The sequence below is a fragment of the Rhizobium oryzicola genome, assembly GCF_030504645.1.
In the GTDB taxonomy this organism is placed as follows: domain Bacteria; phylum Pseudomonadota; class Alphaproteobacteria; order Rhizobiales; family Rhizobiaceae; genus Neorhizobium; species Neorhizobium oryzicola.
Genome location: NZ_JAUKWQ010000001.1, coordinates 619,270 through 1,069,696, shown reverse-complemented (window position 1 = coordinate 1,069,696; position 450,427 = coordinate 619,270). Strand labels below are relative to the sequence as shown.

The window sequence follows — 450,427 nt, the reverse complement described above, 5'->3', positions numbered from 1 at the left end:
GGCCACAGCGTTACCTACTACGCACAACCCTTGCCGGTGGTTTCATCCGGCTGTACCGAACATCCCCTTCGGGTTCGAACCGAAGGAAATGCCGCCGCCTGACACCGGCGTGGGATGTATCGATAGTGAGGATTCAGCCAGACGACCATTAACAAATCCCTAATTCTACCGGACAGGTTCCCTTCCATTATTAGTTGTTGCTTAAGCGCATCACGGCAGCTTTGAGACAGCGGCAAGGCGCCAGGTGATGCAGATCGGCACATCTGCGGTGGACAATTCAAAAGCGGGGCTTCCGCTTCACCATTCATTAACCCCGAATTGGCTAGCATCAGCACATCCATGCCAAGTCGGCACAGGCGGCGCCTGCCATACGTTTTGCCGCTACTCCGAGCCTGTCCAGCTGGACACGCGGTCGATGATGCACCGCGGCCAACATGAGTCTGAATCGTTTGTATTGCGTCGATGGGATTGACCGTGGATCGGTATCGTGAACTTGAGCAGCCGCAGGCATTGCGCAGAAAGGATGTGGTTCTGATGGCCACGGTCACGAGCTTCGAGGAGCTTGAGCACCCGACCAAATCGGAACTGCGTCAGTTTGCCGAACTCTTTGCGCCCCTGTTCAACGCCTCCAGCGACGAGGCCCGCCGTCAGGCGGTGGCCGCCCTTTCCCGCAGTGCGCATGTGCCCTCCGCCGTGGCCTTCTTCATCGCCAGCCAGCCGATCGCCGTCTCCGCGCCCTTCCTGATCCACTCGCCCTGCCTCGATGACGAGACGCTTGTTACCATTGCCCGCACGCAAGGCGGCGAGCATGCGCGCACCATCGTGCAGCGCGAGAACCTTTCCACCACGGTCGTGGATGCGCTGGTCGGGCTGCGCCATGCCCGGTCCGTTGCCAAGTCAGTTACCAAACCTGCCGCCAAGCACGCCGCTGCTACCCCTGCCCTTTCCGAAGCCGCGCCTGAACTGGCTGAGGCTGCCGAGAGCGAAGGCCGGCATCTGCGGGAAGAGGCACTGCGCACGCAGATCAAGCAGCTGGCCGCCCATCTTTCCCGCCCCTCCTCCGATCGGCTCGGTCTTCGCACCATCACCACGGTGCAGGAGGCGCTGCTGGTGCGCTTTGCGCGCGGCCGCGAGGCCGACAGCTTTGCCACCACGCTGGCCGACACGCTGTCTGCCAGCCGCTGGCTTGCCGAACGCATCATGCTGGATATTTCCGGCCATCAGCTCGCCACCACGCTGAAGGGGCTGGGCGCGGGGCTCGAGGAGTCGCTGTTCATTCTGGAACGCTTCTACTCGCATCTGCGCGAGATCATCGGCGATGTCTGCCGCTCGCAGATCCTGTGGGACACGCTGGATGCGGAAGAGTGCGCCGCCCGCATCGAGGCCTGGCGCCGCGCCGATCAGTACACCTACGCCACGCCCGTCCAGAAGCCTGACGCGGCGGAGCCTGTGGTGCGCACCTCCGCCAGCCAGCGGCCAAAGCTCCGGGCTGTCCGGTAAGACACGACCAAAGTCTCCGCCACAAAGCAAGCACATGCCGCCTCTCCAGACCCGGCGGAAGGAGAGGCAATAATGGCACAACCTTTTTTCCGATTTCTACTCTACCTATGATTTAAATCTTGCCTTTGAAATCATTGCGTGCATGTATAAAAAATACATTCATGGATTGATTTTCGTACGGGGGCGAAGATGAAGGCGTTCAAATTTATTATCGGTTTTGCATGCTGTCTGCTGTCCAGCGGACAGGGTTTTGCGGATATTATCTACAGTGACCAGGGGCCAAACTGGAACAATACCAGTCGCGTTCAATTCTACACGCAGGATCAGGGTTCCAGGCTCATCAAGCTCTCCTGGTTGCAGGCACTGAAACTTCCTGATGGCACCCCCTTCCTGAAAGACAACCTGGCGCGATACGGCTATTTGCCGCTTGACGCGCCACAACAAGGAATTGCGGTTGGCTTTCCGATCACCGGCACATCGGGGCATCAAGATGTCGGCATGACCTGTGCCGCCTGTCACACGCGACAGATCACAGTCTCGGGTGCGAACTATCGCATTGATGGCGGTCCGGCGATTGTCGACTTTCACGGTTTTATGACGGATCTGGATAAGGCGGCCACCAAGATCGCAACCGATCCGGCTGCATTTGAGGCATTTGCCCGTCAGGTCCTGGCTTCGGGCTATGACAATTCGGTTCTCCTGTCCGTCCTGAAAAAGGAATTCAGTCTTTGGTACGAACGCTATCACGCCATCGCGCAGCACGGACTGCCGCACGAGAGCTGGGGGATGTCACGGCTTGACGCTGTCGGCATGATCTTCAACCGCTTGACGGGGCTGGATATTGGAACGACGCAGAACCGTTTGATCGTTTCAAACCTTAAACCGGCTGACGCGCCGGTCCGTTATCCCTTCCTCTGGAATGCTTCAATTCAAGACTTCACTCAGTGGCCGGGCTTCGCCGCGAATGGCAGCGACATTCTGGCATTGGCGCGCAATGTGGGAGAAGTTTACGGGGTTTTTGGCGAATTCGCACCGAAGAAGGATCCCAGCTCGCTTCTCAAGATAAACTATAAGCACCTGAATTCGGTCAATTTTTCCGGCTTGGGGACGTTGGAGAACCTGATCAAGAAAATCGGTCCTCCGCACTATCCGTTCGCGACAAACCCGCAACTGGCGGCTCAAGGTCAAGCTGTTTTCAATCGCTCGAGCGCCGCCGGTGGCTGTGTTGAATGTCATGGAATCACGCCCGGCAAGACCCGGGCCTTCTTCAACAATACCTGGGCAACGCCCATCATGAACGTTGGAACGGATACGCGCGAATACAACATTCTTGGTTGGACTGCAAAAACCGGCGTGCTCAATGGAGCCCCCATACCCTTCTCTCTGAAGAGACTGGGTGCGTCCGAAAAGTCGATCGATATCCTGACTGTTTCTGTTCTCGGCTCTATCTTGCAGAATTACGCACCGTTTATCTTCGGATCCGGAGACGATCTGGTGATGAAACTGGCGTCGAAAGCGCTCGCCGAAAAGGGCCTGAGCTCTGACATCAAGGAACTGCAGAATGCATTTCCCGCATCTCGGGATCCGGCCTCCGCCAATGCCACCGCAGCGAAGGGAACAGCAAGCACCGAAAATTATGCCTATGAGTCTCGCGTTCTTGAAGGCATCTGGGCAGCAGCCCCCTATCTGCACAATGGATCCGTCCCGACGCTTGAGGACCTGTTGAAGCCTTCGGATCAACGCCCGGCACAATTTCCCGTGGGCGCAGAGTACGATCCGGTCAAGATCGGCTTGAGCGCCACGCAATCCGGCCTGAGCACGACAACAGTCACAACAGGCTGCAATGATCTGAATTCCGGCAACAGCCGCTGCGGCCATGAATTTGGCACGGCACTTCCGGATGCAGACAAGAAGGCCCTGCTCGAATATCTCAAAACCCTATAATGCCAAAGGCTTGACGACCTGTTTCTGAAGAGCCTGACTATTCCAATGCCGTCCGGCTATGCGGTGAGTAGGCGACATTCCGTCGCCCACTCACCCCTCTACGACCGGAAACAGGTCGGTCACATCATCAAGGTCCAGCTCGATCACCCATAGGTCGGAATCAAAGCGGGCCTCGCGGGCAATCAGTGCCTCCACCTCGGGGGCTTCCACGCCCGCAAGACGCTTTTCGAAACGGCGGGTGCCGTCCTCCTCGATCATCATCTGCGGTGCTGGACCGTAGAGATCTTCGCGGCCATCACGGAACCGATGGCGGATGAAGATCGCCCCGGCCTCCCCAGCCCCCTTGCGCTCAACAGCGGCAAAGCCCCCTTGCGAAAACACCCTTCGGGTGAGCGCGGAGACATAGAGCTCCGTTTTGAGACGCATTGTCAGTTTCCTTTGCTCTTTGGCAACACATGGCGAAGTAGGAATAGACGTGAGCGGTGGTCATATGTTGACATTCCGCAATTTTCACCGGCTTCGATTGTTTCAATATCGGCCGGATGCTGGAGTGACCATGGCGAAGTTCAAGTATTCAGCGCATCTGAAGCAAAGCGATGTCAGTGCCTTCGACAATGGCTGGCTGCCAGGGCAGTCTCCGCCCAACTCCGGCATCTATCGCTGCAAGAACTGTGGCGATGAAATCGTTGTGCCCAGGGGCACGGCCATTCCCACCAATCATCACGAGCATATCGTGCTGGGCCCGGTCATCTGGCAATTGCTGGTGTTTGCGCAGGAACATCCGAAGTAAGCGGCACTTGTCCGCTTAGAGGGCGCCGATCGCCTTCAGCTTCTTCAGCACGGCTTCATCAGGCTCGCCGGTTTCCGGCAGGCGGTAATGCTTCTGAAAATGGCGGATCGCCGCCTTGGTCTGCGCGCCTGCCACGCCATCGACAGTCACATCCGTATAGGCGATGTTCACCAGCCCGCGCTGGATCTTCATGATGCGGTCCGCCTCCGGCCCCGCAGTGGCGGCAGCACTTGCGGCAGCCGCCGTCGTTGCCGAGGTCGGCGTGGCCTTGACGGGTGTTGCGACAGCCTTGGTCTTGGCGACGGAGGGAATGTCGGCTGGCGGAATGGGCGGCGCGGATTTGGAAGCCGCGCGGATGGCGGCTGCGACAGGGTCTTCCGCCTGCAGGTTGCCCGCCGGGCGCGAAACGGGCACCACATGCGCTGCCGCATGGCGCGCGGGCCCGTCTGCCGCCGGAACGGGCCCAGTCGTCGGGGCAGATACGGCCTGCTTCGGGTGATCCTGCGCAGGGGGGAGAGGCGCTGCCGCAACGGCTTCCTTGCGGGTAGCCGGTGCAGGCGCCGGTGCCGCAAGCTGAACCGGGGCGGATGCCGCGGCAGGGGCCGGTGCAGGCGCCGTCTTCGGAGGCGGCGGCGTGTGCAGCATAGCCAGCAGTTCTCGGGTCGGCTTGCCCGTCATCGGAAGGCCGGCGCTTTCCTCATAAAAGAGAATGGCCGCTTCGGTACTGCTGCTATTGATACCATCCGTTGGGCCCTGGTAGACGCCGCGACGGGTCAGTTCCCGCTGGATCTCCGCCACCATCGCCGTATCGCCGATCACCGCGGCTGCGGTCTGTTGGAGCGCTGCCGGTTTCTGCGGCTCTGCCTCTTCGGCTCGCTCGATCTTGAACGTCGTGACGTTGGAGGGGTCCGGCCGGCGGCTGGCCCGCAAGCCCGCTATGGCATCGGGATGGTTGGGATCACGCGTGCGAAGGAAGGGCGACGGGTGGTCTCCCGGCTGGTACCACAACGCATTGGCAAAGACGAAGCTGCAGGCCATGCAGACGCAAATGCCGCCCACCACCCGGCCGGGACGGCGCAGCAGCAGGCTGCCCGTGGCACTCAGAACCCGCAAGAGAAGACCCGGCTCCTTCACCGGAGGTTTTCTCCGGCTAGGCGGTCTTCGCTTTTGCGCGGTCATGCGCAGCTTCCTGTTCAACAGTTATCGTCACGCCTTGAGACTTATGCAAGCGCGGCGGAAATTCAATCGCCTCGACCGATCCGCCTGTGGATGGCGCAGCAGATACACCATTCAACGGCAGACGAATGGCAATCACGGTCCCCTCACCCACACGGCTTTCGATCACGAACGTACCGCCATGCAGGGCGACAAGGCCTTTCACCAGCGCCAGACCAAGACCGGTGCCCTCATAGGCGCGGGCGTAATCGTCCTGCACCTGCATGAAGGGCTGGCCGATGAGCGCGATCTTTTCCGGTGCAATGCCGATGCCGGTATCGCTGACGGTAATCTTCAGGCTTTCGCCTTCGGCCACCGCATCGATGGAAACGACACCACCATTGTTGGTGAACTTGATGGCATTACCTGCGAGATTGATGAGGATCTGTTGAACGGCGCGGCGATCTGCCACCACCTCGTCCAGACCGCGCGCAACCCGAGCCGTCAGCGTGATGCCCTTGGCCTTGGCCTGCAGGTCCAGCATGGCGCGGCAGGTTTCCACGGCGTCGGCAATTCGGAAGGGTTCGGTGACAAGCTCATAGCGGCCGGCCTCGATGCGGCTCATGTCGAGCATGGTGTTGACGACGGACAGAAGATGCGCACCCGACTGCCGGATCAGCGCCACATATTCGCGCTGGCGATCGTTTTCCAGCCGGCCGAAATATTCACCGGCCAACACATCCGAGAAGCCGAGAATGGCATTGAGCGGCGTGCGCAGCTCATGGCTGACGGCGGCGAGAAAGCGGGATTTTGCCTCATGCGCGCTTTGCGCCTCTTCGCTGCGAATGGCGAGATCATCGCGCAGCTGGCGCTCGGCGCTCGCATCGCGCAACTGCACCAGCACCTGGACAAGCGCACCTTCGCCATCGCGAAGGGCGGAAAGGTCGGCCTGCACGTTCATCAATTGACGGCCGGCAGCAGCGTCCGGTCCGCGCTCCACGCGGACGTCCACCAGCGCCTTCGGCGCGCCCTGGCGCAGCAGGTCCAGTGCCTGTGCCAAGGGCAGGCGGTCGGAAACATGCACGAGTTCGGCCAGCGCCCGGCCTTCCGGCATCTGGATCGCGGAAGGCAGAAGATCGCGGTCGCGACCGGCGCAGCTCTGCACGATGCCTTGCGCATCCAAGATCAGGGTCACACCCGGGACATGATCGAGGAAGACCGTAGCGTCCACGGGCGCCGTTGCAATATTGTCATTGCGGTGACGAAGAATGGAAAGCGTTGCCGCCATCAGGCACAGGCAGGCGGCAGAGCCGAGTGCAGCGGCCAGCGGCAACGCGAAGGCAAGGCCTACCAGCGGCATCAGGGCAAGCGTCAGAAGCGGCAGGAGAAGTAGGGAAGCGATCGTGATGCGGCGCAGGACAACGGCATCCGAAGGGCTGAGGGTATCCCCCTCTCCCATCCGTTGAAGCCAATGCAGGCCGACCCGGTCCACATGGGAAACCAGTCTCCTGCCAATGTCGGTCAATACGCGCACGCCTGTACCTAATCGCGAATCTCGATGCCCGAACATAGGCCCCGCCCGCTTAAGGAAACTATAAAAACAGGCTCAGGATTGGCCTGCGAAAGCCTCAAAAAGCGGGTTTGGCTGTCCCGGAACGAAGCAATTCCGCTTGTGGTTAACACAGCGTAAGCGGCGGATTTTCTTGCATTTTCGCAAATCTGTTAACCTGTCAGGCAAATTGCGCCCCGCAAAGCCCGGGGATTACGGGAGGCCGCCACAATTATGCTTAACACGGCTCGTTAAAATGCGCTGCAAATGTGATTTGAGCATCGTTTCGGCACCAGTCGATAAAATGCGATACAAATTTGAGAAAAATGCTGCTGCTGATCTCAAGGCCGTGTTCTTCCATCGGTCGTAGGGTCCAACCACAAGACCGGAAAAGCCCGGCGCCGACGAGAAGCGGACAGGTGAGATGACATGTGGTTTCTGATCAAAGGTAGCGTATTCTTTGCCATGGTGCTGGTAGTGCTGTCCTATTTCAGCAGCCAGCCGACGCCCGCTCCTGCAGGCACCAAGGACTTACAGGTCTCGGATGCTATCTCGGCCGCCACGGAAGCCTATGGCTATATCGCCTCCATCTGCAAGCAGAAGCCGGACGTCTGCGAAAAGGGTGGCGAGGCCTTTACCGCCCTCAGCTACCGGGCCCGCGAAGGTGCCCGCGTCGCATTCGAGTTCCTTGACAACCAATTGGCCGGCGACAAGGCTGACGGCAAGGTCGACAACAAGGCCAAGCTTGCCGATGCCAACCCCGCCCCGCGCCATCTGGCAGAGGCACCCGCCCAGCCGATGCCGCCCAAGCCGCAGGATGTAAAGGTAAGCGACGCGGATGCCGTGAAGACAGGCACTGTCGTACCGCTGCCGATGAAGCGCCCGGCCACAAACTGAGTTTTTAAGAGCTTGCATCGGCGACCCCGATGCCTGTTGTGCCTGTACTGCCGCCGGATTTCGGCCCGTATCTCCGGGATCCGGTTTAACTTCAGCCTTTGCTGGCGCCGCGAGAAACCTGTTCTCGTGGCGTTTTTTTCGTTCACGCCGTGCCCTGCTCTGCCTATATGAGAGATGGAACCGAAGGACAGACGCGCATGGCCAGCATCGAACAGATCATCGACGATTTCGCTTACCTCGACGATTGGGAAGATCGCTATCGCTATGTCATCGAACTGGGCAAGGCGCTGCCGGATCTGGCCGAGGAAAAGCGAACCGCCGAGAACAAGGTGAATGGCTGCGCGAGCCAGGTCTGGGTGGTCACCCATCACGGCGAAGGCGCCGACCCGGTGCTGACCTTGGAGGGCGATTCCGACGCGCATATCGTGCGCGGGCTGGTTGCCATCGTGCTTGCCGCCTATTCCGGCAAGCGTGCCTCCGAGATTGCCGCGACGGATGTGATCGAGATCTTCGACCGCATCGGCCTCGTCGAGAACCTCTCCTCGCAGCGGGCCAACGGCCTGCGCTCCATGGTCCGCCGCATTCGCGACGAGGCTCGCGCGCTGTCGCCGGCTTGAGTGCAGACTGATCTGATACCAAATCTCGATGATAGGAACCGATTGCGTGGGACCGGAGGCCTTCATCCGACGTGGAACGCATACCGGAGAGCGATGCTCCCGCATCGGTCGAGGATTGCGACAAAGTCGGTGAAGAATTTCCGGCCCATCCGAAGGACAGGGCGCTTTTGCCCCCCCGGATGTCGTCGAAAATCCGCGCCGGACCGATGGGTCCGACTGTGGTTTTCTCCTCGCCTGAAACCAAAATCGCTCCGGCGCAATCGGTTCCTATCATCGACATTTGGTATGAGTCACCCGTAACACGTCATGCCCCCTCATCCGCCCTTCGGGCACCTGACAGGGGAAGCGCAAATCTAACGCGTAATTGTACCCCCCTCTGTCCTGCCGGACATCTCCCCCACAAGGAGGGAGATCGACTCGCTGCACGGCTCTGCCTCAAACAGGTACCGGATTTGCAGCATCTGCTGCTTGTGTTTTTGAAGGATTGAAAGCGGCGCCCCAACTGATCTCCCCCCTTGTGGGGGAGATGCCCGGCAGGGCAGAGGGGGGTGATAGCAGCATAGACTGCCTGACACCTTACCAAACCTCACTCCATCCTCGGCCGATAATCCTCCGCACCCCAATGGTGGCTGGAACGAGGCCGCACCGGCGGCGGGGCATAATGGCGGGCGAGTGACAGAAGGGCCGCACGCAGCATCAACTTGGCGGAACGAGCCGGCCAGTCACGCTCCCGTTCCACCAGTTCCAGTCCCTTGCCGAAGCAGCAGACATCCACCGCGACGCCTGATAGTTCGGGCCCCATGGCCTCGACCGCGCGGTTGAAGCGCAGCCGTGCAGCCGCCGCCGCATCGGTCAGATCAGCGATGCCGCCCGCCTGCCTCTTGGTACGCTCCCCCAGCCTTGGCTCCCAGGAGGCGGTGACGCGAGGCTGCAACTGGCCGCGTTCGAAATCGGCCGCCAGCCTTTCCCCCGCCTCCACCGTCTCGGCCAGGAAATAGGGCTGCCCTCCCCGGTCCTTGAGGCGTGACAGCGGGCCGAGCGGCGATTCCGCCAGATTACGGCGCACAGCGTGTCGTGCCCCATCCAGCAAAATCTCCGCCTTCTCGATCACGCGATGCTGGTCCTGAAACGCCTCCTCCTGCATTTGTGACAGCAGGCGACGCAGATAGGCCTTGCCTTCCGGTCGCAGGCGAAGCGAACCACCCTCGGCCTCCGCCAGTCCCTGCGAGAGAAGCGCCCGCATTTCCGGTGCGTCGGCAGCTATGCCATCCCGACCCTCCCCGAGGGGGATCGGTCCACGCACCAGACGCCGCAGCAATTTGACCGTGCCGCCCTTTGCGGAATGGGTTTTAACAACCGAGCGCTTACTCATAGGCAATCGGCTCCATCTGGCCAAAGATCGTCTTGATCAGACGCTCAATGGTGGCGACGAACTCGTCATAGGCCGCATTGTCACGCCGGTCTTCCACCACACCGCAGGCATGGCCGACGGTGGAACGATCCTTGCCATAGGCGTTCGCAATATCATTCAATGGAATGCTGAGCGTCACGTGGCAGATATACATGGCGATCTGCCGTATGTGGCAGATCAACCGCCGCCGGTCCCGACGCATCTGCACACGCTCCCCCGTCAACATCACGAATTCGCTGACGACATGGCTGACGATCCTGCAGATGCGGGGGAGCGGCAGGCTGGCGGGTGCTTGCGGCAGGGGAAGATCCGCCTGGCCCTCCAGGGCAGGCGGCAGGCCGCGCGCTTGACGCGGATCGCGAAAAGGCTTGAATGGGTTCTCGGACATGAACAACTCCCTGTTATAGGAATTAATTCATACACCTTAATGGAGGCAGGGGAATTTCAAAAAATGCTGTCCGATATACGAACACTGATATCGCTTGTATTTTTCTGCTCAGCACAGAAATTTATGGGATTATTTTCCTCACCCAATCCCCATCAACGCCAGACTTCGACATCCACATAGGAGTCGCTCTGGCCGCGCGAGATGATCTGTACCTTCACCCAGCAATCGCCCTGCAGCAGCATATTGCCGGCCTGGCGGGAAATGGAACCGTTGGCGACCATGCGCTCCAGCCGCTCGCGATTATTGGCATCGGAAAAGAAGTCGTCGCCTTCATCACCCCGGTCGCGAATATGAAACACATGGTAGTTGGCGCGATCCTGACGGATCACCTGCCAGGGCTGCGTCAGCCGCTCACCCCGAGAATTGTAGAGATCGTTTTTGCCGATATAGGCCGTATAGCTTTCCAGCACATCCCCGCCACGGGCGCGCGTTACCGATTGCGCCTGGACAGACGCGACAGACAGAAGCAAAGCGGCTGCGAATACGGACACCGATTTCATGGAAAGCCCTCCTGAACTGATCTTTGAATATCAGGCAACAGGCGCGAAATCCACGAGAGCCGACTATTGCAAGCGGGTCATCTGCTTAAGTCTAGGGTCATCGTAACAGCAAATACAATTCTCCCGGCGCGAAGGTTTGAAATCCGGCCGGGAGAGGAAAAGATACTAAAGAAATTACTTGGCGGCGCGCTTACGGCGCTGACCGAGGCCCATTTCCTTGGCGAGGCGCGAACGCGCTTCAGCATAAGCAGGCGCAACCATCGGATAGTCAGCGGGGAGGCCCCACTTCTCGCGATATTCTTCCGGCGTCATGTTGTAATGGGTCATCAGGTGACGCTTCAACGACTTGAACTTCATGCCGTCTTCCAGGCAGATGAGATAGTCGTCTTCGATCGACTTGCGGATCGGAACCGGCGGCTTCGGCTTCTCAACCTGCGCAACAGCAGGTGCAGGCGCGGTCGTGTTGCTGAGAGCGGCGTGGACGTCCGAGATCAGGTTCGAGAGATCGCCAACCGGAACAACGTGGTTACTGACGTAAGCTGCTACAATATCGGCGGTCAGTTCCACCAGTAGATCGGGGCTTTTGCCCGACACGGTTTCTGTCATTTCAAGTCTCCTGTTCAAAATCAATGGAAGGCCGGCCCTGCTCGACCTGCCCGTTGTAAAACCTCCGCATCAGCCATCGGTAACGCGCACGCGTCTTACGAACGTGGGTATATCCACCCCTAGATTCCCTCGTTCGTCCGATAGCAGTGTCGGATACTGATACATACTCGGTTTATGCGCCAGCCCATTCGTCACATTCCCACGATTTAGTGCGTGGCTGGACATTTCCGAAGGGATGAGCGAACCATCGTCTATATCTTGGCTCTACTCGAAAGCGATTAGCATTGATCGCTGCAAAGTCCAAATACATTTTACGAAACGTCGTTCTATGCTGCAAGTTTTTGAACGAATGCTTCCAATGCGACTCACATTCGGAAAATTGACAAACCGCATGTACCTATAGCCGAACCGCTCTTATTCAAGAGGCATCCTCTGCAAGTTCGTCGATGACGCTGCGCGAATCGAGTTTGTAGCCCACCTTATGGGCGGCCATCGCAACAAGATGTGCCGAAATAGGAGCGGTGAGAACAAAGAATACAAATCCGGCCACTGCACGAACAAGAATTGCAAAGTCATCGGCATGCAGGCCCGCCGCAAGCAACAACAGGCCGGAGCCCACCGTGCCGGCCTTGGACGCCGCATGCATACGCGTAAACAGATCCGGCAACCGGTTGAGACCGATAGCCGCGATCAGCGCGAAGGCAGAACCGGAGAGAATCAAAAGTGCCGTGATGATGGTTATGAGCGCATTCATGCTTGGCCTCCCCTCTCCTCATGCAGGTCTTCCAGCCGCTGACGCTCCCGCACCGCTTCTTCACTTGCCCCGCGCGCCAGAATGAAGCGGGCGAAGGCGATGGTTGCCAGAAAACCGACAAGCCCGAGTGCGATGGCGATATCGATGTAAAGCGGGAAGCCGGTCTTGATGGCGATCACCGCGATGAAGCCAAGCACGATGCCGACCAACATGTCGAGCGCCACCACCCGGTCGCCAAGAGTTGGGCCGCGCACCACACGCCAGCCCGTCAGCAGCAGCGAGAGCGAGAGGAGTGCCAGGCCGATCCAGATTGCAAGGTTCAGAAAGCTCGCGGCAAATATCATCGGAAGGCCTCCAGGATCTTGCGCTCGAAACCTTCGGCGATGTCGCGCTTCGCCGCTTCCACGTCGGAGCAATCAAGCGCGTGGACAAAGAGGCGCTTGCGATCTTTTGAGACATCCACCGACAGCGTACCCGGCGTCAGCGTGATCAGGTTGGCGAGCAGCGTGATTTCGAAATCGCGGTCGACTGTGAGGGGAAAGGCGAAGATGCCGGGCTTCAGCTGCATGTTAGGCCGCGTCACCAGCACCGCGACCCGCCAGGCCGACAGCGAAAGCTCCTTGAAGAACAGCAGGATCAGCGACAGGATGCGCCCGATGCGCCTGAGATAGCTGGTGCCGTTGGCCTGCTCACGGATGAGGCCGAGCGACATGGCTCCAACCAGGAAGCCAAGCATCAGGTTGAGCAGACTGGCGCTGCCGCTGACGGCGACCCAGAACACCGCAAAGATGACATTGATCGTAAAGGCGGTCATGGCGTCACCTTTTGCGGAAAAACGGAGCGGATATAGGCGGAGGGCTCCAGCAGCGACGACGCCGCCGATTGCGTCAGGCTCATGGGTTGTTCCGGCAACAGGCCGAAGCCGAGCGACACGAGCACAAGCACCGCCACGGGCAGGTTTACGCGCCATTGATCGCGCCTGCCGAGGGTGGACTTTCCAGGCACTCTTTCCGGGGCAGGCCGCCAATAGGCGAGCAGGAAGACGCGGGCGAGCGCGATCGTCGATAGAAAGCCGGAAACGAGAATGGCCCCTGCCAGCCACCATGCGCCGACATCGAGGGCCGCCTTGACCAGCGACACTTTGGGCCAGAGGCCGGATGCCGGCGGCAGGCCGCTGACGGCGAGAAACAGGATGAGCGAGAGAAAGGCGAAACCGGGTGCCGCCGCATAAAGCCCGCCCAGCCCGGACAGCCGCCATTCACCGCCGGACAGCAGGGCCGCGCGTCCGATGATCAGATAAAGCGCGGTCATGGTCAGCATGGAATGCAGCGCGTAGAGCACCGCGCCCGAGATGCCCGCCGTGGTGCCGGTCGCGATCCCTGCCAGCACATTGCCGATGCCGAGAATGACGGCAAAGCCCGCCATCCGGCGCAGATCATCCTGCGCCAACATGCCGAGAGCGGCGATGACCATGGTCAGGATCGCCACCACAGCGATAACGGTGCTCAATTCTTCCCGCTGCAGCGGGAACAGCATGACGACGACCCGCAGGAGTGCATAGACGCCGACCTTGGTCAGCAGCCCGCCGAAGATGGCCGAAACCGTGATGCGCGGCGTGTGATAGGAGGCCGGCAGCCAGAAATTGACGGGGAAGGCCGCAGCCTTCATGGCGAAGGCCATGAGGAACAGCGCGGAAAGCGTCATCAGCGGCGCGTTCTCGATCGTGCGAACCTTGAGCGCGATATCGGCCATGTTAAGCGTGCCGAACACGCCGTAGAGATAGCCGACCGTGATCAGGAACAGCGTCGTGCCAACAAGGTTGAGGATCGCGTATTTCAATCCGCCATCGATCTGCTCCCGTTCCGAGCCCAGCACCAGGAGTCCGAAGGAGGAAATCAGCAGCACTTCGAACCAGACATAGAGGTTGAAGATATCCCCCGTCAGGAAGGCGCCGGTGACGCCCGCCATCAGGAGCATCAGGAAGGGGAAGAAGCCGTAGCGGCGGGCGCCGCTGTCGATATCAACAAGCGCAAAGATCCCCGCCGCCAGTGCTGCGACACTCGCCACGAAGGCCATGAGAGCGCCGAGCACATCGGCGGTAAAGGCAATGCCGAAGGGCGGCAGCCAGCGGCCCATGGTCATGGTGAGAGGACCGCCTGCCGCCACCCGGGCGAGCAGCAGTCCGGTTTCCAGCACCAGCAGCGCAAGGCCCGCAACACCAATGCCGCCATGCCATTGGATGCGGTTGCGCAGCATCATCAGCACGGCACCGAACAGGATCATGGTCACAGGCGGCAGGATCAGCAGCCAGTCGCCGGGCAGAGGTGCGGTGAGCACCAGCGCTGCGGAGAGATCAACGGGAGTTGGAGCGGCCATATCGTCTCCCTCAATAACCGAGCGGCGGCATGGGTTCATCCTTCGGTTCGGCGAGGCGCATATCGTCGGTATTATCCGTGCCGAGCGCCTGATAGGCGCGGTAGGTCAAAACCAGCAGGAAGGAGAAGAAGGAGAAGGAGATGACAATCGCCGTCAGAATGAGGGCCTGCGGCAGCGGATTGGCGGCGCCTGACGGCAGTGCATCCATACCCGCACTGATGATGGGCGGCACCTCCCGCGTCAGACGCCCCGAGGTGAACAGCAACAGGTTGACCGCATTGCCGAGAATGGCCACCCCCAGCAGCATGCGTACCGAATGGCGCGACAGCATGAGATAGATGGCGACGGAGAAAAACAGGCCGACAAGGCCGCAGAACAGGGCTTCCATCAGTCGTCATCCCTTTCTTCCAGCGTCAGCGCGATCGAGGTGATCGATCCCAGCACGACGAAATAGACGCCGATATCGAAGGACATGACCGTCGCGAGCGGCACCTGCACGCCGAAGAGCTCCGGATAGATCCAGAGGCCCGTCATGAACGGCACGCCGGCCAGCATCGAGAGGAGGCCGGAGATTGCGGAAAGCGCCAACCCAAAACCGGCAATCGACAGCGGATGAAACCAGATGGCGCGGCGCACGGCCGTGACCCCATAGGCGATGCCGTAGATGGCGAGCGCCGAGACGGCAATCAGCCCGCCGATGAAGCCGCCGCCCGGCTCATTATGGCCACGCAGCAGCACGAAGATGGAAAACATCATCATCAGCGCCGTCAGGAAGGGCGCGACCGTGCGGAAGATCAGCGTGTTCATGCCTCGCGACCCTCCGCTTCGTCAGGATTGTTATCCGCCGGTTTCAACGCGCTTGTGCCGCGCATGCGGATGAGTGCCAGGATGGCGAGACCGGTGATCATCACGACGGCGATTTCGCCCAGCGTGTCGGTACCGCGGAAATCGACGATGATGACATTCACCACATTGGCGCCGTGGGCGATCACCTTGGAATAGGCGTTGAAGAACTCCGTCAGCCGTTGATCGAACGGGCCTTGCGTGGTGCGCAGCAGGAAGAGCGCGAAGCCGAGGCCGCAGGCAAGCGCAACGGCGACATCGAGCAGCATCTGGCCGAGCGGGCGCGGATCGGAGTCCAGCAGCCGCAGCCGCGTCATGACCAGTGCCAGAATGACGACCGAGAGCGTTTCCACCATGAACTGGGTGAAGGCGAGATCCGGCGCGCCGAACAGCAGGAAGATGACGGCGACAGCAAAGCCCTGGATGCCGAGCGAGACGATGGCATTAAGCCGCGTGCGGGCCCGGAGCACCGCAATCACGCCAGCCCCCGCCAGCAGGAAGATCGCATATTCATGCAGCATGACGCCCTTGGGCCAGGTGGGCCAGGCGGGCAGTTCGCCATAGACGAACATGGGCGCAAGCAGGACCACCGCAATCAGGATGAAGGTGGCGGTGATATAGACCTCCAGCCGGCCGGACTGAACGATGCGCGTGATGAGTGCCGCGACGCGCACCAGGCCGGAAAGGGCATGATCAAACGCCCTGTCCGGACCGGGGCCGATCGCCTCCAGCAGGCGTGCCATGACCTCGCGAAGCCTGGCAAGCTGCCAATAGGCGAGTACGCCAAGGGCGACCGTGACGACGGACAAGAGCAGCGGCAGGCCGAGATGCGGCACCGTTGATATCGTCACCGGCACCGGACGCCCTTCCACGGCGCTCGCCATGGGAGTCGAGACGTAAGCATGTGCAAGGCTGGAGGCGACACCCGCAACCAGACCAAGGACCGCCAGAACCACGGGGCCGATCAACAACAAGGCCGGCGCCTCATGCGCATGCTTGGGCGTCTCCACCTTCGGCCCGATGAAGGGCTTTAGCGCAACCGCAAAAGCGGCGGTGAACATCAGGCCGTTGCCGAGCACCGCGACTGCCGTGAACAGGATGGCCCGCGCATTTCCCCCTGCAAGCGCGGCGTAAATCTCTTCCTTGGCGAGAAAACCGAAGAAGAGCGGCAGGCCACCCATGGAGGCGGCTGCCAGCACGGCTGCCGCGAAGGTAACCGGCATGGCGCGCGACAGGCCGCCAAGGCGCGTCATGTCGCGGGTTCCGGCCTCGTGATCGACAATGCCTGCCACCATGAAGAGCGCGCCCTTGAACAGCGAATGCGCCACCAGATACAGCACCGCCGCCGTCACTGCATGCGGGGAATCGAAGCCTGTCAGCAACACCAGAAGCCCGAGCGAGGCTATGGTGGTATAGGCCAGCACCAGTTTCAGATCCGTCTGGCGGATTGCCAACAGCGTGCCGATCATAAGCGTCAGCCCTCCGAAGAAGGGCAACAGAATTTCCCAGGCAGGCGTGTGGCCGAGTGCCGGATGCAGGCGCATCAAAAGATAGACGCCCGCCTTCACCATGGTGGCGGAATGCAGATAGGCCGAGACGGGCGTCGGCGCTTCCATGGCGTTCGGCAGCCAGGCGTGAAAGGGAAACTGCGCCGACTTTGTAAAGCAGCCGCCAAGCACGAGAAGAAGCGCCATCAGGTAATACGGGCTTTGGCGCAGGAGATCGCCCTGATGGATGAGCAGCGAGAGCTGCGTAACGCCCGTCATGTTCCAGAGAAAGATGAGGCCCGCCAGCAGGCACAATCCACCGCCACCGGTAATCACCAACGCCTGCAGGGCCGAGCGGCGCGCCGCCGCGCGCTCATGATCGAAGCCGATCAGCAGGAAGGAGGTGATCGAGGTCAGTTCCCAGTAGAAGAACAGCATCAGGAAACTGTCGGACACGACCACGCCCAGCATGGCGCCCATGAACAGCAGGATGAAGCAGAGGAAGCGGCCCTGCTGCGGATGCCCCTTCATATAGCCGCCGGAGTAGAGAACGATCAGCGTGCCGATGCCGGTAATCAACAGCGCGAAGGTGAGCGACAGCCCATCCAGAAACCAGGAGAAGGAAAGATTAAAGCTCGGCACCCAGATATAGCCGCCCGTCACCACCTCGCCAGCGGCAATTTCCGGCAGGAAGCCTGCAAAGTGGACGAAGGAAAAAGCGGGTGCGAGCGCCAGTATCCAGGCAGATGCAGCCCCCAGTCTTGCAGTCAAGACGGGCGCAGCGATAGCAGCGAGCAACGGCAGGAATAGACAAAGTAAGGTCATGACCGGAACTTCGGCTCCCTGCTTGCGCGTTGCATCATGCATGACGTTTCGCCGCTACGAAGCGGGCGAGAGAGTGACTGTTTAGGGTAATGAATCCGCTGGCTCAATCTTTTTAGATCGCAAAACGAAACGATGTCGGACTTTTTATCCAGCGCGAGAATTCCTATCTATCGCCTAAAAGAGGAGTAGACGATGCAAGATAGGTCAAAACCCCGGATTGAAAAGTCGGATGCGGAATGGCGCGAGCAATTAACGCCGGAACAGTACCGCATCCTGCGCCAGGCCGGCACGGAGCGTGCCTTTACCGGCCCCTACTGGAACAGCAAGGAAAAGGGTCTCTACCGCTGCGCAGGCTGTGACGAGCCGCTGTTCGTCTCCGATACCAAGTTCGATTCCGGCTGTGGCTGGCCGAGCTATTTTGAGCCTGTCAAACCGGATGCGGTGATCGAGCTTCGCGACACCAGCCACGGCATGGTGCGCACCGAAATCCGTTGCGCCAATTGCGGCGGCCATCTCGGCCATGTCTTCCCGGACGGCCCGCCACCGACCGGCCTGCGCTACTGTATCAACGGCCATGCCATGGTGTTCGAGGCGGAGTGAGGCGATTGCTCGGCATACCTATCCTACTCCGTCAGAACCGGATAGACAGCTGAGCGCCGCTCCCGCCAATTATCCGGCAGGTTGAAGGCTTTCACGAGAGCGGGTTCACCCAACCGCGAGAAGGCCAGCGCCCGGCTTTCGGGCACGCGCGTGAGCCAATTCAGATCCAGCAGCCGCTGCAAAAGCGCCGCACCCAGCCGCCCCGCCAGGTGCGAGCGGCGCTCGCTCCAGTCGAGGCAACAGCGGCAGAGGGGGCGGTTGGCCGAACTGGACCAGTCGACATCGACGCCGAGATCGCAGAAGAAGCGGCGCCCCTCCTCCGTCACCAGCGCTGCGCCATCCGCCATCAGCAGATAGGCATGATCCACCAGCGCATCGGCAACCGCCAGCGCCAGCCGCCCCGCCATATGATCATAGCAGGTGCGGGCAAGCCGCAGCGCCTCGTCGCGCGGGCCAACGGGCCGATGCCGCTTCGGACCGACAGCTGCGACGCTCATGAGGGCATGCACGGCGGCGGCGATATCCGGTGAGGCCAGCCGGTAGTAGCGATGGCGGCCCTGCTTTTCCATGGCGATGAGACCCGCCTCCGCCATCTTGGAGAGATGGCCGCTGGTGGTCTGTGCGGTGACGTGACCGTGAAAGGCAAGCTCGCCCGCCGTCAACGCTTGCCCGCCCATCAGCGCCAGCAGCATATTGGCCCGCGCAGGGTCTCCAATCAGATGGGCGATCTCGGCGATCGCATTTCCGGAAGCAATGTTCGACATGCGCGGACTGTAGCAGCACCGTACCAACGTGTCAGGGCGCAACAGTTCGGCCATGGCCGAAGCATTCGGTTCGCTATAGGGAGTAGTGAGACGGCAAGAGTCACAGGAACCGATATGCAATGCCCGTACAGACCAATCTTGCCCGCGAACTCCTTCTTCTGCTGCTTCTCGCCACCTGCTGGGGGTCCGCCTATACCTTTATCAAGGTCGGTATCGAAACCATTCCACCGGTCACGCTGATTGCGGCGCGCACCCTGATTGCGGGCGGCCTGCTTCTCGCAGTGCTGAGACTGAGGGGTCTTTCCATGCCAAGGGATCGCGTCGTCTGGGGCCGATTCCTGGTGCAGGCCTGCCTCAACAGCGCCGTGCCCTTCACGCTGATTGCCTGGGCCGAACAGACGGTCGATGCCGGACTCGCCGTCATTCTCAACTCGCTGACGCCGGTTGTGACATTCCTGATTACCGCGCTCGTCACCCGCCATGAGGCGGTATCCGCCCGCAAGCTCTCCGGCGTCGTGGCGGGGTTGATGGGGGCGAGCCTGATCATCGGTCTTGGCGCACTGAACGGTCTCGGTCGCGATGTGCTGGCGCAGCTCGCCGTGGTGGGCGCCACCGTCTGCTACGCCTGCGGCGCGATTTACGGCAAGAATTTTAAGGGTCTCGACCCGATGATGCCGGCGGCTGGCTCACTCGTCTGCGGCGCCGTCCTGCTCCTGCCCGCAAGCATTGTCATCGACCACCCGTGGACGCTCTCACCCTCCCTGCCCTCACTTGCAGCGCTGCTGGCACTATCCGCCTTTTCGACATCGCTGGCCTTCGCCATCTATTTCCGGCTGGTCAACACGCTGGGCTCCGTCGCCACCACTTCGCAGGCCTTTCTGCGCGTGCCGATCGGCGTCGGCATCGGCGCCATCTTTCTGGGCGAGCGTCTTTCGGTCACCACCTGGATCGGCCTCGCCTTCGTGATGATCGGCGTTATCGCCATGACACTGCCGGGGCGGAAGGCTGCGGTTGCGGGGTGAGGCTATAGCCCGACGGATCAACTTGAAGATTATTCTGCTTAAGGATATATTTCAGGAGTGGATCAGGAGCGGTAACTCCTGATCCGTTTCGCTTATGCTAAGAAATCGACCCGCACGGTAGCTTGCCAGCTCGTGCGGGTTTTTCTTATCGTCAGCGTGATGCTAAATGGTATCAACCACATGCCATCACTCCCGTTCAAGGGCAGAGCCTGCTGCCTCACCCGGCGCGGCTCATCCTCGCCGGTTAGCTCGGCTGGCGTGAGCCTGCCGCTTCACCCTCAGGTTGAAGCATACCAGCGAGCAATTCTTTGTCTTGTAGGGAAGGCGCTTGTGCAAGCGTTGAACGGATCGAAAATCGATCGCTCCCCCTCACCCAACCCGCAACTCCAGGCAGGCGAGATCCAGCCAGCGGCCGAACTTGATGCCCACTTGCCGGTGAACGCCGACAAGCTGGAAACCGAGCTTTTCATGCAGGGCAATCGAGGCCGCATTGCCGGCCTCGATGCAGGCCACCATCACATGAATATTGCTTTCCCCGGCGCGGGCTATCAGCGCCTGCATCAGCGTCTTGCCGAGCCCTGCCCCGCGATGATCATGATGGACATAGACGGAATGTTCCACCGTATGGCGGAAACCCTCGAAGGCACGCCAGTCGCCATAGGAAGCATAGCCCGCCACCTGTCCGTTGATATCAGCGACCAGCACGGGAAATTCCCGTGCCTGACGCGCCGCAAACCAGTGCCGGCGGTTTTCGAGATCCACCTGCGTCTCGTTCCAGATCGCTGTCGTGTTGGCCACTGCATCATTATAAATGTCCATGATGGCGGGCAGATCAGCCTCGACTGCATCGCGAATAACAGGAGCGGTCATCGTCTCTTCCACTATAGTATACTTTCCGTATCACTTAGCAGACGATGTGATCAGACGTCCAGATGAAACCGGACGAGATCAGAGATGTGCTGATGCTGGTGAGGATGGATCGCCAGGCGCGACGCTGCGAAGTCGTGATAGTTCCGCATGGATCAGTTCCAGTGAGCGCCGCCCCACTCCATCAAGGGCTAGAATTTCCGCATCCGACATCGCCGCCAGGCGGCTCATGCGGCGAATGCCGTTGTCTCTCAGCACCTCAATCAGCCAGCGCGGAAGGTGGCTTCGCAAGACCTGATCAGACTCCCGGCGAGTGGCCGAGCTCCGGAGACTGGAAGAAGAGGAGGCTGGCATGGAAAGGCCTGTCATGTCGCGGGAATTCACCGAGACGAACCGCGGCGAAGCCTTCAGGTTCCGGCAGGGCTGGCCTTTTTCGAGGCTCTCAGCCAATCATGCCCCGCTCAGGCTGAAACAGGTCATCACGGCGGAATAATGTACGGCAGCGGCGGCAATGACGAAGGCATGCCAGATGGCATTCTGGAAGCGTAAGCGTTCCCAGACATGAAAGATGACGCCGAGCGAATAGATGATACCGCCGATGACGATGAGCAGAAGCGTGATGGCCGGCAGCCGCTCCGATAGCGGCGGCGCCACGATGACGCCGCTCCAGCCCATGCCGAGATAAAGCAGGATAGCCAGCCGATCATAACGACCGGGAAACAGGCATTTGAGCGCGATGCCGACAGCTGCAACGGTCCAGACGAAGATCAACATGGCAAACACCAGCGGATCATCCGAACCCTTTTCCAGAAACGGCGTATAGGTCGCGGCGATCAGCACGAAGATCGCCGAATGATCAAACCGCCGCAGGATCCACTTCGTCTTGGAATTCGGCCAAAGATTGTAGGTAAACGACGTGCCAAGGCAAAGCACCAGACCGATGCCATAGATCCAGGCCGCGGCCAGTTCTCCATGTGTCGACCAGAGCGTGGCGTAAAAGATCAGCGCGGTCACGCCGATCAACGCCAGAACGATCCCGATACCGTGCACGACCCCATCGGCGACGAGCTCGTGAAGGTCGTAATCGCGTCCGAATCGAAAGCGTTCAGTCATGCGGTCTCCGTCTGTTTGCACCGGCAGTGTGAAAGAGAAGACCGCAGGAGACAACCCGCGCATCAGGCACGGGCGATCAAAATTGGTTATGTGCTGTCATATCAGCCATCTGCCGCGCAGGCCTCGCAAAGCGCGGCATGGGGAATGGTCCGCAGGCGCTGCTGGCCGATGGGTGCTCCACAGCGGGCACAGATGCCAAATCTGCCATGCGCAATGCGATCCAGCGCCGCCTCGATGGCTGCAAGCTCCTTCTGGCCTGCATCCCCCAGACGATCGAGCACTTCGTCATTGTTGCGCTCCAATGCGCGGTCATCATCATTAGGGTTACGCGGCGCCTCGAAATCCGCCTCGATCTTTCGAAGGCGCTCTTCCAATTCTGCCTGTCGCGCCACCAGCAGCCGCGCAAACAGTGCCGTATCTTGCAAAGTCATCTTGTTGATCCTCCCAAATATCGTCATCGGTCGACCAGAACCGAGCATTTGGCGTGGCGAACCACGCGATCGGCCGTTGCGCCAATGAAGTAGTTGGACAGATCGGGCTTGTGGGATGCGATGATGATCAGATCGGCATTGTTCGCCTCGGCGGCGGTGAGAATTTCCCGGGCGGGAGAGCCGTTGCGGATTTCAATGCCGGCATTGACGCCCACACGATCCCTTAGCGCTCGCAGCCGCGTTTCACTGTCGGTCCGAGCCGTCATCATCAGGTCGTCGGGTATCTCGATGGTGAGATAGCCCGGCACTTCCTCGATGACATTGACGAGGGTAATGCGCCCGTCGGGCGAGGAAAGAGCAGAGGCTTTCAATAGGATGCTTTCCGCCCGGTCGATCTGGGCGACATCCACCGCGACGATGATCGAACTATACATGACCAACTCCATTGTTCGGTATGGAGGCAGTTTCTGATGGCGGGCGGTCGTTAACCTTGAGCGAGGTCAAATATGCGGGAACAATTTGGACGTGAACGATAAGCGCTGTTCGCTTTTATCGAACGATGTTTCGCTGCTTTGGGCTCTTTCGTGAACGAAAGAGAAGCGACATATTCTCCTTACTGCCAATGCTGGACTGATCATGACCGACACCACCGCCCCCAATGCTGCCTTTGCTCTGACCCGGCCTGCCCATGTGGGCACGGCGCATCTTGTCGTGACGGATCTGGATCGGGTCTCCCGCTACTATCAGCAGATGATCGGGCTTTCCGTTCTGGAATCGAGCCCGAGCGGCCATGTTTTGGGCGTCGAAGGTCAACCTTTGCTGACCTTGACGACGGGCGGCAACGTGGCGCGCGCACCGCGCAATGCGGCCGGTCTTTTCCACACCGCCTTCCTGGTGCCGAACCGGCAGGAGCTGGGGGCATGGCTGGCGCATGCCGTTCACAACAGCGTTCAGCTTCAGGGCGCCTCCGACCATCTCGTGAGTGAAGCGATCTATCTGGCCGACCCGGAGGGCAATGGCATCGAGATCTACCGCGACCGGCTGCACCGCGAGTGGACCTATTTTGCCGATGGCACCGTGGAAATGGCAACCGAGCCACTAAACCTGCAGGCCATTTATGATGAAGCACCGAAGACAGGTTGGGGCGGCATGGCGGCGGGGACTGCCATCGGCCACATCCACCTGCAAGTCGGAGCCATTCCGGAAGCCGATGCCTTTTATCGCGACGTGCTCGGGCTGAAGATCATGGCGCGCTATCCGGGCGCCAGCTTCTTTGCCACCGGCGGCTACCACCACCACATCGCCGCCAATATCTGGAACAGCCGTGGCGCCAGCGCCCGCCAGGCCAATATGAGCGGGCTTTCTGATTACAGCGTTAAGTTCAACGATCAGGCGGGTCTCGACAAGGCGCTGGCCAGCCTGGACAAGATGGAAATTCCGACGGAGCGCACCGCATCCGGCCACGCGCTGAAGGATCCTTGGGGTATTGGACTGACGCTGAGCGCTTGAATAGATGGAGCGACCCCTCAGTTGGCTGCCCAACGAGCAACGACCTCTCCGACGTCATGGTCGGGCTTGACCCGACCATCCATAAGCCATTGAAAGCATGGATCCTCGGGTCAAGCCCGAGGATGACGAAAATCAGCGGGGATACCTCCCTACAACGACGAAAGCCACCCTTTCGGGTGGCTCCGCTTATGACTCCCGTTACCGGGCGGCGAAGGTTTTGCAACCCCGCTAATGTTTGGAATATAGGCGCTAGCCAAGCACGTGTCAAACTCGTTGCCGCCAAGCCCATGGTTATAACATCGGCGATGCCAGACTTTTCAGCATCAATTCAAGCACCGCTGCGAGATCGTCGCGGTGCAGCTTCGGCACCTTACCCTTGATCTGAGACAGACGTGACGTTGCAACCGTCACAGGGTGGTCGCACAAGATCCAGGTTCTGGTCGCGCTGCCAAACAGCTTTTGAGTTTCTGCACTGGCTTCAAAGGCAAACGCGCCGTACGTATTGCGCTCTGAAGTCGAGAACGGCAGAACTGTTGCCTTTCCCCGAAGACTGTTCTGGCGGCTAACGATGACGACAGGTCGAATCTTCCACATTTCAGGGATGTGGATATGGCGCTCGTCGTGGAATGCGCACCAATAGAGATTGCCGACGCGCGGCGCCGCTTTAATCGTCACGGTGAACCGCTTCGGCCATTCGCGGTGCTGCATTTCCGTCATACGATATCCCGAGATAATGATGGCGGGAACAAATCTATACTCGCATAACTGGTAAATGCCACCATACGGTCTCCGGAAGCCGCCTGTTTCTCTCGATGTACGGAGCGCTCTCGGCATCACTCCACCAGCCGTGGAACCCCTTACTCTCCTGAACGTTGTGGCGGCGCGATAGGGGACCCGGGACCATGGCCACAATCAGTGCGAAACAGACGAGACAGAACGGCCGGCACAAGCGCCAAGTGATCGCGCATGAGGCCGCACGCCAGGACGAGGTGGCCGTCTACAACCAGGATGCGGAGTTTCTACCGCTGGGCCGCGATGCGCTGGAAGTGGCAAAAGCCTGGGCGGTGATCGGCATTTTTGCGATCATCGGCCTCGCCGTGGTGCATTATCTTTCGCTGATCCTGAAACCGGTCACGCTTGCCGTGGTCGTCGGCATGATCTTGGGGCTGGCGGCTGACAAGCTGGGGCGGCTCGGCGTGCCGCGCTTCGGCATCGCGCTCATTCTCTCGACGCTTGTCATGCTGGCGCTCTTCCTGCTGGTCAACGCGCTGATCGAACCGGTGTCGATGATGATCCAGGAAGGGCCAAAGGTGGTGGAGCAGACCTTCGATCGCATGACACCCTTTCTGGAGCGCCAGCATTGGCTGAACATTTCGCCCTCCGCGCTGCAGAAGGGGCCGATGTCGATGGATTCGCTGATGCAGAACAGCGGCAATATCCTCGGCATCGTCACCAGCAATGTAACGCCCGCCATCATTCAGACGCTGATTTTCTTCGGGGCGCTGCTGCTGTTTCTCTACGGGCGGCTGAAGCTCAGGCGCACCACGATTATGGCTTTCCCCACACGCCGGCAGCGGCTGATCACCATCCGCATCTTCAACGCCGTCGAGGAGGTACTGGGCTATTACTTCTCTACCGCCTGCCTGCTCTATATGGGGCTCGGTGTGGTCATGACCGGCATCGCCTTCTTCGGCGGGCTCTCAATGCCGATTCTCTGGGGTGTTTTCGCGTTTCTCTCAAGCTTCATCCCCTTCCTCGGCATCACCATGATGACGATTGCGGTCACGATTGGCGGTGTCCTGACGCACGATACGCTGCTGCTGGGGTTGCTGCCCGCCATCGTGTTCTTCACCGTTCACCTTGTCATGGAGAACCTGCTGTTTCCCGCCATCATGGGGCGTCAGTGGGAGATCAATCCCTTCATCGTGTTCATCGCGATCCTGTTCTGGACCTTCATGTGGGGCGCGGTGGGCGCGATGCTTGCCCTGCCGCTGTCCCTCATCATGATGACGATCTACGAGGAGCTTTTTCCGGAGCGGAAGCAGATACCGCAATTGCCGGGTTAACCCGGCCTGCGATCAGTCGTAGAGATAATATTCCTGCCACTTTTCGCGCGGCACCTTGGCCCCCACCTTGTAATCAAAGGACATCACCTTCAGGCCGTCCTCGGCGGTTTCGCACTTGTACTTCAGGCGATACCAATCTCCACCGCTGCGGAAGACAGCACCCGGCGCCTTGATCAGGTTGCCCTGCTCAATGGGATCGGAAAAGGTATAGGCAATCACCTTGTCAGGCCGAAAACCCTTCTCTTCCTTGGAGATACGGCTCATCGCCTCGATATCGCAACGCTGCTCGCGCCGCTCTTCCGGGGTGAGCGCATCCAGTTGGCGGGCCACTTTGCTATCGATGGCATGCGCTGCGATGGGAGCCGCCATGGACGAGCCCAAGGCCACCAACAACACAGCCGCCTGTTTCAATGATGTCATGCTATTTCCATCCAACTTACTCGGACGGGCGGAAACTAGGGGAGCTTTCCCGCTTTGACCACCCGCTGCGTCCCAAAATGTGACAATGTGATTAACCGCGAGGGGGAAATGGCCGGAAACCGGGGGAAGCGCCTGTGGATGGAAATAGAGGAGAACCGTCTCGATCTTATCCGCTCACCGATGGCATAGAGGTGCGGGCTGTTCCTCTTCAGTTCCCCAACTTGAAAGCCAAGCCTCGACCTCCTCCATCGTCGCGTGGAGCCCGGTTTCCTGGAATTCATCCCATGCCTGCGTTGTTTTCTGGCGAAACAGTGATCGATCTCTCAAGGGATCACGGAGCGCAGGTGAGATACGCAAAGCCGGGAACATCAGCGAGACGCAACCATTTCAGCAGCGTGTGCAGTCTCTTCAGTCCGGCGACTGTCCTCTTGCCGAGTTCTCTCCACAAGTATCTGCATCGCGACGCCTGATCGCCCAAGGCTGACGTTAAGCTTTTCAACATCTGGAACGCTTGGAAGATCCACATAAAGCACAGCATTATCCCATAGCTCTTCCACCACCCGCTTCGATGCCGGCATAGGGAGACCTCCCAACGTATGCAGAACGATGATTGCAGCGCCCGTGTCGACATCGTTTCTGTCGGAAGGTATTGTCAACCTAACGGCTGCGGGAGACCCTGAAAGGTCTGGGGATGTGGCCCGGATTGGCCCCAGTCGACCGAGAGCTTCCCTTAATGATGATTTCATCAAACCCACCCCTTTCCAGAGCGATGTTCATAACCTGTCGCAAATGAGCCCAGCCGAGAGCATTCCTTGTAAGGCCTGCGATATGCGCATCACTGAATATGAGCGTGCCCGGTTCAAAAAATTCAACATGACCCAAAACCTGTATATCACCAACCGGGGTAGAAATCGACAAGGTCAGAAAATCGCCCTCAGATAAGGTTGGATCAAAATAAACGTCGATGACAACATCCGCCTCAGTCCATCCCATAAATAAACTCTGAAGAATTGCGGCGCCGATATAGACAGTAGATGCTGAAATGATCACAATTTCCAGCTGAAGACGAGATTGAAATTCAACTACCGAAAATCCACGATACGTCCATCAAACCCACCGCCCCGCTTGCCCTTGACCCTTGCCCCGCTTATCTCTGGCTGACCAATCAGTCGATGCCGGAGTATTCCCTTGGCCCGTTCCAAAGCCGTTTTCCAGAACCTTCCCACACCGCCCAAGGCCGAAAAGAAGCCGCACAGCGATACGCATCACGGCATCACGCGTACCGACGAATATGCCTGGCTGCGCGCCGACAACTGGCAGGCGATGTTCAAGGATCCATCCATTCTGGACCCCGCGATCCGCACCCATCTGGAAGCGGAAAACACCCATATGGAAGCCGCCCTTGGCGACACGGCCGACCTGCAGAAAGCCCTGTTTTCCGAGATGAAGGGTCGCATCAAGGAGGATGACTCGTCCGTTCCCGTCAAGGAAGGCCCGTTTGCCTATGGCACGCTGTTCGTGACCGGCGGCGAACAACCGCATTACTTCCGCACGCCGCGCGATGGCGGCGAGAAGCAGGTCCTGCTCAATGGCGACAAGGAAGCGGAGGGCAAGGATTACTTCCGCCTGGCCGGTCTCGGCCAGTCCAGCGACCACAGCCATGGTATCTGGGGCTATGACGACAAGGGTTCGGAATATTTCACGCTGCGGGTGCGCAATCTGGCGACCGGCGAAGACTTGGAGGATGTGATCGAGAACACCGCCGGCGGCGGCGTCTGGGCGCCTGACGGCAGGAGCTTCTTCTACACGCTGCAGGACGAGAACCATCGTCCGTCCAAGGTCTTCCATCACATTATTGGGCAGCCGCAATCGGCCGACCGGCTGGTCTATGAGGAAACCGATCCGGGCTTCTTCATGGGTGTCGGCGGCTCGCTGCTGGATGATGTGATCTATATCGACATCCACGATCACGAGACCTCGGAATACCGCCTGCTCTCCACAAGCGACCTGACCGCCGAGCCTGTTCTGGTGGCAGAGCGTGAGGAAGGCGTGGAATATTCCATGACGGAAGGTGGCGAAATCTTCTACATCCTGACCAATGCCGATGGCGCCAAGGATTTCAAGATCGTCTCCGCACCCTTCAACGCGCCGGGCAAAGAGAACTGGACGGATGTGGTACCGCATGAGCCGGGCCGCCTGATCCTCTCCCACACCGCCTATGCCCGCCACCTCGTCTGGCTGGAGCGGCGCGAGGGCCTGCCGCGCATCGTGGTGCGCGATCGCAAGACGGGCGAAGAACATGCCATCGCCTTTGCGGAAGAAGCCTATTCGCTGGGTCTGCACGGTGCTGCCGAATACGACACCGATGTGATCCGGTTCTCCTATTCCTCCATGACGACGCCGAGCCAGCTGTTCGACTACAACATGGCGACCCGTGAGCGCGTTCTTTTGAAGACGCAGGAAGTGCCCTCCGGCCACAACCCGGATGACTATGTGACCCGCCGGGTGATGGCGCCCTCGCATGATGGCGAGCTGGTGCCGGTTTCCTTGCTCTACCACAAGAATACCAAGCTCGACGGTTCCGCCCCCTGCCTGCTCTACGGCTACGGCGCCTATGGCGTAACGATCCCCGCCTCGTTTTCCACCAACAACCTGTCGCTTGCCGATCGCGGCTTCGTCTATGCCATCGCGCATATCCGTGGTGGCAAGGACAAGGGCTTTGCCTGGTATGAAAACGGTAAGATGGAGCACAAGCAGAACACCTTCCGCGACTTCATCGCCGCCGCCGACCACCTGGTGAAAGAAGGTTTCACCTCCTACGACAACATCATTGCCGAAGGCGGTTCCGCCGGCGGCATGCTGATGGGGGCTGTCGCCAATCTGGCCCCGGAAAAGTTTGCCGGCATCATTGCCGCCGTGCCCTTTGTCGACGTGCTGACGACCATGCTGGACGACACGCTGCCGTTGACCCCGCCGGAATGGCCGGAATGGGGCAATCCGCTGGACTCGGAAGAGGAATACAAGTGGATCGCCGCCTACTCCCCTTATGATCATGTGGAGAACAAGCCCTATCCGCCGATCCTCGCCATTTCCGGCTTGACCGACCCACGCGTTACCTATTGGGAGCCGACCAAGTGGATCGCAAGGCTTCGCGACCGCGCCCCGGAGGCCGGCCCCTTCCTTTTGAAGACCAATATGGCGGCCGGCCATGGCGGCAAGTCCGGCCGCTTTCAGCGGCTGGAAGAAATCGCTTTCGAATACGCCTTTGCACTGAAAGTGGCGGGCAAGATGTAACCGCCGGCCATACCAGCTTGATTGAGAGGAAGCCTGCCAATTTGGCGGGCTTCTTTCGTTTTGCGGTTGGTCAAACCACTGGCGAAGCACAGCAATCACAACCGGCAAGTTCACGAATCTGTCAATAGGTCATGCCTTCGCAGACACGGGGCGCCGCAAGCCTCGCGCAAGCTTCATTGGTTAAGAAGGAGTTAATCAAACCAACCAATGGACAGACCGCCATGCAGATTCAGAGCGGACTGAACGGGTACGGTTACGCCCCGCGAACCTATAGCATCGATCGCAAGACCGAGGAACCCGTACAGCGAGAACCAGAGACGCGCAAGCGCTTCGATTCAGCGATTACGGGCAGCAGCACCCTGCTCTCGTCTTCACTGGCCAGCGCCTTGTGGGCAGTCGAAAGCAGCAGCGATGCCGCGACCCAGCCCGCCACGCCTTCCAGTCCGGCAAGCTCCGTCGTCGTCGAGCATGTCGAGACTGTCTATTCCGAGTTCTAGCCCCTTGCCGGCGGCAGCCGCCGGCACCGTTTCCTTGTTCCAAAGACGTCAGGCTCACGCAGGTTTTCATTGTGAAGCTTGAGGCACGATCCACCGGAGGCCGTGAGTCCCATGACAATCATCTCCAGTACCAGTGCTCATTCCGTCGCTTCGCTTTACCGCACGCGCCAGTCTGCCCCTTCATCGAAGAGCCTTGATCTCGAAGACAACGCAATGTCGAACGGCTCCCGCAGGTCGGTCTTCAGCCCCGACTGGGAAGAGGGCAATTCTTCGGCCAGCACAAGTTCGGCTGCATTGAAGCTTTCAAGCCAGCTTTGGGATCTGATGTCCGCACAGGACAACGCAGGCGGTGCAGAGAGTGAAAGTTCCGCGACCGGCAAGAATGGCGCATCACCCGATAGCTCGGCCGCCAGCGAATTCCAAAGCCTTTCGAACATGACGCTCGCCGAGCGCATTCGGGAAAAATATCTCGAGGACAACAAGCTGTCGGAAGATGATCTGAAGGCGATGGACGCCCAGGCACGCACCAGGATCGAGGAAGCCATCCGCCAGCAGGTTCAGGCCGCCCTCCACTTGCAGGGGACGAACGGCAGCGCCGGTGAGGCGACTGTTTCTGCCGCAAGCAGCGAGACCGAAGAGGCCTGAGGGACGCTCCATCTTACCCTTGAATTCAGACCGCCTATCCTCACATAATATCTCTAGACACTAGAGCTTTACGTGAGGAAGAGCGATCATGCTTTCGATTGGTGAAATGGCCAGACGCACCGGCGTGAAGGTGCCAACAATCCGCTATTACGAGCAGATGGGCCTGATCGAGGAAGCGGAACGCTCCGAAGGCAACCAGCGGCGCTATACCCGCCGCGATCTGGAACGGCTGACCTTCATCCGCCATGCGCGTGATCTCGGCTTCGAGATCGACATGATCCGCGAACTGATTGCCCTCAACCAGCACCCGGAAGCGCCTTGTGAAAATGCCGATCGCATTGCGGCCGTGCACCTCTCCGGCGTTCGCGAAAAAATCGAAAAGCTGAAGAAGCTCGAACATGAACTGGAGCGTATCGTCTCGCACTGCGACGGCGGCCACCGGATCGAGGACTGCTATGTGATCCGTGCTTTGTCCGACCACGGGCTGTGCGACCACGAGCATTGAGACTGGTCATTCCGGCTCCGGCACGTCTCGGTAAAGCGCCTCATAGTCCCGTCCGCCATAGAAGATATTGGTAATTTCAACCGCGTCGTGACGAATGACATAGGCGATCACGGCCTTGCGCTCGAATGGCACAGTGTAGAGATCCGGATGAAGATCCTCGCGCTTTCGCCCACCTTTCGGCGCAGCCCCAATCCGCAGACATCGCGCCATGATCCGTTCTACGAAACCGCGCGCTGTAACGCTGTTATGGCTGATTTCCAGCACGATCAGATAGATTTCCTGCAGATCGGAAAGCGCCGCAGCGCGATAGTTTACCGGCAGTCTCTGAATCATGAAGCAGGCCGGGTGTGACACTCCATGAATTGCGTCAGCTGTCGTTCCGCGTCATCGGCACTGACGGCCGGCTTCTCGTCCTCAAGCGACCGCCTGACACGCCGCCGGATCTCGTCCAGCCTGAGGGCCAGTTCGTCATCCCGCTCGCGCAGCAGATGCAACGCCGCCTCAATGACAGCGCCTTCCGAGACATATTCGCCCTTCTTAACGCGGTCGCGGACCAGATCCGCCGCTTCTTCAGAAATATCGAGATTGAGACGCCGGGTCGTTCCCATAGAGTATCCTCGCTTCCGCACTCATTCTATCATAGCGGCAACGCATGACCAGCCACATCGCCCCTTGACATCGCCATCATTCCAGCGCACAAACCTGTCCATGATGATCGTACGCGCACCCATTTCTGCCACGTATTTTTGGGCCTACCTGTAAAGGGCGGCTCGACAGATCACTTTGTCAACAAGCCGCCGTCAGGCGGCTTTGTTGTATCAAACGGCACCTGACGGCACCAAAGAACCAGAGGATGCCGCAATGACCGAAGACACCGAAATTACCCTTCCCCGCCCCTCCGTCGTGAATATCCGCGTCGCGAAACCGCGCGACCTGCCGGAACTGAACGAGATGATGTCGCTGCTGGCGGCCTTCCATGGCGATGCATCGGCCATGACGCCGGAAAAGCTGGAGCGCGACCTGTTCGGCCCTTTGCCCTGGATCCAGGCGCTTGTGGCCGATACCGGCGACGAGCTTATTGGTTACGCCATCCTCGTTCCGCTCTACAGGGCGCAGGAAGCCAAGCGCGGCATGGACCTGCACCACCTCTTCGTGCGCGACGGCCACCGCGGTCATGGCATCGGCCAGCATCTTGTCTCCCGTGCCCGCGATTGTGCCCGCGCACAAGGCTGCGACTACCTTTCCGTCAGCGCCGCGACCGGCAATTTCGCCGCCCATCGCTTCTACGAACAGATGGATTTCATTCCGCGCCCGGTGACCGGCATGCGCTTCCTGCAGCCTTTGGCGTGACCGGCCCAATCAGGAGGATAGCTCATGACACGGATCGCCATTACGCTTGCTGATGACTATGCGGATTGGGAATGCGCGCTGCTGATGGCGGTGGCACGCAGCTTTCTCGGCGTCGAGATCGTGACGGCATCGCCGGATGGTTCCCCCGTCACCTCCATGGGCGGGCTGAAGGTCACGCCGGATCTGAGCTTTGCGGCGCTTGATCCGGCTACCTTCGATGCTCTTGTCATTCCCGGCGGCATGAGCTGGGAAAAGGGCACGGCACCGGATCTGGCGCCGCTGGTAGAGGCCTTCCGCGCCAAGGGCAAGATCGTCGCGGGCATCTGCGCCGCCGCCAGCGCGCTAGCCGGCACCGGCATCCTCAACGACGTTTCCCATACCGGCAACAGCCTCGACTCTCACAAGGCCTACCCGGCCTATACAGGTGAGGCGCATTACCGCGACCAGCCGCAGGCTGTCTCCGATCACGACATCATCACCGCGCCCGGCACTTCGCCCTTTACCTTCACGGTGGAAATCCTGAAGGCGCTGGGTCTATGGACCGAGGAGGCGCAAATGGAGCTTGCGGGGTTCAGAGCGGAGCATGTGTGAGGCGGACGGGCGCGGCAGCACTGCCCGTCAGCCGCTGGTGCTGATCACGTTTTTTCCCTTTCAGAGGGCGGCTCTTCGGCAAAAGCGCCTGTGTTTCTACTTCGCAGGAACAAAGCCGTTCGCCGTCAGCGTCATACGCGACAGATCGACGTTCATCCCCTTCGCACCAAGCGCCACGGCTTTTGCCAGTTGTGGGAGCACAGCGGGATTGTCCTTGGCCTGCTCCATCGCGGTTTCAATCAGCAGGGCCTGGATAAGCAGCGCTTCGGCCATCTCCTGCTTGGCCGCGTCGCTCGCGCCCCGCAAACTGCCGGATTGCGCAAAGGCATGCGCGGCCTGATCCCGAACAGCTATGACCTTTTGCCGATCGACATCCTCGTTGATACCGCGGCTCGCCTGCCATGCATCGATCCACCACATGGCGTAGGCATCGGCGACATTGTCGATCCTGAGCCCCGCCTTGCCAAGCGGCGCACGCATGTCTTCGAGAATATCGCGCGCGCTGAACATCTGAGCGAGATTGTCCGCGTCAGCCGGACTGCTCATCCGGGTCTGCGCGACGAAATGCGCGATATTCTGGCGGCGGCGGGCAGGATCCGGGCGATAGTCAAGCGAGACTGTGTCGCTGGCCGACGGCTTTGATGGGAAGCGGTTGGCGTGATCCTGAAGGCTGATGTGCGGCCCTTCGTACAGCATCGGGCTGATCATCTGGTACTGCGCATGGGCCACGCCGGCAGAAAGCAGCATGACGAAAAATGACACTGTTTTCCGAAGCGACATAGACATCCCCTGATCCGCATCATCTGGCAGAAGATCAACGTTCCGGGATCTGTGACGCAGACTTCGGTTGTCAAGGTGTAGAGTTCCGCTGCTGGCGCCGAGCGGTGGAACATAGAGCGATGAGCCGATCAGCATCCGCATTTGGCGCAAGGACGGATTTCGGCCCGAAGCAGACATTTGATCGCTCGAATTCTGTGGGTCAGCGTTGCGCGACCCAGCACATACCGCACCTGCAGCGATAGAAGCTTCAGCCCGGTCTGCCGCTTCCAGCCTCCCGGCTCGGTCTTTTCGCACGAGTCAACGGCATTCCGTCCGCTCTCGCCAGCGGCGGCGGTCGGGATTGCCAGGAACAGGCCGTGCGAGGAGCGGATGACCACGTCACGGTCAAAGGCATCGACGATCTTTGGTGCCCGCGACGAGAAACAGGCTGCGGCTTCGGCGCTCTCGCCCACCTCGGGGAAGGTTTTCCCCGACATGCCCGCGACTACCGTTCACCGAGCCAGGCCGCGACGACATCTTCGCGGAGATCTTGTTTTAGACTATCAGTAGCGTCGCGCATCCCCGACGTGACAGCGCATTCGATATCTTTCTCGGTTTCGGCAAGCGCTTTCCCGAGATCGGGACGCTGGATGGTGAATCTCATTCGGCCTTCCCATCATTGTTCTCAAGTATTGACCGAACTGCTATAGCCTCGGTCACGGGCATAATTTGCGAGGGAGCGGTGCGTTGGTTTCACGAGAGGATGATAGATACGAAGAATTACTTCGTCGAATTGCCCGTGTAGAAATTCTTGCGAGTTTGGCATTCGTTGGTTCAGATGGGGTCGATGACGGGGAGACCCTCTACCTGTTAAGCCGATACTTTCGCGATCATAAAAGACGTGGCACAGCCTTCGAGAAGCAGCGCCGATTTTCTGACGACGAATTCGAGTTTCTATTGGATCGGATCGCGCGCAGGAGCCAACATCGTTGGGAGCGTTTAACGCGCGACTTTTCTCAGTTTCAAGGCAAGCAATCTGAACTCAACCAGGGCCTTGGAAAACAGATTGAGGACGTTCGCGGAAAGCTCAATGAGGTCATTTCGTCCGTCGAAAGTCTTGCTCAAAAGAACGCCGATCTCAGCGCCGGCACTCATGAATGGCTTGCGATTCAATCACTCGGAATTGACGCCGCAGCGGTGAAGATTTCTAGATTTGTCCCGCTTCGCGTTTATTTGTCTGACACTCCCGACCGAGCGGTTGAAGATGTCAGCGAAGCAATTAGCAAACTTCTTGAAGCTTTTGATTTCGAAATCAGCGATGATTTTCCGCCTATTCGGGGTTCTTGGTTCAAAAAGTGGTTTGCGAAAACTGTCGAAGTTGCCACGCAGCCAGAAGTTATTGAGCGCCTGGAAAAAATTGAGAGAGCTGTGGAACTCAAGGGATTGGGACAGCCTCAGGCAGATATCGACAAGAAGCAATCTGAGGCGGTAGCTCGGCTGCTCAAGGCGGTGGAGAACATCCCGAACGCGGCGATCCAAGCTGGATCAATCCTGTTGGTGAAAATAACATCCAAATCTGGTCCGGTGATACAAGTGAGGACGTTGACGCAGCGCGAATTGATACACCTCGAAAACAACCAAAAAATCTTATCGTCACCCGCCGATCTCTTGGAGAAGCTTTCGGAACTTTGCCAAGCCTCCGATAGATTGAAGAATCTGGATAGCAATGAAGGGCCATCTACAAAGAAAATTTCGTCGCACCGGGAGGCGCAGAAGAAGAGGGCGTTGGTAGACCCGTCTCAGGGTATCTAGACCCTCACTGCCTCACATGCCAACACCAGCCCTCGGTGATCGTTGCCGCCTGCGAGCGCCGCCGCCGCGACGCCGATCTTGGTGAGTTCGAACACGCCGGTGAGATCAAGCGCGAAATCGGTGGCGAGCGCGGCCTCGTTGGTGGCTGCGCCGAAGAGTTGGCCGACTTTCGCGCCCTTGCCGGACGTGAGGGCATAGGGTCCGGAGTGAAGACGTTTTGACTTTAGCAGATAAAGTGGACCTACTGCGGGGCATCGAACGAATGCTGCGTAGCCATTTCGGCCATGTTGCGAGCCAAACAACGTGAGCTAGGAACGTCTCCTGATGGCGCCCCTATGTCCCCTGCTACCTCCATCGTTCCCCTGCCCTCCCTCCAAAAGCTTGAGGGCATCCTTCGCCCCGATCAGCAATCGCCGTTGCGAAAAGCGACTGCTGACCGTGTTCGATGGCGCGAGGTTCAAAGCGTCGCACCGGTCACGGTCTCAAACGGTCGGCACGGTGCCGCCATCGATGATGTATTCGACGCCGGTAATCGTTGCGGCTCGGTCCGATGCCAGAAAGGCGATCAGGTTGGCGACCTCTTCCGGACTGGACGGTCTGCCGATCGGAATGCCGCCGAGCGCATCCATGATCAGCGTCTTGCCACCTTCGAGATCCGTGCCTGCCGCCTTTGCCAGCCTATCCGCCAGCTGCACCGAGGCATCCGTCAAAATCCAGCCGGGCGAAACACGAAGCACACGGACACCCTTAGGCGAGACCTCCTTCGAGAGGCTCTTGCTATAGGTGGAGAGCGCCGCCTTGGCTGCCGCATAGGCCGTCGTGGCCTCGGGCAGCGGCAGCAGCCGCTGAATGGACGACACATGGATGACGACGCCGCTGCCCTGCGCCACCATGCCGGGCACGAGCAGCCGATCGAGGCGGACGGCCGGAAACAGGTTCAGATCCAGCTCCTTTCGCCATTCGTCATCGATGAGGGCCTGAAAGCCGCCGCCGGGCGCCGATGATCCACCCAGCATGTGGACGATGACATCAACCCCGCCCAGCCGCTCGCGGACGGCACCCGCTACGGCTTCGCATCCCTCCTCAGTTGTCAGATCGGCGGAGATGAATGCACTGTCTGAGATCTCGTTCGGCCGGGCGCGGGCCGTGGTGATCACCTCAGCGCCCAGTTGGCGGAACAAATCCACGGTTGCGGCACCAGTCCCCTTGGTTCCGGCGGTGACCAGCACGCGTTTGCCGTTCAATTGGATGAAGTTTTCCATCAGCCGATCTCCAGTGCCGTGATCTTTTCGCCGTCGAGGCGGAAGCGGTAGGTGAGAACGATGGGGCTGCCGGGAAACTGCCCCGTCACCTTGGCGCGAACAATGTGTGCGCCATCCGTTTGGCTACCCTCCAACGGCTCCGTGCTGTGCCTGTATTTCTCCTTCGCGGCCGTCCACCAGGCCGTGATCGCCGCAATGCCATCGTGGCGCATGTGTTCGTCCGAGACGACGGCGTGCGGGGTGAACAGGGGCAGCAAGGCGTTAGGTCCTTGGGCGTGGTCTGCGGCGAAGTAGGCCTCAATGCTCTCGGGCAAGGTCATCATCATCTCCATCTGTTGAGCCGGTGGAGACAAGATAGGGCTTTGCATCATCAGCCATAACCGGGATAATGCGGGATGAAGAGATGAGGAAAACGGGACAATGGAAAGAGCCAGCCTGCACGAACTGAACGCGGTGATGGCCATTGCGCGGCGGGGAACCTTTCGCGCGGCGGCCATTGACATGGGCATGTCGACGACAGCTCTCAGCCATATGGTGGCGCGGCTGGAAAGCCATCTGGGCGTCCGGCTTTTCAACCGGACGACGCGCAGCGTGTCCTTGACGGATGCAGGACGGCTTTTCATGGAAGAGGTCGGCCCCGCGCTTCAGGGCATGGAGACGGCGCTTGAGGCCGTGCGCTCAAGGCGTGACGAGCCGAGCGGCATGATCCGCATCAATGCGGCCCCTTTTGCCGCCCGGCAGATCATATCGCCGCTGGTGACGCGCTTTCTTCGCCGTTACCCGGATGTGCAGGTCGATCTGGTGACGGATGCGCGGCTGGTGGATATCGTGGCCGAAGGTTTCGATATCGGCGTGCGGGTCGCAACGCTGGTGCCCAGTGACATGATTGCCGTTCCGCTCGGTCTGCCGCAGCGTTATGCCATTGTCGCCGCGCCCGATTATCTGGAACGGTACGGCAGACCGAATGCGCCGCCGGATCTTCTTCATCACCGCTGCATCCGCGTCCGCCTGCCGGATGGCTCCCTCTTCCGCTGGCGCTTCGAAAAGGGAGCCGAAACCGTGCAACTGGATGTGCCGGGCAGCCTCACCCTGGACGAGACGAGCGTGGCACGCACTGCCGTGCTGGAAGCGATCGGCATCGGCTGCTTCATGGAAGAAAGCGTGCTCGACGATCTCGCGACGAACAAGCTTGTCCGCCTGATGGAAGACTGGACGCCGCCCATCGCCAGCCTTTGCCTCTATTATCCCGGACGCCGCAACCAATCTGCCGCGATGAAAGCCTTTTTGGGCATGGCCCGCGAGGGGACGACACGCAAGGAGTGACACAGCCGTCGCAAAAGGCAGGGTCTCGGTCCCATACTTGACGGCGTCCTCAACCCGAATTACCACTCAGCCATCGCGAAAAGCGACCGCTTACCTTGATCCGCCGATGGCGAGAGGAAGCAGGTGGACGAATTACCGTCCATGCGGTCAAGCACACGTCGGGCCACGTTTTTCGTGGCGCGGCCAGCGACTCCCTGAAACCTCTGCCCGTTTGATCGGGCTTGAATGGACGTCCGCAACGCGCGCATCATCGTGTCGTCTGCCGGCGCCTGGAGCCGTCGCATGACCCAATCTATGACCAGATCTCTCCCCCTTATTCTGATGACCGTCGTGCTCGATGCCATCGGCATCGGGCTGATTTTCCCGATCCTGCCCTCGCTTCTGCATGATGTGACCCATGCAAGCGATGTCACCGCATATATCGGTATCCTGATGGCCCTTTATGCGGCCATGCAATTCCTCTTTTCGCCTTTGCTCGGCGCGCTCGGCGATAGGCTTGGCCGTCGCCCCATCCTGTTGATGTCGCTTGCCGGCGCGATGATCAACTATCTCTTCCTCGCCTATGCCTCCAGCCTGTGGCTGCTGCTGCTCGGCCGGGCGCTGGCCGGTCTCACCAGCGCCAATACCTCCGTTGCCGCCGCCTACATCACCGACATCTCGCCCGAGGAGACGCGAGCAAAGCATTTCGGCCTGCTGAACGCCATGTTCGGCATGGGCTTCATCGCAGGCCCTGTGCTGGGCGGGCTGCTGGGCGACCACTGGGTGAGACTGCCCTTCATTGCCGCCGCTGCGCTGACCGGCCTGAATTTCATCCTCTGCTTTTTCGCCCTGCCGGAAACCAGAGCGCCCGACCGGGACAAGATCGATCTGGCCACATTCAACCCGCTCCGGCCTCTCCGCTGGGCATTGGGCATGAAGGATCTCCTGCCGCTCATCCTCATCTTCTTCCTGTTCAGTGGCCTCGACGAAGCCTATGGCACCTGCTGGGCGCTGTGGGGAAGCGACACATTTCAATGGAACGGCTTTTGGATCGGCCTGTCGCTCGGCGCCTATGGGGTGTGCCAGACGCTTGCCCAGGCGTTTCTGGCCGGGCCTGCCGCCAAGTTGCTCGGCGAACGCAAGGCGATCCTCACGGGCATTGCCTGCGCCTGTGCAGCGCTTGGCGTGTTCGCCTTTGCGACACAAGGCTGGATGGTGTTCGCCGCCATGCCCGTCCTGGCGCTCGGCGGCATCGGCATCCCCGCCCTGCAATCGCTCGCCACACGGAAGGTCGGCGAGGCCGAGCAAGGCCAGTTCCAGGGGGTTCTGCAATCGGCCGTCGCGCTCGCCTCCATCGGCGCACCACTTGCCTTTGCAAGCCTCTATCTCTCCCTGCGGATGGTCTGGCCCGGCGCGATCTGGCTGACCGTCATCGCGCTCTATGGGATGGGCGCGCAGCTGGTGCTGCGCGTGGGGTTCGACGCGAAGGATGAATCACGGATTTCGAGCCGAAATCGGTGACCACCTAAATCGCTCATGGCCTGAGAAGCTACTCCGAGCTGGAAGTCGGCTCGAATTCCAGGATGTCGCCCGGCTGGCAATCCAGGTATCGGCAGATGGCGTCGAGGGTATCGAAGCGGATGCCCTTGACCTTTCCCTGTCTGAGAAGGCTGAGATTGGCTTCGGTGATGCCGATGAACTCGGCCAGTTCCTTCGATTTCACATTCCGCCGCGCCAACATCACGGCAAGGTTTACTTTAATCGGCATCGCTATCAAACGAACTGGCTGTTTTCTTCGGCAAGCTGAGCGGCTTTTTGCATGGCCCAGGCCAGTGCTGCAACCACGCCAGCAAACAAGGCGAGGATCATCACCTCCGAACTGATCTCGATGACGATCCGCTTCGGCCCTGCCTCCCAACTCAGCGCCAGCATCAACAGCATGGATGCAACTGGCTTCGCCACCGCGCTGAGCACCGCGCCAAGCGCGAAGTCACGCAAGCCGGCGATCCCTTCAACGTCGAAGGGACGGCCGGCTGAAAATCGTTTCAGGCAGACCCGCAGTCGCAAAAGGCCCCAGCTGAGCGGCAACAGGTGCAATAGCGCCGTCAGGATAGCGACGACGCGCATGAGGTATTTCCCGGCCAAAGGCGCGCCGTCGAACAGCCAGTAGCCGATCGCAAGTCCAGGAAGCAATACCGCCAAGCAGGCTGCTATACTTGCCAATGCGCCGAACGCTGTACGCGCCCGAGACGACAGCACCAAAGTTCCACTCACGGAGTGGAGATCATGCGAAACAGCTGAGGCCATGGCGTTCTTCACGGTCAATTCTCCCGTCCAAGTCGCGCCTCTTATACATCATAATTATTGTTTGACAATAATTTGATTCGACCTGATAGCTATGAATTGTTGTTTTACGATAACGGAGTTCAATCCATGAACATGAAATGCGCAATGCTGATGACACTGTCATGCCTTGGTTGCACCGCACCGGCAAAGGCAGCGCCCACAACCTCTGCCGGAGAAATCTCGGTCGCTCAGGTGGTCGAGTTGATCCAGCGCTCGTCTTCAGAGACTGCCGCGCGCAATGCGGCAATGGCCTATCTGGCCGGCGTTGGGGAGGCCACGGGCCTGCTGGTCAAAAAAACCTGCGCGCGGCCGCTCGGCATTTCCAGCGAGGCCGCCCTTGCTGCATTTGCGCATACGGAAAAGAGCCGCTGGGGGCAGATGGCGGCAACGCCCATCCTCGTCAATGATATGCTGAGCCGCGCTAGCTGCCGCTAGCGCATTTCCGGCCGCGATATACGCACCATGAAGCAGCCGAACGACGTGGGGAAAGCGCGGTCGCGACGACCGCGCTTTCCCACCAATGCCAGGAGGATTGGCCTCTACTCAATCCCAGTGCGGCGGGCGCAGGTGGCCGGGGTTGACGATGCGGCCATCCGGCTTGGCAAGCCGGTGGATCGCCGCCATTTCCTCATCGGTCAGGGCAAAGTCGAAGACATCGAAATTTTCCATCAGGCGGCCTTCGGTCGCCGTCTTGGAAAGTGCAATGATTTCCGGCTGCTGCACGGCCCAACGCAGGGTGATCTGTGCCGGTGTCTTGCCATAGCGCGCGCCGATTTCCTTGAGGATCTCGTCCTGCGGCACCTTGCCGTCCGCCATTAGGTAATAGGCGGTGATGGAAATGCCGAGCTTGCGCGCCGCCTCTATCAGCTTCGACTGGTCGAGGTAAGGGTGATACTCCACCTGGTTGGTGGCGATGGGCGCGTCGGAAAACTTTGCCGCCTCGTTCATCAGCTCGATGTTGAAGTTGGAAATGCCGATATTGCGCACCTTCCCGGCCTTTTTCACCTCGTTGAGGTTGCCCATGCGCTCAGCAAGCGTCACATCGCTCTGCGGCCAGTGCAGGAGAAGCAGGTCGACATAATCGGTCTTGAGCTTCTTCAGGCTTTCATCCACGGAAGCGATGAAATCGGCATGGCGGTATTTATCCACCCAGACCTTTGTCGTGAGGAAGATATCGCTACGGGAGACGCCGGAATCGTGGATCGCCTGACCGACCTCCGCTTCGTTGCCATAGATCTGCGCCGTATCGACATGGCGGAAGCCGAGCTGGATGGCTTTCGGTACGACGCGCAGCACATCTGCGCCGGGCATGCGGAAGGTACCGAAACCAAGCGCCGGAATCTGGGCGCCATTGGCGTTTACAAGATGCATGAGGAACTCCTTTGGGAGAATGGACCGGTCACCACCGGTCAAAAAAAGAGGCCCGACTAACATGGGCCTCAAAGCGGAAGCTTCAAGCCGAACGCCGTTTCAGCGGGCCGAAAGAGCGGCCTTATCCTGCCGTAGATCGTCCTTCATCGCCAACAGCGCAACGATCACCGCGGCGACCGGGAACAACGCCGAAACATAAGGCACGCTGGACAGGCCAGGACCATGATCGATGGCATAGCCGCCCGCCCAGGCACCCAGCGCATTGCCGAGATTGAAGGCGGCAATGTTGAAGGAGGAAGCCAGCTGTTCGCCCGCACCCTTGGCCTTTCCCAGCACCCACATCTGCAGCGGCGCGACGGTGGCAAAGGCTGCGATACCGATGATGCCGACGATGGCCACCGTTGACCATGCCGATTGGAAGGCAAGCGGCGTGATAGCAAGCGCGACGAAAAGCGCCGCCAGCGTGCCGAGCACGGTGCCCTTCAGGCTGCGATCCGCCATCTTGCCGCCGAGGATGTTGCCGGCAATCATGCCGCCGCCGAAGACCAGAAGGATGGGCGAGACAGCATTTTCCGGCAGGTATGCGATGTCGGTGAGCAGGGGCGCGATATAGGTGAAGAGGGCAAAGACGCCGCCATAGCCGAGCACGGTGGTCAGCAGACCGAGCAGAACGGGCACGCGCAGGATCGCGGCAAGGTCTTCGCGCCAGTTGGATGCCTCCGGCCTTTCGCTCTCGCGCGGCAAAACGCTGGTGATAATGGCAAGCGCCACGACGCCGATCAGCGAGACTGCCCAGAAGGTGGACCGCCAGCCGTAATGCTGGCCGAGCCAGGTGCCGAAGGGTACGCCCAGTAGATTGGCAACGGTGAGCCCGGTAAACATCAGCGCAATGGCGGAAGCGCGCTTGTCTGCCGTCACCAGCTTGGTGGCGACGACCGAGCCGACACCGAAAAAGGTGCCATGGGCAAGCGCTGTGACGACGCGGGCTGCCATCAGGATGGCATAACTTGGCGCCAGCGCGCAGATGGCATTGCCGAGAATGAAGATCAGCATCAGGCCGATCAGTACGGACTTCCTCGGTAGCCGGCCCGTGAGGATGGTGAGAACAGGCGCGCCGGCGACGACACCGAGCGCATAGCCCGAAATTAGAAGGCCAGCGGTAGCGATCGAGACGTGGATATCGGCGGCGACCTGCGGCAGCAGACCCATGATGACGAATTCGGTGACGCCGATACCGAAGGCACCGGCTGCGAGGGCGTAAAGAGCAAGTGGCATGCGGTTTCTCCTTGGGAGATGAAGCGCTTAAGATGATCATTGAGGAATTCTCTGTTGCAGAGATAGAAGATTCATATTCCGTTCCGTAGACTGCCTTCCGGAACATCATTTGTGATTTGAATTCAAAAATGGCTCGATGGGATATCAATCGCTCCGGCGAGATGGAGGTGTTTGTGGAAGTGGTGCAGCGGGGCGGTTTTTCCGCCGCGGCCCGCAGCCTTGGCATGACTCCGTCAGCGGTCAGCAAGCTTGTGACGCGGCTGGAGAAGCGGCTTGCCGTGCGCCTCATCATCCGCTCAACACGGCAGTTTCAGCTGACACCGGAGGGCCGGGAATTCTTCGAACGCGCCTCCACCATTCTCGCCAGCATCGAGGATGCGGAGCGTGCAGCGGCATCGTCCGTCGAGGCTGTGGGGCGCATTCGGCTCAACAGCAGCTCCGTCTATTGCACCCATGTTCTGAACCCGCTTCTGCCGGAATTCCTGTCGCTCTATCCCGGCGTCACCCTGGATATCGCCCAGACCGACGCCGTGATCGATCTGATGGCTGACCATGCCGACGTCGCGGTACGTACCGGCCCCCTGAAGAGCTCCAGCCTTGTGGCGCGCAAGCTTGGCTCCACGCGCATGGTGGTCGCGGCATCTCCCACCTATCTGGAGCGGCGCGGCATGCCGACCCATCCGCGTGATCTGGAGACGCATTCGCTCTTGCGCTTTTCCTACAGCCGCAGCCTGCGCGACTGGGCTTTCAGCGTGGATGGCGAGCCCTATTCCGTAACGCCGTCAGGCCCGGTGCAGGTCAATGATGGCGAAGGCATGCGGCAACTGGCACTCGCTGGCCTTGGTATCGTGCGCATGGGAGAATTCGTCTTGCGGGAGGACATTGCGCGCGGCCGGCTCGTGCCGCTTCTGGAAGAATTCAACCCGGATGACCGGGAGGATTTTTACGCGGTTTATGTGGGACAGGGCGGGCCGCTTCCGTCGCGGGTTCGTGCGCTCTTGGACTTTCTGGCGCTGAAGGGGAAAGTCGGTTGATGAGGACTTTGCGCCAGATCATCACCAAGTGATCGAATTTGTGCCCTATCCGTAAGCTATCTATAAAATGATCCGCGAACGGGGGAGCGAGGCGTTATGCGTATTACATGGTTTCTGTTGATCCTGGCTCTGATCGCCATTGTGCTCAGCATTCCCCTGATCGACCGCAACCACCCGATGGACAGCAGGTCGCCGCAAAGCCTGAAGAGCGACAACGCGCCGCTGCTGCCGCCACCTCCAGCGCAACGGCAACCGTGAGGCATGATTGATCACCAAATGTGATGTGCCCATGCGGTCCTCTGGTGGGTAAAGCAGCGGGATTTCAACAGAGCAGGGTTTACCAGCAATATTCTTTCTATCCTTTCACGGCGGGCAGAAAATTCTTGACCACCCGCGTGTGTGGGCCTTCACTCAGCGGATTATAGCCGTTTGAGGAGAAAATGATGCCCGTCGATACCACGCCCCGCAGCACCACCTGGACCTATGTCGATGGCGAATGGATCTCGGGCAACCCGCCGCTGATCGGGCCGACTTCACATGCCATGTGGCTTGGCACGACGGTGTTCGACGGCGCCCGCTGGTTCGATGGCATCGCGCCGGACCTTGACCTGCATTGCCAGCGGGTCAACCGCTCAGCAACCGCCATGGGCATGAAGCCTGTCATGGCGGCGGAAGAGATCGAGCGGCTGGCCTGGGAGGGTGTCAAGAAGTTCGATGGCAAGACCGCCATCTACATCAAGCCGATGTATTGGGCCGAGCACGGCTCGTCCTTCTCGGTTGTTGCAGCCGATCCGGACTCGACACGTTTCGCGCTCTGCCTGTTTGAGGCAGCGATGCATACGGCAAAACCATCCTCCATCACCGTATCGCCGTTCCGCCGCCCGAACCCGGAAGTGGCGATGACCGGTGCCAAGACCGGCAGCCTCTATCCCAACAGCGGCCGCGCCATCATCGAGGCGAAGAGCCGCGGCTTCGACAATGCGCTGATGCGCGACATGAACGGCAATGTGGCGGAAACCGCCTCCTCCAACATCTTCCTGGTCAAGGACGGCGTTGTCATGACGCCGGTGCCGAACGGCACCTTCCTCGCCGGCATCACCCGTTCCCGCGTCATCGGCCTCTTGCGCGCCGGCGGCTACGAGGTGCGCGAATGCACGCTGACCGTGCAGGATTTCGAGAGCGCCGACGAGATCTTCACGTCAGGCAACTATTCCAAGATCGTTCCGGTCACACGCCTGGATGACAAGAATTTCCAGGAAGGCCCGGTCGGCCGCAAGGCGCTGGAGCTTTACATGGATTGGGCAAGGGCCGGCGCGAAAGCGGCGGCGTAAGCGCTGAGCTGGCGCAGGATTGAACGCTATAACTGTTATGCTATATTACAGGTGTGAGCCGGAAGTTCGCGCTCCCGGCTCGCGTTTGCTTATCCTAAGATATTGACCCGCACGATCACTTGCCAGCTCGTGCGGATTTTCCTCAGGATAAGTGTGATGCTAAGCGGCATAACCCACATTGCGATCACTCCTGTTCGAAAGCAAAGCCGTTTGCCTCGGCCGGTGCGGCTCATCCTCACCGGTCAGCGCCGGCTGGCACAGCGCTTGCTGCTTCTGCTCTCTATGCGAGCATTAAGCAAACAGAGCGCCTTTAAGGCAACCTCGAAGATTACTTCTTCCTGAATTCCGGAAGCGTGCTGGGCGTCGACTCGAAGTTCAGCTTGCTATCTGAGAGATCGATCATTTCGATCTTTTGCGTGGCACGTGAGTAGATGCAGAGCCAGGCCGTATCCGGTCGAGCGGAGGGGTCCGTTTCCCTTGCAAGCGCCACGCCGTAGCTCTCGGAGCCCAGCGGATCGACCAGGAAGGCAGGCTTCGACAAGAGCTTGTATTCCTCGACGGAGCTTCGGCATTTGCGCTCGATATCCATCGCGAATCCGTTGAGCTGATCGTCCGATTGGGCATGAGCGGGCCCAACCAATGATGCCGCTGAGAGCAGAAGCGCGACGCAATCATTTAGGGAAATATGGATAGGAACAACCTTTCTATCGCAACCTAAACGCATTTTTAGTAGCTTTGGACACTTCTGGTGGAGCGACATTTTTCTACTGGAGAATACAATGAATTCCCAAATAATTCCTGCCAAATCGCTTTTTGAGCTGCATGAAATCCCTCTTAGAAAGGGCAAACCTGATTTTGCTAATCTGGAAGCAGTTCGCCTTCCCGGCGAATTTTCAGGGAACAAAGGTATTTATGGTGTATTTTATAACGACGTTCTCATTTACACGGGCATCTCCTTCAACCTGAACCCGAACCCGCAAATAGATCCTATTATCGAGCGCTGGCAGATGCATCTGACTTATTTTGCACTACGCTCACCACACGTATGCTTCTCGCCACGCAATATGCATCGGATACTTAATTATCTAGAAGCGGATTTTGTTAATGCATACCGAAATATTTTAGGAAAACAACAACCGTCTTTAGCTGATTTGAAAAAACTTGAGGCGGAAAAGCATCCACTGCTTAATGGTCGGTCAAGCAGCTTTAAGAAAGCGCGCTTTGCGGCGAACAATTGGCCTGCATTACAAAAAAATGATTACATTGAGAGCTTCTCGTTTACTTACAAAGCCCTTCCCTTACCAACTAATGATTCAAGTAATTCGCCTCCTGAAAAAGATAATAAGCAGATGCGATATGAGCTACTCATCAGAGAATCTCAGCTGGTGGACATGTTCCAGCCCATCTGCAATGATGAAACCGTAATCGAGAAGCCCGGCGTTGACCAGGAAACCTTCCTGGCAGCCTGCGAGGAAGTGATGAAGCCGGTCTCCGAGTGGAACTTTCCCTTGCCCAACGCAGCTGCAAGCTAACGTCTGAAGTTCCGTCAACACCGTCTTGAATTTTGGTTCGGGAACAGGTTGCCACCTGCCGGTCGCACGCCTATGTTCCCGTCACCTCACGCTTTTCGAACTCGATGCCAAGAGGAGATGATTTCATGGCTTTTGAACTTCCCGAACTCCCCTACGATTACGAAGCCCTGCAGCCCTTCATGTCGAAGGAAACGCTGGAATACCACCACGACAAGCATCACAAGGCATATGTCGACAACGGCAACAAGCTGGCCGCTGAAGCCGGCATGGCGGATCTGTCGCTCGAGGAAGTCGTCAAGAAGTCCTTCGGCACCAATCAGGGTCTCTTCAACAATGCTGCCCAGCACTACAACCACGTCCATTTCTGGAAGTGGATGAAGAAGGGCGGCGGCGGCAACAAGCTGCCGGGCAAGCTGCAGGCTGCCATCGACAGCGATCTCGGCGGCTACGACAAGTTCAAGGCTGACTTCATCGCTGCCGGCACCACGCAGTTCGGCTCCGGCTGGGCCTGGCTTTCCCTGAAGGATGGCAAGCTCGTCATCTCCAAGACCCCGAACGGCGAAAACCCGCTTGTTCACGGCGCGTCCCCGATCCTCGGCGTCGACGTATGGGAACACTCCTACTACATTGACTACCGCAATGCGCGTCCGAAGTATCTGGAAGCCTTCGTCGACAGCCTGATCAACTGGGACTACGTCCTGGAACTCTACGAAGCAGCTTCGAAGTAAGCCGCTTGTTGATTTTCGATGTGAAGCGCCCGGTGGTTTCCGCCGGGCGTTTTGTTTTGGTGGGCGGTGTTTCGGTGGCCCCTTCACTCCGCAAGCTTTGCCCAGCGTTCATGATCGCGCCACGCGCCGTTGATCTTCAGGTAGCGGGGCGAGAAGCCTTCCTTCTGGAAACCGCAGCGCTGCACCAGAGCAATGGAACGCTCATTGCCCGGCTGGATGTTAGCTTCCACCCGGTTGAGGCCGATCTCATCGAACGCGTGATGCAGCACTTGGCCGAGCGCCTGCGTCATTAAGCCCTGCCCGGCCAATGGCGCCATGCCGTAATAGCCAAGATAGCAACTGCGAAAATTGCCAAGCACGATATTGCTGAGATTGAAGACCCCAACGATCTCCCGCGTTGCCTTGATACGCGCCAGCAGGCTGACATTGGCGCCGGTCAGAGTTTGTGCAAACCAGTTGTCGAAGGCTGCATCGTCCGTTGGTGGCGAGACCCATGGGTGATGAAGCGCGGCGCTCTCGCGATTGGCTTCGATCACTTCGGCTCCATCGCTGCGCATCACCGGCCGCACATCAAGTTCGATCATCGCAAACCTCCAAAAGGTTGGCGGATAGTCTGCGCTCTTGACGAGGTCAATCGCTTCGGCCACCTGTCACGTCTCTGTCACCGATCCGGCCTATCTCGCACAGCATGACTGAACAGCCCCTCCTCCGCATCGGCGTGATCGCCGATCCCCAATATGCCGATCTGGATCCGAACCCGGCGCTCAACCGGTATTTCCGCGAAAGCGTCGCCAAGATCTCAGCGGCGATCGAGACCTTCGAAGGCGAAGATCTTGCCTTCGTCATCACGCTGGGCGACCTGATCGATCGCGGCTTTGAGAATTTCGCGCCGGCCTTGGCCGCCTATGCGCCATCGCGTCACGAGTGCCTGTTTCTGCCCGGAAACCACGATTACCTGATCGCGCCGGAAAAGATCGCGGACCTGCCCACCGTTCTCGGCATGCCGGCCCCCTATTACAGTTTCCACAAGGCTGGCATCCGCTTCCTCATCATCAATGGCTGCGAGGACAGCCTGTTTGCCACCGCCGACAATCTGGAGCGACAGGAACAAGCGCGCCGCCGGCTGCTCGCCCTCAAAGCCGAGGGTGCAGCCAATGCGATGGACTGGAACGCCGGGCTGACTGACACGCAGTTTGCCTGGATCGAGGCGGAACTTGCCGCAGCGAAGGCAGCGGGCGAACCGGTCATCGTGATGGGCCATTATCCCATCTACCCCGAACACGATCACAATCTATGGGATTGGCAGCGGCTGGCAAAGCTGTTCGAGCAAAACCCGCAGGTGATCGCCTATCTTTGCGGCCACAACCATCAGGGCAATCTCGGGCGCTTCGGCAACACCTGGTGCATCAACTTTCGCGGCATGGTGGATACGCCAGCCGAAAACGCCTTTGCCATTCTGAACCTCCATGCTGCTCACATCGAGATCCAGGGTTTCGGCAGGCAGGAAAGCTTGACGCTGAGGCGTTGAAAGTGAAGATGTCGGGATCACATTTGCGTGTGATCGCGTTAAGAAAACGTGATTTCTTTCAAGCGGATGGAATCTCCATCATGCCTCCGTTTTCAAAGCGGCAGTGCCGCTGACCAAGGGAGAGTGTCTATGAAATCCAAGGTGGTTATCGCGGCTGCGATTGCCCTCTGTCTGGGCGCCGGCGTTGCCGGCATGGCCAGCGCTGCCGGTGAACCGCAGGTGGTTCGCCAGGGCTTGATGAAGAAGGTCGGCGGCTCGCTGGGCGCGCTCAGTGCGATTGCCAAGGGCACCAAGCCCTATGATGCGGCAACGGTGAAGGCATCGCTTTCGGCCATCAGCGAATCCGCCAAGGCTTTCCCGGAGCAGTTCCCGGCAGGCTCCGAAACCGGTTTTGAAACGAGCGCGGCACCGGCCATCTGGCAGAACATGGCAGACTTCAAGGCACGCGCCGCAAAGCTCGGCTCGGATGCAGATGCGATCCTGGCGTCCATGCCGGCGGACCAGGCGGGCGTTGCGCAAGCCATCGAAAAGCTGGGCGCAGACTGCAGCGCCTGCCACCAGACTTACCGTCTGAAGCGCTGATCGGCGCATCGTCCATGCCGCCGCGCCATGCCTGGCGCGGCGTTTCTGTTGATCGGCGGGGGAGTTATCAATGGCACGCACATGGACCAAGCTTGCAGCGGGCGTCGTTGCCATCGCGGTCGCAGGTGTTGCGGTCGGGATCGCGGTGACAAAACCGCAGCGCCAACCGGCAGATCACTGGGCCAATCTGGGGGCGCCGGATCTGGCCAATGGCGAGAAGGTGTTCTGGGCGGGCGGATGCGTCAGCTGTCATGCAGACCCGAGTGCCGAGGGTGACGCGCTGAAGATCATGTCGGGCGGGCGGGCGTTGAAAACGCCGTTCGGCACGTTCCATGTACCCAATATCTCACCGGACAAGCACGCCGGCATCGGCGGTTGGACGCTGGCGCAGTTTGGCGATGCCATGACGCGCGGCGTGGGCGATGACGGCGAACACCTTTATCCGTCCTTCCCCTATGGATCCTATGCGCGGCTGACGCCGAAGGACATCAACGACCTCTACAGTTATCTCAAAACCCTACCGCCCAGCAGCAATGTGGCCCTGCCACACGAATTGTCCTTCCCCTTCAACATGCGCATCGCGCTTGGGGGCTGGAAAATGCTGTACCTGACGGATGCGCCGCGCGTGCAGCTGGGCTCTGCAGACGAGAAGGTGAAGCGCGGGCAGTATCTGGTGGAAGGCCCCGGCCATTGCGGCGAATGCCACACGCCCCGCGATGCATTGGGCGGCTTCCAGAAGGACAAGTGGCTGGCGGGCGGCCCGGACCCGGAAGGCAAGGGCAGCATTCCCAACATCACGCCCGGTTCCAAGAAGGTGGGCAGCTGGAGCGAGGATGATATCGCCAACTATCTCGAAAGCGGCTTCACACCGGATTTCGACAGCGTCGGTGGAAGCATGGTCGACGTACAGAAGAACATCGCCCATCTGCCGAAAGGCGACCTGCAGGCCATTGCAGCCTATCTGAAGTCGGTTCCGGCGCGCTGATCAGCGCGCCCTATCATGCCACCACGCTGCTTAACAGCGCAATCCGGTTGCTCCGTTTCGGTATCTTAAAGCGATGGCTTTCGACCGGATGGACATTTTCCCAGGCAGAGGAAATCTCACGCAGCAGATTGGCCTTGCGCACCATCGGTATCAGTCGGAACAGATCAATGATCTGACCGATCCCGCAAAGGCCAAATGTCAACAACCACAAAAGGCCAGTGCGGCGACGTCCCGTATAGAACCGGTGTACGCCGCAAATGCCAATGAAGACAAAAAGCCAGAAAAAGAAAGCAACGAGAACCGACTTCATGACTTCCCCGAGACGCCTGCGGTAGAACTTTGACGCTACAACAAAGTTGATAAACACGAAAGAGTTTTACTGCTGACTGGTTGTCCGCAGGGCAATCGATTGGAGGAATGGTAAATTTTGTCGGCCTCGGCCGATCAGGTTCGGTTGGGGCGTTTCGGGCTAATGCAGCAGCTTGTAGGCCACATATCCAATGATCACCACCGCAGCGACAACTATAGTGATCAGCCCCAGGCGCTTCTCGATGAAGTGGCTGATATCCTCGCCATAACGCTGCAGTAGGAAGGCCAGCGCATAGAAGCGCGCGCCACGCGCCACCACCGCCGATAGGATGAAGAGCGTCAGATCGACATTGGCCACGCCGGACAGGATCGTCACCACCTTGATCGGCGGCAGATGCGCCAGGCCCGACGTGACCAGAAGCAGCAGGATGGTTTCGTAATCGATCGATTTCGACAGTTCGTTGAACGTGTCGAGCTTGCCGTAGAAGGCCAGCACCGGTTCAGCGATCGCCTGAAAGGCGTAACGGCCGATGGCCCAGCCCAGAATGCCACCGAGGACGGAAGCGACGGTCGCAATCGTCGCATACCAATAGGCGCGCTTGGGCTTGGCCAGTACCATGGGCAGAAAAAGCACATCCGCCGGCACCAGGAAGAACGAGCTTTCCACGAAGGCGATGGTGGCCAGCCACCAGGCGGCAGCCTTGCGGGCGGCAAGCGCCATGGTCCAGGCATAGAGATTACGCAGCATCAGATATGTCTCGATTGACCGTTAACCGACGCGATACCTTTCCAAAGCAGCGCTGACAAGAGTGGAGCGGGTGTCATAATCTTGTGTGTTCCCGTCAGGCCGCTCGCCCCTCGCCGCCGTCACCCTTCAGCAGGTTGGCTTCCAATAGCCGAAGCCGTTCGCGCAGGCTTTCCAGTTCCGCAATCGTGCAGCCGGTGGCCTGGCCGATGGCGGTAGCCACGCCCGCCGTCTCCTCCTGCATCTGCCGACCCCTGTCCGTCAGCGTAATATTGACCTGCCGCTCATCCTGCTTGCTGCGCACGCGCGACACCAGCCCCGCCTGCTCCAGCCGTTTCAGAAGGGGCGACAGCGTTCCGGAATCCAGCCCCAGCGCCTCCCCCAGCGCCTTGACCGGCTGGCCATCCTTTTCCCAGAGGCTGATCATCACCAGATACTGCGGATAGGTTAGACCCAGCGGGTCGAGCAGTGGCTTATAGGCGCGGGAAAAAGCATGCGAGGCGCCATAGAGTGCGAAGCACACCATCTGGTTCAGCTTGATATCCTCACCCATCCTGATCTTCTCGGTCTTGCTCATCATCTATCCTCGGCGGCGCTTGTCCGACACCTTCATTGAGATATCACATCGGCGCTCTAGTTTTTCCATTGTCGCAGTCTTGACGATCAACTGCAATGTGCCTAATTAGATAGTGCGCAACACAATTGCACACAATATTTACACCCGAGTTTCAAACCTAAGGAGACGCACATGCCTATTCTCTACACCACCAAAGGTTCCGCCACCGGCGGTCGTGCCGGCCACGGCGCTTCCGAAAACGGCGTTCTCGATGTCACGCTGACGGTTCCGAAGGAACTGGGCGGCGATGGCGCCACCGGCACCAACCCGGAGCAGCTGTTTTCCGTCGGTTACTCCGCCTGCTTCCTCGGCGCGCTGAAGTTCGTCGCCGGCCAGGCCAAGGTGAAGGTGCCCGATGATGCCAAGGTCACGGCGACTGTTGGCATTGGCCCGCGTGAAGATGGCGGCGGCTTCGGCATCGAAGTTTCGCTCTCTGTCAGCCTGCCCGGCATCGACCGCGCCGTTGCGGAAGATCTTGTGGCCAAGGCCCACATCGTCTGCCCCTACAGCCACGCGATGCGCACCTCGACCGAAGTTCCGGTCACGGTTGAGTAATCCGACACGATATTCGCCTTCAGGAGAGCCGCCTCGTGCGGCTCTTCTTGCATTTGAGAGATGAACTGCTATTTTCTTTCTCAAGAAAGGAACTTCGCCATGTCATCGCTCGCGCTTTCATCCCCCCGCTCCGTCTCCGAAGGGGCCGTTGTTGCCAAGGCGGTTGTGAACGCGGCGGAACAGCTGGGCCTGAATGGCCGCAGGCTGGGCGATGTGCTTGGCCTTTCGGAAGCCTCTGTCAGCCGCCTGAAGAAGGCCGAACTCGTCCTGCAACCGGGCGACAAGGCCTTTGAACTGGCTCTGCTGCTGATCCGCCTGTTCCGATCTCTCGATGCCATCACTGGCGGCGACAGCCATGTGGCGCGGCTGTGGATGCAGAACGACAATACGGCGCTGGGCGCCAGACCGCTCGACAAGATTTCCACCATCACAGGCCTGATCGATGTCCTCTCCTATCTGGACGCCCGACGCGCTCTCGTCTGAGGCGCGGCCTCTGAAGGGCGACTTCTGGCGGCTGGTCGAGGCGCAGCACCAGGTCTCGACCATGAAGCTGGTCGACAGCGCCGAGGAGCAGGCGCTGCTGGAACAGCTGCTGGAGGGCACGAAACCGACACTGCCACCGGAAGCGCAAGGGCTGGATTATCTGCTGGCAACGCCCTTCCGCTATGGCGCGGTCTATCCGCATGGCTCCCGGTTTCGGCGCGCCGGGCGCACGCTCGGCGTCTATTATGCGGCCGCTGAGATATCGACCGCGGTTGCGGAAATGGCATTCTACCGATTGCTCTTCTATGTGGAATCGCCCGCAACGCCGCTGCCCGCCAACCCGGCGGAGTACACCGCTTTTTCGGCGCGCATCGCGACCGCGCACTCGCTGGACCTGACCGAGCCGCCGCTTGCCCGTGACCGCGACGCCTGGGAGCACCCGACCCGATATGCCGCATGCCAGGACCTGGCCGATGCGGCACGTCTCGCCGGCATAGAGGCCATTCTCTACCGATCGGTGCGCGACCCCGCGGGTGGCAAGAGCCTGGCAATGCTTTCGGCAACCGCCTTCGCGCTGAAGGAGCCGGTGGAGCGCCGCAGCTGGCGCATCCATCTCTCCACCAGCCATGTGCAGGCGCTGTGTGATTACCCACGCCAGCGGCTGGGCTTTGCGCTGGCGGATTTTCAGGGAGATCCGCGGATTGCGGCAAGGTTTGGATAGAAAGTCCGCAGGCGCTTACCCGCTCTTCCGATTTTTCGGAATGAAACACCCCCTCTGCCCTGCCGGCCATCTCCCCCACAAGGGGGGAGATCAGCAGAACGGCTGCCCGCTCGCCCTGCCATGACCGTTGTACGCGGAAGCCCCTGAGGACCGATGGGGAACGAGACGGTGCGGCAACTGATCTCCCACCGTGTGGCGGGGTCCGAAGGACGGGGCGAGACCCGTGGCTCGACCAACAGAGGCAGGGCAGAGGGGGGGTGGACGTCAAATCAACTGCATCCTCTTGCATGACAACCAGAGGGCGATCATGTTGATGGGATCGCCAACCCCGATCCTTCGCGCTTCATGCCGCACACACCCATACCACCGCAACGGCGCGCAAACGCAAAACGCATGCGCAAGGCGATGACCGATGCCGAACTGAAACTGTGGAACGCTGTTCGCGCTCATCGGCTGATGGGTCTCGGGTTCAGGAGGCAGGTCCCCATTGCCGGATACATCGTTGATTTTGCCTGCCCCGAGGAGCGGCTCGTTGTGGAACTAGACGGCAGCCAGCATACAGAAGACCAAGTACGCCGCTATGACGCAGTGAGAACTGCGCGTCTTGAGGCCGATGGCTGGACGGTGATCCGCTTCCAGAATGAGGACGTGCTGAAGGATCTCGATAATGTCTGTCTTCACATCTTGGCGGTGCTCGGGCGGGTGCGGTGAAGGCGTTGTTGGCCCGTCTATCGCGGAGGATCAACTTCACCCCCCTCTGGCCTGCCGGCCATCTCCCCCACACGGGGGGAGATCAGTTGCAGCGCCGTCTCGTTCCCCATCGGTCCTCAGCGCCTGGGTATTCCACGTTGAACGGTCATGACAGGGCGAGCGGGCAACCGTTCTGCTGATCTCCCCCCGTGTGGGGGAGATGCCCGGCAGGGCAGAGGGGGGTGTTTGGGAGTGGTGAACAATTCCGGCCAGTCTGGTTGGACGCAGGCCTTCAAAACTGCCTCACCGCGCCTCCGCGACACCCACCAGATCCGCATCGGTGAGCGTTTTGAGAAACGCCACGATATCGTCAATCTCGGCATCAGTGAGCGCCGGTGTATCGCCCGGCTTCTTGCCGAAGGGCGCATCCTGGTTGAGGTTCGCCCAATATTCCTTCGGCAGGTCGTCATACTGGTTCACGCTGCCATCGGCATTCTTCGAGTACCAATGGCCGGGATCGGTATCGCGGGTGGCGTAGAAGGCGACAGCATCGCGGAGATCATGGAAGACGCCATTGTGGAAGAAGCTTTTCTTCAATGCCACATTGCGCAGCGTCGGCGTGCGGAACAGGCCGCAGTAGTCCGGCCGATCCTTGAAATCCGTCCGGTAAGGACCGCAAAGGCCGAGATCGTGATAGGCCGGATCGGCATTGGCGGGGATTGCCGGGTTGCGCGGTACGGCCAGCCCCAGCATGCCGAAATCGGAAAACTGCGGCGGCGAACCGTCATTGGCGCGCTCGCTGATATGACAGCTCGAACAGTTGCCCTTCTTCTCGTCCTGGAACAGTTCCAGCCCATGCTTCTCCTGGGCGGTCAGCTCCGCCTTGCCGGCCAGATAGGCGTCATAGCGGCTGGAATAGGGATAGAAGAGGTCCGGCGTCTGCTCGAAGGCGGCGAGCGACTTCACCGCCGCCTCCAGCGCATCCTCCGGCTTTTCAAAGATGTCTGAACCGAACACCGCCTTGAATTCGCTGGCGTAACTGGCAGCGGCAAGCGACTTCGCCACATCACCGGCATCGCGGTTCGCCATCTCGTTCGGGGCCAGCAGCGGGATCTTGGCCTGCTCCGCGCCGCCATCCACACGCCCATCCCAGGTGAGGCCGCCGGTCGGGCCGTTGTCGATGCTCTCATCCGCCTCGTCTTCGGATTCGAAATAATGCTCGGTGAATTGCGGCGTGGCCTGCAGGTAACGCAGGCTGGGCACGGCGCGCACGCCCGGCTGGTCCATGGCAGGCCCGCCCATCACGACAGGATCGATCCTGCCGTAACCGAAACCGCGGGCAGGCTCGTGACAGGTGGAACATCCCTCCTGCCCCGAAGCCGACAGCGAGGGATCGGAAAACATCTTTTTGCCCAATGCTGCCAGCGCCTCCGCGCGCGCAAAGGCTTCCGGCCGGCTCATCGGCCCCGGATGCAGGCCGACGGGAAAAGCAGGCGCTGCCGCCTGGCCCTGCCGAACCACGGCGACGGCGCCGATGCTGAGCGTGGCGGAAAAGACGATTGCGGAGAGGCAAAGGGTACGGGCAAAGCGTTTCGTCAACATGAGAGGGCACGGGTCCGGCAATGAAGAGTCTCGGGTCAATCTGCTCTTTCTTGAGCACACCCCGCAACATTCCGATGACAGCGCCCGGCCTCTCAACAACACAGTTTTGTGAAGGAAAGCTGTCATGAAGCTGACAGGCGAAATCCTTATGCCATACTGCGCGAGGGTGCTTTCCTAGATATCGCAAGAGTGAGCGCCCTTTCCGACGCATGCGGTTATGCGCCGGCTCCATCTTTCGAGGGGACATCCATGATACGTTATACTCTTACTCGCTGTCTTATGGCCGGCGTTGCAATCTCTACGCTTGCGCCGGTCGCCCATGCCGCCCCTGCCGGCTATGACAAGATCGACACCGTCGTGGTGATCTATGCTGAAAACCGCAGCTTTGATAATCTCTACGGCACCTTTCCCGGCGCCAACGGCGTGGCCACCCTCGCCGCCGATGCAAGCCGCCAGCTGGACCGCGACGGCAAGCCGATGACCGAACTGCCGCCCGTCTGGGAAGGCCTGACCGGCAAGGGCGTCACGCCTGCTGTGACCCAGGCGCAGACGGAGCATTTGCAGAACGCGCTGTTCCAGATCGATGACGCCAAGGGCTTTGCCCAACCGATGAACGTGGTGACCCGCGACCTGTGGCACCGCTTTTACGAAGAGCAGATGCAGATCCATGACGGCAAGAACGACATGTTCGCCGCCTGGGCGGATTCCGGAGGTCTTGTCATGGGCCGCTACGACGGCTCCAGCCTGCCGATGTGGAATGTCGCCAAGAAATACGTGCTGGCCGACAACTTCTTCCAGGCCGGTTTCGGCGGCTCCTTCTTCAACCATTTCGAGCTGGTCTGCGCCTGCGCGCCCTATTACCCGAACGCCGACAAGAGCCCGGCCAAGGATTCCATCTCCGTGGTGGAAGCCGACGGCAAGACGCTGAAGGTGGCCGACAATTCGCCGGCCTCCGCCATCAAGGGCGCGCCGAAATTCGTGCGCGATGGCAACCTGACGCCGGATTTCTACGCCGTCAACACCATGCAGCCGCCCTATCAGCCGAGTTCCAACCCGCCGGCCGCCGATGGCGACAAGGCCTATGCGGACCCTTCGAAGCCGACCACGCTGCCGCCGCAGCATGACCTGACGATCGGCGATCTCTTGTCCGCCAAGGGCATCAGCTGGGCCTGGTATGCGGGCGCCTGGGAAGCCACGCTTTCCGGCAAGAATGCGACGCCGGTGCCGAACTTCCAGTTCCACCACCAGCCCTTCAACTATTTTGCCAACTACGCGCCGGGCACGCCAGCCCGCGCAGAGCATCTGCGCGACGGCGGCCTTGGCGGCGAAGCCTTCCTGAAGGATATCGATGCGGGCAAGCTGCCGGCGGTGACCTTTTACAAGCCGCAGGGCAGCCTGAACGAACATGCCGGTTATGCGGATGTGGCCAGCGGCGACCAGCATCTGGCGGATATCGTTGCGCATCTGGAAAAGAGCCCGCAATGGGATCACATGCTCGTCGTCGTCACCTATGACGAAAACGGCGGCTTCTGGGATCACGTCGCACCGCCGAAGGCTGATCGCTGGGGTCCGGGCAACCGCCTGCCGGCCATCATCGCCTCGCCCTTCGCCAAGAAGGGCACGATCGACCATACCCAGTATGACACGACCTCGATCATCCGCTTCATCACCGCCCGCTATGACCTGCCGGTTCTGCCCGGCATCATCACCCGCGACAAGGCGCTGGAAGCCAATCACGAAAAGCCGATGGGCGACCTTTCCGGCGCGCTCGATCTGAAGGGCTGATTGCCAGGAACATGCGCGGGGGCGGCTTCGGCCGCCCCCGCCCAGCGCATAACGTCATTCTTGAAAATGATGCTCACTTGAGCTACATTAATTGCTGACAAAGTTTGCAAGAAGGAGCCGTCAAATGGCTGCAAACGCCTATGTACGCGCCCGCATCGAGCCTTCGGTGAAAGAAAGTGCAACTTTGGTGCTGGATAGCCTTGGGCTCACACCATCGGATGTGATCCGCATGGTGATGACTCGGATTGCCCACGACAAGGCTCTCCCGATCGAATTGACCCGGCCCAACGCCAAAACGATCGCCGCAATGGAAGAGGCACGCGCCATTAAGGCCGGCCACGGCAAGACATTCGAGACCGCCGACGAACTTTTCTCTTCGCTTGAGGGCGGTAAGGTTGCCAAGAAAGGATAAACGGCCCGCGTCAACAAAGCGGGCTTTGCTTCCACGGATGTCGAGTTACTCGAAGCAGTTTCTGAAGGACTGGGAGCGACTGTCGCGGTCCGGGCGATACGACATGGGAGCCTTGAAAGCTGCCATGCTTCTTTTGATCGCAAATGAGGCGCCGTTGCCTGCGGAATACAGAGATCACGAACTCAAGGGCAATTGGGACGACCATCGAGAGTGCCACATAGGCGGGGATTTTCTTCTCATCTACACCCTTGAGGACAAGAAAAACCTGATTGTTTTCGTGAGAACCGGGACGCATGCCGAACTCTTTGAATGAGTTCGGGCCACGAAAGCCTGAAGCCCCCCTCACTTGATCTGCGCCAGATCGCCCCTTAACCGCCCCGGACCGCCCTCGCCCAGCATCGCATCCACCTCCGCATGGGTGCTGGTCCAGATGGGCAGCGCCTCGGCAAGCAGCTTCCTTCCCTCGTCTGTCAAAGACAGCAGGCGGCTTCTGGCGTCCTTCGGGTCCGCTGCGCTTTCCACCAGCCCGCGCCGCTGCAAGGGTTTCAGCGCTGCCGTCAGTGTCGTTCGATCCATATCCAGCAACGAGGCAACCGAGCCCATGGTGGCAGGCTGAGGCCTGTTCAGCGACATCAGCAGGGAAAACTGGCCGTTGGTCAGCCCCAAGGGGCGCAAGGCCTGATCGAATTTACGCGCCAAAGCACGGGCCGCCCGCTGCACATGCAGACAAAGGCAGGTATCGCGAACATGGATCGTCGTTGAAAACGGAATCACATTTAAATTTGACATTGCTTATTTATGTTGATATCAACCTTTTTGTCAAGATGGACCGGCGACTTGGGAGGGTGCAATGGAACATGCTGTGGTTTCGCGGGAGGAATGGCTGGAGGCGCGGCGTGCGCTTCTGGCCAAGGAGAAGGAAGCCACGCGTCTTCGCGACGAACTGACCCGCCAGCGCATGGCGCTGCCCTGGGTCAAGATCGACAAGGATTACCAGTTCGAGACGCCCGCCGGCACCAAGAGCCTTTCCGAACTGTTCGATGGTCGCAGCCAGTTGATGGTCTACCACTTCATGCTGGGACCGGATTGGGAGGCGGGCTGTCCCGGCTGCTCTTTCCTGGCGGACCACCTGGATGGTGCCATCGTGCATCTCAACCATCATGACGTCACGCTGACTGCGGTATCACGCGCGCCGCTTGCCAAGATCGAGGCCTATCGCCGCCGCATGGGCTGGCATTTCCCCTGGGTGTCCTCGTTCGCCAGCGACTTCAATTTCGACTTCGGTGTTTCATTCACCCGCGAGCAGCTGGCGGCCGGACCGGTGACCTACAATTTCCGTGAAACGCCTGCCGCCCAGGCGCATGACGAGCTGCCGGGTCTTTCCAGCTTCTATCGCAACGACCAGGGCGAGGTGTTTCACACCTATTCGACCTATGCCCGCGGCGCGGAAGAGCTGATCGGTACGATGATGATCCTCGACCGCGCGCCGCTCGGGCGTAACGAGAATGGCACAATGCATTTCGTGAAGCGGCACGACGAATACGAGCAGAAGCCCCAAGCGGCCTCATGCTGTCACTGATCCGTTAGCGCATCCTGATAAAACTCCTTGATAACCAAGAACGCGGCCGCTGGCCGGCGGAAAGGACATCCCATGCCCTCGCAATACCACGGCAAATTCATCTGGTGCGAACTCATGACGACGGACATGGCGGCGGCGCGTGCCTTCTATTCCGCCGTCGTTGGCTGGGAAGCAAGCTCCATGCCGATGCCCGGCGTCGAAGGCGCCGAATACGGCATCTTCGGCATCAAGGTCGGGGAGCGGGACCGGGGCGTGGCCGGCATGATGGTGATCCCGCCCGAGATGGCGGGCCAGATGCCGCCAAACTGGACCGGCTATGTGGCGGTCGACGATGTGGATGCGACGGCGAAAGCCTTTGCGGAAGCGGGCGGCGCGGTGCGACGCCCGCCGCAGGATATTCCTGATATCGGGCGCTTTGCCGTGGTGGCCGACCCGCATGGCGCTGTCATCTGCATCATGACGCCTGCCCCGATGGACACGCCGCCGCCGGAGGTCGCCCCCGGAACACCAGGCCTTGTCGGCTGGCATGAGCTTTACGCGGGCAATGGCGAGGAAGCCCTCAGCTTCTACGGCGCCATGTTCGGCTGGGTGAAGCATCATGAATTCGACATGGGGCCGATGGGCAAATACCTGATCTTTGCCCATCAGGGCGAGGCGGTCGGCGGCATGATGACGAGGCCGCCGCAGGTGCCCGTGGCCTGCTGGAGCAATTATTTCAGCGTGCCCTCCGTCGAGGCAGCGCTCGCGACCATCCAAGCAAGAGGCGGCAGCGTGGTGCATGGCCCGCAGGAGGTGCCGGGTGATAGCGTCATCCTGCAGGCGATCGACCCGCAGGGTGCGCATTTCGCCCTGGTCGGGCCCAAGTAATCAGTCCGTTGCCTTCGGCCTTATGCCCTGAGCGGCGATCAGCGCCAGAATGGAGATGCAGGCCGCAGTGCCCCAGAGCGCCAGTGCTTCCCAGTGCGGGGCACCGCCGGCCATGCGGTCGATCACCCCTGCCGATGACGCCAGGCCACCGATCACGCTGGAGCCGAACACGCTGCCGCAGGTGGCGATGGAGGGCAGCAGCGAGCCCGTTGTCATGCGGTGTTCGGGATCGGCATCCTCGATGATCGCCTGATTGGCAATCGCCCAGAGCATACCAAAAGCCGTGCCTGACGAAACCTGCCCGGCCACGACCAGAGGCAGCAGGCCGGTGTAGAAGCCTGTCGCGATCAGCCCACAGCCCAGCGCCTGAAACAGCGGGCCGAACCGCACGGCGCGCCGCTTGCTGGCCACGCTCTTCAGGCCCGCCACCGGCATGGCAACCACGCTCCAGGTCAGTGCTAGGGTAACGACCGTCATCCCTGCGGCGGCGGCCGGTAGTCCGAAGATATGCCCGAGGCCATAAGCCAGGAAGACGGCGGAGACGCTCTGCGCGACACTCATCAGGAACAGCAGCCAGGAACCGCACCCCGCCGTGGTGGAGAGGCCGAACAGCTTGGGCGGCAGCAGACGCCGCTTGCCCTGCCCCTGTTTCTGGGGCGTATCCGCCTGCCCCTTCTGCCCGGCGGGCAGCGCCATCGGCAGCACCGTGAACAGAAGCAGGATGAATGGCAGGCTGACGGCCAGCGCCGCCCGCCAATGCACCCACTCCGCCGTGAAGCCGCCAGCCAGCGGCCCGAGAACGGCGGCCAGCGCCCAGATGATCGCCTCCACCGAGAAGACGCGCGGCACCAGCCTTGCCGGAAACAGATCGGCGATCAGGCTGTAGCAGAGCGCCACGATCCAGCCATCGGAGAGCCCCTGCAATGCGCGCCCGACCAAGAGAACCGGTGCGCTGGGGGCCAGCGATTGGGTCGCCACCGCCGCCAGATAGAGCGCACCCGCCAGCAGCAGACCCGCCCGTGCTCCGATCCGTCGCCGCAAGGGTGCTGCCGTCAGCCCGCCGGTAATGACCAGAAGAAAGAAGGATGCATAGACGAAGGGCAAGAGATTCGGTGCCGCAAGCGCATCGAGCGCCATGGGGATAACGGGCGCAATGGCGATTTCATTGAAGGCGTGCAGGCCGATACCGGCGGAGAGTGCCGTGAGGCGAGCGCCATAGGGCTTTTGCAGCAGTTCTGCCCAGCCCCCCTTGGCCGCCTCCGCTTTTCCTTGGGCATCCATCGTGGCTGTCTCCTGCGGCATGTCTTTTTCTCCAATGTCATTTTCTTCGACAGCCAACTCCTGTAGAACCTCAAGCGAAGTTGAGGTCAAGGACGAATTTCCCATGGCGGCCAAGGAATTGACGGTGGGCGAAGCCGCAAGGCGCAGCGGCGTTGCCGTCTCGACGCTGCATTTTTACGAGGCACAGGGCCTCATCCACAGCCAGCGGACAAGGTCCGGCCACCGACGCTATACGCGCGACGTGCTGCGGCGGATCGCTGTCATCCGCGTCGCACAATCGTCGGGCCTGACGCTGCAGGACATTGCGGACGCGCTTGCCGCGCTGCCGGAAAAACGAACGCCGAATGCCAAGGATTGGGAGCGACTCTCCAGCGGCTGGCGCGACGTGCTGAATGCCCGCATCACGCAACTGACCTTGTTGCGCGACCGCCTGACGGGCTGCATCGGCTGCGGCTGTCTTTCCATGTCCGACTGCCCGCTCAACAACCCGGACGACCAACTCTCCACACATGGCGACGGCCCCCGCCTGTTGCTGGAGCCAAACACGCTGGATATTTGAGATAGGAAGAGATCCCAAAGCGACCGTGGCAGCGTTTGTAGTAACGCTTTGAAAACCGAACGATGCCTTGCTATTCTGATTAGGGTTTTCACAAGGTATGATCATGGCAACAGTCGACATAAGCCGTATGTCTCCCCGTGAAAGGCTCGATCTCATCGGTCAACTGTGGGACAGCCTTGATCCGCAGGACGTCCCCCTGACGCCCGCGCAAACAGCTGAACTCGAGCGCCGGATGGCGACTTTTGAAGCAGACATTTCCGAGGCCGTGACGCTCGAAGAGATAGAGCGCGCACTTGACCGGAATTGAAACTTGCAGGTTCTGTTTACGCCTGCTGCGCGCGCCGATTATGAGGATGCGGTGAGATGGTACGCGGCCTATGCACCTGAGATGGTGCAGGCATTTCGGCAAGCCATCCGCTCCACCCTCTCGCGCATCAGCGAAAGCCCTCACCAGTTCCCAAGCGGGCCTTATACCAAATCTCGACGATAGGAACCGATTGCGCCGGAACGATTTTGGTTTCCGGCTAGGAGAAAACCACAGTCGGACCTATCGGTCCGGCGCGGATTTTCGACGACGTCCGGTAGACAAAATCGCCCGGTCCTTCGGATGGGCCGGACGTCCTTCACCGACTTTGTCGCAATCCTCGACCGATGCGACAGCATCGCTCTCCGGTATGCTTCGCGTCGGATGAAGGCCTCCGGTCCCACGCAATCGGTTTCTAGCATCGAGATTTGGTATTGTGACACGCGACGAGCTTTGCTGCGGCGGTTTCCCTATCTGGTCATCTTCCGCCAATATCGCGACGCTGCCTACATCGTCGCCATCTTCCACACGAGCCGCAACCCTCGTACTTGGCAAAGCCAGGCGAAACCGTAAGCCGCCCGATAACGCCAAGTTACGTTTGCTGACCCCTTATCAGCATTGAACTGCAAAGCCTCTGCCTTAAATCAGGGCGCGAGCGAAACATCCGGCCCGTTCGGAAGTTGCGCTGCTGGAGGAAGTGCATGCGTTCGTCATTCTGGGAAAGCCGTCCGTTTCTATATGTCATGCTGGGCATCAGCGTTCTGTTCACGCTCATCGGCTTTGGCATGGTTGTGACGGAAGCAGAAGGCGGCTGGCCGGCGCTTCTCCTGTTCGGCATGTGTGCGGCGGTGTTCTTCGCAAAGCTGTTTCCGGGTCTGTTTAACCGCCACACAGCAGACATAAAGCCCCTGCTGCAAACCTTCCCCGCACCCGTCACACTGCGCAGCCATCGGCTGAAGCACGTCCTGCTGCTGACGGGCTCGGTGATCTTCACCGGTCTATGCCTGTGGATGCTGCGGACTGAAGAGCCGTCCTTCTTCCCCACGCTTGCGCTGGTTGCGGGTGTCATCTTCTTCGGACTGTGCAGCCTGGCCCTTCTGCCCATCCTTATCCTTGGCCAGCATCTGGAACTGACGGAAAGCGGTTTTGCCTATGGCTATCCCGGCCGCCGCCGCTTCGTTTGCTGGAATGATGTCAGCGAATTCGAGACCGTGCTGATCAACGCCTCCGGGGCACGGCTCGTGGTGTTCGACGAAATCAGGCGCGGCGACAACAGCCTCTATTCCCTCAATGCCCGCCTGATCGGTCACACCTCGGCGCTTCCGGAAACCTATGGGCTTTCCGCAAAGGATCTCGCCAAGCTGATGAACAAGTGGCGCAAGAGGGCACGCGGCATCCAACGACCCGAACTGTCATTGATGGGTTAGGCTGTACCGCTATAAGCTCCCTTCCATCAAAGAGGGCGCCTGATGAGCGACGACCGTTTGAGCATTGATAGCGAGCTGGTGCGAGAGTTGATCGCTGATCAATTTCCCCATTGGGCCGATCTCGAGATCCGGCAGGTGACCGCCAATGGCTGGGATAATTCGACCTTTCACTTGGGCAGCGAGATGAAAATCCGCATGCCGACGGCGGTGCGGTATATCCAGCAGGTGGAAAAGGAGCGGCGTTATCTGCCGCATCTGCAGGCACATTTGCCTTACGAGCTGCCGAAGCCGATTGCGGTCGGCGAGCCGGGCCATGGCTATCCTTTTCCGTGGTCGATCCAGAGCTTCATTCCCGGAGAGACGATCACATCCCCGGACGCACCGGATAAGCGGCAGCTCGCCGCCGAGATTGCGGATTTTCTGCGCGCGCTGCATCGGGTGCCGGCAGAAGACGGCCCACCTCCGGGTACGCATAATTTCTTTCGCGGTGGCTCACCTAGCTTTTACGACAGCGAAGTGCAGACTTGCCTTGCCAAGCTTGGAGGTGTCATCGACCCCGTCGGAGCGCTTTCCGTCTGGGGTATGGCCTTGGCATCGTCATGGAAACGGCCACAGGTCTGGCTGCATGGCGATGTGTCACCCGGCAATCTACTGCTCAGGAATGGCAAGCTGGCCGCGGTGATCGACTTCGGCTGTTCAGGAGTTGGCGATCCCGCCTGCGACCTGATGATGGCCTGGACATTCTTCGCGGGCGAACGCCGGGAGATCTTCCGCGATCGCGTTGGTCTCGATCTAAACACGTGGGCGCGGGCACGCGGCTGGGCCTTGTGGAAGGCGCTATTGAAGCTCAGTGATGGTCGTTCGGACGAAATCGATCGGCGGGACGCAATGGATGTGATCTCAGCCTTGATTGATGAGGTGAAGCAGAACGCCTGACGTCAGCGCTTGGTGCCATGCGGGTTGAGCAGGCGCACCGCATTCACACCGAGGATGGCGAGAAGCGCCAGATGCCACCAGCGGACGTCGTGCTCCATCTTCGCGATGATCGTGCTGCAAACCACAAGGACCAGCGCGACAATCATCGCGACGCGCGGCCAAGTCCAGTATCGTGATCGCCTTTTCACGGTCATCTTGCCATTGTTCAGAAGAACTTCGATGCGGGAAGTTAACCAGCCTCAACTTTACGATCAAGACGAAATCGCATTTCTTCACCATGAAGAATTTGCCGCGGTGCCAAGAAAAAAATTTCAGGACATTGCCGAGGCCTAAGCCGGTGCTGTAAGCGGCTCACAGAACACTTTTCCAATGGAGCCATTGATGGCGGACGATGACGATTACGTGTATGATGAAGCAACGGGCGAATGGCGGCCGGCCTCCGAAATCGCGGCGGCAGCGGCCAAGGCGGCCGAAGTGCTGGATGCCTCCGGCAACGTGCTGAAGGATGGCGATTCCGTCACGCTGATCAAGGATCTCAAGGTGAAGGGCGCTGGCCAGACGCTGAAGCAGGGCACCGTGATCAAGTCGATCAGGCTCACCGACAATCCGGAAGAAATCGACTGCCGCCACGACGCCATCAAGGGCCTCGTGCTGCGCACGGAGTTTGTGCGCAAGCGGTGATGTGGCGGGTGGCATTTTCCCCTCACAATAGCCTCATTTGCCCCTCACCCCGCCTCCGCTCCGCTCGGCGCGCCCTCTCCCCGCAAGCGGGGCGAGGGGAAGCAGCAACGGTGCGGCAGATCTCTTCTCCCCGCGTGCGGGGAGAAGGTGGCGGTAGCCGGATGAGGGGCAATCAACAACGCGTAGCGGAGGCGGGTTGAAGGGCATGGAGAAACCTCATGTCACCGCCGGATAAAATCGCAAGTCCCTCACCTCGACTGTTTCAGTCAAACGTCCTTCCAGCACGGCAAGCGTCGTCTCAAGAACTGCTTCCATCTCCTGCAACACATCAACGTTCCAGAACCTCAAGATCGCCCAACCGCTTGAGCGCATGAAACTGTCCCGCTTCGCGTCATGAGGACTATCGGCATGCTGGCAGCCGTCGACCTCGACAACAAGCATCCTGTCCCGGCATGCAAAGTCCGCGAAGTAAGGACCAATGGGATATTGGCGAACAAATTTATAGCAAGCGAGACGGCGGTTTCGAAGCTCAAGCCATAGCCGGTATTCAGCGTCATTGTCCGACTGGCGCAGTGCGCGTGCCCGAGATGTCACTGCCTTTCTTGCACCGCGCATGATGAGCTCCATAGCAGACGTAGATCAGCATAAGGTCTGAGGCTGAACAAACCAACCGGATGTTTTAAGGGCAAACCTCAGTCGTTATAGTCGAACAGATTGCCTTGCTTGCGGCTTGAGCTGCTTCCTTCGTTTGCTTTTGGCTGCCCCTCATCCGGCTGCCGCCACCTTCTCCCCGTTCTGACGGGGAGAAGGGAGATGCCGACCCGTCGCCGATCCCCCTCGCCCCGCGTGCGGGGAGAGGGAGGCCGAGCGGAGCGGAGGCAGGGTGAGGGGCAAACCAATCGAACTTTACCGCTTCAAGCTCCCCAGAATCCCGCGCACCAGGGCCCGGCCCAGCTGGTTGGCGACGGAGCTGGCAACGGAACGGGCGGCGCTTTTCATGGCCGCCTCGATCACCGTTTCGCGCTGGTAGCCCCCGCGGCCTGCAGGTGCGCGGCCGGAGCGTGAACCGGTGGACTCTTCGCCGTTCAGGATGTCGTTCACCTCGTCAAAGCCCGGCAGTTTCCAGCGGCCGGAGGCGCTGTCCTGCGACGGTGCCGGTTCCTGCTGCTGCACCGGTTCCGCACGCCGCGCACTGCCCCAGGGGGATGGACGTTCGGTCGGCGCCTGCTGGGAAGCGGTGCCTTGCGGAGCGGTTGGGCGCTGCACCACCGGCCCCCTCGCCGCCCGGCCCGCCCGCGCCTCCAAAATCTCGAAGGCGGATTCTCGGTCGACATCCTCGTCATAGACGCCAGCGACCGGGCTCTCGGCCATCACCTGGCGGCGCTCCTCATCCGAGAGCGGCCCGATGCGGGCCGATGGCGGGCGGATCAGCGTACGCTCCACCACCGACGGCGCGCCCTTGCCTTCCAGCGTCGAGACCAGCGCCTCGCCGGTGCCAAGCGTGGTGATCGCCTCCTCGGTCGAAAAAGCCGGATTGGCGCGAAACGTTTCGGCAGCGGTCTTCACCGCCTTCTGCTCGCGCGGGGTATAGGCACGCAGCGCATGCTGCACGCGGTTGCCGAGCTGCGCCAGCACGGTTTCCGGCACATCCAGCGGATTCTGCGTGATGAAATAGACGCCGACGCCCTTGGAACGGATCAGACGCACCACCTGCTCCACGCGCTCCAAAAGCACTTTCGGCGCTTCGGAAAACAGAAGATGCGCCTCGTCGAAGAAAAAGACGAGTTTCGGTTTTTCGGGGTCGCCGACTTCCGGCAGCTCCTCGAACAGTTCGGACAGCAGCCACAGCAGGAAGGTGGCGTAAAGACGCGGGTTCATCATCAGACGGTCCGCTGCCAAAACGGAGATGACGCCGCGGCCATCGGGTGCCACCCGCATGATGTCGCCGATCTCCAGCGCCGGTTCGCCGAAGAAATGTTCCGCACCTTGGCTCTCCAGCACCAGCAGCCCGCGCTGGAGCGAGCCGACAGAGGCTTTGGAGACAAAACCATAGCGCTTGGAGATTTCCGCAGCATGCTCGCCCATATAGTTCAAGAGCGCCTGCAGATCCTTGAGATCCAGCAGTGGCAGACCGCCTTCATCGGCAATCTTGAAGGCGATGTTCAAGACACCTTCCTGCGCGTCGCTGGCATCCATCAGCCGCGCCAGAAGCAGCGGCCCCATTTCGGCAACGGTGCTGCGGACGCGGTGGCCCTTCTCGCCGTAGAGATCCCAGAAGATCGTCGGAAAGACGGTGTTGTCATAATCGGCAAATTCGATTTCCTCAGCCCGCTTCAGCAGGAAATCCTTGGGCTCACCGATGGCCGCGATGCCGGAAAGGTCGCCCTTGATATCCGAGCAGAAGACCGGAACGCCAGCTGAGGAAAAGCCTTCCGCCAGCACCTGCAGCGTTACCGTCTTGCCGGTGCCGGTGGCGCCGGTGATCAGCCCGTGGCGGTTGCCGAATTTCAGCTCCAGATATTCAGACTTCTTGAGCGTGTCATCCGGATTGCGGCTGCCGCCGATCAACAGCTTTCCAGGCTCACTCATGCAACCGCCCTCTCCCTTTCGCGTTACCATGCATGCGCATGTATAGGGCGCCCCTTGGCCGGGGGCAACGCTTGGCGCTCAACAACGGGGATGGAGATGGAACCCATGAGCCAAGTCGAGACTGCGCCACATCAGGACATCAGCCACGGTCGCCACGCGGAGGCGCCGCATGATATACCGATGCCGGGGCTGAAGGATGTGCTGTGGCGCGTCTATGTTTCCTTCACGGAAGACCGGGTGATGCTGGTGGCAGGCGGCGTGACCTTCTACCTGCTGCTGGCGCTCTTTCCCGCCATGACGGCGCTGGTATCTCTCTATGGTTTCGTGGCCGATCCGGTGGCGATTGCAGACCGCATCGGCTTTCTGCGGGAGGTGATGCCGGCGGATGGGCTGGAAATCTTCGTCAAACAGCTGATGGCACTCGCGACGGAAGAGCGTGGCACGCTGAGCGTCGGCCTCATGACCGGTCTGGCACTGGCCCTGTGGAGCGCGAATGCCGGCATCAAGGCGCTGTTCGAAGCAATGAACATCGCCTATGGCGAGGATGAGAAGCGCAGCTTTCTGTGGCTCAATTTCATATCGCTGATCTTCACCTTTGCCGCCCTTCTGGCCGCGATCCTGCTTCTCGTCGGGCTCGGCGTCATTCCGGCCATGATCGCGCTTCTGAGCCCGACCGATAATGGCGCAAAACTCATTGGCCTGCTGCGCTGGCCGGTGTTGCTGGTGCTGGTGGCGGGCGGTATCTCGCTGCTCTATCGCTTCGGCCCGAGCCGCGAGCCCGCTAAACTGCGCTGGATCACCTGGGGTGCCGGCGTTGCCTCCCTGCTCTGGCTCTTGGGCTCGCTCGGCGTTTCCTTCTATCTGTTGCATGTGGCGAACTTCAACGCCACCTATGGCACGCTGGGAGCGCTGATCGGCTTTTTGTTCTGGACCTGGATTTCGACCATCGTGGTGATCCTCGGCGCAGAGCTAAATGCTGAACTGGAACACCAGACGGCGAAGGATACTACGACGGGCCCGCCAAAGCCGATGGGGCAGCGCGGCGCCTACATGGCCGATACGCTGGGGGAGATTGCAGAATAGCGAATAGCGAGGAAGTTTCGCGTCGCGGATCTTTGGCAAATTGCGTGGTAAAACTCACCTCGAGTCGCTTGCAAGACAGCGGCAACTTATTTACTTTGACGTTCACGTCAAAATACTGAGGAGAGTTTGATGAACGAACTAGTGACCCGCGTGGCCGATAATGTCGGCATTGCTCCCGATGTGGCCGAAAAGGCCATCGGCATGATGCTGGGCTTTTTGCAGCGGGAAGGCGATGACGGAGCAGTGGCCCGGATGATCACTGCCATTCCGGGCGCCCCGGAATTGGTCGCGGCCCACAACGGTGAAGGCAGCGGCGGCGGCTTCCTGAGCGGCCTCATGTCCAGCCTCGGCGGTGGCATCATGGGCCTCGGCCAGCAGCTGATGGGTCTCGGTCTCGGCATGGGCGAGATCACCGGTCTTGCGCGCGAAACAATTGCCGTTGCCCGCGAGCATGCCGGTTCTGAAACTGTGGACCAGGTGGTCGGCTCGGTGCCGGGCCTCAGCCAGTTTGTGTGACTCAGCATCGTTCAAGCATTGATGGCGCCGTGCGATAAGATGGCGCCATTTTCGATAACTTGAATTTCCCCTCAAAATTCCGAGTAAATTTTCTGTTTCGAACAATCCGCAACGAAAGATATGCAATAAATTATAGACTTTAATTCGCACCTTATCATTTCTATTTTGGTTAACATTTGAAAAAATAATGCAACCTTTGATATTAATGAATAAGGGTTGTCAGCGTGCGGATATCTATCTCAAATCTCATTACTGGAATGGCTGGCCTGATGTTGATAATGGCCACCGGCCAAGGCTTGTTCGCAGCCTCCTCTTTTGGCAATGTCGGAAACAGTCTTGACCTCGTCGCCGATAAAAGAGTTCCTGCGTTCATCCGTCTTGGCCAGTTGAATGCTGATCTTGGCGATGTTCGCATCGCGCAGAGCGGTTACATCGGCGCTCCGGCAGATATGCAATCCGCGTTCAAGCAAGACATGGAAAAGGCCATGACCAAGGTTGAAACAGGAATTTCAACCTATCAGAGCCTGCTTGTCGACGCAGCGGACAAGGAGCTGTTCGAAAAGGTTGCCACCAACTGGAAAGAGATGCAGTCGGAGTGGCGTCAAATCGTAACTCTGTTGGGTCAGAGCAAGCAGCAGGACGCAAACGCCTTGTTCTTTGGCAAGGCGCTTGAGGTTTACAATAAGACGGGAGATAACATTCAAGCTGCTGTGGATGACATGGCTGGCGACACCAAAAAGGAGTCGGCTGAAGCGCTCGAAGCTACCGAATTTGGAAAATTTTCGGCCTACGTTGCGCTCGGGGCAAGTTTGGTCGTCGCACTGGGATGCATGGCGCTCAGCGTCTTCCACATTTCCCGCCCTTTGACCCGAATTATCCACGCCATGCGCAAGCTGACCGAGGGCGATCTCAATGTGGGTATTCCGGGAGCGGCTCGAAAAGACGAAATCGGGGACATGGCGGATGCGCTCGAAATCTTCAAGCGCGCCGCGATCTCCAACAAGCAGTTGGAAGACGAAGCGCTGGAAAACCGCAAGCAGGCTGAGGCCAGCCGCCTTGCGGCACAGCAGACTGCGGAAGCGGAAGCAGCGGAGCGCCTGCGCGCCGCGACGTCCGGACTGGCCGAGGGGCTGAAGAAGCTTGCGTCCGGAGACCTTTCAATCCAGCTGACGCAAGCCTTTTCCAGCGAATTCGAGCCTCTGCGCCACGATTTCAACCAGTCCGTACAGCAGCTTTCCTCAGCGATGTCCGCCATTATGCGGAGCGTGGCAACGATGGAGAGCGGAGCGCAGGAAATCGCTGCAAGCGTTGATGATCTCTCCAGGCGCACGGAGCAACAAGCAGCATCGCTGGAGGAAACCGCTGCCGCGGTTGAGGAAATAACCGCAAACGTTCAGAATTCCACAAAACGCACGAACGAGGCCAAACAGGTCACCACGCAGGCCAATGTATCCGCAGGCGAGTCAGCCAACGTGGTTTCTCAAGCCGAGGACGCAATGCAGCGGATCGAGGGGGCCTCACAACAGATTTCCAACATCATCAGCGTGATCGATGAAATCGCCTTCCAGACCAACCTGCTTGCACTGAATGCCGGGGTTGAAGCAGCCCGTGCCGGCGAAGCAGGCAAGGGTTTTGCCGTCGTGGCCCAGGAGGTGCGCGAACTGGCGCAGCGATCCGCCAAGGCTGCCAAGGAAATCAAGGAACTCATCCAGAACTCCTCATCTGAAGTGGATAGCGGCGTGACGCTTGTGCGGGGCGCCGGCAACGCCTTGAAGACGATTGGTGACTTCATTGCCGACATCAACCAGCATATGGAGTCGATTACCCAATCGGCCAAGGAACAATCGGTCGGACTTTCGGAAGTCAATCAGTCGGTCAATTCGATGGACCAGATGACGCAAAAGAACGCGGCCATGGTCGAAGAGTGCAACGCGACTGCAAACACCCTTGCGCAGGAAGCCGTGCGGCTTCGAGGGTTGCTGTCACAATTCCGCATTGAACGGAATGCTTCGGACCGCGGCGCATCCGGCAGCTGGACACGGGCCGCCTGAAACAGTCGCCCAATGTGCGGGCGATAAAATTCAGGAGCACGTGCAGACGATAAATGTCGGCACGTGCTCCAGGCATTTCCTATCGTTCAGGACCTACAGCCAGCCGCCCCGACTTCAGCCGGGCGGCGAGACAACGGATACCTTACTGCATCACCACGATCCGCGCCTTTTCCGGCACGCGATCATAGAGATCGATGATGTCCTGGTTCATCAGGCGCACGCAGCCCGAAGACACGGCCTTGCCGATGGAATTCCATTCCGGATTTCCGTGTAGGCGGTAGAGCGTGTCCTGGCCGTTGTGGAAGATGTAGAGCGCGCGCGCACCGAGCGGGTTCATCAGGCCCGGCGGCATGCCGCCGTTCTTCGACGAATACTTCACCAGCTCCGGCTGACGCGCGACCATTTCATCCGGCGGCGTCCACTTGGGCCACTTCTGGCGCCACTGGATCACGCCGTCGCCTGACCAGGCAAAGCCTTCGCGGCCAATGCCAACGCCGTAACGCATCGCCGTGCCGCCCCGCTCCACCAGATAGAGGAAGCGGTTCGGCGTATCGACCACGATCGTGCCCGGCGGCTGGCCGGTGGGGTCCACCACCTGCTGGCGATAGTAGCGCGGATCGATGCGCCAATAGGGGATGGCCGGGATGACGAAGCCGCCATCGGCAATCTGGCCATACATGGCATCGAGCTCCGGCGAGCGTCCACGCGGTGCGGGTGGCACGACAGGCCCGGCGGAGAAAGAGGGAAAACGAGGGCCGGACGAGGCACAGCTGGCCAGCGTCGAGGCGGAGCCGAGAGCCATAAGGCTCAACAGTCGGCGGCGGCTGAGAAAATCGGTTGTCATGTGGCCGGGATTACTTCTTCACGAGAATGGCGGGGAAAAGAACGCGAACCAACGGTCCGAGGCCCAAATGGTTCCATCATTGTGGCGAGAAGAAGTATAGGTCGCCTTAATCTGACGACCAGAGGTGCCGCAACACCTCTTCTTCAGAGAAGTGTGATCAGAGAACCACAATCGGCGTCTGGGCCGGCACGCGCTCATAGAGATCGATCACGTCCTGATTGAACATGCGCACGCAACCCGACGAGGTGGACCGCCCGACGGACTGCCAGTCTGGCGTTCCGTGCACGCGGTAGAGCGTGTCTTTGCCATCCTTGAAGATGTAGAGCGCACGGGCCCCGAGCGGATTGTTGAGACCGGGTTCGGCGCCGCCCTGTGCGGCGGCAAACTGGCGAAGCTCCGGCTGGCGCTGCACCATGTCTTGCGGTGGCGTCCAGCGCGGCCACTTCGTCTTCCACTGGATGACGCCGCGGCCGGACCAGGCATAACCATCGCGGCCGATGCCGACGCCGTAACGGATCGCCTTGCCATTGCCTTCGATGAAATAGAGGAAGCGCGCCTTGGTATCGACCACGATCGTGCCGGGCGCTTCCGTGGTCTGGTAGTTCACTTCCTGACGCAGATATTGCTGATCCACACGGGCGTAGGGAATGGCCGGCAGCGTGTGGCCGTCATCGTTAATGCTGGCGTAGTAGACGCGGTGCACCGGATTGGAAACCGGCAGACCATAGGTCTGGTGGAACTGGGTCTGGTAGAGATTGCGCTTCTGGGGGATCGGCTGGGTTTTCGTGACCGGCTGTGGCTGTGGTTCCGGCTGCGATGCATAGGCCGGATTGTTGAAGACCGGCGCCGTCTGCTGCACGAAAACGTCAGGGTTCATCAAGCTCGTATCCTGCACCAGAATACAGCCCGAGAGGCTGGAAAAGGCCACCAGAACGGACAGCAGGCTGGCGGCGCGGCGAAGGTGACGTGTCGTGAACGGCATGAGGCGAAGCTTCCGGCGGATGATCTCTTCTACCATTCTGCCAGCGGCGGCTGGCGCGAAGCTGGTGAAACGGCTACCTCATGCATCAGTCATAGGGCATGGAGGCAGAGATGACGGACAAGGTAGCAATCATCACGGCAGGCGGCAGCGGCATGGGGGCGGCGGCGGCACGCAAACTGGCAGCCGATGGCTTCAAGGTGGCGATCCTCTCCTCTTCCGGCAAAGGCGAGGCGCTGGCGGCGGAACTCGGCGGCGTTGGCGTGACCGGCTCCAACCAGTCGAATGACGACCTGAAGCGGCTGGTCGATCTTACCATGGAGCGCTTCGGGCGGATCGATGCCCTCGTCAACAGCGCTGGCCACGGCCCGCGCGCGCCGCTACTGGACTTGTCCGACGATGACTGGCATCGCGGCATGGAGGTCTATTTCCTCAATGTGGTGCGCCCGACGCGGCTGGTGACACCGATCATGCAGGCGCAAAAATCCGGCGCGATCGTCAACATCTCCACCTTCGCGGCCTTCGAGCCCGATCCGGCCTTCCCGACATCCGGCGTCTTCCGCTCCGGCCTTGCCGCCTTCACCAAGCTTTTCGCGGACCGCTACGCGGCGGAAAACATCCGCATGAACAATGTGCTGCCCGGCTTCATCGACAGCTTTCCGGAAAAGGAAGAGATTGTCAGCCGCATCCCGATGGGGCGTTACGGCCAGGTGGATGAGGTGGCGGAACTGATCGCGCTTCTGGCATCGGATCGCGGCGGCTACATTACCGGCCAGAATATTCGGATCGACGGCGGGATTACGCGCGCGGTGTGATGACGGCTGAAGGATAGACATTGCCGTTTGGGTTATACAAGACTATATAGAAATGAGGTGTTTCTATAGGAGTGTTCGATGGCCTCCACGATCTCCGCCAATGTCGATGGCGACACGGCGTCGAAGCTAAAGCGCGTCGCCTCGCTGGAAAACAGGTCTGTCTCCAACGCCGTCTCCAGCGCGATCACGGTGTTCATCGGCTTGCCGAAGGGCGTCCGAGATTTTCTTCTGGAGTTGAATGCCGAGGATGACCAGGAATCGATCAACAAGCTGGGTCGGGAAATGATGGCGGCGGCGGCTCGGGTTCGCCTGGAAAAGGCAACCAGGGATCTCGCTTCAGAACATGTGTTGGGCAAGGCCGATCAAGGCGCAAGCGAGATCGATCTACTGGAAGAAGCGACAGCACTCTCCCGCGCTGCGGCAGGGCGAAAGTAGTCAATGAATCGTCCGGTCCGGGTGATGTTGGACGTCAACGTTCTCGTCAGCAATCTGATGGCCTATGCCAAGGGCCATCAGGATACGGCAAGCCAGACGTTGGTATCCATGGTCAGCAACCAAACATGGGGACTCAGCGACAAGTCGCAACTCATCATCTCTTTCGAGATGATCGAGACTCTCGAAACTGTGCTGCGCCGACTGAGCCTCCCTCAGCCCAAGATCAGCGCGTATTGCAGCTCGATCATCGACGTCATGCGCTACGGGCCAGATGCGCTCGATCCTTACCTGATCCTCGGCGGAGAGGAACGCTTGGCAATTTCAGATGTCGAGGATGCCGGTGTGCTGGCTGTGGCGTTCGGAGCAAAGGTCGATATCCTCGTCACCGATAACCTCAGGGATTTCATCAGCAAGGATGCCGAGGTCATCGACACGCAGATTGTGCAGACCAGGGCATCAGGCCAAAGAACGCTCCAGGCCATAAGGTATGCCATCGCGGACATTGATATGATCATCGCGCATCCCTTCGATGTTTTGCAATGGATGCGCTCGGGTTATGATTTTACGCCTGCTGCCCTTTGGACGACGATTTGCAAGGGGGAATAATCCCCCTCACATTACACACTTCTTTCCTTGAAGAAGCGGATGCTTTCCAGAATCTCACCGGGCACGGCGCCATTGTGGTTGCCGGGCACAGACATCGCGTCGATATACTGTCCGGCATCCTTGACGCGCGACATGAACAACTGGTGGCGTTCGGTGAACTGTCCTTCCTCGGTGCCGCGCGTCATCAGCATGGGGCATTTGAGGCTGGGCGCGAAGCAGCCGGCCGAGCGCATGACGAATTCCTGCGGATCGCTGACATCGAAGCGAATATCCTGCGAGAAGCGGCTGAAGAAGCGCCAGGCATCCGGATTGCCCGCCATGGCCACCGCCGCCCGGAAGGGATGCGCCATGGCCGATAGCAGTGCCAAGGTGCCGCCGACGCTGTGGCCTGCCAGGAAGACGCGGGACTTGTCGACGCCCGGCTGTTCAGACAGGTAGTGCGCGGCGGATAGCACATCATCCACTTCGTCGTAGAAGCCGGAGAAATTGCCAGGCTGGCCGTTTTCGCCGCGCATGGAAGGCAGCATGGCCACATAGCCGGCATCCACATAGGATTTCATCAGCAGCCAATGGCCCTCGCCGGTGGAGTTACCCCCATGCAGGAAGAGCACCGCCGGCTTCTTTTCGGTCGGGACCTGATTATCGGAGATCCATGCAATCAGGCCGATCGACCCGTTCGGTCCGCCCGGATAGAGAACCTTGCGCGCGCCGGGCGCATCGCCCAGCGGCTTGTAATCGTCAGGGGCCGGTCCCTTCTGGATCAGTTTGGTGCGGAAGCTGCGGCGCGCCACCGCATAGTCCGTCTTTTCCAGCGGCAGGACATCCGGAATGGGAAATTCCGCTCGAGCGGCAAGCGGCATCAACGTGGTGGCCGCAATTCCGGCAGCGCCTCCCAGCACGGTGCGCCGGGTCAAAACAGTGTCAGTCAACATCCTCTGTGTCATCTTCGTCTGCATGTCCGTCATTCCGGTTCTCGTTCCCGATATTATTTCAGCACCCGTTGATTTTATCGTCCATTCAATGTTTCGCGATTGGCGTTCCGTCGCCAGCCGCCGCATCCACCATCGCTGTCAGCGTCGAGAGCCGATCGGCATCGCGCGGCAGCTTGTCCATCCTCAGCCGCGCAATGCGCGGAAAGCGCATGGCAACACCTGATTTGTGACGCGTGGAGCGGTTGATGCCCTCAAACGCCACCTCCAGCACGAAACCGAAATCCGGCTCTGCCCGGACGGCCCTTACGGGCCCAAAACGCTCCACCGTGTTGTCGCGCACGAACTTGTCCAGCACTTCGAGTTCCGCATCGGTAAAGCCGAAATAGGCTTTTCCAACAGGCACCAACTGCTCTCCATCCGGGCCTTCAGCCCAGACACCAAAGGTAAAGTCGGAATAGTAACTGGACCGTTTCCCATGGCCGCGCTGGGCATAAAGCATTACGGCATCCACGTTGAACGGATCACGCTTCCACTTGAACCACGGGCCTTTGAGGCGACCGGCCTGATAGGGGCTGTCCTTCTTCTTGATCATCACCCCTTCGATAACGGGATCTGGGGGTGCCAGCCGCAGTTGGTCGAGCATCTGCCAGCTGTCGAAGGGAACGAGCGGCGAGAGATCGAAACGGTCATGCGGAGCTTTTTCGACCACGTGAGCCAGACGGTCCCGCCGCGCCAGATAGGCTTCGGCGCGAACGTCCTCGTCTCCCACGAACAGCAGGTCATAGGCGCGCACGAAGGCGGGATAGTCTCCCAGCATCTTGGCATTGACCGTCTTGCGGTTCAGCCGTTGTTGCAGATCGGAAAAGGTTCGGGTGGCACTGTTGGAACGAGCCGTGCCCCCGACCAGCAATTCGCCATCGATGACGCCCTCGAAGTTCATGGCATCGATGATGTCGGGGAAAGCGCCAGAGATATCGTCGCCGGAGCGGGAATAGAGTTTTCGCGTGCCACCGTGGCTGGACATCTGGACCCGAATGCCATCCCATTTCCACTCGGCGGCGTAATCTTCCGGGTTCAGCTTTTCGAGATCGCCGTCCTCAACAGGGTTGGCGAGCATGACCGAATGGAAGATGGCGGGGCTCGCGAGGACCGGTTTGTCCGCCCTGCCCTCCAGCCAGGCAAACAGCGGTTCGTAAGGTGGCTCCAGACCGTGCCACAGCGTCTCGATCTCGGTGACATCCTTTCCGCTCATATCTGAGAGCGCCTGTTTGGCAAGCCTCGCCGAAACACCGATCCGAAGCGCGCCTGTCGCAAGCTTCAGAAAGGCGAAACGACTGGAGTGATCGAGATGGTCCAGCAGATCGCGCACGGCGGAGCGAACTTCCGTACGGCCGAGACTGTTCATGCGGTGCACGACTTCTCCCAGACGCGGCTGCGCCGCATCGCTCACCCGCTCCTTCGCGCCACCATCCCAGATGAGCGCAATGGTTTCCGCGAGATCGCCGACGTAATCATAGGAATACTGGAAGAGGACGGGATCGAGCTTTTCCAGCGCCAGTTCCTTCAGCAGCGCGGGCTTGATGCCCTTCAGGTCCAGCGTGCCGGCAAGCGCCGCCAGCCCATAGCCGCGATCGGGATCGGGCGTGGAGCGGAAGTAATCGACCAGCAGCGTCAGCTTGCCATTACGGGATGGGGTGAGAACGAGGCGATCGAGCAGCGTTGCGAAGGGCTTCATGCGGCGGCCCTTCGCAGACCCACCTCCCCTTGAGGGGGAGGTCGGCGCAACGCGCCGGGTGGGGTGACATTTGCATCATCACGCCATCTTCTGCCTAGACTATACCGGTGTCGTTCACCCCACCCGCAGCTTCGCTGCGACTTCCCCCTCAAGGGGAGGTGGGAGAGTGCGGCACGGTCGCGCAAATAGAGGTAATCGCTCGCGTTGCCACCATAGCCCCTCACCCTAACCCTCTCCCCGCCTGCGGGGAGAGGGGACGAGAATGAGGCCGCCCCTTCCTTCAACTCTATCATACTCAGCAGGGATCGGTGGGGTAGAGACCGGGCGGCATTTGCCCTTCTCCCCGTCGAAACGGGGAGAAGGTGCCGGCAGGCGGATGAGGGGCAAACCCGCAACGTCATCATTCTCAATCCCCCTCGTCCTCGTAACCCACCAGATGCAGCGGCCTCGCCGGCAGACCCTGCAGTTCGCACCAGCGCACCAGTGCCTCCTCGCGCCCGTGCGTCACCCAGACCTCCTGCGGAGACACCTCGCGGATGGTTTCCAACAGTTCCGGCCAGTCGCAATGGTCGGAAATGACCAGCGGCAGTTCCACGCCGCCCTGCTTGGCGCGCTGGCGCACCATCATCCAACCGGAGGCAAAGGAAATCAGCGGCTCGTTGAAACGCCGCGCCCAGCGATCCTGAAAGGCCGACGGCGGACCGACGACGACAGCACCGTGGAAGGCGGAGGGGTCCTTCTTCTCCAGCGTCGCGGGTCGCAGATCCCCCAGCGCAATGCCCTCGGAGACATAGTAATCGCAGAGTTTAGCGAGCGATCCGTGGATGAAGATCGGGCCATCATAGCCGCAATCCCGGATCAGGCGGATCACCCGCTGCGCCTTGCCGAGCGAATAGGCGCCGACCAGATGCGTGCGTTCGGGAAACTGGCGAAGAGAGGTCAGGAGTTTCTGCGTCTCCACCTTCGGGTCCGGGTGGTGGAAAACGGGCAGACCGAAGGTGGCTTCGGTGATGAAGACATCGCAGGCGACGGGTTCAAAAGCATCGCAGGTGGGATCGACGCCGCGCTTGTAATCGCCCGACGCAACGATGCGAAGCCCGTCTTTCTCGATGGCGATCTGGGCGGAGCCCAGTACATGGCCGGCGGGATGGAAGCTGACGGAGACGCCGGAGACATCAATCACTTCGCCCCAGCCGGCGGCTTGGGTGGAGCCGGCGAAATCCACGCCATAGCGTAGCGCCATGATCTCAAGCGTCTGGCGGGTGGCGAGCACATGGCCATGGCCGGCGCGGGCATGGTCGGAATGACCATGGGTGACCAGCGCCCGCGAAACCGGGCGCACGGGGTCGATGTAAAAGTCGCCGACCGGGCAATAAAGCCCGGCCGGCATGGGATGCAGAAGCGCCTCTGGTTTCATCCCGATAGAGATAGGCGCGGCGGTGGAAAACGCAATCTCTGTCAGGCGGCCTTTACAGGCTTGGCGTCTGCAGTCGGCAGGCGGATCGGCTTCAGCATCAGCGCCGCCAGCAGCCCCATAGTCGCGAGCGCCGCTGCTGTCAGGAACATGGGCTCGAACGCCTTTCCATACGCCTCGGCAATCGCATGGCGCGCCGCTTCCGGCAGGCTTGCGATCTGGTCCGGCGTCAAGGATCCGACGGAGGAGACACCGGGAATGCTGACGCCGGACATAATGACCGAAATCACCGCGCCGTAGATGGAGATAGCAACCGCAGCGCCGCCCATGCGCGTCAGCGTCACCGCACCGGTCGCAGCCCCCACATCCGCACGCGGCGCGGAATTCTGCACGCCGATGATCGGCGCCTGCTGGCCAAGTCCAACCGCCAGCCCCTGCAACATCATCACGAAGCCTATGAGCGGCAATGGCGTGTGGGCGCCGAACTGGGAGAAGGCAATGAGCGTGAGCACATTCAGCATCAGGCCGGCCACGCAGAAAGGCTTGTAGCGGCCGGTGATCGAGATGAGGCGACCGGAACTCAGCGAACCCACCACCATGCCGCCGGTGATCAGGATGAAGAACAGACCGGCATGGGTGGGCGACAGGCCCATGGTCGCCTGCAGGAAGAGTGCGAAATAGTTGACCATGCCGATGGCCACGCCGCCGGTCATCAGAGACACGATCAGGAACAGCGAAAAGGTGGAATTGCGGAACAGGCGCAACGGGATGATGGGTTCCGGCACTCGGCGTTCAACCAGGATCCACGAAATGACCGCAACAATAAAGATCGCCAGGATCGTCGCACTCTGCCACGACACGAGCGACCCAAAAAGCGAAATGCCATCCGTCAGCAGCACGACCATGGTACTGGCCAGCGCCAGGAGGATAGCACCGACATAGTCGATACGCGGCTGGCGGTCCGGCCGGCGGTTCGGCAGCAGGAAGATCAGCCCGGCCACGACGAAGACGCCGATCGGCAGGTTGATGAGGAAGATCGAGCGCCAGCCGAACAGGTCGCTCATGGTGCCGCCGAGCAGCGGGCCAATGCTGCCCGATGCCATGATGACAAGGCTGGAATAGCTCTGGTAGCGGGCGCGTTCGCGCGGCTCGAAAAGATCGGCATTGACAGAAAAGATCGACACCATGATGCCGCCGCCGCCAAGCCCCTGGAAGACACGCGCGGCAATGAGCGAGTCCATCGACCACGCAAGTCCGCACAGCGCGGAACCCACCGTAAAGATGGTGACCGCTGCAATCATCACATATTTGCGCCCGAAGAGATCGCCCAACTTGCCATAGAGCGGCATCACCGCGCTGGTGGCGAGCAGGAAGGCAGAGCCCACCCAGCCGAACCGTTCGAACTGACCGAACTCGCCGACAATGGTCGGCAGGGCAGTCGACACAATCTGGTTGTCGAGCGTCGCCATGAACAGCGCGGTCATCAGGAAGAGAAAGATCACAAGCCGCAGACCGTGACTCATCACGATGGGCTGCGGGGGCTTGGGCGACATATCCATGGGTGGGGCATCCTGCAGGTTTTGACAAATTTGTGTGCGTTTGGCATATAATTGTCAAGCGCATGTTTTTGCTCTTCGCAGAAGTGTGAATGCGCATCTTGAATGGAACCGGTGAGACATGACGCAAAAGCCCTTCGATCCGCACAGCAATGCCGCGGCGGACCAGACGGTCGATCGGATCGGTGAGGCATTGACCCGCATGCGGCTGATGATGGGGCGACGGATCATCGGGCGGCTTGCCATTGCGCGCGCCGCGCCTGGCATAGACTTGTCGCAGCTTGATATCCTGTCGGTGGTTCAGCGAATCCATCTCAGAGGCGAGGAGCCGACCGTTGGTGCGATTGCCGAAGCCATGCGTCTAGACCCATCCCGTGGCAGCCGGCTGGTGGCTGATCTCGTCGCGCGCGGACTTCTGAAACGGGATGTGTCGCAAGAGGATGGCCGCCGCTCGATCATCCAGATGACCGAACAGGGCGACCGCATTGCTGAGGAAATCAAGGCGGTGAAACTGGCGGCCGTCGAGCATGTGGTGAGCGACTGGCAACAGGCGGAACGCGAGCAGTTTGCCGAGCTGTTCAGCCGCTTCATTGAAAGCTTCGAGCAGCTCAACATTCCCGGCGACAAGGCGGAAGAACCTGCCCCGCCCTACCCTTTCGAGCATTCGGCGCTGAGGTAATCAGCCCGCCATGGGCTCCGCGACCAACCGACCGGATACCTGCGGAGGGATCTGCCCGGAAACCTGCAGCGTGTCACGCCCCATGGACTTGGCCTGATACATGGCCCGGTCCGCCTGGGCGAGCAGATCCTCCGGCGTCTCGCCATCCTGCGGGAAGAAGGCAACGCCCATGCTGCAGGTCGCGGTGACGTAGCGGCCGTCCACATCCACGGGCTCGGAAATCAGCCGCTTGATTTCATTCAGCCGCCGCAACACGCCCGCCTGATCCTGAAAGGGATTGGAAAAGACAATGGCAAACTCATCGCCGCCTAGTCGAACCGCAAGGTCCGTTGTCCGGATGGTGTTGGTGATGCGGTGGGCCAGCACGCGCAAAACCTCATCGCCCGTGGCGTGGCCGAGACCATCATTGATCTGCTTGAAATTATCGAGATCGATGTAGGTGACGGTGACCTTGCGGCTTTCGCGGCGCGCTTCGTGCAGGGCGCGGCTGAATTGCGGCCAGAACATTGCGCGGTTGGGAAGACCCGTCAGGGGATCGTGATGGGCCATGTGGCGAATGCGCTCTTCGTTCTGCGCGCGTTCAATGGCAATGCTGGCAAGATCTGTCGCCATTGCCGCCAATTCCATTTCATTGCCCTGCGGTTCGCGCACCGTGGAGGAGTAGAGCGCGAATGTACCGAGCACATCCCCGTTGGAATTGACGATGGGGGTGGACCAACAGGAGCGGAGGCCGAAGACGATGGCCAGGTCGCGGAAGTTTGCCCAGAGCGGATCGTTGTCGATATCCCGCACGACAACAGAGGCACGCCGCCAGGCCGCCGTTCCGCAGGATCCGACACGCGGGCCGATTTCTATACCATCGATCAAGCGCGTATAGGCATGCGGCAGATTAGGTGCTGCGCCATGACGCAAATGACTGCCGTCCGCGTCGAGAATCAGGACGGACGCATAAATGCCCTCCAGCTGCTCCTCTATGGTATGGCACAGCGCCTCCAGCACCTTTGGTAGCGCGTGGCCTCGAGCCACCATTTCCAGAACGGCTGCATGCCCCTGCTGCAAGCGCTCCTGCTTCTTCTTGTCGGTGATATCGCGCGACATCTGCAGGAGACCGACAACTTGCCCATCGCGATTGCGCAAGGGCGTTCGGCTGGTGAGGAGCCAGACGTCTCCGCTGTAGCGACCGGGTATCAACTCCTCGCGCTCATCGCCAAACAGGCCGCGAGACATAAGATCCTGCTCCATCTGAAACTGAGGCGCGGCGATTTCCGGGGGCAGAAGATCGAGCGCGGTCTTTCCGATCACCTCCTGGCTATCGGTGATGCCGGAAGCCGCAAGCGCTGCCGCATTGGCAAATACAATGCGACCACGGCGATCCTTGAGGCAGAAATATTCCGGGAACTGATTGAGGAGCGTCACTGCATCAAGGGACTGGACCACCAGTTCCGCATCGGTATCATCAATGTCCGCAGATGTCGAAATGCGCAGGAGATGCTGACGAAGCTCGTCCAGCGGGTCGATGGCCTTCCCCACCGCTGCCATGTCGGACATGCAGCCGTTCATCCTCGCTTCTCCTTCGCGCATCATCGCATTTTCAGGGGAAGCAAAGGCCAGCTACCCCTCCCAACCACGAGGAGCTCAACTATGCATGCAACCCAACACTGCAAGGGAGAATGGACGAGAATTCCTTATTGATGCTTAAAATAGTGCCTGCGCAATCATAAATTAGTCAATCGTTTGTGGCGCGCGCTAGACCCTCTGTTTCGGATTGGAACAAACTATTCCGAAATTCCCATCTTTAACTGCGGAATGCGCAACAAATATGATAAAGCGACGGAATTTTTTACCCCTCATGGCTCTGACGGCCATCAGCACAGCCTTGCACCCGGCGGCCAATGCGTCAGCGGCATCGGACCGGCGACAACCTTTGCGGGGAACGCTGCCACCAGAACATGAAGACACGCTCACAAAATCATCGGTTGCGCCGGGTGCCGATCTGGCAAAGGCATTGGCAAAGGCGGTGCGTGAAGGCAGGACCCTCATGCTGGAGGCCGGCGACTACGCCGTCTCCGATCTTGATCTTCCTGATGGTGCGCATCTGACTGGCATTCCGGGAGCTACCCGCTTGATTTATAAGGGCGGCGGCAGTTTTCTCCGCACGCAGGGGAGCGGCCGCGTCTCGCTTCAAGGCCTGATCATCGATGGTGCAGGCCGGCCGCTTGCGCCGGACAGCCCGGCGCTTCTGCATGCCCGTGCGGTCGACCGGCTCACAATTGCCAATTGTCAATTCCAGGATGCCTCCGCTAGCGCAATCCAGCTGGAGGGATGTTCCGCGCGGCTCACCAACAACAGCATATTGCGTGCAGCCGACTATGCGCTTTATGCGCTCGACGGGGCGGCCACCGAGATCACAGGCAACCAGGTGGACGATTGCGGCAATGGCGGCATTCTGGTGCACCGTCGTGCCAAGGGCTATGACGGCACGATCGTTACCGGAAATCGCCTCACCAATATCCGCGCCGTGCAGGGCGGCACCGGTCCTTTCGGCAATGCGATCAACACCTACCGCGCAGACAATGTGATGATTTCCAACAATCACATTCGTGGAGCGGCGTTTTCCGCGATCCGCGCCAATGCATCATCCGGTGTCCAGATCATTGGCAACCAGTGTCTCGCTTCCGGCGAAACCGCGATCTATTCCGAATTCGGCTTCGAGGGCGCGATCGTCAATGGCAATCTGATTGACGGGGCCGCCAACGGCATATCGGTCGTCAATTTCGATACGGGTGGTCGGCTGGCGGTGATCAGCGGCAATATCATCCGCAACATATCCGATCGCGGGCCTTACGTGCATGACGTCGCAGGCTTCGGCTTCGGGCTGGCGGTCGAGGCGGATGCGAGCGTCACCGGCAATGTGATCGAAAACGCCGCCCGTGCCGGCCTGTTGCTCGGCTGGGGGCCCTATCTCAGGGACGTGGTGGTCAGCGGCAATGTGGTGCGCAAGGTGCCCACCGGCTGCATGGTGACTGTCGTGGAAGGCGCCGGTCGCGCGACCATCACCAACAACCTGTTCGAAGCGACCGCCAAAGGCGCCATCATCGGCTATCGCTGGCTGGATGCAGCATCCGGGGAACTCGCGCGCGGCAGCCAGCAGTTTCCGCATCTGACCATCGCCAACAACAGTCTTGGTTGATCACGAAAAATCATGCGTGGCGTCAGCAATATGCACTTTCCGCGGCACACCCAATCGGCATAGCTTCGCCTCGCCATTTGATAAGAGGATTCGACATGCTGAAGATTTACGGATGCTATCGCTCGCGCGCCACCAGGCCGCTCTGGCTGGTGGAGGAACTGGGCCTGCCCTTCGAACATATTCCAGTTGTTCAGGCACGCCGCGTGGCAGAGCCGAAGGCGGCTGAAGCACCGATCAACACGCAGTCCGATGCCTTTCTGGCGCTCAATCCGATGGGCGCGATCCCGTCGATCGATGACGATGGTGTCGTCATTCACGAGTCTCTGGCGATCGATCTCTACCTTGCCAAGAAGTATGGCGGCGAACTGGGCCCCAGGGATCTGGTTGAAGATGCATTGATGATCCAATGGTCGCTGTTTGCCGCGACCGAGATCGAGATGACGGCGCTGAAGATCTCCTCTTCTTCCCTGGCAACGCCATCGCCCGAAGTCACAGCCACGATTGAAGCAGCCGCCAAGGCGCTTGCCCGCTCCTTCGATGTGCTGGAACAGCATCTGACGGGCAAGACCTGGATGGTGGGCGAACGCTTCACCGTGGCCGACATCAATGTTGCCGAAATCGTCCGCTACGCGCAGTCGCACGCGCCGCTGTTCGAGGCGCGCCCGGCACTGAAAGCCTGGCTGGAGCGGGCGCAGGCCCGCCCCGGTTTCAAGGCGATGTGGGCAAAGCGTCTGGCCGAACCGGCCTGAACCGGCCAAACACTTGCGCGTCCCGGACCTGACGGACCCGTTCCGTCAGGTGACGGATCAGCACCCGCGCTTCCGCCGGCGGCTCCTGCTCGATCCGGCGGCAGACTTTGCAATCCAGAGACCGCCACATCATCTTCCAGTCGATCAGTTCGCGGCGCACCAGCACATGGTCGCCAAAGCTGTTGAGACGCTTCAGCACCTCGTTCACCTCACGCTCGGTCATTTCGCGCCGCGGCGGAAGTGCAGCCCAGAACCACCACAGCGCCAGCCTCTGTTGCGCCGTCTTCGTCGGCCAGCGCGTCATGATGCCTTCACCGTCAAAGCAGCGCAGAACGGTTTCGATACGGCGATGGTCCACGGCCTCAGGCTCTTTGGGTGGTGGCGGATTTTCCAGCCTTTGCTCCGCATTCTGCGAAGCCTTCATGTGCTGGTAATTGCGAAACCCGGCCGCTCGCGCCAGCATGTTGAGTATCTCCACATGGGAGGGTCTTTCCGGCCGCGCATCCAGTTCGCGGCGGATGGTTTTTGCCAGTGCCGAGATATCCGGCACAAGAACGGGGAGAATAGTCTTCGACATCGCTTCATCCTTGAAACGCGTGCCATGGGAGAAATGTCGGTGGTCGCCGTCTTCCGACCGGGCACGCAAGGTGAGCCTGTCGTGATCTTTTAAAGCAGGTTTAGCTCTTCCATCTCTGGAAGCGGCAACGCCTGGGTGAACTGCAGACCCTACGCCGCTTTTAGAGGGCGCTGGCGGCGGCGTCAATGGCCCTCCACTCGGCTTCGGCCTCTGCCAGTTCATGCCGAAGCCAGGCGGCGAAGGCTGATATCTTTGGGCTGCGGCGGGTGCCTCCGCGCGTGACCAGATAATGCCCCATGCCGGTGGGGGCCTCGATGTCAAAAGGCGCAACCACACAGCGCTGCTTGAGGGCGGTCAGTGCCAAAAGATGCCAGGCTAGCATGACCCCCTGCCCGGCGATTGCAGCCTCCAGACAAAGCGATGCCTCGCTGAATACGTGATGTGCCTTGACCTCACGCCCGCGCAGCCCGGCGGCATCCAGCCACAGATCCCATGAAAACATCGCCTGCCCGTCCAACAGCACCGGCAGCTTCAGGATATCCGCCGGGTCCTTGAGCCCCTGTGCAAGCGAAGGGGCACCGACGGGAAACACACGCTGCTCCAGCAAGAGCTCGGCCTCGACGCCTGGCCACTCACCCCGGCCAATGCGGATGCCGATATCAATGCCCTCGGCGGCGAGATCGGCAAGCTTTGAGGTTGCGTCCAGTCGCAAACGAATCTCCGGGTGAGCAGCGGCAAACCGGTCAAGACGGGGCACGAGAAAGCGTGCGGCGAAGACCGGTGCGACGGAAACCGTCAGCTGGTTGTCGTCCAGCGGGCGGGCAATTGCGACCGCATCGGACAGCGACTGGAAGCCCTTTCGCAAATTCTCAAACAGCGCGGCTGCGTCAGACACCGGGACCAGGCCGCGCGAGGTTCGCTGAAAGACCGGGCGGCCAAGCTGCGCTTCTGCCTTGATGACCTGTTGACTGACGGCACCGACGGAAACGCCGAGTTCCCCGGCCGCTGCCTGCAGCGAGCCGAGACGTGCAACGCTTTCCAGCGCGCGCAGGCCGTTCAGGTGAACAAGGTTGAGATTCTTCATATAGATTTTCTAAAACCGGCTCGCAAAAACATGGATTGAACATGCGAGGAGATTGCTTGATCAATGGCTTTTGGAGCACGTCCATGAAGCCTGTGACAACTATCCTTCGATTTCAGATTTTCTTCAAGCTGCTGGAATGGGCAGCCGCAACGGACAGGGCCGATCCGCCAGACCCGCTGCTGCATCCAGACCTGATGCGGATGGATCAGCGGGCGCTGGCGGATCTGCCGCTTACGCCCGCTTCAATCACGCACTTGATCCCGTCCAATCAGGCCGCCGCCTCGGAAGCCAGTGCCTGCTGCACGGCTGGCCGCGCCTTCATGCGCTCGTAATGGTCGCGGACACGTGGGAAATCGGCGATATCGACGCGGTCACCCTTCAGCCAGTCTTCCATGACGAAGAGGTAGATGTCCGCCACCGTAAACTGATCCCCCATGACCCAGGGACCTTTGAGGAAGTCATCCTCAATCAGGCGGAAGCAGTCGCTCATGGTCTGCGGCACCTTGCGGTGCATGTCATCGAAGGATGACTGCTCATCGGCCCAGCGGCTGCCGCGACGGCCATGCGCATGCGCCACGTGGACGGTGGATGCGATGTAGCTGTTGAAGGCCTGAAGCTCTGCAAGTGCAAAGGCATCGTCCAAGGGCGCCAAATTCTTTTCAGGCACCAGTTGAGCGATGTAAATCAACAAGGCAGGCGTTTCGGTCAGCGTCCCCTTCTCCGTCACCAAAGCCGGCACACGCCCTTTGGGATTGACCTTGAGGTATTCCGGCGAGCGCTGCTCGTTTTCCGCAAACTTCAGGCGCTTGAGCTCGAAGGGCACGCCCGCTTCGATAAGGGCAATATGACTGGCCAGCGAACAGGCGCCGGGAGAAAAGAACAACGTCAGCATGGGTCAGACCTCCGATTGACACCGAAAGGTCTAACCCGGCTTTCCGGCTTACGAAAGGGCTGCCGCGACTCCGGGCACATCTTCCAGCCGGTACCAGATTGGGATGCCGCGCTCGGTGGCGATCCGCACATCATTGTCCGCACCCTTGGAGTCTCCGGGCAGGCGCAGCACACCATCGCAAAGCGCCAGCAGGCGACCTGCGACAGGATGGAAAATCTCTTCGTAAAGATCATCCCCGATCTTCAGGCCTCCCGCCGCATGCCAGACCGGCAGCGCCACCCATTCGCCAATCATCGGCACATGGCCTGCCTTGAACAAGGCATAGGACGGCGCCTCAAGGCGCTTCAGGTTCTCCGCCATCTTCTGCGGGTCGTCTCCCGTTCCCGACCGGTAAGGACCGGCAATCAAGATCAACATGTCTATCTCCTCTGCATGAATTTTCTTGCCTTCCCAACCCGATACCGGCAATATCAAGAAAATTCATGCAATTTCGTGAATAGTCAAGCCATGCTCACCTCAAAACGGAAACAACTCATTCTCGACACCCTGCGCAAAAGCGGCGGCTTGATTGCCAGGGATTTCGCGGTCGATCTCGGCGTCTCTGAAGATACAATCCGCCGCGATCTGCGTGACATGGCGGCGGAGGGCCTTCTGCAGCGGGTGCATGGCGGCGCGCTGCCGATCGCGTCCGAGCTACCGGATCTGACCACGCGGCGAACACTCGCAACAGACGTGAAGGATCGGCTGGGCCAGAAAGCGGCAAGCCTCATACAACCGCGGCAGACATTGTTCTTCGATGGCGGCACATCGACAGCGGCCATCGCCCGCCATCTGCCGAAAGAGCTTGAGGTGACGATCGTCACCCACAGCCCCACCATTGCCGCAGAGCTGGAACATCACGCCAAGGCCGAGGTGGTGCTGATCGGCGGACGGCTCTACAAACATTCCATGGTCTCGACCGGGGCAGCGGCGATGGCGCAGATCAGCCAGATCCGGCCGGATATCTTCTTTCTGGGCGTGACGGGCATTCACCACGTGGAGGGCTGCTCCACGGGCGACTTCGAAGAGGCGCAGATCAAGGCACATGTCGCCTCGCGCGCGGTCAGAACAATCACGCTGATTACGGAGAACAAGCTGGACACGATCTCGCCGCAGATCATCGCCCCCATCACAACGCTTGCTGCCATGATCGTGCCGGCGGAGATATCAGACGAGAGACTGGCGGCCTATTGCGACAAGGGCGTGGAAATCCTGTTCGCGCGGTGATCTGGCGGGTGAAGAGCCGCGTTAAATGGGCATTTACCAATGTTCCAGGAGGCCCGTTGATGTCTGTGTCGCCGCTTTCGCTTCTTCGCCCGACGATCCTGATCCTGTTGCTGGCCGCGCCGTTCGCCGCGGCTTCCGAGGAGGCCTATACGGCAAGCGATATCAAGATGAAGATCGTCGGCAAGCGTGTCTATCTCGCGACCCCGATGGGCGGTGAGTTTCCGCTGAACTATCGCAAGAGCGGCGTGGTGGATGGGTCCGGTGAAGCCTTGGGTCTCGGCCGCTTCGTGAAGCCCGAAGATAGCGGCCGCTGGTGGATTTCCGGGAACCGCCTCTGCCAGCAGTTCAAGACCTGGTACAAGGGCGAGCCCATGTGCTTCGAGCTTTACAAGACGGGCGATAACAGCCTGAAATGGATCCGCAACAACGGCCAGACAGGGACCGCGCGGATCGGCGAGACGATCTGAAATTTTCGCGCTCACTCTGCAGGGTGCAGCACGGTTTCCAGAAAAAGATCCACGTCGGCGGTATAGTCTCCGACACGCCCCAGATCCTCATTGATGGCGCTGTGCGTCTTGTTGATGGAGAGAACCTCGGCTCGGACCCCGACCGCCTGCGCTTTGTCGGCAAAGCCTTCTGCTTCCGCGCAGGCACGCTCGCGCTTTGTGGAACAGACCAGCAGCATGGGGGGAACGCCGCCATGCAACTGCGACGAAGGTGAGACGCGCTGCCAATAGGCGGGGTCTTGCCCGAAGGCACGATCATAAAGGCGTAGATGCTGGCTCTCCATGATCTCGGCGACGTCATAGGCGGCGCTATCGAGCGCAATGGTGCCGCGCCAGGCCTTGGCACCAAGACGAAGCGCTATATCGGGATCAGCAGCAAGCAGGGAGACGAGATGGGCGCCAGCAGAATGCCCCATCAGCACAAAGCTTGCCGGATCGCCGCCAAGCGCGCCGACATGCTGCTGTGCCGCGGCCAATGCTGCGGCCACGTCCTGCGCCTGCTGTAGGGGATCGGCCTCCGGTAACAAACGGTTGTTGACCGAGATGAAGATGAAGCCCTTGGGCAGAAAATGGGTGACCTTGTTGTCCACCACGCGTGCGGATGATTTGGAGCCGATGGTCCAGCCGCCGCCATGCACCATGAAAAGCACCGGCGCATTGACGGCTCCCTGCGGCACATAGATATCCATCTTCTGTTCGGCATAGGGGCCGTAGGCGATATCCCGGTAGATATTGCCTCGCCCAGGCACTGTCGCGCGCGCCTGCACCAGTTGCGCGACAATGGGCACCGGTGCGGCGGGCGGCATCAGGCAGCCTTCATAGGGGTGGGACAAGCCGGCGCCCGGGCAATCAGTCTGGTCATCAGCAATTTCGGTCGCGGCGCAGAACACACCGATATCAAGACGGCAGATGTCCGCGAGCGGCCAGCTTATGCCTGCTGAAGGTCGCGACACCTCGGCGGAAGAGCCCAGCGACCCAAACAGCAAGGCGACGGAAAGAAACCAGATTGCCCTCGTCGAATTCCGCATCCCCATGCCCCGGTTCGACACCTCTCAAGGCTTAAACGGACGGGGATGCAAAATCCGGCGGTGATCCGGCAAACAATCTTCAGTTTCAGGCAAACATGGTTTCGGTCACGCGCACTTCGCCCACCGTGATGCCGTTCCAGTTCTTCATCGTGCGGTTCGCCATCTTCATCAAGGTGTCGTGCGTTTCGCCTTGCTTGTCAAAGTAGCGGGCGATCAGTGCGAAGATCATGGCTTCAGCGGCGCGGGTGGTGCCTTCCTCGCATTTCACAGCCATGGCCAGCCCCGCATCCGGCAGTGCCGCGATGAAGACGCCCTCGGCACCGGTCTTGGCAAAGATCTTGCCCGGCGCCACGTTCATCAGCTTTGTGCAGGCGCGGTTCGTGCCCGCCACATGGAAGGGCTCGGCCATGCAGGCGTCCATCAGGCGGCGGGAGGCCCGCGCGCGCTCCGGTGTGATCCCCTCACCCGTCAGCATCTTGGCAAAACCATGCGCCCAGGCTCTCAGCGGCGCGGCATAGGTGGGGATGGAGCAGCCATCGGTGCCGCAGTTATCGGCTCCCAGAACGGCACCCGTCAAATCCTGCATAACGGCACGGATTTCCACCTGCAGCGGATGATCATAGCCGACATAGCCTGCCGGATCGAAACCCGTGTGTACGCAGGTGCAGATGAAGCCGGAATGTTTGCCGGAGCAGTTGTTGTGCAGCGCATTCGGCTTCTCCAGCGTGCGCGCCTGATGGATGATCGTCGCCTGATCGGACGACCAGTGCGCACCGCATTCCAGCACAGTGAGATCGCGGCCTGCCTTGGAAAGCATCGACGCTGCCGTCCGCACATGCTCATCCTCACCCGAATGGGAGGAGCAGGAAAGCGCCAGTTCGCTTGTCGTCAGGCCAAAGGCATCCGCCGCACCGCTTTCGATCAGCGGCAGCGCCTGCATCGCCTTGCAGGCTGAACGAGGAAACACGCCCGCCTCTATGTCGCCGGCAGAGAACACCACCTTGCCCTGCCCATCGACGACCACGGCCATGCCGCGATGCCGGCTTTCCACCAGATTGCCGCGGGTGACTTCAACGGTAACAGGGTTTTGCATGGGGATAGGTCCTTCGAACTGCGTCGGTGTTCGAGCCGGTTGATGCCATAAGCAAACCACTCAGGACAATATGGGCTAGATCAAGGTGACGATTTTTTGCCAAGCGGCTAAACCCAGCCGTATATCCGCGGCATCCGTACCGCCATGTGCATGCTTGCTCGACCGGGGCGTGACCTCACCAGGAAATAAGACGCGGTGGCCTGCATCAGGATCGACTATCAACGATACCCTTCTATCATACCGTTCCATGCGATCGGCGAGTTCCTGCGCAAAGATATCGGAAGGCCAAAGAGCGTCATCTCCGCCGGCGACCAGCACGATATCCGCTGATGTGTGTTCGATCGCGATTGCCGACCGCAACGCCGCGACCGGATTTAGCCGCAGGCAGGCTTCGAAAAACGAACGATAGGAAACGAGGCCCTCCCGATAGACCGGCTGCCAGGTCGTGTCAGCCGGGACGAAGTCGAGTGGCTGCCCCTCGTGTGACCAGGAAGAGCGTTCCGGCCAAGCCGATCCATCTATACCTGCACCGATATTGCCCCAGACCACAGAGGTCGGGCTGATTGCAACAACTGCGTTCACGCGCGAGTCCAGCGTTGCGACAAGAAGGGCAGCTTCCGCGCCCTTCGAGGTTCCGACGAGGAGGATACGTTCACAACCAAGGGAATAGAGATGATCGATGGCTTGAGAGAATGTTTCGAGCGGGATCTCACAAATGCCGGGCGACTGGCCGGATCCGCCAAACCATTGCAAGGCAAGCGCAGACGCGCCGAGATCTGCAAACAGGCGTGTCCTCTCGACATCAACGCGCCCGCTGGATCCACCGAGCACGACGACCCCTTTGGTTGCCTTGCTCTCTGGCAGCAGGAGGATGCCTTTGACCAGGCCCTCCAGCGGTTGCGTATGAATGTCTGCCATCTGCGCGTTCCTCGTATCGAACCCTGAAGAACAACATCCATTTTCTTTGACTGCTCGACAAGGAAATGCGGGCAACAAAAAAGGGCCGCTTGCGCGACCCTTCCATGAGTTTTGGTTCGGGATACGAACCGGGGCTTCTCTGGAGAGCCCCTTCAGGAGGTGTGATCAGGCCGAGGGCTGCCTCGTCGAAACCAAAACCTTTCCCATGTCCTTATCGCAAACCGCAATCTCATTAGACATCGGATCACCTCCTTCCGTTTCGTTGAACATAACCGTAAGGTAGGAGTGAATAAGAAGGCTTGCAAGGCACGATATGTGACAAAGTTTCGGTCGGCGTTACCGAAGCCTAGGGTGAGATCTTAGGCCGCATCAGCGATATCAAGCTTGACGGAAAGGCCCGCCTGTCCGGCCAAAGCGATCAAGGCGTCAAGGCTGAAGTTGGCGATGCGCCCGCGCAACAGATCATTCAGTCGCGGCTGGGTCACCGCCAATCGACGCGCAGCCTCGGCTTGCGTGACCTGCCAAGAGCGTACTTTCTCCTCGATTGCGATCATAAGGCTCGCCTTCATGGACATCTGCGCCGACTCCTGCGCCGTGTCCTCAAGAGCATCCCAAACGTTGGAAAAGACCTGCTTATCGGTCATTCGCGCACCTCTCAAACCTGCTGCAATCGTAGTCGCGCCAGATCGAGATCGTGCCTCGCCGTCTGCTGGCTCTTCTTTTGGAAAGCATGCAGGACGTATACGGCATCTTTTGCCTGCACGACATACATGACCCGAAACGCGCCGCTCTCATCCCGGATGCGGATTTCGCGAACACCCGCCCCCACGGAACTCATCGGCTTCCAGTCGTTTGGATCTAGGGTGAGGACCCGATCATCTTGTTGAAATGGTGTGAGGCGATCCGGATGAGATACGAGGCGAAAAACGCAGACGATGCTCCCGCATCGGGGAGGCTTTTCAACGAAGTAGATCGCCGGATCGACCACATCCGGAGGACGCGCGAACGACTGCGATCTGCTTTGTCGAAGCGCTTGAATGGGTGCCGGACCCATTCGTGCGCGCTTCTCCTCGCATATCATGGCCGTTCATCGCGCCATTCCCACAATATGATCGGGTCCTCACCCTAGCCCAAGCTGAACCTTGTGCAACTGAACGCCGCATTGTTTGCGAACCGGCTCAGGGAAATCCCGCATCCGTTCCAGGGAATCACCGAGAAAGACGATCGGCTTCATCATCACCGTGGTTTATATCAAAAATGATATAAACCAGCAAGGCTTGTCACTTGAGCGACAGGACGATCTTGCCGACATGGCTGCTCGTTTCCATCAGCTGATGCGCTTCCACCACCTGGTCGAAGGGCAGGACGGAATGGATGACCGGGGCAATGGTGCCGTCTTCGAGAAGCGGCCAGACCTCGTTCACAAGATCATCGCGGATGGCGCGCTTTTCTTCCGCCGTACGCGGGCGCATGGTGGAGCCTGTCACCATGAGGCGCTTGACCATGATCGGTGCGAGATTGAATTTCTCCACCTGCGAACCGCCAAGGAAGGCGATAATCGACAGGCAGCCATCCTTGGCCAGCGAGGCGATGTTCTTTTCGAAATAGGCAGCACCAATCATGTCGAGGATGACATCGACGCCCTGCCCGCCCGTCTCAGCCTTGATGACAGCGGCAAAGTCCTCAGTCTTGTAATTGATCGCCCTGACGGCGCCGAGATTGACGCAGGCGGCGCACTTCTCGTCCGAGCCGGCTGTCGTGTAGACGGTTGCACCGAAGGCGCGGGCCAGCTGGATGGCTGTCGTGCCGATGCCGGACGTGCCGCCATGGATCAGCACCGTCTCCCCCTCGGTCAGTCCCGCCATCTGGAACAGGTTGGCCCAGACGGTGAAGAAGGTTTCCGGCAGCGCCGCGGCTTTCACCGCGTCATAGCCTTTTGGAAAACGCAGTGCCTGCCCGGCGGGCAGCACGCAAAATTCGGCATAGCCGCCGCCATTGGCGAGGCCGCAGACATTGTCCCCGATGGTGAAGTCGGTGACGCCTTCGCCCAGCGCCACGATGCGGCCTGCCACTTCCAGCCCGAGGATCGGGCTTGCATCCTTCGGCGGCGGATAGGTGCCCTGACGCTGCGCCACATCCGGGCGGTTGACGCCGGCGGCCTGCACCTCGACCAGGATCTCGCCCGGCCCGGGCAGCGGCACGGCGGATGTCTTGAAGGTCATCACTTCGGGCGCGCCAAAGGCGGGAAGATCGACATGGCGCATGTGGGACGGCAGAGGCATCGGCAGTGTCCTTCTCATCTAGAGCAAAGCTTGCCGCGGCATTCCTCACTCCCGGCACCCCGATGTAGGACAGCTCTGTCCGCTTGAAAAGGCGGCGCTCTGACGCGGGGTGGTTCAGCCCCGCTCGCCGAAGACGGAGAAGACCAGTCCCTCCGGAGATTCCTTTGCCTGCGCCTTGACTTGGGCTATCGCACCGCTGATGCGGGCCACATCTTCCAGGATCAGACCGTCAGGCAGTTCCAGCACGGCGATCGAGCAACGCAGCAGCGGGAATTCGCGCTCCGCGCCGTTGCGGTCGTGGCCACGAATGCGGCCGGCGGCCCGGTCTTCCTCCGAGTAAAGCTCCACCACGTCGTCATGGAAATCGGAAAGCAGGCGTTCGAGGATTTCGGAAAGCTCCTCACGCGTCCAGTCCCGCAGACCGATGAAGAAGTCATCACCACCGACATGGCCGAGGAAATCACCTTCGGAGAAGAAGTAGCGCTTCATCAAAGCCGCAAACAGCGAGATGGCGTGATCGCCGACCTGAAAGCCGTAATGGTCGTTGAAGGGCTTGAAGTAATCGAAATCGCAGTAGCAGAAGAAGCGGGTCTGGTCGTCGTCGCGGCCCACCTCATGCATGAAGTCGTGGATGGCGCGGTTGCCCGGCAGGCTGGTCAGCGGGTTCTGGTCCTGGGCGATCTTCAGCTGCTTTTCGTTGATGACCTTGATCAGCGAGGCCGCCGAGACGATGCCCGCATAGCGCATGTTCTCCGTCAGGATAACGCAGTCGCTGCCATCCATGTTGGCAAAGATGTTCATCAGCCGCTCGGCATTGGCATCGAGACCAACGATCGGCGCGCGCTCCACGAAATGGGCGATGGTGCGCTCATAGACGCGGTTCTTCAGAAGATCGCGGCCGAAGGGGCGATAAATATATTCCTTCAGATGGTGCTCGCTGATGATGCCGCGCGGCTCACCGTTCGCGTTCAGCACGGGAAAGAAGGCCTGGCGCGGATTGGCGCGGAAGAGTTCAAACACCGTATCGATCGACTCGTTTTCATAGACGGTCGGCAGCATCTCGATCTGCTTGCGGATCAGGATTTCGTCGAGCGACTGGCTGGAGCGACGGCGGCGATCCAACTCCGCAAGCTGCGGGAAGTGGCTCTGCAGTTCGCTTGGGAAAATCGTCGGGCGGGCGATGAACCAGCCCTGCACAAGATCCACGCCGAACTCGCGGCAGGCCAGGCATTCGGCTTCCGTCTCAACGCCCTCTGCAATCACGCGAATGCCCAGAACATGGGCGATGTTGACGACATTGCGCACCAGATGGCGCTTGCGCGGATTCTCATCGAGCCCCGCAATGAAGTGACGATCGATCTTCAGGTAATCGACCGGAAAATCGCAGAGCAGCTTCATCTCCGCATGACCGACGCCGAAATCGTCGATGGCCAGCTTGAAGCCTTCCATACGGATCTTGGCAATCAGCGCCTCGAATTCCGGGGCGCTGGTATTGTCGAAACGTTCCGTCAACTCGAAGCAGATGGAGGATGGCGCAATGCCTGTCTTGCGCAGGTGCTGCACCAGCTTGTCAATGACATAGTCACCATGGCGGATCAGGCGACCATCGAGATTGATGAAGAGCGTGCTGGTGCTGAAGTCCGGCAGGCCGCCAAACTTTGCAAGCGCGCGCGCGCCCATCATCTGCTCCAGCCCCAAAAGCTGGTTGGCATTGGCGGCGGCGTCGAGAAGCTCCAGCGGATTTTCGAAGCCCAAACGCTCGAAGCCGCGCATCAGCGTTTCATAGCCGAAGACCTTGCCCGTGGACAATTCAACGATTGGTTGGAAGGCTGTCTCCAGAACCAGCTTGGATAAGGGCAGGATCTGGTCGTTGGCGTAACGTCTTAAAACATTGGTTTCCAGTGAAAGGGCGCCCGACATCCGATGCTCCGAGGCAATGACTGCAGAAAAGTAGATCGGAGCAGTCATCACATAGGATTGGCAAACGAAGTCTTTCCTGAATGTGAAAGTTTGATGAAGGTTTTGGCAGCGTTAACAACCATATAAATCAATGCCGTGCGGCAGGGACATAGGCGGATGTGTCTGAGATTGGAGCAGCACGACTGTTGCGAGACACCCGATCTTCCGGCGCCACCGACGCCGCATTTGCGACGCGCGATGCCGCAGGTTTTTCTTGATTGATCAATCAATCAAAAATAAGTTGACCTTCATCAGGAGAGTAAGATGCCCAAACTTGGAATGGAGCCGCTGCGCCGCAAGGCGCTGGTGGATGCAGCCTTGAAGACGATCGGAAGCCATGGTTCGCTTGATGTGACCATGTCCGATATCGCGCGCGAGGCGGGCGTCTCGGCAGCGCTCGCGCATCACTATTTCGGCAGCAAGCAGCAGCTCGTCATTGCCACGATCCGGAGTCTTTTGAGCGAGTTGCGGGCAAATGCTGTGGCGGCACTCAAAGGTGTTGAAGCGCCACATGAACGTCTCTCTGCCATCATCCGGATTTCCTTCGGTGCTGAACAGTTTGTGCCGGAAACCATTGCCGCCTGGCTCGCCTTCTATGCGGAAGCCCAGCGCTCGGAGGAAACCCGCCGCCTGCTGGTGATCTATGCCAGCCGGCTTCGCTCCAACCTGCTGCATGCGCTGCGCCCCCTCACCTCCCCCGCACAGGCGGAGAAAATCGCCGAGGGCACGGCGGCGCTGATCGACGGGCTTTATATTCGCCAGTCGCTGAAGGCAGCGCCGCTCTCCATCACAGCCTCTGTCACATTGGTGGAGGATTATGTGATGGGTCAGCTCAACAGAGCGACTAATTCTTTGCCCCTCACCCTACCCCTCTCGCCGTTGAACGGGGAGAGGGAATAAGGCGTTGCGGCACCCCTCCCTCTCCCCGTTACGACGGGGAGAAGGTGCCCGGCAGGGCGGATGAGGGGCAACTTAAACATCAATGACAGGGCGAAAGACTGTCAGGAGATCAAACATGAAAGCCCAGCCGCAAGCCTCTCATTTCATTGATGGCAAATATGTCGAGGATACCGCAGGCACGGTGATCGAAAGCATATTTCCCGCCACCGGCGAGGTGATTGCGCGCCTGCATGCCGCCACCCCCGCCATCGTGGACAAGGCCATTGCCTCTGCCAAGCGCGCGCAGAAGGAATGGGCGGCATTCAGCCCAACGGCGCGGGGTCGCATCCTGCGCAAGGCGGCCGATATCATGCGCGAGCGCAACCGCGAACTGTCGGAACTGGAAACGCTCGATACCGGCAAGCCGATCCAGGAAACCATCGTGGCGGACCCGACGTCGGGCGCCGACAGTCTTGAATTTTTCGGCGGCATTGCGCCGACCGCGCTCAACGGCGGACAGATCCCGCTCGGCGGCGACTGGGCCTATACCAAGCGCGTACCGCTCGGCGTCGTCGTCGGTATCGGCGCCTGGAACTATCCGCAGCAGATCGCCTGCTGGAAGGCAGCACCGGCGCTGGCGGCGGGGAATGCCATGGTGTTCAAGCCCTCGGAAGTCACCCCGCTCGGCGCGCTGAAGATCGCCGAAATCCTGATTGAGGCGGGCCTGCCCAAAGGCGTCTTCAACGTCATCCAGGGGGACCGCGATACGGGACCGCTGCTGGTTTCCCACCCTGACGTCGCCAAGGTTTCGCTGACCGGTTCCGTCCCTACCGGCCGCAAGGTGGCGGGTGCCGCTGCCAGCCAGTTGAAGCATGTCACGATGGAGCTTGGCGGCAAATCGCCGATCATCGTGTTCGACGATGCCGATATCGAAAGCGCGATCTCAGGCGCGATGCTGGGCAATTTCTATTCCAGTGGCCAGGTCTGCTCCAACGGCACGCGCGTGTTCCTGCACACCGCGGTGAAGGAACGCTTCCTGTCGCGGCTCAAGGAGCGCACCGAAGCCATCGTGCTGGGTGATCCGCAGGATGAGGCAACCCAGATGGGGCCACTTGTATCGCATGGACAGTTGGAGAAGGTTCTCGGCTACATCGAAAAGGGCAAGGCGGAAGGTGCGCGGCTCATCACCGGCGGCGGCATTCCGAACGCCGTCTCCGGCGAAGGCTTTTATGTTCAGCCGACCGTGTTTGCCGATGTGACCGACGACATGACCATTGCGCGCGAAGAGATCTTTGGCCCCGTCATGTGCGTGCTGGATTTCGAAGATGAGGCGGATGTGATTGCCCGCGCCAATGCCACGGAATTCGGTCTCGCCGGCGGCGTCTTCACTGCAGACATCAGCCGCGCCCACCGGGTGGTGGACCAGCTGGAAGCCGGTACGCTGTGGATCAACACCTACAACCTCTGCCCGGTGGAAATCCCCTTCGGCGGTTCAAAGCAATCCGGCTTCGGGCGCGAAAACTCCGCAGCGGCGCTGGAGCACTATACGGAGCTCAAGACCGTCTATGTCGGCATGGGCAAGTGCGAAGCGCCATATTGAGATGAAATAACGCCCCTCACCCTAACCCTCTCCTCGCAGGCGGGGAGAGGGGACGTGGCCCGAGGGGCGTTACGACACAGGCGACGGCGCGGCATATCCCTTCTCCCCGCCTGCGGGGAGAAGGTGGCGGCAGCCGGATGAGGGGCATTTCAGATGCAAAGCGCGAATTCGATGATCAGGGATGAGGCAAGCGATGTTGGAGCGCGAGCTAGCGCCTCACACGACAATATCGTCGAGATCGACCTTGAGCGCGGTAGCGATGCGTTTGAGCACATCCACAGAGCCGGTTTTCTGGCCGCTTTCGATTTCGGAAAGATCAGCCTCGGAAATGCCCGCGGCGCTAGCAAGGTCGGATACGGACATTTTGCGGTAATTGCGGAAGGTACGGATGCGGCTGTCGGTATCGAGCAATTCGTAGACGAGTTCGGCCGGCCAAGTTTCTTCGCCTGCTTCAATCCGTGCCAAGATCTCCTGGGCCATGATGGTATCCATCATATCCTCGAACTCCTCCTCGGGAACGAGAACGAACGGTTTTCCATCAATGACCGTCCTGTTGAAAACACCCATCACCTACTCCTTGTAGATACCGCCTCTTGGGCCGACATCGACCACGACAACGAGGTTCGTCCGTTCGTCAATGATCACCCTGTCATCGCCGACCCTGATGCGCACGAGCGTGGTCCCAACCAACCTTTTGAGATCGACACGTTCACCGTGCGCATAGGCATGCACCTTCGCCTTGATCGCGGCCACTCGCTTGGGCTGCATCCGGCTCATGCTCTTTTGCGCGGCCTTAGAATACTCGACTGGCTTCATCCCATCAATATAGCTCGCAGCCACAGCTGAGCTCAACCATGGATTGCTGACATGCAGGCAGATTTCATCATCATCGGTTCCGGTTCGGCGGGGTCTGCCATGGCTTACCGCCTGTCGGAAGACGGCAAGCATACGGTGATCGTGCTGGAATTCGGCGGCTCCGACATTGGCCCCTTCGTGCAGATGCCGGCAGCGCTTGCCTACCCCATGAACATGGACCGCTATAACTGGGGCTATCTGTCGGAGCCCGAGCCGCATCTCAACAATCGCCGGATGATTGCGCCGCGCGGCAAGGTGGTCGGCGGCTCCTCTTCCATCAACGGCATGGTCTACGTGCGCGGCCATGCGGAAGACTTCAACCGCTGGGACGAACTGGGCGCGAGCGGCTGGGCCTATGCGGATGTGCTGCCCTATTTCAAGCGCATGGAGCATTCTCATGGTGGCGAAGAGGGCTGGCGCGGCACCAGCGGCCCCTTGCATGTGCGCCGCGGTGAGGTGAAGAACCCGCTCTATCACGCCTTCATCGAGGCGGGGCGTCAGGCCGGGTTTCCTGTCACCGAGGATTACAACGGCCGCCAGCAGGAAGGTTTTGGCCTGATGGAGCAGACCAGCTGGCAGGGCCGTCGCTGGTCCGCTGCCAATGCCTATCTCAAGCCTGCGCTGAAGCGCGAAAACTGCCGCCTCATCCGCTGCTATGCACGCCGCGTGGTGTTCGAGGGGCTGAAGGCCATCGGTGTCGAAGTCGAGATCAATGGCCGCATCGAAGTCATCAGCGCAACCCAAGAGGTGATCGTCGCGGCATCCGCCTTCAACTCGCCAAAAATCCTGATGCTCTCAGGCGTGGGTCCGGCCGCGCATCTGAAGGAGATGGGCATCGATGTTGTGGCAGATCGTCCGGGCGTCGGCCAGAACCTGCAGGACCATCTGGAATATTATCACCAGTTCCGCTCGAAGCTGCCGATCACCCTTCACTCCAGGAACAACTGGTTCTGGAAGGGCGTGGTCGGCGCGCAATGGCTGTTTTTCAAGACCGGGCTTGGCACCTCCAACCAGTTCGAGGCTGCGGCCTTCATCCGCTCCGCGCCGGGTGTGAAGTGGCCGGATCTCCAGTACCACTTCCTGCCGATCGCCGTCTCTTATGATGGCAAATCCGCCGCCGAAGGCCACGGCTTCCAGGCGCATGTGGGCTACAACATGTCCAAATCACGCGGCTCCGTGACGCTGCGCTCGCCGGATGCGAAGGATGCGCCGGTGCTGCGCTTCAACTATATGAGCGATCCGGAAGACTGGGTGAAATTCCGCCATGCCGTGCGGGTGACGCGCGAGATCTTCTCGCAACCCGCTTTCGCCCCTTACATGGGCGGCGAAATCGCACCGGGTAGCAAGGTAGAGTCGGACGAGGAAATCAACGCTTATCTGCGCGAGCATCTGGAAGGTGCCTATCACCCGTGCGGTACGTGCAAAATGGGCCGCGTCGATGACCCGCTGGCGGTGGTCGACCCGACCACAAAGGTGATCGGTGTCGAAGGCCTGCGCGTGGCTGACAGTTCCATCTTCCCGCACGTGACCTATGGCAACCTCAACGGCCCCTCGATCATGACCGGCGAAAAGGCCTCCGACCATATTCTCGGCAAGCAGCCCCTGCCCCGCAGCAACCAGGAGCCGTGGGTGAGCCCGAACTGGCAGGTGAGCGACCGGTGATGTTCAAATGTCATAAGGTATTCTCACGCCGGGATGATCAGCGGGAATATCCTTGGCGTCACGCGTTACGAGTAGACGGTCATGCGCCATTGCACTCGCCCAGACGATGGCACCCGGCAGCTTCAGCCTATAGGCCCCACGCAAGGCGACCGCCTGCTCAGCGACCACCTGATCGATCTCAATGCAGGTGAAGTGGCGCAAAAAGCCGATAGTCGCCTCCCGATTTTCGTCGCTGACGCCCACCATGACCTCCATCCAGGTAATCATACTGATCGCCTTGTCAGGATAAAGCGCCAGTTCCGCGCGCGCCGGTTCACGACCGCTCAGAAAGTCGATCAGGATGTTGCTGTCGAAAAGTGCCTTCACCATTCCTCCCGCAGCCTCCGTTGATAGCTCACGCCATCAACTGCGGAACCAGATACAGCCCATAGGCCGAATGCATCGTCCATCCGGGGCTTTTCACTTCTTTCCAACAAGTTTGCCACTGCCTCACGCACGAGGGCGCTGCGGGAAACATTTTGTTCCCGCGCCAAGCGGTCCAAGGCAGCAATGGCTGCATCATCGAACTCGATCAGAGCGCGCATAAGAAACCTTTCTATATCATATATGCATATGATATATTGCCTCTCAAGTTATTTCAATGGCGGAATTCGTTCAAAACAGCGACGGAATTTCTCCCCACCCGCGTTGAAATGGCATAACCATGGCCATAGGTGAAACACGAAACCCGTCGATGCCGGTCTCTATGCTGTTGAACCACCATCGGCCTTGTTCCAGCAGGAGCAAGGCGCCGAGCAGCTGTCCGCCGGGCGTGAGCCGCCGCGGCGCGCAACGACGTGGCCTGCAATGAGCGGTGATCCCGATGCGGAGCTGGTGAAGGCGGTGGCGGCGGGCGATCCGGCTGCCATGCGGGCGATGGTGGCGCAGAAGCTGCCGCGTCTTCTGGCGCTTGCGACCCGCATGCTGGGTGATCGCGCGGAAGCGGAAGACGTGGCGCAGGAAACCTTTCTGCGCATCTGGAAACATGCGGGCGGCTGGCGCCAGGGCGGTGCGCGCTTCGATACCTGGGCGCATCGCGTGGCGCTCAACCTGTGCTACGACCGGTTGCGCAAGCGGCGCGACACGCTGATGGCGGAGCCGCCGGAGTTGAGGGACGAAGGCCCGATGCCCGATGCCGGGCTGCTGGAAGAAGATTCAGAAAGCCGCCGGGTGGAGCGTGCGCTACAAAGCATCGCACCCCGGCAGCGGGAAGCCATTGTGCTGGTCTATTACCAGGACATGTCGAACCAGGAGGCAGCCAGTGTCATGCAGGTTAGCGTCGATGCGCTGGAAAGCCTGCTGTCACGCGGAAGGCGGGCACTGCAGGCCATCCTGAAAGGAGAAGACAATGCGTGAGAACGGCAAGAACACCATGACGGTGGATGCATTTCGTGCGCTGCTCGATGCTTACGGAGCAAATGCTCGCCGCTGGCCGGCAGAGCAGCGGGATGCGGCAGCGGCGTTCCAGGCAACGGAGGCCGGACAGGCTCTGGCTGCCGAGGCCGCGAAATTGGATGCGCTGCTCGCCCGCTATCAGCCGCCCGGCCCCTCCAGCGCCCTGACCGGCCGCATTCTGGAATCCGCCGGTCGTCGCGTAACCTTGCGCCGGCGCCTGCAGCGCTGGTTCGTGGGTGCCGGCCTGATCGGGGTGGGCCTTGCAGGCGGCTTGACGGGTGCGCTTGTGGTGGCTGTGGTCATGCCGCCCCATGCGCCAACGATGACGGAGACGGCAACAGCCTTCGGCAACATCATGACCGAACGCGAGATCGCGCGGGAGATCCAATGACCGAGACTGGCTTCAAGCGGCTGGCCATCGGCCTGCTTATCCTCAATACCTTCCTCATCTGCGCCATTGCAGGTGCTGGTTTCTTCTATCTCTACGACCGTTCCGCCGCGCCGCCCGCGCGCCTGCCTCTGGCGGGCGAACAACTGTCTTCCAAGCTCAAAACCGATTTCCAGAAGGCGCTGAATGACGCCCGACGGGATGTGCGCTCCACCTCGCTGGAGGCGCGCCAGGCGCGTGTGGAAGCCGCTGCCCTGATGGGCAAGCCGGATCTGGATGCCGATGCGCTTGCCGATGCCCTGAAACGCGCACGCGATGCGGAATTTGCCGTGCGCGCAGCGACCGAGCAGAAGGCGGTGGATTTCGTGAAGGGCCTCTCCATCGACGAGCGCCGCCGTCTGGCCGACGGGCTGATCCAACGCGAGGCGCCAAGACCCGCCACGAAATGATCACATTTGGGCAGCGACGGATTTGCCTTTTCGCTGTCGTTGAAGGGTCGATGATGCAACGGAGTTCGTATCGGCCATGTCAAATCCTAAAGATGTCGATGCCGCATTGGCGCTGTGGCGCTTCGGCCTCGGCGCGACGGAAGGCAGCATTTCCGCCATCAAGGAAGCGCCCCGGGATCTTCTGCGAGAAGAGATCGTGGAACGCGCAGTTCCAACACCGATCGGTGCGCAGCTGCGCTCCAGCGCCGATCTGCTGATTGCCCTGTTCGATTACCAGGCCCAGGTGAAAGCGGAACGCGACAGGCCACCTGCCGCTGCAGCGTCCGTCACCCAGGCAGGTGCGGCAGCCGCCACTGCCATGGCGGCTGGCTCCACCCAGCCGACCGACATGAACAGCGGCGCCGCAGGCAAAGGCGGTCTGGGCGGCAAAGGCGGCATGGGTGGAAAGGATGGCGCCAACGGTATGGACGGCGCCATGGGCAATGGCGGCATGATGCAGGGCGGTGCCCCGCAGCCGCAGCCGATGGACAAGAAGGCGGCAGAGACGCCGGTTTCCAAGCGCCCCTACTTTCCCCAGCAGATCCTGCTCGCGGAAGCGGATGCCCGGTTCAACGGCACTATCCGCCAGCCGCTGATCGGCTTTGGCGAGCGGCTTGCCATGTTCTGGGCCAACCATTTCTCCATCGCGACCTCCAAGAATGGCGAGGTGCATATTCTGGCCGGTGCCTTCGAGCGTGAAGCCATTCGCCCGCATATCTTCGGGCATTTCGAGGAGATGCTGCTGGCGGTGGAGACGCATCCAGCCATGCTGGTCTTCCTCGATAACCAGCAGTCCATCGGCCCCAATTCGCCTGCCAACAAGAACGGCAAGCGTGGTCTCAACGAAAACCTCGCCCGCGAGATCATGGAGTTGCATACGCTGGGCGTCGATGGCGGCTATAGCCAGGCCGATGTCACATCACTTGCCCGGATCATCACCGGCTGGGCTTTCTACCGGGACGAAAAGCGTCCCGGCCCGCTCGGCCAGTTCCAGTTCAACACCTATGCGCATGAACCCGGCGACCACACTGTGATGGGCGTGACCTATGCCGAAGGTGGCGTGGAACAGGGCCGCGATGCGCTTCGTGCGCTGGCCCGCCATCCGGCGACCGCCCGCCACATCGCCACCAAGCTGGTGCGCCACTTCGTCTCCGACCAGCCACAACCGGCCCTCGTGCAGAAGCTCGCCGCCGCCTATACCAAGACGCAAGGCGATCTTTCCGCCGTCTACAAGGCGCTTGTCGATGCAGAGGAAGCCTGGAACCCGACGCTGACCAAGATGCGCATGCCCCAGGAATATGTGGCGGCCATGCTGCGCACGACAGGCATCAAGCCGAAACCGGAGCAGATCCTCTCGGTGCTGAACGCGCTGGGGCAGCCCTTCTGGAACCCGGCAGGTCCCAACGGTTTCTCCGATGTTACGGATGCCTGGGCCTCCTCGGAGGCACTCGCCACCCGCATTGATGCGGCAAACATGTTTGCCCATCAGGTGCCGGGCCAGATCGACCCCCGTGCTTTTGCGGGCGACCGCTTCGGCCCCCTTCTGACCGCCGATACGCTGCAGGCGATCTCGCGTGCGGAAACGCGCCCGCAAGGCATTTCGCTCGCTTTCCTTTCCCCCGAATTCCAGAGGCGCTAACCATGCTCTGCGAAGATATCACCTCCCCCACCCGCCGCGCCGTGCTTGGCGTATCCGGAGCCCTGTTTGCCTGGGCCTTCATGCCGAAATTCGCGACAGCCGCCCAAGGGCGCGACGCGCGCTTCATCACCATCATCCTGCGCGGCGCGCTGGATGGCCTGACCGCCGTGCCGCCCGTCGGCGACCCCGGCTATGAGGGCCTGCGCCAGTCGATTGCGCTCAGGACCGATGGCGACAAGCCGGCGCTGCCGCTGGACGGCTTCTTTGCGCTGCATCCGTCCATGCCGAACTTCCAGCGGCTCTTTATGGCAAAGCAGGCCGCCGTCATTCATGCCAGCTCCACGCCCTATCGCGAACGTTCGCATTTCGATGGGCAGGATGTGCTGGAATCCGGCTTTGCGACGCCCGGCCATGTGGAATCCGGCTGGATGAACCGCATGCTGGAAGGCTTGGCCGCCGGCGAAAAGATCGCGCCGGGAAGTGCAGAAAAATCGCGTGGTCTGGCGGTTGGCGCAACCGCGCCGCTCGTCATGCGCGGCAAGGCACCCGTGCTCGGCTGGGCGCCTGCCGTGCTGCGTCCCGCCGATGGCGATCTCGCCCCGCGCCTGATGGATCTCTACAGCAAGACGGATCCGCTTTTGTCCAAGCTGCTGATCCAGGGGATCGAGACCGGCAAAATCGCCTCCGGCCTCGACATGAAATCCAAGGGTGGCCCCGGCGACCCGAACGGCATGGAGCAGATGGCACGCGGCGCGGCCCGCCTGCTGGCACAGCCGGATGGTCCGCGTGTCGCAGCTCTCGCCTTCGAAGGCTGGGATACCCACGCGCAGGAGATCGATCGCCTGGCCAAGCTGCTGACAGGGCTCGATAATTCCTTCGCGGCCTTCGAGCAGGAGCTGGGTCCGGCCTGGAAGGATACCGTCGTGCTGGTTGCCACTGAGTTTGGCCGAACTGCTCGCATCAATGGCACAGATGGCACCGACCACGGTACCGGCACAACCGCCTTTCTGGCCGGTGGTGCCGTGCGTGGCGGCCGCGTGGTCGCCGACTGGCCGGGGCTGAAGGACAACCAGCTGTTCGAAGGCCGCGATCTTGCAGCCACTACGGACTTGCGCTCCGTCGTCAAGGGGATCGCGGTTGATCTGCTCGGTGCTGACGCAGGCCATTTGGCTGGCGCGGTCTTCCCCGGTTCCGAAAAGGTGCAGCCCATGAAGGGCCTGATCGTCTAAGCGGGTGAAAACCTCACCCTGTCCACCGCCGGACAGATCAGGCTCTGCCGCCAGCCTTCCTGCATTTCAGGCTGGCGGCTCTCTTTTCCGAAACGTGATTTTTGCTTGCATTCGAACGCGCGCAGGCTCTTAAACGATTATCCCTTTCCTGCCGCGAGTGCCCCCAGACATGCCCATCGCCTATCGCAAATCCCGAATGTATCGCCGTTCGCGCGTCATGCGCGGTTCCTGGTCAGTGTGGAAGCCGCGCATCGTGTTCTGGATCGGCGCGATTGCCATTGGCGTGGTCAGCGTCGGCTTTGCCATGGCGGCCGATCACGCGCAGCGTCTGTTCAAGATGCTTTTGGCCGTTCATCCCGCCGCTTTCATACTACCGATCGCCATCACGCCGCTTGGCTTCGTGCTCTGTGCCTATCTCGCCATGCGGGTGTTTCCGAATGCGCAGGGCAGCGGCATCCCCCAGGCAATCGCCGCACGACATCTGCATGGTGACGGCCCGCGTTCGGCACTTCTGTCGTTGAAGCTGGCGGTGGGAAAGATCCTGTTGACGGTCATCGGCCTGTTCTGTGGCGCCTCCATCGGCCGCGAGGGGCCGACGGTGCAGGTGGGTGCCTCCATCATGCTGGCCTGCGCCCGCTTCGGCGGCATGGCGCAGGCACGCGGCCTTATCCTGGCTGGCTCGGCAGCCGGTATTGCGGCAGCCTTCAACACGCCGCTCGCCGGCATTGTCTTTGCGATCGAGGAAATGAGCCGCTCGTTCGAGAGCCGTGCAAACGGTCTGGTGCTGACGGCCGTCATTCTCTCCGGCCTCGCGGCATTGGGGCTTGTGGGCAGCTATACCTATTTCGGCGAAACCTCGGTGACGATTGCCACGGGGCGGGACTGGCTGCTGGTGCTGGCCTGCGGCGTCGGTGGTGGCGCATTGGGAGCAGCCTTCAGCACAGCAGCACTCTCCGTCAATCGCCGGGTGCGACGCTGGGCGCATGTCGCCCCGATGAAACGCATGCTGATGCTGGCGGGCGCCTGCGGTATTGCGGTCGCCCTGATCGGCATTCTCTCCGGCGGCCAGACTTTTGGGACCGGCTATGAACAGTCTCAAGCCATTCTGCGCGGAGAACTTCCCTCGCCTGTGTTCTTCCTGGAGAAGTTTGCCACGACTTTCCTGTCGATGACATCGGGAATCCCCGGCGGCATCTTTGCCCCGTCGCTGACGGTCGGCGTCAGCCTCGGCGGCACGATCGGCAGCCTGTTGGGAAGTAGTATTGCGCTCGGCGCGATCCTGGGCATGGCCGGCTATTTCGCAGGCGTGGTGCAGGCGCCCATGACGGCTTTCGTGATCATCATCGAAATGACGGGGGATCATCAGGCGGTCATCCCGATCATGGCATCCGCGATGCTGGGCTATATCGTCTCGCGGCTGATTTCGCCGGAGCCGCTCTATCACGGCCTGTCACGGCCCTTCCTCGCCCAGGTCATCCGCGCTCAACGCGCGGATGTGAGAGAGGCCAAGGAAGGCTCAGTTCATTAGGGAAAGGGCCTTGGAGCGTTCGATAATCGCTTTGGCAAGCGGACGGTAATCGCCATCGAAGTGATGCCCACCGGGGCGCGGCAGAACCTGGACGCCGGCGATGTTGGTGACACCGGTGCAGGCACTGTCATCGGCTTCCGCCGTACCATAGATGCACTGCACTTTGCGTGGCTCGATCTGCGCCATGTGTTCGGCCGGATCGCCATGCGTGCCCTGCCCCTGCGCGCCGAACCAGCCCATGACGGAAATCTGGAAATCCGCCTTGTGGGAGGGCGCGATCAGCGAGAGCATCTGCACCGAAGCGCGATCCTGCGGCGGCAGATTGTTGTAGGTAATCGGCAGAATGTTGGCGCCGAAGGAGTAGCCGACCAGAATGACGTGATCGACCTTCCACTTCTTCTTGTAGGTTTCGATGATATGGCTGAGATCGGCAGCGGTATGTTCGACGCTGCGCTCTTCCCAGAAATAGCGGAGCGCATCGACGCCCACGACCGGTACGCCATCTTCCTGCAGATAATTGGCAAGCTGCTTGTCGATATCGCGCCAGCCGCCATCGCCAGAATAGATCACGGCCATGGTGTTCAGCTTCGGCGTGGCTTCCAGCGCAACGATCGGCAGGTCGAGCGGCGAACCGGACTTGCGGATACGGTCGAGCGCGGCCTTGGTTTCATGGGCCAGACGATCGACGGCAGAACCATCCATCTGATCCTTCACCCATATATCGCTATGCTTGGCCTTGATGGCGGCAACGTTGTCGCGGCCTTCCTTGGATGCAGTCTCGCCAAGGCTGACGGTCACCGGATCAGGCAGAGCGCCATCGGTCAGGCCATAGATCGTGCCGCCGGTTGCGGCAGTCTTCGGGGCGGGCGTGCAGAGCACGGTTTCCAGCGGCACCACGGCATTCGGGTCCACCGCAACCGTCGCACCAATCGTGGCGGCCGGTGTCTGGGCGGCAATGGCAAGCGCCAACATCCCGCCATCTTCCATGCCTGCCACGATCGGCGTGCGGTAGGTGTTCATGCCGGCGGAGCGATGGATCTGCCGGTTCAGGTTTTCGATATCAGCCACCAGGTAGTGGCAATCCTTCTTCTTACTCGCAAGCTTCTCATACCAGTCCTGCAGATCGACGCCGACCACAACGGCATGACGCTTGAGCAACTGGTCCGCAACATCCTGCTCCTTCTCGGACCACCCGTCCTTCCCCGAGATAAGGACCACAACGCCATCTGGCCTGTTGGCGGGCATCAGCACACGATCGACCGGCAGAGTATCCGTATCGAATGGCGGGCGGGATGCGCTTGCCGCCAACAATACCATCAGGCAGGCGGTGATGACCCGGATCATGGACGCAGAACTCCTATAAGTCCCCCTAGGGAGACAGGCATTGATGGGTACGGCAGCGATTTCAAGAAGCGGAACAGACCTGCCAAAGCAGATGCGATCAATACCAGGGCTAGCGGACGCAGCCACAGATCCGTCACATCATCCCGCAGGAAGGCGATCAGCGTATTTCCGAAAAACAAGTAGACGGCGACAGAGAGCGTGACCAGAAGAGTTCCAGTATAGGCAAGAGCAACCGACGCCCCGCGCGGCATACGCTTGGCTTGTTGCTCCTCGCTCTGCGGAGAAGCTTCACGCAGCTCATCTGGCGCGAACCTCGTGGCGAGATCGCGTTCTGCACTCTGGTTGGTCACCCCAGCCCCCTTTGGCTTTTGGCCGCCTATATCACTTGCATGATTTCAGTCTTATGTCACACAAAAGTGAATCCGGGGGTAAGCGACAAGGTTTCGCAGAAGTGAACACTAAGTCTTTGAAGAACAAAGGCTCTACCTGTGGAGGTAGCGCGCGCCGCGATTCCGCCTCAAATAGAAACATTTCCTCACCCCCTGGCTGAAAGGCCAAAAAATCAGCATCTCCAAGCAGATTGTGAGTGAATTTTAAGCATCCACGGATGCTTATGATCAATGCTCATATTGCGATGGTGAAATGCGTGGTAATTCTTTTTTCCACACGATTTTGTTTACTGTGTGGCAAGAAAGACCTTCCAGCGGGTGGGTCTGAAGCGCAATTCAGCACCCAGCGTCACCGGAGCATCCAGGGGAACCTCGATTTCGACATGGTAAGCATGGCCGTGATTGGCAATGTCGATCTCGGCAATCCGCGTTCCCGCCAGACGGCGGCAGGCTGTAACCTTGCCGAACAGGGCATCCTGCTCATCTGTCAGCACGACATCCTGCGGGCGGAAGAAGAGCTTACCCTCCCCCTCGCCGGGTTCTGCAGCGCCAATTGGGTGACCCTGGAAGATGATCTGGCCCGAAGAGAGCGTGACGGGAAGTTCCGCGCTTTCCCCGATGAAGGAGAAGACGAAGGGCGAGCCCGGCCGGTCATAGACGTCATCGGCGGAGCCGACCTGCTCGATCCTGCCTTGGCTCATGACAACCACGCGGTCAGCCAATTCCAGCGCCTCTTCCTGGTCGTGCGTGACGAAAACTGTCGTGTGGCCCGTGCGATCGTGGAACTCCCGGAGCCAACGGCGCAGTTCCTTGCGAACCTTGGCATCCAGCGCACCGAAGGGTTCGTCCAGCAGAAGCACGCTCGGCTCGATCGCCATGGCACGCGCCAGCGCCACGCGCTGGCGCTGACCGCCCGACAGTTGCGTCGGGTAGCGCTTTTCGAGACCCGAAAGCTGCACCATGTCGAGAAGCTCGGATACGCGCCTGCGGATCTCCGCCTTGGGCGGGCGCGTCGCCGAGGGGCGCACCTTCAGGCCAAAGGCAATGTTCTCAGCCACCGTCATGTGGCGGAACAAGGCATAGTGCTGGAAAACGAAGCCGATATTGCGCTCCTGCACGCTTTTCAGCGAAGCATCCTGGTCGCCGAAGAAGATCTTCCCCTCGGTCGGCTGCTCCAGGCCGGCGATCAGGCGCAGAAGCGTGGTCTTGCCGGAACCGGAAGGGCCGAGCAGCGCGATCAGTTCACCGGAGGCAATGTCGAGCGACAGATCATGCAGGGCCGGAAAGCGGGCGAATTCCTTGCGGATGTTCTTGATCTTAACGTCCATAGTCTCAGCAATTCCTCAGTGTTTCCGTCCGGCCGCGATCTCATCGCCATAGCGCAGTTCCAGAATGGTCTTCAGCGCAAGCGTCACGAGGGCGAGCAGTGCAAGCAGGGTCGCGACCGCAAAGGCGGCGGCGAAGTTGTACTCGTTATAAAGAATCTCGATATGCAGCGGCATGGTCTCGGTGAGGCCGCGCACATGGCCCGACACGACGGAGACGGCACCGAACTCGCCCATGGCGCGCGCGTTACAGAGCAGCACGCCGTAGAGCAGGCCCCATTTCACATTCGGCAGCGTCACGTACCAAAAGGTCTGCCAGCCGCTGGCACCCAGCGAAAGGGCTGCCTCTTCATCGCCCGTGCCCTGCTCTTCCATCAGGGGGATCAATTCGCGGGCAATGAAGGGGAAGGTCACGAAGATGGTCGCCAACACCATGCCCGGCAGCGCGAAGATGATCTGGATGCCCTGCGATTTCAGGATCGGGCCAAGATAGCTCTGCGCGCCAAACAGCAGCACATAGACCAGACCGGAGATAACAGGTGAAATCGAGAAAGGCAGGTCGATCAGCGTGACCAGGAAGGTCTTGCCGCGGAATTCGAACTTGGCAACGGCCCAGGCCGCGGCCACGCCGAAGACAAGGTTCAGCGGCACGGCAATGGCTGCCACCGTCAGAGTCAGGCGGATGGCCGCGATGGCGTCGGGCTCCTGAAACGCTTCGAAGAAAGCATCCGACCCCTTGCGGAAGGCCTCGTAAAACACGGTCACCAGCGGCAGCACGACGACGATGCCCAGAAAGGCAACCGCAATCAGAGTCAGGATTACCCGCCAGAAGGCGGTTTCGCCGGCCGGATCGCGATAGCGGGAGGCGGTCTCAGACATTTGAATACCTCCTGCGGCTCCACATCTGCAGCATGTTGATCACCAGCAGCATCACGAACGAAATGATCAGCATGATGCAGGCGATCGAGGTGGCGCCTGCATAATTGAATTCTTCCAGACGGATCACGATCAGGAGCGGTGCGATTTCCGACACGTAGGGCACATTGCCCGCAATGAAGATCACCGAACCATATTCCCCGACGGCACGCGCGAAGGCGAGTGCGAAGCCGGTCAGGATCGCCGGCACCAGCGTCGGCAGTACGACCATGGACAGCGTCTGCAGGCGGTTGGCACCCAGCGTGGCGGCTGCCTCCTCCAGTTCGCGATCCAGTTCCGCCATGACCGGCTGCACCGTGCGCACCACGAAAGGCAGGCCAACGAAGATCAGCGCGATGACGATGCCAAGCGGCGTGAAGGCGATCTTGATGCCGAGCGGCGCAAAGATCTGCCCCACCCAGCCCTTCGGTGCATAAAGCGCCGCCAGCGAAATACCGGCAACGGCAGTCGGAAGCGCGAAAGGCAGATCGATGATGGCATCCAGGAGCCGGCGTCCCGGAAACTGGTAGCGCACCAGCACCCAGGCGACGACGACACCAAAGATGACGTTGATGGCCGCAGCAATCAGTGCTGCGCCAAAGCTGACCCTGAGCGCCAGAAGCGTGCGCTGGTCGAAGGCCAGCGCCCAGAACGGTCCCCAGCCGATACCGGTGGAACGCCAGACCAGCGCGGCGAGCGGCACCAGGATGATCAGCGTCAGATATAATAGTGTGTATCCCAGGGTCAGGCCGAAGCCTGGAAGGACGCTCGGCTGGCGCCAGTTTTTCATCAAACTACCTGTCGTCATAGAACCGGTTATCCCCATCATCGCCAGTCTTTACTCATGCGACAAGCCCCGGCTTGTCACCGGGGCTTGTCCAGAGTGCCTTGGGAGGCTGTTGGAGAGATTATTTGCCCGGCTTGTAGAGCTGGTCGAAGATGCCGCCATCATCGAAATGCTTGGCCTGTGCCGTCTTCCAGCCACCAAACAGCGGATCATCGATGGAGACGAGATCAACCTTGGGAAGGGTCGTCGTGCCAGCCTTTACCAGCTCCGGCTTGGAGGGGCGATAGAACCACTTGGCGGCCAGCGTCTGGCCTTCGGCGGAATAGAGGTAGTTCAGATAGGCTTCCGCCACTTTGCGGGTGCCCTTGGCATCGGCATTGCCGTCCACCAGCGACACCGGCGGCTCTGCGAGGATCGAAAGCTTCGGCACGACGATCTCGAAATCGCCATCGCCGAATTCCTGCTTGGCGAGATAGGCTTCGTTTTCCCAGGCGAGCAGTACGTCACCCAACTGGCGCTGTGCGAAGGTCACCGTCGAGCCGCGCGCACCGGTATCGAGCACCGGCGAGTGCTTGTAGATGTCGGCGATATAGGCCTTAATCTTCGCATCGTCATTATTATACTGCTTCGCAGCCCACAGCCACGCAGCAATGTAGTTCCAGCGGCCACCGGACGAGGTCTTCGGGTTCGGCGTGATGATCTGAACGCCATCCTTCACCAGATCACCCCAGTCCTTGATGCCCTTCGGATTGCCCTTGCGCACGAGGAAAACGACTGTGGATGTATAGGGCGCGGAAGCATTCGGCAGACGCTTGCGCCAGTCAGCCGGGATCTTCTTCGTCTTCGAGGCGATGGCGTCGATATCGCTTTCCACGCCCAAGGTTACGACATCGGCATCGAGGCCATCAATGACGGAGCGGGCCTGCGCGCCGGAACCGCCATGCGACTGCTGGATGGTGACCGTCTCGCCCGTCTTCGCCTTCCAGTCCTTGGCAAAGGCAGCGTTGAACTCCTTGTAGAACTCGCGGGTCGGGTCATAGGAAACGTTGAGAAGCTTGGTGTCGGCAAATGCCGGCGCCGCAGCACCTGCGATCAGCGAAACGCCAAGGGCCAAGACGCCCAGTCCTTGGATGAAATTGCGCATGAGAACCTCCAGTCGAATGCCCGTAATGTCTACTGGACGGGTCGAGTTGGTCAATGCGTGGCAGAAAGAAGGCAAAACTGTTTCCCCCCGCCATTGAACAGGGCAAAGAATGCCGTGGGTGATCTACCGATCACGGAAGATATATTCGCGAAAGCAAGCGGGAGTGCAAAGTCTATCCGGCCAGTCGGCCTGATTTGCCCTTTGCCGCAGAAGATTTTTTCGCAAAACGACGAGTTAGGCGCTCATCAGCTCGGTAGCCTTGGCATCCTCAACCCCACCGACAGCATCGGCGATGCTGGTTTTGAACAGCACGTCGCGGGTGGCTTCGGCCACGCGGGCAAAGACGTGGCGGATCTCGCACAGGTGCTCGCCGTCGCAATCCTCGCAGCGACGATAGGCGGTGATGGAGAGGCAAGGCAGGGGTGCGATCGGCCCGTCGATCAGGCGCAGAACCTCGCCGAAGGTGATTTCATCAGCGGGCTTCAGCAGCAGATAGCCGCCCTGCTTGCCGCGCCGGCTTTCCACAAAGCCGTTGCGCTTGAGGTCAAGAAGGATCTGTTCGAGGAATTTCTTCGGGATAGCCTGCTGCGTCGCGATTTCGGAAATCAACATCGGGCGGTCCGGGTCGGACTGCGCCAGCGCGGTCAGCGCTCTCAATGCGTATTTCGCTCTCTGCGAGATCATCAGGCTACCATCAAGCGTGCACGAACGGGATCGCCTTCCGGTGGCCGGAAACGACGGCATCAAGCGACGCGATCGAGGCTTCAGGAAGGATTTGAGCGCAGGCCAGGACAAGTCCTCCGCTCTGGAGGAGATGCTTTGCCAGCACATGTCCGCAACTACCGCAAAACCCGCAGGAACACAAATGGATCGCCCGGCAGAACAAGCCAAAATTCGCGCGCGTGCTTAATACGGGGAAGTTTTCTGAAAGCGGGCGAATTTGGAGAGATATTTGCTCTCAACCTCTCAAGCTTCAAACCCCTGTTTCTCGCGCACTCATAGCGCCTCTGCGATAACGGAGTAACGAAACGAGAGAGTATCATGACCACCCAGCAGCCCCCGAAGGACGTATCCTCGCTTGATGCCGAACTGGCATCGCTGGATCTGGCAGGCCGCCTTGCGCTTGCGGCGCAGATTGGTCGTGCCGTCTTCACAACCAGCCTCGGCATCGAGGACCAACTGATCACGGCGGCCATCGCCAACCATCGGCTGCCGATCGATGTTTCGACGCTGGAGACGGGACGGCTGTTTCCCGAGACTGCAGCGTTGATCGACGAGACGGAAGAACGTTTCGGCATCACCATTCAGCGGTTCCATCCGGAACAGGACGACATCGACAACTATGCCCGGCGCTACGGCCTGAACGGCTTCTACGACAGTGTTGAAGCCCGCCATGCCTGCTGTCATGTGCGCAAGCTGAAGCCGCTGGCGCGCGCTTTGGCTGGTGCCGAGGTGTGGATCACCGGCCTTCGCCGCGGCCAGTCCGGCAACCGCGCGACGACGCCGTTCGCGGAATTCGACGCTGAACGCAACCTCATCAAGATCAACCCTCTGGCGGATTGGGATATCGAAGCCATCCGGGCCGAAGTTGCCCGCGACGGCATTCCGGTTAACCCGCTGCATGCGCGTGGTTATCCGTCGATCGGCTGCGAGCCGTGTACCAGGGCCATCAAGCCCGGCGAACCCGAACGCGCCGGCCGATGGTGGTGGGAAAACGACGAGAAACGCGAGTGCGGCCTGCATGTACCGGAACCCGCCGCGTCTTCGACAATCCCCGCAGCCAATTGAGACCGAATTTGCCCCTCACCCTAACCCTCTCCCCGTTGAACGGGGAGAGGGGACGAGGACGGCGAGGCAGGTCCCTTCTCCCCGCTGGCGGGGAGAAGGTGGCGGCAGCCGGATGAAGGGCGCAGGAACAGACATGCCGCCGGATGCGGCCACAAGGACAGACAAGCCGATGCAATCCCATACCGAATTCGATCCCCAGTCCAAGGACAAGGCAGCCAAGCCACCGCTCGATCCGCATCTGAAGGCGTTGGAAAACGAAGCGATCCACATCTTCCGCGAAGTGGCGGCGGAGTTCGAGCGCCCGGTCATGCTCTATTCGATCGGCAAGGACTCCTCCGTCCTGCTGCATCTCGCCCGCAAGGCCTTCTATCCGGGAAAAATCCCCTTCCCGCTCCTGCATATCGACACCGGCTGGAAGTTTCCGGAAATGATCGCGTTTCGCGATGAGATGGCCGAGGCGTTCGGTCTCAATCTCGTCGTCCATACCAACCCGCGCGGCGCATCGGAGGGGATTTCGCCCTTCACCCACGGCTCTTCGTACCATACCGACGTCATGAAAACCGAGGCTCTGCGCCAGGCTCTGGATCTCGGCCAGTATGACGCCGCCTTCGGTGGCGCCCGTCGTGACGAGGAAGCATCCCGCGCCAAGGAACGCATCTATTCCTTCCGCACGCCGGACCATAAATGGGATCCGCGCAACCAGCGCCCGGAACTGTGGAACATCTATAACGGCATGGTTCGCCGCGGCGAAAGCGTGCGGGCCTTCCCGCTCTCCAACTGGACGGAAGTCGATATCTGGCGCTACATCCAGGCGGAAAACATTCCGCTTCCGCCACTCTACTTTGCCAAGCCGCGCAAGTTCGTGGAACGCGATGGCATGCTGATGTGGGCGGAGGATCCCCGCTTCGAAGCTCTTCCCGGCGAACAGGTGCAGGAAGGCATGTTGCGCTTCCGCACGCTCGGTTGCTGGCCGCTGACCGGTGGTATCCGCTCCACCGCATCGACCCTCGACGAGGTGATTGCCGAACTGGAAATCGCGACGGTTTCCGAACGCCAGGGCCGCGCGATCGATCGCGATCAGGCCGGCTCAATGGAAAAGAAGAAGCGCGAAGGATATTTCTGATGACCTCTTACAACGATCACAGCGGTAGCGGCGCTTCCGCCACCATCCTTCCGTTTGCAGAACCGCAGCGCGCCGCGCGTGATACGCGCCCGCTTCGTCTCATCACCTGCGGTTCCGTCGATGACGGAAAGTCGACGCTGATCGGCCGCCTGCTCTGGGACACCAAGGCAGTGAAGGAAGACCAGGCCGCCACGCTGAAACGCGACAGCGGTGCGCAGAACGATCTCGGCCTGCCGGATTTCGCCCTGCTGCTGGATGGCCTGCAGGCGGAGCGCGAACAGGGCATCACCATCGATGTGGCCTATCGCTACTTCTCCACCGATCGACGCTCCTTCATCGTCGCCGATACCCCCGGCCATGAACAATATACCCGCAACATGGCAACCGGCGCTTCCACTGCCGATCTCGCCGTGCTGCTCACCGATGCCCGCACCGGCATTCTGGAACAGACCCGCCGGCATGCTACGATCGCGGCGCTGATGGGCATCCGCCAGTTCGTGCTGGCGGTGAACAAGATCGATCTCGTCGGCTATGACAAGGCGATCTTCGAAAAGATCGCCCATGACTTCAAGGAGCTGGCGGCAACGCTTGGCGTGCGCCAGATCACGGCGATCCCGATGTCGGCCCTCAAGGGCGAGAACGTCGTGTTGAGCGGTCATTCCGCCATGCCTTGGTATGAGGGGCCGACGCTGATCGAGACCCTGGAGCTTGCAACGACGCGCTCCGCTCAGACGGGAGGCTTCCGCCTTCCCGTGCAGCGTGTCTCTCGCCCCGGTGAAAGCTTCCGCGGTTATCAGGGAACCGTGGCCGGCGGTGCAGTGCGCCCCGGCGATTCCGTCGTGGTGCTGCCCTCGGGCATGGTGGCCAATGTGAAGCAGATCGTCACCTTCGATCTCGTCCGCAATGCCGCCGTAGCCGGCGATGCCATCACGCTCGTGCTCGACCGGCAGGTGGATGTCTCACGCGGCGACATGATTGTTTCCATCGACGCGCAGCCGCTCACCGGCCATCATTTCGACGCGCAGATCGTGGCACTTCAGGCTGGCGGCATCGAGCCAGGCAAGCGCTACTGGCTGAAGAGCGGCAGCCGCCGCCAGCGTGTGAGCGTGGCACCGCTTTCGCAGCTGGAGCTTTCCAGCGGCAAGTGGAAGACGCATGAAGACACACTTGCCATGAACGCCATCGGCAAGGTGCTGCTCTCCTTTGATGAGACGGCGATCTTCGACATCTATGAACAGAACCGCTCGACCGGCGCATTCATCCTGATTGATCCGGATACGCTGAATACGGTGGCTGGCGGCATGATCACTGCTAAGCGTTCGCAGGCCGACGCTGCTCACCGGGACGGTCAGCGTGTGGTGCTGTCGTTGCCTGCCGATCTTGCCGATCAGTTGATGTCGACAGAGATCTTCGCCGCACGCCGCGACGAGGCGGACGTAAGGCGCGTCAGTGCGGCAAGAGCAGCCGACCTGATGAAAGATCTGGAAGCCTGACCTCTTACTGCTGTCCTATTGGACGCCGCAGCGTGCGGCGTTCAATCAGCTCATAGCCGAGATTGATCGTATTGGGTTCCGAGGGGCGCCCGTCGACGCCGCGCACCAGAGCATCCGCGGCACGGAAGCCCATCTCGAAGAGCGGTATGCGCACGGTCGTCAATGGTGGCTCGGTCACCGAGGCAAAATCAAGATCATTGTAGCCGCAGATGCCGAATTCATCCGGCACCTTTTTGTCCAGGCGCTGACACTCGAACAGAACGCCAAGCGCAAGATCATCGTTTTCACAGAAGACGGCATCGACATCCGGACAGATGCGCATTAGGCGGCGCAGCAGCCGACAGCCCATCTGGGTCGTAGGTGTCGCGTTTTCGTGGTGGATAAGGTTGGGGTCGTAAAGGCCAGCCTGCACCATGCTGCGGGAGTAGCCGTCGGTTCGCCGTCTTCCGCGTTCATCGAGCGAACCACCCACGAGGCCGATCCGCTTGTAACCGCAAGCAATCATATGCCTGACAGCCGCCGCTGCGGCATCCGAATGATCGACAGCGATGCCGACGCCGGGTGTCTGCAGGCCGACATCAACCACCTGCACGACCGGACAGCTTGCACGGCGAACAAGTTCATTGACCGCCTCCACCCCTTCTAGGCCCGCAAGAATGATTCCGGCCGTGTTTTGGGACATCAGGAGCTTGACCTGGCGTTGCTCTTCATCGCGACTGTTATGGGTATTGGCATACTGAATGCGGAAATGCGTGTCGCGCACCCGCTCCTCTATGCCCTGCATGAAGCTGATGAAGGCCCGGTTGGTGAGTGAGGGTACAAGAACGCCAAAAGTGCTGTTGTGCCGGCTGGCCAGCGCGCGGGCTGCCTGATCCGGCACGTACCCCATGTCATCGATCAGTTCGAGAATGCGCTGCCTGAGGCTGCTGGAAACCTTTTCCGGCTCCCGCAGGACGCGGGACACGGTGATGGCGCTCACACCCGCGCGGCTTGCAACGTCCACCAGTGTCGTCCGTTCGCTACGTCCTCTTTTCACACCCATATATTCCACTCCTGACGACATCGCGGATTGTGCGTAATGAGTTATGATTCGCTTTACAAACTCTTCTGAATAAAATTATTCACGGTAAAACGCGCCTGCGCAATATATACTTTAGAAAAGTCATACATTAAAAAAAATACACAAATCCATTCCAATTTTTATCAAAGAATATATTCCATAATAAAAGAGCAATGAGAAATAAATTTGATCAATACTTATTCATAACAAAGAGCGGCCGTCATCCACTCAATGTTTTCCAGTATCGACTTGAAGCGATTTTACAGACTCCCCTTGTCAGGCCGTTATTCTTGGCTCTCATCCCTCATATGCAACCATTATTAAATATTTTCATTACCAATACAACCATAAATCCACAAAGTGGAAACGTGACAAAAAAGCAAAATACGCAATTTTTTATCGTTGAACGAAAGGTTCTCAGCACCTGACGGCTGGCAAATCCGTGTCCGCAGCTTAATAGGGGCACACAAGACGGCACGCGGCGATTCTCGCGCGTGCTAATCTGCGTTGACCGAAAAGGGTGACAGGACATGATCAAACGCTTGTTTGCGCTCGCTGCCATGGCTGGCGTACTTTCCGCTTGTACGACGGCTGCTATTACGCCCGCGACCAGCCCCATTGAAATGCGCTGGAAAGGCAAGTCCGCAGGCGCCTTCTTTGCCCGCTACAGCCCGCCTTACAGCGACGTGACTTCGAGCTCGCAGACCGTCTATAACTGGCGCGGCGGCTTCAAGCGCATCAAGACACAGTCCGGCGGGTCTGCCAATGTCAGCTGCTCTGCACAGATCACGGTCGATACCGAATATCGCATCACCTCGATCCAGGTCGTCGGCGATCGCCCAGGCGCCAAGGGGCCGAGCTACTGCACGGAATTGCTGACGCAGGACTAACAGCACTTTGTCAGTGGATCTTGCGGCGCCTACGGGCGCCGCATTGCGTTGGAGAACAGGCAAGCCATTTACTTTTCCCGGCAATTGCGCTCCCCTGTCCAGCGTTCATCCTGTGAGGAACGGAATTGCGCATATTACTGGTGGAAGACGATCAGATCCTGGGTTCTTCGCTGAAAAAGGCATTCGAGAAGCATGCCTATGGCGTAGACTGGTTTAGAGAGGGTGAGGCAGGCCTTTCGGCCACACGTGACAACGATTATGCGCTCGCCATTCTGGATGTGAACCTTCCGAAAATGAGCGGCTTCGATATTGTACGCGCTATCCGACTGCGCGGTGACAAGCTGCCAATCCTGATGCTGACAGCCCTTGATAGCGTCAAAAGCCGCGTCGAGGGGCTGGACGAAGGGGCCGATGATTATCTGGTCAAGCCCTTCGATCTTGATGAGCTGTTCGCCCGCGTTCGCGCACTGGTGCGCCGCCGGGAAGGTCGCACGGAAACCACCCTCAAATGCGGCAGCGTGGAGCTTGACCCCGCCGCCATGGTTGTGCGCCAGAACGGCCAGCAATTGCACATGCCTTCGAAGGAGTTTCACCTGCTGCGGCTTCTGATGGAGCGCAGTGGCCGTTACGTGACCAAGAGCGATATCGAATATGCGCTCTACGACACCGAAGCGATGAAGGAGAGTAACACGATCGAGGTGGCAGTCTACAATCTGCGCAAGAAGCTCGGAACGGATTTCATCAAGTCGATCCGGGGTGTCGGCTACATGATCGAGCGGTAGACGGTCTTGACGCTCTCCCAACGACTTTTCCTGCGCATCCTGCCAACGCTGATCATCACGATCGGCCTCGTGGGCCTGTTTGCTTATCGAAGCGCCACGCGCGAAATCAACACGATCTACGACGCGCAACTGCTCAACGATGCCAATGTTCTCTGGGCGCTTCTCGAACGCCCGCTGACGCGATCCAGAACGGCGCACACCATCCAGGTGCCGGATCTCGATATGGATGACCAGCTGGCGCTCAACGAAGATGCAGCCGATTATGCAGAAGCGCATTCCTTCCGCGTGTGGAAAGGCAGCAAGCTCAAATTCGTCAGCAGCAATGCTTTTCCCGAATCGGTCCCGAAGTTTCATCCCGGCTTTTCGAACTTCACCTACGATGGTGACCTGTCGCGCGTTTATTCGCTGCCGATCCCTGACAACGACATCGTCATTGAGGTGGCGGAAGACATCGAGTTGCGCGAGGATCTGGTCGAGAACATCCTCCTCAACCTGTTCCTGCCGCTCGGCGTCCTCATCCCCGCAGTCGCAGGTCTGATCTGGGTCGTGATCAACAATGGGCTGAGCCACATCGGCGATCTCGTTCGCCAGATACGCTCGCGCAGCCCCGATGACCTGACGCCGCTGCCGAAGGAAGACCTGCCGCGCGATCTGGTGCCGCTTGCAGCCTCGCTCAACCAGTTTCTCGAAAAGCTGAAGATGTCGTTGACGTTGGAGCGCCGCTTTTCCGATCTCGCCGCGCATCAGTTGCGCACGCCGCAGGCCGGCATCAAGCTCTTGCTGCAAATGCTGGATAAGGCCGATACGGAAGACGAGCGCCGTGCCTTGATGCGCGATCTGGTAGCGAGCAACGACCGCGCCATGCATCTCATCGAACAGATGCTCAACCTGGCGCGTGTCAGCCATCAGGCCTTGCGTCTGGAAGAAATCAACCTGCACAATATCGCGGCCTCCTGCGTTGCCGATTTCGGCATGCTGCTGACGAGCCGCAATTTTCAGGTGGAACTGGTGGGCGACGAAGACGCCACAGTGGAAAGCGACGGCATGCTTTTGCGCATGCTGCTGGACAATATCGTCGACAATGCCATCAAATATTCGCCGGATGGCAGTCGGCTCCAGCTCAGTATCGAGGACCATGGCGGGGGCCATTTCAGGCTCTCCGTCTGCGATGCCGGGCCCGGGATCGCCCCGGAACACCGGGCCGCCGTGTTCCAGCAATTTCACCGACTGGATATGGACCGTCAGGGCACCGGCCTTGGACTTGCGATCGTCGCGGGCATTGCCGAACGCCTTTCGATCCAGATCAGCTTGGGAAGCTCGCCCTGGGGGAACGGCCTTCGCGTAGACTTGGATATTCCGCCCACCCCCGCGGAAGTCGTATCATCTTAGGACGAACGGGCGGTCCACAAGAAAATTCGGCAATTCAGTTTGGCTTCAGTTTCACCTAATCCTCCCATCAGGACACAGGCATAAACCCCTCGTTAACGTAATGAGGGGTCTTCTTGATGAAAGCGTTCTGTGATTTTGACGGCACCATCTCCAAGGAAGATGTGACCGATCTGGTTCTGGACCGCTTTGCTCTGCCGGAATGGCACGATGTCGAAGCACGCTGGGAGCGCGGCGAGATCAATTCCCGCCAGTGCATGAAGGCGCAGGTGAAGCTTCTGCGCGCCGACATTGAAGAGCTGGACGCCTTTCTCGATACCATCGAGATCGACCAGGGATTCCTCGCATTCAAGAAATTCTGCGACGAGAAGCAGATCGGCATCACCATCGTCAGCGATGGCGTCGACTATTTCATCCGCCGCATTCTGGCCAATCACGGCATCACCGGCGTTGAAATCATTGCAAACCGCATGATGCGCACGGTGGAAGGCGGCGAAGCCCGTTTCGATCTCGCCTTCCCCTATGCCAGCGAAGGCTGCACGCCCGCATCGGGCGTCTGCAAGTGCCGCGTACTCGGCGCCTATAGCGGCGAGCACATCTATGTCGGCGACAGCCGCAGCGACTTCTGCGTGTCGCATGAAGCACAACTCGTCTTCGCCAAGGCGACGCTCATCACCTATTGCGAAGAAAATCGCATCCCGTTCGTGGCCTATACCGGATTTAACGAGGTCCTTTCGACCGTCCGGATGCTGACCCGGAATGAACCGCGGCCCGTGGAAGCGCGCGCGGTTACAAAAACTGCCTGAGAAAGAGGAAACACATGCCTGCAACGCTGAAGCTTGCCGAAGCCCCCGCTGTCGCGAGCGAGGATGAACTTCGCGCTCTGGAGCAGACCTATTGCTCCCATGGCGATACCGTTCACTACACCGACCACCCGAAGTTCTTCGAAACCTGCGAAGGCTCCTATGTCTATGACAGCACGGGCACGCCCTTCCTCGATCTTCAGATGTGGTATTCGGCCGTCAATTTCGGTTACCGCAACGAGCGCCTGAACAACGCCGCTCATCGCCAGCTGGACCGCCTGCCGCAGGTCGCCTCCCAGTACCTGCACCGCGAAAAGGTCGAGCTTGCAGCGCTCATCGCTCGCGATGCGGAAGCCAAGTTCGGCTACAAGGGCCGCGTTCACTTCAACGTCGGCGGCTCGCAGGCCATCGAAGACTCGCTGAAGCTGGTGCGCAACTATACCGGCGGCAAGAGCCTGATGTTCGCCTTCGAAGGCGGCTATCACGGACGCACGCTGGGTGCGACCTCCATCACGTCCAGCTACCGTTACCGTCGCCGCTACGGCCATTTCGGCGAGCGCGCGCAGTTCATCGAATTCCCCTACCACTTCCGCGGCCCGAAGGGCATGTCGAAGGAAGAATACGGCGAATACTGCGTGCAGAAGTTCGCCCGCCTGTTCGAGAGCGAATATAACGGCGTCTGGGATCCGAAGGCCGGCAAGTCTGAATATGCCGCTTTCTACATCGAGCCGATTCAGGGCACGGGCGGCTACGTCATTCCGCCGATGAACTTCTTCACCGGCCTCAAGAAGATCCTCGACGATCACGGCATCCTGCTCGTCGTCGATGAAATCCAGATGGGCGTCTACCGGACCGGCAAGCTGTGGTCGGTCGAGCATTTCGGCATCTCGCCTGACGTGCTGGTGTTCGGCAAGGCAATCACCAATGGTCTGAACCCGCTGTCCGGCATCTGGGCCCGCGAGGAAATGATCAACCCGACGATCTTCCCGCCCGGCTCCACGCACTCCACCTTTGCGTCCAACCCGATGGGTACCGCCGTCGCACTCGAGACCCTGAAGATGGTCAGCGAGAACGATTTTGGCGCCACCGTCATGGAAAAGGGCGCACGCTTCCTGGACGGCCTGAAAGAGCTGCAGAAGCGTCACCCGATCGTCGGCGACGTCGATGGCCTCGGTCTCGCGCTGCGCATGGAAATCTGCAAGGAAGACGGCTTCACGCCGGACAAGGCCACGCTCGACTGGATGTCTGACGAAGGCATGAAGGGCGACATGCTGGTCGACGGCAAGAAGCACGGCCTCGTGCTCGATGTCGGCGGCTACCACAAAAACGTCATCACGCTGGCGCCGAACCTGATGATTTCCCATTCGGAAATCGATCTGGCTCTCAACCTGCTCGACCAGCTGCTGACGCGCGCCGAGCGGAGATAAGCCGTTGCAACTCCTTCTTCTTCATCTCGATGATGCGTTGGAGTTGCAATCCGAATTCGTGCGCTCCTGCATGATGGCGGGTGCGCACGAACTGCATGAAAAGGAAAGCGGCCGCGCTGTTCGCCTCTGGGGCAAGCAGGCGGCGCTGGACGATCTGTACCGCAGCCTCAGCCGCTCCCGCAGCCTGTCGCGCGGGAAACGGCGCCTGACCTTCATGGGGTCGGGTGATTTTCATCATATTTCGGCGCTGCTTCTCTCGATTGCCCTGGAAGACCAGACGGGTCCGGTGACTGTCGTTCACATCGACAACCATCCCGACTGGGTGCATTTCTCCGATGGCATGCATTGCGGCTCCTGGGTCAACCGGGCGCTGGCGCATCCGCAGGTCGCACGTGTCGTGACACTCGGCGTGTGCAGCGACGATCTGACGTCGCCGGAACGCAAGGGCGCCAATCTCGATCTGCTGCGCGGCGAGCGCCTGCAGCTCTTCCCTTACGCCCATGCACCAAGCCGGGTGAAGGCACAGTATGGTACCGGCGCAAGCTATGAGCAGAAGGCGAACGCCCTGCACTGGCGCTGCATTTCCGAAATGGGCGAGCAGAACTTCATCGAGCGGCTGCTGGACAGCATCGAGACGGAATCCGTCTATATCACCGTGGACAAGGATGCACTGGCCCGCTGCGACGCGCTGACCAACTGGGATCAGGGCATGATGCAGATGCCCTATGTGCTGGATCTCATCACACAGATCGGATCACGCCACCGCATCATTGGCGCGGACGTGACGGGTGATTATTCGCGCCCCAACTATGGTGGCAATCTTCTGACGCGGGCCTTGAAGCACGGCGAGATCCTGCTCGATCAGCCGCTTTCCGCCCCGGACAGGGACGAGACCCGCAACATCAACAGCGCAGCCAATCATGCGTTGTTGGAAGTTCTGGCGGAGCAGATGCAATGAGCGACGCTCTGAGCCTCTCCATGCTGGGGCTGATCGCCTTTTGTGTGCTGACTGAAACCGGTCGCGAAGTGTGCTTCAAGCATGCGGCCACGACCCATAGCGGTATCCGCTCCGTGCTGAACCCGATTGCCGGGCTTGGCATGGTGTTCTGGTTCGTGGAACTCGTCGCCTGGAGCCGTGTGCTGCAGACGGCGCCCCTTTCCATTGCCTTTCCCATCATGGCGCTGAGCTATGTCGCGATTGCGGTCGCGGGCGCCGCCTTCTTTAACGAAACCATCAACCTTCGCCACGCTCTCGGCATCTTTCTCGTGACTGCCGGCGTGGTCTGCGTGGGAGTGACTGGATTATGAAAATCCTCGCTTATACGAAATGGGACATTGTGCCCGTTCTGGCAGCGGTGGCGCATTTCGCCTTCAACATCTACCTGATCGTCGGCTTCGAAAGCCGTCCGCTGTGGCTGTCGGCTGCGCTCGGCGCGATCTATGCGATTTCCATCTCCTGGAACATCAACAGCATTTCGCACAACTTCATCCACACGCCCTATTTCACCAAACGCTGGATGAACTACGGCTTCAGCCTTCTGGAATCTTTGGCGATCGGCTTCTCCCAGACCTATTACCACTGGGTGCATATGCGCCATCACTCCGGCAATAGCGACCGCCCGGATGCAGACGGCAACACGATCGACCCCTTGTCGATCTATAAGCATGGCAAGAACGGCCAGCCGGAAAACGTGTTCTCCTACACGTTCCTGAGCTTCTTCCGGGACGATATCGGCGACATCCACCGCGCGATTGCCAAGCGCCGCCCGTTCGATGCGAACTGGGGCCGTATGGAACTGTTCATCTTCATCGCGGTGGTCGCAATTGCCTTGCTCTATGACTGGAAGGCCGTGCTGTTCTTCGTGCCCTTCTATTACATCGGCAACTGCCTCTCTTCGCTGAACGGCTATTACGAGCACCTGCATGGCGACCCGGATGAGCCGATCGCCTGGGGTGTCAGCAGCTACAAGCGCTTCTACAACTGGCTGTGGTTCCAGAACGGCTACCATGCGGAGCATCACTACCGCCCGAAGACACACTGGACGGAGTTGCAGGCCCTGCATGAGCGCATCAAGGACGAGCAGCAGGCCGCCGGCACGCATGTGATCAGCACCTGCCATGCGCTTGGCTTCATGGCACCGGAAAACTGGCGGGACGTGAACCCCCATGAAGCTTGATCGCCTCGCCTTCCATGAGGAGGGCAAGAACGGACGCGGCGTGCTCTTGATCCACGGACTGACCGGGGCACCCGCAGAAATGCGCCTGGTGGCACGTCAGTTCGTGAAACGCGGTTACAGCGTCTATGCGCCGCTCCTTGCCGGTCACGGCAAGGATGCGGCAACGCTGCGTCGTACGCGCTGGCAGGATTGGCTGGACAGCGTGGAACAGGCTGCGGAGGAATTTCGCGCCCATGTGGATACCGTCTTCACCGCAGGCATCTGCGCCGGCGGCAAGCTGGGGCTGATGGCATCCGACCGCCAGCCTTACCTCATCCAGGCCTCGGCGCTTTATTCACCCTGCTTCCATTATGACGGCTGGAGCATGCCCCGCCATTACGTGATGATGTCGCGCGGCATCCGCTTCCTCTCCAAGATCCCTTTCCTTGACCGGCTGAACTTCAAGGAAACCGCTGCGATGGGCATCAAGGACGAGCGTATCCGTGCCATGGTCGCCAAGATGAGCAATGAGGGCGTGCTGGAAACCTTTCCCGGCCGCGGCCTTGTCGAGATGGAGCGCATGGGCCACGCGCTGAAACAGCGCCTGCCGCAGGTGACGACGCCGACCCTCATCGTCCACTCCGAGGAAGATGACGTCAGCAGCCCGCGCCATGCCCGCTATATTGCTGAGCATTTGGGCGGAGCGAAACAGTTGCACTGGCTCAAAGACAGCTACCACATGATTCATGTAGACCGTCAGCATCGGCATGTTGCCGATCTGACCGCAGATTTCTTCGAGAAGCACGATGCCCGGAACAGCGCTTGAACACGCCTATACCCAGCAGGACATTCGCCTGAATGCCGCGCTGGAGGGCGAAGTTTTTTCCTCGATCACCGCGATCGGACGCGCCGCATGGGATGCCTGCTTTCCCGGCGAGCCGGAAGCCTACGACTATCTGCTGACCGTGGAGAAGGCCGGCATTGCCGGCTTCGAATGGGCCTATGTGGTGGCGCGCGCCGATGGCGACGTGGTGGCAGCCATGCCCGCCTTCCTGTCGCAATACGCGCTGGAGACGACGCTCGATCCCGGCGGCCTGCGCGATGCGATTGCCAAGATGCGCCGCTACTGGTCGAAATTCCTGACCTTTCCGCTCGCCTGCCTCGGTTCGCCCTGCACGGAAACCGGAAGCCTCGGCTTCCGCACCGATGTACCGGATGCGATGCGCCCTCTCCTGCTGGAAACGCTGCTGACGGCCTTCGAAACTTTTGCCAAGTCCCGCAAATGCGTTCTGAACGCGCTGAAGGATATTCCGCAGCCTTTGGCGCCGGCGCTGGCAGAGGTGGTCGCCGCCCATCGCTATGCAGAGCTCGGCGGCATGCCGACCGCCTGGATGGACATCGACTTTGCCTCGATGGATGAATATTTCGCCCGTCTCTCCTCCGGCACCCGCAAGGACATGCGCCGCAAGCTGAAGGTGCGCGACAAGGTGCGCGTGGAATACCGCAGCGATTTCGGCGATCTCTTGCCGCGCATCATCGAACTTTACCTCGATACACGCACGCGCAGCGAATGGCAGTTCGAGGAACTGACACCGGCCTATTTCGACGGCATTCTGAAAAACATGCCGGGCCGTTCTTTCTGCACCATGTATTTCGTGGGCGATGATCTGCTGGCTGCCAACCTGATGGTTCACAATGGTGAAACACTGGTCGACAAGTTCTTCTGCATGGATGCGGAAAAGGGACGCCCCTACAATCTCTACTATCTGAGCTGGTTCACCAATATCGAATACTGCCTGGCACATGGGCTGACCCGCTATCAAAGCGGTCAGGCCTATTACAAGAACAAGGTCCGCCTCGGCAGCAGCCTCACCCCGAATGCCATGTATTTCCGCCATACCAATCGCTTCATGCAGAAGCTGTTGCAGATGGTGGCCCCCTATCTGGCCGCCGATGATACGGACGGGCTGGCGGAATGAGGGCGCTGCATCTCACCTGGACGGCGATACCGGTTCTCAACGTGCTGCAGCAGGTGTTTCTGAAATACAGCGCGGATGACGTACCGCCGCTGGATGCCTGGGGCTTTATCCTCCAGACGCTGACCTCCCCCTGGTTCATGGCGGCGATCATTGCCGAGACCGTCTGCTTTTTCGTGTGGATGACGGTGCTGTCGGAACTCGATCTCGCCAAAGCCTTTCCGCTTTCCGCGGTCAGCTACCTCCTGATCATGGGCGTCGCCTGGGTGTTCTTCGGCGAGCAGATGACGCTGCTGCAGATCATCGGCAGCGGGTTGATCCTGTCCGGGATTTTCTGCATTGCGACGGCAAGCCCGAAGGAAGCGGCTGCGGCGAATAGCGAATAGCGAATAGCGAATATGTTCGACGTTCGCGGCTGCTTCAACAAGCCTCGTGGTAGCTCAAAAATCGATCTTGAAGGCCTTGGTGAGACCAATGCCAACGGTCCACTGGTTCTTGTCGCCGATCATCGCCGTGATCGGGCTGCGGCGAGCATCGCCTACCAGGCGATCATAGCGGCCATAGACCTGGAACGTCCAATCCTCCGACAGATCATAGCTGGCGGATGCGGTCAGACCGATGGACTTCAGACCAGACCCCGCCTTAAACGCAGGAAGGCGCCCGTTGAGTGCGGATTCGTCGGGGGAGATGCCGAAATAGTTTTCCATATAGGTCTTGTCGCCAAAGGACAGGCGCGGACCGATCGACAACACCCAGTCATCCCCCACCTGGGCAAACGCATCGGAACCCACGTCATAGACAAGGCCGGTACGGTTGGTCAGCGCGCCGCGCACTTCGGCACGCACACGCCATTGATTGGGAAAGATCCAGTATTGGGCAAACGCACCGACCTCGAAACCGCCCTTGATGCGATAAAGGCCGTTCAACGAGGACGAATCATGCGGGCCGCGACCATCGCGCAGGCCAATCACGGGACCGGCACTGAAATTACCGAAATCGATCAGGCCGTAATCAATGCTGTCATCGGGCGGCGAAAATTCCTGAGGCTCATCCATGCGCCTGATGTCGATGGACGGCATTGCGGAGAAACGCCGATGGGAGGCGCCGGGATAGGACGGCGCCAATTCGATGCTGGTGCCAAGGGTGAGGATATGCGTCTTTTCCGACTTGTCTGAGGTATCTTCAGCCAGAGCAGGCTGAACTGCGGCTGCAGACGCAAGGGCAAAACCGAGCACAAAGGGAGCGAGCCTTGGGGCATTCCTCTCCATTTTTCTCAAGATCCCTGCCCCATAGACCAAATACGCATAACACTTTTGCCCGCGTCCCGGCAGGCTATCCCAATACCGTACGCCTTGAAGCGGCGATGTCAAATCAAAACACCATCCCCAGGATGCAGGACATCGGCTTTTTGCAATGAATTCTAATGGAGTAAAGCCCGGTACCGGCGCAAAGGCCGGGCGGCAGCGCTACTTGCGATTGACGACAAAGCCCTTGTCCGTCAATTGCATGGCGTCAAGATCCATGCCCATACCACGGGCAATCTTGCGCGCCGACGTGCTCACCTCCCGAAGTTTCGCAGGATCCGATTTGGCCTGCTCGACCGCCTCATCGACCACGACTGTTTGCAGGAGCAGAACTTCGCTCAGTTGCTGTTTCTCGGCGTCGGAGGCTCGGGCCATTGATCCGGCACCGTGCAGGGTCACTGCAGCCTGTGCGCGGATTGCATCGATCGTGGCGCGCGCGGGCGTATCATTGTTGCCGCGGCTGGCAGCCCATACGGTCGTCCACCACACGGTCAACACATCGGCAACATCATCCACCCGCAAGCCCTCGGGCCGGAGACGGGCATCGATGCTTTCAATCAGATCGCCCTGAGCAAACAGCTTTTGAAGCTCCGCCGCCATGGCAGGATCGGCAGCCCGCGTCTTCTCGACAATGTTGACCAGATTGGCCTTTCGCCGGCTTTTCGACGGCACGTAACGCAACGATACTGCCGCAGAGCTCTGCTCCCCCGCTTGCGGCTGCACGTTTGGCGTTTTCAAGCCTCTGGCACGTTCTTCATCCTGGCGCCGCAGGTCGCGCAGATGCAATCCAAGGACATCCGTCCCCGCGATTGACGGAATAATGTTGCTCCAGACCCAGATGTCACCAACCTCTGCCCTTGCCGGCCCAACGCTGGCAGTGCACATGACCAGAGCCGCCGCAATCACAACATTCCGCTTCATCATCAGGAACTCCCCTCGTCCAGACGCTATAGGGAGATGAAGGGACACCTCACCCTGCGCATGCCTCCCCACGACGGGCCGGGATGGTGCTCCGGCCGCTGTACCGAAGGTACAGAACGCCCGCTAAGGCGGACAGTTCCAAAATTCAATTCAGGAAAGTGCAGAAGCGATCATAGGAGAAACTGTGGCTGGGGCGCCAGGATTCGAACCTGGGAATGCCGGTACCAAAAACCGGTGCCTTACCGCTTGGCGACGCCCCACCAGTGCCGTTGCGAAGCAAGGATTAGCCTGCTTCGCGGCTGGTGGCGCCTGCATTAGCAAAGCTCGCCTGCCTCGGCAATCATCCGTAGCCGGATTTTTGACATTTTCGCGAAACCCATCCACATGCTACAGGATGTCGCGCAAAAGTGTGAAGCGGTTTTGCGATAACGACATGCGATAAAACAAACAATTGAAAGCGCACGCGCGCTCTCATTCGATGCGAAGCGCATGGCATCAGGAGGCAGGAATGGCAGACGAGACCGAGGGGCAGGCCCCTTCCTTCGATCTGGAGTTCCAGCCGCACCATGGACACGCGGTTCCTGTCGCACCGGGCGTTCAGCGCCTCACCTGCAACAACCCCTCGCCTTTTACCTTTCACGGCACCAACAGCTACATCATCGGCCCCGGCGATACCGTCGCCGTGCTGGACCCCGGGCCGGAAGACGATGCGCATTTCGAGGCGCTGATGCGGGCGATCGGTCCCCGGCGTGTCAGCCATATTCTGGTCAGCCACACCCACCGCGATCATTCGCCCTTGGCACGCCGCCTGCAGGCGGAGACGGGTGCGTTGACGGTGGCCGAAGGGCCGCATCGCGCTTCTCGTCCGCTTTACGCCGGCGAAACCAACCCGTTTGCCGAGAGCTCCGACATCAGTTTCGTGCCTGACATTGCGCTTGGGGATGGTCAAAGCCTTGAGGGCGACGGCTGGCAGATCACGGCTCTCCATACGCCTGGACATACCGCCAACCACTGCGCCTTCGCGCTGGATGGTACCGGCATTCTGTTTTCCGCCGATCATGTCATGGCCTGGGCAACCACGATCGTCGCTCCGCCTGATGGCTCCATGCGCGATTTCATGACCTCACTGGAAAAACTTCTGATGCGGCAGGATGCGCTGTATCTGCCCGGCCATGGCGGCCCGGTCCGCGAGCCAGCTTCCTTCCTGCGGGGCTTGCGCACCCACAGGCGCATGCGCGAACGGGCGGTGCTGGAGCGCATTCGTGCGGGCGACCGGCTGATTGCCGAGATGGTGAAGGTGATCTACGCTTCAACTGACCCGCGCCTGCACGGCGCTGCTGCTCTTTCCGTGCTGGCGCATCTGGAAGATCTGATCGAGAGCGGGCGCGTGGAAACGGATGGCCCGCCAAGGCTTGGTGGCGAATACCGGCTGGCGTGATCCATTACCGGATCAATTGCCGGCGATGCCCAGCAACTCCGCATCCAGCGCACGGAGAAAATTGTCTGCCAGCGCCGCGCTGAAACCCAGATCATGCGGGCCGTAGCGGCTGGCGACCCGTACATCCACCAGCGTCGTTTCCGCCTCCTCCCGCATGCGCACCAGCACATCGAAACGAAAGCCGAAGATAAGGCTTCGGCCCTCCCCCTGCAGCACCAGATCGCCGCCGCCTGCTTTCAAGGCGGGTGAAACGGGCACCGCATCCGGCCTTGGCAGCGGCACGGGAATGACATCCGCCACCGGTCCTTCCGGGTTGGGTGATCGCGCCGCAGGCTTGGTTGCGGGCGTCTGCTTCGCGCGCTTGGAGGATTTGTCCTCGCCGAAGCTGATGCGCACCGTCGGGCCGACACGCAGAACCGCTTCATAAATGCGATCGAGGCCACCTTCATAGCGACGGCCGGTGAGGCCGGGATAGGCCTGCCCCTGCGCCTGGCGATCCACCGGCGAGATAATGGACGGGCGGGTCAGCCACATCTGATCTGCGGCGGGTTGGTGTACCCAGGCTGGAGGATCGGCAATATCCGTGCTGACATCGTAAAGGCGCGGCAGCGTGAGATAGAGGTAGGCGCCGAACGCCGTCAGCCCCAGTGGAATAGCAGCATAGATCAGCGCCTTGACGGACGCCACGCCACCGCGCGCGCCTTCCTGCCATAGGCGGATGAGCCCAAGCATGGCAAGCGGCACCGAAAGCGCTGCAATGGCGGCAGAGAGCAGCACCAGCGCTACGAAGCTCGGCGTCGTCAGCGGCCCGAAACGGTGCGCGAGCAGAGCGATGACCAGCAGCAGCAGCGCGGACAAGCCAAGCCCGCGGGCTGCAAAGGCGGCAGTCGATACCGGGCGGACAAAGCGGACGGTCATGCGCTCCAATCTCGATTCGCAAGGCGTGACGAACTCAACGGGTTCTTGTAGTTCATGCACCGCCCTCCGTCACGCGTCCTGTCAATCGCGGCCATTGATCCACTCGATCTCACTTGCGTAAAGTCATTTGACATGACCTGCCTGGAAGCATTCGCCTTGCCCCCCATCCTCTATCTGACGACCAGGGACTATGCCCGCCGCACCGGCGGCTATGTCTACAACACAGAGCTTGTCGCGGCTCTTTCAGCGCAATCGGTGCCGGTGGAGCCGGTGGAACTGGAGACCGGTTTTCCCACCGTGCCGGAGAGCGAACGAGCGGCATTGCTGCAGCATCTGGGAAAGGCGGAACCGAGAACGATCATCCTGACAGACCACATCTACACCCACGATCTTCTCCCCGTTCTTGAGAAGGCAGGCGTGCCTGTTGTCTCAATCTTCCATCATTCGCTGGTCATCGAACAGGGAGACCGCACAGACGAAGCCTCAACCAAGACGCGACAGCGGGAGGGCGATGCGCTGCGTTTCAGCCATCGCATCATCACCACCTCCCATGAAAGCCGTGCCTATCTCCAGGCGCATTACGGCATCGCGCCGGATCGCATTCATGTGGCCGTTCCCGGCAATGCGCCGGTCAACCGCAGTGCAGCCAGCGCAGGCGATTTCCAGATCCTGTCCGTCGGCGCTGTCATTGCCCGCAAGCGCTACGATTATGTTCTAGACGTTGCGGTACATCTGCCGGCCAGGGGCTGGCGCTGGGCCATCGTCGGCGACCCGGCCCGGGACCCTTCGCTGGTTGCGGCGCTCAAGGCGCGCGCCGAAGCGCTCGGTCTGACGGATCGTGTGACCTTTGCGGGCGACGTTGCGGATGCAGCACTTGAAGACCTCTGGCAGCAAACCAGCCTCTATGTCGCCGCCTCCTATTACGAGGGCTATGGCATGGCCGTGGCCGAAGCGCTTCGTCATGGCGTTCCGGTTGTTTCCACCGCGTCCGGTGCCGTCTCCACCTGGACAAGCGCCGGCGTGACAGAGGCACCAGCCGATGATGCGGGCCAAATGGCTGCGCTGGTGCGCCGCTTCATGGATGAGCCGGGCTATCGGGCAGCCGAAGCGGAAAACGCATGGCAGTTCGGCCAGACGCTTTTGACCTGGGAGGAGACGTTTGCGGGCATGGCTGAGTGGCTGGCGGAGCGGTGACGGTTTCTGTCGAGACAGTTGGTAATACGATCAAGCGCGTTTCTTTTCGGCCTCGACCACATGCTGGCGCAGAACGCGATTGATTTCCGTCTGATAGGCAGCCCCATCGGCATTCTGTTTGAACCAGGCAAGAATGTCAGCGTCCAGACGGATCGTGATCGATTGCTTGACCGGCCGATAGAGGTCGCCACGGCGCGCCATCTGCCAATTCTCAACTGGCGCTTCCGGAATATCTACCACGTCGATAGATTCATCGGTCATGGCCTGCAGCCGTGCCAGTTCGCTCATGCGTTCCAGATCAGATTGCTTGCTGCTCATATCGCCACCTTTCATGGCTCGTAGCCTTTCGCGCGCCGATGATACGGATCACCTGTTCATCCTCACCGCGAGGATAAGTGTGAACCACCACCAGAACCGCGACGGCACCAACCATTCCCACAGCGTGCCATCGCTCTTCACCATCCACTGTCCTGTCAGGCAGGATCACATGGAGGGGATCTTTCCAGACTTCTCTTGCCAGCTCGAATGACACTTGGTGCTTCACGCGATTTCGGCGCGCCTTGTCCGGGTCCCATTCGAAGATCAGCTTAGCGTATAATGACATTTTTGTACATACAGCCCTAGCCCCTGCCCGCCTCAATCGCCGCCTGTGCCGCCGCAAGGCGCGCGATCGGCACACGAAAGGGCGAGCATGAGACGTAATCGAGGCCCACGCCCTCGCAGAAGCGGATGGAGGTGGGGTCGCCGCCGTGTTCGCCGCAGATGCCGAGCTTCAGATCCGGGCGCGTCTTGCGTCCCCGCTCCGCAGCGATCTGGATCAGTTCGCCGACGCCATCGAAATCCAGCGAGATGAACGGATCATGCTCGATGATGCCCTTGCGCTGATAGGTGGGGATGAAGGCCGCCGCATCATCGCGCGAAATGCCGAAGGTCGTCTGCGTCAGGTCGTTGGTGCCGAAGGAGAAAAATTCCGCCGTTTCGGCAATCACATGCGCGCGGATGGCCGCACGCGGCAGCTCGATCATGGTGCCAGCGAGATAGCCGATCGCCATGCCGGTTTCTTTTGAGACCTCGGCGGCCACCTGATCGATGCAGGATTTGACGTAATCGAGCTCGGATCTGAGACCGACCAGCGGCACCATGATTTCCAGCTCCACGGCAGCACCCGTGGCCTTGGCCGCGGCAGCCGACGCCTCGAAAATCGCTCGCGCCTGCATTTCGGCAATTTCCGGATAGGAGATCGCCAAGCGGCAGCCGCGATGGCCGAGCATGGGGTTGAATTCGTGCAGCGCCTCCACCCGGCGCGACAGCTGGCCGGGTTCCATGTTCATGGCCTCCGCCACTTCCTCGATTTCCGCTTCCGTCTTCGGCAGGAATTCATGCAGCGGCGGGTCGAGCAGGCGGATGGTGACCGGCAGGCCGGACATGATGGTGAAGAGTTCCGTGAAGTCGGAACGCTGCATGGGCAGAAGCTTGTCCAGCGCCGCGCGGCGCCCGGCTTCGTCTTCCGCCAGGATCATCTCGCGCATCACGTGGATGCGGCCACCTTCGAAGAACATGTGTTCTGTACGGCAAAGACCGATGCCTTCCGCCCCGAAGGAACGGGCGGCGCGCGCGTCTGTCGGCGTATCGGCATTGGTGCGCACGGTCATACGGCGCGCCTTGTCCGCCCAGGCCATCAGGCGTGCGAAATCGCCCGACAGTTCCGGCTGGATCATCGCCACCTCACCTTTCAGGATATGGCCCGAAGAACCATCGACGGTGACGATATCGCCGCGCCGGAAGGTGACGCCTGCACCGATCAGCAAGCCGTTGCGCAGGTCGACACGCATATTGCCGGCACCGACGACGCAAGGAATGCCCATGCCGCGCGCCACCACCGCCGCATGGCTGGTCATGCCGCCACGCGTGGTCAGGATGGCTTCCGCTACATGCATGCCGTGAATGTCTTCCGGGCTGGTTTCGATGCGCACCAGCACGACCTTGCGGCCCTCGGCTTCCGCCGCCACCGCATCCTCGGCGGTAAAGACGATCTCGCCGCTCGCAGCCCCTGGGGATGCAGGAAGACCTGAACCGATCACCACGCGCTCCACACGCGGATCGACGGTGGGGTGCAGCAATTGATCCAGCGAGGTGGGCTCGATGCGGGTGACGGCTTCCGCTTCCGTGATCACGCCCTCATCGACCATGTCGACGGCGATCTTCATGGCCGCACGGGTGGTGCGTTTGCCGGATCGCGTCTGAAGCATCCACAGCGTGCCGCGTTCGACGGTAAACTCCACATCCTGCATGTCGCGGTAATGGGCTTCCAGCCGCCGGCAGATGGCGGTGAATTCGGAAAACACCTCCGGCATCAGCTTTTCCATGGAAGGCTTGTCGGAGCCGGAGGCAAGACGCCCCTCCTCCGTCAGCGATTGCGGCGTGCGGATGCCCGCCACCACATCCTCGCCTTGCGCATTGATGAGAAACTCGCCGTAGAGGGATTTTTCGCCGGTGGACGGATTGCGGGTAAAGGCGACACCCGTCGCGGACGAGGAACCGAGATTGCCGAACACCATGGCCTGGATGTTGACCGCCGTTCCCCAGTCATGCGGAATACGATGCAGCGTGCGATAGGTGACAGCGCGCGCATTGGTCCAGCTGGAAAACACGGCGGCGACAGCCTTCCAAAGCTGCACTTGCGGGTCTTGCGGAAAGTCCTCGTCAAGCTCATCGCGGATCATCTGCTTGTAGAGATCGACGATATGCTGCCATTCGACGGCGGAAAGCTCGGTATCGTAATCATGGCCGAGGCGGGATTTTTCATCCTCCAGGATCTCCTCGAACACCTCGTGATCGAGACCAAGCACCACATTGCCATACATCTGGATGAAGCGGCGATAGCTGTCCCACGCAAAGCGCGCATCACCCGCATCGTGCCCCAGCGCCTGCACCGTCTGGTCGTTGAGCCCGAGGTTCAGAACCGTATCCATCATGCCGGGCATGGAGGCGCGCGCACCGGAGCGCACCGAGAGCAGAAGCGGCTTCGTGGTCCCCCCGAACTTTCGTCCTGTCAGCGCTTCCATTTCGGCCAGCACGTCCAGAACCTGGTTCTTCATCTCGTCTGGAAGGCTGCGTCCATTGGCGAAATACCAGCCGCAGCATTCGGCAATCACAGTCATGCCAGGCGGCACCGGTAAGCCCAGTGATGCCATTTCCGCGAGGTTTGCACCCTTGCCACCCAAAATAGCGACATCAGCGGCACTCCCCTCCGCCTTGCCTCCACCGAAACGGTAGACCCACTTCTTCATCCCACTCCTCCACCGGGCATTGCTGCTTCTTGTTTTCCCAAGGGTTTACAGGAAATTCCAGCCCTTGGAAACCAGCGGATGGAGGATTATGCTGCATTGCAGCAAAAATTGGACAAAAAACAGGGCGTAAGGCGACAGATCACCCTCGCCGCTCAAGCGCTTTGAGACAACGTGTCCGTTGCTGCGATTTCGTTGTGGAAGGGGAAAGCATAAGCGATGCAGGCTTTGCGGGGCCGCCTGCTCCGGCCCCGCAAAGCCTCCGGCAGGTACAGGAACCCCGCCGGGGGGTCTGGCATCACATGGGGGAGCGAACCCCTTTTATTCCTAAATCCTGAGGTACCATAACAAATGTTGCACCGGTAGCAGCGATATTATGTAGACAAGAAGTCGTAGCCAACCCTAAATTCTCTGGGATTCTGTATATCCTGTAACCAGAAAGGCCGGCACAAACCAAGGATTGGGGCCCTGACCACCGACCACACATTGGGAAGAACGCATCCCTGACCGACGCCGCTGCACAGCCATTGCTGTTTCTTATCCTAGGCAGACCTATTGAGCCTTGGCTGGCTCGCACCGGCGCCTATTGCGGTTAAACCGCACCCGCCCATTCGGCGAGCGCCGCAATCGTGGCCGGCAGATCCGTCATGCGGGAGATCACCGTTTCCGCACCGGCATCGGTGAGGCGATCCGCATGGCTGGGATAGGAGTGCGACGCACCCGTAAAGCCGATGACCTTCATGCCGGCGGCGACTGCACCATGCACGCCATGCACGGAATCCTCCACCACGACCGCACGCGAGGGTGAAACACCGAATTGCTTGGCAGCGTGCAGGAAGATGTCCGGCTTCGGCTTGACCCTATCCGGCCCCAGATCCTTGGCGGAAAAGATATTCGGCTCAAAAAAGGGCTTCAGGCCCACCTTCGTCAGCATCATATCCAGACGGTGGCTCGAGGAGTTGGAGCAGATGCAGCTTTGCGTGGTCAGTCGCGACAGGGCGAACTTGACGCCCTCGATGATCTTCACATCGCGGGCCAGACGCGCATCGAGCAGCTTTTCCGATTTGTCGATCAGCGAGGCGGAGAGCGGGATATCCACTTCCTTCTCAATGGTGAGCAGGATGTTCTGCCAGGTCATGCCGGCGAAACGTTCACCCATTTCCTCGACGCTGATCGGATAGCCCGATTCCGTCAGGAGCCTGGATTCGACCTGAGCCGCGATGATTTCCGAATCGACCAGAACGCCGTCGCAGTCGAAGATGATGAGGTCGAACCCGCTCATGAGATAGATAGTCCGTGGCAAATGAAAGGAAGCGGCCTGCCTACACCAAAAGAGAGGGAACAACAATTGCGCAGGCCGTACGGCGGCTCTGCGCCTGCGTCGATTTTTGAGAGGCAAGAGGGATTGCAATTCTCGACAACGAAACCGCCCCATCCTAAGCATGACGCATGAGCAAGAACACAGCCGACACCATCGCTTCACAGATTGCCCGCGCACTCGCGGACCGCATCATTCGTGGTGATCTGCAGCCCGGCGTGAGGCTGGCGCAGGACCATATCGCCGAAGAATTCGAGGCGAGCCACGTGCCGGTGCGCGAAGCCTTCCGCCGGCTGGAGGCACAAGGTCTGGTGGTTAGCATCCCGCGGCGCGGCGTGCGGGTTGCCACCTTCGACCTCACCCAGGTTCGCGAAGTAGCGGAGATGCGCGCCGCGCTGGAAGTGCTGGCATTGAAGAACGCCGCCCCTTTCCTGACGCCTTCCCTGCTGGACGAGGCCGAACATGTGACATCAGAGGGTGACGTCGCCGATACCGTCGATGCCTGGGAAGAGGCCAATCGCCGCTTTCATCGCCTGATCGTCACGCCTTGCGGCATGCCCCGCCTGCTGGCCGCTATCGACGACCTGCACTCGGTCAGTGCGCGCTTCCTGCTGGCCGGCTGGCAAAGCGGATGGGAGCGTCGCACGGACCACGACCACCGCGCGATCATCCATGCGCTGCGCCAGGGCAATGTGGCAGAGGCCTGCCTGATCCTGGAACGCCACGTTCAGTGGATTGGGAGGGCACCCGCACCGCGCGGCGGCGGCGAGACACCGGCTCGCTTTGCGATTGTCGGATAATTATAGATAATTCTCCGCAGCGTCGCATCTCTCCAAACACCGCGAGAACATCGGGTTTTGGTGCATTTTTACTCATAGGCTGCCCCTTCTGACGCCCCGGCGCGCATCGCTCCTCACGTGCCGGACCAAGATTTCTGTTGCCCGGAATCATTTTATAGATAATTTGCAGCAGTCATTTCCGATTATCTATTTTGCTCAGGAGGCAAAGATGACATCGATCTCCACCGGCACTTCGGCGGGCCGCTTCGATCCACTCGGCATCGATCAACGCACTCTGGTCACCAAGGCCATTCTGGTGCTGGCCGGCACGGCCATTCTCGCAGCAGCTTCCCGCATAGCCGTTCCGATGATCCCGGTGCCGATTACGCTGCAGACCTTTGCGCTTGCCATGCTGGGCGTGCTCTATGGCTGGCGGCTCGCCACCATCACCACACTCGCCTGGCTAGGTGAAGCCATGCTCGGCATCCCGGTTCTGGCAAACGGCAGCGGCGGGCTTGCCGTCTTCATGGGGCCGACCGCCGGCTATCTGGCCAGCTTCCCGCTGGTGGCGGCACTGACGGGATATCTGGCTGAAAAGGGCTGGACCGGGCACCGGGTGTTCGCCAGCTTCTTGGCACATTTTCTGGCAAACCTCGTCTGCCTTGCCGGCGGCTGGGCATGGCTTGCCACCATCATGGGCGGCGAAAAGGCCTGGGCCGTCGGCGTTTTGCCCTTCATTCTGGGCGGCGCCATCAAGTCCGCTCTGGGGGCTGCCCTGCTGAGGGCATGGGTTCAGATGAAGGACCGTAACCTCGCATGACCATCCGTCTTCGGGCCCATCATCTTCTGTGCATGCTCACCTTCGTCGGCGAAGGGTATTCGCCCGACTTCACCCGCAATTACCGGGAGATCGCCGGGCGGATCACGGCAGGGGAAGCGATCGAGATCGTGGATGGGCCCGACGACATATGTGCGCCGCTGATCAAAAGCGACGCCTCAGCGCACTGTTTCAACGAACGTGTTGTGATGCGGGATCGTGAGGCGGCTGCGGCCGTCAGTTCGCTTCTGCAAAGGCCAATCGAGGCGGGCGTGAGGATCACGCTCACCCCTGCCCTCATGCAAACCCTTCGACGTGCTTTTGCCGATCGATCCCTCCGCACGGCCTGTCACGGTTGCGAATGGGCGGGTCTTTGCGACCGCGTATCCGACGCCTGCTTTCCCGGTGTCCTTATTCTGCCCGAAGCGGTCTGAACAGAGCCCTATACCAGCACAGGCGCCTTCCCGATATTCCGCAATATGAAAAATTCTCGAACCGTCTTCAGGCTTTGGTAACCAAACTGGGTAACCATAACAGTCAGTAAACGTATCGAGTAAGCGTACAGCGAGTATCTGATGGCATCCGTTCTTCCGCTTGCGGCTTTAAGGGCCGAAACCCGCCCCGATTCCTGGTTCAACACCATTATCAAGGGCGATTGCGTTGCAGCCCTGGAAGCGCTGCCGGATCACTCCGTCGATGCGATCTTCGCCGATCCCCCGTACAATCTTCAGCTCGGCGGCATGCTGCACCGGCCCGACCAGTCGCTGGTGGATGCCGTCGATGACGAGTGGGACCAGTTCGAAAGCTTTCAGGCCTATGATGCCTTCACCCGCGCCTGGCTGCTGGCCTGCCGCCGCGTGCTGAAGCCAAATGGCACGATCTGGGTCATCGGCTCCTATCACAACATCTTCCGCGTCGGCTCCATGATGCAGGACATGCGCTTCTGGATCCTGAACGACATCGTCTGGCGCAAGACGAACCCGATGCCGAACTTCAAGGGCCGCCGGTTCCAGAACGCCCATGAGACGATGATCTGGGCAAGCCGCGACCCGAAGGCCAAGGCCTATACCTTCAACTATGATGCGCTGAAGGCATCCAACGACGACGTGCAGATGCGCTCCGACTGGCTGTTTCCCATCTGCAGCGGCCATGAGCGGCTGAAGGACGGCGACGGCAAGAAGATCCATCCGACCCAGAAGCCGGAGGCGCTGCTGGCCCGCGTCATCATGGCATCCACCAAGCCGGGCGATATCATCCTCGATCCGTTCTTCGGTTCCGGCACCACGGGTGCTGTCGCAAAACGTCTCGGCCGCAACTTCGTCGGCATCGAGCGCGAGCAGGATTACATCGACGCCGCCTCCGCCCGCATCGATGCGGTCGAACCGCTGGGCAAGGTCGAACTGACGGTCATGACCGGCAAGAAAGCCGAGCCGCGCGTTGCCTTCAACACGCTGGTAGAAAGCGGTCTCCTGAAGCCGGGCGACGTGCTGACGGATGCCAAGCGCCGGGTCAGCGCCATTGTGCGCGCGGATGGCACGCTGGTCTCCGGCGGTGAAGCAGGCTCCATCCATCGCCTGGGCGCCAAGGTGCAGGGCTTTGACACCTGCAATGGCTGGACCTTCTGGCATTACGAGGACCAAGGTGCGCTGAAGCCGATCGATGCGCTGCGCGCCGAAATCCGCAAGGGTCTTGGCAACCTCGCATGACAAAACGGCCAGTGGCGCAGGCATTTTGCCAGGCGCCACGCAACCGCCACTTTCAGGGGTTTCGTTCAGTTATGCCTCATCGTCGGGGATAAATGATCCACCGCCTCCGCTGATGAGAGACTTTCCGGGCCGTCACTTGTGCTACGGAAAGATATTGTGCACGCCCGGACCTGCCAAAGGTTCGGGCGTTTGCATTTCCTCACGTGTGCCGCGCCACGCATCACGACCTATGGTGCCCATCACCTCTCCTGCTATAGATGAAAAGTCGAGAGCGAAGCAGCAGACGCCGCGGCAGCCAGCGTTGACTGGTGAGGATGAGCCGCACCAGCCGAGGCAGAGGCTCTGCCCTTGATAAGGAGTGATCGCGATGTGGTGGATACCATTGAGCATCACGCTTGAGGTAAGAAAAACCCGCACGGGCTGGCAAGTCATCGTGCGGGCTCAATTCTTAGCTTAGCGAAACGGCTCGGGAGTGTCAGCTCCTGACCCACTCCTGCAATATATCATACCGCGCTGCGGTTTCAACGCAGTTGCGGCGACGAAGATACCCCACTGAAGAGAGCAACGAAGCAAAAAAGCTCCGTGTATCACGGCACAAATTGCTACCTATGATACACACTTCCACTTCTGCTATACATGAAATGTCGAGAGCGAAGCAGCAGACGCCGCGCCAGCCGGCGTTGACTGGTGAGGATGAGCCGCACCAGCCGAGGCAGAGGCTCTGCTCTCGATGAGGAGTGATCGCGATGTGGTGGATACCATTGAGCATCACGCTGGTGATACGGAAAACCCGCACGGGCTGGCAAGCTAACGTGCGGGTCACATTCCATATCTAAGCGAAATGGGTCAGGAGTGACAGCTCCTGACCTACTCCTGCAATATAACAGATCAGGCGGCGCTTTCAACGTAGTTGCGCTTACTCCTCCACCCGGATCGAATAGTCGCGCGGAATGCCGGCGGTGACCTGAAACCATTCGGAAGCCTTGGTGCGCGCCTGATGGGCATCGAAGGCCTCCTGGTCGGTGAAGACTTCGGACACCAGGAAGCGCCCGGCCACCGTCTCGCTCGGCACGACTTCGAACTTGAGGCAGCCGGCTTCCGCACGCGTCAAGGCGATATGCTGCGGCAGGGCCGCCGTCACCGCCTCCAGCCTTTCGGCTGGCACGTCGATATGGCCGTCGAGATAAACGCGCTTGGTCTGCATGATCACTCCCGGTGCTAAATGGCTTGCTCAAGCCTCAAACGTGAAAACCATAGCCGGCGAGATCCTCGCGAAGCTTGGCGGCGCCGGTGAAATGAACGGCATGCCAGCCGGCCGCCTTGGCGCCTTCGACATTGACGATCGTGTCATCGATGAACAGGCTCTTGGCCGGATCGAGCCCAAAATCGCGGGCGTGGACATGGTAGATCTCGACATCCGGCTTGATCAGGAAAATCTCGCCCGACACTGTCACCCCGCGCGGCGTGTTGAGGAATGGGAAGAGCTCACGCGCATGGCGAAAGGTATCGGCGGCGAAATTGGTGAGCATGGTCACGTCATGCCCCTGCTCGATCAGGGTTTCCATGATCGCGACGCTCTCGTCATAGGCATGCGGCACCATCTCGTGCCAATGCGTGCGGAAGGCACGGATCTGCTCTTCCCGCTCAGGGTACTTCTCGATCAGTTCGGCTTCGGCGACGGACCATTCGCGGCCGCGATCCTGTTCGATGTTCCAGTCATGCGTGCAGACGTTCTGGAAGAACCAGCGGCGCTCCTCCTCATCGGGAATGATGCGACTATAGGGAAGGTTCGGATCATAATGGATGAGCACTTTGCCGATGTCGAAAACGATGTGCTCGATCTGGGCCATGATGTCGCGAACTCCTTCTTTTGGATCAAGGCTGGAAGGCCAGCGGAATGGCAAGCGTGATGGCCTTTTTCATGACAGTCGGCAAGGCCTGTTCGCCCAGAGTTTCGACCGGCTCCCACCAACCATCGGCGTTTGCAGTCGCGTTCAGGTGCGCACGGTAGACGGAAAGCCGCAGTTCGAAATGGGTGAAGACATGAACGACCGTGCCGCAAGGCTGCCAGTCGGCGCGGAACGGCGCGTGTTCCACGTCCGTGCCTCCATCCTTGCGGGAGGTCCAGTCCGTCGTCGGCACCTCCGTCATGCCGCCCAAAAGCCCGCTGGCCGTCCGTCGCCGCAGAAGAACGCGGCCTTGCCCGTCCACCGCCACGAAAGCCGCGCCCAGCCGCACCGGCTTTTCCTTCTTCGCCGCCTTCACCGGAAAACGTTCGGGGTCATGGTCGCGAAGTGCCAGACATTCGCCATTCAGCGGACAGAGCGCGCAGGCAGGGCGCTTCGGCGTGCAGATCGTCGCGCCGAGATCCATCATGCCTTGCGCGAAATCGCCTGGACGCTCCGCCGGGGTCACGGCAACCACCTTGCTTTTCATCAGGGGCTTCGCCCCCGGCAGCGGATCGGAAATGGCGTAGAGGCGGGAAATCACCCGCTCTACATTGCCATCCATGACAGCCGCCTGCCTGTCGAAGGCAATGGCCGCCACAGCCGCGGCCGTATAGTCGCCAATGCCGGGAAGCGCCCTCAAGCCCGCTTCCGTATCCGGAAAGATGCCGCCATGTTCAGTGGCGACGGCTTCGGCGCATTTCTTGAGGTTGCGGGCGCGAGCGTAATAGCCAAGCCCCGCCCAGGCGGCCATCACATCATCTGTGTTTGCGGCGGCGAGGTCTGTCACCTTGGGCCACAAATTCAGGAATTTCTGGAAATAGGGCTTGACCGCCTGCACGGTTGTCTGTTGGAGCATGACCTCCGATAGCCAGACGTGATAGGGGTTCGCGCGCAAACCCCGACCTCGCATGGCAGGCGATACCCGCCAGGGCAGTTCGCGATGGTGGCGGTCGTACCAGGCAAGCAGGAGCTTTGCGACAAGGGGTTCCGGCTGTTGGGGCATGGATCTCGCATTCACCGCATGGGACAGATCGTAGAGATTGGGGTGTAGACTGCATTGACATCGAAGCCAACGACAATGACGGGCGAACTGCCGGTCCTCCTCATCAATATCGATCGCGCTGCCGCCCGCCGTGCGGAGATCGAGCGGCAGGCGCTCGAGCTCAATATCCCGCTGCAACGGATTGCCGGGGTCGACGGATCATTGGTGCCGCAGGATCAGTGGGACAATGTCGATCTCGACCTGTTTCGCCGCCGCAACGGCCGCCCGATGATGGCCGGGGAATATGGCTGCTACCAGAGCCACTTGCGCGCCTTCCGGCATCTGCTGGCCAGTGACGCACCGGCAGCACTCGTCATCGAGGACGACGTCAACCTCTCCATCGATCTCGTCCAGCGGGCCCGCATCATCCTGGAAGCCGTGCCGGATGATTGTGTCGTCAAGCTCGTGAACCACCGCACCGTCTCCTTCCGCCATCGTTTCACCAGCAAGGCCGGCGACCGCATCGGCTGGTCCGGTTTTGGGCCACAGGGGTCATCTGCCTGTTATCTCGTCACCCGCAAGGCGGCAGAAAGACTTCTTCGGGGCATGGCGCGCCAGTCGCTCCCGCTCGATAGCGCGCTGGAACGCTCGTGGGATCACGGTGTTGCCGTCTATACCGTGGAACGCGATCTGGTGGATTTCGGCCATTTGCGCAACGAAACATTGATCGCCAGCCGCGCGGATTATCGACAGTTGAAACTGCGCGGTCTCAAAAAAGTCCCGACGCATCTCTTTCGTATCTCGGAAGCTTTTCGACGCGCTCTACACACAATTGCGCTATGATCTTCGACAAGACAGCCTTGCCACACTGGCCGCAATGCGCCAGAACCGCGAGGATATACAAAATGATTGCAGGGATGATCCTATGCTGAAAATGAAGAGGTTCCTGCTCGCCAGGCGGCGGGTGGACCAATGGGGTGTTTCGCTATCGGGCGTGAGTTCCCCTCTTTATTTTCCGTTCACGGTGGCAATTGCAGGCCTTTTCTCGCTGGCCGGGATCTATGTCGCGTTTTCCAGAATGCGGCGTCTGTCTCATCACATGCGCTCGCCCTTCGGCTTTGTTGCAGCCTACGGCCTGTGGGCCCTGACGCTGATGGCGCTACGAGGTGATCTGCACAGCGGCAACCGACAGCTCGGCTTCATGATCTTGCTGCTGGTCCTGTCCTTCGCGGCACCGGGCCTCTGCCTTGTGCGCAGACCATTGCGCATGCTGGTCCTGAGCGCGCGCCTCGGCGTCTTCCTCAGTCTCATCCTGTCGCTCTGGGCAACCTATGTCATCGGGCTCGGCGTCGACAATCGCTACAACGGCGGCGGCAATGCCGCGATCATGGCGCTGCTGGTGACGCTTGGAGCCATCGTCGCAACGGTGCGCGTGAAGGATGCCCCGCGCTTCCTGCCGAACGGCCTGCAATATCTCTTCATCGCCGCCGTGCCAGTCTTCCTGACCGAGACACGCGCGATCCTGATTGTGCTGCCCGCCATCATTATCGCAGAATTCCTTGTTTCCTGCTGGGAATGGGCGCCGAAGGTGCGTCGCTTCGGATTGGCCGCCGCCGCCGTGATTGTCGCCTGTCTCGCCGTTGCGCCACCTATTCAGGCCATGGTGATGCAGCGCTTCGTGACGGTCTATGACTACTATGTCCAGGGTTCGCGCGAACCGGATATGATCTCCGGCGACATTCGTTTGGTCATGTGGAAGTCCGCCGTGCAGGTCATTCGCGAACACCTGTTCAACGGGGTCGGCACCATGCGCATGTTCGATTACCTGAAGGCGATCGCCGGTCCGCAGGCGCCGATGATCGAAGGCTTCCACCACGTCCATAATTTCATTCTGCAGGAACTGCTGGCCAATGGCGTAATCGGGCTTCTGCTGATGATGTCGATCCTCGCAAGTTTCCTCTTGACCATCATCCGCAGCCCGGCGGCAAACAGCGTCAAGCGCGTGGCCGTCTATTTCTTCTTTAGCGTTTTCGTCTTCGGCCTGCTGCATGATCCGTTCTATCATGAGCTTGTGATGTCGACGGTCTTCATCTTCATGGCAGTCATGGTCACCCAGGTGAGACGCTGGAAAGCCAGGGTGCGTGCTGGAAGCCCTGTGGCGGCATTCAGCCCATGAGCCGCGCCCGCGTTCCGCACCAGATCGCAGAGATCGCCAATGCGATCATCGATCCCGTGCTGGCACGCCGTGCAGGCATCTCCACTGCATTGCTGGGGTCATGGGACGAAATTGCCGGCGAGGATTTTGCAGATTGCACGAGACCGGAAAAAATCGCCTGGCCGCGCCGTGAGCCGGGCGAACCGGCCTCCGGCTTCCAGTCCGGCGTGCTGACGGTGGCCTGCGAGGGCGCACGCGCGCTTTTCCTCAGTCATGCGCAGGGGGAATTGATCGCCCGCATCAACGGCTTCTTCGGCTTTCCGGCCGTGCGCCAGATCCGCATCGTCCAAAAACCGGTCTCCCAGACAACAAAGCACCGCCGCCCACCGCAGCCACTGCGTGGTGATGCGGCCAAGCGTCTCAACGAAATGATGGATGGGATCGAGAACGAAGCTCTGCGCAAGGCGGTGGAGCGGCTCGGCACTGCGGTTCTTCAGCCCAAGAGGCGTCGTTGAACATGCCCGACCATTCTCCTGTCACGATTGTTTGAGAAAACCGAACACTCAACCGCTTGTCGTCGCCATTTAGGCACGTTACGGACAGTTCACTAGTATTCGCGCTTCAACATGGGTGTCTTGATGTTCAGCTCTCTCTCCCTTTCCAGACGCAACCTGCTCGGCAGCGCCGCGGCAACCGCCTGCGGTCTGACGCTTGCCGGCTCTGCAACTCTCGCCTTCGCAGCCGAATTGCCGGAATCCCAGGGCAAGGTGGACATGGCCGACGTTCTGCAGGCAGGCCCGCTGCCGGAAATGGCACTGGGTGACGAGAAGGCGAAGGTCACGATCGTCGAATATATGTCGATGACCTGCCCGCACTGCGCGCATTTCCACACCACAACCTTCGACGCGATCAAGCAGAAGTATGTCGACAGCGGCAAAGTTCGCTTCATCGTTCGCGAATTCCCGTTCGACCCGGTCGCAACGGCTGCCTTCATGCTGGCGCGCACCAACCCGTCCAACACGAAGGAACTGGCAGCGCCGCAGCAGTATTTCGCCATGGTCTCCATGCTGTTCAAGCAGCAGCGCGCCTGGGCAGCCCCTGCGGATGGCAATGTGCGCAATGCCCTGTTGCAAGCGTCCAAGATCGCCGGTTTTACACAGGAGAGCTTTGAGGCAACCTTGACGAACCAGAAGCTTCTCGATGATGTGAATGCCACGATGAAGCGCGGTGCGGACAAATTCGGCGTCAATTCCACGCCGACCTTCCTGATCAACGGCAACCGCTATTCTGGAGATATGTCGGTTGAAACCATGTCGGCCCTTATCGACAGCATGCTCTGATCTGGCCGTCTCTCTCAACGGAACGGGCGCCGGAGACATCCGCGCGCCCTTTTTCTTTGCGCCGTCAGCAGGGTTGGCGGATGAGATTCCAACTGCTGCCATCGGGGGCGCCCGATGAAGTTCAACAAGCTGCGCCTGATCGGCTTCAAGTCCTTCGTGGAACCGACCGAGTTCATCATCGAGCGGGGCCTGACCGGCGTCGTGGGGCCGAACGGCTGCGGCAAGTCCAACCTTGTCGAGGCGCTGCGCTGGGTGATGGGAGAAAACTCCTACAAGAACATGCGCGCATCCGGCATGGACGATGTGATCTTCTCCGGCTCCGGCAACCGCCCTGCCCGCAACACCGCCGAAGTGGCGCTTTTCCTCGACAATTCCGATCGCACGGCACCGGCCGCCTTCAACGATGCCGACGAGATCCAGGTCTCGCGGCGCATCGAACGCGAGAACGGCTCGGTCTACCGCATCAACGGCAAGGAAGCCCGCGCCAAGGATGTGCAGCTGCTGTTTGCCGATGCTTCCACCGGCGCGCGCTCACCGTCCATGGTCGGTCAGGGTCGGATCGGTGAGCTGATCCAGGCAAAACCGCAGGCGCGCCGTCAGTTGCTGGAAGAGGCGGCCGGCATTTCCGGCCTTCATTCCAGGCGTCACGAGGCGGAGCTTCGATTGCGCGCCGCCGAAACCAATCTGGAGCGGCTGGAGGATGTGACCTCGCAGTTGGAAAGCCAGATCGAGAGCCTCAAGCGGCAGGCGCGCCAGGCCAACCGTTTCAAGATGCTGTCTGCCGATATCCGCGCCCGCGAGGCCATGCTTTTGCATATCCGCTGGGTGCAGGGCCGCGAGGCGGAAAACGAGGCGACCAGCGCGCTGAACCAGGTTACCTCTGTCGTGGCCGAAAAGGCGCAAGCGCAGATGGAAGCGGCCAAGGCGCAAGCGGTTGCGAGCCTCAAGCTTCCCGAACTGCGCGAGGCAGAGGCCAAGGCGGCGGCGGCTTTGCAACGCTTGCAGATTGCCCGCGGTCAGCTGGAGGAAGAAGCCGGCCGCCTGCTGAAACGGCGCGATGACGTGATGCGGCGTCTCGCCCAGCTTGGCGAGGACATCCGCCGCGAAGAACAGCTGATGGCTGACAATACCGAAGTACTTTCACGTCTTGACGAGGAAGAGGCGGAACTGACCGAACTTCTGGCACAATCCGGCGAAGAGGCGGAGGAAACGCGCTTGCTGTTCGAGGAAGCGGCGGCACGCCTGGCAAAGTCGGAAGAGGCTTTTGCCACTGTCACCGCCGAGCGCGCCGGCCTCGTGGCGGCGCAGGCGCAGCTGGAGCGCAGCATCCGCGACATCGCTGACCGCCGCCAGCGGCTGGACCGCCAGCGCGAGGAGGCCCGCACCGAATTCGAGGCGATCAACGACCGGCTTTCCGATCTGCCCGACCCGGAGGAAAAGCGCGAAGCGGTGGACGCCGCCGAGATCGCCCTGGAGGATGCGGCCTCCGCCGTCGAGCAGATCGAGGATGCGCTTGCCGAAGCGAGGCGGCGCGAGGCAGAAGCGCGCCAGCCTGTCGAGGCCAGCAAGGCGCGGCTGAACGGGCTGGAGGCGGAAGCGCGCGCCATCCGCAAGATGCTCGCGACCGTCACCAGCGGCGATGGTTTCGCGCCGGTGGCAGACATGGTGCGCGTCGACCGCGGCTTCGAGGTGGCGCTCGGTGCGGCACTTGGCGATGATCTTGACCATCCGCTGGATGCCAGCGCCCCCGCCCATTGGTCCGGCAATGGCGAGGGCGCGAATGACCCTGCCCTTCCCGATGGCGTCCAGCCGCTGATTGCCCATGTCATCGCGCCGCCGGAGCTTTCCCGCCGCTTGCGCCAGATCGGCGTGGTAGATGAGGCGGATGCTGGCCGCCTGATGGCGTTTCTCAAACCCGGCCAGCGTCTTGTCACGCGCCACGGCGCAATCTTCCGTTGGGATGGCCATGTCACCGGATCGGACGCGCCGAGTGCCGCAGCGCTCAGGCTTGCCCAGAAGAACCGCCTGAGCGAGCTGGAAGGCGAGATCGATGAGGCCGAGATCCAGCTCTCGGAGGCCGAAAGCCTTTACATCGCGGCGGGCGAGGTCATCCGTGCGGAGGAGACCCGCCTGTCCGACAGCCGCGATCGGGTGCGCCTGTGCCAGCGCAGTGTCGCGGAAGCGCGCGAGGCGCTTGCGCAGGCGGAGCGGGCGGCGGGCGATCTGATGCGCCGCCGCGACGTGGTGGAAAGCGCGCTGTCGCAATTGCAGGAGCAGGCCGAGGAGCTTGCCGCCCAGGAGGAAGGGCTTCGCGCAGAGCTTGAGGATGCGCCCGATGTGAGCGAGGTGGATCGCCGTCTGGCCGAGCAGCAGATGCGGGTGGCGACCGAGCGTGCGGAACTGGCGGAAACCCGCGCCCGTCATGAGGGTTACGCGCGCGAAACGGAAAGCCGTCGCCGCCGCCTGACCTCGATCGCGCAGGAGCGCAACACCTGGAAGAGCCGCGCGGCAAGTGCCGAGAACCACATTGCAACGCTGCGCGAACGCGAGGACGAAGCGCGCGAGGAAATCGCGGAGCTGGATCTCGCGCCGGATGAATTCGACGACAAGCGCCGCGCGCTGATCAACGAATTGCAGAAGGCGGAGGAAGCACGACGGGCCGCGGGCGACCTGCTGGTGGAAGCTGAAACCCGTCAGCGCGAGGCCGACCGGCTGGCGGCCACAGCACTTGCGGAGCTTGCGGAAGCGCGCGAAAAACGCGGCCGTGCCGAAGAGCGGCTCGTCTCTGCCGCCGAACGCCGCCACGATGCGGAAGTGGCAATCCGTCAGGCGCTGAATGTGGAGCCGCATGAGGCAATCCGACATGCCGGATTGCAACCAGGTTCCGCCCTGCCGGATACTGCTGGCGTGGAGCGGGAGCTGGACCGCCTGAAGATCGAACGCGAGCGGCTGGGTGCCGTCAACCTTCGTGCCGAGGAAGAGCAGAAGGAACTGTCGGACAGACTGGCGGCGCTGATCAAGGAGCGTGACGACATCATCGATGCGATCCGCAAGCTGCGCGCCGCCATCCAGAGCCTCAACCGCGAGGGCCGCGAGCGGCTGATTGCCGCCTTCGATGTGGTGAACGCCCAGTTCCAGCGGCTTTTCACTCACCTCTTCAATGGTGGCACTGCCGAACTCCAGCTGATCGAGAGCGACGATCCGCTAGAGGCGGGCCTAGAAATCCTGGCGCGCCCGCCGGGCAAGAAGCCGCAGACCATGACGCTGCTGTCCGGCGGTGAGCAGGCGCTGACCGCCATGGCGCTGATCTTCGCCGTCTTCCTGACCAACCCGGCCCCGATCTGCGTGCTGGACGAAGTGGATGCGCCGTTGGACGACCATAATGTGGAGCGTTACTGCAACCTGATGGACGAGATGGCGGCCTCCACCGCCACCCGCTTCATCATCATCACCCACAATCCCATCACCATGGCGCGCATGAACCGGCTGTTCGGCGTCACCATGGCCGAACAGGGCGTCTCGCAGCTGGTGTCGGTCGACCTGCAGACGGCGGAACAATTGCGCGAGGCCAGCTGAGTGAACCAAAGCATCCTCCCCTTCGCCAGCCTTTGCCTTGCCCTCTGCCTGTCGGCTGCATCGCTCACACAGGCTGCGGAGGCGCAAAGCGGGCGCTTCCTTGGCAACGTGCTTTATGTGACGCCGGCCTATCAGACCTCGCTGCGCGCCATCATCCGGCTGGAACCGAAACTGCCGGTCTGGGTGCGCAACATCCTGCCGCAACAGGCCTTCGTCTCGCTCGCGTCGCAGAAGGTGGAGGTCGATGGGCAATCGCTGGAAGTCTTTGATGCCTGCCGACCTGCCGATTGCCCGCGCAGCCAGCTTCGACTGGTGTTTACACCGGATGGCAAGACCGCCTGGGGTCTGGTGCGCGATGCGGAATTCGGCGAGATCCCGCTTGGCAAGCCCTCGCCCGCCCTGCTGGAGATCCTGCGCAAGCCTGCGGGTCGCATCTGAAATTTACCGCTTCATACAGAATGCCCGGCACGAGACCGGGCAATCAAAGTCGATAGAAGCTGCGTGAAAATCACTTCTTCTTGCGGTTGGTCGACGTCTTTGCAGCCGAGCCTTCGTCGAAGCCGACGCGCACGCGGGTGAACTGCGAGGCACCACCGGCGGCATTGGGGATGGCCACATCGTTCTTGACGAAAACGAACTGGGTTGAGCCTTCCGGCGGCACCTGGACCGGGAAGTTGACGGACTGCGAGTAGATGACCTTTTCGCCATCCACCACCTGTACATTGACCGGCAGGTTGATCTGGCCCGGCTTGCCGGCTGCTCCCAGAACGAGGCGGCCTTGTGCCATCACGGTTATGGTCATCGTGGTTTCGTTGGCCGTGCAGGAGCGTGTCGAATCAGCAAGCGAGGCACGGTAGATCAGCTTGTCGTCTGCCGAGGTCTGATCCTTATCCTTGGCATTGCCGCCGGCATAAGCGCTATGCACCGCCGTTTGGTCCATCAGAACGACAGGCGGGCAGAAGGCCTGCACGACCGGCGCAACAGCCGCCGGCTGCGCCTGGGTCTGGCCAACCGCGAGGCCATATGTCGGCGACGTCGAATTGCAGCCGGTGAGGATTGCGAGAAGCGACAGAGACAGAAACTTGAGCGAGGACTTGCCAGACACGTAACTCAACCCTTTTCGTACCGGTTGGACCGGAATGGCCTTTTCCGGCCTTTCACGCCTAATTTTGATGGTCTATATCAGCGGCGCACGGAAAAATCGATTGGCATTGCAGCTGAATTTTGTTCCACCGTCACAGCGAACGAAATTCCGCACAGTTCTTTGGAGCGATGGGCAGGCGATGAGATCTTTTCACGGCATGCATGTCCAATCTGTCTGACCTTCTTTACCTTTCGGGATAACCATCGTGGACTATATTTCGACCCGGGGCGACGCGCCCGTTCTTGGCTTTCGTGATGCGCTGCTGGCGGGCCTTGCCCGTGACGGCGGACTTTACCTGCCGAAAGAATGGCCCACGATGACAAAGAAGGATATCCGGGCCTTGCGCGGCAAATCCTACCAGGAGGTTGCCTTCGCCGTCATCTCGCCCTTCGTCGGCGACGAGATCCCGTCCGACAAGCTGCGCGCGATGATCGATGATGCCTATGGCACCTTCCGCCATCCCGCCATCGTGCCACTGGTACAGGCGGGCGCGAACACCTTCATCCTCGAACTCTTCCACGGCACCACGCTCGCCTTCAAGGATGTGGCGATGCAGCTTCTGGCGCGGCTGATGGATTATGTTCTGACGGAACGCAACGAGCGCGCAACCATCGTCGGTGCCACGTCCGGCGATACGGGCGGCGCCGCCATCGATGCCTTTGCCGGCCGCAAGCGCACAGACATCTTCATTCTCTTTCCGCATGGCAAGGTCTCGCCGGTGCAGCAGCGGCAGATGACGACATCGACCGAGAAGAACGTGCATGCCATCGCCGTCAACGGCAATTTCGATGACTGCCAGGATCTGGTGAAGGCCATGTTCAACGACACGTCCTTCCGCGAGGGCGTAAAGCTGTCGGGGGTCAATTCCATCAACTGGGCGCGTATCGTCGCGCAGGTGGTCTATTACTTCACCGCCGCCGTCTCGCTCGGCGCGCCGGATCGCAAAGTCTCCTTCACGGTCCCGACCGGCAATTTCGGCGATATCTTCGCCGGTTACGTGGCCAAGCGCATGGGCCTGCCGATCGACCGGCTGGTGATTGCGACCAATGACAACGACATTCTGGCACGCACGCTGAAGACCGGGCGCTATGAAATGAAGCCGGTCGTCGCCACCACCTCGCCTTCCATGGACATCCAGATCTCCTCCAACTTTGAACGGCTGCTGTTCGAGGCCTATGGCCGCGATGCATCCGCCGTTCGCTCCGCCATGTCGGGGCTTCGCCAGTCCGGCGCCTTCGAGATCCAGCCGGAACCTCTCAAGGCCATCCGCAAGGAATTCAAGGCGGGCCGCGCGACGCAGAAGCAGGTGGCACAGACCATCAAGGCAAAACTGGCCGAGACCGGTTACTTGCTCGACCCGCATACGGCGACCGGCGTTTTCGTGGCCGAAAAGCATGCCAAGCCACAGAGCCCTATGGTGGTTCTCGCCACCGCACACCCGGCCAAGTTTCCCTCTGCTGTAGAATCCGCTTGCGGAATTTTTCCTGCCCTCCCATCATGGTTGAATGATCTGATGACAAGGGAGGAGCATTACGACGTTCTGGATGCCGAGCTGAAGGCTGTCGAATCATTCGTCAGCAAGCACGCACGGGCCAAATCCTGATCAGATCGTAATGCCGGAAAGACCGACGATGAAAGTTGATATCACCCGGCTCCCATCCGGGCTGACCGTCGTGACGCAAAACATGGCGCATCTGGAAAGTGTTGCGCTGGGAGTGTGGATAAAGTCGGGATCACGCAACGAAACGGAAGATGAGCATGGCATTGCCCATCTTCTGGAGCACATGGCCTTCAAGGGCACGGCCCGCCGCAGTGCGCGTGATATTGCCGAGCAAATCGAAAATGTCGGCGGCGAACTGAACGCCGCCACCTCTACGGAGACGACCTCCTATTATGCACGCGTCCTCAAGGATCACGTGCCGCTGGCGATCGACATCCTCGCCGACATCCTGACGGAATCCGCCTTCGACGAGGAAGAGCTCCAGCGCGAGAAGCACGTCATCCTGCAGGAAATCGGTGCCTCACAGGATACGCCAGACGACGTGGTGTTCGACCGCTTCTCGGAAGTCGCCTACAAGGACCAGACGATCGGCCGCCCCATTCTCGGTACGCCCGAAACCGTGATGTCATTCACGCCGGACCAGATCCGGACCTATCTTTCGCGCAATTACACCACGGATCGCATCTTCGTGGTGGCCGCCGGTGCGGTGGATCACGATACGATCGTGCGCCAGGTCGAGACGCGTTTTGCGTCCCTGCCGACCGTTCCCAGCGCTCCGCCCGTATTCGACCCCGCCCGCTATCTTGGCGGCGAAGTGCGTGAAACGCGCGACCTCATGGATACGCAGCTTCTCCTCGGCTTCGAGGGCAAGGCCTATCACATGCGCGACTTCTACTGTTCGCAGATCCTTGCAAACATTCTGGGCGGCGGCATGTCGTCCCGCCTGTTCCAGGAAGTGCGCGAGCATCGTGGCCTCTGCTATTCCGTCTATGCCTTCCATTGGGGCTTTTCCGACACCGGCGTGTTCGGCATTCATGCCGCGACCGGCGGCGAGGACCTGCCGAAGCTTGTGCCTGTCATCATCGACGAACTGCGCAAGGTCGCGGACTACGTGGATGAGCAGGAAATCGAGCGCGCCCGCGCCCAGATTCGTGCCCAGCTGCTGATGGGTCAGGAAAGCCCGGCCGCCCGTGCCGGCCAGCTTGCCCGCCAAATGATCCTCTATGGCCGCGTCATCCCGAACGGCGAAATGATGGAGCGGCTTCAGGGCATTACGCCGCAGCGTCTGACCGATCTTGCCGGACGGCTGTTTTTCGATACAGTTCCGACACTATCCGCCATCGGACCGGTCGAGCATCTGGCCCCCATGTCGGACATCACGGCAGCGCTTTCACGGCCCGCTTCTCGGGCACAGAAGGCTGCGGGCTGATCGGTCGACATATGTGCGCCTTGCCAGATCGCGATTGGCAAGGTTTTGGCGGGGCAAACGAGCTGGGGATGACAAGGTCAGTGTTTCGTTTCCTGTCGCGCCAGCCGGATACGCCTGAGCTTTACGGCGACCACCATATGCTGCGGCTGCCGCGCTATACCGATTACCGGCAGTGGCAGCAGCTGCGGTCCGAAAGCCGGCAGTTCCTGCAACCCTGGGAGCCGACCTGGCGGCATGACGACCTGACGGAATCCTCCTTTCGCGCACGCGTCATCCGCAATACTCAGGAATTTTCCTCGGGCCTGGCGGTACCCTTGCTGCTGTTTCGCCGCAAGGATCAGTGCCTGCTTGGTGGCATCACCATCGGCTATATCAGACGCGGTGCTGCTCAAAGCTGCATGATCGGGTATTGGATGGGTGAGAAACACGCTGGCAATGGTCATATGTTTGCCGCACTCCGCCTTGTAGTACCCTACGTCTTCTCCGGGCTTCAGTTGCACCGCATCGAGGCAGCCTGTATTCCGGACAATTGGAAGAGCATACGACTGCTGGAAAAGGTCGGTTTCAAACGGGAAGGTCTCTTGCGGGAATATCTGAAAATCAACGGCGAGTGGCGCGACCACCTGATGTATTCGCTGCTGGCAGGCGACCAGTTCGACGCTAAGGCGAACGGCGCGTGAGGCCCGTTGCAAACATGTTGGGCCGCATCTGCCGCGTCCTGACATTCGTTCTTCTGCTGACCTCTGGCCTATCGCTGGCAGGGTCCGCCAGTGCCGCTGAACCGGTGAAGATTTCGCGTGACGACACCGCGCTGAACCTGACCGGCACCACGGACATCTACACCAATCAGGGTGAAGCCTTTCAGGTTTCCACCGCTGCCGGGGCTGACGGTATCCGCCGCCGCATCGAAGTTCGGGCAAGTTCGCCGGGCCACCAGGGTGACTGGGCGGTGTTCGCTCTCGCCAACGTGTCAGAGGAGCAGCTGGAGCGCGTCATCGTCGCCCCGCATTTCCGCCTTGCCAATTCGCAGCTGATCTGGCCGGATCTTGGCTCTCAGCGCATCATCGCGATTACGCCAAGCGAAGGCTTCGCGCTCGACCGCGTGGCGAGCGCAGATGCCGACGTCTTCCGCATCACGCTCAACCCCGGCGCCGTCATTACCTTCGTGGCCGAACTTGCCACCCCTTCCCTGCCGCAGCTCTATCTCTGGGAGCCAGATGCCTACAAGGATACGGTAAACGCCTTTACGCTCTATCGCGGCATCGTGCTCGGCATTGCCGGCCTGCTGGCGGTTTTTCTCACCATCCTTTTCGTGGTGAAGGGTACATCCATGCTGCCCGCCGCCGCCGCTTTGGCCTGGGCGGTGCTGGCCTATATCTGCGTGGATTTCGGTTTTCTGGAGAAGCTGATTGCCATCAGCTCCAATGACCAGCGCATCTGGCGGGCCGGTGCCGAGGTGGCGCTGGCTTCCTCGCTGGTGATCTTTCTCTTTACCTATCTGAACCTTAACCGCTGGCATGTGCATCTGGGCTATGCGACGCTCGCCTGGATATTGGGCCTCGGCATCCTGTTCGGCGTGGCGATCTATGATCCCTCGATCGCCGCAGGCATTGCCCGCATCTCGCTGGCGCTGACGGCGACATCAGGCATCCTCTTGATCATCTATCTCGGTTTCAACCGCTATGACCGCGCCATCCTCCTGGTGCCCACCTGGGCGCTGATCCTGGTCTGGTTGTTCGGCGGCTGGCTGACGGTCACGGGCAGGCTCGACAACGACATCATCCAGCCGGCGCTCGGCGGTGGTCTGGTTCTCATCGTGCTCCTGATCGGCTTCACGGTCATGCAGCACGCCTTTGCGGGTGGCGCCTATCAGCAGGGCCTGTTCTCGGATCTCGAACGGCAATCGCTCGCCCTGATGGGCAGCGGCGATACGGTCTGGGACTGGGATGTGGCGCGCGATCGTCTGGTGACGACGCCGGATATCTCGCTGAGGCTCGGGCTTTCGACGGGCAGCATGCATGGGCCGGTGCGCAACTGGGTTCCGCGCCTGCATCCGGACGACCGCGACCGCTTCAAGGCCACGCTCGATGTGCTGCTGGAGCATCGCCGCGGCAAGCTCTCCCACGAGTTCCGGCTGCGTGCCGAGGATGGGCACTTCCACTGGCTGCAGATCCGGGCGCGTCCCGTGCTGGGCTCCAACGGCGAAATCGTGCGCTGCGTCGGCACAGTGGTCGATGTCACCGAGCAGAAGAATTCCGTCGAGCGCCTGCTTCAGGATGCGCTGCACGACAATCTGACCGGCCTGCCGAACCGCCAGGTCTTTCTGGACCGCCTGCAATCGGTGCTGGCGCTGACCGCGACCAGCGAGGGCGTGCGCCCGACCGTGATTGCCATCGATATCGACCGCTACAAGCAGGTGAACGATTCGCTCGGCATTGCGGCTGGCGACAACATCCTGATTGCGCTGACCCGCCGCCTGCGACGGCTGCTGAAACCGCAGGATACGCTGGCGCGCCTTTCCGGCGACGAATTCGGCCTGATCCTGGTTTCCGAGCGCGACCCCGTGAAGGTGGCTGAATTTGCCGATGCGGTCAGCAAGGCGATCATGGTGCCGATCAATTTCGCCAATCGCGAGGTGATTTTGACGGCGTCGATCGGACTTTCCTCCTGGGTGGACCAACAGGAAAGTGCGGCAAGCCTGCTGGGCGATGCGGAGCTTGCCATGTACCGGGCCAAGAAGGCTGGCGGTAACCGCGTCGAGCCCTTCCGCCCCGCCTTCCGTACATCCGGCGGCACAGACCGGCTGCAGATCGAAACGGACCTGCGCCGCGCGATCGAGCGCAAGGAACTGACGCTCGCCTATCAACCGATCATCCACCTCAGCGACGGCGAGATCGCGGGCTTCGAAGCACTGATGCGCTGGGAGCACCCCAAGCGCGGAACGATCCCGCCGAGCGAATTCATCCCGATTGCCGAAATGTCCGACATGATCGGACCGCTGGGACTGCTGGCGGTGGAGCGCGCCACCAGCGACCTGATGGGCTGGGAGCAGCAAACGGGCGAACTGCCGATCTTCGTCTCCGTCAATCTTTCCAGCGCGCAGCTTCTGTCCAGCGACCTCTACAACGAGATCCGATCGCTGCTGGGGCGCGCCCATTGCGACCCGCGCCGTCTGAAGCTTGAACTGACGGAGTCGGTGATGATGGAAAATCCGGAACAGGCGCGGCTCGTGCTGTCACGCCTGCACGAAACCGGCATCAGCCTGGCGCTGGACGATTTCGGCACCGGCTATTCCTCGCTGGGGCACCTCACGCATTTCCCGTTCGATACGATCAAGATCGACAAGTCGCTCGTCACGCACAACAGCGAAAAGCGGGCGGTCGTGCTCCGCTCCGTGGTGGCCATGGCCCGTGCACTCGATATGACCGTGGTGGCGGAAGGCATCGAGAGCGACGAGGATGCGGCGGAACTCGCAAAGATGGGCTGCGATTTCGGCCAGAGCTTCCTATTTGGTGCACCTATGCCGGCGGATGCCGTGCAGCGGTTGCTGAAGGAAAGATTTCCGCTGACGAGGCGGGCATAATTCCTGTTCGTTTTCCAGTTATTCACCTCGTTGTCACATAACGGTTGCGGTGCTGTGTTCTGAGCGAGCGCCAAGCAGGATATTCGAACCGGGCGGTACATATGGATACGGGCGACGTTAAGGAATATGAAGATACAATGCCGTCCGACGGCCCGATGATGTCGGAGCAAAGCAAGGGCAGCAAGAACAAGCTCTTGATCGACGTCATTACCGGCGCCAGCCTGAAGCGCAAGGATGCCGTCAATATCGAATATCTGCGCCCGTCGCTGGTGGAATATATCGGCCAGGTGGCGATGCCGCTTCCGGCCGAGGGTTACATCAGCCGCAAGGCGCTGGAAGAATTTCGTGGCCGTTATATCTCCCAGCTTTTGCGGGAAGAGCGTGGCGAGCTGACCAACCTTGAGAATGAAGTTATCGAAAGCCTCAAGGACCACGACACGCTGGCCGAGAACATTGAAGACGACTACGAGGACAGCCGATCGCTCGGAGACCGCGTGGCAGATATCGTCGCCTCCTTTGGCGGCAGCTGGACCTTCATCATCTCCTTCTGCCTTTTCCTCGCTGTCTGGATGGCGATCAACCTGATTATGGGTGCGGACAAAGCCTTCGATGCCTATCCCTTTATCCTGCTGAACCTAGTGCTCTCCACCATTGCAGCCTTGCAGGCGCCGGTCATCATGATGAGCCAGCGCCGCCAGGAACAAAAGGATCGCCTGCGTGCGCTGAACGATTACAAGGTCAACCTGAAGGCCGAGCTTGAAATCCGCCACCTGCATGAAAAGGTGGATCACCTGCTGAACCGCCAGTGGGAGCGCCTGACCGAGATCCAGCAGATCCAGATCGAAATGATGCGCGACCAGGCCAAGAAGACCGAGCGCGCCCTGAAAATCGTCAAGCGTCCGAAGCCGAGCACAAAGGCGAAGAAGCCATCTAGCGTGGCTCCAGGAGCCGCCAGCACGACGCCGGATGAGGGCGACAACTAGGCCTGCGCGGCTGCTCAAATAAGCCAAAAGTGCCTTCTTTTACGTCATCTGCGAAATTTTCACGCGGATTAGTTGCACATCAGTAGAATTTGGATTGTCCGTTTTACGGTTCGTCAATAAGCCAGCTCTATTTTTGGGATATCGGAAGGATTGATGTTCTTCCCAAGAGCGCGCCATGATCGACGCTGTCTCGCACTGAAGATTTCCCACATAAGTCCTAGCGACAATCCGGTGCCTCGCGGTTTCCGGAACGGCGTTCGGCTGGCTTCTTTTCCTGGCGGAGCACGGCATCCATGCGCATGCAATTTCAACTCAACGATTCTGCTGCAGTTCTGGCCGCAATGAATCGATCCCTTGCGATCATCGAATTCGATCTGACGGGCAAGATCCTCGAAGCGAACGAAAATTTCTGCGCTGCATTGGGGTATCGCCGGGATGAAATCGTCGGCAACCACCACCGCATGTTCGTGGATCCTGAAGAAGTCGCCTCACCCGACTACCGGCTGTTCTGGGAAAAGCTCTCACAGGGGCAGTACGATCAGCGGCAATACAGACGCATCGGCAAAGGCGGGCGGGAAATCTGGATCGAGGCATCCTACAACCCGGTTTTCCGCCGCGGCAAGCCGTACAAGGTGGTGAAGTTTGCGACCGACATTACGGCGATCAAGCTGAAGGCGGCCGAAGACGCAGGCAAGCTCGATGCGCTTTCGCGCGCGCAAGCTGTGATCGAATTCAAGCCGACAGGCGAAATTCTAACCGCGAATGAAAATTTCCTCGAAACGCTTGGCTATGAGCTTGGCGAGATCGTCGGCAAGCACCACTCGATGTTCTGCGATCCGGACTATGTGAAGAGCGACGCATACCAGCACTTCTGGCAAAGGCTTGCCGCGGGCGAATTTGTGACAGACGAGTTCATGCGCCTCGGACGCGGCGGGCGCAAAGTCTATATCCAAGCTTCCTACAACCCGATCTTCGGTCTGGATGGCAAGGTCTTCAAGGTCGTCAAGTTTGCGAGCGACGTGACCGGGCGCGTGCAAAATGTTCTGGCGCTGGGCGAAGGCCTTCAGGCTCTGGCCGCGCGCGACCTGCGGCCCCATCTTCACGATCCTTTCATTCCGTCGCTTGACCAGTTGCGCGCGGACTTCAACCAGACGGCTAGCAATCTTCGATCCGCGATGAGCAGCATCCAACAGAACGCTCGCGTCATCGCCGCAAGCTCTGCCGAAGTGAGCACATCAGCGCAGGATCTTGCCCAACGGACGGAACGGCAGGCCGCGACTGTGGAAGAGACAGCGGCATCGCTGGATCAGTTGACGCAGACGGTTGCGGACACCAGCACCCGCGCTGATGAGGCCGGGCGACTGGTGGAAGCCACCCGGAAGCATGCGGAGAAATCGGGTGACGTGGTCGGCAAGGCGATCGCGGCGGTCGGCGCAATCGACCAATCTTCCAAGGAGATTTCCAACATCATCGGCGTGATCGACGAGATAGCCTTCCAAACCAATCTGCTGGCGCTTAATGCCGGGGTGGAAGCGGCGCGCGCCGGCGATGCAGGTCGCGGCTTTGCAGTGGTTGCCCAGGAAGTGCGCGCCCTTGCCCAGCGCTCCGCTTCAGCAGCCAAGGAAATCAAGACGCTGATTACACTCTCCAGCAGTCAGGTGAAGACGGGCGTAGAGCTTGTGGGCGAAACCGGCCAGTCGCTTGGCCTTATCGTTCAGCAAATCACCGAGATTAACGCCCATGTTGCGGCGATTGTGCAAGGGGCGCGCGAGCAAGCCGGTGGCATCAAGCAGATCAACGGCGCCGTCAACGCCATGGATCAAGGGACGCAGCACAATGCAGCTATGGTCGAAGAATCCACGGCAGCTGCACACAATCTGGCCAAAGAGTCGGCAGCACTGTTCAGCCTACTGGCGCTGTTTCGCCTTCAGGACGAGCCCGGAACTGTAGAGACGACATTGCGCCAGCCTCTCAACCTCCCTGCGAACCAAGGGTCACAGCGAATGGCAAGCCGCATCAGCATGGGCAATGCCGCCGTTGCCGAACAATGGGAAGATTTCTGAGGTTGTTGCGGCGGATCTGCTAACCCCGCCCGTTGATCCGCTCGCGACACAGGTAGGAGACCGGCGCCAGGAACCCCGGTCTCCTCACTTTTTTCTGCTAATCCTTATCGCTTACCCTGAACAAGGCCGTGCACGAATTCCAGCTTGGCGACCACGGTCGGTGTCAGGATGAAGGGATAGAGATCCGGCACGCCCATCGACCGATGGATGGCGTTGATCGCCACGCTGAGCGGGATCCAGGCATCCACAAGCTGCTGCGCATCGCGGGCGCGATAGGGATTGAAAGCGATTTCCGCTGACAGTTCCTCATGGCCTCGTGGGTCAACACCCATGCCAAAGGCGCGGGCCGTTTCGAGCGTATCGACGATATGAACATAATGGGCGAAGCATTCGGCAAAATCCTCCCAGGGGTGGGAGCTGGCATAGGTGCTGATGAAATGCTCTTGCCAGTTTTCCGGCGGCCCCTCTTCGTAATTGCGCTTGAGTGCCTCGCCGTAATCGGCCTGTTCATCCCCGAAAGCCAGACGGAACGGCTGCAGCCGGTCCATATCACGCACCAGCTTGTTCCAGATATAGTGGCCGGTTTCATGACGGAAGTGGCCAAGCAGCGTGCGGTATGGCTCGTTCATGGCCACGCGCACCCGTTCGCGCGTCACGTCATCGGCCTCTGCCGCACGAATGGCAATAACGCCCTCGTCGTGACCGGTCATGGCCGCCACAACGGTGCCGTCCTCCTTCACCTCGTCCACGAGGAAATCGAAGACCAATCCACCCTCCGGATCTTCGTTGCGGGTGGTGCGCGGCAGATCCCATTTCAGCAGCGAGTAGAAGAGATGGCGCTGCGCCTGGCTGATGCGCCGCCACTGCCGCAAGCCCTGCTCGGTGGATGCGTCAGGCACAAGGCGATTATGACGGCAGGCGGGGCAGAACTGTTCAGTCCCCTCGGCGCTGACAGTCCAGTTGCAGATGTCGTTGACTTCGTTGGCGCAAAGCCGAACCTGTTGGCGCGGATTGGCCACCAGGTGCCACACGCCGCCTTCTTCCTCCTCCAGCGCGTGCATGGCCATGCGCTCCGGCACGAAGGCCAGCCGGTGGCCGCAATTGACGCAAACACGGTTATCGAAGTGGATGGGCTGGCCGCAGTGATCACACTCATAAAGGCGCATGGTCGCTATGCTCGCATGAAGAGAGAGTGGTGAATAATACCAAGTGTCGATGATATGAACCGATTGCGCCGGAGCGATTTTGGTTTCCGGCGAGGAGAAAACCACAGTCGGACCCATCGGTCCGGCGCGGATTTTCGACGACGTCCGGGGGGCAAAAGCGCCCGGTCCACTGGACACGCCGCTTCGCCATGCGAAGCGAAAGCCGTGTCCATCAGATTTCTCGTTTTGCAGGATTGCGACAGCAATCCTGCGGCGGGATGGGCCGGAAATCGTTCCCCCGACTTTGTCGCAATCCTCGACCGATGCGGGAGCATCGCTCTCCGGTATGCTTCTCGTCGGATGAAGGCCTCCGGTCCCACGCAATCGGTTCCTATCATCGACACTTGGTATAAGCAGAAGACCTGCTCCGGCAGGGCCAGAACAGGTCTTCATCGAAATGCTATCGGAAATTAGATACGGTCAACCGTATCCTTGATACCGTCCTTGACCTTACCCTTGGCCTGCTGCATGTCGCCCTTGGCTTCCTGGGCGGCGCCACGCGCCTTCAGCGAATGGTTGTCGGTCATGTCACCAGCGGCCTGCTTTACCTTGCCGGCAACTTCGTTTGCCTTACCGGAAATCTTATCGCTCATGCTACCCATGGTGCTTCTCCTTTGTTGGCCCTGTATTGTCAGGGTTTCCGACAAGTAAACGCGGAAGGAGAAGCTTGGTTCCGCCACTTTTATTTGGAAAGTCAGGCGTGGCCTGCTTCGGCCGAGAGCATCTCGGGTGATACGCCCATCAAGGCCAGAGCGCGCTCATATTTATTATCCAACGTGCGGGCAAAGATCAGGTCTTCGCTGGCCGGGCAGTTCAGCCACGCGTTGTTGCCGATTTCGCTTTCCAGCTGGCCGGGACCCCAGCCCGCATAACCCAGCAACATGGTTGCCTTACGGGGCCCGCGATCCTCGCAAATAGCACGCACGATATCGAGTGTTGCCGTCAGCGAGATATCATCGCTGACGGGGATGCTGGACTCGCTGACATAATCATCCGAATGCAGAACGAAGCCGCGACCGGTCTCAACCGGTCCGCCATTCAGGATCGGGAAGTCGCGCGTCGCACCAGGAAGCGTGATGGCTTCCGGCTGATCCACCAGCTTCAGGTGCAGCAGGATTTCCGTGAACGAGATTTCCTGCGGGCGGTTGATGATGAAGCCCATGGCACCGGCCGGCGAGTGGGCGCAGATGTAAACAACAGAGCGATGGAAATTGCCATCCGGCATGCCCGGCATGGCAATCAGAAACTGGCCATCCAGAAAGCCGCGCTCCCGTTTGTCCCTGAGTGTCGAAAGTGCCATCGTGCCTCCAGCTTGCCGTCGGCCCGGCCCGTGTGGCGGGGCAGTTTCCTTCATTCAAATCAAGATGGAGCAGGCGCACGCATCAATCAACCGAAAATGATCGGCTTTTTTGATCTTACTGCTGGTGGTATTTCTGCTTGTTGAATAGATCTCTGGTCCATGACGAAAACAAGCGTTGTTCCCGATCCTGCTCGAAGACTGGCGGCTGTGCTGGCTTTCAGCCTGCTGTTGCCGGTTGCCAAGGCATCCGCCGATATGAGCGACTGGGCGGAGAACGAAGGCGGGCGGATGCGCATCATCGCGCTTGCTCCGGAAGCAGACGGCACCGTGCGCGGCGCGCTGCAGATCGAGCCCAAGGCGGGCTGGATGACCTATTGGAAGGAGCCGGGACAGGCGGGCATTCCCCCACAAGTGACCTTTGCGCCCGCGAGCGGCGTGCGTCTGACAGAGATGCGGTTTCCCGTTCCGAAGGTCTTTGACGAGGATGGCGTGCGCGACATCGGCTACGACCACGCCGTCACCCTTCCCTTCACGTTGAAGGCCGAGCCCGGCAAAGTCCCCTTGCAATTGACCGCGGCCGCCTTCGTGGGGCTCTGCCGCAATATCTGCATTCCCTTCCAGGCGGAATTCCGCCTGCCGATTTCCACGCCTGACCCCTCCTCCGAGGAAGAAGCGCGCCTGTTGCAAGCAGCAAGCCAGACCCTCCCCGAAGCCCCTTCGACAGACTTCACCGTAGCCGATCATGCGCTCTCGGATGACCGCAAGCTGCTCAAGCTTTCGCTGAAGCTGCCAGCCGGCCAGACCGGGGCGCAGATCTATGTCGTGGGACCACAGGGGCATGTGCTTGTCGAACGGCAGAAAGCGGAACAGAAGGGCGATCTGTTGACGGTGGAAATGCCGGTTCCAAAGCTTCCCGCGCGTTATGAGCCCAAAGGCAAGCGGTGGGATATTCTTGTTGTGGCCGGCAGCCGCGCCATGGAAAGCTCGCTTGCCTTCGAATGATCCCGCTCTATAGTCGCGCGGCAAACGCGCTTGCGCGAGCCCCATTTGCATCAGCCAATTTTCAAACCTGAGGAGACGAAGATGACAATTTCCGTCGGCGACAAGCTGCCCGAAGCCAAGTTCAAGGAAAAGACCGCAGACGGCCCGGTCGAGGTTTCGACCAAGGACATCTTCTCCGGAAAAAAGGTGGTGCTGTTCGCCGTGCCCGGCGCCTTTACGCCCACCTGCACGCTCAACCACCTGCCCGGCTACCTCGAAAACCGCGACGCACTGCTCGCCAAGGGCGTGGACGACCTCGCAGTCCTTTCCGTGAACGACTGGCACGTGATGGGTGCCTGGGCTGAAAAGTCCGGCGGCATGGGCAAGATCCACTTCCTCGCCGACTGGGATGCAGGTTTCACCAAGGCGCTCGGCCTCGACATGGATCTGTCCGCCGGTGGCCTCGGCGTACGCTCCAAGCGTTACTCCATGCTGGTCGAAGACGGCGTGGTGAAGTCGATCAACATCGAGGAAAACCCGGGTCAGGCGACCGTATCCGGCGCCGAACACATGCTGACTCTGGTCTGAGTTCCGACCACATGTGATGATGCGAAAGCGGTCCTTCGGGGCCGCTTTTTGTATTTAAGAATTTACCGGAATTCAATCCTAGATTTTATGCCAGAAATTTTACCTAGGAAAGGTTGAGGCAAGCTTATGATATACAATCTCCAGCATTAGCAGGAGGTAACAATGACAACCATAGGCACAAATACATATTCTGATGCGGCAACGCGCTATGCTGCCGCCTCGCAGCTCACGATCAAGGCGGATGGCGGTGCCCAAGACTTCTCTTCCTTGGAGGAGGACGGCAATCAATCTGCGACGCGCAAAAGCAACCCGACGGTCGACAGCCTGCCGTCAAAGGTGATGGTCAATTTGGGTGGCAAGCTGCTGGAACTGGATGGTTATTCCTTTAAAATCGGATACTTGACCGTCAAGGAAGTTAACATCTCGGCACTCCCCGAAAGCGAATATCAGGATTTTCTGGCCGCTTCGAAGGCACTGATTACCGGGAAACAGGATGGATTGGAACATGACTACACCACAGTCATCCCGGCAGATGTTTCTAACGACCCGCGGGTGAAGCCTTACGCCACTGTTACGGTTGCCGGAAAGGGTATCGTGCGCATTGACAACCAAGGCGTCGTCGGGGCGGAGAACGATGCACTCGGCCGGATCCTTACCGCTATGTTCGCGAACGACACGAGCACGTTGAGCGGACCAGATGCCGCAGAATATCGGGCGAAGAAGATTGCCCAGCTGCTGGGTGGCACGATTGAGAAAGCCAAGACGGCAATCACGCAAAAGGTCTTCGAAAGCTTGCCGCCGCTTGAGGACAAGAAGATCGTCGATACGGAAGGCATGAAGAAAGATCCCCGTTATCAGGAGATTGAGCGACTTCAGTCCAATTACGAAGAGGTCGTCGCCAAGCGTGCCCAGTATCTGGCAGGCAAGGGGAACTGATTGGGGGCGTAACGCTCCGCCCCTACACCCCCGCCAGCAGGCGGAACGCGATCAGCCCCATGATGGCAGCAATCGCCGCTTCCAGAATGCGCCAGGCGGCGGGGTTGGAAAACAGGGGCCGAAGTTTTGTCGCGCCATAGCCCAGCGCGAAGAAGAACAGGAACGAGCCTGAGGCGGCGCCGCTGGCAAATTCCGCACGGTGGCCCGGAAACTGGTTGGAGATGCTGCCAAGCAGCACCACCGTATCCAGATAGACGCCCGGATTGAGATAGGTCAGCGCCAGGCAGGTGGCCATGGTCTTGCCGAAGCTTGCGGGCGGAGCCCCCTCCACATCAAGCGCACTTGCGGATTTCAGCGCCGAGCGCAGGCTTCTTGCCCCATACCAGATGAGGAAGGCCGCACCACCATAGCGCATGACGGGATCCAGCCAGGGCAGAAGGGTGACGATCTGCTTCAGGCTGGTAACGCCGAGGATGATGAGGAGGGCATCCGAAAGCGCGCAGGTCAGGCAGACCGCAAAGATATACTCGCCCTTCAGCCCCTGACGGAGAATGAAGGCGTTCTGCGCGCCGATGGCCACGATGAGGCTGAGGCTCATCATCATGCCGGTGAAGAAAGTTGAAATGTGCATATGCCCGAAATTCACCTGTGATCCCGCAGAGGCAGTAGTCACCCAGCGCGGATTAGGCTAGTTAAACCTGCTTACTCTGATTAAGGCTGACTAATCCGTGCTTGACTATTCCGCACTTCGTTTCGTGCAGGCTGTCGTGCAATCCGGCAGCTTCGAGAAGGCCGCCGTTCTTTTGAACGTGACGCCCTCGGCGGTCTCGCAACGCGTCAAGCAGCTGGAAGAGCGGCTCGGCGCCGTGCTGATCGTGCGCGGTAACCCCTGCACTGCCACGGAGAAGGGAGACTGGCTGTGCCGGCACATGGAGAATGTCGGCATGCTGGAGCGCGAACTGCTCGAGCATCTGCCATCGCTTGCCGATCCGCGCGGGCCGGAACACCGGGTCACGCTGCAGGTCGCCACCAATGCCGACAGTCTCGGCACCTGGTTCCTGGATGCCGCAGCGGCCTTTTCGAAACAGTCCCCATACCTGCTGAACATCGCCGTTGACGATGAGGACCATACCGCCGAATGGCTGCAGCGCGGCCGGGTGATTGCCGCCGTCACCAGCACGGAAAAGCCTGTCGCGGGCTGCCGCCGCTACTCACTCGGTGCCTTGCGCTATCACGCGACGGCAAGCCCGGACTTCGTGGACCGCTACTTTCCCGACGGCGTGACGGCGGACGCGCTGGCGAAGGCACCCTGCCTGACCTTCAGCCAGAAGGATCGCCTGCAGCGCGACTGGATGCGCCTAACCTTTGGCGCGGACATCCAATCCCCCAGCCATTGGTTGCCTTCGACGCAAGCCTTTCTGGATGCGAGCCTTGCCGGCATGGCCTGGGGCATGAACCCGGAGCCACTGACGAGACCGCATCTGCACTCCGGCGCGCTGGTGGAACTGGTCGCCAATTCGCCGCTGGATGTGGCGCTCTACTGGCAGATCAACCGGCTGGCGACGGATCGGCTGGCCGACCTCACCCGTTCAGTAACGGAAGCGGCAAAACGGGTGCTGATCTGACAACTACCGCCAAATGATAGGCCGTCGCACGGTCGCCGGATTGCCCGTGGCCAGCATGCCCGGCGGCACATCCCGCGTCACGACGGAACCCGCACCGATGACCGCGCCATCGCCGATTGTGACACCCTTCAGAATGATGCAACGCATACCGATCCAGACGTGGTTGCCGATCTGGATCGGCTTGCGATCCGGCCTACCTTCAATGTCATGGCCGTCCCAGTCGCGGATAATGGTCTGGTCGGCGATTGCCACGCCATCACCGATCTCAATGGAAAGGCCGCAGGAAATCCAGACGCGGGGCGACGCATAGCCGCTGCCGAGCGAGAGTCTTGCGCCCGCCTGCACGCCGATCGTGCCGCCGTGATGCAGATAGAAGGTGTCTCGCATCTCGATCTCGGCACCCTTGGCCACCAGAACCTGCGCCGGCTCGGTCAGCACGCCCGGCCAGGCCTCGCCCGCCACCAACAGACCCGGGCCGGACAACGTGCCTTCCACGCGGGCCTGGGCGCGGTTCCTGAGTTGCAGCTGTGAGGGCGTGGCGCCCAGCTTTCGGCTGACTTTGGCAAGGTAGCGATGCAGCACAGTGTTCTCCTTGTCGCAAAAACCCGTACGCATATAGGGCTGAGCTTGCCGCCGCCCACCGGCGTTCATGAGGAGGTCGCGGCGAAGCTGCGGGTGGGGAGTGACGGGCAGGTTCCAAATCGATGTTATACGAACTTCATTACCCCCCTCTGCCCTGCCGGGCATCTCCCCCACAAGGGGGGAGATCGACTCGTGGCTCCCTCTCGATCCGCTTTGGAGGTTGTGAGTTATCTGGCTTTCTCCACATGAGCTAAATGAATGAGCGGGTAGCCGCTCTGCTGATCTCCCCCCTTGTGGGGGAGATGCCCGGCAGGGCAGAGGGGGGTGAAAGTATGTGCGAGAACATCCTCTCTCGGCACCGACCTTCATATTAACCGACGCACGCAAATCAAAGCACCGCCCGGCTTTGTCACCAGCCCGAAATAACCTCTGCCTTTCTTTCGCCACTTTGTTATAACGTTACTAATCGTAACAACATAACATTACATGGTCGCCGTATGCGTAGTCCCACTTACCCCTTCAGCCTGATGCGCTATTCCGCGCTCCTGCGCGTCTGCGTGGTCGCGGCATGCCTTGTCGGGCTGTGGCAGGCGATCGAATGGGCGGCCAGCCTGCCATGAGCAGTGGTGGCATTGATCTGACCAATGTGACGATCACCTATGATCGCCACCCGGCCGTGCATCATCTCTCGGGTCGCATTGAAGCCGGCAGCTTGACGGCGATTGCCGGGCCAAACGGGGCTGGAAAGTCCACACTGCTGAAGGCCATCATGGGCGAGCTGAAGCCCGCGGAAGGCAAGATCATCAAGGGCTTCACTGCCAGCGATATCGGCTATCTGCCACAAGCGGCCGAGATCAACCGTCGCTTTCCGATCAGCGTGCTCGATACAGTCATGCTGGGCGCCTGGAAGCGCAGCGGCGCCTTCCGCGCCGTTGGGCGGCAGGATATGATCAAGGCTGGAGATGCATTGTCAGCCGTCGGGCTGGAAGGCTTCGAAAGACGCCCCGTCGGTTCGCTGTCCGCAGGCCAGTTCCAGCGCGTTCTGTTTGCCCGCCTGCTCTTGCAGGATGCGCCGCTGATCCTGCTGGACGAGCCCTTTACCGCGATCGATGCCCGCACCACGCGCGACCTCATCGATATTGTCTGCCGCTGGCACGGCGAAGGCCGCACGGTTGTCGCCGTGCTGCATGATTTCGATCAGGTGCGGGCGCATTTCCCGCAAACCCTGCTGATTGCTCGCGAACTGATCGCCTGGGGGCGGACGGAAGAAGCACTGTCGCCCGCCAATCTCTTGACGGCCCGCGCCATGGCCGAGCGCTGGGATGAGAACGCCGCCATCTGCGAGCCGGCCGCATGAGCGCCTATGATCTCCTCATCGCGCCGTTTCAGGATTACGGCTTCATGCGCCGCGCGCTGGTGGCCTGCCTGTGTCTGGCGCTCGGTGCCGGGCCGATGGGCGTGTTCCTGATGATGCGCCGCATGAGCCTGATGGGCGATGCGCTGAGCCATGCGGTGCTGCCGGGGGCTGCCATCGGTTACCTCATCGCAGGCTCGCTGTCGCTGACGGCCATGGGCCTTGGCGGGCTGGTGGCGGGCCTCTCGGTCGCGCTTCTCTCCGGCCTCGTCAGCCGCGCTACCGTTTTGCAGGAGGATGCGAGCTTTGCCAGCTTCTACCTCACCTCACTGGCGCTCGGCGTGCTGATCGTTTCCTTGCGCGGCTCCAATATCGACCTCCTGCATGTGCTGTTCGGCACCATCCTTGCCATCGACAACGAGGCGCTGACACTGATCGGCGGCATCACCTCGATCACGCTGGTGGCGCTTGCGGTCATCTATCGCCCGCTGGTGGCTGAATGTTTCGACCCCGGCTTCCTGCGGGCCGTCGGCGGTCGCGGTCCGCTCTATCACGTCGCTTTCCTGCTGCTGGTCGTGCTGAACCTGGTCGCCAGCTTTCAGGCGCTCGGCACGCTGATGGCGGTCGGGCTGATGATGCTGCCGGCGGCGATCGCACAGCTGTGGGCGCGAACGCTGCCCGGCATGCTGGCGGTGTCTGCCGGAACCGCCTTTGCCAGCGGCTATATCGGCCTCATCGCCTCCTATCATCTGGAGCTGGCTTCGGGCCCGACCATCATCATCACGGCCTCCATCTTCTACGGCCTGTCCATCCTGGTCGGACCGGCTGGCATTGCCCGCAAATACTTTCCCCGTCCGCATCTGACGGGCTGAACTTTAACCCAAGGAGAACTATCCATGTTGCTTCGCACCTTGCTGCTGACCGGCGCCGCCTTTGCAGGGCTTGCCGCGTCTGCTTCCGCCGCAGACCTGAAGGCCGTCGCCTCCTTCACCGTGCTTGCCGACATCGTCCATCACGTCGGCGGTGACAAGGTCACCGTCACCAGCCTCGTCGGACCTGATGGCGACCCCCATGAATTCGAACCGACGCCCGCCAATGCCAAGGCGCTGAAGGCAGCCGACATCACCTTCGTCAGCGGTCTTGGCCTGGAAGGCTGGATGGATCGCCTGATTTCCGCTTCCGGCTACAAGGGCAAACCGGTCGTCGCCTCCGAAGGCATCAGCACCCGCACCATGGAAGAGGACGGCAAGACCGTGACCGATCCGCATGTGTGGAACAGCCCGGTCAATGTGAAGGTCTGGGTTGCCAATGTGGAGAAGGCACTTTCCGCAGCCGATCCGGCTGACGCCGCCACCTTCAAGGCCAATGCCGAAGCCTATAGCAAGAAGCTGGACGAGCTGAATGCCTATGCGCACCAGAAGTTCGACAGAATAGCCGAAGACCGCCGCAAGGTGCTGACCAGCCACGACGCCTTTGGCTATCTCGGCCGCGAATACAAGATCACCTTCCTGTCGCCGCTCGGCATTTCCACGGAGACGGAAGCCTCTGCCGGCGACGTGTCCAAGCTGATCGAGCAGATCAAGACGGAGAAGGTGAAGACCTACTTCTTCGAAAACTCCAACGATCCGCGTCTGGTCAAGCAGGTGGCGAAGGCAACCGGCGCGCAGCCGGGCGGCGAGCTTTACGTGGAATCGCTCTCCAAGGCCAAGGGCCCGGCGCCGACCTATGAGAAGATGTTCCGCTACAACGTGGACCAGCTGGCGACGGCCATGGAAAAATCCAGCTAAGCTGGGTTCCTGCAGGACCCGGTTACCCCACCCCATCCCGGCCGGGTCCTGCTTCTTTTTGTATAATCCTATCAAAATCCAATCCGCGCCAGATCGTCGAAAGGCGGCGGCACCGGCATTCGCCGGTTTCCGCTCCCCATCTGCGTCAACATGGCCGATGTCGCCCGCAACGGTTTAGGCGTAGGGCTCCCTCACGATAGACAAACGTCAAGTGAAAGCCATGGCCAATTCGGATTTCTGGGACTGGTTCCCGATCGTCTTCTTCCCGCTCAAGATCATCGTGCTCGGCATTGGCATGTACTACGCCATCAAATGGCATCGGGACCAGGCGAAGAAGGAAAAGGAAACCAGCGGACGGTGAGCACTGGCCAGTCAGAGAATGGCTGATTTCGCCAAGCGGACCCGCAAATTCCCCACCTCCCCTTGATGGGGAGGTCGGCGCGAACAGCGCCGGGCGGGGTGACAATGCAGACTTCCCAAGGAAATTCACTGAATTTACCGAGGTAAAGTCGATGAAGTTCATTATCGGCGGTAGCGAGTGATAGGAATCGATGGGTTAATCACCCCACCCGCAGCTTCGCAGCGACCTCCCCATCAAGGGGAGGTGGGGAGGTCGCTGCACCGCCTTGGCCAGATGAGGACCAAGGATGCGGCTGCTTCATGCCCCTCACCCTTGATTAAGAGACCGCTACCTACCTCACACTTCCAGATCAAAAACCAGAAGGCCAGAGAGCCCGCCGTCGCAGGCGGCAACGATCTTCTCGCCCACCTTCACATGGTCCGGGTGGACGAGATAGGCGTCACGCGCCTCCGCCGTCTCGAAGGTCACGACGAAGCCATCATGGAAGCCGCCGCTCAAGCCTTCCGGCGAAACATTCGGGCCGGTCTTGATGCTTAGGATACCGCCGATCAGGTTTTGCAGGTTCACGACCGCATCGAACAGGGCCTGTTTATCATCCGGTTGCACGGAAGCTTTCAGGCGCATCAGCACGCAATGCAGGATCATGGGCGGTTTCCTCGGTTTGATTGTTATGATTGGCTTGAGTTCTATCAGCGCTTCTTGAACGGCTCCATGCCTAACCGGGCCAGTTCATCGGCCCGCTCGTTTTCCGGATGGCCAGCATGGCCCTTGACCCAGTGCCATTTGACCTTGTGGCGCTGGTTGGCGGCGTCGAGTTGCTGCCACAGTTCGCCATTCTTCACCGGCTTCTTGTCGGCGGTCTTCCAGCCGTTTTTCTTCCAGCCGAAAATCCACTTGGAAATGCCGTCCATCACATATTTGCTGTCGGTGTGCAGATCCACCTCGCATGGCGTCTTCAGCGCATTCAGCGCCGTGATGGCTGCCAGCAACTCCATGCGGTTGTTGGTGGTATCAGCCTCGCCTCCGAACAATTCCTTTTCGGTTTCGCCATAGCGCAGGATGGCGCCCCAGCCGCCCGGACCCGGATTGCCGGAACAGGCGCCGTCGGTAAAGATCTCGACATGCTTCATGCCGGCACCTCAAGACCGTATTCGCTGGGCGAAACGATCGCACGGTGGAAGCGCAGCTTACGCAGATACTCCAGCGGGTCCTTCTTCACCACAAGCGCGCCTTCCGGCGTGGTCAGCCAGTCATAGAGGCGGGTCAGGAAGAAACGCAGCGCCGAGCCGCGCGCGAGGATTGGCAGGGCCGCCGTTTCCGCCTCAGACAGAGGCCTGACAGACTGGTAGCCCGCAAGCATCGCCGCACCCTTGGCGAAATTATAGGAGCCATCCGGCTGAAAGCACCAGGCATTCAGGCAGATCGCCACGTCATAGGCCAGCATGTCGTTGCAGGCGAAGTAGAAATCGATGAGGCCGGACAGCGTGTCGCCGAGGAAGAAGACATTGTCCTGGAAGAGATCGGCATGGATAACGCCGGTCGGCAGAGCCTTGGGCCAATGGCCGGAGAGATAGTCCAGCTCCTCGGCAATCTCAGCCTCCAGCCCTTCCAGCACTTCATCGGCGCGCGGTGCGGCCTTGGCCCAGAGCTCCACCCAGCCATCGAGTGACAGCGCATTCGGGCGGCGGATGGCGAAATCCTGCGCAGCGAGATGCAACTGCGCAAGCGCCTGGCCCACCTGCCCGCAATGGGCCGCTTCCGGCTTTCTCAGCCACATGCCTTCCAGAAAGGAAATGAGCGCTGCGGGACGCCCCGAAAGCTCGCCCGTCAGCTTTCCATCATGGCGCGGCAAAGGCAGCGGGCAGGAAAGGCCCCGCTCCGCCAGATGCTGCATCAGACCCAGAAAGAACGGCAGATCGCCCGCATCCACCCGCTTTTCATAGAGCGTCAGGATCAGCGGATCCTTCGTCGTGTGCAGGAGGAAATTGGAATTTTCCACGCCTTCGGCAATGCCTTTGTAAGAGGTCAGCTCGCCCACATCATACTGGGTCAGGAAATCTCTCAATTCGCCTTCGGTGATATCGGTATAGACGGCCAATGCTTTCAGTCCCGCTCTGGAATACGCTCAAGGCATACACAGGAGGACGGGCGGGTGGCTAGCCCCGCGGATGCGATGGGCACAGGAATTCGGTGCGTAGCAGGCTGGCCGACGAAACTAAAAGATTGCAAAATAGGAGAAAAATGCTCCTATACCGAGCATCAAACAAACAGGGATAATCATGTGGAGCCTGAATTTCCCTTTGAATTTATTATACAAGGCACGCCGGTATCATTTCAGCGCAGCAGCACTGGCGCGAAACAAGAATGGAAGGAGCTTGTTCGATCAGCAAGCCTGGCGAAGCTGCCAGAAATGCATTTCGCAACCGACAAGCCTCTGGCGGTAACGTTGTACTACTATCCTCAAGACCGGATGACTGGCGATATCGATAATATCGTCAAACTCATACTTGATGGCATGATGCCGCATTTATACCGAGATGATGCGCAAATCGAACGCGTTGTGGTACAAAAGTTCGAGAAAGGGCGGATATTTTCGTTCACGGACCCATCAGAGACGCTGGCCGAATGTTTGTTAGGGCCAAAACCAGCAGTGTATGTGCGCGTTTCAAACGATCCATTCGAGGAACTGCAGGCGTGACAATTTCCAGAACAACCGAAGCTGAAATTTTCTCAGCCACCGCAGCCAAACTTGCTGAGCAGGGCTATGATGTGATCGCTGAACCAACAGCCACTCTGCTTCCCGAAGCACTCAAGGCTTTTCGTCCCGACGGAATCGCAATTGGTAAAGACCCCAAACTCGTCATCCAAATTGCCGGTGAAGGTCCGCAATATTCAAAGCGCGTTGCCGATCTGCAAAAAGCGCTCAAAGATCTGACTGGTTGGAAGCTTCATCTTGTTGTTGGTACTGAATTGGCCGCATCTGAAATTCCGACAGCGGATGACGCCAGTATTTTACTCAATATAAATCGCGCAAGAAGACTATTGGAGGACGAACCCGAAGCTGCACTTCTCATCGCGTGGGCAACGTTGGAAGCGATTAGCAGATCCAGAAGACCTGCCGAGTTCGCAAGAGCACAATCACCAGGAAGAATCATTGAGCGACTAGCGAATGAAGGCGTCGTTACAGCATCGGAAGCAAGCTCCCTTCGTGCCATGGCGGTCAAGCGAAACGCATTTATCCACGGGGATTTACAGCAGGCTATAAATGCGGAGGAACTAGCGCGCTTCCTGCAGATAATCGGCAAGCTGATGAACTCTCAAGTGTTACGGACACCACCCGTAAGCGAAGCGATGTGACCGCCAATAATTACCTTCACCCATTCACCCAGGCCATGTCTTCGCGGGTGAGTTCGATATCGCGCAGTTCGCGGTTGACCAGGAAGTGCTCGTTCTCTTCCGCAGTGATCGCCAGTTCAACCCTGGCGTCGAAACGCTCACGGAAGGCTTCGATGATCTCGTCAACGATGACTTCCGGCGCCGAGGCGCCAGCGGAAATACCAAGCGTGCCGATGGCGCCGATCTCATCCCAGTTGATCTCGGAAGCGCGCTGCACCAGAAGCGAACGTGTGGCGCCTGCCCTGAGCGCCACTTCCACCAGCCGCTTGGAGTTCGAAGAATTCGGCGCGCCGACCACGATGAAGAGATCGCAGCCGGGGGCCGCCTGCTTCACCGCTTCCTGCCGATTGGTGGTGGCATAGCAGATGCTGTCGGCAGACGGCGGCGTCAGATTGGGGAAACGCTCCTGCAGCTTGGCAATCACGCCCGCCGTATCATCCACCGAAAGCGTGGTTTGCGTCACGTAACCGAGGTTGTCGGGATCGGCGGGCTGATAGGCCTCCGCATCGGCAATGGTATCGATCAGCGAGACTGTGCCTTCCGGCAATTGGCCCATGGTGCCGATGACTTCCGGATGGCCGGCATGGCCGATCAGGATGACATGGCGGCCTAGCCGCTGGTGGCGCATGGCCTGCTTGTGCACCTTGGAGACCAGCGGACAGGTGGCATCCAGGTAGAAGAGATTGCGCGCCTGCGCATCTTCCGGCACTGATTTCGGCACGCCATGGGCGGAAAACACCACTGGCTGCGACCGATGCTCCTCAGGGATCTCGTTCAACTCCTCGACGAAGACAGCACCCTTGGCCTCCAGCCCTTCCACCACATATCTGTTGTGGACGATCTCGTGGCGGACATAGACCGGTGCGCCATAGGCCTTCAACGCCAGCACCACGATCTGGATGGCGCGATCGACGCCTGCACAGAAGCCGCGCGGGCCACAGAGCCGTATGGTGAGGGGCGGTCGGGTTACAGCAAGGTTCATCAGGTCAGCCAGCCAGGAAAACAGCAATCAGGGCGATCGCGGCCGGAAGAGCCTGGATGACCCAAATCTTCCGGGACGCAGTCAGGCCTCCATATAGGCCAGCGACCACGACGCAGCCAACAAAAAACAATTTGAGCTGGAAAGCGAAGGCCGGTGCCGGATGTAAAAGCGCCCAGATGAGGCCGGCGGCCAGAAAACCGTTATAGAGCCCCTGATTGGCCGCCATCACCTTGGTCATCTCGGCGCGCTCCTGCGTCAGCCCGAAGGCCTTGCGGCCGCGCGGCGTCGTCCAGAGAAACATTTCCAGCACGAGGATGTAGACGTGCTCGAGCGCCACGAGCGCGACGAGAATATTCGCAAGAATTGCCATGGCTGATCTCCTCCAAAGCCCTCTCTTAACGAACGGAACGGGTCAAGTCTTCCCCGCCTCTTGAGGGGTTCTCTTGCGAAACCGCATGCCGATGACGACAGCAACAAGCGCCAGCGCCAGCCCGTACCAGGTGAGCGCATATTGGAGATGGTTGTTCGGCAGATCGAACTGGGTAACACCGCCGCGTGGCAAGCCACCGGGGTTCGTCACCGTTTCATCGGCATCCACGAAAAACGGCAGGACACTGGCGGGATCCAGCTTCGCAGAAGAGATCATGGCATCCATGTCCTTCCAGTAGAAGATGTTCTTCGCCACGTCATTGTCGGGCACCAGCCAGGATGGCTTTTCCGCCAATCGGTCTCGCGCATAGCCGGTCAGCGTCACCTCGCCAGCCACCTGCCCCGCCTGCCGGGTTGCCGCCTCCTTCATGTCATAGGGCACGAAGCCGCGATTGACGAAAAGTACCTGGCCGCTTTCCAGCCTGAGCGGGGTATAGATGTAGAAGCCTGAGCGGCCTTCGAAGGTGGCAAAGAAATGCCGTTCGCGGACATGATCGAAGGTGCCGGTCACGCTGACCCGGCGATATTCCACATCCTCGCCCGCCGCCACGGCCCGTTCCACGTCCACCAGTGGCGCGGGGGCTGCCTTGCGGCGCTCTTCGATCTGGGCAAGCAGACCTTCCTTCCAATGCAGGCGCTCTACCTGCCAGGTGCCGAGCGAGATCAGGATGGCAAGCGCTGCCAGCACCACAACCGCGGTCGCAATGGCCTTTTCCCGGGAGGCTTTCAGCGCCTCAGCCACGATCGATCCGCCCCTCCTGGGCGCTGTGCCGGTATTGAAGGGAAATCAGAACGCCCTTCAGCCAGCGCAGAGAGGCAAGGCTGACGATAATCGCGAAAGGAGCGGTGACGAGAAAATGCAACCAGACGGGCGGATGAAAGGTGAATTCAAGCCAGAGCGCGAAGCCGACAATGACGAAGCCGAGGATCAGCATCACGAAGACCGCCGGCCCATCGCCGGCATCCGCAAAGGAAAAATCGAGCCCACAGGCACTGCAGGATGGCTTGACCTTCAAAAGCCCATCAAAGAGATGCCCTTCTCCGCAGCGGGGGCAGCGTCCCCTCAGCCCCGTGCTGATTGCATCCTGCGGGGGAAAGCGGGCCTCATCTTCTGTCATGGCGTTTCTTCCAGCTTGAACGGAAAAGGGCGGCCTTTGGCCGCCCTCCAATTTGCGTCGGCCGATTTAGCCGTGGGCGAGCGGCGCACCCCAGCCGCCCCAGATGTAGACGGCAAAGAACAAGAACAGCCAGACCACGTCCACGAAGTGCCAGTACCAGGCGGCCGCTTCAAAGCCGAAATGCTTCTGCGGCGTGAAGCCGCCATTGATGGCGCGCAGCAGGCAGACGATCAGGAAGATCGTGCCGACCAGAACGTGGAAGCCATGGAAGCCGGTCGCCATGAAGAAGGTTGCGCCGTAGATGGAGCTTTTGAAGGCGAACGGCGCATGGGCGTATTCGTAAGCCTGGACGAAGGAGAACAGCACGCCGAGCGCCACCGTCAGCGCCAAACCGTTGATGAGGCCCTTTCGGTCGTTGTGCAGCAGCGCGTGGTGCGCCCAGGTAACACAGGTACCGGACAGAAGCAGGATGATGGTGTTGTAGATCGGCAGATGCCAGGGATCGAGAACTTCGATACCCTTCGGCGGCCACTGTCCGCCGGTAAACTGCACGCGCGAGGCCTGGATCGCCTCGTTGGAAAAGAGGCTCGCATCGAAGAAGGCCCAGAACCATGCGACGAAGAACATCACTTCCGAAGCGATGAACATGATCATGCCGTAGCGCAGATGCAGCGACACGACGCGGGTGTGGTTGCCCTCGCGACCTTCCTTGATCGTATCCGACCACCAGCCGATCATGACGTAGATGGTAATGGCAAGGCCGATGAAAAACAGCCAGGGTGTAGCGATGTTGACGCCAGCAATCTTGAACTCGCCACCATGCAGGTAACGCATGTAGCCCACGCCGCCGAAGGTGAGAAAAAAGGCACCGATGGAGGCGAGCAGCGGCCACGGGCTTGGATCGATAATGTGGTAGTCGTGCTTCTTCTGATGCGTCTCGGCCATGTCAGCAGTCCCCGGTTTGTCTCCTCAGCTCATCCGCAGGCCACGGATAAGCCCTCTCTCACAACTTGCTTTTCACGTCCTGCGCAGCGCTGGACAGGCCCGCAACGGGCTTGGCCTTGGGCTGGCTGGGATAGAAGGTATAGGACAAGGTAATCGTCCTGATATTCTTGGTTTCTTCCGCCTTGGTGATGTCAGGATCGACGAAGAAAACGACCGGCATATCCAGCGTCTGGCCCGGCTGTAGCGTCGTTTCAGTAAAGCAGAAGCACTGCACCTTGTTGAAATAGACCGCCGCTTCCATGGGCGTGACGTTGAAGACGGCAGACCCCGTTGTCGGCACATTCGACTTGTTCGTCGCGGTAAATTTCACCTGCACCGTCTCACCGATGCGCGGCTGAACGAAAGGATCATCCGGCTTGAAGTTCCAGTTCAGGCCTGACGATGTGTTGGCATCGAAGGTGACCTTGATCTTCTGGTCCAGAATGGTTTCGGAATATTGCTCGGTACGCTGAGTGGTGCCGTTATAGCCCGTCACCTGGCAGAACAGACGGTAAAGCGGCACGGAGGCGTAAGCCGCACCCACCATGCACGCCACGAACACGACGCAACCGGCCATGATGCCGCCATTGCTGACCCGCTTCGTTCCCGTCTTTTCCGCTCCCATCGCTTGGCTCCTCCTCAAGCGCCGATCAATGGCTGGTAAACTTGATGATGGTGACCACGTAGAAGATCAGCACCAGGCCGGCCAGTACGAGGCCAAGGGCGATGTTGCGCCCTCGTCTGGATTTCTTCTGTGCCTCGTTTGGCTTCATCGTCTCGATCACGCTCACGCTCCCACGAAGGCAAACAGAGCGCGACCGAAATGGTCGACCAGAAAGGCCGAGAAGATCGCAAAGAGATAGAAAACCGAGTAGGCGAACATCTGCTTCGCCTGGACCATTTTCTCATCGCCGTCGGCCATTCGCCAGACGGCGATGGAACAGCCCACGAAGAGCGCGCCGAGCACTGCGGCAAAGATGCCGTAGGCCGTTCCGGCCAGGCCGGTCATCGTAGGCAGCACGCCGCAGACGGCCGTCAGAACCGCATAAACGACGATCTGGTGTTTGGTGGAACGCTCGCCGGCCACATTCGGCATCATCGGCACACCGACGGAGCCGTAATCGCGCATCTTGAACAGCGCCAGCGCCCAGAAATGGGCAGGCGTCCAGAGGAAGATGATGGAAAAGAGAAGTATGCTGTCCAGCGATAGGCCGCCCGTCACGCAGGCCCAGCCGATCATCGGCGGGAAAGCGCCGGACGCACCGCCGATGACGATGTTCTGCGGCGTCGAGCGCTTCAGCCACATCGTATAGACGACCGCGTAGAAGAAGATAGTGAAGGCCAGCAGGCCTGCTGCAAACCAGTTGATCGCAAGGCCAAGAATTGCAACGGAAAAGGTCGAGAGCGTCAGGCCGAAGGCCAGCGCCTCTCCCGGTGTAACGCGACCAGCCGGGATCGGACGGCGGGCCGTCCGGCTCATCACCGCATCGATATCCGCATCATACCACATGTTGAGGGCACCGGACGCACCCGCGCCGACCGCAATACAGAGGATGGCGATGGCACCCAACACCGGGTTGATATGCCCCGGCGCAAGCACAAGACCGACGAAGGCCGTGAAGACCACAAGCGACATGACGCGCGGCTTGAGGAGTTCGAAGAAATCACGCGCGCCTGCTTCCGACAGCCGGGCGCCCTGATCTTCCCCTACTCCCATGTTGTGATCGATTGCGGTCATGCGAAGTCCTGACTGAGTACATTTTGAGGATCGACGCGGCCTTGATCAGACCGCGTCAATCATGGGTAACTTACTTGATGCGGGGCAGTTCTTCCCACTGGTGGTAGGGCGGCGGCGAGGACAGCTGCCATTCCAGCGTCGTTGCACCCTCGCCCCACGGATTGTCACCGGCAATGCGCTTCTTGGCGAAGGCTTCCCAGATGCTGACGAGGAAGATGATAACGCCGACGAAGGAGATGTAGGAGCCGATGGAGGAGACATAGTTCCAACCGGCAAATGCATCCGGATAGTCGATATAACGGCGCGGCATGCCTGCCAGACCAAGGAAGTGCTGCGGGAAGAAGACCATGTTGACGCCGACGAACATGACCCAGAAGTGCAGCTTGCCCAGGAATTCCGAGTACATGTAGCCGGTCATCTTCGGGAACCAGTAGTACCAGGCAGCGAAGATGGCGAAGACAGCGCCGAGCGACAGCACATAGTGGAAGTGGGCGATGACGTAATAGGTGTCATGCAGCGAGCGGTCGAGACCGGCATTGGCGAGCTGCACGCCCGTCACACCACCGACCGTGAACAGGAAGATGAAGCCGATCGCCCAGACCATCGGCGTGCGGAAGGTAAGCGAGCCACCCCACATCGTCGCAATCCAGGAGAAGATCTTCACGCCCGTCGGAACAGCGATGACCATGGTGGCGAATACAAAGTAGCGCTGCGCATCGAGCGACAGGCCGACCGTGTACATGTGGTGCGCCCAGACGACGAAGCCGACGGCACCGATGGCGACCATGGCATAGGCCATGCCGAGATAACCGAAGACCGGCTTCTTGGAGAAGGTCGAGATGATGTGGCTGATGATGCCGAAGCCCGGCAGGATCAGGATGTAGACTTCCGGATGGCCGAAGAACCAGAACAGGTGCTGGTAGAGTACCGGATCACCACCGCCTTCCGGTGCGAAGAAGGTCGTGCCGAAGTTACGGTCCGTCAGCAGCATGGTGATGCCGCCCGCCAGAACCGGCAGGGACAAGAGCAGCAGGAAGGCCGTGACCAGCACTGCCCAGGCAAACAGCGGCATCTTGTGCAGCGTCATGCCCGGTGCGCGCATGTTGAGGATGGTGGTGATGAAGTTGATCGCGCCGAGGATGGACGAAGCGCCTGAGACGTGCAGCGCAAAGATCGCGAGATCGACGGCCGGACCCGGATGGCCGACCAGCGTCGAGAGCGGCGGATAGAGCGTCCAGGCCGTACCGGCGCCATAGCCGCCGGCCGGACCGTCGACGAACATCGACAGGATCAAAAGCAGGAAGGCCGGCACGATTAGCCAGAAGGAGATGTTGTTGAGACGCGGAAACGCCATATCCGGTGCGCCGATCATGATCGGGATCATCCAGTTGGCGAAGCCGCCGATCAGCGCGGGCATGACCATGAAGAAGATCATGATCAGGCCATGGGCCGTCGTGAAAACGTTGTAGAGCTGCTTGCCGCCATCAATGGCCGCATCGCCCTGGTAGCCGTAGACCATGGAGGCCAGACCATGGAAGATCTGGATGCCAGGCTCCTGCAATTCCATGCGGATGGCGACCGAGAGCAGGCCGCCGACGATACCGGCAAAGATCGCGAAGATCAGGTAGAGTGTGCCGATATCCTTGTGGTTGGTCGAAAACAGCCAACGGGCGGCAAAGCCCGGCTTGTGATCGTGGTGGTGATCGTCATGCGCGTGCGCCTGATGGGCTGCATGGGCATGATGACCGTCATGTGCGGAATTTCCAGCCATTTTCCCTCACTCCCTTACTTGGCGTCAGCAGAGGCAACCTTGACTGCGGAGGGCTGATCCACCGCTGCCATGAGCGCCTTGTTTGCGCCGCGCAGATCCTTCTGAGCCGCCGTCTTCCACGCGTTGAACTTGTCCTCCGGGACAACGCGGATGGCGATCGGCATGAAGGCATGATCCTTGCCGCACAGCTGCGAGCACTGACCGTAATAAATGCCTTCCTTCTCCGCCTTGAACCAGGTTTCGTTCAGGCGACCGGGGATGGCGTCGAGCTTGATGCCGAAGGCCGGCATCGAGAAGGAATGAATCACATCGGTCGGCGCGGCCGTGATCAGCACGCGCACCGTCTTATTGACGGGCACGACCAGTTCATTGTCCACAGCCAGCAGGCGCGGATAGAGGCCCTTGTCCGTCTTACCGCTGGCGGCGCGATCGCCATCCTTCAGCATGTAGGAATCGAAGGAGACCGCGGTTTCGCCACCCTGGTACTCATAGCTCCATAGCCACTGCGTCGCAGTTGCCTTGACCGTCAGGTCAGGATTTTGCGGCTTCGTCAGCTGCGCGTTGAGCAGGTTGAAGGAGGGAATGGCCAGGAACAGAAGAATCAGAACCGGCGCCAGCGTCCAGACCACCTCGATCAGCGTGTTGTGGCTGGTGCGCGACGGAACCGGATTGGCATTGGCGCGGAACTTCACAACCACGATGATCAGAAGCACGAGCACGAACAAGGTGATCGGCACGATGAACCAGAGCGTGTAATGCGAGAACCACTTGATTTCATGCATGATCGCGGTTGCCGGCTGCTGCAGGTCCAGCTGCCACGGAACCGGTTGGTCTGCCGCCGCCCCGAAGGCGAAGAACAGACAGATCAAAGCAGACACTGCTGCATAGGCTCTGTTCATCACGATAGTCTCTCCCCAAACGTCTGATCTAGATCAAATCCAAACGCGCATTCCCAAGCTATAGCCCATTGGTTCAATCATAGTTTAACAACCGCCGCAATATCCGCGTCGCCGTGTCCGTGCGGCATTTTTGCGCGTTGTCAAACGCATGCCCGGAAGCCCTTGGTGTACCTTGATTCCTTTATGCTCCCCATTTTCGCCGCAGTCCGCTGAAAAGAGGTCGGGGCTTTTCATTCGCTCTCCCCAGAGACAAGAATAGCGCCACTGATTCGACAAGCAGAGGTTTACATGCGTCTTTCACGTCTGCGCGCGGCGATTCTCGCCGCGATGCTGCCAGGCTTCGCCAGTTTCGCTGCGGCCCAAACGCCCCAGCCCGCGCCGCAACCGGCGCCCCAATCGGCGCCCAAGCCTGCCCAGGCGCAACCCGCGGCAAAGCCGGCCCCGGCGCAACCTTCGCAGCCTGCCGAAAAGCAGGCCAAGCCGCAGCCAGTTGCTCCGCAGCAGCCAGGTACGGTGCGCGAGAACCACGGTGCATGGTCGATCCTCTGCGACAAGCCTGCCGGCGCCACCACCGAGCAATGCGCGCTGATGCAGAACGTGATTGCCGATGACCGGCCGGAAGTTGGCCTTTCCGTCGTGGTCCTGAAGACAGCGGACCGCAAGGCACGCATCCTGCGCATCCTGGCACCGCTGGGCGTTCTCCTGAAGGACGGCATGGAGCTTTACGTCGACAACAACAATATCGGCCGCGCCTATTTCACCCGCTGCTTCTCCGAGGGCTGCTATGTGGAAGTGGAAATCGACGATGACCTGATGCGCATCCTCCGCGCCGGCAAGAATGCCGTCTTCGCACTGCGCGAAGCGGTCGATCAGGACCGTGTCGGCATCCCGATCGAGCTTTCCGGTTTCGGCGAAGGCTACGACGCCCTTCCGTGAGCTGACATGTGACAGCCGGGCTTGCCTAGCGCGCGCCCGGCACTTACATCGGCGGATAAGGGGGCCATCGCCCCGCGCAAGGAGCCGCCATGACGACCGACCTGATCTCCCTTTTCGACTGCGACGAAACCCGGCTGCGCGCGCTTTTATCCGATGCCTTGCAGGGCGCCGACGATGGCGAGCTTTTCGTCGAGCATGCTCAGGCCGAATCGCTGACATTCGACAACGGACGCTTGAAGGGCGGCTCCTTCAATACGGACCAGGGTTTTGGCCTACGTTCAGTGGCCGGCGAAGCGGTGGGTTTTGCCCATGCGGGCGAATTGTCGGAAGCGGCCCTTTCGCGCGCCAGCGATGCGGTAAAGGCCGTCACCCGCGGCTATTCCGGCTCCTACGCTGCCGCACCTCAACGCACCAACAAAAAGCTTTATGGCGATGAAAACCCGATCGGCTCGCCCACCTTCGAAGAGAAGGTGAGCCTGCTGTCGGAAATCGACGCCTATCTTCGCGGCAAGGACCCGAAGGTGCGGCAGGTCACTGCTTCCATCGCGGCCAGCTGGCAGGTGGTGGATATCCTGCGCGCCGATGGCCACCGGGTGCAGGACATCCGCCCCATGACGCGCCTCAACATTTCCGTCGTGGTGGGCGATGGCGACCGTCAGGAGAGCGGCTCCTTCGGAACGGGCGGGCGCATCGGTTTCGGTGATTTCGTGCTGAATGGAAACTGGCACACGGGCGCGGATGAGGCGCTGCGGCAGGCTCTCGTCAATCTCGATGCGATCGATGCGCCGGCCGGTACCATGGATGTGGTGCTCGGCAATGGCTGGCCGGGCGTGATGCTGCATGAAGCGGTCGGCCACGGGCTGGAAGGCGATTTCAACCGCAAGAAGACGTCGGCCTTTGCCGGGCTGCTGGGCGAAATGGTGGCCGCTCCCGGCGTCACCGTGGTGGATGACGGCACGATCGAGAGCCGCCGCGGCTCGCTCACCATCGACGACGAAGGCACGCCCTCTGCCTATAACGTCCTGATCGAGAACGGCCGTCTGGTGAACTACATGCAGGACCGGCAGAATGCGCGGCTGATGGGGCTGAAGCCCACCGGCAATGGCCGGCGCCAGGGCTATGCGCATGTGCCGATGCCGCGCATGACAAACACCTACATGCTCTCGGGCGACAAGACGCCGGAAGAAATCATCGCCTCGGTGAAGAAAGGTGTCTACGCCGTTTCCTTCGGCGGCGGACAGGTGGATATCACATCCGGCAAGTTCGTGTTCGGCTGCACGGAAGCCTATCTGATCGAGAACGGCAAGATCGGCCCCGCCATCAAGGGCGCCATGCTGATCGGCAACGGCCCGGATGCGATGAAGCGCGTCTCCATGGTCGGCAACGACACCAAGCTCGATACCGGCATCGGCAATTGCGGCAAGGGTGGCCAGTGGGTGCCTGTTGGTGTCGGCCAGCCGCACCTGCGCATGGACCAGGTGACCGTCGGCGGCACGAAGGCTTGAGGTAAAGATGGCGACCCGGGTCGAGATCGTGGATTACGATCCGGAGTGGCCGCTTCAGTTTTCGAGAGCGAGCATAGAACTCCAACGGCTTTTGGATTTACCTGCCTGCGCTGTCGAACATGTCGGCAGCACATCGGTACCAGGGCTACGCGCAAAGCCATTGATAGACATTGACGTGACCGTCGCGGTCCCGGCAAACATTTCGACCCTTGCATCCATCCTGGAAAATGCCGGCTACCGTCCGCGCGGATCTCGACATGGCGACGGCGTTTTTGCATTTCTGATGCCGGGCAATCCTGGCCGGCGGGTTTACCTTTGCCCACCCCAGAATCAGACGCATCGTGACCGGCTGAATTTCCGCGATGCACTTCGCTCCAATCCACATCTTGCCTTCGCCTACTGCCTTCTGAAGGAGGAACTGGCGCGGCTTTATCCCGAGGACGGTGATCGCTACACAGCGGCGAAAAGCGATTTTATAAGAAGCGTTATAGGTCGCGCAGCTTTCGCGGAAAACGCGCTCGTTCCCGAACTGGCCGTTACAGACTGGCGCATCAGCCGGAACTTCTATGTCGATCTCATCGGCTTCAGCGTGCTTTATGAGAGACCGGAGGAGGGCTTCAGTTTCCTGACCTTGGGTGCTGCGCAGCTGATGATTGACCAGATCGGCACAGGCCGCACGTTTGACGACGAGGCGCCGCTTGTTGCGCCGCTGGGGCGCGGGCTCAACCTCCAGCTTCGTGTTCCCAGCGTCACGGCAATTTTAGCCCGACTTCAGCAGGCAGGCCATGCACTCGCAGTCCCCTTGGAAGAAAAATGGTATAGGCGCGATGACCACGAAGTCGGAAACCGGCAGTTCCTCGTCGCCGATCCCGATGGTTATCTCTTGAGGCCTTTCGAGGATTTGGGTATGCGGGGTTTTTGAAGGCAGGTTCAACATGCGCATCCTTCCCCGCCCGCCCAAGGCCGTCGTGTTCGATATGGACGGACTGATCCTCGATACCGAAATCCTCTATCGTCAGTCGGTCATTTCAGCGGCCACGCAATCAGGACTGCCGATTGGCCCGTCGATCTACGAGGGCATGCTGGGTCAGCCCTGGATCAACATCGCCCTTCTGCTGAAAGAGCACTATGGCGAGGATTTCGATGCGGATGCCTTCCGGGTGGTCTGGCTTGAGCATTTCGACAAGCTGCTGGAGCATCAGCTCGATCTGAAAACGGGCGTCATCGAACTGTTGGACAAGCTGGATGCGCTTGGACTTCCGCGTGCTGTTTGCACCTCCTCCGGTCATCACCAGGTCCGCCACCATCTGGGCCAACTCGGCATTCTCGACCGCTTCCACCATGTCATCGCCCAAGGCGATTATCCGCATGGCAAGCCTGCCCCCGACCCCTATCTAAAGGCCGCCGAGCGGCTGGGCTTGGAGCCTGCCGACTGCATGGCGCTTGAAGATTCCTATAACGGCATCCGCAGCGCTTCCGGCGCCGGCATGATGGCTGTCATGGTGCCTGATCTTCTGCCCGCCACGGATGAGATGCGCGCGCTTGCAGTGCATGTCGCGGAAGACCTGCACGAGGTCTGCCTGCTGGTGGAGCAATCGCGCCTTACGGCCTGAACAGCCATTTGCGCTCGATCGCGGCCTCCAGATCAAGCTCATGCTGGTGCGCCAGCAGCAGAATGTGGCCGAGCACGTCGGCGGCTTCATCCGCGAGATCCTGGCGGATTTCCTCGCGCGTTCGTCCCTTGGCGCGCCCTCGCCCGGTCAGGCGATTAAAGGCCTGCGTCAGTTCGCCAATCTCCTCCTGCAGCTTCAGCATGAACCAGTCTCGGTCTCGTTGAAGCTCATGTGTCGCGGCGTAGAGCGCAGATGCCTTTTCGAAGCGGGTTGCAAGATCCTTTAGCATAAGTTCTCCTTTTGTTCGGAAAACCATGAGAGATGCCGGAAGATTCGGCAAGGGATTCCTTCGCCTTGACAAGAGGTCGCAAGACAGTGCTCATGCCGCATCCCATCACATTTCCGGTCTCCCCAATGTTCAATAGTTTTTTCGTGGCGCATCCGCCGCTGCAGATCATTCTTTTGTTTGCCGCCGCGCTGGTCGGCGGGCTGGCACGTGGCTTTTCCGGCTTCGGCGGCGCGTTGATCTTCGTCCCCATCGCCAGCCGGTTGGCTGCACCGCAGATTGCGGCACCGCTGCTGCTGGTCATCGATGGTATCACCACACTCGGCATGTTGCCGGACGGCTGGCGCCGAGCAAACAAGCGCGACGTTGGCACGCTGCTGATCGGCGCGCTGGCGGGGGTCCCCGTCGGCACGGCGCTGTTGCGCTATGCGCCAACACTCACGCTACGCTGGATCATCTGCTCGATCGTGATCGTCCTGCTCATCCTGTTGATCTCCGGCTGGCGCTATAGCGGAAAACCGAAAGCGCCGCTGGGCATCGCCACAGGCGCAGTGGCAGGCGTGTTCGGCGGAGTTGCACAGCTTTCCGGGCCGCCGGTCGTCGCCTACTGGTTGGGTGGCGCCATCCCGGCGTCGAATGTCCGCGCCAATCTCGTGCTGTATTTTGCGCTGTCCACCATCATCACCACGACCTCCTATCTTTGGAGCGGCTTGCTGAACCTGGATATCCTGCTTCTGGCGGCCATCGTCGGCCCAGGCTATGGCTTGGGATTGTTTGCCGGTGCGCGGCTTTTCGGCGTCGCGAGCGAGGCAACATTTCGCAGGATCTGCTTTTGTCTGATTGCCATGGCAGCTGTGATCAGCCTGCCGCTGCTGGATAATTTTGCACGCTAAACCTTCTGGTTGCTTCGCCTTCAGCAAGGCTTAACGATCTCAGGCATAGCGTGCAGCGGGACAGTTCGGAGGCGAAGATTTTTCGCATGGCAGACAGACTGGAGGCTCTTTGGCGTCGCAGCGTCAAGCGCGGCTTGATTGCTGGAGGGCTGACGACTGCCAATATTCTGGCGCGTGCGGGCCTGATGCGAGAAGCGCGTGGCCGCGGTGCAATCTTCACACTGCATCATGTACGCCCGCATGTCGCACGTCCGATCGAGCCGAATGGTCATCTGGAAGTTAACCCGGAGTTTCTGGATGCGGCCATCATTCGGCTCCGGCAGGAAGGCTACGATTTCATCGGCCTCAGCGACATACCGGACCGGCTAACGCGTCCACAGGAACGCCCGTTTGCCTGCTTCACGCTGGATGACGGCTATCGCAACAATGTCAGCCATGCCCTGCCTATCTTCGAGCGCCACCAGGTGCCCTTCACCATTTTCATCAATGAGGGCTTTGCCGATCGTACGCACTCCATCTGGTGGGAAACTCTGGCGGAACTGCTGACGACGCAGGACGGGCTTGCTTTCGATTTCGGAGACGGCGAGGAAGAGGTTGATCTTTCCACACCCAGTCGCAAGCTTGATGCCTTCGACCGCTTTGCCCAGTTTATGCGGAACGGGTGCGAGGCATCTGCCGTGGCAATGCTGGATGCCTGCGCCAGCGCCCACGGTATTGAACCGCTCGACATCACCGCTTCGCTGACCATGCCGCGGCAGGAATTGCTCACACTTTCCCGCCATCCCCTTGCCAGCCTTGGCGCTCATACGGTCAGCCATCGCGCTTTGGCGCGCTTGAGCGAACAAGAGGCATCGCGCGAGATGCGTCGATCCGCCAACTGGCTCGAAGCGCTGACGGGTAAACGCCCCAGCGCTATCGCCTACCCCTATGGCAGCCCGTCTGCGGTGACCACGCGCGAGCAAGCCCTGGCATTGACACTGGGCTTCAAGGTGGGAGTCACCACCCAACCCGGAACCGTCAACGAAAAATCTGCAGCAAAAATAACCGCGCTGCCCCGTATTTCCTTGAACGGTTACTATCAGGAGCCGCATTACGTGGCGGCCCTCGCATCGGGCATCCCCTTTGCTATGCGTGGCCTTTAGGAAAGTCGAAAAGACAGGCCGCGAAGCAATAACGCGTGACGAGATAGACGCGATCTCTCCTTGCCATTTATCAGTCTGGTTGAGACGCGGCAGAGCCAACGCCCTATGGCGACAGAAAATCTACTCGAAATTGCACCCTAAGGTTAGTCTCCATTTACGCAAATTTTACGCGGGCATTGGAAACCTATCTCCGGAAGATCCGGGGGATTTGGGAGAAATATTCAATGCTTAGCCTCAATTTTATGCTCAAGTCGTTATTTGGAGCATGTTCAGCCATTATTATGTCCATTCTGGCGATCAATTCGTGGAGCGCATGGAATGATGCACGAGAGCACGAAAGCCTGAGCTATGCGGCGCGTGCATCCTCTCAGCTTTTCCTGTCACTCGCGAATATGCGGGCGGAATCATCGGTTACCAATGGTCTTCTGCTGAAGGCAAATCCAGTCACGGATGTACCCTCTTATCTGGCGCCTCTTCGCGAGCGTGAGTGGCAAGGCGCCGAAAATGCGATGGTCGCGTTGAAGCAGTTCGACTTTCCGGACAAGGCAACGACGATCGCCTACCTTGAAGACGCGTTCAAGAGCCTGAAGACCCTTCAGGATCAGGCAGCCGTTGCCATCACCCAGCCCAAGGCATCGCGCCCGTCAACAATCGTTGCGGATTATGCGAACAAGACAACGGAACTTCAAGACCGGCTCAACCTCATCGGCAAGGACGTGCAGGTGCGCCTGCTTCTGAGCGATCCCATGATCGACAAGCTGATGACGCTGCACAAGATCGCCTGGAACCTGCGTGTTAGCGCTGGCGGCGCCCAGTCCGTGATCACCAACAACGTCCCGACCCGCGGCGCTATTCCCGCCGATGCACCAGCACAGCAGCAGGCCGCCTTCTCTCGTCTGGATACGCTTGCCGAAACGATCGACGACCAGATGAAGGGTCTGCCGGTCATGCCGAAGATCAAGGCGGCGGTAGATAATTCCAAGAAGATCTTTTTCGATCCCGCGTTCCGCCAGTTTCAGGTCGATGCTCTGCAGAAACTGATGGCCAACGAAAAGCTCAGCTTCACCCGCGATGAATGGGACGCGAAGACCGTTCCCCTGCTCTACTCACTCACGGACGTCGCCGCAGCCTTCATCGACGGGGCAAGCGACGCCGCCGCCGCAAAGCGCGCCAAAGCAATGAACGAGCTTCTGGTCAGCATCGGCTTCCTCGCTGCGTCTATCGTCTTTACCGCGGTGATCTTCGTCTTGATCAACCGGCGGCTCATCCGCCCCATCACAAACCTCACCTTCAGCATGCGCCGCATTTCCGAGGGTGCTCTGGACACGCAGATCCCGGGCGTTGGACGCAAGGATGAAATCGGTAGCATGGCAAGTGCGGTCGATATCTTCCGCGAGGGTGCACTGAGGAACGTCACTCTCGAACGCGAAGCTGAAGAGAACCGTCTGCGCGCAGAAAGAGAGAAGGTCGAGGCCCAGATCCAGGCCGAAGCGGCCGCAGAAGAACGTCTCAACCAGACAACTGCCGCACTCGGCGAAGGTTTGAAGCGTCTGGCCTCGGGCGACATGCTGTGCGAAATTTCGGAGGAATTTACGCCGCAATTCGAAGCGCTGCGCCGTGACTTCAACACATCCGTATCGCAGTTGCGTGAGGCGCTGATCGCCGTTGGCGCCTCGGTCAATTCCGTCACATCAGGATCGGGAGAGATTTCGCAGGCGTCCGATGACCTGGCCAAGCGGACCGAGCAGCAGGCTGCCTCCATTGAACAGACGGCTGCGGCACTGGAAGAGATCACCGGCAACGTGCGTTCGACCTCGCAGCGGACCATTGAAGCGCGGGGTCTGGTCAGCGATGCCCGCAAGCAGGCAGATCAGGCCGGCAGTGTGGTAACCAATGCAGTTGCGGCGATGGACAAGATCGAAAAATCCGCTCATCAGATCAACCAGAACATTGGCGTCATTGACGAAATTGCCTTCCAGACAAATCTGTTGGCCTTGAATGCGGGCGTCGAGGCGGCGCGCGCCGGTGAAGCAGGAAAGGGCTTTGCCGTCGTCGCACAGGAAGTGCGTGAACTGGCACAACGGTCTGCCAACGCCGCGAAGGAAATCAAGAGCCTCATTCAGGACTCCGAGGCTGCCGTCAATGAAGGCGTGAAACTGGTGAACAATACCGGCGAAGGACTGGCCGTCATTGCTCGCCTGGTGCAATCCATCGATAGCCATATGGGCGAGATTGCCGCGGCTTCGCAGGAACAATCGACCGGCATCAATGAAGTAAACACCGCAGTCAACCACATGGATAAGACAACGCAGCAGAATGCGGCCATGGTGGAAGAAATGAATGCAGCCAGCGCGCATCTGGCGGAAGAGGCTCGACATCTTGCCGAGACGCTGCGGCGCTTCAGGACAAGCCACAGCAATAACGCTCAAAGGTCAACAGCAGGATATCGCCAAGACTACGCGGCCTGACCAGGACAGCCTACCGAACGGGCAGAAAGACGGGGGTCGTCGGCAAAAGCCGGCGACCCCTTCTTCATTCAAGGATACATGCGCACCTTCTGCCAGCCGCCAGACGTAGCGTCCCTGCGGAACTCAACCCGGTCATGCAAGCGAAACGGACGGTCGTGCCAGAACTCGATGGAGACCGGCTCGATGCGGAAACCGGACCAGTGCGGTGGGCGCGGAATGCTGCCAATCGCATATTTGGCGGTGTATTCCGCCACGGCCTTCTCCAGAGCGAAACGGCCTTCTAGCGGGCGTGACTGCTTGGACGCCCAAGCGCCGATACGGCTGCCGCGCGGGCGAGATTCATAATAGGCATCGGCCTCAGCGTCAGAAACAACAGATACATGGCCGCGAATACGGATCTGACGCCGCAGCGACTTCCAGTGAAAGCACATGGCGGCTTTCTTCTGCCCCAGGATTTCCTGACCCTTCTGGCTTTCGAAATTGGTATAGAACACGAAGCCGTGCTCATCGAAACCCTTCAGCAGAACCATGCGCACATTGGGCATGCCGTCCGAATCAACTGTTGCCAATGCCAAGGCATTGGGATCGTTGATCTCGCTTGCCTCCGCATCTTTCAGCCACTCGGCAAACAGGGCAAATGGTTCGTTTTGTTCGGTAAAGTCACCGCTTGTTAACCGTTCTTCCGACATATTGACGAAAATGCTCCCGATCTGATCAAATGCACCCGTGAACCTTTTCCGAGTTGGACGCAAGGTGGCAGTGACAGCAAAGACAAATAACCGCACTCGCCAGACGCTGTCCTTCAGGGTTTACGCAGTCCTCATGCTTTCGGTTTGTAGCGGCTTGGCCGGCTGCACAAGTGGCTCTTTCGATTTGTTCGATAGCTCGCCGAAGGTGGATCGCACGCTCTCGACAGGTTCTGTACCCAAGCGCCCGACGGAAACCGCCTCCGACGAGGTGACGGTGCGCAATGCCGTAACCTCAGCCGACCTGCAGAAACTCGGCACATCCCCCCTCCCCTGGGCCAATACGACGACGGGAAGCGCCGGGGTGGTTTCCCAGATTCATGAAGTGGTCGTGTCCGGTCAGAAATGCCGGTTCTTCACCACCACCCGCCACGCCTATGACGGCATTGCCCGCTTTAGCGGACAGGCGTGCTATGTGGGCGGCGACTGGACGCTCACCTCATTTGACCGTCAGTAAATTTGCTTAGAATTTGGTAATGTTAATTTCATCTCTCTGATCGTGTAAATGATCTTTAGAGAATGAACGCGGTAGCTTTCGACGAAAGGGCAAACGTTTTTCGTCGGCGCATGAGGAACCGTGTGACGTTTGCAGGAGTTGTTTGAAGCCGGCGTGTTCCAATGTAAGCGCGGAACCGCCGCCCCAGCGTAACCGGTGGCAAATCATGCGCGATCCTTATTCTCTTCTGGGCGTAAAACGAGACGCGGGAGCCGACGAGATCAAGGCTGCCTGGCGCTCCAAGGCAAAGACACTGCATCCCGATCACAATCAGGATGACCCCTCGGCCACGAAAAAATTCGCGGAAGTCGGGCAGGCCTATGAGGTTCTGAAGGACCCGGATCGGCGCCGCCGCTATGACAAGGCGCTCGACACCAAGCAGACCATCATGCAGCAGCGCGAGGCCGCTCGTCAGGCAGAGGAGCGCGCCAAGGCAGCGCGCGCCAATGCGGAACGGGTGATGGAGGAACTGGCACGCGCCAATGCACAGCGCGCCCAGAACCAGGCGAAGGCCAAGGCTGGCCCAGCCGCCGAAGGCGCGGAAGACATGGTCGAACGCATCTTTGGCGCCGATGAGCAGGCCAAACAACAGCAGAAGCAAGCTCATCATCAGCAGCAGCAGCAGCAGCAGGCCCAAGCACAGCCGGAATCCGCTGCGCCGCGGCCCGAGGAGACACCGGCCGGCGATGCGGCCGCACCCAAAAGCCAGCCCCTGCCCCTGCAGGCGATCGAGCTTCTCACCAATCTCATGCGCCGCATTCGTGGCACTGCGCCACCGCCGGAAAAGGCGCCGGACCTTCTGACAACGGCAACGGTGACACTGACGGAACTGCTGGAGCACAGCTGGGTCAGCGCGCAGCTTCCCGATGAACGGGAGGTTTCGTTCGCACTTGAAGCGGGCATGACCGATGGCCACGTGGTTCGTCTCAAGGGTCAGGGCATAAAGCTGCCGAATGCCCAGCGCGGCGATGTGCAGGTCACCCTCAAGATCGCGCGCGATCCCCGCTTCCGCGTCGAGGGCTACGATCTCCATACCGTCCTGCCAATCTCGCTGGAGGATGCCGTTCTCGGCGGTGAGGCCGAGGTGGAAACGCTGACCGGCAAGACGACCGTATCGGTTCCGGCCTGGTCGGGCTCGGACCAGAGCATCCGCCTGGAGGGCCAGGGATTACCCAACGATGCCGGCGGGCGCGGCGATATCGTCGTAGAACTGCGCGTCGTTCTTTGGGAGAAACCGAACCAGAAAGTGGTGGACCTGATGCGCCATATGCGTCACGGTCTATTCTTATGACGGTTCTGCGACAGAATTCACCCTGTGCACCCATTGTTACGATGCCTTACAGGAGATGATCCGAGTGATGCTTGAACGCTGACACGGCCTATGCCATAGGCAGAATTCGTATAAAGTGTCAGGGGATAGAGTATGGCTCAGGCAACCGGCCTTATGGCAGGCAAACGTGGCATCATCATGGGCGTGGCGAACAACCGTTCCATCGCCTGGGGGATTGCCAAGGCCATTCACGATCAAGGCGGCGAAGTTGCCTTGACGTATCAGGGCGATGCTCTGAAGAAGCGTGTGGAACCGCTGGCTGCGGAAATCAATGCGGTTTTGGCCGGTCACTGCGATGTGAGCGATGAAGCGACCATCGATGCCGTCTTCGCGGATCTGGAAAAGCGCTGGGGCAAGATCGACTTCTTTGTCCATGCCATTGGTTTTTCTGACAAGGACGAGCTGACGGGCCGTTACATTGATACCTCGGCGGACAATTTCGCCAAGACGATGCAGATCTCCGTCTACTCGTTCACGTCGGTCGCCAGACGGGCCGAAAAGCTGATGACGGAAGGCGGCTCCATGCTGACGCTGACCTATTACGGCGCGGAAAAGGTGATGCCGAACTACAACGTCATGGGCGTTGCCAAGGCGGCTCTGGAAGCAAGCGTCAAGTATCTGGCCGTCGATCTCGGGCCGAAGAATATTCGCGTGAACGCGATTTCCGCTGGGCCAATTAAGACGCTCGCGGCATCGGGCATCGGCGATTTCCGCTATATCCTCAAGTGGAACGAATATAACGCACCGTTGCGCCGTACGGTCACGATCGAAGAAGTGGGTGATGTCGGCCTTTATCTTCTCTCCGATCTCTCCCGCTCGGTCACCGGTGAAGTGCACCACGCCGACAGCGGTTACCACGTCGTTGGCATGAAGGCGGTCGATGCTCCCGATATCTCGGTCGTGAAAGACTGATCGGCGATCGACCCGGAAAGGCAGAGAGGCGACGTGCTGATTTACATGATCCGCCATGGGCAGACCGACTGGAATGCCGAAGGCAGATTGCAGGGCCAGAAGGACATCGGTCTCAACGAGACCGGCCGGGCCCAGGCGTCGCAGAACGGCCGTGCACTGGCAGCGCTTCTTGAAGACACGGTTGGCGATTTTGCATTCGTCGCCAGCCCCCTCTCCCGAACACGGGAGACGATGGAACTGGCCCGCACCGCCATGGGCCTGGACCCTTTCGCTTACGCAACGGACGATCGTCTGGTCGAACTTTCCTTTGGAGACTGGGAAGGCCATACGCTGGATGAGATCCGGCGCGTTTCTCCTGAACGATTGAAAATGCGCTCCCGCCAGAAATGGGGGTTCATCCCCCCCGGCGCGGCAGCCGAAAGCTACGAAATCCTGTCATGGCGCGTCGGTGCCTGGCTCCAATCCGTGCAACAGCCAACGGTCTGCGTCAGCCATGGCGGCGTCGTGCGGTCGATCTTCCGGCTCATCGGCGGCTGGGAGGAAGCGGAAGCGGCTCAGACCAGCATTCCACAGGATCGGGTATTGAAAATCGACACTGACCACAATGTCGTAAGGTGGCTCTGACCGCTCTCGTTGAAGATGAGGGCTGAACGTATCAGCGAACCGATGATGTACTACTTGACGATTTCCAGGTCGTCGATCACGCGCTGACCATCAACGACGGTAAAGAACACCACAACCTTCACGCCGGATGTGAGCCCCTCGAAATTGAACTCCTCCGGAACCTTGTAAACCTTGCCGTCATCCAGGGTGATCGACAGTTTCTTCACGTCGACCGCCTTGATCGTGGCCTGCACGTCGGCGCTCTGCGCGAAGGAAGCGAGAGGCGAAAGAATGCTGGCGGTCGTCAGCAGGGCAGCGATCAGGAGACGCATGGAACGGACTCTTGGGGAATTCAGGAATGTTTTGTTTCGAAACATCTTTTGCTTTCCGATTGTGGCGAAATTCGCCCTGCATGATGACATTTCCCGTCCAATTGATGAACATCCGTTAAGAGATTTTCAACCCTCCCCTGGGCGCTCTGGCACCACAGCCAGAAGATGCGGCGTTTCCTGAGAACGAAACACAAAAAATACATGGCAAGTTCATGGAGTTTCGTTCAATCGGAAATTAACTCCCTGTCTCTAGCGTCCTGAAATGCAATATTAATTTTCATGGAAGGCTAACCGGTTGCTCTCCTGGCTCCCATCCATCTGGTACATGGACCGCGCGGCAAAGGGCTGGCGGCGGCCCGCAGCTTTTGCGGGCATCGCGGCCCTCATCTTGTGTTTGGTTGGGATCGCCTTCGATTATCAACGGACAACCTCCTATCGGGAAGAGCTTCGCACCGTCACCGAGCGCACGATCGACACGATGCTTCAACGCATCGTGGGGAGGCTGGACGGGGACCTGATCCTTGCCGATCACATGGTCCACATGTTCGAACACGATGCTGATATGGATACCGGCGCCTTCGCGGAAACAGCGCAGGAAACACTGAATCGATCCAATCATGTGACGGCCATCATCGTCGCGCCCAACTTCAAAATCGGCCACATCTTTACCCGCAATGGCGAATTGACCAATCCGACAGGTCTTGTCGAAGGCCTGGACATGGCCAAGCTGCAGGAACAGCTTAGGGCCAACCAGAGGAACGAGCGCTCCCTCATCGTTCACGGCAACGCGAACGGCGCGCTGGCACTGATCACGCCGATCCGCACCCACGACGGAGCGTCTTGGGGCGCCGTTACATTGGTGCTGAACCAAGGCAAGTTTCTCTCCGAGGCCGGAATTCGTCCTGCCTCATCGTCCATCTCCGTGAAGGAACTCGCCGGCGACGAATGGCTCCATGTGGCCATTCGCCATGTGGACAGCAAGGGCACGTCCATGGTGACCGGCAACGAGACGATCGGTGGTTTGCAACCTGTCTCACGCGGCATCAATGTGCCGGGCGGGCGATGGGAAATCATGGCGGCGCCGAAAAGCGGATGGGAAGCGCTGCCGGACGACCAGATTTCGATCCGTTTCTTCCTTGGTGCCATCGGCCTGGCCATTCTGGTGCCCATCTTTGCCGCAAGCCTGCTGATTGCTGAACGCAACAAGAATATCGCGATGCTGAAGGCGCGCGAAGCCAACCTTCTGGAGCTTTCGCAGCGATTCAACCTGGCGCTGGAGACCTCCAATCTCGGTATATGGGAAGTCACCAACGACAACCATCTCTTCTGGGACGAACGTGCATCCGCACTGCATGGCAAGGCCAAGAATCGTAACGAAAACCGACTGGACGAATGGCTGCATTCGGTCCATCCCGACGATCTGAATGCCGCGGAAGCACATTTCTTTACCTGCACCTGCTCAACCACAGCCTGCACGGAAGTCTATCGCGTCAGGCTGCCGGATGACACCATTCGCTATCTGCGCTCGGCCGGCGCCAGCTATCGTAATAGCGACGGCACCACCCGCACCGCCGGGATCGTCTGGGATGTCACCTCCGACATGCTGGTCAACCAGACACTGCGCGACGCCAAGGAAAACAGCGACATCAAGAACGCCGAACTGGAACTGGCCCTGGATGAGCTTTCCAACCGCGAGCAGGAACTGGAAGAGTTGTCCACGCGCCTGGACCTGGCGCTTGCCTCTTACAATTGCGGCATCTGGGAATCCAACCCCGCCACGCGCACTGAAATCTGGGACGCCCGCATGTGTCAGCTCTATGGCATCCCGTACACGGACGGAAAGATCAGTGCGCAACAATGGTTCAGCATGATCCATCCGGACGACCGCGAAATGGCGGCACGGATTTCTCCCAACTTCCCGGTGTCCATGCGGGAGTCCCTCACGGTGCGCGTGCCGCAACCTGACGGCAGCATTCGCTATGTCCGCTCCTTCGGCAAGGCGCACACGGTTCGCGATGGATCCACGAAGATCTTCGGCATCGCCTTTGACGTGACAGCCGACATGCGCATGACGCAGCAATTGCAGGTTGCCAAGCATGAGGCCGAAGCCAAGAATGTCGAATTGGAAATGGCGAAACAGCGCATCGAGCACAATGCTCTACATGATCCGCTGACATCGCTCGCCAACCGCCGCAAGCTGGACCATGAACTGGACCTCATCGCGGAGAGCAGCCAAAGCGACCGGCAGCAGCTCTCTCTGCTGCATCTTGACCTCGACCGCTTCAAGCAGATCAACGATACGCTGGGACATGCGGCTGGCGATGCCGTGCTTGTTTATGCTGCGCAGGTTCTGACCCGCAACGTTTCCCCAGATGATCTTGTCGCGCGCATCGGCGGCGATGAATTCGTGATCCTGATCCGCAACTCGAGCGATGCGCGCCGAATTGGTGAACTGGCAGGCAAGATCGTGGCCGAACTGCGCCAGCCGGTGGATTTCGACGGCTTCGCCTGCCGATCGGGCGTCTCCATCGGGATCGCCCAGGCAAGCGGCATCCGGATTGATACGCGTAAGATGCTGGTCAATGCGGACATTGCGCTCTATCGGGCCAAGGCGCTTGGCCGCAACCGCTATGAATTCTTCACGCAGAACCTGCAGGCGGAAGTGGTCAGCCATAAGCGCACCGCGGATGAACTGCTGGCCGCCATCGAAAACCGCGAATTTGTAACCTGGTACCAACCGCAATTCTGCGCCATCACGCATCAGCTTATCGGCGCCGAAGCGTTGGTGCGCTGGGATCACCCCTACAAGGGCATTCAGACACCGGATGCCTTCCTGAAAATTGCCGACGAGCTGAATGTCACCAGCACGATCGACCAGTTCGTGCTGGAAACCGTGTTGAAGGACCAGATGCGCTGGGCCGCCATGGGTGTGCATGTGCCGAAGATTTCGGTCAATGTTTCTAGCAAACGGCTGCACGACGAAAAGCTGATTGAAACCCTGAAGACCCTGCAGATCTCACCGGGCCAGATTTCGTTTGAGCTGGTGGAATCGATCTTCCTCGACGAGAGCGAGGATCTGGTGACGGACAATCTGGAGCGGATCAAGGCGCTGGGGATCGATGTCGAAATCGACGATTTCGGCACCGGGCATACATCTATCGTCAGCTTGTTGAAGCTGAAGCCCAAGCGTCTGAAGATCGACCGCCAGTTGGTGATGCCGATCCTGATATCGCCGCAGGAAAGGGCACTGGTTCGTTCCATCATCGAGATTGCTCGTTCGCTGGGCGTCGAGACGGTGGCGGAAGGCGTGGAGACCATGCAGCATGCAGCAATGCTGAAGGATCTGGGCTGTGATCTTCTGCAGGGCTATGCCTTTGCTCGCCCGCTCGCCTTCCCGGACTTCACAGCGTCGGCCCGGCACGGTTTCCTAAAGGTCGCGTGAGGGGAGACGGTGCGTTTCACGCGCGCTTATAAAAAGGGCTTCCCTCCCCTTCCCCTTTTCCACTATGACAAGGCCGCCCTTTAACCATCGCGGCCCCGGCCGCTCTTCGGTCAGGATCTATGTCGCATAACAGTTTCGGCCATCTCTTTCGTGTCACCACCTGGGGAGAAAGCCATGGCCCCGCACTTGGTTGCGTGGTGGATGGCTGCCCTCCCGGCATCCGTTTCCGGTTGGAAGAAATCCAGTCCTACATGGATAAGCGCAAGCCCGGCCAGTCGCGCTTCGTCACCCAGCGGCGCGAGGATGATATCGTCAAGGTTCTCTCCGGCGTGATGCTGGACGAGGACGGCGAGACGATGATCACAACAGGCACGCCCGTTTCCATGCTGATCGAAAACACCGACCAGCGGTCCAAGGACTATGGCGAGATTGCCCGTCGGTATCGGCCCGGCCATGCGGATTTCGCCTATGACGCCAAATACGGCATCCGCGACTACCGCGGCGGCGGTCGCTCTTCGGCCCGTGAAACCGCAGCCCGCGTGGCCGCCGGTGCGCTGGCCCGCAAGGTTCTGCCTGATGTGACCATCCGCGCTGCCCTGACCCAGATCGGCAAGCACAAGATCAACCGCGACAACTGGGATTGGGGGCAAGTGGACAACAATCCCTTCTTCTGCCCGGATGCGGCGATGGTTCCCGTCTGGGAAGATTATCTCGACACGATCCGCAAGGCCGGCTCCTCGATCGGCGCCGTCATCGAAGTGGTCGCGGAAAATGTGCCGGCAGGCCTTGGCGCACCGATCTATGGCAAGCTGGACCAGGATATCGCCTCGCTACTGATGTCGATCAACGCGGTCAAGGGCGTCGAGATCGGTGAAGGTTTCGCCTCGGCAGAGCTGAGCGGCGAGGAAAACGCCGACGAAATGCGCATGGGCAATGACGGGCACCCGCTGTTCCTGTCCAACCATGCCGGCGGCGTGCTGGGGGGCATTTCCACCGGCCAGCCGATCGTGGCGCGTTTTGCCGTGAAGCCGACTTCGTCCATCCTGACCGAGCGTCAATCGATCGACGCCGATGGTAACAATGTGGATGTGCGCACCAAGGGCCGTCACGACCCTTGCGTCGGCATCCGCGCTGCCCCCATTGGCGAAGCCATGGTCGCTTGCGCCCTTGCCGATCACTTCCTGCGAGACCGCGGCCAGACGGGTCGGACCCGATAGGCCAAACCAGATAGGATCACTTCCATGCCGTTCGACCAGAAGCGCGTTGTCGATGCCATCAGGGCCTTTGAGGCTGGTGAAATCGTTGTCGTGACCGATGACGATGACCGCGAAAACGAAGGCGACCTGATTGTTGCCGCCGTTCATTGCACGGCGGAAAAAATGGCCTTCATCGTGCGTCACACGTCAGGCATCGTCTGTGCGCCCATGCCGCGCGAGGAGGCCAAGCGGCTCAATCTGAATGCCATGGTGGCTGAAAACGACAGCGCCCATACCACGGCGTTTACCGTCAGCGTCGATTTCAAGCATGGCACGACGACCGGAATTTCTGCCGACGATCGCACGCTGACCGTTCGCAATCTTGCCAATCCCAATGCCGGCCCCTCCGATTTTGTGCGTCCGGGCCACATCTTCCCGCTCGTCTCTCGTGAGGGCGGTGTCCTGATGCGCTCCGGCCATACGGAAGCAGCCGTCGACCTGTGCAAGCTCGCCGGCCTGCCGCAGATCGGTGTCATCTCCGAGCTGGTCAATGACGACGGCACCGTGATGCGGGGGCCGCAGGTGGCGGAATTTGCCGAGAAGCACAAGCTGGTGCAGCTATCGGTCGCCGATCTCATTGCCTATCGCCAGCGCAAGGAAACGCTGATCGAGCTGCAGTCGAGCTTCGAGATCGAGACACCTTACGGCAAGGCCAAGGCGCATGCCTATTCCCTGCCCTGGGATCCGATGCAGCATGTGGCCGTCATCTTCGGGGATATCCGCGACGGCGAGGATATCCCCGTGCGCCTCCACCTGGAAAACGTGACACGCGATGTGTTTGGCGATGACCGCTCCGTCACGCGCTACATGGAAAAGATCAGCCAGCTGAAGCGCGGCGTCATCATCTATCTGCGCGAGGGTTCCGTCGGCGTCGGCCAGCGCGAAAACATCCGCCGCGCCCGCATGGCCGGTGCCGAGCATCATGAGCAGGCGCAGACACGCGAAAGCGAGTGGCTGGAAATCGGGCTTGGCGCCCAGATTCTCAAGGACCTCGGCGTCTCCTCCATTCACTTGCTCACCTCTCGCGCACGCCACTATGTGGGACTTGAAGGCTTCGGCATCCGCATCAGCACGACCGAGATCGTCTGAGCGGCAGCCTCAGCCGAGCCACCCATCCGCACAATTGACGCGCTCCACCCCGGTGAAGCGCGCCAGCCGGTCGAGTTCGGCTGCGATGCGATCCATGCGCCCGCTGGAGGCCTTCACGCCCGGCTCCAGCCATAGTTTGCGCACATCCAGCAATCCGGCCTTGCGGTCCGCCTTCATGTCGATGCGACCGATGAAGCGGTCCCCTTCCAGAAGGGGGAAGACGTAATAGCCATATTGCCGCTTCGCCTCCGGCACGAAAACCTCGATGCGGTAATTGAAGCCGAACAGGCGCTCGGTGCGAGTGCGATCGCGGATCAGAGGATCGAAGGGGCTTAAGACCCGCACACGCTGCGGCGGCTCCGGCGGTTGCAGCAATTCCGCCATGGATTGCGCCAGCATGAAGGACGGGCGCGGCTTGCCGTCCACCGTCTCCAGCACGACCTCTTCCAACTCATCCCGGTGACGGCTGACCCATTCCTTCGCCTCTTCCGGTATGACAAGATCGAAGAAGGCGGCAATTTCGCCGTGGGTGGCAAAGCCAAGTCGGGTCAAAGCCGCCCGGCAGGCCCAGTCGATGAACGCCTCGTGGCTCACCTCTGCCGCATAATGCTCCGGCGGAATGACCCGCTCGGAGAGATCATAGACCTTTTGAAAGTTCTCCCGCCGTGCAATGGCAAGCTTTCCGGTATGCCAGAGAAATTCCAGCGCGGTTTTGGAGGGATGCCAGTTCCACCAGCCGCCGGATTTGTGATCCTCCGCCTTCACGTCGCGGGCCATCACCGGACCATGATCGCGAATACGCTGATGCGTCTCCTCGAAGGCCTGGTCGAAACCCTCGCCATGCCAGCGTCGCCAGCGCTCCATGATGACAGGCTCGCGCCGGGCAAAACGGTGTTTCCAATAGGGGAAGAAGGCCGACGGGATGATGGACGCATCGTGCGTCCAGTGTTCGAAGAGCGAGCGTTCCTTCTCCAGAAGATGCGCGAGATCCTCCCGCCGGTAGGTCTGGTTGCGGGAGAACAGGATCTGGTGATGCGCCCGCTCCACCGTCTGGATGCTGTCCACCTGGACGAAGCCCAGATCATGGACCAGTTCGAGAAGGCCCTGCCGCCCGAGTTTCACATTCGGCGTACGGGAAAGCCCCTGTCGTTCCAGAAATATGTGCCGCGCCTGCGGGTTGTCGACCAAGACTGTCATTCTTCCACCCCATCCGCGCGAATCATCCCGGACCGTCCAGCGGGCCCGATGCACGAAGTTTGCAATGTTCACGTTTCGTTTTCAATTCCCCCGCACCGACTTAGCGGCTAATGAGACCATTCGTGATTGATGACGGTCGGAAATGTCCGGCCACGGAGGGGACGGAGTGGACATTCGCTTCGAAGATGCAGAAGTCCGATTTGCCGGACGAACGGTGCTTCTTCCTGTCAGGCTTGATCTGACCGAACGCCGCATCGGCATCATCGGCCTGAACGGTTCCGGCAAGACCACCTTCGCGCGGCTGATCAACGGACTGGTCCGGCCTTCCAAAGGTCGCATCCTCGTGGACGGATTGGATGTGACGGCCGAGCCGGACGCCGTGCGGCGGCAGGTGGGCTACATCTTCCAGAACCCGCAGAACCAGATCATCCTGCCGATCGTGCGCGACGATATCGCGCTTGGCCTGAAGAACAGCCGTCTTCCCAAGGGCGAAATCGAGTTTCGTGTGCAGGCGATGCTGGAGCGGCTTTCGATCGGCGAGCTTGGCGGACGCCGCGCGCATGAACTGTCCGGCGGCGAGTTGCAGCTGGCGGCGCTGGCCGCCATTCTGGTCACCGAACCGCGCCTGCTGATCCTCGACGAGCCAACCAACCAGCTGGACCTCAGAAACCGCAACCGCGTGCTCCAGACGATTACGTCCCTGCCACAGCAGTTGATCGTCATCACCCACGACCTGGGGCTGCTCGACGGCTTTGACCGGGTTCTGCTGTTTGACCAGGGGCGGCTTGTGGGCGATGGCGTGCCCGCGGACGTGATTGCCCAATACGAGGCCCTGGCTGCATGAAGACGCTCTATGCCGAGGGGGACAGCATTCTCCACCGCGCGTCGGCTCGCTCGAAGCTGGTCGGCCTGCTGCTTGCTGGCATCCTGACATTTCTGGTGACGTCAATTCCTCTGCTGATCGGGCTCCTGGTGGCGAGCGCCCTCCTGCTGCTTTCCACGCGGCTCGGTCTCAAGGATCTTTTGCGGCGACTTGTTCCCCTTGCCGTCACGATTTCCATCCTGTGCGGGCTCACCATGCTGTTGCAGACGGTGGAAACCGGCATCATCTCCCTTCTGCGCCTGACGTTGCTGCTCCTGGTCTCCACCGCCGTGACCGCAACGACGGCGATTTCCGACGTGATGGACGAGATCACGGCAGCGGCTACACCGCTGGAACGGCTGGGGCTACTGCGGGCAGCCGATATCGGCTTGGCCATCGGGCTGGTGATCCGCTTTGTGCCGGAGGTTGCTGAACGCTACGAGGTTCTGCGCGATGCCCATACCGCGCGCGGCATTCGGCCGAAAACACTGTCGCTGCTGGTGCCGCTGATCATCCTGACGCTTCGGGACGCCGACGAAATTGCCGCTGCGATTGACGCTCGCGGGGTGCGCCGCTAAAACGGCGCAACATTTCATCCGGAAGGATTTTTAGATGGCGACAAAAGATATCGTGCTTGCGGCGCTGTTTGCGGCCATCATCATCCTTCTGGGCATCGTTCCGGCCATCTCCCTGGGTTTCATTCCTGTTCCCGTCACGGCCCAGTCGCTGGGAGTGATGCTGGCCGGTGCCGTGCTGGGCGCCAAGCGCGGCGTCATGGCCACCCTGCTGGTGATGCTGATTGCCGCCATCGGCATGCCGATCCTGGCCGGAGGACGCGGCGGCATCGGGGTGTTCATGGCACCCACCACCGGCTACCTGATCGGTTGGGCCTTCGCCGCAGCCGTAACCGGCTACCTCGCCGAGCGCCTGATCACTCCCGAACAGACCGGGCTGACGCAGATCGTCTATTTCTTCATCGCTTCGGTCATTGGCGGCATCGTCGTGCTTTATGCACTTGGCATTACATGGGTCGCCTTCTTCACCGGCATCGGCCTTTCAAAGGCCTTCCTGGGATCGCTGATCTTCATTCCGGGTGACATCCTGAAGGCAGGCATCGCAGCCCTTGCAGGCCGCGCCGTGATGGTGGGCTATCCGCTGCTGCCGCAGCGTGCCTGATCAGTCTAGATACTGGTAAAGCCAGTCGCGCAATTCCTCGGACAGCGGCACCGTGTCACCGCTGTCCGGGCTGATCGATGTCCAGACGATCTCCGCCTCCGCAGCCAGATGATCGCCAACCGTGAACAGCACGGAAAAGCCCGCGCTGCGCCCGCCGATCTTGCTGACCCGCACATCCCTGTTCACCACCTGCCCAAGCTTCAGCGGGCTATGGATGGTACAGCCGACCTTGGAAACGCGAAACGCCGGATCGCCAGCAACCGAGCCCCGGCGGAGCCAGAAGCGAGCCAAGGCATCTTCGGCATGAATGATGTAGGCGGCGCGGTGCATCTCGCCGTTGAGATCGATATCCCGAAACGGCACCGTGAAATCGTCATCCCCATCTTTCGCGCTTTTCGCCAAACTGCCGACCCCCTTGAAAGCGCTGTGACTAAACGGGAATTACCGGTTCTCTACAAGATACAAAAGGTCCCGCCCGTCTTGAAAAAGGCTGCAATCTGGGCCATTTCGACCATAGCAAGCCCCGACTTCGCGGCGCAGGAGCCCGGCCCGAATGACGACCCGACTCTACGAGAACAAGATCTTCCTCGAACACAACACACCGCAAGGCCACCCGGAACGGGCGGACCGCCTGCGATCGCTGGCAATTGCGCTGGAGCATCCGAATTTTTCGCAACTGGAGCGCGTGGAAGCGCCGCAGGCCAATGAGGATGCGGTGACGCTGGCGCATCCGGAAAGCCATCTCTTCTCTGTCATGCGCGAGATCCCGGAAGAGGAAGACCTGATCCGCCAGATCGAGGCGGATACGCATGTCAGCCAGAAGAGCCTGCAGGCAGCGCTGACCGGCATCGGCGGCGCAATGGCTGCCGTGGACGATGTCTTTACCGGCAAGGCCGACAATGTGTTCGTGGCATCGCGCCCGCCCGGCCATCACGCCGAAAAGACAAAGGCGATGGGCTTCTGCCTGTTCAACAACGTGGCGATTGCCGCACGCCATGCGCAGAAGACCTATGGCGTGGAGCGCGTCGCGATTGTGGACTGGGACGTGCATCACGGCAATGGCACGCAGGATATCTTCTGGGATGATCCGTCCGTGCTGTTCTGCTCGACCCATCAGATGCCGCTCTATCCCTGGACAGGCGAGAAGAGCGAGACGGGCAGCCACAACAATATCGTCAACGCACCGCTCTCTCCCAATGATGCGGGGGATCATTTCCGCGAGGCGTTTTCCTCGCGAGTGCTGCCGGCGCTTCATAATTTCCGGCCCGATTTCCTGTTGATCTCCGCCGGCTTTGATGCCCATCACCGCGATCCGCTGGCGCAGATAAACCTTGTCGGCGACGATTTCGACTGGGCGACCGGGCGACTGATGGAAATTGCTGGGAAATACGCCAACAACCGGGTCGTCAGCCTGCTGGAGGGCGGCTATGATCTGGAGGGGCTCGCGGAATCCGCAGGGCTCCATATCTGCAGACTGATGAAAGGCTGAACATGTCCGAGAACGCGCAAATCAACGATGTCAGCGGCTACACCTTCGAGAAGGCGGTGGCCGAGCTGGAAAGCATCGTGGCGCGACTGGAACGCGGCGATGTGGCGCTGGATGAATCCATCGCCATCTACGAGCGCGGCGAAGCCTTGAAAAAGCACTGCGAAAAACTGCTGAGCGCTGCCGAAAACCGTATCGAGAAGATCCGTATCGACCGCAGCGGCAAGCCGCAAGGCGTCGAGCCTCTCGACGGCGAGTAATGGCTGGAACCGAAATCCGTCTTTGCCGTTATTGCGGCATGCAAAACGATACCGGTCCCAAGGCCCGCACGGGCATGTTCACCTTTGTGCTTACCATCTTCGCCGTCGCCCTCGTGGTGGCGGGGATCTACATGATCGGCTTCACGCCGGGCGAGACGGGCTGACGCCCGCCTCGCTCGCGACAGTCACACCGACTTCGTCTCAAAGAATGATAGAAGTTCGCGCGCAATGCGAGGGCCTGCCTCTTCCGGCAGATAGTGACCCGCACCGTTGATCGTGCCACCCTCCACATGCGTGGCGAGCCCTTGAAATGTCTTAAGCATCATATCGCCGACACCACGTTCGGCACCTAGCGCCAGTACCGGCATTTCCAGCTTGGTTTCCGCCCGCTTGCGATTGACCGCCAGCGCTTGCGTCGAAAACGCCGCGCGATAATAGCTTCCCGCCGCCCGCAGCATGCCCGGGCCCGACAGCTGGCGGGCATAAAGCGCGATATCCTCTGCAGCAATCGCGGAGGCATTCATCGCCTTGGCACGAAACAGCCAGGTGAGAAAAACCTCCTCGCGCCCAGCAATCAGGATTTCCGGCAGGTCGTTCAACCGATTGAAGGCGAAGTGCCAGCTGCGCAGCGCAATTTCTTCCGGTGGCAGGTCGGTCCGGGGGGAGGACAGCCCCGGAACAAGGGCATCCATCAGCGCGATCCGGCGGATATCCTCGGCCCAATCGGATGCATAGGCATAACCGATCCAGGCGCCGACATCATGGCCGGCGACATCGATTGGCCCCTTGTCGATCAATCCCAGAGCGCGGACGAAGGCATGGATTTCCGCCGCAACCGTCGTCAGATCATAACCATCCAGCGGTGCGTCGCTGTCGCCCATGCCGCGCGGATCGATCGCGATGACCCTTCGCCCGGCCTTGACGAGATCCGCCATAACGTAGCGCCACGCGTACCAACTCTGCGGCCAGCCCGGGATCAGCAGCACCGGCGCCCCTTCCCCACCCTCGACGTAATGCAGATTGACGCCATTGATCTGGACGTTGGCGTGTTGAAATACGCCCCAGAAATCCGAGCGCGTGAGGAACTCCTGTCCGACGTGACGGGGATGATCAGGATTTGGCATGTCTACTCTCCTATTTGGAAATATACGTTTCCTATTTAAACAAAAAAAATGATCAGGCCGGGCGCTTTTCGTCTTTCGCGCCCGATGCCAGCATGGCGACCGTCTGGTCCGCCATCGCCTGCATCCGCTCGAGCGGCGCAGCCGATTTGCCGAGCACGCGCATCCCTTGCGTGAGCGCCAGCAGGAGGTCGGCAGTTGCCTCGACATCGCCGGTATTGCGAAGCGACCCATCTTCCTGGCCCTCGCGCAGCCAGCGGATGAACTGGGCACGACGATTCTCTTCATGCTTTGCCAACCGCGCCGCCACCTGAGCATCGCTCTGCCACAGCTCCATGGCCATCTCGACCACCAGGCAACCGATTTCGCCACTCCTGCCGCTGCTGCTTTCCGCATAAAGCCGGAGAGCCGCCGTTATTTTTTCCAGGGCTGTCGAGGCAGAGCCAACCGCCTGCTGCAGCACCTGCAATCGCGTTTCGATGTAGCGATCAAGTGCCGCCATCAAGAGGCCGTGCTTGTCGCCCCAAGCCTTATAGATGCTGCCGGTTGTGAGCCCCAGCGCCTTGTTGAGGTCTGCAATGGAGGTTCCGTGATAGCCATGCGCGCTGAACTGGGTGATCGCGTTGGCGAGCGCCTCATGGGTATCAAATTCGCGGGGCCGACCGGCTGTTACGGCATCTGTCTGCTTGGTCATAACGCGCTTATAGAGAACGTTCATTTCCTATTCAAGCGACAATTTTGGCGCTGATGGACTTCCAGGATTGCCCGTGACCATGCACAATGGCTACATTCAACGCATCGCCGCACGCTGGTCGATCGCCGCCAACGTGCGATCGAGATGGCCATCGAATGCAAGCTCCGTCTCATCCTCGCCGATAGTGATCTGCGGCAGGCCGTTCAAACGGATATGCAGCGATTGCCGCAAACCCTCCTCCATGCCCGCCGTCATCAGGTCGTAGAAGCGTGTGCCGAGCCCGGTCAGCACCACGGGCATGGTCTCATTGAGGCTCAGCACGCGCGAAAGCCCCTGCCCCAGCGCAAGCCCCGCCTGACGGAAGGCATATTGCGCCATGCGATTGCCCTGCCTGGCCGAGATCGCCAATTTTTCCATTTCCGGCAAGGGCACGAATTTCGCCGGGATCGTCATCGGCGGCACCTGGAAGGCAGTGCGCAGGATGGCGTAAAATCCGGCTGATGCTTCCACGCAGCCGCGTGACCCACAGCGGCAGAGCTTGTCCTCCGGCGCATTCAGCATGTGGCCGAAATTTGGAGCGCTGACGCTGAGCGCGCCCCCTTCCATCCGCGCAATGCCAAGCCCGATACTGTGGCCAAGCGAAAGCGCGATCAGGCTCTGGGTGGCGCCGTCGGAGGGCAGAAAGCTGCGTTTGGCAAGCGCATGCGCCACCAGCAGGGTCTCATTGCTGACGAAGAGATCCGCGGAAGGAAAATCGTTGAGCAGCTGGTTGAAGTCCACCTGCCGATTTTCCAGCACCGCCGACCAAACCAGCCGCGAACCGTGCGAATCGATAATGCCCTTGCTGCTGATGGACAGGGCACCAAGATCGCCGGCCGACAATTTCGATCGTTGCAGCAGCCGCGCAACCGCAAAGGAAATATCCTGTAGCAGATTTTCGGCAGAGCCGGCGGCCAGGTCGCGACGGCTGGAAATGCGGTCGATCAACCGGCCGCAATAATCCGCCAGCCCGTATTGCACCACATCAGAGGATATCTGCACGATGGCCGCATGGGCAAAGGTACGCCGTCTCGCAAACAGCACACGCGGGCGCCCCCTACCCCCGGTTGCTGTCTGCTCCATGCGCTCAATGGCGCCCACCCTTTCCAGATCGGCGGTGACCGCCGTCACCGTGGCAGAGGCGAGGCCCGTCGCAGCGGAAATATCTGTATGCGACAAAGGGCCTGATTGTCGTAAAGCCGAGAGAACCAAGATCAGGTTCTGACGGCGCAGCTGTTCCGTCCCCGGTTTGGCATGACCAAAACCCGGTCCATCCGAAGAGCGGAAGGAAAGAACGTCACTCACGCTGTTTCTCTGTTTGGTTGTGCTTGCAAAGCCCTGTTGACAGCTTGCACATCATCTGCCAGTTATTTTCTCGACTGTCGAGAAAAACAATCTCTCTGGTGGGGATCGGGGGTTCGTCGACGGTTTTTCCGGCAGGAGGGGGAGTGGACGAGGAGGTCCGCGCCACCTGCCATCACTCGGGAGGTTTACAATGAAATCAGTTTTGAAGCTGATGGCAGCTGCTGCCGTCATCGCGTCCGTACATGTTCCGGCTCACGCAAAGGATCTCGTCGTCGGCGTTTCCTGGTCCAACTTCCAGGAAGAGCGTTGGAAGACGGACGAAGCAGCCATCAAGAAGGCTCTCGAAGCCGCTGGCGCCAAGTACATCTCCGCTGACGCGCAGACCTCTGCTGCCAAGCAGTTGACCGACATCGAAAGCCTGATCTCGCAGGGTGCCAACGCGCTGATCGTTCTGGCACAGGATTCGTCCGCTATCGGCCCGGCCATCGACAAGGCCACCGCTGAAGGCATCCCGGTCATCGGCTATGACCGCCTGATCGAAAACCCGAAGACCTACTACATTACCTTCGACAACAAGGAAGTTGGTCGCCTGCAGGCCAAGGAAGTCTTCAAGGTCAAGCCGCAGGGCAATTACGTGTTCATCAAGGGCGGCTCCACCGACCCGAACGCCGATTTCGTCTTCTCCGGCCAGCAGGAAGTGCTGAAGGAAGCCATCGCGTCCGGCAAAGTGAAGAATGTCGGCGAGTCCTACACGGATGGCTGGAAGCCGGAAATTGCTCAGAAGAATATGGAGCAGTTCCTGACCAAGAACAACAACAAGGTCGACGCAGTCGTCTCCTCGAATGACGGCATGGCAGGCGGTGTTGTTGCAGCCCTCGAAGCCCAGGGCATGGCAGGCTCCGTCCCTGTTTCCGGCCAGGACGGCGACAAAGCCGCTCTGAACCGCATCGCGCTTGGCACGCAGACGGTTTCCGTCTGGAAGGACAGCCGCGAGCTTGGCAAGAAGGCCGGTGAAGTGGCCGTGGCGCTCGCCAAGGGCACCAAGATGGAAGCTCTGCCGGGCACTGTGAAGTTCAAGGGCGGCTCCAAGGGCGTTGAAATGAACTCCGTGTTCCTGACGCCGATCGCCATCACCAAGGACAACCTGAACCTCGTTCTCGACGCTGGCTGGATCTCCAAGAAGGAGCTTTGCCAGGGCGTGAAGGCTGGTTCCGTGAAGGTGTGCAGCTAAGCACCGACTGATTATCGGCAACGGTTTTCCGGATTGGGCGTCGCGGTCTTACCGCGGCGTCCTTCAGTCGCGGATGCCTGCCGGAACTTTGGCGTGTTGAAGATACAAAGACACAACTCGCCCAGGTTCATGTTTTGACGCATGTCGTTCCTGCAAATCCGCTGTTTCATTTTGCGCGACATGTATTTCGAGGGGAGTTGTAGGCTCATGACGGATCAATCCATCCCGGTCGCCACCAGCCACGCCACTGGCGCGCGCCCGGCACCCGGCAATCCGCTGAAGCGATTTTTTCAGGCGACCGAAATCGACACCCGCCTTCTCGGCATGGTCGTCGCGATGCTCATCATCTGGGTCGGCTTTCATATTCTGTCCGACGGTCTGTTTCTGACCTCGCGCAACCTCTGGAACCTTTCCGTACAGGCGGCCTCCGTTTCCGTGATGGCGACCGGCATGGTTCTGGTGATCGTTACCCGCAACATCGATCTGTCGGTCGGCTCAATCCTGGGCTTCGTCGGCATGATCATGGCGGTGACGCAAACGAAATTCCTGCCGGCATGGCTGGGCTATGATCACCCGCTGAACTGGGTGCTGGCGCTTGGCGTCGGCCTCATCCTCGGCTCCGCCATCGGCGCGCTGCAGGGCATGATCATCGCGTTTCTGCAGGTTCCGTCGTTCATCGTCACCCTCGGCGGCCTTCTGGTCTGGCGCGGCTGCGCCTGGATGGTCACAAGCGGCGCGACCGTTGCGCCCATGGACACGAAGTTCCGCCTGATGGGCGGTGGCGCGGATGGCTCGATCGGGGCAACCGCCAGCTGGGTTGTCGGCGTAATCGCCTGCGTTTTCATTGTGCTGTCGATCCTGCATTCGCGCAAGCAGCGTAAGCGCTTCGGCTTTCCGCTGAAGCCGATATGGGCCGAATATGTGGTCGGCGGCGTGTCCTGCGGCATGGTTCTGCTGGCCGTCAACGTGCTCAACAGCTATTACATGCCGGTCAATCTGGCCCGCAAATATGCCGAGGAGCATGGCATTGCCTGGCCGGATGGTGGGCTCGATATTTCGCTCGGCATCGCCATTCCGGTTCTGATTGCCATTGGCATTGCCATCGTGATGACCTTCCTTGCCAACCGCACCCGCTTCGGCCGCTATGTCTTCGCGATCGGCGGCAATCCGGAAGCAGCGGAACTCGCCGGTATCAAGACCCGCTGGGTGACGGTGCGCCTGTTTGCGCTGATGGGCGCGCTCTGCGCAATTGCGGCAGCCATTTCGACGGCACGCCTCAACGCCGCCACCAATGCGCAAGGCACGCTGGATGAGCTTTATACCATCGCGGCAGCCGTCATCGGCGGCACGTCGCTCGCCGGTGGCGTTGGCACCATTGCCGGTGCCGTTCTGGGCGCCTTTGTCATGCAGTCGCTGAATTCCGGCATGGTTCTGCTTGGCATGGATGCGCCCTTGCAAAGCATCGTGATCGGCATGGTTCTGGTTCTGGCCGTCTGGCTGGACACCGTCTACCGCGCCCGCGCCCGATAGAAGGAGGAGGAAAAATGACCCAACAAGGAACGCCTTTGGTGGAGATGCGCGATGTTTCCATCTCCTTCGGCGGTATCCACGCCGTCGACGGCGCGTCCGTCGATCTCTTTCCGGGTGAAGTGGTTGCCCTGCTTGGCCATAACGGAGCCGGCAAGTCGACGCTGATCAAGATCCTTTCCGGCGCCTATCGCCGCGACTCCGGCGATATACTGATCAATGGCGAGCAGGCGGACATCAACAATCCGCGTGACGCCAAGAAGTATGGGATCGAGACGATCTACCAGACGCTCGCTGTCGCCGATAACGTCGATGCCGCCGCCAATCTCTATCTCGGCCGGGAACTGCGCACCCCCTGGGGCACGCTGGACGACGTGGCAATGGAAGCCAAGGCGCGTGAGGTGATGGGACGGTTGAACCCCAACTTCAAGCGCTTCAAGGAGCCGGTCAAGGCACTGTCCGGCGGTCAGCGCCAGTCGGTCGCCATTGCCCGCGCCATCCTGTTCGACGCCCGCATCCTGATCATGGACGAGCCGACGGCAGCGCTTGGACCGCAGGAAACGGCTCAAGTTGGCGAGCTCATCACCCAGCTGAAGCGCGAGGGCATCGGCATCTTCCTCATCAGCCACGACATCCACGATGTCTTCGACCTCGCGGACCGCGTGTTCGTGATGAAGAACGGCAAGGTGGTGGGCCATGCCCGCACGCAAGATGTGACCAAGGACGAAGTTCTCGGCATGATCATCCTCGGCAAGGTGCCGCCGGGTGCCACCGCCGGCCCCGGCGCCATGCAGATGGCGTGAAACATTTCGAAGGCGGCCTCCACAAGGGCCGCCTTTTTCAGTCACCCCACCCGGCGCTTTGCGCCGACCTCCCCATCAAGGGGAGGTAGGGCGATCGGCGCACCCTCCGACCTCATCTTAAGCCTTTGCGACACCTAAGCCGTTGAGAAGGGGCCGTTTGCGTCAGCTGCTCTCAACTCATCGTTTGCGACAAGCATTTCGTGGGCAGCCGCGAATTCCCCACCTCCCCTTGAGGGGGAGGTCGCAGCGAAGCTGCGGGTGGGGTGATCCCTCACCTGTCAAACCGACACCGTTTCGTGCTTGCCCCTCACCGCCCTCGCAACACACCGGCCAGCGTGTGGATGTGGCCCGCACCAATGCCGCAGCAGCCGCCGATCAGCGTGGCGCCCGCATCCGCCCAGTCGCAGGCAAAGCGGGAATAGGCATCGGTCGTCAGGTCCGAGCGAGTCTCATGCAGACCCTCATTGGCCGCTGTCTCATCCGTGTCCGCCTCGAAGGCATTGGCGTAGACGCCAAGCTCGATCGCCGCACCGTCCGCCTTCAGAACTGAAGCCGCAACATCAACGGCTCGCTTCATGACCTCGGGCTTGGCGCAATTGAACAGCAGCGCTTCAGCCCCTGAGCCCGCCGCCCAGCGCGCGGCATCCGCCACCAGTTCACCCGAACGCAGTTTTGGCTCTGCGCCCGTTACCTGAGCCTCGTCATCGGCCAGCGTGAAGGATATCCAGAAGGGCTTGCCCGTATCCTTGACGGCGATACGCACCGCCTCCCCTTCCGCGATCAGGCTGAGCGTTTCGCCAAGCCAGAGATCCGCATGCGGTGCGAGGTTCTTCACCAGCACCGAGAGGTAATCCTGCACGCGGGTCGAATCGAAATTTTCCGGCTCGTAGGACCCGAAGATCGGCGGCAGGCCGCCCGCCACCAGCACAGGCTTGTCCGATGCATCGGCGGCTTCCCGCGCCAGCCGGCCAGAGAGCGCGATGAGATCAGCACCGTCCTTCGCGAAACGCTCCTCACCGATATGGAAGGGCACCAGCGCATAGGAATTGGTGGTGATGACCTCGGCACCCGCCGCGATGAATTCCGCATGGACCTGACGCACGATCTCGGGCGAGTTGATCAGCGCCAGTGCGGACCATTCCGGCTGCTTGAGTTCAGCACCGAGACGCAGAAGCTCACGGCTCATGCCGCCATCGAGGATACGGAGTTTGGTCATGGTCAGGCCTTTCAGAGATTATCGACGGATCGGCACCTGCCCCTCGATGCCCTTGAAGACGCGGGTGATGAGGAGGGTGAGAAAAACATAGAACACAGTGACCACCAGCAGCGGCTCATAGACCAGCAGCGTATCCTGCCGCACCTTGTAGGCCACGGCGTAGAGATCCATGACGGTCACGGTGAAGGCGAGCGGCGTGGCCTTCAGCTGCATGACCACTTCGCCTGCGATGGTGGGAAGGGCGATGCGAATGGCGCGCGGCAGCCAGATGCGGCGGATGAGCAGCAGCGGCCCCATGCCGGCCGCGCGTGCCGCTTCCAGCTCGCCCTTCGGCACGGCGAGCAGCGCGCCGCGCAGCACCTCCGCCTCGTAGGCCGCATAATTCAGCGTGAAGGACACGGCGGCGAAGAAGAATCCTTCGCGCAGGATGGGCCACAGGAAGCTCTGGCGAATGCCCGGGATCATCGGCAACAACGATCCCACGCCGTAATAGAGCAGCCACAGCTGGATCAAGAGCGGCGTGCCGCGCAGGAATGTGCAGTAGCCGCGTGCAAGATTGCGCGCGATTGGCCCGCCGCTGACCCGCGCAAAGGCCAGTCCGATTGCCAGCACGAAGCCGATGCTGACGGAGATGACCAGCAGCGACACGGTCTGGATGGCACCATCAAGCAGAAGCGGCAGGTAGCGGGAGAGCCAATCGAAGTTCATGGCGCGCTACTCCACCACCGGCTGGCCGCGCCGCACGCGCCGCTCGATGCGGGCAAACACCCAGTTGGAGGCGAGCGTGATGGCGAGATAAAGAAGGGCTGCGGCGAAGAAGAACAGGAAATAATGCTTGGTGTTGGCGCCGGCGAGCCGGGTGGCAAGCGCCAGTTCCTGATAGCCGACAACGGCCACCAGAGCGCTATCCTTGGTGATCGCCATCCAGAGATTGGCAAGGCCGGGCAGCGCATTGGGCAGAAGTGCCGGCAGCATGACGCGGCGAAAGAGAAGCAGCGGCGACATGCCGAAAGCACGCGCGGCCTCCAACTGTCCTGCAGGAATGGCTTGGATTGCGCCGCGCAGCACCTCCGTCATATAGGCGCCCTGCACGAAGCCCAGCACCATGACCGCCGCGAGAAAGCCGTTGACCTCGATGGTGGGCAGGCCAAGGCTGGCCAGCAGCCGGTTCAGCCCATCGGTTCCCGCATAATAGAGACCGACGATCAGGATCAGTTCCGGCACCGCGCGGATGATGCCCGTATAGAGATCGAGAAGCCGGATCAGCGGCTTCCTCCCCCAGAGCTTGCCCGCGGCGCCCAGCAAACCGATGCCGAGCCCGATGGAGAAGGCACAGGCCGAGATGAGGACCGTCGAGGCAGCACCTACCAATAGCGTGCCGCCCCATCCCGGAGGGACGGGCGACAGCAATTCCCAGATGCTCATCTGGCTGGTGGCCACGCGGCTGAACCTTCGACTGCCTTACTTCGCGCCGTAGATGTCGAAGTCGAAATACTTCTTCGAGATGGCGTCATACTTGCCGCTGGCGCGAACGGCCTGAATGGCGGCATCGAGCTTTGCCTTCAGGGCGGTATCGTCCTTGCGCAGGCCGCCGCCGACACCAAAACCGAGAACGGCCGGGTCATCGACAACATTGCCCATGTCGGCGCAGCAGCCCTTGCCGAAATCGCTCTTCAGGAATTCCGCGAGCGCGATGGAATCACCGAAGACGTAATCGATGCGGCCATTGGCGAGATCCTGGAAGGCCTCGTCCAGCGTCTGGTAGGTCTGTTCCTTGGCATCCTTGGCGAAATACTTCTTGTAGTAATCGGACTGGATGGTCGAGACTTGAATGCCGATGGTCTTGCCCTTGACGGCGTCGGCCGTGGCGCCCGGCTTCTGGTCCTTCGGGCCGATCAACTTGCTCGGCGTGTTATAGTATTTCTTGGTGAAGTCGATGGTCTTCAGGCGCTCATCGGTGATCGACATGGACGACCAGATCACATCGAACTTCTTGGCCTGAAGCGCCGGAATGAGGCCATCCCAGGAGAGTTCGACGATTGAGCACTTCTCCTTCATCTCCTCGCAGACGGCATTCATCAGGTCGATTTCCCAGCCGTTCCACTTGCCTGCCGCATCCTTGGCGAAGAAGGGCGGATAGGCCTCGTTCATGATGCCGAAGCGAACTTCGGCCTGCGCCGTGAATGTGGAGGCCAGAAGTACCGCGCCTGCGACGAGAAGAGAGAGTGCCTTCATGAAATACCCCTTGCATGTGCAATGACAATTTTCCGCACCATAGAGGCATATTGCGCATTTTTCCTGCCATCATCTTTCAAATTCATGCTAAAAATCCGCAATAATTTGCGTTTAGCGCCTGATATGCGCGCTATCATTCCTGACCGTTCCTCTTCGCCGCGAATGCTGTAAAAGATCTGTCATGTCAGAACCACTTGACCCCTATGATCGCAGCATCCTCGAACTCGTTCAGCGGGACTGCCAGCTGAAGGCGGAAGCCATTGCCGAAGAGATCGGCCTTTCGCCGTCTGCCGTTCAGCGACGGCTGAAGCGGCTGCGCACTGAGGGCATCATCGCCCGCGAGGTGGCGGTGGTGAACCGCAAGGCCAGCAGCTTTCCCATGACCTTCATCGCTGCCATGGAAATCGAACGCGACAATTATGATGCGCTGGCGCGCTTCCGCCTCTGGGCCGACAAGCAGCCGCACATCCAGCAGGTCTATTACGTCACCGGCCAGGTGGATCTAATCGCCATCATCACCGCCCGCGACGTGGAGCATTACGACGACATCAGCGCACAGCTGATGGCCGACAACCCGCAGATCAAGCGCATGAACACCAATGTCGTGCTGCGCGATGTGAAGGTGGGCCTCACCGTGCCGATGGACGAGTGAGAGGTCCAAGCCGAGTTTTCCAATGGGCATGCCTATGAAGTCGATCTGGAACAATATCACTAAGTGAGGAGAACCGATCATGGAATATGAGGTTACACGCCCTCTGCAAAGATGCCCGTCTCACCCGGGCGCGCTCCTCGACGACCTGATTTCGGATCTGGGAAAGAGCAAGGTGGAAATTGCCGAACTGCTCGGGATTTCGCGCCAGCATCTCTATGATATTCTGGGCGAGAGAAAACCCGTCTCTCCCAACACCGCTGCACGGTTGGGAAAGCTCTTCGGGGACGGCGCCGGCGTATGGCTGCGCATGCAGGCAGCCTATGACGCGTGGCAGGCCGAACACAATGTCGATGTCAGCCAGATACCGACGCTGAAATCAGCCTGAGCTCCAACGAAATAAGCCCGGATCGCTCCGGGCTTCATGATCTTACCAGCTCTTGCCCTTGCCGTTGGCGGCCTTGGGCTTGCCCTTCTTGAAGGGTTTTGGCGCGCCGTCCTTGGCGGCGAAGGAAGGCTTGCCGCCCTCCTTTCGGAAAGGCTTTTCACGCGGCGGGCGGTCGGCCACAGGGCGGTCGTCAAAACTCTTCTTGGCCTTGTAGGGCCGCTCGGAACGCTCGTCGCCAGCATTGTCGTCGCGCTTGGCAAAGCTCTTCTTCGGCTTGGGCGCACCCTCGCCGCCTTCGCTCGGCCAATCCCTGAGTTCGTCCTGCGCGGAACGCTCGCCAGAGGCACGCTTGGCAAACGGCTTGCGCTCGCCCTGATAGTCTCTCTGGCCTTCGCCACGCCCTTCCCGGCGACCCTCACTGCGCCCCTCGCCACGACCTTCGTTCTGGCGGGAAAGATCGGGCATGCCTTCCAGACGCGTTACGCGAACGCCGCGCTCCAGCATCTTGTTCGGGCCGAGCGCGCCGAGGAAATCATCGGCGATATCGGCCGACAGTTCCACATAGGTTTCCTGTTGCTGCATCTTGATTGCGCCGATCTCGGCCTTGGTGATGTTACCGTTGCGGCAGAGCATGGGGATCAGCCAGCGCGGTTCGGCATTCTGCTTGCGGCCGACCGAGAGCGAGAACCAGACGGCGGGACCGAATTCGCCACGCGGCGTGCGCGGGGTCGGCTCGAATTCCTGGCGTTCGCGGCCACCCTCTCGCGGCTTGCGGGCGGCACCCGGCTGCACGGACACTTCCAGCAGGTCTTCGGGTGCTGCATGATTGTTGCGGTGCATGTTGACGAAGGCGGCCGCCAGCTTTTCGGCGCCATAGGTTTCGACGAGCTTGGCGATCAGTTCCTGCTCTTCCTCGCGGACCTCTTCCTCGAACACCGGATCGGCCAGCAGACGCTCCTGATCGCGCTCGATCACTTCCTCGGCAGACGGAGGACGCACCCAGGCGGGCGTCACATTGGCGCCGCCCAGCAGGCGTTCGGCCTTGCGGCGCTGGTTGACCGGCACGATGAAGGCACTGATGCCCTTGTTGCCGGCGCGGCCCGTGCGGCCCGAGCGGTGCAGCAGGGTTTCCGAATTGGTCGGCAGATCGGCATGGATGACGAGTTCCAGGCCGGGCAGATCGATGCCGCGGGCGGCAACGTCCGTTGCGATGCAGACGCGGGCGCGGCCATCGCGCATGGCTTGCAGCGCATGGGTACGCTCGTTCTGGGTCAGTTCACCGGACAGCGCCACGACGGAGAAATTGCGGTTGCTGAGCCGCGCCGTCAGGTGGTTGACGGCAGCGCGGGTGGAGCAGAAAACGATGGTGTTTCTTGCCTCGTAAAAGCGCAGCACGTTGACGATGGCGTTTTCGCGGTCGGAGGGAGACACGAGCAGCGCGCGGTACTCGATATCCGCATGCTGCTTTTCTTCCGTCGCGGTGGCGATGCGCACGGCGTCGCGCTGATACTGCTTGGCCAGCTTGGCGATGCCGGCCGGAACCGTTGCCGAGAACATCAGCGTGCGGCGATCGTCCGGCGCTTCGTCCAGAATGAATTCAAGGTCTTCGCGGAAGCCGAGATCGAGCATCTCGTCGGCCTCATCCAGCACGGCGACGCGCAGTTCCGACATATCGAGCGCATTGCGGCGGATGTGGTCGCAGATGCGGCCGGGCGTACCGACGACAATATGCGCGCCGCGTTCCAGCGCCCGGCGCTCATTGCGGATATCCATGCCGCCGACGCAGCTGGCAATGACAGCGCCGGTCATTTCGTAAAGCCAGTCCAGCTCGCGCTTCACCTGCATGGCCAGTTCGCGGGTGGGTGCGATCACCAGTGCCAGGGGGGCGCGTGCCGGACCGAATCGGTCCTGGTCGCCGAGCAGCGTCGGGGCGATCGCGATACCGAAGGCAACCGTCTTGCCCGAACCGGTGCGGGCGGAAACGAGGGCATCGGCGGTCACCAGCGCCGGGTCCAGCATGGCCTGCTGTACGGGCGTCAGGGTCTCATAACCGCGCTTTGACAACGCCTTGGCAATCGCCGGAACGGCGATATTCAGTTCGGACATTTCAAGGTCTTTCGGATCAGGGCGCATTTCCGCGCGAAAGGCCGCAGATTGCGCGGCGTGATATGCCGCTGTCCCTAATCCTTTGGCCGCCAAATGTCAAAGCGGAACCCACAACACAAAGCTGCGCATCGCGAAAGGGTAAATGAACAAGACGAGCAGATGGATGCATGACATATTAGCGGGATGTATATCGCATGAAGACCCCTCCCCAGCCCCTCCCCACAAGGGGGGGCTAATCCAGCCGCACCGTCTTTGGCCTCATTTGCAGGTCCCAGATATGTGGCGGGGCGGTGCCACAAGTCTTCTCCCCCCTTGTGGGGGAGATGGCCGGCAGGCCAGAGGGGATGTTCCGCCTCGGGCAAAGGCAATTCAACAGGAGAATCACGCATGTCCTTCTTCCCCGGCAACGATCCCGAACCCGGCGATGCCTTTGCCTGCGACGCGATCGAGAACCTGATCATTCCGCGCTCCAGCGATATCGGCGGCTTCGAAGTCAGGCGCGCGCTGCCCACCCGCCAGCGGCGTCTCGTCGGACCCTTCATCTTCTTCGACCGCATGGGCCCGGCCGTGCTGCGGGCCGGTGAAGCGCTGGATGTGAAGCCGCATCCGCATATCGGGCTCTCCACCGTCACTTATCTGTTCGATGGCGAGATCAAGCATCGCGACAGCCTTGGCACCGAACTCGTCATCCGCCCGGGCGACATCAATTTGATGACGGCGGGGCGCGGCATCGTGCATTCGGAACGTACGCCGGAAAATCTGCGCGGCCATCCGCTCTCCATGTCCGGCCTGCAGACATGGCTCGCTTTGCCAGATGACAAGGAAGAGATCGACCCGGCTTTTGCCCATACCGCCAAGAGTGACATGCCGCTGATCGAGGCGGATGGTGCAGCGGGTCGCGTGGTGATTGGGGCCTTCGAGGGGCTTCGCTCGCCTGTTCCAACCTTCACCGATACGCTTTATGTGGATCTGACGCTGGAGGCCGGGCGGCGTTTCCCCTTCCCCGCCGGCCATGAAGAGCGCGCCATCTACATTCTCGCTGGCCAGTTGACGGTGGCGGGCGACACCTTTGCCGCTGACCAGCTGCTGGTGTTTCGCCCGGGCGACGCAATCACGCTGGAGGGCGGGCCGGACGGCTGCCACATCATGCTGTTCGGCGGCGCCGCACTGAATTCAAAACGCTACATCTGGTGGAATTTCGTCTCATCCTCCAAAGAGAGGATCGAGCAGGCCAAGGAAGAATGGCGCAGTGCCCGCTTCGATATAGTGCCGGGGGATGAAGAGGAGTTCGTCCCGTTGCCTTAGCGGCCACCGGCGCCGTCCGGTGACATCAATCGCAACGGCTTGGAGAGCCAAAGATCAGGGCCTTCAGCTCTCCACAGCTGCCGTTTAACGGCAGACTCTCGTGACGCGCGTTACCTTCTCGCCGTGCCGGTAGGTGACGACTTTCTTGGACATGCAATGCTTGCGCGGCGCCATCCGCGCATGCGGTCCCCGGTGCGGGCGATGCATGCCGTCATCGGTGCGAATGGTGACGGTTTCGGCATAGGACGCCGCCGGGATCGCGATGACCGAAGAGATTGCAAGGGTTGCAGCAAGGATGATCTTGTTCATGAATTTCACCTTCAGTTCTGATACGGTCCAAAAACGCGGGTTCCGTCTTTCAGTTCCGGGAGATGGCGTCCAAACAGGAGACCGCCAGCAATCGGTCGTGCATCGCTGTCCGCCTGCCCAAAATCCTCTATCATGACAAAAATTCCTGCTTCGGTGCGATTCCCTCGAAACATCCTTTGCTCTGACGGTTGAAAATCCATTAGAAGCACGTCTTAACGACACTTGAAAAAGCCGCTTTTCTTATCATCTTGGGGAAGGTTGGCTTTCAAAAACAAGCGCAGAAAAGGCCTTAAATTCGTGACATCGACCCCCAAGACACCGCTGCTGGATCAGGTGCATCTGCCCGCTGACCTGCGCAATCTTGAAGACCGCGACCTGCCGCAACTCGCCCGCGAAGTGCGTGACGAGATGATTGATGCTGTCTCGCGCACCGGTGGTCACTTGGGCGCGGGCCTTGGCGTGGTGGAATTGACGATCGCCATCCACAACGTGTTCAACACACCGCACGACCGGCTCATCTTCGATGTCGGCCACCAGTGCTATCCGCACAAGATCCTGACCGGGCGGCGCGACCGCATCCGCACGCTGCGCCAGGAGAACGGCCTTTCCGGCTTCACAAAGCGGGCGGAAAGCGAATACGATCCCTTTGGCGCGGCGCATTCGTCCACCTCCATTTCCGCCGGTCTCGGGATGGCGGTTGCGGCCGACCTTTCCAAGACGCCGCGCAATGTGATTGCCGTGATCGGCGACGGTGCGATGTCGGCAGGCATGGCCTATGAGGCACTGAACAATGCCGGTGCGCTCGATGCGCGGCTCATTGTCATCCTCAACGACAACGACATGTCGATTGCGCCCCCGACGGGTGCCATGAGCGCCTATCTGGCGCGCCTTGCTTCCGGCCGCAGCTATATGGGCTTCCGGGAGTTCGGGAAGAAGCTCACCGCCTATCTCGGCAAGAATGTCGACCGCGCCATCACCCGCGCCGTGGAACATGCACGCGGCTATGTGACCGGTGGCACCATGTTCGAGGAAATGGGTTTCTACCATATCGGCCCGATCGATGGTCACTCCTTCGAGCACCTGCTGCCCGTGCTGCGCAATGTGCGCGACAACGCCAAGGGGCCTGTGCTGATCCATGTGGTGACGCAGAAGGGCAAGGGTTATCCGCCCGCCGAAGCCGCCGCCGACAAGTATCATGGCGTCAACAAGTTCGACGTAATGACCGGCGCGCAGGCGAAGGCGAAGCCCAATGCGCCGAGCTATACGGCCGTGTTTGCCGATGCGCTGGTGCAGGAAGCAAAGCTCGACGAGAAGATCGTCGGCATCACCGCCGCCATGCCGAACGGCACCGGCCTCGACAAGCTGCAGGATCTGTTTCCGGAACGCACCTTTGATGTCGGCATTGCCGAACAGCATGCCGTAACCTTTGCGGCTGGCCTGGCGTCGGAAGGCTACAAGCCGTTCTGCGCGCTCTATTCCACCTTCCTGCAGCGTGGTTACGACCAAGTCGTGCATGACGTGGCGATCCAGGGGCTGCCGGTGCGCTTCCCCATAGACCGCGCAGGCTTTGTCGGCGCCGATGGCCCGACCCATGCGGGCTCCTTCGATACCGGCTTCCTGGCATCGCTGCCCGGCTTCGTGGTGATGGCGGCCGCCGACGAGGCGGAACTGAAGCATATGGTGCGCACCGCCGCGGCTTACGATGACGGTCCGATCTCCTTCCGCTATCCGCGTGGCGAGGGGGTTGGCGTGGAATTGCCGGAACGCGGCGAAATTCTGGAAATCGGCAAGGGCCGCGTGATGAAGCAGGGCGCCAAGGTGGCGCTGCTTTCCTTCGGCACGCGCCTCGCCGACTGTCTCTTGGCGGCGGAAGATTTGGATGCCGCGGGCCTTTCGACGACCGTTGCCGATGCCCGTTTCGCCAAGCCTCTCGATCACGACCTGATCCGCCAGCTTGCCCGTCACCATGAGATCGTGGTGACGATCGAGGAAGGCGCCGTCGGCGGCTTTGGCTCCCAGGTCATGCACTTCCTGGCGCAGGAGGGCCTGCTCGACCACGGCCTGCGCATCCGCTCGCTCGTGCTGCCTGATCTCTGGATGGATCAGGCGAAGCCGGAAGTCATGTATGCCAAGGCAGGACTCGACCGCGCCGGCATCGTGAAGACCGTGTTCAACGCGCTGGGCCGCGGGCTGCAGGTGGGCGCTGCGGGGTGATTTCGAAAGGCGCTGCTCTGGATGGGCTTCAGCGGCTTTCTTTCATTGGCTAGTCGAAGGCCGCGATCGGCCCGAAGCGCACACCGCATAAGATGCGCTGAGATTAAATGGCCGGACACCGGACCGTGAAATACGCGATGAAATCCGGATTGATGACGCCATTTCCTGCGTTGTCGGTGTAAAATCCTTCTTCAGCCTTTTCGAAAACGTTCAGCATGGGAGGAAGATTAACTTCTTCCTTTGCTTCGATATCACCAATCTGAACCGTTATTCCCCAACGGGGATCGACAGCTCTGACATAACCGTGGTGCTGACGCACTTCAGCGACAGTTTCATCTGAATCCAGATAAGTGATGCCTAAGAGGACGAGGCTGCCACGGAGTTCTTCCGCAAAACTCGCGTCCCAGTCTGCATCAGGGTCATTTCCCTTCAGCCAGTCGGTTGCCATTGCACTTCTCCGATTCCGCCTATTCAGTTGAAGGCTAAAAACTGCTGCTGGCAAGTTGCGGAAGGCCGCGTGCGGCCAGTTGCCTACTTCTTGACCTACCTTAAGAACTTGCTGATCCGATGAAATTGACTATCGTTGATTAATCGACGGAGTGTCCATGACAACTATAATTGCCATGCTTTTGGGATTGGCTACTGGAGCTCTCCTGCTGGCTGTTGTTTTTTGGCTGGCATGTCGGGTAAAGCCAGCGAGAAAGGAGCGTAGCAGCCGTATCGAAAATTACAAGGTGTTCGATAACGACCCGAGTTTCTACAGTTCGTCGGACCATCACAACACCTGAACATCGATGCCCGCTATTGGCACCAACCGCCGCTCTCTCACTTCCCTCCGAGCGCCAGTTCCCACCTTTCCTGCGCCTTCTCAGCAGCATCCAGCAATGCCTGCCAATCATCCGGCGGATTGTCGCTTTCCAGCATCGACCTGAACACTGCATAGGCATCCGTTTTCGAGCCGTAGGTGCGCAAGCTGTGTTCGTCGTTGACCCAGGCGTAGATGATGATCCTGGCTCGGCTGCTGTAGCGGAAGAAAAGCCGAAAGCGCCCTGCTCCGAATTTTGCGCGGAACCAGTGCTTGCGGTTCGCCCCCAGCGTCTTGCCCTGGATATAGGCGGAGGATGTGGGGTCTAACGGGATCTTCTCGAACATCAGGAGGCGCAAGGCAGCAAGCAGCTTGGCGTTGGCGCTCTTGTGATAGCCGTCCGGATCGCGGCGCTTCTCTTTCTCCACCGCGACCGTGAGTTTTTCCAGTTGGTCGAGGAGCAGAGGGTGTGCACACAGCGCCCAACCGTTGACGACCAGCATGGCTCAGAGGGCCACGTCGCCAAGGAGTGGCTCATCCAGATCGACGGATACATCGTTCACCAGTTCGGCGATGCAGGCAGCAAGTTGCGGCGGGAAGGCCTGAATTCTGTTTGGGTGATCCGCAAGATCCTTGGCGAGCAGAGAGAGAAAGCCGTCGATCACCGGATCGTCCCCGCTCTCGTCGACTTCCTTGCGGATCGAGACCTCGCCGCTTTCGGCGACATAGAAGGCGACGCGACCGCCATAGCCGACACCGAGCGCTTCCCGCACCGACTTCGGCACGGTTATCTGGCCCTTCTCCGTGATGGTGCTGACCTTCTTCAATAGAGCAGGCATATCCCTCTCCTTTTTCGGGGAGAAAGGTAAGGATAACTCCTTACGTTGTCAATGAGACGATTGCGTTACAAACGTATCTCTGTCCCCTACTTCTTCTGCGGCGCGACCAGGAACAGAACATCCAGATCCTTGAAGGCATCCTCGCCCTTCGGCTCCAGGACATAGGTCGTAGGACTGGTCTGCTTGGCACCGGATCCGCAGAAGCTCACATAGTTTTCCGGCTTGCCCTTGTCGATCGTGACCTTGTACTTGCTCGGCAGCCGGTTCCAATGCGGGGCGCTGGCGCCGTCATAGGAAATCCAGGCCGGGCGATGGGCGGGCTCCTCGACCGGGTTTGTTTTGGAAAGATCGGCAGCTGTCTTCAGGAAGGCCTGCTGCATGCAGTAGCGCGCTGAGGTTTCCTTGAATTTGTAGGCGGGTTTGCCCTGCTGCATGAAGAGGATCTCCAGCGAGCGCCCCAGGCTGGGCTTGTACCGGTAGCTGATATGCACGGTCTTGCCAGCCGGAAAATTCGCCTTCCACCAATAGGCGGAGCGCAGTGTCCAGATCGGAATGTAGTCGTCTGTCGCCGAGCCCATGGATTGGGCCTCAATCAAGCCTTGCGCGAGGAGATTGGCCTTCACGGGCTCGGGCAGGGATTTAATCGCATCCAGCGTTTTCTGAGCACGGGGCAGCAGCGGCACATTGGCACGGCGCAGATCCTCGGTGCGATCAAGCCCGGCGACGACCACATGCTGTTCCAGGCTCGGCTGGACCGACTTGCCATCCTGGGTGATCTTGAAGCCGAGGAAATCGTCCGCGTCCGGATTGTTGATCGCGACCTCGTGCATGAACTCGCCCGTCAGATCGGGCATTGGCACGGCCACAACGCTTTCCACGTCGGCCTTCGCCGTATTGGTGAGCGTGTACTCTATCCAGATCTCGTCCATGGAGAGGGTGAGGTTCTGCTCATCCATGCGCAGTGGGGATCCGTTTAGAAAGATCAGCCCGCCCGTCTTCAATTCATCCGTGATGTCATCTGCCCGCGTGTCGGCTGCCAGAGCAATGAGGGCCGCTGCGGATAGCGCGATAAACTTGATCATGTTCAGATATCCCCGTTACCGGCACGGGAGAATAGACATCGATTATCACGCCTGGAACAAAGAACCGGCGACTGTCCCTGGCACTTTTTGCATGCATTTTTTAAAAATGCAGAGCGCCCGGCTTCCGTTGAGCCGGGCGAAGCACGCGATTTGGGATTACGCGGCGCGGCGCTGCTGGGCGGACAGCGGCTGGAAGCGGAACTGGCCGATCATTTCGCGCAGGCGCGTCGCCTGCCCGGCCAGGTTGGCGCTTGCCGCGTTGGATTCCTCCACCATGGCCGCATTGCGTTGGGTCATCTGGTCCATCTGGTTGACGGACGTGTTGACCTCCTGAAGCCCGGTAGACTGTTCGCGGGTGGCTGTGGCGATGGCGTTCAGCTGGTCGTTGATCGTCAGGATATGGCTTTCGATCGTCTTCAGCGTCTCGCCCGTGGAAGATACAAGGCGCACGCCGCTGTTGATCTCATCCGCCGAGTTGCCGATCAGCTCCTTAATTTCCTTGGCAGCCTTGGCGGAGCGCTGAGCGAGTTCACGCACCTCCTGCGCCACCACGGCAAAGCCTTTGCCTGCCTCGCCTGCTCTTGCGGCTTCGACACCGGCATTCAGCGCCAGAAGATTGGTCTGGAAAGCGATCTCGTCGATCACGCCGATGATGCTGGAAATCTGCTGCGACGAGCCTTCGATACGGCCCATGGCGGAAACGGCTTCCGCCATCACCTCCGCTGATTTGCGGGCGCTGCTATTGGCCTGGGCCGCGACCTGGCGGGCCTCGTCGGTGCGCTTGCTGGAGGACGTGACATTGACGGTAATCTCATCCAGCGCCGCGGCGGTCTCTTCCAGCGAGGCCGCCTGCTGCTCCGTGCGCTTGGCCAGATCGTCGGAACTCATGGCGATTTCGCGTGTGCCTATCTCGATCTGGTTCGCAGCGTCGGCGACGGTCGCCAGCACCTGCGACAACTGACGGACGGCGGAGTTGAAATTGTCGCAAAGGGCAGTGAAATCCTCCGAGACGACCTCGGTGATCTGGTAGCTGAGATCTCCGGAGGCGAGACACTGCAGGCCGGCAGCAAGCGCGCTGGTCGCTTCCAGAAGCTGGCGGCGCGCTTCGGCTGCGGCTGCCCGCTGCAACTCCCCCTTCTGGCGCTCGGCATTCTGGCGCTGCTCCTCGGCTTCCTGCGTCAGCCGGATGTTTTCGATCGCTGCCTGGCGGAAGACTTCCACGGCACCGGCCATGTTGCCGATCTCATCGGTGCGGGCAGCAAAGGGAATGGCGCTCTCGCAATCGCCTGCCGCCAACCTGCGCATGGCCGACGTGATGCGCTGGATCGGCCGAGCAATGCTGATCACGACATAGATGCCGGCTGCCAACAGGATGAGGTAGCCGATGGATGTGACGATATAGCTGAACTGCACGATGCTGTCGTAGAGGGCCTGGCTCTTTTTGTAGGATGTGTCCGTAATCCGCTGATTGTAGGCCCGCTGCACGGCGATCGCCTTGCTCATGGCGTCGATATTGGCCACCATATCATGATCCAGCAACTGGTCCGCCTCCTCCTTCTTGCCCGCATCGAACAACTCCATCAGGGCATCGCCGGTCTTGTTGAAGGCAGCCAGCGCCTTGTCGATACCGGCCAGCGCTTCCTTGCCCTCAGGATTGACGATCGTCGGACGGATCTTCTCGATAATGTTCGAGAGGTCGTTCTTGCGATCCTTTAGATAGGCTTTGACCTGCGCGATCTCTTGCGGATCATCCGCCAGGAGCAGGCGGGCATAGGAGAAGTTCAGGGTGAAGTAGGCTGTCGCGATCTGCTCCGTGGCGACAAGCTTCGGCAGACGGTTGGTGGCAATTTCCTTCGTCATGCCGTTCATCTGGCCGAAGCCTTCTTCCGAAATCCAGGCAAAGACGCCCAGCATGACGGCGATGAGCACGAGAAGACTGATCAGTGACATCTTGATGTTTGGACGACGCATGACATGCTTTCCCATGTAAAGGCGACATCCATGTCGCGCATTGGATTGCAACCACGCTATCCGCAATTTTATTAAAATATGCTTTTATATACTTAGACTTATCAACTCATAGGTATAACCATCATCAGCGGCACAACCTTTTGATTAGACTTAATGATAGCGATGCCATCGCGAAAACCCGTCAGCGGAGAGAGCAATTTTTTCTTTGTCCACCGCGCCAAAAATATCGCTCGACTATTGCGCAACGCCTTCATCGAAGAGGATCAGGATATCCAGATCCTTTGCAGGGTAGAAGTCCGTCTTCTCCATCACAAAGGTCGTCGGGCCAGTCTTCTTGACGCCATCACCACAGAAACTAAGATAGTTTTCCGGCTTGCCCTTATCGATCGTCAGCTTGAACTTGCCGATCGTTCCGCCCCAATGGGCACCCGTGGTGAGAATGTAGGAGAGCCGTTTTTCCGTATAGAACGGATCCTTGCCGGAGGTGCCGTGGCTTAGTTTTGTCGCCGTCTTGAGAAAGGCGTCGTCCATGCAGTAGCGGGTCGAATAGTCCTTGAAAGCATCGGTAGTCTTGCCGTCTTCCACGAACCAGATTCCGGAATTGCCGCCGACACCGGGTTTGTAACGGTGGCTGACGCGTACCGTCTTGCCGGCGGGAAAGGTCGTCTTCCACCAGTAGGTCGAGCGCAACGTCCACAGCGGGATATACTGTCGTCGCGTCTCCTTGCCGGAATAATCGGGCTCCTCCCAGACAAGCCCTTTGGATACCCAGTCTTTGCGGGTCGCGTCCGGCAGCGCGGCAATCGCGGTAGGCGTCTTGTCGCTGTAGGGAAGCAGCGGCACCTTGGCCTGGCGCAGTTCATCCGTGTGGTCTATGCCACCGGCGAGGACATGCTGTTCGAGGTTCGGGCTGATCGCATTACCGTCCTGCGTGACCGTGAAGCCGACGAAGTTGTCGGCCTCAGGATCATTAAGCAGGACACCATGGGAGCCTTGGAGATCCGGCATCGGAAAGGCGACAACCGTTTCTACATCCTTGTCCGTCTTGTTGGTGAAGACGTAATCCACCCGCACCTCGTCCATGGAGATGAACAGGTCTTCCTCGCTCATCTCCACCTTATCGGTATAGAGGAACACGAGAGTGCCGGTCTTGAATTCGGCAACACTGTCATTGGCGGAAGCAGCTGCGGCCAGGGCAAGAAGCGCGCTTATAGTATGTAACGCCCTGCTGATCGTCTTGAGTATTTTCCTGCTCATCGCGTTTCGCCCTCGCCCGGTCTACCACACCTAAGGTTTGGGCTGGGGATCTTGACCGGGGGTTTCCCGGACCAGGAACAACAGATCCAGATCCTTGTCCGGCCAGAAGTCCGTCTTCTCCATCACGAACGTCGTCGGGCCAGTCTTCTTGACGCCATCGCCACAGAAGCTGACGTAGTTTTCCGGCCTGCCCTTATCGACGGCCAGCTTGAACTTGCCGATCGCGCCATTGCTCCAGTTGGCGCCCGTTTTCAAAATGTAGGACAGCCATCTTTCGCTATAGATGACATTCGTCCTTTCCTGATCATTGCGCAGCTTGATCCCGGTTTTGAGGAATGCATCATCCATGCAGTAGCGGGCTGCATATTCCTTGTAGTATTGGTTCGGCTTGCCATCCTGCACGAAGCTGATTTCCACGGTGCCGCCGACGCTTGGCTTGTAGCGGTGGCTGACGCGCACGGTCTTGCCGGCCGGGAAGGTCGTCTTCCACCAGTAGGTGGAACGCAGGGTCCATAACGGCGTGTAGTCCGCCTGCGGACCCTTTCCGGCGTCGATGATATCTTCGAGGAAAAGACCCTTGCTGATCCAATCCTTCTTGGTCGCGTCCGGCAGGGCGGCCAGCGCGGCATAGGTCTTTTCGCTGTAGGGCAGAAGCGGCACCTTGGCCGCCCGCAACTCATCCGTCCTGTCAACGCCGGCGACCAGCACATGCTGGTCGAGCGTCGGTTTGATGGCCTGCCCGTCCTGCGTCACGGTGAACCCCAAGAAGTTATCGGATTCGCGGTCATCCAAGGCGAGGTTCAGCCCCATCGAGCCTTCCACATCCGGCATGGGAAAGGCGACAACGGTTTCAACGTTTTTGTCAGACTTGTTGGTGAAGACGTAATCCACCCGCACCTCGTCCATGGAGAGGAAGAGTTCCTCCTGGCTCATGATCACATCGCTGGTGCGCACGAACACAAGACCGCCGGCTTTGAGTTCCGCCATCGTGTCGTTTGCCAGAGCACTGGCGAAAAGCACCAGTGAAATCGCAGCACCCAATCCGACCTGCCTGATCATGGTCCAATCCCCCTATCCGTCCCCATGACGATAACGCGTCTGCGGGCGCTGGCAAGGGATAGGCTGCAATGGAAAAAGGGGCAGTCGCCCGCCCCTTTTCAACACGCACTCTGAAGTATTTCAGAACTCTTCCCAATTGTCTTGGGCGGGCTTGGATGCCGCAGGCGCCGGTGCACTCTTGAAGGCGCCAGCCAGCTTGTTGTGAAGGGCGGCAGCGGGAGACGGCGCCGGGCGCGAGGTGACGCTCGCCGCCTTAGGGCCTGGCTGGAATGAACGCTTTGGAGCAGCAGCCGGTGCAATCGTCGACGAAGGTGCGCTGGCGGCAGATGGCGCCGAGGGCGATTTGGGTTGGGATACATTGGACGCGCGCGTCGGAGCAAACTGTCCGCCTGCGGCAACACCCAGCTTGAACTGGCTGAGGAGGTCATCCAGCGCTGCGGCTTCGCGTGCCAGCGCGTGGCTTGCTGCCGTCTGCTCTTCCACCATGGCGGCATTCTGCTGCGTGTTGTGATCCATCGCGGTGACCGCCTGATTGATCTCCTGAAGACCGGTCGACTGCTCGCGAGAGGAGGTTACGATCGCACGGATATTTTCGTCGATACCCTGGACCTCGGTGACGATCGCCTGCAACGCTTCGCCGGTTTCACCGACGAGTGCCACGCCAGCATCCACCTGCTGGCTGGAGGTGGTCAGAAGCGTCTTAATCTCCCGCGCGGCATTGGCGGAGCGCTGGGCAAGCTCGCGCACTTCCTGTGCAACCACGGCAAAGCCCTTGCCGGCCTCGCCAGCACGCGCCGCTTCAACACCCGCGTTCAGTGCCAGCAGGTTGGTCTGGAAGGCGATGTCATCGATGACGCTGATGATGTTGACGATCTCGCCTGATGACTTGGAAATGCCTTCCATCGCCTCAACAGCGCGGCGCACCACCTCACCGGACTTTTCAGCGCTGATGCGGGCCCGCTCGACGCGAACACCGACATCTTCCGCACGACGAGCCGATTCCTTGACCGTCGTGGTCACTTCCTCGACAGCGGCAGCCGTCTGCTCCACGGAAGCGGCCTGACGCTCGGTTCGCTTGGCCAGATCATCGGTTGCCGCGCGAATTTCCGTGGCACCGGCATTGATGGCGGATGCATTCTGGCCAACACCGCGCAGGGCTGTCTGCAGCTTGCCAAGCGCTTCGTTGAAATCGTGGCGGAGGCGGTCCAGGCGATCGGCAAAGGGCTTGGCAAGACGATAGGACACATTGCCGTTGGCCAATTCCGTCAGACCTTCGGCAAGTGCGTTCATCGCGAAATCAATTTCCGCAGCTTCGAAGGCCTTGCGCTCGTCATTGGTCATGCGCTCACGATCGCTGGCCTGGCGGATCTCGTCGGCTTCGCGCGCCAGACGCTGCTTTTCGATGGCTGCATCCTTGAAGACCGCGACCGCCTGGGCCATGCGGCCCACTTCGTCGCCACGATCAAGTGCCGGCACTTCCGTATTGTTGTCACCGGCTGCGATGCGTGACATGGCATTCGTCATGCCGACGATCGGAGCGACGATGGCCTGAGAAAGGCCCCAGATGATGACGACGCAGATGACGCCAGCCACCGCACCGCCGATCAACAGCGTCAGCAGAAGATCCGTAAAGGCCTGGCGCTGGTCAGCCACGAGCTGGCGTGCCAAGGCCATGGCCTTGTCCTTGGTCTGAGCGGCGGCGGCACGGAACGCGTCCAACTGTCCGGACATTTTTGTCTGGCCTGCCGCAAGGACCTCGGTCAACGGCTTGTCGGCCTTGCGGGCTGCCATCTGCGGCTCTGCCAGCTGCGTCTGGAACTCGTTGGCAGACTGGCGCATGGCCGTCAGGGAGGTGATCAGGTCGGCGCGACCGGCAGCGAGTTGAGTCGCTTCGTCCAGCGCAGCCAGCATTTTCTCGCGGCTAGCGCCCACTTCACGATAGGTGGTGTCGGTGCCGTAAAGCAGGTAGCCACGCAGGTTGGTGGCCTGTTCCAGCATGCCCTGCACCGCAGCATCGGTCTTTTCAACGATGGCCTGTGCAGCCAACTGGCGCTCGGCGGCTTCGCTGGAGGTCAACGCACCGCGAAAAACGAATGCCGATGCCAGAAGGCAAATGGACATGAGCGCCATGAAGGCAGCGATGAGCTTCTTGTTGATCGAGAGATTTTGCAATGACATCGTTCTCAGGTGCTTCAAAAGAGGCGCATCGTGCGCCACCGGCTCTAGTGATATCCCACCAAAACCGATTTGCCTTAACAGGTGATTGAAAGTCGCATCTGCAATTTGAAATTTCATCGCTTGATGGAGAAAGCGGCATGATCTCGTCAGCGGCGCAAAACCAGCCTCCCCAGGAATCGGAAGAGACTTGCTTTGCCAGTCTATGCGCGGCATTGAGCGCAGGATGACCCAAACCACTTCGCAACGCCTGGACCAGCTTCTCGTCACACGCGGCCTGTTCGAAAGCAGGTCGCGGGCACGCGATGCGGTCCTGCGCGGCACCGTGCGGGTTGACGGCAAAGTTGCGACGAAGCCGGGGCAGATGACCTCCGCTTCCTCAGCAATTTCGATCGACGATCCGGCCCTCAATTACGTATCGCGGGCTGCACTGAAGCTCGTTGCAGCGCTCGACCACTTCGGACTCACGCCGGCTGACGTCTGTTGTCTCGACGTTGGCGCCTCAACCGGCGGCTTCACGCAGGTCTTGCTGGAGCGCGGGGCCATGCATGTGGTTGCCGTGGATGTGGGACATGACCAGTTGCGTCCGAGCCTCCGGGATGATCGAAGGGTCACGAACCTCGAAGGGCTGAATGCGCGCAGTCTGACCGCCGAGGATATCGGCCACCGGACGATTGGCGCTGTCGTGTCCGATGTCTCTTTCATCTCGCTGAAGCTTGCGCTTCCACCGGCGCTGCACCTGGCCGACAAAGGCGCTTTCTGTGTTCTGCTCGTCAAGCCGCAGTTCGAAGCGGGCCGCGAGGCGATCGGCAAGGGTGGTATATTGCGCGATCCCTCGCTGGGGTCCCAGATCGCTGCCGACCTCGAACGTTGGCTTGTCGAGGAGATGGGCTGGGAGAGCCTCGGCATCATTGCCTCCCCCATCGTCGGGGGAGACGGAAACCAGGAATATCTATTGGCAGGACGCAAGCCATGAGCACCGAGACCGTTACCATCCAGCGCCTGGGCGCACAGGGCCACGGCATTGCCCATGGCGCGGAAGGCCCCATCTATGTTCCCTTTGCCCTGCCCGGGGAGACGGTCGCGATTGCGCGCGTCGGCAATCAGGGCACTGTCATGTCCACCTCCGTCACCGCGCCGGAGCGGGTGACGCCGCCCTGCCGGCATTTCGGTCCGGACGGTGATCTCTGCGGCGGCTGTTCGCTGCAGCATCTGGCAGACAAGCCCTATCAGGAGTTCAAACGTGCGCTTGTCGTGGACGCGTTGAAGGCCAAAGGCCTTGAGCCTGACGTGCGCGATCTCGTACCCGCCGCGCCTGGAGAGCGTCGCCGCGCCGTGTTCAGCGTGCGCAAGACGGAGAAGGAGGTTCTTCTGGGCTTCAACCAGATGGAGAGCCACACCATTATCTCCATCCGCGAATGTCCGATCATGTCGCCCGGTATTGTCGGGCGGCTGGAGATGATCCGGACGCTTGCAGGCAGCATGGCTGTCGGTGCCGATCCCTTTCGCCTAACCGTGATAGAGACGCTGTCCGGGCTCGACCTGGCTGCCGATGGCTTGAAAGCGCTGTCGGACAAGCAGCGCCGTACCGTGGTGGAAACCGTCCTGTCCCTCAAGGGTATCGCCCGCGTCTCCATCAATGGTGAGATCGTCGTGGAGCCGCAGAAGCCGCAGCTCGACTTCGGTGGCGTCACAGTGTCCCCTCCTCCCGGCGGGTTCACGCAAGCGACGCGGGAGGCGGAACAGGTGATGGCGGAGCTCGTCATCGCCCATATCGGCAAGTCAAAACGGGTGCTGGATCTGTTTGCCGGCAGCGGCACGTTTGCGCTGCGGCTGGCGCGGCAAGCCAAGGTGCACGCGGTGGAAGGTGACGACAAGGCGCTGAAAGCACTGGACGAGGCGGCGCGCCGCACGCAGGGCCTAAAGCCGGTCAGCGTGGAAAAGCGCGATCTCTTCCGCCGCCCGCTGATGCCGCAGGAATTGAAGAATTACGACGCTGTGGTGTTCGACCCGCCGCGCGCGGGTGCGGAAGCCCAGACCAAGGAACTGGCAAAATCCGGCATCCGGACGATTGCGGCCGTCAGCTGCAACCCGCTGACGCTGGCGCGGGATCTGCGCGTCCTCGTAGATAGCGGCTACAAGATCATCTCCGTCACGCCGATCGACCAGTTCCTCTGGTCGCCGCATGTCGAGGCCGTAGCCCTGCTGTCGAAGTGATCAACCGGCAAGGTCCAGCCGGCCGGAGCCGACAACACCATCGCAACGGCAGGTGCCACCGACGCGGCCTTCCGGAGCGCGGCAGGTATAGGGCCGCGAACGATTGTCGCTGTCCTGAGGCGGCACCACGCAGATGAAGCGCTGGCGGGGCTTGTAGTCATTGTTATTGATGGTGCGGGATGTGATGACCTTGCCATCGGCAATCGCTGCAGAGGCGCCGATCAGCAGGCTGACTGCTGCAAGCAGGACTTTCTTCATGGATGTCGCTCCCGGTCCGCCGCTCCATCTTTCGGGCGGCGCTGAAGGTTATCCTTCCAGCGCACGCCTTAACAAGCCGTGAACGGTAGGTTCGTCGGCAAGCATGCTCCCCCTCACCGCGATCGTTTCATGAAGGCTTCAAAGGCCGCGCGGGCTTCCGCGCTCTTCAGCTGCGCAGAGAAATGCACCATCTCGCCATCCATGCGATCCAGCACCTGCTGCGTGTCGCCGCGCAGAAGGTCACGGGCGATCCGAAGCGCGCCGGCGGGCTTTGCCGCGAGCGAGGAAGCAAGCGCAAGCGTCTCCCGTTCCACCGCCTCGGCCTCCACCACCTTCCAGATCAGCCCCGCCTCGCGCGCGGCCTCGGCGGAAAAACCCTCGCCCAGCGCCAGCAGGGCAAAGGCCCGCTGATGACCGGCGATCCGCGGCACGATCAGGCTGGAGGCCGCTTCGGGCACCAGGGCCAGATCCACAAACGGGGTGCGGAACAGGCTGCGGCTGGAAGCGATGGTGAGATCACAATGCAGGTTGAGCGTGGTGCCGATGCCGATCGCCAGGCCATCAACGCCAGAGACCAGCGGCTTGCCAAAGCTTGCGATCACCTTGAGAAAATCAACCGCAGCCGGCGGCTCCGATGAACCGGACACGGCATAGGCGATAAAGTCGCCCATATCATTGCCGGCGGAAAAACATCCCTCGGCGCCGAGAAAGGCAACCGCCTTGATGCCGGCATCCTGCCCGGCTTCGTGGAGAGCCAGCGTCATGCGCCGATACATGGCGGCCGTGATGGCGTTCTTCTTGTCCGGCCGGTTGAACCGGATCACCAGCACGCCGGGATGCGCCTCGGGACGCTCGACAAGAATAAGATCGTCGCTCATCAAAGCCTCCTCAGGCAAGCGCGGCACGTGCCGCTTCCAGGCTGGCGGCACCTGTCATAACCCGATCCTTCAGCGCCGCTGTTTCCGAGAGCAGGTTTTCCGCAGCAAAACGGCAAAGTGATGCGCGCGCAAGTTCACTGCCATCATCAGCTTGTGCTATCGCGCCCTTGGCGAGATAGGCACCCGTCAGCGCCAGTCCGAACAGGCGTTGATAGGGTGTCGCACCGGCCAGTGCTTCCGCCGTCTTGCCCTCAGCCAGCCGCGCCAGCAACCATTCGGTCGTCTCGGTCAAATCATCCAGCGCGCGGACCAGCCGCTCTGCCGTTTCGCCCAGATCCGGCTTGTTGGACAGCCGAACCGCCTCTGCGATAGCCCGCAGTTCAACGATAAAGCCCCGCACATGATCGCCATTGCCGAGCGGAAGTTTGCGCGTCACGAGGTCGATCGCCTGGATGCCGTTGGTGCCCTCATAGATCGGCGCGATGCGGGCATCACGCAGGTAGCGGGCCGCGCCCGTCTCTTCGATGAAGCCCATGCCACCATGCACCTGGATACCCAGCGAGGCGACATCGACGCCAACATCGGTGGAAAAGGCTTTGGCGATCGGCGTCAGCAGGGCTGCGCGCTGCTCCCAATGTGATTTCGCGTCTGCAGAACGGTGTGAGAGATCCAGCGCATGAGCGCAGGCATAGCAGATGGCACGTGAGCCTTGCGTCAGCGCCTTCATGGTAAGCAGCATGCGGGCGACATCCGGGTGTTCGATGATCGGGCTCATGCCGCCCGATTGGCCCTGCCCCGTCCAGCCCGGCGCCTTGCCTTGCGTGCGTTCCTTGGCATAGGCGATCGCCTTCTGGGTTGCGGCTTCGGCCACCGCGACACCCTGGATGCCAACGGCGAGGCGCGCATTGTTCATCATTGTGAACATGCAGGCGAGGCCCTTGTTCTCCTCGCCAACCAACCAGCCGATCGCCCCCTTTTCCGATCCATAGCGACCATCGCCATAGATCATGGTGCAGGTGGGGGAGCCATGAATGCCGAGCTTATTTTCGAGCGAGTGGCAGAACAGATCGTTGCGCTCGCCCAGCGACCCGTCCTCGTTCACCAGGAATTTCGGCACCAGGAAGAGCGAGATGCCGCGCGTGCCGGCCGGTGCATCCGGCAGGCGGGCCAGCACCAGATGGATGATGTTGTCGGCAGCGTCATGCTCGCCCCAGGTGATGTAGATCTTCTGGCCGAAGATGCGGTAGGTGCCATCGTCGCGGCGCTCGGCGCGGGTCTTCAACACCCCGAGGTCGGAACCGGCATGCGGTTCCGTCAGGTTCATGGTGCCGGTCCATTCACCGGAGACCAGCTTTTCCAGATACTTCGCCTTCAGCGCCTCGCTGCCATGGGCATGAAGGGCTTCGATGGCGCCGATCGTCAAGGTCGGCCCCAGCGCGAACCCCATGGAGGCGGAGTTCCACATTTCCAGCGTCGCGACATTCAACATATGCGGCAGTGCCTGACCGCCAAAGGCTTCCGGCGCCGTCAGCCCGTTCCATCCGCCTTCCCGCCAGGACTTGTAAAGATCGACCCAGCCATCGGGTGACCGCACCTTGCCGTCGATCAAACGTGCGCCCTGCTTGTCGCCGATCTCGCCGAGCGGCGCCATTTCCTGGCTGGCGAAACGCCCCGCCTCTTCCAGAATGGCGTCCACCAGATCCGGCCCGAGTTCCCCCATGCTGCCGGATTGAATGGCACCTTCGAGGCCTGCAACATGGTTCAGGGTGAAGACGATATCCCGGACAGGGGCGTTGTACATGAAAGCTCCTCCTCAGCCGCGTGTACTACATCGGACCAGACGGTCGATTTTCTTCTTTTTACGTAAACGTAAGACTGGTTGTCAATCGGCTCCGACCTCGCTTGCACATTCCCGTCATCCAAGGCACCTAGTATGTCTCGACTTCCGCCCCAAAGCCTGGATTTGATATGTTGATCGCCGCCCCCACTATTCCCGGTCTCGTCTGGGCATACCACTTCAAGCCCTCAAACACCGAATGCAATTCGCTGACCTCGGAAGCGAGCCTACAGGAATTGCTCGATACGGATGGTTTTGTCTGGCTGCATCTCAACCTCGCCGATGCCCGCGTCGCATCGTTTTTAGAGACATTGCCCGGTTTGCCATCTATCGCCGCAGCGGCGCTCGTTACCCATGAGACCCATGCTTCGCTGACGGTCAGCGACCAGGTTGTCTACGGCACGCTTGTCGATTTCCAGCGCGATTTCGATACCAATACGCGCGATCTCGGCTGGCTACATTTCGCCGTTTGCGGCCACCTGATCGTCACCACCCGTCTGCAACCGCTGCAATCTGCCGAGCGCGTGCGCGCGGCAATTGAGAAGAACCCCTCTCGCTATCGCCAGCCGATGGATATTCTCGAACTCATCGTCACCGAGTTCCAGCGCACGCTGATTGCGCTTGTCATGGAAGTGACGGAAGAGCTGAACCAGATCGAAGACTACGTCTATCACGAAACGCCGCGGGACGAACGCCGTAGGCTTGCCCCCATCCGCCGCACCGCGGTTCGTCTGCATCGGCATCTTCGCACCGTGCTATCACTACTGCGCCGGGCCGCAGCCGCTGACGAGGATGACATTCACCCTGCCTTCGAGGATGTGTCGAGCCGGCTGATCAGTCGGTTGGAATCCGTAGATCACGACATCTACGCGCTGCAGGAGCGCGCCCGCCTGTTGCACGAAGAAATCGATTCCAAGCTGTCGTCGGAAACCAACCGGCATCTGTATGTGCTGTCGCTGATGACCGCCTTCCTGCTGCCGCCGACGCTGGTAACAGGCTTCTTCGGCATGAACACCGGCAATCTCTTCTTTTCCAAGAGCGATGACGGTACGATGTATGCCATCGGCTTCATCGTACTGTCGATCCTGCTGGCTTGGTGGGCGGTCAAGAAGGCCCGCATTCTTTGATTGCCGACCTCACATGAATACGCCCGGCACGAGGCCGGGCGTCCTGGTCATGGCATTTGCCGAAGGCCGTCAATAATATGGCGAGTAGCACTGCTGGCGCGGCCCGTTATAGGGCTGGAAGGTATTGGAATAGGCGTCATACGAGCGGTATCGGGCAGCACAATACTGATAATGCTGCGGATTGACGCCTGCGGCGCGCGGCGCGGGCGCCACGTAGCGTGGCTCAGACGCAATGGCACCGCCGATGATGGCGCCTGCGCCAAAGGCTGCAAGCGGGAACCAGAAGCCATTATGGTATCGGTAGCCGGGGCGCTCGTAGCGGTAGCCGCGATAGCCGCCATACCAGCCAGGCCGTGCGTACGGACTTGGGCGATAATAGCCACCGCCGCGCCAGTAACCTGGGCCGCCGTAATGACGCCAATACTGCACCTGAACCACATCGCCTGATGGCACTGCCGGTGCCGGTGCCGAGATCATGGGCATGGCCTGCGAGGGCAGGATCGACGCCGTCAGCATGGCGGCGGAAAGACCCAACAGGGAAAACTTCTTCATGAAGCTGATCATGTCATCTGCCTTTCTGAATAGCGCCGCGCGGAAAAATGCGCCGACGATCAATGAAAAGCTATGGTTGCGCGCCTGAATGGCGGATTAATGGTGAGCCTCTCGCAAGAGGCTCACTGCTTTGTGAAGAGCTTGCTTAAATGCAGCCCGCTCCTATCGGTTTTAATAAGGGCCGTTACAGGTGCGGCGTTCGCCGCGGCTGTTGGCGACGTAAGTGTTATCGGAGGCCCGATAGGTCTTGTAGCGCTGCTGGCACCATGCCACGTGGCTACCACCATAGCTGCGGCTCGGTGCAGACTGCACGGCACCGCCGATCAAGGCGCCAGCCGCAAAAGCTGCCAGCGGGAACCAAGCACCGTTGTGGTAGCGATAGCCCGGGCGGGCGTGCCGATATCCACGATAGCCATTGTAGTAGCCGCCATGGCGACCTTCCCATCCGCGATTCCATCCACTATCACGTCCATACCAGCGGCGAGGACCATTGTACTGGCGATAGTAAGGCTGGTTATCGCCATGCTCCGAACTGAACTGAACGTTTACGACCGGCGTACGGTCGGTCGAAGCAGGTGCGGACGGTACGAGCGGCATCGCCTGAACTGGCGCAAGACCCGCAACGGTGACGGCAAGTGCAGTGCCGAGCACTGCGAGCTTTTTTGTAAAAATACCCATTCTCGGTTTCCTCTCGATTCTTGTTCCAACAAGAAACGCAGAGCATCCGGCGAAGGTTCCTCTTTCGTCACCGAAACGTGAAACTGGACAACTTCACGCTTCGACTTCGATATCGCCCTTCGGACGGGAGCAGCAGGCGAGAATATAGCCTTCCTCGATTTCGTCGTCCAGGATACCGCCATTGTGGTTCATATCCACCTGTCCCGAAAGCAGGAGTACCTTGCAGGTGCCGCAAAGTCCTGACTCGCAGGCAGCGCCGATGCGAACTCCGCTTGTCCGGGCTGTCTTCAACACTGTATCGCCTGGCTTGCACTGGCCCTTCTTGCCGGACATGGAAAAGGACACCGTTGCGGCCGCATCGGCTTCCGCCACTTCACAAAGCACGTCTTCGACGAGAGGCAAAGCGGGCTGGAAGCTTTCCTGATGGTAGCGGCTCATGTCGAAACCGGCGCTTTCAAGTGCAGAACGGACTGCAGCCATGAAGGGTTCCGGTCCGCAGCAGAAGACTGTCCGCTCCAGGAAGTCCGGCGCCAGCAGCGAAATCTTGGCGCGATCGATAAATCCGCGGAGGCCTGACCAGGCATGCGACTGGCCCGCACGCTCAACCACGAAGCCAAGGTTGAGATGCGGCATCACCTGGGCCAGACCTTCCAACTCGTGCCGGAAGATGATGTCAGCCGGCGTGCGGGCACAATTGACGAAGACGATATCCGAAAGGGGTGCGCGGTCGGCCATGTCGCGGGTCATCGACATCATCGGCGTGATGCCGGACCCGGCGGAGATGAACAGGTACTTCTCCCCCGGATGCTTCACATAGGAGAAATCGCCGAGCGGACCGAAGGCGCGGATCGTCATACCCGGCTTCAGGTTCTCGAACATCCAGCGCGTACCGATCGAGTCCTTCTGCGCCTTGACCGTCACCGCGACCGCATAGGGCCGCGATGGGCTGGAGGACAGCGTATAGGTGCGCATGACTGGTTCGGGCCCGACCGGAATTTCCAGTGTCACGAACTGGCCGGGCAGGTAGCGGAACCAGACCGGCTTATTCGCCTTGAAGGTGAAGGTCATCACATCAGGCGCCTCCTCCGTCACGGAGGTGCATTCCAGAAGATGCAGGCGGTCGCTGAACGACTGCATCTGGTCGAAGTGCTGGTAGGAGGGGGCCGCCATGCTCATGCCTTCACCGGGTTCATACGTCTTCAGGCCACAGCCGACAGTTTGGCATCGCCCTGCAGGCGGTCGATCATGAAGTTGGTGTACCACTCCACGAACTGCATGACACCCCCCTCATGGTCCGGCGAATAGGGGCCGGGTTCATAAGCGGGCGAGCGGATGCCGAAGGCGTTTTCCTCGACGATGGACCGGTCCTGATCGTTGGTCATGTTCCAGACGTGGGTCAACTCTTCCAGGTCGTAGTCGACGCCTTCCACCGCATCCTTGTGGACCAGCCAGGTCGTTGTGACGGCGGTTTCCTCCGCCGAGATCGGCAGAACGCGGAAGGAAATCGCGTGGTCGCCCAAGAGGTGGTTCCAGGTGGTGGGATAATGGAACAGCAGCATGGTGCCGATATGAGAGATCGTCACGTCATCGGAGAGCGGGCGCTTGACGGCCCGCTTGCCGGTCATGGTGTAGCTTTCGGCATCTTCCACCAGCGGCATACGCGCCACGCGGAACTGGCCGCTCTGGTGCATGTTGAACGCGGACGGCAGACCGGCTGCCTCGCAACGCTGCCAGTGTTCGGAAATGAAGGGATCTTCGGCAGCGCCCTGCACGCCCGTTGCACTCGGCGCTTCCGGATAGGTGCGGCAGAGTTCCGGATGGTTGCCAGCGCAGTGGTAGCACTCGCGGTTGTTTTCCCAGACGAGCTTCCAGTTGCCCTTCTCGATAATCGTGTTCTTGTGAGCGACCTTGGTTTCCGACAGGCGATGCGGCGCCATATAGGGTTCGATCGTTGCTCGAACGGGCGCGAAATCCGGCGCCTCATTGGCAAGACAGATGAAGATGTAACCGGCCACCACTTCGCAATGCACGGTCTTCATGCCGAACTGCGACTTGTCGAAATCCTCGCCCATCTGGCGGGCGAAGACCAGCGAGCCATCAAGGTCGTAAGTCCATTGATGATAGGGGCAGACGAGCTTGGCGGAAGCGCCCTTTTCCTGCGTGCAGACGCGGTGACCGCGGTGGCGGCAGGTGTTGTGGAAGGCGCGGATAACCTTGTCGCGGCCGCGCACGATGACGACGGGGTAATCCCCGATCTGAACGGTGAAGTAATTGCCGGCCTTCGGGATCTCGCAGTCATGGCCCATGAACAGCCAGTCGCGATACCAGATCATTTCGAGGTCGAGACGGAAATAGTCCTGGTCGATATAGAAGGGCTGCTCAAGGCTGAAACCTTCATTGCGGTTTTTCAGCTGCCGCAGCACCGTATTGCGAATATCCATCTTCCGCTCCTCTCTGTGCCGCACACGCAACGCGACACCCGCGATCATCTGTTTTCTGTATAGCCGAGCATCCGGCCTTTCCTGCCATGACAATGCGACATCGTATTCCGCATTGACGACAAAATGCGACATGGCGAAGCACGGCAAACAGCCGCTATGCATTGCAAACCAAGAGGTTTTCCCCTGCAGTTCTCGTCGCTGCAAGTGACGGTTACGACGCAAAAAGAACATCGCAAGCATCCGTTCATGACGCAAGCCACCGTTAAGGATCATTTACTAAACTTCGCCGGTAGTGCTGGAGTGCAGATGCATGGCGACCAAGACGAGACTCAGATATTTCGATGCGAGCGCGCTGAAACCCGCCGCGCCGAAGGCAAAGACTGCTTCTCATTCGGAATTTTTGCGCACAGGCCGTATCTCCCGACAAAGGGAGGACTGGCTTCCCACGGAGAAGCGTTACCTCACCTATGAAGAGGTGGCTGAGCGGACCGAAAAGAAGCTTGCGGCCGCAGGCGAGAAGACGCATGAGCGGATCAACGCCGTTCACCGCTCGATCCAGTTTCCGAAGATCGTCTTCAGTCGGTCGCTCGATGAGCGCCCGCATCTCGGCTACTGCCACGTCACGGCGTCCAGCACGCATTTCGGGCACCTGCCGATCAGCTGGTCTTTCTACATGTGCAACTTCCTCTCCGAGATCGGCGAGGCGGAACAGTTCTTCGAGCGCATTCGCAATGATTACGGCCGCATGTATTTCGCCGTCGCGATCGAAGGCGAACCGGAAACCCGGGGCGTGCGCGTCAATCGTGCCGTGAGGGGCAACGGGGTACTCTTCAAGACGACGGACCCGCAGGAGGCTTTGAAGAACGTGCTGCTGCTTGGGGCCCACAACAACATGCTACGGGAAATCATCAAGCGGATGTGACGCGAAACGGTTGCGCGAGGCCAAGCTTTGGCGCTATGCACCTGCCATTATGGCAGCACGGATCATCGACATCGCCGAATTTCCCGAGGACGCGCTTCGCGAAGCCTGCGCGCGTCTCGGTGAAGGCCTGCCGATCGCTCTGCCGACGGAAACCGTGTACGGGCTTGCAGCAGATGCGACCAATCCGGCTGCCGTCACGCGCATCTATGAAACCAAGGGCCGCCCGCGCTTCAACCCGCTTATCTCGCATATGGCTGATCTCGCCATGGCCGAGCAGCACGTAGAATTCGACCCATTGTCCCTAAAGCTCGCGGAAGCCTTTTGGCCCGGACCGCTGACACTCGTCCTGCCCCGCAAGCCGGAAAGCGCCATCCATGATCTGGCAACAGCCGGCCTCGATACGGTCGGTGTGCGGGTGCCGAAGGGATCGATGGCTGATGTGATCCGCCGGTTCGGGCGGCCGCTCGCAGCCCCCAGCGCCAATACATCCGGTCAGGTCAGCCCAACGACGGCAGCGCATGTATTCGAGGATCTCGGCGAAAAGCTGACCCTGATCCTGGATGGCGGCAGTGCGCCTGTGGGCGTCGAGTCAACCATCATTCGCGTCGAGGGCGGCAACGTTCGTCTACTGCGCCCGGGCGGCATTTCCGCCGAGGCGATCGAGGCGCTGCTTGGCGTTACGCTTCTGCGGCCCGACGGTCCTTCCGCCACCATCGAAGCACCGGGCATGCTCGCTTCTCATTACGCGCCCGGCGCCGATGTGCGGCTGAATGCAACCTCCGTTTCATCAGGCGAAGCGCTAATCAAATTCGCCAATGTTTCGGTTATCGGCGAAGCGCAGGCTGCCGGCATGTTCGATCTCAGCCCCCGCGGCGATTTGGCAGAGGCAGCCGCCAACCTGTTTTCCTATCTGAAGCTTGCCGATGCCACAGGCGCGAAGGCAATTGCAGTCACCGCCATTCCTTCACATGGACTGGGTGAGGCGATCAACGACAGGCTTCAGCGCGCCGCTGCCCCACGCGAATAAGGACGAACATCCCATGACTGGAACTGCCCCCTCCCCCGAACTTCTGGACCGCTTTGCAGCCATCGTGGGGGAGGCGAATGTTCTTCGAAGTGCGCAGGACCTCGCGCCACGCCTCATCGAAAACCGCGGCCTTTATCACGGCAAGTCGCCGCTGCTGCTGAAACCCGCCTCGACGGAAGAGGTCTCGGCCATCCTGAAGCTCGCCAGCGAAACCGGCACGGCAATCGTGCCGCAAACCGGGAACACTGGCCTTGTTGGCGGGCAGACGCCGAGCGAAGACGGCAGCCAGCTGATCCTCTCGCTGGAACGGATGAACCGTATCCGCGATGTCGATCCTGTCGCCAATGTGCTGGTGGCGGAAGGGGGATGCATTCTGGCGGATGTTCATAAAGCGGCGGATGCGGTTGGCCGCATGTTTCCGCTCTCGCTTGGCTCCGAAGGCAGCTGCCGCATCGGCGGCAATCTTTCCACCAATGCCGGCGGCACCGCCGTTCTCGCCTATGGCAACATGCGCAACCTGTGCCTGGGGCTGGAAGTGGTTCTGCCGACCGGTGAAATCTGGAACGGGCTTCGCCGCCTGAAGAAGGATAATACAGGTTACGACCTGCGCGACCTCTTCATCGGCGCGGAAGGCACGCTCGGTATCATTACCGCAGCGGTTCTCAAACTCTTCCCGCAGCCGGCGGGCCATCAGGTGGCGTTTGCCGGGCTGGCTTCACCTGATGCCGCGCTGAAGCTGTTCGAAAAGGCCTCCAACCTTTGCGGCACGGCGCTGACGGGTTTCGAGCTGATGCCGCGCATCGGCATCGATTTCACCACACGCCATATTCAAGGTGTCCGCGACCCGCTGGAGAACCCACATGCCTGGTACACGCTGATCGACATCTCCACCAATGACTCCGCGGCAACTGCCGAGACCATGGTGCAGACATTGCTGGAACAGGGCTTCGAAGCAGGGCTGATCGAAGACGCCGTGATTGCAAGCTCGGTTGCTCAGCAGAAGGCACTCTGGCACATGCGCGAGAGCATGTCGGATGCGCAGAAGCCGGAGGGCGGATCGATCAAGCACGACGTATCCGTGCCGATCTCGAAGATTCCGAGCTTCATGGCAGAAGCTGAAAAAGCCGTTCTCGCTGCCATGCCGGGCGCACGCGTCTGCGCCTTCGGCCATCTCGGCGATGGCAACATCCACTACAATATTTCCCAGCCGGTCGGCGCCGACAAGGCGGAATTCATCGCGCGCTGGCGCGAGATCAATGCCATCGTCCACGGCATCGTTCTGGAGGCAGGTGGCTCGATTTCAGCCGAACACGGCATCGGCCAGTTGAAGCGGGACGAGCTGGCACACATCCGTCCGGAGATCGAGATCGATCTGATGCGGCGGATCAAGCACGCCTTCGACCCGGCCGGGATCATGAACCCAGGCAAGGTTGTCTCTGTCTAGAGCCTGATCGGGCGAAGATTATCGCGCGTTCAGTGCCGCCAGCGTATCAGAGCTGATACCGCTGCTTCCGGCACTACCGTTCAAGATGGAAAGCGCTGACGAGCTCGCGCTTGAATTCTGCATGTCATAGAGCGCGGTGAACTTGTTGATGAGCTTCTTGACCTTGTCCGGGTCTTTCATGTCTTCCATCGGCATGTACTTCTGGACAAGCTCCGCCTGCTTGTCGACGTTCAGGCTGCCGATGCTGTCTGGCAGCTGGAAGGTCACCCGGAAGAATTCAGCCAAAGCGCCATCGGCCAGAATGTCGTAAGCGCTGGTTATTGTTTTCGACATGCGTTCAAAATAGAGGGCCAGACGCACACCATTATTCGCCTCACCCTGGATTTCTTCCAGGCTCTGGCGATTGTACTTGTTCTCCGTCTCCAGCAGCTTGCCCTTGGTCTGAATGCCGACACTATCCGCCTTCGACAGGTTTCCGGAGGCGTCAAAGTTGAGAGAGCCGCGCATTTCGGCCCAGACGGAATTGGTCTGCTGATTTGCGAAGCTGCTGGAGCTGTTCAGATCGGATGTGAAGACCTGCTTCAGAAAGTCTTTGGTCACGCTCTTCGGATCGATACCGTAGGAGGTAAGAAGCACATTCACCAGACGATCGTCATTGACGAAGTCCGTTACATTCTGGATCTTCTGCATCTGCTCGGAATAATAGCCGACTTCCGTGCTCGCATCAGACTTTGCCTTGTCGAGATCCGTTCCTGTGAGGAAACGGGTCTTCTGGATTGTGTAGTCCGAGCCAATCGCGGTGATGACGCCGGTCGATTGAGCCGTCAGCGGCGTGCTAACATCGCCCGAGCTGTTGAAGTTGAACGCCTTGACCAAGGTGACATAGCGATCGTCGCCAAGCGTATTGACGTAACTATTCTTGTCGCTGAGATCGCTGGTCAGGATCTTGCGTAGCTCGAAATTCGATACGGTGGTCGGGTCCACACCGATAGCCTTCAGTGCGAAATCGCGCACGTTTGCGGTGCTGAGGAAGGTATCGACGGACTTCACATCGGCCAAGGCGGTCTTGTAAAGCTGCGCCGCCTTGTCGTCTGCCGCGTCCTGATTGTCGTTGTAAAAGGAATAGTAACCGTTTGAGATCGTATCCAGCTGGGCGTCAGTGACTGCCTGACCGGCGTCGACGGTGCCGTCCGTCCTGAAATTGAACGCCTTGGCCATGGCCAGGATGTTGGGATCAGCCTTACCATTGACATTGGCATAGCTGTTGGGGTCACTCAGGTCACTCTTGAGAATGCTCGCGATCATATCCGACGTCACGCCCGGCCCCTGATTGAAGGCGGTCTTGATGTAAGAATAGAGGCGATCATCGGCGAAGATGGCGCCGATGCCCGTTACCTTTGACATCTGCTGCTTGAAATAGGCCGTCTCGTTTAGAGCCGTTGCCGTCGATAGACGATCCTGCTTGCTCAGATAGAGATCGTTGATGGTCACCTTTTGCGCGGCCGTCTGCGCACCACCTGCAGGAACGGAGCCATCGGCGTTGAACTGGAACGCATCTGCCATGTCGTAATATTTCTGCAGGCTGGCCAGCTGGCCACTGTACAGCTGGATTTCTGCATTGATATTCGCCTGATCGGTGGCATTGGTGGCCGCATTATAACGCGTCTGCGCATCCTGCAATTGCGCGTTGACGGCGTCCTTCTGAGGGCCGAGCGTCTTGTTGATATAGCTGTTGGGATCGGACGTATCGCTCGACAGCACGCCGGTGATCAGATCACGCGAGTAGTAGTTGTCGTCAATCCCGTAGGACTTGAACAGATACTGGCGCAAACGGTCGTCATTGAGCAGATCGTTCACATTGCCGATCTGGTCCATCATGCTACTGAAATATTTGCTATCCGTGGTGACCGCGTCGCCCTGGTCGGCCATGGTCTGCGTATAGAGCCCCAGCATCGTATCCGTCTGCACGGAAGTCTGGGCGGTGGCGCCGCTTTCCTTGAAATTAAAAGCCTGTGCGAAATCGCGATAACGCGAATCCGTCAGCTTGTTGGCAAAGCTGTTCTGGTCGCTCAGGTCGCTTTCCAGAACCTTCTGCATAAAGGCTTTGGCGTAGGTCATGTCTTCCAGGCCATAGGCTTTCATGGCGTAGGAATAGAGACGATAGTCGCCCATGAAGTCATCGACGGTTTTCACCTTGCCGATGTTCTCTTCGTAATATTTCCGATTGGCGGCAACCTGCGAGTCATTGGCCACGCGCTTCAGCGAAGTCTGAAGATCACGCGTCACCATATTATAACTGAGGTAGGTCGATACCATGACGGGGGCCCTTCGATGGTTTTGGTCCGCTCATTCACCGCGGCATTATACGTGAACGAAGTTTAAGGAATTCCTGTCTCAGTTTTTCACGCCAGACTTGCGTGGACCTGTTTCGTGGCGATTTTCGTGCCAGTGCAAAACACAACTGTTCCTATTCACTTTCGAGAAAGGATGGGCGCTTGACTTTCGCTAACCATCCAAAGACGCAGAAATTTCTTAACCCTGATTTTTAAGCGGTTTTGGAAAGGCCGCGCCTATCTTGCCCTTACCAGAGGACAAAAAAGTCCCGGGAGTAAGCCATGAACGGCTCTCAGGTAAAACAAGGGTACATTCGCGATGACAAACACGGTTTTGAAGCCCGCTTGGGCAGGGGCAACGCTTCGGCTGGATCCGACGCATTTCCCTCAGCAGATCACCTATGCCCTGCGCGAGGCGTCCGAGAATGTCACGATCACCATCGATGAACGAGGTGCCGTGCTCAGAAAATTCTTGCCGGAAAGCGGCCTTCCACTTTCGTTCGCACTGCCGGCTCGCGCCTTCCGCGGCGTTGCGGCCCGTGCCATCGACCATGGCAACGGCCAGGTGACGGTGACGCTGGAACTGCATCACGACGATCCGGATCTGTGCATCCCGCTGCTGGTGGCGCACGATCTGTGCGATATCGCCGCTGACTGGCGCAGCTGGTCGGAAGCCTTCCGCATTCCGATGCTGATGGTCGAGGCTGATGGTGTTGCCCGACCCCTGGAAAACCACCTTGGCGAGATCCGCACACAGGGTACCAAGCCGCGCCGCCGCCATTCCTATTTTGCAGAGCGCCGTCCGCGTTTCCTCGTTCGCCGCACCACCGGAACACTTGGTGTCGCCATGAAGATCGAGGGCAAGGAAATCATCGCGCGCCGCTAACGAAGGCCTATGAAACTGCAATCCTCCCGCAGAACCCGGCCCCAAAAGCCGGGTTTTTGCGTGATGTTTATTTGTGGCTCACCAGCGAGACGACGAGAGCCAGAAAGATTACAAAGCCGACGCGGCCATTGAACTTGAACAGGCGCAAGCACTGGTCCGGATTATCGATATCGATGATCAGGATCTGCCAGGCAAGCATGATCGCTGCGATGAAGAGCCCGAGATAGCCAAGCACGCTGACATGGGCTGCGGCAAAGGCGAAGATCAGGAACAGCAGCGTCAAGCCGTAAATGGCGCTGAGCCACGCCTTGGTGTTTTCCGCAAACAGCCGCGCGGTGGAGCGAACGCCCACCAGGGCATCGTCTTCCTTGTCCTGATGGGCATAGATCGTGTCATAGCCAACGGTCCAAGCCACGGCCGCTAAATACAGCCATAGGGGTGCCCAGGAGAGGCTACCGAAGACGCCGGCCCAGCCCATCAGTGCGCCCCAGGAAAAAGCAAGCCCCAGAAAGAATTGCGGCCAATCGGTAAAACGCTTGGCAAAGGGATAAATCGCGACGATCAGCAGTGAAGCGAACCCCAGGCCGATGGTGAAGGGGTTGAATTGCAGCAGCACCCAAAGCCCGACCAACGCCTGCGCCAACAGAAACAGCTTTGCCTGCAGACGCGTCACACGGCCTGATGGCAGGGGCCGCGAACGGGTGCGCGCCACTTCGGAATCGATCTTGTGATCCACCAGGTCATTGTAGGTGCAACCGGCGCCACGCATGGCGACCGAGCCCACGAAGAACAAGAACAAGTGAATCAGCTTCAGTTCCAGGGAAAAGCCGCCATCGGGTGCCACATCGGCATTGGCCGCAAGCGCAGAGGACCAGAAGCAGGGCCACATCAACAATTGCCAGCCGATCGGCCTGTCCCAGCGGGCCAGCTGCGCATAAGGCCAGACCCCGCGCGGTAGGGCGCGGTAGACCCAGTTATCGGAAGGTGCATCGGCCACGCGGCCGGTCAAATCATGGGGCGTCGTCATGACGGCGAGTTCTAGAGCAAAGGTCGCGTGATAGGAACCTGTCACGCGAGGATTTTGGATTTCTCCTGCCGATCAAACCGTCAGTGGCGCTCGAGAACCCGCTGACTGCCCGATACCGGCTGCAATGGCATTCGGCGGCTTTCGAACTGCTGCAGCATTCGCTCGTTATCACCGATATAATCGCGATTATGCGGCACGGCATTGAGCGACTTCTTCAACTGCACCTGGAAAATGAAGAAATTCTCGTGCGTGAAGGCCATCTCCGAACCGGCCAGATAAAACTCCCACATGCGGAAGAAGCGCTCATCATAAAGCGCGATCGCTTCTTCCTTGCGGGCCAGGAAACGTTCACGCCAATGCCTGAGCGTATGGCCGTAGTGCATCGGCAGGATCTCGATATCCGACACGAGCAGGCCTGCCTTCTCGATATGCGGCAGCACTTCCGACAGTGCCGGGATATAGCCGCCGGGGAAGATATACTTCTCGATAAACGGATTGGTGATGTAGCTCACGGTCGGTTGACCAATCGAATGCAGCAGCATCACACCATCATCCGCCAGCACTTCTGCTGCTTTGTTGAAATAGGTGCGGTAGTTTGCGCGCCCGACATGCTCGAACATGCCGACCGAAACGATCCGGTCAAATTTCTTTTCCGGCTTCAGGTAACGATAATCCTGCAACTCAAAGCGCACTCGATCACTGATGCCGCGCACAGTCGCGCGCTCCCGCGAGATTTTCAGCTGTTCTTCGCTGAGCGTGATACCGGTGACATCGACACCGGCGGCTTCCGCCAGATAAAGCGCCATGCCACCCCAGCCGGAGCCGATTTCCAGAACCCGCTGACCGGGCTTGGGCAGAAGCTTTGCCGCGATATGCCGCTTCTTGGCCAACTGCGCCTCATCCAGCGAAATGCCGGGCGGATTGAAATAGGCGCAGGAATATTGCCAGTCCTCATCGAGGAAAAGCGAGAAAAGCTTCTCATCGAGATCGTAATGATGGGCGACGTTGCGTTTGTTGTGGTTGACCGGCAGGCGATTGCGCAACTGGCCAAGCGCGATGCGTCCGATGCCGCGCCAGATCATGCCGAAGGTCAGCCCCTCACTGAGGGTGTTATCCTTCACCAACGCGAGGAACTCGTAGATGTCGCCCTCCTCGACGATCATCCGTCCGTCCATGAAGAGTTCGCCAAGCTTTAACTGCGGATCAGCCGCCAGTTCCTGTTCCGCCTGCTCATCGGTAAAGCGGATCGTAACGCTGCGGCCTCCTCCCCCTCCGAAACGCTGCTCACCTGATGGACCCCGGACCGTCAAAAGGCCCTTTTTGATGATCTTTGCAACGAGAGCACGAAACGCAGAGGCCATACTCATCTCCGTGGATACTAAGAGTGCCTTACTATCTCATGAAAACTAGCGCATTCCTTGTAAGATACAAGCACATTGCAGACATGAAAACGACACAAAATTTCGAGGCTACCGAACGGATTCGGTAACCTTGAGTTCCACACTCGATGTTGCCGCTGGAGTTAGCGCTTCTTCATCGCCTCGGCGAGAGCCGCGCCCAAACCGCCCAGCTGACTGCCTTCACTCTTCTGCGGCTTGGCCTGCGCATGACGCATCGGGTTGCCGCTGCCGGGCGAACGATTTTCACGCATGGATGCGGGTGCGGCCTCGCCGCCATCCTTGCGCATGGTGAGCCCGATGCGCTTGCGCTTGGCATCCACTTCCACCACGCGCACCTTCACCACATCGCCGGCCTTCACCACTTCATGCGGATCTTTCACGAAGCGATCCGCCAGTTGCGAGACGTGGACAAGGCCGTCCTGATGCACGCCGATATCCACGAAGGCGCCGAAGGCGGCGACATTGGTGACCGTGCCCTCCAGCAACATGCCGACTTTCAGATCCTCAATCTCGTTGACGCCTTCGGCAAAGGTGGCGGTCTTGAAGCTTGGACGAGGGTCGCGGCCCGGCTTCTCCAGCTCCGACAGAATATCCTTCACGGTTGGGAGACCGAATTGCTCGTCTACGAACTGTTTTGGATCGAGCTTCTTGAGAGCTGCGCTGTCACCCATCAACGAGCGCAGGTCGCGGCCGCAGGCGGCGACGATCTTCTTCGCCACGCCATAGGCTTCCGGGTGAACGGCGGAGGCATCCAGCGGCTCCTTGCCGTTGGGGATGCGCAGGAAGCCTGCGCACTGCTCGAAAGTGCGGGCGCCGAGGCGCGCCACCTTCAACAATTCCTTCCGGCTTTCGAACGGCCCGTTCTGGTCGCGATGGATGACGATGGCGTCCGCAATCGACCGGCTGAGACCGGCAACGCGGGCGAGAAGCGGCGAGGACGCCGTGTTGAGATCCACCCCGACCGCGTTCACCGCATCTTCCACCACGGCATCCAGCGAGCGCGACAGCTTGCCCTGGTCCACATCGTGCTGATACTGACCGACACCGATGGATTTCGGCTCGATCTTGACGAGTTCGGCTAGCGGGTCCTGCAGGCGGCGCGCAATGGAAACGGCTCCGCGCAGCGAGACATCGAGATTGGGGAATTCGGCAGCGGCAAGTTCGGACGCGGAATAGACCGAGGCACCCGCTTCCGAGACGATGACCTTGGTCGGCTTCGGTCCGGCTGGCAGTGCGGAGAGCATATCTGCCACCAGCTTTTCCGTTTCGCGGCTGCCCGTGCCATTGCCGATGGCGATCAGGTCGACCTTGTGCTTGCGGATGAGGCTTGCGAGTTCCGCCTGCATGCCGCGGATGTCGTTCTTCGGCGGGAAGGGATAAACGGTCGTCGTCTCCACCAGCTTGCCCGTACCATCCACCACGGCTACCTTCACACCCGTGCGGATGCCCGGATCAAGGCCCATGGTGGCACGCGACCCGGCGGGAGCCGCCAGCAGCAGATCCTTCAGGTTCCGGGCGAAGACGCGGATCGCCTCCTCTTCCGACCGTTCGCGCAGCTCGCGCATCAGGTCGAGCGAAAGCGACATGGACAGTTTCACGCGCCAGGTCCAGCCTGCCACATCCATCAGCCAGCGGTCCGCAGCACCCTTGTCGCCGATCTGGAAGGCACCGGCAATCATGCGATGGGTCGGCTTGATCGGTGACGGATCGTCCTGATCGACATCGATGGTCAGCGTCAGGAACTCCTCGTTCCAGCCGCGCAGCATGGCGAGCGCCCGGTGGCCGGGGGTCGTTGCCCAGCGTTCGGAATGGTCGAAATAGTCCGAGAACTTGGCGCCCGCTTCCTGCTTGCCATCCACCACCTTGGCCCGCAGCGTGGCATTGTCGCGCATATACTGGCGCAGACGCCCCAGAAGGTCGGCATTTTCGGTGATGGTTTCGGCAACGATATCGCGAGCGCCTTCGAGCGCCGCCTTCACATCGGCCACTTCGGCGGAAAGATAGGCTTCCGCAAGCTTTGGCGGGTCAGCGGACCGGTCCGCCCAGATGGCATCCGCCAGGGGACCAAGGCCGCGTTCGCGGGCGATCTCCGCCTTGGTGCGGCGCTTCGGCTTGTAGGGAAGATAAAGATCTTCCAGCTCCGCCTTGGTGGTGGCGCGGGCAAGCTTCAGAGCCAGTTCGTCCGTCATCTTGCCCTGGCTGTTGATGCTGTCCACGATCGACGCGCGGCGCGCTTCCAGTTCGCGCAAATAGACGAGCCGTTCGGCCAGCGTGCGCAGCTGCGTATCATCCAGCCCACCCGTCACTTCCTTGCGGTAGCGGGCGATGAAGGGCACCGTCGCCCCTTCATCCAGCAGACCGATTGCGGCCGCCGCCTGATCCGGGCGGGCGTTGATTTCAGCGGCAATGGTCGCGGCGAGGAGCTTGTTATCGGCAGCCATGGATCTTCCTGTTCTCGATTCTGTGGCGACCATAGCGGCAGATCATGGCAAGGCAACGCCGCAGCCGGCGATTCCACAGGATGCGTGGAATTGTGTGAACCATATCATGCAAAGCCCGAAATTTGTCTTCATGCCCCTTGACCTCAACTATACTTGAGGTTCCATCACCATGCTCGCAGACACCACTCTGGGAGATACCAATGCAATTGAAGACCATCGCCAACACCATCACCGGCGTTTACGAAACCCACTTGCCCGTCCGGGACCTGAACCGTTCGATCGCCTTCTACCGCGACAAACTGGGTCTCGAACTGGCAACGGAAATCCCGGAGCGCCAGATTGCTTTCTTCTGGGTCGGAAGGCGAGAAGTCGGAATGCTCGGCTTGTGGCAGGTCGGAACCGGGCCATTGCAGATGCGCCTTCACTTCGCCTTCCGCACAGAACAAGAGGCGCTGATGAACGCATGCGAGACATTGAGGAACAGCGGGATCGAGACTCTCGACTTCCACGGCAATCCGACCACGGAACCGGTCGTCATCGGTTGGGCGCCTTCTCTTTCGGTCTATTTCAACGACCCGGACGGACATTCGCTGGAACTGATCCATATGCTGGACGAAGCACCCGATAGGGACTTTGGCATCGGTCCTCTCTCGGCTTGGAGGGCGCGTAGGGGCAAGACTGCTGGAAACGCAGCTTGACCTTTTGCCTCCCTGCCCTTAACCGCCCAGCATCTCTTTAAGACTCCAAGGGGGCGCGGCAATGAAGGTTCTTCTGATCGGTTCTGGTGGTCGCGAACACGCGTTGGCCTGGAAGCTTGCGCAATCCCCGCGCCTGACTAAGCTTTATGCCGCGCCCGGCAATCCCGGCATTGCGGAAGAGGCGGAACTGGTTTCGCTAAACGTGGAAGACCATGCTGCGGTCATTTCCTTCTGCCGCGATAAGGGGATTGATTTCGTTGTCGTCGGCCCGGAAGCGCCGCTGGTCGCGGGCCTTGCCGATGACTTGCGCGCCGCTGGCTTCGTGGTCTTCGGCCCCTCCAGGGCTGCGGCCCAGCTAGAAGGCTCAAAAGGGTTCACCAAGGACATCTGTGCCCGCTACAATATTCCGACCGGCGCTTATCAGCGCTTTACCGCCGCGGAGCCTGCCAAGGCCTATATTCGCGAACAGGGCGCGCCGATCGTCGTCAAGGCTGATGGGCTTGCCGCCGGCAAGGGCGTCACGGTTGCCATGACACTCGATGACGCGCTGGCCGCCGTGGACGATTGCTTCGCAGGCGCCTTTGGCGCAGCCGGTGCCGAAGTGGTGGTTGAAGCTTATCTGGATGGCGAGGAAGCAAGCTTCTTCTGCCTGTCCGACGGCAAGACGGCGCTGGCGCTCGCGACGGCGCAGGACCACAAGCGCGTCGGCGATGGCGATACAGGCCCAAACACCGGCGGCATGGGCGCTTACTCCCCTGCCCCGGTCATGACGCCCGAAATGGTAGAGCGGACGATGAAGGAGATCATCGAACCAACCATTCGCGGCATGGCGGAGAGCGGCCATCCCTTCACCGGCGTCTTCTTTGCCGGCCTGATGATTACGGCCAAGGGGCCGGAACTCATTGAATACAATGTGCGCTTCGGCGATCCCGAAACGCAGGTGCTGATGATGCGGCTGAAGAGCGACCTGCTTTCCATCCTCTATGCCGCCTCTACCGGCACACTGAATGAGGTGAGCGCCGAGTGGCACGACGAGACGGCGCTGACCGTCGTCATGGCCTCCAAGGGCTATCCGGGCGCTTACGAAAAGGCGACGCCCATCGCACATCTGCCGGAAGCTCAGCAGGGTGCGAAGGTGTTTCATGCCGGCACTGCCATCAAGGATGGTCAGCTGGTCGCGACTGGCGGGCGCGTGCTGAACCTGACAGCCATGGGCAAGACTGTCACTGAGGCGCAGGCAAAGGCCTACGCGCTGGTGGATGCAGTCAAGTGGGACAACGGCTTCTGCCGCCGCGACATCGGCTGGCGGGCAATCGATCGCGCCGACTGAGGCTAAGTAAACGGTGGCTCTACGGGATTCATTCAAATTTAACCCAATCCCCTGACCTGTTGGAAAGGAAACGCAGCTAGGCTGTCAAGGTCACTTTCAAGGGATTGGACCGATGGTAAGCCGCGTTGCTTTGATGATTGCCGCATTTGCCGCTTCGACGGCGGCGGCTAACGCCGGGTCGATCATCAAGATGACGGGAACACCGATCACCGTGGCACCTAGCATGATCGCGATGACATGTGCTGATTGCCAGGCGGTCACTCCCGACCTGAAGAACAAGCCGAAAGCAGCTACTCTTCCTGTTGAAACCCAGGCCGAAGTAAAGAATTTTTACGGCAAGAAGGCCGTCATCAGAACCGGCGCATGGATGGGCGGCTCACCCGTCACCTTCGTCAGCCTCAGCCCTGTCTGGATCAGCGAAGAAGAATTGATGATGGCCGGTCAGCGCGCCGCGCCGCCAAAGTCGGACGGTGTCGATTTCAATGCGACGACCTCCGCCGTTGGCGCACAGCCCGGCCAGGAATCGATTACGCCGGTTGGTGTTACGCCGGCACGCCCCACCGCAGAACCAGACTTTAACGCCTACCAGCTGCGCCCCAGCATCTGACGCGCATCACAAGCATCACGGTCGCCTCTACACATGCGAAGTGCCACTTCGACAGGCGTGTCTGAGTGTATCTACCTTCGTCCCGACCACGGCTCACTCAATCAGAAATTTATATTTTCCACGCAATAAGCAATCAAAATGCGTGCATTGCGTGCATTATTTCACAACCCCAGATAAATTCTAGTGCGCCTATAATTTCCCCTTAACGAACAACCTTTGCCCGTTAATTAGAAAGTACAACATTATTATTTCCTTTAATCTTTGAGACTAAAAAATGGGTACGGATGCATGCAGCATCGGTGGTGCGCATTAGGCGCCTGAACACAAGACTCACCGCGTTTCCGTGGGCTCAGTAATCAACCGATCGGTACCCCGATGAAAAATACGAAAATTTCGCACCAACTGTTTATGCTGGTTGGCGCCATGCTGGCGATCTTTGCCACCATTACCTTTCTTCAAATCCGCTCCTCGACCAACGCGATCTATCATGAACGCTACGAGATGCTGCGGACACAGGTAGAGACCGCGAACTCCATTCTCAAAGACTATAACGACCGCGCAACCAAGGGCGAATTCACTTTGGAAGACGCCAAGAAGCGCGCCTACGACCAGCTTACAAAGCTGCGTTTTGAGCCGGATGGCTACTTTTTTGCCTACGACTACGACGTCAACATGGTCTTCCATCCGAATAAACAACTGATTGGCACGTCGCAGAAAGGTAAGCCGGACAGCAACGGTTTCCTCTATCGTGATGAACTGGTGAAGCTTGGACGTGCTGGTGGCGGCTACCTCGAGTTCATAGGACCGAAGCCCGGCAAGGATCCGAACGACTACAGCTATCCCAAGGCGGCCTATGCGAAGGTCTTCGAGCCTTGGCAGATCGTTCTTGTGACCGGTCTTTATACGGATGACCTGCGCGAGGATGTGCGCAATTCCGTTATCAGGATTGTCGGTAGTTCCGCCATCTTTTTCCTGCTGGCGCTGGTGGCGGCCTATTACATCATCCGTGGCATCACGCGTCCGCTGAACGCGATCCATGATGCGCTGAACGAGGTGGCCGACGAGAACGTGTCGATCGCCATTCCGCACACCGACATGGGCAATGAAGTGGGCAAGATGGCGCGTGCCACCAAGACACTGCAGGAGAAGGTGCGCGAGCGGCTTGCCATGGCAGAGCGCGAGGAAGAACAGCAGCGCGCCCTCGATGTCGAGCGCCAGCGCAATCTCGATGCCCAGCGCGAGGAGGCCGAGCAGCAGGCGCATGTGGTCGCCACCATCGGTGCCTCGCTCGAAAAGCTCTCCGTCGGCGACCTGACCGTTCGCTGCGCCGATCTCGGGCCGAAGTATGAGGGCCTGCGCCACAACTTCAACGACGCCCTCTCCCGCCTCGAACAGGCCATGAGCCGTGTCAACCTGAAGGGCAATGACATCGGCGTTTCCAAGGAAGAGATCCGCCGTGCATCAAACGAGCTTGCCCAACGCACCGAGCGCCAGGCGGCAAACCTGGAAGAAACCTCGGCGGCCCTTGACGAGCTGACTGTTGCCGTTCGCCAGACGGCTGACGGTGCCAGGGAAGCCGCGCAGCGGGTCAAGACCATCAGCAGCGAGGCACGCCAGAGCGACACGATCGTCGAGCAGGCGATTGCGGCGATGAGCGGCATCGAGCAATCCTCGGCAGAAATTACCAAGATCATCGGCGTGATCGACGAGATCGCCTTCCAGACCAACCTGCTGGCGCTCAACGCCGGTGTCGAAGCGGCACGTGCCGGCGAAAGCGGCAAGGGCTTTGCCGTGGTTGCCCAGGAAGTACGCGAGCTTGCCCAACGCTCTGCGGCTGCCGCCAAGGAGATCAAGGCACAGATCTCACGCTCCGGCGGCCAGGTGGAGCATGGCGTGCAACTGGTCGCCCAGGCGGGCGACGCGCTGAAGCGCATCTCCGCGCAGATCGAGGCGGCCAATGATGTAGTCACCCGTATCTCCCACAGCGCGCAGGAGCAGGACATGACGCTGCGCTCCATCTCGAGCGCGATGAACCAGCTCGACACGGCAACGCAGCAGAATGCGGCAATGGCGGAAGAAACGACCGCTTCGGCGGAAGTGCTCGCCAACGACACCGGCGATCTGCTCGACCTCATCCGCGGTTTCCGCACCAATGGCGGCACAAGCGAGCTGCGGGGTATGGCCCAGCAGATGCGCCGCGCGGGGTAAAACCGCTTATCCGATGATGGCAGACGCCGGTCGAAAGGCCGGCGTTTGTCATTTCGCCATCCTCAATAATCTGGCCGGACATTTCCGATGCAGCCTCAGAATAAATTCTGAATTCACATTAACTTATCAGTACAAATTCTTGATATATGTCGATATGCGACAAAATATCCGAGATTATACTTTCTTTCAGAATTCATAGATAAGAAAATCAGCAAGGATGCATGCAGCACCACTGCGGCGCATGAGGCGCAACCACGCGAAACTCCACCCCTGCTCACCGGGACATGACACTTAACCTATTGGCATCCCCATGAAAAATCTGAAGATTTCGCACCAGCTCTTCATTCTGATCGGCGCCATGCTGGCGACCTTTGCCATTATTACCTTTCTCCAGATCCGCTCGTCGACGAACGCGATCTACCATGAACGCTACGAAATGCTGCGCACGCTGGTAGAGTCGGCCAATTCGATCCTCAAGGATTATAACGACCGAGCAACCAAAGGTGAGTTCAGTGTGGATGAAGCCAAGAAGCGGGCCTATGACCAGCTTGGCAAGATCAAGTTCGAACCCGATGGCTATTTCACAGCCTATGATTATGATGTGAAAGTGGTATTCCACCCGAACCCGCAGGTCATCGGAACATCATCCAAGGGCAAGCCGGATGCAAACGGTTTCATGTATCGCGATGAGATCGTGCGCCTGGGACGCGCCGGTGGCGGTTATGTGGAGTTCCTCGGACCGAAACCCGGCAAGGATCCGAACGATTACAGCTACCCGAAAGTGTCATACGGCAAGGCGTTCGAGCCCTGGCAGATCGTCATGCTCACGGGCCTGTACACCGATGACCTGCGCGAGGAAGTGCGCAATACCACCTTCAAGATTGTCGGAAGCTCAATCGTTCTCTTTATCCTGGCAGTTGCAGCGGCCTATTACATCATCCGCGGCATAACCAAGCCGCTGAATAACATTCGCGAAGCCCTGAACGAAGTGGCTGACGAGAACGTGTCGATCGCCATTCCGCATACCGACATGGGCAATGAAGTGGGCAAGATGGCACGCGCCACCAAGACCCTGCAGGAGAAGGTGCGCGAGCGGCTCGCCATGGCCGAACGCGAGGAAGAGCAGCAGCGCGCCCTCGATGCCGAACGCCAGCGCAACCTGGATGCCCAGCGCCAGGAGGCCGAGCAGCAAGCGCATGTGGTCGCCACCATCGGTGCGTCACTTGAGAAGCTTTCGGTCGGCGACCTCACTGTCCGCTGCGCTGATCTCGGGCCGAAGTATGAAGGCCTGCGCCACAACTTCAACGATGCGCTGTCGCGCCTCGAACAGGCCATGAGCCGTGTCAACCTGAAGGGCAATGACATCGGCGTCTCCAAGGAAGAGATCCGCCGTGCCTCCAACGAGCTTGCACAGCGCACCGAGCGCCAGGCGGCAAACCTGGAAGAAACATCCGCAGCGCTCGACGAACTGACGGTGGCCGTTCGCCAGACGGCTGACGGTGCCAAGGAAGCCGCGCAGCGGGTAAAGACCATCAGCAGTGAGGCACGCCAGAGCGATACGATCGTGGAACAGGCGATTGCGGCGATGAGCGGCATCGAGCAATCCTCGGCCGAGATTACCAAGATCATCGGCGTGATCGACGAGATCGCCTTCCAGACCAACTTGCTCGCACTCAACGCCGGTGTCGAAGCGGCCCGTGCCGGCGAAAGCGGCAAGGGCTTTGCGGTCGTCGCCCAGGAAGTGCGCGAACTCGCCCAACGCTCTGCGGCTGCCGCCAAGGAGATCAAGGCACAGATCTCACGCTCCGGCGGCCAGGTGGAGCATGGCGTGCAGCTGGTGGCCCAGGCAGGCGACGCGCTGAAGCGCATCTCCGCGCAGATCGAGGCGGCCAATGATGTAGTCACCCGTATCTCCCACAGCGCGCAGGAGCAGGACACGACGCTGCGCTCCATCTCGAGCGCGATGAACCAGCTCGACACGGCAACGCAGCAGAATGCGGCAATGGCGGAAGAGACGACCGCTTCGGCGGAAGTGCTTGCCAACGACACCGGCGATCTCCTGGACCTCATCCGCGGCTTCCGCACCAATGGTGCGGGTGGCGAGCTGCAGGGTATGGCCCAGCAGATGCGCCGCGCAGGGTGACAAACCTTTATCCGATGATGGCAAACGCCGGTCGAAAGGCCGGCGTTTTGCGTTTCAGGATAGTTGCTGAGCCAGCAGTTCGATCTGCGACGGCGCAAAGACCGCGATGCCATTCTGCTTCAGGAGTGCTGCCATGACGCCATGGCCCGCGTGTTTTATCCCGGCAAAATTTCCGTCATAGATGGCGAGCGACCCGCAGGACGGACTACCATCGATCAGCATAGCTGATGCGCAGCCGTTCTCCTTCGCAAAAGCCAAGGCCTTGTTTGCACCGGCGACGAAGGCCGCGGTCACGTCACCGCCCGTCAATTCCAGCACGCGCGCACGTCCGGCCAGAACATCATCACCGTTCATGCCCTTTTCGATCTTGGCAGGCGGACGCGGGACGCCCATGCCGCCAGCCATTTCCGGACAAAAAGGAACAAGGCGCCCCTCCCCCTTCCACTGTTCAATAAGCGGATGGAACAGTGGTTTCCCCTGACCGTCGTAACGCACAGGCTGACCAAGCAGGCAGGCACTGATGAGAATTTTGCGGGTCATGATCACCGTTCAGACGCCAGAATGAAGCGGCTTGTTCATAACGAGGCGTCCGGTGTTGAACCCGATACGCACACTGTACCATGGAAGTCGCGCCTGGCGGAAGGCAGAGGCAAAAGACCCCGCCGCAGCGGGGTCTGAAAGTGGATCAACCGGAGATCTTGGAGAAATCGGCCACCGTGCCGGTGGCTTCCCGGATCGCCTTCAACAAGGCCAGACGATTGGCGCGGATGGCGGCATCCTCATCATTGACCAGCACCGCCTCGAAGAAGGCATCGACAGGGGCACGCAGCTTGGAGAGCGCCTCCATGGCGGAGCGGAAATCTTCCGTGGCGACCGCCGCTGCGGCGTCTGCCGTTGCCGTCTTGATTGCCGCGTAGAGCGCCTTTTCCGCATCCAGCTTCAGCAGGGCTTCCGCGACGCCATCGGCAACCACGGTACCCTTCTTCTCCTCGGCGGCGAGCAGCTGCGTGGCGCGCTTGGTGCCGGCCAGCAGGTTCTTGCCATCCTCCGAGGTGATGAAGGCGGTGAGCGCTTCCGCACGGCGCGCCACCAGCAGCAGGTCATCGGCTTCCGGTGTCAGCACGGCATCGATGATGTCGTGGCGCGCGCCCATATCGCGCAGATAGACTTTCAGGCGCTCGTGGAAGAAGGAGAGAAGGTCGGCATCCTTAAACACCGACAGCAACGGCAGCCGCACCTTCCGCTCCAGAATAATGCGCACGACACCCAAGGCAGCGCGGCGCAGGGCATACGGGTCCTTGGAGCCGGTCGGCTTTTCATCGATTGCCCAGAAGCCAACGAGCGTATCCAGCTTGTCAGCCAGCGCCACCGTGATGGCCACCTTATCCTCCGGCACGCGGTCGGACGGGCCCTGCGGCTTGTAATGGTCTTCGATCGCGGCGGCAACGGAAGCATCCTCGCCCTGCAGAACAGCATATTTGCGACCCATCAGGCCCTGCAGTTCCGGGAACTCGCCAACGGCTTCCGTGCGAAGATCGGCCTTGGCCAGCACAACGGCGCGATCGACGAGCTTCTCATCGGCACCGACGATCGGCGCGATCTGCTTTGCCAGTTCGCGAATACGCGAAACGCGCTCACCCTGCGTGCCGAGCTTGGCATGGAAGGTAACGTTCAGCGCATCGAGCTTGGCCATGCGCTGGTCGAGCGGCTTCTTGAGATCGAGGCCGAATTTGGCGGCAGACGCTTCCAGCGTTTCCAGATCCGGCAGGTTGCCCTGGTCGCGGGTCCAGAAATGCTTGGCATCCGACAGGCGCGCGCGCACGACCTTGCCATTGCCATGCATGATTTCCTTGCCGCCATCCTTGGCTTCAATGTTGGAAATCAGGATGAAGCGGTTCGACAGACCGTCCGTCACGCCTTGCGGGCGGGTGACGAAACACTTCTGGTTGGTCTTGATGGTGAGGCGGATGATTTCTGCCGGGATCTGCAGATAGTCTTCCTCAAAGGTGCCCATCAGCACATGCGGCCATTCCACCAGGCCGGAGACTTCCTCAAGCAGGCCCTCGTCTTCCACCAGCTCCAGGCCGCTCGCAAAGGCGATGTCGCGCGCATCATGCAGGATCACATCCTTGCGGCGATCGGCATCCAGCATGACCTTTGCCTTTTCGAGGCTCGACACATAGTCGTCGAAGCGGCGCACGGTGATGGCGTCAGGCGCATGAAAGCGATGGCCATAGGTGACGTTGGACGCCTTGATGCCATCCACCTCGAAGGGGATGACCTGCGTTTCCTCATGCTCGGGGCCGAACAGGCAGACGATGGATTGCAGCGGGCGCACCCAGCGCAGGCTTTCCGAACCCTTGCCCTCGATGCCGGCAAAGCTCAGGCCCTTCGGCATGGAAGCAGGACCGGAGCGCATGCTCTTCGGCCACGGGAAGGACCTGACAATGCCGGGCATGACATCGGCAATGATGTCTTCCGCCGCGCGGCCGGGCTTGGTGACCACGGCCACGTAGAAATCGCCCTTCTTCGGATCGGACACGACCTGCGCTTCGCCCACGGACGAAAGACCTGCCTTGCGCAAAAAGCCCTGGACGGCCTGTTCCGGCGCCTTGGTGGAGGGCCCCTTGATCTCTTCGCGCTGATCGGCGGAGCGCACGGTTAGCCCACGAATATCCAGCGTCAGGCGACGGGGCGTCCAGTATTCGCGCGCGCCCTCATAGGTCAAACCCGCTTCCACCAGTGCATCGGTCACGAGCTTCTTGAGATCGCCCGCAGCCTTGCGCTGCATGCGGGCAGGAATTTCCTCAGAGCGGAGTTCGAGCAGAAGATCGGGCATGGGATCCGGACTTGTTCAGTTTAACGTTGGCCCGGACTTAGCAAGGCGCTGCGCAAATGTCATCTGCCACGCGCGCAAAAAGAGGTGCGGTCGGCACGAGAGCACCGACTGCTATCCAGCACGTCTCATTGGCCGGCAATCATCGCCTGCTGCAGAAGATCGTTGCGGATCTTGTTCTTGTGATCAGCCACCATGCCTGGAATGAGGAAGGCATCCACCAGCACCCAGATACCGACGATGCCGAGAAGGACGAGACCCACGCCGACAACGCTCAAGGCAATACCGGCAATTGTCAAAAGCAGAATGGCAACAGCGGATCCCGTGCGGCCCAGATAGAAGCGATGGCCGCCGAAGTAGCCAACGAAGAACCACAGCAAATAGGCCGCGCCCACCGACTTGGCTTCATTGGTGACACGCTGCTCGATGAGTATTTGTTTTTCTGTTGAAACAGACACGAAGTTTATCCCCTGAAGATTTGCCCTTATGCTTCTTTAATGAAGCACAGGACCTCCAGCAATCAATAAAAACTATCGTAGCCTCACCATCCACCGCCGCCGCCTCCGCCACCCCCGCCACCGGAAGAGCCGCCCGAGAAGCCGGAGGAAGACGAGGATTGCGGCTGAGGAAGCGTGGAGGCAATCGTGGAGGCCATGGACGACGAGAACGAGCCGATGTTGTGGTAGTTGCCGCCGGAATACCAATAGGGGTCATAGGCCGCGGCACTGGCAACCGATGCCGCAAGCCAGGTCTCGAAAGCCTGGCTCCACGGCTTTTCCACGCCGAGCGCCACCGCATAGGGCAGCAGCGTTTCGAAATGCTGCGGCGACATGGCAGGCGCACCGGCCATATTCATCCGGTCCCGTTCCGCAACTGTCAGATAGAGGCGCAGGCCTTCCACGCCATCCATCAGGCGGCGACCAAGTGGTGTCGGCGCGCCCATCAGGAAGAAGAACAGGATGTTGGAAAGCACGATGCCGCCGGTCGCGACCAGCACAGGCCAATGAGCGTCATCAAGGCTTTCCAGAATGGTCACCAGCACCAGGCCGACGATAATCAAAGCGACGATACCGAACAGGCCCAGCACCACAACGGAGATAAGCTTGCGGAACAGGGATTGGCTGTAGCGCAGGTTCTTGCCGGCCTTGACGGCGATGCCACCCCAGATGCCACCGAAGAAGGCCGGCATCAGCAGAACAGGCAGCTGCTCGGGGCCAATCCCGCCTGCCAAGACGATGCCAATAATGCAGAGAAGGCTGATCAGGACGCCGACGACGACATAGGCAAGATTGGCGCGGTAATACTTGCCGCGATGTTCCGTCTCGATAGCATTGCGGAAGGCCTTGCCAAGCCCCTGCACTTCCGTGCCATTGGCCTTGTCGATGACGAAGACGCCGCCAGCCGCTTCCAGATTGCGCAGCATAACCGCCTCGCCTGAAGCAAGCGGGCCGGATACGGCCTTGTCGGTACGCCGGATGACGATGCGCTCCGACAAATCCTCAAGCCTCACAAAGCCCCTCACCGCCAGATCAATCATGGTTGCGGAAAAAGCAGTCCAGCCGCCACCGGAAAAGCCGCGGTTATCGACATAGTTGACCAGCGCTGGCGACAGGCCATCTGGCGCATCCCAGCGCGGCACGACCACGCCCTTCGGCGGATCGCGACCGACCCTCGCCCAGAACCAGAGATAATAGGCGATGACGACGACAAGGCCGATGCCGCTGACAATGAGGCCCAGATAATCGCGCAGGAACCAGGCGCGGCGGTCCGCATCGGACGGCGGGGCGATCGATCCCTTCGGCATGGCGACGGCGATCGTTAGCCCCTCGCCGGGTGCGAGAGGCCTTGTGGTGACAAAGCGCGGATTGGCGGGCGTGCCATTGGCGCGCGCATTCTTCGCCGTCGAGCCCATCGGGCCGGTGAAGAAGGTCGTATTGCTCGCTTGTACGCCATCCGGCAGGGAGATGGTGGTGGATGCTTCCTGGATGGCGAACTTCCAGCCATTGCCGGTGACGTTCCAGTAGAACTCATCATGATCAGGGAAATAACGGATCTGCCGGTCGGTGCGATAGGTCAGCGCATAGGCATGGCGACCGGGCCTCAGTTCCACATCCTGCGAGCCGAAATAGATGCGGATGCCGCCAGAGATGGTTTCCGTATGCCATTTTTCCGGCGCACCGTCGCGCTCGACCGAGAGCACGTCGAAACCCACCGTCTGGTGACGGCCCTTGTCATCCAGCATGGTCAGGGGAAAATCGCGAAAAATGCCGCGCCGGATATCCCGGCCTTCCGCATTGACCGTGATCAGTTCCGTCACGGTCACACCGCCATTACGGGCGATCTCGATTTCGGAACGGAAGGATTGGATATATTCGGTGGCGGAAGCCGGCCCCGAAAGAGCCAGCCCAAACAGCGCGAGAAGCGGCAGGATCAGCAGAAACCGAAATCGAACCGCTTGCTGCATATGGCCTGTCCTTATTGCTGATACGCAACCCCGAGCGAGCCCAGCGCATCCCAATAACCGGGATAGGTCTTGCCCACGCATTTCGGATCGAGAATGGTGATGCCGCCGATCTTGAGGCCCGCAAGGGCAAAGCTCATGGCGATGCGGTGATCGGCAAAGGTGTCGATCTCCGCCGGCAGCGTCTGGCCTGCAAGCGCAGGATCGGACGATACGATCAGGTCATCGCCCTCCTCTGTTGCCAGACCCTCGCGGATATTGTTGAGGCCGGTCGAGACAGCGCGGATGCGGTCGCATTCCTTGACCCGCAGGTTGGCAATGCCGACAAAGCGCACCGGCGTTTCGTTGAAGGCGGCGAGCACCGCAATGGTCGGGATCGCATCCTGCATCTGGCTGCCATCGATCACGGCGGGCATATGCGGGAAGGCAGCAATCACGTCATAGGCCTTGGCATCGGGCTGGGTGAAGTCCCTGGCCGGCGTGCCGATATCGATCTGGCCGCCGGTCAGCACTTCCGCACCCCACAAATAGGTGGCGGCGGAGGCATCCGGCTCGATGTGGAAATCGACAGCGGTATACCCCGTCGGTTCGACGCGCCAGGTGGCGTTATCCAGCTGTTCCACCTTGGCCCCGAAGGCACGCATGGCATCCAGCGTCAGGTCGACATAGCCGCGCGCACCGATTTCCGTGCCGGTCAGCGCGACAGTCACGGGTGCGTTCGCTCCCTGCGGTGCCAGCGGTGCGGCCATCAACAGCGCCGAGACATACTGGCTGGAGAGGCCCGCATCGATTTCGACGCGACCATAGGCGAAGTGGCCGTTACCCTTCACCGTGACGGGCGGGCAGCCGGTCGGCGCTTCGGCATCAATGCCGAGCGATTTGAGCGCTGCGACCAGCGGACCGATCGGGCGCTTGCGCATATGCTCGTCGCCATCGACCACGACAGTCCCATTCACGGAGGCAACAGCCGCCGTCAGGAAGCGGGTTGCCGTACCGGCATTGCCGAGGAAGAGCGGCTTTGAGGGCGCCTTCAGCTGGCCCGAACCAGTGACGACGAAGGTCGTCGCATCCGGCTCCTCGACGGTGACGCCCATGGCGCGCAGGGCTTCCGCCATATAGCGCGTGTCATCGCTTTTCAGCGCGCCGGTCAGGCGGCTTGTACCCTTGGCGAGACCCGCCAGAAGCAAAGCGCGGTTGGTGATGGATTTTGATCCGGGCGGGGCGACATGGCCGCTCAAGGGATGGCCGGGGGGCAGGATGGTCAGCTTTTCCATGGTCATGGGTATCTCAATCATGTCTCGTGAGGCGCTTCTCAAGCAAGCTTGCCTCCAACAATTCAAGCCCCCTCTGGCTGCCGCCATCTCCCCCACAAGGGGGGAGACCGCAAGACGAGAGCCGCAGCTTCTCGCCATCAGACACTTCGCCTCCCAAAGCCTGTGAGGTTTCGGATGTCGCGAGAGGTTGCCACGAACATGTCTCCCCCCTTGTGGGGGAGATGGCGGCAGCCAGAGGGGGTATTCTCTACCGTGTCATCTACACCGTCCGACTTTTCATTTCACCCTAGAACTTCACCGTGGGCACGGCGCGATCAGCTTCGTTGGTGATCTCGAAATAGGGCTTCTTCGAAAAGCCGAACTGGCCCGCCACCAGATTGGAAGGGAAGCTCTCGACACGGACGTTCAGATCGCGGGCTGCGCCGTTGTAATAGCGGCGAGACATCTGGATCTCGCCCTCGATCGTCTCCAGCGAGCGCTGCAGGTCGGCAAAATTCTGGTTGGCCTTTAGATCGGGATAGGCTTCGGCAATGGCCATGACGCGGCCAAGCGCCTGGCCCAGCAGACCTTCGGCGACGGCGCGGCCTTCCACATCGCCGCTGGGGACGGATTGCGCCTTGTTGCGCAGTGCCACGACCTCCTCAAGCACGGTCTTCTCGTGGGCGGCATAGCCCTTCACGGTTTCCAGCAGATTGGGGATCAGGTCGGCACGCCGCTTCAGCTGCACGTCGATGCCGGACCAGGCTTCCTCGGCCATCTGCCGGGCACGCACAAGGCCGTTATAGACCATGATGAGATAGAGGACCGCCAGTACAACAATGCCAAGAAAAATATACATAGATGCCCCCGCGTTGATCCCAGAGCGACACTAACCATTTATTCCTTTGCTGTCAGGTGCTTCCGGCAGAAAAGACGGGCTTGCGGATTACCATCGGCTTTCAACGATATCTCAAATGCAAAGGGGCCAATTCAGAAGCCGCTTAAATAATTGGGCTTATAGTTGTTCTCCTGTCGTTCAACGTGGAGACGTGGCGATGCCCAAGATGACCTGGTCCACACTGCCCGCCTGGGCGCTTCTGGCCTGCAGGGATATCTTGCGGGCCGGCACATCCGATCACCGTCTGCACGAAACGCTGAATGATGCTCTGGGCATCATCACTGCCATTCCCGAACTGGGCCTCGGGTCAAACGCGGCGGTTTATGTCGCCGATTGCAGTTCCGACGGGCACAAGCTTTTCCACCATCGGCAGTGCGAAGATGTAACCATGCCCCGGATTATCGATCCCGATGACGTTGCGGGAAGTTTTCCCGAAGGCTGGGGTCGCTCCAGCCTCTACCCCATCCCGCTCTGTGTCGATGAGAACCAGCCTGTCATAGGCGCGGTGCTGTTGTTCGGCAGAACCGCGAAACGGCTAAGCGCCGAAAAGCTTTCGATTCTCCGCATCATCTGCCAGGAGCTGGGCCGCATCATCGTCAACCGGATCGGCCAGGGCGGCAGCCTGATGAATATCGTTGAGCTTTCCACAGACGAGATCTACATTTTCAATCCGCGCAGCCTTGCTATCACCCGGGCCAACACGACAGCGAGCATTCGCACCGGCCACACTGCGGCGGCGCTCACGGCCATGACGACTGCCTCCCTGAAGGTGGACATGAGCGAAGTGGAATACCGCAAGCGGCTGGAGCCCCTCATCATCGGTCGATGCACCAATATCAGTTTCGATTGCTACCAGAGACGGCGCAACGGCACCGTCTATCCCGTCAAGGTACATGTCTGGCGCATCCGGGAACAGGAGACGGATCTGTTTGCGGAAGTTGCCGTTGCCGCTGCCGACCAGCGAAAAGCCTTTGGCCTGCTGGAACAGGTCTTCGACGCCATTCCCGGCGGCATCGGTGTGTTCGACAACCGGTCGCGTCTGGTGATGGCCAACCGGCGGCTCTACGACCTGATGAGCATACCGCCGGAACAGTTTCCGCCCGGTTCGCGCTTCGAGGACATCCTTCGCTACAATGCTGAGCGAGGCGAATGGGGTGAAGGCGATTACGAGGCCATGATCCACGAACGTCTGGAGCAGGCCGAGCTGGGGCTTCCCTACAGTTTCGAACGCGAAAAGGCGAGCGGACGATCGCTTCTCGTGCGTTCCGAGCCGCTGTCACAGGGCGGCTATGTGCTCAGCTATACAGATATTACGCTGCGCAAGCGGGCCGAACGCGACCTGATCCGTGACCGCGATGAGCTGGAGGAAACGGTTCGACAGCGCACGGCGGAAATCGAAGCCCAGGCCGCAGCGCTTGAGGAAGCGTTGACGCAGGAGAAGAACATCAACGCAATGCAGCGCCAGTTCGTGGCGATGACCAGCCACGAATTTCGCACGCCGCTTGCGATCATCGATGGTGCCGCGCAAAGACTGATCCGCAAACGTGGGGGAATCGAGCCCGAATTCCTGGTGGAGAAAACCCATCAGATCCGCGCCGCCGTCGCCCGCATGGTGGAGTTGATGGAGAGCTTCCTGTCTGCCGGGCGCATCGACACCGGCAAGGTGGAGCTGGTGCTCTCGGCCTGCTCGCTGCGCAAACTGATCGATCAGGCCATCACGCGCCAGAAGATCTTCTCGCAGGGCCACCGCTTCGAGTGCGACGTTCTCGATCTGCCGCCGGTGGTCCGGTGCGATGCGCTGGCCATGTCGCAGGTCATCACCAACCTCCTGTCAAACGCGGTCAAGTACGCGCCGCGTGCGCCTGACATCCTGATCCGTGGTTGGGAGGAAGATGGATTTGCCGTCATCTCCGTACGGGACGAAGGGGTTGGCATCGATGCCGAGGACATCCCGAAGATGTTCCAGACCTATTTCCGCGCGAGAACATCGACGGGAATTGCCGGTACCGGCATTGGCCTATCGCTGGTGAAACAGGTTGTGACCCTGCATGGCGGCGACATCAAGGTGGAGAGCCAGCGCGGTCAGGGCAGCACCTTTACTTTCCGCTTGCCGATCCGTGGCCCTTCGAAGGAGCCCGCCGGTATGGTCAGCGTTTCGGAGGAGGCATCGGCCGCCTGATCCAGAAGCTCAGGCAGGTCATCACAGGAGGAATGGATATGATCACCGTTCTATGCGTCGAAGACGAAAGAGACGTCCGTGAATTGATCGTGGAGGAATTGCAGGATGCCGGCCTGAACGTGATCGAGGCCGAAAACGGCAAGGAGGGGCTGGACATGATCCTGAGTCGGCGCCCGGACATCGTGATATCCGATATCACCATGCCTGAAATGGACGGCATCGCCATGCTGGGCGAACTTCAGATCAACCACCCGCAACTTGCCAACATGCCCTTCGTGTTCCTGACCGCCCTTTCCGACAAGGAGAAAGTGATCGAGGGCCTGAGCGCAGGTGCCGAAAGCTATCTGACCAAGCCGGTGGATTTCGACGTGCTGATGGCGAAGATCAACGGCCTGGTCGGGCGGATCGAAAACCGCGTGCTGGCAGGCCTGGAGTTCTGACCGATAGCATCAGGTTAAACTAGCGATCGTGACGATCTCGGGCTATTCCTCCTCGTCGGCCACGGAGGAATGCGATGTCTGATCTGCTTGAAGCGCTGCGGTCGCCGGACCCGATCATCGATCGAAGGTTTGAGGCCGAGGATCTGGTGGATGCGCATATCTCGACCGCCGAGTTTCGACGGTGCCGCTTTTCGAACTGCGTGTTCGAGGAAGCCAAGTTTCGCAGTGTCAAATTCGTGGGCTGCGTCTTCGACCATTGCCGTTTCAAGGAAGCGGCCTTTGAAGATTGCATCTTCTGTGAGGGTGAGACCGCTTGCGAATGGCGCTACTGCGACCTGTCAAAAGCCGAATTTCACCGCTGCAATCTCTCGCTCAACAAGACCATCGGCTGCGACGCTTATCTTCTTGTGCTGAAGGATTGCGCGGCACCGGGCATCCGGCTTGATCTCAATTGCCAAAAAAAGGTTCGAACACAGGTGATCGGCGGCGGTGTCAATTTCACCAAGTGCAAGCTGCAATATGCCCACTTCGCAGCTTCCGATTATCGGGAGAGCCGGTTGGAGAGCTGTGACCTGAGGGATGTGACGTTGTCCGGCTGCGATCTTAGCCATTCCAGCCTGCGCGGATCGAGCCTCAACAATTGCGACCTGACAGGCGCGATCCTCGATCATGCGGATCTGTCGCATGCCACCTTCGATCAACTGGACCTGCAGGCCTTGCAGTCGTTCCACGCAGCTATCGTGACGCGTGACCAGCATGAGGCGCTGGTCACGTCGCTCGGTTTCATGACGGCCGATTGATCAGGCCGCCGCAATATCCATGTTGGCGCCGCCGGCATCGGTCAGCAGGAAGGCTTCGCCACAGGCCTTGGCGAGCGTGCGCACGCGCAGGATATAGCTCTGGCGTTCCGTCACCGAGATCACGCCGCGCGCATCGAGAAGGTTGAAGACGTGCGATGCCTTGATGCACTGGTCATAGGCGGGGAACACACACTTATGAAGGCGCTGGTTGGAGTTATCGCCCGGCGCGCCAGCAGCCAGAAGCGCCTGGCACTCCTTTTCCGCATCAATGAAGTGACGATGCAGCATTTCGGTATTGGCAAACTCGAAGTTATGGCGGGAATATTCCTGCTCTGCCTGCAGGAAGACATCGCCGTAGGAAATCTTCTCTTCGCCGTCGCGGCCGTTGAAGTTCAGGTCATAGACATTGTCTACGCCCTGCACATACATGGCGAGGCGCTCGAGACCATAGGTAAGTTCGCCTGCAACCGGCGAGCATTCGATACCGCAGACCTGCTGGAAATAGGTGAACTGCGACACTTCCATGCCGTCGCACCAGCATTCCCAGCCCAGGCCCCAGGCGCCGAGCGTTGGGCTTTCCCAGTCGTCTTCCACGAAGCGCACGTCATGCAGCAGCGGATCAAGGCCGATCGCCTTCAGCGAGCCGAGATAGAGCTCCTGAAGGTTGGACGGATTCGGCTTCAGGATGACCTGATACTGATAATAATGCTGCAGGCGGTTCGGGTTTTCGCCGTAACGACCATCGGAAGGACGGCGCGAGGGCTGCACGTAAGCGGCCTTCCACGGCTTGGGGCCGAGCGCACGCAGCGTCGTTGCCGGGTGAAACGTACCGGCGCCCACTTCCATGTCGTAAGGCTGCAGCACGGCGCAACCCTTGTCGGCCCAGTAATTGTGCAGCGTCAGGATCAGCGCTTGGAAGGAGCGCTTCGGGTCCATATGCGGGGCAAGGGTCTCAGTCATGGTAACCTGCAGTCTGCGAAGATCGTTTGACGCGCTGACTGCCACGCATCCAACAGCCGGTCAAGCATTCTCGCAAGACCAGCAGTGTTGGGCATCGATCAGCGGAACAGCTGGAGAATGGTATCCGCACCGGAATTGGCGATCGAAAGAGCCTGAATGGAAAGCTGCTGCTGGGTTTGCTGTGCTTTCAGGCGCGTCGAGGCCTCGTTCATATCGGTATCGACCAGTGTGCCGATGCCCTTCTCCAGCGTGTCCATCAGCGTATCGGTAAACTTGGTCTGCGCTGTCAGCTGCGCCTGCAACGCGCCCAGACGTGCGGCTGCATCAGTGACTGATTTCATCATCACATCCACCTGCGACAGATAATCGCCTAGATTGGCGGAGGATGCCGTCACATCGATATCCTTGATGCCGATGGTGGGGTGTGTCACCGGGTCAGCCGGCGGAGGCGGCGGCACTGCTTCCTTGATCTTCACATTGGAGATACTGGCACCGGACGCCAGAGTGGAAATGGAAAAGACGTCGCCGACCCGTCTGACGAAGGTGCTGGAGGCGGCAAGATCGGAAGAGGAAATGCCCGCCCGTTGCACCGCCTTGTTGAACACAGCCGCCATATCGTTGGCATCAACAATCGTGCCCTTATTGCCGGAACCGACGGCACTGTTGACCGCGGCACGGTTAATCGTAACCGTGCGGCTGGTGCCGCCCTTGTTGAAGCTGAAGGAGATCACGTCGCCTTCATCCACGTTAAAGGCGGAGACGGGCACGCCGGATGCTGGCGCCTGGGGCGCACCGGTCAGGAGACCGTCGAGCGTGCCTGAAAAACTCATTGTGCTGTAGGATGCGGGATCGGTCGGAATTTCCGTTTCCAGAAGGCCGTTGCCCTGCGTGTTGAACAGCGCGGTCTTCCACAGATCGACGGTCGTCGTCTGCAGGCTAATGCCGCCATCCGCATCACGCGTGAACCCGGAAACGAGGTTTGTAGCGACAGTGGCACCAATCGAGGCATCGATCGATAGCCAGTTCTGGCCATTGAAGCTTGCGGATTTTGAAATCGTCGTCAGCTGGTCCTGAAGTTTGTTGATTTCCTTCTGCACCTTGCCCTTGTCAACACCGGGCTGCGATGCGGCAACAACCTTGGCCTTGATCTGATCCAGAACACCAATCGTTGAATTCATCGCCGTATAGGCGACATCGACCATGGCGGCACTCAGGTTCAGCGTATCGCTAACAGCGCTCAGCGCCTTGTTATCGGAGCGCATGGTGGTGGCAATAGACCAGTAGGCAGCATTATCACGCGCGGAAGCCACACGCTGACCGCCGGAAATCTGCGTCTGCGTGGTCGCCATGGCGCTATTAATGTCCCTCAGCGTGGCAAGAGCTGCAATCGCTGCGGTATTCGTGAGAATGGACACCATCGAAAAGCACTTATAAGCCTGCCTCTGCCGCCCGCATGCCGATGCGAACAACCATCAATGGCAGAATATGTTTCAATCCGTTAAGGAATCGTCGCCCGGCGCCTTGCAAGAACTATAGTTTACACAATCGAAACGTCTCAAATTTGAGCATCAATTATAATTCTTCATCCCGCTTCAACCGGTATTCTCCAGTTACAGGATCTTTTACCAGCGTCCCCATGGCACCCGTCCGCTGCTCGCGTTCCTTTTGACGCGCACGCTGGGTAACCTTCTGGGCTTCATTCTGGAATTTCTTGAACAGATACCAGCCGCCGCCGATCAGAAGAGCAAGAAAGATAAGTTGCGGCATGGCCGATCCTGTTTGCCTGTTTCAATCGCGGGGACGCGCGCGTCACAATCCGTAACGGCTCCACAATGCCCGCTCTTCCACCGCAGCCGCAAGACCGGACGCGGCAGATGCTGCAATTTCCCCGCCGGCAAAGCCCTGAAAAACACCCGGCACACGGCGTCCGAACAGGGTACGCGCGCCGCCGATCAACTGCAACTTGGTATCGGCGCCGAACCGGCGCTTCAGGACTTCACGCATCTCCCCGACCCCATCGACCAGGCCGAGGTCCACGCCGCGCAAACCGGTCCAGAACAGACCGGAGAAGATGGTCGCGTCATCGGCCAGACGCTCGCCACGCCGCAACTTGACCATATCGATGAAGACCTTGTGGATCTCCAACTGCAGCGTCTTCAGATATTCGACGTCGCTTTCCTTCTCCGGCTGGAAAGGATCGAGGATGACCTTGTTCTCGCCAGCCGTATAGACGCGCCGTTCCACACCGACCTTCTTGAGGAGTTCGGGAAAGCCGAACCCGCCCGAGACGACGCCGATGGAGCCGACGATGGAGGTGGGATCGACAAAGATCTCGTCACCCGCCAGCGCAATCATGTAGCCGCCGGAAGCTGCCACATCTTCCACGAAAATGAGTACGCGCTTGCCCTTCTCTTCAGAAAGCGCCCGGATGCGCTGGAAAATCAGCCGCGACTGCACGGGCGAACCGCCGGGCGAATTGATGGAAATGGCAACGACCGGCGCATCCTTCATGGCAAAGGCACGCTCCAAGGCGGGCGCAACAGCGGCCAGGTTCAGCGTTGGACGGAACTGGCTACCACCGGTCATGATGGCACCATGCAGGCGAACGACGGGAATGACAGTGCCTTCCTTGCGGAACCGTTTTGGAATCAACCGCTTCAATAGGCCTGCCATGTCATCTCCTGTCTATAAGCTGCAATCTTGGGAGATGTATGCAGCCGAGCGCGGTACGCAATGGCTTGAGCGGAAAATCCTATCTTTCTAAGGCAAGCATCCCTCAATTTTCGGTGCATTCGCGCTTGCCAGATCGAATAATCGCTCTATGCTATTGCGAATTAGTTGCAATAAGGCCCGATATGGGAGCGCGGAATGGCAACACCTTTTGCCGAGGAGCATGCAATGGACGGATGGCGGCAGGCACGCGGTGAACCCGCGCTGTCAGAAGTTCATGGCTCGATCGCACCGCGTCGCAGTGGGCCGCTCTGGCGCCGCGCACTCTCCTTCATGGGCCCCGGCTATCTCGTGGCGGTCGGCTATATGGATCCGGGCAACTGGGCAACCTCGCTCGCCGGCGGCTCACAGTTCGGTTACACGCTGCTGGTGGTGATCCTCACCTCCAGCCTGATGGCCATGCTGCTGCAGGCGCTTGCAGCGCGGCTTGCCATTGCGAGCGGCCGCGATCTCGCACAGGCCTGCCGCGACACCTATTCCAGGCCTGCCACCATCGCACTGTGGATCCTCGCGGAAATCGCCATCGTCGCGACCGATATTGCCGAGGTGATCGGGACAGCCATCGGCATCCAGCTGCTGTTCGGCATTCCGCTCGAAATCGGCGTGTTGATCACCGCAGCCGATGTGTTCATCGTTCTCATGTTGCAGAAGCTCGGCTTCCGCTGGATCGAGGCCTTTATCATCACGCTGACGGCTGTGATCGGCACCTGCTTTGCTGTTCAGCTGGCGCTTGCCTCACCGGATTGGAGCGCCGTCGGCGTGGGCTTCCTGCCCTCCTCCGCCGTCCTCTCCAACCCGACCATGCTCTACATCGCGATCGGCATCATCGGCGCGACCGTGATGCCGCATAATCTCTATCTGCATTCCGGCATCGTGCAGACCCGTCAGATCGCAAAGGAGATGCCCGGCAAGCGCGAGGCCCTGCGGTTTGCGACGATCGATTCCACCGTGGCGCTGATTTTCGCACTGATGGTGAACGCCTCGATCCTCATTTTGGCGGCGGCAGTGTTCAACGCCAATGGCCGCACGGATGTCGCCGAACTGGGCGATGCCCACGCTCTGCTGGCACCGCTCCTCGGCAGCACGCTGGCGCCGGTTCTCTTTGGCATCGCGCTTCTGTGCAGCGGCCTCAACTCCACCACAACAGCGACGCTCGCCGGCCAGATCGTGATGGAAGGGTTCGTGCGGCTGAAGGTAAAGCCGTGGGTGCGCCGCCTCATCACCCGGGCGCTCGCCATCATTCCCGCAGCACTCGTAACCCTCTGGTATGGCGAAAAGGGCACGGCAGAGCTGCTGATCCTCAGCCAGGTGGTGCTGAGTCTGCAGCTTCCTTTCGCAATCTTTCCGCTGGTGCTGTTCACCGCCAGCCGCCGCAAGATGGGCGAGCTTGTTTCACCCCGCTGGGTTTCGGCTCTGGCCATCATAATTGCGCTGATCATTTCCGCGCTGAATGTGAAGCTCGTCATCGACGTCCTCAGCGGCGCCGTCGGCTAATCGCGCTCATTTACGCGCATAAGCGGCGCGACCGTTATTGAGGTCATCCACGAAGGGTGTGAAGGCATGGCCTTCTGCCGCATGCATGAAGAGCGGCGACCTGAACGCAAGCCGCGCCTTCGACCCCTTGATGGCTGTCACCAGGATACGGATCGCATCTTCACCTGGACGCGGATGGATGGCAGTGATTTCAAGCCCGCCGAAACGGCGACCGCAGGCCGCGATGATCTCCGCGACCGATTCAGGCCGGGCAATCAACGACAACTGCCCGCCGGGAATCATGATCGCACCGGCGGTCCGGATCCAGCCTTCGAACAGGCCTTCCGTCATGGCATGCGCTTCCGCCTTGACCGGATCGGGCGTGATGCGATCGCGCCCGTCGTTGAATGGTGGGTTCATGATGACGTGGTGGAAATGATCGTCGGGAAGTCCTGCTTCCACCCGCGCCTTGCCCCGCAGTGTCACATCCGCTTCGACCACGCCGACCCTTGATCGGAGGTGAGCGTTTTCGGCAAGCTCCAGCGTCTTGCGCGCATAATCCGCCATCAGGGCCAAACGCTCCACCAGCAGAACCTCCGCTTGCGGCAGACGCGCGGCCACGGCAAGCCCTGCCGCGCCAGCGCCAGCCCCTAGATCCGCAACCCGGACAGGACGCTCATCCGCCACCAGCGAGGCGAGCAGCATGGCATCCATGCCGGCACGATGGCCGCCGCCCTTGGGCTGCAGCAGATAGAAGCCACCGCGATGAAAGGCATCGATCGTGTCAGCCACGCGGCTCCTCCCGCAACTCGTCGCCGAGACCTGCATCCGTCAGAAGGCGCCGGGCCTCGGTGATACGTTCGCTCTCTGCCAGCAGGCGCCGCGGCAGGAGCCCCAGCGAACCTTCCAGAATGCTCATGGCCTGATCGGCGACGATGCAATGGATGCCCGCATCCTTCAGCAGGCTCTCTGCGAAGGAGAGGACCACTGCATTATTTGTCCGAATCAATTCTTCCATGGGTGAAACCATCTCAAATCTAGGTCATGTGTCTATTTGGCGCTTGCCGTAACATGGCGGTCTTTCTATTGTCCGCGCCAAGTTTTGAATAGGAGGCCGGGCTGTTGGGCGTCGTGATTCCGCTCGAAGAGGGCAAAAATAAGCAGGGTTCGATCAAGCCATTGGTCGACCTTACCAAAGGCGACATGGATCGCGTCAACCAGTTGATCCTGTCCAAGGCCGGCTCCGACGTGCAGATGATCCCGGAAGTGGCAAACCACCTGATCTCGTCCGGTGGCAAGCGGTTGCGTCCGATGCTGACGCTGGCTGCCGCGCAGATGTTCGGCTACCAGGGCGAAGGCCATATCAAGCTCGCCACCAGTGTCGAGTTCATGCATACCGCCACGCTTCTGCATGATGATGTGGTGGATGAGAGCGACCTGCGCCGCGGCAAGTCCACCGCCCGCATGATCTGGGGCAACCAGGCCAGCGTTCTCGTCGGTGACTTCCTGCTCGGCCAGGCCTTCAAGATGATGGTGGAAGTCGGCTCGCTCGATGCGTTGGACGTTCTCGCGAGCGCTGCGGCCGTGATTGCCGAAGGCGAAGTGCTGCAGCTTTCGGTTGCCAAGAACATGGAGACGACTGAGGACGATTACCTCTCCGTCATCCGCGCCAAGACGGCCGCCCTGTTTGCCGCCGCTGCCGAAGTCGGCCCCATCATTGCCAATACGGAAAAGGCTGGCCGCAACGCGCTGAAATCCTACGGCATGAATCTCGGCCTCGCCTTCCAGCTGGTCGATGATGCGCTCGATTACGGCGGCAAGGCTGCCGAGCTTGGCAAGAATGTCGGCGACGATTTCCGTGAGGGCAAGATCACGCTTCCGGTCATTCTCTCCTACCGCCGCGGCACGGAGGAGGAGCGCTCCTTCTGGAAACGCGCGATCGAAGGCGGCGACAGCAGTGATGCGAACCTGGAGCAGGCACTCGCCCTGATTGCCAAGTACAACGGCCTGGGCGACACGATCGCACGCGCCAAGCACTATGGCATGATCGCGCGCGATGCGCTGGCACCGCTTCCGGCATCGGCCCACAAGGCCGCTCTCATGGAAGTGATCGACTTCTGCATCGAACGCGTCAGCTGAGCGTTTGGGCGGGCTTGAACCCGCCCCGACATCAGGCCAGATTCTTGCGGTCCTGCTCCAAAAAAGCCATTCTATGGTGAATCATCGGCGCAGGATTCGCGGCAGCCATCCCGCTGCCTAAAGCTTTTCATGAAAGGCATGTTCATGCGGCAGAAATTTGCCCTCCGTCTGCTCTCCAGCGCGGCCTTCGGTGCCACGCTCCTGATGGCGCTTTCCGCGCCACAGCTGGTTGCGGCCGAAGAGGTGCAAGAGGCCAAACCCGCGACCGAAACGGTGACATTCGCGGCAGACCGCGTCAACACCTTCTCCGGCGCATTCCTGGCTGCGCGCACGGCAGACGTCGATCACGACTATCCCACCGCCATTGCGCTCTACCAGAAGGCGTTGCAATTCGAGCCCGCCAATCTGGAAATCCGCGAACGGCTAATGATCTCGCTTCTGATGAACGGCCAGTTCGATGAGAGCCTGAAGCAGGCAGATGCGCTGAAGGAAGACACCGCCGTCGAGCGCGTGACCACGGTCATTCGCGGTCTCGAAGCCATTCGATCCGGCAACTATACCGATGCGGAAAAGATCCTTGTCTACAAGGGCAACAACGACCTCGACCGGCTGACCCATTCGCTGATGATCGGATGGGCACGCGTCGGTGCCGGCAAGGGCAAGGATGCGGTCAATTACATCAAGAGCCTGAAGGGCCCCGGCTGGTTCAAGGTCTTTACCGAATACCACATGGGCGCCATGGCGATCGTGGCGGGCGATGTTTCAAGCGCGCGCAGCCATCTCAGCGCCGCCATCACCAACCAGGAAGGCGTTGCAACCACACCCGATACCTTCATGCGCGCCGTGATGGCGCTTGCCCGGTTGGAAGCGGCCCAGGGCAACAAGCAGAAGGCGCTGGATGCCATTGCCGTTGGCGACAAGCTGGTGGCCAATTATGCACCTCTCAAGGCGCTGCGCGAAAGCATCGAGAAGGGCGAAAAGCCCGAGCAGCAGGTGAAGAATGCAACGGAGGGCGCATCCGCCGTACTCTTCTCCATCGGCAGCGCGCTGAACCGCCAGGGTGCCGAGGAAATGGTGGCGCTCTACCTCAATATTGCCCATGCGCTTGACCCCGACAGCGCCGATACGCTGCTGCTGCTGGGTGGCATTGCCGAGAAGATGGAGCAGCCGAAGCTTGCCATCGATCTCTACAAGAAGATCCCTGACAATTCCCCGCTGCGGCGCATTTCGGAACTGCAGCTCGGCCTGACTCTGGCTCAGACGGGTGACATTCCCGCCGCCCGCGAGCACCTGAAGAAGCTGATCGAATCCGATCCGACTGATATCCGCAGCTATGTGGCCTATGGCAGCGTTCTCTCCGACGCCAAGGATTATCAGGCCATGGCCGAGAATTACGACAAGGCGATCGACGTGATCGGCCCCGTGCCGCTGCCCGGCAACTGGTCCGTCTTCTTCCAGCGCGGTATTGCCTATGAGCGGCTGAAGCAGTGGGACAAGGCGGAGCCGAACTTCCGCAAGGCGCTGGAACTGAACCCCGAGCAGCCGCAGGTGCTGAACTATCTCGGTTATTCCTGGGTGGACATGAACCGCAACCTCGATGAGGGGCTGAACATGATCCGCAAGGCTGTCGAACTACGACCGGATGATGGCTATATCGTCGATTCGCTCGGCTGGGCCTATTACAGGCTGGGCCGCTATGACGACGCGGTGAACGAGCTGGAACGCGCCGTGCAGCTGCGCGCGGGCGATGCGACCATCAATGACCATCTGGGCGATGCCTATTGGCGCGTCGGCCGCCGTCTGGAAGCGAACTATCAGTGGCAGCGCGCGCTGACCATGAAGCCGGAACTGACGGAAATTCCGAAGATCGAACAGAAGATCCGTGACGGCTTAGCCGAAGCCGCGCCGCCTGCCGGTCAGACGGCAATGGCAACGCCTGCCCAGACAGCACCCGCCGTGACGCAGACGGATGCCAAGCCAGAGACCAAATCCGACGCCTCACCGGAAGCGCCGAAGGATGCGACCTATACGGTGAAGAATGGCGATACGCTGCGCAAGATTGCCACTGAGGCATTGGGCGACGGCGATCGTTCGAAGGATCTGATCGACATCAATCCGGAACTGAAGCGCAATCCGCACCGGCTCTATCCCGGCCAGATCCTGAAGCTGCCGCCCAAGAACTGAGGCAATGGCTGAGATCACCGAGACGGCGCGAGCGAAGATCAATCTCGCGCTGCATGTGACCGGACGGCGAGACGATGGCTACCACCTGCTGGATAGCCTCGTGACCTTTGCCAGCCATGGCGACCTGCTGACCTTTGAACCGGCGGATGAGGACGACTTCACCCTCACTGGTCCCTATGGCGCCCTGCTCTCGGCAGATACCGACAATCTGGTGCTGAAGGCGCGCAATCGCCTAAGGCAGGCGGTCGAGGCGTCCGGCCAATCTGCGCCTGCCGTTTCCATCGAACTCACGAAAAACCTGCCGATTGCCTCCGGTATTGGTGGTGGCTCCGCCGATGCGGCCGCGACGCTCCGCGGGCTGATGCGGCTGTGGCAGGTCATGCTTCCTGATCCCGTGCTTCAGGAGATCGCGCTTTCGCTGGGCGCCGATGTGCCCATGTGCCTTGCGAGCCGACCCTTGATTGCCAAGGGAATCGGTGAACACCTGCAATCGGTCGCCCTTCCATCGCTCTTTCTGGTGCTGGCCAATCCGCTTGTTGCCGTATCAACACCGGAGGTGTTTCGCAGGCTGGAGAAGCGCGACAATCCGCCCATGGATCTGGATGCCACAGCCACCCTCCCCTGGACGGAACGGATTGCGCGGTTGCGCAATGATCTCGAGCCCCCTGCCCGCGCCCTCACGCCAGCGATTGCCGAGACGCTACAGGCGCTTGAACAAACGGGTGCGACACTCACCCGCATGTCCGGTTCCGGCGCAACATGCTTCGGTCTCTATGTCGATAGAAATGCGGCAGCGGAGGCCGCAAAGATTCTATCCGAACGAAAGCCAGGCTGGTACGTTCAGGCCACACAAGCACTGGCGGGAGGAAGCGCATGAGCCGCATTGATGAAAGCCGTCCGTTCATTTCGGTTGGCATTGCCGTGCTGACGGTTTCCGATACCCGGACGCTGGACACCGACAAATCTGGTGACACGCTGGTGCAGCGCATCGCGGAAGCAGGGCACAAGCTCGTGGCGCGGGCCGTCGTGGCTGACGACAAAGAGCAGATCCTGTCTCAGGTTCGCAACTGGACGCTTGCCGAGGACATCGACGTGGTGATCACCACAGGCGGTACGGGCTTTACCGGTCGCGATGTGACACCGGAAGCATTGGAACCGCTGTTTGAAAAGCGCATGGACGGCTTTTCGGAAGTCTTCCACCGCATCTCCTACGACAAGATCGGCACCTCGACGATCCAGTCGCGCGCCACGGGCGGCGTGGCCAACGCCACCTTCATCTTCGTGTTGCCCGGCTCACCCGGCGCCTGCAAGGACGCTTGGGACGGCATTTTGAAGGTGCAGCTGGATTACCGCCACATGCCTTGCAATTTCGTAGAGATCATGCCCCGGCTGGACGAACACCTGAAACGCGGCGGCAAGGGTTGAGCACTCAGCGTGCCGCCCAGGCGGGTACGATTTCGCTGATCAACTGAAACGCCTTCTGGCCACGCGCGAGATCACCAAGCTGCATGCCGGCTTTCGAGAGCGTCATTGCCTGCGTCTTCTGGACTATGAAGCCAAGTTCCAGCGGCGGCATGGAGCGACCAATGCGACGGTAAAATGGGCGCTTATGATTGCGCGACGGAGAGAAGCGCGCCGGCGTCCTGTTCATGGCAATATGTTCTGCCACCTCATCGATCCAGCCGATCTGCGGGCGAGCCCCCACCTCGATCAGCATGACCCATTCGCCGCGCGAAGCCCCCAGCACGTCGCTGAGGCTCCAATCCTGATAGAAGCGGCAACCAGCGGCATCCGCCACCCGCGAAGAGGCGTCATTGGAACCGTGATCCAGAACAGCGACATCGCTGACAAGCCCTTCCACCGCACCCGAAACGAGCACGGAGAGGGTCTGGGCCAGTTCCGATTCCTGGTCGCGGCATTCCATCAGCACAGTCAGCATGATCGAGCTTTATCGCATTGCGAAAGCAAAAGCCACAAAGCTGTCACGGCAGGGTAAATCGATTTTGTTCTTGCATTGTTCTCATTTGTGATCTAGGAATTTAGTCATGGTTGGCGGTGCCGCTGACCTTGAGGAGTTTCCCGATGAACGAGCTGTCCCTTTTGCGGCAGGACGCATTCGCGCCTGCGCATACGGCCGATATTGCCGACGCCCTGGTCGAGGCCTCCGGCCTTAGGGTCGACGTGGACCGCAGGCGCGGACGCGGCGCTGGCCTTAACCCCAGCGGCCGTTTCGAGGAAGAGCGGCGCGAGGCCTTTGACGACGGCTGGCAGAGCCTGGAAGAGCTGGAGCCGTTCAAGACCGAGGTGCAGATCGAGAAGCCGCGCACCGTCATTACCCGCAACGATTCCCCTGACATCCCCTTCGACCGCTCGATCAATCCCTATCGTGGCTGCGAGCATGGCTGCATCTATTGCTTCGCCCGCCCCACCCACAGCTATATGGGCCTTTCCGCCGGCCTTGATTTCGAGGCAAAACTGTTTGCCAAGCCAGACGCGCCACGGCTTCTGGAGCGGGAGCTGAGCAAGCGGGATTACAAGGTGCGTACTATCGCCATCGGCACCAATACGGACCCCTACCAGCCGATCGAAAAGGAATGGCGCGTGATGCGGCAGATCCTCGAAGTTCTGGCCAAGGCCAATCATCCTGTGATGATCGTGACCAAATCTGCCCTGGTGACCCGCGACATCGACATCCTGAGCGAAATGGCGGCCAAGGGTCTGGCCAAGGTCGGCCTGTCGGTGACGACGCTGGACCGCAAGCTTGCCCGCACCATGGAGCCGCGTGCCGCAACGCCCACCAAACGGCTGGAAGCGATCCGCCAGCTGACGGAAGCCGGCATCCCGACCAGCATGCTGGTTTCGCCGCTGATCCCGGCACTGAACGATCACGAGTTGGAGCGTATTCTGGAGGCCGGTCAGGCGGCTGGCGCCTCTGCTGCCAGCTATATTCTTCTGCGTCTGCCGCTGGAGGTCAGCCCCCTCTTCCGCGACTGGCTGCTGCGCCATTATCCGGATCGCTACCGGCATGTGATGTCGCTGATCCGCTCCATGCGTGGCGGCAAGGATTACGACGCAGAATTCGGCAAGCGCATGAAAGGCGCCGGCCCCTATGCCTGGCAGATCTCACGCCGCTTCGAAATCGCCACCAAGCGGCTCGGCCTTGCCCGCCGCGGCATGGCACTGCGCGAAGATCTGTTCATTCCGCCAGTCAGTGGCGGGGTGCAGCTCTCCTTGCTCTGACGCCCGGAGATCATTGGATTTTGCAAGACGCGACATGACCCTCGCGTTTTGATGATGTCGAATTCGGCGCGATCCACCGCCTCGCGCCGATACACCCCGGCTTCCGCCCGCGCCCCTTGGGTGGACCAGCGTTGCCGCCTCACCGCTTGCCGGGGCTTGCAGGAGATCGGGTGCGCGTGCGAGTTTCGCCGCATGTTACATAGCACGCCACCCGATTCTCCTGACCTTTTCGATGAGGCCCCTCTTGTCCCCGATTTCAGCCTGGAGCTGATTGCCCGGAGGGCTGGTCATTGGCCCGTTGCCGGAACCGATGAGGCAGGTCGCGGGCCGCTGGCCGGACCTGTCGTAGCAGCCGCCGTGATCCTCGATCCGGACAATATCCCCGATGGCCTGAACGATTCCAAGCAACTGACGCTGAAGCAACGGGAACGTCTGTTCGAGGAGATCCTTGCCACGGCTCATGTTTCGATCGCGAGTTCCGGCCCCGCCCATATCGATCAGCGCAACATCCTACGCGCGAGCCTCGACGCCATGCGCCGCGCCGTGGCAGGGCTCTGCGTCAGACCACAGATTGTATTGGCGGATGGTCGCGATGTGCCGCCGGGACTGGAGTGTCATGGCAAAGCTGTCATCAAGGGCGATTCGCGCTCGGTCTCCATCGCCGCCGCATCGATCATAGCCAAAGTGACGCGCGACCGGATGATGGAGCGCGCCCATGCCCTCTATCCCGCTTACGGCTTTGCCAATCATGCGGGCTACGGCACGGCGCAACATCGCAAGGCTATCGATGCAGAAGGCGCCTGCCCCCTTCACCGCATGAGCTTCCGGCCGCTGCGGAAGGATTGAAACATCAAACAACAAAAAAGGCCGGACTGTTCATCCGGCCTTTCTCAAATGGAGTGTAGGCGAAGCGCTTAGTTGAGGCGCGACTTCACGCTACCGATCGAATCGTTGAACAGAGCCTGCTGGGTCGAGGCATCCGCCTTCGCGGCGATCACCTTTTCAGCGGCGGCAACGGCCAGATCAACGGCTGCGGCACGAACGGCGCCGATAGCATCGGCTTCAGCCTGACGAATCTTCTGCTCCGAAAGAGCGTTGCGGCGAGCAACGAATTCTTCCGTCTTCTGGCGCGCGTCTTCGGTGATGGCCGCGGCTTCGCGCTCAGCGGACGCAATCAGCTGTGCAGCTTCTGCTTCGGCTTCCTTGCGCTTGCGCTGGTATTCGGCCAGCAGCTGCTGGGCTTCTTCACGCAGGCGCTTGGCTTCGTCCAGCTCATTGCGAATATTTACGGCGCGGGCGTCGAGCGACTTCGCCAGCATGCCCGGAACCTTCAGATAAGCGACCAGCGCCAGGAAGAGAACGAGGCCGACAAGTGCAAAGAAAGTTGCATCAAATGCCATGGCGATCAGCCCTCCACTTTGGCGGCAGAGACCGCTGCACGGATATCGTCAGCCGTTGCCTTGGCGCCGATCAGACGATCAACGATAGCAGAGGCGGTTTCTTCGGCAATGGTGCCGACTTCGGCAAAGGCCTTTGCCTTGATATCGGCAATGCGCGCTTCAGCAGCAGACAGCTTTTCCGACAGTTCGGATTCGATCGCCGCACGGTCTGCTGCAGCCTTGGCCTTGGCGGATTCGCGGGCGGCTTCGGCAATGCTGCCGGCCTTTGAACGGGCTTCCGCCAGTTCCTTTTCATAGGTCGCGACGGCCGCATCGGCTTCCGCCTTCAGGCGGGATGCTTCGTCGAGATCCTGAGCAATGCGATCGTGGCGATGTTCGAGGATGCCCCCGACGCGCGGCACGATGACATTCTTCATAATGAGGTAGAAGAAGCCGAAGGTGATGACCAGCCAGAGCAGCTGGGATGCATAGGTGGATTGGTCGAATGGCGGAAATACACCGCCGCCGTGTTCAGCGCCATGCGCTACGCCCGTTTCCGTATGCACTTCGCCAGCCGGCGCTGCACCATGGGCCGGCGCCTTTTCTTGCGCGTATGCCGGTGTCACGAACATCATCACCTCCAGGGGTATTCAATACGACAGATCACGGCGCTCCTTCAGGAGCAGCCGTGATCTCATGTTCTGGTCTGAATTAGACTGCGAACAGGAGGAGCAGAGCTACGAGCAGCGAGAAGATGCCCAGAGCTTCGGTAACGGCGAAGCCGAATACCAGACGGCCGAACTGGCTGTCAGCGGCAGACGGGTTGCGCAGCGCGCCCGACAGGTAGTTGCCGAAGATGTTGCCGAGGCCGAGAGCCGTGCCGGCCATGCCAAAGCAAGCCAGACCTGCGCCGATGTACTTTGCTGCGATGGGATCCATGTTTCACTCCTATAAAGAGATTGTGTTGCGGTGGATGACTGACGCTTCAAGACGCCAATGTCGTTCCTCAGTGCCCGCCAGGATGAACTGCGTCGTTGAGGTACATGCATGTCAGTACCGCAAAAACGTAGGCCTGAAGGAAGGCGACGAGGAATTCGAGACCGGTCAGAGCGACCGTCATGATCAGGGGCAAGATCGCGCCACCGATACCGAGTGCGCCAAGGGCTCCGAGCGAGGCAACAAAGCCTGCGAACACCTTGAGCGTGATGTGACCCGCCAGCATGTTGGCGAAAAGACGAACCGACAGCGAAATCGGGCGGGACAGGAAAGAGATGATTTCAATGGCAACGACGAGCGGAAGAAGAATACCCGGAACGCCGCTTGGCACGAAGACCTGCAGGAAGTGGAAGCCGTGCTTGTAGAAACCGTAAACGAGAACCGTGCCGATCACCAGAAGCGCCAGCGCGAAGGTGACGATGATCTGACTGGTGATGGTGAAGAAGTACGGGAACATGCCGAGCAGGTTTGCCGTGAGCACGAACATGAAGAGCGTAAACACCAATGGGAAGAACTTCATCCCATGACTGCCCGCCCCTTCCTTCAACATCGAGGCGATGAATTCGTAGGAGAGCTCGGCCACGGACTGCGCACGGGTCGGGATCAGGCTGCGCGCCGACGTCGCGAAATAGAGGAAGCCCGCAGCACAGGCGACCGTTGCAACCATGAACAGGGAAGCATTGGTGAACGAAAGGTCGACGCCGCCGACATGGATCGGGACGATCTTGAAGATCTGAAACTGATGCGTCGGATCGTTAGACACCGCTCTACCTTCTTTCTTCCTTACACCCGCCGCAATTGGCGAATTATTCTCCACTCTCGGCGAAGGCTTCAGCCCTTGCCACCCTGGTCATCTCCATCGAAGGACCGAGGCTTTGCCACCATGCCCACGGCACGCAGCACATTCAGAATTCCCGCACAAAATCCGAGAAGAAGGAAAGCGATCATCCCCCACGGCGTCGTGCCAACAAAACGGTCGAGCAAAAAGCCCAGCATGAAGCCGACAGCGATAGCAGCAATAAACTCCGAGGAGATCTTCAATCCAAGGGCCATGCCTTTGCGGCTTTCCTCGGACTGCATTTCCTTCGCAGCGTCGACTGCTTCCCCCTTGCGCCGCTCTGCCAGTTCGGCAGACAGGCGCTTTCGGCGCTCTTCCAGACCTTCGTCCCGGTCGTCCGTCATTGGCGTCGTCTCCCTCAACTCTCACTCCGACATGACCAGTCTGGAGATGCCAAAGCCCAGGAATTCGCGCCTTCCGGCCCGTTTTGAAGTCGGGCGCACCATAGTTTTGCGCGCTCATATAGTCAAGGCATCGTGATCGCTTCATTCAGAACAAATTAACCGGGCAAATTCAATCGGTTAAACCGTTCATACACAGGATGTGCGACAGTTGCGCAGGGAATCGGTTGTGGTTAGCTCCAGCCGCCGCCATGCGTGCGGTAAAAGACATGCAGGCCGATGCGGCCAACCTTCACCATGCCACGGGCCCATTTCGGCTTCACATAGATGGCGTGATAATGGGTCGCGGAGCCCACTTCCGGCAGCCAGATCTGGCCGGCCGTGACCGCCATTGCTACTTCTCGCGCCATGGCCCAATGTTCTTTCGAGCGGATACGATCCTTGATGTCATCGCAGGCGAAGGAGAACTGGCAGTGGTTGCGCCAGTCTTCGTTCTGGTAGACGACGCCGCAAATAGTTTTCGGATAGGCGGGGTTGCGCACGCGGTTCAGGATGACCTGCGCGACCGCCGCCTGCCCCTTCACTGATTCTCCGCGCGCCTCGAAATAGATGCCTGAAGCAAGGCACTGCTGCTCCTGAGGGGAAAACACATCCGGCGGAAGCACGGTCGCCGCCCAGGCATGATCCTTCGGCCCGATTGACGGCACGAAACGCCCCTCCTCGGGCTCACTCGGTTTCTTCAGGATGGCGTCAAAGGGCGATTGACGAGAAAAGTCCGGCTTGGAAGGCGCAAAGGCCGTGGCAAGAAGACTGTCCGCATGCGGATTGTTGATGAGACGTGCCACCATGGGCGACAGCGGCTCCTCCACCTTCTTCTCTTCCGTCTTGCGATAGTAGAAGGCGGTCAGCGTCACGTCCTTCGCCTTCGGGTCTGGTTTTGCAAAGGCCATGCGTTCGTGGCTAGGCTCCACAGGTGCCAGCAGTGAACTCGTGCGCTTGAGAATGGAACCGGCGGTGAAGGCTTTTGGCGGCTGCATGGGCTCCACCGCCATCACCCTGCCCTTTTTGGCGGCGCGGTTGACGCGCTCCTCGTCCGGAACCTGATCCAGTGTTTTGCCGGGATGCGTGAAGGCAATCTTGCGGCCGTCGGCCAACTGGATGCCAGCATCCGCCCCCAGACGCGGTTCCGCTTCAGGAAAGGCAAGCTCTGCAGCGTGCAGGGAACCTGCGGGGGAATCGGTCAGTACCATCCGCCACTGGCTGGCGCCGCGGTCGCGGCCGGACAACAGGTCCGCCAGATCGCCTTGTGCTGCAATTGAAGGAAAGATCAGCCATGCCGCCACGCCGAACACGACGGGCGAAGCCCAACGGTCCATCCAGTGAATGGACCGGCGACGCGGGATACTGTCCTTACGCAAAACCGCTACTCCAACAGGTCAAGTGGTATGCGCAGACTATCTAATATTAACCTAAATGGAGGGTTAACGGCCGAGAAAACAAAGGAAAGGCGCGTGCTGGCCGCACGCGCCTGTTAATGGATTCGATTTTTCTGATGAAACAGAAAATCAGATGATCACGTGCGAGCCGAGCTCCACCACACGGTTGGCCGGCAGGTGGAAGTAATCGGAGGGGTCGGTGGCGGCATTGGCAAGCGCGATGAACAGCCTGTCCTGCCACATCGGCATGCCGGAACGCGCATCCGGGACCAACTTGCGGCGGCCGAGATAAAACGAGGTCGACATGATATCGAATTTGAAGCCAGATTTGCGCAGGTAAGCCAGTGCCTGCGAGACATTCTGCGACTGCATGAAGCCAAAGCGCAGCTCGATGATCGTAAAACGCTCCGTCAGCTTTTCCACATGGAAACAGTGTTCATGCGAAACACGCGGCTTGTTGACGGTTCGTATCGTCAGGATCACGTTCTTTTCATGCAGCACGTGATTGTGCTTGATGTTGTGCATCAGAGCGGCGGGTGCCGATTCTGGATCGCTGGTCAGGAAGATCGCCGTGCCCGGTACGCAAACCGGCGCATGCGCGCTTTTCTTTTCAATAGCGCCTGCAAAGCTTGTGAGCGGAATATCCGTCTTGCGGGTTTTTTCCGCCAGGATCGCCGTTCCACGCTTCCAGGTCCACATGATCAGCGTGAAGGCAGCGGCCATCAGAACCGGTACGTAGCCGCCATCATGGATCTTCAACAGGTTTGCCCCGAGGAAGACCATTTCCAGCGCCAGCAGCGGCGAAAGCGAGAGGACGGCAATCCATTGCGGCCAGTGCCAGCGGGCACGCACGAATTCGAAGGCCATCAGCGTCGTCACCACCATGGCGCCGGTAACGGAGATACCATAGGCGGTGGCCAGCGCATCGGAGCTTTCGAAGCCGAGCACCAGCGCGATGACGCCGATCAGGAGCAGATTGTTGACGTAAGGCAGGAAGATCTGCCCCGTATTGGTTTCCGAGGTGAATAGGATCTGCATGCGCGGCAGATAGCCGAGATGAATGGCCTGACGCACCAGTGAGAAGGCACCGGTGATGACTGCCTGGCTGGCAATGATGGTGGCGAAGGTGGCGAGAATGACCACCGGCAGCAGCGCCCAGCTGGGGAACATCAGGTAGAAGGGATCAGACATCGCCTCCGGCTGCTTCAGCACCAGCGCACCCTGGCCTAGATAGTTCAGCGTCAGCGCCGGGAAGACGAGCGCAAACCATGCCCACTGGATGGGGCGGCGGCCGAAATGACCGAGATCCGCATAAAGGGCCTCGGCACCTGTGACCGTCAGGAAGACGGCGCCAAGCACGACCACACCCACATAGCCTTCGTGAATCATGAAGGAGACCGCATGCACCGGATTGATTGCATGCAGGATCGAAAGGTCATCGGAGATGTGACCGATGCCGGCAATGCCGATCACAACGAACCAGACGGCGGTAATGGGCCCGAAGAAGCGGGCTACAGCTCCCGTTCCGTGTGACTGGATGGCAAAGAGTCCGACCAGGATGACGATGGAAATGGGCAGCACGGCATTGCTAAGCGAGGGCGTGACGAGCTTCAGCCCTTCCACGGCCGACATGACAGACAGTGCCGGGGTAATCATGGCATCGCCGAGAAAGAGTGCCGCACCGATCAGGCCCAGCATCATCAGCAGCGCCTTGTTGGCCTTTGCCGTCTTGGTCAGCATGGCCAGCAGCGAGAGCGTGCCGCCTTCGCCGTCGTTATCGGCGCGCAGCAGAAACAGGACGTATTTGATGGTGACGATGATCGTCAGCGTCCAGATCATCAGCGAAATGATGCCGATCACAGCCTCGGGCGTGACGCCGCCATGGGCAGCGACGGGCTTCAGCGCTTCGCGAAAGGCATAGAGCGGGCTGGTTCCGATATCGCCATAGACCACCCCGATGGAGCCGAGGGTGAGGCCGAGGATGCGCTTCAAGCTCGTTTGATCAACACTGTGTTCTTCGTCAGCGTGTGACATGAGTTGTCTGGCTCTTAGAGCCAGCCCTTCCAACGGAAAAAGAAGAAGGGAACAATGGCGGAAACGACCATGGCAAGAAGGGCCATGGGATAGCCAAAGCTCCACTCCAGTTCAGGCATTGCGCGGAAGTTCATTCCGTAAATCGAAGCAACCAGGGTCGGCGGAAGAAATACCACGGAGGCTATCGAAAAGATCTTAATGATCGCGTTCTGTTCGACGTTGATCAGCCCCAGCGAAGCGTCGAGCAGGAAGGAAATATTGCCTGCCACGAAGCCTGCGTGTTCCGACAGGGTCGCCACATCGCGCGCAACGGTCTTGCAAAGTTTTTCTGCATCTTCGTCCGTATGCAGCATGGGCGTGTTCTGAAGGAAAGTCAGAACACGCGACAGAGAGCCGAGACTGTCGCGCACCTTGCCGATCAGCCGGTGGTTCTCAGCAATATCGGCCAGCTTGCCTTCCAAAAACTTCGGCGGACGACGGCGGTCACGATCCCGGAAGATATCCGATGAAAGACGGTCGATCCGCGCAATCGTCATTTCCAGGATTTCTGCCGTGCGGTCTGCAATCGTCTCCAGGAGATGCGAAAGCAGGGTCTTACCGTTGCGGACATCAGTCGGCACGCGGCCCAATGCCGCGATGAACAGGCTGAACGAGCGCGGGTCCGCATAGCGTACTGTCACCAGCCGGTTACCGGTCAGGATGAAGGCAACATCTGTGAGTTCCGGTTGTTTGGAATCGGCCTTCCAGACCAACGATGCCGTCATATAGACAGAATCCTGCTCGATATAGAGACGGCTGGAGGGTTCGATATCCTTCAGATCGTCGCGCGTCGGGATCGAGATCTGGAGCAATTGCTCCATGTAGCTGTCTTCGACGCGGGTCGGATCGATGAGATCGAGCCAGACGATGTCATCGGGTAAGCGCGTGAGCTTCTCCGATGGGTGGAGCACGGTCACGCTGCCGTTGGAGCGATAGGCATTGATCAAGCGGTTGTCTCCGCGTCATGGAACAGTCCCCTGATCCGACGCAATGAACGGTAAGCTTAGTTGTTCCCTCGTCCCAAGCGAGAGGCGCGTATAAGACTACTGCCTCCCGAATGCAAGTAAAACGAATCAGCCGCCGTCTTTACTCGAAGACGATGGCTGGTGCCGCACGCGTGGCACGCCCCTTCAATTCCTGCCAGACACGCGTCGCAATGTCCTTGTAGACGGCAGCCGCCGCACCATCCGGATTGGAGACCACCACAGGCGTCCCGGCATCGGAGGTCTCGCGGATATCCATGGTCAGGGGCACTTCGCCGAGGAAGGGAACGCCGATGCGTTCCGCTTCCGCCTTTGCGCCGCCATGGCCGAAGATATCGTAACGCTTGCCCGTATCCGGCGCGATGAAATAGCTCATGTTCTCGATGATGCCGAGCAGCGGCACTTCCACCTTGCGGAACATGGAAATGCCCTTGCGGGCATCGATCAGCGCCAGATCCTGTGGCGTCGAGACGATGACGGCACCGGCCAGCGGTACTTGCTGCGCCATGGTCAGCTGCGCATCGCCCGTTCCAGGCGGCATGTCCACCACCAGAACGTCGAGCTCACCCCAGGCGACTTCGCGTAGCATCTGCAGGATGGCGGATTGGACCATGGGCCCGCGCCAGATCATCGCCGCCTCTTCCTCCACGAGAAAGCCCATGGACATGGCCTTGAGGCCGTAATTCTCCATGGGCTTGATCAGCCGGCCATCGATCTGCTGCGGACGGCCGGAGATTTTCAGAAGCCGTGGCACGGAGGGACCATAGATGTCGGAGTCCAGCAGGCCGACCTTCAGGCCATTCGCCTGCAAGGCCAGGGCCAGGTTCACGGCCGTCGTTGATTTGCCGACGCCGCCCTTGCCGGAAGCAACGGCAATGATGGCACCGACACCCGGCACGCCCGCCTTCTGCTGGCGCGGTTGAGCGGGTGCAGCGCCATTCGAAGCTCCATGGGAATGACCATGTGCATGCGCGGGTGCATGGGCATGCGGCGCGGGCTTCGGCGCAGGTGCAGCACCGGCCTTGCGGTCCGCCGTCAAGGTTACCAGCGCGCCATTGACACCAGGAATGGCTTTGACCGTCCGCTCGGCTGCCTGCCGCAGAGGCTCGAGCTCCCTTGCCTTGTCCGCAGGCACGGTGATCGAGAAATAGACCTTGGAGTCTGAAATGAAGACATCGGACACCATGCCAAGCGAAACGACATCGCCTTCCAGGTCGGGACCACGCACCTGGCGCAGCGCCTCGATCACCATGTCCTTTGTCACGTCGGGCATCGCCCACTCCTCATTCCTGTCCTGCCTCACAGCCATTTGCTGTCAGCGGACTTATAGGTGGTGAGAGCTGCCTCAAGCAACAAGTATGAAAAATGAAGACCGCCGATAAGGCCAGCAGCAGCTCAAGGCGCGCACAGCTTTATCGGCGGTCTTTTCTTTCGTTGCGCCTCTTGGTGCGCTTTTTAGTCCCCTCTGGACCTGCGTTTCTACATGCATGCCGCGTGCCAGTTTATGCCAATCTGGAATCGCAAGCCGTTGAAGGATGACTTCGCCAAAACATCGGATTTTTTGTCTAATTCTGCGGCAATCTTCCCAGGCGTCGATTATTTGGCAGGCGTTACTGGATAATGCCCAGTCGAAGTGCCTTCGCGACAGCCTGAGTGCGATTGACGGCGACCAGTTTCTTCGTGGCCCGGTTCAGGTAGTGATTGACGGTATGCTCGGAAAGATCGAGGATATTGGCGATCTCTGCGCTTGTTTTGCCGGCGGCCGTCCAGGTGAGGCAATTCACTTCGCGCTCGCTAAGGCTATTGTTGATTTTGGCATCCACGTCGCGGATGGTCGCTAGCCGCTCATACAGATGACCAGCAATATAACCCAGTTCCATCATTTGCGCGACGCTGAACTGGGGACCCTCACCGAACAGCGCGACGGCTGCGCGCCGCCCCGCCAGATCGGCAACAGGAAATATCGCTCCGGTCGTGATGCCGAAACGCTCCAATAAATCCTTTACTCGCTCGTCCTGACGCTCGCTGGCAATATCTGCGGTGACGAACTGGAAGGGCGTCGTCTGGTTACGGAGCCTGCGCAGCACCGGGCTTGTCTGCAGAAATTTGCTCTGGTCATAAAGTGAGATCAGTTCGGACGGCCAATTGGTCACGATGACATTGCCCAAAATTTCCAGCGTGGTCTGTGACGGCACCTCCCCCACCATAAATGTTCGACGTCCATAGGCCTCCGTCAGACGGCGCATGAAACGCAGCACATCAAACTGCGTCATGAGAGATGCGATTTCCTGAATGCGGGCAGGCAGGAGATGACTAGAGGTATAGGCGTCGACCATGTTCATGGGTGTGGTATTTTCCGGCTGCGCCACGAGTGTGAAGATATCAGATCTCTTTGAAAAGGCTGTCTAAATTGCGACTTTGCTAATGAAACTGATCTGTTTTCAGGTTCGCAAACACGTCTTGCCCCAAGCTTTCCAACTGGAAAATTGCAGTCAAATTTATTTGGCGGGGCCTAGTCGCCGAGGAATATCCAATTGAATGGCATGTGCGGCTTCAAGAACCAATGGAGCCCAGGCCTTGAGCTGTTCTGGACTGGCCCGGAAAGCAGGTGCAGTGATCGAAATTCCGGAGGCGAATGCCGCGTCATTGGAGCTAATCGGCGCGGCGACGCAACGAATGCCGATTTCATGCTCCTCCATGTCGAAAGCGAACCCTGCGGATTTGATTTTCTGCAAATCCTCCAGCAAGGCAGCTACGTCCTTGTGGGTGCCGGGCGTGAACGGCTCGAAGCAAAGCGCCGAAAGGATTTCTGCCCGGAGTTCATCACTGACAACGGAAAGCGCTGCCTTGCCGATGCCGGTGCAATAAACGGGAGATGCCTTGCCGATTTGTGAATGGAGGCGCAACGCCTGCCGGCCTTCGACCTTGTCCAGATAGATGATCTCATGGCCGCGCAACACACCGAGGTGAACTGTTTCTCCCGTCTGCTGATGCAGGCGCAGGAGGTGCGGCGCTGCAACCTCTCGAAAACTGCTCTTGGCCCAGGCGCGCGAGGCAAACTCCAGCAACCGCAGACCCGGACCATAGGTGCCATCCGGACTGTCATCCAGAAGCCCCTCCAGTACCAGATGCCGCAATTGCCGGTGCAGGCTGCCGCGCGGGAGGCCGGTCAGCTTGAGTATGTCGGTAAAGCGCAGAGGTTCAGGCGCACGCGTCACAAGATCAAGAAGCGCAATCGCCTTGCCCAGCGTACCAGTATCGGCAAGCTTGTCGATCTCCGGGGCCTTTTCGTCCTCTTTGCTGCTCAAAGCGTGACCTTATGTTTCATGCAAATGCGCTTGACTTCGGGAGCATGTTAGTCACGTTATTCCACATAGTCAAACTCAGTTCCGAATAGTGGAACTAATGGAGGAAAGCGTGACGGCCTTGCCCTTAGGTTTTGCCGATTTGTCTGGCCGTGGCGTGGTGATTACCGGCGGAGGATCAGGGATAGGCGCGGCTTTGACTGAGGGTTTCGTACGAGCTGGTGCCAAGGTCGCCTTCATTGACATCAATGAAGAGGCAAGCCTTTCGCTGGTAGAGCGCCTCTCTGCTGACGCGATCCACCGCCCGCTTTTCCTGCATGCCGATTTGCGTGACATGGATGCGGCAAAGGCAGCGATTGGCGAAGCGGCATCCCATCTCGGCGGCCTCGGGGTCCTCGTCAACAATGCCGCCCTTGATGACCGTCATGAATTTCTTGAAGTGACCGAGGAGATCTGGGATGCAAACCAGACGATCAACCTCAAGCAGATGTTCTTCTGCGCGCAGGCGGCAGCACCTTATCTGATTGCTGACGGGCATGGCGCCATCGTTAATTTCTCTTCGATTTCCTTCATGCTGAATATGGGCGGCATGCCAAGCTATACGACCGCGAAAGCCGGCATTCTGGGTCTCACCAAAAGCCTTGCCGGCCGGCTTGGACCAGACGGCGTGCGGGTGAATGCCATCCTGCCGGGCATGATCGTGACGGAACGGCAGAAGCGACTGTGGCTGACAGATGAAGGCATTGCGGCCATGGTGGACCGGCAATGCCTGAAGCGCAGCCTGACGGCAGAGGATGTCTTGGGGCCCTGCCTGTTTCTCGCATCCCGCGCTTCGGCGGGCATGACGGCCCAATGGATAACTGTAGACGGAGGAGTTCTCTGATGACGCAACCGGCCTATGTGGCGGTGGACTGGGGCACAAGCAGCTTTCGCGTTTGGCTGATGGATGCCGAGGACAAGGTGCTGGCGGAACGGCGCAGCGGCGAAGGCATGACGACGGCCGCAACGGTCGGCTTCAACAAGGTTCTCGGCGCGCATCTGCAGGAGTTGCAGGCACCGGCAGAGCTTCCGGTGATCGTCTGCGGCATGGCGGGTGCCCGCCAGGGCTGGGTGGAAGCAGGATATGTGGACGCCCCGGCGCGCCTTTCCGCCGTCCTTTCCGGTGCCGTCAATGTTCCCTCGGCGGCTTGGACGGTGAAGATCCTGCCCGGCATTGCCCAGCGCGCCCAGGATGCGCCGGATGTGATGCGCGGAGAGGAAACGCAGCTGTTGGGTGCGCTTGGACCCGGCGCTTCCGGCGAGCGCGTCGTTTGCATGCCCGGCACGCATTCCAAGTGGGTGAATGTCAGCGGAGACAAGGTTTCCGGCTTCTCCACCTTCATGACCGGCGAACTGTTCGACGTCATCTCTAAGAACTCCATTCTCAAGCATACGATCGAGGGGGCCGAACGTTTCGACGGCAGCCATCCGGCTTTTCGACAGGCCGTTCTGACAGCGCGGCAGAAGCCGCAGATGCTGACCAATCTGTTTTTCACCGTGCGCTCGGGCCAGCTGTTGCATGGGCTGGATTCGACAAGCGCTGCCGCTCGTCTTTCCGGTACCTTGATCGGTGCGGAGATGGCAGGCGGGTTGGCGAATGCCGGTGCTGACACCCATATCCATCTCGTGGCGTCCGGTAGTCTCCAAGCTCTTTACGAGGCAGCTTTCCAAGCTCTCGGGCTTGCCTTCGAGACCATTGATGCCGACGTGGCCGTTCGTGGCGGTCTGGCGGCCGCCGCACAATCTCTTTTTTTCAGTGATGCAAGGACAAGCGCATGACCCGCGTTCCATTTCCAAAGATGCAACGGCCTTTGGTGGCCATTCTTCGCGGCTTGAAGCCGGAAGAAACGGAAGGCGTCGTCGGCGCTCTCATCGAGACCGGCTTCACGGCGATTGAAATTCCGCTCAATTCGCCGGACCCGTTCCGCTCGATCGAGATTGCGGTGCGCCTCGCTCCGGCCGATTGCCTGATCGGCGCTGGCACCGTGCTGACGGTTGAGCAGGTAAATTCGCTGGAAGCTGCAGGTGGTCGGTTGATGGTCAGCCCGAATGTCGAACCCGCCGTTATTGAAGCCGCCGCCGCCAAGGGAATGGTGACGCTGCCCGGCGTCTTTACCGCCACGGAAGCGCTGGCTGCTGCGCGCGCCGGCGCAACGGGGTTGAAATTCTTCCCCGCGAGCGTACTCGGCCCTTCGGGCATCAACGCCATCCGCGCCGTTCTGCCGCCGGAACTGATCATCGCAGCCGTTGGCGGCGTATCGGATGCCAATTTTGGCGAGTATGTGCGCGGGGGCATCTCCGCTTTCGGCCTCGGCTCCAGCCTCTACAAGCCTGGTATGACGGCGGCTGAAGTCCGCGAACGTGGCGTCAAGACGATCGAAGCCTATGATCTTGCCATTGGAGCCGGCAAATGACCCACCCCCATCCCTTCCAGGGGAAGATCCTCTCCTCCCGCTCCTGTGAGCTGGGGGAAGGCCCCACCTATGATCCGCACACGGATACCGCCTGGTGGTTCAATATTCTGGGCCGCGAACTGCACGAGCTGAATGTTGCAACCGGTGAGCTGAAGGTTCACGACCTGCCCTTCCTCGCCAGCGTTCTGGCGCGCATCGACGCTGACCGCCAGCTTCTCGCAACCGATCAGGGGCTCTTCATTCGCAACACGGCGGATGGCAGCTTCGAACCCTATGTGAAGCTCGAAGCCGACAAGCCTGGCAACCGTTCCAATGACGGACGGGTACATCCGTCCGGCAGCCTCTGGATCGGCACCATGGGCCGCAAGGCGGAAGATGGTGCAGGCTCCATCTATCACGTGACAAAGGGCAAGGTGACGCGCCTGTTCGGCGGCATCAGCATTCCGAATTCCATCTGCTTCTCGCCAGATGGTGGGATCGGCTACTACGTGGATACGCGGGTCAACCGTATCATGCGCGTGTCACTTGATGCGACGACGGGGCTACCGACAGGCGAGGCATCCGTCTTCATCGACAACAGCGGCCAACCGGGTGGATCGGATGGTTCCGTCTGCGATGCGGAAGGCAATGTCTGGAACGCGCGTTGGGGTGCCAGTGCGGTCGATTGCTATTCGCCGGAGGGCAAGCATCTCGCACGCTACAACCTGCCCACAAAGCGCACCTCCTGCCCGGCCTTCTTCGGCAAAAATGCCGACCGGCTGTTCGTGACCACGGCATGGGAAGGTGCGGACGAAGCAGAGCGTGCCGCCGATCCGCAATGCGGCTTTACCTTCGATCTCGGTATTTCCGTGAAAGGCCGCTTCGAACCCGCTTATTTGCTGTAAGGGGGATTTTGAGCGGGTTTCCGAACCTGCAAATGACGAATAGGTTCCGGCATATTTCGCCTATTTTTTTGGCATAAATATCCGGAACCATTCCTCTAGCCAACCATTTCTTCATCGGACCAGCGTGGTGATCACTCTGAAAATCACGCTTCGGACAACCTGAAAGGAAGGAAGGTTCCAGATGAAGAAGACCCTTAGCAGCATGGCAGCGGCCGCAGTTCTGATGGCTTCCGCCGCAGTCGCACCGGCACTGGCACAGACCACTGCACCGGCTAGCCCCGCATCTCCGGCCACCCAGGCTCCGATGAACCACTCGACCGGCGCTTCGGGTGCTGCAAGCACCATGGGTGCGGCTTCCGGTTCGTATCTGACTCAGCAGACTCCCACCCAGATCAGCGCCAATGACTATATCGGTCAAGGCATCTACAACGGTGAGAACAAGAGCATCGGCAACGTCAAGGATCTGATCCTTGAGCAAAATGGCGGCATCGTCGCTGCAGTTGTCGGCGTTGGCGGCTTCCTCGGCCTGGGCGAAAAGGATGTCGCAGTGCCAATGGATAAGATCACGGTGAACCGTGAGGATGGCAACAAGCTTCGCCTGACCACGACCGAGACGGCCGAGGCACTGAAGTCCGCTCCGGAATTCAAGACGCTGGATGACCAGACGGCGCAGTCGAACAACAGCACTGACCGCACGACGACCTCTTCCACGAATGGCACTATGGCACCGGCAGGTGGCAGCGCTACTACCCCGTCGACGACGAACCGCCCGTAAGGGCATTCTCTGGAACGAGGGACGCGTTGTCTCTAAGCCAAAAAAGGGGCGGCACGAAAGTGCCGTCCCTTTATGCCGTATGCGCTTCCGTGGCGCGCTTGCACCCCTGCAGATAAGCGAGTGTTGCCTGCGCATCGATAGGTCTTCCGTAAAGGTAGCCTTGCCCCATGCTGCAGCCGAGTTCTTTCAACTTCGCAGCATCGGCCGACGTCTCGATGCCTTCTGCCACGACCTGAAGATCCAGCCCTTCGCACATGGCCACGATCGCCTTGACGATATGTTCCGATGCACGGTCAGTCGTGATTTGTGACACAAAGGCCCGGTCGATCTTCACCTTGTCAAAGGTGAAGTCGCGCAAGCGCCCAAGGCTGGACTGGCCGGTGCCGAAATCATCCAGTGAAATGCGAATACCAACACGCCGGAGATCGTTGATGATCCGCTGCGCGGTGTCGGCGCTGCTCATAACAGCCGTTTCGGTGATCTCAAGCTCGACGCGTGAGGGATCAAGACCGACGCGGCTGAGCGTCGAGAGGATCGACAGCGCTGTGCCCGGATCCATCAACTGCGCCGATGAAAGATTGAAGGACAGGAACATATCCCGCGGCCAGGCAAGGGCCGCTTCGGCCGCCTTGCGAAGCAGCGCTTCCGAAAGGGCATCGATGAAACCGCGCTCTTCTGCCAGCGGCACGAAGATGGCAGGCGATACGAAACCGAGGTCGGCATCGTTCCAGCGTGCCAAGGCCTCGAAGCCAAGCACCGCACCATCGCGAATGCGCACGATCGGCTGGAAGTGAACATCCACCGCATCGGCAATAATGGCATTGCGCAGCGCCTGTTCGAGCTGCGTCGCACGCTTCATCTCCTGCGCAATCTCGCGGGAATAGACCGTGATCTGGCCGCGGCCACGCCGCTTGGAGCGGTAGAGCGCCGTTTCCGCGCTCTTCAACAGGTCTTCGAATTCCTCGCCCGCGAAGGGGTAAATGGCAAAGCCGAAGGAGGCAGAGAGCCGCACATTGCGATCGCCGAGATCGTAGGGTGCCGACAGCACTTCCTTGATCATCTGGCCCAACCGCTCGGCACTCGTCTTTTCAAAAATCAGCGGTAGCAGGAATGCGAACTCATCGCCATCGTGGCGGGTCACCGTTGCCCCATCGGGAATGCAGGCTTTCAGACGGTGGGCAACCTGACACAGAATTTCGTCGCCGGCTGCGGAGCCGAACAGATCGTTGATCGGCTTGAAGCCGTCGAGGTTGGCGATACCGATGGTGAAGGGTGCGGGATCGTCGGCGCGCTCGGTGGCAACAGCGCGCACCTTGTCACGCAGGCGATAGCGGTTTCCCAGACCCGTCAGCGGATCCCGATACGCCATCGCCTGGAGTTCATTCTGACTGACTTGTGGCAACGGACGATCCGTCGTCGTCATGAGGTGTCCTGCGCATTCTTCGAGTTTTGGTCAGAATGCGACCTAAACATTAAAAAAGTATACAGGGCAGAGACACATGAATTTCGTCAATAACTTAGAGTGAAAGTGCAAGTTCAAGCCGTGCGTTGAAATGCTTGCGGGCGATGAAGATAAAGCCGGAACTTATCTTCCAGCGTATCCGGACTCAAAGGCTTCATCACCACATCGTTCATACCGGCAGCATGGCAAGCGGCGCGATCGCCTTCCACCGCCGGAGACAGCACGCCGATGATTGGTGTCGCTCCCGCCCGCTCCTCCAGACTGCGGATACGCTGTGCCGCTTCAAAACCGTTGAGACGAGGAAGCGTGATATCCATCAGGATGATGGAAGGCTTGTGCTCCTGCCAAAGGCGCACCGCCTCCTCGCCATCGGATGCGATGGCGTAACGATAGCCAAGACCATCGAGGATCTGGGAAAACACGATCTGGTTGACCGGATTATCTTCCGCGACGAGAACATCAAGCGATGTAACCGGGTCGATCTGCCAATCCTCGTCCGCTATGCTCCCTTGGTCGGCAGGATAGCGGAAATGGTGCATGACAGCCGGCGCCAGATCTTCCCGCATCCGCACGCCTTCCAGCACAACGTAGGAAATGCCAAAGCGGTCGGCAATTTCCAGGCATTGCACATCCATCAGGCTATCAATGATCATCAGATCAATGGCGATGGATGCATCCTGCGCCAGCGAGAGGAAGGCCTCGAGTTCCATCACACTGCGAACGGACGAGGCATCCATGTCCATTTTCGTCAGAAGCGTCAGGCTTTCACGCTCGGCATCGTAATCTTCTGTGACGATGAGAACACGCCGACCGGCGATGTGCGACCCGCTGTCCGGCTGAATATCATGGCTCTGGCGAACAGGGCTCGTCTTGGCAGTCCGCTGATCGATCACGACCGGTTGCGCGGTGCGCACAATATCTGCGACGGCGCTGACATCTTCCATGATCGTGACGACAAAATAGCGACCCGGCTTACCGATCCGGTAGCGGCGCGTGAGGAAGGTTTCGCGGCGCCCATCCGGGTAAATTATCAACTCTGCCTGCGTCGCTGGCATGCCGGTTTCGAGAACCTCGCGGTCTGCGATATCACAGGCGGACGGCACAGGTTCCCGCAGGGCCTCGCCGACGCGACGCGCCAGAACATCTTCGCGGTCCAGCCCGTGGAGATCACACATGGCCTTGTTGACGGCAACGCAGGCAAGCTTGCGATCCTTGACGGATACCGGGAACGGCAGGTTGTCGAGGATTTCTTCCGTTACCTGAACGCGTTCGAGGTCAGCGCGCCATTGATCCTCGCGCTTCTTGTGCTCGGACACATCGCGAATGACGCAAATTCCGTATCCGGATGGCATACGGCGACGCGACAGGCTCATCCAACGGTCGACGCCCCGTCGCTCTACAGCTTCGGATCGCTCTTTCCAGAGTGCTGCAATTTCGCCCGCGATCCAGTCTTCGCGGCTGACCGTCGGGCGGGCCTTACGCTCGGTATCCTCTGGAAAATAGCCACCGTGGTCATAGAGAAAGCCGAAGAAGTCACGCAACCGCGTGCCGGCACATGGATTGACCGGAAGGGCGTGCAGGAAATGGCGTAGATGATTGCTGGCGAAGACGATGGTGTCGTTGCGGTCGTAGATGAGCAAGGCACCGGAAATCGCGTCGGAAATGATCTCCAGCAGGCCGGACTGAGACATGCCATCCGAATGCGCGAGATCGCTCATCACAGCCCATTCCGCTGATGCAATCGACCCCACTCTGGCGGAGCCGGCTTTCTTGATCGTGCCGGTGTCATCGTCCGCGTCCTTCCGAAGGCAAGATCCTGACTTGCCCAATTCTGCTCCGGTTCATACGATTTCTGCACACCCGTGCACCGACGGATGTGTAGGTTTGGGGCGATAATTCTCGCTCTGGAGCAATAGCCGCTTTCTGTTAAGTTGGACTTAATAATCCACCCTAGGAATCGCATCAGCACTCAGCTTTTCAAACGGGTGCGAAACGACGTAAGAAGCGACATGTTCGTCAAGCAGCTTCCAGAGACCCTGATCAACCAGATTGCCGCCGGTGAGGTCATCGAGCGGCCGGCCAGTGCTGCCAAGGAGTTGATCGAAAACGCCATCGATGCGGGTGCAACGCGTATTGAGATAGCGACAGCCGGCGGCGGCAAGAGCCTGATCCGAATCAGCGACAATGGCGGCGGCATGACGCCAAACGATCTGGAGCTGGCGGTGAAGCGCCATTGCACTTCCAAGATCTCGGATACGCTGGATGATATCCGCACGCTCGGCTTTCGCGGCGAGGCACTTCCCTCGATCGGCTCGGTTGCCAAGCTTTCCATCACCACGCGGCGCCCCGGCGCGGAAACGGGTGCGGAAATTTCCGTTACGGGCGGCAAGGTGTCGAGCGTGCGTCCGGCGGCGGCCAATACCGGCACGGTGGTCGAGGTGCGCGACATCTTCTTTGCGACACCTGCGCGGCTGAAATTCCTGAAGACGGAGAAGGCGGAGGCGGCAGCCATCACCGAAGTGGTCAAGCGCATGGCAATTGCCTTCCCGCATGTGCGCTTCGTGCTCTCAGGCTCGGATCGCTCAACGCTGGAATTTCCCGCAGCCGTCGATGATCCCCTCACCCGCATGGCACAGGTGCTGGGCGCGGATTTCAAGGACAATGCCATTGAACTGGATGCCGAGCGGGAAGACATTCAACTGACCGGTTATGCGGGCGTGCCGACCTTTCACCGCGGCAATTCCGCCCATCAATATGCCTTCGTCAACGGGCGTCCGGTGCAGGACAAACTGATCCTCTCGGCGTTGCGCGGCGCCTATGCCGAGACGATCCCGTCCGGACGCTATCCGGTGGCGGTGCTGTCGATCCAGCTCGATCCGGCATTAGTGGATGTGAACGTGCATCCGGCCAAGGCGGATGTGCGCTTTCGTGATCCTGGTCTGGTGCGCGGGCTGATTGTCGGCGCGGTGCGCCAGGCGCTTGCCCGCGAAGGTGATCGGGGATCGACGACGAGCGCGGACGGGCTCATGCGCGCCTTTCGCCCCGGCTTTTCGCCGAACCCGACGGCGTCGCCCCTGCGCTCCGCACCGGCTGCGAACTGGACCGCGGAACGTTCTCCATTCCGACCTTTTGCCGCTGCGACCGGTTCCGGCTTTTCCGAAGCCCGCCAATCGGCCTTCGATAGCTTCGCGACCCCAACAGCGCGGGCGGAGCCTCCCCCCGAGGTCTCGCCTCAGCCGGCGCCAGCCGCTCCCGATGCCACCAGCCAGTTTCCGCTGGGTGCCGCGCGCGCTCAGCTTCATGAGAACTACATCGTTGCCCAGACGGAAAACGGGCTGGTCATTGTCGATCAGCACGCCGCCCACGAACGCCTCGTCTTCGAGAAGATGCGCAAGGCACTGGATGCGGAGCGCCTTCCTTCGCAGGTTCTGCTGATCCCCGACATCATCGACCTGCCCGAAGAGGATTGCGATCGGTTGGCCAGCCACGCGTCTCAACTGGAGCGTCTGGGCCTCGTTCTAGAGCGTTTCGGCCCCGGTGCGGTTGCCGTGCGCGAAACGCCGGCCATGCTGGGCGAAGTTGACACCACAGCTCTGATCCGCGATCTGGCCGACGAGATCGGCGAGTGGAACACGGCGGACGGATTGAAGACGCGGCTGGAACATCTGGCCGCCACCATGGCCTGCCATGGCTCCGTGCGTTCCGGACGGAGGCTCAGGCCTGAAGAGATGAATGCATTGCTGCGTGAAATGGAAGCGACACCCGGCTCCGGCCAATGCAATCACGGCAGGCCAACCTATATCGAACTGAAGCTGACTGATATCGAGAGGCTGTTCGGGCGCAGTTGATGGCTGGCTTTTCCGTGTGCCGCGCTCTAAAGCATAATCATGACATTCGACAGGAGACGCAGGATGATGAACCGTTTCGAGGGAGGTGGAAACCGTGAGGCCAAGATCCGCTATCTCGACGGGGACTATCAGATCCTGCAGGCAGGATCCTACGTCACCTGCGCCATGACGGGCACGCCCATTCCGGTGGACGAGCTGAAATACTGGAGCGTTGCTCGCCAGGAACCCTATGCGGATGCGGCTTCCTCACTGGAAGCGGACAAGCACGCCGGCATTCTGCCCAACCAGAAGCGCGACTAAGGCTCAGGATTTCTTCAGCAGCCTCGTCTTGCAGGCCTTGATCGCCGCTTCCAGAATGGCTGCCGGTGCCTGCGGATCATCGAACAGCATGTCGACATCGACAATCCGCGTGCGGGATAAAAGCGCTTCCGCGGCACCGTGATGGCCGCGCAACCGCGCTGCATCCTTGGCCGTGGTGACGAGTTGCAGCCCCTGCTGCTCCGCATCCGCGATCAGGGCGGCAATCTCATCCTCGGCGAAGTAATGATGATCGGGAAAGCCCCGCTCTGCCACGATCTCTGCGCCGAGCGATCGAAGGGTGCGATAGAACTTGCCGGGATCGGCGATGCCCGCAAAGGCCAGTACCCGGGCACCTTGCAGGGTCGCGTCGTGCCGCGGCAGAAGCCTTGCCACCAGAACCTGCCTTCCCGCCCGCGCCGCCTGCCGAACCAAAGGGTCCGCCGCATCGCCCTCGCCCACTTTCAGCAGCGCGGACATCTGCCGCATCTGCACAGCAAGAGGCGCACGTACGGGACCAGCCGGTACCACATGACCGTTACCGATGCCGCGATGACTATCCACGACGACAAGCGCGTAATCGATAGCCAGCCGCGCACTCTGGAAACCATCATCCATGATGATGATGTCCGCCCCCTCCTCCACCAACCGCCTGGCACCTTCAAGCCTGCGGCGGGAGATAACGGTTAGCGCCTCGGTGGCGAGCAGCAGCGGCTCGTCGCCCACCGCATCGGCACGGTGATGCGCGGGATCGACGACCGTCGTGACATCGAGGCTGCCGCCATAGCCGCGACTGAGAAAACCGGGGCGCAAGCCCATAGCCTTGGCCGCCCTGGCCATGGCCAGCGCCGTCGGCGTCTTACCGGCACCACCCACCGTGAAGTTACCGATGCAAAGGACCGGCACCGGCACGGAAGGACGCACGGCCCGCGTCATGCGTCGCCCAGCGATGCGGCCATAGAGAAAGGAAAATGGGGAAAGCGCCCAGGCGCGCCAGTCGGCTTTGGTCCACCAGAAGGGAGGCGCGTCGGAAACCATGAACCCTCCCGGTTTTGCCCTGTCGAAGCCTTGAAATGGAAATGCCAGTTAAGCAGACTTTCTTTGGCACGCCAACGCTTCGTCTGCTTAACCTGTTGTTTTGAAGCAGGTTCTTATCGGAAAACCGTGAACACTTTTCCACAACCTGCTTAAGCGGTTTGATGGACCGGCAGCAAGGTCTCAAGCGCGGTGATATCATCCAGCACCACATCGGCGGCAGCCTGCAGCGTCTCCAGCGAACCCGTGCCCGTCAGGACCGCGACATTGAGACCGACACCGGCGCTGGCGCCCATGTGAAGATCGTGGTTGTTGTCGCCCACCATGGCCACCTGATCCGGCTCAAGACCCACCGCCGCGCAGAAGCCGTGGACCATGCCCGGCGACGGCTTGCAGCCATGACCGCTGTCATAACCGGCAATGAAATCCAGATGGGCGATGAAGCCGAATCGAGCCGCGGTTTCACGAATGGACTGTTCGTTATCGCTGGAGGCGACGCCGAGACGGAAACCCCGCTCCTTCAGCCGCGCAAAGAAGCCAGCGAGATCCGTCACCGGCACGGAATATTCCGTGGCGCGCACAAAGAGCGCATCGAATTCCACCGTCAGCGCATCGGCAGAGAGTGGAGAACCGGCCGCGACCATGCCTGCCGCAATCTGTGCGGCCGTGCCCGCGGCAAACAGGCTGTCGGCCCGGGTCAGGCCCGATACGGGGTCCATGCCGCAGGCGAGAAGCAGCTTCGCCTCCAGCTCCGGTCCGCCGCCGGCTGCGGCAATGCGCGCGCACTCGCGGTTGACCGGCCCCCAGCTCTCATCATAGCGCAAGAGGGTTCCGTCCTTGTCGAACAGGAGCCCAGCGATCCGGGTGAGATCAATCTGCCGCATGGTCATCCTGCATTGGCGGGACGCAAACGCGCCGAAACAGTGAGCGGATTGATATAGGGTTCCAACGCCTTAAGTGTGATGGACAAGGCGCCGCGCAGATCCTGGATGGCCTCTTCGCCGCTGTCGATCATCTTGCGGCGGGCAACCTCGTTGGTCATCAGGTAATGCACGGCCTTGGCCAGCATTTCCGTATCGCGGATCATCCGCGCGCCACCCTTGCGCACGAGATGCAGATAGGTATCGCGGAAATTCTGCACATTGGGTCCGCTCAGCACAGCGCAGCCCAGCATGGTGGATTCGAGCGGGTTCTGCCCGCCTTCGGCTGTCAGTGAACGCCCGACGAAGGAAATATCCGTCAGCCTCAGGTAAAGGCCCATTTCTCCGATCGTATCGCCGAGGAAGATATCCGTTTCCGCGGTGATCGCATCCCCACGGGAGCGACGGGCGACAACCAAGCCCTTTTCCTTCAGCATGGTCTCGATCTGATCGCCACGCTCGGGGTGGCGGGGAACGATGATCGTCAGCTGTTCGTCGCGCGGCTTCAGTGCACGATGCACGAAAGCAGCCGCTTCCTCTTCACCCTCGAAGGTGCAGATCGCCGCCCAGGTGCGCCGAGAACCGATCTGCGCCAGATAGCGATCGACCTCCTGCTGGTCGCAAGGCGGCGGGTCTGTATCGCCCTTCAGATTGCCTGAGGTAACCACCGGCCAGGCACCGAGATCGCGGAAACGCTCCGCATCCACATCATCGCGAGCAACGACCAGCGCCAGCTTGCCGAACAGCAGTTCGGCGATCGAGGGATGGCTGCTCCAGCGCGCAAAGGAGCGGTCCGAGATGCGGGCATTGACCCGGATCTGCGGGATCTGCCGGCGTGCGAGTTCCGCAACCGTCGTTGGCCAGATTTCGGATTCGGCGGTAATTGCCGCATCCGGCCGCCAGTAAGCGATGAAGCGCTTGATCGGGAATTTCACATCCAGCGGGACATATTGGTGGATGACTTCATCCCCGAGCCGTTGACGAACGAGACTCGCAGACGTCACCGTGCCTGTGGTGAGCAGGATATGGATTTCCCGTCGCAACAACTCGCGGATCATCGGGATGACCGCCAGCGTTTCGCCGACGCTTGCCGCATGCACCCAGATCAGCGGGCCGCGCGGGCGCGGGGCGCTTGGATAACCGAAGCGCTCCATGCGCCGCTGGCGCTCTTCCTTGCCCTTGAAGGCGCGATAGGTGAGATAGGGGCTGGCCAAAGGATAGGCGCAGATGCCGGCGACGCGGTATCCGAGCAAGGCCATGCGCGCCAAGCCGTTACTCACTGCGTCCGCTCCCGTTCGAAATACACCAGCATCCTCCAGGCAACCGCCTCACTCAAGAAGTCGCGCTTTTGCGCCAGAAATGCGTCAAAAACAGGCCCCGCAAAAGGGATCTAAAAGTTGACCCAGTTGATCAGGCTTTCTGATCCGGGTCCAGCAGGCGATGCATGTGCACGATGAAATAGCGCATCTGGGCGTTGTCGACGGTCGCTTGCGCCTTGCCCTTCCAGGCCACCAGCGCGCTGGCGTAATCCGGAAAGATGCCGACGATATCAAGCGCGGTAAGATCCTTGAAGCGCACGCTCTGCAGGCTCTCCAATTCGCCGCCGAAGACCAGGTGAAGAAGCTGTTTGTTTTCTGTCGAGTCCGTCATCGCCAATTTCCTTACCTTCTCCTCCGCAAGGCTTTCCTGCGGCATTCCGGGGGAAAGGTCAACCCGAGGTCAGTGCCGCAACCAGGCTTTCCAACACATGTTCAGATGCGCCGCACAGGACCCCGTGTTTCACATCGGCACGATTATAGACAAGGCGATTGCCATCCAGATCCGTTAGCCGACCTCCGGCACAGGCAAGGATGAGATCGGCGGCGGCGAGATCCCAGTCATGGGAGTTGCGCTTGACGACCGTGCCATCGATCCGGCCATCCGCCACCATGGCCAATCGGTAAGCGAGCGATGGCACATGACGGATGCGTTGCAGGGTTTCACGCACGCCTTTCGGAAAGCGTACCAGCATATCCTCGGCGACCGCAATCTGCCTGAGTTCGCCTGGCCTTTCCGGCGCGACCGAGATCGGTTGTGCGTTCTTGAAGGCGGTGCCGCCCAGAACAGCGGTGAACTCTTCTTCCAGCGCCGGCGCGAAGAGAACGCCCGCGACGGGCGCACCCTTATGGACAACGGCGACGCTGACGCACCAGGTCTTTTCCCGCGCGATGAAGGCGCGCGTGCCATCGATCGGATCGATCACGAACACTGTGTCGGCCTTCAGCCGGGCACTATCGTCGTCGGTCTCTTCAGAAAGCCAGCCATAGTCTGGCCTGGCCTTGAGAAGGATGGATTGCAGACGGTCGTTGGCCGCAAAATCGGCGGCGCTGACCGGAGAGCGGCCCTCGTTCTTCCACCACACTTCCGGCGCGTTGCCAAAGAAGCCAAGCGCGATCTCGCCAGCTTCCCGCGCCGCCTGGCGGATGAGGGCCAGATCGTCACTCCAGTCGCGATCACCGCTGCCTTCCACCATCAACGACCTGCCAGCGTCATGCCTTCAATGGCAAGGGTCGGTGCCGCCACGCCATAGCTGCGGTCGATGTCATTGGCCGGCGTCACACGCATGAACATGTCCTTCAGGTTCGATGCGATCGTGACCTCTGAAACTGGATAGGCCAGTTCGCCATTCTCGATCCAGAAGCCCGTCGCACCCCGGCTATACTCGCCGGTGATCATGTTGACGCCCTGGCCGATCAGTTCCGTGACATAGAAGCCGTTGCCAATGCTGCGGATCAGATCCTCGGGCGCGATATCGCCCGGTTCCAGCGCCAGATTGGTCGAGGCCGGTGTTACCTGCGTACCGCCGCGCACGCCGCGGCCATTGGTGGAAAGGCCGAGTTCGCGCGCGGTAGAGGTGGAGAGGAACCAGTGCTTCAGCACACCATCCTCAATCATCACCATGCGCTCGCCTCTCACGCCCTCGCCATCGAATGGCCGTGACGACGAACCGCGCACGATGAGCGGATCGTCGGTAATGTTTAGACCGGCTTTCAGAACCTGCTGCCCCATCTTGTCGCGCAGGAAACTGGTCTTGCGGGCAACGGAGGCGCCATTGATTGCGCCAGCGATATGGCCGACGAAGCCGCGCGCCACGCGCGGATCGAAGACGACGGTAACATTGCTGCCCGTTTCGACCTGACGCGGGTTCAAACGCTTCACCACCCTCTCACCAGCTCGACGGCCGATATCTGCGGCGTCATCGAGATCGGCGAGATAGAGGCGGCTGTCATAATCATAGTCCCGCTCCATCTTGGTGCCTTCGCCCGCGATCACGCTGACGGACCGACCAAAGCGGCTGGCGAGATAGCTGCCGGAAAAGCCATGTGAGGTGACCAGCACCAAACCGCCGAAACCGGCCGATGCACCAGCCCCTGACGAATTGGTAACCCCGTTGACAGAAAGTGCGGCCTCTTCCATCGCAAGCGCCGCCTCGGTCATGGCTTCGGTGGAAAGCTCCGACGGATCGAAGAGATCGAGATCGGGGTAGTTGCGGGCGATATCCCGCTCATCCGCCAGGCAGGCGAAGGGATCTTCCGGCGAGACCTTGGCCATGGCAACCGCACGTTCCGCCAATGCAGAGAGGTCGAAGCCCGGATTGGCCGAGACGCTGGCGACGCGGTTTCCGACAAAGACGCGCAACGCGAAATCATCGCTTTCGGAGGCTTCCGTTCCCTCCACCTTGCCGAGGCGCACACTGACCGAACGCGAGCGCGAACGCACCACCACGGCATCGGCCTGATCGGCGCCCGCCTTTTTTGCAAGACTGATCAGCTCGCTTGCGCGAGAAAGAAGGGATTCCGAATCAATTGAAGATGACATGCTTGGCGCCTTTCATTCGGAACCCATGTATTGTGCACTCAGAAAAGCATCAAGGGCGACAGGGTGATTCTTCCATCACGCCGCTTGCTGCATCCCATAACAGGCGAGGTTTGATGGCAACCCCGGATCCCCTTTTCAACGAAACGCTTCTGCTGCTCGGTGGCGCCGTGGTGGCTGCCCCGATCTTCAAACGGCTGGGTCTTGGTACCGTTCTCGGTTATCTCGCGGCCGGCATCGTGATCGGGCCGATCATGCGCCTGATCAATGACGCGGAAGAGGTACTGCGCGTTTCAGAACTGGGTGTGGTCTTCCTGCTCTTCATCATCGGGCTGGAGTTGAAGCTCTCGCGCCTGTGGCAGATGCGCGGCGACATTTTCGTGCTCGGCACAGCACAGGTCGTCCTGTCCGGCCTTGCCCTCACCGGATTGGCCTATGTCAGCGGTATCGCGGGCTGGCAGGGAGCCATCATTGCGGGCTTCGGCTTGTCGCTTTCCTCCACCGCGTTTGCTCTGCAGATTCTGGATGATACCGGCGACACGAACAGCGAATATGGCAGGCGTTCCTTTTCGATCCTCCTGTTCCAGGATCTCGCCATCGTTCCGCTGCTGGCGCTGATCACCGTGCTCGGCGGCGGTGCCAATGCCGACAGCGCCTCCATGCTGCGTGACGCCGGCATTGCGGTGCTGGCCGTTGCCGTGATGATCTTCATCGGACGCTTCCTACTGACGCCGATCTTCTCCGTGATCGCCCGCACCGGTGCGCGCGAGGTGATGCTGGCGGCGGCACTGCTGCTGGTTCTGGGTGCGGCGGCGGCCATGCAAGCCGTCGGTCTTTCCATGGCCATGGGCGCCTTCCTGGCAGGCATCATGCTGGCCGAATCCTCCTACCGCCACGAGTTGGAGGCCGATATCGAGCCGTTCCGCGGCCTGCTTCTGGCGCTGTTCTTCATGGCTGTCGGCCTGTCGCTTGACCTCAAGGCTATCCTCGACAATCTTCTGATCATCGTGATCGGCGTGCCCCTGTTCATGATCGTCAAGGCAGCCCTCATCTATGTTCTCTGCCGGCTGTGGGGATCGAACAAGGAGGATGCGGCGTCCATCGCCTTCCTGCTGCCGCAGGGCGGTGAATTCGGCTTCGTGCTGTTTACGACAGCCATGGCGGCGGGCCTTCTCTCCCCAAGTGCCGCTTCGCTGCTGATTGCAGGCGTGACGCTTTCGATGGCGTTGACCCCGATCGGCGCTGCCCTCTCCCGCCGCTTCCTGGTGCGCGAGGAAAAGCGCGAGGAGATCCCCGAGGATTTCGAAGGTGCGGGCGCCGATGTGCTGATGGTGGGCTTCTCGCGCTTCGGGCAGATCGCGGCGCAGATCCTGCTGGCCGGCGGCACCGATGTTACCATCATCGACGACAACCCGGATCGCATCCGCCAGGCGGCATCCTTCGGATTCCGCATCTATTTCGGCGACGGCACACGGCGTGACGTCCTTGTCGCAGCGGGTATCGAGCGAGCTAAGATCGTTGCCGTCTGCACTCAAAAGCGGGAGGTGACGGACCGGATCGTCGACATGGTGCGGGAGGAGTTTCCGCAGGCGAGCCTCTTCGTCCGCTCCTATGACCGCATCCACACGATTGCACTCAGGGCTAAGCAAGTGGATTACGAGCTTCGCGAAACCCTGGAATCCGGCCTTCTGTTCGGCATGAAGACGCTGGAGGCCCTGGGGCTCAGCGAAACCGAAGCAGCCATCATCGGCGACGACATTCGCAAGCGCGACGAGAAACGGTTGCAGATCCAGGCGGCAGAAGGTTTCACGGCCGGTCGCGACATGCTGCACAACCGCCCGGTCAAGCCGGAACCGCTGATAAAACCGAAGCGTCCGGTGCCGCAGGAGGAAGAAGCAGTCTCAAGCTGAGGCGGTTTCGGCTTCCAACGTCTTCAATACGTCCTCCAGCCCGCGCTTCAACTCGTCCTTGATCGGCTCCGCCTCATCAAGGATTTCGCGGGCTTTGAGGAAATCCAGCACGCCGAAACGATTGATGGCGGGACGCAGGAAGATATGCGGTGGATGCAGTTTCATCTTCAGCGCGATCGCCGCCTGCATCATCAACTGGCTGGCGCCGAACACGCTGTCAAACCGGCTTGGCGGATGCGTGCCATCGCCTTCCGGCGCACCGATGACATCGACGGCAATGACGATATCGGCATCATCAAGCAGATGTTCGTAAGGGATGGCATTGTAGATGCCGCCATCCACCATGATGCGGCCATGGATACGCACTGGCATGAACAGGCCGGGAATGGCGGCTGAGGCTGCAATCGCCGACCGCAGATCCCCCTCCTCCAGCATGACCTCTGACTGGCCGTAATAATCCGTCACCGCGATCTTCAGCGGGATCAGCAGATCGGCAAAATCCTGCGGCACGACTTCAGGCAGGAAGGCTTTGAGGATGTGTTCGAGATTGAAATGGCCCAGCCGAAAGCCACCCATGATGTCGCGCATGCTGGCGGGGCCGAGGCTCCACATGCGGTTCAGCACAGAGGCGCGGTTACCGACGGTATCGATGGTGTAGTCACGGATCTCGCGGCCGCGCATGCCGCTTGCCATGCCCGCCCCCATGATGGCGCCGATGGAGGAGCCGGAGATCGCAACCGGGCGAATGCCCAGTTCATCGAGCGCCTCGATGACCGCAATATGGGCGATGCCGCGCGCACCGCCGCCGCCAAAGGCCACAGCCACCCGAGGCATTCCGCTTCCAGATTTCCGATCGGCCTCTTGAAGCGAAAGTTGGGGGGACATGCGATTTCCTTACGCAGGCTTATAGCGATAGAACTCGACCCGCGTATCGCCGAAGACGCGGTGCTCCAGATGTTGAAAGACCGGATCGACGACCGGCTCTACATCCGCCCGCTCTTCCAGCACCACGAGAGCGCCCGGAACAAGCCAGCCTCCCGTGTGGGCTGCCAGCAATGCCTGCTCGCCCAGCCCATTACCATAGGGCGGATCGGCGAAGAGGAAATGGCAGGGCTCCATGGTTCCGACAGGACCGAGCTTGGTGGCATCACGCCGAAGAATGCGGGCGCGGCCATGCAGGCCGAGGCTCTCGATGTTTTCCCAGAGGATGCTGCGGCCTTCGACGCCGTTTTCCACGAAGAGCGCGCTGCGGCAGCCGCGCGACAGGGCCTCCAGCCCCACCGCACCGGTGCCGGCAAAAAGATCGATCACGCGGGTTCCGTCAATCGCGTCCGGATAGACGTGACCGATGATGTTGAACAGGCTTTCGCGCGTCCGGTCGATGGTCGGCCGGATCGCGTTGGTTTTGGGCGCAGCCAGCGTGCGGCCGCGAAATTCACCGCCGACAATCCGCATGATGCTCAGCCCTTCGGAGTTCTCGGACGACCAGAGCGGGCACCACCGCCCGGACCGCGACTACCGCCGCCACCACCGCCTGAGGGCTTGCCGCCGCGCGACGGACCACCGCGCGAGGGGCCACCCTTGCCGCCGCCGGGACCGGAACGCGCCTTGTCGCCGCTGAAGCGCTTCTCACCGAAGCTCTTGCCGCCAAAGCCCTTGCCCCCACCGCTCTTGCCGCCGCCGTCACGGTCACCGAAAGACCTTGCACCGCGCGGCTTGTCACCGGCGGGGCGCTCGCCGGAAGGGCGTTCACCAAAGGAGCGGCCACGTTCGCCAGAGGGGCGTTCACCGCTGCGACCTTCGCCACCGCGCTCTCCACGTCCACCATCCTTGCCAAAGCCCTTGCCGAACACCTTGCGAGCCTCATCACGCGGACCGCGATCCGGACGCTCACTGCGCTCCGAACGTTCGCCACGCGCAAAGGCCGGCTTTTCACGACGCTCGCCACGATCAGGACGATCCCCGCGCGGTGCGCGATCTCCGCGATCGCCTCTATCGCCGCGCGGTGCGCGATCCCCACGGTCACCACGCTCGAAGCGATCACCGCGACGGCCAAAGCCTTCGGATGCCTCTTCACCGGGCCGCCGGATCGGGCTTTCGGAACGGATCCACTCGCCGTCATCCTCGACGCGGTTGACGGTTACGCGGCGCGTATTCTCCTCCGGTGCCTTGGAAAACAGGCGTTCGGCCTCGGCGCGGGCGGACTGCTTGCCCTTGCCGTCAACGGTCGGACGTGCGCCAGGCGCCATCCACACATTGGCGGTGCGGCTGGTGCCCATTGCCGGACGCTTCGGACGGTCATCGCCGAACTTGCGATCGTCCCCGCCGCCAAAACGCTTGTCGCCGCGCTTGTCACCACCGCGATCATTGCCCTTGGCGCCGCCCTTCGAGAAACCAAGTTTCTCGCGCTTGCCATCGCCACGCTTGGTGTCGAGACGGTCGAGCGCACTGCCGCGACGGTCGTCGCGATCACCAGAGCGGGTTTCGCGAGATGGCTTTTCAGCGCGCTTCAGCGGCTGTGGCTTTTCGTCATCGGCCGGCGCATTGCTATAGATCGGCGCGTCGAAATTGGCCTTGGCCTCTTCGATGAGACGCGGACCCAGCTGGTCACGCAGCATGCGGCCGCGCACTTCCACCACCTGGCCTTCAGGCAGGTCGCCGAGCTGGAACGGGCCATAGGAGATGCGGATCAGGCGGTTCACGTCGAGACCGAGCGCGCCAAGCACGTTCTTGATCTCGCGGTTCTTGCCTTCGCGAAGGCCCATGGTGATCCAGACGTTGTGGCCTTGCGTGCGATCCAGCGTTGCATCGATCGCGCCATAGAGCACGCCGTCGACGGCAATCCCGTCCTTCAGCTTGTCCAGCTGCTCCTGGCTCACCTCGCCATGGGCGCGCACGCGATAGCGGCGCAGCCAGCCGGTGGTCGGCAGTTCCAGAACGCGCGACAGGCCACCGTCATTGGTGAGCAGCAGCAGGCCTTCGGTATTGATATCGAGACGTCCGATCGACATCACGCGCGGCAACTCGTCCGGCAGGTTGTCGAACACGGTGGGGCGACCTTCCGGATCAGCATTGGTGGTCACCAGACCGGCGGGCTTGTGGTAAAGCCACAGCCGCGTACGCTCGATGCCACGGATCGGCTGACCGTCCACTTCGATCGAATCGGAGAGTGTCGCGTTGACGACGGGGGTTTCCAGCACCTGACCATTCAGCCGCACGCGGCCTTCCATGATCATCCGCTCCACATCGCGGCGGGAGGCGATGCCGGCGCGCGCCAAGATCTTGGAGATACGTTCGGGCTTGTTGGACGTTGCATCCGCCACGCCCGCTGCTGCCACATCCGCCTTGCGGGGGGCCTTGGTACGCATTTCGCTGCGTTCCTTTGGTGCGGCTGTTTTCTTCCTATCGCGATCGAAAGGCTTGCCGCCTTCGCGCTTCGGCTTGTCTTTGAAGCTCATTTGTTGTTTTGCCTGAGGCGTGTGTCGGACACCAGACGTGGCGGACATACGTGTGTTAACGGACTAAAATCTGGCTGCATCGGCGCAACATATCGCACGACGCAAGTTGAAGAGTTCCTACCAGTTCGAGCCCTTGGGGTTAAGAGGAAATCGCCGCATGACCGGGACAAATCGTTTCATGGACGAAGCTTTGACTGAAGCCCGGGCCGCCGGTGAGGCGGACGAGGTGCCTATTGGCGCCGTTCTCGTGCTGGACGGCGAGATCATCGCGCGGGCCGGAAACCTCACCAGGGCGGGAAATGACGCAACCGCCCATGCGGAAATGCGTGTCATCCGTATGGCCTGCGAGGCACTTGGCCAGGAACGATTGCCGGGCGCGGATCTCTATGTGACGCTGGAGCCCTGCACCATGTGCGCGGCGGCCATCTCGTTTGCACGCATTCGCAGGCTGTATTACGGCGCGGCAGACCCGAAAGGCGGTGCGGTGGAAAGCGGCGTGCGCTTCTTCAACCAACCCACCTGCCATCATGCGCCGGATGTCTATTCAGGCATGGCTGAAACGGAGGCGGCCAAGATATTGACCGACTTCTTTCTCAACAAACGCTGATCTTATTGGAAAGGCTTCCACCAGGAAGAATCGCTACCGGCTGCGGCAGCTTCCTTCTTGCGGCGTTGTTCCTTCTTCAGTTCCGGCTCGCCGAGATCGGTGAGATCGTTGCTATCGGCCACGCGATAGGCGGTCGGCGGCTCGGTCAGACTCCGGCGCTGGCCGGCAATGCCTGGATTTTCCGAATTAGCCTTGGCCTGACGGAAGGCTTCCCACTTCTGGGTTTCGGTCAGCTGGCCCGCCGTGCCGTTACCGGCGAGCAGCGGCGAACGATAGTTCGGGTTGTTTTCATTGGCCTGGGCTTCGTTGCGCAGACGTTCGCGGGTTTCTTCCGGCGACTCAGCCCAGTTCGGGTTATTGTCGCGGCTGGCGAGAGAACCCTGCGGCTGCGGCAGCGTGCCTTCCTGCTTCTTGTTGACGACCAGGGCAGGACGCGGATTGTACTTGGCGGCAGGCTTGTCGCTGTTGCCGGTGATAGAAACGGAATCGCCTAGATCGTCGACCAGCTGCTCCGCAGCGGTCTTGCTGGTGCCGTAGGTCGGACTGGATACGCAGCCGGCGAGGCCGCCCATTGCCACGACGGCAACGGCGATGATGCCGAACCTTGCATGAATTGCCTGCATCGTCTTCATACGAACCCTTCCAGACGCGCCCGTCCCGCGCGCAAGATACACCAGCACTCGGACTGGCCGAAAATTCCGGCCAATTTCAGGCAGACTTACCGGATGACGCGCCAAAGCGCAATCATCCGGTCACTTTCTCACTTCAATGCGAGATTACTTGACCGCGGCAAGTTCCCGCAGGGCCTGCGCATCCCGTGCGGAGACGTCAGGATAGTCAGGGTCAGAGCCGACATCCTTGGTGATCTTCCACGAGCGGGCGCATTTCGTACCTTCCGCAAGCTTCGGCTCGACGGCGACCTTCGTGCCATCGTCCAGACGGAAGGCATCCGCCGGCCCCTCACCTGCCACCACTGATATATCCGAGGTGATGCAGATTTCCGCAAAATCGAGACCATCGAGCGCCTTCAACAGCTCCGCATCCGCGACATGCACGACGGGAGCGGCTTCCAGAGAAGAACCGATGCGCTTTTCCTTGCGTTCGATCTCGAGCGCACCGGTGACGGCACGGCGAACCGTGCGGACATGCTTCCACTTTTCGGAGACGGCCTCGTTTGCCCATTCCGACGGGATCGCCGGGAACTGTTCCAGGTGAACCGAGGTGGCCGAGGGATCACGCGACAGCCAGGCCTCTTCCGTGGTGAACGGCATCATCGGCGCAAACCACAGCACGAGGCAATCGAACAGCTTGCGGATGACGAAGAGAGCCGAACGGCGCTTCAGGCTCGACGGCGCGTCACAATAGAGCGTATCCTTGCGGATGTCGAAATAGAAGGCCGACAGTTCCACATTGGCGAAATCGCTGAGCGCGCGGACGATGCGCTTGAAGTCGAAATCGTCATAGGCCTTGCGCACCAGTTGATCGAGCTCGCTCAGGCGATGCAGCATCAGCTTTTCGAGTTCCGGCAGATCGGCGTAAGCGATCTCGTCGCCATGGTCATGGGCGAGCGTACCGAGCATCCAGCGGATCGTGTTGCGGATCTTGCGATAGGCGTCGATGTTGGTCTGGATGATCGTCTTGCCGAGGCGCTGGTCCTCCGCATAGTCGGTCGACATGACCCAGAGGCGCAGGATATCCGCGCCGGATTCCTTCATTACATCCTGCGGCGTCACCGTATTGCCGAGCGATTTCGACATCTTGCGACCGTCTTCCGCCATCGTAAATCCATGCGTGACAACGGCGTTATAAGGCGCACGGCCACGCGTGGCGCAGCTTTCCAGGAGCGACGAATGGAACCAGCCGCGATGCTGGTCGGAGCCTTCCAGATAGACGTCCGCCGGCCATTTCAGATCCGGGCGGTCTTCCAGCGTGAAGGTGTGGGTGGAGCCTGAATCGAACCAGACGTCGAGGATGTCGGTCACCATCTGCCACTTGTCGCCGTCATGCGCGTTGCCGAGGAAACGTTCCTTGGCACCGGCCGCAAACCAGGCATCCGCCCCTTCCTTCTCGAAGGCTTCGAGAATGCGGGCATTCACCTGCTCGTCCTTCAGGACATTGCCATCCACATCGGCGAAGACGCAGATCGGCACGCCCCACGCTCTTTGACGGGAGAGCACCCAATCCGGGCGCTGCTCGATCATGGCCCGCAGGCGGTTCTGGCCGCCCGCCGGCACGAAGCGGGTCTGGTCAATGGCGTTGAGCGCACGGGTGCGCAGCGTGGTGCCGTCACCGAGTTCCTTGTCCATATAGACGAACCACTGCGGCGTGTTGCGGAAGATGACCGGCTTCTTGGAACGCCAGGAATGCGGGTATTCGTGCTTGATGCGACCGCGGGCAAACAGGTTGTTCGCGGCGATCAAAGCTTCGGTCACGCGCTTGTTGGCATCGCCCTTCTTGCCGTTATCATCCAGCACGCGGGCGGCACCGCCTTCGGCAGAGGGGCCGAAGCCGGGGGCGTCTTCCGTGTAGTAACCGGCATCATCGACCGGGAACGGAATTTTCGTGTCGATGCCGCGGGCTTCGAGCTCGCGCAGCTTGGACATCCAGGCGTCAAAGTCCTCGCGGCCATGGCTCGGCGCGGTGTGGACGAAGCCCGTACCGGCATCGTCTGTGACGTGATCACCATCGAGCAGCGGGACCTTGAAGGTGTAGCCGAGAGCGGCGAGCGGATGCGCGCAGGCGAGAGCGCTGAGTTCGTCAGCGGGAACCTGACGAATGCGCTTAAACTCCAGCTTGGCCTTTGCAAAGGCGTCGGCCGCCAGCTTGTCGGCGAAGATGAGCTTTTCACCCGGACGGGGACCGAAGTCGTTCGCAGCAGCCGTTACTTCGTAAAGGCCATATTCGATGCGCGACGAGTAGGAGATCGCCCGGTTACCGGGGATCGTCCAAGGCGTAGTCGTCCAGATGACGACAGAGGCGCCTTCATCGCTAAGCGCTTTAGCCGATGGAGGAACCTCCGATAGCTGCTGACCCGGCTTCCAATCCTCCAAATGAACATCAGGAAGCTGTAAAGCCTCCACCACCGGGAACTTCACCCAGATCGTATCGCTTTCGACCTCGTGATACTCCACTTCCGCCTCAGCCAGCGCGGTGCGCTCCACAACCGACCACATGATCGGCTTGGAACCGCGATAGAGCTGGCCGCTCATGGCGATCTTCAACAACTCGCCGGCGATGCGGGCTTCCGAATGGAAGGCCATGGTCGTGTAGGGATGATCGAAGTCGCCCTCGATGCCGAGGCGGCGGAATTCCTCCGACTGGATGTTGATCCAGCCTTGCGCGAACTCGCGGCACTCTTTCCGGAATTCGTTGATCGGGACTTCGTTCTTGTCCTTGCCCTTGGCGCGGTAGGCTTCCTCGATCTTCCACTCGATCGGCAGGCCGTGGCAATCCCAGCCGGGCACATAGTTGCTATCAAACCCGCGCATCTGGAACGAGCGGGTGATGACGTCCTTCAGCACCTTGTTCAGCGCATGGCCGATATGGATGTTGCCGTTCGCATAGGGAGGGCCGTCGTGGAGCACGAACTTTTCGCGGCCGGCAGCGGAGGCGCGCAGCTTCTTGTAAAGCCCCATTTCCTTCCACTTTTTCGCCATTTCCGGCTCCTTCTGGGGAAGGCCGGCGCGCATCGGAAACTCGGTCTGCGGCAGATAGAGCGTGGAAGAGTAATCGTTCTTGTCGACGTTATCGGTCATGGATCAACCATTCATGAGGGCGACGGCACAAGCGTCGCGCGGATCAAAATTCGGCGTGGCGGACGATAGCGCTTGGGAACGGGAATAGCCCAAGCACCGAAAACCCGGACCTTCCCGCGCGTGGATTACGCTGCTCGGAAGGCCGGGCCGATAATTCGAAAACTGCGGGCCACGGAGACAAAGGTCATAATGGCGTGGTGTTTAAGTGTTTTTGCCCTGAAAGAAAAGAGACAAGTCCGGCGCAAAAAAGAAAGAAGCGGAACGTGCGGCCAGGTCAGGCCCGGCACATTCCGCTTCCATCAAGCACAAGAATTCAGGCAGCGTGGGATAGGTGCGACTTGCCGCTCATAAGCTCAACCACGGCGGAGGCGGGAGCGCGGCGAATATCCCTTTGGTCCTTGCTGATCACTGTCGCATATTTCAGCGCTGCTTCCTCGCTGGCGAAAAGACCGCCGAAACGATTGGCTTCATCCTGAAGGACCCAGAAGCCGTGCTGGTCGCGGCCAATGGTAAAGCGGGGAGAAGACCGGAAATTCGAACGCTGATTGGCAAACTCACTCATGACACGTACTCCTTCTGAATGTGAGGGGCCGGATGCCATACCCGACCACGAAGCCGCGTCTCATAGCGCATTTATGATCGAAAAGCCTAGTTGTTTATGGATTTCTGCCATGCAGAGGGATCAGGCGCCCTTACTCAGGGCCGGTTGCGCACAGGCAATCGTCCGGCCCAGGTCACTGGAAGGCCGAGGCCGTGTAAAAGAAGAGGCGGCATCACACTTCCGAAAACAGTTCAGGCTGAGAGACGTGAAGTATCCGTGTCATCCATAGTGGGCAACAAGTGTGGAGAGTGGGCAATAACGCGATTGCGGCCGCCATCCTTGGCGGCATAGAGCGCCAAATCAGCATCCGCCATCCATGCATCAAGGCTTCGGGAGGCATCACGCATGATGGCAAAGCCGCAGGAAAAGGTCAGGCGAAAGCGGTGGTGACCCGAGACGATATCCATCGATGACAACGCCTGTAGCGCCGCATCCAGAATATTCTGGGCCGATGCCTGATCACGGCCCGGCAGGCAGATGCCGAACTCCTCTCCGCCCAGTCTTCCGAGGATGGAGTCAGGTGGAAGGCTGTCGCTCATGCAGCTGCTAAACTGGATCAGCGCATCGTCTCCTCCCTTGTGGCCAAAGGTATCGTTGATGCGCTTGAAATGGTCGAGATCGAGAACGGCGATGGCCGCGGCGCCGGTCTGAAGCCGTATCGTCGTTTGCTGCAGGAACATGCGACGGTTGAGAAGCCCGGTCAAACCATCCCGCTCGGCCAGCTGCCGCTGGACTTCGCCGCTGCGCTCCAGCTTCAGCACCATGGCCATCAGGAAGGACATGAGGTTGAAGATCAACAGCAGCATGCTGGTATAGGTCATCCAGTCGGAGATCGGCACCCGCCCGACAAACTGCACAGGGTAAAGAATGGCCAATGGTGCAGTCGCCGCGTTGGCAGCCGCATAGATGGCGTAAACGGCTGCCGCCAATCGGCCAGAAGGCAGCCATTCGCCCGGCTTGGCATGCCATAGAACGATGGCAGCCAGCGCGAGATTGGCAGCCGAACCCAGGTAGATCAGCGTGATGCGGATACTGGCGGGGTCCTGCGCAAGCTCCGCCAAGGCAAAACCAACGCATACGACCGCCGAGACGTAAAAGGCTTCCCGCAGCTGATAAGGCTGGCCATAAAACTCCTTGAACCCCAACCGCATGAAGCCGGTCAGCGCGACATAGATCGAGCCGCCGATATAGCCCATGATGTTGTAGGGAAGCGCTTCGGTCATGCTGGTGAAAGCGGCACCAATGACCATGAACCAAGCGGCCAATAGCCAGTGGATCATCTCCTTCTGGCGCGGATTGCGCAACCAGGCGACAGTCGCAATGATCACCAATGCAAAATTGACAATGGCGTTGTAAGTGACGACCGTCAGCAGGTCCAACATGGGTTCAGCACGCTTTTTGTAACCGATGCAGCACTTACACCGCAAAAACCGATAACAACTACTAATTCCCGAGTGAAGGCATCATCCGAAGCAGGAAAGGGTAAAGCCGATCTAAATGGAGTCGATCTAGAGTTGCAACTGGATGGAAATTTCTGAACCCAAACAAAAGTCGCGTGTACCACTCGAAAAACACTGTGGGTTTACTATCAAGCACTCTTTGCACAATGGATATCTAAAATGTCCCGCCGTGGGCTGGACGGCGGGACAAGGGTACCCTGCCTCGGGATGGGGCTCGTTCAGGCAAGGAACCTAAACAGAAACGCTCGCATTACACAGCAAGGGCTGCCTTCAGATTGAGGAATGGGCCTGGCGGGTTGTCGGCAGTAAAGGTGCCGAGTTCTACGACCTCTCCGGCATCGGCGACCTGAACTTCGTCATGGCGCAGTTCGCATTCGCCGCCGGCAAAATGAAGCGCGGCCTCGCAGCTGCGGAATAGGCCGCCGATCCGCTCCTCGCGGTCATGCACCACCCACCAGCCGTGGTGATCGCGGCCCACCGTAAAGCGCGGCAATGATGTCGAACAGGATCGTTGGAGACCCACGGAACCCATTTCATTCTCCTTTGCAGACAGGTTCACAATCGATGACGCAGACCACCATTCGTGGCGGCTGCGACAGCGGATAGAAAAGGAATTTCAGTCGAAAGCCCGACCAGCGACAGCGCGTTGCGCAATCCCGGCAGGTTCTGCTCTTCCATCGGCAGGAGGGGCAAGCGAACCTCCGGCGAAATGCCAAAGACATAGGCCAGGGCCTGCTTCAGCACCGAGACGGGATGATCGATACGCATGGTATCGAGCAAAGGTTGAAGCCTTGTCTGAAGCCCCCTCGCGGCCTGAATATTAGCACCATTGGCGGCGTGCTGCAGCGATACGGCCAGACGCGGGGCGACATTGGCAACCCACGAAAAACAACCGGTGGCGCCGATCATAAGAGAAGCCAGATCACCACGGTCATCGCCGCGATAGAGGGCAAACCGGCTGCGCGCAGCTGCGGACATCGCGAACGCACAGGCATGATCGGGCGATACATCGACAAGTCCTGCAACATTCGGCAGGTCGGCGATCCGCTCCACCAACGGCGCCCCGAGAGAGATCGCCGTCGCCGACGGACGATTCAGCACCAGAACCGGCAGACGTGCAGCGCCGGAAACAGTTGCAACGTGCTGGTACACCCCTTCCTGACAGGGCTTGTTGTAATAAGGCGTTACGAGAAGTGCACCATCGGCGCGCAGCCGCCGGGCCTGCTCCACCCACGCAAGCGCCTTTGTCGTGGCGTTTGTCATGATGCCGACGAGGATAGGCACGCGCCCCCGTGCCACCTCAATGGCAGCGGAAAGGACGGCTTCGCGTTCGCTCTCGGAAAGGCAGTGGCTTTCGCTTGCTTCTCCGCAAACGAGCAATCCTTCGATGCCGGACTGGATCTGCCATTCGATCAGAAGATTGAGGCCCGTCCTGTCCAGTTCGCCGCCTCTCAAGGGCGTAACGAGATCAACGATCGTGCCGGAAAAATTCGATGGATACATGACCATGTCTCCATCAGCCCCCTGAACGGGATAAGGCCAAGCGGATGCGGCGAAGCCAGAGTTGCACGCTCAGATGCGCGCGCGCCTTCCGGTTCGGCGCGCGATCACCACGGGCAACGTGTTTGGGCGGAGTGAAGCAGGGCAGAAGATCCTGCGGGTGAAAAATGCTTGGCCTGTACATCGTCGTTTCCCTCTTGGGCTTGACGATGAGAAAGCTAAACTTCAACGCATCATGTTTCGATTTGGAAGTCGCCCATTGCGCATAAAGATTTCCTAAAGATCCGCATTCAGAAGCAGATGCGGTTGTCCAGTTCGGAAAACGGCTGGACACCCGACAACAGCGCACGGGCTTCCGCCTCATCCTGCTTCATCTGCGCAACCAGTGGATCAAGCCCGTCGAATTTGAGTTCCGGCCTCAGATAGCCGAAGAAGGACACAGAGCAGACTTCGCCATACAGGCTGCCGGAAAAATCGAAGACGAAGGTCTCCAGAAGCGGCGCGCCGTTTTCGGTCACGGTCGGGCGGCGGCCATAGCTGGCAACGCCGTCATGCAGCGAACCATCCGGACGACGGAAGCGCACGGCGTAAATGCCTGCCCTCAGCTGGGATTCCGGCGCCAGCATCATGTTGGCGGTCGGATACCCCAAAGTGCGCCCCAGTTTCTCACCGCCGATGATTTCGGCTTCCACCGTGTAGCGATAGCCGAGGAGACCGGCAGCTGCCACCACGTCGCCCTCTGCCAGATCCTCGCGGATACGGCTGGAGGAGACCACCTCGGCATTCTCATCGCGGAAGGCGTCGATCAGCGATACGTCGAAACCATAGTTGCGACCCGCTTCCATGAGATAGGCGGGACCGCCCTCGCGGCCTTTGCCGAAATGAAAGTCAAAGCCGGTGACGACGGCGCTTGCCCCCAGCCATTCCACCAGAATGGAGCGGACGAAATCCTCGGCGCTGCGCCCGGAAAATTCGCGATCAAAAGGGTATTCGATCACGGAGCGGAACCCCATCGCTTCCAGCAGCCGCGCCTTCAGCGGCGCAGGTGTCAGCCGAAAGACCGGCTTTTCCGGATTGAAGACAGTGCGTGGATGCGGTTCAAAGGTCAGCACCAGCGCCGGAACGCCGCGCTCTTCCGCCAAAGCCAATGCCCGCCCCAGCACGCTGCGATGGCCGCGATGCACGCCATCGAAATTGCCGATCGCCACCACGCCGCCCTTCAGCTCAGTGGGCAGCGCTTCCTTCTTCTCATTGCGGTGGAATACGGTCATGGATCAGGTTCCGTTAGGCCAGACGCGGCATCCACCACTTGGGTGTTGCGCCTTCGCGCTTCAGATAGGCGTTCAGGATCGCTTCGTCCGTTTCGCCATTGATCGTGTATTCCGCCGCATGGATACCGCCGCTGACATAGAGCAGGTCGAGGCCGTAGCCGAGAGCGCCCTTCACATCGGTGGGCATGCCGTCGCCGATCGCGATGATCTTGGAATGGTCGATGGCAGTACCACGCACGGCAGCGGCTTCGGCAAGTGCTGCCTCGTAGATCGGCTTGTGCGGCTTGCCGGCAATGCGCGTCTTGCCGCCCAGATCTTCGTAATAGGCGGCTACTGCCCCGGCACAGGGGATCATGCGATGGCCGCGCTCGACAATGAGATCGGGATTGGCGCAGATGAAGGGCAGGTCGCGTGCCACAAAGGCGGTCAGCATATCGTGATAATCTTCCGGCACTTCCTTCTCGTCATCGAAGAAACCGGTGCAGACGATGGATTCGGCTTCGTCGGCCGCAACGCGCACGACATCCAGCCCTTCCAGCAGCGGCAGGTCGCGATCCGGGCCGAGCAGGAAAACCTTTTTCGGACCTTCCGCAATCAGCTTGCGCGTGACGTCGCCTGACGTAACGATCCGGTCATAGGCGCTGTCCGGTACGCCAAGTGCGCGAAGCTGCTCAATGACACCGGGTGCGGGACGCGGCGAATTGGTAATCAGCACCACGGAGGTGCCACGTGCACGGGCTTCCGACAGTGCAATGCCGGCCGCCGGAAAGGCATCGACCCCATTGTGCAGGACGCCCCATACGTCGGACAGAATGAGATCATAGCCTTGTGTGATCTCGCCAAGCGTCTGGATGCGTCGTGCCATGGAATCTGCCACCTACTGAATTGACTGGCGCTGACATGGCAAAGCTCGACGTAGATGGCAAGGAGATTTGCCGCGGCGCATCACGTTTTGCCGTGTCAGAGGCCCAAGAGGTGCAGCAACAGCCCCGCCGCCGCGGTCATCGCCAACACCTTTACCATGCCCACCTTCAGCCGCAGCAAGAGGAGCGCAGATACGGCAAACAAGGCCAGCGCCGCGATATTCAGGCTTGCGGGCAATGGCCAGGAAATGCCCGGCGCCGCCTCGCCGCCGAAGAAGGCCAGATGCCGCACCTCGGCGAACAGCACATGCAGGCCGAACCACAGCGCCAGGTTGGCGATGACGCCGACGACGGCGGCGGTGATGGCGGAAAGTGCTGCGGACAAAGACGCGTTGCCGCGCAGTCGCTCGATATAGGGCGCGCCGGCGAAGATCCAGATGAAGCTCGGCACGAAGGTCGCCCAGGCGGTGAGCAGCGAACCGAGAATGCCACCGAGAACCGGATCGATGCCCGGCACGGTGCGATACCCCACCATGAAGCCGACGAAGGAGAGAACCAGCACCAGCGGTCCCGGCGTGGTCTCGGCCAGCGCCAGCCCATCCAGCATCTCGCCGGGCTTCAGCCAGTGATACTGTGCCACCGCCACCTGCGCGACGTAGGCCAGCACGGCATAGGCACCGCCAAAGGTGACCAGCGCCATCTGCGAGAAGAAGGCGAACATGGAGGAGAGTCCTCCGCCGCCGCCGAGCAGCCAGAGGATCAGCAGCGGCAATTGCCAGACCGCGACCCAGAACAGCAACGAGGCGAGCGATTGCAGCAGCGGCGGACGATCAACAGCTGGTGTTTGCGCGGCCGTCTTCTCCACCCCGCTTCGCCGAGCGCGCAGATAACCCGCCACGCCTGCCCCCAGCACCACCAGCGGAAATGGCAGGGCAAGAACGAAAAGGGCGATGAAGGCCAGCACGGCAATCGCGCGTAAAAAGGGTGTCTTCAAGGTCTTGGCAGCCAGGCGGACCACCGCCTGCAGCACGATGGAGAGAACCGCAGCCTTGAGCCCGAAGAACAGGCCGTTCAGCCAGGATGCATCCTGATGAAGCGCATAGGCCGCTGAGAGTGCGATAATCACCGCCAGCCCCGGCAGCACGAAAAGCAGGCCTGCCACGATACCGCCACGGACCCCGTGCAATAACCAGCCCGCATAGGTGGCCAGTTGCTGCGCCTCCGGACCGGGCAGAAGCATGCAATAGTTCAGCGCATGCAGAAAACGTTCCTCGGAAAGCCAGCGCCGCTCCTCCACCAGGGCCCGGTGCATCATGGCGATCTGTCCCGCCGGACCACCGAACCCAAGCAGGCCGACGCGGGCGAACACCTTCGTCATCTCGGCAAACGAAGGCATGGTCTCCGGCGCCGCCTCGCCCGTTAACGATAGGCGCGAAGAAGGTTCCGCGGACCGAAGAATTTTTTGGGCCATCTTCTTGACTCGTCCACCCGGCGATCTTATCTCGAAACTGTTAGCACTCGCGATGCTTGAGTGCTAACGATAGGGAGACGGGCCTCTTCAAACCCGTCAAGGTCATTTGATCGAGGGATTAGACAATGGCAAGCACCAATTTCCGCCCGCTTCACGACCGCGTCGTCGTTCGTCGCGTTGAGTCCGAAGCCAAGACCAAGGGCGGCATCATCATTCCGGACACCGCCAAGGAAAAGCCGCAGGAAGGCGAAATCGTCGCCGTCGGCACCGGCGCGCGTGACGAATCCGGCAAGGTCGTTGCACTCGACGTCAAGGTCGGTGATCGCGTTCTGTTCGGCAAGTGGTCGGGCACGGAAGTAAAGCTCGACGGCGAAGACCTTCTGATCATGAAGGAAGCCGACATCATGGGTATCATCGGCTGATTTCAGTCGAACTTCATCCATCACAGATTGAACGACAGTAGGCTCTAACGCCTCAAGGAGTTTTAAAATGGCTGCTAAAGAAGTCAAATTCGGCCGCACCGCGCGCGAAAAGATGCTGCGTGGCGTCGACATTCTCGCTGATGCCGTCAAGGTAACGCTCGGCCCGAAGGGTCGTAACGTTGTTATCGACAAGTCCTTCGGCGCTCCGCGCATCACCAAGGACGGCGTATCGGTTGCCAAGGAAATCGAACTGGAAGACAAGTTCGAAAACATGGGCGCCCAGATGGTCCGCGAAGTTGCTTCGAAGACCAACGACATCGCAGGCGACGGCACCACCACCGCAACCGTTCTTGCCCAGGCAATCGTTCGCGAAGGCCAGAAGGCTGTTGCTGCCGGCATGAACCCGATGGACCTGAAGCGCGGTATCGACCTCGCTGTTGCAGAAGTCGTCAAGGACCTGCAGGCAAAGGCCAAGAAGATCAACACCTCCGAGGAAGTTGCTCAGGTCGGTACGATCTCCGCTAACGGCGACACGCAGGTCGGCAAGGACATTGCCGAAGCCATGCAGAAGGTCGGCAACGAAGGCGTCATCACCGTCGAAGAAGCCAAGACCGCTGAAACCGAGCTGGAAGTCGTCGAAGGCATGCAGTTCGACCGCGGCTACCTCTCGCCCTACTTCGTCACCAATCCGGAAAAGATGGTTGCTGACCTGGACGACGCTTTCATTCTCCTGCACGAGAAGAAGCTCTCCAACCTGCAGGCCATGCTGCCGGTTCTCGAAGCCGTCGTACAGACCGGCAAGCCGCTCCTCATCATCGCTGAAGACGTCGAAGGCGAAGCTCTTGCAACGCTCGTCGTCAACAAGCTGCGTGGCGGCCTGAAGATTGCTGCCGTCAAGGCTCCGGGCTTCGGCGATCGCCGCAAGGCCATGCTGGAAGACATCGCGATCCTGACCGGCGGTACCGTGATCTCCGAAGATCTCGGCATCAAGCTCGAAAACGTCACCCTTGACATGCTGGGCCGTTCCAAGAAGGTTTCGATCTCCAAGGAAAACACCACGATCGTTGACGGCGCTGGCGCCAAGGCCGACATCGAAGGCCGCGTTGCCCAGATCAAGGCTCAGATCGAAGAAACCACGTCTGACTACGACCGCGAAAAGCTGCAGGAACGTCTTGCCAAGCTCGCTGGCGGCGTTGCCGTGATCCGCGTTGGCGGTGCAACGGAAGTCGAAGTGAAGGAGCGCAAGGACCGTATCGACGACGCTCTGAACGCAACCCGCGCTGCTGTTCAGGAAGGCATCGTACCGGGCGGTGGTACCGCTCTGCTGCGTTCTTCCACGAAGATCACCGCCAAGGGCGCAAACGACGACCAGGAAGCTGGCATCAACATCGTTCGCCGCGCTCTGCAGGCTCTGGTTCGCCAGATCGCAGACAACGCCGGTGACGAAGCTTCGATCGTTGTTGGCAAGATCCTCGAAAAGAACGACGACAACTTCGGCTACAACGCTCAGACCTCTGAGTATGGCGACATGATCGCCATGGGTATCGTTGACCCGGTCAAGGTTGTTCGCACCGCTCTGCAGAACGCTGCCTCGGTTGCTTCGCTGCTGATCACGACGGAAGCCATGATCGCCGAACTGCCGAAGAAGGATGCTCCTGCTATGCCGGCTGGCGGCATGGGCGGCATGGGTGGCATGGACTTCTAAGTCCAGCCTTCCGGCACCTTATATGCGAAGGGCGGCCCTCTGGTCGCCCTTTTTGCGTTTGCGGTTTGATTATGATGCGGCGGATGCCCGCAAGGCAGCCAGCGTCAGTTCCGCAGCCTTGGCGTGAACCGCAGCTCGGTCAACTCCGGGCGCGTCTGCCCAATAAACACTGTTGGAGCGAATGGCTGTCTCCGTGCCCACAGGCAGCAGCGTATAATGGCCCACATCTTTTCCCAGGCTGATAAGATGGCTATTGGGCAGATGACCGTTCAGCCAGGCGGAGCACAGATCATACGGCGCTTCCGTATCGGCCTCGCCGCAGAGGAGCGTGACGGGCAGGCGAATATCCCGCAGACTTCTCTCCGTGAAGCCGCGCACCGGCGGCGCTGGCGCAATAGCGATAACGGTCCGCACCCGCTCATCCCGATAGCTTTGCGACTGCCTTTCCCAGGAGGCACGGAACACGGCGCTGGAGGACAGCAGCGGTTCGATCTGCGCGGCCAGATCCGGCATTTCCTGCGGGCCGCTGGTGGAGGGATGCTCGTTGACGAAGGCCAGCATCCGATCCGTCTCCGTGATGGCGCCTGCCAGCACCAGCGCCGTATAGCCGCCCAAGGAGAAGCCTGCGGCCGATACGTTATCGAGATCCAGCCGTCCGGCAAATGCCCCCTCTTCCGCCAGTCGGTCCAGCAGAACGGTGAGATCCCGCGCCCTTTCCCACCAGCAGAGAAAACCTTCCGGTCGATAGGCTTCGACGCCTGTATTGCCGTGGTGATCGATACCGAGAACCACATAGCCCTGCTCTGCGAGCGATGACGCCAGCCAGCCGAGGCCGGAAGCCGAACCGCCCGTACCGTGCGAGATCAGCACCACCGGATAGCGATTGGCTTCCGCAGACAGAGGCACCTCCGGTGCCAACAGCCCAAGGGAATAGAGAGCCCTGCCCGGCGGAATGGTGATTTCCGTCGTCGGGCTGTCAGGTGCAGCAGGATACCAGGCCGACCACCGCAACGGGCGCGGCCCATCGCCGGTCCAATTTGGCCGCGCCTCGTCCAGCAGAAGCCCCGTTCGGAAACCTACTCTCTTATTGACCATCCATCTTCCCCAGCAAAGTGATGCCGGGACGATAGGAAAATTCAGGGCGTAATTTCAATGCCTACAGCAGCTTGCTCCAATATCTTGGCGCCGACGAGAACTTCCGTTCCGGCAAGCCCGGTGGAGCAAAACAAGGTGATGTCTTCCCTTTGCCGATGGGCGAAGGCGTCCGATGCAATCGATCCGGCGAGATCGACAACACGCTGCATGGCAGACGTGCCGGTCAGGAAAAACGGCTTCGGGTATGCAAGCATTTGCTCCGATGAGTCCGTCGCAATGAGTGAGGCGGAGATACCAACATCCACCGGCAGCTCGTGCGCATCGATGCTTTTGGGCCCGACAGTATTGATGTGTGCTCCGGGTTTCAGCCACGCCGCCTCAATCACGGGAAAGCTGCTGGAGGTGGCGCAGATCACGATGTCGCTCGATTCTACTGCGTGGCGAGCGGTCTCCACAGCAACCACGGGGATGCCCAGGCGTTCCTGCATGTCATGAGCGAATGACAGCCTATTCGTTTGATTTCGACTGTAGACATAGGCAAGTTCAATGTCTCGGACACACGCCGCTGCCTCCAATTGATTCCTCGCCTGCAGCCCGCTGCCAATGACACCGACGATCCGCGCATCGGCGCGCGCCAAATGGCGGATGGCAACGCCACCAATCGCGCCAGTGCGAAGCGCTCCAAGTTTCGTTCCAATGAATAGCCCGAGAATCGAACCAACGTGAACGTCCCACACCGCAACGATTTGCTCGTCCCGCTCGCTATTGAATGTCGTATAGGCCCTGAAACCTGCGACGGGTGCTGCGCCTCCGTCCAATCCGCCGGCAGTAAAGACTAAGCTGCCAGCGCTACCTATGGCGACTGGATGCCTCGGCGGCGATGTCAATGCCCCATTTCGGCGATAGTCGAGCGCCATTTCAACGGCTTCGATCGCGATAGTGACGAGAGACATATCCTGTATATCGCTGTCTGTAATCAGTCTTACCATGTCGCGTCCTCCAGTTGGGACAACACGGTGGCACCTCAAGTGTAGTTGAGGTCAAGATGGTGATGCGCGCAGTTTGTTCATAAAAAATGAACGATCTGTCTTCTGTCGTTCATCTTTTCTACTGCGGAGATCCGGCGCATATTCAGCTCCAGAGATTAACGCCTCCCACGGCACTTTCTGGAGTTTGCCCCCATGTCCAACACCAATAATGCAGTTCTGCTGCTCGTTCGCATCCTGCTCTCCTTCATCTTCATCCTGTCCGGCTTCGGCAAGCTGACCGATCCGTCGGCAACTGCCGGCATGATCACCGGCGCTGGCCTGCCGGCTGCAACGGCACTGGCCTACCTCGCAGGCCTGTTTGAGCTCGTCACCGGCCTTGCTGTTCTCGTTGGCTTCCAGGTCAAGATCGTCGGTTGGGCGCTCGCCGCCTTCTGTGTCTTCACCGGCGCGGTCTTCCATTCCGGTACCGTTGCCGTTCCCGGCTGGCCGGATGCTGCTCTCGGCTGGATCAACACGCTGAACCAGATCATGATGATGAAGAACTTCACGCTGGCTGGCGCTTACATCCTGCTCGCCACCGTTGGCGCCGGCGCCTTCTCGCTAGACGCCCGCCGCAGCCCGGCACCGGTTCTGGCATAAACAAGACAGTCCCTGCCCCCAAGGCGCATGTGAAAGCCCGCTGGCGCAATCCGGCGGGCTTTCTGTTGCCGCTTTTCTCACGCAAACAGCGGTGGTGCCCAGCACAGGCTTTCAGCCGCCAATCTCTTCGATGATCGCGTTCAGCCCGCCGAGATCGGCAATCTCGCGAAAGCGCGGGGCTTCCGACGGCTTCTCCACATGCTCCAGCACCCAGGTCAGCGCGTGCGGCACGAACACGCCCCAGGCGCCGGCGGCAATGGCGGGCACGATGTCTGACTTCAGCGAGTTGCCCACCATCATGGCGCGCTCCGGCCCATCGCCATAACGGGAGAAAATCCGGCGATAGGTGGTGGCCGTCTTGTCCGAGACGATCTCGACGGCATCGAAGAAATCGCCGAGCCCCGATTGTGCCAGCTTCCGCTCCTGGTCGAACAGGTCTCCCTTGGTGATCAGCACCAGGAAATAATGACCGCGCAGCGCCTCCAGCGTTTCCCGCGCTCGCGGTAGGCATTCCACCGGATGCGACAGCAGTTCGCGCCCGATGCCGAGGATTTCGCGGATGACGGAGGAGGGCGCGCGGCCCTCGGTGACATCCAGCGCCGTCTCGATCATCGAGAGCGTGAAGCCTTTGATGCCGAAGCCATAATGGGCAAGGTTGCGCTTTTCCGCCTCCAGCAGCCGTTCGGACACATGCTCGCCCTCGGCATAATCCGCCAGCAGTTCGCGGAACTGTGCTTCCGTCAGTCTGTAATACTGTTCGTTCTGCCAGAGCGTATCGTCGGCATCGAAGCCGATCACGGTCAGCGGGCGAAGGGTCATGGCGAAACCTCCCTGTGTATTCCGCCTGATAATTTATTCGCCATGCCGGGCAAAGCAATGTCCGGCAAAGCAATGGCCCGCAAGGCAGGCCATTGCCGATCGCTGGACTACTTGCCGTTCTTGGCCAGCCAGTCCTGCATCACCTTGATCTCGGCTTCCTGCGCCTTGATCACATCCTCGGCGATCTTTCTGATAGCCGGATCGGTGCCATGCGCCAGCTCGACCTTCGCCATGTCGATGGCGCCCTGATGATGCGGGATCATGGAGCGCACGAAGTCAGCATCCGTCTTGCCGCTGTACTTGATCATCATGTCCTTGTGCATCTTCGCATTGGCCTCTTCGAAGCCCTTGGTGGATGCCGTCTGGCCATGGGCGGCATGGCCTTGCATCGGCATTTTCATCTCTTCAGCCAGCGCATGGGTGGAGAGAACAGGCGTGATGAAAAGCGCAGCCGTCAGGCCCGCCGCAAGAGTGGTCTTGAAAGTCATGGGGTTCTTCCCGTGTTTGACGATGTAAAAGGATATGAGACGACCGCGAAGCGGTCGGACCGGATCGTCAGGCTCGGGGTGGCGGCGCGATGGGGCGCGGTATCGTATCCAGCAGAGGCTCCGCAGGCATTGGACCGGGATAGCTGGCAGCAATCGGCTTGCCGTCTGCCATAACGAGATCCGGAACCAGTGACATGCAGGCCGCGCAGAAGCTCATGGCGCAACTGGTCTTGACCGGCTTCTTGTCGCAATCGGGACAGTGAGTCTTTGCCTGTCCGTCCATGTGCATATGGGCTTCATGCCCCTCATGCGGCATCGCTTCCATGCTGGCATGAGCCATCGGCATTGCCCCGGACATGGCCCCAGGAATGGCGTCAGGCAGGGGCAGCGCAAGCGCCGGCATCAGCCCCTGAAAGAGCCAGGCAAGAACAGCCATGAGAAAAGCAATGCGGCGCATGCGAGCTAATCTATGGTGCCTTGCGGGAATGTCGAATGAAATTCCGTTAACCTGCGATCACCCGGTGGATGGCGGTGTGGTTCGGGCCTTCTTCTCCGAACGGCACGACAGGCCAATCCCATTCGGCTCCGTGCGGCGGCGGCTCGACACCCGCCAGCAGGTCCGCCTGCTCCTGCACCTGGCCGGCGCGGTCCCGTACCTCATAGGAAATGTCCGTCAGCAGGCAGGCTTTGCAGGAAAGGTTCGAAAGACCTTCCAGATGCGCGCGAATGATCTGAGGCAGAATGCGGTTGCTTTCCGGCTCCCTGTTCAGGGCCTTGAGCCGATAGGGAGCCTCGACGCCGATCTGGGAGAGAATGTTGGCGGAGATGACGAGATCGAGATAGGGCACCTGCCGCAGAAAGGAGAGCGGCTCCACCGGCGCACCCGCCAGAGCCTCGTCAAGGCCGGAGAGATCGCGGCTGATCAGCCGCACGTTCTTCAGCCGCTTGGCGGCAAGCCAGGTTCGCACGCTGGCAAGATGCACCAGATCGACCAGCACGACGGTATCGAAGGCCTGCGACAGTTCCACAATCGGCACGTCGCGTAGCAGGCCGGAGCCGAGAACGACGACCGTCCGCCGCTGCCGCAGTGTGCTGTGGCTTTCCAGCACATGCTTATGGCAGTTTTTCTCGTGCGCCGCCCAAGCTTTCCGGCATCTGTTGGCCCGCGACCATAGCCGTATGGAGGAGGCAATGGCGGGCCTGAACGCCGGTGGCGTCACGGCCCAGCTGGCGGTGTAGTTGAGAGCTTCGGGGATCAACGATAGATCTCGCGACGATGGCCGATCTCGACGACCAGCACGATCAATTTCTGGTCCTTGATCTCGCAGATAATGCGGTAATCTCCCACCTTGTAGCGCCACAAATGAGCAAATTCGGTGCCCTTCATGGCAAGGCCTGCGTCACGCGCGTTCGCCAGCGGTGCAACACGGTTTTCCAGATAGTCGATAATCCGTTGTGCGGCGGGCTTGCCGAGCTTGGCAAGCTGCTTTTTGGCCTTGGCGTCGATCTCAATCGTCCAGGCCAAGTTCGCTCTTCACTTCTTCCAGGGTGTAGGTTCTGCTTTCGCCGCGCGCGCGCGCCTCCAGCACCTCCTTGGCACGCTCAAAGAAATAGGCGTCTTCAAGCTTTTCCTCGATCAGGTCGAGAATAAAGGTGTCCAGCTCTGCGCCAGCCTCTGTCGCGCGTTTCAGCGCCAGGCGATGCATGTTTTCCGGCATGTCCAATGTGACGCGCTTGTTCATGGCTTGGCCCTTTTCGTTTGTGGCAATATACCACCCGGCATGCCTCTTCACCAGCCTTAACCCTTGCCGCTTCTGGCTTCATCCTCTAAGAAACCGCTCGAAAATCCGGCCTTTGTGACGGGTCGGTGGCAAGGAAGATCATCATGAGCGACAAGCAGAAGAAACAGCAGAAACTGAAGGCCCGCCTGCCGCGCGGCTTTGTCGATCGCACTGCCACTGACATCCATGCCACCAACGAGATGGTCGCAAAGATCCGCGAGGTCTATGAGCGCTACGGCTTCGACCCGATCGAAACGCCGATGTTCGAATATACCGATGCGCTGGGCAAGTTCCTGCCCGACAGCGACCGCCCCAACGAAGGCGTGTTTTCGCTGACGGATGATGACGACCAGTGGATGTCGCTGCGCTATGACCTGACGGCGCCGCTCGCCCGTCACGTGGCGGAGAACTTCAACGAAATCCAGCTGCCCTACCGCACCTATCGCGCCGGTTACGTGTTCCGCAACGAGAAGCCGGGTCCGGGTCGCTTCCGCCAGTTCATGCAGTTCGATGCGGACTCGGTCGGCGCACCGGGCGTGAATGCCGATGCGGAAATGTGCATGATGATGGCCGATACGCTGGAGGCGCTCGGTATCAAGCGCGGTGACTATGTGATCCGCGTCAACAACCGCAAGGTTCTCGATGGCGTGATGGAAGCCATTGGCCTCGGCGGAGATGAGAATGCCGCCCGTCGTTTGAATGTGCTGCGGGCTATCGACAAGCTCGACAAGTTTGGCCCGGAAGGTGTGCGCCTGCTGCTCGGCGAAGGCCGCAAGGACGAGAGCGGTGATTTCACCAAGGGCGCGGGGCTGAACGAGGAGCAGATCCAGAAGGTCCTGTTCTTTGTGGGTATCAAGAACTATGCGGAGAGCGCGGCAGAGCTGGCAGAACTGGTTGCCGGCACGTCCAAGGGCGCTGAAGGCGTCGAGGAGCTCAATACCATCGGCGCGCTGGTCACCGGAGCCGGCTACGATGCCTCCCGCATCAAGATCGACCCGTCCGTCGTCCGCGGCCTCGAATACTACACCGGCCCGGTCTACGAAGCCGAACTCACCTTTGACGTCACCAATGAGAAGGGCGAGAAGGTTGTCTTTGGCTCGGTCGGCGGTGGTGGTCGTTATGACGGCCTCGTGTCGCGCTTCATGGGCCAGCCGGTTCCGGCCACGGGCTTTTCCATCGGCGTCTCGCGCCTGATGACGGCCTTGAAGAACCTCGGCAAGCTGGGCCAGGACGAAATCCTGGCGCCGGTTCTGGTCACCGTCATGGATGGCGATGTCGAGGCCATGGGTCGCTACCAGCGCTTTACGCAAGGCTTGCGCAACGAAGGCATCCGCGCCGAAATGTACCAGGGCAACTGGAAGAAGTTCGGCAACCAGCTGAAATATGCCGACCGTCGCGGCTCGCCCATCGCCATCATCCAGGGCGGCGATGAGCGGGCTCAAGGCGTCGTGCAGATCAAGGATCTGATCGAGGGTAAGCGCCTGTCCGGTGAAATCACCGACAACACCGAATGGCGCGAGGCCCGCGTGGCGCAGGTTGTTGTGCCGGAAGCGGAACTGGTGGAGAAGGTCAAGGAAATCCTCGAACAGCAGGCGGAAGACCGCCGCCGGGCAAAGGGTGTTTGATCCCATGCCTGTGGTTTGCCCCCCTCTGCCCTGCCGGTTTTTTGGGTCGAGCCACGCGTCTCGACCCGTCCTTCGGACCCCACCACAAGGGGGGAGATCGACTCGTGGCGAGCGCCGCATACTCCCGCTGATCTCCCCCCTTGAGGGGGAGATGTCACGAAGTGACAGAGGGGGGTGTTTCCCAGGAGGTAAACTGTCATGCCCCTGATTGACATGCCGGATTTTGCCGATGACCTGCTGTCCCTGTTCCGTGAGCTGAAGACGGAGCGGGTGGACACGCCTGTCATCCAGCCCGCCGAACCCTTTCTCGACATGGCGGGCGAAGACCTGCGGCGGCGGATTTTCCTCACCGAAAGCGAAACGGGCGTCAGCCTGTGCCTGCGTCCGGAATTCACCATTCCCGTCTGCCTTCGCCATATCGAAAGCGCCACTGGCACGCCGAAGCGCTATGCCTATCTCGGCCAGGTGTTTCGCCAGCGCCGTGGCGGTGCCAACGAGTTCTATCAGGCGGGCATCGAGGATCTCGGCGACAAGGATGTGGCAAGCGCCGATGCGCGCGCCGTGGCCGATGCGCTTGCCTGCCTGCAGAAGGTTTTGCCCGCCCGCGCCTTTGCCGTGACGATTGGCGATCAGGCGGTGTTCGAGGCTGTCGTTGCGGCGCTGGGCTTGCCCACCGGCTGGCAGCGGCGTCTTGTGCGCGCCTTTGGCCAGACGGATGTGCTGGAGGCGATGATTGCCCGCCTTGCCCGGCCTGAAGCCATGGCCGGTCTGCCGGCGGAAGTCGAGGCGCTGCTGGAAGCGGGCGATGATGCGGCGCTTGTTGCCCATGTCAGCGCCGAGATGGAGCGCACCGGCTATCTCACCAATGCCAGCCGCGCGCCTGACGAAATCGTCCGGCGGCTGAAGGAAAAGCGGGTGCTGGCGGGTGCTTCGCTGGATGCGACCAAGCTCGATGCGTTGAAGGAGTTTTTGTCGCTGAATGTCAGCCTGCGTTATGCGCCGGGCGTGCTGGCGGATTTCGCCAAGGCCGCCAACCTGCCGCTGGAGGCCGCGATCGCCGGTTTCGATGCGCGTGTGGCCGCCTTTGCCAATGCGGGCGCTTCGCTTGCGGATATCACCTGGCGGGCCGCCTTTGGCCGTCCGCTGGATTATTACACCGGTCTCGTCTTCGAGATCACCGAGCGCGGCGGCCATGACGTGCTGATTGGTGGTGGCCGCTTCGACCGCATGATGACCCTGCTCGGCGCAAAGGATCACATTCCCGCCGTTGGTTTTTCCATGTGGCTGGATCGCATTGAAAAGGCAAAGGAGGCTCAGCGATGACGATTACCATTGCAGTGCCCTCCAAGGGCCGCATCAAGGAAGATGCCGCCGCCGTGTTTGAACGCGCGGGCCTCACCATGGTTTCGGTCGGCAATGACCGTTCCTATCGCGGCCGGATCGAAGGTCTTGATGGCGTCGAAGTCGCCTATCTCTCGGCCTCCGAGATCGCCCGCGAGCTGGCGAGTGGCACGGTGGATTTTGGCGTCACAGGCGAAGACCTGGTGCGCGAGGGCATGGCTGACGTCGACGCGCGCGTGGAATTCTGCGCCCGTCTCGGCTTCGGCGGCGCCGATGTCGTGGTGGCCGTGCCGGAGATCTGGCTGGATGTGGAAACCATGGCCGATCTCGGCGATGTCGCGGCGGAGTTTCGTGCACGCCATGGCCGCCGTCTGGCGATCGCCACCAAATACTGGCGGCTGACCCAGCAGCATTTTTCCTCACAGCACGGTATCCAGCTTTATCGCATCGTGGAAAGTCTGGGCGCCACGGAAGGCGCACCGGCGGCCGGTCAGGCGGATATCATCGTCGACATCACCTCGACAGGTTCGACGCTGAAGGCCAATCACCTGAAGGTGCTGCGCGACGGTATCATCCTTAAATCGGAAGCTTGCCTCGTGCGGGCGAGAAAGCCGGAGCATGAGGGCGATATGAACGTGGCGAAGATCATCGAGGCCGTGCGCGGCGCGGTGTGAGTTTTGCGCTGACTGGACCTTGCGCCCTTCATCTCTAAGTGGGGATTTTAACCTTTATCCAGCGGGGTAACGGCTGCGATAGCGATGGTGGGATCGACACACGTACCCATTCCACCTCATCAATCAGTGAATGTTTTATGAACTGCCATCCCCACCCGCAAGATCAATTGCACTCATAGATTTATTTTGATGCATCTTATATGCAACTTATAGGAGGATCAGAAATGGTTGCAATCACATTTGCAGGATATGGTGTGTGGGAAAAAACAAAAGACGCCACAAGTGAAATCAAGAAAGCATATGCTGGCGGCCAACGTAAATTCCTTGCAACAAATGACTGGGTAGGTGACCCTGCAGCTGGAGAACGCAAGTATCTTTACATCGTCTGGGACGGCGGTGGCTTTACTACGTCGGGTGTTGTGGGCGAGAACGACGACCGAGGCGTTGATCTACCCTAATATAAAAATTCAAATGAGTTAAGCTTAAATGGCGAATTCAACTGGCATGCGATTAACAAAAGATCTGATAATCGCATGCGCCTCTTTTTAGAAGACGGGTTGTCCTCGCAGAAGGTCTAATCATGCCAAATCAGAGGGCACGAACCGGCCTTAAGACCGCGGCACGCAGCCGATCCACCTCCGGCTGGCACATGCAGCCTTCCAGATGATCGTTCACCAGGCCCATGGCCTGCATGAAGGCATAGACGGTGGTGGGGCCCACGAATGTCCAGCCGCGCTTCTTGAGATCCTTGGAAAGCCGAATGGAAACCGCCGTGGTGGGGTTGGCCCGCAATGTTGCGAGATCCATGACCGCCGGGCGTTCCTCCGGCTTCGGTTCCCAGGACCAGAAATAGCGGGCGAGTGAGCCGAATTCGTCACGAAGCGCCACCGCACGGCTGGCATTGTTGATGGTGGAGACAATCTTGCCGCGATGGCGGATGATGCCGGCGTCTGCCACCAGGCGCTCCACATTCGCCTCGTCGAACAGCGCAACCTTGTCGAAATCGAAACCCGCAAAGGCAGCACGGAAATTTTCGCGCTTGCGCAGGATCGTCAGCCACGAGAGACCGGACTGAAAGCCTTCCAGGCAGATCTTTTCGAACAGCCTGATATCATCCGTCACTGGACGGCCCCATTCCTCATCATGATAGCGGCGATAGTCTTCCAGATCCTGATGCCAGGAACAGCGCCACTGACCATCCGGTCCCTCGATCAACCCTGCCCGATCCCCTGCCTGATCCATTGTGCCCGAATCCCCCTGCAGCCTGTAGAGACCGGGCTTTATCAGCTATCAACCATATTTCAAAACCGGCGATTAACCCTGAGAAAAGGTTTACGCGAAAGGCCGCATTGTAACGCTTCGGCGTTTACCATTCGCTGGTCACTTCCCGCGCAGGTTCCAAAGTCAAATGCCAGTTGTGCAAAGCGTTTGATGAGATGGAGCCCCCGATGAAGAAAATCCTGCTGCTGACCGCCGCCCTTAGCAGTCTGTGCTGCGGCCACGCCATGGCCCAAGACCGTTATCAGGAGCGTCCGCCGGTTATCGTGAGCCCAGACCTCGCCGCACCGTGGATCATGCAGTTGGGTGGGAATGTGCGCACGCCGCAAGGCTATGCGGTGCAGCCGGCGCAGCCGCGCGCCTATTATCGCCCGCAGGCCGCCTATCAGCCGCGTGTAGCGCCTGCCCTTCAGCCGGTCTATGCTGCGCCTCGCACGCAATCAACGCAGATCCGTCCGGCACAACCGGCGCCGAGGGCTCCGGTCCAGCAGGCCTCCATGCAGCGCCTGCCTGTCATCAAGGGTCAGGTCGAGCCGCAATTTCTGCCGCAAATGGTAAGCTACGACAGCAAGTACGAGCCGGGCACGATCGTCATCGATACCAACAACCGTTTCCTCTATCTCGTGATGGATAACGGCCAGGCCAAGCGCTACGGCGTTGGCGTCGGCAAGCCGGGCTTTGAATGGGCGGGCACGCATACCGTCACCCGTAAGGCGGAGTGGCCGGACTGGCATCCGCCGAAGGAAATGATCGAGCGCGAGGCCGCCAAGGGTCATTTTCTGCCGGTCTCCATGCCAGGCGGCGAGGAAAACCCGCTGGGCGCCCGCGCCATGTATCTCGGCTCCACCCTTTACCGGATCCACGGCACCAATGCCCCCTGGACCATCGGCAGCGCAGTATCATCGGGCTGCATCCGCATGCGCAACGAGGACGTGATCGACCTCTACGGACGCGTGAAGGTTGGTACAAAGGTCATCGTCATATAGTAATAAGGCCACAGACACCGGTTTTCCGGCAATGAAATGGCTGAATTGACGCCCAACCGGCTTGGGCGTCTCTTGCCTAATATAATGTTTCATGGAACCTCAACACACGGAAACAAACGTGCTTCGGGGGAATGCATGAAACTGGGAACAACGTTGTTTGCTGCGCTGGTGTCTGCCACGGCATTGTTGGCAACCGTTGAAAGCGCAAGCGCCTTCACGCGCACCGAACAGGCGGAAGACGATTCTGTGAGAGCCGTGCGGCCATCCCGCCAGCGGGAACCGGCCGAACAGTTTCAGCGCCGCGTGGTGCGCCTTGCCACCAATGAAGCCCCCGGCACGATCATCGTCGATACCAACAACAAGTTCCTTTATTTCGTAGAAGGTAACAACCGCGCGACCCGCTACGGCGTGGGCGTCGGCCGCGAAGGCTTCGGCTGGTCGGGAATCGTGAATATCGGGCGCAAGGAAGAATGGCCGTCCTGGCGCCCCCCGGCAGAGATGCGCCGTCGCGAAGCCGCTAAGGGGCATATGCTGCCGGTGGTGCAGGAAGGCGGCGAGGACAATCCGCTCGGTGCCCGCGCCATGTATCTCTATCGCAATGGCCACGACACCATCTTCCGCATTCACGGCACCAACCAGCCCTGGACGATCGGGCTCAACATGTCGTCCGGCTGCATCCGCATGATGAATAAGGATGTGGAACATCTCTATTCCCGCGCATCCATCGGCACCAAGGTCATCGTTGTCGGCCCCGGCAACAAGCAGGGCAAGGTCGCCTATGAGGACAATGGCATCGATATCCTTCGCACCATCTTCGGCGGGTAACGGTCGCTCCCAACCGTCATCAGCCTGTTATCCATCCGCGCGTAGTCTGCGGGCAAACTGTTCGAGGCACATCATGAATCGCAATTTCGCACTTACCGCCGCTATTGCAGCCCTCTGTCTTTCCACTTCGGCGGCGATGGCCGGGGATTTCGAAATCTCCGGTTACGGCGGCATCCAGTCCGCCGTCGGCAGCCATGTCGACATGTCCGACCAGCCGGATTTCCACGCGGACTGGGAAGGCAAGTCCTTCAGCTCTCCGCCCTATTGGGGCGTTCGCGGCACCTACTGGTTTACCGATGGCTCCTGGAAAGATCTCGGCATCTCGCTGGATTACAGCCATGACAAGGTCTACGCGACCAAGAGCACCATGGCGCGCGCCGGCTTCTCGCACTTCGAATTCACCGATGGCTTGAACTTGCTGACGCTCAATGCGCTCTATCGCTTCCCGATCGAGAACTCGCCGCTGGTGCCCTATATCGGCGCCGGTATCGGCATCAACGTGCCGCATGTGGAAGTCACCCGTCCCTCGGGCAAGACCTTCGAATACCAGTTCGGCGGTGCGACCCTGCAGGCACAGGCCGGTGTCGCCTATCGCGTGACGGACAACTGGTCGGCCTTCCTGGAATACAAGGGCACCTATTCCTTCATCGATACCGACATCGACCATGGCGGCACGCTGAAGACGAACATCATGACGAACGCCGTGAACTTCGGTGTGTCCTACAAGTTCTGATCGCGATTGATCGGATGCTATTTGTAAGGCGGTCTTCGGGCCGCCTTATGCTTTTGCGGCAAATCCTTCCGGCTTGGGGCCGCCATAGGCCCAGTCCAGCAGTTCCACCGTATGCAGAATGGGGATCGCCGTTCCCGAGCCGATCTGGGTCATGCAGCCGATATTGCCCGTTGCGATCACGTCCGCTTTCGTGGCTTCGATATTGCGCACCTTGCGGGCCTTCAGCTGAGCCGAGATGTCCGGCTGCAGGATGTTATAGGTGCCGGCCGAGCCACAACAGAGATGGCCCTCCGCCGGATCCCGCACAGTGAACCCGGCATTCTTCAGCAGCAGCTTCGGGGCCATGGTAATCTTCTGGCCATGCTGCATGGAGCAGGCGGAATGATAGGCGACCGTCAGACCCTTCGTCTCCTGACGCGGCAGGTCGAGGCTTGCCAGATATTCGGTGATATCCTTGGCAAGCGCTGAAACCCGTGCCGCCTTATCTGCATAGGCAGGATCAAGCCGCAGCATATGGCCGTAATCCTTGATGGTCGTGCCGCAGCCGGAGGCGGTGATGATGATGGCATCCAGGCCGCCCGCTTCGATCTGGCGCGTCCAGGCGTCCACGTTCCGGCGTGCAAAATCCAGTGCCTGCTCCTCGCGGCCCATATGATGCACCAAGGCACCACAGCAGCCCTCACCCTCCACGGGCGCGATCTCCACTCCCAACCGGTTCAGAAGGCGCACGGTCGCGGCATTGATGCCGGGATGAAGCACGGACTGGGCGCAGCCGGACAGGATCGCCACACGCCCCCGCCGCACGGCAGAAACGGGCGCGGCGGAAACCGTCTGCCTGGCCGCCGGCACATGTTCAGGCGCCAGCGCCAGCATGGCGCCGAGCGGCTTCAGCGTGTCGAACTTGCCGATCAACGGGGCGAAGGGTTTGCCCAGCTTCGCCAGCCGCAGGGCAGCGCGAAAGCGCGCGGGATAGGGCAGAACCGCCGCCAGCACGGCGCGGATCAGCCGGTCGATCAGCGGGCGGCGATAGGTGTTTTCAATATGGATGCGGGCGTGGTCCACCAGATGCATGTAATCCACGCCAGACGGACAGGTGGTGGTACAGGACAGGCAGGACAGGCAGCGATCGATGTGCTTCACCACCTGCGCATCGGCCGGGCGGCTGTTCTCCAGCATGTCCTTGATCAGATAGATACGCCCACGCGGACTATCGAGCTCGTTTCCCAGCGTCACATAGGTGGGACAGGTCGCGGTGCAGAAACCGCAATGCACGCATTTGCGCAGGATCTTTTCCGATTCCGCGACCTGCGGGTCTGCCAACTGTTCGGGGGTGAAGGAGGTTTGCATAGTTATTGCCCTGCCATACGGCCAGGCGCGAATATGCCCGCCGGATCGATTTGATGCTTGATGCGGGCGGAAAGGGCGGCAATGGCACTGGGCTGCGGCTCGAAGGCCGCCGTCTCGGCCCGCATGGCCGTGGATGCCCGCACCAGCGTGGCATGGCCCCCACCATGGGCGTGGACGAAGTGACGGATCATTTCACCTTCCGGCTCGGCCTCCATCCGCATCCAGATCAAGCCGCCCTGCCAATCGTAATAGGCATCGATGGCGGCGTGCTGGCGGAGATCCGCAACAATCTGATAGCCGGCGCTGGGCGCCACGGAGACGCGCCAGACCGGCTTTTCAGTGCAATCGGCAAAAGGATGCACATCGCGAATTTCCCGCCAGAGCACGGCGCTCACATCAGCATCCAGCCGCTCGGTCGGCGCTATTCTGTCAAATACAGCTTCCAGCTTCGCCATTCGCACGGCTACCGAGGCGGCAAGTCCTTCGAGCCGCAGCACGGTGGCTGCGCCATCCGCCATACCGGAGCCGATGAATTTGCTCCTGACACTTTCCGGCAGATGGGCGGCACCCGACACTTCGACGGGCATGGCCATGGCCGCAGCCATGGCGCGAACGGCTTCCGCATCATCAAGGCCAACGAGAATCATTGTCGCTTCCGTCTGCGGGCGCGGCAACACCCGAAAGGTTACTTCTGTCATGAGGCCGAGCGTGCCGTGTGATCCCGCCATCAGCTTCACCAGATCGAGCCCGGTCACATTCTTCATGACCCGCCCGCCAGCCCGGACGGTTTCGCCTCGACCATTGATGAAGCGAACGCCGAGCAGGCTGTCACGGGCGGCACCGGCGGTGAAGCGCCGGGGGCCGGAAGCATTGGTGGCAAAGGCGCCGCCAATCGTCGGCTCACCCAAGGTGCCCATGATGGCCCGGTGATCGATCGGCTCGAATGCCATCATCTGCCCATTTTCGACCAGCGCCTCCTCGATCTCCAGGAGATGCGTGCCGGCCCTGGCCGTTATGACCATTTCCGCCGGATTATAGGCGACAATGCCGGAAAGGCCCGCGGTCCGCAGGCTACAGGCCGGGACGGTGGCCTTGCCGAAGCCGGAGCGCGTATTGCCACCGGCAATGGCGATGGAGCGACCGCTCCCGGCTGCGGCGCGCACCATTTCCGCAGCCTCATCCTCATGCGCAGGAACCAAAAGAGCATTCATGCGGCAGGGCGTCCTTCCAGCGGGAAGACCTTCGAAGGATTCAGCAGCCATTGCGGATCGAATGCCGCGCGCACCGCCATCTGCTGCGAGAGATCCACCTCGGCATATTGATGGCGCATCAGGTCTCGTTTCTCGATACCGACACCGTGCTCGCCTGTCAGGCAGCCGCCGGCATCCACGCAAAGCTTCAGAATTTCATTGCCCGCTTCTTCTGCCTTCGCGGCCTCAACGGGGTCATTGGCGTTGAACAGGATCAGCGGATGCATGTTGCCATCGCCGGCATGGAAGACATTGGCAACGCGAAGCCCATAGCTTTCAACGATCTCACCCGTCCGCCGCAGCACGTAGGACAACTGGCTGAGCGGCACCGTGCCATCCATGCAGATATAGTCCGCAATGCGTCCAGTGGCACCGAAAGCGGATTTGCGCCCCTTCCAGATCAGCGCGGCTTCCGTTGCAGATTGACACTTGCGCACGGTCTTGACCTCGTGACGGCGGGCGATGGTGACGATGCTGGCCAGCATGTCGTCCATTTCCGCCTCCGATCCTTCTACCTCGACGATCAACAACGCCCCCACATCCAGCGGATAGCCAGCGCCTGCAAAGGCCTCGCAGATCTCGATGGCCGGCTTATCCATGAACTCGATCGCGACCGGAATGATCCCGGCAGCAATGATATCGCTGACGCAGGACCCGGCATGTTCGGATGTTTCAAAGCCGAATAGCACGGGCCGCGCCCCTTCCGGCTTTGCCAGAAGACGCACCGTCGCTTCGGTCACAATGCCAAGCTGGCCTTCGGAGCCACAAATCAGCCCCAGCAGGTCATAGCCGCCACTGTCCAGGTACTTGCCGCCCAAGTCGATAACCGTGCCATCCATCAGCACCATCTTCACGCCCAGGAGATTGTTGGTGGTCACACCGTATTTCAGACAGTGTGCTCCTCCGGAATTCATGCCGATATTGCCGCCGATGGTGCAGGCAAGCTGGGAACTCGGGTCAGGCGCATAGAAGAAGCCCTCCGGCGAGACGGTTTCGGAAATGGACAGGTTGGTGACGCCGGCCTGCACGGTTGCCGTTCGATTGAAGAGGTCCACCTCCAGGATCTTCGACATGCGCGACAAACCGATCACCACGGCATCCTCCTGCGGGATCGCGCCGCCGCTGAGCGATGTGCCGGCTCCGCGCGGCACGACCGGAATGCCATAGCGCTGACAATATTTGAGTGTAGTAGAGACTTGCGCCGTATTGCGCGGCAAGGCGACGGCCAAAGGCAGACGCCGGTAAGATACGAAGGCATCCGTCTCAAAGGGAACCAGTTCGCGCGGCTCATGGATCAAGCCGTCTGCGCCCAGAACCTCCAACAGATCGCCAATGATGGTTTCGCGACGCTGCAGGACCGCTGCACGTGGCTGAAGAAACTCGATTTTTTCGGACACAGGCATCCTCCCGCACGTCGTTACGAACTGTCTCACACATGACCATGCCCTATCAAGGCGGGGCTAAGCGGGATGATCTGACGAAAGTTGAGGCTCACAAGAAAATTCTAAAGAGTTAAGGGTGGAGCAACCAGAAGCAGGTAGATTAGTTTGAACACAGAAAAATGAGCGCAATTACGCATGATGTCGCAATTGAACAGCTGTGCAAACGCATTATCTGTTATGGTGAGTTAAACGAGTCGGAGTGTGACCTGAATTGAACATTTGGAACCGGATCATGAGCAATTTCCTGTTGATGCTGAAGCGCCCACCGCGGCAGCAGTATGCGGCATTGTGCTATCGGTTCGAAATGATGAACGGCATCTCTGTACCGCGTGTGCTGCTGCTGACCAGCCGGGAAACGGGCCGTTGGGTCATCCCCAAGGGCTGGCCTATGAAGGGCAAGCGCTCTTGTGCCGTGGCCGCGCAAGAGGCTTACGAAGAAGCCGGCGTCCAGGGTAATGTGCACAAGGAAGTCTTCGGCTTCTACGCCTATCTCAAGAAGCGCAAGAGCGGCGTCAAGGTGCCCGTCAAGGTCCAGGTGCATCTGCTGGAAGTCACCGGCATGCTTGAGAGTTTTCCGGAAAAGGAAAGTCGCAAGCTGGAATGGGTCTCCTGCGAGGAAGCAGCAGTCAGGGTCAATGAGCCTGAACTCAAGGGTCTTCTGCTCGCTTTTGCACAGAAGATGCAGGCACCGCCGGTCAAGCAGTTTCGCGCGACCGGCAGCTAAGCTGACATCATCGGCTGTTAGGGTAACAGCCGATTCTCTGATCTTGCAAAGACACCAATCACCTTGAAGCAGCCTGTCGAAGAATTTTCGCGCGAAACTGGCGCGCTCGGAAAGGGCGACCGCAGAGGCGCGCTCGACAAGGACCTGGACCGGATCACCTCGGCTGAGGAGGCTGCCAAACATCTCGGCACATCATTGGCAGCGCCGGGGGCCGCGTTTCTGTTTCTCATTGCCGTGATGATGTTTGCGGCAGCCTATGTGATCGGCAAGCCAGCCGCTGTGGTGGCGATCGCAGCTGCGGTCCTTGCGGCCTACATGGCCATGAATATCGGCGCAAACGATGTCACGAACCATATCGGCGCCGCCGTCGGTGCACGTGCTTTTACTCTTGCCTTCGGCCTGGGGCTTTCGGCAGTCTGCGAAATCGCCGGAGCTCTTATTGCCGGCAGCGACGTGGCCGATACCATCGCGAACGGCATTCTGCATGTCGAACACCTGGCACGCCCAGGCTATTTCATATGGGCGATGATGGCCGCACTTCTTGGGGCAGCGGTCTGGATCAACGTTGCCACCTGGCTGAACGCGCCGATTTCCACCACTCACTCCATCGTTGGCGGTGTCATGGGGGCGGGTCTCGCCGCGGCCGGCCTGCAGGGCATCAACTGGCCGGTGATCGGCGGCATTACCATCAGCTGGCTCATCTCACCCATCATGGGTGCCGCCATTGCCGTTGCCATCCTCGCCATCATCGATCGCTACGTGATCTATACCAGCGACAAGATCGCCGCGGCGTGCAGATGGGTCCCGGTGCTGATCGGCACGATGTTTGGCGCCTTCAGCACCTATATCCTTCTAAAGGTTGCGGCCCCCTATTACGACATCAGCTTCTCCATGGCGCTGATGGCAGGCTGCTTCGGTGGCATTGTCGTCTGGGCCTTGTCCGTGCCAATCATCCGACGGCAATCGTTCGGGTTGGAGAATCGTAATCAGTCCCTGCGCAAGCTTTTTCAGCTCCCGCTGATCTTTTCCGCCGCCCTGCTTGCCTTTGCCCATGGCGCCAATGACGTGGCCAATGCCGTGGGGCCGCTGGCGGCCATTGTGGGAGCGCTTGATCATGGGCCGAGCATCGACCGTGTGGCCATTCCGACATGGGAACTGCTGATCGGCGGCTTCGGCATATCTCTCGGTCTTCTGCTCTACGGCCCCAAGCTGGTGAAACTGGTGGGCAAGGATATCACCAAGCTCAACCCGGTACGCGCCTATTGCGTGGCGCTTTCAGCAGCAGTCACCGTGATTGTCGCCTCAAGCGTTGGAGCGCCGGTCAGCTCCACTCATATTGCCGTGGGCTCCGTCTTCGGAGTCGGGCTCTACCGTGAATGGCACACGCGCCATTCCAGGCAGAGGGCGCAATATCTGGCGATGCGGGCTGAGGAGAAGGAAAACCTTGGCCGCAAGAAGCGCGGCAAGAAGTCGGCGAACCAACCGATCGAGATCAATCAGGATGAGGTCCGCCGCCGCTATCTCGTTCGACGTTCCCATCTTCTGACGATCCTCGGCGCATGGACGATCACCGTTCCGATCTCGGCTGCCCTTGCGGCGGTGCTGGCAATGATTATGTTCCGGCTCTTCATCTGAGTCAGGTCCGTCATCCATGCGCGCCAATTTTCGAATGCAACGGCTGTTTGTCGAGGCTCCGCTGAGTAGCGGTCTCCAGCACGAGGCCAGTTCGGAACAGTTCAACTACCTCGTCAACGTGCTTCGAATGCAGGAGGGCGACGAAGTTCTGACCTTCAATGGGCGCGATGGCGAATGGCGCACGGCGCTGCGCTTTGCCAGCCGCAAGAAGCTTCTGCTGGAAGCAATCGAGCAGACGCGGGCGCAGACACCGACGCCTGATCTGCATTATCTCTTCGCACCGCTGAAAGTTGGCCGGCTGGATTATCTCGTGCAGAAGGCCGTGGAAATGGGTGCCGGTGTGCTGCAACCCGTCATGACTCAGCACGTGCAGGGCAAGATTACCAGCATGGAACGGCTGCAGGCCAATGTGATCGAGGCGGCCGAACAATGCGGCATACTGTCCGTTCCCGAAGTCGCCCCTCCGGTCAAGTTGAGGGACCTGCTGGAGCGCTGGCCGGGCGATCGCCGCATCCTGTTCTGTGACGAAGGCGAGGAAAGCAACAATCCCCTGCCCATCCTGCAGAGCGTCAAAGAGCGGCAGCTCGCCCTGCTGATCGGCCCCGAAGGCGGCTTTTCAGGCGAAGAGCGCACGCTTTTGCGCAGCCTGCCTTTCGTGACGGCCATTCCGCTCGGCCCCCGCATTCTGAGAGCCGATACGGCTGCGGTCGCGGCACTTGCGGTGGTACAGGCAATGATTGGCGACTGGGGTTGAGAGTGCTTTCAAAGAAATTCACTTGCGCACAATCTTGATCCGGTACAAGCAGCTTTTCGCACGGTAGAAGCATGTGAAGGTGCCCGCCTTCGTCGCTTTCTCCAGACCACAGCTTTTTCATCCAAGGTCTCTTCCATGGCCCGTGATACCACTGACCACACTCCCCTCGCCTCCGTCGCGGAGATGGCCGAATATCTGGCCAAGGGCTGCAAGCCGGAGTCATCCTTCCGCCTTGGTACGGAACACGAGAAGTTCGCCTTCTTCCGCGCCGACAATTCGCCCGTCCCATATTTCGGCGATGCCAGCATTTCTGCACTCTTGAAGGGCATGCAGGACAAGCTAGGCTGGGAGCCGATCATGGACGGTGAGAACATCATCGGCCTTGGCGAACATTCCGGCATGGGCGCGATCTCGATCGAACCGGGCGGCCAGTTTGAACTCTCCGGTGCACCGCTGGAAACCCTGCACGAAACAAGCCAGGAAACGCGCCATCATCTGGATGTACTGCGCGAGGTGGCCGAACCGATGGGCATCCGCTTCCTCGGCATCGGCGGCAGCCCGCGCTGGTCGCTGGCGGAAACGCCGCGCATGCCCAAATCCCGCTACGAGATCATGACCCGCTACATGCCGAAGGTCGGACATCACGGACTGGACATGATGTACCGCACCTGCACCATCCAGGTGAACCTCGACTTCTCTTCAGAAGCGGACATGGCGCGCAAGATTCGCCTGTCCATGAAGCTTCAGTCGCTGGCGACCGCCCTGTTCGCTGCCTCGCCTTTCACGGAAGGAAAGCCGAATGGACTTCAGTCCTGGCGGGGTGAGATCTGGCGCGACACCGACAACGCTCGTGGAGGCTTGTTGCCCCAGGCCTTCGAGGAAGGCTTCGGCTTCGAGACCTATGTGGAATGGGCACTGGATGTGCCGATGTATTTCATCGTGCGCGATGGTCGCTATCACGACTGTACGCATGTTACCTTCCGCCAGTTCATGAATGGCGCGCTGAAGGGTGAAGTGGCCGAATGGCAGCCGACGCTCGGCGACTGGACGAACCATCTCTCCACGCTGTTCCCGGATGTGCGACTGAAGCGTTACCTCGAAATGCGCGGTGCCGATGGTGGGCCATTCAGCCACATCAACGCGCTGCCGGCCTTCTGGGTTGGCCTGCTTTATGACGATGCTGCGTTGACGGCTGCGGAAGAGATCACCAAGGGCTGGAGCTTTGCGGATGTGCAGGCGTTGCGTGACGGTGTGCCGGTTCATGGTCTGAAGGCTCAGATCTCCGGGCGCTCGCTGATCGACGTGGCCGAGGATATCGTGTCGGTTTCCCGCTCGGGCCTTGCCGCACGCGCACGGCTCAATGGCCAAGGCCAGGACGAGACCATCTTCCTTGCGCCGCTGGAAGAGATCCTAGACAAGAAGAGGGTGCTCGCCGAGGAGCTTCTCGCCCGTTTCAACGGCGTCTGGAATCAATCCGTGGAACCCGTGTTCGACGAATTCCAATACTGAACTCACGTGTTACGGGCAGCACAAACCGGTTTCTCTCTGCTTATTTCCAGTTATAGTGTTCGCACATAACGAGATTCCAGAGAGGAGCCGACAAAAATGCTGCCGCTGTTCGAGATGATGTTGAGGGCGCAGAACGGCGCCGCCATGGATGCCCTGGCGAAACAGTTCAATCTGGCGCAGGAGCAGACGGCACAAGCCATGGCGGCTCTTCTTCCGGCCTTCTCTTCCGGTTTCAAGCGCACCAGCAGCAATCCTTACGACCTGACATCGCTGATGAGTGCCGTCTATTCCGGCGCCTATGGCAAGTATTTCGAGGATGTCAGCAAGGCTTTCACCCCTCAGGGCATCGCCGATGGCAATGCCGTGATCGAGAAACTGTTCGGTTCGTCCGAGGTGACCAAAGCCGTAGCGGAACAGGCAGCACAGATCACCGGCATCGGCCAGGATATCCTGCGCCAGATGATGCCGGCTGTTGCCGATACCATCATGGGCGGCTTGTTCAAGCAGATGACCGGCCAGATGAAGGACAGCCCATTCTCTGCCGATGGCATGGAAAAGATGCAGCGCCAGTGGCTGGAAGCGATCGGCTTTGCACCGCGCAAACCTTCACCCCAACCGGACCCGTTCGACAACCCCATGTTCCAGGCCATGTGGTCCATGTGGGGCTTGGAAAAGCCTAAGGCGCCGGAACCGGCGGCCAATCCCTTCCTCGACAACCCTTTCACCAAAGCTTTTCAGGAGATGATGGCAAAGTCGATGGCGGCGATGACGCCCGCCGCGGCGCCCGAGGCCAAACCTACGCCACAGGCCAAGCCGGAAGAGGTAAAGGATGAAGCGGCCCCGAAGCCTGACCTGTCGCAGTTCCAATCCGTGCTGAACAGCATGTTCGACAGCGGCGTCGAGGCCCAGAAGGCCTATCAAAAGAATATGGAAGCCATCTTCGAAAGCTATCTGAAGACGACGTCGCCGCAGCCTTCGCCATGAAGATTATAAAAAAGCCCGGCGCGGATGAACCGGCCGGGCAAGCAGCAGGGTAATTGGCGACACCCTGCGGGGAAACTGGAGGAGGTGCCTGCCGGTCAGGCAGGCAGACGTTGATCAGCGCTTCAAGCGCGGGCGGGCGGAAAGCGGCAGGAAGTCAAACGGGTCTTCCAATACGCCGGCGGCACCGGCGGCCATTTCCACATCCGACCGCTTCAGGCCGATATCTTGCAACTGATGATCATCGAGGTCGGCAATCCGGTTCATCGCAAAGCGATTGCGGAGGGCGCGCTTCACCGTTTTGGCCACCGTCGATACCTCTGCGGCAATGCGTGCAATCGCGCTGCGCTGGCCAAAGGCTTGAGTGTTCATCATCCGGTCGATCGTGCTCATGATCTGTTCCTTTCTGTGAGGCACGAGGAAGCGCATCCCGTCCGATCTGCATCGGTCAGGAGTTCGAAGGGCTTGTGCTGCCCGACGTCTGGTGTGACGGCTTTATGGACTTTGGGTATTGATCAGTCCAACGAATGTTTCTAATCATTACCATCAGACAACCTGATAGGTCATTTGCCCCATGTCCGCTCCCCTTGATATCGACCAGTTGCAGACATTCATCGCCATCGTGGATACCGGCAGCTTTACCAAGGCCGCCGACCGCGTGTTCAAGACACAATCAGCCGTGTCCATGCAGATGCGACGATTGGAGGAGCGGGTTGGCAAACAGCTCTTCGTGAAGGACGGGCGCGGAAACCGCCTGTCGCTGGAAGGCGAAAAGCTTCTCAACTACGCGCGCCGCATCATCCGGCTGAACAACGAGGCCATCGCTGCCTTCGATGACAACCGGCTGGAAGGCACGCTCAGGATCGGCACGCCGGACGATTATGCCGACCGCTACATGCCGGAAATCATTGGGCGTTTTGCAAAAACGCACCCGAATGTGGAGCTCTTCATCGTCTGCGAACCCTCCGTCGATCTTGCGGAAAAGATGACACGTGGAGAGCTGGATATCGCGCTCGTAACCCATAATCCGAGGGCGCGTCAGTCGGACGTTGTCCGGACAGAACCGCTGTGCTGGGTGGCTTCGGCCAACCATCCGCTGAAGGAAGATTGCCCCGTGCCGCTCGCAGTCGGGCGACGGGATTGCAACTGGCGTCAGCTGGCCTGCTCGGCGCTCGACGCGGATGGCCGCGATTACCAGGTGCTCTTTACCAGCTGGTCCTCCACGGTCGTGGCTTCTGCGGTTCTCGCCGGGCTGGCTGTTTCGGTTCTGCCGGAATCTGCGCTTCGACCGGGTATGAAGGTGTTGAGCCAGGCTGATGGTTTTCCGCCCCTGCCCCCGGTTCAGATTGGTTTGATGAAGCGCCCTGGTCTTTCGCCGTCGCTCGCCAATGCCATCACCGATCACATTACTGCCTGCCTGGATAATATTTCCCCCGCCGTAGTGCCCGATGATCTGGATGCGGACGGCAAGCCCTATGGCAAGGGGAGCAGGACACGAAACCTTCAGCTGGTTCCGAACTGGTAAATACGAAAGCAGGCGAAGACTACCGCCTTCGCCTGCTTTATGATTGTTGATCGGCGGGAATTTACGCCGCGTATTTCTGGGTAAAGCGGGCGGGGCTGGCAGCCTGTGCTGAGCCGTTAAGGGTAAAGCCATCCAGAAGACGCGCCAGCTCCTGAGACTTGGAGCGCATGGTGGCCGTGGCGGCACTCGATTCTTCCACCATGGCAGCGTTCTGCTGGGTCACACGATCCATCTGTGCCACGGCATCATTGATGTCCTTGATGCCGCTTGCCTGCTCCCGTGCCGAATGCGCAATAGTTGCGATGACCTCATCGATCTCAGCAACCTTCTGGACAATGCCGCTCAGTGTCATGCTGGTCGTTTCTACAAGAGAAACGCCATGCTTGACCTGCTCAGTACTGGCCGAGATAAGGCTACGGATTTCCTTTGCCGCTTCGGCGGAGCGCTGAGCCAGTGCCCGAACTTCGGAGGCAACGACGGCGAAGCCCTTGCCGGCATCGCCTGCGCGGGCAGCTTCAACACCGGCGTTGAGTGCAAGGAGATTGGTCTGGAAGGCTATTTCGTCCATCACGGACACGATCCGCGCAATTTCCTGTGAGCTGCTGGCGATGCGGCTCATGGCCGCTTCGGCTTCCGTCATGATCTCGCCTGTACGGCTGACTTCTGCCTTGGCGCTCGATGCTGCGCGATTAGCAACCGCCGCCCCTTCTGAGGTGCGCTGAACGGTGGTGGTCAGCTCATGCAGGGCAGCCGCGGTTTCTTCCAGGGTTTGCGCCTGCTGTTCGGTGCGCCGAGAAAGATTGTCGCTAGATGCCGTGATCTCTTCCATGCCACGATGGAGTTCGCCTACCGTACCGGCAATCTTTCGCATCACGCCATTGAGTGCTTCCGTCGCGCTGTTGAAATCATTGCGTGCGGCGGTGTGCTTGTTCGACATTTCGTCGCCGATCCGCGTTACGAGATTACCGGAGGCAAGCTCGTTCAGCGCCTTGCCGAGAATGGCCATGGCCCGTTCGTCGGCAGCCGCATCGCTCGCACGCGCGGTTTCGAACTGAGCTCTCTCCTTGTCCCGCTCTGTTTCCATGTCCTGGATGAGCACGTTCACCGCTGTGGCAATATCGGTAAAGATGGATTCGATGATGCTGCGAAGATAGACCTCGCGCTTGCGGGGCGACCAACTCGTTTCCTTGAGGACGACGAGTGACCACTCAGCCGCATAGATGGAAGCTGCCTTTACAATGAAATTCGTGAAGCCGATCTTTTCCGCAATCGCCCGAATAACCGGAGCCTGAGCGGCAAAATAATCTGCATTGAAGTTGCCTTCGCACAGATGCTGGAACTTTACCCGTTCCCGGGCAACGACGTCATCAGGCAGAACAGTTGTAGAGGGATCGAACGATTTATAGCACTTCGTACTGACTTCTCTAATATGCTGATCCAATACCTGGAAAAGCTCTTGGCCAGTCTTACGCTTATCGCCGGTCCAAGGCTTAATTTCTTGATCAATACCTTTCACGACAACCTCCTTATTGGCAATTGTCGGCAGACTTAATCAATATGATTAAAAATAAATGAAAAGGCACATGAATGCTGAATGACTTGAATATTTCAAAGCAAATCTCGTCGTTTGATGCGAGATGTCGATCAATATCCCCTAAAAATTCACAGTAAAAAGCCGGGGGTTTACCCCCGGCTTCTTTTATTAAATATAAGAAATATAAGCCGAATGGGCAAGCAATCTCAGTACCCATTCGACAACCGGGATGACGGCTGGCCTCAACGACTAATCGCCAAGCTGGATCAGGCGATGTCGAAGCGATCCGCGTTCATGACCTTGACCCAGGCCGAAACGAAGTCCCTCACGAACTTCTGCTTGTTGTCGTCCTGAGCATAGACTTCCACATAGGCGCGCAGGATCGAGTTGGAGCCGAGCACGAGATCGACGCGCGAAGCTGTGTACCGGGTTGTGCCGGTCTTGCGGTCGCGGATGTCATAGGAGTTTCTGCCGGTCGGGATCCAGGTATAGGCCATGTCCGTCAGCGTCGTGAAGAAGTCGGTGGAAAGCGCACCCACGTTCTCGGTGAACACGCCCTGCTTCGAACCGTCGTAATTGGCGCCGATCACGCGCAGGCCACCGATCAGCACGGTAACTTCCGGGGCCGTGAGCCCGAGCAGCTGCGCCCGGTCGAGCAACAATTCTTCCGGACTGACCACATAGTCCTTCTTCTGGAAGTTGCGGAAGCCATCAGCCAACGGTTCCAGAACGGCGAAGCTATCGACATCGGTCTGCTCGGCGGTGGCATCGCCACGACCCGGTGCGAACGCAACCTCGATGTCGAAACCTGCGGCCTTCGCTGCCTGCTCGACACCGAGATTGCCGCCGAGCACGATCACGTCAGCAATGCTTGCGCCCGTCTCTGCTGCAATGGGTTCGAGGATCGAAAGAACCTTGGCCAGACGCGCCGGCTCGTTGCCTTCCCAATCCTTCTGCGGCGCAAGACGGATGCGCGCGCCGTTTGCACCGCCGCGATAGTCCGAACCACGGAAGGTGCGGGCGCTATCCCAGGCGGTGGCGACGAGTTCGGATACGGACAGGCCGGATGCAGCAATCTTTGCCTTGACGGCCTTGACGTCGTAATCCGTGCGTCCAGCCGGGATTGGATCCTGCCAGATCAGGTCTTCTGCCGGAACGTCCGGACCGAAATAGCGGGACTTGGGGCCAACATCGCGATGGGTCAGCTTGAACCAGGCGCGGGCGAAGACGTCGGAGAAGTAGTCCTGATCGTCCCGGAATTTCAACGAGATTTCGCGGTAGATCGGATCGACGCGCAGCGCCATGTCGGCATCGGTCATGATCGGGTTTTGGCGGATCGACGGATCCTCGACGTCGACCGGACGGTCTTCCTCAGCAATCGAGATCGGCTCCCACTGATGCGCACCGGCCGGGCTCTTGACCAGATGCCATTCATGGCCGAACAGCATCTTGAAGAAGCCGTTGTCCCACTTGGTCGGCTCGCTGGTCCAGGCGCCCTCGATACCGGAGACGAGGGTGTCGCGACCGATGCCGCGGCCCTGGGTGTTGATCCAGCCCAGGCCCTGGAATTCGGGGCTAGCCGCTTCCGGATCGGGGCTCAGATTGGCGGCAATGCCATTGCCGTGGCTCTTGCCGATCGTGTGGCCGCCGGCGGTCAATGCGACGGTCTCTTCATCATTCATGCCCATGCGCGCAAAGGTCTCGCGCATCTGCGCGGCAGTTGCCAGTGGATCGGACTTGCCGTTCACGCCTTCGGGGTTGACGTAGATGAGACCCATCTGCACGGCGGCCAGCGGGTTATCCAGCGTTTCCGGCTTGGTGACGTCGCCATAACGGCCGTCACTCGGCGCCAGCCAGACCTTTTCTTCGCCCCAGTAGATATCCTTTTCCGGATGCCAAATGTCCTCGCGACCAAAGGCGAAGCCGAAGGTCTTGAGACCGGCAACCTCATAGGCGATCGTGCCTGCAAGCGCGATCAGGTCTGCCCAGGAGATCTTGTTGCCGTACTTCTTCTTGATCGGCCACAGCAGACGGCGGCCCTTGTCGGTATTGACGTTGTCCGGCCAGGAGTTCAGCGGCGCGAAGCGCTGGTTGCCGGTATTGGCGCCGCCACGACCATCGCCCACGCGGTAGGAACCGGCCGCGTGCCAGGTGACGCGGGCCATCATGCCGACATAGGAGCCCCAGTCGGCCGGCCACCAATCCTGGCTGTCCAGGATCAGCGCGCGCAGATCGGCCTTCAGGGCCTCAACGTCGAGCTTCTTCAGCTCTTCGCGATAGTTGAAGTCCTTACCCAGCGGGTTGGTCTTGGCATCATGCTGATGCAGGATATCGAGGTTGAGCGCATTCGGCCACCACGCTGCCACAGAATTGCCGGTGGCAGTGTTGCTCCCATGCGCAACCGGACATTTGCCGGCTGATTTGACGTGCTCGTTCATCTGGGCCTCCTGTTTGTTTGGCAGTCACGAGTGTCTCCGCGGGAACATTCTGCGAAAAGTTCCATAGTTTCAAATTGAATTTCATGCAAAATATGATAGGAAATTCTTATCATGATTAGCATCCGTCAACTGCGCTATTTCGAAGCGCTCGCCACCACGCTGCATTTCGGCCGCGCGGCCGAAATGGTCCATATCAGCCAGCCGGCGCTCTCCGCGCAGATCATGGAGATGGAAAGGCACCTTGGTGTCCAGCTGGTCGAACGGACCCGATCCAACACGCTCCTCACGGGAAAGGGCCAGGAGCTTCTCATTCATGTACGCGCCGTCCTCGCCAGCGTAGACCGGCTGGAAGAAGCCGCGCGTCGCTCAGCCGGAACGCTGGATGGCCTGCTAAGGCTCGGCATCATCCCTACAGTCGCACCCTATCTCGTGCCGAAGCTGGTGCCCTGCCTGCGCGAGCGCCACCCAACGGTCGAACTGGAACTGAAGGAAGCGATTACCGATCGTCTCATCGCCGATCTTCGCGAGGGACGGCTGGATGCGGTGGTTGCTGCCCTGCCGATCGAAGAGGACGGCCTTGCCGCCCAATCCCTGTTTGCAGACCGCTTTTACATGGCGATGGCAAACAACCAGCAGGACATTCTGATGTCGCCGCTGACGGAAACGCAGGTGGATGTCGATCGGCTACTCTTGTTGGAGGAAGGCCACTGCCTGCGCGATCAGGCCTTGGCCGTCTGTAATGTTGCCAAGAAACGTAGCCTGGTGAATTTCGGGGCAACCTCCATGTCGACGCTGCTGCAGATGGTATCGCACGACATGGGCATGACCTTGATCCCGGAAATGGCGATCGAGACGGAGGCAGCCCGCATGAACATCCGCATCCTGCCCTTTGCCGATCCTGCACCATCCCGTGAGATCGGGCTGGTCTGGCGGCGTGCAAGTGGGCGGAGAGACGACATGAAGGCGCTGGCGCAGGCCGTGATCGACTGCGCCAGCGCTCGTTCAACATGACGATCAGGTCAAGTTTTTCTTGAAGAAATCCAGGGTGCGGCCCCAGGCGAGATCGGCTGCCGGCTTATCATAGCGTGCCGAGGTCGTATCATTGTTGAAGGCGTGGTTGACGCCCTCATAGACGAAGATCTGGAAGCTCTTGCCATTGGCCTCCAGCGCCTTCTTGTAGTCAGGGATGCCGGCATTGATGCGGTCATCCAGGCCGGCATAATGCAGCATCAGCGGTGCCTTGATGGCAGGCACCTCGGATACCGGAGGCTGGGCGCCGTAATAGGCAACACCGGCATTCAGCAGCGGCGACTTGACCGCCAGCCGGTTGACCACGCCACCGCCCCAGCAAAAGCCGATAGCACCGACCTTGCCGTTGGCGCCCTTGCGGGCTGCCAACCAGGCGCGCGTCGCTTCGGCATTCGCCACGACCTGTGCCATGTCGATCTTGGCAAACATTTCGCGTGCCTTGTCCTCATCGTCGGGCGTACCGCCCTGCGGGGAGAGGAAATCCGGTGCCAGCGCCGCAAAGCCTTCGACAGCGAGACGCCTGGAAATATCGCGCAGATGGTCGTTCAGACCGCGATTTTCGTGGATGACGATGACCGAGCCAAGGGGTGCGGCAGCGGTCTTCGGAAGCGCCAGATAGCCCTTCATCTCACCGGAGGCACCGGGATAGGTCACCATTTCGCCGGTCACGCGTTCATCGTTCTCCGCAACGATAGCCGCCTTCGCCTTGCTGGTCCCGAGAAGCGGGGCGATTGCCGCGGCAGCAGCACCGGACCCCGCAAGAGCGGTCAGCTTTTCCATGAATTTGCGGCGGTCGAGGCTCAGATGGGTGTATTCGTCATAGGCGTCGATCATCGCCTGGGTCACGGTTGGCTTGTCGTTCATGGCACGTGCCTCCTGTCGGTGTCATCGGCAGCAAAATGGAATATTTCGGGCGGCTGAACAGCCACCCGTCTTGCGTTCCGACACACGTTTACGTGAAGCCCTGCCCAACGGATCGGCGGGTCGCCTGTCAGCCCATGTGCCAGCCATGGCTGACGGTGAGCGACTGGCCGCTCAGCGCATTCGTCTCAAAGCCCGCGAAAAACAAGGCAACCTCAGCCACATCGGCAACGGTCGTGAATTCGCCATCCACGGTTTCGCCCAGCATGACCTTCTTCACCACTTCATCTTCGGAGATGCCGAGCGACTTTGCCTGCTCAGGGATCTGCTTGTCGACCAGCGGGGTGCGCACGAAACCGGGGCAGATGACATTGGCGCGAATGCCGGAAGACCCGCCTTCCTTGGCCACCACGCGGGCAAGCCCCAGAAGACCATGCTTGGCGGTGACGTAAGCCGATTTCAACGGCGAGGCCTCATGCGAATGCACCGAGCCCATATAGATGATCGCGCCGCCGCCCTGGCTCTTCATATGCGGAATGCAGGCCTTGGTCGTGAGAAAAGCGCCGTCCAGATGGATGGCCAGCATCTTCTTCCAATCCGCATAGGGGAAATCCTCGATGCGATGGACGATCTGGATGCCGGCATTGGAGACGAGAATGTCGACCCGGCCGAACTGCTGCACGGTGGCTGCTACCCCGGCATTGACCGCATCCTCGCTCGTCACGTCCATCGCGACGCCGATGGCCTTGCCGGGTCCCATGGCGACCAGTTCCGCAGCCTTTGCCTGCGCCGCCTCAAGATTGAGGTCGGCGATGACAACATTTGCACCTTCCGACACATAGCGCTTGGCAATTTCCGCGCCGATGCCGCTGGCCGAACCCGTCACGATTGCCACTTTGCCGTCGAGTTTCATTCTGAAGTCTCCTTGGGACATTTGGGATGTGAAAGTGAGGCTATCGGTGACCCGCCCGATCAATCCTGTTCGGCCTTATCCTGGGCAAGGTCGAAGATCTGGATGCCGTTCTTGGGGCGGCCGCGGTTCTTCCAACGCGGATGATTGAGCGTGCTGACGACGTCGTCATAGCCCGCCTTCCAATTCTGCTCGACGGAGGCACGGGAGAACTCCGCATCCATCGCGTGGGAATCGAAAGCGGCGGTGCGGTGGATCAGGTGCACGAGGTTGACATCGTATTCGATGCCGACCGAGCGCAGCAGAACCGCATCCTCGTCATCCTGCAAATCAGGCGGCAGCTTTTCGAGCAGGCGGCGGGCCGCGCGGCGCAAGATCTGCTTGCGCGCGAATTCGTCCGTGTTCATGCGGGTACGGCTGGAATAGCGGATTTCCTTGGTACGGGCATCCACCTCCAGCAAGTCCTTCGGCATATAGCCGCGCGCCGAGAACAGGTCGACTTGGAAGATATCGAGGTCCGCTTCCACATCGTCCGCCGCCAGCACGTATTGCAGCGGCGTGTTCGACACGAGACCACCGTCCCAGTAATATTTGCCCTCGATCTTCACCGGCGGAAAGCCCGGAGGAAGGGCGCCCGATGCCGCCACATGGCGAGCGGTCAACTTCGTGTCGCGATTGTCGAAATAGGCGAAGTTGCCCGTCAAAACCTCCACGGCTCCCAGGCTGACGCGCACGTCGCCGCGGTTTATCCGGTCAAAATCCACGAGGCTTTCCAGCGTCTTGATCAGCGGTTCCGTATCGTAATGGCTTATCAGCGCATCGGGATTGAGCAGGAGCTGATAGGGCGTGTAGAGGCGCGGCGAGAAGAATCCCGGCACGCCCGTCATCGCGGATGAAATCACCGCCGCATCCTTGAAGAGCCGCTTGAACTCATCATGCGGTGCAAAGCCCAGATCCAGATTAGAGGAGACCATCTCCCAGAACTGGCGGAGATTCTGGACTGCACGCCCCTGCGGACTACCGGCAATGATCGCCGAGTTGATGGCGCCAATGGAGATGCCGGCCAGCCAATTAGGATGGATGCCATGCTTCTCCAGCGCTTCATAGGTGCCGGCTTGATAGGCGCCGAGAGCACCACCACCCTGGAAAACGAAAATGTTCTGCGTGGGCCGCATGGGATCGAAGACTCCTTGAGAAGCAGTCAGAGCAACTGCAGCATCAATGTCTTCAACATGGTGCAGCGCACACAAATTTGCACCCTTGCCGGATTAAACTTTGTTCACGATCGCAGGATTCGACAAACGAAAAGCCGCTCCAAGTGAACGGAGCGGCTTTATAGGCTGTTCGCGGCCTATTACTGAAGATTGAGGACGATACGTCCGTCGATTTTGCCTTCCTCCATGCGGTGGAAGATGTCGTTGATGTTTTCCAATTTGTCCCAGGAAAAATGCGAGGCGACCTTGCCCTCACCGGCGAACTGAAGGCTTTCCTCCAGATCCTGGCGCGTGCCGACAATCGAGCCGCGCACCGTGATGCGCTTCAGAACCGTATCGAACACCGGCAGCGAGATGAAACCCGGCGGCAGGCCGACCAGCGCCATGGTGCCCTTGGAGCGCAGGAAGCCATAGGCCTGCTCCATGGCTTTCGGAGAGACTGCCGTCACCAGCGCACCATGCACGCCACCGGTTGCCTTCTGCACCTGCTCCACGGCATCGGCCGCGCGACCATTGACGGTGACATCGGCGCCCAGCTTCTTCGCCAGCTCCAGCTTGTCATCGAAGATATCGGCGGCCACCACGTGCATGCCCATCGCCTTGGCATATTGCACGGCCATGTGGCCAAGTCCGCCGATGCCCGAGATTACCACCCACTCGCCGGGGCGCACTTCGGTTTCCTTGAGGCCCTTGTAGACAGTGACGCCGGCGCAGAGCACGGGAGCTGCCGGGCCGAATTCGAGATTATCCGGCAGGCGGCCGACAAAGTCCGGGTCCACCAGACCATATTGCGCAAAGGTGCCGTTGACGGAATAGCCGGTGTTCTGCTGGCTGCCGCAAAGCGTTTCCCAGCCGGTGCGGCAGGGGTTGCAGCAGCCGCAGGCCGTGTGCAGCCACGGCACGCCGACGCGATCACCTTCCTTGATGCGGGTAACCCCGGCACCGAGCTTGGCGACATAGCCGACGCCTTCGTGGCCGGGAATGAAGGGCGGGTTGGGCTTGACCGGCCAGTCGCCATTGGCAGCGTGCAGATCCGTATGGCAGACGCCGGTCGCCTCGTATTTCACCAGGATCTGACCCGGTCCCGGCTCCGGGATCGGCAGTTCCTCAATCACCAGCGGCTTGCCGAATTCGCGCACCACCGCGGCTTTCATCATTGCGGCCATGATCTTCTCCTCGAACGGGGCGACACTCACGAGGAGGTCGCGACTGAAGCTGGCGGACAATCGTCCGGCGCTTCAGGTTCTAGAGGATCACGGGAGAAGGCAGTTTGATCTGCCGCAAAGGCCGCCGCAAAGGGGCGCCCTTAGGTCAGAACCATCCAGACACCAACCCATCCCCACATCGCCAAAAGCGACAGCAGCCCAACGATGAAGGCGGCGCGCCGGTGGCGGATACGGTTGGAGGTCACGTGGATATAGCTATGCGCGAAACGGGATACCACGAAGAGCCATGCCACCGCGACCGTGCCGAAGTTATCGGCATTGAGGATGTAAACCGCGATGCAGCCCACATGGAAGAAGATCGGCAATTCGAACTGGTTCTTCAGGTTGTTATGGACGAACAGGCTGTCTTCCGGCTCGGAGAGGTTTTCGCGAAACTGGGAAACGGTCGCACGCCCCGCCTTCACCGCCGCAAAACGACGCTTCGACAACAGCACATACAAGCCGAAAACCAGCATGACATGCGCGAACATGGGCCAGATCATCGATTGGTCGGACAGCATGAATTCCCCACTTACGAGACGAAAGAGTAAAAGCCGAAATGAAAAAGGGCGGCGCCATTACGCACCGCCCGGATTAAGAACGATCAGCTGCCGGCACCCGGATAGTTCGGGCTTTCGCGGGTGATCGTCACGCCATGCGGATGGCTTTCGCGAAGGCCTGCACCGGAGATGCGAACGAAGGTCGCCTTCTCCTGGAAGTCCTTGATATCCTTGCCGCCGACATAGCCCATGGCAGCCTTCAAGCCGCCCGCAAGCTGGTGCAGCACAGCCGAGACCGGGCCCTTGTACGGCACCTGACCTTCAATGCCTTCCGGCACCAGCTTCAGCGTGTCGCGCACTTCCGCCTGGAAGTAACGGTCTGCCGAGCCGCGCGCCATGGCACCTACCGAACCCATGCCACGGTAAGCCTTGAAGGAACGGCCCTGGTAGAGATAGACCTCGCCCGGGCTTTCGTCCGTACCGGCCAGCAGCGAGCCGACCATGACAGCGGAGGCACCGGCAGCAATCGCCTTGGCCATGTCGCCCGAGAACTTGATGCCGCCATCGGCAATCACAGGGATATCGCTCTTGGCGGCTTCCTCGACGGAAGCCATGACGGCTGCGAGCTGCGGAACGCCGACACCGGCGACAACGCGCGTGGTGCAGATGGAGCCCGGACCGATGCCGACCTTGATGCAATCGGCACCGGCTTCGATCAGTGCGCGTGTGCCGGAAGCGGTTGCGACATTGCCGGCGATGATGCGAACGGAGTTCGACATCTTCTTCACCTGCGCCACCGCATCCAGAACCTTCTGGGAGTGGCCGTGGGCCGTATCGACGACGATCACGTCGATGCCGGCATCGATGAGGCGCTCGGCACGTTCGCGGCCATCGTCACCGGTGGAGATCGCGGCGGCCACACGCAGGCGGCCCTGCGCATCCTTGGAAGCGTTCGGGTTCAGCTGCGACTTCTCGATATCCTTGACGGTGATAAGGCCGATGCAGCGGCCGTCATTGTCCACCACGAGCAGCTTTTCGATGCGGTGGGAGTGCAGCAGGCGCTTGGCTTCCTGCTGGTCGACACCATCCTTGACGGTGACGAGGTTTTCCCGCGTCATCAGTTCGTAGATCTTCTGGGACGGGTTGGAGGCAAAGCGCACGTCGCGGTTTGTCAGAATACCGACGAGGCGACCGGGACGGGCAGCACCTTCCACGACCGGAATGCCGGAAATGCCATGCGCCTTCATCAGCGACAGAGCTTCGGCGAGCGTTGCATCGGGACCGATCGTGACCGGATTGACGACCATGCCGCTTTCGAACTTCTTCACCTGCCGCACTTCTTCGGCCTGTTCGATCGGCGTCAGGTTACGGTGGATAACGCCGATACCGCCAGCCTGCGCCATGGCAATCGCCAGACGGCTTTCGGTGACGGTGTCCATGGCGGAAGAGAGAATGGGCAGCGAGAGATCGATATCGCGGGCAATGCGGGTGGCGATATGTGTCTGACCGGGCAGCACTTCGGAATGGCCGGGCTGTAGCAGCACGTCGTCGAAGGTAAGCGCCTCAGCGCCAGTTGCAGTTTCTATGATGCGTGCCATGGCCAAGTTCCTTCGGTAAAAGAAGTTCGTCCGGCGGGAGGATGCCGGAAGCGTTCTTCGGGAATGGGAAGTTGGCGAGGGCTGGTAACACGGTTATGACGGGAAGGGAATAGGAAAAACCTAAGCGCAGTCTTTGCAGCAGTATTCACCGCTTCGCTGCCACCCGCTCCCGCACCAGCAGGCGGATGCGATCCGCATCGCCGGGGCAGACCGGATTGTAGACGACAAGGCCGAGATCGGGACGCCCGTCTACAGAAAATCCAGAGTATTCAAGTTCGATGGGTCCAAGAATGGCATGGTTGAGGCGTTTGGTCCCCTCCCCGTAAATGCTGACATCATTGGCGTTCCAGAGACTGGCAAACTCCGGGCTTTGCGCACAGAGTTCGGCCACCAGGTCGGTGATCTCCGAACTGGCGCCGGCGCGCGCGGCATCCGCGCGGAAAGCGGCCACGACAAAGCGGCTGATCTCCGCCCAATCCTGTTGAGCGGCCCGGACCCGGGGATTGCAAAACACCAGCCGCAGGATGTTGCGTTCCGCGGGCGGCAGTGCCGCATAATCGGTCATGACGATGGCAGCGGCGGGATTCCACGCAACCACATCCCAGGTTGCTGTTCGCACGATGGCAGGACTGGTTTCCATGGCGTCCAAGAGCCGTTGCAGGCGCGGTGAAATACCTTCCACCGGTCGATACCTTGCCTCCGGCGGATGCCCCAGCCCCAGCATGAACAAATGCTGCCTCTCCGACTCGGTCAGCATCAGGCCTTTGGCGATGCGGTTGAGAACATCTGCGGAGGGTGCGCCACCCCGCCCCTGCTCCAACCACGTATACCAGGTTGCGCTTATATTGGCCCTTTGCGCTACCTCTTCGCGTCTCAGGCCTGGCGTTCTGCGGCGACTGCTCGCAATGCCGAAGGTGGCCGGATCGAGCCGCATACGTCGATCCCTCAGATAGGCGGCCAGCGTGTCAGGAGGTTGGGTCATCATCAGCCGGTTAGCAATTATACCATGATAAAGTCACTACTTTAACAGGATGAAGTCTAGGCGCATGAGGCTTTCCGAGCAAGACAGGAGACTCACGGCATGCGTATCTTTTTGACAGGAGCAACAGGGTTCATCGGTTCACGCGTTGCGGCGGAGTTGCTCGGCGCGGGGCATCAGTTGTTGGGGCTTACCCGCTCCGCCCCGGGCGAGGAATCACTGACCGCCATGGGTGCCGAGGTATTTCACGGCGACATCGCGGACCCGGATGGACTGAAAGCCGGTGCAAGCGCCTGCGACGCCGTTATTCACACCGCCTTCGACCATGACTTTTCAAACTTCGCCGCCAATTGCGAAAAGGACGCCCGTGTCATCCAAGCGCTTGGTGAGGCACTTGAAGGTTCCAGTCGTCCTTTCATTGTCACGTCGGTCACGGCTTTCGGAACGAAAGAGCAAGGCAAACCGGCAATCGAGGATCACTTTGACAATAACAGCCACAATCCGCGCATCGTCTCGGAACGTGCAGGCCGCGCTCTGCTGGAACGAGGCCTCAACATATCCTTTGTGCGCCTCTCCCAAATCCACGACACGCGTCGGCAAGGACTTGTAACCGAGCTCATTCGGCTGGCCCGCACCCGCGGTGTCTCGGCAATGATTGCAGAGGGCACCAATTGCTGGTCGGCATGTCCTTTGAATGACGCGGCGCTCCTCTACCGGCTGGCGGTCGAACGTGCGCTGCATGGCGGTTGCTATCATGCAGTTGCGGAAGAGGGCGTGCCCGTACATGCGATTGCCGCGGCCATCGGCGAGCGGCTGAACCTGCCGGTGACATCCGTTCCACACGACAAGGCGGGCGAACATTTCGGCTGGCTGTCGCATTTCATGGAAAGCGACATGTCGGCCTCAAGTGCTGCCACCCAGCAGATGCTTGGATGGCAGCCGTCCGGACGTGGACTGATCGAAAACATCCGGAATCTGGAACACGAAGCGGTCTGAGGAGCGCCTGCATTCGGTATGATCCTGCGGCCGTGGCCGCAGGATCAATTTTCCGGATCAGATATCGAACTGGTAGCTCTTCGGCACGAAGCGATAGCCAGTATCCTGCTTTTCCGCATAGCCGACCGAGGGGAACGGCATGTGATAGCCGAGGAAGGCCACCTTGTCGGCGGCGATCATGTCGAACACCTTCTTGCGCGTTGCGGCAGCCTGCGCCTTATCCATGTCGAAGCGGACTTCCCAATCCGGACGCTGCAACGACAGAACATAATGGTTGGCCGTATCGGCAGTCAGGATCAGACGCCTGCCAGCGGATTCCACGTTGTAGATCATGTGGCCGGGCGAATGACCAAAGGCCGCCATGCCAGTGATGCCGGACACGACACTTGCACCATCGCCCACAAAACTGATCTTTTCAGCAAGCGGCTTGACATTCGCAAGCACTGCCTTCTGGCCACCTTCAGCCGGGGTTCCCGCACGCGCCGGATTGGTCCAGAAGTCATATTCCACTTGGCCCGCCACGTAGCGGGCATTCGGAAAGGCCGGCTTGCCGCCGTCCATCAGGCCGCCGATATGGTCGCCATGCATGTGGGTCAGCACCACGACCGTCACATCTTCCGGACGATAACCAGCGAGCTTCATGCCGTCCAGCAAACGCCCCGTGCCCTGGCCGCGCCCGGATTCGCCAAATCCCGTATCGAACAGAACGAGTTCCGAACCCGCCTTGATGAGAACCGGCGAAAAGCCGTTGACGAACTGGTCGCTTGGCAGAAAATTCTTGTCCAGCAGTTGGGCGACAGTTTCCGGCGACTGATTGGTGCCGAAGATTTCATTCGGCTTACCTGAAGGCCGAGCACCGTCTTTGATCACGGTCACCTGGAAGTCGCCCACCTTGAACTGGTGAATATCGGGCGGTGTATTTGCAGCCATGTTGCTATCCGTCTTGCTTGAGGTTTGTGCCTGCGCGAGAGCCGCGCCAGACAAAATCACTGGAGCCGCCAGCAGACCCAATCCGGCCGTGCCCAGCAATGTCCGTCGCCCCATTTCAAACTGTGCCATTGAAACCTCCCGTTTATCACGACCTCGGCCCCGGCCCTGAATGCCGATATCCCTCTCTTTCTACGCAAGAATGAAGAGGCGGATTTGTCACCTTCGGACGAAAACATATGGAAAGCCGCACGATAGGAAACGGTTGTCACGTCATCGTGATTCTCTCAGCCGGAACACCGAATTGAGGTGGCGCTTCCCCGGCAATGGGCGTAGTGAGTTCTCGCCTGCCTCGACTTTTCAAAGCGCGCCTGTCATGAACCGTATCGTTCCCCTGATCCTTGCTGTCGCCCTCTTCATGGAGCAGATGGATTCCACCGTCATTGCCACGGCACTGCCGGCCATCGCAAACGATCTTGGCGTTGGGCCCATCACGCTGAAACTGGCGCTCACCTCCTACATGGTGGCGCTGGCGGTGTTCATTCCCGTCAGCGGCTGGATGGCAGACAAGTTCGGCGCGAAAACCATCTTCCGCGCCGCGATCTTGGTCTTTGTTGGCGGCTCTATCTTCTGCGCCATTTCTTCGTCCGTCCTGCAATTCGTGCTGGCGCGCTTCCTGCAAGGCATGGGTGGGGCAATGATGACACCGGTTGGGCGCCTTGTTTTGTTGCGAACGACAGAGCGCAAGGATCTGGTTTCCGCAATGGCGATGCTGACCATTCCAGCCTTGGTGGGTCCCCTCACCGGACCACCGATCGGCGGCTTCATTACCACCTATTTCACCTGGCACTGGATCTTCCTGATCAACGTTCCCGTCGGTCTCCTCGGCATCTGGCTCTCCAGCATCTACCTGCCGGAAATCGAAAAGCGCCCTGCCCCGCCGATCGACATGCTGGGCTTCCTGCTGATTTCACTTGCGGCTGCGGGCACCGTGTTCGGACTTTCCGTCGTCAGCCTTCCGGCCCTGCCGCCGATCGTGGGAATTGCGGCAACCGCGGTCGGCCTGATTTGCGGCGCGCTCTATGTGCGCCATGCCGGGCGGCATCCGGCACCCATGATGCGGCTCTCCCTGTTTCGCAATACAGCGTTCCGTACGGCCATACTGGGCGGTACCGCCTTCCGCATCTCGACGGGAGCCATCCCCTTCCTGATGCCGCTGATGCTGCAGCTCGCCTTCGGCATGACGCCTTTCCAGTCGGGCCTCACGACCTTCTCCGGCGCGCTCGGGGCGCTCTGTGTGAAATTCGTGGCAAAGCGCGTGTTTGCGGCAACGGGCTTTCGCACGGCGCTGATCGGCGCCGGTCTTGCAGGTGCTGCCATGACCGCCGTCAACGGCTTCTTCACTGCCTCGACACCGCCGATGCTGATCACCTTCTTCCTGTTTGCCGCGGGTCTTGCCCGTTCCCTGTTCTTTACGGGTACGAACGCGCTCAGCTACTCGGAAATCGATGACAGCGACGCCAGTCAGGCAACCTCCATCAGCTCCGTCGTGCAGCAGATCAGCCTCGCGCTGGGCGTGGCCTTTGCGGCCTTCGTGCTGGAAGCCTCTTCCTACATTTCCGGCTCACACCTGCAGCTGGCGGATTTCCATCTCGCCTTCTTCCTGGTGGCCGGCATCTCGCTTCTGTCGATCACACCACTTCTGAAGCTCGATGCCAGCACGGGTGCCAGCGTTTCCGGCCACCGACGATTTGCGCAGGCAGCCGAACCGCAACCGGCGACGGCGGGCGAGTAACGCAGTTCAGTCTTCCGACTCGTCCGCGTTTTCCTCTGCCGCCTGTTCCGAGACAGACTTGCGCCCCTTGAAGCCCTTGGCGAGCAGGAACATCTCGACCGATTCCGATCGGGATGATGCCGGCTTGATGTGCAGCACCTGACGGAAATTCTGCTTCAAAAGCGTCAGCAGTTCGCGCTCCGTGCCGCCCTGGAAGGTTTTGGCGAGGAAGTGACCGCCCTCGCCCAGAACCTCAATAGCGAAATAGGCGGCGACTTCACACAGGTGCATGGTGCGCAGGTGGTCGGTCTTCTGGTGGCCGGTTGTCGGAGCCGCCATGTCGGAGATCACCACATCAGGCGTACCACCGACCGCGTCCATCAGCTTCGCCGGCGCTTCCGGATCCAGGAAGTCGAGCTGAAGGATGCGCACACCCGGCAGCGGCGCCATCTCCAGGAAGTCGATGGCAGCCACGCGCACATCTTCTTCCGTCGAACCGGTGACCTTGGCGGCAATCTGCGACCAGCTGCCGGGGGCAGCGCCGAGATCGATGATGCGCCGCGCACCCTTCAGGATCTGATGCTTCTCGTCGATCTCCAGAAGCTTGAAGGCGGCGCGCGCGCGGTAACCTTCCAGCTTGGCACGCTGGACGTACGGATCGTTGATATGGCGCTCCAGCCAGCGGCGGGACGATGCCTTCAGCTTGCCCTTCTTGACCTTCTGGCCGAGTTTGCGGCCGATCGGTGTCTTACTCATCGATATGCCTCCGGCGGTGTTGGTGTGGCATCTGCTCCTGCGGACGACGTATGCGGTGGCGGCGCCAGACGCCATCATCCGCCATCATATCGGTCAACAGGCCTTCGCGCAGGCCGCGATCGGCCACCCGCATGCGGCGGCTCGGCCAGCGGCGGCGAATGGCCTCCAGAATGGCGCAACCGGCCAGCACCAGATCGGCACGATCCGGGCCGATGCAGGGGTTTGCGGCACGTGCCTCGAAATTCCAGGAGAGAAGCTTGGCCTGCATGGCGTTGACCTCCGCATCGGACAGCCACAGGCCATCGACCCGGCGGCGATCGTAACGCGGCAGATCCAGATGCACGCCGGCAAGGGTCGTCACCGTACCGGACGTGCCGATCAGATGAAAATCCTCTTCCGCACGGCCATCGGGAGAAATCGGCGGGCACTGGAAACCGGCCAGCATGCCTTCCACTTCGGTGACCATGGCCTCGAACACCTCAGGCGTGACATTGCGTCCGCCATGACGTTCCGACAGCGTGACGACGCCCACCGGCAGCGATGTCCAATGGGTGATGTGGTTCGCCAAGCGGCTGGAGCGGTTCTGCGCGATCCGGATGACCGCGATCTCGGATGAACCGCCACCGATATCAAACAGCACCACGGAGCGCGCCTCGCGCCCCACCAGCGAGGAGCAGCCGGAAACGGCAAGCCGCGCTTCCGTTTCGCGATCGATGATTTCAAGCTCCAGCCCCGTCTCGGCGGTCACACGCGCCAGGAAGGCTTCGCCATTCGTCGCGGCACGGCAGGCTTCAGTTGCAATCAGGCGCATACGGCGAATGGAGCGGCTGGCAAGCTTGGAAGCGCAGATGCGCAAGGCTTCCACCGCCCGGTCCATGGCCTCGTCCGACAGCCTTCCCGTGGCGGCCAGCCCCTCGCCCAGGCGGACGATTCGCGAAAAGGCATCCACAACGCGGAAATGCCCCGGTCGCGTCGGCTGGGCAATCAGCAGGCGGCAATTGTTGGTGCCGAGATCCAGCGCCGCATAGAGATCATCCGGATGCGACCTCGCCCGCAGATGCGCGACCAACTCCAGTGCCTCCGGTGGCCTTGGCCGAGCCTCCGGCGCGGGGCGCTTTTCGGGCGTTGGCTTTGCAACGGGCGCATGCGGCTTGGGCGCAGCCCCGGATGCGCCGCGCTGGGCGTTCGCAAGCGGACGCCCCTGCAGGCCACGGCCTGCCTGATGCTTTCCACGCTTGCGCTTATGATGCGCACCTGCCTGCTCGCCGCGTGCGGCATCGGCGGCCTTGGCAGTCGCCTGATGCCCTTCGCCATTCACAGGCTTATGGGCGTTGGAACGCCTGCGCTTACGCTTGCGCGTCGGGCCTGGCTGGCCCGTTTCGGAACGTCCGGTCTCGAGCGGGTGAGACGCTTCGACACCACGTACGACATTGGGTGCGGAAGACGGCTTGCCGCCCCGCTTGCCCTTGCGGCGTCTGCGACCCTTGTTCGCCTGACGCCCTGCCGTCGACGCCCCGCCTTCTGGCGGCTTATCACCGCTGTCGGGGTTCATCACTGATCTGTCCATCTGCCGCGCAAATAGCCTGTTGGGTCGGGCCTGCTGCGGCTCTTAAATGTTTCGTTGGCAACAGGATACCAGTGACAGGCGATTTCGCCAACGCTTTTTGTTGGGCGCGGCGCGCCATACCCTGCAGGGCTGTACGGCAAGGGCTTGCGGCCCGTTCGTCATCCTCCCGTCAAAAGAAGCTGCAAAAGAGATGAAATGGGCACTTGATCACCCGATAGAATCTGTTACAAGGGCGCCCACGACGCGGGCAGCACCGATGCTTCGGTGACCTGCCCACCAATCCGGCAGCCTATGCTGGAACGGATTGGGGAATAGTTCAATGGTAGAACGGCGGACTCTGACTCCGTTAATCTTGGTTCGAATCCAGGTTCCCCAGCCAATTTCTTGACAACCCATTGAAGTTGCTAAAGTACCTCAGGCGGGATTAAGCCTTTTGCTACAAACCGCCGCTGCAAAGAGCGAGCGAAGCGGCGTGGCGGAGCTCCTTCCAATATCGTCCGACGCGGACGCATATTTCATTTCCGACGAGCCATTCCGGCAGAATTACGCGACAGGCTGAAACGACGCGAACTGGTCCGCAGCCTCGGCGCTTGCGGACCTAATCCACGCCCCCGCGAGGGAGGCGACTTGGCGGCACCACGGACACGCTGCCTGGCAAAATGTTTCGATCCACGCCCCCGCGAAGGAGGCGACCAGCTGGCAGGGGCATGTCGGATTCTACGTATCCGTTTCGATCCACGCCTCCGCGAAGGAGGCGACTTCCCTGCTCCCGTCAGAACCGCAAAGACGCTGACGTTTCGATCCACGCCCCCGCGAGGGAGGCGACGCGGCGGTGAGGGCAGGCCTCACGCAAGGATGGAGTTTCGATCCACGCCTCCGCGAGGGAGGCGACCAGCCCTCGACCCGGAGAGCCCGCGACAATATCCTGTTTCGATCCACGCCCCCGCGAAGGAGGCGACCAAGGTGTTCTCGATCCTCGGACATTTCGAGGAGGTTTCGATCCACGCCCCCGCGAAGGAGGCGACTGTCTAGCTGTAAAGCACGGATTTGACTGAACAGCCAAGTCCACTTTTGCGAACCGGCTTGCCAGAAGGCGTGAGAACAGGGCGCCCCTTCTGTACCAGATAAATTATTTTACAATTTCAAAGAACAAGCGTCGGTGCGAACCGGCCGGGCTTTTGCAGCACGCTTGTGGTTCGCACTGAAAATTCCGCTGAGCCGCGTGGGATGAAAAAGCGGCCTCAGATGATCAGCGGACCGTTGAGGTCGGTGGCAGGTTTAGCGCCGAAATGCTCCACGCGCCGCTCCCAGTTGGCACCGAGATAATAGTAGCGCAGGCTATCCACCTCTGGGTTGATGATGCTTTCCAGCCGAGCTTTCAGCTTCACCCATCGGGCCGGATCCACCTCGATTTCGAACACGGAAAACTGCACACGCTGGCCGTAATCGCGGCAGGCCTTGGCGACGGCGCGCAGGCGTGCCGGCCCCTTGCCCTCCAGTGTGTGCACATCATAGGTGACGAGAACCAGCATGGTGGCCTTGCCTCACTTCCAGAACCAGGGCGGATAAGCATCCAGGTCGCCGCGCAGGTGGCGGGCCAGCATCTGTGCCTGCAGATAGGGCACGAGGCCAAGCGGCGCCTTTTCCTCAAGGAAGGGATGAAGCCGCTCCTCCCGCTTGCGCTCCTGCCAGGCCGTCAGCACCGTCTTGCGCGCCTCATCGCTCATCAGAACGGCGCCACCCTCCTGCCTCTCGAAATCGCGGGCACGTAACTGGCGGCGATTGATGAGAGAAAGGGCCAGCCGGTCGGCCAAAACGGGACGAAGTTCCTCCATCAGGTCCAGCGCGAGGCTGGGGCGACCCGGCCGGTCGCGATGCAGGAACCCGGCTGCGGGGTCAAGCCCCACGCTTTCCAAAGCGGAACGGCAATCGTGAGTTAGAAGCGTATAGAGAAAAGAAAGAAGCGCATTGACCGGATCGAGCGGTGGGCGGCGGGAGCGGCTAGTCCAGCGCATCTCAGCATCGGGTGAACGGATCAACGTGTCGAAAACGGAGAAATAGAGATTGGCGGCTTCTCCTTCAGAGCCGCGCAATTCATCGAGCCTGTTATCGGACAGTTCGACGCGGCGAAGAATGCTTGCCAGCCGCTCGGTCACGCCCTCCACATTGGCGCGGTCTTCCGGTGCATAATCGTCGGCATAATCCCGAAGCGAACGCATCAACACGGCTCGCTGATTGGCGATCTTGCCAATCAGGAAGGAGCGAACCACCTCCTCTGGCCGGTCACAGACGCGATATTGCGCGCGGCGTAGCAGAATATTGCCGCTGACCGGCCCCTCCAGCCGCGCCTGAAACCGGCCGTTGCGATCCAGAAAGGTCAGCGCGATCCCGGCTGCCGCCAATGCGCCCATCAAAGGCGGCGAAACATGAATGGCACCGAAGACGACGACGGCAGACAGCATGTGCAGCGGCACGCGGCTGCGCTCCACGCCCTCAATTTCGGCCACAAGGTTTTCGCCGTCCTTGCGCAGCGCCGCACCTTCGGTGGTGACGTAGATGGTGTTGAGAAGCTTCTTCATCCGGCATCCTCAGACGTCAGGCTGCGCTCCACCATGCGCGCCCGCCACGCCAGCACGGGACGTGCCACGGCATCAGGCCGGCAGAGTTCCAGCAACGAACAGGCACGACATCTCTCACGCCGCGCAGTCGGCGGCGGGGTGCGGCCGGAGCGAAACACGTCGGCCAGCGCCTCCACCGTCTCTTCCGTCAGACGGCGCAATTCATCATCGAAAGGCACCACGACACGCCGTTTGGTTTCCGCGTAAAACAGGGCCCCCTCCGGCACCGGCCTGCCCGTCATCTCCTCCAGACAGAGCGCCTGTGCGCAGAGCTGCACTTCGTCTGCCCGGTGCAGCTTGGGCTTGCCCCGCTTATATTCAAGCGGAAACGCCGTCTCCGCCTCTCCATCGGTCAGAAACTCCACCACATCGGCAATGCCGGAGAGGTTGAGCCGGACGCTTGAAATCGGCAGCGCCATCACCCGGCGCACGCCACGCACCTTGCGGCTGCCGCCCTTATCGGCCACTTCATGCAGCACATTACCCTCGGCGGTGAAACGGTTATCCGCCCAGACCCGCTCGATGTGGATCAGTGCCGCCTGCCTGAGACAGTAAACGGCGTGCTGCAGGGCAGAGAGCGGGATCGGCTCCCGCTCTTCCATCGTGGTGATGCCGCCCTCGCCACTCATGGCATCACAGCTTCTCGATGATCTCGACACCCGCCGGCAGGTTGTCCCTATCGATGGTGACGATGTAATCGGAGAAGGAACGAGGCAGCTTCACATCTGGTTTTGGCTGGACGGTGACCAATTTGAACAGATCCTGTGCCCGCGCATTTCCAAGAACGCTGTCATGCTTGAAGACGATCAGCCTTTGCGCATTCATCTCCATCCGCGCAGCAGAGCGGTCATGTTCGAACATGTTGATCAGGGCTTCAAACAGCAGGTCAAGATCCTCCTCCGAGAATCCGGTTCCCTTCGTTGCATCGCCAGCGAGACTGGCCGAGACATACCCATGGCTGCGATAGAGACCGTAAGGGATAATATACTTGCGGCCCATGGTTCGCTCTTTTTCCGCGTCCCGATCATTCGTAACGGAAGAGCGTGTAATTGTGATTTCATCCGTCTTAATTGGATCGATCGATTCAGCAAAACCCATCTGTACCGGACCGCGGACCTGTCCGGCATTGACCTCCGTTGTCATCACTGCACCAAACGTTCGCACATCAAAGAAGTTGTTACACATCCAGCGTGTGATCTCGCGGGCCTTGTCTTCCTCTTTGGGCAGCTTCTGCTTCTCGGATTTCAGATTTAATGCCTGATAAGCCTGCTGGTGCCGCTGGTTCAGAACGGCCTTCTCTTGCATATAAATGGCATAGGGCGGTTCGCCAGCTTTGACTAGATCGACATAGTTACGGACTTTGCGCTTAAGGGCGACGTCCGTCACAAGTCCTTTTTGAGAATTGCTTTCCTGCCTCGGCATATTTCCGTTATCCGGATCGCCATTGGGATTGCCGTTTTTGATGTCGAAAAGATACACAAAATCATAGCGGTTCTGCAGGGCAGTCATATTTCAACTCCTCAATTCGTTTCGTTCAAAGCGATGTCATCGACATCCGTGCTATCGTCTTCTGGAGCCGCCCCCTTCTTGCCGTAGCGCTCCTGGTAGTAACCGATCATGAAAAAGCCCTGCTCATCGCGATCATGTTGGACGGGAAAACCGGTCTCATAAAAGGAAGCCGAGAGCCGCCCGATATCCGCAGAAAGCTTGCGATGTAGGCGCTTTGCCATGTCGGCTTTGGTGATGCCATTTTTGTCTGCGGCTTTTTGAACCCATTCCGCATCACTATGCCCACGCCGAAGCCGCGAAAGATGGTGCTCGATCAAGTTCAAAAGACCGTTGAATACCTGTGCTGGCGTTGCCGAAGCTGCGCTCAGATACTTGTCCTTGATGGTGGCATTGACGTTTTCGCCGAGCGAAGCGGATTGAGCTCGCTCCATGACAGCAAAAAGCCGGCCCAGCCGCCGCGCGATGTTGGGATCGTCAGGATCGGGATACATGAGATAATCCTTGTTTTGATTGCCTGCGGTATCTGTTGGCAAACGTCGCTCCAACCGCATGTTTCGGACCAGAATGGCCTTGATCATTGCGATGCGCGTTGCATCCAGCACGTGGTCGCTGCGGATACGCAGGAGCAATTGACCGAGAACTGCGCCGGGGAACCGGTTGCCTGTTATGATCGACCGGAAATATTCCCCGCTGAACTGCTTGGGGATTTGCTCACTGTCGAACTTAACTTTGCCAGCCGCATCGATGCGCGCGGGCGCAAGCCTCAAGGCACACTGCTTTATGTTGGGCTGAGCCTTGTCTTCAGGCCACGGCTGAAACTGAATATCGCGCATGTAATCGCGATAATTTTCGGCCAATTCCCCAAAACTGCCTTCCCAGAAAAAACGCACGGAAAGCCGCGCCGCGTTGGGAGCTAGCCCAAGAACATAGAACCGCACGCCTTCAGTGAGTTTTGGTTCGATGTCTTTCAGAGAGTCACCTTTAACGAGGCGCTTTAGTTTAATCTCTATATCCTTGCGAAGCCGCTCCTCCTCGTCGCGCCTTGCCTGATTGGGATCTTCCGTTTCGGCAGCATCGAAAATGACGGTGGCCCAGGCTTCCGCTATCTGGATGGCTGCCATATCCTGCGCATCCGCCCAGAACACAGTAGAAGCATCGCCGATCTGGATGCGGTGGCCGCTGTCACGCTCCAGAAAACGGTTGAGTGCCGTCGTATAGGCAAAGGCTGCCGCTTCCGAGACAGGGGCGTTATCACCCTGCTCATGCCCGTAAGACGTGAAAGCGTCGAGGTTGAAGGAAACAAGGGCCGCACCGGAAGACTGCGCCCCCCAGACACCCTTGATAGAAGGGTGAAGCCGTGCGACCGGCCCCGCCTCGCCGGTTACGAGGCAGATTTCGGCCTCAGCATCCGCGCCACCTGAGACGCGGCCCCACAGGGCTTTAGCCGCAGGTCGATCATGCAGAAAAACACGCTTAAACCTTTCGCTTTCCAACGCGAAAACCACGTTCTGGTCTTTCATCTCCTCAGGCCAGCGAGGCGATTCGAAATGCTCCGGTCGCCAGCTCTGCAGAAACAGGGCCAGCGCACGAAGGCCTGCATCCTCAGCATCCGCGATGGCCTCGATATGCTTTTTCACGAAGGCGGCATGTTCCTCTGCCGTACGCTTTCCTTCGGCAGCCGTCACACCCAGCACGTAAGATGTCTTGTCCCAGAGGAAATTGGGAGCAATGCCCGCCGTTCGCTTGACCGGTTGCGGCACCAGCATAGACCGCGGCCTTGCCTTTTTGCCCTCGCCGTCGCGCCAGTCGACCATCTGCGCCACAGTTCCGTCGTCGTTCAGCGAAATGACGAAGCCGATCTTTTCCGAGGAATAGCCAAAGGGTGGCGCATCCGGTAGCCGTTCATAGGCCCTGGCCAGCGAGCTAAGAATGGTCATCGCAGCACCTCCGGCGATGTTGGATGCGGCACCCGCACCACGCCCTTGTCCATCTGCGCCCGGAAGAACAGCGAGGGCCGCCCCTTAGCCTGATGGTCGATATCGAACAGCATGAAGCCCAGATCACGCGTTTCCTCGATGGCGGGCGGCAGGTCTGCCTTCGGATCCAGCAGCTCGAAATGCGCGGCAAATTCGCGGGTGCCGAGGCAGGGCTGGTGAAAGCACTGGCCCTTGGCAGCCCGGCGATTGAAGATATCGAGATGCTTGCCCTCGTTATCCTCCGCACCGGCCTTGTCCGTCATCTCGAAATGCGCCTCGATGACGTAGGCGGGCTTCACCAGCACCAGCGAGGCACGCTGCTGGCGGTCTTCATCCACCAGAATGTTCAACCCCTCCAGGTCGCCCCGTTTCATGGCAGATTTGATCTTGCCCGCCGGGGCCTTGTGGCCCACCTCATTGCGGCGGATCGACTGGAAGCGGATCGGCGCCAGCACATGGATGGCATCCACCACCCAACGAATGGCAGGCTTCCAATGTATCGCCTCCAGGATGCCGCGGGCCGCAGACGGCGTCATAACGTCGTAGGAAACGCGCTCGACCTTCATTTCCGGCCGCGTAAAACAGGCATAGTCGCCCGAGACTTTGAGACGAATTCCGTAGGTCACATCTCCCCCTGTATTCTGAAAATTTTAATCTCTGGCGCTGATATATGAGCGGCCATCAGCAGCTTTCGTCGCGGATCTTTCCGCGTGGATTGAAACCACATGGCGCCTTCGCCACCCGCGTCATCGATGAAGTTGCGCCTTCGGGTGCAGCTTCTCACCACATCAAATCCTCTGCAGCCAGATGGTCCGCATCCTCCCAGATCAGCCCCAACTGTGGATCGTAGAGGCTGTTTTTCTGAAGCACAGCGAACTGATCGCCGCGCAGATGCGGTGCAACGAATGAAACATGGCCGCAGGCGCGAAGCCGCTCCCACGCCTTGGGCGGCACCTGCACGGTAAAGGGCTGAAGCTTACGCGCCAGAAGGCCGGTCGGCAGTTGCTCCAGATAAAGCTTTTCCACCCATTCCTTTGCATCGTCCTCAATGGCGATGATGACCGGCGCCAGCCCGCTTTCGATCATGCGGAAATCCTCGCCCACCTTGCGATAGGCGAAATCCGTACCATGGTGCGTCACGCAGAACCGGCTGAGAATGTCCTTGGCATCCAACCCTTCTCTGCCAACCCGCCAATAGACCTCACCGAAATAATCGGCGATGGCAGCGGGTGCTGTCAGATCCGGATGCTTGTCGATGATGCGTTTCATATCGCCGATCAGGCCGGAAATTTCCCGCGGCGGCTTATGATCCGCAGGCGTAAACACGGTGACAACGCTTTCATCACGCGGACGTTTTCCCTCCCTGTTCACGCGCCCCGCCGCCTGGATGATCTGATCCAACCCGGCTTCCGCGCGCATGGCGGCGGGAAAATCCACATCCACGCCCGCCTCGATTAGGCTTGTGGCGATCAAACGGCACGGCACTCCATCATCGAGCCGCGTGCGCACCTCGGCCAGAATGCGGCGGCGGTCCGCGGCATATTGGCGGGTGGTCAGGTGCAGTGAGCCGTCAAGATCGGCTGCGCTTGCCTTCTTATAGAGGTCAAGCGCGTGGCGGCGGCTGTTGACGATGACAAGCATCTGCCGCTGCTCACGCAGGGCATCCACCAGTGCTGCATTGTCCAGCACACCAGCGTGACGGATGTGCGTGCGGGCCAATTGCCGGGCCAGACCCTCGGGATCCGGCGCCAACTCGCGGCTCTCATCAAGCGGCAGGCCAAACGGAAACTCCTCACGCTTTCCAAGCGCCGGTTGCGTGGCGGTGCATAGAACCACGGTGCAGCCATAGCGCTCAACCAGCTCCTCCAGCGCCTGCATGACAGGCAGTAGCAGGTTGCGCGGCAGGGTCTGCGCCTCATCCAGAATGATGACAGAATTGGCTATATTGTGCAGCTTCCGCGACCTTGACGGGCGGGCAGAAAACAGGCTCTCGAACAGCTGGACATTGGTGGTGACGACAACGGGCGCTGCCCAATCTTCCATGGCCAGCTTCAGCTTGTCGCGCTGTTCGCGCGCATCGAACTTTTCCTCGTCGATGTTTGAGTGATGCTCCAGAACATGCTCCTCGCCCAGCACGCTGCGAAATATCGCCGAGGTCTGGTCAATGATCGACGTGAACGGAATGGCGTAGATGATCCGCTCATGGCCATGCAGCTTGGCGTGATCGAGTGCAAACCCCAGCGAGGCCAGCGTCTTGCCGCCGCCGGTCGGCACGGTCAGCGTGAAGAAGCCCGGCTTTTCCGCCGCACTGGCGCGCACATGGGCAAGGATCTCTTTACGCAGTCCGTTCAGCGCACGCGACTTCTCCGAGACCGCAGGCTTGCCGGAGAATCGCGCCATATGCGCCTCGAACATGCTGGTAAATTCATCCAGCAGACTGCCAAGCGAAGGCCAGTCTCGATCTGCCGCCCGCTGTCCGAGGGAGACGTAAAATTCCTCTGTGTCTTTAAAATCCGCATCGACCAGACATGAGAAGATCATACGGCCCATGAAGGAAAGGGTGAAGGCGTACCTCTGCAAATCCTTGCCCTGACGCTGCGGCAGGGCGCTGGCGATCCCGTCAATCCATTCAGATAGATGCGGCCCCAATTCGCTTTGCCAGCAGGGATCAATCCGCAGCGGCTTTTTCATGCGCTGTGCGACGCACCCGTTCGTCTCGTTAAGACGATCCGGCAGGCCGGCATGGTGCCCCAGGATTGCGTAGGCGATGATTTCCGCCATCGCCTTGTCGTTGCCTCTGGCAAGCTGACACAAGACCTGTGCGCCAGCCGTGGAATGATCGACAGACGCTCCAAGTCTGGCGATATAGGCTTGAAATGCGGGATCATACTTCCCGAGGTCGTGGAAAAGTCCGGCTATGAACGTGGCCTGTTCCAGCCCGAATTTCCGCGCGAACACGCCCGCCAGCTCCGCCACAGCCAGCAGATGCTCGACAAGTTTCTGCCAATCGCCACGCTCGGCATTTGTGCCACTATGCCCATAGAAATCCATTCACCCTCGACATGCCCCTCTCTCCGCACGTGCACCTACAGTGCTTGCGGAAACTACCCCAGATTGAGTATTTCCGATTCTTTCTATCGGGGCAAATGGCAAGATTGGTTTTTGGAACAACGATGCCAGAGTACGGAATGGGGGACTTCGGGCCAATTGTTCCCTTTAGAACCGCAGGAAGGCATTCTGATCTAAATTGGTTGGCGAGCTTATTGCCCTTGCCACTCGTTCGTCGCCCTTGATCTGTTAGATCGCGAACTTCCCCTCCTGCAGTGTCCTGATCCTGACCCGTTTATCCGGGGTCATGCTGCGCCAATTATCTCGCTCCTTCCCGTGAGGCGAGCTGCATTTCCTTTGGCAAACAAAGCACTCGCTTAACATCTATCCCGTATTTTCCAGGAGTGTGGGACACAGAATGGGAGATGGCGGGTGCAGGCGATACAGCTTTCCGATGTGGTTGGCGCGCTCAGCTATGCTCTCGACATCACCGAGGGCCAGCCCATAGGGCACAGCCAGCGTTGCTGCTGGATCGGCATGCATATTGGCCGAGAGATCGGCCTGACGCCCGTCGAGCTTTCGGATCTCTACTACACGCTTCTGCTGAAGGATGTCGGATGCAGTTCGAATGCGGCGCGCATCTGTAGGCTCTATCTCGCGGATGACCTCAGCTTCAAAAGCGAATACAAGTTTGTCGACACCCGCTTGCCGGATGTCATCCGCTTCCTGCTGGCCAATACGGCTCGCAAGTCCGGCATGATCGAACGGCTACAGACACTCGTGCACATTGCCCGCAATGGCGGGGAGATTGCCCGCGAACTGATCGAAACACGTTGCCAGCGTGGCGCTGAAATCGTGCGCAGCATGCGCTTCTCACCCGATGTCGAACAGGGCATCCTGGATCTTGATGAACACTGGAACGGCAGCGGCCAACCTTTGGGCCGGCGCGGCACCGAAATTTCCCTCTTCGCGCGCATTGCGCTTCTGGCACAGGTCGCTGACGTGTTTTTCATGCGCGGCGGCGCAGAAGCGGCACTTGAGGAGATTACCTCGCGCAGCGGCCAATGGTTCGATCCGGCACTCGTCGCTGCCCTTCTGACCTTTGCCGATGATTCCGGCTTCTGGGATGCCATGCGGGCGGACGATTTTCCAGCACGCGTTATGGGACTGGAACCCATCGCGCTGGTCCGTGAGATTGATGAGGATTACCTCGATGACATCGCGGCAGGCTTTGCGCAGGTCGTCGATGCCAAAAGCCCCTTCACTGCCGGTCATAGCGATCGCGTGGCGTTGTTTGCCGACCTGATTGCCGAAGAGATGGGCTACACGCCGGAGCGCCGCCGCTGGCTGAGACGCGCCGCCCTTCTGCATGACATCGGCAAGCTTGGCGTCTCCAATGCCATATTGGACAAGAACGGACGGCCCGACGCCGAGGAGTGGGCTTCCATTCGCAGCCATCCGGGCCTCGGCGAGACCATTCTGTCCAAGATTGGCGCCTTGCGGGACACCGCCGTGATTGCCGGAGCCCATCACGAACGGCTGGACGGAAAGGGATATCCCCGCGGCCTGGACGCCTCGCGGATCGATCTAGATACACGGATTGTCACCACCGCCGATATTTTCGATGCGCTGACGGCGGATCGTCCCTACCGCAAGGCAATGCCGGCATCCCAGGCCTTCGCCATCATGCGGGCGGATGTGGGAACCGCCATCGATCCGGACTGCTTCCAAGCCCTTGAACGCGGCTTCGCACGGATGGAACAGGTGACAACGGATGTAGGCCCCTCCATGCCGAGCCGGCTGGCTTCCTGAACGTCTTCGCCCGAGATGACGCTTGCATGACAAAAATGGAAAGAAACTGGAAACGGCTGTTACGCAGCTGACAAGCTCACCCTTTATCAGGACCCCCGAAGACGTCGAGGCAGACCGCCTCCATCCCGCGTATCGGAGTTTCACTCGTGAAGGTCATCCAGATCACCGACACCCATTTCAGCCCGTCCAAGACGCATTTCAACAGCAATTGGGCGCCGCTTCTGGCATGGCTCGAAACCGAGAAGCCGGATCTTATCATCCATACCGGCGACCTCACCGTCGATGGCGCAGACCAGGCTGATGACATCACTTTCTGCATGGAGTTGATGCGCCAGGCGCCCGCCCCCATGCTGATCGTGCCGGGCAATCACGATGTCGGCCACCTGCCGGGTTCGCATCAGCCGGTCACACAGGTCCGGCTGGATCGCTGGAACAGCCTGGTCGGTTCCGACCGCTTCATCCAAGACATCGACGGCTGGCGGCTGATCGGCTTCAATTCTCTGCTGCTCGGTATGGACGACCAGAACGAGGAGATGCAGCTGAACTGGCTGGCGGAAGCCATGGCGGGTGCCGGCGCGCGCCGCATCGCTCTCTTTACCCATAAGCCGATCTTCGTGGACGAGCCGCAGGAAGGTGATACCGGTTACTGGAGCATTCGCCCTACCCCACGCCGCCGGCTTTATGACCTGATGAGTCGTCATGATGTCGGGCTCATCGGCACCGGTCATCTGCACTGGGCCTGGAAGGGCAGTTTCCACCAGACAAGCCTCGTCTGGGGTCCGTCGGCGGCATTCATCATCGACACGCTGGAGCGGGAAATGCCGGGCGAGCGCCTGATCGGCGCTGTTATCCACACATTCGAGGGTGACTCGGTCAGCAGCGAAATCGTTGCCGTGCCCGGCATGACCGCCTATTACATCGACGACGTGATCGACGAGGTTTACCCGAAGCCGCAGCCCACCGGGGAGGCTGCCGAATGAGCGCGCTTCGTCTTTCCACCATCACAAAATCCTTTGGCGACAATGCCATTCTGAAGGGCATCAGCCTGGAAGCGGAAGCCGGCGAGTTCATTGCGCTGGTCGGTCCTTCCGGCTGTGGCAAGAGCACGCTGCTGCGCATCGTTGCCGGTCTGGAGCATCCGACCTCCGGCAGCGTGATGGCTGCTGGCCGCGAGCTGACGGCGCTTGCCCCGGCGGATCGCAATGTCGCGATGGTCTTCCAGTCCTATGCGCTCTATCCGCATCTGACGGCCGGACAGAACATTGCCGTGCCGCTTGCCATGCGTGAGCTGACGCGCGCCCAGCGCCTGCCCATCATCGGCAATCTGCTGCCGGGCCAGAAGCAGATTCGCACCGCCATCCAGGCCCAAGTCGCGGAAATGGCACGCTCCTTGAAGATCGAACACCTGTTGGATCGCAAGCCCGGCCAGATGTCTGGTGGACAACGACAGCGCGTGGCACTGGCGCGCGCCATGGTACGCCGCCCCAGCCTGTTTTTGATGGATGAGCCTCTTTCCAACCTCGACGCCAATCTGCGTGTACACGCGCGTGGCGAAATCGTCGATCTGCACCGCCGCGCCGGCGTGCCCACCCTCTACGTAACCCATGACCAGGCGGAGGCGCTGTCGATGGCGGACCGGGTTGCCGTGATGATTTCCGGCAACCTTCTTCAGCTCGCTCCGCCGCAGGTCATTTATGATGATCCGGCCCATATCGAGGTGGCACGCTTCCTCGGCCAGCCCCGGATCAATACGCTCGATACCCTGGTCGCGCACGGCCAGACGGTCGCGCTGGGTAACATCCGCCTGCAGGTCGGCGGCTCCGTTCGCGAACGGGACGAAGTGATCATTGCCATCCGGCCGGAGCATCTTAGCGTGCTGCCGCGCAGCCAAAACGGTCTTGCGGCACACGTTGAGCGGATGGAGTTCCTCGGTTCCGAAGTGATCGTCTACACGCGCCTCGATGGTCTGAACCAGCCTGTTGTGGCTAAACTGACGCCTGTGGAAGCGGCGGGCCTTTCCGCGCAGATGCCGGTTTCGCTTGTGGCAGAGCCTGAGCGCATCATGATCTTCGCCAAGGACGGCATTCGCCTGACGGCCAAGCCTGTCTCGGTGGATGCGCTGGAGGCAGCCCATGGCTAATGCCGCCCTTGCCGCAACGCCGATTGCCCTGCCCGATCTCGGCGCAGCCCGACAGGCGCGAACAGCCTGGCTGCTGGCGGCCCCGGCGGTCCTGCTGATGGTCGCGTTCATCATCGCACCGCTGGCTGCCGTCGTCTTCCTGGGCTTCACCGATTTCGAATTGGGCTATGGCAGCTTCCGCTTTGTCGGCTTCGAGAATTATGCCGAACTCTTCGCCGATCGCACCTTCCGGCAATCGTTGTGGAACACAGCCGTTTATAGCGCCATCGTCGCGCCTGTCTCGCTGCTACTGGGGCTTGGCATTGCACTTCTGATCGAAAGCGAGAGCATTGGCCGTTCCTTCTTCCGCACCGCCTATTTCCTGCCGGTCGCCTCGCTGCTGGTCGCTATGGCAACTGCCTGGCAGTATCTCTTTCACCCCACCATCGGGCCGATCAATGCGGCCCTTCACATGATTGGCCTGGCTGGCCCGAACTGGCTCGGCGCCTCCAACACCGTGCTCTACAGCCTTGCCATCATCGGCATCTGGCAGAGCGTCGGCTTCAACATGGTGCTGTTTCTGGCAGGCCTCACCGCCATTCCGCGCGATCTCTACGCAGCTGCGGATGTGGACGGGGCGAAATCCGGTATCGACCGCTTTTTCCTCGTGACCTGGCCGATGCTGGGGCCGACCACGCTCTTTGTCATCACCATCAGCGTCATCAATGCCGTGAAGGTGTTCGAGACCGTAAAGACGCTGACCGAGGGCGGGCCGAACAAGGCTTCCGAAGTGCTGCTTTTCACAATCTACCAGGAAGGCTTCGTCTATCTGCGCGTCGGCTATGCCTCTGCCATGACGGTCGTCTTCCTCGCCGTTCTGGTCGTCATGATGTTCGTGCAATACCGCCTGCTGGACCGCGAGGTGCATTACGCATGAGCCCGCAATCCACCTTCACGCTCGGTCGCGCCGTTCGGCTCGGTCTGCTGACGCTTGGCGCGTTGATGTTTCTCGCACCCTACATCTTCATGATGTCTGCCGCCGGCAAGGGACAGAGCGAGATCTTCACGTCCTCTCTGTCGCTCATCCCGGAGCATTCGTTTTTCGTGCAGAACTTCACCAAGGCGTTTACGCGGGTCAACATGCCAGGCCTGCTGTTCAACGGCGTTGTGGTCTGCGCATTGATCCTGGTGTTCCAGGTGCTGATCGCCGTGCCTTGCGCCTATGCGCTCGCCAAGCTGAACTTCCGCGCCGCACGGTTGATGATGGCGCTTGTGATGCTGGGTCTGCTCGTGCCGATCCATGCGACCGCGCTGCCACTCTATGTCGCCTTCAACAATCTGGCGGTGCTCAACAGTTACACGGCCCTCGTCGCCCCCTTCTCCATCTCCGTGTTCGGCATCTTCCTCTTCCTGCAGTTCTTCCGTGCCATGCCCGATGATCTCATCCATGCGGCGCGACTGGACGGCATGTCGGAAATCGGCATCGTTGCCCGCGTCATCGTGCCGAATGCCTGGCCGGCAATCACCGCCTTCGCGATCTTCTCCGTCGTCGCGCACTGGAACGATCTCTACTGGCCGCTGATCGTGATTTCCAACCAGGCCTATGCCACGCCGCCACTCGGTCTTCTCTATTTCCGGGCGGCCGAGGCCGGCGACGACTACGGCGCGCTGATGGCCGCCACCTTCATCATCACCCTTCCTCTCGTCCTTGCCTTCCTGCTTGCGCAGAAACGCTTTGTCGAGGGCATCACCATGACCGGTCTCAAGGGCTGACCGGTTCCAGCTCAAACCAGGAGTTATGCCATGAAGCATTTCACCAAGATCCTGGCAGCCGCCGCCGTCTCCATGACGATGGTTCTGCCTGCCCATGCCGAAACGACGATCACCGTTCACTACCCCATGCCGGGCTTCTTCAAGGACGTGATGGACACGATCTCCAAGAAGTTCATGGAAGAGAACCCCGATATCAAGATCCAGTTTGCCAATCCTTCGGCAACTTACGAAGAAGGCATCCAGACGATCATGCGCCAGGCCGGCACGCCTGAAATGCCTGACGTGACCTTTATCGGTCTCAACCGTCTGCGCATGGCTGATGAGCGCGGCATCCCCGTCGACATGGCGCCGATGATTGCCAAGGACAAGCAGAGCATGGCCGATCAGGGCTTCTCGGACACGATCCTGAAGCTCGCGCAGGTCAACGGCAAGCAGGTTGGTCTGGCTTTCGCCACCTCCAACCCGATCATGTATTACAATGCCGACCTGGTGAAGGCGGCCGGCGGCAATCCCGACCAGCCGCCCAAGACCTGGGACGAAGTGATCGCACTTGGCAAGAAGATCAAGGCACTCGGCAACGGCGTCGACTCGATCGACTTCCGCTGGCAGGGTGACGACTGGATGTTCTCCGCACTGCTGTTCGGCGCAGGCGGCACCATGCTGAGCTCCGACGAAAGCAAGGTCACCTTCAACGGTCCGGAAGGCCAGAAGGCGATGCAGATCGTCGACCGCATGGTCAAGGAAGCCGGCATGCCGGTCTTCACCAAGGCCGCCGGCGAGCAGGCCTTCGTAGCCGGCAAGGTGGGCTTCACCTTCCAGACCACAGGCGCGCTTCGCAACACCATCAAGAATGTCGGCGACAAATTCGACCTGCGCACGGCAGCCATTCCGCTGATTGACCCGGTGAATGGCAAGCTGCCCACCGGCGGCAATGCCGTGGTCATCCTGAGCAAGGATGCCACCAAGCAGGCTGCTGCCTGGAAGTTCGCCAAGTTCGCCGCCGGCCCCTACGGCGCATCCGTCGTCGTGCCCGGCACCGGCTATGTGCCAAACAACGAACTGGCGGCCAAGTCGCCGGAATACCTGGGTGACTTCTACAAGAAGAACCCGCTGTTCCTGGCCGGCCTCAACCAGATGCCGCGGATGATCCCCTGGTATGCCTTCCCCGGCGCCAATGGCGTGCGCGTGACGCAGACCATCGTCGATAACACCTCGCGCGTCGTTGACCAGTCGGCCACGCCGCAGCAGGCTCTCGATGATGCCGCCAAGGAAGTGAAGCGCCTGCTGCCGCGCACGAACTGATCGCATGATCACAGCAACTCGCCGCACCAGGTGCGGCGGGTTGTTCTTACACAGAACGAACAGTACCGCCCGGCTTCAGCGTGAAGCCAACTTGCAGATGCCGGGGTGCCGCACCGCGTTCGGCCATATCCAGCAGCAGCGATGCCGCGACTGCCCCCATGCTGGAATCGGGCATTTCGATCGTCGTCAAGGGCGGCGTCATCAATTGGCCCATGGCGATGCCATCGAAGCCTGCAACCGATACATCCTGTGGTACTGACAGACCCTGCCGACGCAGAGCACCTATGACACCGCAGGCCAGAAGATCGTTGGAGGCAATGATGGCAGTCGGCCTGTGTTCGGCCACTGCTATGGAAATATCCAACTGCTCATAGCTACCGATAAAGGGAATCTGCAGCGCCGGCAGCGAGTCCACCCCGGCAGCGGCAAGTGCCGACTGATACCCTTCAAAGCGCAGGAAGGCGCGATCGGACGCCGCAAAATTTCCCGATACGAAGAGAATACGGCGATGGCCATGATCGATCAGTTGCCGGGTGATCAGGCGACCGGCTTCCCTGTTATCCACGGTCACGGCAGCGGGAAAGATCGAGGTCGGAAGGTTGTTGAGCAGCACTGTGGGCGGCAGGCGATCCGCCTGTGGCACGCTGTGCTCTGCATTGCAGAGTGTGAGGATCAGCCCGGTCGGACGCTCGGACAGCAAAGCCTCGATGGCATCGGCTTCCTGCGCCGGATCGTAATTGGATTGCGCCAGCACCACCGCATGGCCACCCACCTGCATGCGGTTCTGGATCTGCGAGAGCGAGGCGGCAAAGACCGGGTTGGTGATGCTGGGAATGAGCACGCCGATCAAGGGTCTGCGGCCACCGCGCCCAGGTCCGGCGGTGCCATGCCGATAGCCAAGTTCGGCGGCTGCCTTGCGCACCCTACCCTTCACCCCATCGCTGACCGGACCGCGCGCGCCAAGTGCGCGACTGGCGGTCGCAATCGAGCAGCCCGCCTTCTTCGCCACATCTTCCAGCGTTGCCATATGCAATTTTCCTTATCCGCGGAAAGGACTATGTCGGGATGATGTCAGGTTGATGAATGGCATCTGGCGGATAAGGCCCGAGCGCCGGAAAACCTTCACAGCTGCGGCAGAGCAGGATAAGCAGACATCCACAGCACCCGGAGATGCCCCACCGCATGAAAGTTCTGCACTTCTTCAAGACCTATTGGCCGGACACCTTTGGAGGCGTCGAACGCACCATTCATGCGATCTGCACCGGCGTAGCCAGCCAGGGCATTCGATCCGACGTGCTGTCGCTCAGCGAAAAGCCGCAGGAGAACTCGCGGCTCTTCGATGGCCACATGGCCTACAAGGCAAAGCTGGATTTCGAATTCGCCTCCACCGGCTTTTCAAGGTCGGTGTTTGGTCGCTTCCGCACGCTGCAGGCCGAAGCCGACATCATTCATTACCATTATCCCTGGCCGCTGATGGATGTCGTGCATTTTAGCGCACCGCGGAAGAAGCCGACCATCGTGACCTATCATTCCGACATTGTGAAACAGAAGACGCTGCTGCGCCTTTATGAGCCGCTGATGCATCGCTTCCTCGGCAGTGTCGATCATATCGTGGCGACCTCGCCCAACTATATTGCATCGAGTCCGGTACTGCAGCGATATCGCGGCAAGGTATCGTCCATCCCGCTGGGCCTCAGCGAAAAATCCTATCCGCCGGTCGATGAAGCGTTGAAGGCCAAGTGGCGCAAGCAACTGCCGGAGCGGTTTTTCCTGTTCGTCGGCGTATTCCGCTACTACAAGGGCATCCATTTTCTCCTGGATGCCGCCGAAAAGACCGGGCTGCCGGTTGTTTTGATCGGCGATGGCGACCCGTCCTATCGGCAGGATGCGGAACGCCGCGGTTTGAAAAACGTGCATTTCCTCGGTAGCCTGCCGGACGAGGACAAGCTGGCAATCCTCGACCTCAGCCTTGGGCTGGCCTTCCCCTCCCATCTGCGCTCGGAAGCCTTCGGGCTTTCGCTGGTGGAGGCGGCGATGCGAGGCAAGCCGATGATCTCCTGCGAGATCGGTACGGGAACCAGCTTCGTGAACCAGCATGAGGTGACAGGTCTTGTTATTCCTCCCGCGGATGTTCCCGCCCTTGCACAGGCGATGCAACGGTTGTGGAATGAGCCGGAGCTTGCAGTGCCCCTCGGAACGGCCGCGCGCCAGCGATACCTGGACCTCTTTCAGGCCGAGCAGATGGCGGATCGCTATGCCGATCTCTACCGCAAGCTCATCGCCAAGCAGTAGGGCTTGCCACAAGAAAGCCGGCAGGCTTTAAGACTGTCGCGACACTTCAGCCATTTTCGGGAGTCATGATGAAATTCGGAACAAGCGGCCTCAGGGGTCTATCGGTCGATCTGGTGGGACCGGCCTCCAAGCGCTATGCGGAAGCTTTTGGACAGTATCTCCTGGAAACAGGTCGCGCCAAGGCTGGCGACGACATTCTGATCGGTCAGGATTTCCGGCCTTCCAGCCCGGCCATTGCGGAAAATTGCGCGGCAGCACTGAGTGCAATCGGCTTCAACGTGGTGGATTGCGGCACGCTGCCGACGCCGGCGCTGGCGCTCTACGGCATCAAGCGCGGTGTGGCGAGCCTGATGATCACCGGATCGCATATTCCGGCAGATCGCAACGGCATCAAGTTCTACCGGCCCGATGGCGAGATCGACAAGCAGGATGAAACGGCCATCATTCGCGCGGTCCAAGGCATCCCGGAGGCCGGCAACGGCAGTGATGCGGAGATGCGCAATGCGGCTGCCGAATGCGACACCGAGTTTCTGGCCCGCAACAAGGCGCTGCTCGCATCAGGCACGCTTGCCGGCTTGAAGATCGGCGTCTACCAGCACAGCACGGTTGCCCGCGACATGCTGGTGGAGGTCTTCTCGCATTACGGCGCCGAGGTCATCGCGCTTGGCCGCTCCGAAACCTTCATTCCCGTCGATACCGAAGCCGTCTCGCCGGAGACGATCAGCGCGATGCAGGCCTGGGCCGCCGAGCACAAGCTCGATGGCATCGTCTCTGCCGATGGCGATGGCGACCGCCCGCTGGTGGCGGATGAGACGGGCACGCCGCTGCGGGGCGACCTCTTGGGCTTGATTGCCGCCAATTTCCTCGGAGCGACGACGGTCGTGACACCCGTTACCTCCAATTCCGGCATCGAGGCCGCTGGCAGCTACGGCGTCATCCGCACCAAAGTCGGTTCGCCCTTCGTGATTGCCGGCATGGACGAGGCCCGCGCCAAGGGCGAGGACAAGATCCTCGGCTTCGAGGCCAATGGCGGCGTTCTCGTCGGCAGCGATTTCACCGTCAACGGTACTCTTTTCACCGCCCTTCCGACGCGTGACAGCTTCCTGCCGATCCTGGCGGTCCTGTCGCGTGCCGCGTCGCAGAAGCAGTCGCTCTCCGCCGTTGCCTCCTCCTATAAGCTGCCGGTGGCGGCAGCGGACCGATTGGAAAACTTCCCCGTCGAAACGAGTGCCGCGCTCATGGCGCATCTGCGCCAGTCATCCGACAACCTTGCTGCCTTCCTCGCTCCTGTCGGCACGGTCGCCGGGACGAGCGATATCGACGGGCTGCGCGTGACGCTCGACAATGGCCGCATCATCCACTTCCGCCCGTCCGGCAATGCACCGGAAATGCGCTGCTATGTGGAAGCGGAAACGGAAGCCGCCGCCAACGAGTTGCTGTACGCTGGACTTGGCCTGATCCGCGACTGGGCATCCAAACGCGGCTGAGCTTTGGGCATCCCCAAACAAAAAGCCCCGCCGGTCAGCGATCGGCGGGGCTTTTATTTGACTTGATCAGCAGGATCAGTTGCGACCGAACTCGTCCGAAATACGGATGATGTCGTCTTCGCCGAGATAGGAGCCGGTCTGCACCTCGATCAACTCCAGCATGATCTTGCCGGGATTGACGAGCCGATGGACTTCGCCGAGCGGGATATAGACGGATTCGTTCTCGCGCAGCATCTGCACGTGATCGCCCACGGTGACCTCAGCCGTGCCGCGCACGACGATCCAGTGCTCAGAGCGGTGATGATGCTTCTGCAGTGACAGCTTCTTGCCCGGATGTACGAAGATGCGCTTCACCTGGAAGCGTTCGCCGTTCAGCACCGATGTGTAGCCACCCCAGGGGCGATAGCAGGTCGGATGGTTTTCCGTCAGCTTCGCTTTGCTGGCATCAGCAGACAGCATCTTGACCAGCTTGCCGACTTCCTGGCTGTGGCTGAGATGGCCGACATAGACGGCATCTTCGCTGGCGATAACGGCAATGTCTTCCAGACCCTGGACGGCGACATGCGTGCCGCGCGTGATGACCAGCGAGTTCTTCGTTTCGACAAGCGTGGTGTTTTCCGAAGCGACGTTGCCGTTGCCGTCAGCCTCATTGTTCTTCCACAGCGCGTCCCAGCTGCCGAGATCTGACCAGGCGAAGCCTGTCGGGATGACGGCGGCCTTGTCGGTCTTTTCCATGACGGCATAGTCGATGGAGATATCCGGTGACGCCGAGAAGGCTTCGGCGTTGAGGCGCGTGAAATCGAGGTCGTGCACGGCCTTGGCAACGGCCGTATCAGCCGCATCCAGAACAGCGGGGGCAAACTTCTGCAGCTCCGCGCGCAGCACCGGAAGCGGATAGAAGAAAATGCCGGAATTCCAATAGAAGCCGCCGGCCGCCAGCATTTCCTTGGCCTTTTCCAGGTTCGGCTTTTCCACGAAACGGCGGATCTTTCGGGCATGGCCCTTTAGCGCGTCACCCTCTTCGATATAGCCGAAACCGGTGGCCGGCTCCGTTGGCTGGATGCCGAAGGTCACGATATAGCCTTGCGCCGCAGCGGCAGCCGCTTCGCGAACGGCCGATACGTAAGCATCGCCGGCATCAATATCATGGTCCGATGGCAGAACCTGGATGATCGCATTTTCGCCGAAACGACTTGCGACGACAGCGGCGGCAGCAGCGATAGCCGCAGCCGTGTTGCGGGCTACCGGCTCCAGCACGACGGCGGAGAGATCGACGCCAGCCGCACGCGCCTGCTCCGCCACGAGGAAGCGGAATTCCTCGTTTGTGATAACGACAGGTGCTTCGAACAGCGAAGCATCCGAAACGCGCTCAAGCGTTTTCTGGAAGAGCGTCTGGTGACCGATCAATTCGATGAACTGCTTGGGCGCAGCTGCACGAGACAGCGGCCAGAGGCGTGTTCCCTTGCCGCCAGCCATGATCACGGGAACGATTTTTTGAACGGTCATTACTCTGCAACACCCTTTGACGGCTTGAAATTGCGGATTAACCCTCGTTAACCCTTGAACGAGGCCCAGCACGTTTAGCGGCACGCGAGATAAGGCGCAACGGTTTGTTACGAATGGTCGGAGAGTGAAGGACGCGCCATAGTCGAAACCTTATGCGCCCTGGTTTGTGGGGAAATGGCCCATATGGAGTGCACCAGCCCCCATTCATGCAGACTGGATTGATAGATGCCAAATCATCTTCTTCTGATATAACGGAAAAGAGTGACGAATTCGATCACCTTTCGTACACGACACAACCACCTCTGGAGGGGCGCATATGGCATCTTACAGTTTATCCGGTCCGAAATGGGGTGACGCAACCTACGGAACTTCGGGCGGACAGGTAACGTGGAGCTTTGCAACGAAAAGCTGGGGCGGATATAATTTCACGGCCGCCATTACAGATCCGAATTACCAGCAACTGATCCGCGATGCCTTCAAAGCATGGGAAGCCGTCGCCAACATCAAGTTCGTGGAAGTCGCCGATGGCACCTCGACGCAGCTCCGACTGGGTTGGGATGCAATTGATGGTCCCGGCAAGACTCTCGGCGAGGCAAGCTGGAGCTCGACGACGCTGAATGGCGTCAACTACTCGATCTCAGGCGCGGAGATTCGCTTTGATACGGCGGAAAGCTGGTCCACGAACAAGGCTACTTTGCTGGGCCAAGGGGCGAACTTTTATACGACTGCGCTCCACGAAATCGGCCATACGCTTGGCCTGGGTCATACCGACGACAAGACGCAGATCATGTACACCTACTCCAATGATCAGCTCACGCTGAACAGCGGAGACATCGCGGGTGTACAGGCTCTGTATGGCCCAGCCTTCGTGGCGACCGCTGGCAATGATACTTTTGTGCTGACCTCTGGAAATGACGTGATCGATGGTTTAGCGGGCATCGATACGGCCATCTTCTCCACCAACCGCGCGGCAATCACCATCACGAAATCCGGTGCGACCATTACTGCGGTCGGCCAGGGCACAGACCAGCTGACCAATATCGAGCGGCTGCAATTCACCGATGGCACGCTGGCTTTCGATACCAGCGGCAATGCAGGCCAGGTCTATCGGCTGTATCAGGCCGCCTTGAACCGTACGCCGGACAAGTCCGGCCTTGGTTTCTGGATCAAGCAGTTGGATACCAACAAGGGCGATCTCGTCTGGATGGCCGCCAACTTCATCGATTCCAACGAGTTCAAGTCGACCTACGGCACGCCACAGACTGTCAACAACACGTCCTTTGTGACGCTGGTCTACAAGAATGTGCTGGGCCGTGCGCCGGACGCAGGCGGGTTCAGCTTCTGGGAAGGCAAGCTTGCCGGTGGCTACGCCCGCGAAAAACTGATGGCAGACTTCTCCGAAAGCCAGGAAAACCAGTCTAATGTCGCGACGGCCATCAAGGACGGCATCTGGTACGTATAAAAAACGAAACCGCCCGAACAGGTCTGGCGCGGGCGGTTTTTTTGAGGCGATAGATGCTTAGGCCAGCGTATAGGCCGTCTTCACGACGGTGAAGAACTCAGCAGCATACTTGCCCTGCTCACGCGGGCCGAAGGACGAGCCCTTCCGGCCGCCGAACGGCACGTGGAAATCGACGCCTGCGGTCGGCAGGTTCACCATCACCATGCCGGCCTCCGAATTGCGCTTGAAGTGCGTTGCATGCTTCAGGCTGGTGGTGGCGATGCCGGCAGACAGGCCAAACGGCGTGTCGTTGGCAACGGCCAGAGCTTCTTCGTAGTCCTTGACGCGGATGACAGCGGCAACAGGGCCGAAGATTTCCTCGCGGGAGATACGCATCTGGTTGGTCGCTTCCGTGAACAGCGTCGGCTGCAGATAGAAGCCGGGCGTTTCGCGCTCAAGGCGTTCGCCGCCGAAGGCAAGCTTTGCGCCTTCCTGCTTGCCGATTTCGATGTAGTCGCAATCCTGCTGCAGCTGCTTTTCATCCACGACCGGGCCGATATGCGTGCCTTCCTTCAGCGCGTGATCGACATTCAGCTTGCTCAGGCGTTCCGTGAGAGCCGCCACGAACTTGTCGTGAATGCCTTCCGTCACGATCAGGCGCGAGGATGCCGTGCAACGCTGGCCGGTGGAGAAGAAGCCGGAATTGGCAGCCGCTTCGACGGCAACGTTGAGATCGGCGTCGTCGAGAACGATCATCGGGTTCTTGCCGCCCATTTCCAGCTGGAATTTGCGGTTATGTTCGATGGAGGCCAGTGCCACGCGCTTGCCGGTGCCGGTCGAGCCGGTAAAGGTGATGCCGGCAATGCCCGGATGATCCAGCATCGCCTGACCAACGACCGAACCGCGACCCATGACGAGGTTCAGAACGCCCTTCGGCAGGCCTGCACGATGCAGGATGTCGACGATGGCCCAGGAGCAGCCCGGAACCAGATCGGCCGGCTTGAAGACGACCGTATTGCCGTAGCAAAGCGCCGGTGCAATCTTCCAGGCCGGGATGGCGATCGGGAAGTTCCAGGGCGTGATGATGCCGATAACGCCGATCGGCTCGCGGGTGATTTCAACGCCAATGTTCGGACGCGCAGAAGGCAGAACCTCACCGGCCAGACGAAGAGCTTCGCCTGCAAAGAAATCGAAAATCTGCGCGGCGCGGATCGTTTCGCCGATGCCTTCGGCGAGCGTCTTGCCTTCTTCGCGCGACAGAAGACGGCCAAGCTCTTCTTTGCGGGCCAGGATTTCATCTGACGCCTTGCGCAGAATGGCGTGGCGCTCCAGGATGCCGGAGCGCGACCAGGCCGGAAACGCAGCCTGGGCCGCAGCCACCGCCGTCTTTACATCCTCGGCGGTTGCCTGCGCGTAGGTTCCGACAACGTCATTGGTATCGGACGGATTGATGTTGTTCGATCCCTGCGAACCGACCCATTCGCCGGCAATAAGGTTTTGGTAGATGGTCATGATGTCTCCCCGACCCGCTGAGTGCGCGACAAGAGAACACGCCCTCTTGTCATATATGTTCCCGCAAGAGATATTATAAGTAACTTTAGGCGGTCAAGCGCTGTCAGCGCTCATCGCCCCGATGAGTTTGCGCCATTCTGTGCCGGGGGCAACTGCCCGGGCTTGATGACGGGCATATTACCCGTGGATGGAGCAGGCGTAACCATCTCCCCATCCCCCACACCCGGCGCCTGCAAGACACCCTTGCATTTGCTCAAATCCGGCTGCGCCACTGTGCCCGACTGATTGCCTGGCTTCGTAGACTGGCCGGGCGGTACCGTACAGTCCTGAGAGGGCCGGGGCTGTTGCGACGGCTGCTGTGCCATGGCTACAGAAAAGATCGTGACGTTGATCACTGCCGCAGTGAATAGCGGCTTTATAAGACACCTGTTGCGCATGTTTACCTCCATTTCGGAGGTCAACCACATTATGCAGAGTGAGTTCCCGGAAACCCGTTACATCGCACGGAAGGTTTGGCGAATAACGAGCTCCGGAATGACGCGTTCGCGATCCATGGGCCGATCAGGGTCAGATAGGCGGCGCTCCAGAAGATCAACGGCACGCGCGGCCATCACATGCGGATCCTGCCGGAAGGTCGTCAGTTCGTAGCTGAGCCAGGCAGCCTCCGGCACATCGTCAAATCCGATGACCGCGACATCCTCGGGGACGCGCAAGCCGCCCTCGCGGCGCAGCACATCGATCAGCCCGAAGGCCAGGAGATCATTGGCGCAGAAGACCGCATCGGGCTTCTCTCCTCTTTCGAAAAGATCCCGCGCGGCAGCGACACCGCCGCCGTAATCGGTATCATTGCCACGTGCGACCACGACCGAAACACCAAGGCGCGTGGCTTCTGCCACAAAGGCATCCTCCCGCTCCTTGATGGAAGGGGTGTTGGAATTGGAACCGACAAAAGCGAGGCGCTTGCGGCCAGCCGCCACGAAAGCGCCAGCCGCACGACAGGATGCTTCCGAATTGCCGGCATGGACATGGTCGGCACCAGCTTCAAGACGACCAATGACCACCATGGGCTGGCCGTTGCGATGGGCGAGTTCGAAGAAGCTGGCAGGCGGCGAGCCGGAAAGAATGATGGTGGCCTGCGCGCGATGGCCGATCAGCATCTTCTGCGCCGCCAGCAGTTCCTCTTCCGTCTGCCCGGTATTGATGAGGACAGGCACGCTGCCGCGCTTGATCAGCGCTTTGGTGAGGGCAGCTGTCAGATGCGAGCGGAAGCCCACTTCCGGCTTCATGGCGACGATGCCGACCAGACGGCTCTGATTGGCGAGAACGCCACGCGCGAGATCGTTGACGTGATAACCGAGTTCTTCCGCCGCCTCCAGCACCTTTGCACGGGTGGCGGGCGAAACGCTGGCGCCCGGCGTGAAGGTGCGCGACACCGCAGAGCGGGAGACGCCCGCCAGCCGCGCCACCTGATCAGCGCTGACGAAGCGCATACGGGCGGGCGGTGTTTTTCCGTCTTTCATGGTCATGTCATCGTCCTACGCGTGACAGAACGTCGGCCTTCAGGAAGCGCTCGACGATCAGCATGAAGAAAAGAGATGGAACGAGAAGAAGCAATGCCGTGATCGAAGCCGTCTGATAATTGCCGCCGGAGCCCGCGGTATAGAGCAGTAGCGGCAGCATGTTCACATCAGGCGCACCGACGAAATAGCTGCCGGTGAATTCGTCGAGGGATTCCAGGAAAACGAAGATGGCACTGGCCATGAGACCGGGTGCCGCCAACGGCAGGCTGACATCGAAAAACGCTCGCAGCGCACCGGCGCCCATGGACCGAGCCGCCTGCTCCAATTCAACATCAATGGCGGAAAAGGCAGCTGTCGCAATCCAGACCGCGTAAACCAGACCATGCGAGACATGCACCAGAACCACTCCGGGAATCGTACCGTTGAGCCTGATCTCATAGAAGATGCGTGCGACGTTCACGTAAACAGTGAGGTTGGGAAATGCCTGTGGAATAAGAAATGCAAGCAGGATGAGGCTGCGGAACGGCAACTTCAGCCGCGCCAGCGCATAACCGGCCGGCACAGCCAGGGCCAAGGATACCGCAACCGTGAGGACCGCCACCACGAGGGAATTGCGAAGCGAGTCCAGGGCTCCACCGCGTGGCGCGAAGACGCGCTCCCAGGCGGAAAAGCCGTATTGCAGCGGCAGGGTGTGCGGGAAATACCACTTCTCAGCGACCGTCCAGAGCAGCAGATTGAACAGCGGACCGAAGATGAAGAAGGCCATTAGCCCGAAGATCAGGCCGCGCGGCACCCACCAGAGGGTGGAAAGAGAGGAGCGTAACGTCGAGCTCATGCCTGCTCCTTGAGGCTGATGCGAAGATAGATCCAGGCGACGGAGGCGGCGAGCACCAATGAGATGAGCCCAAGTGCATTGGCAACACCGTAATCGCCATAGGAATTGACGCGAAAGGCGATATCGGCCGTCAGCATGGTGGGCGACTGGGCATTGATCATCAGCGGCACCGACAGGACCGACATCATGGTGACGAAGGAAAGGATGAGGCCGACCGCGAGCGTGGTCGTGACCTGCGGCAGCACGATTTCGAAGAGGATGCGCAGGCGCGATGCGCCGAGATTGACGGCCGCCTCGATGCCTTCACGGTTGACGGAGGCCATGGCGCCCGCCACCAGCAGCGCGACGAAGGGTGTTTGCTTCCAGACGAAGGCAATCACGATGCCGCGCCAGTCCAGAAAGCTCGTCGCGTCGAGCGGTGTCATCAAACCAAGACTGACGGCGACATTGTTCATCATGCCATTCTTGGCGAGAAAGGCGCGCAGGATCTGCCCGACGACGATGAAGGGAATGAACATCGGCCAGCGATAGAGCCAGCGCAGGATGGCGACGGCGACGGGATGCGTGCCGAGTGTCAGGTAACCGCCAATGGCAACCGAAGCGACACCAATGAGAACGGTGGAGAGCCCCACGATGACTGCGCTGAAAAGGATATCCTTCGTGTAGAGATCGAAGGCCTTCCAGAAATTGCCAAGCCCCCAAGCCTGATCGACCCTGAACGCGCCGACCGCGGACAAGCAGAGCGGCAGGATGAACAGAAACAGGATGACGGCCAGCGAAGGCGCCACGAGAAAAAGGCCAAGGACACGTCGGGACATCAGGTTCGGGCTCTGTCGGCTCTGCCGCGGTTAGATCGCAGCGTTTGAAAACTGCCCCTCACCCTAGCCCTCTCCCCGCTCGCGGGGAGAGGGGACCGGGGCGTTCGCCGCAATCGTCCTTCTCCCCGTTTACGGGGAGAAGGTGGCGGGAGGCGGATGAGGGGCAATGGCTTACTTCACAGACTTCTCATAGGCCTCGAGGATCGCGTTGTTGTAGGGCGCGATCGGGAAAGGCTTGCCCTTGGTGGCAAGGTCTTCCGGCGAGATGTCGACGAAGAGCTTGTTCCAGGTATCCTTGTCGAGTTCCGGCTTGACGTTGTCGGCATCGATGCCCGGATACCAGTTGAAGCGCTTGACGATGCCTTCCGCCTGAACCTTCGGGCTGGTGGCGAGAGCGATGAACTTCTCGGCCAGATCCTTGTTGGCTGCCTTTTCAGGGATGACGTAGTGCATCGGCTGGCCCGGCATGCCCGGTGCCGGCAGGATGAGCTTCATGTCCGGCGGCAGGCGGCCATCCGCCTTCCAGCTGTAGAACATGTCAACCCAGACCGGACCCATGGCGATTTCGCCGCGCGACAGGAGGTCGAGCGTGCCGGCATTGCCAGGTGTCAGCGTCGCATTGGTGGTGAAGTCCGCCAGGCTCTTGAAGGCGGCATCCCACTTTTTCGTCTCTTCTTCCTTGAAGGGACCATTCATCAGAACGTTCGCATCACCGCCGCCGAAGGCGTAGATCCAACCCATCACGAAGCTGACGCCGGACGCGCCGCCCTTGATGCCGTTATAGCCGAACTGCTTCGGGTGCGCCTTGGCCCAGTCCTTCAGTTCCGCATAGCTCTTCGGCGGGTTCGGAACCAGCGTCGGATTATAGGCAATCGCCGTCTGGCTGTTGAACATCGGCATGACGTAGCCGTCGACATTGGTGCCGAGCGCCATCTTGGCGTTGTCACGGGTGACGAGCTTGCCGGTCGCGATGTCGGAACGGTACTTGTCGAGATAGTTCTTGGTCACCATGGGGCCTACGAACTTCTCGTGAACCACGGCCACGTCCGTGTCCCACTTGGCCGAGTTGGCGGAAGACTGGGCGTCGAAGCGCTCCAGAATCTTCTGCGAACCGGCATCGCCCGCACCGGTGCCGACGGCGCGAACCGTGTTGCCCGGATAGGTCTTTTCAAACAGCGGACCGAGATACTGGTTGATGTAGTCAACCATGTTCTGGTCGCCGGCGGTGGCAACGGTCAGTTCTGCTGCCTTGGCGGGCAGGATGGCTGCGGCCATTGCGAAAGCTGCGAAAGAAAGTCTCTTCATGGATCTTCTCCGTTAGGGACAAAGGCGAATTCAGTCACGCGTCGGGTCAGCCGGCGCGCGATGGGTTAGCGAATGCGGTTCGCATCCGAATTGAACAGGAACAGCGACGGTGCCGGCACATGCAGGGCCACCTGGTCACCGGCAGCAAAGGCCTGCAACGAATCGGCCAGCACTTCGCGATCGCCAAGCTGCACCACATGGCGCCACACACCGCCCGGATAGGAGACGGAGCGGACGAGACCGCGGAAGGTCATGCCCGGCCCGAGGGTCGGGATAGCGTCGACGGGAAAGAGTTGCGCAGCCTCGGGCCGGAACCGGGCCTCGATCGCACCGCTGACGAGCGGTCGACTGGCCAGTGGCACGCTACCCAAGGCATTGGCAGGACCCGGGGCGATGACAAGCCGATCGCCTTCCACGCTGCCTTGCAAGGTCAGCAGGTTTTCTGCCCCCATAAAGGCCGCGACGAAAGCAGAGGCCGGCTTGTTATAAACCTCTTCCGGCGAACCTTGCTGGGCGATCTGGCCCGCATCCAGGATAACAATCCGGTCCGCCATCACCATCGCTTCCTCGCGGTCATGCGTGACATGGATCGCGGTAATACCCAGGCGCTGTTGCAAGGCACGCAGTTCGTGGCGCACACTCAGACGAATGCGGGCATCCAGGTTCGACAGCGGCTCATCGAGCAGGAGGATTTCGGGATCGATCACAAGGGCGCGTCCGAGCGCCACACGCTGGCGCTGTCCACCGGAGAGATTGGCAGGTTTACGCTCGCCTAAGCCCTCCAACCCCAGCAGCGCCTGCATAGCCGCGACCTTTTGCGCGCGTTCCGCACGCGACACGCCGCGCAGTTTCAGGCCATAGCCGATATTGTCGGCGACAGTCATATGCGGCCAGAGCGCGTAGGACTGGAACATCAGCGCCATGCCGCGTTTATCCGGCGGCTGCTGCGTCACATCATAGCCGCCGACGCGAATGGTGCCGGCTGTCGGCGTGACGAATCCGGCAATGGCACGAAGCAGTGTCGTCTTGCCGCAGCCGGAAGAGCCAAGCAGGGCAACGAACTCGCCATGACGAACCGAGAGATCGATGGATTTCAGTACCGCTGTAGACCCATACGCGCTCTCGATTCCAGTCAGCTCAAGAAACCCTGCTTCACTCATCATACCCCCGATGCACAGCCGTGCATTTGTTCCAAAAGCGTCTTTAAGATGAATTTCTAACAGGCAGATGACAACCTTGTGGAGCCTGACATGATTTGGACAGGCGAGTGTCGCCCCCTCCCCTGAGCCGACAGTCACTCACGTTTTTCGATTGTCTGGAACTATCCCCTCTCCTGCTCGTTTCTTTATACAACGAAGGGAGGCTTCGTGCATGACGTCTATCTCTGGAAATGATCGCATTCGCGATGAAATGGTGGCACTGATCCCCGCCTTGCGTTCTTTTGCGCGACGCCTGGATCGAAGCCCAAGCAATGTCGACGATCTGGTGCAGGAGACGCTCACACGCGCTCTCGCCAATCTCGACAAGTTCCAGGAAGGGACAAGCCTCAAATCCTGGATGTTCACGATCCTGCGCAACACCTTCTGCACTAAGTTCGGCCTTGCCAAGCGGGAAACCGTCGGTTTGGACGATTGTGCATCGGCTCGCCCCACCGTCAACGCGCCGCAGGAATGGTCAGTCCGTGCAACGGAATTCCACCGCGCCTTTCTGGATTTGCCAGAGCATTACCGTGATGCGGTGGATATCATCCTGCTGCAGGGCCAGAGCTATGAAGTGGCCGCGGAGCGATGTGGCTGCCCCGTGGGCACCATCAAAAGCCGGGTCAATCGTGCCCGCGCGCAACTGTCTGCACAATTGAACTGATCGTCTCCAGGAAATCCGAGAACCTGATCGCAGGCGAGAGCAATGCTCCCGCCTGTATTTTTATTGGTTGATGGCGTGTGGTGAAGGCTGCGTCTCGGCGCCCCCGCCAGCGAGGAAGGGCCGCGACCCAAAGATAGCCAGCGCCACCAGAACCACGAAAAGACCAATCAGGAGATAGCGGTTGTTTCGCATGGAAAGCCCTTTCAAATGGGAAAGGGTCGGCGCACACGGCACCGACCCTTTCCCTTGGCAACTCACATCTGTTCGGTTTGCGCACCGCTTCCAGGCTTTGCCTGGCCAAGAACCGGCTTCTGCCCAAGAGGCTGCATCGGCGTTGCGGTGAACTTGCCCTTGCCATCCACGGACTGGCCTTCCGACCAGCGGCCTGCAATCGGGTTGGTGCCATCGGACTGGAAGCCAAGGAAAGCGTAAGAGAATTCCTGCTTTTCCTTTTCCTGCGGGAAGCTGTTGGGAATCGGGAAGACGCCCTGCGGTCCGCCGAGCTCTTCCAGTGCTGCCAGCCATTGGTTCTGGTGCATGGTGTCCCGCGCGATCAGGAAGGAGAGCATGTCCTTCATGCCGGGATCATTTGTCATGTTGTAGAGACGCACCGCCAGCACGCGGCCGGTCGATTCGGCTGCAACATTGGCGGTCATGTCGGCGGCGATATTGCCGCTGGCATAGATATGCGACATGTCGAAGGGCACGCCGTCACTATCAACGGGCATGGCGGAAAGACCCGCAGAGAGCAGGTTCTTCATGTTGATGCCGCCCAGCACCATGCTGCCGACAGGATCTGCCGCAACCGCTTCCTTCTCTGATAGAGGCGCGCCTTCAAGATTGAGCGCCACGGCCGTTGCGAGCATCTCGATATGGCCCAGCTCTTCCGTTGCCGTATTCATCAGCAGGTCGCGGAATTTCGGGTTACCGCGAGCGCCGCACGCCTGGAAGAAATACTGCATCGCGACGCGGATCTCGCCTTCGATACCGCCGATCGCCTGCTGCAATGCGCGGGCAAACAACGGATCGGGCTTTTCCACCCGCACCGGATATTGCAGCTTTCCATCTGTGTAGAACATGACCTTCTCCTTCAAGTTGGACCGGCAGCCCAACAAGTCGATGGTGGAGAAGTTCCCGGATGTTTCAGGCCGGAAAGATCCGGCCCTGTACCTCGCGTGGGACTACGCCTTCAGGCGTGGCGCGACCTCGGTCTCGAAGCTCTTCAGCGCGGCACCGATTGCCTGGTGCATGTCGAGGTAACGATAGGTGCCGAGACGCCCGCCGAAAATCACGTCCTGTTCCTTTTCGGCCAGTTCGCGGTAGGCGAGATAGGTGCGCTTATCCTCGGCGGTATCGATCGGGTAATAGGGCTCATCGGCGCGGGTGGCGAAGCGCGAATATTCGCGCACGATGACCGTCTTTTCCTTCTGGTAATCCCGCTCCGGGTTGAAGTGGCGGAATTCGAGGATACGGGTGTAGGGAATATCCTCGTCGGCGTAGTTCATCACAGCCGTGCCCTGGAAGTCGCCGACGGGCAGAACCTCTTCCTGGAAATCGATGGTGCGCCACTTCAGCTCACCGGCGCGGTAATCGAAATAGCGATCGATCGGCCCGGTATAGACGACTGGCTTGCCGGCGGGGATTTCGCCCTTCACCGCGAAGTAATCCGTGTTGAGCTGGATGTCGATGCGCGGATTGTCGAGCATGCGCTCGAAGATCGCCGTGTAACCGTCAACCGGCAGGCCTTCATAGGCGTCGTTGAAGTAGCGGTTGTCGAAATTATAGCGCACCGGCAGACGGGTGATGATCGATTCCGGCAGCTCGCGCGGATCCGTCTGCCACTGCTTGGCGGTATAGCCGCGAATGAAGGCCTCATAGAGCGGACGGCCGATCAGCGAAATCGCCTTCTCCTCCAGGTTCTGCGGCTGGCGATCGCCCAGTTCCTTCGCCTGTTCGGCCACCAGCGCCTTGGCCTCATCCGGCGTCAGGCGCTTGCCGAAGAACTGGCAGATCGTGCCGAGATTGATCGGCATGGAATAGACCTGGTTCTTGTAGGTCGTGAAAACGCGGTGCCGGTAATCGGTAAAGGCCGTGAACCGGTTCAGATAATCCCAGACCACCTTGTTTGGCGTATGGAAAAGATGCGCGCCGTATTTGTGCACCTCAATGCCGGTCTGCGCATCGTTCTCGCTATAGGCGTTACCGCCAATATGGCGGCGGCGATCGATGATGAGCACGCGCTTACCTAGCTCGTTGGCAGCTCGTTCGGCAATCGTTGCGCCGAAAAAGCCGGCCCCAACGATAATCAGGTCATATTGTTCAAAGCTCACGTGGCCGCCCCTCTATGTTCGCGATGCGAATCAGATGTCCCTGCGGCAAAGCTTCACAATGGCGCCGGATAAATTGCAAGAGAGCGCAGTTTAGCTTGAAGTTTGTAAGATTTAGTCGTTTTGTCAGGTGCGCCGCAACATGAACGAGGACTAAGCGGCGGCCACTGGGAAAGGTATAGGAAAAATCATGTCTGCTGATGCGATCGTGCTTGGTGCGGGTATTATCGGTGTTTCGACGGCTGTGCATCTGGCACGCCGTGGCAAGTCGGTGGTGCTGATCGATCGCCGAGGTCCTGGAGAGGAAACCTCCTACGGCAATGCAGGCCTCATCCAGCGCGAAGGCGTGGTCCCTTACGGTTTTCCGCAGCAGTTCGGCCTGATCCTTCGCTATGCGCTGAACAATCGCATTGATGCGCATTATCATCTGGGCGCCTTGCCCTCGGTTGCCAATTTCCTCAGCAAATACTGGTGGAACTCCAACACCAGCCGTCACCAGTTGATCGCGCGCGCCTACGCGCCATTGATCGAGCATTCCGTGTCTGAGCATAACGACCTGATCCAGGCAGCCGGTGCAGAGCATCTGATCCGTAAGGATGGTTGGACGGAAGTGTTTCGCACCAACCAGAAACGGGACAATGAACTGCGCGAGGCGGAACGTTTGCGCAGCGAATATGGCGTGACCTTCAAGGCGCTGACACCAAGCGACATCGCGGCGAGCGAGCCACATCTTTCGAACGATTTCGTCGGCGGCCTCACCTGGGTCGATCCCTGGTCGGTGCTTGATCCGCATGCGCTGACGCTCTCCTACGTGAAGCTGTTCGAGAGCCTCGGCGGACGCTTTGTGAAGGGCGACGCAACCTCGCTTGCCAAGACGGCAACCGGCTGGAAGGTGTCGACCGTGGACGGCCCGGTCGAGGCCAAGGATGTGGTCGTGGCACTCGGCCCTTGGTCGGATACGGTCACCAAACCGCTCGGCTATCGTTTTCTGGTGGGCGTCAAGCGCGGCTACCACATGCACTACGGCATTAAGGACAACAAGACGCTGAACGGCTGGACCATGGATGCGGAGCGCGGCTATTTCCTCGCACCCATGAACCAGGGCATCCGCCTGACCACAGGTGCGGAATTTGCGCTGCGTGACGCGCCGAAGACACCGGTTCAGCTGGACCGCGCCGAAGCGGTTGCCCGTTCCATCTTCCCGATGGGCGAGCGTCTGGACAAGGAACCCTGGATGGGCGCCCGCCCATGCACCCCCGATATGATGCCGGTGCTGGGCAAGGCGCCGCGTCATGGCGGCCTCTGGTTTGCCTTTGGCCATGCGCATCACGGCCTCACCTTGGGTCCCGTCACGGGCCGCCTGCTGGCGGAATCCATCTGCGGCGAAAAACCCTTCATCGACATGACGGCCTACCGGCCGGACCGTTTCCGCATCTGAAACGGGAAAGCAAGCCATGGGCGAACGTAGCGACAATCCCGGCCACACGCGTTCCTGGTATGCGGCGTCTGCCCTCGACCGGCGCGTCCGCCCCCGTTTGGAAGCGGAAATTGAGGCCGATGTCTGTGTGATCGGCGCGGGTTTCACCGGCATTTCCGCAGCTCTGGAGCTTGTGGAACGTGGCTTCAGTGTTGTCGTACTGGAATCGGAACGGATCGGGTTTGGCGCATCTGGTCGCAATGGCGGGCAGATCGTCAACGGCTACAGCCGGGATCTTGCCACCATTGCTGTTCGCTATGGGACGGATGCTGCCGTCAAGCTGGGCGCGATGTCGCTGGAGGGCGCATCCATTATCCGTGAGCGGGTCGCTCGCTATAACATCGCCTGCGATCTGGTGGATGGCGGTTTCTTCGCCGCCTTCACGCAAAAGCAGATACGCGAGATGGAGGCCCACAAGAAGGATTGGGAGACCTATGGCCACCCTGGTCTTGAAATGGTCTCCGCCAGCGACGTCGGCCGTTACGTCCAGTCGGATCTTTATATCGGCGGCATGGTGGACCGGCTGGGCGGCCACATCCATCCGCTCAATCTGGTGCTGGGAGAAGCCGCCGCGGTGGAAGCGGCGGGCGGTCGTATCTTCGAAAACACGCGCGCACTTTCACTGGAACAGGGTGCCAAGCCATTGGTGCGGACACCAGACGGCTCCGTGCGGGCAAGTTACGTTCTGGTCTGCGGCAATGCCTATCTGCCGCCGCAACTGCCTGAAATCAGCAGCCGCATGATGCCGGTTTCCAGCCAGATCATCGTGACCGAACCTTTGCCCGAAGGGCTGGCGGAGCGGCTGCTACCGGCCAATGCCTGCGTGGAAGATGCCAATTACGTGCTGGATTACTATCGCCGAACGGCGGACAACCGCATCCTCTACGGCGGCGGCATCGGCTATGGCGGGCGCGACCCCAGGGATATCGCCGCCTATCTGCGGCCCCATATGCTGAAGACATTCCCCTCCCTTGCCAGTGCGAAGATCGACTATGCCTGGAGCGGCAATTTTGCGCTAACGCTTACCCGCATTCCGCATATGGGCCGCCTCAGCGACAATGTTCTCTTCTCGCATGGCGACAGCGGGCATGGGGTGACGACAACGCATCTGCTGGGCAAGATTCTGGGTGAAGCGGTTGCCGGCCATGTGGAACGCTTCGATGTGTGGAGCAGCCTGCCGAACCTGCCCTTCCCCGGCGGCCGTCGCTTCCGGGTTCCGCTGACGGTTCTGGGTGCCTGGTGGTATGGCCTGCGCGATAAGCTCGGCCTGTAGCGTTCCCCGGAACTTTTAAAACCTGCGCGTCAAACCCAGACGCGCACCGATGGACTTCTCGCCGTCACCTTCAATATTGAAGAGAAGATTGGCATCCATCATCCAGGCCTCGACCGTCATCAGAGAAGCACCCACCGTGACCTGACCAAAGGCACCGGAGCCGTCCAAGCCTGAAACACCGGCGGTGAGCCCGAACTTAGGCGTCAAAACAGAACCATTGGTCAAAGTGAATGTACGGGCGATTTCGGCACCCAGACTGACGCGCAGTTGCTCGGAGGTGAAACCGGCTACCCCGATCGCGCTGCTGGCCTGGTTTCGCACGGCATAATCCTCAACCATCTCGGAGAAATACATCGCCCGCAGCCTTGGCGTTAGGGTGGTAGCCGTATCCAGCAGCCATTGCCCCTTCAGCGATGTATCGAGCAGCCAGCGACGCGTGTTGAATTCTCCATCCCAGAACGGCGTGTCGATCGTATTGGACGAACCGCCATAAAGAAGGCTCGTATCCCACACGATGTCCTTCATCAGTTCGACGGAAGCATAGGGGCCTGCCAGCCAACCATTGCCGTAAAGCTTGGCGTCCTGCTTCGTTGGATCAATCATACGGTCATAATGGAAAGAGAGTCCAAGCAGCGCCCTCTCGTTCAATAGATAATCCATGCCAAGGTTCAGCATGGCAAAGCTTCCCCAGCGGTTGCCCTCATCCTTATGATTATGCGCCAGGAAAGCGCCATCCAGCCAGACATTAAAGGGCGAACCATAGCCGGGCGATACGCCGTCAGCCCTGTCGCGAGCCGCTTCGAGCTGCGCGAGACTGGTGGAAAAGCCCAGCAGCATTCCATCCTGCGAAGGAGAGATTCTGCTCGTCACCGGCGTGGTGGCCTGAGCCATTTGGCGGCGCTCGATCAGCCCCGGCACCTGGATGGCGGAAGAAATCATGGCCTGACGGGCACGCACGTAATCGTGGACGAGCCGGTCGATATCAGTGGCAACCCTTGGGGCGTCGTAGTTCAATCGATAGATCACCGCCCCGGGATTGGAGCGGCCAAGCACGCTGCCCAGGCGGTAACTTACCCTTGCCACACCCGAGTAGGCAGGGTTCGGGGTGAACTTCAAATACCAGCCAGCTGGCGCTGAAGATGTCGAGACAGCGGCAAGCTCGCCCTGGATGATGCTGGCAGTTCCAGCGGCAGACGGCTCGACCGACAAGATTTCGGCACTGGTGAAAGGTCCGCCGGTGGCATTCCTGTTCAGGTAGATATTGTTCGGTGTGGAGCCCGCCGGAACATCAACCACGACCTGATCGGAAACCGTGACGCTGCGCGCGGCGACCTTCAGCGTGTAATTCACCGTGCCTGTTGCGCCATTGCCGTCCTGCGCCTGAATGGAGAAAGCGTAATCGCCTGCACTTGCGGCATCGAGCGGCCCGTTCAACGCTCCTGTCGAGACATTCAGCACAAGCCCCTTCGGCAGGCTTCCCGATGCGATGCTGTAGATGATCGGCAGAGATCCACCCGACGCCGCAACCGGCTGGCTGTAAGCCTCGCCCGCCATGGCGGCAGGCAAGGCACCCGACAGCGGCGAAAAGCTCAACACCACCGGCCTCCCGGACACGCTTAGCGAATAGGCGGCGGAGCTTATCGCATTGTTGGCATCGGTTGCCGTTATCGTGAAGTTGTAATTGCCGGGGACACGGGGAGAGCCCGCTAGCTGGCCGCTCGGTGTAACAAGGCTCAAGCCAGCAGGCAAAGCGCCTGAGGTGATCGCATACGTGTAAGGCGCGGTTCCACCAGATGCCGTGATCGTCTGGTTAAAGGGTTTTCCCGCCTCTGTAGCGGCAAGCTCCCCTGCAGCGGGGGAGAAGGAAAAACTGGGTGCGGTGATGGAAATGCTCACGGTCGCCGGCGCTGAAGTTCCGCCGCCATTGCTGGCGGTGTAGCTAAAGCTGTCCGGGCCGGAATAACCTGCTGCCGGCGTGTAGCTAATCGAAAGCCCTGAGGCGGTGGCCGTGCCATGCGATGGAGCAGTCACGACGGCGACGGATGTCGCCGCATCTCCCGCCAGACTTAAAGCGATGGCGTTGCTTGCGGAGTTTGCCGCCACAGTGGCGCTGACGGCTCCGGTGACCGGAGGCAGCAGGGGTGGCGCAGGGGTTGCGGGAGCAGGCGCGGCAGGCGTGACGGAATTCGAGGAGGCCGACGAGGGACCCGCCCCAGCGCTATTGGTCGCTGTGACTTTGAAGGTATACGAGGTTCCATTGGCTAGGCCGGTCACGGTGATCGGGCTTGCGGATCCAGTTGCGGTGATACCGCCTGGAGTGGCGGTGACGGTATAGGTTGGCGTCGCGCCGCCATTGCTTGATGGGGGACTGAAGGAAACTGTGGCTTGGCGATCGCCACCACTCGCCGATCCGATGACAGGTGCCCCCGGAAGGATGGCGGTGACGTTCAAGGTGTAGGTTGCGGATCCTGTCGCGCCATAGACATCGGTGGCCATGAAGGTGGCGGTAAAAGAGCCTGCCGTGGTAAGCGTACCGGCGATCTCACCGGTCGTTGTATTGAATGTGAGGCCAGGTGCCGGTGTGCCTGAGGTCGCCGAATAGGCGTAGGGCGCTGTTCCGTCACCTGGGATAATCGTCTGGCTGTAGACGGTTCCGACCGGAACCGTTGCAGACGCACCCGAGGTCGGCCACATGCTCAGCGTCGGGCGCGAAACGGTTATGCTCACGGTGGCGGGGGATGACGTCCCCGCTGGATTGGTGGCGGTATAGGTAAAGCTGTCCGTGCCTGAATAGCCGGCAGTCGGCGTATAGCTGATCATTGTGCCTGACGCCGTCGCGGTGCCGTGGGATGGTGTAGAGGCCACGGAGACGGACGATGCAGCCCCGCCGGTGATGTTGAGTGTTATCGTATTGCTGGAGGAATTTGCACCGACCGTCGTGCTGACGCCGCTTGCCACTGGCCGTTGAAGCGGCGCAGTGGGGGTTACGGGGCTTGACGGAGAGGACGCAGGCCCAGTTCCCGCGCTGTTTGCTGCAGTGACCGTGAAGGTGTAGGTGGTGCCGTTGGTGAGACCTGTTACCGTAATGGGACTGGTCGATCCACTCTGCGTGAGCCCGCCGGGGTTTGACGTCACCGTATAGCTGGTGATGCTCGCTCCACCATCACTGGAGGGCGCCGTGAAGAATACTTTCGCCTCCGCGTCATTGGCACTGACCGAATCGATGCTGGGCGCATCGGGTTTGCTGGCCGCCACCGTTAGAGAATAGGCTGCCGAAGCCACCGCACTATTGGAATCGGTTACCAAGATTGTGAAGCTGAAATTGCCAACATTGGTCGGCATGCCCGAAATCGTACCATTGGAGGTATTTAAACTGACTCCAGCCGGCAAACTGCCGGACATCACAGCATAGCTATACGGACTTGCACCGCCCGAGACCAAGATGGTTTCCTTGTAGGCGACTCCGACGCTGCCTGCCGTCAGTGCGCCGGCAGCAGGAGAAAAACTTATCGTTACGGGAGCGCCGAGAGCCTCAGAGACCAGAAAAAGAAGTCCCGCCAACATCATCACCAGAACACGAGTGCCGGAACACAGAGACTTAGCAGCCGATCTGCGAGTACAGATACCGCGGTCTCTCACGTCAATCGCAGGCAGATCTTGCGCAAAAAGCAATTTTCCCGATTGCATTCCTGCCGTAACCTTGGCTCGGCCTCGGTAGCAATCATTGCTCACGCGGGATGATATGTCAGCGCCGCCCGCGACATGGACGTGCGAAATATAGTGCTCGCGAATCGCTCAACCGAGCACCACTTATATTTCAACCTAAGCGACAAATGACAAGTGCGCTGACCAGATTAATTTGAGTAAAATACATTACTTAAGTAACAGGAGCCCATAGACGAGCAAACGTGCCTATCCGTCAAAGCACGAAGGGTTGCCTTGCAAAACAAGGCAACCCCACATTTAGCAACGTCAGAAAGCCGGCTGGGGCTTGAGTAAGGGCAGATCACTGCCCCTCGTTGTAGGTTCCGTCCAGGAAGAGGCGGATCTGGGCACGCGTCGCAGCCTTGAAATCCGACAGGATACGGTCGCCTTCACCAGCCGGCGCCTTGAGGGCGAGACGAACAGCGCTGACCGTCAAGTGACACATCATAAATGCTGTGCGGCGGTACTGGAGGTGCAGCTGCGACGGAATGAAGCGCTCCGTGGCATTAACAATGACATCAGCCATCTTCTGCATTTCTGTCAGGTCGATATCGGCCAGCAGCTTGTCTGCCTGAATGGCGTTGATCAGATCCTGTGTCTGCGGATTCTTGCGAATATATTGGCTGTAGACATCAATTACCTGATCAGCCGCTTGAAATATGTCCTGCGGCTCGACCAACTCAACGACGGTCTTTTGCATAATTTCGGCAACTTGGCTGATGTAGCGCTCATAGAGCGTTGCAACAATCGCCGACTTGTTCGGGAAATACTGATATACGGAGGCGATCGGCCCGCCGGAAAGGCTGGCGATCTCCTTCATCGTCACCGCGTCAATCCCCTTCTGGCCGATCAGGCCCATCGCGACTTTCAGGATTTCGTCGATACGCTCGCGACTACGCTCCTGCTTCGGAATACGCCTTAATGCACTTCGCGAAGCCTTCGCGTTGATATCTTGCATTGTAATCCTCAACCCGTCCATGCAAGCCCCCTGCTCCGCAGTCATTCCCCGGCCTATATAATATTTGTCGGCGCAACCATCGACCCCTAATAGAGTAAGACTTACCCTTATTTCCCCCGTTCGGCATCGCCTTTTTTTATATGCAAAACCGAAAGGATACAGCCATCCACAGTCACAACCGCAGGAAATTCTTAAATCGATCACAAAACTTCAGTAGATGAAACGACTAAAGTCTTGAGACCGACCGCATTCCCAAAACGGAACAGGACAACGACAGCCGCCCGGATCTCGATAGTTCCCCACGCTCGACTCGATCTGTTTCAGCATTGTCAGATCGATTTAGCTTCAGCCCCTCAATACTTCATTACCTCAAATCAAGCAACGATCTGAATACGCCACTTCACGCTCGAAAGCTCTGCTTTATGAGGGGTGAAAAGTTGGAGCGAGCCTGAGGTACGAATGCACGATGTGTCATGGCTTGCTGGACGGTCTTCAGCGAGGCTGTCTCCACCATTGAACGTCTCGTTCAGATCGTTCAGGTGCCCTCTCGCGTCCTGACAAACCGGCGGATAACGAACGGCATCAAGAAAGAGAGAAAGATCAGGCGGAGAATGTGATGGGTACCGACATAGGTTGGATCAGCACGCATGATCACAGCCATTGCCGCCATTGTTTCCAGACCACCCGGAGCAAAGGCAATCATGGTGGCGCCGAGCGGCACACCCGTCAACTGCGCCATGAAGGCCGCGATTGCGGCCGAAATGGCCGCGACCAGCACCGTCACAAGCGCGCCTGCAACCAGCGCCTTGCGAATATCTCGGAGCGAGACACCTGCGAAGCGCGTGCCTATCATGGCACCGATGGCGATATAGACCGGCGTCTGAATCCAGAGCGGAATCACCCCTGACACCAGACCCGTGACATGGGCGACAATGGACGTTGCCATGCCTCCCACCAGCAGCGCTGCCGGTACCTTCAGGCGATGAAAGCCCGCCCCCAGGGCAAAACCGATAACGCCCATGGCAAACAGGCTTCCAAGCCCCATAGACGCCGGCATGGATATGATTGGAGAGACCGCACCGCCCAGTTCGACGATCAGTGGAACACATAAAGTCAGCGCAAGAACACGGATGCTCTGGATCAGGCTGACGCTTGGAAGATCCGACTTCAGCCCGGCCGCAAGGCTGAGAACATAGCTCAGATGGCCGGGACATGCTGCCAGTATTGCAGTGACCGGATCATAGCGGAACAGGCGCTGCAGCATGACGTAAGCTGCCGTCAGCAGCACGACGGAGGTTACGAACACCATCACGAAACTGAACGGCCAGGCGCGCGCGGCATTCAGAACATCCGGCGAAACGGAGGCGCCCATGGAAAGACCGACAATCAGGAAACATAGATTGCGCAGTGGCACCGCCACCATCAGCGGCAAGCCGCAAAGGCCGGCGACGGTGACGAAAGCCGCCGGCCCCACAAGATAGGGCGCCGGCATACCTATGACGTCGGCCAGGAACGCTCCAACCGCTCCCAAGCCAAGGGTCAGGAGAGAGAGCACAATGACCTGCATGTGAGATTATTTCCGGATATCGAACGCGGCCGTCGGCGAAATGCTCCAGGACCATTGTCTGCGACATATCCCTATGCGCAGACAACCGCAAGCGAAGCGATATCAGACAGCTGCAGCAAGAACCGGCGCGGGCGGAGCAACGTCGAGACCCAGCAGGAAATTAATTTGCGGACGTGCCTTCACCAGGTCATCGATCGTGTATTCGGTCAGCACGTCGAAGAAAGCATTCAGCGCCTTGCGCAGCGCGGAATTGAGACCGCAGCTATCCACCAGGGGACATTCTACCGCGCCATCTTCAAAGCATTCCGCCATGGCAAAACTGTCTTCTGTGACCCGGACCACATCGAACAGCGTAATCTTGTCAGCGGCACGTCCGAGGCGCACACCACCATTGCGGCCCCGAACCGTCTCCACGATGCCAGCCTTGGTCAACGGCTGCAGGATCTTGAAGAGGAACAGTTCGGAAACACCGTAAGCCCTGGCGATTTCAGGAATCCGGCTGAGGTGACCGTCGTTTGCCGCGCAATACATCAGCATGCGAACTGCGTAATTGGTCTGCTTTGTCAACCGCATGCCATTCTCCTGTCTTGCTATCGATCTCTATATAAGAGCTATCCTAGTTTTGAACAATTCCAAAATATGAAAATAATGTTCATGTTAGGGCGCCTGAGCCCCGGTTATGCGCTTCTCCTGACAATAAGCTGAATGCGACCAGCAACTTCAGGGGAAAGCGGTAGGACGCTCCACACTAAATATAGAAGCGGCCCCGAAAGGGGCCGCAGATGGATCTGTTTTACTAGGGTGGATCACTTCATCGTCGGCATGACGAACTGGGCGCCTTCCTTGATGCCGGACGGCCAGCGGCTCGTCACGGTCTTGGTGCGCGTCCAGAAGCGGATCGAATCCGTGCCGTGCTGGTTGAGATCACCAAAGGAGGAAGCCTTCCAGCCGCCGAAGGAGTGGTAGGCCAGCGGAACCGGGATCGGAACGTTGATGCCGACCATGCCGATGTTGATGCGGCTTGCGAAGTCGCGGGCTGCATCGCCATCACGGGTGAAGATCGCAACGCCATTGCCGTATTCATGCTTCATCGGCAGGTCGAGCGCTTCCTCATAGGTCTTGGCGCGCACGACCGAGAGAACCGGCCCGAAGATTTCGGTCTTGTAGATGTCCATCTCAGGCGTGACGTTGTCGAACAGGCAGCCGCCGACGAAGTGGCCGTTTTCATAGCCCTGCAGCTTGAAATCGCGACCGTCTACGACAAGCTTCGCGCCCTGATCCACGCCACTGTTAATGAGGCCAAGAATCTTTTCGCGCGCTTCCTTCGTCACGACCGGGCCCATATCGGCCTTCTCGTCCGTATAGGGGCCGATGCGCAGGCTTTCCACCATGGGCGCCAGCTTTTCAACGAGACGATTTGCGGTCTCTTCGCCAACCGGAACAGCCACGGAAATGGCCATGCAGCGTTCACCGGCAGAACCGTAGCCTGCACCCATCAGGGCGTTGGCGGCCTGATCGAGGTCGGCGTCCGGCATGATGATCATGTGGTTCTTGGCGCCGCCGAAGCACTGGGCGCGCTTGCCGTTCTGGGCAGCCGTGCCGTAGACATAACGAGCGATCGGCGTGGAACCCACGAAGGAGACGGCAGCAATATCCGGATGGGTCAGGATGCCATCAACCGCGGCCTTGTCACCGTTCACGACGTTGAGAATGCCGGCAGGCAGACCGGCTTCGATCATCAGTTCGGCAAGACGGATTGGAACGGATGGGTCGCGCTCTGACGGCTTCAGGATAAAGGCATTGCCGCAGGCAATCGCCGGCGCGAACATCCACATCGGGATCATGCCTGGGAAGTTGAACGGCGTGATGCCGGCGCCAACGCCCACCGGCTGACGGATCGAATACATGTCGATGTTCGGCCCGGCACCTTCGGTAAACTCGCTCTTGGAAAGGTGCGGGATACCAATGACGAATTCGCAGACTTCCAGGCCTCGGATGATATCGCCCTTGGAATCCTCGATCGTCTTGCCATGCTCGCGGGAGAGCATTTCAGCCAGTTGGTCCATGTTGTCGTTCAAGAGCTGAACGAACTTCATGAACACGCGCGCGCGGCGCTGCGGGTTGGTCGCAGCCCATTTCGGCTGTGCAGCAAGCGCGCTGGCGACGGCGGCGTTCAGTTCGCTCTGGCTGGCAAGCGCCACTTCGCCCTGAGCTTCGCCGGTAGCCGGGTTGAAGATCGGCTGCTTGCGGCCGGATGTGCCGGCAACCTGTTTGCCGTCGATGAAATGCCCAATCTGATACATGGTTTCCTCCAGTGTTATGGCGGCAGTATGCTCTTTCGTTTGCACAAGACAACAGCATGATTTACGCATCCGTTGTGCAAATTTTATAGTCTACTGAGGGTCTGGGGATGGATTGGGATAATGTGCGCATTTTCCTCGCAGTGGCGCGCGAGGGGCAATTGCTCTCCGCCTCGCGACGTCTTGGCCTCAATCATGCGACCCTTGGCCGACGGATCAACGCGCTTGAGGCGCATTTGCGCACGCGGCTTCTGATCCGGAAGCCGAGCGGCTGCGAGTTGACGGCAGAGGGCCACGCCTTTCTGGCTTCAGCGGAGCGAATGGAGGCGGAAATGCTGGCCGCGCAGGCACGCACGGGCAAGCTGGATGCACCCGTGGAAGGCACGGTGCGCATTGGCGCGCCGGATGGCTTCGGTGTATCCTTCCTTGCCCCACGGCTGGGCGAACTGATTGCCCGGCATCCGCGGCTGCGCATTCAGCTGGTGCCGGTACCCCGCTCCTTCTCGCTGTCGCAGCGCGAAGCCGATATAGCGATCACCGTGGAGCAGCCCTCACAGGGGCGCCTCGTCTGCTCCCGGCTGACCGATTATACGCTCGGTCTTTATGCCTCGGTGGATTATCTGGCGCGCGCAGGTGAGCCGCAGGAGATCGAGGATCTTCGAAAGCACGCACGCATCGGTTATGTGGACGACCTGATCTTTTCGCCCTCACTGAATTTCACCGGCGAAATCATGCGCGACTGGGACGCTGCCTTCGAAATCTCCAGCGCGATCGGACAGACGGAAGCTGTCCGCTCGGGCGCGGGCATCGGCATTTTGCATGATTACATTGCGCGGCAGGATCCTGGTCTCAAGCGCATTCTGCCTGATCTCTTCATTCGGCGCGCATACTGGACCAATTACCACGAAAGCCTGCGCGACCTTGCGCGCATCAGAACCGTCGTTTCCTTCCTGCAGGAAATCGTTGGCCAGCACAGGCACATCTTTGTCAGTGAATGATATCGATGATCAAGTGGAAATGGTACGGTTGGGGGGTCTCGAACCTCCGACCTCAGGTGCCACAAACCTGCGCTCTAACCAACTGAGCTACAACCGCACAAAAGCCGCTCTCGCGTCTTGGGGCGTCACATAGAAGGATTGCTTTCCTTTTGCAAGTCCTCTTTGACGGCCGACGCAAAAAGGCCGGGAAAAATCCCGGCCCTCAACGCGTTAAGACCGGTCAATCAGACAGCCTTGAAGCTCGATGCGAACTTTTCGACGGCTTCCTTGCCCGGCTTCGTCACGTCTTCAGCCAGCTTGCGGGTGGCTTCCTGCATGGCCTTGGCCTGCTCAACAGTGATTTCAGCCTGCTTGCGGAAGAAGCCGGTCTGCAACTCAATCAGTTCAGCGACGGACTTAACGCCCAGCAGGGCTTCCATGTGCGACAGCGACAGATCAGCATTGGTGCGAACGGCGTCTATGGCCTTGAGGCCGATTTCAACCGTGCCGGCCTGGGCAGACTGAACGGTTGCTTCAACGGTCTTGGTGGCTTCTTCAGCCGCAACCTTGATCTTGGAGAATGCCTCGCGGGACTGAGAAGCCCCCTTCTCGGCGAAGTCACGGAGGCTTTCCGTTACCCGCGAAGGATCGAAGGCAGAGAATGAGAATACGTCATCAGCTCTGTATGCCATTTTCGATTTCCTTGTTTGTTTCCTGGCTTCGTTCGTTCGAAGGCCTTGTGACCTCTATATAGCAAAGTCATTTGTGCATTGCAACATCATTGTGCGGCGCAACATAAGATTCCGCAATTAACCCTATTCGCCATTTCCCATCTTGCAATGTGGACCTTTGAGGGTCTGGGAAGTTACTAACAATGTGTTAATCTGCTGCCGGATCAAGAGGAAGACGGCTCCATCGCAAGGCCTGCCATGTCCACCGTACAATACCCCTTTGTCGACATTGCCGTTCATCCGGATGTGCGGGTGCATTTTGCCGCAGGGCGCGCCCTCGTGCTGTTTTCCAGGGACATGCAGGATGTGTTGTGGGCCAACGGGCGCGGTGCCGCCCTGTTCGGCGTAACCTCGGTCTATGATTTCCTCGACCAGCCAGTGCCCTCACAGGATCTGACCTTCCGTCAGGCCAGTGCAGCTGCCCGGCAGTTGATGAAGCCCGGCGACCGGCGCGGTTTCAACATACGCATCACCTCCGGTTTTCAACGCGTCCTGGTCGAGGCAGTCTGCCAGCTGATCACGCTTTCTGACGAAACACAGGGCGTGCTGCTCAGCATCCCCGTCAGCGCCGGCGCGCTTGATCCCAGCGATTGCGCACGCCAGATGCTGGAAGGGCTGGATGATCCGAGCACGCATATGGCGGTGCTGGATTCGGAGGGGACACTGGTTTCCTCCTCCGCCGAATTCGCCAAGCTGCAACTCGATTCCCACCTGACGCAAGCCTTGGCGACCACCGCCGTGAAGGGTGGCTCCCGATTGTTGAAGCGACCGGTGACGACAGCGTTCGGAGATCTGCCCGCAGCCATTGCCAAGGTTTCCGACGACCCGGTTCTGCTGCTGCTCTTCATTGTACAGGTAGAAGCGCCAGGCACAGCGCAGGAAACGCTCCCCGCTGTTGCAGAAGAGGCCCCGGCCAAGCCGGAAGCTACGCGGGCCATTGATTTCGAAGAGGCTCTGACTGCCGTTTCGGAGATCTCCGACCTCGAAGATGATATGGAGTTCGAGGACACGGAAGAGAGCCGAACGCCCGAGACGCAAAAAGATGCTTCAACGGAAAGCGCGACGAAGACGGAAACGATAGCCAAGGACGAAGCGACACCGGAGGCCGCGCATGTTGCAGCGCCTGCTCAGTTCAATTTCGGCCGTGAAAATCGCGCGACACGCTTCGTCTGGAAGATCGATGCCGATGGGCGCTTCCGCGATGTATCGCCGGAACTGGCAGCGGCTGTCGGCCCGCATGCCGCAGAAGTCACGGGCATGGCCTTTACGGATGTCGCTGCCCTGTTCAACCTGGACCCGGACGGCAAGATCGCGGAGCTTCTGCAGAAGCGTGATACCTGGTCCGGCAAGACCATATGGTGGCCCGTTGAGGGTACCTCGCTTGTGGTGCCAATCGATCTGGCGGCGCTGCCGACCTATACCCGCACGCGTGAATTCGATGGTTTCCGCGGCTTTGGCATCATCCGCTTCTCCGATGCCGAGGAGGACCCCTTGGCCATCGGCCTGACCATGACCGATGTGCAGGAGGCACCAGCCGACGAACCGGCCATCGAGGACGCCCGTCAGACGCTGGCGGTTTCTGCGCTGGACCACGCAGATGATGAGGGGGACGCCGACATTGGCGAGCACACTCCCGCTGCCGAGGCGCATGCAGACAGCCTTGAGCCAACGGAGCAGCCCCCCGAAGAGGCTTCAGCTGGCTCGGTGGATGCGCCGAGTGCCGACGCGCCCGCACCGATTGATCATTCGGCCGACGTCCCGGAACGCTTTTCGCCGCCTGCCGTGGAAAAGCCTGCCCTGCGTATCGTGGAAAATCCCACCCAACGTTTTTCCGACAAGGTCATCCAGTTCGAGGAATTGCGCAGCAATGCGCGCCAGCCCTTGAGCCCCAACGAGCAGGCTGCATTTCGCGAAATTGCGCGTCGACTTGATGCCTTTGCCCGCGAACAGGCAGATACCGAGGCGCCGGCTGACCGGAGCGCACCTCTAGAGGAACAGACTGCGGCAACCAACCCGCCTCTGACCGAGGGCAAAACCGCGCCGCAGGCTGATGCGCAAGTGGAACCGCCGCAGCATGGTGAAACGGAAGCGCCTGTCACCTCCACAGATGACGCTGTCGCCCACGAGGTGACGCCGGCGAGTGGCTTAGACAGCGAACAGGCCCAGCAGGCAGAGCAGGTCGAGCCGGCTGCAGAAGAAGCCGCCGCGGACACGCACGAAGCTGCGGAGCAGGAAGAGGAGACCTTCCACGAGGCTCTTTCCCGCATCATTCCTCTGCGTCACCGTCCGGATCTCAGCGACGATATCATTGACCAGATGCCGGTCGCACTCTTGGTCCATACCGGGGACCGGCTCATCCATGCCAACCCCGAGTTCCTTCGGCTGACGGGCTATGAGTCAGTAGAGGCGCTCGAAGAAGTGGGCGGCCTCGATGCGCTTCTGAAGCGGCAGGATCTGGAAGACAAGACGACTGAGGCGGGCGGCATGGCCTTTGTGCGGGCGGATGACGAGATCATTCCCGTCAGCGCTCGGCTGCAATCCGTACGCTGGATGGGGGCGAGCGCGCTCATTCTCGCGCTGATGCCGACCGGCCAGACACAGCATGCGACGGCTGCGGAGGTTACCGCCAGCCAGCAGGAAATCTCCACGCAGGCTGACGAGATCGCCCGTCTGAAGGTTGAAGTGGATGAGCTCAAGGCCATTCTCGACACCGCGACCGATGGTGTCGTCATCATCGATAGCGAGGGCGATATTCGCTCGATGAACCGCGCAGCAAGTGCGCTCTTCAATTATGATGATGGCGAAACGCGCGGCCAACCCTTCGTCATGCTGTTCGCGCATGAGAGCCAGAAGTCTGTGCTCGAATATCTGTCCGGGCTTGCCGGCCACGGCGTGGCGAGCGTGCTGAATGATGGGCGCGAAGTGATGGGACGCGAGGCCTCAGGCGGCTTCCTGCCTCTGTTCATGACGATCGGCAAGCTCACCTCGTCCAACGGTTACTGCGCCGTGATCCGTGACATCACCCAATGGAAGCGCACGGAAGAAGAACTGCGCAATGCCAAGCGCGCGGCAGAAACCGCCAATGCGCACAAGACAGATTTCCTTGCCCATGTGAGCCATGAGATCCGCACGCCGCTGAATGCGATCATCGGCTTTGCGGACATGATGGCGACGGAGCGCTTAGGTCCCGTCGGTCACCCGCGCTATGTGGAATATGCCAACGACATCGGTCGTTCGGGTCGTCATGTCCTCGACATCGTCAACGATCTTCTCGATATTTCGAAGATCGAAGCTGGCGAGATGGATCTGGAATTTTCCTCGGTCGGATTGAACGATACCGTCGCCGAAGCTGTTTCGCTGGTTCAGCCGCAGGCCAACAGCCAGAGGGTCATTATCCGCACGGCACTTTCACATTCGGTGCCGCCTGTTGTGGCCGACATCCGGTCGATCAAGCAGATCGTGCTCAACATTCTCTCCAACGCCATCCGGTTTACACCAGCTGGCGGCCAGATCGTGGTTTCCACCGCCTATGAAGCGAATGGCAGCGTGGTGCTGCGCATACGCGATACCGGCATCGGCATGTCGCGCTCGGAATTGGAACTGGCGATGAAGCCCTTCAGGCAGGTGGCAGGTGCCAGCCGTAAGCGCGGCGACGGAACAGGCCTTGGCCTTCCGCTGACCAAGGCGATGGTCGATGCCAATCGGGCCTCGTTTGCGATCCATTCGACACCGAATGAGGGTACTCTGGTCGAGGTGACCTTTCCATCTCCGCGGGTTCTGGCGAACTGAACCCGTGTCGGACCAAAAAGAAAGGCAGCCGAAGCTGCCTTGGAGGTAAATGCTGAACGACTCCGGATGGAGCCGGATAGTCCATGAAGCGTGGGACTTCGAACTTTACCTCGCGCTTCATCCTGAAACATAGTGCTCGGCCACGCCTTAAAATCGGGTTAAAGTGTGACACTTGATCTGGATTTTCGTTTTGAAAATCAGATATGTGCCGGAATGTGACATTTTCTTTAATGGCTCAACTTTTTAGCTCGGCAAGTCCCTCAAAAAGCACCAGCGCTTCCGGGTTTGCCAATGCCTCCTTGTTCTTGACAGGCCGGCCATGAACAACCTCCCGAACTGCAAGCTCGACGATCTTGCCGGATTTGGTGCGTGGAATATCCGCAACGGCAATGATCTTGGCGGGCACATGGCGCGGTGATGCACCGGTGCGAATGCGCGCCCTGATCGATTTTTCAAGCTCGGCATCCAGTGTGATGCCGCTGGCAAGGCGCACGAACAGGATGACGCGGACGTCGTCATCCCAATCCTGGCCGATACACAAGGCTTCCAGCACTTGCGGCATCTGCTCGACTTGATTGTAGATTTCGGCAGTGCCGATCCGCACCCCACCCGGATTGAGCGTAGCGTCCGATCGACCATGAATGACCAGCCCACCATGCTCGGTCCATTCGGCAAAATCGCCATGGCACCAGATATTGTCGAACCGCTCGAAATAGGCAGCCTTGTACTTCTTGTTGTCAGGGTCGTTCCAGAACATGATCGGCATGGACGGGAAGGCCTTGGTGCAGACCAGTTCGCCCTTCTCTCCGCTGACTGGCTTCCCGTCATCGTTCCACACATCGACCGCAAGCCCCAGGCCGGGCCCCTGGATTTCGCCGCGCCAGACGGGTTTCAGGGGATTGCCGAGCACAAAGCAGGAGACGATATCGGTGCCGCCGGAAATGGAGGCCAGATGAATGTCCGGCTTGATGCCCTCATAGACAAAGGAAAAACCTTCCGGCGACAGCGGAGAACCGGTGGAGGTCATCAACCGCAGGCTCGAAAGATCGTGCGTCTTGCGGGGCTCAAGTCCGCTCTTGCGCACCGCGTCGATGTATTTTGCCGAGGTTCCAAATATGGCAAACCGTTCGGCCGCCGCATAATCGAAGAGAACATTGCCATCCGGGGCAAAGGGGGAGCCATCGAAGAGGCAAAGCGTGGCACCCGCCGCAAGGCCGGATGCGAGCCAGTTCCACATCATCCAGCCGCAGGTGGTGAAATAGAACAGCCGGTCCTTCGGCTGAATGCCGCAGTGAAGCACGTGCTCCTTCAGATGCTGCAGCAGTGTGCCGCCTGCCGAATGGACGATGCATTTAGGCACGCCCGTCGTGCCGGACGAAAAGAGAATATAGAGCGGATGCGAGAAGGGCAGGGCTGCAAATTCCAGCGGTGCGGGCGCGTAATCCGCAAGCAGCGCATCGAAGGTTCTCGCATTCGGGAGAGACGCTGCCAATGCGGCGGCATCTCCGGCGTAATGCACCACCAGCACGGGCACAGAAAGCTCTGCGACGATTTCCTGCACCTTTGCAGCCACATCCTGCAATTTGCCATTATACCAATAGCCATCGCAGGTGATGAACAGCTTGGGCTCGATCTGCCCGAAACGGTCCAGAACGCCCTGCTTGCCGAAATCGGGGGAGCAGGAAGACCAGATGGCGCCAATGGAGGCTGCCGCCAACATGCCGGCAATGGTTTCCGGAAGGTTCGGCATCATGGCCGCAATACGGTCGCCCTCGCCAATGCCGGCAGCCTTGAAAGCCTGCTGCAGCCTGGACACCGTTTCTCTCAGATGATCCCAGCTCCAGCGATAGGCGACTTTGTCCTCGCCACGAAAAATCAGAGCATCGTCGCTGCCGGAATTACGCAGCAGGTTTTCCGCAAAATTGAGTTTGGCGTCGGGAAAGAAACGTGCGGCCAGCATGTCGTCGCCATGGATCAGATCACGCGCGCCGCGCTCACCCACCACGCCGCAGAAATCCCAGATGTCCGTCCAGAAGGCCCCACGTTCGGCGATGGACCACTTATGCAGCTGATCACTATTTTCAAAACTCAGGCCGTGGCGCTCACCGCACCAGGCCATGAACCTGGTCAGCGGTGCAGAAGCAATCAATTCCGGCGATGGGCTCCACAAGGGCAAGTCAATCGATGTCATCAGGCTCAAGTCCTCCAACCAGTCCGGAAGGTATAGCATGTTGCATTGCACGATAAAGGGCCACTCGCTTGCGCAATTTGCATCGTGGCTTGAATTCCGTTAGGCAGTTGCGGGCATCCCGGTGCCCGATCATCCACGCCGACTGACGGCCCGACGGACCCATGAGAGCATTGAAGCCGAAAACCCGCATTGCTCGCCTTGCGATCTCGCTTGGTCTCCTCGCGATTATCATGATCGTGCTGTTCCGTCTGGTTGCGCCAAGCCTGATATCCTCCACGCTCGTGCGCTCACGCATGGAAGATGCCGTGGAGGGCTGGCTCGGGCATGATGTGACGATCGAGGGAACACCCGATCTTTCCTTCTGGCCGGTTCCAACCGTGAGCATGCGCGGCATCACCATTCGTGCATGGGAAGCCCCAAATGCCCCTGTGCTCGGGCGTGTCAGCAAATTGTCGGCCCGCTTCAGCCTGCTGAAGGCGCTTCAGGGCACACCGATTTTTCGGGATTTCGCACTGGTCAACCCGGATATCAGCGTCACCATCGACAAGAACGGACATTTCAACTGGAATGGCGACGGGCTTCTGGGCAAGGCCATTCAGAAGGCGACCGGCGCTGGCGGCCGCCAGCTTCTCGCTCCGTCGCTCGACGCTGTTATCGGTGACGTCACGGTGACGGAGGGAATCGTCCGCCTGACGGCGCAAGATGGCAGCACACTTGTCGTCGATGGCGTCAATGGAACGCTCGATTGGCCGAACCTGTCCGCTGCCGCACGCCTGCAACTGCGTGCGCGCCTGCGTGACCAAAGTGTCAATCTCGATCTGTTTTCGGCGCAGCCGCTGCTGTTTCTGTCGGGACGCATGGCGGATCTGGATGCCACGTTGAAATCCGCGCTGATCACAACCCGTTTCACAGGCAATGTCGATCTGTCATCCTACGGCTTCCTGTCCGGTGATCTGGAGCTTTCCATTCCCAACATGGAATCGCTCGTTCAACGGGCGCAGCTTAACGTGCATGCCGCAGACCGCCTGCGCGACATTTCGCTGACGTCCAAGCTGGTCAGAACCGCAGGCGCCTTGCGCATGGAACAGCTTTCCGTCGCGGCCAACGGCTCTCACGCAACGGGCATCATGGATCTGATGCTGATCCCCGAGCGACCACCGCGCCTGACCGGTACGCTTGCTTTCGACCGGCTGGAGCTGTGGCCCCTGGTCGATGCCGTCGCCACCGGCCAGCATCCCGAACGCATGGAAGAGAAGGCTATGCCGGAACAAGGCATCGGCTTTGACCTCCGGCTCTCCGCAAACGCTGCGCTCCTTGGCCCGCTCCCTCTCGATAATGCCGCCATCAGCATCGTTTCAAATGCGGAGCAGTCGCGGCTGGAAATTCTCGACAGCGATCTGCACAACGGCACGCTTCGCGGTCTCGTGAGTACGGTCACGACTCCCTCGCCGGGGGTTGATATGCGCCTGATGGTCAAAAACATAGGGTTCGATACCTTGGCGAAAGATATGTCCTGGACCACGCCCATGATATCGGGCACCGGTTCGGTTACGCTTGATCTGCATGCCACAAAACCGCTGCAGTCCATCGGCGCCAAGGACATGACCGGCAGTCTGAAGATCAGCGCAGACAATGGGCGCATCTCGGGCTTCAACGTCAAGGAATTGCGCCGGCTTGCCGGGAGCAAATCCTATTTCACACTGGGCGAAGCTGGGAGTGGAACGATCGATTTCAATCATCTGGATATCGATACGAAGATCGCTAACGGAATCGCGGAAATCGGAACTGCCCGCAGCGAAGGGCCGCAACAATCGATCAGCCTCACCGGCGTCATCCCTTACGAAACCGGCGGCCTTGCACTTTCCTCCACCATCATCGACGCGACGACGGCCGCATTGCCGCCTCTCAATCTCTTCATCGGCGGCGCGTGGCCGAACCCCATCCTCTGGCCTCTACCACAGGGGGCACCTGCGCCCGGTCAGGCTCAGCCGCAAGATATTGACGGAACAAAGCAACCTTGACCCGGTTGGGTGTGCAGTCAAGCCTCGGAAAGGGAGACTAGAATGCGCGCCCTCAACATCATCACCCTGCTTCTCATCATCATCGGTGGCCTGAACTGGCTTCTGGTCGGCCTTGCCAACTTCGATCTGGTTGCCACGATCTTCGGCGGTCAGGATGCAGCCCTGTCCAGGATCGTCTACGTGCTCGTGGGCCTGTCAGCCATCTGGCAGCTGATCCCCTTCTCGCGCGCTATGTCGGTCGGCGAGACGGCTGCAGAGGCTCATCTGGGCCATCGCTAAACGTTATTATCATTTGCGGCGCGACCGGCTCCCTTGCGGAGCCGGTTTCGTTTTGCTCAGCTGGTGCCGCGCAAGGCCACATGCTCATCATGGATGCGGCGCAGTTCGGCGCGCTTGGCACTGATGGAGGCAATGATGACGCCGGTCGTAACGAGGGCAATCAGAATGGTGCAAACCGCATTGATCTCCGGCGTGACACCCAGCCGAACCTGCGAATAAATCTTGATCGGTAGCGTTGTTGCCCCCGGCCCCGTGGTGAAGCTGGCAATGACAAGATCATCGAGCGAGAGCGTGAAGGCCAGCATCCAGCCTGACACGATGGCCGGCAGGATCAGCGGCAGCGTGATCTTGAAGAAAGTTTTGACCGGCGGGCAACCGAGATCGAGCGCCGCCTCTTCCAGGCTGCGATCAAAGGTCAGCAGGCGCGACTGCACGATGATGGCGACATAACACATGGTGAATGTCGTATGGGCGATCACGACCGTCCAGAAGCCGCGATCGATATCCAGCGCCACGAACAACAGCAGCATGGAGAGGCCGGTGATGACCTCAGGCATGACCAGCGGCGCATAGATCATGCCCGTGAAAGGAATGCGCCCGGGAAAGCGCGGAAATCGGACAAGGGTGAGTGCCGCGAGCGTGCCGAGCACAGTGCCGATGGTCGCGCTCAAGACGCCGACACGGGCCGTCACCCAGGCAGCATCCATCAGGCTTTCGTTCGACCACAACGAGCGATACCACTGCAGTGAAAAGCCGCCCCAGACAGTGACCAGCTTGGACGCGTTGAAGGAATAGACCACCAGAATGATGATGGGCAGATAAAGGAAGGCGAAGCAGAAGGTCAGCACAGTGCTGTCGAAACGGCCGGGCTTCATCGCTCACCTCACCTTCTGCTGCTGGTTCTGGAAGATGACGATCGGCACCACCAGCGCCAGAAGCAACACGACGGCGACAGCAGATGCCAAGGGCCAGTCTCGATTGCCGAAGAATTCCACCCAGAGCGTGCGGCCGATCATCAGCGTTTCCGGCCCGCCTAAGAGATCCGGGATGACGAACTCGCCGGTGATGGGGATGAAGCAGATCATCGAGCCGGCAATCACACCCGGCAGGGAAAGCGGAAAGGTGATTTTCCAAAAGGCCTTCCAGGGCGGGCAGCCGAGATCGCTGGCCGCTTCCAGGAGAGTACCATCCAGCTTTTCCAGCGCCGAATAGAGCGGCAGCACCATGAAGGGCAGGTAGGAATATACGATGCCGATGAAGACGGCATAATCAGTACGGTAGATTTCCACCTGCTGGTCCGGCGCCATCAGTCCCACCGCATGCAGCGCTGCGGTAAGCAGTCCCTCCGGTTTCAGAATGCCGATCCAGGCATAGACGCGGATCAGGAAGGAGGTCCAAAAGGGCAGGATCACCATCATCATCAGGGTCGGGCGGATGGTAGATGGCGCGCGCGCCATGGCGAGTGCCATTGGATAGCCGATCATCAGCAGCAGCAGCGTGGAGATGGCAGCGATCCGCAGCGATGAAAGATAAGCGCTGAGATAGAGCGAATCTCCCCACAGAGACTGGTAATTCTCGAAATCCAGCTTTGACAGGAAATCGCCGAGCGAGGCAAAGCCTTCGAAGACCGGCTCGTAGGGCGGCATTGCTATCGCCGTGTCCGACAGCGAAATCTTGAAGATGATAAAGAAGGGCGCCGCGAAGAACAGCACCAGCCACAGATAGGGGATGGTGACGATCAGCCATCGCGATGGACTTGCCTTGGCAAAGGATGTCGGTGTTTCGGCCATCGTCCTCTCCGCTAGCGTGTCAGCACAAGACCGGCATCGAGCGGCCATTTCAGCCAGACCTTGTCGCCGTAGGTGATCGGTCGGTCCACCAGACGCGAGACATTGGCCTGCGCGGCGCGGATAATCCGGCCATCGTCCAGCTTGACCAGGAAGACAGAGAAATCGCCGAGATAGCCGATGTCCCAGACTTCGCCATGGGCGGCATTGACTGCCGTATCGGCTGGCTGGTCGAGCGAGATGCGCACCTTTTCCGGACGAACGGCAAAGGCGACGGCATCGCCCACGGCGGCGGGGCATTCCTGCTCCACGGCAATCTGCAAGCCCTCGCTGACGAGAGTCATCACCGGCGGATGTCCGGGCGACACAGGCGCGCCGCCTTCCGCCGTGACCTTACCTTCGAGAATGTTGATGTCGCCGATGAAGTCAGCCACATAGCGGCAATTCGGTGCTTCATAAATTTCCGCCGGCGTCGCGACTTGCACGATGACGCCCTTGTCCATCACGGCAATGCGGTCGGAGACGGTCATTGCCTCCTCCTGATCATGCGTCACGATCAGGAAGGTGAGCCCCAGCGTGTGCTGGATATCCATCAGCTCGAACTGGGTTTCTTCGCGCAGCTTGCGGTCCAGCGCACCGAGCGGTTCGTCCAGCAACAGAACTTTCGGCTGCTTGGCCAGCGAGCGGGCCAGCGCCACGCGTTGCCGCTGACCGCCGGAAAGCTGCGCCGGCTTACGCTTGGCGAAGGGCTCCAGCTTGACGAGCTTCAGCATTTCCTCGACGCGTGCCTTGATGTCCGCCTTCTGCAGACCATCCTGCTCCAGACCAAAGGCGATGTTCTTCTCGACCGTCATATGCGGAAAGAGCGCATAGCTCTGGAACATCATATTGGTGGGGCGACGATAGGGCGGCACGCCTGCGAGATCCTGCCCCTGCAGGAGAATACGGCCCGATGTCGGCTCTTCGAAGCCTGCCAGCATGCGCATCAGCGTGGTCTTGCCGCAGCCGGAGGGGCCGAGCAGCGAGAAGAATTCGCGCTCATAGATATCGAGCGTCAGGTTGTCGACGGCGGTGAAATCGCCATACGTCTTCGTGACGTTTTCAAACCGGATGAAGGGCGTGGCAGAAGGATCGGTCCAGGGCGAGAACTTGCGTTTGACGGGTCCGAGAGATTTCGCCATGCGGCTCCCCAATGTCGCTGGTCACATATCGAAAAGGGCGACCCGAGGAGCCGCCCCTATCCCGTTCGGCATCAACGTCCGTTCTTGAACTTGGTCCAGACGGAGGTAACCTCCTTCTGAGACTTGCCTTCATAGGGAGAGATGGTGAAGAGCCGGCCCATCACCTCCTTGGTCGGATAGACGGACGGGTTGTCCAGCACATCCTTGTCCACGAACTTCTGCGAGGCCAGGTTGCCGTTGGCGTATTGCACGAAATTGGAAGCCTTGGCGATGACTTCCGGCCGCATCAGATAGTTGATGAACTCATGCGCCTCTGCGACATTTTTGGCGTCTGCCGGAATCGCCAGATTGTCGAACCACATATAGGTGCCTTCCTTCGGGATCACATATTTGATCTCGACACCGTTCTTGGCTTCCGTCGCGCGCTTCTTCGCCTGCAGGATGTCGCCTGACCAGCCGATGGTGATGCAGATGTCACCATTGGCGAGATCATTGATATAGGCGGCCGAGTTGATGGAGCGCGCATAGGGGCGGATCTTGCTGTAGACCTCACCGGCGGCGCGGATATCGGCAACGTCCTTGCTGTCGGGATTCTTCTTGAGATAGTTCAGCGCAATCGCGAAGGTCTCATCCGGTGCATCGAGAATGTTCAAGCCGCAGGCCTTCAGCTTGGCGGCGTTTTCCGGCTTGAAGATTACATCCCAGCTGTCGATTGGAACATCACCCAGCACGGCCTTGATCTTGGCGACGTTGTAGCCGATGCCGGTCGTGCCCCACATGTAGTTGACGGCGTGCTCATTGCCCTTGTCGTACTTGGCCAGCCGATCCATCACATCCGGCCACATGTTCGAGATGTTGGTCAGCTTGGACTTGTCGAGCTTGGCGTAGACGCCAGCCTTGATCTGGCGCTGCAGGAAGGGGCCGGTCGGAACCACAACGTCATAACCGGAGCCGCCGGCCAGAAGCTTGGTTTCCAGCAGACTGTTGTCATCGAAAACGTCATAGACAACCTTAATGCCGGTTTCCTTGGTGAAATCTTCCAGGATGGTCGGGTCGATATAATCCGACCAGTTATAGACGTGGACCTCACGGTCCTTGGCAGAGGCGGTCGTTGCAGCCAGTGCAAGAGCGGCAACCGTAAACATCTGAAGCATCGGCGTTTTCATGATCTTCTCCTGTTCCCCTGCCGGTTGCGCATTCCGCAGGCAACCGGCAAATCTGCCCGTGTTTTGCTCGCAGACTAAGAAGGAAAAGGGCGCCTCACAAGCGGAAATATGTGACAAAGGCTTCATAGTTGCAGACGGGCGCGTCACAGAAAATCGAAAGCAGACAACCCCGTCACCATCTCGTCCAGACCAAGAGGACGCGTCAACGGCGGCTCGGCGCGGGACAGACAGCCCTGCCGCTGGCACAGCCGACAGCCGGTGCCGGCCAGCACCGTGGCCGCCGGCAATTGCGCGGCTGGCGCATAGACGGTTTCGCTCGCCGCCTCCAGCGAGCAGCCTAAGAGAATCGCGGTTCGGCGCAGGCGCTCGCCATAGCTTGCCAGCCCCTGATCGGTCGTACGGCTGATGGTGAGATAGCTATGCCCATCCGGCATCTTTACCTTGTCGACCAAGATCTGGCCCGGCTGGGCAAAGGCTGAATGAATGCCAAGCTTCGGACAGTGGCCACCGAACTTCGCCTGCGGAAAGCCCTGCGCACCGAGCCGTCGCAACACCTTGCCGGCATGATCCACCTCCATCAGAAAAAACGGCAGGCCCTGCGCGCCCTCACCCGCGAGACATGCAAGCCGCGAGGCCACTTGCTCCACCGACACCTCGAAACGCGAGGCCAGCACGTCGATATCATAGCGGCTGCGCTGTGCGGCGGTGAGAAAAGCGCCGTAGGGCATCAAGAGCGCATGCGCAGCGTAGCGCGCCAGCTCAAACCGGGCGATGCGACGCGCCTCCTCGCTGGACAATTTCAGGCCCGCAACCTCCGCCGAGATATCCTGCCCCAGCGCCAGAAGCGCGATTTCCTGGGCAATCTCCCTGATACGATCGAAGGGCGAGAGACGGCCCGACAGAAAGAGGCGCATGGAGTGCCGATCGAAGCGACGGCGCAAGTTCGGCATGGAGGTGACGGGGAGCGAGCGCACGGAAATGCCGTGTACGGATTTCAGCCATGTGCGCAGTGCCGCCTCCAGCCCCTCCCCCGCTGGCAACGCCTGCATGAAGGCTTCCGCCGCCTGCTCAATTCCGGCAAAATGATAGGGTCGGCGCTCCAGCGTCTCGCGGACTTCATCCATCGGGAGACGGGTCGCCGAAAGCGAGGTCTGTTGACCATCCCGGCCCAGAAGCTCAGCCAGATCCGACAGGCGATCTGCCTGTTCGCGGTAGGCACGGTACAGTTTGACCAACGCACCCGCCGCATTGGGCGCGGCCTCCGTCACTTCCACCAATTCCTGATCGCCCGGCAATTCGCCTGCGAGAAGCGGATCGGCAAACACTTCCTTCAATTGCGAGAGAAGCCCGCCGCCCTCCCCCTGCAACTGGTCGAGATCCACTTTGTAGACGCTGGTGAGGCGTAGCAGCAATTGCACGGTCAGGGGCCGCTGGTTGCGCTCGATTAGGTTCAGATAGGAAGGCGAAATCCCGAGCGCCTCCGCCATGGCCGATTGCGTCAACCCCAGCCCCAGTCGCACGCGCCGCACGCGTGGCCCTGCGAATATCTTGCGCTCAACCATTCCACCCTCCTGATTATTTACAACATTTACATTGTTACATCCACACTTGTCAAAGCCCGCACATCCTAACCCGTTTCAAGTCACTGACTTTGCTTATTTTCTGGAAGTCTTGAAGGGCGGAATGTAAATTCATTTTCAGCAAGACGACAAAAGTCTTCCGCACAAAATTGACATGGAGAGCAGCATGACGGACTTTTACAATCTCGTTCCCTCCGCCCCCAAGGGTCGCTTCGATGGCATCGAACGCCCCTATTCCGCCGAGGATGTGAAGCGCCTGCGCGGCTCCATCACCATTCGCCATTCGCTGGCGGAGATGGGCGCCAACCGGCTGTGGGAGCTTCTGGACCGGGAGGATTTCGTCAATGCGCTCGGCGCGCTCTCGGGCAATCAGGCCATGCAGATGGTCCGCGCCGGCCTGAAGGCGATCTATCTCTCCGGCTGGCAGGTTGCCGCTGATGCCAATACGGCGTCCGCCATGTATCCGGACCAATCGCTCTATCCCGCCAATGCAGCGCCGGAACTGGCGCGGCGCATCAACCGCACCCTGCAGCGGGCCGACCAGATCGAGACGGCGGAGGGCAAGGGGCTTTCGGTCGACACCTGGTTTGCCCCCATTGTCGCCGATGCGGAAGCCGGCTTCGGCGGACCTTTGAATGCCTTCGAGATCATGAAGGCATTCATCGAAGCCGGCGCCGCAGGCGTTCATTACGAGGACCAGCTGGCGTCTGAAAAGAAGTGCGGCCATCTGGGCGGCAAGGTTCTGATCCCGACGGCGGCGCATATCCGCAACCTGACGGCAGCGCGCCTGGCTGCCGACATCATGGGCGTTCCGACGCTGGTCATTGCCCGCACCGACGCGGAGGCCGCCAAGCTTCTGACCTCCGATATCGACGAGCGCGACCAGCCCTTCGTCGATTATGATCGCGGACGCACGGTGGAGGGGTTCTACCAGGTGAAGAACGGACTGGAGCCCTGCATTGCCCGCGCGGTTGCCTATGCGCCCTATTGCGACCTCATCTGGTGCGAAACATCGAAGCCGGATCTGGAACAGGCGCGGCGCTTTGCGGAAGGGGTGCACAAGGTCCATCCCGGCAAGAAGCTCGCCTACAATTGCTCGCCCTCGTTCAACTGGAAGAAGAACCTGGATGACGCGACCATTGCCAAGTTCCAGCGGGAGCTGGGCGCCATGGGCTACAAGTTCCAGTTCATCACGCTCGCCGGCTTCCATCAGCTGAATTTTGGGATGTTCGAACTGGCCCGCGGCTACAAGGACCGCCAGATGGCCGCCTATTCGGAACTGCAGGAGGCGGAATTCGCCGCTGAGGCCAACGGCTACACGGCGACCAAGCATCAGCGCGAGGTCGGCACCGGTTACTTCGATGCCGTCTCGGTTGCGATCACCGGCGGCCTTTCATCGACGACCGCCATGAAGGAGTCGACCGAGCACGCCCAGTTCCGCCCGGCAGCCGAATGAGCCGGCAAAGGCCGGAACACGCCAGCCAGGCCCCGGCGTGTTCCGACAAGAGGCCTCGCTCCTCACCCAACCCTTGAGGGGCGAGGCCTCGCCCAGATGTTCAACAACCCCTGATCACAAGAGGAGAAATGCCATGAACGTCCAGACCCGCGTCAAGGAACGCGCAGAAGAACAGACCACCGCCATGACCAGCGAACAGCAATCAGCCATCCGCATGCTGGCCAACGAGTTACATCGTCTGAACCACGCCGTCATGAAGGCGGTCGATGCGGGCGTCTCCGTCGAACTGGTGCGCTCCGCTCGCCATCACGGCGGCAATGGTAACTGGGGGGATCTGATGATCCCGGTCGTGGTGGCGAATGCTTGAGTGAGACTTTCGAGGGAGTGGGCCGCGAGCCGGATTAGGGTGAGGACCCCATCATATTGCCGAAATGGCGCGATGAACGGCCATGATATGCAAGGAGAAGCGTGCAAGGATGGGTCCAGTACCCATTCAAGCGCTTCGACAAAGCAGATCGCAGCCGTTCGCGCGTCCCCCGCATAATCCCGGCGGGATTATGCTCGGGATGTGGTCGATCCGGCGATCTACGTCGTTGAAAAGCCTCGCCGATGCCTTTGCATCGCCTGCGTTTTTCGCCTTGTGTCTCATCCGGATCGCCTCACACCATTTCGACAAGATGATGAGGTCCTCACCCTAGAGTTTTCGGCCCACTCCAAACTCCGTGTCGAGCCAGTCATAGGCATAGTCCTGCTCAACGGCTTCAAATACATGGCCCCCAGGCCAGATCTTGCTTTGAAATTTATCGGTTGCATTCCAGGCGCTCCAGATCGATCGCATCTTGGAAAACGCGGTCTCCACAGAGTTCACCGGAAACAACGGGTCTTGTTCGCCAGCGAAGAACAGGGTCGGTTTGGGCGCACCGAGACTTGCCACGTCCGGATAGTCCAGATAGCGCATGAGCCCGGGATGGGCCATTTGCCATGCAGACCCGCCGCGCAGCTGATTGTTACCCGTGACCATCAAATCCTTGGCCGTCGCCATCCAGTTGACCGAGACGGTCGCCTTGATCGTGTCGGTCAGCGCTGCTGCCTGCCAGGCCCGCAGCGCACCCATGGAGAAACCAATGGCTGCCAGCTTCTGCTTATCTACCTTGGGGTACGACGAAAGAAATTCCGCGGCCCGGACATCTTCCAGCGCCATGAGACCAGCCAGCGAACTGCCCATATTGATGAAATTGGCGGCGAGAGCCTGTTGCGCTTCGTAAGTCAGGGGACCGCGGTCCCCCCAGCCCAACGCATCGGTTGCCAGCACGACATAACCGCGCCGCGCCAGTTCGTCGCCGGGATATCGGCCTGAAAAATACTTCTCCGCCCATGCCTTGGATGATTGCAGCCTGCCATCGTCATTCCAGGGCTTGATCCATTTTTCCTTGCCGATATCGAACTTCGAACCATGGTCGTGGTAGAAGATTGCTGCCGGGAATGGCCCCTCCCCCTTGGGCATCAGCAAGAGTGCCAGCACGCGGCTGTCTGCGGTGAGATTGAAGACGACTTTCTGTGCCACGTAGGATCCGCGATCCTGCTCATCGAGCACCACGGGATTGAAGGCCGTCGCGTCAGGCTTCTGCAAAGTCAGTTCCCAGACTTTGGCGCGACCAGCCTTCTGCCATGCCGCAAGGTCCGTTACTGCCTGCGTCCAAGCCATGGGAAAAGTCAGCCGGTTCTTGATGGCATCCGCCATGATGGGCAGATTGCTCGGCAGGACACCCTGCGTTTGATAGTCCGTCTCGGTCGCCATCATCTCTCCCGACCAGGCGAAGCAGGCTGCGACCCACAGGCGAGCCCACCCAGAAATCTGGATGTCCGCATACGATCTCCTCCCGGCGCAAGCGCCGCTCCAAGGAAAAGCTATCATCGGCGGCGGCAGAAATGAAACCACGATTGCCGCCAGCCGGTGATTTTGGCGCGGGATCACCCCTTTCAGTTGGTATACCGCTCTCCCGCAATGAGAGCGGCATTCGCTTTGATGAGAGCGATCACGCGGTCGGCAACAAGTCTTATCTCGCGCCGATGACGGTCATCATTGTTCATAACGAGCCATTGCCGGTGCCGCAGTTCCGAAATTTCGGGACCGGCACGGGCAAGCCGTTCATCCTTGTCACCAACGAGGCAAGGCAATACCGCGATGCCCGCTCCCGCGATCACCAGGTCGTATAACGATCGGGGTCGGGTGACCGTGAGAGTGATCCTCTGCGCAAACGTTTCGTGCGGATAGCGCAGATAGGCGGACATTGCTTCCTGCTCGGAAACGGCAATCCAATTGCTGTTCTTATCAGGCGGGCAGATGCCAGAACGATAGGGCGCATAGGCCACCTCGCCCAGAGCCACGGCGGCAAGGTTGGGCTCATTGGGTTCAAAGGCCCGAATACCGAGATCACTCTCCCGAAATGCCACCGCAGCCCGTGTTTCGCCGATCTCGAAATGGATCCTCGGCCGGTCGCGCTCCGATCGTAGCAAATCGATGTGTTGCATCAGCAGCCAGCCTATCCAGGTGCCACAGGCAATCCGAACGAGCGGAGCCGCATTCCCGCCCGAACGCCAATTCTCGATCTTTCTGGCGGCACCTTCCATTTCCAGAAGCTGGGCTAGCAAATCCTCGCCATCGGCAGTCAGGCTATAACCGCGCCGACTGCGCCGGAAAAGCTTGCGCTCGACCTGCCCTTCGAGATCCAACATCCGCCGCCCGACGGTGGCAGGGCTGAGCCCTGTCGCATTGCACGCCGCCGACAATCCGCCGAAGCGGGCAACTTTGATGAATAGTTCGAGGGCATCCCAACTGATGTTTTTCATGCATGAAAAATATCGCGCAAATCGGCGGCTACAACAGCCAAATCTGAAGATTTAATAAATGGCTTCAACAATTGGAGCCCTCAATGAGCGACCACGTCGTCAATGTTCTCATCGCCCAATTTGCAGGACCAAAGGCGCCGGAATCCGAGGAGGAGTTCTATGCTCGCTTTGTGGAAAGACCACGGAAAGCTTCAACATGGCGTCGGCTTAGGCGCAAGTTCCGCAAGCTTATAAAACGCAAGGGCGGCGCAGTAGCCGCCCTCGGATGTCCGAAATCAGAGACGTCTTCAAGCAGCGCGTGATCGCGCCGCCGTGCCTGCCGCTTCAATCCGGAAGCGTTGAACGAGGCCCATCAGCGCCTCGGCATCGGATGCCAGCTTGCGGCTTGCTTCGCTGGTTTCGCTGACCATAGCGCCATTCTGCTGGGTCATCTGATCCATCTTGTTGACCGATGCATTGATCTCCTTCAGCGCCGAAGACTGGTCCTGGGCTGCTGTGGCAATCATTTCCACGGACTTGCTGGCGCCGGCGATCTGCTCGCTGATCGCTGCCAGAACCTGACCCGCCTGCTGCACAAGTGCCGACCCATTGCGCACTTCCGTGCTGGACTGGTTGATCAGATCCTTGATTTGCTGAGCTGCCGTGGCGGAACGCTGCGCGAGCTCACGCACTTCCTGCGCGACCACCGCAAAGCCCTTGCCCGCTTCACCTGCACGAGCCGCCTCGATGCCGGCATTCAGAGCCAGCAGGTTGGTCTGGAAGGCAATCTCATCAATCACTTCGATGATCTGTTCGATTTTGCCGGAAGCATCCTCGATGCGGCCCATGGCATCAATCGCGCTGCTGACGACCGTTGTCGAGGAGTCAGCCGTCTTGCGCGTTGTCGCGACGGAGCGATTAGCATCACTGGCCAGCGCGGCAGAATTGGATACGGTGACGGTGATCTCATCGACAGCGGCTGCGGTTTCCTCCAGCGAGGCGGCCTGCGATTCCGTGCGACGGGCAAGGTCGTCGGACGCCTGACTCAGTTCGGCGCTGCCTTGCTGAATGCTGAGCGTGCTGTTGCGGATCAGACCAAGGGTATCGCGCAGGCGCTCGATGGAGCTGTTGAAGTCCACACGCAGTTGCTCCAGACGCCCGGAGAACCGCTCCTCTATGGTAAGCGACAAATCACCCTGCGACAAACGCGAGAGTGCCTTGCCAAGTTCGGCGACAGCGAAATCGATCTGGTTGTCGACCTGCTGCTTTTCGGCGTCACGACGGCGGCGTTCCGCATCGGCTTCGGCACGCTCGGCCGAGCTGCGGTTTTCGACGGCCAGCTTTTCATGCGCATTGTCGCGGAAGATTTCCAGCGCCCGGGCGATGTTACCAAACTCATTCGGCCGATCGGTATAGGGGATCGCGGCATCCTGTCCGGAAGCAATCGAACGAACGGTTCCTGTCAGAACAGAGAGCGGATGAACGAGCTTGCGAATCATGAACAGACCGATCAATCCGACTGCAAGAATCGAGATCACACCTGTGGTCAGCATCATGCTTGCGGAAGCATTCATCTGCGCGAAGTAGACTTCCAAGGGAATGCCGATGAACAGGGCGCCAACCACGGAGCCGTTCATATCCTTGATCGGGAAGTAACCCGTCATGAAGTCTTTGCCAAACAGCACGGCCGGTCCGTAATAAGGTTTGCCCTGCTGCAGGGAAGCCTGGGCGGGATGATCCGCAGCCAGTTTGGTGCCGGTGGCGCGGTCGCCATTTTCCTTCTTCACATTGGTGGAGATGCGAACGAAGTCAGCGCCTTGCTTTTGGAAAACCGTGGCCACGCCGTTGATGGATTGCGCTGCTCGGTCGACCAGCGAGTGATCTGGAAGCTCAACCTTGCCAGTCTGCTGCAGCGACGTGACATTGCCATCAATGATCTTGATCTCTGATCCATCCATCTGCACGTCGTACAACAATGCCATAGCCCGCATCGCAGTCCGCACATCCTTGGACGTATTTTCCAATATATTCTGCCTCATGAAAGCATAGGTCATTCCACCGACCGTCGAAACAGCAGCAACAACCAAAAATATACATAGAACTAGCAAGCGCGATGTAATGGAAGCTGGCAGGAAACGCGACATCAGAACTCCTTGGACAGAAGAAAATCCCTCCTGTGCCAAAATATATATGAGCACAGGTAAATGAGTCCTAAATTTGATATTTGACAATTAATTGAGGTTTTTTCCCGTGCCAAAACAACACGTTCCGTCATCGCGACAGACGTTCGGGGAAGCGCGCTGATGAAGTCAGCCGTTCAAAATGGCGGGATTGGCATACAGCTCAGGCCATCGGAAAAAATGAGGCTCGCTGATGTGCAGCCTCCGTGCCTACCACTCGAAGTGGTGGCTATCCCTGGCGCGAGTAAAGATTACAACGGGGTCTTGTTGTAATGTCAGAAAACGCCCGGCAGGGCGATCAAAGCCGCGCTGGCACAGACGGCCAATACCAGCAAACGAAGCTTGAGAGATGCTGTAGACTGTGCCTGGGCAATGGCAACTGCGCGTGCGCGAGACTTCTGCATGAATCACATCTCCACTCTAAGGGCTACCCACCATTACTCAAGGCAGGAAGCGCGTACCGACCTTAAGGTCTTCTGGTGCCGCGCATTCAGCTAGGATGACTCCCGCCTCTTAAAAAGTCCTGAAGGAATGCGACATGGAAATGGCCGCAGACCTTGTATTTTAGCTATCGTAAAAGAAAGTCTCCCGCGCGACGGAAAATCGCGCGGGAGACGGTAACCGGATGACAATAATTGCAACGATCAAGCGGCAGCTCGGTGCCGCTGTTGGCGATGGGTATTTCTTTCAGCCAACTCCAGGCGGAAGCGCTGCAGCAGGCCTACCAGTTGATCAGCTTCATCGGCGAGCTGGCGGGTTGCGGCGCTGGTTTCTTCCACCATAGCCGCGTTCTGCTGAGTCAGTTGGTCCATCTGGCTGACGGCACCATTGACCTCCTGCAGGGCAGATGCCTGATCGCGGCTGGCGCCGGCAATGCCCTCGACATGCTCGCTGACCTCAGAAATCTGCTCACCGATGCGCGCCAACGCATCCCCGGTTTTTTGCACGAGCAGCGAACCGGTACTGACCTCTTCTGTCGAGGCACCAATCAATTGCTTGATTTCCCGCGCGGCACTGGCAGAGCGCTGTGCAAGCTCCCGCACTTCCTGAGCAACAACGGCAAAGCCCTTGCCTGCTTCACCGGCGCGTGCTGCTTCGACGCCGGCATTGAGAGCCAGCAAGTTGGTCTGGAAGGCGATGCCATCAATCACCTCAGTGATCTGGGTGATCTTTTGCGAAGCACCTTCGATGCGCTGCATGGCCTCAATTGCACTGCGAACCACGCTGATGGAGTCGTCGGCATTGCGCCGGGTCTCGCCCACGATGATATTGGCTTCGCGTGCCTTATCGGCGGCAGAACGGACGTTGGCCGTGACTTCGTTCACCGCAGCAGCCGTTTCCTCCAGCGAGGCGGCCTGCGTTTCCGTACGGCGGGACAGATCATCTGCAGAACGGCTCATCTGCATGATGTTGCCCTGGATGGCACCGACATTGTCACGGATCAGCAGAAGCGTTTCCTGCAGACCGTTGAGCGAGCGGTTGAAGTCAGTGCGCAGCTGTTCCAGGCGACCCACGAAGGGGGTATCGATCGTGGCCGACACGTCACCGGCAGCCAGTCGTTCAAGCCCGGATGCAAGCTCGGCAACGGCGAACTGGATCTGCCGATCAATTTCCTGCTTCTCCTGCTCGTTGCGACGGCGCTCCTCCTCTGCAGCCGCGCGCTCCTGCTCGCTGGCGGCTTCGATACGAACCTTGGCCTGAGCATTCTCCTTGAAGATGCCGAGGGCTCGGGCCATGTCGCCGATTTCGTCGCCACGCGCTTCGCCGGCAATGTTTGTCTCGAGATCGCCGGCGGCCAAACGGCGCATGGCGGCCGCGATCTGCATGATCGGCCCCCTGAAAGTCACGATCAGACCGATGCCGGCAAAGATGGCGACGAGAATGCCGAGTGACATGGCCGTGACCGAAATCTGGTTTGCCTTGTCACGCTCGGTACCGGCGGCGTCGCGCTGCGCGGCGGCGAATTGGGTCAGCTTGCCCCAGATGTCGTCGATCTGCTTTGCTGCGGCATTGAAAGCTTCCAGGCGTGCCGCCGAAAGATCAACGAGCTTCTTGGACTTTTCGCGCAGACTTGCCACCAGCGGCAGAATGGCCTTGGCGCGGTCCCGCGCCTCGGCGGGCATGGCTTCGTCGACGGCAAGGCCGTTTGTCGGCATCTGCAGCAATTGCAACGCCGTCTGCAGTGCCTTCAGATTGTCGGCATTGGCCTTGCCCATGAAACGAGCGGCCTTGATTTCCAGCGCATTGGCAGCATCAAAAATGCGGCGTGTTGCGGTTCCCATGGCATTGGCGGATGCAATCGGCGCATCAAGCTGGCCAAAGCTCTCGGTCGCCTGGCGTGCCTTGACGGTCGCGGCACCCTGCAAGCGAATGGCAGCAGGACGCATCAGATTGATGGCCTGATCGATTGCGCCCACGACGCTTTCATTGGCTACACCAATATCAAGCTGCTCACGCACCCGGCGCATACCATCCTGGATCTGCTCGCCCACCACCTTCTGGTCCACAGGCAGGGCTTCCGTGATCATGGCAGCCGTCAGAATGAGTTCACCAAACTGGCCCTTGATGAAAGCCATCTTGTCGTCGGGCGACGTCTTCGAATTATATTCCGTAACCAGCTTTGCCAGGACATTCGAGGAACGAGACAGCTTGTCCGCATCTCGCAGCAACCGCTTGGCCTGCTCCTCATCGACGGAAAGGCTTTCGCGTATGCGATTGGAATATTGAAAGAGTGCGGCCCGCTGGCCTGCAAGCGCTGCGATATCTTCCTCGGCGCTTGCCCGAAGCGCCACTTCTTCCTGGTAGCGTGACCAGAGCTGTTCAACCTGAGAGCCGATCGTCCGGGTGCCGGAAATGGCAGCATCGATATCGGCAAGCCCCTCCTGACCCTGGGCACTGGCCCGCACAGTCGCGAGCATCTGTGCCTGTGCGCCAAGCTGGCGTGTGACGGCAGCCTTAGTCTCTTCACTGGTCCGCTGCAGGAAGGCAGACATGCCGGAATACACATCCTTGAAGCCGCTCAATGCTTGCAGCACCGAGTTTGACATGTCCATGCGTGTCTGAAGCAATTTGGATGCGTAAAGGCCGGACAGACCGACGGCTGAAATACTTAGAACGAAAGGTATGATGAATGCCATCACCTTCGTCTGGATCTTGAAGCGAGATAGCAGGCGATCGACGAACATTGTCTCCCCCAGGAGTTCGCGGACTGTCACTCAACCTCCGTATGAATAGGAGGTTTTGTCAGGTTGTCCCACGGGGGTCTGAAGAAATTGCTAAGGCCAGAAAAAGACGTTACAAATTCCTTATTGGAAGGCTACAAATATCCATCACATCGTATTCGAGATATAATCACTTTTGCTGCATCAGCGGGTGCCGGCAAGAGCTAGGCCGCAGCAAAAACCTGATGCCCAGGCCCACTGGAAATTATAACCGCCAAGCCAGCCGGTGACATCAACGCACTCACCGATGAAGTAGAGCCCTGGGCAATTCTTAGTCTCCATGCTGCGTGAGTCGAGTTCGGCCGTATCGAGGCCCCCAAGCGTGACTTCAGCGGTGCGGTAACCTTCGCTTCCCGCAGGTTTGATCTTCCAATCCTGAACGGCTGCCGCAATGGATATCAGCTTCTTGTCGGCCTGATCCGCAAGCGAACCGGTTAGTCCAGACTGCTCTGCGAAATACTGGGCGAGTCGCTTGGGCAGCATGTCGCCCAGCGCCGTTTGCAAGGCTTGGCGACCGTTCTTCTGGCGGGCCTCCTTCAGCCGCGCCAGAAGATTCTGCTCTGGCTCTATCTTCAGGCTGATCTCATCACCTTCGCGCCAATAGGACGAGATTTGCAAGATCGCCGGACCGCTCAAGCCCCGATGCGTAAACAGCAACGCTTCGCGAAAGCTGGTTTTGCTCTGAGATACTTCAACGTCCACGGCAACACCGGAAAGCTCGGCCAGCCGCTGCAACAATGTCGGCTCAAGTGTCAGCGGCACCAGACCGGGACGGGTCTCTGTCACCTTCAAGCCGAACTGTTCCGCAATGCGATAGGCAAATCCGGTCGCTCCCATTTTGGGAATGGATTTGCCGCCCGTCGCGATGACCAGCGCGCCTGCCGAAAACGCCCCGTGTCCGGTGCGCACGTGAAATTCTTCACCCTTCCGTTCGACCGCCTCGATCTCCTGCTGCAATTCGAGACGCACGCCACCGGCGCGCATCTCATCCAGAAGCATGCGGATGATGTCCTTGGCACTGTCATCGCAAAACAATTGTCCAAGCGTCTTCTCGTGCCAGGCGATACGATGCCTTTCAACAAGGGCCAGGAAATCCTTCGGCGTGTAGCGGGCGAGCGCAGACTTGGCGAAATGCCGGTTACCGGAAATGTAATTGGCCGGGCTGGCATGAATATTGGTGAAGTTGCAGCGACCACCGCCAGAGATGCGGATCTTCTCGCCTGGCGCCTTCGCGTGATCGAGCACGAGCACCGACAATCCGCGTTGTCCTGCGGTCAGTGCACACATCATACCGGCGGCGCCGGCACCTATAATGATGACGTCATAATGACGGGTCAAACTGTACTCCTCGGCCTGTCTCCCTGCTGTTTTCCATCCTGCAGGGAAAGTCAATGCAGGCGCCCCCTCGCCAATCGTGCCGCGCTGGCTATGATAGGAACATCGTCAACCTTGACCGGTGAATCATGCCACCCAAGAAGAAGTCCTCTGGCTCCATGTCTGGAAGCGCTCCCAAAGCAGCAAGCTCTCAGACCTCGTTGAACTCGCTACGCGGCGTAGAAACGTGGAAGGATGCCGCCAGCTGGCTAAGAGCGCGCGGCATCGAGGATGTCGAATGCATCACGCCGGACCTTGCCGGCGTCCCGCGCGGCAAGATGATGCCGACATCCAAGTTCACGTCCAACACGTCGCTCGCTTTGCCGTCGGCGCTTTATCGCCATACCATCTCCGGGGACTATCCGGATGAGACGGAAAACTTCCGCTACGATTCGCGTGACAGCGACATCAAGCTCGTGCCGGATCTCTCCACGCTTTCCGTGGTGCCGTGGGAAAGCGATCCCACCGCCCAGGTGATCTGCGACATTGTCGATACCGACGGCAATTCCGTTCCCTACACGCCGCGCAACGTGTTGAAAAATGTCATGCGGCTTTATTCGGACAAGGGTTGGAAGCCTGTCGTGGCACCGGAAATCGAATTCTATCTGGTCGCCATGAACGACGACCCGGATTATCCGCTGCATCCGCCGAAAGGCCGCTCCGGCCGTCACATCTCCGGCGGGCAGGGTTATTCGATCGCCGGCATCAACGAGTTCGATGAATTGATCGATGACATCTACCACTTCTCGGAAAAGCAGGGTCTCGAAATCGATACCCTCATTCACGAGGAAGGCCCGGCACAGCTGGAAATCAACATT

Annotated in this window: 445 protein-coding genes, 3 tRNA genes and 2 pseudogenes (1 of these 450 cut by a window edge); 204 read left to right on the top strand and 246 right to left on the bottom strand. The window is 60.0% G+C overall.

The features are described 5' to 3' along the window. Positions 1-534: 534 nt before the first annotated feature. The gene (locus tag Q2T52_RS05295) at positions 535-1,500 is read left to right on the top strand and encodes a DUF2336 domain-containing protein (protein ID WP_367187280.1); all 966 of its coding nucleotides are present in this window, start codon (positions 535-537) and stop codon (positions 1,498-1,500) included. Positions 1,501-1,689: 189 nt separating this feature from the next. Then, the gene (locus Q2T52_RS05290) at positions 1,690-3,444 is read left to right on the top strand and encodes a di-heme-cytochrome C peroxidase (protein ID WP_302075609.1); all 1,755 of its coding nucleotides are present in this window, start codon (positions 1,690-1,692) and stop codon (positions 3,442-3,444) included. A gap of 90 nt (positions 3,445-3,534) precedes the next feature. Here the strand turns inward: Q2T52_RS05290 and Q2T52_RS05285 are convergent, their stop codons facing one another. Beyond that, the gene (locus tag Q2T52_RS05285; protein ID WP_302075608.1) at positions 3,535-3,870 is read right to left on the bottom strand and encodes a DUF1491 family protein; all 336 of its coding nucleotides are present in this window, start codon (positions 3,868-3,870) and stop codon (positions 3,535-3,537) included. Positions 3,871-4,000: 130 nt separating this feature from the next. On the opposite strand from Q2T52_RS05285, the gene Q2T52_RS05280 reads away from it, so the two are divergent. Next, positions 4,001-4,234: a hypothetical protein gene (locus Q2T52_RS05280; RefSeq protein WP_302075607.1), complete on the top strand. Its 234-nt coding sequence runs from the start codon at positions 4,001-4,003 to the stop codon at positions 4,232-4,234. Positions 4,235-4,249: 15 nt separating this feature from the next. On the opposite strand, the gene Q2T52_RS05275 is transcribed toward Q2T52_RS05280, so the two are convergent. Both Q2T52_RS05275 and Q2T52_RS05270 read right to left on the bottom strand, forming a co-directional pair. Next, positions 4,250-5,368 (bottom strand): peptidoglycan-binding domain-containing protein, encoded by a 1,119-nt coding sequence (locus tag Q2T52_RS05275; protein WP_302075606.1) that lies wholly within the window; start codon positions 5,366-5,368, stop codon positions 4,250-4,252. 16 nt (positions 5,369-5,384) lie between these two features. Beyond that, a complete protein-coding gene (locus Q2T52_RS05270) occupies positions 5,385-6,959 on the bottom strand; it encodes a sensor histidine kinase (RefSeq protein WP_436799489.1) in 1,575 nt (524 codons plus the stop codon). A 408-nt stretch (positions 6,960-7,367) separates the two neighbouring features. Between Q2T52_RS05270 and Q2T52_RS05265 the strand changes: the two genes are divergently transcribed. Further along, entirely contained in the window at positions 7,368-7,835 is a 468-nt protein-coding gene (locus Q2T52_RS05265; RefSeq protein WP_302075604.1) for a DUF5330 domain-containing protein, read from the top strand. A gap of 197 nt (positions 7,836-8,032) precedes the next feature. Then, entirely contained in the window at positions 8,033-8,452 is a 420-nt protein-coding gene (locus Q2T52_RS05260) for a SufE family protein (protein ID WP_302075603.1), read from the top strand. 586 nt (positions 8,453-9,038) lie between these two features. On the opposite strand, the gene Q2T52_RS05255 is transcribed toward Q2T52_RS05260, so the two are convergent. The 11 genes from Q2T52_RS05255 to Q2T52_RS05205 form a co-directional block, all read right to left on the bottom strand. Beyond that, positions 9,039-9,824, bottom strand: coding sequence for a DUF6456 domain-containing protein (locus Q2T52_RS05255; RefSeq protein WP_302075602.1), 786 nt, complete (start codon positions 9,822-9,824; stop codon positions 9,039-9,041). Next, entirely contained in the window at positions 9,817-10,251 is a 435-nt protein-coding gene (locus tag Q2T52_RS05250) for a helix-turn-helix domain-containing protein (RefSeq protein WP_302075601.1), read from the bottom strand. Before Q2T52_RS05250 ends, Q2T52_RS05255 begins: the two co-directional genes overlap by 8 nt. A gap of 152 nt (positions 10,252-10,403) precedes the next feature. After that, a complete protein-coding gene (locus Q2T52_RS05245; RefSeq protein WP_302075600.1) occupies positions 10,404-10,811 on the bottom strand; it encodes a hypothetical protein in 408 nt (135 codons plus the stop codon). Between the two features lie 174 nt (positions 10,812-10,985). After that, the gene (locus Q2T52_RS05240) at positions 10,986-11,417 is read right to left on the bottom strand and encodes a Ros/MucR family transcriptional regulator (RefSeq protein WP_302075599.1); all 432 of its coding nucleotides are present in this window, start codon (positions 11,415-11,417) and stop codon (positions 10,986-10,988) included. A gap of 418 nt (positions 11,418-11,835) precedes the next feature. Next, a complete protein-coding gene (gene mnhG, locus Q2T52_RS05235) occupies positions 11,836-12,171 on the bottom strand; it encodes a monovalent cation/H(+) antiporter subunit G (RefSeq protein WP_302075598.1) in 336 nt (111 codons plus the stop codon). Then, a complete protein-coding gene (locus tag Q2T52_RS05230; RefSeq protein WP_436799488.1) occupies positions 12,168-12,515 on the bottom strand; it encodes a cation:proton antiporter in 348 nt (115 codons plus the stop codon). The genes mnhG and Q2T52_RS05230 overlap by 4 nt, the downstream gene beginning before the upstream one ends. Continuing rightward, positions 12,512-12,985, bottom strand: a complete 474-nt coding sequence (locus Q2T52_RS05225; RefSeq protein WP_302075597.1) for a Na+/H+ antiporter subunit E — start codon at positions 12,983-12,985, stop codon at positions 12,512-12,514. The genes Q2T52_RS05230 and Q2T52_RS05225 overlap by 4 nt, the downstream gene beginning before the upstream one ends. Continuing rightward, positions 12,982-14,547, bottom strand: coding sequence for a Na+/H+ antiporter subunit D (locus Q2T52_RS05220; protein ID WP_302075596.1), 1,566 nt, complete (start codon positions 14,545-14,547; stop codon positions 12,982-12,984). The genes Q2T52_RS05225 and Q2T52_RS05220 overlap by 4 nt, the downstream gene beginning before the upstream one ends. Before the next feature lie 10 nt (positions 14,548-14,557). Next, the gene (locus Q2T52_RS05215; protein ID WP_302075595.1) at positions 14,558-14,935 is read right to left on the bottom strand and encodes a Na+/H+ antiporter subunit C; all 378 of its coding nucleotides are present in this window, start codon (positions 14,933-14,935) and stop codon (positions 14,558-14,560) included. After that, complete coding sequence (locus tag Q2T52_RS05210; RefSeq protein WP_302075594.1) at positions 14,935-15,354, bottom strand: Na+/H+ antiporter subunit B; 420 nt, start codon at positions 15,352-15,354, stop codon at positions 14,935-14,937. The genes Q2T52_RS05215 and Q2T52_RS05210 overlap by 1 nt, the downstream gene beginning before the upstream one ends. Next, complete coding sequence (locus Q2T52_RS05205; protein ID WP_302075593.1) at positions 15,351-17,744, bottom strand: putative monovalent cation/H+ antiporter subunit A; 2,394 nt, start codon at positions 17,742-17,744, stop codon at positions 15,351-15,353. The genes Q2T52_RS05210 and Q2T52_RS05205 overlap by 4 nt, the downstream gene beginning before the upstream one ends. 150 nt (positions 17,745-17,894) lie before the next feature. Between Q2T52_RS05205 and msrB the strand changes: the two genes are divergently transcribed. Next, the gene (gene msrB, locus Q2T52_RS05200) at positions 17,895-18,302 is read left to right on the top strand and encodes a peptide-methionine (R)-S-oxide reductase MsrB (protein WP_302075592.1); all 408 of its coding nucleotides are present in this window, start codon (positions 17,895-17,897) and stop codon (positions 18,300-18,302) included. 23 nt (positions 18,303-18,325) lie between these two features. Here the strand turns inward: msrB and Q2T52_RS05195 are convergent, their stop codons facing one another. Beyond that, complete coding sequence (locus Q2T52_RS05195) at positions 18,326-19,066, bottom strand: ArsR/SmtB family transcription factor (protein ID WP_302076042.1); 741 nt, start codon at positions 19,064-19,066, stop codon at positions 18,326-18,328. 119 nt (positions 19,067-19,185) lie between these two features. Here Q2T52_RS05195 and Q2T52_RS05190 point away from each other — a divergent pair, with 119 nt between their 5' ends. Continuing rightward, positions 19,186-20,088, top strand: a complete 903-nt coding sequence (locus tag Q2T52_RS05190) for a DMT family transporter (protein ID WP_302075591.1) — start codon at positions 19,186-19,188, stop codon at positions 20,086-20,088. A 369-nt stretch (positions 20,089-20,457) separates the two neighbouring features. On the opposite strand, the gene Q2T52_RS05185 is transcribed toward Q2T52_RS05190, so the two are convergent. The 5 genes from Q2T52_RS05185 to Q2T52_RS05165 all read right to left on the bottom strand — a co-directional run bounded on the left by Q2T52_RS05185 (position 20,458) and on the right by Q2T52_RS05165 (position 22,933). Continuing rightward, on the bottom strand, positions 20,458-20,958 hold the full coding sequence (locus Q2T52_RS05185; protein ID WP_302075590.1) for a GNAT family N-acetyltransferase: 501 nt from the start codon (positions 20,956-20,958) through the stop codon (positions 20,458-20,460). A gap of 78 nt (positions 20,959-21,036) precedes the next feature. Continuing rightward, positions 21,037-21,246 (bottom strand): helix-hairpin-helix domain-containing protein, encoded by a 210-nt coding sequence (locus tag Q2T52_RS05180; RefSeq protein ID WP_302075589.1) that lies wholly within the window; start codon positions 21,244-21,246, stop codon positions 21,037-21,039. A gap of 159 nt (positions 21,247-21,405) precedes the next feature. Beyond that, positions 21,406-22,068, bottom strand: coding sequence for a PAQR family membrane homeostasis protein TrhA (gene trhA / locus Q2T52_RS05175; protein WP_302075588.1), 663 nt, complete (start codon positions 22,066-22,068; stop codon positions 21,406-21,408). A 101-nt stretch (positions 22,069-22,169) separates the two neighbouring features. Further along, on the bottom strand, positions 22,170-22,499 hold the full coding sequence (locus tag Q2T52_RS05170) for a TraR/DksA family transcriptional regulator (protein WP_302075587.1): 330 nt from the start codon (positions 22,497-22,499) through the stop codon (positions 22,170-22,172). A 23-nt stretch (positions 22,500-22,522) separates the two neighbouring features. Then, positions 22,523-22,933, bottom strand: coding sequence for a universal stress protein (locus Q2T52_RS05165; protein WP_302075586.1), 411 nt, complete (start codon positions 22,931-22,933; stop codon positions 22,523-22,525). Between the two features lie 202 nt (positions 22,934-23,135). On the opposite strand from Q2T52_RS05165, the gene Q2T52_RS05160 reads away from it, so the two are divergent. Further along, positions 23,136-24,008, top strand: coding sequence for a VOC family protein (locus Q2T52_RS05160; RefSeq protein WP_302075585.1), 873 nt, complete (start codon positions 23,136-23,138; stop codon positions 24,006-24,008). A 291-nt stretch (positions 24,009-24,299) separates the two neighbouring features. On the opposite strand, the gene Q2T52_RS05155 is transcribed toward Q2T52_RS05160, so the two are convergent. Continuing rightward, positions 24,300-24,725, bottom strand: coding sequence for a type II toxin-antitoxin system PemK/MazF family toxin (locus tag Q2T52_RS05155; protein WP_302075584.1), 426 nt, complete (start codon positions 24,723-24,725; stop codon positions 24,300-24,302). A gap of 185 nt (positions 24,726-24,910) precedes the next feature. Between Q2T52_RS05155 and Q2T52_RS05150 the strand changes: the two genes are divergently transcribed. Then, complete coding sequence (locus Q2T52_RS05150; RefSeq protein ID WP_302075583.1) at positions 24,911-26,074, top strand: AI-2E family transporter; 1,164 nt, start codon at positions 24,911-24,913, stop codon at positions 26,072-26,074. A 12-nt stretch (positions 26,075-26,086) separates the two neighbouring features. Here the strand turns inward: Q2T52_RS05150 and Q2T52_RS05145 are convergent, their stop codons facing one another. The 3 genes from Q2T52_RS05145 to Q2T52_RS05140 all read right to left on the bottom strand — a co-directional run bounded on the left by Q2T52_RS05145 (position 26,087) and on the right by Q2T52_RS05140 (position 27,544). Continuing rightward, entirely contained in the window at positions 26,087-26,485 is a 399-nt protein-coding gene (locus Q2T52_RS05145; RefSeq protein WP_436799501.1) for a DUF930 domain-containing protein, read from the bottom strand. Positions 26,486-26,668: 183 nt separating this feature from the next. Further along, positions 26,669-26,863 carry a hypothetical protein gene (locus Q2T52_RS26930; protein ID WP_495677192.1) on the bottom strand — a complete coding sequence of 65 codons (195 nt, stop codon included), beginning with the start codon at positions 26,861-26,863 and terminating at the stop codon, positions 26,669-26,671. Between the two features lie 288 nt (positions 26,864-27,151). Next, positions 27,152-27,544, bottom strand: a complete 393-nt coding sequence (locus tag Q2T52_RS05140) for a hypothetical protein (protein ID WP_302075582.1) — start codon at positions 27,542-27,544, stop codon at positions 27,152-27,154. A 138-nt stretch (positions 27,545-27,682) separates the two neighbouring features. Between Q2T52_RS05140 and Q2T52_RS05135 the strand changes: the two genes are divergently transcribed. The 4 genes from Q2T52_RS05135 to Q2T52_RS05120 all read left to right on the top strand — a co-directional run bounded on the left by Q2T52_RS05135 (position 27,683) and on the right by Q2T52_RS05120 (position 31,435). Continuing rightward, a complete protein-coding gene (locus tag Q2T52_RS05135) occupies positions 27,683-29,788 on the top strand; it encodes a S9 family peptidase (RefSeq protein ID WP_302075581.1) in 2,106 nt (701 codons plus the stop codon). 221 nt (positions 29,789-30,009) lie between these two features. Beyond that, positions 30,010-30,285 (top strand): hypothetical protein, encoded by a 276-nt coding sequence (locus tag Q2T52_RS05130; RefSeq protein ID WP_302075580.1) that lies wholly within the window; start codon positions 30,010-30,012, stop codon positions 30,283-30,285. 111 nt (positions 30,286-30,396) lie between these two features. Next, entirely contained in the window at positions 30,397-30,930 is a 534-nt protein-coding gene (locus Q2T52_RS05125; RefSeq protein WP_302075579.1) for a hypothetical protein, read from the top strand. Positions 30,931-31,018: 88 nt separating this feature from the next. Further along, positions 31,019-31,435 (top strand): MerR family transcriptional regulator, encoded by a 417-nt coding sequence (locus Q2T52_RS05120; protein ID WP_302075578.1) that lies wholly within the window; start codon positions 31,019-31,021, stop codon positions 31,433-31,435. Between the two features lie 6 nt (positions 31,436-31,441). On the opposite strand, the gene Q2T52_RS05115 is transcribed toward Q2T52_RS05120, so the two are convergent. Then, a complete protein-coding gene (locus tag Q2T52_RS05115; protein WP_367187279.1) occupies positions 31,442-31,768 on the bottom strand; it encodes a type II toxin-antitoxin system RelE/ParE family toxin in 327 nt (108 codons plus the stop codon). Next, on the bottom strand, positions 31,765-32,043 hold the full coding sequence (locus tag Q2T52_RS05110) for a hypothetical protein (RefSeq protein WP_302075577.1): 279 nt from the start codon (positions 32,041-32,043) through the stop codon (positions 31,765-31,767). Before Q2T52_RS05110 ends, Q2T52_RS05115 begins: the two co-directional genes overlap by 4 nt. A 175-nt stretch (positions 32,044-32,218) precedes the next feature. On the opposite strand from Q2T52_RS05110, the gene Q2T52_RS05105 reads away from it, so the two are divergent. Further along, entirely contained in the window at positions 32,219-32,785 is a 567-nt protein-coding gene (locus Q2T52_RS05105) for a GNAT family N-acetyltransferase (protein WP_436799487.1), read from the top strand. Between the two features lie 24 nt (positions 32,786-32,809). Further along, on the top strand, positions 32,810-33,376 hold the full coding sequence (locus Q2T52_RS05100; protein ID WP_302075575.1) for a type 1 glutamine amidotransferase family protein: 567 nt from the start codon (positions 32,810-32,812) through the stop codon (positions 33,374-33,376). A gap of 96 nt (positions 33,377-33,472) precedes the next feature. On the opposite strand, the gene Q2T52_RS05095 is transcribed toward Q2T52_RS05100, so the two are convergent. From Q2T52_RS05095 to Q2T52_RS05085, 3 genes are read right to left on the bottom strand one after another with little or no spacing between them, the layout of a single operon-like run. Then, on the bottom strand, positions 33,473-34,291 hold the full coding sequence (locus Q2T52_RS05095; protein WP_302075574.1) for a DUF6683 family protein: 819 nt from the start codon (positions 34,289-34,291) through the stop codon (positions 33,473-33,475). Beyond that, entirely contained in the window at positions 34,285-34,632 is a 348-nt protein-coding gene (locus tag Q2T52_RS05090) for a hypothetical protein (RefSeq protein ID WP_302075573.1), read from the bottom strand. Before Q2T52_RS05090 ends, Q2T52_RS05095 begins: the two co-directional genes overlap by 7 nt. A gap of 8 nt (positions 34,633-34,640) precedes the next feature. Next, complete coding sequence (locus tag Q2T52_RS05085; protein ID WP_302075572.1) at positions 34,641-34,799, bottom strand: hypothetical protein; 159 nt, start codon at positions 34,797-34,799, stop codon at positions 34,641-34,643. A gap of 83 nt (positions 34,800-34,882) precedes the next feature. Here Q2T52_RS05085 and Q2T52_RS05080 point away from each other — a divergent pair, with 83 nt between their 5' ends. Then, positions 34,883-35,947 (top strand): hypothetical protein, encoded by a 1,065-nt coding sequence (locus tag Q2T52_RS05080; protein WP_302075571.1) that lies wholly within the window; start codon positions 34,883-34,885, stop codon positions 35,945-35,947. Here the strand turns inward: Q2T52_RS05080 and Q2T52_RS26805 are convergent. The 3 genes from Q2T52_RS26805 to Q2T52_RS05065 form a co-directional block, all read right to left on the bottom strand. Next, entirely contained in the window at positions 35,944-36,249 is a 306-nt protein-coding gene (locus tag Q2T52_RS26805; protein ID WP_367187278.1) for a DUF2190 family protein, read from the bottom strand. The genes Q2T52_RS05080 and Q2T52_RS26805 overlap by 4 nt on opposite strands. A 180-nt stretch (positions 36,250-36,429) precedes the next feature. Then, positions 36,430-37,209: an SDR family oxidoreductase gene (locus tag Q2T52_RS05070; RefSeq protein WP_302075569.1), complete on the bottom strand. Its 780-nt coding sequence runs from the start codon at positions 37,207-37,209 to the stop codon at positions 36,430-36,432. Further along, entirely contained in the window at positions 37,209-37,529 is a 321-nt protein-coding gene (locus Q2T52_RS05065) for a nuclear transport factor 2 family protein (protein ID WP_302075568.1), read from the bottom strand. The genes Q2T52_RS05070 and Q2T52_RS05065 overlap by 1 nt, the downstream gene beginning before the upstream one ends. A gap of 100 nt (positions 37,530-37,629) precedes the next feature. Between Q2T52_RS05065 and Q2T52_RS05060 the strand changes: the two genes are divergently transcribed. Together Q2T52_RS05060 and Q2T52_RS05055 are read left to right on the top strand one after the other, a co-directional pair. Beyond that, positions 37,630-38,532 carry a LysR family transcriptional regulator gene (locus Q2T52_RS05060; RefSeq protein ID WP_302075567.1) on the top strand — a complete coding sequence of 301 codons (903 nt, stop codon included), beginning with the start codon at positions 37,630-37,632 and terminating at the stop codon, positions 38,530-38,532. A gap of 294 nt (positions 38,533-38,826) precedes the next feature. Next, positions 38,827-40,032 carry a TCR/Tet family MFS transporter gene (locus tag Q2T52_RS05055; protein ID WP_302075566.1) on the top strand — a complete coding sequence of 402 codons (1,206 nt, stop codon included), beginning with the start codon at positions 38,827-38,829 and terminating at the stop codon, positions 40,030-40,032. A gap of 28 nt (positions 40,033-40,060) precedes the next feature. Here the strand turns inward: Q2T52_RS05055 and Q2T52_RS05050 are convergent, their stop codons facing one another. Together Q2T52_RS05050 and Q2T52_RS05045 are read right to left on the bottom strand one after the other, a co-directional pair. Further along, complete coding sequence (locus tag Q2T52_RS05050) at positions 40,061-40,279, bottom strand: helix-turn-helix domain-containing protein (RefSeq protein ID WP_302075565.1); 219 nt, start codon at positions 40,277-40,279, stop codon at positions 40,061-40,063. A gap of 5 nt (positions 40,280-40,284) precedes the next feature. Then, positions 40,285-40,830: a hypothetical protein gene (locus Q2T52_RS05045; protein ID WP_302075564.1), complete on the bottom strand. Its 546-nt coding sequence runs from the start codon at positions 40,828-40,830 to the stop codon at positions 40,285-40,287. Between the two features lie 114 nt (positions 40,831-40,944). On the opposite strand from Q2T52_RS05045, the gene Q2T52_RS05040 reads away from it, so the two are divergent. Continuing rightward, positions 40,945-41,292 carry a hypothetical protein gene (locus Q2T52_RS05040; protein WP_302075563.1) on the top strand — a complete coding sequence of 116 codons (348 nt, stop codon included), beginning with the start codon at positions 40,945-40,947 and terminating at the stop codon, positions 41,290-41,292. Between the two features lie 108 nt (positions 41,293-41,400). Here the strand turns inward: Q2T52_RS05040 and Q2T52_RS05035 are convergent, their stop codons facing one another. After that, positions 41,401-42,228, bottom strand: coding sequence for an aldo/keto reductase (locus Q2T52_RS05035; protein WP_302075562.1), 828 nt, complete (start codon positions 42,226-42,228; stop codon positions 41,401-41,403). Between the two features lie 99 nt (positions 42,229-42,327). Continuing rightward, positions 42,328-43,503 (bottom strand): MFS transporter, encoded by a 1,176-nt coding sequence (locus Q2T52_RS05030; RefSeq protein WP_302075561.1) that lies wholly within the window; start codon positions 43,501-43,503, stop codon positions 42,328-42,330. Between the two features lie 128 nt (positions 43,504-43,631). Here Q2T52_RS05030 and Q2T52_RS05025 point away from each other — a divergent pair, with 128 nt between their 5' ends. The 3 genes from Q2T52_RS05025 (at position 43,632) to Q2T52_RS05015 (ending at position 45,868) form a co-directional block, all read left to right on the top strand. After that, positions 43,632-44,537 (top strand): LysR family transcriptional regulator, encoded by a 906-nt coding sequence (locus Q2T52_RS05025; protein ID WP_302075560.1) that lies wholly within the window; start codon positions 43,632-43,634, stop codon positions 44,535-44,537. Positions 44,538-44,633: 96 nt separating this feature from the next. Then, positions 44,634-44,795, top strand: a complete 162-nt coding sequence (locus Q2T52_RS05020; RefSeq protein ID WP_302075559.1) for a hypothetical protein — start codon at positions 44,634-44,636, stop codon at positions 44,793-44,795. A gap of 185 nt (positions 44,796-44,980) precedes the next feature. Beyond that, on the top strand, positions 44,981-45,868 hold the full coding sequence (locus Q2T52_RS05015; protein WP_302075558.1) for a branched-chain amino acid aminotransferase: 888 nt from the start codon (positions 44,981-44,983) through the stop codon (positions 45,866-45,868). 328 nt (positions 45,869-46,196) lie between these two features. Here Q2T52_RS05015 and Q2T52_RS05010 read toward each other — a convergent pair whose 3' ends face one another. Next, on the bottom strand, positions 46,197-46,457 hold the full coding sequence (locus Q2T52_RS05010) for a hypothetical protein (protein ID WP_302075557.1): 261 nt from the start codon (positions 46,455-46,457) through the stop codon (positions 46,197-46,199). A gap of 190 nt (positions 46,458-46,647) precedes the next feature. On the opposite strand from Q2T52_RS05010, the gene Q2T52_RS05005 reads away from it, so the two are divergent. Further along, positions 46,648-47,400, top strand: a complete 753-nt coding sequence (locus tag Q2T52_RS05005) for a hypothetical protein (protein ID WP_302075556.1) — start codon at positions 46,648-46,650, stop codon at positions 47,398-47,400. 125 nt (positions 47,401-47,525) lie between these two features. Further along, entirely contained in the window at positions 47,526-48,128 is a 603-nt protein-coding gene (locus Q2T52_RS05000) for a superoxide dismutase (RefSeq protein WP_302075555.1), read from the top strand. A gap of 83 nt (positions 48,129-48,211) precedes the next feature. On the opposite strand, the gene Q2T52_RS04995 is transcribed toward Q2T52_RS05000, so the two are convergent. Further along, a complete protein-coding gene (locus Q2T52_RS04995; protein WP_302075554.1) occupies positions 48,212-48,712 on the bottom strand; it encodes a GNAT family N-acetyltransferase in 501 nt (166 codons plus the stop codon). A gap of 104 nt (positions 48,713-48,816) precedes the next feature. On the opposite strand from Q2T52_RS04995, the gene Q2T52_RS04990 reads away from it, so the two are divergent. The 3 genes from Q2T52_RS04990 to Q2T52_RS04980 all read left to right on the top strand — a co-directional run bounded on the left by Q2T52_RS04990 (position 48,817) and on the right by Q2T52_RS04980 (position 51,223). Beyond that, positions 48,817-49,656, top strand: a complete 840-nt coding sequence (locus Q2T52_RS04990) for a metallophosphoesterase (protein ID WP_302075553.1) — start codon at positions 48,817-48,819, stop codon at positions 49,654-49,656. Positions 49,657-49,785: 129 nt separating this feature from the next. Continuing rightward, a complete protein-coding gene (locus tag Q2T52_RS04985) occupies positions 49,786-50,238 on the top strand; it encodes a c-type cytochrome (protein WP_302075552.1) in 453 nt (150 codons plus the stop codon). Positions 50,239-50,308: 70 nt separating this feature from the next. Then, positions 50,309-51,223 carry a cytochrome c gene (locus Q2T52_RS04980; RefSeq protein WP_302075551.1) on the top strand — a complete coding sequence of 305 codons (915 nt, stop codon included), beginning with the start codon at positions 50,309-50,311 and terminating at the stop codon, positions 51,221-51,223. Positions 51,224-51,236: 13 nt separating this feature from the next. Here the strand turns inward: Q2T52_RS04980 and Q2T52_RS04975 are convergent, their stop codons facing one another. The 3 genes from Q2T52_RS04975 to Q2T52_RS04965 all read right to left on the bottom strand — a co-directional run bounded on the left by Q2T52_RS04975 (position 51,237) and on the right by Q2T52_RS04965 (position 52,857). Next, positions 51,237-51,533 carry a TM2 domain-containing protein gene (locus tag Q2T52_RS04975; protein WP_302075550.1) on the bottom strand — a complete coding sequence of 99 codons (297 nt, stop codon included), beginning with the start codon at positions 51,531-51,533 and terminating at the stop codon, positions 51,237-51,239. 159 nt (positions 51,534-51,692) lie between these two features. Beyond that, entirely contained in the window at positions 51,693-52,280 is a 588-nt protein-coding gene (locus Q2T52_RS04970; protein WP_302075549.1) for a YqaA family protein, read from the bottom strand. A 94-nt stretch (positions 52,281-52,374) separates the two neighbouring features. Next, positions 52,375-52,857: a MarR family winged helix-turn-helix transcriptional regulator gene (locus tag Q2T52_RS04965; RefSeq protein WP_302075548.1), complete on the bottom strand. Its 483-nt coding sequence runs from the start codon at positions 52,855-52,857 to the stop codon at positions 52,375-52,377. A gap of 168 nt (positions 52,858-53,025) precedes the next feature. Between Q2T52_RS04965 and Q2T52_RS04960 the strand changes: the two genes are divergently transcribed. The 4 genes from Q2T52_RS04960 (at position 53,026) to Q2T52_RS04945 (ending at position 55,363) form a co-directional block, all read left to right on the top strand. After that, entirely contained in the window at positions 53,026-53,448 is a 423-nt protein-coding gene (locus Q2T52_RS04960; protein WP_302075547.1) for an organic hydroperoxide resistance protein, read from the top strand. Between the two features lie 99 nt (positions 53,449-53,547). Continuing rightward, positions 53,548-53,931 carry an MbcA/ParS/Xre antitoxin family protein gene (locus Q2T52_RS04955; protein WP_302075546.1) on the top strand — a complete coding sequence of 128 codons (384 nt, stop codon included), beginning with the start codon at positions 53,548-53,550 and terminating at the stop codon, positions 53,929-53,931. Then, complete coding sequence (locus Q2T52_RS04950; RefSeq protein ID WP_302075545.1) at positions 53,891-54,652, top strand: RES family NAD+ phosphorylase; 762 nt, start codon at positions 53,891-53,893, stop codon at positions 54,650-54,652. The genes Q2T52_RS04955 and Q2T52_RS04950 overlap by 41 nt, the downstream gene beginning before the upstream one ends. Positions 54,653-54,997: 345 nt before the next feature. Next, on the top strand, positions 54,998-55,363 hold the full coding sequence (locus Q2T52_RS04945) for an endonuclease domain-containing protein (RefSeq protein ID WP_302075544.1): 366 nt from the start codon (positions 54,998-55,000) through the stop codon (positions 55,361-55,363). 282 nt (positions 55,364-55,645) lie between these two features. Here Q2T52_RS04945 and Q2T52_RS04940 read toward each other — a convergent pair whose 3' ends face one another. Continuing rightward, the gene (locus tag Q2T52_RS04940) at positions 55,646-56,944 is read right to left on the bottom strand and encodes a cytochrome-c peroxidase (RefSeq protein ID WP_302075543.1); all 1,299 of its coding nucleotides are present in this window, start codon (positions 56,942-56,944) and stop codon (positions 55,646-55,648) included. A gap of 249 nt (positions 56,945-57,193) precedes the next feature. On the opposite strand from Q2T52_RS04940, the gene Q2T52_RS04935 reads away from it, so the two are divergent. The 3 genes from Q2T52_RS04935 to Q2T52_RS04925 all read left to right on the top strand — a co-directional run bounded on the left by Q2T52_RS04935 (position 57,194) and on the right by Q2T52_RS04925 (position 59,454). Continuing rightward, a complete protein-coding gene (locus Q2T52_RS04935) occupies positions 57,194-58,729 on the top strand; it encodes an acid phosphatase (RefSeq protein WP_302075542.1) in 1,536 nt (511 codons plus the stop codon). A 124-nt stretch (positions 58,730-58,853) separates the two neighbouring features. Further along, entirely contained in the window at positions 58,854-59,141 is a 288-nt protein-coding gene (locus Q2T52_RS04930; RefSeq protein ID WP_302075541.1) for a type II toxin-antitoxin system RelB/DinJ family antitoxin, read from the top strand. A 37-nt stretch (positions 59,142-59,178) separates the two neighbouring features. After that, positions 59,179-59,454, top strand: a complete 276-nt coding sequence (locus Q2T52_RS04925; RefSeq protein WP_302076039.1) for a type II toxin-antitoxin system YafQ family toxin — start codon at positions 59,179-59,181, stop codon at positions 59,452-59,454. A 29-nt stretch (positions 59,455-59,483) separates the two neighbouring features. Here the strand turns inward: Q2T52_RS04925 and Q2T52_RS04920 are convergent, their stop codons facing one another. Then, the gene (locus tag Q2T52_RS04920; RefSeq protein ID WP_302075540.1) at positions 59,484-59,930 is read right to left on the bottom strand and encodes a MarR family winged helix-turn-helix transcriptional regulator; all 447 of its coding nucleotides are present in this window, start codon (positions 59,928-59,930) and stop codon (positions 59,484-59,486) included. Between the two features lie 61 nt (positions 59,931-59,991). Here Q2T52_RS04920 and Q2T52_RS04915 point away from each other — a divergent pair, with 61 nt between their 5' ends. Further along, complete coding sequence (locus Q2T52_RS04915; protein WP_302075539.1) at positions 59,992-60,720, top strand: DUF899 domain-containing protein; 729 nt, start codon at positions 59,992-59,994, stop codon at positions 60,718-60,720. Between the two features lie 72 nt (positions 60,721-60,792). Beyond that, positions 60,793-61,587: a VOC family protein gene (locus Q2T52_RS04910; RefSeq protein WP_302075538.1), complete on the top strand. Its 795-nt coding sequence runs from the start codon at positions 60,793-60,795 to the stop codon at positions 61,585-61,587. Here Q2T52_RS04910 and Q2T52_RS04905 read toward each other — a convergent pair whose 3' ends face one another. Further along, the gene (locus tag Q2T52_RS04905; protein WP_302075537.1) at positions 61,588-62,889 is read right to left on the bottom strand and encodes an MFS transporter; all 1,302 of its coding nucleotides are present in this window, start codon (positions 62,887-62,889) and stop codon (positions 61,588-61,590) included. It abuts the gene before it with no gap. Positions 62,890-62,971: 82 nt separating this feature from the next. Here Q2T52_RS04905 and soxR point away from each other — a divergent pair, with 82 nt between their 5' ends. From soxR to Q2T52_RS04885, 5 genes are all read left to right on the top strand, one after another. Next, on the top strand, positions 62,972-63,427 hold the full coding sequence (gene soxR / locus Q2T52_RS04900) for a redox-sensitive transcriptional activator SoxR (RefSeq protein WP_302075536.1): 456 nt from the start codon (positions 62,972-62,974) through the stop codon (positions 63,425-63,427). Between the two features lie 103 nt (positions 63,428-63,530). Beyond that, a complete protein-coding gene (locus tag Q2T52_RS04895) occupies positions 63,531-63,734 on the top strand; it encodes an addiction module protein (protein WP_302075535.1) in 204 nt (67 codons plus the stop codon). 3 nt (positions 63,735-63,737) lie between these two features. Continuing rightward, the gene (locus Q2T52_RS26800; protein ID WP_367187277.1) at positions 63,738-63,917 is read left to right on the top strand and encodes a type II toxin-antitoxin system RelE/ParE family toxin; all 180 of its coding nucleotides are present in this window, start codon (positions 63,738-63,740) and stop codon (positions 63,915-63,917) included. Between the two features lie 515 nt (positions 63,918-64,432). Continuing rightward, positions 64,433-65,158, top strand: a complete 726-nt coding sequence (locus tag Q2T52_RS04890) for a hypothetical protein (RefSeq protein ID WP_302075534.1) — start codon at positions 64,433-64,435, stop codon at positions 65,156-65,158. Between the two features lie 42 nt (positions 65,159-65,200). Beyond that, positions 65,201-66,094, top strand: a complete 894-nt coding sequence (locus tag Q2T52_RS04885) for an aminoglycoside phosphotransferase family protein (protein WP_302075533.1) — start codon at positions 65,201-65,203, stop codon at positions 66,092-66,094. Between the two features lie 2 nt (positions 66,095-66,096). Here the strand turns inward: Q2T52_RS04885 and Q2T52_RS04880 are convergent, their stop codons facing one another. Next, a complete protein-coding gene (locus Q2T52_RS04880) occupies positions 66,097-66,288 on the bottom strand; it encodes a hypothetical protein (protein WP_302075532.1) in 192 nt (63 codons plus the stop codon). 184 nt (positions 66,289-66,472) lie between these two features. Here Q2T52_RS04880 and Q2T52_RS04875 point away from each other — a divergent pair, with 184 nt between their 5' ends. Next, complete coding sequence (locus tag Q2T52_RS04875) at positions 66,473-66,775, top strand: alkylphosphonate utilization protein (RefSeq protein WP_436799500.1); 303 nt, start codon at positions 66,473-66,475, stop codon at positions 66,773-66,775. Positions 66,776-66,991: 216 nt separating this feature from the next. Here Q2T52_RS04875 and Q2T52_RS04870 read toward each other — a convergent pair whose 3' ends face one another. Both Q2T52_RS04870 and Q2T52_RS04865 read right to left on the bottom strand, forming a co-directional pair. Beyond that, entirely contained in the window at positions 66,992-67,390 is a 399-nt protein-coding gene (locus tag Q2T52_RS04870) for an endonuclease domain-containing protein (RefSeq protein WP_302076038.1), read from the bottom strand. Between the two features lie 291 nt (positions 67,391-67,681). Next, on the bottom strand, positions 67,682-69,364 hold the full coding sequence (locus tag Q2T52_RS04865; RefSeq protein ID WP_302075530.1) for a helicase HerA-like C-terminal domain-containing protein: 1,683 nt from the start codon (positions 69,362-69,364) through the stop codon (positions 67,682-67,684). Positions 69,365-69,469: 105 nt separating this feature from the next. Here Q2T52_RS04865 and Q2T52_RS04860 point away from each other — a divergent pair, with 105 nt between their 5' ends. The 3 genes from Q2T52_RS04860 (at position 69,470) to Q2T52_RS04850 (ending at position 73,014) form a co-directional block, all read left to right on the top strand. Continuing rightward, on the top strand, positions 69,470-70,447 hold the full coding sequence (locus Q2T52_RS04860; RefSeq protein WP_302075529.1) for a YihY/virulence factor BrkB family protein: 978 nt from the start codon (positions 69,470-69,472) through the stop codon (positions 70,445-70,447). A 129-nt stretch (positions 70,448-70,576) separates the two neighbouring features. Then, positions 70,577-70,963 carry a hypothetical protein gene (locus Q2T52_RS04855; RefSeq protein ID WP_302075528.1) on the top strand — a complete coding sequence of 129 codons (387 nt, stop codon included), beginning with the start codon at positions 70,577-70,579 and terminating at the stop codon, positions 70,961-70,963. A gap of 257 nt (positions 70,964-71,220) precedes the next feature. Next, positions 71,221-73,014 carry a HAMP domain-containing methyl-accepting chemotaxis protein gene (locus Q2T52_RS04850; protein WP_367187276.1) on the top strand — a complete coding sequence of 598 codons (1,794 nt, stop codon included), beginning with the start codon at positions 71,221-71,223 and terminating at the stop codon, positions 73,012-73,014. 142 nt (positions 73,015-73,156) lie between these two features. Here Q2T52_RS04850 and Q2T52_RS04845 read toward each other — a convergent pair whose 3' ends face one another. Continuing rightward, entirely contained in the window at positions 73,157-73,858 is a 702-nt protein-coding gene (locus Q2T52_RS04845) for a L,D-transpeptidase (RefSeq protein WP_302075527.1), read from the bottom strand. A 157-nt stretch (positions 73,859-74,015) separates the two neighbouring features. Next, positions 74,016-74,840: a L,D-transpeptidase gene (locus tag Q2T52_RS04840; protein ID WP_302075526.1), complete on the bottom strand. Its 825-nt coding sequence runs from the start codon at positions 74,838-74,840 to the stop codon at positions 74,016-74,018. A gap of 110 nt (positions 74,841-74,950) precedes the next feature. Here Q2T52_RS04840 and Q2T52_RS04835 point away from each other — a divergent pair, with 110 nt between their 5' ends. The 3 genes from Q2T52_RS04835 (at position 74,951) to Q2T52_RS04825 (ending at position 76,693) form a co-directional block, all read left to right on the top strand. Beyond that, the gene (locus Q2T52_RS04835; RefSeq protein WP_302075525.1) at positions 74,951-75,652 is read left to right on the top strand and encodes an SDR family oxidoreductase; all 702 of its coding nucleotides are present in this window, start codon (positions 74,951-74,953) and stop codon (positions 75,650-75,652) included. 78 nt (positions 75,653-75,730) lie between these two features. After that, the gene (locus Q2T52_RS04830; RefSeq protein ID WP_302075524.1) at positions 75,731-76,087 is read left to right on the top strand and encodes a hypothetical protein; all 357 of its coding nucleotides are present in this window, start codon (positions 75,731-75,733) and stop codon (positions 76,085-76,087) included. 3 nt (positions 76,088-76,090) lie between these two features. Further along, entirely contained in the window at positions 76,091-76,693 is a 603-nt protein-coding gene (locus Q2T52_RS04825) for a PIN domain-containing protein (protein WP_367187275.1), read from the top strand. 11 nt (positions 76,694-76,704) lie between these two features. Here Q2T52_RS04825 and Q2T52_RS04820 read toward each other — a convergent pair whose 3' ends face one another. The 4 genes from Q2T52_RS04820 to Q2T52_RS04805 form a co-directional block, all read right to left on the bottom strand. Then, a complete protein-coding gene (locus Q2T52_RS04820; protein ID WP_302075523.1) occupies positions 76,705-77,658 on the bottom strand; it encodes an alpha/beta hydrolase family protein in 954 nt (317 codons plus the stop codon). Between the two features lie 52 nt (positions 77,659-77,710). Further along, the gene (locus Q2T52_RS04815) at positions 77,711-79,360 is read right to left on the bottom strand and encodes a cisplatin damage response ATP-dependent DNA ligase (RefSeq protein WP_302075522.1); all 1,650 of its coding nucleotides are present in this window, start codon (positions 79,358-79,360) and stop codon (positions 77,711-77,713) included. Positions 79,361-79,766: 406 nt separating this feature from the next. After that, complete coding sequence (locus Q2T52_RS04810; RefSeq protein WP_302075521.1) at positions 79,767-80,777, bottom strand: ligase-associated DNA damage response exonuclease; 1,011 nt, start codon at positions 80,775-80,777, stop codon at positions 79,767-79,769. A gap of 41 nt (positions 80,778-80,818) precedes the next feature. Further along, positions 80,819-82,333 carry an MDR family MFS transporter gene (locus tag Q2T52_RS04805; RefSeq protein WP_302075520.1) on the bottom strand — a complete coding sequence of 505 codons (1,515 nt, stop codon included), beginning with the start codon at positions 82,331-82,333 and terminating at the stop codon, positions 80,819-80,821. Between the two features lie 118 nt (positions 82,334-82,451). On the opposite strand from Q2T52_RS04805, the gene Q2T52_RS04800 reads away from it, so the two are divergent. After that, positions 82,452-83,009 carry a MarR family winged helix-turn-helix transcriptional regulator gene (locus Q2T52_RS04800; RefSeq protein ID WP_367187274.1) on the top strand — a complete coding sequence of 186 codons (558 nt, stop codon included), beginning with the start codon at positions 82,452-82,454 and terminating at the stop codon, positions 83,007-83,009. On the opposite strand, the gene Q2T52_RS04795 is transcribed toward Q2T52_RS04800, so the two are convergent. Beyond that, on the bottom strand, positions 83,010-84,557 hold the full coding sequence (locus Q2T52_RS04795) for a diguanylate cyclase domain-containing protein (protein WP_302075519.1): 1,548 nt from the start codon (positions 84,555-84,557) through the stop codon (positions 83,010-83,012). 271 nt (positions 84,558-84,828) lie between these two features. Here Q2T52_RS04795 and Q2T52_RS04790 point away from each other — a divergent pair, with 271 nt between their 5' ends. Beyond that, positions 84,829-86,199 (top strand): TIGR03808 family TAT-translocated repetitive protein, encoded by a 1,371-nt coding sequence (locus tag Q2T52_RS04790; protein WP_302075518.1) that lies wholly within the window; start codon positions 84,829-84,831, stop codon positions 86,197-86,199. A gap of 95 nt (positions 86,200-86,294) precedes the next feature. Beyond that, positions 86,295-86,948 (top strand): glutathione S-transferase family protein, encoded by a 654-nt coding sequence (locus tag Q2T52_RS04785; RefSeq protein WP_302075517.1) that lies wholly within the window; start codon positions 86,295-86,297, stop codon positions 86,946-86,948. Here the strand turns inward: Q2T52_RS04785 and Q2T52_RS04780 are convergent. Both Q2T52_RS04780 and Q2T52_RS04775 read right to left on the bottom strand, forming a co-directional pair. Beyond that, the gene (locus tag Q2T52_RS04780) at positions 86,908-87,525 is read right to left on the bottom strand and encodes a DUF2087 domain-containing protein (protein ID WP_302075516.1); all 618 of its coding nucleotides are present in this window, start codon (positions 87,523-87,525) and stop codon (positions 86,908-86,910) included. The genes Q2T52_RS04785 and Q2T52_RS04780 overlap by 41 nt on opposite strands. Before the next feature lie 160 nt (positions 87,526-87,685). Further along, positions 87,686-88,609 (bottom strand): LysR substrate-binding domain-containing protein, encoded by a 924-nt coding sequence (locus tag Q2T52_RS04775; protein ID WP_302075515.1) that lies wholly within the window; start codon positions 88,607-88,609, stop codon positions 87,686-87,688. An 83-nt stretch (positions 88,610-88,692) separates the two neighbouring features. Here Q2T52_RS04775 and Q2T52_RS04770 point away from each other — a divergent pair, with 83 nt between their 5' ends. Continuing rightward, positions 88,693-88,941 carry a hypothetical protein gene (locus tag Q2T52_RS04770; RefSeq protein ID WP_302075514.1) on the top strand — a complete coding sequence of 83 codons (249 nt, stop codon included), beginning with the start codon at positions 88,693-88,695 and terminating at the stop codon, positions 88,939-88,941. Here the strand turns inward: Q2T52_RS04770 and Q2T52_RS04765 are convergent. Next, positions 88,878-89,501, bottom strand: a complete 624-nt coding sequence (locus Q2T52_RS04765) for a glutathione S-transferase family protein (protein ID WP_302075513.1) — start codon at positions 89,499-89,501, stop codon at positions 88,878-88,880. The genes Q2T52_RS04770 and Q2T52_RS04765 overlap by 64 nt on opposite strands. A 48-nt stretch (positions 89,502-89,549) precedes the next feature. After that, on the bottom strand, positions 89,550-89,918 hold the full coding sequence (locus Q2T52_RS04760) for a DUF4406 domain-containing protein (RefSeq protein ID WP_302075512.1): 369 nt from the start codon (positions 89,916-89,918) through the stop codon (positions 89,550-89,552). A gap of 90 nt (positions 89,919-90,008) precedes the next feature. Between Q2T52_RS04760 and Q2T52_RS04755 the strand changes: the two genes are divergently transcribed. Then, positions 90,009-90,767, top strand: a complete 759-nt coding sequence (locus Q2T52_RS04755; RefSeq protein ID WP_302075511.1) for a DeoR/GlpR family DNA-binding transcription regulator — start codon at positions 90,009-90,011, stop codon at positions 90,765-90,767. 59 nt (positions 90,768-90,826) lie between these two features. Beyond that, positions 90,827-91,234, top strand: a complete 408-nt coding sequence (locus tag Q2T52_RS04750) for a hypothetical protein (RefSeq protein WP_302075510.1) — start codon at positions 90,827-90,829, stop codon at positions 91,232-91,234. A gap of 11 nt (positions 91,235-91,245) precedes the next feature. Here the strand turns inward: Q2T52_RS04750 and Q2T52_RS04745 are convergent, their stop codons facing one another. The 7 genes from Q2T52_RS04745 to Q2T52_RS04715 form a co-directional block, all read right to left on the bottom strand. Then, positions 91,246-92,301: an alpha/beta hydrolase gene (locus tag Q2T52_RS04745; RefSeq protein ID WP_302075509.1), complete on the bottom strand. Its 1,056-nt coding sequence runs from the start codon at positions 92,299-92,301 to the stop codon at positions 91,246-91,248. An 85-nt stretch (positions 92,302-92,386) separates the two neighbouring features. Next, the gene (locus Q2T52_RS04740) at positions 92,387-93,394 is read right to left on the bottom strand and encodes an asparaginase (protein WP_302075508.1); all 1,008 of its coding nucleotides are present in this window, start codon (positions 93,392-93,394) and stop codon (positions 92,387-92,389) included. A 75-nt stretch (positions 93,395-93,469) separates the two neighbouring features. After that, positions 93,470-94,312 (bottom strand): acyl-CoA thioester hydrolase/BAAT C-terminal domain-containing protein, encoded by an 843-nt coding sequence (locus Q2T52_RS04735; protein WP_302075507.1) that lies wholly within the window; start codon positions 94,310-94,312, stop codon positions 93,470-93,472. A 359-nt stretch (positions 94,313-94,671) separates the two neighbouring features. Further along, positions 94,672-94,956 carry a helix-turn-helix domain-containing protein gene (locus Q2T52_RS04730; protein ID WP_302075506.1) on the bottom strand — a complete coding sequence of 95 codons (285 nt, stop codon included), beginning with the start codon at positions 94,954-94,956 and terminating at the stop codon, positions 94,672-94,674. 11 nt (positions 94,957-94,967) lie between these two features. Beyond that, positions 94,968-95,366, bottom strand: a complete 399-nt coding sequence (locus tag Q2T52_RS04725; RefSeq protein WP_302075505.1) for a type II toxin-antitoxin system RelE/ParE family toxin — start codon at positions 95,364-95,366, stop codon at positions 94,968-94,970. Positions 95,367-95,592: 226 nt separating this feature from the next. Then, on the bottom strand, positions 95,593-96,594 hold the full coding sequence (locus Q2T52_RS04720) for an NAD(P)H-quinone oxidoreductase (RefSeq protein WP_302075504.1): 1,002 nt from the start codon (positions 96,592-96,594) through the stop codon (positions 95,593-95,595). Between the two features lie 114 nt (positions 96,595-96,708). After that, entirely contained in the window at positions 96,709-98,514 is a 1,806-nt protein-coding gene (locus Q2T52_RS04715) for a bifunctional diguanylate cyclase/phosphodiesterase (protein WP_302075503.1), read from the bottom strand. Positions 98,515-98,817: 303 nt separating this feature from the next. On the opposite strand from Q2T52_RS04715, the gene betI reads away from it, so the two are divergent. Beyond that, a complete protein-coding gene (betI, locus tag Q2T52_RS04710; RefSeq protein ID WP_302075502.1) occupies positions 98,818-99,453 on the top strand; it encodes a transcriptional regulator BetI in 636 nt (211 codons plus the stop codon). A 115-nt stretch (positions 99,454-99,568) separates the two neighbouring features. Continuing rightward, a complete protein-coding gene (gene betB, locus Q2T52_RS04705) occupies positions 99,569-101,032 on the top strand; it encodes a betaine-aldehyde dehydrogenase (protein ID WP_302075501.1) in 1,464 nt (487 codons plus the stop codon). Between the two features lie 216 nt (positions 101,033-101,248). On the opposite strand, the gene Q2T52_RS04700 is transcribed toward betB, so the two are convergent. Beyond that, the gene (locus Q2T52_RS04700; protein WP_302075500.1) at positions 101,249-101,599 is read right to left on the bottom strand and encodes a helix-turn-helix domain-containing protein; all 351 of its coding nucleotides are present in this window, start codon (positions 101,597-101,599) and stop codon (positions 101,249-101,251) included. A gap of 3 nt (positions 101,600-101,602) precedes the next feature. Then, positions 101,603-101,800, bottom strand: a complete 198-nt coding sequence (locus Q2T52_RS04695) for a type II toxin-antitoxin system RelE family toxin (RefSeq protein ID WP_302075499.1) — start codon at positions 101,798-101,800, stop codon at positions 101,603-101,605. Positions 101,801-101,899: 99 nt separating this feature from the next. Here Q2T52_RS04695 and betA point away from each other — a divergent pair, with 99 nt between their 5' ends. Further along, positions 101,900-103,549, top strand: a complete 1,650-nt coding sequence (gene betA / locus Q2T52_RS04690; protein ID WP_302075498.1) for a choline dehydrogenase — start codon at positions 101,900-101,902, stop codon at positions 103,547-103,549. Positions 103,550-103,552: 3 nt separating this feature from the next. Here the strand turns inward: betA and Q2T52_RS04685 are convergent, their stop codons facing one another. Both Q2T52_RS04685 and Q2T52_RS04680 read right to left on the bottom strand, forming a co-directional pair. Further along, a complete protein-coding gene (locus tag Q2T52_RS04685; RefSeq protein WP_302075497.1) occupies positions 103,553-103,918 on the bottom strand; it encodes a type II toxin-antitoxin system VapC family toxin in 366 nt (121 codons plus the stop codon). After that, complete coding sequence (locus Q2T52_RS04680; RefSeq protein WP_302075496.1) at positions 103,912-104,133, bottom strand: ribbon-helix-helix domain-containing protein; 222 nt, start codon at positions 104,131-104,133, stop codon at positions 103,912-103,914. Before Q2T52_RS04680 ends, Q2T52_RS04685 begins: the two co-directional genes overlap by 7 nt. A gap of 184 nt (positions 104,134-104,317) precedes the next feature. Here Q2T52_RS04680 and Q2T52_RS04675 point away from each other — a divergent pair, with 184 nt between their 5' ends. The 6 genes from Q2T52_RS04675 to Q2T52_RS04650 all read left to right on the top strand — a co-directional run bounded on the left by Q2T52_RS04675 (position 104,318) and on the right by Q2T52_RS04650 (position 110,255). After that, positions 104,318-104,944, top strand: coding sequence for an RNA polymerase sigma factor (locus Q2T52_RS04675; RefSeq protein ID WP_302075495.1), 627 nt, complete (start codon positions 104,318-104,320; stop codon positions 104,942-104,944). Further along, a complete protein-coding gene (locus Q2T52_RS04670; RefSeq protein ID WP_302075494.1) occupies positions 104,937-105,374 on the top strand; it encodes a hypothetical protein in 438 nt (145 codons plus the stop codon). The genes Q2T52_RS04675 and Q2T52_RS04670 overlap by 8 nt, the downstream gene beginning before the upstream one ends. Then, entirely contained in the window at positions 105,371-105,820 is a 450-nt protein-coding gene (locus Q2T52_RS04665) for a periplasmic heavy metal sensor (RefSeq protein WP_302075493.1), read from the top strand. Before Q2T52_RS04670 ends, Q2T52_RS04665 begins: the two co-directional genes overlap by 4 nt. 76 nt (positions 105,821-105,896) lie before the next feature. Continuing rightward, positions 105,897-107,498, top strand: a complete 1,602-nt coding sequence (locus Q2T52_RS04660; RefSeq protein ID WP_302075492.1) for a DUF1800 domain-containing protein — start codon at positions 105,897-105,899, stop codon at positions 107,496-107,498. 2 nt (positions 107,499-107,500) lie between these two features. Further along, entirely contained in the window at positions 107,501-108,727 is a 1,227-nt protein-coding gene (locus Q2T52_RS04655; protein WP_302075491.1) for a DUF1501 domain-containing protein, read from the top strand. A 169-nt stretch (positions 108,728-108,896) separates the two neighbouring features. Next, positions 108,897-110,255 carry a chloride channel protein gene (locus Q2T52_RS04650; RefSeq protein ID WP_302075490.1) on the top strand — a complete coding sequence of 453 codons (1,359 nt, stop codon included), beginning with the start codon at positions 108,897-108,899 and terminating at the stop codon, positions 110,253-110,255. On the opposite strand, the gene Q2T52_RS04645 is transcribed toward Q2T52_RS04650, so the two are convergent. The 7 genes from Q2T52_RS04645 to Q2T52_RS04615 form a co-directional block, all read right to left on the bottom strand. Then, a complete protein-coding gene (locus tag Q2T52_RS04645; protein WP_302075489.1) occupies positions 110,244-111,599 on the bottom strand; it encodes a virulence factor family protein in 1,356 nt (451 codons plus the stop codon). The two genes, Q2T52_RS04650 and Q2T52_RS04645, sit on opposite strands and share 12 nt — an antisense overlap. Then, positions 111,596-111,949 carry a hypothetical protein gene (locus tag Q2T52_RS04640; RefSeq protein ID WP_302075488.1) on the bottom strand — a complete coding sequence of 118 codons (354 nt, stop codon included), beginning with the start codon at positions 111,947-111,949 and terminating at the stop codon, positions 111,596-111,598. The genes Q2T52_RS04645 and Q2T52_RS04640 overlap by 4 nt, the downstream gene beginning before the upstream one ends. Before the next feature lie 326 nt (positions 111,950-112,275). After that, the gene (locus Q2T52_RS04635) at positions 112,276-113,316 is read right to left on the bottom strand and encodes a sulfate/molybdate ABC transporter ATP-binding protein (protein WP_302075487.1); all 1,041 of its coding nucleotides are present in this window, start codon (positions 113,314-113,316) and stop codon (positions 112,276-112,278) included. Between the two features lie 15 nt (positions 113,317-113,331). Continuing rightward, on the bottom strand, positions 113,332-114,192 hold the full coding sequence (cysW, locus tag Q2T52_RS04630) for a sulfate ABC transporter permease subunit CysW (RefSeq protein WP_302075486.1): 861 nt from the start codon (positions 114,190-114,192) through the stop codon (positions 113,332-113,334). Continuing rightward, a complete protein-coding gene (gene cysT, locus Q2T52_RS04625; RefSeq protein WP_302075485.1) occupies positions 114,185-115,036 on the bottom strand; it encodes a sulfate ABC transporter permease subunit CysT in 852 nt (283 codons plus the stop codon). Before cysT ends, cysW begins: the two co-directional genes overlap by 8 nt. Before the next feature lie 100 nt (positions 115,037-115,136). Further along, positions 115,137-116,159 carry a sulfate ABC transporter substrate-binding protein gene (locus Q2T52_RS04620; protein ID WP_302075484.1) on the bottom strand — a complete coding sequence of 341 codons (1,023 nt, stop codon included), beginning with the start codon at positions 116,157-116,159 and terminating at the stop codon, positions 115,137-115,139. Positions 116,160-116,393: 234 nt separating this feature from the next. Further along, a complete protein-coding gene (locus Q2T52_RS04615; RefSeq protein WP_302075483.1) occupies positions 116,394-116,843 on the bottom strand; it encodes an RrF2 family transcriptional regulator in 450 nt (149 codons plus the stop codon). Between the two features lie 357 nt (positions 116,844-117,200). On the opposite strand from Q2T52_RS04615, the gene Q2T52_RS04610 reads away from it, so the two are divergent. The 3 genes from Q2T52_RS04610 to cysN all read left to right on the top strand — a co-directional run bounded on the left by Q2T52_RS04610 (position 117,201) and on the right by cysN (position 120,563). Beyond that, entirely contained in the window at positions 117,201-117,947 is a 747-nt protein-coding gene (locus Q2T52_RS04610; RefSeq protein WP_302075482.1) for a phosphoadenylyl-sulfate reductase, read from the top strand. Positions 117,948-118,116: 169 nt separating this feature from the next. Beyond that, positions 118,117-119,070, top strand: coding sequence for a sulfate adenylyltransferase subunit CysD (gene cysD / locus Q2T52_RS04605; protein WP_302075481.1), 954 nt, complete (start codon positions 118,117-118,119; stop codon positions 119,068-119,070). Next, positions 119,070-120,563, top strand: a complete 1,494-nt coding sequence (gene cysN / locus Q2T52_RS04600; RefSeq protein WP_302075480.1) for a sulfate adenylyltransferase subunit CysN — start codon at positions 119,070-119,072, stop codon at positions 120,561-120,563. The genes cysD and cysN overlap by 1 nt, the downstream gene beginning before the upstream one ends. A 4-nt stretch (positions 120,564-120,567) precedes the next feature. On the opposite strand, the gene Q2T52_RS04595 is transcribed toward cysN, so the two are convergent. Next, complete coding sequence (locus Q2T52_RS04595) at positions 120,568-121,605, bottom strand: LacI family DNA-binding transcriptional regulator (RefSeq protein ID WP_302075479.1); 1,038 nt, start codon at positions 121,603-121,605, stop codon at positions 120,568-120,570. A gap of 548 nt (positions 121,606-122,153) precedes the next feature. Between Q2T52_RS04595 and Q2T52_RS04590 the strand changes: the two genes are divergently transcribed. The 11 genes from Q2T52_RS04590 (at position 122,154) to Q2T52_RS04540 (ending at position 131,429) form a co-directional block, all read left to right on the top strand. After that, the gene (locus tag Q2T52_RS04590; RefSeq protein WP_302075478.1) at positions 122,154-122,513 is read left to right on the top strand and encodes a hypothetical protein; all 360 of its coding nucleotides are present in this window, start codon (positions 122,154-122,156) and stop codon (positions 122,511-122,513) included. A 125-nt stretch (positions 122,514-122,638) separates the two neighbouring features. Beyond that, positions 122,639-123,295, top strand: coding sequence for a response regulator transcription factor (locus Q2T52_RS04585; protein ID WP_302075477.1), 657 nt, complete (start codon positions 122,639-122,641; stop codon positions 123,293-123,295). A 6-nt stretch (positions 123,296-123,301) separates the two neighbouring features. Continuing rightward, positions 123,302-124,684 carry a sensor histidine kinase gene (locus Q2T52_RS04580; RefSeq protein WP_302075476.1) on the top strand — a complete coding sequence of 461 codons (1,383 nt, stop codon included), beginning with the start codon at positions 123,302-123,304 and terminating at the stop codon, positions 124,682-124,684. Positions 124,685-124,800: 116 nt separating this feature from the next. After that, positions 124,801-125,487, top strand: coding sequence for an MtnX-like HAD-IB family phosphatase (locus tag Q2T52_RS04575; protein ID WP_302075475.1), 687 nt, complete (start codon positions 124,801-124,803; stop codon positions 125,485-125,487). 14 nt (positions 125,488-125,501) lie between these two features. After that, positions 125,502-126,911: an aspartate aminotransferase family protein gene (locus Q2T52_RS04570; RefSeq protein ID WP_302075474.1), complete on the top strand. Its 1,410-nt coding sequence runs from the start codon at positions 125,502-125,504 to the stop codon at positions 126,909-126,911. 4 nt (positions 126,912-126,915) lie between these two features. Next, positions 126,916-127,869: an arginase family protein gene (locus Q2T52_RS04565; protein WP_302075473.1), complete on the top strand. Its 954-nt coding sequence runs from the start codon at positions 126,916-126,918 to the stop codon at positions 127,867-127,869. Then, complete coding sequence (locus tag Q2T52_RS04560) at positions 127,866-128,219, top strand: EamA family transporter (RefSeq protein ID WP_302075472.1); 354 nt, start codon at positions 127,866-127,868, stop codon at positions 128,217-128,219. Before Q2T52_RS04565 ends, Q2T52_RS04560 begins: the two co-directional genes overlap by 4 nt. Continuing rightward, entirely contained in the window at positions 128,216-129,088 is an 873-nt protein-coding gene (locus tag Q2T52_RS04555; protein ID WP_302075471.1) for a fatty acid desaturase family protein, read from the top strand. Before Q2T52_RS04560 ends, Q2T52_RS04555 begins: the two co-directional genes overlap by 4 nt. Continuing rightward, on the top strand, positions 129,078-129,893 hold the full coding sequence (locus Q2T52_RS04550; RefSeq protein ID WP_302075470.1) for an alpha/beta hydrolase: 816 nt from the start codon (positions 129,078-129,080) through the stop codon (positions 129,891-129,893). The genes Q2T52_RS04555 and Q2T52_RS04550 overlap by 11 nt, the downstream gene beginning before the upstream one ends. Further along, entirely contained in the window at positions 129,874-131,046 is a 1,173-nt protein-coding gene (locus Q2T52_RS04545) for a peptidogalycan biosysnthesis protein (protein ID WP_302075469.1), read from the top strand. Before Q2T52_RS04550 ends, Q2T52_RS04545 begins: the two co-directional genes overlap by 20 nt. After that, on the top strand, positions 131,043-131,429 hold the full coding sequence (locus Q2T52_RS04540) for an EamA family transporter (protein ID WP_302075468.1): 387 nt from the start codon (positions 131,043-131,045) through the stop codon (positions 131,427-131,429). Before Q2T52_RS04545 ends, Q2T52_RS04540 begins: the two co-directional genes overlap by 4 nt. Before the next feature lie 54 nt (positions 131,430-131,483). Here the strand turns inward: Q2T52_RS04540 and Q2T52_RS04535 are convergent, their stop codons facing one another. The 3 genes from Q2T52_RS04535 to Q2T52_RS04525 form a co-directional block, all read right to left on the bottom strand. Then, positions 131,484-132,311: a MipA/OmpV family protein gene (locus Q2T52_RS04535; protein WP_302075467.1), complete on the bottom strand. Its 828-nt coding sequence runs from the start codon at positions 132,309-132,311 to the stop codon at positions 131,484-131,486. Positions 132,312-132,509: 198 nt separating this feature from the next. Beyond that, the gene (locus Q2T52_RS04530) at positions 132,510-133,271 is read right to left on the bottom strand and encodes a DUF6683 family protein (RefSeq protein WP_302075466.1); all 762 of its coding nucleotides are present in this window, start codon (positions 133,269-133,271) and stop codon (positions 132,510-132,512) included. Between the two features lie 182 nt (positions 133,272-133,453). Then, positions 133,454-133,528, bottom strand: a tRNA-Gln gene (locus tag Q2T52_RS04525). 248 nt (positions 133,529-133,776) lie between these two features. Here Q2T52_RS04525 and Q2T52_RS04520 point away from each other — a divergent pair. After that, complete coding sequence (locus tag Q2T52_RS04520; protein WP_302075465.1) at positions 133,777-134,706, top strand: MBL fold metallo-hydrolase; 930 nt, start codon at positions 133,777-133,779, stop codon at positions 134,704-134,706. A gap of 12 nt (positions 134,707-134,718) precedes the next feature. Here the strand turns inward: Q2T52_RS04520 and Q2T52_RS04515 are convergent, their stop codons facing one another. Further along, complete coding sequence (locus Q2T52_RS04515) at positions 134,719-135,624, bottom strand: DUF1499 domain-containing protein (protein ID WP_302075464.1); 906 nt, start codon at positions 135,622-135,624, stop codon at positions 134,719-134,721. A gap of 156 nt (positions 135,625-135,780) precedes the next feature. On the opposite strand from Q2T52_RS04515, the gene Q2T52_RS04510 reads away from it, so the two are divergent. Continuing rightward, positions 135,781-136,818 carry a glycosyltransferase family 4 protein gene (locus Q2T52_RS04510; RefSeq protein WP_302075463.1) on the top strand — a complete coding sequence of 346 codons (1,038 nt, stop codon included), beginning with the start codon at positions 135,781-135,783 and terminating at the stop codon, positions 136,816-136,818. Positions 136,819-136,848: 30 nt separating this feature from the next. On the opposite strand, the gene Q2T52_RS04505 is transcribed toward Q2T52_RS04510, so the two are convergent. The 4 genes from Q2T52_RS04505 to Q2T52_RS04490 form a co-directional block, all read right to left on the bottom strand. Then, the gene (locus Q2T52_RS04505) at positions 136,849-137,136 is read right to left on the bottom strand and encodes a BrnA antitoxin family protein (RefSeq protein ID WP_302075462.1); all 288 of its coding nucleotides are present in this window, start codon (positions 137,134-137,136) and stop codon (positions 136,849-136,851) included. After that, positions 137,117-137,422 (bottom strand): BrnT family toxin, encoded by a 306-nt coding sequence (locus Q2T52_RS04500; RefSeq protein WP_302075461.1) that lies wholly within the window; start codon positions 137,420-137,422, stop codon positions 137,117-137,119. The genes Q2T52_RS04505 and Q2T52_RS04500 overlap by 20 nt, the downstream gene beginning before the upstream one ends. A 16-nt stretch (positions 137,423-137,438) precedes the next feature. Continuing rightward, positions 137,439-140,108, bottom strand: a complete 2,670-nt coding sequence (gene ppdK, locus Q2T52_RS04495; RefSeq protein WP_302075460.1) for a pyruvate, phosphate dikinase — start codon at positions 140,106-140,108, stop codon at positions 137,439-137,441. Between the two features lie 589 nt (positions 140,109-140,697). After that, positions 140,698-141,387 (bottom strand): HAD-IA family hydrolase, encoded by a 690-nt coding sequence (locus Q2T52_RS04490; protein WP_302075459.1) that lies wholly within the window; start codon positions 141,385-141,387, stop codon positions 140,698-140,700. A gap of 167 nt (positions 141,388-141,554) precedes the next feature. On the opposite strand from Q2T52_RS04490, the gene Q2T52_RS04485 reads away from it, so the two are divergent. The 4 genes from Q2T52_RS04485 (at position 141,555) to Q2T52_RS04470 (ending at position 144,725) form a co-directional block, all read left to right on the top strand. After that, complete coding sequence (locus Q2T52_RS04485; RefSeq protein WP_302075458.1) at positions 141,555-142,223, top strand: GntR family transcriptional regulator; 669 nt, start codon at positions 141,555-141,557, stop codon at positions 142,221-142,223. A 208-nt stretch (positions 142,224-142,431) separates the two neighbouring features. Beyond that, a complete protein-coding gene (locus Q2T52_RS04480; RefSeq protein WP_302075457.1) occupies positions 142,432-143,022 on the top strand; it encodes a biotin transporter BioY in 591 nt (196 codons plus the stop codon). After that, positions 143,019-143,453: a DUF1284 domain-containing protein gene (locus Q2T52_RS04475; RefSeq protein WP_302075456.1), complete on the top strand. Its 435-nt coding sequence runs from the start codon at positions 143,019-143,021 to the stop codon at positions 143,451-143,453. Before Q2T52_RS04480 ends, Q2T52_RS04475 begins: the two co-directional genes overlap by 4 nt. 141 nt (positions 143,454-143,594) lie before the next feature. Further along, a complete protein-coding gene (locus Q2T52_RS04470; RefSeq protein ID WP_302075455.1) occupies positions 143,595-144,725 on the top strand; it encodes a site-specific DNA-methyltransferase in 1,131 nt (376 codons plus the stop codon). A gap of 916 nt (positions 144,726-145,641) precedes the next feature. Here Q2T52_RS04470 and Q2T52_RS04465 read toward each other — a convergent pair. Genes Q2T52_RS04465 through mutY form a run of 3 tightly spaced genes read right to left on the bottom strand, consistent with a single transcriptional unit; the run spans position 145,642 to position 147,677 of the window. After that, the gene (locus Q2T52_RS04465; protein ID WP_302075454.1) at positions 145,642-145,929 is read right to left on the bottom strand and encodes a putative quinol monooxygenase; all 288 of its coding nucleotides are present in this window, start codon (positions 145,927-145,929) and stop codon (positions 145,642-145,644) included. A 34-nt stretch (positions 145,930-145,963) separates the two neighbouring features. Next, positions 145,964-146,575, bottom strand: a complete 612-nt coding sequence (locus Q2T52_RS04460) for an HAD family hydrolase (protein ID WP_302075453.1) — start codon at positions 146,573-146,575, stop codon at positions 145,964-145,966. A gap of 25 nt (positions 146,576-146,600) precedes the next feature. Next, on the bottom strand, positions 146,601-147,677 hold the full coding sequence (gene mutY / locus Q2T52_RS04455; RefSeq protein ID WP_302075452.1) for an A/G-specific adenine glycosylase: 1,077 nt from the start codon (positions 147,675-147,677) through the stop codon (positions 146,601-146,603). A gap of 75 nt (positions 147,678-147,752) precedes the next feature. On the opposite strand from mutY, the gene Q2T52_RS04450 reads away from it, so the two are divergent. The 6 genes from Q2T52_RS04450 to Q2T52_RS04425 all read left to right on the top strand — a co-directional run bounded on the left by Q2T52_RS04450 (position 147,753) and on the right by Q2T52_RS04425 (position 155,165). Next, the gene (locus Q2T52_RS04450; protein WP_302075451.1) at positions 147,753-148,499 is read left to right on the top strand and encodes a glycosyltransferase family 25 protein; all 747 of its coding nucleotides are present in this window, start codon (positions 147,753-147,755) and stop codon (positions 148,497-148,499) included. An 82-nt stretch (positions 148,500-148,581) separates the two neighbouring features. Next, a complete protein-coding gene (locus Q2T52_RS04445) occupies positions 148,582-149,832 on the top strand; it encodes an O-antigen ligase family protein (RefSeq protein WP_302075450.1) in 1,251 nt (416 codons plus the stop codon). After that, complete coding sequence (locus tag Q2T52_RS04440) at positions 149,829-150,326, top strand: DUF721 domain-containing protein (RefSeq protein ID WP_302075449.1); 498 nt, start codon at positions 149,829-149,831, stop codon at positions 150,324-150,326. Before Q2T52_RS04445 ends, Q2T52_RS04440 begins: the two co-directional genes overlap by 4 nt. A 111-nt stretch (positions 150,327-150,437) precedes the next feature. Beyond that, positions 150,438-151,151: a DsbA family protein gene (locus tag Q2T52_RS04435; protein ID WP_436799486.1), complete on the top strand. Its 714-nt coding sequence runs from the start codon at positions 150,438-150,440 to the stop codon at positions 151,149-151,151. Between the two features lie 114 nt (positions 151,152-151,265). Beyond that, positions 151,266-154,727: a chromosome segregation SMC family protein gene (locus Q2T52_RS04430; protein ID WP_302075448.1), complete on the top strand. Its 3,462-nt coding sequence runs from the start codon at positions 151,266-151,268 to the stop codon at positions 154,725-154,727. Beyond that, a complete protein-coding gene (locus Q2T52_RS04425; protein ID WP_302075447.1) occupies positions 154,728-155,165 on the top strand; it encodes an Ivy family c-type lysozyme inhibitor in 438 nt (145 codons plus the stop codon). 70 nt (positions 155,166-155,235) lie between these two features. On the opposite strand, the gene Q2T52_RS04420 is transcribed toward Q2T52_RS04425, so the two are convergent. After that, a complete protein-coding gene (locus tag Q2T52_RS04420) occupies positions 155,236-155,832 on the bottom strand; it encodes a PilZ domain-containing protein (protein ID WP_302075446.1) in 597 nt (198 codons plus the stop codon). Positions 155,833-156,067: 235 nt separating this feature from the next. Here Q2T52_RS04420 and thrC point away from each other — a divergent pair, with 235 nt between their 5' ends. The 6 genes from thrC (at position 156,068) to Q2T52_RS04390 (ending at position 165,430) form a co-directional block, all read left to right on the top strand. Continuing rightward, positions 156,068-157,474 carry a threonine synthase gene (gene thrC, locus Q2T52_RS04415; protein WP_302076034.1) on the top strand — a complete coding sequence of 469 codons (1,407 nt, stop codon included), beginning with the start codon at positions 156,068-156,070 and terminating at the stop codon, positions 157,472-157,474. Positions 157,475-157,502: 28 nt separating this feature from the next. Next, positions 157,503-158,801, top strand: a complete 1,299-nt coding sequence (locus tag Q2T52_RS04410; RefSeq protein WP_302075445.1) for a M16 family metallopeptidase — start codon at positions 157,503-157,505, stop codon at positions 158,799-158,801. A gap of 68 nt (positions 158,802-158,869) precedes the next feature. After that, positions 158,870-159,481: a GNAT family N-acetyltransferase gene (locus tag Q2T52_RS04405; RefSeq protein WP_302075444.1), complete on the top strand. Its 612-nt coding sequence runs from the start codon at positions 158,870-158,872 to the stop codon at positions 159,479-159,481. A 14-nt stretch (positions 159,482-159,495) separates the two neighbouring features. Further along, positions 159,496-162,384: an EAL domain-containing protein gene (locus Q2T52_RS04400; RefSeq protein WP_302076033.1), complete on the top strand. Its 2,889-nt coding sequence runs from the start codon at positions 159,496-159,498 to the stop codon at positions 162,382-162,384. A gap of 137 nt (positions 162,385-162,521) precedes the next feature. Further along, positions 162,522-163,367: a DUF1003 domain-containing protein gene (locus Q2T52_RS04395; protein WP_302075443.1), complete on the top strand. Its 846-nt coding sequence runs from the start codon at positions 162,522-162,524 to the stop codon at positions 163,365-163,367. Positions 163,368-163,660: 293 nt separating this feature from the next. Continuing rightward, positions 163,661-165,430 carry a methyl-accepting chemotaxis protein gene (locus tag Q2T52_RS04390; protein WP_302075442.1) on the top strand — a complete coding sequence of 590 codons (1,770 nt, stop codon included), beginning with the start codon at positions 163,661-163,663 and terminating at the stop codon, positions 165,428-165,430. A gap of 104 nt (positions 165,431-165,534) precedes the next feature. On the opposite strand, the gene Q2T52_RS04385 is transcribed toward Q2T52_RS04390, so the two are convergent. The 3 genes from Q2T52_RS04385 to Q2T52_RS04375 form a co-directional block, all read right to left on the bottom strand. After that, positions 165,535-166,596 carry a zinc-binding metallopeptidase family protein gene (locus Q2T52_RS04385; RefSeq protein WP_302075441.1) on the bottom strand — a complete coding sequence of 354 codons (1,062 nt, stop codon included), beginning with the start codon at positions 166,594-166,596 and terminating at the stop codon, positions 165,535-165,537. Between the two features lie 449 nt (positions 166,597-167,045). Further along, positions 167,046-167,237: a CsbD family protein gene (locus tag Q2T52_RS04380; RefSeq protein WP_302075440.1), complete on the bottom strand. Its 192-nt coding sequence runs from the start codon at positions 167,235-167,237 to the stop codon at positions 167,046-167,048. Positions 167,238-167,329: 92 nt separating this feature from the next. After that, a complete protein-coding gene (locus tag Q2T52_RS04375; RefSeq protein ID WP_302075439.1) occupies positions 167,330-167,935 on the bottom strand; it encodes a YqgE/AlgH family protein in 606 nt (201 codons plus the stop codon). A 159-nt stretch (positions 167,936-168,094) separates the two neighbouring features. On the opposite strand from Q2T52_RS04375, the gene Q2T52_RS04370 reads away from it, so the two are divergent. From Q2T52_RS04370 to Q2T52_RS04360, 3 genes are all read left to right on the top strand, one after another. Beyond that, entirely contained in the window at positions 168,095-168,937 is an 843-nt protein-coding gene (locus tag Q2T52_RS04370; protein ID WP_302075438.1) for a protein-disulfide reductase DsbD domain-containing protein, read from the top strand. A gap of 81 nt (positions 168,938-169,018) precedes the next feature. Then, the gene (locus Q2T52_RS04365) at positions 169,019-169,504 is read left to right on the top strand and encodes a peroxiredoxin (RefSeq protein WP_302075437.1); all 486 of its coding nucleotides are present in this window, start codon (positions 169,019-169,021) and stop codon (positions 169,502-169,504) included. 162 nt (positions 169,505-169,666) lie between these two features. After that, the gene (locus tag Q2T52_RS04360; protein ID WP_302075436.1) at positions 169,667-170,440 is read left to right on the top strand and encodes a hypothetical protein; all 774 of its coding nucleotides are present in this window, start codon (positions 169,667-169,669) and stop codon (positions 170,438-170,440) included. A 22-nt stretch (positions 170,441-170,462) separates the two neighbouring features. On the opposite strand, the gene Q2T52_RS04355 is transcribed toward Q2T52_RS04360, so the two are convergent. Next, positions 170,463-171,071: a LysE/ArgO family amino acid transporter gene (locus tag Q2T52_RS04355; RefSeq protein WP_302075435.1), complete on the bottom strand. Its 609-nt coding sequence runs from the start codon at positions 171,069-171,071 to the stop codon at positions 170,463-170,465. 97 nt (positions 171,072-171,168) lie between these two features. Here Q2T52_RS04355 and Q2T52_RS04350 point away from each other — a divergent pair, with 97 nt between their 5' ends. After that, positions 171,169-172,065: a LysR family transcriptional regulator ArgP gene (locus tag Q2T52_RS04350; RefSeq protein WP_302075434.1), complete on the top strand. Its 897-nt coding sequence runs from the start codon at positions 171,169-171,171 to the stop codon at positions 172,063-172,065. A gap of 3 nt (positions 172,066-172,068) precedes the next feature. Here Q2T52_RS04350 and Q2T52_RS04345 read toward each other — a convergent pair whose 3' ends face one another. Further along, positions 172,069-172,647 (bottom strand): acyltransferase, encoded by a 579-nt coding sequence (locus Q2T52_RS04345; RefSeq protein ID WP_302075433.1) that lies wholly within the window; start codon positions 172,645-172,647, stop codon positions 172,069-172,071. Positions 172,648-173,144: 497 nt separating this feature from the next. Here Q2T52_RS04345 and Q2T52_RS04340 point away from each other — a divergent pair, with 497 nt between their 5' ends. The 5 genes from Q2T52_RS04340 to Q2T52_RS04320 all read left to right on the top strand — a co-directional run bounded on the left by Q2T52_RS04340 (position 173,145) and on the right by Q2T52_RS04320 (position 176,149). Continuing rightward, positions 173,145-173,267 carry a hypothetical protein gene (locus Q2T52_RS04340; protein ID WP_302075432.1) on the top strand — a complete coding sequence of 41 codons (123 nt, stop codon included), beginning with the start codon at positions 173,145-173,147 and terminating at the stop codon, positions 173,265-173,267. Then, on the top strand, positions 173,246-174,004 hold the full coding sequence (locus Q2T52_RS04335) for a metal ABC transporter ATP-binding protein (protein WP_302075431.1): 759 nt from the start codon (positions 173,246-173,248) through the stop codon (positions 174,002-174,004). Before Q2T52_RS04340 ends, Q2T52_RS04335 begins: the two co-directional genes overlap by 22 nt. Then, the gene (locus Q2T52_RS04330) at positions 174,001-174,873 is read left to right on the top strand and encodes a metal ABC transporter permease (protein ID WP_302075430.1); all 873 of its coding nucleotides are present in this window, start codon (positions 174,001-174,003) and stop codon (positions 174,871-174,873) included. Before Q2T52_RS04335 ends, Q2T52_RS04330 begins: the two co-directional genes overlap by 4 nt. Positions 174,874-174,897: 24 nt before the next feature. Continuing rightward, positions 174,898-175,788 (top strand): metal ABC transporter substrate-binding protein, encoded by an 891-nt coding sequence (locus tag Q2T52_RS04325; RefSeq protein ID WP_302075429.1) that lies wholly within the window; start codon positions 174,898-174,900, stop codon positions 175,786-175,788. Between the two features lie 220 nt (positions 175,789-176,008). After that, positions 176,009-176,149 carry a hypothetical protein gene (locus Q2T52_RS04320; RefSeq protein WP_302075428.1) on the top strand — a complete coding sequence of 47 codons (141 nt, stop codon included), beginning with the start codon at positions 176,009-176,011 and terminating at the stop codon, positions 176,147-176,149. Positions 176,150-176,485: 336 nt separating this feature from the next. On the opposite strand, the gene Q2T52_RS04315 is transcribed toward Q2T52_RS04320, so the two are convergent. Genes Q2T52_RS04315 through Q2T52_RS04305 form a run of 3 tightly spaced genes read right to left on the bottom strand, consistent with a single transcriptional unit; the run spans position 176,486 to position 178,247 of the window. Beyond that, positions 176,486-176,794: a Dabb family protein gene (locus tag Q2T52_RS04315; RefSeq protein ID WP_302075427.1), complete on the bottom strand. Its 309-nt coding sequence runs from the start codon at positions 176,792-176,794 to the stop codon at positions 176,486-176,488. Positions 176,795-176,838: 44 nt separating this feature from the next. Beyond that, positions 176,839-177,279 carry a ribonuclease HI gene (gene rnhA / locus Q2T52_RS04310; protein ID WP_302075426.1) on the bottom strand — a complete coding sequence of 147 codons (441 nt, stop codon included), beginning with the start codon at positions 177,277-177,279 and terminating at the stop codon, positions 176,839-176,841. Beyond that, on the bottom strand, positions 177,276-178,247 hold the full coding sequence (locus Q2T52_RS04305) for a homoserine kinase (protein WP_302075425.1): 972 nt from the start codon (positions 178,245-178,247) through the stop codon (positions 177,276-177,278). The genes rnhA and Q2T52_RS04305 overlap by 4 nt, the downstream gene beginning before the upstream one ends. A gap of 54 nt (positions 178,248-178,301) precedes the next feature. Here Q2T52_RS04305 and Q2T52_RS04300 point away from each other — a divergent pair, with 54 nt between their 5' ends. Beyond that, a complete protein-coding gene (locus tag Q2T52_RS04300) occupies positions 178,302-178,847 on the top strand; it encodes a RusA family crossover junction endodeoxyribonuclease (protein WP_302075424.1) in 546 nt (181 codons plus the stop codon). Beyond that, positions 178,844-179,506, top strand: coding sequence for a hypothetical protein (locus Q2T52_RS04295; RefSeq protein WP_302075423.1), 663 nt, complete (start codon positions 178,844-178,846; stop codon positions 179,504-179,506). The genes Q2T52_RS04300 and Q2T52_RS04295 overlap by 4 nt, the downstream gene beginning before the upstream one ends. A gap of 16 nt (positions 179,507-179,522) precedes the next feature. Here the strand turns inward: Q2T52_RS04295 and ispH are convergent, their stop codons facing one another. The 10 genes from ispH to coxB form a co-directional block, all read right to left on the bottom strand. Continuing rightward, the gene (gene ispH, locus Q2T52_RS04290; RefSeq protein ID WP_302075422.1) at positions 179,523-180,527 is read right to left on the bottom strand and encodes a 4-hydroxy-3-methylbut-2-enyl diphosphate reductase; all 1,005 of its coding nucleotides are present in this window, start codon (positions 180,525-180,527) and stop codon (positions 179,523-179,525) included. A 4-nt stretch (positions 180,528-180,531) separates the two neighbouring features. Beyond that, a complete protein-coding gene (locus tag Q2T52_RS04285; RefSeq protein ID WP_302075421.1) occupies positions 180,532-180,897 on the bottom strand; it encodes a DUF1304 domain-containing protein in 366 nt (121 codons plus the stop codon). Between the two features lie 42 nt (positions 180,898-180,939). Then, positions 180,940-181,698: an SURF1 family protein gene (locus tag Q2T52_RS04280; RefSeq protein WP_302075420.1), complete on the bottom strand. Its 759-nt coding sequence runs from the start codon at positions 181,696-181,698 to the stop codon at positions 180,940-180,942. Next, entirely contained in the window at positions 181,691-182,074 is a 384-nt protein-coding gene (locus Q2T52_RS04275; protein WP_302075419.1) for a DUF983 domain-containing protein, read from the bottom strand. Before Q2T52_RS04275 ends, Q2T52_RS04280 begins: the two co-directional genes overlap by 8 nt. Before the next feature lie 66 nt (positions 182,075-182,140). Beyond that, the gene (locus tag Q2T52_RS04270) at positions 182,141-183,019 is read right to left on the bottom strand and encodes a cytochrome c oxidase subunit 3 (RefSeq protein ID WP_302075418.1); all 879 of its coding nucleotides are present in this window, start codon (positions 183,017-183,019) and stop codon (positions 182,141-182,143) included. A gap of 58 nt (positions 183,020-183,077) precedes the next feature. Next, positions 183,078-183,683, bottom strand: coding sequence for a cytochrome c oxidase assembly protein (locus Q2T52_RS04265; RefSeq protein WP_302075417.1), 606 nt, complete (start codon positions 183,681-183,683; stop codon positions 183,078-183,080). A 25-nt stretch (positions 183,684-183,708) separates the two neighbouring features. Then, positions 183,709-183,840, bottom strand: a complete 132-nt coding sequence (locus tag Q2T52_RS04260; protein ID WP_495677193.1) for a cytochrome c oxidase system small membrane protein — start codon at positions 183,838-183,840, stop codon at positions 183,709-183,711. A gap of 5 nt (positions 183,841-183,845) precedes the next feature. Continuing rightward, on the bottom strand, positions 183,846-184,796 hold the full coding sequence (locus Q2T52_RS04255; RefSeq protein WP_302075416.1) for a heme o synthase: 951 nt from the start codon (positions 184,794-184,796) through the stop codon (positions 183,846-183,848). 70 nt (positions 184,797-184,866) lie between these two features. Further along, positions 184,867-186,567 (bottom strand): cytochrome c oxidase subunit I, encoded by a 1,701-nt coding sequence (gene ctaD, locus Q2T52_RS04250; RefSeq protein ID WP_302075415.1) that lies wholly within the window; start codon positions 186,565-186,567, stop codon positions 184,867-184,869. Between the two features lie 14 nt (positions 186,568-186,581). Further along, positions 186,582-187,466 carry a cytochrome c oxidase subunit II gene (gene coxB / locus Q2T52_RS04245; RefSeq protein ID WP_302076032.1) on the bottom strand — a complete coding sequence of 295 codons (885 nt, stop codon included), beginning with the start codon at positions 187,464-187,466 and terminating at the stop codon, positions 186,582-186,584. Between the two features lie 288 nt (positions 187,467-187,754). On the opposite strand from coxB, the gene Q2T52_RS04240 reads away from it, so the two are divergent. The 5 genes and pseudogenes from Q2T52_RS04240 (at position 187,755) to Q2T52_RS04220 (ending at position 191,520) form a co-directional block, all read left to right on the top strand. Further along, positions 187,755-188,402 carry an invasion associated locus B family protein gene (locus Q2T52_RS04240; RefSeq protein WP_302075414.1) on the top strand — a complete coding sequence of 216 codons (648 nt, stop codon included), beginning with the start codon at positions 187,755-187,757 and terminating at the stop codon, positions 188,400-188,402. A gap of 89 nt (positions 188,403-188,491) precedes the next feature. Then, a complete protein-coding gene (gene tldD / locus Q2T52_RS04235) occupies positions 188,492-189,907 on the top strand; it encodes a metalloprotease TldD (RefSeq protein ID WP_302075413.1) in 1,416 nt (471 codons plus the stop codon). A 7-nt stretch (positions 189,908-189,914) separates the two neighbouring features. Continuing rightward, positions 189,915-190,385 (top strand): annotated as a pseudogene (locus Q2T52_RS04230) (GrpB family protein); the annotation flags it as partial. Positions 190,386-190,394: 9 nt separating this feature from the next. Continuing rightward, entirely contained in the window at positions 190,395-190,829 is a 435-nt protein-coding gene (locus Q2T52_RS04225) for a bleomycin resistance protein (protein ID WP_302076031.1), read from the top strand. A gap of 13 nt (positions 190,830-190,842) precedes the next feature. Next, positions 190,843-191,520: an HAD family hydrolase gene (locus Q2T52_RS04220; protein ID WP_302075412.1), complete on the top strand. Its 678-nt coding sequence runs from the start codon at positions 190,843-190,845 to the stop codon at positions 191,518-191,520. On the opposite strand, the gene Q2T52_RS04215 is transcribed toward Q2T52_RS04220, so the two are convergent. Then, on the bottom strand, positions 191,510-191,809 hold the full coding sequence (locus Q2T52_RS04215) for a pyrophosphohydrolase domain-containing protein (protein ID WP_302075411.1): 300 nt from the start codon (positions 191,807-191,809) through the stop codon (positions 191,510-191,512). The two genes, Q2T52_RS04220 and Q2T52_RS04215, sit on opposite strands and share 11 nt — an antisense overlap. 125 nt (positions 191,810-191,934) lie before the next feature. On the opposite strand from Q2T52_RS04215, the gene Q2T52_RS04210 reads away from it, so the two are divergent. From Q2T52_RS04210 to Q2T52_RS04200, 3 genes are all read left to right on the top strand, one after another. Further along, positions 191,935-192,699 (top strand): sulfite exporter TauE/SafE family protein, encoded by a 765-nt coding sequence (locus Q2T52_RS04210; protein WP_302075410.1) that lies wholly within the window; start codon positions 191,935-191,937, stop codon positions 192,697-192,699. Between the two features lie 86 nt (positions 192,700-192,785). Beyond that, positions 192,786-193,841 (top strand): polysaccharide deacetylase family protein, encoded by a 1,056-nt coding sequence (locus Q2T52_RS04205; RefSeq protein ID WP_436799485.1) that lies wholly within the window; start codon positions 192,786-192,788, stop codon positions 193,839-193,841. A gap of 281 nt (positions 193,842-194,122) precedes the next feature. Further along, entirely contained in the window at positions 194,123-196,309 is a 2,187-nt protein-coding gene (locus tag Q2T52_RS04200; RefSeq protein WP_302075409.1) for a methyl-accepting chemotaxis protein, read from the top strand. 68 nt (positions 196,310-196,377) lie between these two features. Here Q2T52_RS04200 and pdxH read toward each other — a convergent pair whose 3' ends face one another. Further along, a complete protein-coding gene (gene pdxH / locus Q2T52_RS04195; RefSeq protein WP_302075408.1) occupies positions 196,378-196,998 on the bottom strand; it encodes a pyridoxamine 5'-phosphate oxidase in 621 nt (206 codons plus the stop codon). 133 nt (positions 196,999-197,131) lie between these two features. Between pdxH and Q2T52_RS04190 the strand changes: the two genes are divergently transcribed. The 4 genes from Q2T52_RS04190 to Q2T52_RS04175 all read left to right on the top strand — a co-directional run bounded on the left by Q2T52_RS04190 (position 197,132) and on the right by Q2T52_RS04175 (position 200,417). After that, complete coding sequence (locus Q2T52_RS04190; RefSeq protein ID WP_302076029.1) at positions 197,132-197,512, top strand: RT0821/Lpp0805 family surface protein; 381 nt, start codon at positions 197,132-197,134, stop codon at positions 197,510-197,512. 205 nt (positions 197,513-197,717) lie between these two features. Next, positions 197,718-198,842: a DnaJ C-terminal domain-containing protein gene (locus tag Q2T52_RS04185; RefSeq protein WP_302075407.1), complete on the top strand. Its 1,125-nt coding sequence runs from the start codon at positions 197,718-197,720 to the stop codon at positions 198,840-198,842. Positions 198,843-198,974: 132 nt separating this feature from the next. Continuing rightward, positions 198,975-199,793 carry an enoyl-ACP reductase FabI gene (fabI, locus tag Q2T52_RS04180; RefSeq protein WP_302075406.1) on the top strand — a complete coding sequence of 273 codons (819 nt, stop codon included), beginning with the start codon at positions 198,975-198,977 and terminating at the stop codon, positions 199,791-199,793. 33 nt (positions 199,794-199,826) lie between these two features. Further along, entirely contained in the window at positions 199,827-200,417 is a 591-nt protein-coding gene (locus Q2T52_RS04175) for a histidine phosphatase family protein (RefSeq protein WP_302075405.1), read from the top strand. 50 nt (positions 200,418-200,467) lie between these two features. On the opposite strand, the gene Q2T52_RS04170 is transcribed toward Q2T52_RS04175, so the two are convergent. Further along, entirely contained in the window at positions 200,468-200,728 is a 261-nt protein-coding gene (locus tag Q2T52_RS04170; RefSeq protein ID WP_302075404.1) for a DUF1344 domain-containing protein, read from the bottom strand. Between the two features lie 295 nt (positions 200,729-201,023). Here Q2T52_RS04170 and Q2T52_RS04165 point away from each other — a divergent pair, with 295 nt between their 5' ends. From Q2T52_RS04165 to ribB, 3 genes are all read left to right on the top strand, one after another. Continuing rightward, positions 201,024-204,170, top strand: coding sequence for a putative bifunctional diguanylate cyclase/phosphodiesterase (locus tag Q2T52_RS04165; RefSeq protein ID WP_302075403.1), 3,147 nt, complete (start codon positions 201,024-201,026; stop codon positions 204,168-204,170). 119 nt (positions 204,171-204,289) lie between these two features. Further along, positions 204,290-205,387: a chorismate synthase gene (gene aroC / locus Q2T52_RS04160; protein WP_302075402.1), complete on the top strand. Its 1,098-nt coding sequence runs from the start codon at positions 204,290-204,292 to the stop codon at positions 205,385-205,387. 24 nt (positions 205,388-205,411) lie between these two features. Then, the gene (gene ribB / locus Q2T52_RS04155) at positions 205,412-206,515 is read left to right on the top strand and encodes a 3,4-dihydroxy-2-butanone-4-phosphate synthase (protein ID WP_302075401.1); all 1,104 of its coding nucleotides are present in this window, start codon (positions 205,412-205,414) and stop codon (positions 206,513-206,515) included. 9 nt (positions 206,516-206,524) lie between these two features. On the opposite strand, the gene Q2T52_RS04150 is transcribed toward ribB, so the two are convergent. Beyond that, positions 206,525-207,712: a winged helix-turn-helix domain-containing protein gene (locus Q2T52_RS04150; protein WP_302075400.1), complete on the bottom strand. Its 1,188-nt coding sequence runs from the start codon at positions 207,710-207,712 to the stop codon at positions 206,525-206,527. 166 nt (positions 207,713-207,878) lie between these two features. On the opposite strand from Q2T52_RS04150, the gene Q2T52_RS04145 reads away from it, so the two are divergent. Genes Q2T52_RS04145 through Q2T52_RS04135 form a run of 3 tightly spaced genes read left to right on the top strand, consistent with a single transcriptional unit; the run spans position 207,879 to position 209,750 of the window. Continuing rightward, on the top strand, positions 207,879-208,556 hold the full coding sequence (locus tag Q2T52_RS04145; protein ID WP_302075399.1) for an energy-coupling factor ABC transporter ATP-binding protein: 678 nt from the start codon (positions 207,879-207,881) through the stop codon (positions 208,554-208,556). After that, on the top strand, positions 208,553-209,152 hold the full coding sequence (locus tag Q2T52_RS04140) for a CbiQ family ECF transporter T component (protein ID WP_302075398.1): 600 nt from the start codon (positions 208,553-208,555) through the stop codon (positions 209,150-209,152). Before Q2T52_RS04145 ends, Q2T52_RS04140 begins: the two co-directional genes overlap by 4 nt. A 34-nt stretch (positions 209,153-209,186) precedes the next feature. Continuing rightward, complete coding sequence (locus tag Q2T52_RS04135) at positions 209,187-209,750, top strand: biotin transporter BioY (RefSeq protein WP_302075397.1); 564 nt, start codon at positions 209,187-209,189, stop codon at positions 209,748-209,750. Here the strand turns inward: Q2T52_RS04135 and Q2T52_RS04130 are convergent, their stop codons facing one another. After that, a complete protein-coding gene (locus Q2T52_RS04130) occupies positions 209,751-210,152 on the bottom strand; it encodes an acyl-CoA thioesterase (RefSeq protein WP_302075396.1) in 402 nt (133 codons plus the stop codon). A gap of 151 nt (positions 210,153-210,303) precedes the next feature. Between Q2T52_RS04130 and Q2T52_RS04125 the strand changes: the two genes are divergently transcribed. From Q2T52_RS04125 to Q2T52_RS04115, 3 genes are read left to right on the top strand one after another with little or no spacing between them, the layout of a single operon-like run. Then, positions 210,304-211,239: a histone deacetylase family protein gene (locus Q2T52_RS04125; RefSeq protein ID WP_302075395.1), complete on the top strand. Its 936-nt coding sequence runs from the start codon at positions 210,304-210,306 to the stop codon at positions 211,237-211,239. 2 nt (positions 211,240-211,241) lie between these two features. After that, entirely contained in the window at positions 211,242-211,496 is a 255-nt protein-coding gene (locus Q2T52_RS04120) for an exodeoxyribonuclease VII small subunit (RefSeq protein WP_302075394.1), read from the top strand. Next, positions 211,496-211,660, top strand: coding sequence for a hypothetical protein (locus tag Q2T52_RS04115; protein ID WP_302075393.1), 165 nt, complete (start codon positions 211,496-211,498; stop codon positions 211,658-211,660). Before Q2T52_RS04120 ends, Q2T52_RS04115 begins: the two co-directional genes overlap by 1 nt. Before the next feature lie 21 nt (positions 211,661-211,681). Here Q2T52_RS04115 and Q2T52_RS04110 read toward each other — a convergent pair whose 3' ends face one another. From Q2T52_RS04110 to Q2T52_RS04100, 3 genes are all read right to left on the bottom strand, one after another. Continuing rightward, complete coding sequence (locus Q2T52_RS04110; RefSeq protein WP_302075392.1) at positions 211,682-212,620, bottom strand: alpha/beta fold hydrolase; 939 nt, start codon at positions 212,618-212,620, stop codon at positions 211,682-211,684. A 52-nt stretch (positions 212,621-212,672) separates the two neighbouring features. Further along, a complete protein-coding gene (locus Q2T52_RS04105) occupies positions 212,673-213,335 on the bottom strand; it encodes a TetR/AcrR family transcriptional regulator (protein ID WP_302075391.1) in 663 nt (220 codons plus the stop codon). Between the two features lie 72 nt (positions 213,336-213,407). Next, the gene (locus tag Q2T52_RS04100; RefSeq protein WP_436799484.1) at positions 213,408-214,655 is read right to left on the bottom strand and encodes an ROK family protein; all 1,248 of its coding nucleotides are present in this window, start codon (positions 214,653-214,655) and stop codon (positions 213,408-213,410) included. A gap of 190 nt (positions 214,656-214,845) precedes the next feature. On the opposite strand from Q2T52_RS04100, the gene xylF reads away from it, so the two are divergent. The 3 genes from xylF to Q2T52_RS04085 all read left to right on the top strand — a co-directional run bounded on the left by xylF (position 214,846) and on the right by Q2T52_RS04085 (position 218,216). Next, on the top strand, positions 214,846-215,886 hold the full coding sequence (gene xylF, locus Q2T52_RS04095) for a D-xylose ABC transporter substrate-binding protein (RefSeq protein WP_302075390.1): 1,041 nt from the start codon (positions 214,846-214,848) through the stop codon (positions 215,884-215,886). A gap of 207 nt (positions 215,887-216,093) precedes the next feature. Continuing rightward, a complete protein-coding gene (locus Q2T52_RS04090) occupies positions 216,094-217,416 on the top strand; it encodes a sugar ABC transporter permease (protein ID WP_302075389.1) in 1,323 nt (440 codons plus the stop codon). Between the two features lie 14 nt (positions 217,417-217,430). Next, positions 217,431-218,216: an ATP-binding cassette domain-containing protein gene (locus tag Q2T52_RS04085; RefSeq protein WP_302075388.1), complete on the top strand. Its 786-nt coding sequence runs from the start codon at positions 217,431-217,433 to the stop codon at positions 218,214-218,216. Positions 218,217-218,523: 307 nt separating this feature from the next. Here Q2T52_RS04085 and Q2T52_RS04080 read toward each other — a convergent pair whose 3' ends face one another. Genes Q2T52_RS04080 through Q2T52_RS04065 form a run of 4 tightly spaced genes read right to left on the bottom strand, consistent with a single transcriptional unit; the run spans position 218,524 to position 221,667 of the window. Further along, positions 218,524-219,432 carry a homocysteine S-methyltransferase family protein gene (locus Q2T52_RS04080; protein ID WP_302075387.1) on the bottom strand — a complete coding sequence of 303 codons (909 nt, stop codon included), beginning with the start codon at positions 219,430-219,432 and terminating at the stop codon, positions 218,524-218,526. Positions 219,433-219,450: 18 nt separating this feature from the next. Further along, a complete protein-coding gene (locus Q2T52_RS04075) occupies positions 219,451-220,140 on the bottom strand; it encodes an ABC transporter permease (RefSeq protein WP_302075386.1) in 690 nt (229 codons plus the stop codon). A 6-nt stretch (positions 220,141-220,146) separates the two neighbouring features. Next, the gene (locus Q2T52_RS04070; protein WP_436799499.1) at positions 220,147-220,857 is read right to left on the bottom strand and encodes an ABC transporter permease; all 711 of its coding nucleotides are present in this window, start codon (positions 220,855-220,857) and stop codon (positions 220,147-220,149) included. Between the two features lie 36 nt (positions 220,858-220,893). Beyond that, on the bottom strand, positions 220,894-221,667 hold the full coding sequence (locus tag Q2T52_RS04065) for a transporter substrate-binding domain-containing protein (RefSeq protein ID WP_302075384.1): 774 nt from the start codon (positions 221,665-221,667) through the stop codon (positions 220,894-220,896). A gap of 181 nt (positions 221,668-221,848) precedes the next feature. Here Q2T52_RS04065 and Q2T52_RS04060 point away from each other — a divergent pair, with 181 nt between their 5' ends. Continuing rightward, positions 221,849-222,319, top strand: coding sequence for an Lrp/AsnC family transcriptional regulator (locus Q2T52_RS04060; RefSeq protein WP_302075383.1), 471 nt, complete (start codon positions 221,849-221,851; stop codon positions 222,317-222,319). Between the two features lie 79 nt (positions 222,320-222,398). Continuing rightward, complete coding sequence (locus Q2T52_RS04055; protein ID WP_302075382.1) at positions 222,399-222,704, top strand: HigA family addiction module antitoxin; 306 nt, start codon at positions 222,399-222,401, stop codon at positions 222,702-222,704. Between the two features lie 42 nt (positions 222,705-222,746). On the opposite strand, the gene Q2T52_RS04050 is transcribed toward Q2T52_RS04055, so the two are convergent. Then, positions 222,747-224,810, bottom strand: a complete 2,064-nt coding sequence (locus Q2T52_RS04050; protein WP_302075381.1) for a DEAD/DEAH box helicase — start codon at positions 224,808-224,810, stop codon at positions 222,747-222,749. 387 nt (positions 224,811-225,197) lie between these two features. Here Q2T52_RS04050 and Q2T52_RS04045 point away from each other — a divergent pair, with 387 nt between their 5' ends. Then, entirely contained in the window at positions 225,198-226,115 is a 918-nt protein-coding gene (locus Q2T52_RS04045) for a pirin family protein (RefSeq protein WP_302075380.1), read from the top strand. A gap of 84 nt (positions 226,116-226,199) precedes the next feature. On the opposite strand, the gene Q2T52_RS04040 is transcribed toward Q2T52_RS04045, so the two are convergent. Then, positions 226,200-226,424, bottom strand: coding sequence for a hypothetical protein (locus tag Q2T52_RS04040; protein WP_302075379.1), 225 nt, complete (start codon positions 226,422-226,424; stop codon positions 226,200-226,202). Positions 226,425-226,721: 297 nt separating this feature from the next. Between Q2T52_RS04040 and dxs the strand changes: the two genes are divergently transcribed. Continuing rightward, positions 226,722-228,638, top strand: coding sequence for a 1-deoxy-D-xylulose-5-phosphate synthase (gene dxs, locus Q2T52_RS04035; RefSeq protein WP_302075378.1), 1,917 nt, complete (start codon positions 226,722-226,724; stop codon positions 228,636-228,638). Between the two features lie 103 nt (positions 228,639-228,741). Here dxs and Q2T52_RS04030 read toward each other — a convergent pair whose 3' ends face one another. From Q2T52_RS04030 to Q2T52_RS03995, 8 genes are all read right to left on the bottom strand, one after another. Beyond that, positions 228,742-229,086, bottom strand: a complete 345-nt coding sequence (locus Q2T52_RS04030; protein ID WP_302075377.1) for a hypothetical protein — start codon at positions 229,084-229,086, stop codon at positions 228,742-228,744. Between the two features lie 377 nt (positions 229,087-229,463). Beyond that, positions 229,464-229,946 (bottom strand): type II toxin-antitoxin system YhaV family toxin, encoded by a 483-nt coding sequence (locus Q2T52_RS04025; RefSeq protein WP_302075376.1) that lies wholly within the window; start codon positions 229,944-229,946, stop codon positions 229,464-229,466. A 3-nt stretch (positions 229,947-229,949) separates the two neighbouring features. Further along, complete coding sequence (locus Q2T52_RS04020) at positions 229,950-230,282, bottom strand: type II toxin-antitoxin system PrlF family antitoxin (RefSeq protein ID WP_302075375.1); 333 nt, start codon at positions 230,280-230,282, stop codon at positions 229,950-229,952. Between the two features lie 86 nt (positions 230,283-230,368). After that, positions 230,369-231,364, bottom strand: coding sequence for a DUF4424 family protein (locus Q2T52_RS04015; protein WP_302075374.1), 996 nt, complete (start codon positions 231,362-231,364; stop codon positions 230,369-230,371). 156 nt (positions 231,365-231,520) lie between these two features. Continuing rightward, entirely contained in the window at positions 231,521-233,335 is a 1,815-nt protein-coding gene (locus Q2T52_RS04010; RefSeq protein WP_302075373.1) for a HAMP domain-containing methyl-accepting chemotaxis protein, read from the bottom strand. 234 nt (positions 233,336-233,569) lie between these two features. Continuing rightward, on the bottom strand, positions 233,570-234,592 hold the full coding sequence (locus Q2T52_RS04005) for a DUF4424 domain-containing protein (protein ID WP_302075372.1): 1,023 nt from the start codon (positions 234,590-234,592) through the stop codon (positions 233,570-233,572). Positions 234,593-234,622: 30 nt separating this feature from the next. Further along, on the bottom strand, positions 234,623-235,651 hold the full coding sequence (locus Q2T52_RS04000; protein ID WP_302075371.1) for a DUF4424 domain-containing protein: 1,029 nt from the start codon (positions 235,649-235,651) through the stop codon (positions 234,623-234,625). A 120-nt stretch (positions 235,652-235,771) separates the two neighbouring features. Further along, a complete protein-coding gene (locus Q2T52_RS03995; RefSeq protein WP_302075370.1) occupies positions 235,772-237,829 on the bottom strand; it encodes a methyl-accepting chemotaxis protein in 2,058 nt (685 codons plus the stop codon). Positions 237,830-238,052: 223 nt separating this feature from the next. Here Q2T52_RS03995 and Q2T52_RS03990 point away from each other — a divergent pair, with 223 nt between their 5' ends. Together Q2T52_RS03990 and Q2T52_RS03985 are read left to right on the top strand one after the other, a co-directional pair. Next, positions 238,053-238,802 (top strand): TlyA family RNA methyltransferase, encoded by a 750-nt coding sequence (locus tag Q2T52_RS03990; RefSeq protein ID WP_302075369.1) that lies wholly within the window; start codon positions 238,053-238,055, stop codon positions 238,800-238,802. Beyond that, complete coding sequence (locus Q2T52_RS03985; RefSeq protein ID WP_302075368.1) at positions 238,799-240,043, top strand: class I SAM-dependent RNA methyltransferase; 1,245 nt, start codon at positions 238,799-238,801, stop codon at positions 240,041-240,043. Before Q2T52_RS03990 ends, Q2T52_RS03985 begins: the two co-directional genes overlap by 4 nt. Here the strand turns inward: Q2T52_RS03985 and Q2T52_RS03980 are convergent, their stop codons facing one another. The 3 genes from Q2T52_RS03980 to Q2T52_RS03970 all read right to left on the bottom strand — a co-directional run bounded on the left by Q2T52_RS03980 (position 240,044) and on the right by Q2T52_RS03970 (position 242,980). Continuing rightward, positions 240,044-240,301: a hypothetical protein gene (locus Q2T52_RS03980; protein ID WP_302075367.1), complete on the bottom strand. Its 258-nt coding sequence runs from the start codon at positions 240,299-240,301 to the stop codon at positions 240,044-240,046. Between the two features lie 113 nt (positions 240,302-240,414). Further along, complete coding sequence (locus Q2T52_RS03975) at positions 240,415-241,179, bottom strand: crotonase/enoyl-CoA hydratase family protein (protein WP_302075366.1); 765 nt, start codon at positions 241,177-241,179, stop codon at positions 240,415-240,417. Between the two features lie 10 nt (positions 241,180-241,189). Beyond that, the gene (locus Q2T52_RS03970) at positions 241,190-242,980 is read right to left on the bottom strand and encodes an acyl-CoA dehydrogenase (protein ID WP_302075365.1); all 1,791 of its coding nucleotides are present in this window, start codon (positions 242,978-242,980) and stop codon (positions 241,190-241,192) included. Positions 242,981-243,147: 167 nt separating this feature from the next. On the opposite strand from Q2T52_RS03970, the gene Q2T52_RS03965 reads away from it, so the two are divergent. Then, positions 243,148-244,143, top strand: a complete 996-nt coding sequence (locus Q2T52_RS03965) for a transporter (protein WP_302075364.1) — start codon at positions 243,148-243,150, stop codon at positions 244,141-244,143. 69 nt (positions 244,144-244,212) lie between these two features. On the opposite strand, the gene Q2T52_RS03960 is transcribed toward Q2T52_RS03965, so the two are convergent. The 4 genes from Q2T52_RS03960 to Q2T52_RS03945 form a co-directional block, all read right to left on the bottom strand. Next, positions 244,213-244,707 carry a BA14K family protein gene (locus tag Q2T52_RS03960; protein WP_436799483.1) on the bottom strand — a complete coding sequence of 165 codons (495 nt, stop codon included), beginning with the start codon at positions 244,705-244,707 and terminating at the stop codon, positions 244,213-244,215. Between the two features lie 159 nt (positions 244,708-244,866). Continuing rightward, on the bottom strand, positions 244,867-245,373 hold the full coding sequence (locus tag Q2T52_RS03955) for a BA14K family protein (protein WP_302075362.1): 507 nt from the start codon (positions 245,371-245,373) through the stop codon (positions 244,867-244,869). A 93-nt stretch (positions 245,374-245,466) separates the two neighbouring features. Further along, entirely contained in the window at positions 245,467-246,549 is a 1,083-nt protein-coding gene (locus tag Q2T52_RS03950; protein WP_302075361.1) for an FAD-binding oxidoreductase, read from the bottom strand. 23 nt (positions 246,550-246,572) lie between these two features. Next, complete coding sequence (locus Q2T52_RS03945) at positions 246,573-247,814, bottom strand: aromatic ring-hydroxylating oxygenase subunit alpha (protein ID WP_302075360.1); 1,242 nt, start codon at positions 247,812-247,814, stop codon at positions 246,573-246,575. Between the two features lie 310 nt (positions 247,815-248,124). Between Q2T52_RS03945 and Q2T52_RS03940 the strand changes: the two genes are divergently transcribed. The 3 genes from Q2T52_RS03940 to Q2T52_RS03930 are packed head-to-tail and all read left to right on the top strand — an operon-like array spanning position 248,125 to position 251,207. Further along, a complete protein-coding gene (locus tag Q2T52_RS03940; protein ID WP_302075359.1) occupies positions 248,125-248,736 on the top strand; it encodes a DUF6656 family protein in 612 nt (203 codons plus the stop codon). Between the two features lie 49 nt (positions 248,737-248,785). Continuing rightward, on the top strand, positions 248,786-249,763 hold the full coding sequence (locus Q2T52_RS03935) for an L-threonylcarbamoyladenylate synthase (protein WP_302076027.1): 978 nt from the start codon (positions 248,786-248,788) through the stop codon (positions 249,761-249,763). Positions 249,764-249,776: 13 nt separating this feature from the next. Beyond that, positions 249,777-251,207, top strand: coding sequence for an FAD-binding oxidoreductase (locus Q2T52_RS03930; RefSeq protein ID WP_302075358.1), 1,431 nt, complete (start codon positions 249,777-249,779; stop codon positions 251,205-251,207). 18 nt (positions 251,208-251,225) lie between these two features. Here the strand turns inward: Q2T52_RS03930 and Q2T52_RS03925 are convergent, their stop codons facing one another. Then, entirely contained in the window at positions 251,226-253,523 is a 2,298-nt protein-coding gene (locus Q2T52_RS03925) for a DUF1217 domain-containing protein (protein ID WP_302075357.1), read from the bottom strand. 336 nt (positions 253,524-253,859) lie between these two features. Between Q2T52_RS03925 and Q2T52_RS03920 the strand changes: the two genes are divergently transcribed. Then, positions 253,860-254,426, top strand: a complete 567-nt coding sequence (locus Q2T52_RS03920) for a DUF6101 family protein (RefSeq protein ID WP_302075356.1) — start codon at positions 253,860-253,862, stop codon at positions 254,424-254,426. A gap of 67 nt (positions 254,427-254,493) precedes the next feature. Here Q2T52_RS03920 and ubiA read toward each other — a convergent pair whose 3' ends face one another. From ubiA to Q2T52_RS03905, 3 genes are all read right to left on the bottom strand, one after another. Beyond that, a complete protein-coding gene (gene ubiA / locus Q2T52_RS03915) occupies positions 254,494-255,453 on the bottom strand; it encodes a 4-hydroxybenzoate octaprenyltransferase (RefSeq protein ID WP_302075355.1) in 960 nt (319 codons plus the stop codon). Between the two features lie 80 nt (positions 255,454-255,533). Continuing rightward, a complete protein-coding gene (locus Q2T52_RS03910) occupies positions 255,534-256,814 on the bottom strand; it encodes a cyclopropane fatty acid synthase (RefSeq protein ID WP_302075354.1) in 1,281 nt (426 codons plus the stop codon). A 161-nt stretch (positions 256,815-256,975) separates the two neighbouring features. Continuing rightward, positions 256,976-259,294: a Tex family protein gene (locus Q2T52_RS03905; RefSeq protein WP_302075353.1), complete on the bottom strand. Its 2,319-nt coding sequence runs from the start codon at positions 259,292-259,294 to the stop codon at positions 256,976-256,978. A gap of 200 nt (positions 259,295-259,494) precedes the next feature. On the opposite strand from Q2T52_RS03905, the gene Q2T52_RS03900 reads away from it, so the two are divergent. The 5 genes from Q2T52_RS03900 (at position 259,495) to Q2T52_RS03880 (ending at position 266,280) form a co-directional block, all read left to right on the top strand. Further along, positions 259,495-259,992, top strand: a complete 498-nt coding sequence (locus Q2T52_RS03900) for a VOC family protein (protein ID WP_302075352.1) — start codon at positions 259,495-259,497, stop codon at positions 259,990-259,992. 61 nt (positions 259,993-260,053) lie between these two features. Next, on the top strand, positions 260,054-261,322 hold the full coding sequence (gene purD / locus Q2T52_RS03895; RefSeq protein ID WP_302075351.1) for a phosphoribosylamine--glycine ligase: 1,269 nt from the start codon (positions 260,054-260,056) through the stop codon (positions 261,320-261,322). A 112-nt stretch (positions 261,323-261,434) separates the two neighbouring features. Continuing rightward, positions 261,435-261,929, top strand: a complete 495-nt coding sequence (locus tag Q2T52_RS03890; RefSeq protein WP_302075350.1) for a plant virulence effector HPE1-like domain-containing protein — start codon at positions 261,435-261,437, stop codon at positions 261,927-261,929. A gap of 375 nt (positions 261,930-262,304) precedes the next feature. Further along, positions 262,305-264,137: a methyl-accepting chemotaxis protein gene (locus Q2T52_RS03885; protein ID WP_302075349.1), complete on the top strand. Its 1,833-nt coding sequence runs from the start codon at positions 262,305-262,307 to the stop codon at positions 264,135-264,137. Positions 264,138-264,447: 310 nt separating this feature from the next. Then, positions 264,448-266,280, top strand: a complete 1,833-nt coding sequence (locus Q2T52_RS03880; RefSeq protein ID WP_302075348.1) for a methyl-accepting chemotaxis protein — start codon at positions 264,448-264,450, stop codon at positions 266,278-266,280. A gap of 54 nt (positions 266,281-266,334) precedes the next feature. On the opposite strand, the gene Q2T52_RS03875 is transcribed toward Q2T52_RS03880, so the two are convergent. From Q2T52_RS03875 to Q2T52_RS03850, 6 genes are all read right to left on the bottom strand, one after another. Beyond that, positions 266,335-266,820 carry a 2-thiouracil desulfurase family protein gene (locus tag Q2T52_RS03875; protein WP_302075347.1) on the bottom strand — a complete coding sequence of 162 codons (486 nt, stop codon included), beginning with the start codon at positions 266,818-266,820 and terminating at the stop codon, positions 266,335-266,337. 145 nt (positions 266,821-266,965) lie between these two features. Beyond that, positions 266,966-269,119, bottom strand: coding sequence for a glycine--tRNA ligase subunit beta (gene glyS / locus Q2T52_RS03870; protein WP_302075346.1), 2,154 nt, complete (start codon positions 269,117-269,119; stop codon positions 266,966-266,968). Positions 269,120-269,244: 125 nt separating this feature from the next. Then, positions 269,245-269,574, bottom strand: a complete 330-nt coding sequence (locus Q2T52_RS03865) for a TM2 domain-containing protein (RefSeq protein ID WP_302075345.1) — start codon at positions 269,572-269,574, stop codon at positions 269,245-269,247. Between the two features lie 83 nt (positions 269,575-269,657). Further along, positions 269,658-271,580: a DUF2207 domain-containing protein gene (locus Q2T52_RS03860; protein ID WP_302075344.1), complete on the bottom strand. Its 1,923-nt coding sequence runs from the start codon at positions 271,578-271,580 to the stop codon at positions 269,658-269,660. Between the two features lie 11 nt (positions 271,581-271,591). Beyond that, positions 271,592-272,851: a 3-phosphoshikimate 1-carboxyvinyltransferase gene (gene aroA / locus Q2T52_RS03855; protein ID WP_302076026.1), complete on the bottom strand. Its 1,260-nt coding sequence runs from the start codon at positions 272,849-272,851 to the stop codon at positions 271,592-271,594. A 286-nt stretch (positions 272,852-273,137) separates the two neighbouring features. Further along, entirely contained in the window at positions 273,138-273,689 is a 552-nt protein-coding gene (locus Q2T52_RS03850; protein ID WP_302075343.1) for a LemA family protein, read from the bottom strand. A 196-nt stretch (positions 273,690-273,885) separates the two neighbouring features. Here Q2T52_RS03850 and Q2T52_RS03845 point away from each other — a divergent pair, with 196 nt between their 5' ends. The 3 genes from Q2T52_RS03845 (at position 273,886) to Q2T52_RS03835 (ending at position 277,147) form a co-directional block, all read left to right on the top strand. Next, positions 273,886-275,907: a sensor histidine kinase gene (locus tag Q2T52_RS03845; protein ID WP_302075342.1), complete on the top strand. Its 2,022-nt coding sequence runs from the start codon at positions 273,886-273,888 to the stop codon at positions 275,905-275,907. A gap of 38 nt (positions 275,908-275,945) precedes the next feature. Then, positions 275,946-276,347: a response regulator gene (locus Q2T52_RS03840; protein ID WP_302075341.1), complete on the top strand. Its 402-nt coding sequence runs from the start codon at positions 275,946-275,948 to the stop codon at positions 276,345-276,347. A gap of 74 nt (positions 276,348-276,421) precedes the next feature. Next, on the top strand, positions 276,422-277,147 hold the full coding sequence (locus tag Q2T52_RS03835; RefSeq protein ID WP_302075340.1) for a pentapeptide repeat-containing protein: 726 nt from the start codon (positions 276,422-276,424) through the stop codon (positions 277,145-277,147). Here the strand turns inward: Q2T52_RS03835 and Q2T52_RS03830 are convergent, their stop codons facing one another. From Q2T52_RS03830 to Q2T52_RS03815, 4 genes are all read right to left on the bottom strand, one after another. Next, on the bottom strand, positions 277,148-278,083 hold the full coding sequence (locus Q2T52_RS03830) for a glycine--tRNA ligase subunit alpha (RefSeq protein ID WP_302076025.1): 936 nt from the start codon (positions 278,081-278,083) through the stop codon (positions 277,148-277,150). A 122-nt stretch (positions 278,084-278,205) separates the two neighbouring features. Next, positions 278,206-279,525 (bottom strand): flagellin N-terminal helical domain-containing protein, encoded by a 1,320-nt coding sequence (locus tag Q2T52_RS03825; RefSeq protein WP_302075339.1) that lies wholly within the window; start codon positions 279,523-279,525, stop codon positions 278,206-278,208. 154 nt (positions 279,526-279,679) lie between these two features. Next, positions 279,680-279,874, bottom strand: a complete 195-nt coding sequence (locus Q2T52_RS03820) for a hypothetical protein (protein WP_302075338.1) — start codon at positions 279,872-279,874, stop codon at positions 279,680-279,682. Between the two features lie 42 nt (positions 279,875-279,916). Next, positions 279,917-280,780: a S49 family peptidase gene (locus Q2T52_RS03815; protein WP_302075337.1), complete on the bottom strand. Its 864-nt coding sequence runs from the start codon at positions 280,778-280,780 to the stop codon at positions 279,917-279,919. 195 nt (positions 280,781-280,975) lie between these two features. Between Q2T52_RS03815 and Q2T52_RS03810 the strand changes: the two genes are divergently transcribed. Beyond that, on the top strand, positions 280,976-282,331 hold the full coding sequence (locus Q2T52_RS03810) for an Nramp family divalent metal transporter (RefSeq protein ID WP_302075336.1): 1,356 nt from the start codon (positions 280,976-280,978) through the stop codon (positions 282,329-282,331). 6 nt (positions 282,332-282,337) lie between these two features. On the opposite strand, the gene Q2T52_RS03805 is transcribed toward Q2T52_RS03810, so the two are convergent. Together Q2T52_RS03805 and Q2T52_RS03800 are read right to left on the bottom strand one after the other, a co-directional pair. Continuing rightward, positions 282,338-283,138, bottom strand: a complete 801-nt coding sequence (locus Q2T52_RS03805; RefSeq protein WP_302075335.1) for a tRNA1(Val) (adenine(37)-N6)-methyltransferase — start codon at positions 283,136-283,138, stop codon at positions 282,338-282,340. Beyond that, positions 283,095-283,328: a putative signal transducing protein gene (locus Q2T52_RS03800; RefSeq protein ID WP_302075334.1), complete on the bottom strand. Its 234-nt coding sequence runs from the start codon at positions 283,326-283,328 to the stop codon at positions 283,095-283,097. The genes Q2T52_RS03805 and Q2T52_RS03800 overlap by 44 nt, the downstream gene beginning before the upstream one ends. Positions 283,329-283,432: 104 nt before the next feature. Here Q2T52_RS03800 and Q2T52_RS03795 point away from each other — a divergent pair, with 104 nt between their 5' ends. The 4 genes and pseudogenes from Q2T52_RS03795 (at position 283,433) to moaB (ending at position 288,058) form a co-directional block, all read left to right on the top strand. Continuing rightward, positions 283,433-284,449: a polyprenyl synthetase family protein gene (locus Q2T52_RS03795; protein ID WP_302075333.1), complete on the top strand. Its 1,017-nt coding sequence runs from the start codon at positions 283,433-283,435 to the stop codon at positions 284,447-284,449. A gap of 144 nt (positions 284,450-284,593) precedes the next feature. Continuing rightward, a pseudogene (locus Q2T52_RS03790) lies at positions 284,594-286,441 on the top strand (tetratricopeptide repeat protein); the annotation flags it as partial. A gap of 196 nt (positions 286,442-286,637) precedes the next feature. Continuing rightward, positions 286,638-287,510, top strand: a complete 873-nt coding sequence (locus Q2T52_RS03785) for a 4-(cytidine 5'-diphospho)-2-C-methyl-D-erythritol kinase (RefSeq protein ID WP_302075331.1) — start codon at positions 286,638-286,640, stop codon at positions 287,508-287,510. Further along, complete coding sequence (moaB, locus tag Q2T52_RS03780; RefSeq protein ID WP_302075330.1) at positions 287,507-288,058, top strand: molybdenum cofactor biosynthesis protein B; 552 nt, start codon at positions 287,507-287,509, stop codon at positions 288,056-288,058. Before Q2T52_RS03785 ends, moaB begins: the two co-directional genes overlap by 4 nt. A 4-nt stretch (positions 288,059-288,062) precedes the next feature. Here moaB and Q2T52_RS03775 read toward each other — a convergent pair whose 3' ends face one another. Continuing rightward, positions 288,063-288,572: a glycosyl transferase gene (locus Q2T52_RS03775; RefSeq protein WP_302075329.1), complete on the bottom strand. Its 510-nt coding sequence runs from the start codon at positions 288,570-288,572 to the stop codon at positions 288,063-288,065. A 143-nt stretch (positions 288,573-288,715) separates the two neighbouring features. Here Q2T52_RS03775 and Q2T52_RS03770 point away from each other — a divergent pair, with 143 nt between their 5' ends. After that, complete coding sequence (locus tag Q2T52_RS03770; RefSeq protein WP_302075328.1) at positions 288,716-289,873, top strand: PA0069 family radical SAM protein; 1,158 nt, start codon at positions 288,716-288,718, stop codon at positions 289,871-289,873. Positions 289,874-290,065: 192 nt separating this feature from the next. Further along, a complete protein-coding gene (gene rnhB / locus Q2T52_RS03765; RefSeq protein WP_302075327.1) occupies positions 290,066-290,719 on the top strand; it encodes a ribonuclease HII in 654 nt (217 codons plus the stop codon). A 68-nt stretch (positions 290,720-290,787) separates the two neighbouring features. Here the strand turns inward: rnhB and Q2T52_RS03760 are convergent, their stop codons facing one another. The 11 genes from Q2T52_RS03760 to Q2T52_RS03710 form a co-directional block, all read right to left on the bottom strand. After that, entirely contained in the window at positions 290,788-291,273 is a 486-nt protein-coding gene (locus Q2T52_RS03760; RefSeq protein WP_302075326.1) for a F0F1 ATP synthase subunit B, read from the bottom strand. A 5-nt stretch (positions 291,274-291,278) separates the two neighbouring features. After that, positions 291,279-291,884: a F0F1 ATP synthase subunit B gene (locus tag Q2T52_RS03755; protein ID WP_302075325.1), complete on the bottom strand. Its 606-nt coding sequence runs from the start codon at positions 291,882-291,884 to the stop codon at positions 291,279-291,281. A 79-nt stretch (positions 291,885-291,963) separates the two neighbouring features. Continuing rightward, positions 291,964-292,191, bottom strand: a complete 228-nt coding sequence (locus Q2T52_RS03750) for a F0F1 ATP synthase subunit C (RefSeq protein WP_302075324.1) — start codon at positions 292,189-292,191, stop codon at positions 291,964-291,966. A 67-nt stretch (positions 292,192-292,258) separates the two neighbouring features. Continuing rightward, positions 292,259-293,011, bottom strand: a complete 753-nt coding sequence (locus Q2T52_RS03745; protein WP_302075323.1) for a F0F1 ATP synthase subunit A — start codon at positions 293,009-293,011, stop codon at positions 292,259-292,261. Positions 293,012-293,079: 68 nt separating this feature from the next. Beyond that, positions 293,080-293,430, bottom strand: a complete 351-nt coding sequence (locus Q2T52_RS03740) for an AtpZ/AtpI family protein (RefSeq protein ID WP_302075322.1) — start codon at positions 293,428-293,430, stop codon at positions 293,080-293,082. Positions 293,431-293,660: 230 nt separating this feature from the next. After that, positions 293,661-294,803, bottom strand: a complete 1,143-nt coding sequence (locus Q2T52_RS03735; RefSeq protein WP_302076024.1) for a cell wall hydrolase — start codon at positions 294,801-294,803, stop codon at positions 293,661-293,663. Positions 294,804-294,992: 189 nt separating this feature from the next. Continuing rightward, positions 294,993-296,897 (bottom strand): potassium transporter Kup, encoded by a 1,905-nt coding sequence (locus tag Q2T52_RS03730; protein WP_302075321.1) that lies wholly within the window; start codon positions 296,895-296,897, stop codon positions 294,993-294,995. 14 nt (positions 296,898-296,911) lie between these two features. After that, positions 296,912-297,883 (bottom strand): magnesium transporter CorA family protein, encoded by a 972-nt coding sequence (locus tag Q2T52_RS03725; protein WP_436799482.1) that lies wholly within the window; start codon positions 297,881-297,883, stop codon positions 296,912-296,914. 139 nt (positions 297,884-298,022) lie between these two features. Further along, positions 298,023-299,192: an iron-sulfur cluster carrier protein ApbC gene (apbC, locus tag Q2T52_RS03720; RefSeq protein WP_302075320.1), complete on the bottom strand. Its 1,170-nt coding sequence runs from the start codon at positions 299,190-299,192 to the stop codon at positions 298,023-298,025. Between the two features lie 337 nt (positions 299,193-299,529). Then, complete coding sequence (locus Q2T52_RS03715) at positions 299,530-300,255, bottom strand: LuxR family transcriptional regulator (protein ID WP_302076022.1); 726 nt, start codon at positions 300,253-300,255, stop codon at positions 299,530-299,532. 162 nt (positions 300,256-300,417) lie between these two features. Continuing rightward, the gene (locus tag Q2T52_RS03710) at positions 300,418-301,227 is read right to left on the bottom strand and encodes an IclR family transcriptional regulator (protein ID WP_302075319.1); all 810 of its coding nucleotides are present in this window, start codon (positions 301,225-301,227) and stop codon (positions 300,418-300,420) included. Between the two features lie 97 nt (positions 301,228-301,324). Between Q2T52_RS03710 and Q2T52_RS03705 the strand changes: the two genes are divergently transcribed. The 5 genes from Q2T52_RS03705 (at position 301,325) to Q2T52_RS03685 (ending at position 305,336) form a co-directional block, all read left to right on the top strand. Beyond that, the gene (locus tag Q2T52_RS03705; RefSeq protein ID WP_302075318.1) at positions 301,325-302,107 is read left to right on the top strand and encodes an SDR family NAD(P)-dependent oxidoreductase; all 783 of its coding nucleotides are present in this window, start codon (positions 301,325-301,327) and stop codon (positions 302,105-302,107) included. Further along, the gene (locus Q2T52_RS03700; protein ID WP_302075317.1) at positions 302,107-303,042 is read left to right on the top strand and encodes a 2-dehydro-3-deoxygalactonokinase; all 936 of its coding nucleotides are present in this window, start codon (positions 302,107-302,109) and stop codon (positions 303,040-303,042) included. The genes Q2T52_RS03705 and Q2T52_RS03700 overlap by 1 nt, the downstream gene beginning before the upstream one ends. Continuing rightward, positions 303,039-303,677 (top strand): 2-dehydro-3-deoxy-6-phosphogalactonate aldolase, encoded by a 639-nt coding sequence (locus Q2T52_RS03695; RefSeq protein ID WP_302075316.1) that lies wholly within the window; start codon positions 303,039-303,041, stop codon positions 303,675-303,677. The genes Q2T52_RS03700 and Q2T52_RS03695 overlap by 4 nt, the downstream gene beginning before the upstream one ends. Next, positions 303,674-304,561: an SMP-30/gluconolactonase/LRE family protein gene (locus Q2T52_RS03690; RefSeq protein ID WP_302075315.1), complete on the top strand. Its 888-nt coding sequence runs from the start codon at positions 303,674-303,676 to the stop codon at positions 304,559-304,561. The genes Q2T52_RS03695 and Q2T52_RS03690 overlap by 4 nt, the downstream gene beginning before the upstream one ends. Positions 304,562-304,742: 181 nt before the next feature. Next, entirely contained in the window at positions 304,743-305,336 is a 594-nt protein-coding gene (locus tag Q2T52_RS03685; protein ID WP_302075314.1) for a PRC-barrel domain-containing protein, read from the top strand. Positions 305,337-305,406: 70 nt separating this feature from the next. On the opposite strand, the gene Q2T52_RS03680 is transcribed toward Q2T52_RS03685, so the two are convergent. Continuing rightward, a complete protein-coding gene (locus Q2T52_RS03680) occupies positions 305,407-306,759 on the bottom strand; it encodes a putative bifunctional diguanylate cyclase/phosphodiesterase (RefSeq protein WP_302075313.1) in 1,353 nt (450 codons plus the stop codon). Positions 306,760-306,872: 113 nt separating this feature from the next. Next, positions 306,873-308,516 (bottom strand): response regulator, encoded by a 1,644-nt coding sequence (locus Q2T52_RS03675; RefSeq protein WP_302075312.1) that lies wholly within the window; start codon positions 308,514-308,516, stop codon positions 306,873-306,875. A gap of 291 nt (positions 308,517-308,807) precedes the next feature. On the opposite strand from Q2T52_RS03675, the gene mutL reads away from it, so the two are divergent. After that, positions 308,808-310,646: a DNA mismatch repair endonuclease MutL gene (gene mutL / locus Q2T52_RS03670; protein WP_302075311.1), complete on the top strand. Its 1,839-nt coding sequence runs from the start codon at positions 308,808-308,810 to the stop codon at positions 310,644-310,646. 66 nt (positions 310,647-310,712) lie between these two features. Further along, positions 310,713-310,946: a DUF2093 domain-containing protein gene (locus Q2T52_RS03665; protein WP_302076021.1), complete on the top strand. Its 234-nt coding sequence runs from the start codon at positions 310,713-310,715 to the stop codon at positions 310,944-310,946. Positions 310,947-310,949: 3 nt separating this feature from the next. Here Q2T52_RS03665 and lpxK read toward each other — a convergent pair whose 3' ends face one another. The 6 genes from lpxK to Q2T52_RS03635 all read right to left on the bottom strand — a co-directional run bounded on the left by lpxK (position 310,950) and on the right by Q2T52_RS03635 (position 316,756). Continuing rightward, a complete protein-coding gene (gene lpxK / locus Q2T52_RS03660) occupies positions 310,950-311,981 on the bottom strand; it encodes a tetraacyldisaccharide 4'-kinase (RefSeq protein ID WP_302075310.1) in 1,032 nt (343 codons plus the stop codon). A 149-nt stretch (positions 311,982-312,130) separates the two neighbouring features. Continuing rightward, the gene (locus Q2T52_RS03655) at positions 312,131-312,862 is read right to left on the bottom strand and encodes an HAD family hydrolase (protein WP_302075309.1); all 732 of its coding nucleotides are present in this window, start codon (positions 312,860-312,862) and stop codon (positions 312,131-312,133) included. Between the two features lie 2 nt (positions 312,863-312,864). Next, positions 312,865-314,178, bottom strand: coding sequence for a lipid IV(A) 3-deoxy-D-manno-octulosonic acid transferase (gene waaA, locus Q2T52_RS03650; protein ID WP_302075308.1), 1,314 nt, complete (start codon positions 314,176-314,178; stop codon positions 312,865-312,867). 130 nt (positions 314,179-314,308) lie between these two features. After that, positions 314,309-314,548, bottom strand: a complete 240-nt coding sequence (locus Q2T52_RS03645; protein ID WP_302075307.1) for a DUF4170 domain-containing protein — start codon at positions 314,546-314,548, stop codon at positions 314,309-314,311. A gap of 58 nt (positions 314,549-314,606) precedes the next feature. After that, the gene (locus Q2T52_RS03640; RefSeq protein WP_302075306.1) at positions 314,607-315,410 is read right to left on the bottom strand and encodes a 3'(2'),5'-bisphosphate nucleotidase CysQ; all 804 of its coding nucleotides are present in this window, start codon (positions 315,408-315,410) and stop codon (positions 314,607-314,609) included. After that, complete coding sequence (locus Q2T52_RS03635) at positions 315,410-316,756, bottom strand: TldD/PmbA family protein (protein ID WP_302075305.1); 1,347 nt, start codon at positions 316,754-316,756, stop codon at positions 315,410-315,412. The genes Q2T52_RS03640 and Q2T52_RS03635 overlap by 1 nt, the downstream gene beginning before the upstream one ends. A 113-nt stretch (positions 316,757-316,869) precedes the next feature. Between Q2T52_RS03635 and Q2T52_RS03630 the strand changes: the two genes are divergently transcribed. Next, positions 316,870-318,663: a monovalent cation:proton antiporter-2 (CPA2) family protein gene (locus Q2T52_RS03630; protein WP_302075304.1), complete on the top strand. Its 1,794-nt coding sequence runs from the start codon at positions 316,870-316,872 to the stop codon at positions 318,661-318,663. On the opposite strand, the gene Q2T52_RS03625 is transcribed toward Q2T52_RS03630, so the two are convergent. The 3 genes from Q2T52_RS03625 to Q2T52_RS03615 are packed head-to-tail and all read right to left on the bottom strand — an operon-like array spanning position 318,655 to position 322,121. Further along, entirely contained in the window at positions 318,655-319,548 is an 894-nt protein-coding gene (locus Q2T52_RS03625; protein ID WP_436799481.1) for a patatin-like phospholipase family protein, read from the bottom strand. The two genes, Q2T52_RS03630 and Q2T52_RS03625, sit on opposite strands and share 9 nt — an antisense overlap. A 9-nt stretch (positions 319,549-319,557) precedes the next feature. Further along, the gene (gene rsmD, locus Q2T52_RS03620) at positions 319,558-320,118 is read right to left on the bottom strand and encodes a 16S rRNA (guanine(966)-N(2))-methyltransferase RsmD (protein ID WP_302075302.1); all 561 of its coding nucleotides are present in this window, start codon (positions 320,116-320,118) and stop codon (positions 319,558-319,560) included. Between the two features lie 5 nt (positions 320,119-320,123). Continuing rightward, positions 320,124-322,121, bottom strand: coding sequence for a pseudouridine synthase (locus Q2T52_RS03615; RefSeq protein WP_302075301.1), 1,998 nt, complete (start codon positions 322,119-322,121; stop codon positions 320,124-320,126). Positions 322,122-322,278: 157 nt separating this feature from the next. Between Q2T52_RS03615 and Q2T52_RS03610 the strand changes: the two genes are divergently transcribed. Next, positions 322,279-322,728 carry a nucleoside deaminase gene (locus Q2T52_RS03610; RefSeq protein ID WP_302075300.1) on the top strand — a complete coding sequence of 150 codons (450 nt, stop codon included), beginning with the start codon at positions 322,279-322,281 and terminating at the stop codon, positions 322,726-322,728. A gap of 2 nt (positions 322,729-322,730) precedes the next feature. Here the strand turns inward: Q2T52_RS03610 and Q2T52_RS03605 are convergent, their stop codons facing one another. From Q2T52_RS03605 to chrA, 9 genes are all read right to left on the bottom strand, one after another. Then, positions 322,731-323,360 carry a hypothetical protein gene (locus Q2T52_RS03605; protein WP_302075299.1) on the bottom strand — a complete coding sequence of 210 codons (630 nt, stop codon included), beginning with the start codon at positions 323,358-323,360 and terminating at the stop codon, positions 322,731-322,733. 144 nt (positions 323,361-323,504) lie between these two features. Then, positions 323,505-326,483, bottom strand: a complete 2,979-nt coding sequence (gene ileS / locus Q2T52_RS03600; protein ID WP_302075298.1) for an isoleucine--tRNA ligase — start codon at positions 326,481-326,483, stop codon at positions 323,505-323,507. A 313-nt stretch (positions 326,484-326,796) separates the two neighbouring features. Then, positions 326,797-327,045, bottom strand: a complete 249-nt coding sequence (locus Q2T52_RS03595) for a hypothetical protein (protein ID WP_302075297.1) — start codon at positions 327,043-327,045, stop codon at positions 326,797-326,799. Positions 327,046-327,275: 230 nt separating this feature from the next. Continuing rightward, positions 327,276-328,466, bottom strand: a complete 1,191-nt coding sequence (locus Q2T52_RS03590; RefSeq protein ID WP_302075296.1) for a GGDEF domain-containing protein — start codon at positions 328,464-328,466, stop codon at positions 327,276-327,278. Positions 328,467-328,794: 328 nt separating this feature from the next. Beyond that, positions 328,795-329,076 (bottom strand): hypothetical protein, encoded by a 282-nt coding sequence (locus Q2T52_RS03585; protein ID WP_302075295.1) that lies wholly within the window; start codon positions 329,074-329,076, stop codon positions 328,795-328,797. A 23-nt stretch (positions 329,077-329,099) separates the two neighbouring features. Continuing rightward, positions 329,100-330,047 carry a dihydrodipicolinate synthase family protein gene (locus Q2T52_RS03580; RefSeq protein ID WP_302075294.1) on the bottom strand — a complete coding sequence of 316 codons (948 nt, stop codon included), beginning with the start codon at positions 330,045-330,047 and terminating at the stop codon, positions 329,100-329,102. 287 nt (positions 330,048-330,334) lie between these two features. Beyond that, on the bottom strand, positions 330,335-331,315 hold the full coding sequence (locus Q2T52_RS03575) for a bifunctional riboflavin kinase/FAD synthetase (protein ID WP_302075293.1): 981 nt from the start codon (positions 331,313-331,315) through the stop codon (positions 330,335-330,337). Between the two features lie 13 nt (positions 331,316-331,328). Further along, complete coding sequence (locus Q2T52_RS03570; RefSeq protein ID WP_302075292.1) at positions 331,329-332,180, bottom strand: TIGR01459 family HAD-type hydrolase; 852 nt, start codon at positions 332,178-332,180, stop codon at positions 331,329-331,331. Between the two features lie 95 nt (positions 332,181-332,275). Next, positions 332,276-333,574: a chromate efflux transporter gene (chrA, locus tag Q2T52_RS03565; RefSeq protein ID WP_302075291.1), complete on the bottom strand. Its 1,299-nt coding sequence runs from the start codon at positions 333,572-333,574 to the stop codon at positions 332,276-332,278. A 200-nt stretch (positions 333,575-333,774) separates the two neighbouring features. Here chrA and groES point away from each other — a divergent pair, with 200 nt between their 5' ends. Beyond that, positions 333,775-334,071 carry a co-chaperone GroES gene (gene groES, locus Q2T52_RS03560; protein ID WP_302075290.1) on the top strand — a complete coding sequence of 99 codons (297 nt, stop codon included), beginning with the start codon at positions 333,775-333,777 and terminating at the stop codon, positions 334,069-334,071. A 67-nt stretch (positions 334,072-334,138) separates the two neighbouring features. Next, positions 334,139-335,776, top strand: coding sequence for a chaperonin GroEL (groL, locus tag Q2T52_RS03555; RefSeq protein ID WP_302075289.1), 1,638 nt, complete (start codon positions 334,139-334,141; stop codon positions 335,774-335,776). A 69-nt stretch (positions 335,777-335,845) separates the two neighbouring features. Here the strand turns inward: groL and Q2T52_RS03550 are convergent, their stop codons facing one another. Further along, positions 335,846-336,871: an alpha/beta hydrolase family protein gene (locus Q2T52_RS03550; RefSeq protein ID WP_302075288.1), complete on the bottom strand. Its 1,026-nt coding sequence runs from the start codon at positions 336,869-336,871 to the stop codon at positions 335,846-335,848. A 41-nt stretch (positions 336,872-336,912) separates the two neighbouring features. Then, the gene (locus Q2T52_RS03545) at positions 336,913-337,860 is read right to left on the bottom strand and encodes an ornithine cyclodeaminase family protein (protein ID WP_302075287.1); all 948 of its coding nucleotides are present in this window, start codon (positions 337,858-337,860) and stop codon (positions 336,913-336,915) included. 192 nt (positions 337,861-338,052) lie between these two features. On the opposite strand from Q2T52_RS03545, the gene Q2T52_RS03540 reads away from it, so the two are divergent. Further along, a complete protein-coding gene (locus Q2T52_RS03540; protein WP_302075286.1) occupies positions 338,053-338,499 on the top strand; it encodes a DoxX family protein in 447 nt (148 codons plus the stop codon). 111 nt (positions 338,500-338,610) lie between these two features. Here Q2T52_RS03540 and Q2T52_RS03535 read toward each other — a convergent pair whose 3' ends face one another. The 6 genes from Q2T52_RS03535 to Q2T52_RS03510 form a co-directional block, all read right to left on the bottom strand. After that, complete coding sequence (locus Q2T52_RS03535; protein ID WP_302075285.1) at positions 338,611-339,318, bottom strand: HAD family hydrolase; 708 nt, start codon at positions 339,316-339,318, stop codon at positions 338,611-338,613. Between the two features lie 107 nt (positions 339,319-339,425). Beyond that, positions 339,426-339,806, bottom strand: coding sequence for a CopM family metallochaperone (gene copM, locus Q2T52_RS03530; protein WP_302075284.1), 381 nt, complete (start codon positions 339,804-339,806; stop codon positions 339,426-339,428). 67 nt (positions 339,807-339,873) lie between these two features. After that, the gene (locus Q2T52_RS03525; protein WP_302075283.1) at positions 339,874-340,263 is read right to left on the bottom strand and encodes a hypothetical protein; all 390 of its coding nucleotides are present in this window, start codon (positions 340,261-340,263) and stop codon (positions 339,874-339,876) included. A 46-nt stretch (positions 340,264-340,309) separates the two neighbouring features. Continuing rightward, the gene (locus Q2T52_RS03520) at positions 340,310-341,065 is read right to left on the bottom strand and encodes a hypothetical protein (protein WP_302075282.1); all 756 of its coding nucleotides are present in this window, start codon (positions 341,063-341,065) and stop codon (positions 340,310-340,312) included. Then, on the bottom strand, positions 341,062-341,331 hold the full coding sequence (locus tag Q2T52_RS03515; protein WP_302075281.1) for a type II toxin-antitoxin system RelE family toxin: 270 nt from the start codon (positions 341,329-341,331) through the stop codon (positions 341,062-341,064). Before Q2T52_RS03515 ends, Q2T52_RS03520 begins: the two co-directional genes overlap by 4 nt. Continuing rightward, positions 341,315-341,548: a DUF6290 family protein gene (locus Q2T52_RS03510; RefSeq protein ID WP_302075280.1), complete on the bottom strand. Its 234-nt coding sequence runs from the start codon at positions 341,546-341,548 to the stop codon at positions 341,315-341,317. Before Q2T52_RS03510 ends, Q2T52_RS03515 begins: the two co-directional genes overlap by 17 nt. A 143-nt stretch (positions 341,549-341,691) precedes the next feature. Here Q2T52_RS03510 and hisS point away from each other — a divergent pair, with 143 nt between their 5' ends. The 4 genes from hisS (at position 341,692) to Q2T52_RS03490 (ending at position 345,685) form a co-directional block, all read left to right on the top strand. After that, positions 341,692-343,212, top strand: coding sequence for a histidine--tRNA ligase (hisS, locus tag Q2T52_RS03505; RefSeq protein ID WP_302075279.1), 1,521 nt, complete (start codon positions 341,692-341,694; stop codon positions 343,210-343,212). Positions 343,213-343,410: 198 nt separating this feature from the next. Then, a complete protein-coding gene (locus Q2T52_RS03500) occupies positions 343,411-344,535 on the top strand; it encodes an ATP phosphoribosyltransferase regulatory subunit (protein WP_302075278.1) in 1,125 nt (374 codons plus the stop codon). Further along, on the top strand, positions 344,532-345,227 hold the full coding sequence (hisG, locus tag Q2T52_RS03495) for an ATP phosphoribosyltransferase (RefSeq protein WP_302075277.1): 696 nt from the start codon (positions 344,532-344,534) through the stop codon (positions 345,225-345,227). Before Q2T52_RS03500 ends, hisG begins: the two co-directional genes overlap by 4 nt. A 224-nt stretch (positions 345,228-345,451) precedes the next feature. Next, positions 345,452-345,685, top strand: coding sequence for a hypothetical protein (locus Q2T52_RS03490; RefSeq protein WP_302075276.1), 234 nt, complete (start codon positions 345,452-345,454; stop codon positions 345,683-345,685). A gap of 130 nt (positions 345,686-345,815) precedes the next feature. Here the strand turns inward: Q2T52_RS03490 and Q2T52_RS03485 are convergent, their stop codons facing one another. Then, positions 345,816-346,469 (bottom strand): DNA-3-methyladenine glycosylase I, encoded by a 654-nt coding sequence (locus Q2T52_RS03485; protein ID WP_302075275.1) that lies wholly within the window; start codon positions 346,467-346,469, stop codon positions 345,816-345,818. Positions 346,470-346,675: 206 nt separating this feature from the next. Between Q2T52_RS03485 and Q2T52_RS03480 the strand changes: the two genes are divergently transcribed. The 3 genes from Q2T52_RS03480 (at position 346,676) to Q2T52_RS03470 (ending at position 349,049) form a co-directional block, all read left to right on the top strand. Beyond that, a complete protein-coding gene (locus Q2T52_RS03480) occupies positions 346,676-347,491 on the top strand; it encodes a L,D-transpeptidase (RefSeq protein WP_302075274.1) in 816 nt (271 codons plus the stop codon). 135 nt (positions 347,492-347,626) lie between these two features. Then, on the top strand, positions 347,627-348,316 hold the full coding sequence (locus tag Q2T52_RS03475; RefSeq protein WP_302075273.1) for a L,D-transpeptidase: 690 nt from the start codon (positions 347,627-347,629) through the stop codon (positions 348,314-348,316). Between the two features lie 73 nt (positions 348,317-348,389). Continuing rightward, positions 348,390-349,049, top strand: coding sequence for an outer membrane protein (locus Q2T52_RS03470; protein ID WP_302075272.1), 660 nt, complete (start codon positions 348,390-348,392; stop codon positions 349,047-349,049). 45 nt (positions 349,050-349,094) lie between these two features. Here Q2T52_RS03470 and glcF read toward each other — a convergent pair whose 3' ends face one another. From glcF to Q2T52_RS03455, 3 genes are read right to left on the bottom strand one after another with little or no spacing between them, the layout of a single operon-like run. Beyond that, entirely contained in the window at positions 349,095-350,396 is a 1,302-nt protein-coding gene (glcF, locus tag Q2T52_RS03465; protein ID WP_302075271.1) for a glycolate oxidase subunit GlcF, read from the bottom strand. A 2-nt stretch (positions 350,397-350,398) separates the two neighbouring features. Further along, positions 350,399-351,607 (bottom strand): glycolate oxidase subunit GlcE, encoded by a 1,209-nt coding sequence (gene glcE / locus Q2T52_RS03460; RefSeq protein WP_302075270.1) that lies wholly within the window; start codon positions 351,605-351,607, stop codon positions 350,399-350,401. Then, positions 351,604-353,043 carry an FAD-binding oxidoreductase gene (locus tag Q2T52_RS03455; protein ID WP_302075269.1) on the bottom strand — a complete coding sequence of 480 codons (1,440 nt, stop codon included), beginning with the start codon at positions 353,041-353,043 and terminating at the stop codon, positions 351,604-351,606. The genes glcE and Q2T52_RS03455 overlap by 4 nt, the downstream gene beginning before the upstream one ends. Before the next feature lie 295 nt (positions 353,044-353,338). Here Q2T52_RS03455 and Q2T52_RS03450 point away from each other — a divergent pair, with 295 nt between their 5' ends. The 5 genes from Q2T52_RS03450 to Q2T52_RS03430 all read left to right on the top strand — a co-directional run bounded on the left by Q2T52_RS03450 (position 353,339) and on the right by Q2T52_RS03430 (position 358,694). Then, complete coding sequence (locus tag Q2T52_RS03450) at positions 353,339-353,812, top strand: NUDIX hydrolase (RefSeq protein WP_302076020.1); 474 nt, start codon at positions 353,339-353,341, stop codon at positions 353,810-353,812. A 144-nt stretch (positions 353,813-353,956) separates the two neighbouring features. Next, positions 353,957-355,447 (top strand): inorganic phosphate transporter, encoded by a 1,491-nt coding sequence (locus tag Q2T52_RS03445; RefSeq protein WP_302076019.1) that lies wholly within the window; start codon positions 353,957-353,959, stop codon positions 355,445-355,447. Between the two features lie 16 nt (positions 355,448-355,463). Continuing rightward, a complete protein-coding gene (locus Q2T52_RS03440) occupies positions 355,464-356,201 on the top strand; it encodes a 16S rRNA (uracil(1498)-N(3))-methyltransferase (RefSeq protein WP_302075268.1) in 738 nt (245 codons plus the stop codon). A 135-nt stretch (positions 356,202-356,336) separates the two neighbouring features. After that, on the top strand, positions 356,337-357,710 hold the full coding sequence (locus tag Q2T52_RS03435) for a glutamate--cysteine ligase (protein ID WP_302075267.1): 1,374 nt from the start codon (positions 356,337-356,339) through the stop codon (positions 357,708-357,710). Between the two features lie 96 nt (positions 357,711-357,806). After that, complete coding sequence (locus Q2T52_RS03430) at positions 357,807-358,694, top strand: DUF937 domain-containing protein (protein ID WP_302075266.1); 888 nt, start codon at positions 357,807-357,809, stop codon at positions 358,692-358,694. 114 nt (positions 358,695-358,808) lie between these two features. Here the strand turns inward: Q2T52_RS03430 and Q2T52_RS03425 are convergent, their stop codons facing one another. Continuing rightward, entirely contained in the window at positions 358,809-359,084 is a 276-nt protein-coding gene (locus Q2T52_RS03425; protein ID WP_302075265.1) for a DUF1127 domain-containing protein, read from the bottom strand. Between the two features lie 181 nt (positions 359,085-359,265). Here Q2T52_RS03425 and Q2T52_RS03420 point away from each other — a divergent pair, with 181 nt between their 5' ends. Next, positions 359,266-360,216 carry a LysR substrate-binding domain-containing protein gene (locus Q2T52_RS03420; protein WP_302075264.1) on the top strand — a complete coding sequence of 317 codons (951 nt, stop codon included), beginning with the start codon at positions 359,266-359,268 and terminating at the stop codon, positions 360,214-360,216. A gap of 61 nt (positions 360,217-360,277) precedes the next feature. On the opposite strand, the gene Q2T52_RS03415 is transcribed toward Q2T52_RS03420, so the two are convergent. Beyond that, positions 360,278-361,732 carry a methyl-accepting chemotaxis protein gene (locus Q2T52_RS03415; RefSeq protein ID WP_302075263.1) on the bottom strand — a complete coding sequence of 485 codons (1,455 nt, stop codon included), beginning with the start codon at positions 361,730-361,732 and terminating at the stop codon, positions 360,278-360,280. 284 nt (positions 361,733-362,016) lie between these two features. Beyond that, the gene (gene katG / locus Q2T52_RS03410; RefSeq protein WP_302075262.1) at positions 362,017-364,188 is read right to left on the bottom strand and encodes a catalase/peroxidase HPI; all 2,172 of its coding nucleotides are present in this window, start codon (positions 364,186-364,188) and stop codon (positions 362,017-362,019) included. Between the two features lie 111 nt (positions 364,189-364,299). Between katG and Q2T52_RS03405 the strand changes: the two genes are divergently transcribed. Beyond that, complete coding sequence (locus tag Q2T52_RS03405) at positions 364,300-365,199, top strand: hydrogen peroxide-inducible genes activator (protein WP_302075261.1); 900 nt, start codon at positions 364,300-364,302, stop codon at positions 365,197-365,199. Positions 365,200-365,202: 3 nt separating this feature from the next. On the opposite strand, the gene Q2T52_RS03400 is transcribed toward Q2T52_RS03405, so the two are convergent. From Q2T52_RS03400 to Q2T52_RS03370, 7 genes are all read right to left on the bottom strand, one after another. Then, positions 365,203-366,081: a dienelactone hydrolase family protein gene (locus Q2T52_RS03400; RefSeq protein ID WP_302075260.1), complete on the bottom strand. Its 879-nt coding sequence runs from the start codon at positions 366,079-366,081 to the stop codon at positions 365,203-365,205. Between the two features lie 127 nt (positions 366,082-366,208). After that, positions 366,209-366,991, bottom strand: a complete 783-nt coding sequence (locus Q2T52_RS03395) for a 3-hydroxybutyrate dehydrogenase (RefSeq protein ID WP_302075259.1) — start codon at positions 366,989-366,991, stop codon at positions 366,209-366,211. Between the two features lie 59 nt (positions 366,992-367,050). Continuing rightward, a complete protein-coding gene (locus tag Q2T52_RS03390) occupies positions 367,051-368,163 on the bottom strand; it encodes a DUF3734 domain-containing protein (protein WP_302075258.1) in 1,113 nt (370 codons plus the stop codon). 179 nt (positions 368,164-368,342) lie between these two features. Then, positions 368,343-369,368 carry an alcohol dehydrogenase AdhP gene (adhP, locus tag Q2T52_RS03385; RefSeq protein WP_302075257.1) on the bottom strand — a complete coding sequence of 342 codons (1,026 nt, stop codon included), beginning with the start codon at positions 369,366-369,368 and terminating at the stop codon, positions 368,343-368,345. A 140-nt stretch (positions 369,369-369,508) separates the two neighbouring features. Then, on the bottom strand, positions 369,509-369,928 hold the full coding sequence (locus tag Q2T52_RS03380) for an MAPEG family protein (RefSeq protein ID WP_436799480.1): 420 nt from the start codon (positions 369,926-369,928) through the stop codon (positions 369,509-369,511). 83 nt (positions 369,929-370,011) lie between these two features. Then, complete coding sequence (guaB, locus tag Q2T52_RS03375; protein ID WP_302075256.1) at positions 370,012-371,505, bottom strand: IMP dehydrogenase; 1,494 nt, start codon at positions 371,503-371,505, stop codon at positions 370,012-370,014. A 145-nt stretch (positions 371,506-371,650) separates the two neighbouring features. After that, positions 371,651-372,487 (bottom strand): helix-turn-helix transcriptional regulator, encoded by an 837-nt coding sequence (locus tag Q2T52_RS03370; RefSeq protein ID WP_302075255.1) that lies wholly within the window; start codon positions 372,485-372,487, stop codon positions 371,651-371,653. Between the two features lie 99 nt (positions 372,488-372,586). On the opposite strand from Q2T52_RS03370, the gene Q2T52_RS03365 reads away from it, so the two are divergent. Beyond that, on the top strand, positions 372,587-373,480 hold the full coding sequence (locus Q2T52_RS03365) for an SDR family oxidoreductase (RefSeq protein ID WP_302075254.1): 894 nt from the start codon (positions 372,587-372,589) through the stop codon (positions 373,478-373,480). A 57-nt stretch (positions 373,481-373,537) separates the two neighbouring features. On the opposite strand, the gene Q2T52_RS03360 is transcribed toward Q2T52_RS03365, so the two are convergent. Beyond that, positions 373,538-374,539 carry an MBL fold metallo-hydrolase gene (locus Q2T52_RS03360; protein ID WP_302075253.1) on the bottom strand — a complete coding sequence of 334 codons (1,002 nt, stop codon included), beginning with the start codon at positions 374,537-374,539 and terminating at the stop codon, positions 373,538-373,540. A 244-nt stretch (positions 374,540-374,783) separates the two neighbouring features. Between Q2T52_RS03360 and Q2T52_RS03355 the strand changes: the two genes are divergently transcribed. Further along, positions 374,784-376,202 carry an MFS transporter gene (locus Q2T52_RS03355; protein ID WP_302075252.1) on the top strand — a complete coding sequence of 473 codons (1,419 nt, stop codon included), beginning with the start codon at positions 374,784-374,786 and terminating at the stop codon, positions 376,200-376,202. A gap of 6 nt (positions 376,203-376,208) precedes the next feature. On the opposite strand, the gene Q2T52_RS03350 is transcribed toward Q2T52_RS03355, so the two are convergent. Together Q2T52_RS03350 and Q2T52_RS03345 are read right to left on the bottom strand one after the other, a co-directional pair. Further along, positions 376,209-376,937 carry an RlmE family RNA methyltransferase gene (locus Q2T52_RS03350; protein WP_302075251.1) on the bottom strand — a complete coding sequence of 243 codons (729 nt, stop codon included), beginning with the start codon at positions 376,935-376,937 and terminating at the stop codon, positions 376,209-376,211. Then, positions 376,930-378,492, bottom strand: a complete 1,563-nt coding sequence (locus Q2T52_RS03345) for a Ppx/GppA phosphatase family protein (protein ID WP_302075250.1) — start codon at positions 378,490-378,492, stop codon at positions 376,930-376,932. Before Q2T52_RS03345 ends, Q2T52_RS03350 begins: the two co-directional genes overlap by 8 nt. Positions 378,493-378,809: 317 nt before the next feature. Between Q2T52_RS03345 and Q2T52_RS03340 the strand changes: the two genes are divergently transcribed. Further along, positions 378,810-378,883, top strand: a tRNA-Gln gene (locus Q2T52_RS03340). 862 nt (positions 378,884-379,745) lie between these two features. Here the strand turns inward: Q2T52_RS03340 and cas2 are convergent. The 7 genes from cas2 to cas3 form a co-directional block, all read right to left on the bottom strand. Continuing rightward, positions 379,746-380,036, bottom strand: a complete 291-nt coding sequence (gene cas2 / locus Q2T52_RS03335) for a CRISPR-associated endonuclease Cas2 (protein ID WP_302075249.1) — start codon at positions 380,034-380,036, stop codon at positions 379,746-379,748. 12 nt (positions 380,037-380,048) lie between these two features. Further along, positions 380,049-381,083 (bottom strand): type I-C CRISPR-associated endonuclease Cas1c, encoded by a 1,035-nt coding sequence (cas1c, locus tag Q2T52_RS03330; protein WP_302075248.1) that lies wholly within the window; start codon positions 381,081-381,083, stop codon positions 380,049-380,051. Then, a complete protein-coding gene (gene cas4 / locus Q2T52_RS03325) occupies positions 381,080-381,751 on the bottom strand; it encodes a CRISPR-associated protein Cas4 (RefSeq protein ID WP_302075247.1) in 672 nt (223 codons plus the stop codon). Before cas4 ends, cas1c begins: the two co-directional genes overlap by 4 nt. 4 nt (positions 381,752-381,755) lie before the next feature. Further along, positions 381,756-382,631 (bottom strand): type I-C CRISPR-associated protein Cas7/Csd2, encoded by an 876-nt coding sequence (cas7c, locus tag Q2T52_RS03320; protein WP_302075246.1) that lies wholly within the window; start codon positions 382,629-382,631, stop codon positions 381,756-381,758. 11 nt (positions 382,632-382,642) lie between these two features. Further along, the gene (gene cas8c / locus Q2T52_RS03315) at positions 382,643-384,568 is read right to left on the bottom strand and encodes a type I-C CRISPR-associated protein Cas8c/Csd1 (protein ID WP_302075245.1); all 1,926 of its coding nucleotides are present in this window, start codon (positions 384,566-384,568) and stop codon (positions 382,643-382,645) included. Next, the gene (cas5c, locus tag Q2T52_RS03310) at positions 384,565-385,233 is read right to left on the bottom strand and encodes a type I-C CRISPR-associated protein Cas5c (RefSeq protein WP_302075244.1); all 669 of its coding nucleotides are present in this window, start codon (positions 385,231-385,233) and stop codon (positions 384,565-384,567) included. Before cas5c ends, cas8c begins: the two co-directional genes overlap by 4 nt. A 154-nt stretch (positions 385,234-385,387) precedes the next feature. After that, positions 385,388-387,658, bottom strand: coding sequence for a CRISPR-associated helicase Cas3' (gene cas3, locus Q2T52_RS03305; protein ID WP_302075243.1), 2,271 nt, complete (start codon positions 387,656-387,658; stop codon positions 385,388-385,390). A 429-nt stretch (positions 387,659-388,087) separates the two neighbouring features. Here cas3 and Q2T52_RS03300 point away from each other — a divergent pair, with 429 nt between their 5' ends. The 6 genes from Q2T52_RS03300 (at position 388,088) to Q2T52_RS03275 (ending at position 394,661) form a co-directional block, all read left to right on the top strand. Then, complete coding sequence (locus Q2T52_RS03300) at positions 388,088-389,467, top strand: HD-GYP domain-containing protein (RefSeq protein ID WP_302075242.1); 1,380 nt, start codon at positions 388,088-388,090, stop codon at positions 389,465-389,467. 146 nt (positions 389,468-389,613) lie between these two features. Beyond that, on the top strand, positions 389,614-390,447 hold the full coding sequence (locus Q2T52_RS03295) for a metallophosphoesterase family protein (protein WP_302075241.1): 834 nt from the start codon (positions 389,614-389,616) through the stop codon (positions 390,445-390,447). After that, positions 390,444-391,607, top strand: coding sequence for an ABC transporter ATP-binding protein (locus Q2T52_RS03290; protein WP_302075240.1), 1,164 nt, complete (start codon positions 390,444-390,446; stop codon positions 391,605-391,607). Before Q2T52_RS03295 ends, Q2T52_RS03290 begins: the two co-directional genes overlap by 4 nt. Further along, positions 391,600-392,523, top strand: coding sequence for a carbohydrate ABC transporter permease (locus tag Q2T52_RS03285; protein WP_302075239.1), 924 nt, complete (start codon positions 391,600-391,602; stop codon positions 392,521-392,523). The genes Q2T52_RS03290 and Q2T52_RS03285 overlap by 8 nt, the downstream gene beginning before the upstream one ends. Further along, complete coding sequence (locus Q2T52_RS03280) at positions 392,520-393,359, top strand: carbohydrate ABC transporter permease (protein WP_302075238.1); 840 nt, start codon at positions 392,520-392,522, stop codon at positions 393,357-393,359. Before Q2T52_RS03285 ends, Q2T52_RS03280 begins: the two co-directional genes overlap by 4 nt. Positions 393,360-393,389: 30 nt before the next feature. After that, positions 393,390-394,661, top strand: a complete 1,272-nt coding sequence (locus tag Q2T52_RS03275; RefSeq protein WP_302075237.1) for an ABC transporter substrate-binding protein — start codon at positions 393,390-393,392, stop codon at positions 394,659-394,661. Positions 394,662-394,707: 46 nt separating this feature from the next. Here the strand turns inward: Q2T52_RS03275 and Q2T52_RS03270 are convergent, their stop codons facing one another. After that, positions 394,708-395,688 carry a substrate-binding domain-containing protein gene (locus Q2T52_RS03270; RefSeq protein ID WP_302075236.1) on the bottom strand — a complete coding sequence of 327 codons (981 nt, stop codon included), beginning with the start codon at positions 395,686-395,688 and terminating at the stop codon, positions 394,708-394,710. A 155-nt stretch (positions 395,689-395,843) separates the two neighbouring features. Here Q2T52_RS03270 and Q2T52_RS03265 point away from each other — a divergent pair, with 155 nt between their 5' ends. Together Q2T52_RS03265 and Q2T52_RS03260 are read left to right on the top strand one after the other, a co-directional pair. After that, positions 395,844-396,953, top strand: coding sequence for a glycosyltransferase (locus Q2T52_RS03265; protein ID WP_302075235.1), 1,110 nt, complete (start codon positions 395,844-395,846; stop codon positions 396,951-396,953). A gap of 68 nt (positions 396,954-397,021) precedes the next feature. Beyond that, positions 397,022-398,440, top strand: a complete 1,419-nt coding sequence (locus Q2T52_RS03260; protein WP_302075234.1) for a phosphomannomutase — start codon at positions 397,022-397,024, stop codon at positions 398,438-398,440. Positions 398,441-398,515: 75 nt separating this feature from the next. Here Q2T52_RS03260 and Q2T52_RS03255 read toward each other — a convergent pair whose 3' ends face one another. Continuing rightward, entirely contained in the window at positions 398,516-399,946 is a 1,431-nt protein-coding gene (locus Q2T52_RS03255; RefSeq protein WP_302075233.1) for a mannose-1-phosphate guanylyltransferase/mannose-6-phosphate isomerase, read from the bottom strand. A 316-nt stretch (positions 399,947-400,262) separates the two neighbouring features. On the opposite strand from Q2T52_RS03255, the gene Q2T52_RS03250 reads away from it, so the two are divergent. After that, on the top strand, positions 400,263-401,408 hold the full coding sequence (locus Q2T52_RS03250; RefSeq protein WP_302075232.1) for a DUF4214 domain-containing protein: 1,146 nt from the start codon (positions 400,263-400,265) through the stop codon (positions 401,406-401,408). 57 nt (positions 401,409-401,465) lie between these two features. Here the strand turns inward: Q2T52_RS03250 and Q2T52_RS03245 are convergent, their stop codons facing one another. The 6 genes from Q2T52_RS03245 to Q2T52_RS03220 form a co-directional block, all read right to left on the bottom strand. After that, on the bottom strand, positions 401,466-402,899 hold the full coding sequence (locus Q2T52_RS03245; protein ID WP_302075231.1) for an aldehyde dehydrogenase family protein: 1,434 nt from the start codon (positions 402,897-402,899) through the stop codon (positions 401,466-401,468). A gap of 494 nt (positions 402,900-403,393) precedes the next feature. Then, complete coding sequence (locus tag Q2T52_RS03240; RefSeq protein WP_302076017.1) at positions 403,394-404,419, bottom strand: LacI family DNA-binding transcriptional regulator; 1,026 nt, start codon at positions 404,417-404,419, stop codon at positions 403,394-403,396. Between the two features lie 7 nt (positions 404,420-404,426). Beyond that, positions 404,427-405,254 (bottom strand): ABC transporter permease, encoded by an 828-nt coding sequence (locus Q2T52_RS03235; protein ID WP_302075230.1) that lies wholly within the window; start codon positions 405,252-405,254, stop codon positions 404,427-404,429. After that, positions 405,251-406,072 (bottom strand): ABC transporter permease, encoded by an 822-nt coding sequence (locus tag Q2T52_RS03230; RefSeq protein ID WP_302075229.1) that lies wholly within the window; start codon positions 406,070-406,072, stop codon positions 405,251-405,253. Before Q2T52_RS03230 ends, Q2T52_RS03235 begins: the two co-directional genes overlap by 4 nt. Positions 406,073-406,243: 171 nt before the next feature. Then, positions 406,244-407,377, bottom strand: a complete 1,134-nt coding sequence (locus Q2T52_RS03225; protein ID WP_302075228.1) for an ABC transporter substrate-binding protein — start codon at positions 407,375-407,377, stop codon at positions 406,244-406,246. Between the two features lie 65 nt (positions 407,378-407,442). Then, positions 407,443-408,537: an ABC transporter ATP-binding protein gene (locus Q2T52_RS03220; protein ID WP_302075227.1), complete on the bottom strand. Its 1,095-nt coding sequence runs from the start codon at positions 408,535-408,537 to the stop codon at positions 407,443-407,445. A gap of 211 nt (positions 408,538-408,748) precedes the next feature. Between Q2T52_RS03220 and Q2T52_RS03215 the strand changes: the two genes are divergently transcribed. Then, complete coding sequence (locus tag Q2T52_RS03215) at positions 408,749-409,240, top strand: sigma-70 family RNA polymerase sigma factor (RefSeq protein ID WP_302075226.1); 492 nt, start codon at positions 408,749-408,751, stop codon at positions 409,238-409,240. 60 nt (positions 409,241-409,300) lie between these two features. Here the strand turns inward: Q2T52_RS03215 and Q2T52_RS03210 are convergent, their stop codons facing one another. From Q2T52_RS03210 to glf, 3 genes are all read right to left on the bottom strand, one after another. Then, entirely contained in the window at positions 409,301-409,432 is a 132-nt protein-coding gene (locus tag Q2T52_RS03210) for a hypothetical protein (RefSeq protein ID WP_302075225.1), read from the bottom strand. 62 nt (positions 409,433-409,494) lie between these two features. Beyond that, positions 409,495-410,319, bottom strand: a complete 825-nt coding sequence (locus tag Q2T52_RS03205; protein ID WP_302075224.1) for a manganese catalase family protein — start codon at positions 410,317-410,319, stop codon at positions 409,495-409,497. Positions 410,320-410,421: 102 nt separating this feature from the next. Continuing rightward, positions 410,422-411,570: a UDP-galactopyranose mutase gene (gene glf / locus Q2T52_RS03200; RefSeq protein WP_302075223.1), complete on the bottom strand. Its 1,149-nt coding sequence runs from the start codon at positions 411,568-411,570 to the stop codon at positions 410,422-410,424. A gap of 187 nt (positions 411,571-411,757) precedes the next feature. Here glf and Q2T52_RS03195 point away from each other — a divergent pair, with 187 nt between their 5' ends. Both Q2T52_RS03195 and Q2T52_RS03190 read left to right on the top strand, forming a co-directional pair. Next, positions 411,758-413,005, top strand: coding sequence for an NAD(P)/FAD-dependent oxidoreductase (locus Q2T52_RS03195; RefSeq protein ID WP_302075222.1), 1,248 nt, complete (start codon positions 411,758-411,760; stop codon positions 413,003-413,005). A 16-nt stretch (positions 413,006-413,021) separates the two neighbouring features. Then, positions 413,022-414,317, top strand: a complete 1,296-nt coding sequence (locus tag Q2T52_RS03190) for an NAD(P)/FAD-dependent oxidoreductase (RefSeq protein WP_302075221.1) — start codon at positions 413,022-413,024, stop codon at positions 414,315-414,317. A 15-nt stretch (positions 414,318-414,332) separates the two neighbouring features. Here Q2T52_RS03190 and Q2T52_RS03185 read toward each other — a convergent pair whose 3' ends face one another. The 5 genes from Q2T52_RS03185 to Q2T52_RS03165 all read right to left on the bottom strand — a co-directional run bounded on the left by Q2T52_RS03185 (position 414,333) and on the right by Q2T52_RS03165 (position 422,850). Continuing rightward, positions 414,333-417,881, bottom strand: coding sequence for a putative Ig domain-containing protein (locus Q2T52_RS03185; protein WP_302075220.1), 3,549 nt, complete (start codon positions 417,879-417,881; stop codon positions 414,333-414,335). A gap of 442 nt (positions 417,882-418,323) precedes the next feature. Next, positions 418,324-419,025: a TetR/AcrR family transcriptional regulator gene (locus Q2T52_RS03180; protein WP_302075219.1), complete on the bottom strand. Its 702-nt coding sequence runs from the start codon at positions 419,023-419,025 to the stop codon at positions 418,324-418,326. 490 nt (positions 419,026-419,515) lie between these two features. Next, complete coding sequence (locus Q2T52_RS03175) at positions 419,516-420,547, bottom strand: AbrB family transcriptional regulator (protein WP_302075218.1); 1,032 nt, start codon at positions 420,545-420,547, stop codon at positions 419,516-419,518. Positions 420,548-420,649: 102 nt separating this feature from the next. Continuing rightward, on the bottom strand, positions 420,650-421,120 hold the full coding sequence (gene rirA, locus Q2T52_RS03170) for an iron-responsive transcriptional regulator RirA (protein ID WP_302075217.1): 471 nt from the start codon (positions 421,118-421,120) through the stop codon (positions 420,650-420,652). 233 nt (positions 421,121-421,353) lie between these two features. Next, complete coding sequence (locus Q2T52_RS03165; RefSeq protein ID WP_302075216.1) at positions 421,354-422,850, bottom strand: CoA-acylating methylmalonate-semialdehyde dehydrogenase; 1,497 nt, start codon at positions 422,848-422,850, stop codon at positions 421,354-421,356. A gap of 107 nt (positions 422,851-422,957) precedes the next feature. Between Q2T52_RS03165 and Q2T52_RS03160 the strand changes: the two genes are divergently transcribed. Beyond that, positions 422,958-423,845 carry a LysR family transcriptional regulator gene (locus tag Q2T52_RS03160; protein ID WP_302075215.1) on the top strand — a complete coding sequence of 296 codons (888 nt, stop codon included), beginning with the start codon at positions 422,958-422,960 and terminating at the stop codon, positions 423,843-423,845. A 20-nt stretch (positions 423,846-423,865) separates the two neighbouring features. Here Q2T52_RS03160 and Q2T52_RS03155 read toward each other — a convergent pair. Further along, positions 423,866-423,942 (bottom strand) — tRNA-His (locus Q2T52_RS03155). 127 nt (positions 423,943-424,069) lie between these two features. Beyond that, a complete protein-coding gene (locus Q2T52_RS03150; protein WP_302075214.1) occupies positions 424,070-424,516 on the bottom strand; it encodes a phasin in 447 nt (148 codons plus the stop codon). Positions 424,517-424,753: 237 nt separating this feature from the next. Between Q2T52_RS03150 and Q2T52_RS03145 the strand changes: the two genes are divergently transcribed. Then, positions 424,754-428,344: an ATP-binding protein gene (locus tag Q2T52_RS03145; RefSeq protein WP_302075213.1), complete on the top strand. Its 3,591-nt coding sequence runs from the start codon at positions 424,754-424,756 to the stop codon at positions 428,342-428,344. Between the two features lie 235 nt (positions 428,345-428,579). Here Q2T52_RS03145 and Q2T52_RS03140 read toward each other — a convergent pair whose 3' ends face one another. Beyond that, entirely contained in the window at positions 428,580-430,535 is a 1,956-nt protein-coding gene (locus Q2T52_RS03140) for an acetoacetate--CoA ligase (protein WP_302075212.1), read from the bottom strand. Between the two features lie 161 nt (positions 430,536-430,696). On the opposite strand from Q2T52_RS03140, the gene Q2T52_RS03135 reads away from it, so the two are divergent. Beyond that, positions 430,697-432,556, top strand: a complete 1,860-nt coding sequence (locus Q2T52_RS03135; protein WP_302075211.1) for an AsmA family protein — start codon at positions 430,697-430,699, stop codon at positions 432,554-432,556. A 42-nt stretch (positions 432,557-432,598) separates the two neighbouring features. Further along, positions 432,599-432,835, top strand: coding sequence for a DUF378 domain-containing protein (locus tag Q2T52_RS03130; RefSeq protein ID WP_302075210.1), 237 nt, complete (start codon positions 432,599-432,601; stop codon positions 432,833-432,835). A 56-nt stretch (positions 432,836-432,891) separates the two neighbouring features. Here Q2T52_RS03130 and Q2T52_RS03125 read toward each other — a convergent pair whose 3' ends face one another. The 5 genes from Q2T52_RS03125 to Q2T52_RS03105 all read right to left on the bottom strand — a co-directional run bounded on the left by Q2T52_RS03125 (position 432,892) and on the right by Q2T52_RS03105 (position 438,531). Further along, positions 432,892-433,710, bottom strand: coding sequence for an ABC transporter permease (locus Q2T52_RS03125; protein WP_302075209.1), 819 nt, complete (start codon positions 433,708-433,710; stop codon positions 432,892-432,894). Between the two features lie 3 nt (positions 433,711-433,713). After that, entirely contained in the window at positions 433,714-434,625 is a 912-nt protein-coding gene (locus Q2T52_RS03120; RefSeq protein WP_302075208.1) for an ABC transporter permease subunit, read from the bottom strand. Positions 434,626-434,636: 11 nt separating this feature from the next. Beyond that, complete coding sequence (locus tag Q2T52_RS03115; RefSeq protein WP_302075207.1) at positions 434,637-435,803, bottom strand: ABC transporter ATP-binding protein; 1,167 nt, start codon at positions 435,801-435,803, stop codon at positions 434,637-434,639. A 71-nt stretch (positions 435,804-435,874) separates the two neighbouring features. Next, on the bottom strand, positions 435,875-436,969 hold the full coding sequence (locus Q2T52_RS03110; RefSeq protein ID WP_302075206.1) for a polyamine ABC transporter substrate-binding protein: 1,095 nt from the start codon (positions 436,967-436,969) through the stop codon (positions 435,875-435,877). Between the two features lie 143 nt (positions 436,970-437,112). Continuing rightward, the gene (locus Q2T52_RS03105) at positions 437,113-438,531 is read right to left on the bottom strand and encodes a helix-turn-helix domain-containing protein (RefSeq protein ID WP_302075205.1); all 1,419 of its coding nucleotides are present in this window, start codon (positions 438,529-438,531) and stop codon (positions 437,113-437,115) included. 184 nt (positions 438,532-438,715) lie between these two features. Here Q2T52_RS03105 and aceA point away from each other — a divergent pair, with 184 nt between their 5' ends. Continuing rightward, complete coding sequence (gene aceA, locus Q2T52_RS03100; RefSeq protein WP_302075204.1) at positions 438,716-440,005, top strand: isocitrate lyase; 1,290 nt, start codon at positions 438,716-438,718, stop codon at positions 440,003-440,005. Positions 440,006-440,138: 133 nt separating this feature from the next. Further along, complete coding sequence (locus Q2T52_RS03095; protein WP_302075203.1) at positions 440,139-440,372, top strand: SMc00767 family acetate metabolism repressor; 234 nt, start codon at positions 440,139-440,141, stop codon at positions 440,370-440,372. A gap of 327 nt (positions 440,373-440,699) precedes the next feature. Here the strand turns inward: Q2T52_RS03095 and Q2T52_RS03090 are convergent, their stop codons facing one another. The 6 genes from Q2T52_RS03090 to Q2T52_RS03065 all read right to left on the bottom strand — a co-directional run bounded on the left by Q2T52_RS03090 (position 440,700) and on the right by Q2T52_RS03065 (position 449,525). Next, positions 440,700-441,803 carry a dienelactone hydrolase family protein gene (locus Q2T52_RS03090; RefSeq protein ID WP_302075202.1) on the bottom strand — a complete coding sequence of 368 codons (1,104 nt, stop codon included), beginning with the start codon at positions 441,801-441,803 and terminating at the stop codon, positions 440,700-440,702. A 182-nt stretch (positions 441,804-441,985) separates the two neighbouring features. Next, positions 441,986-442,855: a LysR family transcriptional regulator gene (locus Q2T52_RS03085; RefSeq protein ID WP_302075201.1), complete on the bottom strand. Its 870-nt coding sequence runs from the start codon at positions 442,853-442,855 to the stop codon at positions 441,986-441,988. A gap of 287 nt (positions 442,856-443,142) precedes the next feature. Next, on the bottom strand, positions 443,143-444,978 hold the full coding sequence (locus Q2T52_RS03080) for a methyl-accepting chemotaxis protein (RefSeq protein ID WP_302075200.1): 1,836 nt from the start codon (positions 444,976-444,978) through the stop codon (positions 443,143-443,145). A gap of 311 nt (positions 444,979-445,289) precedes the next feature. Next, positions 445,290-445,418 (bottom strand): hypothetical protein, encoded by a 129-nt coding sequence (locus Q2T52_RS03075; protein ID WP_302075199.1) that lies wholly within the window; start codon positions 445,416-445,418, stop codon positions 445,290-445,292. Positions 445,419-445,658: 240 nt separating this feature from the next. After that, positions 445,659-448,199, bottom strand: a complete 2,541-nt coding sequence (locus Q2T52_RS03070; RefSeq protein WP_302076016.1) for a methyl-accepting chemotaxis protein — start codon at positions 448,197-448,199, stop codon at positions 445,659-445,661. 180 nt (positions 448,200-448,379) lie between these two features. After that, entirely contained in the window at positions 448,380-449,525 is a 1,146-nt protein-coding gene (locus tag Q2T52_RS03065; RefSeq protein WP_436799498.1) for a BaiN/RdsA family NAD(P)/FAD-dependent oxidoreductase, read from the bottom strand. Between the two features lie 203 nt (positions 449,526-449,728). Here Q2T52_RS03065 and Q2T52_RS03060 point away from each other — a divergent pair, with 203 nt between their 5' ends. Beyond that, positions 449,729-450,427, top strand: partial view of a glutamine synthetase family protein gene (locus Q2T52_RS03060; protein WP_302075197.1) — the 5' end (the start) only. The gene runs 711 nt beyond the window's last position; only the first 699 of its 1,410 coding nucleotides appear in the window; its start codon is at positions 449,729-449,731; its stop codon lies beyond the right edge, outside the window.

Coding starts and splice junctions, on each gene's coding strand:
- Q2T52_RS05295 (WP_367187280.1), top strand. CDS start 535: ATGGCCACGGTCACGAGCTTCGAGGAGCTTGAGCACCCGACCAAATCG.
- Q2T52_RS05290 (WP_302075609.1), top strand. CDS start 1,690: ATGAAGGCGTTCAAATTTATTATCGGTTTTGCATGCTGTCTGCTGTCC.
- Q2T52_RS05285 (WP_302075608.1), bottom strand. CDS start 3,870: ATGCGTCTCAAAACGGAGCTCTATGTCTCCGCGCTCACCCGAAGGGTG.
- Q2T52_RS05280 (WP_302075607.1), top strand. CDS start 4,001: ATGGCGAAGTTCAAGTATTCAGCGCATCTGAAGCAAAGCGATGTCAGT.
- Q2T52_RS05270 (WP_436799489.1), bottom strand. CDS start 6,959: ATGTTCGGGCATCGAGATTCGCGATTAGGTACAGGCGTGCGCGTATTG.
- Q2T52_RS05265 (WP_302075604.1), top strand. CDS start 7,368: ATGTGGTTTCTGATCAAAGGTAGCGTATTCTTTGCCATGGTGCTGGTA.
- Q2T52_RS05260 (WP_302075603.1), top strand. CDS start 8,033: ATGGCCAGCATCGAACAGATCATCGACGATTTCGCTTACCTCGACGAT.
- Q2T52_RS05255 (WP_302075602.1), bottom strand. CDS start 9,824: ATGAGTAAGCGCTCGGTTGTTAAAACCCATTCCGCAAAGGGCGGCACG.
- Q2T52_RS05250 (WP_302075601.1), bottom strand. CDS start 10,251: ATGTCCGAGAACCCATTCAAGCCTTTTCGCGATCCGCGTCAAGCGCGC.
- Q2T52_RS05245 (WP_302075600.1), bottom strand. CDS start 10,811: ATGAAATCGGTGTCCGTATTCGCAGCCGCTTTGCTTCTGTCTGTCGCG.
- Q2T52_RS05240 (WP_302075599.1), bottom strand. CDS start 11,417: ATGACAGAAACCGTGTCGGGCAAAAGCCCCGATCTACTGGTGGAACTG.
- mnhG (WP_302075598.1), bottom strand. CDS start 12,171: ATGAATGCGCTCATAACCATCATCACGGCACTTTTGATTCTCTCCGGT.
- Q2T52_RS05230 (WP_436799488.1), bottom strand. CDS start 12,515: ATGATATTTGCCGCGAGCTTTCTGAACCTTGCAATCTGGATCGGCCTG.
- Q2T52_RS05225 (WP_302075597.1), bottom strand. CDS start 12,985: ATGACCGCCTTTACGATCAATGTCATCTTTGCGGTGTTCTGGGTCGCC.
- Q2T52_RS05220 (WP_302075596.1), bottom strand. CDS start 14,547: ATGGCCGCTCCAACTCCCGTTGATCTCTCCGCAGCGCTGGTGCTCACC.
- Q2T52_RS05215 (WP_302075595.1), bottom strand. CDS start 14,935: ATGGAAGCCCTGTTCTGCGGCCTTGTCGGCCTGTTTTTCTCCGTCGCC.
- Q2T52_RS05210 (WP_302075594.1), bottom strand. CDS start 15,354: ATGAACACGCTGATCTTCCGCACGGTCGCGCCCTTCCTGACGGCGCTG.
- Q2T52_RS05205 (WP_302075593.1), bottom strand. CDS start 17,744: ATGCATGATGCAACGCGCAAGCAGGGAGCCGAAGTTCCGGTCATGACC.
- msrB (WP_302075592.1), top strand. CDS start 17,895: ATGCAAGATAGGTCAAAACCCCGGATTGAAAAGTCGGATGCGGAATGG.
- Q2T52_RS05195 (WP_302076042.1), bottom strand. CDS start 19,066: ATGTCGAACATTGCTTCCGGAAATGCGATCGCCGAGATCGCCCATCTG.
- Q2T52_RS05190 (WP_302075591.1), top strand. CDS start 19,186: ATGCCCGTACAGACCAATCTTGCCCGCGAACTCCTTCTTCTGCTGCTT.
- Q2T52_RS05185 (WP_302075590.1), bottom strand. CDS start 20,958: ATGACCGCTCCTGTTATTCGCGATGCAGTCGAGGCTGATCTGCCCGCC.
- trhA (WP_302075588.1), bottom strand. CDS start 22,068: ATGACTGAACGCTTTCGATTCGGACGCGATTACGACCTTCACGAGCTC.
- Q2T52_RS05170 (WP_302075587.1), bottom strand. CDS start 22,499: ATGACTTTGCAAGATACGGCACTGTTTGCGCGGCTGCTGGTGGCGCGA.
- Q2T52_RS05165 (WP_302075586.1), bottom strand. CDS start 22,933: ATGTATAGTTCGATCATCGTCGCGGTGGATGTCGCCCAGATCGACCGG.
- Q2T52_RS05160 (WP_302075585.1), top strand. CDS start 23,136: ATGACCGACACCACCGCCCCCAATGCTGCCTTTGCTCTGACCCGGCCT.
- Q2T52_RS05155 (WP_302075584.1), bottom strand. CDS start 24,725: ATGACGGAAATGCAGCACCGCGAATGGCCGAAGCGGTTCACCGTGACG.
- Q2T52_RS05150 (WP_302075583.1), top strand. CDS start 24,911: ATGGCCACAATCAGTGCGAAACAGACGAGACAGAACGGCCGGCACAAG.
- Q2T52_RS26930 (WP_495677192.1), bottom strand. CDS start 26,863: ATGTTCCCGGCTTTGCGTATCTCACCTGCGCTCCGTGATCCCTTGAGA.
- Q2T52_RS05130 (WP_302075580.1), top strand. CDS start 30,010: ATGCAGATTCAGAGCGGACTGAACGGGTACGGTTACGCCCCGCGAACC.
- Q2T52_RS05125 (WP_302075579.1), top strand. CDS start 30,397: ATGACAATCATCTCCAGTACCAGTGCTCATTCCGTCGCTTCGCTTTAC.
- Q2T52_RS05120 (WP_302075578.1), top strand. CDS start 31,019: ATGCTTTCGATTGGTGAAATGGCCAGACGCACCGGCGTGAAGGTGCCA.
- Q2T52_RS05115 (WP_367187279.1), bottom strand. CDS start 31,768: ATGATTCAGAGACTGCCGGTAAACTATCGCGCTGCGGCGCTTTCCGAT.
- Q2T52_RS05110 (WP_302075577.1), bottom strand. CDS start 32,043: ATGGGAACGACCCGGCGTCTCAATCTCGATATTTCTGAAGAAGCGGCG.
- Q2T52_RS05100 (WP_302075575.1), top strand. CDS start 32,810: ATGACACGGATCGCCATTACGCTTGCTGATGACTATGCGGATTGGGAA.
- Q2T52_RS05095 (WP_302075574.1), bottom strand. CDS start 34,291: ATGCTGATCGGCTCATCGCTCTATGTTCCACCGCTCGGCGCCAGCAGC.
- Q2T52_RS05090 (WP_302075573.1), bottom strand. CDS start 34,632: ATGTCGGGGAAAACCTTCCCCGAGGTGGGCGAGAGCGCCGAAGCCGCA.
- Q2T52_RS05085 (WP_302075572.1), bottom strand. CDS start 34,799: ATGAGATTCACCATCCAGCGTCCCGATCTCGGGAAAGCGCTTGCCGAA.
- Q2T52_RS05070 (WP_302075569.1), bottom strand. CDS start 37,209: ATGGAAAACTTCATCCAATTGAACGGCAAACGCGTGCTGGTCACCGCC.
- Q2T52_RS05065 (WP_302075568.1), bottom strand. CDS start 37,529: ATGACCTTGCCCGAGAGCATTGAGGCCTACTTCGCCGCAGACCACGCC.
- Q2T52_RS05060 (WP_302075567.1), top strand. CDS start 37,630: ATGGAAAGAGCCAGCCTGCACGAACTGAACGCGGTGATGGCCATTGCG.
- Q2T52_RS05055 (WP_302075566.1), top strand. CDS start 38,827: ATGACCAGATCTCTCCCCCTTATTCTGATGACCGTCGTGCTCGATGCC.
- Q2T52_RS05050 (WP_302075565.1), bottom strand. CDS start 40,279: ATGCCGATTAAAGTAAACCTTGCCGTGATGTTGGCGCGGCGGAATGTG.
- Q2T52_RS05040 (WP_302075563.1), top strand. CDS start 40,945: ATGAACATGAAATGCGCAATGCTGATGACACTGTCATGCCTTGGTTGC.
- Q2T52_RS05035 (WP_302075562.1), bottom strand. CDS start 42,228: ATGCATCTTGTAAACGCCAATGGCGCCCAGATTCCGGCGCTTGGTTTC.
- Q2T52_RS05030 (WP_302075561.1), bottom strand. CDS start 43,503: ATGCCACTTGCTCTTTACGCCCTCGCAGCCGGTGCCTTCGGTATCGGC.
- Q2T52_RS05025 (WP_302075560.1), top strand. CDS start 43,632: ATGGCTCGATGGGATATCAATCGCTCCGGCGAGATGGAGGTGTTTGTG.
- Q2T52_RS05020 (WP_302075559.1), top strand. CDS start 44,634: ATGCGTATTACATGGTTTCTGTTGATCCTGGCTCTGATCGCCATTGTG.
- Q2T52_RS05015 (WP_302075558.1), top strand. CDS start 44,981: ATGCCCGTCGATACCACGCCCCGCAGCACCACCTGGACCTATGTCGAT.
- Q2T52_RS05010 (WP_302075557.1), bottom strand. CDS start 46,457: ATGGATATCGAGCGCAAATGCCGAAGCTCCGTCGAGGAATACAAGCTC.
- Q2T52_RS05005 (WP_302075556.1), top strand. CDS start 46,648: ATGAATTCCCAAATAATTCCTGCCAAATCGCTTTTTGAGCTGCATGAA.
- Q2T52_RS05000 (WP_302075555.1), top strand. CDS start 47,526: ATGGCTTTTGAACTTCCCGAACTCCCCTACGATTACGAAGCCCTGCAG.
- Q2T52_RS04995 (WP_302075554.1), bottom strand. CDS start 48,712: ATGATCGAACTTGATGTGCGGCCGGTGATGCGCAGCGATGGAGCCGAA.
- Q2T52_RS04990 (WP_302075553.1), top strand. CDS start 48,817: ATGACTGAACAGCCCCTCCTCCGCATCGGCGTGATCGCCGATCCCCAA.
- Q2T52_RS04985 (WP_302075552.1), top strand. CDS start 49,786: ATGAAATCCAAGGTGGTTATCGCGGCTGCGATTGCCCTCTGTCTGGGC.
- Q2T52_RS04980 (WP_302075551.1), top strand. CDS start 50,309: ATGGCACGCACATGGACCAAGCTTGCAGCGGGCGTCGTTGCCATCGCG.
- Q2T52_RS04975 (WP_302075550.1), bottom strand. CDS start 51,533: ATGAAGTCGGTTCTCGTTGCTTTCTTTTTCTGGCTTTTTGTCTTCATT.
- Q2T52_RS04970 (WP_302075549.1), bottom strand. CDS start 52,280: ATGCTGCGTAATCTCTATGCCTGGACCATGGCGCTTGCCGCCCGCAAG.
- Q2T52_RS04965 (WP_302075548.1), bottom strand. CDS start 52,857: ATGATGAGCAAGACCGAGAAGATCAGGATGGGTGAGGATATCAAGCTG.
- Q2T52_RS04960 (WP_302075547.1), top strand. CDS start 53,026: ATGCCTATTCTCTACACCACCAAAGGTTCCGCCACCGGCGGTCGTGCC.
- Q2T52_RS04955 (WP_302075546.1), top strand. CDS start 53,548: ATGTCATCGCTCGCGCTTTCATCCCCCCGCTCCGTCTCCGAAGGGGCC.
- Q2T52_RS04950 (WP_302075545.1), top strand. CDS start 53,891: ATGTCCTCTCCTATCTGGACGCCCGACGCGCTCTCGTCTGAGGCGCGG.
- Q2T52_RS04945 (WP_302075544.1), top strand. CDS start 54,998: ATGCCGCACACACCCATACCACCGCAACGGCGCGCAAACGCAAAACGC.
- Q2T52_RS04940 (WP_302075543.1), bottom strand. CDS start 56,944: ATGTTGACGAAACGCTTTGCCCGTACCCTTTGCCTCTCCGCAATCGTC.
- Q2T52_RS04935 (WP_302075542.1), top strand. CDS start 57,194: ATGATACGTTATACTCTTACTCGCTGTCTTATGGCCGGCGTTGCAATC.
- Q2T52_RS04930 (WP_302075541.1), top strand. CDS start 58,854: ATGGCTGCAAACGCCTATGTACGCGCCCGCATCGAGCCTTCGGTGAAA.
- Q2T52_RS04925 (WP_302076039.1), top strand. CDS start 59,179: ATGTCGAGTTACTCGAAGCAGTTTCTGAAGGACTGGGAGCGACTGTCG.
- Q2T52_RS04920 (WP_302075540.1), bottom strand. CDS start 59,930: ATGTCAAATTTAAATGTGATTCCGTTTTCAACGACGATCCATGTTCGC.
- Q2T52_RS04915 (WP_302075539.1), top strand. CDS start 59,992: ATGGAACATGCTGTGGTTTCGCGGGAGGAATGGCTGGAGGCGCGGCGT.
- Q2T52_RS04910 (WP_302075538.1), top strand. CDS start 60,793: ATGCCCTCGCAATACCACGGCAAATTCATCTGGTGCGAACTCATGACG.
- Q2T52_RS04905 (WP_302075537.1), bottom strand. CDS start 62,889: ATGCCGCAGGAGACAGCCACGATGGATGCCCAAGGAAAAGCGGAGGCG.
- soxR (WP_302075536.1), top strand. CDS start 62,972: ATGGCGGCCAAGGAATTGACGGTGGGCGAAGCCGCAAGGCGCAGCGGC.
- Q2T52_RS04895 (WP_302075535.1), top strand. CDS start 63,531: ATGGCAACAGTCGACATAAGCCGTATGTCTCCCCGTGAAAGGCTCGAT.
- Q2T52_RS04890 (WP_302075534.1), top strand. CDS start 64,433: ATGCGTTCGTCATTCTGGGAAAGCCGTCCGTTTCTATATGTCATGCTG.
- Q2T52_RS04885 (WP_302075533.1), top strand. CDS start 65,201: ATGAGCGACGACCGTTTGAGCATTGATAGCGAGCTGGTGCGAGAGTTG.
- Q2T52_RS04880 (WP_302075532.1), bottom strand. CDS start 66,288: ATGACCGTGAAAAGGCGATCACGATACTGGACTTGGCCGCGCGTCGCG.
- Q2T52_RS04870 (WP_302076038.1), bottom strand. CDS start 67,390: ATGCGCGGTGCAAGAAAGGCAGTGACATCTCGGGCACGCGCACTGCGC.
- Q2T52_RS04865 (WP_302075530.1), bottom strand. CDS start 69,364: ATGAGTGAGCCTGGAAAGCTGTTGATCGGCGGCAGCCGCAATCCGGAT.
- Q2T52_RS04860 (WP_302075529.1), top strand. CDS start 69,470: ATGAGCCAAGTCGAGACTGCGCCACATCAGGACATCAGCCACGGTCGC.
- Q2T52_RS04855 (WP_302075528.1), top strand. CDS start 70,577: ATGAACGAACTAGTGACCCGCGTGGCCGATAATGTCGGCATTGCTCCC.
- Q2T52_RS04850 (WP_367187276.1), top strand. CDS start 71,221: ATGGCTGGCCTGATGTTGATAATGGCCACCGGCCAAGGCTTGTTCGCA.
- Q2T52_RS04845 (WP_302075527.1), bottom strand. CDS start 73,858: ATGACAACCGATTTTCTCAGCCGCCGCCGACTGTTGAGCCTTATGGCT.
- Q2T52_RS04840 (WP_302075526.1), bottom strand. CDS start 74,840: ATGCCGTTCACGACACGTCACCTTCGCCGCGCCGCCAGCCTGCTGTCC.
- Q2T52_RS04835 (WP_302075525.1), top strand. CDS start 74,951: ATGACGGACAAGGTAGCAATCATCACGGCAGGCGGCAGCGGCATGGGG.
- Q2T52_RS04830 (WP_302075524.1), top strand. CDS start 75,731: ATGGCCTCCACGATCTCCGCCAATGTCGATGGCGACACGGCGTCGAAG.
- Q2T52_RS04825 (WP_367187275.1), top strand. CDS start 76,091: ATGAATCGTCCGGTCCGGGTGATGTTGGACGTCAACGTTCTCGTCAGC.
- Q2T52_RS04820 (WP_302075523.1), bottom strand. CDS start 77,658: ATGACGGACATGCAGACGAAGATGACACAGAGGATGTTGACTGACACT.
- Q2T52_RS04815 (WP_302075522.1), bottom strand. CDS start 79,360: ATGAAGCCCTTCGCAACGCTGCTCGATCGCCTCGTTCTCACCCCATCC.
- Q2T52_RS04810 (WP_302075521.1), bottom strand. CDS start 80,777: ATGAAACCAGAGGCGCTTCTGCATCCCATGCCGGCCGGGCTTTATTGC.
- Q2T52_RS04805 (WP_302075520.1), bottom strand. CDS start 82,333: ATGGATATGTCGCCCAAGCCCCCGCAGCCCATCGTGATGAGTCACGGT.
- Q2T52_RS04800 (WP_367187274.1), top strand. CDS start 82,452: ATGACGCAAAAGCCCTTCGATCCGCACAGCAATGCCGCGGCGGACCAG.
- Q2T52_RS04795 (WP_302075519.1), bottom strand. CDS start 84,557: ATGTCCGACATGGCAGCGGTGGGGAAGGCCATCGACCCGCTGGACGAG.
- Q2T52_RS04790 (WP_302075518.1), top strand. CDS start 84,829: ATGATAAAGCGACGGAATTTTTTACCCCTCATGGCTCTGACGGCCATC.
- Q2T52_RS04785 (WP_302075517.1), top strand. CDS start 86,295: ATGCTGAAGATTTACGGATGCTATCGCTCGCGCGCCACCAGGCCGCTC.
- Q2T52_RS04780 (WP_302075516.1), bottom strand. CDS start 87,525: ATGTCGAAGACTATTCTCCCCGTTCTTGTGCCGGATATCTCGGCACTG.
- Q2T52_RS04775 (WP_302075515.1), bottom strand. CDS start 88,609: ATGAAGAATCTCAACCTTGTTCACCTGAACGGCCTGCGCGCGCTGGAA.
- Q2T52_RS04770 (WP_302075514.1), top strand. CDS start 88,693: ATGAAGCCTGTGACAACTATCCTTCGATTTCAGATTTTCTTCAAGCTG.
- Q2T52_RS04765 (WP_302075513.1), bottom strand. CDS start 89,501: ATGCTGACGTTGTTCTTTTCTCCCGGCGCCTGTTCGCTGGCCAGTCAT.
- Q2T52_RS04760 (WP_302075512.1), bottom strand. CDS start 89,918: ATGTTGATCTTGATTGCCGGTCCTTACCGGTCGGGAACGGGAGACGAC.
- Q2T52_RS04755 (WP_302075511.1), top strand. CDS start 90,009: ATGCTCACCTCAAAACGGAAACAACTCATTCTCGACACCCTGCGCAAA.
- Q2T52_RS04750 (WP_302075510.1), top strand. CDS start 90,827: ATGTCTGTGTCGCCGCTTTCGCTTCTTCGCCCGACGATCCTGATCCTG.
- Q2T52_RS04745 (WP_302075509.1), bottom strand. CDS start 92,301: ATGCGGAATTCGACGAGGGCAATCTGGTTTCTTTCCGTCGCCTTGCTG.
- Q2T52_RS04740 (WP_302075508.1), bottom strand. CDS start 93,394: ATGCAAAACCCTGTTACCGTTGAAGTCACCCGCGGCAATCTGGTGGAA.
- Q2T52_RS04735 (WP_302075507.1), bottom strand. CDS start 94,312: ATGGCAGACATTCATACGCAACCGCTGGAGGGCCTGGTCAAAGGCATC.
- Q2T52_RS04730 (WP_302075506.1), bottom strand. CDS start 94,956: ATGACCGATAAGCAGGTCTTTTCCAACGTTTGGGATGCTCTTGAGGAC.
- Q2T52_RS04725 (WP_302075505.1), bottom strand. CDS start 95,366: ATGGGTCCGGCACCCATTCAAGCGCTTCGACAAAGCAGATCGCAGTCG.
- Q2T52_RS04720 (WP_302075504.1), bottom strand. CDS start 96,594: ATGCCTCTGCCGTCCCACATGCGCCATGTCGATCTTCCCGCCTTTGGC.
- Q2T52_RS04715 (WP_302075503.1), bottom strand. CDS start 98,514: ATGTCGGGCGCCCTTTCACTGGAAACCAATGTTTTAAGACGTTACGCC.
- betI (WP_302075502.1), top strand. CDS start 98,818: ATGCCCAAACTTGGAATGGAGCCGCTGCGCCGCAAGGCGCTGGTGGAT.
- betB (WP_302075501.1), top strand. CDS start 99,569: ATGAAAGCCCAGCCGCAAGCCTCTCATTTCATTGATGGCAAATATGTC.
- Q2T52_RS04700 (WP_302075500.1), bottom strand. CDS start 101,599: ATGGGTGTTTTCAACAGGACGGTCATTGATGGAAAACCGTTCGTTCTC.
- Q2T52_RS04695 (WP_302075499.1), bottom strand. CDS start 101,800: ATGCAGCCCAAGCGAGTGGCCGCGATCAAGGCGAAGGTGCATGCCTAT.
- betA (WP_302075498.1), top strand. CDS start 101,900: ATGCAGGCAGATTTCATCATCATCGGTTCCGGTTCGGCGGGGTCTGCC.
- Q2T52_RS04685 (WP_302075497.1), bottom strand. CDS start 103,918: ATGGTGAAGGCACTTTTCGACAGCAACATCCTGATCGACTTTCTGAGC.
- Q2T52_RS04680 (WP_302075496.1), bottom strand. CDS start 104,133: ATGCGCGCTCTGATCGAGTTCGATGATGCAGCCATTGCTGCCTTGGAC.
- Q2T52_RS04670 (WP_302075494.1), top strand. CDS start 104,937: ATGCGTGAGAACGGCAAGAACACCATGACGGTGGATGCATTTCGTGCG.
- Q2T52_RS04665 (WP_302075493.1), top strand. CDS start 105,371: ATGACCGAGACTGGCTTCAAGCGGCTGGCCATCGGCCTGCTTATCCTC.
- Q2T52_RS04660 (WP_302075492.1), top strand. CDS start 105,897: ATGTCAAATCCTAAAGATGTCGATGCCGCATTGGCGCTGTGGCGCTTC.
- Q2T52_RS04655 (WP_302075491.1), top strand. CDS start 107,501: ATGCTCTGCGAAGATATCACCTCCCCCACCCGCCGCGCCGTGCTTGGC.
- Q2T52_RS04650 (WP_302075490.1), top strand. CDS start 108,897: ATGCCCATCGCCTATCGCAAATCCCGAATGTATCGCCGTTCGCGCGTC.
- Q2T52_RS04645 (WP_302075489.1), bottom strand. CDS start 111,599: ATGATCCGGGTCATCACCGCCTGCCTGATGGTATTGTTGGCGGCAAGC.
- Q2T52_RS04635 (WP_302075487.1), bottom strand. CDS start 113,316: ATGGACGTTAAGATCAAGAACATCCGCAAGGAATTCGCCCGCTTTCCG.
- cysW (WP_302075486.1), bottom strand. CDS start 114,192: ATGTCTGAGACCGCCTCCCGCTATCGCGATCCGGCCGGCGAAACCGCC.
- cysT (WP_302075485.1), bottom strand. CDS start 115,036: ATGACGACAGGTAGTTTGATGAAAAACTGGCGCCAGCCGAGCGTCCTT.
- Q2T52_RS04620 (WP_302075484.1), bottom strand. CDS start 116,159: ATGCGCAATTTCATCCAAGGACTGGGCGTCTTGGCCCTTGGCGTTTCG.
- Q2T52_RS04615 (WP_302075483.1), bottom strand. CDS start 116,843: ATGATCTCGCAGAGAGCGAAATACGCATTGAGAGCGCTGACCGCGCTG.
- Q2T52_RS04610 (WP_302075482.1), top strand. CDS start 117,201: ATGACCACCCAGCAGCCCCCGAAGGACGTATCCTCGCTTGATGCCGAA.
- cysD (WP_302075481.1), top strand. CDS start 118,117: ATGCAATCCCATACCGAATTCGATCCCCAGTCCAAGGACAAGGCAGCC.
- cysN (WP_302075480.1), top strand. CDS start 119,070: ATGACCTCTTACAACGATCACAGCGGTAGCGGCGCTTCCGCCACCATC.
- Q2T52_RS04595 (WP_302075479.1), bottom strand. CDS start 121,605: ATGGGTGTGAAAAGAGGACGTAGCGAACGGACGACACTGGTGGACGTT.
- Q2T52_RS04590 (WP_302075478.1), top strand. CDS start 122,154: ATGATCAAACGCTTGTTTGCGCTCGCTGCCATGGCTGGCGTACTTTCC.
- Q2T52_RS04575 (WP_302075475.1), top strand. CDS start 124,801: ATGAAAGCGTTCTGTGATTTTGACGGCACCATCTCCAAGGAAGATGTG.
- Q2T52_RS04570 (WP_302075474.1), top strand. CDS start 125,502: ATGCCTGCAACGCTGAAGCTTGCCGAAGCCCCCGCTGTCGCGAGCGAG.
- Q2T52_RS04560 (WP_302075472.1), top strand. CDS start 127,866: ATGAGCGACGCTCTGAGCCTCTCCATGCTGGGGCTGATCGCCTTTTGT.
- Q2T52_RS04555 (WP_302075471.1), top strand. CDS start 128,216: ATGAAAATCCTCGCTTATACGAAATGGGACATTGTGCCCGTTCTGGCA.
- Q2T52_RS04550 (WP_302075470.1), top strand. CDS start 129,078: ATGAAGCTTGATCGCCTCGCCTTCCATGAGGAGGGCAAGAACGGACGC.
- Q2T52_RS04545 (WP_302075469.1), top strand. CDS start 129,874: ATGCCCGGAACAGCGCTTGAACACGCCTATACCCAGCAGGACATTCGC.
- Q2T52_RS04540 (WP_302075468.1), top strand. CDS start 131,043: ATGAGGGCGCTGCATCTCACCTGGACGGCGATACCGGTTCTCAACGTG.
- Q2T52_RS04535 (WP_302075467.1), bottom strand. CDS start 132,311: ATGGAGAGGAATGCCCCAAGGCTCGCTCCCTTTGTGCTCGGTTTTGCC.
- Q2T52_RS04530 (WP_302075466.1), bottom strand. CDS start 133,271: ATGATGAAGCGGAATGTTGTGATTGCGGCGGCTCTGGTCATGTGCACT.
- Q2T52_RS04520 (WP_302075465.1), top strand. CDS start 133,777: ATGGCAGACGAGACCGAGGGGCAGGCCCCTTCCTTCGATCTGGAGTTC.
- Q2T52_RS04515 (WP_302075464.1), bottom strand. CDS start 135,624: ATGACCGTCCGCTTTGTCCGCCCGGTATCGACTGCCGCCTTTGCAGCC.
- Q2T52_RS04505 (WP_302075462.1), bottom strand. CDS start 137,136: ATGAGCAGCAAGCAATCTGATCTGGAACGCATGAGCGAACTGGCACGG.
- Q2T52_RS04500 (WP_302075461.1), bottom strand. CDS start 137,422: ATGTCATTATACGCTAAGCTGATCTTCGAATGGGACCCGGACAAGGCG.
- ppdK (WP_302075460.1), bottom strand. CDS start 140,108: ATGAAGAAGTGGGTCTACCGTTTCGGTGGAGGCAAGGCGGAGGGGAGT.
- Q2T52_RS04490 (WP_302075459.1), bottom strand. CDS start 141,387: ATGAGCGGGTTCGACCTCATCATCTTCGACTGCGACGGCGTTCTGGTC.
- Q2T52_RS04485 (WP_302075458.1), top strand. CDS start 141,555: ATGAGCAAGAACACAGCCGACACCATCGCTTCACAGATTGCCCGCGCA.
- Q2T52_RS04480 (WP_302075457.1), top strand. CDS start 142,432: ATGACATCGATCTCCACCGGCACTTCGGCGGGCCGCTTCGATCCACTC.
- Q2T52_RS04475 (WP_302075456.1), top strand. CDS start 143,019: ATGACCATCCGTCTTCGGGCCCATCATCTTCTGTGCATGCTCACCTTC.
- Q2T52_RS04470 (WP_302075455.1), top strand. CDS start 143,595: ATGGCATCCGTTCTTCCGCTTGCGGCTTTAAGGGCCGAAACCCGCCCC.
- Q2T52_RS04465 (WP_302075454.1), bottom strand. CDS start 145,929: ATGCAGACCAAGCGCGTTTATCTCGACGGCCATATCGACGTGCCAGCC.
- Q2T52_RS04460 (WP_302075453.1), bottom strand. CDS start 146,575: ATGGCCCAGATCGAGCACATCGTTTTCGACATCGGCAAAGTGCTCATC.
- mutY (WP_302075452.1), bottom strand. CDS start 147,677: ATGCCCCAACAGCCGGAACCCCTTGTCGCAAAGCTCCTGCTTGCCTGG.
- Q2T52_RS04450 (WP_302075451.1), top strand. CDS start 147,753: ATGACGGGCGAACTGCCGGTCCTCCTCATCAATATCGATCGCGCTGCC.
- Q2T52_RS04445 (WP_302075450.1), top strand. CDS start 148,582: ATGCTGAAAATGAAGAGGTTCCTGCTCGCCAGGCGGCGGGTGGACCAA.
- Q2T52_RS04440 (WP_302075449.1), top strand. CDS start 149,829: ATGAGCCGCGCCCGCGTTCCGCACCAGATCGCAGAGATCGCCAATGCG.
- Q2T52_RS04435 (WP_436799486.1), top strand. CDS start 150,438: ATGGGTGTCTTGATGTTCAGCTCTCTCTCCCTTTCCAGACGCAACCTG.
- Q2T52_RS04430 (WP_302075448.1), top strand. CDS start 151,266: ATGAAGTTCAACAAGCTGCGCCTGATCGGCTTCAAGTCCTTCGTGGAA.
- Q2T52_RS04410 (WP_302075445.1), top strand. CDS start 157,503: ATGAAAGTTGATATCACCCGGCTCCCATCCGGGCTGACCGTCGTGACG.
- Q2T52_RS04405 (WP_302075444.1), top strand. CDS start 158,870: ATGACAAGGTCAGTGTTTCGTTTCCTGTCGCGCCAGCCGGATACGCCT.
- Q2T52_RS04400 (WP_302076033.1), top strand. CDS start 159,496: ATGTTGGGCCGCATCTGCCGCGTCCTGACATTCGTTCTTCTGCTGACC.
- Q2T52_RS04395 (WP_302075443.1), top strand. CDS start 162,522: ATGCCGTCCGACGGCCCGATGATGTCGGAGCAAAGCAAGGGCAGCAAG.
- Q2T52_RS04390 (WP_302075442.1), top strand. CDS start 163,661: ATGCGCATGCAATTTCAACTCAACGATTCTGCTGCAGTTCTGGCCGCA.
- Q2T52_RS04385 (WP_302075441.1), bottom strand. CDS start 166,596: ATGCGCCTTTATGAGTGTGATCACTGCGGCCAGCCCATCCACTTCGAT.
- Q2T52_RS04380 (WP_302075440.1), bottom strand. CDS start 167,237: ATGGGTAGCATGAGCGATAAGATTTCCGGTAAGGCAAACGAAGTTGCC.
- Q2T52_RS04375 (WP_302075439.1), bottom strand. CDS start 167,935: ATGGCACTTTCGACACTCAGGGACAAACGGGAGCGCGGCTTTCTGGAT.
- Q2T52_RS04370 (WP_302075438.1), top strand. CDS start 168,095: ATGACGAAAACAAGCGTTGTTCCCGATCCTGCTCGAAGACTGGCGGCT.
- Q2T52_RS04365 (WP_302075437.1), top strand. CDS start 169,019: ATGACAATTTCCGTCGGCGACAAGCTGCCCGAAGCCAAGTTCAAGGAA.
- Q2T52_RS04360 (WP_302075436.1), top strand. CDS start 169,667: ATGACAACCATAGGCACAAATACATATTCTGATGCGGCAACGCGCTAT.
- Q2T52_RS04355 (WP_302075435.1), bottom strand. CDS start 171,071: ATGCACATTTCAACTTTCTTCACCGGCATGATGATGAGCCTCAGCCTC.
- Q2T52_RS04340 (WP_302075432.1), top strand. CDS start 173,145: ATGCGTAGTCCCACTTACCCCTTCAGCCTGATGCGCTATTCCGCGCTC.
- Q2T52_RS04335 (WP_302075431.1), top strand. CDS start 173,246: ATGGGCGGCCAGCCTGCCATGAGCAGTGGTGGCATTGATCTGACCAAT.
- Q2T52_RS04330 (WP_302075430.1), top strand. CDS start 174,001: ATGAGCGCCTATGATCTCCTCATCGCGCCGTTTCAGGATTACGGCTTC.
- Q2T52_RS04325 (WP_302075429.1), top strand. CDS start 174,898: ATGTTGCTTCGCACCTTGCTGCTGACCGGCGCCGCCTTTGCAGGGCTT.
- Q2T52_RS04320 (WP_302075428.1), top strand. CDS start 176,009: ATGGCCAATTCGGATTTCTGGGACTGGTTCCCGATCGTCTTCTTCCCG.
- Q2T52_RS04315 (WP_302075427.1), bottom strand. CDS start 176,794: ATGATCCTGCATTGCGTGCTGATGCGCCTGAAAGCTTCCGTGCAACCG.
- rnhA (WP_302075426.1), bottom strand. CDS start 177,279: ATGAAGCATGTCGAGATCTTTACCGACGGCGCCTGTTCCGGCAATCCG.
- ispH (WP_302075422.1), bottom strand. CDS start 180,527: ATGAACCTTGCTGTAACCCGACCGCCCCTCACCATACGGCTCTGTGGC.
- Q2T52_RS04285 (WP_302075421.1), bottom strand. CDS start 180,897: ATGGCAATTCTTGCGAATATTCTCGTCGCGCTCGTGGCGCTCGAGCAC.
- Q2T52_RS04275 (WP_302075419.1), bottom strand. CDS start 182,074: ATGACAGAAGATGAGGCCCGCTTTCCCCCGCAGGATGCAATCAGCACG.
- Q2T52_RS04270 (WP_302075418.1), bottom strand. CDS start 183,019: ATGGCCGAGACGCATCAGAAGAAGCACGACTACCACATTATCGATCCA.
- Q2T52_RS04265 (WP_302075417.1), bottom strand. CDS start 183,683: ATGGGAGCGGAAAAGACGGGAACGAAGCGGGTCAGCAATGGCGGCATC.
- Q2T52_RS04255 (WP_302075416.1), bottom strand. CDS start 184,796: ATGACCGCAATCGATCACAACATGGGAGTAGGGGAAGATCAGGGCGCC.
- ctaD (WP_302075415.1), bottom strand. CDS start 186,567: ATGGCTGGAAATTCCGCACATGACGGTCATCATGCCCATGCAGCCCAT.
- coxB (WP_302076032.1), bottom strand. CDS start 187,466: ATGAACAGAGCCTATGCAGCAGTGTCTGCTTTGATCTGTCTGTTCTTC.
- Q2T52_RS04240 (WP_302075414.1), top strand. CDS start 187,755: ATGCGTCTTTCACGTCTGCGCGCGGCGATTCTCGCCGCGATGCTGCCA.
- tldD (WP_302075413.1), top strand. CDS start 188,492: ATGACGACCGACCTGATCTCCCTTTTCGACTGCGACGAAACCCGGCTG.
- Q2T52_RS04220 (WP_302075412.1), top strand. CDS start 190,843: ATGCGCATCCTTCCCCGCCCGCCCAAGGCCGTCGTGTTCGATATGGAC.
- Q2T52_RS04215 (WP_302075411.1), bottom strand. CDS start 191,809: ATGCTAAAGGATCTTGCAACCCGCTTCGAAAAGGCATCTGCGCTCTAC.
- Q2T52_RS04210 (WP_302075410.1), top strand. CDS start 191,935: ATGTTCAATAGTTTTTTCGTGGCGCATCCGCCGCTGCAGATCATTCTT.
- Q2T52_RS04205 (WP_436799485.1), top strand. CDS start 192,786: ATGGCAGACAGACTGGAGGCTCTTTGGCGTCGCAGCGTCAAGCGCGGC.
- Q2T52_RS04200 (WP_302075409.1), top strand. CDS start 194,123: ATGTCCATTCTGGCGATCAATTCGTGGAGCGCATGGAATGATGCACGA.
- pdxH (WP_302075408.1), bottom strand. CDS start 196,998: ATGTCGGAAGAACGGTTAACAAGCGGTGACTTTACCGAACAAAACGAA.
- Q2T52_RS04190 (WP_302076029.1), top strand. CDS start 197,132: ATGCTTTCGGTTTGTAGCGGCTTGGCCGGCTGCACAAGTGGCTCTTTC.
- Q2T52_RS04185 (WP_302075407.1), top strand. CDS start 197,718: ATGCGCGATCCTTATTCTCTTCTGGGCGTAAAACGAGACGCGGGAGCC.
- fabI (WP_302075406.1), top strand. CDS start 198,975: ATGGCTCAGGCAACCGGCCTTATGGCAGGCAAACGTGGCATCATCATG.
- Q2T52_RS04170 (WP_302075404.1), bottom strand. CDS start 200,728: ATGCGTCTCCTGATCGCTGCCCTGCTGACGACCGCCAGCATTCTTTCG.
- aroC (WP_302075402.1), top strand. CDS start 204,290: ATGTCGCATAACAGTTTCGGCCATCTCTTTCGTGTCACCACCTGGGGA.
- ribB (WP_302075401.1), top strand. CDS start 205,412: ATGCCGTTCGACCAGAAGCGCGTTGTCGATGCCATCAGGGCCTTTGAG.
- Q2T52_RS04150 (WP_302075400.1), bottom strand. CDS start 207,712: ATGACAGTCTTGGTCGACAACCCGCAGGCGCGGCACATATTTCTGGAA.
- Q2T52_RS04140 (WP_302075398.1), top strand. CDS start 208,553: ATGAAGACGCTCTATGCCGAGGGGGACAGCATTCTCCACCGCGCGTCG.
- Q2T52_RS04135 (WP_302075397.1), top strand. CDS start 209,187: ATGGCGACAAAAGATATCGTGCTTGCGGCGCTGTTTGCGGCCATCATC.
- Q2T52_RS04125 (WP_302075395.1), top strand. CDS start 210,304: ATGACGACCCGACTCTACGAGAACAAGATCTTCCTCGAACACAACACA.
- Q2T52_RS04120 (WP_302075394.1), top strand. CDS start 211,242: ATGTCCGAGAACGCGCAAATCAACGATGTCAGCGGCTACACCTTCGAG.
- Q2T52_RS04115 (WP_302075393.1), top strand. CDS start 211,496: ATGGCTGGAACCGAAATCCGTCTTTGCCGTTATTGCGGCATGCAAAAC.
- Q2T52_RS04110 (WP_302075392.1), bottom strand. CDS start 212,620: ATGCCAAATCCTGATCATCCCCGTCACGTCGGACAGGAGTTCCTCACG.
- Q2T52_RS04105 (WP_302075391.1), bottom strand. CDS start 213,335: ATGAACGTTCTCTATAAGCGCGTTATGACCAAGCAGACAGATGCCGTA.
- xylF (WP_302075390.1), top strand. CDS start 214,846: ATGAAATCAGTTTTGAAGCTGATGGCAGCTGCTGCCGTCATCGCGTCC.
- Q2T52_RS04090 (WP_302075389.1), top strand. CDS start 216,094: ATGACGGATCAATCCATCCCGGTCGCCACCAGCCACGCCACTGGCGCG.
- Q2T52_RS04085 (WP_302075388.1), top strand. CDS start 217,431: ATGACCCAACAAGGAACGCCTTTGGTGGAGATGCGCGATGTTTCCATC.
- Q2T52_RS04080 (WP_302075387.1), bottom strand. CDS start 219,432: ATGACCAAACTCCGTATCCTCGATGGCGGCATGAGCCGTGAGCTTCTG.
- Q2T52_RS04075 (WP_302075386.1), bottom strand. CDS start 220,140: ATGAACTTCGATTGGCTCTCCCGCTACCTGCCGCTTCTGCTTGATGGT.
- Q2T52_RS04070 (WP_436799499.1), bottom strand. CDS start 220,857: ATGAGCATCTGGGAATTGCTGTCGCCCGTCCCTCCGGGATGGGGCGGC.
- Q2T52_RS04065 (WP_302075384.1), bottom strand. CDS start 221,667: ATGAAGGCACTCTCTCTTCTCGTCGCAGGCGCGGTACTTCTGGCCTCC.
- Q2T52_RS04060 (WP_302075383.1), top strand. CDS start 221,849: ATGTCAGAACCACTTGACCCCTATGATCGCAGCATCCTCGAACTCGTT.
- Q2T52_RS04055 (WP_302075382.1), top strand. CDS start 222,399: ATGGAATATGAGGTTACACGCCCTCTGCAAAGATGCCCGTCTCACCCG.
- Q2T52_RS04050 (WP_302075381.1), bottom strand. CDS start 224,810: ATGTCCGAACTGAATATCGCCGTTCCGGCGATTGCCAAGGCGTTGTCA.
- Q2T52_RS04045 (WP_302075380.1), top strand. CDS start 225,198: ATGTCCTTCTTCCCCGGCAACGATCCCGAACCCGGCGATGCCTTTGCC.
- Q2T52_RS04040 (WP_302075379.1), bottom strand. CDS start 226,424: ATGAACAAGATCATCCTTGCTGCAACCCTTGCAATCTCTTCGGTCATC.
- Q2T52_RS04030 (WP_302075377.1), bottom strand. CDS start 229,086: ATGGCAACCGACTGGCTGAAGGGAAATGACCCTGATGCAGACTGGGAC.
- Q2T52_RS04025 (WP_302075376.1), bottom strand. CDS start 229,946: ATGCTGGTCGTCAACGGTTGGGCGCTGTGTGCACACCCTCTGCTCCTC.
- Q2T52_RS04020 (WP_302075375.1), bottom strand. CDS start 230,282: ATGCCTGCTCTATTGAAGAAGGTCAGCACCATCACGGAGAAGGGCCAG.
- Q2T52_RS04015 (WP_302075374.1), bottom strand. CDS start 231,364: ATGATCAAGTTTATCGCGCTATCCGCAGCGGCCCTCATTGCTCTGGCA.
- Q2T52_RS04010 (WP_302075373.1), bottom strand. CDS start 233,335: ATGCGTCGTCCAAACATCAAGATGTCACTGATCAGTCTTCTCGTGCTC.
- Q2T52_RS04005 (WP_302075372.1), bottom strand. CDS start 234,592: ATGAGCAGGAAAATACTCAAGACGATCAGCAGGGCGTTACATACTATA.
- Q2T52_RS04000 (WP_302075371.1), bottom strand. CDS start 235,651: ATGATCAGGCAGGTCGGATTGGGTGCTGCGATTTCACTGGTGCTTTTC.
- Q2T52_RS03995 (WP_302075370.1), bottom strand. CDS start 237,829: ATGTCATTGCAAAATCTCTCGATCAACAAGAAGCTCATCGCTGCCTTC.
- Q2T52_RS03990 (WP_302075369.1), top strand. CDS start 238,053: ATGACCCAAACCACTTCGCAACGCCTGGACCAGCTTCTCGTCACACGC.
- Q2T52_RS03985 (WP_302075368.1), top strand. CDS start 238,799: ATGAGCACCGAGACCGTTACCATCCAGCGCCTGGGCGCACAGGGCCAC.
- Q2T52_RS03980 (WP_302075367.1), bottom strand. CDS start 240,301: ATGAAGAAAGTCCTGCTTGCAGCAGTCAGCCTGCTGATCGGCGCCTCT.
- Q2T52_RS03975 (WP_302075366.1), bottom strand. CDS start 241,179: ATGAGCGACGATCTTATTCTTGTCGAGCGTCCCGAGGCGCATCCCGGC.
- Q2T52_RS03970 (WP_302075365.1), bottom strand. CDS start 242,980: ATGTACAACGCCCCTGTCCGGGATATCGTCTTCACCCTGAACCATGTT.
- Q2T52_RS03965 (WP_302075364.1), top strand. CDS start 243,148: ATGTTGATCGCCGCCCCCACTATTCCCGGTCTCGTCTGGGCATACCAC.
- Q2T52_RS03960 (WP_436799483.1), bottom strand. CDS start 244,707: ATGATCAGCTTCATGAAGAAGTTTTCCCTGTTGGGTCTTTCCGCCGCC.
- Q2T52_RS03955 (WP_302075362.1), bottom strand. CDS start 245,373: ATGGGTATTTTTACAAAAAAGCTCGCAGTGCTCGGCACTGCACTTGCC.
- Q2T52_RS03950 (WP_302075361.1), bottom strand. CDS start 246,549: ATGAGCATGGCGGCCCCCTCCTACCAGCACTTCGACCAGATGCAGTCG.
- Q2T52_RS03945 (WP_302075360.1), bottom strand. CDS start 247,814: ATGGATATTCGCAATACGGTGCTGCGGCAGCTGAAAAACCGCAATGAA.
- Q2T52_RS03940 (WP_302075359.1), top strand. CDS start 248,125: ATGGCGACCAAGACGAGACTCAGATATTTCGATGCGAGCGCGCTGAAA.
- Q2T52_RS03935 (WP_302076027.1), top strand. CDS start 248,786: ATGGCAGCACGGATCATCGACATCGCCGAATTTCCCGAGGACGCGCTT.
- Q2T52_RS03930 (WP_302075358.1), top strand. CDS start 249,777: ATGACTGGAACTGCCCCCTCCCCCGAACTTCTGGACCGCTTTGCAGCC.
- Q2T52_RS03925 (WP_302075357.1), bottom strand. CDS start 253,523: ATGGTATCGACCTACCTCAGTTATAATATGGTGACGCGTGATCTTCAG.
- Q2T52_RS03920 (WP_302075356.1), top strand. CDS start 253,860: ATGACAAACACGGTTTTGAAGCCCGCTTGGGCAGGGGCAACGCTTCGG.
- ubiA (WP_302075355.1), bottom strand. CDS start 255,453: ATGACGACGCCCCATGATTTGACCGGCCGCGTGGCCGATGCACCTTCC.
- Q2T52_RS03910 (WP_302075354.1), bottom strand. CDS start 256,814: ATGGCCTCTGCGTTTCGTGCTCTCGTTGCAAAGATCATCAAAAAGGGC.
- Q2T52_RS03905 (WP_302075353.1), bottom strand. CDS start 259,294: ATGGCTGCCGATAACAAGCTCCTCGCCGCGACCATTGCCGCTGAAATC.
- Q2T52_RS03900 (WP_302075352.1), top strand. CDS start 259,495: ATGCAATTGAAGACCATCGCCAACACCATCACCGGCGTTTACGAAACC.
- purD (WP_302075351.1), top strand. CDS start 260,054: ATGAAGGTTCTTCTGATCGGTTCTGGTGGTCGCGAACACGCGTTGGCC.
- Q2T52_RS03890 (WP_302075350.1), top strand. CDS start 261,435: ATGGTAAGCCGCGTTGCTTTGATGATTGCCGCATTTGCCGCTTCGACG.
- Q2T52_RS03885 (WP_302075349.1), top strand. CDS start 262,305: ATGAAAAATACGAAAATTTCGCACCAACTGTTTATGCTGGTTGGCGCC.
- Q2T52_RS03880 (WP_302075348.1), top strand. CDS start 264,448: ATGAAAAATCTGAAGATTTCGCACCAGCTCTTCATTCTGATCGGCGCC.
- Q2T52_RS03875 (WP_302075347.1), bottom strand. CDS start 266,820: ATGACCCGCAAAATTCTCATCAGTGCCTGCCTGCTTGGTCAGCCTGTG.
- glyS (WP_302075346.1), bottom strand. CDS start 269,119: ATGCCCGATCTTCTGCTCGAACTCCGCTCTGAGGAAATTCCTGCCCGC.
- Q2T52_RS03860 (WP_302075344.1), bottom strand. CDS start 271,580: ATGCAGCAAGCGGTTCGATTTCGGTTTCTGCTGATCCTGCCGCTTCTC.
- aroA (WP_302076026.1), bottom strand. CDS start 272,851: ATGGAAAAGCTGACCATCCTGCCCCCCGGCCATCCCTTGAGCGGCCAT.
- Q2T52_RS03850 (WP_302075343.1), bottom strand. CDS start 273,689: ATGTATATTTTTCTTGGCATTGTTGTACTGGCGGTCCTCTATCTCATC.
- Q2T52_RS03845 (WP_302075342.1), top strand. CDS start 273,886: ATGCCCAAGATGACCTGGTCCACACTGCCCGCCTGGGCGCTTCTGGCC.
- Q2T52_RS03840 (WP_302075341.1), top strand. CDS start 275,946: ATGATCACCGTTCTATGCGTCGAAGACGAAAGAGACGTCCGTGAATTG.
- Q2T52_RS03835 (WP_302075340.1), top strand. CDS start 276,422: ATGTCTGATCTGCTTGAAGCGCTGCGGTCGCCGGACCCGATCATCGAT.
- Q2T52_RS03830 (WP_302076025.1), bottom strand. CDS start 278,083: ATGGACCCGAAGCGCTCCTTCCAAGCGCTGATCCTGACGCTGCACAAT.
- Q2T52_RS03825 (WP_302075339.1), bottom strand. CDS start 279,525: ATGGTGTCCATTCTCACGAATACCGCAGCGATTGCAGCTCTTGCCACG.
- Q2T52_RS03820 (WP_302075338.1), bottom strand. CDS start 279,874: ATGCCGCAACTTATCTTTCTTGCTCTTCTGATCGGCGGCGGCTGGTAT.
- Q2T52_RS03815 (WP_302075337.1), bottom strand. CDS start 280,780: ATGGCAGGCCTATTGAAGCGGTTGATTCCAAAACGGTTCCGCAAGGAA.
- Q2T52_RS03810 (WP_302075336.1), top strand. CDS start 280,976: ATGGCAACACCTTTTGCCGAGGAGCATGCAATGGACGGATGGCGGCAG.
- Q2T52_RS03805 (WP_302075335.1), bottom strand. CDS start 283,138: ATGCAGGTCTCGGCGACGAGTTGCGGGAGGAGCCGCGTGGCTGACACG.
- Q2T52_RS03800 (WP_302075334.1), bottom strand. CDS start 283,328: ATGGAAGAATTGATTCGGACAAATAATGCAGTGGTCCTCTCCTTCGCA.
- Q2T52_RS03785 (WP_302075331.1), top strand. CDS start 286,638: ATGGCTGAGATCACCGAGACGGCGCGAGCGAAGATCAATCTCGCGCTG.
- moaB (WP_302075330.1), top strand. CDS start 287,507: ATGAGCCGCATTGATGAAAGCCGTCCGTTCATTTCGGTTGGCATTGCC.
- Q2T52_RS03775 (WP_302075329.1), bottom strand. CDS start 288,572: ATGCTGACTGTGCTGATGGAATGCCGCGACCAGGAATCGGAACTGGCC.
- Q2T52_RS03770 (WP_302075328.1), top strand. CDS start 288,716: ATGAACGAGCTGTCCCTTTTGCGGCAGGACGCATTCGCGCCTGCGCAT.
- rnhB (WP_302075327.1), top strand. CDS start 290,066: ATGTTACATAGCACGCCACCCGATTCTCCTGACCTTTTCGATGAGGCC.
- Q2T52_RS03760 (WP_302075326.1), bottom strand. CDS start 291,273: ATGGCATTTGATGCAACTTTCTTTGCACTTGTCGGCCTCGTTCTCTTC.
- Q2T52_RS03755 (WP_302075325.1), bottom strand. CDS start 291,884: ATGTTCGTGACACCGGCATACGCGCAAGAAAAGGCGCCGGCCCATGGT.
- Q2T52_RS03750 (WP_302075324.1), bottom strand. CDS start 292,191: ATGGATCCCATCGCAGCAAAGTACATCGGCGCAGGTCTGGCTTGCTTT.
- Q2T52_RS03740 (WP_302075322.1), bottom strand. CDS start 293,430: ATGACGGACGACCGGGACGAAGGTCTGGAAGAGCGCCGAAAGCGCCTG.
- Q2T52_RS03735 (WP_302076024.1), bottom strand. CDS start 294,803: ATGGACCGTTGGGCTTCGCCCGTCGTGTTCGGCGTGGCGGCATGGCTG.
- Q2T52_RS03730 (WP_302075321.1), bottom strand. CDS start 296,897: ATGTCACACGCTGACGAAGAACACAGTGTTGATCAAACGAGCTTGAAG.
- apbC (WP_302075320.1), bottom strand. CDS start 299,192: ATGCCCGACGTGACAAAGGACATGGTGATCGAGGCGCTGCGCCAGGTG.
- Q2T52_RS03715 (WP_302076022.1), bottom strand. CDS start 300,255: ATGGTCGACGCCTATACCTCTAGTCATCTCCTGCCTGCCCGCATTCAG.
- Q2T52_RS03705 (WP_302075318.1), top strand. CDS start 301,325: ATGGAGGAAAGCGTGACGGCCTTGCCCTTAGGTTTTGCCGATTTGTCT.
- Q2T52_RS03700 (WP_302075317.1), top strand. CDS start 302,107: ATGACGCAACCGGCCTATGTGGCGGTGGACTGGGGCACAAGCAGCTTT.
- Q2T52_RS03695 (WP_302075316.1), top strand. CDS start 303,039: ATGACCCGCGTTCCATTTCCAAAGATGCAACGGCCTTTGGTGGCCATT.
- Q2T52_RS03690 (WP_302075315.1), top strand. CDS start 303,674: ATGACCCACCCCCATCCCTTCCAGGGGAAGATCCTCTCCTCCCGCTCC.
- Q2T52_RS03685 (WP_302075314.1), top strand. CDS start 304,743: ATGAAGAAGACCCTTAGCAGCATGGCAGCGGCCGCAGTTCTGATGGCT.
- Q2T52_RS03680 (WP_302075313.1), bottom strand. CDS start 306,759: ATGACGACGACGGATCGTCCGTTGCCACAAGTCAGTCAGAATGAACTC.
- Q2T52_RS03675 (WP_302075312.1), bottom strand. CDS start 308,516: ATGAGCGATCTCGCGCATTCGGATGGCATGTCTCAGTCCGGCCTGCTG.
- mutL (WP_302075311.1), top strand. CDS start 308,808: ATGTTCGTCAAGCAGCTTCCAGAGACCCTGATCAACCAGATTGCCGCC.
- Q2T52_RS03665 (WP_302076021.1), top strand. CDS start 310,713: ATGAACCGTTTCGAGGGAGGTGGAAACCGTGAGGCCAAGATCCGCTAT.
- lpxK (WP_302075310.1), bottom strand. CDS start 311,981: ATGGTTTCCGACGCGCCTCCCTTCTGGTGGACCAAAGCCGACTGGCGC.
- Q2T52_RS03655 (WP_302075309.1), bottom strand. CDS start 312,862: ATGCGGCAGATTGATCTCACCCGGATCGCTGGGCTCCTGTTCGACAAG.
- Q2T52_RS03645 (WP_302075307.1), bottom strand. CDS start 314,548: ATGACGGACTCGACAGAAAACAAACAGCTTCTTCACCTGGTCTTCGGC.
- Q2T52_RS03640 (WP_302075306.1), bottom strand. CDS start 315,410: ATGGTGGAAGGCAGCGGTGATCGCGACTGGAGTGACGATCTGGCCCTC.
- Q2T52_RS03635 (WP_302075305.1), bottom strand. CDS start 316,756: ATGTCATCTTCAATTGATTCGGAATCCCTTCTTTCTCGCGCAAGCGAG.
- Q2T52_RS03630 (WP_302075304.1), top strand. CDS start 316,870: ATGGCAACCCCGGATCCCCTTTTCAACGAAACGCTTCTGCTGCTCGGT.
- Q2T52_RS03625 (WP_436799481.1), bottom strand. CDS start 319,548: ATGTCCCCCCAACTTTCGCTTCAAGAGGCCGATCGGAAATCTGGAAGC.
- rsmD (WP_302075302.1), bottom strand. CDS start 320,118: ATGCGGATTGTCGGCGGTGAATTTCGCGGCCGCACGCTGGCTGCGCCC.
- Q2T52_RS03615 (WP_302075301.1), bottom strand. CDS start 322,121: ATGAGCTTCAAAGACAAGCCGAAGCGCGAAGGCGGCAAGCCTTTCGAT.
- Q2T52_RS03610 (WP_302075300.1), top strand. CDS start 322,279: ATGACCGGGACAAATCGTTTCATGGACGAAGCTTTGACTGAAGCCCGG.
- Q2T52_RS03605 (WP_302075299.1), bottom strand. CDS start 323,360: ATGAAGACGATGCAGGCAATTCATGCAAGGTTCGGCATCATCGCCGTT.
- ileS (WP_302075298.1), bottom strand. CDS start 326,483: ATGACCGATAACGTCGACAAGAACGATTACTCTTCCACGCTCTATCTG.
- Q2T52_RS03595 (WP_302075297.1), bottom strand. CDS start 327,045: ATGAGTGAGTTTGCCAATCAGCGTTCGAATTTCCGGTCTTCTCCCCGC.
- Q2T52_RS03590 (WP_302075296.1), bottom strand. CDS start 328,466: ATGTTGGACCTGCTGACGGTCGTCACTTACAACGCCATTGTCAATTTT.
- Q2T52_RS03585 (WP_302075295.1), bottom strand. CDS start 329,076: ATGGGTTCCGTGGGTCTCCAACGATCCTGTTCGACATCATTGCCGCGC.
- Q2T52_RS03580 (WP_302075294.1), bottom strand. CDS start 330,047: ATGTATCCATCGAATTTTTCCGGCACGATCGTTGATCTCGTTACGCCC.
- Q2T52_RS03575 (WP_302075293.1), bottom strand. CDS start 331,315: ATGACCGTATTCCACCGCAATGAGAAGAAGGAAGCGCTGCCCACTGAG.
- Q2T52_RS03570 (WP_302075292.1), bottom strand. CDS start 332,180: ATGGCACGACGCATCCAGACGCTTGGCGAGATCACACAAGGCTATGAT.
- chrA (WP_302075291.1), bottom strand. CDS start 333,574: ATGCCTTCGTTTGCCGAGATGACGAAGGTGTTCGCCCGCGTCGGCCTG.
- groES (WP_302075290.1), top strand. CDS start 333,775: ATGGCAAGCACCAATTTCCGCCCGCTTCACGACCGCGTCGTCGTTCGT.
- groL (WP_302075289.1), top strand. CDS start 334,139: ATGGCTGCTAAAGAAGTCAAATTCGGCCGCACCGCGCGCGAAAAGATG.
- Q2T52_RS03550 (WP_302075288.1), bottom strand. CDS start 336,871: ATGGTCAATAAGAGAGTAGGTTTCCGAACGGGGCTTCTGCTGGACGAG.
- Q2T52_RS03545 (WP_302075287.1), bottom strand. CDS start 337,860: ATGGTAAGACTGATTACAGACAGCGATATACAGGATATGTCTCTCGTC.
- Q2T52_RS03540 (WP_302075286.1), top strand. CDS start 338,053: ATGTCCAACACCAATAATGCAGTTCTGCTGCTCGTTCGCATCCTGCTC.
- Q2T52_RS03535 (WP_302075285.1), bottom strand. CDS start 339,318: ATGACCCTTCGCCCGCTGACCGTGATCGGCTTCGATGCCGACGATACG.
- copM (WP_302075284.1), bottom strand. CDS start 339,806: ATGACTTTCAAGACCACTCTTGCGGCGGGCCTGACGGCTGCGCTTTTC.
- Q2T52_RS03525 (WP_302075283.1), bottom strand. CDS start 340,263: ATGCGCCGCATTGCTTTTCTCATGGCTGTTCTTGCCTGGCTCTTTCAG.
- Q2T52_RS03510 (WP_302075280.1), bottom strand. CDS start 341,548: ATGAACAAGCGCGTCACATTGGACATGCCGGAAAACATGCATCGCCTG.
- hisS (WP_302075279.1), top strand. CDS start 341,692: ATGAGCGACAAGCAGAAGAAACAGCAGAAACTGAAGGCCCGCCTGCCG.
- Q2T52_RS03500 (WP_302075278.1), top strand. CDS start 343,411: ATGCCCCTGATTGACATGCCGGATTTTGCCGATGACCTGCTGTCCCTG.
- hisG (WP_302075277.1), top strand. CDS start 344,532: ATGACGATTACCATTGCAGTGCCCTCCAAGGGCCGCATCAAGGAAGAT.
- Q2T52_RS03490 (WP_302075276.1), top strand. CDS start 345,452: ATGGTTGCAATCACATTTGCAGGATATGGTGTGTGGGAAAAAACAAAA.
- Q2T52_RS03485 (WP_302075275.1), bottom strand. CDS start 346,469: ATGGATCAGGCAGGGGATCGGGCAGGGTTGATCGAGGGACCGGATGGT.
- Q2T52_RS03480 (WP_302075274.1), top strand. CDS start 346,676: ATGAAGAAAATCCTGCTGCTGACCGCCGCCCTTAGCAGTCTGTGCTGC.
- Q2T52_RS03475 (WP_302075273.1), top strand. CDS start 347,627: ATGAAACTGGGAACAACGTTGTTTGCTGCGCTGGTGTCTGCCACGGCA.
- Q2T52_RS03470 (WP_302075272.1), top strand. CDS start 348,390: ATGAATCGCAATTTCGCACTTACCGCCGCTATTGCAGCCCTCTGTCTT.
- glcF (WP_302075271.1), bottom strand. CDS start 350,396: ATGCAAACCTCCTTCACCCCCGAACAGTTGGCAGACCCGCAGGTCGCG.
- glcE (WP_302075270.1), bottom strand. CDS start 351,607: ATGAATGCTCTTTTGGTTCCTGCGCATGAGGATGAGGCTGCGGAAATG.
- Q2T52_RS03450 (WP_302076020.1), top strand. CDS start 353,339: ATGCTGAAGCGCCCACCGCGGCAGCAGTATGCGGCATTGTGCTATCGG.
- Q2T52_RS03440 (WP_302075268.1), top strand. CDS start 355,464: ATGCGCGCCAATTTTCGAATGCAACGGCTGTTTGTCGAGGCTCCGCTG.
- Q2T52_RS03435 (WP_302075267.1), top strand. CDS start 356,337: ATGGCCCGTGATACCACTGACCACACTCCCCTCGCCTCCGTCGCGGAG.
- Q2T52_RS03430 (WP_302075266.1), top strand. CDS start 357,807: ATGCTGCCGCTGTTCGAGATGATGTTGAGGGCGCAGAACGGCGCCGCC.
- Q2T52_RS03425 (WP_302075265.1), bottom strand. CDS start 359,084: ATGAGCACGATCGACCGGATGATGAACACTCAAGCCTTTGGCCAGCGC.
- Q2T52_RS03420 (WP_302075264.1), top strand. CDS start 359,266: ATGTCCGCTCCCCTTGATATCGACCAGTTGCAGACATTCATCGCCATC.
- katG (WP_302075262.1), bottom strand. CDS start 364,188: ATGAACGAGCACGTCAAATCAGCCGGCAAATGTCCGGTTGCGCATGGG.
- Q2T52_RS03405 (WP_302075261.1), top strand. CDS start 364,300: ATGATTAGCATCCGTCAACTGCGCTATTTCGAAGCGCTCGCCACCACG.
- Q2T52_RS03400 (WP_302075260.1), bottom strand. CDS start 366,081: ATGAACGACAAGCCAACCGTGACCCAGGCGATGATCGACGCCTATGAC.
- Q2T52_RS03395 (WP_302075259.1), bottom strand. CDS start 366,991: ATGAAACTCGACGGCAAAGTGGCAATCGTGACGGGTTCGGCCAGCGGC.
- Q2T52_RS03390 (WP_302075258.1), bottom strand. CDS start 368,163: ATGCGGCCCACGCAGAACATTTTCGTTTTCCAGGGTGGTGGTGCTCTC.
- adhP (WP_302075257.1), bottom strand. CDS start 369,368: ATGGCCGCAATGATGAAAGCCGCGGTGGTGCGCGAATTCGGCAAGCCG.
- Q2T52_RS03380 (WP_436799480.1), bottom strand. CDS start 369,928: ATGCTGTCCGACCAATCGATGATCTGGCCCATGTTCGCGCATGTCATG.
- guaB (WP_302075256.1), bottom strand. CDS start 371,505: ATGGCACGCATCATAGAAACTGCAACTGGCGCTGAGGCGCTTACCTTC.
- Q2T52_RS03370 (WP_302075255.1), bottom strand. CDS start 372,487: ATGACCCAACCTCCTGACACGCTGGCCGCCTATCTGAGGGATCGACGT.
- Q2T52_RS03365 (WP_302075254.1), top strand. CDS start 372,587: ATGCGTATCTTTTTGACAGGAGCAACAGGGTTCATCGGTTCACGCGTT.
- Q2T52_RS03360 (WP_302075253.1), bottom strand. CDS start 374,539: ATGGCACAGTTTGAAATGGGGCGACGGACATTGCTGGGCACGGCCGGA.
- Q2T52_RS03355 (WP_302075252.1), top strand. CDS start 374,784: ATGAACCGTATCGTTCCCCTGATCCTTGCTGTCGCCCTCTTCATGGAG.
- Q2T52_RS03350 (WP_302075251.1), bottom strand. CDS start 376,937: ATGAGTAAGACACCGATCGGCCGCAAACTCGGCCAGAAGGTCAAGAAG.
- cas2 (WP_302075249.1), bottom strand. CDS start 380,036: ATGCTGGTTCTCGTCACCTATGATGTGCACACACTGGAGGGCAAGGGG.
- cas1c (WP_302075248.1), bottom strand. CDS start 381,083: ATGAAGAAGCTTCTCAACACCATCTACGTCACCACCGAAGGTGCGGCG.
- cas4 (WP_302075247.1), bottom strand. CDS start 381,751: ATGAGTGGCGAGGGCGGCATCACCACGATGGAAGAGCGGGAGCCGATC.
- cas7c (WP_302075246.1), bottom strand. CDS start 382,631: ATGACTGCCCTGCAGAACCGCTATGATTTTGTGTATCTTTTCGACATC.
- cas8c (WP_302075245.1), bottom strand. CDS start 384,568: ATGACCATTCTTAGCTCGCTGGCCAGGGCCTATGAACGGCTACCGGAT.
- cas3 (WP_302075243.1), bottom strand. CDS start 387,658: ATGGATTTCTATGGGCATAGTGGCACAAATGCCGAGCGTGGCGATTGG.
- Q2T52_RS03290 (WP_302075240.1), top strand. CDS start 390,444: ATGAGCGCGCTTCGTCTTTCCACCATCACAAAATCCTTTGGCGACAAT.
- Q2T52_RS03285 (WP_302075239.1), top strand. CDS start 391,600: ATGGCTAATGCCGCCCTTGCCGCAACGCCGATTGCCCTGCCCGATCTC.
- Q2T52_RS03280 (WP_302075238.1), top strand. CDS start 392,520: ATGAGCCCGCAATCCACCTTCACGCTCGGTCGCGCCGTTCGGCTCGGT.
- Q2T52_RS03275 (WP_302075237.1), top strand. CDS start 393,390: ATGAAGCATTTCACCAAGATCCTGGCAGCCGCCGCCGTCTCCATGACG.
- Q2T52_RS03270 (WP_302075236.1), bottom strand. CDS start 395,688: ATGGCAACGCTGGAAGATGTGGCGAAGAAGGCGGGCTGCTCGATTGCG.
- Q2T52_RS03265 (WP_302075235.1), top strand. CDS start 395,844: ATGAAAGTTCTGCACTTCTTCAAGACCTATTGGCCGGACACCTTTGGA.
- Q2T52_RS03260 (WP_302075234.1), top strand. CDS start 397,022: ATGAAATTCGGAACAAGCGGCCTCAGGGGTCTATCGGTCGATCTGGTG.
- Q2T52_RS03255 (WP_302075233.1), bottom strand. CDS start 399,946: ATGACCGTTCAAAAAATCGTTCCCGTGATCATGGCTGGCGGCAAGGGA.
- Q2T52_RS03250 (WP_302075232.1), top strand. CDS start 400,263: ATGGCATCTTACAGTTTATCCGGTCCGAAATGGGGTGACGCAACCTAC.
- Q2T52_RS03245 (WP_302075231.1), bottom strand. CDS start 402,899: ATGACCATCTACCAAAACCTTATTGCCGGCGAATGGGTCGGTTCGCAG.
- Q2T52_RS03240 (WP_302076017.1), bottom strand. CDS start 404,419: ATGAAAGACGGAAAAACACCGCCCGCCCGTATGCGCTTCGTCAGCGCT.
- Q2T52_RS03235 (WP_302075230.1), bottom strand. CDS start 405,254: ATGAGCTCGACGTTACGCTCCTCTCTTTCCACCCTCTGGTGGGTGCCG.
- Q2T52_RS03230 (WP_302075229.1), bottom strand. CDS start 406,072: ATGTCCCGACGTGTCCTTGGCCTTTTTCTCGTGGCGCCTTCGCTGGCC.
- Q2T52_RS03225 (WP_302075228.1), bottom strand. CDS start 407,377: ATGAAGAGACTTTCTTTCGCAGCTTTCGCAATGGCCGCAGCCATCCTG.
- Q2T52_RS03220 (WP_302075227.1), bottom strand. CDS start 408,537: ATGAGTGAAGCAGGGTTTCTTGAGCTGACTGGAATCGAGAGCGCGTAT.
- Q2T52_RS03215 (WP_302075226.1), top strand. CDS start 408,749: ATGACGTCTATCTCTGGAAATGATCGCATTCGCGATGAAATGGTGGCA.
- Q2T52_RS03210 (WP_302075225.1), bottom strand. CDS start 409,432: ATGCGAAACAACCGCTATCTCCTGATTGGTCTTTTCGTGGTTCTGGTG.
- Q2T52_RS03205 (WP_302075224.1), bottom strand. CDS start 410,319: ATGTTCTACACAGATGGAAAGCTGCAATATCCGGTGCGGGTGGAAAAG.
- Q2T52_RS03195 (WP_302075222.1), top strand. CDS start 411,758: ATGTCTGCTGATGCGATCGTGCTTGGTGCGGGTATTATCGGTGTTTCG.
- Q2T52_RS03190 (WP_302075221.1), top strand. CDS start 413,022: ATGGGCGAACGTAGCGACAATCCCGGCCACACGCGTTCCTGGTATGCG.
- Q2T52_RS03185 (WP_302075220.1), bottom strand. CDS start 417,881: ATGTTGGCGGGACTTCTTTTTCTGGTCTCTGAGGCTCTCGGCGCTCCC.
- Q2T52_RS03180 (WP_302075219.1), bottom strand. CDS start 419,025: ATGACTGCGGAGCAGGGGGCTTGCATGGACGGGTTGAGGATTACAATG.
- Q2T52_RS03175 (WP_302075218.1), bottom strand. CDS start 420,547: ATGCAGGTCATTGTGCTCTCTCTCCTGACCCTTGGCTTGGGAGCGGTT.
- rirA (WP_302075217.1), bottom strand. CDS start 421,120: ATGCGGTTGACAAAGCAGACCAATTACGCAGTTCGCATGCTGATGTAT.
- Q2T52_RS03165 (WP_302075216.1), bottom strand. CDS start 422,850: ATGTATCAGATTGGGCATTTCATCGACGGCAAACAGGTTGCCGGCACA.
- Q2T52_RS03160 (WP_302075215.1), top strand. CDS start 422,958: ATGGATTGGGATAATGTGCGCATTTTCCTCGCAGTGGCGCGCGAGGGG.
- Q2T52_RS03150 (WP_302075214.1), bottom strand. CDS start 424,516: ATGGCATACAGAGCTGATGACGTATTCTCATTCTCTGCCTTCGATCCT.
- Q2T52_RS03145 (WP_302075213.1), top strand. CDS start 424,754: ATGTCCACCGTACAATACCCCTTTGTCGACATTGCCGTTCATCCGGAT.
- Q2T52_RS03140 (WP_302075212.1), bottom strand. CDS start 430,535: ATGACATCGATTGACTTGCCCTTGTGGAGCCCATCGCCGGAATTGATT.
- Q2T52_RS03135 (WP_302075211.1), top strand. CDS start 430,697: ATGAGAGCATTGAAGCCGAAAACCCGCATTGCTCGCCTTGCGATCTCG.
- Q2T52_RS03130 (WP_302075210.1), top strand. CDS start 432,599: ATGCGCGCCCTCAACATCATCACCCTGCTTCTCATCATCATCGGTGGC.
- Q2T52_RS03125 (WP_302075209.1), bottom strand. CDS start 433,710: ATGAAGCCCGGCCGTTTCGACAGCACTGTGCTGACCTTCTGCTTCGCC.
- Q2T52_RS03120 (WP_302075208.1), bottom strand. CDS start 434,625: ATGGCCGAAACACCGACATCCTTTGCCAAGGCAAGTCCATCGCGATGG.
- Q2T52_RS03115 (WP_302075207.1), bottom strand. CDS start 435,803: ATGGCGAAATCTCTCGGACCCGTCAAACGCAAGTTCTCGCCCTGGACC.
- Q2T52_RS03110 (WP_302075206.1), bottom strand. CDS start 436,969: ATGAAAACGCCGATGCTTCAGATGTTTACGGTTGCCGCTCTTGCACTG.
- Q2T52_RS03105 (WP_302075205.1), bottom strand. CDS start 438,531: ATGGTTGAGCGCAAGATATTCGCAGGGCCACGCGTGCGGCGCGTGCGA.
- aceA (WP_302075204.1), top strand. CDS start 438,716: ATGACGGACTTTTACAATCTCGTTCCCTCCGCCCCCAAGGGTCGCTTC.
- Q2T52_RS03095 (WP_302075203.1), top strand. CDS start 440,139: ATGAACGTCCAGACCCGCGTCAAGGAACGCGCAGAAGAACAGACCACC.
- Q2T52_RS03090 (WP_302075202.1), bottom strand. CDS start 441,803: ATGGCGACCGAGACGGACTATCAAACGCAGGGTGTCCTGCCGAGCAAT.
- Q2T52_RS03085 (WP_302075201.1), bottom strand. CDS start 442,855: ATGAAAAACATCAGTTGGGATGCCCTCGAACTATTCATCAAAGTTGCC.
- Q2T52_RS03080 (WP_302075200.1), bottom strand. CDS start 444,978: ATGTCGCGTTTCCTGCCAGCTTCCATTACATCGCGCTTGCTAGTTCTA.
- Q2T52_RS03075 (WP_302075199.1), bottom strand. CDS start 445,418: ATGCAGAAGTCTCGCGCACGCGCAGTTGCCATTGCCCAGGCACAGTCT.
- Q2T52_RS03070 (WP_302076016.1), bottom strand. CDS start 448,199: ATGTTCGTCGATCGCCTGCTATCTCGCTTCAAGATCCAGACGAAGGTG.
- Q2T52_RS03065 (WP_436799498.1), bottom strand. CDS start 449,525: ATGATGTGTGCACTGACCGCAGGACAACGCGGATTGTCGGTGCTCGTG.